This is a genomic window from Pseudomonas sp. B21-051, assembly GCF_024748795.1.
GTDB lineage: Bacteria > Pseudomonadota > Gammaproteobacteria > Pseudomonadales > Pseudomonadaceae > Aquipseudomonas > Aquipseudomonas putida_A.
On sequence record NZ_CP087166.1, the window covers coordinates 5,642,475 to 6,046,332 of the forward strand.

361 protein-coding genes, 1 other RNA gene and 3 pseudogenes are annotated in these 403,858 nt (G+C 60.6%); 151 read left to right on the forward strand and 214 right to left on the reverse strand.

Annotation, left to right across the window (positions count from 1 at the left end):
* Window positions 1-17: 17 nt before the first annotated feature.
* Window positions 18-830 (reverse strand): bifunctional DNA-formamidopyrimidine glycosylase/DNA-(apurinic or apyrimidinic site) lyase, encoded by an 813-nt coding sequence (gene mutM / locus LOY52_RS25475; RefSeq protein ID WP_003229159.1) that lies wholly within the window; start codon window positions 828-830, stop codon window positions 18-20.
* A gap of 12 nt (window positions 831-842) precedes the next feature.
* Window positions 843-1,655, reverse strand: coding sequence for an HDOD domain-containing protein (locus tag LOY52_RS25480; RefSeq protein WP_258680050.1), 813 nt, complete (start codon window positions 1,653-1,655; stop codon window positions 843-845).
* Window positions 1,656-1,883: 228 nt separating this feature from the next.
* Here LOY52_RS25480 and LOY52_RS25485 point away from each other — a divergent pair, with 228 nt between their 5' ends.
* From LOY52_RS25485 to ilvD, 6 genes are all read left to right on the forward strand, one after another.
* Window positions 1,884-2,423 (forward strand): type 1 glutamine amidotransferase domain-containing protein, encoded by a 540-nt coding sequence (locus LOY52_RS25485; RefSeq protein WP_027610555.1) that lies wholly within the window; start codon window positions 1,884-1,886, stop codon window positions 2,421-2,423.
* A gap of 207 nt (window positions 2,424-2,630) precedes the next feature.
* On the forward strand, window positions 2,631-3,827 hold the full coding sequence (locus LOY52_RS25490; protein WP_258676997.1) for a class I SAM-dependent rRNA methyltransferase: 1,197 nt from the start codon (window positions 2,631-2,633) through the stop codon (window positions 3,825-3,827).
* 439 nt (window positions 3,828-4,266) lie between these two features.
* Window positions 4,267-5,340 (forward strand): SagB family peptide dehydrogenase, encoded by a 1,074-nt coding sequence (locus tag LOY52_RS25495; RefSeq protein ID WP_258676999.1) that lies wholly within the window; start codon window positions 4,267-4,269, stop codon window positions 5,338-5,340.
* Window positions 5,337-6,314, forward strand: coding sequence for a diiron oxygenase (locus LOY52_RS25500; RefSeq protein WP_258677001.1), 978 nt, complete (start codon window positions 5,337-5,339; stop codon window positions 6,312-6,314). The genes LOY52_RS25495 and LOY52_RS25500 overlap by 4 nt, the downstream gene beginning before the upstream one ends.
* Window positions 6,307-7,539, forward strand: coding sequence for a multidrug effflux MFS transporter (locus LOY52_RS25505; protein ID WP_258677002.1), 1,233 nt, complete (start codon window positions 6,307-6,309; stop codon window positions 7,537-7,539). The genes LOY52_RS25500 and LOY52_RS25505 overlap by 8 nt, the downstream gene beginning before the upstream one ends.
* Before the next feature lie 257 nt (window positions 7,540-7,796).
* Window positions 7,797-9,638 (forward strand): dihydroxy-acid dehydratase, encoded by a 1,842-nt coding sequence (ilvD, locus tag LOY52_RS25510; RefSeq protein WP_007964170.1) that lies wholly within the window; start codon window positions 7,797-7,799, stop codon window positions 9,636-9,638.
* 196 nt (window positions 9,639-9,834) lie between these two features.
* Here ilvD and LOY52_RS25515 read toward each other — a convergent pair whose 3' ends face one another.
* Window positions 9,835-10,890, reverse strand: coding sequence for a phosphorylcholine phosphatase (locus tag LOY52_RS25515; RefSeq protein ID WP_097088939.1), 1,056 nt, complete (start codon window positions 10,888-10,890; stop codon window positions 9,835-9,837).
* 241 nt (window positions 10,891-11,131) lie between these two features.
* On the opposite strand from LOY52_RS25515, the gene LOY52_RS25520 reads away from it, so the two are divergent.
* A complete protein-coding gene (locus LOY52_RS25520) occupies window positions 11,132-12,523 on the forward strand; it encodes an L-cystine transporter (protein WP_258677006.1) in 1,392 nt (463 codons plus the stop codon).
* A gap of 114 nt (window positions 12,524-12,637) precedes the next feature.
* Here LOY52_RS25520 and LOY52_RS25525 read toward each other — a convergent pair whose 3' ends face one another.
* Window positions 12,638-13,150 (reverse strand): dihydrofolate reductase, encoded by a 513-nt coding sequence (locus tag LOY52_RS25525; protein WP_258677008.1) that lies wholly within the window; start codon window positions 13,148-13,150, stop codon window positions 12,638-12,640.
* 85 nt (window positions 13,151-13,235) lie between these two features.
* Between LOY52_RS25525 and LOY52_RS25530 the strand changes: the two genes are divergently transcribed.
* Both LOY52_RS25530 and LOY52_RS25535 read left to right on the forward strand, forming a co-directional pair.
* Window positions 13,236-14,609 carry a DUF2868 domain-containing protein gene (locus LOY52_RS25530; RefSeq protein ID WP_258677010.1) on the forward strand — a complete coding sequence of 458 codons (1,374 nt, stop codon included), beginning with the start codon at window positions 13,236-13,238 and terminating at the stop codon, window positions 14,607-14,609.
* Entirely contained in the window at window positions 14,602-15,978 is a 1,377-nt protein-coding gene (locus LOY52_RS25535; protein ID WP_258677012.1) for a GTPase/DUF3482 domain-containing protein, read from the forward strand. Before LOY52_RS25530 ends, LOY52_RS25535 begins: the two co-directional genes overlap by 8 nt.
* Window positions 15,979-16,091: 113 nt before the next feature.
* On the opposite strand, the gene LOY52_RS25540 is transcribed toward LOY52_RS25535, so the two are convergent.
* The 7 genes from LOY52_RS25540 to LOY52_RS25570 all read right to left on the reverse strand — a co-directional run bounded on the left by LOY52_RS25540 (window position 16,092) and on the right by LOY52_RS25570 (window position 25,232).
* Complete coding sequence (locus LOY52_RS25540; protein WP_408980413.1) at window positions 16,092-16,646, reverse strand: phosphonate degradation HD-domain oxygenase; 555 nt, start codon at window positions 16,644-16,646, stop codon at window positions 16,092-16,094.
* Window positions 16,646-17,779, reverse strand: coding sequence for a TIGR03364 family FAD-dependent oxidoreductase (locus tag LOY52_RS25545; RefSeq protein WP_258677014.1), 1,134 nt, complete (start codon window positions 17,777-17,779; stop codon window positions 16,646-16,648). The genes LOY52_RS25540 and LOY52_RS25545 overlap by 1 nt, the downstream gene beginning before the upstream one ends.
* Window positions 17,780-17,944: 165 nt before the next feature.
* The gene (locus tag LOY52_RS25550; RefSeq protein WP_103484310.1) at window positions 17,945-18,970 is read right to left on the reverse strand and encodes a putative 2-aminoethylphosphonate ABC transporter substrate-binding protein; all 1,026 of its coding nucleotides are present in this window, start codon (window positions 18,968-18,970) and stop codon (window positions 17,945-17,947) included.
* A gap of 47 nt (window positions 18,971-19,017) precedes the next feature.
* Complete coding sequence (locus LOY52_RS25555; RefSeq protein WP_258677016.1) at window positions 19,018-20,742, reverse strand: putative 2-aminoethylphosphonate ABC transporter permease subunit; 1,725 nt, start codon at window positions 20,740-20,742, stop codon at window positions 19,018-19,020.
* Window positions 20,742-21,818 (reverse strand): putative 2-aminoethylphosphonate ABC transporter ATP-binding protein, encoded by a 1,077-nt coding sequence (locus LOY52_RS25560; RefSeq protein ID WP_258677018.1) that lies wholly within the window; start codon window positions 21,816-21,818, stop codon window positions 20,742-20,744. The genes LOY52_RS25555 and LOY52_RS25560 overlap by 1 nt, the downstream gene beginning before the upstream one ends.
* A 221-nt stretch (window positions 21,819-22,039) precedes the next feature.
* Window positions 22,040-22,903 (reverse strand): LysR family transcriptional regulator, encoded by an 864-nt coding sequence (locus LOY52_RS25565; RefSeq protein WP_027610541.1) that lies wholly within the window; start codon window positions 22,901-22,903, stop codon window positions 22,040-22,042.
* 16 nt (window positions 22,904-22,919) lie between these two features.
* Window positions 22,920-25,232, reverse strand: coding sequence for a heavy metal translocating P-type ATPase (locus tag LOY52_RS25570; protein WP_258677020.1), 2,313 nt, complete (start codon window positions 25,230-25,232; stop codon window positions 22,920-22,922).
* A gap of 85 nt (window positions 25,233-25,317) precedes the next feature.
* Between LOY52_RS25570 and cadR the strand changes: the two genes are divergently transcribed.
* Window positions 25,318-25,767 carry a Cd(II)/Pb(II)-responsive transcriptional regulator gene (gene cadR, locus LOY52_RS25575; RefSeq protein WP_008088440.1) on the forward strand — a complete coding sequence of 150 codons (450 nt, stop codon included), beginning with the start codon at window positions 25,318-25,320 and terminating at the stop codon, window positions 25,765-25,767.
* A 121-nt stretch (window positions 25,768-25,888) separates the two neighbouring features.
* Here the strand turns inward: cadR and LOY52_RS25580 are convergent, their stop codons facing one another.
* The 3 genes from LOY52_RS25580 to LOY52_RS25590 form a co-directional block, all read right to left on the reverse strand.
* Window positions 25,889-26,860 (reverse strand): thymidylate synthase, encoded by a 972-nt coding sequence (locus tag LOY52_RS25580; protein WP_258677022.1) that lies wholly within the window; start codon window positions 26,858-26,860, stop codon window positions 25,889-25,891.
* A gap of 50 nt (window positions 26,861-26,910) precedes the next feature.
* Entirely contained in the window at window positions 26,911-27,726 is an 816-nt protein-coding gene (gene lgt, locus LOY52_RS25585) for a prolipoprotein diacylglyceryl transferase (RefSeq protein WP_007965581.1), read from the reverse strand.
* A 93-nt stretch (window positions 27,727-27,819) separates the two neighbouring features.
* A complete protein-coding gene (locus tag LOY52_RS25590; protein WP_123585768.1) occupies window positions 27,820-28,602 on the reverse strand; it encodes a sulfite exporter TauE/SafE family protein in 783 nt (260 codons plus the stop codon).
* Between the two features lie 130 nt (window positions 28,603-28,732).
* On the opposite strand from LOY52_RS25590, the gene LOY52_RS25595 reads away from it, so the two are divergent.
* Window positions 28,733-29,479 carry an NRDE family protein gene (locus tag LOY52_RS25595; protein ID WP_258677025.1) on the forward strand — a complete coding sequence of 249 codons (747 nt, stop codon included), beginning with the start codon at window positions 28,733-28,735 and terminating at the stop codon, window positions 29,477-29,479.
* A 70-nt stretch (window positions 29,480-29,549) separates the two neighbouring features.
* Here the strand turns inward: LOY52_RS25595 and ptsP are convergent, their stop codons facing one another.
* Window positions 29,550-31,829, reverse strand: a complete 2,280-nt coding sequence (gene ptsP, locus LOY52_RS25600; protein WP_047596633.1) for a phosphoenolpyruvate--protein phosphotransferase — start codon at window positions 31,827-31,829, stop codon at window positions 29,550-29,552.
* Window positions 31,830-31,851: 22 nt separating this feature from the next.
* The gene (locus LOY52_RS25605) at window positions 31,852-32,331 is read right to left on the reverse strand and encodes an RNA pyrophosphohydrolase (RefSeq protein WP_003229203.1); all 480 of its coding nucleotides are present in this window, start codon (window positions 32,329-32,331) and stop codon (window positions 31,852-31,854) included.
* A 143-nt stretch (window positions 32,332-32,474) separates the two neighbouring features.
* Here LOY52_RS25605 and LOY52_RS25610 point away from each other — a divergent pair, with 143 nt between their 5' ends.
* Entirely contained in the window at window positions 32,475-33,131 is a 657-nt protein-coding gene (locus LOY52_RS25610) for an HAD family phosphatase (protein WP_098966125.1), read from the forward strand.
* An 82-nt stretch (window positions 33,132-33,213) separates the two neighbouring features.
* Here LOY52_RS25610 and LOY52_RS25615 read toward each other — a convergent pair whose 3' ends face one another.
* Window positions 33,214-33,639, reverse strand: coding sequence for a DUF2269 domain-containing protein (locus LOY52_RS25615; protein ID WP_258677028.1), 426 nt, complete (start codon window positions 33,637-33,639; stop codon window positions 33,214-33,216).
* 39 nt (window positions 33,640-33,678) lie between these two features.
* On the reverse strand, window positions 33,679-35,193 hold the full coding sequence (gene ilvA / locus LOY52_RS25620) for a threonine ammonia-lyase, biosynthetic (RefSeq protein ID WP_258677030.1): 1,515 nt from the start codon (window positions 35,191-35,193) through the stop codon (window positions 33,679-33,681).
* Window positions 35,194-35,493: 300 nt separating this feature from the next.
* On the opposite strand from ilvA, the gene rpiA reads away from it, so the two are divergent.
* Window positions 35,494-36,168 (forward strand): ribose-5-phosphate isomerase RpiA, encoded by a 675-nt coding sequence (gene rpiA, locus LOY52_RS25625; RefSeq protein ID WP_258677032.1) that lies wholly within the window; start codon window positions 35,494-35,496, stop codon window positions 36,166-36,168.
* 146 nt (window positions 36,169-36,314) lie between these two features.
* Here rpiA and LOY52_RS25630 read toward each other — a convergent pair whose 3' ends face one another.
* The 4 genes from LOY52_RS25630 to LOY52_RS25645 form a co-directional block, all read right to left on the reverse strand.
* Window positions 36,315-37,232, reverse strand: a complete 918-nt coding sequence (locus LOY52_RS25630) for an SdiA-regulated domain-containing protein (protein ID WP_258677034.1) — start codon at window positions 37,230-37,232, stop codon at window positions 36,315-36,317.
* 210 nt (window positions 37,233-37,442) lie between these two features.
* On the reverse strand, window positions 37,443-38,366 hold the full coding sequence (locus LOY52_RS25635) for an SdiA-regulated domain-containing protein (protein WP_258677036.1): 924 nt from the start codon (window positions 38,364-38,366) through the stop codon (window positions 37,443-37,445).
* A 213-nt stretch (window positions 38,367-38,579) separates the two neighbouring features.
* On the reverse strand, window positions 38,580-39,245 hold the full coding sequence (locus LOY52_RS25640; protein WP_202369107.1) for a fumarylacetoacetate hydrolase family protein: 666 nt from the start codon (window positions 39,243-39,245) through the stop codon (window positions 38,580-38,582).
* Window positions 39,246-39,286: 41 nt separating this feature from the next.
* Window positions 39,287-40,681, reverse strand: a complete 1,395-nt coding sequence (locus LOY52_RS25645; protein WP_258677040.1) for an FAD-binding oxidoreductase — start codon at window positions 40,679-40,681, stop codon at window positions 39,287-39,289.
* 206 nt (window positions 40,682-40,887) lie between these two features.
* On the opposite strand from LOY52_RS25645, the gene serA reads away from it, so the two are divergent.
* Window positions 40,888-42,117, forward strand: coding sequence for a phosphoglycerate dehydrogenase (gene serA / locus LOY52_RS25650; protein WP_025112046.1), 1,230 nt, complete (start codon window positions 40,888-40,890; stop codon window positions 42,115-42,117).
* Window positions 42,118-42,179: 62 nt separating this feature from the next.
* Here the strand turns inward: serA and LOY52_RS25655 are convergent, their stop codons facing one another.
* Window positions 42,180-42,605 carry a DUF4399 domain-containing protein gene (locus LOY52_RS25655; RefSeq protein ID WP_096797591.1) on the reverse strand — a complete coding sequence of 142 codons (426 nt, stop codon included), beginning with the start codon at window positions 42,603-42,605 and terminating at the stop codon, window positions 42,180-42,182.
* A gap of 135 nt (window positions 42,606-42,740) precedes the next feature.
* On the opposite strand from LOY52_RS25655, the gene LOY52_RS25660 reads away from it, so the two are divergent.
* Window positions 42,741-43,304, forward strand: coding sequence for a transporter substrate-binding domain-containing protein (locus tag LOY52_RS25660; RefSeq protein WP_258677043.1), 564 nt, complete (start codon window positions 42,741-42,743; stop codon window positions 43,302-43,304).
* 104 nt (window positions 43,305-43,408) lie between these two features.
* Here the strand turns inward: LOY52_RS25660 and LOY52_RS25665 are convergent, their stop codons facing one another.
* Window positions 43,409-43,894 (reverse strand): DUF523 domain-containing protein, encoded by a 486-nt coding sequence (locus LOY52_RS25665; protein ID WP_258677045.1) that lies wholly within the window; start codon window positions 43,892-43,894, stop codon window positions 43,409-43,411.
* Window position 43,895: 1 nt separating this feature from the next.
* On the reverse strand, window positions 43,896-44,528 hold the full coding sequence (locus LOY52_RS25670) for a 2OG-Fe(II) oxygenase (protein WP_027610525.1): 633 nt from the start codon (window positions 44,526-44,528) through the stop codon (window positions 43,896-43,898).
* A 108-nt stretch (window positions 44,529-44,636) separates the two neighbouring features.
* Here LOY52_RS25670 and LOY52_RS25675 point away from each other — a divergent pair, with 108 nt between their 5' ends.
* Window positions 44,637-45,389 carry a DUF2059 domain-containing protein gene (locus LOY52_RS25675; RefSeq protein WP_123585780.1) on the forward strand — a complete coding sequence of 251 codons (753 nt, stop codon included), beginning with the start codon at window positions 44,637-44,639 and terminating at the stop codon, window positions 45,387-45,389.
* Window positions 45,390-45,518: 129 nt separating this feature from the next.
* On the opposite strand, the gene LOY52_RS25680 is transcribed toward LOY52_RS25675, so the two are convergent.
* Entirely contained in the window at window positions 45,519-46,466 is a 948-nt protein-coding gene (locus LOY52_RS25680; RefSeq protein WP_258677050.1) for an alpha/beta hydrolase, read from the reverse strand.
* Window positions 46,467-46,565: 99 nt separating this feature from the next.
* Here LOY52_RS25680 and LOY52_RS25685 point away from each other — a divergent pair, with 99 nt between their 5' ends.
* Together LOY52_RS25685 and LOY52_RS25690 are read left to right on the forward strand one after the other, a co-directional pair.
* Window positions 46,566-47,144 (forward strand): DUF6436 domain-containing protein, encoded by a 579-nt coding sequence (locus LOY52_RS25685; protein WP_258677052.1) that lies wholly within the window; start codon window positions 46,566-46,568, stop codon window positions 47,142-47,144.
* Window positions 47,145-47,246: 102 nt separating this feature from the next.
* A complete protein-coding gene (locus LOY52_RS25690) occupies window positions 47,247-49,658 on the forward strand; it encodes a penicillin acylase family protein (protein ID WP_258677054.1) in 2,412 nt (803 codons plus the stop codon).
* Window positions 49,659-49,773: 115 nt separating this feature from the next.
* Here the strand turns inward: LOY52_RS25690 and LOY52_RS25695 are convergent, their stop codons facing one another.
* Window positions 49,774-50,739, reverse strand: a complete 966-nt coding sequence (locus LOY52_RS25695) for a GlxA family transcriptional regulator (protein WP_258677057.1) — start codon at window positions 50,737-50,739, stop codon at window positions 49,774-49,776.
* 226 nt (window positions 50,740-50,965) lie between these two features.
* Here LOY52_RS25695 and LOY52_RS25700 point away from each other — a divergent pair, with 226 nt between their 5' ends.
* A complete protein-coding gene (locus LOY52_RS25700; protein WP_258677059.1) occupies window positions 50,966-51,607 on the forward strand; it encodes an HD domain-containing protein in 642 nt (213 codons plus the stop codon).
* A gap of 142 nt (window positions 51,608-51,749) precedes the next feature.
* On the opposite strand, the gene LOY52_RS25705 is transcribed toward LOY52_RS25700, so the two are convergent.
* From LOY52_RS25705 to LOY52_RS27570, 8 genes are all read right to left on the reverse strand, one after another.
* On the reverse strand, window positions 51,750-52,640 hold the full coding sequence (locus tag LOY52_RS25705; protein ID WP_258677061.1) for an ABC transporter permease subunit: 891 nt from the start codon (window positions 52,638-52,640) through the stop codon (window positions 51,750-51,752).
* A complete protein-coding gene (locus LOY52_RS25710) occupies window positions 52,637-53,518 on the reverse strand; it encodes an ABC transporter permease subunit (RefSeq protein ID WP_171061891.1) in 882 nt (293 codons plus the stop codon). The genes LOY52_RS25705 and LOY52_RS25710 overlap by 4 nt, the downstream gene beginning before the upstream one ends.
* A 35-nt stretch (window positions 53,519-53,553) precedes the next feature.
* Window positions 53,554-54,696 (reverse strand): ABC transporter ATP-binding protein, encoded by a 1,143-nt coding sequence (locus LOY52_RS25715; RefSeq protein ID WP_003229245.1) that lies wholly within the window; start codon window positions 54,694-54,696, stop codon window positions 53,554-53,556.
* Window positions 54,697-54,763: 67 nt separating this feature from the next.
* Window positions 54,764-55,861 carry a polyamine ABC transporter substrate-binding protein gene (locus LOY52_RS25720; protein WP_309474935.1) on the reverse strand — a complete coding sequence of 366 codons (1,098 nt, stop codon included), beginning with the start codon at window positions 55,859-55,861 and terminating at the stop codon, window positions 54,764-54,766.
* A 187-nt stretch (window positions 55,862-56,048) separates the two neighbouring features.
* Entirely contained in the window at window positions 56,049-57,158 is a 1,110-nt protein-coding gene (locus tag LOY52_RS25725) for a polyamine ABC transporter substrate-binding protein (RefSeq protein ID WP_027610515.1), read from the reverse strand.
* A 171-nt stretch (window positions 57,159-57,329) separates the two neighbouring features.
* Window positions 57,330-58,694, reverse strand: a complete 1,365-nt coding sequence (locus LOY52_RS25730; RefSeq protein WP_258677066.1) for an aspartate aminotransferase family protein — start codon at window positions 58,692-58,694, stop codon at window positions 57,330-57,332.
* A 56-nt stretch (window positions 58,695-58,750) separates the two neighbouring features.
* Window positions 58,751-60,109 carry a glutamine synthetase family protein gene (locus LOY52_RS25735; protein WP_003229252.1) on the reverse strand — a complete coding sequence of 453 codons (1,359 nt, stop codon included), beginning with the start codon at window positions 60,107-60,109 and terminating at the stop codon, window positions 58,751-58,753.
* 95 nt (window positions 60,110-60,204) lie between these two features.
* Window positions 60,205-60,561, reverse strand: a complete 357-nt coding sequence (locus LOY52_RS27570) for a gamma-glutamyl-gamma-aminobutyrate hydrolase family protein (protein WP_337248649.1) — start codon at window positions 60,559-60,561, stop codon at window positions 60,205-60,207.
* A gap of 278 nt (window positions 60,562-60,839) precedes the next feature.
* On the opposite strand from LOY52_RS27570, the gene LOY52_RS25740 reads away from it, so the two are divergent.
* Both LOY52_RS25740 and LOY52_RS25745 read left to right on the forward strand, forming a co-directional pair.
* Window positions 60,840-62,216 (forward strand): glutamine synthetase family protein, encoded by a 1,377-nt coding sequence (locus tag LOY52_RS25740; protein ID WP_003229254.1) that lies wholly within the window; start codon window positions 60,840-60,842, stop codon window positions 62,214-62,216.
* A 274-nt stretch (window positions 62,217-62,490) separates the two neighbouring features.
* Window positions 62,491-63,117, forward strand: a complete 627-nt coding sequence (locus tag LOY52_RS25745) for a TetR/AcrR family transcriptional regulator (protein WP_258677068.1) — start codon at window positions 62,491-62,493, stop codon at window positions 63,115-63,117.
* A gap of 135 nt (window positions 63,118-63,252) precedes the next feature.
* Here the strand turns inward: LOY52_RS25745 and LOY52_RS25750 are convergent, their stop codons facing one another.
* From LOY52_RS25750 to LOY52_RS25785, 8 genes are all read right to left on the reverse strand, one after another.
* Window positions 63,253-63,468 carry a molybdopterin-binding protein gene (locus LOY52_RS25750; RefSeq protein ID WP_007967989.1) on the reverse strand — a complete coding sequence of 72 codons (216 nt, stop codon included), beginning with the start codon at window positions 63,466-63,468 and terminating at the stop codon, window positions 63,253-63,255.
* Window positions 63,469-63,500: 32 nt separating this feature from the next.
* The gene (gene ssuB / locus LOY52_RS25755; RefSeq protein WP_258677069.1) at window positions 63,501-64,307 is read right to left on the reverse strand and encodes an aliphatic sulfonates ABC transporter ATP-binding protein; all 807 of its coding nucleotides are present in this window, start codon (window positions 64,305-64,307) and stop codon (window positions 63,501-63,503) included.
* Window positions 64,304-65,086 carry an aliphatic sulfonate ABC transporter permease SsuC gene (gene ssuC, locus LOY52_RS25760; protein WP_258677072.1) on the reverse strand — a complete coding sequence of 261 codons (783 nt, stop codon included), beginning with the start codon at window positions 65,084-65,086 and terminating at the stop codon, window positions 64,304-64,306. Before ssuC ends, ssuB begins: the two co-directional genes overlap by 4 nt.
* 8 nt (window positions 65,087-65,094) lie before the next feature.
* Window positions 65,095-66,243 (reverse strand): FMNH2-dependent alkanesulfonate monooxygenase, encoded by a 1,149-nt coding sequence (gene ssuD / locus LOY52_RS25765; protein WP_003229262.1) that lies wholly within the window; start codon window positions 66,241-66,243, stop codon window positions 65,095-65,097.
* A 25-nt stretch (window positions 66,244-66,268) separates the two neighbouring features.
* Window positions 66,269-67,249 carry a sulfonate ABC transporter substrate-binding protein gene (locus LOY52_RS25770; protein ID WP_258677075.1) on the reverse strand — a complete coding sequence of 327 codons (981 nt, stop codon included), beginning with the start codon at window positions 67,247-67,249 and terminating at the stop codon, window positions 66,269-66,271.
* An 89-nt stretch (window positions 67,250-67,338) separates the two neighbouring features.
* Entirely contained in the window at window positions 67,339-67,932 is a 594-nt protein-coding gene (ssuE, locus tag LOY52_RS25775; RefSeq protein WP_258677076.1) for an NADPH-dependent FMN reductase, read from the reverse strand.
* A 282-nt stretch (window positions 67,933-68,214) separates the two neighbouring features.
* Window positions 68,215-68,853 (reverse strand): peroxiredoxin, encoded by a 639-nt coding sequence (locus LOY52_RS25780; protein WP_202369124.1) that lies wholly within the window; start codon window positions 68,851-68,853, stop codon window positions 68,215-68,217.
* Window positions 68,854-69,148: 295 nt separating this feature from the next.
* Entirely contained in the window at window positions 69,149-70,474 is a 1,326-nt protein-coding gene (locus LOY52_RS25785; RefSeq protein WP_007967978.1) for an OprD family porin, read from the reverse strand.
* A gap of 366 nt (window positions 70,475-70,840) precedes the next feature.
* Here LOY52_RS25785 and tauA point away from each other — a divergent pair, with 366 nt between their 5' ends.
* On the forward strand, window positions 70,841-71,827 hold the full coding sequence (tauA, locus tag LOY52_RS25790) for a taurine ABC transporter substrate-binding protein (RefSeq protein ID WP_258677080.1): 987 nt from the start codon (window positions 70,841-70,843) through the stop codon (window positions 71,825-71,827).
* Window positions 71,828-71,933: 106 nt separating this feature from the next.
* On the opposite strand, the gene argA is transcribed toward tauA, so the two are convergent.
* Window positions 71,934-73,232 carry an amino-acid N-acetyltransferase gene (gene argA, locus LOY52_RS25795; protein ID WP_007967974.1) on the reverse strand — a complete coding sequence of 433 codons (1,299 nt, stop codon included), beginning with the start codon at window positions 73,230-73,232 and terminating at the stop codon, window positions 71,934-71,936.
* Window positions 73,233-73,500: 268 nt separating this feature from the next.
* On the reverse strand, window positions 73,501-74,655 hold the full coding sequence (gene argE, locus LOY52_RS25800) for an acetylornithine deacetylase (protein WP_258677084.1): 1,155 nt from the start codon (window positions 74,653-74,655) through the stop codon (window positions 73,501-73,503).
* A 157-nt stretch (window positions 74,656-74,812) separates the two neighbouring features.
* On the opposite strand from argE, the gene LOY52_RS25805 reads away from it, so the two are divergent.
* The gene (locus LOY52_RS25805) at window positions 74,813-76,183 is read left to right on the forward strand and encodes an inorganic triphosphatase (protein ID WP_258677088.1); all 1,371 of its coding nucleotides are present in this window, start codon (window positions 74,813-74,815) and stop codon (window positions 76,181-76,183) included.
* 103 nt (window positions 76,184-76,286) lie between these two features.
* On the opposite strand, the gene LOY52_RS25810 is transcribed toward LOY52_RS25805, so the two are convergent.
* The gene (locus LOY52_RS25810; protein WP_108590097.1) at window positions 76,287-76,757 is read right to left on the reverse strand and encodes an Lrp/AsnC family transcriptional regulator; all 471 of its coding nucleotides are present in this window, start codon (window positions 76,755-76,757) and stop codon (window positions 76,287-76,289) included.
* 126 nt (window positions 76,758-76,883) lie between these two features.
* On the opposite strand from LOY52_RS25810, the gene LOY52_RS25815 reads away from it, so the two are divergent.
* From LOY52_RS25815 to LOY52_RS25825, 3 genes are all read left to right on the forward strand, one after another.
* A complete protein-coding gene (locus tag LOY52_RS25815; RefSeq protein ID WP_202369129.1) occupies window positions 76,884-77,222 on the forward strand; it encodes a hypothetical protein in 339 nt (112 codons plus the stop codon).
* 90 nt (window positions 77,223-77,312) lie between these two features.
* On the forward strand, window positions 77,313-79,097 hold the full coding sequence (locus tag LOY52_RS25820) for a GspE/PulE family protein (RefSeq protein WP_258677091.1): 1,785 nt from the start codon (window positions 77,313-77,315) through the stop codon (window positions 79,095-79,097).
* A 65-nt stretch (window positions 79,098-79,162) separates the two neighbouring features.
* Entirely contained in the window at window positions 79,163-79,483 is a 321-nt protein-coding gene (locus LOY52_RS25825; RefSeq protein ID WP_169843014.1) for a DUF2388 domain-containing protein, read from the forward strand.
* Between the two features lie 80 nt (window positions 79,484-79,563).
* Here the strand turns inward: LOY52_RS25825 and gcvP are convergent, their stop codons facing one another.
* Window positions 79,564-82,437, reverse strand: a complete 2,874-nt coding sequence (gene gcvP, locus LOY52_RS25830) for an aminomethyl-transferring glycine dehydrogenase (RefSeq protein WP_258677093.1) — start codon at window positions 82,435-82,437, stop codon at window positions 79,564-79,566.
* A gap of 156 nt (window positions 82,438-82,593) precedes the next feature.
* Here gcvP and LOY52_RS25835 point away from each other — a divergent pair, with 156 nt between their 5' ends.
* On the forward strand, window positions 82,594-83,733 hold the full coding sequence (locus LOY52_RS25835) for a DegT/DnrJ/EryC1/StrS aminotransferase family protein (protein ID WP_258677095.1): 1,140 nt from the start codon (window positions 82,594-82,596) through the stop codon (window positions 83,731-83,733).
* 105 nt (window positions 83,734-83,838) lie between these two features.
* Here LOY52_RS25835 and gcvH read toward each other — a convergent pair whose 3' ends face one another.
* The 8 genes from gcvH to LOY52_RS25875 all read right to left on the reverse strand — a co-directional run bounded on the left by gcvH (window position 83,839) and on the right by LOY52_RS25875 (window position 92,981).
* On the reverse strand, window positions 83,839-84,222 hold the full coding sequence (gcvH, locus tag LOY52_RS25840; RefSeq protein WP_258677097.1) for a glycine cleavage system protein GcvH: 384 nt from the start codon (window positions 84,220-84,222) through the stop codon (window positions 83,839-83,841).
* 48 nt (window positions 84,223-84,270) lie between these two features.
* Window positions 84,271-85,353, reverse strand: coding sequence for a glycine cleavage system aminomethyltransferase GcvT (gene gcvT, locus LOY52_RS25845; RefSeq protein ID WP_258677099.1), 1,083 nt, complete (start codon window positions 85,351-85,353; stop codon window positions 84,271-84,273).
* Between the two features lie 156 nt (window positions 85,354-85,509).
* Window positions 85,510-87,126 (reverse strand): iron ABC transporter permease, encoded by a 1,617-nt coding sequence (locus LOY52_RS25850; protein WP_258677101.1) that lies wholly within the window; start codon window positions 87,124-87,126, stop codon window positions 85,510-85,512.
* Between the two features lie 201 nt (window positions 87,127-87,327).
* A complete protein-coding gene (locus LOY52_RS25855; RefSeq protein WP_258677103.1) occupies window positions 87,328-88,332 on the reverse strand; it encodes an extracellular solute-binding protein in 1,005 nt (334 codons plus the stop codon).
* A 215-nt stretch (window positions 88,333-88,547) separates the two neighbouring features.
* A complete protein-coding gene (locus LOY52_RS25860; protein WP_258680065.1) occupies window positions 88,548-89,765 on the reverse strand; it encodes a 2-octaprenyl-3-methyl-6-methoxy-1,4-benzoquinol hydroxylase in 1,218 nt (405 codons plus the stop codon).
* A gap of 109 nt (window positions 89,766-89,874) precedes the next feature.
* Window positions 89,875-91,062 (reverse strand): 2-octaprenyl-6-methoxyphenyl hydroxylase, encoded by a 1,188-nt coding sequence (ubiH, locus tag LOY52_RS25865; RefSeq protein WP_258677105.1) that lies wholly within the window; start codon window positions 91,060-91,062, stop codon window positions 89,875-89,877.
* The gene (gene pepP / locus LOY52_RS25870) at window positions 91,059-92,393 is read right to left on the reverse strand and encodes a Xaa-Pro aminopeptidase (protein ID WP_103368193.1); all 1,335 of its coding nucleotides are present in this window, start codon (window positions 92,391-92,393) and stop codon (window positions 91,059-91,061) included. The genes ubiH and pepP overlap by 4 nt, the downstream gene beginning before the upstream one ends.
* Window positions 92,394-92,420: 27 nt before the next feature.
* Window positions 92,421-92,981 carry a YecA family protein gene (locus LOY52_RS25875; protein WP_258677111.1) on the reverse strand — a complete coding sequence of 187 codons (561 nt, stop codon included), beginning with the start codon at window positions 92,979-92,981 and terminating at the stop codon, window positions 92,421-92,423.
* Window positions 92,982-93,115: 134 nt separating this feature from the next.
* On the opposite strand from LOY52_RS25875, the gene LOY52_RS25880 reads away from it, so the two are divergent.
* From LOY52_RS25880 to LOY52_RS25895, 4 genes are all read left to right on the forward strand, one after another.
* A complete protein-coding gene (locus LOY52_RS25880; RefSeq protein WP_047597101.1) occupies window positions 93,116-93,325 on the forward strand; it encodes a TIGR02449 family protein in 210 nt (69 codons plus the stop codon).
* Window positions 93,322-93,639 carry a cell division protein ZapA gene (locus tag LOY52_RS25885; RefSeq protein WP_007967943.1) on the forward strand — a complete coding sequence of 106 codons (318 nt, stop codon included), beginning with the start codon at window positions 93,322-93,324 and terminating at the stop codon, window positions 93,637-93,639. Before LOY52_RS25880 ends, LOY52_RS25885 begins: the two co-directional genes overlap by 4 nt.
* 30 nt (window positions 93,640-93,669) lie before the next feature.
* Window positions 93,670-93,848: non-coding RNA, 6S RNA (ssrS, locus tag LOY52_RS25890), on the forward strand.
* Between the two features lie 80 nt (window positions 93,849-93,928).
* Window positions 93,929-94,534 carry a 5-formyltetrahydrofolate cyclo-ligase gene (locus tag LOY52_RS25895; RefSeq protein ID WP_258677119.1) on the forward strand — a complete coding sequence of 202 codons (606 nt, stop codon included), beginning with the start codon at window positions 93,929-93,931 and terminating at the stop codon, window positions 94,532-94,534.
* Window positions 94,535-94,569: 35 nt separating this feature from the next.
* Here LOY52_RS25895 and LOY52_RS25900 read toward each other — a convergent pair whose 3' ends face one another.
* Window positions 94,570-94,725, reverse strand: a complete 156-nt coding sequence (locus LOY52_RS25900; protein ID WP_003229308.1) for a hypothetical protein — start codon at window positions 94,723-94,725, stop codon at window positions 94,570-94,572.
* A 197-nt stretch (window positions 94,726-94,922) separates the two neighbouring features.
* Here LOY52_RS25900 and LOY52_RS25905 point away from each other — a divergent pair, with 197 nt between their 5' ends.
* Complete coding sequence (locus LOY52_RS25905) at window positions 94,923-95,372, forward strand: EVE domain-containing protein (RefSeq protein ID WP_258677121.1); 450 nt, start codon at window positions 94,923-94,925, stop codon at window positions 95,370-95,372.
* Window positions 95,373-95,464: 92 nt separating this feature from the next.
* On the opposite strand, the gene LOY52_RS25910 is transcribed toward LOY52_RS25905, so the two are convergent.
* Window positions 95,465-95,872 (reverse strand): flagellar basal body-associated protein FliL, encoded by a 408-nt coding sequence (locus tag LOY52_RS25910; protein ID WP_027610485.1) that lies wholly within the window; start codon window positions 95,870-95,872, stop codon window positions 95,465-95,467.
* Between the two features lie 150 nt (window positions 95,873-96,022).
* Here LOY52_RS25910 and LOY52_RS25915 point away from each other — a divergent pair, with 150 nt between their 5' ends.
* Entirely contained in the window at window positions 96,023-97,000 is a 978-nt protein-coding gene (locus LOY52_RS25915) for an NADPH:quinone oxidoreductase family protein (protein ID WP_258677123.1), read from the forward strand.
* Here the strand turns inward: LOY52_RS25915 and LOY52_RS25920 are convergent.
* Window positions 96,945-97,643 (reverse strand): flagellar basal body-associated protein FliL, encoded by a 699-nt coding sequence (locus tag LOY52_RS25920; protein ID WP_258677124.1) that lies wholly within the window; start codon window positions 97,641-97,643, stop codon window positions 96,945-96,947. The genes LOY52_RS25915 and LOY52_RS25920 overlap by 56 nt on opposite strands.
* 226 nt (window positions 97,644-97,869) lie before the next feature.
* On the opposite strand from LOY52_RS25920, the gene glpT reads away from it, so the two are divergent.
* A complete protein-coding gene (gene glpT / locus LOY52_RS25925; protein WP_258677126.1) occupies window positions 97,870-99,219 on the forward strand; it encodes a glycerol-3-phosphate transporter in 1,350 nt (449 codons plus the stop codon).
* On the opposite strand, the gene LOY52_RS25930 is transcribed toward glpT, so the two are convergent.
* Complete coding sequence (locus LOY52_RS25930) at window positions 99,195-99,863, reverse strand: gamma-glutamylcyclotransferase (RefSeq protein WP_258677128.1); 669 nt, start codon at window positions 99,861-99,863, stop codon at window positions 99,195-99,197. The two genes, glpT and LOY52_RS25930, sit on opposite strands and share 25 nt — an antisense overlap.
* 354 nt (window positions 99,864-100,217) lie before the next feature.
* Between LOY52_RS25930 and LOY52_RS25935 the strand changes: the two genes are divergently transcribed.
* Window positions 100,218-100,691, forward strand: coding sequence for a sn-glycerol-3-phosphate transporter (locus tag LOY52_RS25935; RefSeq protein WP_309474936.1), 474 nt, complete (start codon window positions 100,218-100,220; stop codon window positions 100,689-100,691).
* A 22-nt stretch (window positions 100,692-100,713) separates the two neighbouring features.
* Here the strand turns inward: LOY52_RS25935 and LOY52_RS25940 are convergent, their stop codons facing one another.
* The 6 genes from LOY52_RS25940 to LOY52_RS25965 form a co-directional block, all read right to left on the reverse strand.
* The gene (locus tag LOY52_RS25940; RefSeq protein ID WP_258677130.1) at window positions 100,714-101,682 is read right to left on the reverse strand and encodes a CDP-6-deoxy-delta-3,4-glucoseen reductase; all 969 of its coding nucleotides are present in this window, start codon (window positions 101,680-101,682) and stop codon (window positions 100,714-100,716) included.
* On the reverse strand, window positions 101,682-103,148 hold the full coding sequence (gene ubiD, locus LOY52_RS25945; RefSeq protein WP_003229330.1) for a 4-hydroxy-3-polyprenylbenzoate decarboxylase: 1,467 nt from the start codon (window positions 103,146-103,148) through the stop codon (window positions 101,682-101,684). Before ubiD ends, LOY52_RS25940 begins: the two co-directional genes overlap by 1 nt.
* 69 nt (window positions 103,149-103,217) lie before the next feature.
* On the reverse strand, window positions 103,218-105,218 hold the full coding sequence (locus tag LOY52_RS25950; protein WP_258677132.1) for an acyltransferase family protein: 2,001 nt from the start codon (window positions 105,216-105,218) through the stop codon (window positions 103,218-103,220).
* 194 nt (window positions 105,219-105,412) lie between these two features.
* On the reverse strand, window positions 105,413-106,672 hold the full coding sequence (gene rho / locus LOY52_RS25955; protein WP_003229334.1) for a transcription termination factor Rho: 1,260 nt from the start codon (window positions 106,670-106,672) through the stop codon (window positions 105,413-105,415).
* Between the two features lie 247 nt (window positions 106,673-106,919).
* Window positions 106,920-107,249: a thioredoxin TrxA gene (gene trxA / locus LOY52_RS25960; RefSeq protein ID WP_003206727.1), complete on the reverse strand. Its 330-nt coding sequence runs from the start codon at window positions 107,247-107,249 to the stop codon at window positions 106,920-106,922.
* A 120-nt stretch (window positions 107,250-107,369) separates the two neighbouring features.
* On the reverse strand, window positions 107,370-108,077 hold the full coding sequence (locus LOY52_RS25965; protein ID WP_258677134.1) for a FadR/GntR family transcriptional regulator: 708 nt from the start codon (window positions 108,075-108,077) through the stop codon (window positions 107,370-107,372).
* Between the two features lie 256 nt (window positions 108,078-108,333).
* On the opposite strand from LOY52_RS25965, the gene LOY52_RS25970 reads away from it, so the two are divergent.
* The 5 genes from LOY52_RS25970 to ppx all read left to right on the forward strand — a co-directional run bounded on the left by LOY52_RS25970 (window position 108,334) and on the right by ppx (window position 112,918).
* Window positions 108,334-109,119, forward strand: coding sequence for a transporter substrate-binding domain-containing protein (locus tag LOY52_RS25970; RefSeq protein ID WP_258677136.1), 786 nt, complete (start codon window positions 108,334-108,336; stop codon window positions 109,117-109,119).
* Window positions 109,120-109,141: 22 nt separating this feature from the next.
* Complete coding sequence (locus LOY52_RS25975) at window positions 109,142-109,810, forward strand: amino acid ABC transporter permease (RefSeq protein ID WP_202369147.1); 669 nt, start codon at window positions 109,142-109,144, stop codon at window positions 109,808-109,810.
* Window positions 109,807-110,457, forward strand: coding sequence for an amino acid ABC transporter permease (locus LOY52_RS25980; RefSeq protein WP_095137639.1), 651 nt, complete (start codon window positions 109,807-109,809; stop codon window positions 110,455-110,457). Before LOY52_RS25975 ends, LOY52_RS25980 begins: the two co-directional genes overlap by 4 nt.
* Entirely contained in the window at window positions 110,444-111,181 is a 738-nt protein-coding gene (locus tag LOY52_RS25985) for an amino acid ABC transporter ATP-binding protein (RefSeq protein WP_258677140.1), read from the forward strand. The genes LOY52_RS25980 and LOY52_RS25985 overlap by 14 nt, the downstream gene beginning before the upstream one ends.
* A 234-nt stretch (window positions 111,182-111,415) precedes the next feature.
* Window positions 111,416-112,918 carry an exopolyphosphatase gene (gene ppx / locus LOY52_RS25990; protein ID WP_258677142.1) on the forward strand — a complete coding sequence of 501 codons (1,503 nt, stop codon included), beginning with the start codon at window positions 111,416-111,418 and terminating at the stop codon, window positions 112,916-112,918.
* Window positions 112,919-113,081: 163 nt separating this feature from the next.
* On the opposite strand, the gene ppk1 is transcribed toward ppx, so the two are convergent.
* Window positions 113,082-115,307, reverse strand: coding sequence for a polyphosphate kinase 1 (ppk1, locus tag LOY52_RS25995; RefSeq protein ID WP_041072035.1), 2,226 nt, complete (start codon window positions 115,305-115,307; stop codon window positions 113,082-113,084).
* Window positions 115,308-115,325: 18 nt separating this feature from the next.
* Complete coding sequence (gene hemB, locus LOY52_RS26000) at window positions 115,326-116,339, reverse strand: porphobilinogen synthase (protein ID WP_007968446.1); 1,014 nt, start codon at window positions 116,337-116,339, stop codon at window positions 115,326-115,328.
* A 207-nt stretch (window positions 116,340-116,546) separates the two neighbouring features.
* Between hemB and LOY52_RS26005 the strand changes: the two genes are divergently transcribed.
* Window positions 116,547-117,197, forward strand: coding sequence for a DedA family protein (locus tag LOY52_RS26005; protein ID WP_258677146.1), 651 nt, complete (start codon window positions 116,547-116,549; stop codon window positions 117,195-117,197).
* Window positions 117,198-117,476: 279 nt separating this feature from the next.
* The gene (elbB, locus tag LOY52_RS26010) at window positions 117,477-118,145 is read left to right on the forward strand and encodes an isoprenoid biosynthesis glyoxalase ElbB (RefSeq protein ID WP_258677148.1); all 669 of its coding nucleotides are present in this window, start codon (window positions 117,477-117,479) and stop codon (window positions 118,143-118,145) included.
* A gap of 89 nt (window positions 118,146-118,234) precedes the next feature.
* On the opposite strand, the gene LOY52_RS26015 is transcribed toward elbB, so the two are convergent.
* The 3 genes from LOY52_RS26015 to LOY52_RS26025 form a co-directional block, all read right to left on the reverse strand.
* Entirely contained in the window at window positions 118,235-118,690 is a 456-nt protein-coding gene (locus LOY52_RS26015; protein ID WP_258677150.1) for a YaiI/YqxD family protein, read from the reverse strand.
* A 111-nt stretch (window positions 118,691-118,801) separates the two neighbouring features.
* Complete coding sequence (locus LOY52_RS26020; RefSeq protein ID WP_258677152.1) at window positions 118,802-120,700, reverse strand: FTR1 family protein; 1,899 nt, start codon at window positions 120,698-120,700, stop codon at window positions 118,802-118,804.
* Between the two features lie 86 nt (window positions 120,701-120,786).
* Window positions 120,787-121,686 carry a LysR family transcriptional regulator gene (locus LOY52_RS26025; protein ID WP_258677154.1) on the reverse strand — a complete coding sequence of 300 codons (900 nt, stop codon included), beginning with the start codon at window positions 121,684-121,686 and terminating at the stop codon, window positions 120,787-120,789.
* A 193-nt stretch (window positions 121,687-121,879) separates the two neighbouring features.
* On the opposite strand from LOY52_RS26025, the gene LOY52_RS26030 reads away from it, so the two are divergent.
* The 5 genes from LOY52_RS26030 to LOY52_RS26050 all read left to right on the forward strand — a co-directional run bounded on the left by LOY52_RS26030 (window position 121,880) and on the right by LOY52_RS26050 (window position 126,644).
* On the forward strand, window positions 121,880-123,274 hold the full coding sequence (locus tag LOY52_RS26030; RefSeq protein ID WP_258677157.1) for a COG3014 family protein: 1,395 nt from the start codon (window positions 121,880-121,882) through the stop codon (window positions 123,272-123,274).
* Between the two features lie 214 nt (window positions 123,275-123,488).
* A complete protein-coding gene (locus LOY52_RS26035; protein ID WP_258677160.1) occupies window positions 123,489-124,883 on the forward strand; it encodes a COG3014 family protein in 1,395 nt (464 codons plus the stop codon).
* Window positions 124,884-124,898: 15 nt separating this feature from the next.
* Window positions 124,899-125,273 carry a YcfL family protein gene (locus LOY52_RS26040; RefSeq protein WP_198758798.1) on the forward strand — a complete coding sequence of 125 codons (375 nt, stop codon included), beginning with the start codon at window positions 124,899-124,901 and terminating at the stop codon, window positions 125,271-125,273.
* A gap of 36 nt (window positions 125,274-125,309) precedes the next feature.
* Complete coding sequence (lpoB, locus tag LOY52_RS26045; protein ID WP_258677164.1) at window positions 125,310-125,897, forward strand: penicillin-binding protein activator LpoB; 588 nt, start codon at window positions 125,310-125,312, stop codon at window positions 125,895-125,897.
* A 3-nt stretch (window positions 125,898-125,900) separates the two neighbouring features.
* Window positions 125,901-126,644 carry a penicillin-binding protein activator LpoB gene (locus LOY52_RS26050; protein ID WP_258677166.1) on the forward strand — a complete coding sequence of 248 codons (744 nt, stop codon included), beginning with the start codon at window positions 125,901-125,903 and terminating at the stop codon, window positions 126,642-126,644.
* Window positions 126,645-126,833: 189 nt separating this feature from the next.
* On the opposite strand, the gene LOY52_RS26055 is transcribed toward LOY52_RS26050, so the two are convergent.
* The 3 genes from LOY52_RS26055 to LOY52_RS26065 all read right to left on the reverse strand — a co-directional run bounded on the left by LOY52_RS26055 (window position 126,834) and on the right by LOY52_RS26065 (window position 130,139).
* A complete protein-coding gene (locus LOY52_RS26055; RefSeq protein ID WP_258677168.1) occupies window positions 126,834-127,466 on the reverse strand; it encodes a LysE family transporter in 633 nt (210 codons plus the stop codon).
* A 181-nt stretch (window positions 127,467-127,647) separates the two neighbouring features.
* The gene (locus LOY52_RS26060; protein ID WP_258677179.1) at window positions 127,648-128,229 is read right to left on the reverse strand and encodes a mechanosensitive ion channel family protein; all 582 of its coding nucleotides are present in this window, start codon (window positions 128,227-128,229) and stop codon (window positions 127,648-127,650) included.
* Window positions 128,229-130,139 (reverse strand): ATP-binding cassette domain-containing protein, encoded by a 1,911-nt coding sequence (locus LOY52_RS26065; protein ID WP_258677182.1) that lies wholly within the window; start codon window positions 130,137-130,139, stop codon window positions 128,229-128,231. Before LOY52_RS26065 ends, LOY52_RS26060 begins: the two co-directional genes overlap by 1 nt.
* 50 nt (window positions 130,140-130,189) lie before the next feature.
* Between LOY52_RS26065 and LOY52_RS26070 the strand changes: the two genes are divergently transcribed.
* Complete coding sequence (locus LOY52_RS26070; protein ID WP_258677184.1) at window positions 130,190-130,654, forward strand: TIGR02444 family protein; 465 nt, start codon at window positions 130,190-130,192, stop codon at window positions 130,652-130,654.
* On the opposite strand, the gene LOY52_RS26075 is transcribed toward LOY52_RS26070, so the two are convergent.
* Window positions 130,651-131,784 carry an AlgP family protein gene (locus tag LOY52_RS26075; protein WP_258677185.1) on the reverse strand — a complete coding sequence of 378 codons (1,134 nt, stop codon included), beginning with the start codon at window positions 131,782-131,784 and terminating at the stop codon, window positions 130,651-130,653. The two genes, LOY52_RS26070 and LOY52_RS26075, sit on opposite strands and share 4 nt — an antisense overlap.
* 192 nt (window positions 131,785-131,976) lie before the next feature.
* On the opposite strand from LOY52_RS26075, the gene LOY52_RS26080 reads away from it, so the two are divergent.
* A complete protein-coding gene (locus LOY52_RS26080) occupies window positions 131,977-132,642 on the forward strand; it encodes an FKBP-type peptidyl-prolyl cis-trans isomerase (protein WP_258677187.1) in 666 nt (221 codons plus the stop codon).
* 77 nt (window positions 132,643-132,719) lie between these two features.
* Here LOY52_RS26080 and rsd read toward each other — a convergent pair whose 3' ends face one another.
* The 8 genes and pseudogenes from rsd to LOY52_RS27575 form a co-directional block, all read right to left on the reverse strand.
* A complete protein-coding gene (rsd, locus tag LOY52_RS26085) occupies window positions 132,720-133,178 on the reverse strand; it encodes a sigma D regulator (RefSeq protein WP_131670681.1) in 459 nt (152 codons plus the stop codon).
* 186 nt (window positions 133,179-133,364) lie between these two features.
* A complete protein-coding gene (locus tag LOY52_RS26090) occupies window positions 133,365-133,916 on the reverse strand; it encodes a disulfide bond formation protein B (RefSeq protein WP_258677189.1) in 552 nt (183 codons plus the stop codon).
* 218 nt (window positions 133,917-134,134) lie between these two features.
* Window positions 134,135-135,373, reverse strand: coding sequence for a heme biosynthesis protein HemY (locus tag LOY52_RS26095; protein ID WP_258677192.1), 1,239 nt, complete (start codon window positions 135,371-135,373; stop codon window positions 134,135-134,137).
* Window positions 135,370-136,512, reverse strand: coding sequence for a uroporphyrinogen-III C-methyltransferase (locus LOY52_RS26100; protein ID WP_258677194.1), 1,143 nt, complete (start codon window positions 136,510-136,512; stop codon window positions 135,370-135,372). The genes LOY52_RS26095 and LOY52_RS26100 overlap by 4 nt, the downstream gene beginning before the upstream one ends.
* A gap of 16 nt (window positions 136,513-136,528) precedes the next feature.
* Window positions 136,529-137,296, reverse strand: a complete 768-nt coding sequence (locus tag LOY52_RS26105; RefSeq protein ID WP_258677197.1) for a uroporphyrinogen-III synthase — start codon at window positions 137,294-137,296, stop codon at window positions 136,529-136,531.
* The gene (gene hemC / locus LOY52_RS26110) at window positions 137,293-138,234 is read right to left on the reverse strand and encodes a hydroxymethylbilane synthase (RefSeq protein ID WP_098966228.1); all 942 of its coding nucleotides are present in this window, start codon (window positions 138,232-138,234) and stop codon (window positions 137,293-137,295) included. The genes LOY52_RS26105 and hemC overlap by 4 nt, the downstream gene beginning before the upstream one ends.
* A gap of 137 nt (window positions 138,235-138,371) precedes the next feature.
* Window positions 138,372-139,118 carry a LytTR family DNA-binding domain-containing protein gene (locus LOY52_RS26115; RefSeq protein WP_003229385.1) on the reverse strand — a complete coding sequence of 249 codons (747 nt, stop codon included), beginning with the start codon at window positions 139,116-139,118 and terminating at the stop codon, window positions 138,372-138,374.
* Window positions 139,115-139,255, reverse strand: a pseudogene (locus LOY52_RS27575) (sensor histidine kinase); the annotation flags it as partial. The gene LOY52_RS26115 and the pseudogene LOY52_RS27575, both read right to left, overlap by 4 nt.
* A 335-nt stretch (window positions 139,256-139,590) precedes the next feature.
* On the opposite strand from LOY52_RS27575, the gene argH reads away from it, so the two are divergent.
* Complete coding sequence (argH, locus tag LOY52_RS26125; protein ID WP_027610449.1) at window positions 139,591-140,985, forward strand: argininosuccinate lyase; 1,395 nt, start codon at window positions 139,591-139,593, stop codon at window positions 140,983-140,985.
* Between the two features lie 129 nt (window positions 140,986-141,114).
* Here argH and LOY52_RS26130 read toward each other — a convergent pair whose 3' ends face one another.
* Window positions 141,115-141,774 (reverse strand): glutathione S-transferase family protein, encoded by a 660-nt coding sequence (locus LOY52_RS26130; protein WP_258677206.1) that lies wholly within the window; start codon window positions 141,772-141,774, stop codon window positions 141,115-141,117.
* Window positions 141,775-141,897: 123 nt separating this feature from the next.
* Here LOY52_RS26130 and LOY52_RS26135 point away from each other — a divergent pair, with 123 nt between their 5' ends.
* The 3 genes from LOY52_RS26135 (at window position 141,898) to LOY52_RS26145 (ending at window position 145,715) form a co-directional block, all read left to right on the forward strand.
* Entirely contained in the window at window positions 141,898-142,182 is a 285-nt protein-coding gene (locus LOY52_RS26135; protein WP_258677207.1) for a hypothetical protein, read from the forward strand.
* 260 nt (window positions 142,183-142,442) lie between these two features.
* Window positions 142,443-142,688 carry a TIGR02647 family protein gene (locus LOY52_RS26140; RefSeq protein ID WP_003229392.1) on the forward strand — a complete coding sequence of 82 codons (246 nt, stop codon included), beginning with the start codon at window positions 142,443-142,445 and terminating at the stop codon, window positions 142,686-142,688.
* 183 nt (window positions 142,689-142,871) lie between these two features.
* Window positions 142,872-145,715, forward strand: coding sequence for a class I adenylate cyclase (locus LOY52_RS26145; protein WP_258677209.1), 2,844 nt, complete (start codon window positions 142,872-142,874; stop codon window positions 145,713-145,715).
* Between the two features lie 7 nt (window positions 145,716-145,722).
* Here the strand turns inward: LOY52_RS26145 and rnk are convergent, their stop codons facing one another.
* The 3 genes from rnk to cyaY all read right to left on the reverse strand — a co-directional run bounded on the left by rnk (window position 145,723) and on the right by cyaY (window position 146,909).
* Window positions 145,723-146,133 (reverse strand): nucleoside diphosphate kinase regulator, encoded by a 411-nt coding sequence (rnk, locus tag LOY52_RS26150; RefSeq protein WP_047596730.1) that lies wholly within the window; start codon window positions 146,131-146,133, stop codon window positions 145,723-145,725.
* A 228-nt stretch (window positions 146,134-146,361) separates the two neighbouring features.
* Window positions 146,362-146,580 (reverse strand): DUF1289 domain-containing protein, encoded by a 219-nt coding sequence (locus LOY52_RS26155; protein ID WP_258677213.1) that lies wholly within the window; start codon window positions 146,578-146,580, stop codon window positions 146,362-146,364.
* Between the two features lie 2 nt (window positions 146,581-146,582).
* The gene (cyaY, locus tag LOY52_RS26160; protein ID WP_007964535.1) at window positions 146,583-146,909 is read right to left on the reverse strand and encodes an iron donor protein CyaY; all 327 of its coding nucleotides are present in this window, start codon (window positions 146,907-146,909) and stop codon (window positions 146,583-146,585) included.
* A 317-nt stretch (window positions 146,910-147,226) separates the two neighbouring features.
* Between cyaY and lptM the strand changes: the two genes are divergently transcribed.
* From lptM to LOY52_RS26190, 6 genes are read left to right on the forward strand one after another with little or no spacing between them, the layout of a single operon-like run.
* Window positions 147,227-147,400: an LPS translocon maturation chaperone LptM gene (lptM, locus tag LOY52_RS26165; protein ID WP_007911098.1), complete on the forward strand. Its 174-nt coding sequence runs from the start codon at window positions 147,227-147,229 to the stop codon at window positions 147,398-147,400.
* Window positions 147,401-147,409: 9 nt separating this feature from the next.
* A complete protein-coding gene (gene lysA, locus LOY52_RS26170; RefSeq protein ID WP_258677218.1) occupies window positions 147,410-148,657 on the forward strand; it encodes a diaminopimelate decarboxylase in 1,248 nt (415 codons plus the stop codon).
* Window positions 148,658-148,660: 3 nt separating this feature from the next.
* Entirely contained in the window at window positions 148,661-149,491 is an 831-nt protein-coding gene (gene dapF, locus LOY52_RS26175; protein ID WP_139055128.1) for a diaminopimelate epimerase, read from the forward strand.
* 13 nt (window positions 149,492-149,504) lie between these two features.
* Window positions 149,505-150,230, forward strand: coding sequence for a DUF484 family protein (locus LOY52_RS26180; protein ID WP_097089519.1), 726 nt, complete (start codon window positions 149,505-149,507; stop codon window positions 150,228-150,230).
* 2 nt (window positions 150,231-150,232) lie between these two features.
* Window positions 150,233-151,132 (forward strand): tyrosine recombinase XerC, encoded by a 900-nt coding sequence (gene xerC / locus LOY52_RS26185; protein ID WP_258677223.1) that lies wholly within the window; start codon window positions 150,233-150,235, stop codon window positions 151,130-151,132.
* The gene (locus LOY52_RS26190) at window positions 151,129-151,836 is read left to right on the forward strand and encodes an HAD family hydrolase (RefSeq protein ID WP_258677224.1); all 708 of its coding nucleotides are present in this window, start codon (window positions 151,129-151,131) and stop codon (window positions 151,834-151,836) included. The genes xerC and LOY52_RS26190 overlap by 4 nt, the downstream gene beginning before the upstream one ends.
* A gap of 235 nt (window positions 151,837-152,071) precedes the next feature.
* Here LOY52_RS26190 and sutA read toward each other — a convergent pair whose 3' ends face one another.
* From sutA to glnK, 4 genes are all read right to left on the reverse strand, one after another.
* Window positions 152,072-152,398, reverse strand: a complete 327-nt coding sequence (gene sutA / locus LOY52_RS26195; RefSeq protein WP_007964546.1) for a transcriptional regulator SutA — start codon at window positions 152,396-152,398, stop codon at window positions 152,072-152,074.
* A 102-nt stretch (window positions 152,399-152,500) separates the two neighbouring features.
* Complete coding sequence (locus tag LOY52_RS26200; RefSeq protein ID WP_003229414.1) at window positions 152,501-152,926, reverse strand: secondary thiamine-phosphate synthase enzyme YjbQ; 426 nt, start codon at window positions 152,924-152,926, stop codon at window positions 152,501-152,503.
* A 216-nt stretch (window positions 152,927-153,142) separates the two neighbouring features.
* Window positions 153,143-154,480: an ammonium transporter gene (locus LOY52_RS26205; RefSeq protein WP_258677227.1), complete on the reverse strand. Its 1,338-nt coding sequence runs from the start codon at window positions 154,478-154,480 to the stop codon at window positions 153,143-153,145.
* A 37-nt stretch (window positions 154,481-154,517) separates the two neighbouring features.
* Window positions 154,518-154,856, reverse strand: a complete 339-nt coding sequence (glnK, locus tag LOY52_RS26210; RefSeq protein WP_002555808.1) for a P-II family nitrogen regulator — start codon at window positions 154,854-154,856, stop codon at window positions 154,518-154,520.
* Window positions 154,857-155,269: 413 nt separating this feature from the next.
* On the opposite strand from glnK, the gene LOY52_RS26215 reads away from it, so the two are divergent.
* Both LOY52_RS26215 and LOY52_RS26220 read left to right on the forward strand, forming a co-directional pair.
* Complete coding sequence (locus LOY52_RS26215; protein WP_039765256.1) at window positions 155,270-155,530, forward strand: accessory factor UbiK family protein; 261 nt, start codon at window positions 155,270-155,272, stop codon at window positions 155,528-155,530.
* 358 nt (window positions 155,531-155,888) lie between these two features.
* Window positions 155,889-156,382, forward strand: a pseudogene (locus tag LOY52_RS26220) (Bro-N domain-containing protein).
* Window positions 156,383-156,397: 15 nt separating this feature from the next.
* On the opposite strand, the gene LOY52_RS26225 reads toward LOY52_RS26220, so the two are convergent.
* Complete coding sequence (locus LOY52_RS26225) at window positions 156,398-156,667, reverse strand: HigA family addiction module antitoxin (RefSeq protein WP_258677232.1); 270 nt, start codon at window positions 156,665-156,667, stop codon at window positions 156,398-156,400.
* 252 nt (window positions 156,668-156,919) lie between these two features.
* Here LOY52_RS26225 and LOY52_RS26230 point away from each other — a divergent pair, with 252 nt between their 5' ends.
* Window positions 156,920-157,384, forward strand: coding sequence for a hypothetical protein (locus tag LOY52_RS26230; protein ID WP_258677234.1), 465 nt, complete (start codon window positions 156,920-156,922; stop codon window positions 157,382-157,384).
* Between the two features lie 383 nt (window positions 157,385-157,767).
* The gene (locus LOY52_RS26235; protein ID WP_258677236.1) at window positions 157,768-159,261 is read left to right on the forward strand and encodes a YifB family Mg chelatase-like AAA ATPase; all 1,494 of its coding nucleotides are present in this window, start codon (window positions 157,768-157,770) and stop codon (window positions 159,259-159,261) included.
* Here LOY52_RS26235 and LOY52_RS26240 read toward each other — a convergent pair.
* From LOY52_RS26240 to LOY52_RS26250, 3 genes are all read right to left on the reverse strand, one after another.
* A complete protein-coding gene (locus tag LOY52_RS26240; protein WP_258677238.1) occupies window positions 159,258-160,472 on the reverse strand; it encodes an aldose 1-epimerase family protein in 1,215 nt (404 codons plus the stop codon). The genes LOY52_RS26235 and LOY52_RS26240 overlap by 4 nt on opposite strands.
* Window positions 160,473-160,691: 219 nt before the next feature.
* Window positions 160,692-162,668, reverse strand: a complete 1,977-nt coding sequence (locus LOY52_RS26245; RefSeq protein WP_258677240.1) for a methyl-accepting chemotaxis protein — start codon at window positions 162,666-162,668, stop codon at window positions 160,692-160,694.
* 181 nt (window positions 162,669-162,849) lie between these two features.
* A complete protein-coding gene (locus LOY52_RS26250) occupies window positions 162,850-163,770 on the reverse strand; it encodes a LysR substrate-binding domain-containing protein (RefSeq protein WP_027610433.1) in 921 nt (306 codons plus the stop codon).
* Between the two features lie 159 nt (window positions 163,771-163,929).
* On the opposite strand from LOY52_RS26250, the gene LOY52_RS26255 reads away from it, so the two are divergent.
* Window positions 163,930-165,324, forward strand: coding sequence for a NorM family multidrug efflux MATE transporter (locus tag LOY52_RS26255; protein ID WP_258677242.1), 1,395 nt, complete (start codon window positions 163,930-163,932; stop codon window positions 165,322-165,324).
* Window positions 165,325-165,394: 70 nt separating this feature from the next.
* Here LOY52_RS26255 and LOY52_RS26260 read toward each other — a convergent pair whose 3' ends face one another.
* Window positions 165,395-167,065, reverse strand: coding sequence for a bifunctional diguanylate cyclase/phosphodiesterase (locus tag LOY52_RS26260; protein WP_258677243.1), 1,671 nt, complete (start codon window positions 167,063-167,065; stop codon window positions 165,395-165,397).
* Between the two features lie 254 nt (window positions 167,066-167,319).
* Here LOY52_RS26260 and rep point away from each other — a divergent pair, with 254 nt between their 5' ends.
* Together rep and LOY52_RS26270 are read left to right on the forward strand one after the other, a co-directional pair.
* The gene (gene rep, locus LOY52_RS26265; RefSeq protein WP_258677245.1) at window positions 167,320-169,329 is read left to right on the forward strand and encodes a DNA helicase Rep; all 2,010 of its coding nucleotides are present in this window, start codon (window positions 167,320-167,322) and stop codon (window positions 169,327-169,329) included.
* Window positions 169,330-169,384: 55 nt separating this feature from the next.
* Window positions 169,385-169,957 (forward strand): xanthine phosphoribosyltransferase, encoded by a 573-nt coding sequence (locus LOY52_RS26270; RefSeq protein ID WP_007962388.1) that lies wholly within the window; start codon window positions 169,385-169,387, stop codon window positions 169,955-169,957.
* A 127-nt stretch (window positions 169,958-170,084) separates the two neighbouring features.
* On the opposite strand, the gene LOY52_RS26275 is transcribed toward LOY52_RS26270, so the two are convergent.
* From LOY52_RS26275 to dadA, 6 genes are all read right to left on the reverse strand, one after another.
* The gene (locus LOY52_RS26275; protein ID WP_258677247.1) at window positions 170,085-172,007 is read right to left on the reverse strand and encodes an acetyl-CoA hydrolase/transferase C-terminal domain-containing protein; all 1,923 of its coding nucleotides are present in this window, start codon (window positions 172,005-172,007) and stop codon (window positions 170,085-170,087) included.
* A gap of 135 nt (window positions 172,008-172,142) precedes the next feature.
* Window positions 172,143-172,559, reverse strand: a complete 417-nt coding sequence (locus LOY52_RS26280; protein ID WP_025112727.1) for a cytochrome c5 family protein — start codon at window positions 172,557-172,559, stop codon at window positions 172,143-172,145.
* Between the two features lie 181 nt (window positions 172,560-172,740).
* Complete coding sequence (locus tag LOY52_RS26285; protein WP_007920393.1) at window positions 172,741-173,289, reverse strand: cupin domain-containing protein; 549 nt, start codon at window positions 173,287-173,289, stop codon at window positions 172,741-172,743.
* Between the two features lie 88 nt (window positions 173,290-173,377).
* Window positions 173,378-174,451 carry an alanine racemase gene (gene alr / locus LOY52_RS26290; protein ID WP_258677250.1) on the reverse strand — a complete coding sequence of 358 codons (1,074 nt, stop codon included), beginning with the start codon at window positions 174,449-174,451 and terminating at the stop codon, window positions 173,378-173,380.
* Between the two features lie 95 nt (window positions 174,452-174,546).
* Window positions 174,547-174,900, reverse strand: a complete 354-nt coding sequence (locus tag LOY52_RS26295; RefSeq protein ID WP_027610426.1) for a RidA family protein — start codon at window positions 174,898-174,900, stop codon at window positions 174,547-174,549.
* Window positions 174,872-176,176 carry a D-amino acid dehydrogenase gene (dadA, locus tag LOY52_RS26300; protein WP_258677253.1) on the reverse strand — a complete coding sequence of 435 codons (1,305 nt, stop codon included), beginning with the start codon at window positions 176,174-176,176 and terminating at the stop codon, window positions 174,872-174,874. The genes LOY52_RS26295 and dadA overlap by 29 nt, the downstream gene beginning before the upstream one ends.
* Before the next feature lie 155 nt (window positions 176,177-176,331).
* Between dadA and LOY52_RS26305 the strand changes: the two genes are divergently transcribed.
* Window positions 176,332-176,820 (forward strand): Lrp/AsnC ligand binding domain-containing protein, encoded by a 489-nt coding sequence (locus tag LOY52_RS26305; protein ID WP_003177284.1) that lies wholly within the window; start codon window positions 176,332-176,334, stop codon window positions 176,818-176,820.
* A gap of 109 nt (window positions 176,821-176,929) precedes the next feature.
* Here LOY52_RS26305 and LOY52_RS26310 read toward each other — a convergent pair whose 3' ends face one another.
* Window positions 176,930-177,283 carry a YkgJ family cysteine cluster protein gene (locus LOY52_RS26310; protein ID WP_258677254.1) on the reverse strand — a complete coding sequence of 118 codons (354 nt, stop codon included), beginning with the start codon at window positions 177,281-177,283 and terminating at the stop codon, window positions 176,930-176,932.
* 147 nt (window positions 177,284-177,430) lie between these two features.
* On the opposite strand from LOY52_RS26310, the gene LOY52_RS26315 reads away from it, so the two are divergent.
* Complete coding sequence (locus LOY52_RS26315; protein ID WP_258677256.1) at window positions 177,431-178,741, forward strand: FAD-binding oxidoreductase; 1,311 nt, start codon at window positions 177,431-177,433, stop codon at window positions 178,739-178,741.
* A gap of 116 nt (window positions 178,742-178,857) precedes the next feature.
* Here the strand turns inward: LOY52_RS26315 and LOY52_RS26320 are convergent, their stop codons facing one another.
* Window positions 178,858-179,103: a DUF1127 domain-containing protein gene (locus LOY52_RS26320; RefSeq protein WP_096796094.1), complete on the reverse strand. Its 246-nt coding sequence runs from the start codon at window positions 179,101-179,103 to the stop codon at window positions 178,858-178,860.
* A 179-nt stretch (window positions 179,104-179,282) separates the two neighbouring features.
* On the opposite strand from LOY52_RS26320, the gene LOY52_RS26325 reads away from it, so the two are divergent.
* Complete coding sequence (locus LOY52_RS26325) at window positions 179,283-180,701, forward strand: PLP-dependent aminotransferase family protein (RefSeq protein ID WP_258677258.1); 1,419 nt, start codon at window positions 179,283-179,285, stop codon at window positions 180,699-180,701.
* Here LOY52_RS26325 and LOY52_RS26330 read toward each other — a convergent pair whose 3' ends face one another.
* From LOY52_RS26330 to LOY52_RS26345, 4 genes are all read right to left on the reverse strand, one after another.
* On the reverse strand, window positions 180,702-181,241 hold the full coding sequence (locus LOY52_RS26330; RefSeq protein WP_258677260.1) for a hypothetical protein: 540 nt from the start codon (window positions 181,239-181,241) through the stop codon (window positions 180,702-180,704). It abuts the gene before it with no gap.
* Window positions 181,238-183,667: a fimbria/pilus outer membrane usher protein gene (locus LOY52_RS26335; RefSeq protein WP_258677262.1), complete on the reverse strand. Its 2,430-nt coding sequence runs from the start codon at window positions 183,665-183,667 to the stop codon at window positions 181,238-181,240. Before LOY52_RS26335 ends, LOY52_RS26330 begins: the two co-directional genes overlap by 4 nt.
* Window positions 183,667-184,380, reverse strand: a complete 714-nt coding sequence (locus LOY52_RS26340) for a fimbria/pilus chaperone family protein (protein WP_258677264.1) — start codon at window positions 184,378-184,380, stop codon at window positions 183,667-183,669. The genes LOY52_RS26335 and LOY52_RS26340 overlap by 1 nt, the downstream gene beginning before the upstream one ends.
* A gap of 89 nt (window positions 184,381-184,469) precedes the next feature.
* Window positions 184,470-185,120, reverse strand: coding sequence for a DUF1120 domain-containing protein (locus LOY52_RS26345; RefSeq protein ID WP_258677266.1), 651 nt, complete (start codon window positions 185,118-185,120; stop codon window positions 184,470-184,472).
* Window positions 185,121-185,430: 310 nt separating this feature from the next.
* Between LOY52_RS26345 and LOY52_RS26350 the strand changes: the two genes are divergently transcribed.
* The 3 genes from LOY52_RS26350 (at window position 185,431) to LOY52_RS26360 (ending at window position 188,229) form a co-directional block, all read left to right on the forward strand.
* On the forward strand, window positions 185,431-186,978 hold the full coding sequence (locus LOY52_RS26350) for a phospholipase D family protein (protein ID WP_408980414.1): 1,548 nt from the start codon (window positions 185,431-185,433) through the stop codon (window positions 186,976-186,978).
* 124 nt (window positions 186,979-187,102) lie between these two features.
* Complete coding sequence (locus tag LOY52_RS26355; protein WP_258675765.1) at window positions 187,103-187,399, forward strand: transposase; 297 nt, start codon at window positions 187,103-187,105, stop codon at window positions 187,397-187,399.
* A 20-nt stretch (window positions 187,400-187,419) separates the two neighbouring features.
* Window positions 187,420-188,229: an IS3 family transposase gene (locus tag LOY52_RS26360; RefSeq protein ID WP_258677271.1), complete on the forward strand. Its 810-nt coding sequence runs from the start codon at window positions 187,420-187,422 to the stop codon at window positions 188,227-188,229.
* Window positions 188,230-188,291: 62 nt separating this feature from the next.
* On the opposite strand, the gene LOY52_RS26365 is transcribed toward LOY52_RS26360, so the two are convergent.
* Both LOY52_RS26365 and LOY52_RS26370 read right to left on the reverse strand, forming a co-directional pair.
* Window positions 188,292-189,434, reverse strand: a complete 1,143-nt coding sequence (locus LOY52_RS26365) for an MFS transporter (protein WP_258677273.1) — start codon at window positions 189,432-189,434, stop codon at window positions 188,292-188,294.
* Window positions 189,435-189,625: 191 nt separating this feature from the next.
* Entirely contained in the window at window positions 189,626-191,119 is a 1,494-nt protein-coding gene (locus tag LOY52_RS26370; RefSeq protein ID WP_007962373.1) for an aldehyde dehydrogenase, read from the reverse strand.
* A gap of 234 nt (window positions 191,120-191,353) precedes the next feature.
* On the opposite strand from LOY52_RS26370, the gene LOY52_RS26375 reads away from it, so the two are divergent.
* Window positions 191,354-191,716 (forward strand): cupin domain-containing protein, encoded by a 363-nt coding sequence (locus tag LOY52_RS26375; protein ID WP_258677275.1) that lies wholly within the window; start codon window positions 191,354-191,356, stop codon window positions 191,714-191,716.
* Between the two features lie 179 nt (window positions 191,717-191,895).
* Here the strand turns inward: LOY52_RS26375 and rpmG are convergent, their stop codons facing one another.
* The gene (rpmG, locus tag LOY52_RS26380) at window positions 191,896-192,051 is read right to left on the reverse strand and encodes a 50S ribosomal protein L33 (protein ID WP_003177274.1); all 156 of its coding nucleotides are present in this window, start codon (window positions 192,049-192,051) and stop codon (window positions 191,896-191,898) included.
* 11 nt (window positions 192,052-192,062) lie between these two features.
* Window positions 192,063-192,296 carry a 50S ribosomal protein L28 gene (gene rpmB, locus LOY52_RS26385; protein ID WP_003229474.1) on the reverse strand — a complete coding sequence of 78 codons (234 nt, stop codon included), beginning with the start codon at window positions 192,294-192,296 and terminating at the stop codon, window positions 192,063-192,065.
* 446 nt (window positions 192,297-192,742) lie between these two features.
* On the opposite strand from rpmB, the gene LOY52_RS26390 reads away from it, so the two are divergent.
* A complete protein-coding gene (locus LOY52_RS26390; RefSeq protein ID WP_096796086.1) occupies window positions 192,743-194,329 on the forward strand; it encodes an ABC transporter substrate-binding protein in 1,587 nt (528 codons plus the stop codon).
* A 112-nt stretch (window positions 194,330-194,441) separates the two neighbouring features.
* On the opposite strand, the gene radC is transcribed toward LOY52_RS26390, so the two are convergent.
* Window positions 194,442-195,116, reverse strand: coding sequence for a RadC family protein (radC, locus tag LOY52_RS26395; protein ID WP_098966267.1), 675 nt, complete (start codon window positions 195,114-195,116; stop codon window positions 194,442-194,444).
* Window positions 195,117-195,252: 136 nt separating this feature from the next.
* Here radC and coaBC point away from each other — a divergent pair, with 136 nt between their 5' ends.
* From coaBC to LOY52_RS26430, 7 genes and pseudogenes are all read left to right on the forward strand, one after another.
* Window positions 195,253-196,461, forward strand: a complete 1,209-nt coding sequence (gene coaBC, locus LOY52_RS26400; RefSeq protein WP_258677277.1) for a bifunctional phosphopantothenoylcysteine decarboxylase/phosphopantothenate--cysteine ligase CoaBC — start codon at window positions 195,253-195,255, stop codon at window positions 196,459-196,461.
* Between the two features lie 5 nt (window positions 196,462-196,466).
* Window positions 196,467-196,922 (forward strand): dUTP diphosphatase, encoded by a 456-nt coding sequence (gene dut, locus LOY52_RS26405; RefSeq protein WP_047596787.1) that lies wholly within the window; start codon window positions 196,467-196,469, stop codon window positions 196,920-196,922.
* 325 nt (window positions 196,923-197,247) lie between these two features.
* Window positions 197,248-198,624, forward strand: a pseudogene (locus LOY52_RS26410) (phosphomannomutase/phosphoglucomutase); the annotation flags it as partial.
* Between the two features lie 17 nt (window positions 198,625-198,641).
* Window positions 198,642-199,547 (forward strand): acetylglutamate kinase, encoded by a 906-nt coding sequence (gene argB / locus LOY52_RS26415; protein ID WP_007962366.1) that lies wholly within the window; start codon window positions 198,642-198,644, stop codon window positions 199,545-199,547.
* A 203-nt stretch (window positions 199,548-199,750) separates the two neighbouring features.
* Window positions 199,751-199,963 (forward strand): hypothetical protein, encoded by a 213-nt coding sequence (locus tag LOY52_RS27340; protein ID WP_309474954.1) that lies wholly within the window; start codon window positions 199,751-199,753, stop codon window positions 199,961-199,963.
* Between the two features lie 16 nt (window positions 199,964-199,979).
* Window positions 199,980-200,552: a hypothetical protein gene (locus LOY52_RS26425; protein ID WP_095137700.1), complete on the forward strand. Its 573-nt coding sequence runs from the start codon at window positions 199,980-199,982 to the stop codon at window positions 200,550-200,552.
* Window positions 200,539-200,922, forward strand: coding sequence for a hypothetical protein (locus tag LOY52_RS26430; RefSeq protein ID WP_258677281.1), 384 nt, complete (start codon window positions 200,539-200,541; stop codon window positions 200,920-200,922). The genes LOY52_RS26425 and LOY52_RS26430 overlap by 14 nt, the downstream gene beginning before the upstream one ends.
* 159 nt (window positions 200,923-201,081) lie before the next feature.
* On the opposite strand, the gene pyrE is transcribed toward LOY52_RS26430, so the two are convergent.
* Window positions 201,082-201,726, reverse strand: a complete 645-nt coding sequence (pyrE, locus tag LOY52_RS26435) for an orotate phosphoribosyltransferase (RefSeq protein ID WP_042608114.1) — start codon at window positions 201,724-201,726, stop codon at window positions 201,082-201,084.
* An 82-nt stretch (window positions 201,727-201,808) separates the two neighbouring features.
* Between pyrE and LOY52_RS26440 the strand changes: the two genes are divergently transcribed.
* Window positions 201,809-202,588: an exodeoxyribonuclease III gene (locus tag LOY52_RS26440; RefSeq protein ID WP_003229491.1), complete on the forward strand. Its 780-nt coding sequence runs from the start codon at window positions 201,809-201,811 to the stop codon at window positions 202,586-202,588.
* 78 nt (window positions 202,589-202,666) lie between these two features.
* Here the strand turns inward: LOY52_RS26440 and gltS are convergent, their stop codons facing one another.
* The 3 genes from gltS to rph all read right to left on the reverse strand — a co-directional run bounded on the left by gltS (window position 202,667) and on the right by rph (window position 205,385).
* Window positions 202,667-203,875, reverse strand: a complete 1,209-nt coding sequence (gltS, locus tag LOY52_RS26445; RefSeq protein WP_258677284.1) for a sodium/glutamate symporter — start codon at window positions 203,873-203,875, stop codon at window positions 202,667-202,669.
* A 389-nt stretch (window positions 203,876-204,264) separates the two neighbouring features.
* On the reverse strand, window positions 204,265-204,633 hold the full coding sequence (locus LOY52_RS26450) for a DUF4870 domain-containing protein (RefSeq protein ID WP_003229492.1): 369 nt from the start codon (window positions 204,631-204,633) through the stop codon (window positions 204,265-204,267).
* Between the two features lie 29 nt (window positions 204,634-204,662).
* A complete protein-coding gene (gene rph, locus LOY52_RS26455) occupies window positions 204,663-205,385 on the reverse strand; it encodes a ribonuclease PH (protein ID WP_027610407.1) in 723 nt (240 codons plus the stop codon).
* A gap of 270 nt (window positions 205,386-205,655) precedes the next feature.
* On the opposite strand from rph, the gene LOY52_RS26460 reads away from it, so the two are divergent.
* The 6 genes from LOY52_RS26460 (at window position 205,656) to LOY52_RS26485 (ending at window position 210,963) form a co-directional block, all read left to right on the forward strand.
* On the forward strand, window positions 205,656-206,519 hold the full coding sequence (locus LOY52_RS26460) for a YicC/YloC family endoribonuclease (protein ID WP_102356281.1): 864 nt from the start codon (window positions 205,656-205,658) through the stop codon (window positions 206,517-206,519).
* Between the two features lie 10 nt (window positions 206,520-206,529).
* Window positions 206,530-207,150 (forward strand): guanylate kinase, encoded by a 621-nt coding sequence (gene gmk / locus LOY52_RS26465; RefSeq protein WP_003229498.1) that lies wholly within the window; start codon window positions 206,530-206,532, stop codon window positions 207,148-207,150.
* 167 nt (window positions 207,151-207,317) lie between these two features.
* Window positions 207,318-207,581, forward strand: a complete 264-nt coding sequence (rpoZ, locus tag LOY52_RS26470) for a DNA-directed RNA polymerase subunit omega (protein WP_003229503.1) — start codon at window positions 207,318-207,320, stop codon at window positions 207,579-207,581.
* Window positions 207,582-207,638: 57 nt separating this feature from the next.
* Entirely contained in the window at window positions 207,639-209,744 is a 2,106-nt protein-coding gene (gene spoT, locus LOY52_RS26475; protein ID WP_025112705.1) for a bifunctional GTP diphosphokinase/guanosine-3',5'-bis pyrophosphate 3'-pyrophosphohydrolase, read from the forward strand.
* 24 nt (window positions 209,745-209,768) lie between these two features.
* Window positions 209,769-210,149: a RidA family protein gene (locus LOY52_RS26480; RefSeq protein ID WP_003229509.1), complete on the forward strand. Its 381-nt coding sequence runs from the start codon at window positions 209,769-209,771 to the stop codon at window positions 210,147-210,149.
* Between the two features lie 73 nt (window positions 210,150-210,222).
* Window positions 210,223-210,963, forward strand: a complete 741-nt coding sequence (locus tag LOY52_RS26485) for a hypothetical protein (RefSeq protein ID WP_007962358.1) — start codon at window positions 210,223-210,225, stop codon at window positions 210,961-210,963.
* Between the two features lie 137 nt (window positions 210,964-211,100).
* Here LOY52_RS26485 and LOY52_RS26490 read toward each other — a convergent pair whose 3' ends face one another.
* Window positions 211,101-211,958: an SDR family oxidoreductase gene (locus LOY52_RS26490; protein WP_258677286.1), complete on the reverse strand. Its 858-nt coding sequence runs from the start codon at window positions 211,956-211,958 to the stop codon at window positions 211,101-211,103.
* Between the two features lie 188 nt (window positions 211,959-212,146).
* On the opposite strand from LOY52_RS26490, the gene exbB reads away from it, so the two are divergent.
* The 6 genes from exbB to LOY52_RS26520 all read left to right on the forward strand — a co-directional run bounded on the left by exbB (window position 212,147) and on the right by LOY52_RS26520 (window position 218,990).
* On the forward strand, window positions 212,147-213,103 hold the full coding sequence (gene exbB / locus LOY52_RS26495; RefSeq protein ID WP_258677289.1) for a tonB-system energizer ExbB: 957 nt from the start codon (window positions 212,147-212,149) through the stop codon (window positions 213,101-213,103).
* Window positions 213,104-213,109: 6 nt separating this feature from the next.
* On the forward strand, window positions 213,110-213,538 hold the full coding sequence (gene exbD / locus LOY52_RS26500) for a TonB system transport protein ExbD (protein WP_007962355.1): 429 nt from the start codon (window positions 213,110-213,112) through the stop codon (window positions 213,536-213,538).
* Window positions 213,535-214,284 (forward strand): energy transducer TonB, encoded by a 750-nt coding sequence (locus tag LOY52_RS26505; protein ID WP_258677293.1) that lies wholly within the window; start codon window positions 213,535-213,537, stop codon window positions 214,282-214,284. The genes exbD and LOY52_RS26505 overlap by 4 nt, the downstream gene beginning before the upstream one ends.
* Before the next feature lie 211 nt (window positions 214,285-214,495).
* Complete coding sequence (locus LOY52_RS26510) at window positions 214,496-215,425, forward strand: hydrogen peroxide-inducible genes activator (protein ID WP_258677297.1); 930 nt, start codon at window positions 214,496-214,498, stop codon at window positions 215,423-215,425.
* Between the two features lie 9 nt (window positions 215,426-215,434).
* Window positions 215,435-217,510, forward strand: coding sequence for an ATP-dependent DNA helicase RecG (recG, locus tag LOY52_RS26515; protein ID WP_258677300.1), 2,076 nt, complete (start codon window positions 215,435-215,437; stop codon window positions 217,508-217,510).
* Between the two features lie 79 nt (window positions 217,511-217,589).
* Window positions 217,590-218,990 (forward strand): aminoacyl-tRNA deacylase and HDOD domain-containing protein, encoded by a 1,401-nt coding sequence (locus LOY52_RS26520; RefSeq protein ID WP_095137709.1) that lies wholly within the window; start codon window positions 217,590-217,592, stop codon window positions 218,988-218,990.
* A 272-nt stretch (window positions 218,991-219,262) separates the two neighbouring features.
* On the opposite strand, the gene LOY52_RS26525 is transcribed toward LOY52_RS26520, so the two are convergent.
* Window positions 219,263-219,646, reverse strand: coding sequence for a helicase (locus LOY52_RS26525; RefSeq protein ID WP_003229522.1), 384 nt, complete (start codon window positions 219,644-219,646; stop codon window positions 219,263-219,265).
* 515 nt (window positions 219,647-220,161) lie between these two features.
* Here LOY52_RS26525 and LOY52_RS26530 point away from each other — a divergent pair.
* Window positions 220,162-220,533 carry a DUF6124 family protein gene (locus LOY52_RS26530; RefSeq protein WP_027610398.1) on the forward strand — a complete coding sequence of 124 codons (372 nt, stop codon included), beginning with the start codon at window positions 220,162-220,164 and terminating at the stop codon, window positions 220,531-220,533.
* Between the two features lie 92 nt (window positions 220,534-220,625).
* Here LOY52_RS26530 and LOY52_RS26535 read toward each other — a convergent pair whose 3' ends face one another.
* From LOY52_RS26535 to tssA, 28 genes are all read right to left on the reverse strand, one after another.
* Window positions 220,626-221,213 carry a lysozyme inhibitor LprI family protein gene (locus LOY52_RS26535; protein WP_027610397.1) on the reverse strand — a complete coding sequence of 196 codons (588 nt, stop codon included), beginning with the start codon at window positions 221,211-221,213 and terminating at the stop codon, window positions 220,626-220,628.
* A 38-nt stretch (window positions 221,214-221,251) separates the two neighbouring features.
* A complete protein-coding gene (locus LOY52_RS26540; protein WP_027610396.1) occupies window positions 221,252-221,710 on the reverse strand; it encodes a hypothetical protein in 459 nt (152 codons plus the stop codon).
* A 141-nt stretch (window positions 221,711-221,851) separates the two neighbouring features.
* The gene (locus LOY52_RS26545) at window positions 221,852-223,207 is read right to left on the reverse strand and encodes a lysozyme inhibitor LprI family protein (protein WP_027610395.1); all 1,356 of its coding nucleotides are present in this window, start codon (window positions 223,205-223,207) and stop codon (window positions 221,852-221,854) included.
* Between the two features lie 114 nt (window positions 223,208-223,321).
* Window positions 223,322-223,858 (reverse strand): hypothetical protein, encoded by a 537-nt coding sequence (locus tag LOY52_RS26550; RefSeq protein ID WP_027610394.1) that lies wholly within the window; start codon window positions 223,856-223,858, stop codon window positions 223,322-223,324.
* Window positions 223,859-224,349: 491 nt separating this feature from the next.
* Entirely contained in the window at window positions 224,350-225,183 is an 834-nt protein-coding gene (locus LOY52_RS26555) for a type IV pilus biogenesis/stability protein PilW (RefSeq protein WP_143503114.1), read from the reverse strand.
* Window positions 225,184-225,185: 2 nt separating this feature from the next.
* Window positions 225,186-228,440 carry an EF-hand domain-containing protein gene (locus tag LOY52_RS26560; protein ID WP_027610393.1) on the reverse strand — a complete coding sequence of 1,085 codons (3,255 nt, stop codon included), beginning with the start codon at window positions 228,438-228,440 and terminating at the stop codon, window positions 225,186-225,188.
* A 16-nt stretch (window positions 228,441-228,456) separates the two neighbouring features.
* A complete protein-coding gene (locus LOY52_RS26565; protein ID WP_097089480.1) occupies window positions 228,457-229,479 on the reverse strand; it encodes a tetratricopeptide repeat protein in 1,023 nt (340 codons plus the stop codon).
* A gap of 5 nt (window positions 229,480-229,484) precedes the next feature.
* On the reverse strand, window positions 229,485-231,521 hold the full coding sequence (locus LOY52_RS26570; RefSeq protein WP_258677306.1) for a type VI secretion system tip protein VgrG: 2,037 nt from the start codon (window positions 231,519-231,521) through the stop codon (window positions 229,485-229,487).
* Window positions 231,522-231,549: 28 nt separating this feature from the next.
* Window positions 231,550-232,551 carry a serine/threonine-protein kinase gene (locus LOY52_RS26575; RefSeq protein WP_258677308.1) on the reverse strand — a complete coding sequence of 334 codons (1,002 nt, stop codon included), beginning with the start codon at window positions 232,549-232,551 and terminating at the stop codon, window positions 231,550-231,552.
* A complete protein-coding gene (locus LOY52_RS26580; protein WP_258677310.1) occupies window positions 232,548-233,276 on the reverse strand; it encodes a PP2C family serine/threonine-protein phosphatase in 729 nt (242 codons plus the stop codon). Before LOY52_RS26580 ends, LOY52_RS26575 begins: the two co-directional genes overlap by 4 nt.
* On the reverse strand, window positions 233,276-236,815 hold the full coding sequence (tssM, locus tag LOY52_RS26585; RefSeq protein WP_258677312.1) for a type VI secretion system membrane subunit TssM: 3,540 nt from the start codon (window positions 236,813-236,815) through the stop codon (window positions 233,276-233,278). Before tssM ends, LOY52_RS26580 begins: the two co-directional genes overlap by 1 nt.
* Before the next feature lie 13 nt (window positions 236,816-236,828).
* The gene (gene icmH / locus LOY52_RS26590) at window positions 236,829-237,704 is read right to left on the reverse strand and encodes a type IVB secretion system protein IcmH/DotU (RefSeq protein ID WP_003229559.1); all 876 of its coding nucleotides are present in this window, start codon (window positions 237,702-237,704) and stop codon (window positions 236,829-236,831) included.
* A 5-nt stretch (window positions 237,705-237,709) separates the two neighbouring features.
* Entirely contained in the window at window positions 237,710-239,041 is a 1,332-nt protein-coding gene (tssK, locus tag LOY52_RS26595) for a type VI secretion system baseplate subunit TssK (protein ID WP_007962327.1), read from the reverse strand.
* A 2-nt stretch (window positions 239,042-239,043) separates the two neighbouring features.
* Window positions 239,044-239,544 (reverse strand): type VI secretion system lipoprotein TssJ, encoded by a 501-nt coding sequence (gene tssJ / locus LOY52_RS26600; RefSeq protein WP_007962325.1) that lies wholly within the window; start codon window positions 239,542-239,544, stop codon window positions 239,044-239,046.
* A 5-nt stretch (window positions 239,545-239,549) separates the two neighbouring features.
* A complete protein-coding gene (gene tagH, locus LOY52_RS26605; RefSeq protein ID WP_258677314.1) occupies window positions 239,550-240,743 on the reverse strand; it encodes a type VI secretion system-associated FHA domain protein TagH in 1,194 nt (397 codons plus the stop codon).
* 18 nt (window positions 240,744-240,761) lie between these two features.
* Entirely contained in the window at window positions 240,762-240,902 is a 141-nt protein-coding gene (locus LOY52_RS26610; RefSeq protein WP_003229566.1) for a hypothetical protein, read from the reverse strand.
* A 330-nt stretch (window positions 240,903-241,232) separates the two neighbouring features.
* Window positions 241,233-242,753 (reverse strand): sigma-54-dependent Fis family transcriptional regulator, encoded by a 1,521-nt coding sequence (locus tag LOY52_RS26615; RefSeq protein WP_258677316.1) that lies wholly within the window; start codon window positions 242,751-242,753, stop codon window positions 241,233-241,235.
* A gap of 10 nt (window positions 242,754-242,763) precedes the next feature.
* A complete protein-coding gene (tssH, locus tag LOY52_RS26620) occupies window positions 242,764-245,421 on the reverse strand; it encodes a type VI secretion system ATPase TssH (protein WP_258677318.1) in 2,658 nt (885 codons plus the stop codon).
* Between the two features lie 11 nt (window positions 245,422-245,432).
* On the reverse strand, window positions 245,433-246,440 hold the full coding sequence (gene tssG, locus LOY52_RS26625) for a type VI secretion system baseplate subunit TssG (protein ID WP_041071592.1): 1,008 nt from the start codon (window positions 246,438-246,440) through the stop codon (window positions 245,433-245,435).
* On the reverse strand, window positions 246,404-248,191 hold the full coding sequence (tssF, locus tag LOY52_RS26630; protein WP_115988606.1) for a type VI secretion system baseplate subunit TssF: 1,788 nt from the start codon (window positions 248,189-248,191) through the stop codon (window positions 246,404-246,406). Before tssF ends, tssG begins: the two co-directional genes overlap by 37 nt.
* A gap of 69 nt (window positions 248,192-248,260) precedes the next feature.
* Complete coding sequence (locus LOY52_RS26635; RefSeq protein WP_258677321.1) at window positions 248,261-248,683, reverse strand: hypothetical protein; 423 nt, start codon at window positions 248,681-248,683, stop codon at window positions 248,261-248,263.
* 7 nt (window positions 248,684-248,690) lie between these two features.
* A complete protein-coding gene (locus LOY52_RS26640) occupies window positions 248,691-249,077 on the reverse strand; it encodes a hypothetical protein (RefSeq protein ID WP_258677323.1) in 387 nt (128 codons plus the stop codon).
* Between the two features lie 79 nt (window positions 249,078-249,156).
* Window positions 249,157-250,086, reverse strand: a complete 930-nt coding sequence (locus LOY52_RS26645) for a DUF6402 family protein (RefSeq protein WP_258677325.1) — start codon at window positions 250,084-250,086, stop codon at window positions 249,157-249,159.
* 12 nt (window positions 250,087-250,098) lie between these two features.
* The gene (locus LOY52_RS26650; protein ID WP_258677326.1) at window positions 250,099-250,623 is read right to left on the reverse strand and encodes a PAAR domain-containing protein; all 525 of its coding nucleotides are present in this window, start codon (window positions 250,621-250,623) and stop codon (window positions 250,099-250,101) included.
* 11 nt (window positions 250,624-250,634) lie between these two features.
* Entirely contained in the window at window positions 250,635-251,042 is a 408-nt protein-coding gene (gene tssE, locus LOY52_RS26655; protein ID WP_007920274.1) for a type VI secretion system baseplate subunit TssE, read from the reverse strand.
* A 9-nt stretch (window positions 251,043-251,051) separates the two neighbouring features.
* Entirely contained in the window at window positions 251,052-252,527 is a 1,476-nt protein-coding gene (gene tssC, locus LOY52_RS26660) for a type VI secretion system contractile sheath large subunit (protein WP_003229584.1), read from the reverse strand.
* Between the two features lie 25 nt (window positions 252,528-252,552).
* On the reverse strand, window positions 252,553-253,056 hold the full coding sequence (gene tssB, locus LOY52_RS26665; RefSeq protein ID WP_003229587.1) for a type VI secretion system contractile sheath small subunit: 504 nt from the start codon (window positions 253,054-253,056) through the stop codon (window positions 252,553-252,555).
* 32 nt (window positions 253,057-253,088) lie between these two features.
* On the reverse strand, window positions 253,089-254,651 hold the full coding sequence (gene tssA / locus LOY52_RS26670) for a type VI secretion system protein TssA (RefSeq protein WP_258677333.1): 1,563 nt from the start codon (window positions 254,649-254,651) through the stop codon (window positions 253,089-253,091).
* A gap of 714 nt (window positions 254,652-255,365) precedes the next feature.
* Here tssA and tssI point away from each other — a divergent pair.
* From tssI to LOY52_RS26695, 5 genes are read left to right on the forward strand one after another with little or no spacing between them, the layout of a single operon-like run.
* Window positions 255,366-258,683 carry a type VI secretion system tip protein TssI/VgrG gene (gene tssI / locus LOY52_RS26675; protein WP_258677335.1) on the forward strand — a complete coding sequence of 1,106 codons (3,318 nt, stop codon included), beginning with the start codon at window positions 255,366-255,368 and terminating at the stop codon, window positions 258,681-258,683.
* Window positions 258,676-259,365 (forward strand): DUF2931 family protein, encoded by a 690-nt coding sequence (locus tag LOY52_RS26680; RefSeq protein WP_258677338.1) that lies wholly within the window; start codon window positions 258,676-258,678, stop codon window positions 259,363-259,365. The genes tssI and LOY52_RS26680 overlap by 8 nt, the downstream gene beginning before the upstream one ends.
* On the forward strand, window positions 259,352-260,056 hold the full coding sequence (locus tag LOY52_RS26685; RefSeq protein ID WP_258677340.1) for a DUF2931 family protein: 705 nt from the start codon (window positions 259,352-259,354) through the stop codon (window positions 260,054-260,056). The genes LOY52_RS26680 and LOY52_RS26685 overlap by 14 nt, the downstream gene beginning before the upstream one ends.
* Window positions 260,043-260,744 (forward strand): DUF2931 family protein, encoded by a 702-nt coding sequence (locus LOY52_RS26690; RefSeq protein WP_258677342.1) that lies wholly within the window; start codon window positions 260,043-260,045, stop codon window positions 260,742-260,744. The genes LOY52_RS26685 and LOY52_RS26690 overlap by 14 nt, the downstream gene beginning before the upstream one ends.
* A 13-nt stretch (window positions 260,745-260,757) precedes the next feature.
* Entirely contained in the window at window positions 260,758-261,114 is a 357-nt protein-coding gene (locus LOY52_RS26695; protein ID WP_258677344.1) for a hypothetical protein, read from the forward strand.
* 95 nt (window positions 261,115-261,209) lie between these two features.
* Here the strand turns inward: LOY52_RS26695 and LOY52_RS26700 are convergent, their stop codons facing one another.
* The 3 genes from LOY52_RS26700 to LOY52_RS26710 form a co-directional block, all read right to left on the reverse strand.
* Window positions 261,210-261,485 carry an HU family DNA-binding protein gene (locus LOY52_RS26700; protein WP_003213368.1) on the reverse strand — a complete coding sequence of 92 codons (276 nt, stop codon included), beginning with the start codon at window positions 261,483-261,485 and terminating at the stop codon, window positions 261,210-261,212.
* Between the two features lie 190 nt (window positions 261,486-261,675).
* A complete protein-coding gene (locus LOY52_RS26705) occupies window positions 261,676-262,824 on the reverse strand; it encodes an NAD(P)/FAD-dependent oxidoreductase (protein ID WP_258677346.1) in 1,149 nt (382 codons plus the stop codon).
* Between the two features lie 20 nt (window positions 262,825-262,844).
* Entirely contained in the window at window positions 262,845-263,012 is a 168-nt protein-coding gene (locus LOY52_RS26710) for a rubredoxin (RefSeq protein ID WP_003437744.1), read from the reverse strand.
* A gap of 200 nt (window positions 263,013-263,212) precedes the next feature.
* Here LOY52_RS26710 and LOY52_RS26715 point away from each other — a divergent pair, with 200 nt between their 5' ends.
* Together LOY52_RS26715 and ubiA are read left to right on the forward strand one after the other, a co-directional pair.
* Window positions 263,213-263,773 carry a chorismate lyase gene (locus tag LOY52_RS26715; RefSeq protein ID WP_258677348.1) on the forward strand — a complete coding sequence of 187 codons (561 nt, stop codon included), beginning with the start codon at window positions 263,213-263,215 and terminating at the stop codon, window positions 263,771-263,773.
* Window positions 263,773-264,663, forward strand: a complete 891-nt coding sequence (gene ubiA, locus LOY52_RS26720) for a 4-hydroxybenzoate octaprenyltransferase (protein WP_095137730.1) — start codon at window positions 263,773-263,775, stop codon at window positions 264,661-264,663. Before LOY52_RS26715 ends, ubiA begins: the two co-directional genes overlap by 1 nt.
* A gap of 83 nt (window positions 264,664-264,746) precedes the next feature.
* Here the strand turns inward: ubiA and LOY52_RS26725 are convergent, their stop codons facing one another.
* Window positions 264,747-265,130 (reverse strand): hypothetical protein, encoded by a 384-nt coding sequence (locus LOY52_RS26725; protein WP_183783279.1) that lies wholly within the window; start codon window positions 265,128-265,130, stop codon window positions 264,747-264,749.
* A gap of 151 nt (window positions 265,131-265,281) precedes the next feature.
* On the opposite strand from LOY52_RS26725, the gene phoB reads away from it, so the two are divergent.
* The 3 genes from phoB to LOY52_RS26740 all read left to right on the forward strand — a co-directional run bounded on the left by phoB (window position 265,282) and on the right by LOY52_RS26740 (window position 268,796).
* The gene (phoB, locus tag LOY52_RS26730; RefSeq protein WP_003229608.1) at window positions 265,282-265,971 is read left to right on the forward strand and encodes a phosphate regulon transcriptional regulator PhoB; all 690 of its coding nucleotides are present in this window, start codon (window positions 265,282-265,284) and stop codon (window positions 265,969-265,971) included.
* 74 nt (window positions 265,972-266,045) lie between these two features.
* The gene (gene phoR, locus LOY52_RS26735) at window positions 266,046-267,332 is read left to right on the forward strand and encodes a phosphate regulon sensor histidine kinase PhoR (RefSeq protein WP_258680076.1); all 1,287 of its coding nucleotides are present in this window, start codon (window positions 266,046-266,048) and stop codon (window positions 267,330-267,332) included.
* Window positions 267,333-267,455: 123 nt separating this feature from the next.
* Window positions 267,456-268,796: a hemolysin family protein gene (locus tag LOY52_RS26740; protein WP_007962298.1), complete on the forward strand. Its 1,341-nt coding sequence runs from the start codon at window positions 267,456-267,458 to the stop codon at window positions 268,794-268,796.
* A gap of 110 nt (window positions 268,797-268,906) precedes the next feature.
* Here LOY52_RS26740 and LOY52_RS26745 read toward each other — a convergent pair whose 3' ends face one another.
* The 8 genes from LOY52_RS26745 to LOY52_RS26780 all read right to left on the reverse strand — a co-directional run bounded on the left by LOY52_RS26745 (window position 268,907) and on the right by LOY52_RS26780 (window position 279,740).
* Window positions 268,907-269,803, reverse strand: a complete 897-nt coding sequence (locus LOY52_RS26745) for a M23 family metallopeptidase (RefSeq protein WP_258677353.1) — start codon at window positions 269,801-269,803, stop codon at window positions 268,907-268,909.
* 208 nt (window positions 269,804-270,011) lie between these two features.
* Entirely contained in the window at window positions 270,012-270,971 is a 960-nt protein-coding gene (locus tag LOY52_RS26750; RefSeq protein ID WP_258677355.1) for a response regulator, read from the reverse strand.
* Window positions 270,972-271,150: 179 nt separating this feature from the next.
* Window positions 271,151-271,912, reverse strand: a complete 762-nt coding sequence (gene phoU / locus LOY52_RS26755) for a phosphate signaling complex protein PhoU (protein WP_007962290.1) — start codon at window positions 271,910-271,912, stop codon at window positions 271,151-271,153.
* 70 nt (window positions 271,913-271,982) lie between these two features.
* A complete protein-coding gene (gene pstB / locus LOY52_RS26760; protein ID WP_007962289.1) occupies window positions 271,983-272,816 on the reverse strand; it encodes a phosphate ABC transporter ATP-binding protein PstB in 834 nt (277 codons plus the stop codon).
* Window positions 272,817-272,960: 144 nt separating this feature from the next.
* Window positions 272,961-274,631, reverse strand: coding sequence for a phosphate ABC transporter permease PstA (gene pstA / locus LOY52_RS26765; RefSeq protein WP_258677358.1), 1,671 nt, complete (start codon window positions 274,629-274,631; stop codon window positions 272,961-272,963).
* Between the two features lie 15 nt (window positions 274,632-274,646).
* Window positions 274,647-276,680, reverse strand: coding sequence for an ABC transporter permease subunit (locus tag LOY52_RS26770; RefSeq protein WP_258680079.1), 2,034 nt, complete (start codon window positions 276,678-276,680; stop codon window positions 274,647-274,649).
* A 525-nt stretch (window positions 276,681-277,205) separates the two neighbouring features.
* Window positions 277,206-278,210 carry a phosphate ABC transporter substrate-binding protein PstS gene (locus LOY52_RS26775; RefSeq protein WP_086792482.1) on the reverse strand — a complete coding sequence of 335 codons (1,005 nt, stop codon included), beginning with the start codon at window positions 278,208-278,210 and terminating at the stop codon, window positions 277,206-277,208.
* A gap of 231 nt (window positions 278,211-278,441) precedes the next feature.
* Window positions 278,442-279,740 carry an MFS transporter gene (locus LOY52_RS26780; RefSeq protein ID WP_258677361.1) on the reverse strand — a complete coding sequence of 433 codons (1,299 nt, stop codon included), beginning with the start codon at window positions 279,738-279,740 and terminating at the stop codon, window positions 278,442-278,444.
* A 377-nt stretch (window positions 279,741-280,117) separates the two neighbouring features.
* Between LOY52_RS26780 and LOY52_RS26785 the strand changes: the two genes are divergently transcribed.
* The gene (locus LOY52_RS26785) at window positions 280,118-280,522 is read left to right on the forward strand and encodes an acyl-CoA thioesterase (RefSeq protein ID WP_003229628.1); all 405 of its coding nucleotides are present in this window, start codon (window positions 280,118-280,120) and stop codon (window positions 280,520-280,522) included.
* A 58-nt stretch (window positions 280,523-280,580) separates the two neighbouring features.
* Window positions 280,581-281,480, forward strand: coding sequence for a D-hexose-6-phosphate mutarotase (locus tag LOY52_RS26790; protein ID WP_258677363.1), 900 nt, complete (start codon window positions 280,581-280,583; stop codon window positions 281,478-281,480).
* Window positions 281,481-281,563: 83 nt separating this feature from the next.
* On the opposite strand, the gene LOY52_RS26795 is transcribed toward LOY52_RS26790, so the two are convergent.
* The 5 genes from LOY52_RS26795 to LOY52_RS26815 all read right to left on the reverse strand — a co-directional run bounded on the left by LOY52_RS26795 (window position 281,564) and on the right by LOY52_RS26815 (window position 285,367).
* Window positions 281,564-282,100 carry a DUF3299 domain-containing protein gene (locus LOY52_RS26795; protein WP_027610367.1) on the reverse strand — a complete coding sequence of 179 codons (537 nt, stop codon included), beginning with the start codon at window positions 282,098-282,100 and terminating at the stop codon, window positions 281,564-281,566.
* Between the two features lie 102 nt (window positions 282,101-282,202).
* Window positions 282,203-282,448: a GlsB/YeaQ/YmgE family stress response membrane protein gene (locus LOY52_RS26800; RefSeq protein WP_003229635.1), complete on the reverse strand. Its 246-nt coding sequence runs from the start codon at window positions 282,446-282,448 to the stop codon at window positions 282,203-282,205.
* A 116-nt stretch (window positions 282,449-282,564) separates the two neighbouring features.
* The gene (locus tag LOY52_RS26805) at window positions 282,565-283,647 is read right to left on the reverse strand and encodes a 5-(carboxyamino)imidazole ribonucleotide synthase (RefSeq protein ID WP_047596872.1); all 1,083 of its coding nucleotides are present in this window, start codon (window positions 283,645-283,647) and stop codon (window positions 282,565-282,567) included.
* A gap of 10 nt (window positions 283,648-283,657) precedes the next feature.
* The gene (gene purE, locus LOY52_RS26810) at window positions 283,658-284,149 is read right to left on the reverse strand and encodes a 5-(carboxyamino)imidazole ribonucleotide mutase (protein WP_003229641.1); all 492 of its coding nucleotides are present in this window, start codon (window positions 284,147-284,149) and stop codon (window positions 283,658-283,660) included.
* 309 nt (window positions 284,150-284,458) lie between these two features.
* On the reverse strand, window positions 284,459-285,367 hold the full coding sequence (locus LOY52_RS26815; protein ID WP_258677365.1) for a LysR substrate-binding domain-containing protein: 909 nt from the start codon (window positions 285,365-285,367) through the stop codon (window positions 284,459-284,461).
* A 180-nt stretch (window positions 285,368-285,547) separates the two neighbouring features.
* On the opposite strand from LOY52_RS26815, the gene aspA reads away from it, so the two are divergent.
* The 9 genes from aspA (at window position 285,548) to LOY52_RS26860 (ending at window position 307,712) form a co-directional block, all read left to right on the forward strand.
* A complete protein-coding gene (gene aspA / locus LOY52_RS26820; protein WP_027610364.1) occupies window positions 285,548-286,972 on the forward strand; it encodes an aspartate ammonia-lyase in 1,425 nt (474 codons plus the stop codon).
* Between the two features lie 486 nt (window positions 286,973-287,458).
* Complete coding sequence (locus tag LOY52_RS26825; protein WP_258677368.1) at window positions 287,459-288,904, forward strand: sodium:alanine symporter family protein; 1,446 nt, start codon at window positions 287,459-287,461, stop codon at window positions 288,902-288,904.
* 169 nt (window positions 288,905-289,073) lie between these two features.
* The gene (locus LOY52_RS26830) at window positions 289,074-290,078 is read left to right on the forward strand and encodes an asparaginase (RefSeq protein ID WP_258677370.1); all 1,005 of its coding nucleotides are present in this window, start codon (window positions 289,074-289,076) and stop codon (window positions 290,076-290,078) included.
* Between the two features lie 134 nt (window positions 290,079-290,212).
* Window positions 290,213-294,835: a hypothetical protein gene (locus LOY52_RS26835; protein ID WP_258677372.1), complete on the forward strand. Its 4,623-nt coding sequence runs from the start codon at window positions 290,213-290,215 to the stop codon at window positions 294,833-294,835.
* A 103-nt stretch (window positions 294,836-294,938) separates the two neighbouring features.
* The gene (locus LOY52_RS26840) at window positions 294,939-295,931 is read left to right on the forward strand and encodes an AraC family transcriptional regulator (protein WP_258677374.1); all 993 of its coding nucleotides are present in this window, start codon (window positions 294,939-294,941) and stop codon (window positions 295,929-295,931) included.
* A gap of 211 nt (window positions 295,932-296,142) precedes the next feature.
* Entirely contained in the window at window positions 296,143-297,168 is a 1,026-nt protein-coding gene (locus LOY52_RS26845; RefSeq protein ID WP_258677377.1) for a histone deacetylase family protein, read from the forward strand.
* Window positions 297,165-298,265, forward strand: coding sequence for a polyamine ABC transporter substrate-binding protein (locus LOY52_RS26850; protein WP_258677379.1), 1,101 nt, complete (start codon window positions 297,165-297,167; stop codon window positions 298,263-298,265). Before LOY52_RS26845 ends, LOY52_RS26850 begins: the two co-directional genes overlap by 4 nt.
* A gap of 147 nt (window positions 298,266-298,412) precedes the next feature.
* A complete protein-coding gene (locus LOY52_RS26855) occupies window positions 298,413-302,978 on the forward strand; it encodes a dermonecrotic toxin domain-containing protein (RefSeq protein ID WP_258677381.1) in 4,566 nt (1,521 codons plus the stop codon).
* A gap of 144 nt (window positions 302,979-303,122) precedes the next feature.
* A complete protein-coding gene (locus LOY52_RS26860; protein WP_258677383.1) occupies window positions 303,123-307,712 on the forward strand; it encodes a hypothetical protein in 4,590 nt (1,529 codons plus the stop codon).
* Between the two features lie 3 nt (window positions 307,713-307,715).
* On the opposite strand, the gene LOY52_RS26865 is transcribed toward LOY52_RS26860, so the two are convergent.
* The gene (locus tag LOY52_RS26865) at window positions 307,716-309,269 is read right to left on the reverse strand and encodes a PLP-dependent aminotransferase family protein (protein ID WP_258677385.1); all 1,554 of its coding nucleotides are present in this window, start codon (window positions 309,267-309,269) and stop codon (window positions 307,716-307,718) included.
* A 92-nt stretch (window positions 309,270-309,361) separates the two neighbouring features.
* Here LOY52_RS26865 and LOY52_RS26870 point away from each other — a divergent pair, with 92 nt between their 5' ends.
* Genes LOY52_RS26870 through LOY52_RS26880 form a run of 3 tightly spaced genes read left to right on the forward strand, consistent with a single transcriptional unit; the run spans window position 309,362 to window position 311,126 of the window.
* Window positions 309,362-309,985, forward strand: a complete 624-nt coding sequence (locus LOY52_RS26870; RefSeq protein WP_258677387.1) for an FMN-binding negative transcriptional regulator — start codon at window positions 309,362-309,364, stop codon at window positions 309,983-309,985.
* Between the two features lie 10 nt (window positions 309,986-309,995).
* Window positions 309,996-310,442: a GNAT family N-acetyltransferase gene (locus LOY52_RS26875; RefSeq protein ID WP_258677389.1), complete on the forward strand. Its 447-nt coding sequence runs from the start codon at window positions 309,996-309,998 to the stop codon at window positions 310,440-310,442.
* A 12-nt stretch (window positions 310,443-310,454) separates the two neighbouring features.
* On the forward strand, window positions 310,455-311,126 hold the full coding sequence (locus tag LOY52_RS26880; RefSeq protein WP_258677390.1) for a GNAT family N-acetyltransferase: 672 nt from the start codon (window positions 310,455-310,457) through the stop codon (window positions 311,124-311,126).
* Between the two features lie 99 nt (window positions 311,127-311,225).
* Here the strand turns inward: LOY52_RS26880 and LOY52_RS26885 are convergent, their stop codons facing one another.
* Complete coding sequence (locus LOY52_RS26885) at window positions 311,226-312,125, reverse strand: homocysteine S-methyltransferase family protein (RefSeq protein ID WP_258677391.1); 900 nt, start codon at window positions 312,123-312,125, stop codon at window positions 311,226-311,228.
* Between the two features lie 111 nt (window positions 312,126-312,236).
* Between LOY52_RS26885 and LOY52_RS26890 the strand changes: the two genes are divergently transcribed.
* The 3 genes from LOY52_RS26890 (at window position 312,237) to LOY52_RS26900 (ending at window position 316,325) form a co-directional block, all read left to right on the forward strand.
* Window positions 312,237-313,058, forward strand: a complete 822-nt coding sequence (locus LOY52_RS26890; protein WP_258677393.1) for an ABC transporter substrate-binding protein — start codon at window positions 312,237-312,239, stop codon at window positions 313,056-313,058.
* Window positions 313,055-313,897 (forward strand): amino acid ABC transporter permease, encoded by an 843-nt coding sequence (locus tag LOY52_RS26895; RefSeq protein WP_258677394.1) that lies wholly within the window; start codon window positions 313,055-313,057, stop codon window positions 313,895-313,897. Before LOY52_RS26890 ends, LOY52_RS26895 begins: the two co-directional genes overlap by 4 nt.
* 259 nt (window positions 313,898-314,156) lie before the next feature.
* Window positions 314,157-316,325 carry an autotransporter domain-containing protein gene (locus LOY52_RS26900; RefSeq protein WP_258680081.1) on the forward strand — a complete coding sequence of 723 codons (2,169 nt, stop codon included), beginning with the start codon at window positions 314,157-314,159 and terminating at the stop codon, window positions 316,323-316,325.
* Window positions 316,326-316,494: 169 nt separating this feature from the next.
* Here the strand turns inward: LOY52_RS26900 and oadA are convergent, their stop codons facing one another.
* On the reverse strand, window positions 316,495-318,303 hold the full coding sequence (gene oadA, locus LOY52_RS26905; protein WP_098966358.1) for a sodium-extruding oxaloacetate decarboxylase subunit alpha: 1,809 nt from the start codon (window positions 318,301-318,303) through the stop codon (window positions 316,495-316,497).
* An 11-nt stretch (window positions 318,304-318,314) separates the two neighbouring features.
* On the reverse strand, window positions 318,315-319,730 hold the full coding sequence (locus tag LOY52_RS26910; RefSeq protein WP_258677397.1) for an acetyl-CoA carboxylase biotin carboxylase subunit: 1,416 nt from the start codon (window positions 319,728-319,730) through the stop codon (window positions 318,315-318,317).
* 190 nt (window positions 319,731-319,920) lie between these two features.
* On the opposite strand from LOY52_RS26910, the gene LOY52_RS26915 reads away from it, so the two are divergent.
* Window positions 319,921-320,883, forward strand: coding sequence for a LysR family transcriptional regulator (locus tag LOY52_RS26915; RefSeq protein WP_097089426.1), 963 nt, complete (start codon window positions 319,921-319,923; stop codon window positions 320,881-320,883).
* On the opposite strand, the gene LOY52_RS26920 is transcribed toward LOY52_RS26915, so the two are convergent.
* The 3 genes from LOY52_RS26920 to LOY52_RS26930 all read right to left on the reverse strand — a co-directional run bounded on the left by LOY52_RS26920 (window position 320,825) and on the right by LOY52_RS26930 (window position 325,115).
* The gene (locus LOY52_RS26920) at window positions 320,825-321,037 is read right to left on the reverse strand and encodes a PA3496 family putative envelope integrity protein (RefSeq protein WP_095137820.1); all 213 of its coding nucleotides are present in this window, start codon (window positions 321,035-321,037) and stop codon (window positions 320,825-320,827) included. The two genes, LOY52_RS26915 and LOY52_RS26920, sit on opposite strands and share 59 nt — an antisense overlap.
* A gap of 153 nt (window positions 321,038-321,190) precedes the next feature.
* A complete protein-coding gene (hexR, locus tag LOY52_RS26925) occupies window positions 321,191-322,057 on the reverse strand; it encodes a transcriptional regulator HexR (protein ID WP_007962240.1) in 867 nt (288 codons plus the stop codon).
* A 127-nt stretch (window positions 322,058-322,184) separates the two neighbouring features.
* Window positions 322,185-325,115, reverse strand: coding sequence for a GGDEF domain-containing phosphodiesterase (locus LOY52_RS26930; protein ID WP_258677401.1), 2,931 nt, complete (start codon window positions 325,113-325,115; stop codon window positions 322,185-322,187).
* 201 nt (window positions 325,116-325,316) lie between these two features.
* Between LOY52_RS26930 and uvrD the strand changes: the two genes are divergently transcribed.
* The 4 genes from uvrD (at window position 325,317) to LOY52_RS26950 (ending at window position 329,648) form a co-directional block, all read left to right on the forward strand.
* Entirely contained in the window at window positions 325,317-327,500 is a 2,184-nt protein-coding gene (uvrD, locus tag LOY52_RS26935; RefSeq protein WP_258677403.1) for a DNA helicase II, read from the forward strand.
* A 110-nt stretch (window positions 327,501-327,610) separates the two neighbouring features.
* On the forward strand, window positions 327,611-328,051 hold the full coding sequence (locus LOY52_RS26940) for an EamA family transporter (protein ID WP_027610340.1): 441 nt from the start codon (window positions 327,611-327,613) through the stop codon (window positions 328,049-328,051).
* Window positions 328,052-328,227: 176 nt separating this feature from the next.
* The gene (locus LOY52_RS26945) at window positions 328,228-329,103 is read left to right on the forward strand and encodes a Tim44 domain-containing protein (RefSeq protein WP_007962237.1); all 876 of its coding nucleotides are present in this window, start codon (window positions 328,228-328,230) and stop codon (window positions 329,101-329,103) included.
* 137 nt (window positions 329,104-329,240) lie between these two features.
* A complete protein-coding gene (locus LOY52_RS26950; RefSeq protein ID WP_024164487.1) occupies window positions 329,241-329,648 on the forward strand; it encodes an SMI1/KNR4 family protein in 408 nt (135 codons plus the stop codon).
* 21 nt (window positions 329,649-329,669) lie between these two features.
* Here LOY52_RS26950 and LOY52_RS26955 read toward each other — a convergent pair whose 3' ends face one another.
* A complete protein-coding gene (locus tag LOY52_RS26955) occupies window positions 329,670-331,433 on the reverse strand; it encodes a cation:proton antiporter (RefSeq protein WP_258677407.1) in 1,764 nt (587 codons plus the stop codon).
* A 282-nt stretch (window positions 331,434-331,715) separates the two neighbouring features.
* On the opposite strand from LOY52_RS26955, the gene LOY52_RS26960 reads away from it, so the two are divergent.
* The gene (locus LOY52_RS26960; protein WP_003229693.1) at window positions 331,716-332,198 is read left to right on the forward strand and encodes an acyl-CoA thioesterase; all 483 of its coding nucleotides are present in this window, start codon (window positions 331,716-331,718) and stop codon (window positions 332,196-332,198) included.
* A 101-nt stretch (window positions 332,199-332,299) separates the two neighbouring features.
* Here LOY52_RS26960 and pdxY read toward each other — a convergent pair whose 3' ends face one another.
* Window positions 332,300-333,172, reverse strand: coding sequence for a pyridoxal kinase PdxY (gene pdxY / locus LOY52_RS26965; protein ID WP_027610337.1), 873 nt, complete (start codon window positions 333,170-333,172; stop codon window positions 332,300-332,302).
* A gap of 117 nt (window positions 333,173-333,289) precedes the next feature.
* Between pdxY and LOY52_RS26970 the strand changes: the two genes are divergently transcribed.
* Window positions 333,290-333,703 carry a DUF3301 domain-containing protein gene (locus LOY52_RS26970; RefSeq protein WP_025112628.1) on the forward strand — a complete coding sequence of 138 codons (414 nt, stop codon included), beginning with the start codon at window positions 333,290-333,292 and terminating at the stop codon, window positions 333,701-333,703.
* 1 nt (window position 333,704) lies between these two features.
* Here the strand turns inward: LOY52_RS26970 and LOY52_RS26975 are convergent, their stop codons facing one another.
* Window positions 333,705-334,676 carry a GTP-binding protein gene (locus tag LOY52_RS26975; protein ID WP_258677409.1) on the reverse strand — a complete coding sequence of 324 codons (972 nt, stop codon included), beginning with the start codon at window positions 334,674-334,676 and terminating at the stop codon, window positions 333,705-333,707.
* A gap of 28 nt (window positions 334,677-334,704) precedes the next feature.
* On the opposite strand from LOY52_RS26975, the gene LOY52_RS26980 reads away from it, so the two are divergent.
* Window positions 334,705-335,061, forward strand: a complete 357-nt coding sequence (locus LOY52_RS26980; RefSeq protein WP_134785034.1) for an NADH:ubiquinone oxidoreductase — start codon at window positions 334,705-334,707, stop codon at window positions 335,059-335,061.
* A gap of 4 nt (window positions 335,062-335,065) precedes the next feature.
* Here LOY52_RS26980 and LOY52_RS26985 read toward each other — a convergent pair whose 3' ends face one another.
* Together LOY52_RS26985 and zigA are read right to left on the reverse strand one after the other, a co-directional pair.
* Window positions 335,066-335,716, reverse strand: a complete 651-nt coding sequence (locus LOY52_RS26985; protein WP_258677413.1) for a DUF1826 domain-containing protein — start codon at window positions 335,714-335,716, stop codon at window positions 335,066-335,068.
* Window positions 335,716-336,921, reverse strand: coding sequence for a zinc metallochaperone GTPase ZigA (gene zigA, locus LOY52_RS26990; RefSeq protein WP_258677414.1), 1,206 nt, complete (start codon window positions 336,919-336,921; stop codon window positions 335,716-335,718). The genes LOY52_RS26985 and zigA overlap by 1 nt, the downstream gene beginning before the upstream one ends.
* A 234-nt stretch (window positions 336,922-337,155) precedes the next feature.
* Between zigA and LOY52_RS26995 the strand changes: the two genes are divergently transcribed.
* The gene (locus LOY52_RS26995; RefSeq protein WP_258677416.1) at window positions 337,156-337,533 is read left to right on the forward strand and encodes a glutamine synthetase; all 378 of its coding nucleotides are present in this window, start codon (window positions 337,156-337,158) and stop codon (window positions 337,531-337,533) included.
* On the opposite strand, the gene LOY52_RS27000 is transcribed toward LOY52_RS26995, so the two are convergent.
* Window positions 337,530-338,732 carry an N-acetylmuramoyl-L-alanine amidase gene (locus LOY52_RS27000; protein WP_258677418.1) on the reverse strand — a complete coding sequence of 401 codons (1,203 nt, stop codon included), beginning with the start codon at window positions 338,730-338,732 and terminating at the stop codon, window positions 337,530-337,532. The two genes, LOY52_RS26995 and LOY52_RS27000, sit on opposite strands and share 4 nt — an antisense overlap.
* A gap of 84 nt (window positions 338,733-338,816) precedes the next feature.
* Here LOY52_RS27000 and folE2 point away from each other — a divergent pair, with 84 nt between their 5' ends.
* Genes folE2 through LOY52_RS27030 form a run of 6 tightly spaced genes read left to right on the forward strand, consistent with a single transcriptional unit; the run spans window position 338,817 to window position 344,023 of the window.
* A complete protein-coding gene (gene folE2, locus LOY52_RS27005) occupies window positions 338,817-339,713 on the forward strand; it encodes a GTP cyclohydrolase FolE2 (RefSeq protein WP_258677420.1) in 897 nt (298 codons plus the stop codon).
* On the forward strand, window positions 339,710-340,378 hold the full coding sequence (locus LOY52_RS27010; RefSeq protein ID WP_258677422.1) for a metal ABC transporter ATP-binding protein: 669 nt from the start codon (window positions 339,710-339,712) through the stop codon (window positions 340,376-340,378). The genes folE2 and LOY52_RS27010 overlap by 4 nt, the downstream gene beginning before the upstream one ends.
* The gene (locus LOY52_RS27015; RefSeq protein WP_258677424.1) at window positions 340,378-341,244 is read left to right on the forward strand and encodes a metal ABC transporter permease; all 867 of its coding nucleotides are present in this window, start codon (window positions 340,378-340,380) and stop codon (window positions 341,242-341,244) included. The genes LOY52_RS27010 and LOY52_RS27015 overlap by 1 nt, the downstream gene beginning before the upstream one ends.
* 11 nt (window positions 341,245-341,255) lie before the next feature.
* Window positions 341,256-342,131, forward strand: a complete 876-nt coding sequence (locus tag LOY52_RS27020; protein WP_258677425.1) for a metal ABC transporter substrate-binding protein — start codon at window positions 341,256-341,258, stop codon at window positions 342,129-342,131.
* Window positions 342,128-342,688 (forward strand): DapH/DapD/GlmU-related protein, encoded by a 561-nt coding sequence (locus tag LOY52_RS27025; RefSeq protein WP_258677427.1) that lies wholly within the window; start codon window positions 342,128-342,130, stop codon window positions 342,686-342,688. Before LOY52_RS27020 ends, LOY52_RS27025 begins: the two co-directional genes overlap by 4 nt.
* Before the next feature lie 3 nt (window positions 342,689-342,691).
* Window positions 342,692-344,023, forward strand: coding sequence for a dihydroorotase (locus tag LOY52_RS27030; protein ID WP_258677429.1), 1,332 nt, complete (start codon window positions 342,692-342,694; stop codon window positions 344,021-344,023).
* Between the two features lie 94 nt (window positions 344,024-344,117).
* Here LOY52_RS27030 and LOY52_RS27035 read toward each other — a convergent pair whose 3' ends face one another.
* Window positions 344,118-344,636, reverse strand: a complete 519-nt coding sequence (locus LOY52_RS27035; protein ID WP_198759167.1) for a DUF3617 domain-containing protein — start codon at window positions 344,634-344,636, stop codon at window positions 344,118-344,120.
* A 131-nt stretch (window positions 344,637-344,767) separates the two neighbouring features.
* Here LOY52_RS27035 and cls point away from each other — a divergent pair, with 131 nt between their 5' ends.
* The gene (gene cls / locus LOY52_RS27040; RefSeq protein WP_258677433.1) at window positions 344,768-346,207 is read left to right on the forward strand and encodes a cardiolipin synthase; all 1,440 of its coding nucleotides are present in this window, start codon (window positions 344,768-344,770) and stop codon (window positions 346,205-346,207) included.
* 38 nt (window positions 346,208-346,245) lie between these two features.
* On the opposite strand, the gene cfaB is transcribed toward cls, so the two are convergent.
* The 5 genes from cfaB to hflK (LOY52_RS27065) all read right to left on the reverse strand — a co-directional run bounded on the left by cfaB (window position 346,246) and on the right by hflK (LOY52_RS27065) (window position 353,615).
* Entirely contained in the window at window positions 346,246-347,433 is a 1,188-nt protein-coding gene (gene cfaB / locus LOY52_RS27045; protein WP_258677435.1) for a C17 cyclopropane fatty acid synthase CfaB, read from the reverse strand.
* Between the two features lie 212 nt (window positions 347,434-347,645).
* Window positions 347,646-349,553 (reverse strand): heavy metal translocating P-type ATPase, encoded by a 1,908-nt coding sequence (locus tag LOY52_RS27050; protein WP_258677437.1) that lies wholly within the window; start codon window positions 349,551-349,553, stop codon window positions 347,646-347,648.
* The gene (hflK, locus tag LOY52_RS27055; protein ID WP_258677439.1) at window positions 349,550-350,611 is read right to left on the reverse strand and encodes a protease modulator HflK; all 1,062 of its coding nucleotides are present in this window, start codon (window positions 350,609-350,611) and stop codon (window positions 349,550-349,552) included. The genes LOY52_RS27050 and hflK (LOY52_RS27055) overlap by 4 nt, the downstream gene beginning before the upstream one ends.
* Complete coding sequence (gene hflC, locus LOY52_RS27060) at window positions 350,608-351,654, reverse strand: protease modulator HflC (RefSeq protein ID WP_258677442.1); 1,047 nt, start codon at window positions 351,652-351,654, stop codon at window positions 350,608-350,610. Before hflC ends, hflK (LOY52_RS27055) begins: the two co-directional genes overlap by 4 nt.
* On the reverse strand, window positions 351,651-353,615 hold the full coding sequence (hflK, locus tag LOY52_RS27065) for a protease modulator HflK (RefSeq protein WP_258680083.1): 1,965 nt from the start codon (window positions 353,613-353,615) through the stop codon (window positions 351,651-351,653). Before hflK (LOY52_RS27065) ends, hflC begins: the two co-directional genes overlap by 4 nt.
* 210 nt (window positions 353,616-353,825) lie before the next feature.
* On the opposite strand from hflK (LOY52_RS27065), the gene lpdA reads away from it, so the two are divergent.
* Window positions 353,826-355,226, forward strand: a complete 1,401-nt coding sequence (lpdA, locus tag LOY52_RS27070; RefSeq protein ID WP_258677444.1) for a dihydrolipoyl dehydrogenase — start codon at window positions 353,826-353,828, stop codon at window positions 355,224-355,226.
* A gap of 35 nt (window positions 355,227-355,261) precedes the next feature.
* Here the strand turns inward: lpdA and LOY52_RS27075 are convergent, their stop codons facing one another.
* The gene (locus LOY52_RS27075; protein ID WP_007960832.1) at window positions 355,262-355,735 is read right to left on the reverse strand and encodes an Lrp/AsnC family transcriptional regulator; all 474 of its coding nucleotides are present in this window, start codon (window positions 355,733-355,735) and stop codon (window positions 355,262-355,264) included.
* A 144-nt stretch (window positions 355,736-355,879) separates the two neighbouring features.
* Between LOY52_RS27075 and LOY52_RS27080 the strand changes: the two genes are divergently transcribed.
* Entirely contained in the window at window positions 355,880-356,509 is a 630-nt protein-coding gene (locus tag LOY52_RS27080) for a LysE family translocator (protein ID WP_258677447.1), read from the forward strand.
* On the opposite strand, the gene LOY52_RS27085 is transcribed toward LOY52_RS27080, so the two are convergent.
* Genes LOY52_RS27085 through LOY52_RS27115 form a run of 7 tightly spaced genes read right to left on the reverse strand, consistent with a single transcriptional unit; the run spans window position 356,506 to window position 365,622 of the window.
* Window positions 356,506-358,638, reverse strand: coding sequence for a hypothetical protein (locus LOY52_RS27085; protein ID WP_258677449.1), 2,133 nt, complete (start codon window positions 358,636-358,638; stop codon window positions 356,506-356,508). The two genes, LOY52_RS27080 and LOY52_RS27085, sit on opposite strands and share 4 nt — an antisense overlap.
* The gene (locus LOY52_RS27090) at window positions 358,625-359,818 is read right to left on the reverse strand and encodes a DUF3142 domain-containing protein (protein WP_258677450.1); all 1,194 of its coding nucleotides are present in this window, start codon (window positions 359,816-359,818) and stop codon (window positions 358,625-358,627) included. The genes LOY52_RS27085 and LOY52_RS27090 overlap by 14 nt, the downstream gene beginning before the upstream one ends.
* A gap of 48 nt (window positions 359,819-359,866) precedes the next feature.
* The gene (locus LOY52_RS27095; protein ID WP_202369261.1) at window positions 359,867-360,694 is read right to left on the reverse strand and encodes a class I SAM-dependent methyltransferase; all 828 of its coding nucleotides are present in this window, start codon (window positions 360,692-360,694) and stop codon (window positions 359,867-359,869) included.
* A complete protein-coding gene (locus LOY52_RS27100; RefSeq protein ID WP_258677455.1) occupies window positions 360,688-361,842 on the reverse strand; it encodes an acyltransferase in 1,155 nt (384 codons plus the stop codon). Before LOY52_RS27100 ends, LOY52_RS27095 begins: the two co-directional genes overlap by 7 nt.
* The gene (locus LOY52_RS27105; RefSeq protein WP_258677456.1) at window positions 361,839-362,717 is read right to left on the reverse strand and encodes a bifunctional 2-polyprenyl-6-hydroxyphenol methylase/3-demethylubiquinol 3-O-methyltransferase UbiG; all 879 of its coding nucleotides are present in this window, start codon (window positions 362,715-362,717) and stop codon (window positions 361,839-361,841) included. The genes LOY52_RS27100 and LOY52_RS27105 overlap by 4 nt, the downstream gene beginning before the upstream one ends.
* Window positions 362,714-364,018: a glycosyltransferase gene (locus tag LOY52_RS27110; protein WP_258677458.1), complete on the reverse strand. Its 1,305-nt coding sequence runs from the start codon at window positions 364,016-364,018 to the stop codon at window positions 362,714-362,716. The genes LOY52_RS27105 and LOY52_RS27110 overlap by 4 nt, the downstream gene beginning before the upstream one ends.
* The gene (locus LOY52_RS27115; RefSeq protein WP_258677460.1) at window positions 364,012-365,622 is read right to left on the reverse strand and encodes a glycosyltransferase; all 1,611 of its coding nucleotides are present in this window, start codon (window positions 365,620-365,622) and stop codon (window positions 364,012-364,014) included. The genes LOY52_RS27110 and LOY52_RS27115 overlap by 7 nt, the downstream gene beginning before the upstream one ends.
* A gap of 427 nt (window positions 365,623-366,049) precedes the next feature.
* Between LOY52_RS27115 and LOY52_RS27120 the strand changes: the two genes are divergently transcribed.
* From LOY52_RS27120 to LOY52_RS27155, 8 genes are read left to right on the forward strand one after another with little or no spacing between them, the layout of a single operon-like run.
* Window positions 366,050-366,964, forward strand: a complete 915-nt coding sequence (locus tag LOY52_RS27120) for a GDP-mannose 4,6-dehydratase (RefSeq protein ID WP_258677461.1) — start codon at window positions 366,050-366,052, stop codon at window positions 366,962-366,964.
* On the forward strand, window positions 366,961-367,929 hold the full coding sequence (gene gmd, locus LOY52_RS27125; protein ID WP_007960806.1) for a GDP-mannose 4,6-dehydratase: 969 nt from the start codon (window positions 366,961-366,963) through the stop codon (window positions 367,927-367,929). Before LOY52_RS27120 ends, gmd begins: the two co-directional genes overlap by 4 nt.
* Before the next feature lie 3 nt (window positions 367,930-367,932).
* Window positions 367,933-369,375, forward strand: coding sequence for a mannose-1-phosphate guanylyltransferase/mannose-6-phosphate isomerase (locus LOY52_RS27130; protein ID WP_258677464.1), 1,443 nt, complete (start codon window positions 367,933-367,935; stop codon window positions 369,373-369,375).
* Window positions 369,375-370,172 (forward strand): ABC transporter permease, encoded by a 798-nt coding sequence (locus tag LOY52_RS27135; protein ID WP_258677465.1) that lies wholly within the window; start codon window positions 369,375-369,377, stop codon window positions 370,170-370,172. Before LOY52_RS27130 ends, LOY52_RS27135 begins: the two co-directional genes overlap by 1 nt.
* The gene (locus tag LOY52_RS27140) at window positions 370,172-371,437 is read left to right on the forward strand and encodes an ABC transporter ATP-binding protein (RefSeq protein WP_258677468.1); all 1,266 of its coding nucleotides are present in this window, start codon (window positions 370,172-370,174) and stop codon (window positions 371,435-371,437) included. Before LOY52_RS27135 ends, LOY52_RS27140 begins: the two co-directional genes overlap by 1 nt.
* Window positions 371,434-372,810, forward strand: a complete 1,377-nt coding sequence (locus LOY52_RS27145; RefSeq protein ID WP_258677469.1) for a glycosyltransferase family 1 protein — start codon at window positions 371,434-371,436, stop codon at window positions 372,808-372,810. The genes LOY52_RS27140 and LOY52_RS27145 overlap by 4 nt, the downstream gene beginning before the upstream one ends.
* A complete protein-coding gene (locus LOY52_RS27150; RefSeq protein WP_258677471.1) occupies window positions 372,794-373,924 on the forward strand; it encodes a glycosyltransferase family 1 protein in 1,131 nt (376 codons plus the stop codon). The genes LOY52_RS27145 and LOY52_RS27150 overlap by 17 nt, the downstream gene beginning before the upstream one ends.
* Window positions 373,925-375,055, forward strand: a complete 1,131-nt coding sequence (locus tag LOY52_RS27155) for a glycosyltransferase family 4 protein (protein WP_258677473.1) — start codon at window positions 373,925-373,927, stop codon at window positions 375,053-375,055.
* Window positions 375,056-375,166: 111 nt separating this feature from the next.
* Here LOY52_RS27155 and LOY52_RS27160 read toward each other — a convergent pair whose 3' ends face one another.
* The 19 genes from LOY52_RS27160 to mnmG all read right to left on the reverse strand — a co-directional run bounded on the left by LOY52_RS27160 (window position 375,167) and on the right by mnmG (window position 394,745).
* A complete protein-coding gene (locus LOY52_RS27160; protein WP_258677475.1) occupies window positions 375,167-377,197 on the reverse strand; it encodes a pyridoxamine 5'-phosphate oxidase family protein in 2,031 nt (676 codons plus the stop codon).
* A 60-nt stretch (window positions 377,198-377,257) separates the two neighbouring features.
* Window positions 377,258-377,884 carry a glutathione S-transferase family protein gene (locus tag LOY52_RS27165; RefSeq protein ID WP_258677476.1) on the reverse strand — a complete coding sequence of 209 codons (627 nt, stop codon included), beginning with the start codon at window positions 377,882-377,884 and terminating at the stop codon, window positions 377,258-377,260.
* 102 nt (window positions 377,885-377,986) lie between these two features.
* Window positions 377,987-378,913, reverse strand: a complete 927-nt coding sequence (locus tag LOY52_RS27170; RefSeq protein ID WP_258677477.1) for a LysR family transcriptional regulator — start codon at window positions 378,911-378,913, stop codon at window positions 377,987-377,989.
* Between the two features lie 74 nt (window positions 378,914-378,987).
* Window positions 378,988-380,820 carry a glutamine--fructose-6-phosphate transaminase (isomerizing) gene (gene glmS, locus LOY52_RS27175; RefSeq protein ID WP_258677478.1) on the reverse strand — a complete coding sequence of 611 codons (1,833 nt, stop codon included), beginning with the start codon at window positions 380,818-380,820 and terminating at the stop codon, window positions 378,988-378,990.
* Window positions 380,821-380,822: 2 nt separating this feature from the next.
* Window positions 380,823-381,602 (reverse strand): DeoR/GlpR family DNA-binding transcription regulator, encoded by a 780-nt coding sequence (locus tag LOY52_RS27180; protein ID WP_258680085.1) that lies wholly within the window; start codon window positions 381,600-381,602, stop codon window positions 380,823-380,825.
* A gap of 153 nt (window positions 381,603-381,755) precedes the next feature.
* A complete protein-coding gene (gene glmU, locus LOY52_RS27185) occupies window positions 381,756-383,123 on the reverse strand; it encodes a bifunctional UDP-N-acetylglucosamine diphosphorylase/glucosamine-1-phosphate N-acetyltransferase GlmU (RefSeq protein ID WP_258677481.1) in 1,368 nt (455 codons plus the stop codon).
* 117 nt (window positions 383,124-383,240) lie between these two features.
* Window positions 383,241-383,666, reverse strand: a complete 426-nt coding sequence (locus tag LOY52_RS27190) for a F0F1 ATP synthase subunit epsilon (RefSeq protein WP_007954164.1) — start codon at window positions 383,664-383,666, stop codon at window positions 383,241-383,243.
* A 45-nt stretch (window positions 383,667-383,711) separates the two neighbouring features.
* A complete protein-coding gene (gene atpD / locus LOY52_RS27195; protein WP_007911961.1) occupies window positions 383,712-385,091 on the reverse strand; it encodes a F0F1 ATP synthase subunit beta in 1,380 nt (459 codons plus the stop codon).
* Window positions 385,092-385,118: 27 nt separating this feature from the next.
* Entirely contained in the window at window positions 385,119-385,979 is an 861-nt protein-coding gene (gene atpG, locus LOY52_RS27200) for a F0F1 ATP synthase subunit gamma (RefSeq protein ID WP_010565870.1), read from the reverse strand.
* Between the two features lie 50 nt (window positions 385,980-386,029).
* Window positions 386,030-387,574 carry a F0F1 ATP synthase subunit alpha gene (atpA, locus tag LOY52_RS27205; protein WP_047596971.1) on the reverse strand — a complete coding sequence of 515 codons (1,545 nt, stop codon included), beginning with the start codon at window positions 387,572-387,574 and terminating at the stop codon, window positions 386,030-386,032.
* 21 nt (window positions 387,575-387,595) lie between these two features.
* Entirely contained in the window at window positions 387,596-388,132 is a 537-nt protein-coding gene (locus LOY52_RS27210; protein WP_007911956.1) for a F0F1 ATP synthase subunit delta, read from the reverse strand.
* Between the two features lie 12 nt (window positions 388,133-388,144).
* Window positions 388,145-388,615, reverse strand: a complete 471-nt coding sequence (locus tag LOY52_RS27215; RefSeq protein WP_011336718.1) for a F0F1 ATP synthase subunit B — start codon at window positions 388,613-388,615, stop codon at window positions 388,145-388,147.
* Window positions 388,616-388,674: 59 nt separating this feature from the next.
* Window positions 388,675-388,932, reverse strand: a complete 258-nt coding sequence (atpE, locus tag LOY52_RS27220; protein WP_003097235.1) for a F0F1 ATP synthase subunit C — start codon at window positions 388,930-388,932, stop codon at window positions 388,675-388,677.
* Between the two features lie 133 nt (window positions 388,933-389,065).
* Window positions 389,066-389,935 carry a F0F1 ATP synthase subunit A gene (gene atpB / locus LOY52_RS27225; protein WP_007960779.1) on the reverse strand — a complete coding sequence of 290 codons (870 nt, stop codon included), beginning with the start codon at window positions 389,933-389,935 and terminating at the stop codon, window positions 389,066-389,068.
* Between the two features lie 16 nt (window positions 389,936-389,951).
* Window positions 389,952-390,359 (reverse strand): F0F1 ATP synthase subunit I, encoded by a 408-nt coding sequence (locus tag LOY52_RS27230; RefSeq protein ID WP_003229783.1) that lies wholly within the window; start codon window positions 390,357-390,359, stop codon window positions 389,952-389,954.
* A 148-nt stretch (window positions 390,360-390,507) separates the two neighbouring features.
* Window positions 390,508-391,380: a ParB/RepB/Spo0J family partition protein gene (locus tag LOY52_RS27235; RefSeq protein WP_007960777.1), complete on the reverse strand. Its 873-nt coding sequence runs from the start codon at window positions 391,378-391,380 to the stop codon at window positions 390,508-390,510.
* Between the two features lie 9 nt (window positions 391,381-391,389).
* A complete protein-coding gene (locus LOY52_RS27240) occupies window positions 391,390-392,187 on the reverse strand; it encodes a ParA family protein (RefSeq protein ID WP_003229787.1) in 798 nt (265 codons plus the stop codon).
* Between the two features lie 18 nt (window positions 392,188-392,205).
* Window positions 392,206-392,850: a 16S rRNA (guanine(527)-N(7))-methyltransferase RsmG gene (rsmG, locus tag LOY52_RS27245; protein WP_258677484.1), complete on the reverse strand. Its 645-nt coding sequence runs from the start codon at window positions 392,848-392,850 to the stop codon at window positions 392,206-392,208.
* Window positions 392,847-394,745: a tRNA uridine-5-carboxymethylaminomethyl(34) synthesis enzyme MnmG gene (gene mnmG / locus LOY52_RS27250; protein WP_258677486.1), complete on the reverse strand. Its 1,899-nt coding sequence runs from the start codon at window positions 394,743-394,745 to the stop codon at window positions 392,847-392,849. The genes rsmG and mnmG overlap by 4 nt, the downstream gene beginning before the upstream one ends.
* A gap of 569 nt (window positions 394,746-395,314) precedes the next feature.
* On the opposite strand from mnmG, the gene LOY52_RS27255 reads away from it, so the two are divergent.
* From LOY52_RS27255 to LOY52_RS27265, 3 genes are all read left to right on the forward strand, one after another.
* Entirely contained in the window at window positions 395,315-395,821 is a 507-nt protein-coding gene (locus LOY52_RS27255) for a sigma-70 family RNA polymerase sigma factor (protein WP_258677488.1), read from the forward strand.
* Entirely contained in the window at window positions 395,821-396,768 is a 948-nt protein-coding gene (locus LOY52_RS27260; RefSeq protein WP_258677490.1) for a FecR domain-containing protein, read from the forward strand. Before LOY52_RS27255 ends, LOY52_RS27260 begins: the two co-directional genes overlap by 1 nt.
* 117 nt (window positions 396,769-396,885) lie before the next feature.
* On the forward strand, window positions 396,886-399,321 hold the full coding sequence (locus LOY52_RS27265) for a TonB-dependent siderophore receptor (RefSeq protein WP_258677492.1): 2,436 nt from the start codon (window positions 396,886-396,888) through the stop codon (window positions 399,319-399,321).
* A 43-nt stretch (window positions 399,322-399,364) separates the two neighbouring features.
* Here the strand turns inward: LOY52_RS27265 and mnmE are convergent, their stop codons facing one another.
* The 5 genes from mnmE to rpmH all read right to left on the reverse strand — a co-directional run bounded on the left by mnmE (window position 399,365) and on the right by rpmH (window position 403,292).
* Window positions 399,365-400,735 carry a tRNA uridine-5-carboxymethylaminomethyl(34) synthesis GTPase MnmE gene (gene mnmE / locus LOY52_RS27270; protein WP_258677495.1) on the reverse strand — a complete coding sequence of 457 codons (1,371 nt, stop codon included), beginning with the start codon at window positions 400,733-400,735 and terminating at the stop codon, window positions 399,365-399,367.
* 81 nt (window positions 400,736-400,816) lie between these two features.
* The gene (yidC, locus tag LOY52_RS27275; protein WP_258677496.1) at window positions 400,817-402,499 is read right to left on the reverse strand and encodes a membrane protein insertase YidC; all 1,683 of its coding nucleotides are present in this window, start codon (window positions 402,497-402,499) and stop codon (window positions 400,817-400,819) included.
* Window positions 402,500-402,501: 2 nt separating this feature from the next.
* Complete coding sequence (gene yidD / locus LOY52_RS27280) at window positions 402,502-402,747, reverse strand: membrane protein insertion efficiency factor YidD (RefSeq protein ID WP_010465488.1); 246 nt, start codon at window positions 402,745-402,747, stop codon at window positions 402,502-402,504.
* Entirely contained in the window at window positions 402,740-403,141 is a 402-nt protein-coding gene (gene rnpA, locus LOY52_RS27285; RefSeq protein WP_011336726.1) for a ribonuclease P protein component, read from the reverse strand. The genes yidD and rnpA overlap by 8 nt, the downstream gene beginning before the upstream one ends.
* Window positions 403,142-403,157: 16 nt before the next feature.
* Entirely contained in the window at window positions 403,158-403,292 is a 135-nt protein-coding gene (gene rpmH / locus LOY52_RS27290) for a 50S ribosomal protein L34 (protein ID WP_003213577.1), read from the reverse strand.
* Window positions 403,293-403,858: the final 566 nt, after the last annotated feature.

The following is a 403,858-nucleotide window of genomic DNA, read 5'->3' on the forward strand; positions in this document are numbered from 1 at the left end:
TTTTTCAGCTTTTTGTCTCACGTCTGGCAGCGCGGACAGAACACACTGGCCCGTTGCCCCAGCTTCACTTCCCGCAGGCCAGTGCCGCAGACCTTGCAGTGCTCGCCGCCACGGCCATAAACGAACAGCTCCTGCTGGAAGTACCCCGGCTGCCCGTCACCGCCGATGAAATCCCGCAACGTAGTGCCGCCGCGCTCAATGGCTGCGGCGAGGATGCGTTTGATCTCGATCGCCAGCTTCAGATACCGCGCCCGGGAGATGCTCTTGGCCTCACGGCGTGGATCGATGCCCGCGGCGAACAACGCTTCGGTCGCGTAAATGTTGCCGACACCCACCACCACCGCGTTGTCCATGATGAACGGCTTGACCGCCATCGAACGTCCGCGCGACAGCTGGAACAGGCGTTCGCCGTCGAACAGATCGGTCAACGGCTCCGGCCCGAGGCGAATCAGCAGTTCGTGATTGAGCGGATCGGTACTCCACAGCATCGCACCGAAGCGGCGCGGATCGGTGTAGCGCAGCGCCAGACCGGATTCCAGCTCGATATCGACGTGCTCGTGCTTGAGCGCCGGCAACCCGACTTCCACCAACCGCAAGTTGCCCGACATGCCCAGGTGGCTGATCAAAGTGCCGACTTCGGCATTGATCAAGAGATACTTGGCGCGCCGCTCGACCAGCACGATGCGCTGCCCGGACAGGCGCACATCGAGGTCTTCGGGGATCGGCCAGCGCAGCCGGCGATCCCGCACGATCACCCGGCTGACGCGCTGACCTTCCAGATGCGGAGCAATGCCCCGGCGGGTGGTTTCGACTTCCGGCAATTCAGGCATGACGTTCTCGAATCAATGCGCGCCGAGGTCGCGGATTGTCTGTTTGAGGGTTTCGAAATCGTAGTCCGACAGACCGACGTAATCGAGAATAAGCGGGCCGATGCTGTTCCACTCGTGGTCTTCGGTCTGATTGCCCAGTACCCGGTAAGACGCACAGATGTGCTCGGCCATCTTCAGGATCGCCAGCAGATTCTTCATCTGGCTGTTGCGCGAGGACTCGTCGCTGAAGATCGCCAGCGCATTGTGGTGATTGGCGATCGCCGTACTCACGTGTTCCGGCAGGCGCCACGACTTGGCGGTGTAGTAGCCGACCACGGCGTGGTTGGTGTTGAACTCGGCGTTTTCGGTGTCCACCACCCGGCACTCGGCGCTGGCGTTGGCGTAAGCCGTTTCCAGTACCGACATGTAGTTGGGGAAGCGTTGCAGCATCAACGGCACGCCGCAGTCGTGGAACAGTCCCAAGGCATAGGCTTCATCGCCGGCCTGAGTGCCGATGCGCTTGGCCAGGGTCAGGCATGTCATCGCCACGTCCTGGGCGGTGTCCCAGAAACGATTGAGGGTGACGATGGTGTCGTCGTTCATCTCGCCCTTGATCGACTGCGCGTTGATCAGGTTGATGATCGAGCGGCTGCCCAACAGGTTCACCGCGCGCTGGATCGAAGTGATCTTGTTGCTCAGGCCGTAATACGGCGAGTTGACGATTTTCAGCAGAGAACCGGACAGGCCGGGATCCTGGGCGATCAGCTTGGCGATCACCTCCAGGTCCGGGTCGGGCATGTACTGCTCCATCTGCAGATCCACCATGATCTGCGGCTGCGCGGGCACGCTGATGCCTTGCAGGGATTGTTGAATCTGTTCGGTGGTCAGCTCTTGGGACATAAGTACACACTCTGGGACAGGCGGCGATTCTAACCTCTAAAAACCGCACTACGACACACCAGTGGGCAATTGTCAGGAACTTTCATTCACGCTCAGGCTTCGGACTTTGTAAGGCCGACCGGACAATCAAGCACCGGCTCGGCGGTAATTTCCCGCAGACTCAGGAGCTTATCGATGGCTACTTCCCTCACTGGCAAACGCGTCGCCATTTTAGTAACAGACGGTTTCGAACAGGTTGAACTGACCGGGCCAAAACAAGCACTGGAGCAGGCCGGCGCCCAGGTCGACATCCTTTCGGCCGAGGCCGGCAAGGTCAAAGGCTGGAACCACGACAAGCCGGCGGATGACTTCAAGGTCGATCAGACCTTTCAAGGCGCCAGCAGCGAGCAGTACGACGCGATCGTCCTGCCGGGCGGGGTGCAGAACTCCGACACCATCCGCATCGACCAGGATGCCCAGCATCTGGTCAAGACCGGCGCCTCCGCCGGCAAACCGATTGCAGTGATCTGCCATGGCGGCTGGCTGCTGATTTCCGCCGGGCTGGTCAATGGCAAGACCATGACCAGTTTCAAGACACTCAAGGATGACCTGGTGAATGCCGGGGCCAACTGGGTCGACAAGGAAGTGGTCAAGGACGGTCATCTGATCAGCAGCCGTCAGCCGGACGATATTCCGGCGTTCAACAAAGAACTGATCGACGCGCTGTCGGCCTGACGCGCCTCTGTGGCGAGGGAGCTTGCTCCCGCTCGGCTGCGCAGCAGTCGCAAGCCCTGCCAACCGGTTCTTCCTGATGAATCGAGTGGCATGAATTGGGGCCGCTTCGCAGCCCGGCGGGAGCAAGCTCCCTCGCCACATGTCCAGCGCTGAACCTGCACACGCATCAACACGGTATACTCCCGCTCTTTTTTCCGGAGCGACGTCATGTCCCTGCCTAGCCTGCGCCTCAAAGCCAACGCCGACCGTCGCCTGCGCAACGGCCACTTGTGGGTCTACAGCAACGAAATCGATGTGGCCGCCACGCCACTGCACGGCTTCAAGGCCGGCGATCAGGCGATCCTCGAAGCCGCTGGCGGCAAGCCGCTGGGCGTCGTCGCGATGAGCCCGAACAACCTGATCTGCGCGCGTCTGCTGTCGCGTGACATCAAACTGGCACTGGACAAGTCGCTGCTGGTACACCGCCTGAACGTGGCCCTGTCACTGCGCGAGCGTCTGTTCGACAAGCCGTTCTATCGCCTGGTCTACGGCGACTCCGACCTGCTGCCGGGCCTGGTGGTCGACCGCTTCGGCGACATCCTCGTGGTGCAGATCGCTTCGGCGACCATGGAAGCACATAAAGATGACGTGATTGCAGCGCTGACCCAAGTGCTCAAGCCAAGCGGCATCCTGTTCAAGAACGACTCCGCCGCCCGTGACGCCGAAGGCCTCAACCGCTACGTCGAAACCGTGTTCGGCCTGGTGCCGGAATGGGTCGCACTGGAAGAGAACGGCGTGAAGTTCGAAGCCCCGGTCATTGGCGGCCAGAAAACCGGCTGGTTCTACGACCACCGCATGAACCGCGCCCGCCTCGCGCCTTACGCCAAAGGCAAACGCGTCCTCGACCTCTATAGCTACATCGGGGGCTGGGGCGTGCAGGCTGCCGCGTTCGGCGCCAGCGAAGTGTTTTGCGTCGACGCATCGGGCTTCGCCCTCGACGGTGTCGAGCGTAACGCCGCGCTGAACGGCTTCGCCGACAAGATGACCTGCATCGAAGGCGACGTGTTCGAAGCCTTGAAAGAGCTCAAGGCCAGCGAAGAGCGCTTCGACGTGATCGTTGCCGACCCGCCTGCGTTCATCAAGCGCAAGAAAGACATGAAGAACGGCGAAGGTGCCTACCGTCGTCTGAACGAGCAAGCCATGCGCCTGCTGACCAAGGACGGCATTCTGGTCAGCGCTTCGTGCTCCATGCACCTGCCGGAGGACGATCTGCAAAACATCCTGCTGACCAGCGCCCGTCACCTGGACCGCAACATCCAGATGCTAGAGCGCGGCGGTCAGGGTCCGGATCACCCGGTACACCCGGCCATCGCCGAAACTCGCTACATCAAGAGCATCACCTGCCGCCTGCTGCCAAACAGCTGATCGGCCCATGAAACGGGGAGCCTGCGGGCTCCCCGTTGGCTTTACGGCGATGCAATGTCGTCGAATTTTCTTCCTCTTTCCTACAACTAACTTCCTACATGCATGCAGGACATTTCCCTGCGCATTAAATTTCAAGAGCTAAAACTTACAAGCTCGCCCTTGCAGCACGCCCACTCCGACAAAATTAATAGAAATTTCCTACCCAAGTATCGCTTGCCAATAATTCATTACAACCTATTATTAAGTTGTCACCACGACGGTGACATTCACTCTCAATGAACAAGGAGTTCATACTTATGAAAGCAATTACTCTGGAAACCAACAAAATCGCAAACCTGGCCTTCCTGGTTGCGCCTAAAGCCCGCTAAGTGAGCCAGAACGCTGGGGAGTGCCGGCACCCCAGCGTTCTTTCGACCCTTTCCAGAGCGATCCATACAACATGCACATCAATCCTTATTTATTCATATTGCCGCGCACACCCGGACAAATAGTCTGGAATTATAAAGACCATACTCAGCATGAGCTGGACCTGACTTATTCTTGTCGACTTGCACAACTTATCAATAATCCGGAGCAATTCGACAGACGCAACATAATAGACTCACAACTTCTGAATGCGGGCATATTAACCGTTGCAAAAATAGACAGCCCGCAATGGGGCTGGGATGAGTTGTCGAAGATTTATCATATCGGCACCCAGAACATTCCCTGCGAACAGATACCCCAGAATATTCATGAGTGGTCCAGGCAATACCTGAACCATTGCAGCGCCGTGCTGACCACACCGGCACCCGCGCAGGATCGCCCGATCCCTCAAGACAAACCTCTGATCACCCTGCCCGCCTCTGCGGCCCTGACCGTCGCCAGCCTGGGTAATGTCCTGCGCCTGAGAAAAACCTGCCGCTCCTTTACTGGCGAAGCGATCACGCTCAATGACGTCGGTACACTGCTGTACCTCTCGCTGGGCTTTCTTCGCCATCGCGACAATGACCGCGACGAGAGCATCGCCGAAGGCCTCGGCGCCCGTCGCAGCAGTCCTTCAGGTGGCGGGTTGAATGCCTGTGAAGGATTTCTTCTGGCACGCAATATCGAGGGCCTGGAGCCGGGCATTTACGCCTATCACCCTGCAGAACATGCACTCAGCTGGGTCAATCCATTGCCCGCCCCCGCGCTGGGTCATTTGCTGGCGGGTCAGCACTTCATCAACAACCTGCCGCTGGGTCTGTTCATCACCGCTCGTTTCGACAAGCTCTGGTGGAAGTATGAACACTCGCGCGCCTATCGCATGGCGTTCATCGAGGCCGGTCATCTGTCGCAGACCTTTCAATTGGTAGCCACGGCACTGGGCCTGGGAACGTGGCTGACCGGGGCGTTTGCCGATCGTCAGGTCGAAGCCCTGCTCAAACTCGAAGGCAGCGCTGAACAACCGTTGTTCTTTGTCGGCTGCGGCGCCAGTGACGGTCAGGCGATGTGTCAGGAAATGCGTGACCTGTTGCAGGAGAAGCGAACATGAACGCGCCAACCGCGGATCAGCCTGAAGCGCCAGAGTCCTCGGCGCTTCGCTTCACCCTCGGCGATTGGGACAACCACGCTTCAGTACGCACCAGCCGGCACGACTACCAGTTACCCGCAGACCTGCCGTTGCAACTGCAAACCCGCTTCTGGTTTCCGCCGGCCTTCCTGCCGTACCTGTCCCACCCGGCCATCGAAGCCGCGGGCAGCAAGGTCATGCATCGGCTTGCGGCCAATCACCTGGTGCACTTCCTCGACTACACCACGCTGCTTGAACACCGCATCGTCAACCGTGCCGTGGAAACCATCGTCCACGGCGAGTTGCCCGCATACATTCCTTCACGGATGAAAACCGCCGCGCTGCAGCTCTATACCGACGAGGGTTATCACGCGCTGTTCTCTCATCGTCTGGCCGAACAGATCGCCGAACTGCATGGTTTCACCGGGCGTCCGCAGATACCGCTGCGCATTACCCGCCTGACCGGTCAGATTGCCCGAACACCGGAGAGCAAAAGACCGCTGGCATGGTTTCTGCTCGGTTTCGTCTCGGAAACCATCATTGCCCGGGAGCTGCTGGATGTATGTCGGGAAGCGTTGGTCAGCAGCGTGAATGACATGCTGCGCGACCACCTCGCTGATGAAGCGCGCCACAGTCGGTTTTTTTCCGAGGTTTTCCACTACCTCTGGCTGACCCTGAACAGCCGCCAGCGCGCCTTCGCGGCCAGAACCTTGCTGGAGACCCTCGCGACCTTCTTCGAAGTCGACGAGCAGTGGCTGCACCAAAGCCTGCGCCGTGCCGGCATAGGCGAAGGCGCAATCAAGGAAATCCTCGACAGCCTGACCAACGAACAGGCCAGCCGCCAGCGTGCCCGATCCGGAGCCACGGCTACGCTTGCTGCACTCGAAAAAGCCGGATTCTTCGCGCTTCCCAACAACCGCAAACTTTTCGCCAAGGCAGGACTGATCGATGCTTGAAGGAAGAACGGTGGTAACGACTCGACAACGACGCGGGGCGGTCAGTCTGCTTTTGGCCATGGTGCTGCTGGGGGTGTTTCCGCTGGATGTCCTGCTGCCATCGTTCCCTGCGCTGGCCGAACACTTCGCCAGCACTCCGACCGACATCGCCCTGTCGATCAGTCTGTTCGCCGTGGGCATTGCCTTTGCCCAACTGCTGATCGGGCCGTTGTCCGACGTTATCGGGCGCAAGGGCTTGTTGCTCGCCGGCATGGCTGTCTCGATCCTCGGCGCCATCGGCTGCGTAATGACCAGTGACTACACATTGTTCATGACTTTTCGCATCGTGCAGGCCATCGGTTGTGGCTGTTTCGTCCTGTCACAGGCGCTGGTGCAGGATCTGTTCGAGGGCGCCGAGCGTGATCGTCTGCGGATCCTGATGGTGACCGCCACCGGGATTTTCATCTCGGTCTCACCGCTGGCCGGCACTTTTCTGCAAGCGACCCTGGGCTGGCGCGGCAGCTTCTGGCTGTTCATCGTTTTGGCGGCAGTGGTGTTGCTCAAAGCCTGGCTGTTTCTGGAGGGTGGGCGGCCAGCCGTCAAGGCTACACCGCTCAACTTTCTCAGCGCCTATCGACGGGTGCTGGGGGATTTCGAGTTCGTCGGCTACTGGCTGATTTCGGCTTTCGCGTTCGCCTGCCACTTCTCGTTCATCGTCATTTCGCCGTTGATCTTCATGGATCAGTTGCAGCTGTCAGCCTACGACTTCTCGCTGATCCTGCTGATCTACGGTGCGGCCTATGTCGCTGGCGGGATCGTCGCCACACTGCTGAGCCGGCGAATCTCGCCCGGACAGCAAATGGTGGTCGGGCTGAGCCTGATCCTGCTGGCGGGGCTGGTGATGCTGTTCATGGCCAGGCACCTTGCGCTCTCGGCGGCCACGGTGCTGATTCCGATGTTGATCTGCACCGCCGGCACCACTATCACGCGCCCTGCAGCCACGTCGCTGGCCATGAGCCTGTTTCCCGAGAATGCCGGCACCTCGGCTTCGGCAGGCAGTACGATCATTTTCATTTGTGGTGGCTTGATCAGCGCCTTGATCAGCCTGAGCCCAAGTAACCTGCAAGCCACCCTCGGCTACTGTTTTGTCCTGCTCAGTTGCATCGCGCTGGCGTTGAACAAGCGGATCAGCCATCGCGCCAGCGTCATCGAAAACGACGCCGTCACGCCCTCTGGCAGCGATTGAGCCTGCCAGTCGTCATGCCATACGCACCGTCGGCACTGGAACAACGCTTTGCGCCATTCCCTCCAGACGCCAGCGGTGTAGAATCGGCTGATTCATCGCCATTCATCCCCCGGCGGGTTTATGAGCTCAGGCTGAGGCAAGCGGCGATCCCGCAAAGTCATCGGCAACATCCAGGACACACGGCCATTTCTGAGTGTTCCAGACGTCAATAGAAGCTCACTCCCTTTTGATACCTGATTAGCCGCCCGGAGTGCTCCATGCCAGATTACCGCTCGAAAACATCCACCCACGGCCGCAACATGGCCGGCGCCCGCGCACTGTGGCGCGCCACCGGGATGAAAGATGACGACTTCAAGAAGCCGATCATCGCCATTGCCAACTCCTTCACCCAGTTCGTGCCGGGCCACGTGCACCTCAAAGACCTCGGTCAACTGGTTGCCCGGGAAATCGAACGCGCCGGTGGCGTAGCGAAAGAATTCAACACCATCGCCGTGGATGACGGCATCGCCATGGGTCACGACGGCATGCTCTATTCGCTGCCGAGCCGCGAGATCATCGCCGACTCCGTCGAGTATATGGTCAACGCCCACTGCGCCGACGCCATCGTCTGCATCTCCAACTGCGACAAGATCACCCCGGGCATGTTGATGGCCGCTCTGCGCCTGAACATTCCGGTGATCTTCGTTTCCGGCGGCCCGATGGAAGCCGGCAAGACCAAACTCGCTTCCCACGGCCTCGACCTCGTCGACGCCATGGTGATCGCCGCCGACTCCAGCGCTTCTGACGAGAAGGTTGCCGAGTACGAGCGCAGCGCCTGCCCGACCTGCGGTTCATGCTCCGGCATGTTCACCGCCAACTCGATGAACTGCCTGACCGAGGCGCTGGGCCTGGCATTGCCGGGCAACGGTTCGACCCTGGCGACCCACAGCGACCGCGAGCAGCTGTTCCTGCAGGCCGGCCGCACCATCGTCGAGCTGTGCAAGCGCTACTACGGCGAAAACGACGAATCCGTGCTGCCGCGCAACATCGCCAACTTCAAGGCGTTCGAGAACGCGATGATGCTCGACATCGCCATGGGCGGTTCGACCAACACCATCCTGCACCTGCTGGCTGCCGCCCAGGAAGCCGAGATCGATTTCGACCTGCGCGACATCGACCGTCTCTCGCGCAGCGTGCCGCAACTGTGCAAGGTCGCGCCGAACATCCAGAAGTACCACATGGAAGACGTGCACCGCGCTGGCGGCATCTTCAGCATCCTCGGTTCGCTGGCCCGTGGCGGCCTGCTGCACACCGACCTGCCGACCGTACACAGTCGCAGCATGGAAGAAGCCATCGCCAAGTGGGACATCACCCAGACCACCGACGAAGCCGTGCATCACTTCTTCAAGGCCGGCCCGGCGGGCATCCCGACCCAGACCGCGTTCAGTCAATCGACCCGTTGGGAAACCCTCGACGACGACCGTGAAAACGGCTGTATCCGCAGCTTCGAACACGCCTATTCGAAAGAAGGTGGCCTGGCCGTGCTGTACGGCAACATCGCTCTCGACGGTTGCGTGGTGAAAACCGCCGGCGTCGACGAGTCGATCCATGTCTTCGAAGGCAACGCGAAGATCTTCGAAAGCCAGGACAGCGCCGTTCGCGGCATCCTCGCCGACGAAGTGAAGGAAGGCGACATCGTCATCATTCGCTACGAAGGCCCGAAAGGTGGCCCGGGCATGCAGGAAATGCTCTACCCGACGTCGTACCTGAAGTCCAAAGGTCTGGGCAAAGCCTGTGCGTTGCTCACCGACGGTCGTTTCTCCGGCGGTACTTCCGGTCTGTCGATCGGCCACGCTTCGCCAGAGGCTGCGGCCGGTGGCGCGATCGGTCTGGTGCAGGACGGCGACAAAGTGCTGATCGACATCCCGAACCGCTCGATCAACCTGTTGGTCAGCGATGAAGAACTGGCTGCGCGCCGGGTCGAGCAGGACAAGAAAGGCTGGAAACCAGTCGAACAGCGTCCACGCAAAGTGACCACCGCCCTGAAGGCCTACGCCCTGCTGGCGACCAGCGCCGACAAGGGTGCGGTGCGCAACAAGGCGATGCTCGACGGGCTGTAAGCTTTAGCGTCGAACACAAAAATGCCCCGCCAAGTGCGGGGCATTTTTTTGCCTGATGCTTGCAAACCCGATTCCCTGTAGGAGCTGCCGCAGGCTCGGGCCGCGATCGGACGATCTTTTGATCTTGTTTTTAAGAGCAAGATCAGAAGATCGCAGCCTGCGGCAGCTCCTACAGGGATTTCAGGGATTTCAGGGCTTACTGAATTTCCTCGGGTTTAACGATCACCCAGTTTTTGTCCGCCGTCACCGGCAATCCTTCCTTGGCCTGCGCCGCTGCGTGTTTGGCCATCATGCCGTTGAGCTGGGTCATGTATTTGTCCTTGCGGTTGACCCACAAGTGAATGCCGCCCTTGGCCACATCCACATCGTGGAACAGCATGTAACCGTCGCTGCTCGGGGTATCGCCGCCCACCAGCACCGGTTTTTTCCACTCGTCGATGTAGGTCAGAATCGCCGCGTGCTTGCCGGCCATCCAGGTCGCCGGGGTCCACAGGTACGGGGTCAGTTCGAGGCCGAGGTTGGCCTTCTCGTCATACTTGCCGGCGGTGATCTGCTTGCGCGCGGTCGTCAGCTCGCCGGTTTCACGGTTCTTCAGCAACGTGGTCACGCCGATCACGTTCTGCGGTTTGACGTTGTAGCCGTACTTCGGATCAGCCGCGACCATACGCACCAGTTCCTCCGAGGCGGCGGTCATCACATAGACCTCAATGCCGTTCTCCATCAGCTTGTTGTACAGCTCGGCTTGGCCGGTGAAGACTTTCGGCGGCTGCACGTCGATGTTTTTCACTACATCGCCTTCGTAGTAGGTCGCCGGCACCGGTTTGCCAGACGCCATCAGCTCATCGACGTAGCCCTTGAGTTCCTTGAGAGTGAAGCCGGAGAACACCTGCGCCACCCACGGGTAGCAGACCATGTCGTCGACTTCGCACAGGCGATAGTAGTAACTGAACAGGCTTTCCTTGTGGTCGGCGGTGTCCTTGAACGGCATCAGTTTCAGCGAGGGATCGAGTTTGTCGCGGGTGATCAGGCCCTTGTTTTCCATGAACGGCAACAACGACTCTTCGAGGTCGTAGCGGTAACTGGTGTTGTCCATGTCGAACACCGCGTAGTTACCTTTGTTGGCATTGGCGGCGATCATCGCGTCGAGTGCCTTGGCCTGATCCGCCGGCCAGTGCTTCAGGTCGGTGGCGAATGCGTGAGCGGCCAAGCCCAATCCAAGAACCACAGCGAGCATTTTCGGTGCGAACTTCATCGGCGTTTTCTCCCTGACTGAAAGACATCGACGCTAACAAATAAGTGTGACAGTCCTCGTCTGTCAGCGACCGCTTACGTCTCCTCAACGCCAGTTGCATTGCCGAGAGCGACAAGCGCTTATTCCAAAAACGACGGACAACCTGCGATTTCGGTATTAATTCATTGGAAATCAAACTGTTAGGCTTGCCGGTTCGCAGTTGCCCAAGAATGCGACTGGCACAAGTCTTATCGGAGTCTTCATGAATCTGCCGCTGATCCTCAATCTGCTGGTGTTCCTCGCCCTGCTCTTCGGTCTGGCGCAAACCCGCCACACGACGTGGAGCCTGGCGAAAAAAGTCCTGCTCGCGCTGGTGCTCGGCGTAGCCTTCGGCGTCGCCCTGCACACCGTTTACGGTGCCGGCAACCCGGTGCTGAAAGCCTCGATCGGCTGGTTCGATCTGGTCGGCAACGGCTACGTGCAGCTGCTGCAAATGATCGTGATCCCGTTGGTGTTCGCCTCGATCCTCAGTGCGGTCGCGCGTCTGCACAACGCCTCGTCGCTGGGCAAGATCAGCTTCCTGACCATCGGCACCCTGCTGTTCACCACCGCGATTGCGGCGCTGATCGGTATCGGCCTGACCAACCTGTTCGGTCTCACCGCCGAAGGCCTGGTCGCCGGCACGCAGGAAATGGCCCGTCTGCAAACCATCCAGACCGACTATGCCGGCAAGGTTGCCGACCTGAATGTGCCGCAGTTGCTGCTGTCGTTCATTCCGCAGAACCCGTTCGCCGACCTGGCGCGGGCCAAGCCGACCTCGATCATCAGTGTGGTGATCTTCGCTGCATTCCTCGGGGTCGCGGCGCTGCAACTGCTCAAGGATGATGTCGAGAAAGGTCAGAAAGTGATCAACGCCATCGACACCCTGCAAGCCTGGGTGATGCGTCTGGTGCGTCTGGTGATGAAGCTGACCCCGTACGGCGTGCTGGCGCTGATGACCAAAGTGGTCGCCGGTTCCAACCTGCAGGACATCATCAAGCTCGGCAGTTTCGTCGTGGTCTCGTACCTCGGCCTGGGCCTGATGTTTGTGGTACATGGCCTGCTGGTGTCGGCGGCCGGGATCAACCCGCTGCGTTTCTTCCGCAAGATCTGGCCGGTGCTGACGTTCGCGTTCACCAGCCGCTCCAGCGCGGCGAGCATTCCGCTGAGCATCGAAGCGCAGACCCGTCGTCTGGGCATTCCGCAATCAATCGCCAGTTTTTCCGCTTCGTTCGGTGCGACCATCGGCCAGAACGGTTGCGCCGGTCTGTACCCGGCGATGTTGGCGGTGATGGTTGCGCCAACGGTCGGCATCAACCCGCTGGATCCGCTGTGGATTGCGACGCTGGTGGCGATTGTGACTTTGAGTTCGGCCGGTGTGGCCGGGGTCGGTGGCGGCGCGACTTTCGCGGCACTGATCGTGCTGCCGGCGATGGGCTTGCCGGTGTCACTGGTGGCGCTGCTGATTTCGGTTGAGCCGCTGATCGACATGGGTCGTACGGCGTTGAACGTGAGTGGTTCGATCACCGCTGGTGCGATTACCAGCCAAGTGATGCAGCAGACGGATAAAGAACTGCTGGATGCGGATGAGCATGCGGAACTTGCTCAGGCCTGACAGCAACACAGTCTTGTGGCGAGGGAGCTTGCTCCCGCTGGGTTGCGAAGCGACCCCAACATCTTGGGCCTGCTGCGCAGGCCAGCGGGAGCAAGCTCCCTCGCCACAGGTTAATTAAGCCTTTTCCCAGACCTCGAAGTGGTACGCAGGCTTGTCGCCCTCAGCCGGATTCGGCACGTTCGACACCAGCGTCCACTGGTTCAGATCGAACTCCGGAAACCACGCATCGCCTTCCGGGCTCAGCGCCACTCGGGTCAGATACAAACGATCCGCCTGCGCCAGCCCCTGTGCATACAACTGCGCGCCGCCAATCAGCATCAACTCATCGACGCCCTGCGCTTTCGCCCATTCCTCGGCGCGAATCACGGCGGCTTCCAGCGACGGATACACTTCCGCCCCTTCCAGCAGCAGATCCGGCTGACGGCTGACCACGATGTTCAAGCGGCCCGGCAGCGGACGACCGAGGGAGTCCCAGGTCTTGCGGCCCATGATGATCGGCTTGCCGAGGGTCGTGGCCTTGAAGTATTTGAAGTCCCCCGGCAGGTGCCAGGGCATGCTGTTGTCGACGCCGATCACACGGTTTTCACCGAGGGCTGCGATCAGGCTGAGGGGGAGTGATTTAGTCATGCCGGCGAGGATACCAGAGCCTCGCTTGACCCGATAAGCGCCACAGCGGTTATGCTCACTGCTCAATCGAGCAACGGAATGGCGCGTGACTGAACTGACTCCACTGCAAAACCTCTGGTTGACGGAAACCATCCGCCTGCGCGAAGAACACGCAGGTCCCCTGGAAGATCTGGAAGCCAATCGTCTGGCCCGCGCGGCCGGCGGCGATCTGCCGAGCCGTATTCAGCGCCGGGCGGCGTGGCTGGCCGAGCGCGACGGGCTGAGTACGGCACTCAAGCACTGGCTGCAAGGCGCACGTCTGGCGCTGGTGCTGCTGGTGATTTTCGCGCTGCTGAGCGGCGCCGGTCTGGCCTTCGCCGCGCTGAGCCAGACACCGGTCAATGTATTCTGGGCCTTGGGCAGCCTGCTCGGATTGAACCTGATTCTGCTGCTGAGCTGGGCGCTGGGGCTGATCTTTGCCGGTGAACACGGCGCCACCCTCGGGCGCTTGTGGCTATGGCTCAGTGAAAAACTCGCCCGCGATGCCAAAGCCGCGCAACTCGCGCCGGCCCTGCTGCTGATGCTGCAACGCAAAAAACTCAATCGCTGGGCGCTCGGCACATTGGTCAACGGTCTGTGGTTGCTGGCGATGCTCAGCGCCCTGCTGTTGCTGCTGACACTGATGGCGACTCGGCGCTACGGCTTCGTCTGGGAAACCACCATTCTCGGCGCCGACACCTTCATCAACCTGACTCAAGCCCTCGGCGCGCTGCCGGCGCTGCTCGGCTTCAACGTTCCCACCGTGGAGATGATCCGCGCCAGCGGCGGCGCAGCGCTGGATATCGAAAGCGCACGCCAGGCCTGGGCCACCTGGCTGGTCGGCGTGCTGGTGGTCTACGGCGTGCTGCCGCGTCTGCTGCTGGCCGTGTTGTGCTTCTGGCGCTGGAGTCGTGGCAACGCCGCGCTGACCCTGGACTTGAACCTGCCCGGTTACGCCCAGTTGCGCGAACGGCTGATGCCGACCAGCGAACGCCTCGGCATCAACGACGCCGCGCCGGAGCAATTGCATCGGGTCGAAAGCAGCGTCAGCGAACACGCCAGCGAGGGTGCTTTGCTGGTCGCCATCGAACTCGACGATCAGCGCCCGTGGCCACCGGCCCTGCCGAAAACCGTGAGCAACGCCGGAATCCTCGACAGCCGCGAATCACGGCACAAACTGCTCGAACAACTCAGTCGTTTCCCCCCGGCGCGTCTGCTGATCGCCTGCGATCCACGGCGCTCGCCGGATCGCGGCAGCCTCGCGCTGATCGCCGAACTGGCGCGTAACACCAGCGCCACCCGCGTCTGGCTGCTGCAAGCGCCGCCCGGCGAAGCGCTGGACAGCGCCCGCCTCGGCGACTGGCACGTCGCGTTGCAACAACTGGAGCTGCCGTTCGCCGATTGCGCGCCGATGAACTGGCTGGAGAACGGTCATGACTGATGCCCGCAAAGCCCCGCTGAAACTCGCGGTGGTCGGTCACACCAACGTCGGCAAGACCTCGCTGCTGCGTACCCTGACCCGCGACGTCGGTTTCGGCGAGGTCTCGCACCGGCCGAGCACTACTCGACATGTCGAGGGTGCGCGGTTGTCGGTGGACGGCGAGCCGTTGCTCGATCTCTACGACACGCCGGGGCTGGAAGACGCCATCGCCCTGCTGGATTTCCTCGAGCGTCTGGAGCGCCCCGGCGAACGTCTCGACGGCCCGGCGCGACTGGCGCGGTTTCTCGACGGCAGCGAGGCGCGCCAGCGTTTCGAACAGGAGGCGAAAGTGCTGCGACAGCTACTCGCCTCTGACGCCGGTCTGTATGTGATCGACGCCCGCGAACCGGTGCTGGCCAAGTATCGTGACGAACTCGAAGTGCTGGCCAGTTGCGGCAAACCGCTGCTGCCGGTGCTGAATTTCGTCAGCAGCGCCAACCACCGCGAGCCGGACTGGCGCGAAGCGTTGGCGCGGCTCGGCCTGCATGCGTTGGTGCGGTTCGACAGCGTTGCGCCGCCGGAAGATGGCGAGCGGCGCCTGTACGAAAGCCTCGCGCTGCTCTTGGAAAACGCCCGGCCGCAACTGGAACGCTTGATCGCCGATCAACAGGCCCAGCGCCTCGCCCGCCAGCAAAGTGCGGCGCGTTTGATCGCCGAACTGCTGATCGATTGTGCGGCGTGCCGGCGCAGCGTGGTCAGCGACGCCGAGCAGGAACAGCAAGCCATCAGCGAACTGCGCAAAGCCGTGCGTCAGCGCGAGCAGAAGTGCGTCGAGGCGCTGCTCAAGCTCTACGCGTTTCGCCCGCAGGACGCGGCGGCCAGTGATTTGCCGTTGCTCGATGGACGTTGGGGCGATGACTTGTTCAACCCGGAAACCCTCAAGCAACTCGGCGTGCGGGTGGGCGGCGGGATTGCTGCCGGTGCCGCGGCGGGGGCTGGGGTTGATCTGCTGGTCGGCGGGATCACCCTTGGCGCTGCGGCATTGGCCGGTGCGATCGCCGGTGGCGCGCTGCAAACCGCGCGCAGTTATGGCAGCCGCTTGCTCGGCAAGATCAGGGGCCAGCGGGAGTTGACCGTGGATGACGGGGTGTTGCGGCTGCTGGCGTTGCGTCAGCGCCAACTGTTGCTGGCCCTCGATCAGCGCGGGCATGCGGCGATGGACGCGGTCCAGGTCGCCACCCCGCAGGACAAGACCTGGCGCGAGGGCAAGTTGCCGGATGCGCTGAGCAAGGCGCGGGCGCATCCACAGTGGTCGTCGCTCAATCCGCATGCGAAGTTGAATCAGGCGGAGCGGCAGGAGCAGATCGAGTTTCTGGCTGCAGATTTATAGCGCCTGATCTGGCCTCTTCGCGAGCAGGCTCGCTCCCACATTGGATCGTGGTCAGAACACAAAACCCTGTGGGAGCGAGCCTGCTCGCGAATGGCGCGACTCGGTGCCACGGCTTAAACCGCCAGCAGCCGCAGCGCTTTCTCCTTCAGCAAGCCCAGATCCATCACCGGCACCCCCATCTCCTTGGCCAGCTCATCCCACTGCCGCATGCGCAGACTGACCGCACACAACGGATCCCGCTCAAACACATCCGCCTCTGCCTCGGTCATCACCCCACCCTGATATTCCAGAGTCCTGCGACTCGCTTCACTCAAGCGCTCGAAATACCCCGGCTCACGCAGGGTCAGATACCGCTTGGCCTGCACGTGATACTCCACCAGCCGCGCCAGACGTTCGCTGAACCCCGCCTCACGCAAATAACCCGCCCCCAGCCGCTCGTGGCTGACCACGCCATAACCGCCCATGTTCTCGGCGCCTTCGGCACACAAATGGCCGATATCGTGAAAGAACGCCGCCAGCACCACTTCATCATCAAAACCTTCAGCCATCGCCAACTGCGCGGCCTGAGACATGTGCTCGATCTGCGACACCGGCTCGCCGATGTAATCGCTGGTGCCGAAGCGCTCATACAACCCGAATACCCGAGCGACGACTTGTTGGTGATCCATCAGATTTCCTCCAGCCACTGCGCGACATTGCGCTCGGCCAGTGCCGGGCCGACGCTCATGCCGACGCCGGTGTGCATCAACGCCACACTCAGCCCCGGGGCCGGGCGCAGCAACGAAAACGGCCCCGGCCCACGGGAACCATAGACGCCCTGCCAGCGCTCGAGCACCTGCACCTTGCAGCCCAGCGTGTGCTCGGCCAGTTCGAGCATCCAGTTGTCCACTTGCTCGGCATTGAACGGCGACGGATCGCTGCCGTAATGGTGCGAGTCGCCGATGATCAGCTCGCCATACGGCGTCGGACTGATCAGCAGGTGAATGCCGTTGTCGTGCAGATGTGGTTGTTCGCGCAGGATCTGCGCCTGCACCGCCGCCGCTTGCGGCAAATCGGCGAAGGCGCCGTAGTGCACGCAGCTCAGACCGGTGAGCAAGGCGTGTTGCAGATTCAGCTCGATCTGCGGTTTGGCGCGGAGCATTTGCAGGCGGCAGATCTGCGGGTCGAGCGCAGCAATCGGCTCGGCCAGCAGGGTCTGATAATCGTGGCCGGAGCAGACGATGATCTGCTTCGCCGTGTAGCTGCCGGCGGTGCTGTGCAGGCGCCCCGGTCCGACGTCGCGCACCAGCGTACTGAAGTGAAACTCGACACCGAGGTCGCGGCGCAGATAGTCGATCAACGCCGGAATCGCTTCGCGCGAGTACAGCTGTTGATCGTCCATGCCGTGCAGCGCCGCGCGGTGGTGGCTGAACTGACCGTGATACAGATCACGCAGGGCAGCGCCACGCAGCAAGGCCACGTTGTAACCGTGTTCCACGGCGCGGCCGTTGCAGAAAGCTTCGAGCAAGTGTTCTTCGGCTTCGCTGCGGGCGAACAGGTACGAGCCGTTGCGTTTGAGCTGCAGACCGGCGAGTTGCGCCCAGTCACCCCAGATCTCGCGGCTGGTCTTGGCCAGTTCAAGCATCGGCCCCGGTGGCTGACCGGTGACCAGCGCCTGACCGAAGTTGCGCACCGAGGCGCCGAGGGGCGTGGCGGTGCGTTCGAAAACGCTGACCTTGAGGCCGCGTTTGGCGGCAGCGTAAGCGTGGGACAGGCCGAGGATGCCGGCGCCGACGATCAGCAGGTCTTTGTGTTGAGTCATAAAAACAATCCCGCTGGTGTGGCGAGGGAGCTTGCTCCCGCTCGGCTGCGCAGCAGTCGTAAATTCAGCAGATGCGGAGTGCCTGACACTACTCGTTCGCAGAATTTGGGACCGCTTCGCACTCCAGCGGGAGCAAGCTCCCTCGCCACAGGAAATGTGAGTCGGTTATTTCGCGACGACTTTCTCGGACTTGCCGTCATAGCGCTTGCGCCACTCTGTGAGGATCTCGTCGCGATTCTTCGAGGCCCAGGCGAAGTCGTTCTTGATCAGGCGCTGCTCGTAGTCGGCCGGCAGTTCGGTCTGTGGCTTGGCGATACCCGGCTGGGCGAGGACGGCGAAGTTTTCCTTGTACAGGTCCATAGCCTCGGCACTGGCGGAGAAGTCCGCGAGTTTCTTCGCCGCTTCTTCATGCGGGGTGCCTTTGATCACGGCCGTCGCTTCGATCTCCCAGCCCAGGCCTTCCTTCGGCAGAATAATGTCCAGCGGCGCGCCCTGGCGCTTCAGCTGTACGGCTGGATACTCAAAGGAAATACCGATCGGGAATTCACCCGCCGCCGCCAATTTGCAGGGTTTGGAACCGGAATGAACGTACTGGCCGATGTTCTGGTGCAGACCATCCATGTAGGCCCAACCCTGCTTCTCGCCAAAGGTTTGCAGCCACGCGCTGACGTCGAGGAAACCGGTTCCGGATGACGCCGGGTTCGGCATGACGATCTTGCCCTTGTACTCAGGCTTGGTCAGGTCCTGCCAGCTCACCGGTTTGCTCAGGCCTTGCTTCTCGGCTTCGACGGTGTTGAAGCAGATGGTCGCGGCCCACACGTCCATGCCGACCCAGGCTGGCGGGTTGGCGGCGTCACGGTAGTTCGCGCCGATCTTGCCCAGATCCTTCGGTGCATAGCTTTGCAGCATGCCCTGCTGATCGAGGATCGCCAGGCTCGAAGCGGCCAGGCCCCACACCGCGTCAGCCTGCGGACGGGCCTTTTCGGCCAGCAGTTTGGCGGTGATGATCCCGGTGGAATCGCGCACCCACTTGATCTCGACGTCCGGGTTGGCCTTCTCGAACGCGGCTTTGTAAGCGGTCAGTTGCTCGGCTTCGAGGGCGGTGTACACCGTCAACTCGGTTTTTGCCGCGAAGGCATTCAGGCTGAAAGTAGCGAGCACAGCAGCGGCCAGGGCCATAGGCTTGAACATGATCGTTTTCCTGTCGGTGAGTTGAGGCTGTAGGGATAAATCGTCAATCAGTGACCGGGCGCGGTTTGCCGCCAGGCCTGGGAACGGCGCAGCAAGCCGCGCGAAGCCCACGCCAGCAGCAAGGACACGCCTGCCGAGGTGAACAGAATCAGGGTCGACATCGCCGCCGCGCCGCCGACGTTGCCGGCGTCATCCATGTTTAGCACCGCCACCGCCGCCAGGATGGTGTCGGGGCTGTAGAGGAAGATCGCCGCCGACACTGTGGTCATCGCCGAGACGAACAGGTAGCGCACGATGTCCAGCAGCGCCGGCAGGCAGATCGGCACGGTGACGCGCAGGTAGTGGCGGTACAGCGGCGCCTTGAGCGACAGCGCGGCGGCTTCGAACTCGGCGTCGAGCTGGCGCAGTGCGGTGGTCGCGGTCATTTGTGCGGTGGTCAGATAGTGAGCGATGGTGCAGACGATCAACAGGGTCATCGTGCCGTACAGCACGTGCAGCGGGTTGCCGCTGAGGTTGAAGAAGAAGACGTAACCCAGACCGAGCACCAGCCCCGGCACCGCCATCGGGATGAAACTGAGCATGCGCAACGTCAGGTTGAGGCCGCGTTGGCTGCGGGTTTTCTCCATCAGGTAAGCGCCAGTGAAAATCAGCACGCTGCCAATCAGTGCCGTGCCCAGCGCCATCTTCAAACTGTTGCCGTAGGCCAGCCAGCCACCGCCGGCAGTCTCGTTGAACTGGTAGTGATTGAGCGACAGCGACAGGTTGTACGGCCAGAACTTCACTAGCGAGGAGAACACCGCCATGCCGAAAACCAGCAGCAGCGCCGCACTGATCAACAAAACAATCGCCATGTAGCAGCCATCACGTAATTTCGACGGCGCCGGTTTGAACACTTGTGCACGGCCACTCATGGAATCACCGTGACGCCGACGCAACCAGGCATCGACGCCGAAGCTGAACAGCGCCGGCAGCAACAGCACCATGCCGATCAACGCCCCGCGTCCGAATTGCTGTTGGCCGACCACGGCTTTGTAGGCTTCCAGCGCCAGCACTTGATAGTCGCCACCGACCACCACCGGCACGCCGAAATCGGTGATTGTCAGGGTGAACACCAGACAGAACGCGGCGAACACTGCCTGCCGGGTCGCCGGCCAGGTGATGCTGCGGAAAGCCTTGGCCGGACTGGCGCCCATGCTCGACGCGGCATCAAACAGCCGCGCGTCGGCCAGCGACAACGCCGACAGCAGAATCATCAGCGCATGGGGAAAGGTGTAAATCACCTCACCGAGCACAATGCCCCAGAACCCGTAGATGTTGTCCGAGAGCAGCCCGCGCAGCATGCCTTGGTTGCCGAACAGATAAACCAGTGCAATACCCGGCAGCATCGACGGCGCCATCAACGGCAGCAGGGAAATCCCGCGCCAGATGCCCTTGGCCGGAATCAGGGTGCGTTGCAGGGCGTAGGCAAACAGGTAGGCCAGCGGTACGACGATGGCCGCGACGCTGAGGGAAACTTTCAGGCTGTTGCCGAGCAGCCAGTGGAAATTCTCGCTGGTCACCAGTTCTTTCGCCGCGAACCAGCCACCGCCCTGTCCGGCCTCGCTGCTGAAGCCACGCCAGAAGATCGCCAGCAACGGCAGCAACACCGCGACACCAAGCAGCAACAGCAGCAGGAGTTTGCCGCCGAGGACGAAGATCCGGTCACCGACCTCGGCACCGGACACTCGCCGCGCCTGCTTGTGCGGTAGCGGCAGTGCGATATTCGCGCTCATCAGGCGAACACCTGCAGGCTGCGCGGCGGCAAGGCGACCATGATCTGCTGGGCGCCAAGGCGTGGCATGGCTTCCGGCGCCAGTTCGGCGAGCAGCGCGTGGCCCGGCAGTTGATCGAGTTCGAAACTCATGCGGCAGCGGTTGCCGAGGAAAGTGATCTCGCGCACCTTGGCCGGGAACAGGTTTTCTTCGTGCACCGGCGGATTGACGTTGATCGCTTCCGGACGGCAGAACAGTCGGCCCGAAGCGCCGCTCACGCTGCCATCCGCCAGACGCACATCCATCCCGCCAACCCGGGCGTGACTGGCGCTGCTGCGCTGGAACGGCAGCCAGTTGCCCTGCCCGACGAACTCGGCCACGAACGGCGTGGCCGGGCGATTGTAGATTTCCTGCGGGGTGGCGTACTGCTCGACGCGGCCGTTGTTCATCACGGCGATGCGGTCGGCCATCAGCATGGCCTCGTCCTGATTGTGCGTGACCATCAGGGTGGTGATGCCGAGGTTGCGCTGCAGTTGGCGCAGTTCGGTGCACAGATGCTCACGTACCCGGGCGTCCAGCGCCGACATCGGTTCATCAAGCAACAGCAGCGACGGTGCCGGGGCCAGGGCGCGAGCCAGGGCCACACGCTGCTGCTGACCGCCGGACAACTGGCCCGGGTACTTTTTCTCACTGCCGGTGAGGCCGACCAGTTCCAGCATCTGCCCGACGCGACGGCGTACTTCGTCGCGACCACTGCCGGCGAGGCCGTAGGCAATGTTCGCTTCGACGGTCAGATTGGGGAACAGCGCGTAGGACTGGAACAGGATGCCGTAGTCCCGGGCTTGCGGTGCGAGGTGGGAAACGTCGCGATCACCGAGGTACAACTCGCCGCTGTCCTGTTTTTCCAGACCGGCGATGCAGCGCAGCAGCGTGGTCTTGCCGCAGCCCGACGGGCCGAGCAGACACACCAGCTCACCGGCCGCGACGTCGAGGGAGACGTTATCCAGTGCAGTGAAGGCGCCGAAGCGCTTCTGCACGCCGCGCACTTTCATCGGCGCACCGGGGTTGGTCAGGGCAGTTGCGATGGCAGGATTCATGGACAGACCTCATCAAGCAGATGGGGCCAATCCTAGAGTTGTAATGCGTCCGTCATGTGGCAGTAGGGCAAAAACGGCCGATAGTGGTATTCGGGGATTTTGGTTCAGATTCTGTATTGCCTGGTCTGACGCTTTCGCGAGCAGGCTCGCTCCCACAGGGAACGCATTCCAATGTGGGAGCGAGCCTGCTCGCGAAGAGGCCAGCAAGATAGATGGAGATCTCAGGCCGGGGACATTTCCTGCGCCAGTCCGAGGAACGCCGCCGGCAACCGCGCACCCTTGCGCTCCTTGAGGCAATACAGATACTCAGGAATCTGCGGCGCATTTTCGATGGTCAGCACCCGCAACTGCGGGTCATGCGGCACTTCCTGGCGGGCAATGATGCTGATGCCGATATTGCGCAGCACCGCCTCACGGATCGACTCGCGGCTGCCGATTTCCAGCAACGGGCCGAAACTGACCCCGGCGCTTTGCAGCAACTCCTCGGTCAAACGGCGGGTGGTCGAACCCGACTCGCGCATCAACAACGTATGCCCGGCCAGCGCACTCAACGCCACATGCTCCTGCGCCGCCAGCGGATGGTTGCGATGCACCGCCAGCACCAGCGGATCGCTGCCCAATACCCGGCGAATCAACCGCGCATCCTCAAGCAACTGCGACGACGCGGCGACATCGACCCGGTAATCCTCCAGCGCTTCGAGCACCTGCTGCGAGTTGCCGATCTCCACCGATACTTCCACCTGCGGCAGACGCTCGCGGAAGGTCTTCACCAGATCGAGGATGTAATACGGCGCAGTGGCAGCGATGCGCAACGTGCCCTGCACCTGACCGCTGTTGCGCAGGAAGAACTCGATGTCGGCCTCCTGCTGCAACAGTGCCTTGACCATCGGCAGCAACCGCGCGCCTTCGTCGCTGACACTCAAGCGTCGGCCGCCACGGTAGAACAGCTCCACCGAATACTGACTTTCCAGGTTACGGATCTGCGTGGTCACGGTGGGTTGGCTGAGGCCGAGCTTTTTCGCCGCCAGCGTAATGCTGCCCAGGCGGGCGACCATATAAAACGCTTTCAGCTCGGCACTCAGCACAACCATCCCTCATCGTTTATTTGCGCAGCAGGCGCAAACCATTGAATACCACCAGCAGGCTCACGCCCATGTCGGCGAACACCGCCATCCACATGGTGGCGAGTCCGGCGAAGGTTACCCCAAGAAAGATAGCCTTGATCACCAGGGCCAAGGCGATGTTCTGTTTCAGGATGCTCGCGGTGTCGCGCGACAGACTGATGAACGCGGGGATCTTGCGCAGATCGTCGTCCATCAGGGCGACATCGGCGGTTTCGATCGCGGTGTCAGTGCCGGCGGCCGCCATGGCGAAACCGATCTCGGCGCGGGCCAGTGCCGGGGCGTCGTTGATGCCGTCGCCAACCATGCCCACCCGATGACCCTGTGCATAAAGCGCTTCGATGGCTTGCAGCTTGTCGGTTGGCAGCAAGTCGCCCTTGGCCTGATCGATGCCGACCTGCGCGGCAATCGCCTGCGCGGTGTGCACGTTGTCGCCGGTGAGCATCAAGGTTTTCACGCCCAGCGCGTGCAACTGGCGGATCGCTTCGCGGCTGGACTCCTTGACCGTGTCGGCCACGGCGAACAGCGCCAGCGGACCAGAACTGTCGAGCAGCAACACCACGGATTTGCCCTGTTTCTCCAGCGCAAACAGCTTCTCTTCCAGTTGCGGCGAGCACAGGCCCAGCTCCTCGACCAGACGATGGTTGCCCAAGTGATAGGTCTGGCCGTTGACCTGGCCCTTCACGCCACGACCGGCCAGCGCTTCGAAGTTATCCACAGTCAGCACGGCGAGGTTTTTATCCACCGCGGCGTTGGCGATCGCCAGCGACACCGGGTGATCGGAACGCCCGGCCAGCGCGGCGGCGATTGCCGGAGCAGTGTCGTCAGCGGTCGGGTCGAGCGACAGGTAATCGGTCTGCACCGGTTTGCCGTGGGTGATGGTGCCAGTCTTGTCCAGCGCCAGATAATCGAGCTTGAAACCACCCTCCAGGTACACGCCACCCTTGACCAGAATGCCTTTGCGCGCCGCTGCCGCGAGGCCGCTTACGATAGTCACCGGCGTCGAAATCACCAGTGCGCATGGGCACGCCACTACCAGCAACACCAGCGCACGGTAGATCCAGTCGAACCACACTGCGCCCATGAACAGCGGCGGAATGATCGCCACCGCCAGCGCCAGGACGAACACCACCGGGGTGTAGATTTTCGAGAACTGATCGACGAAGCGCTGTGTCGGCGCCCGAGCCCCCTGAGCCTGCTCGACAGCGTGGATGATCCGCGCCAGGGTCGAGTTGTTCGCCGCCGCAGTCACCGAGTATTCCAGCGAACCGGCCTGGTTGATGGTGCCGGCGAAGACTTTGTCGCCCACGGTTTTCTCCACCGGCAGGCTTTCACCGGTAATCGGCGCCTGATCGATGGTCGAGCTGCCGCTGACGACTTCGCCGTCCAGCGCAATGCGCTCGCCGGGTTTTACCCGCACCCGGGCGCCGAGTTCGACGCTTTTGACCTCTTGTTCGATCCAGTTGCCATCAGCCTGCTGCACCGTGGCCTGTTCCGGGGTCATCTGCATCAGACCGCTGATGGCGTTGCGCGCACGATCCAGCGAGCGCGCCTCGATCAACTCGGCCACGGTGAACAGGAACATCACCATCGCCGCTTCCGGCCACTGCCCGATCAACACCGCACCGGTCACCGCGATGCTCATCAGCGCGTTGATGTTGAGGTTGCGGTTCTTCAGGGCGATCCAGCCCTTTTTATAGGTGGTCAGGCCGCCGCTGAGGATCGACACCAGCGCAATGATCGCCACCGCCCAGGTCGGCGCAGCGCTGGTGAAGTGGATCACTTCCGCCGCCAGCGCGCCGACACCGGACAGCGCCAGTGGCCACCAGTGTTTCTTCACCTGCGCCGGGGCCGGCGCTTCGACGCCCGCCTCCAGCGGTTCGGCGTGCATGCCCAGCGAGGTGATCGCCTCAGTGATCGGCGCGGTATCCGGCAGATTGTGGGTCACGCCGAGCACGCGGTTGATCAGGTTGAATTCCAGCTGCTGCACACCGGCGAGTTTGCCGAGTTTGTTCTGGATCAGCGTCTGCTCGGTCGGGCAGTCCATCGCTTCGATGCGGAAACTGCTCAGTCGGGCGTCAGCGCTGGTTTTCTCGCTCAGTTGCACCAACGCAGGCGCGGCAGCTGTCGAGCAGCAAGAATCTTCGTGCGAATGAACCGGTGCCGGTGCAACGGCTTTCGACCCGCAGCAGGAATCGCTGCCATGTTCGTGCTTATGCACAGGCTGCAGTTTATGGCTGTGGCTATGATCGTGCCCGTCGCCGGGCTTGTGGGTGTGCTGAGAGTCGCTCATCGGGTCGCGTCCATGAAGGTGCCTGTTGCCAAGTAAAGACCCTGTAGCCACTATAGGGTCAAGCACCCTTTTGGAGATTGCCGTCATGAAGATCGGAGAACTGGCCAAACTCACCGATTGCGCCGTGGAAACCATCCGCTATTACGAGCGCGAAAACCTGCTGCCGGAGCCGGCGCGCAGCGACGGTAACTATCGCGTCTACACCCAGGCGCATGCCGAACGCCTGACCTTCATCCGCAACTGCCGCACCCTCGACATGACCCTCGAAGAAATCCGCAGCCTGCTGGCCATGCGCGACAGCCCGCAGGATCAGTGTGAAAGCGTCAATACGCTGATCGACGAGCACATCCAGCATGTGAAAGCGCGGATTGACGGGTTGCTGGCGTTGCAGACACAACTGCTCGACCTGCGCCAACGCTGTGGCGAAGGGCCGGGGGCGGATCAGTGCGGGATCTTGCAGCGGCTGGAGGTGAGTGGCGGGGTTGTGGCGACGGAAGTCGAACACTCCCACGTAGGCCGCAGCCACGGCCACTAAGCGTTACACAAATCGAAATGTAGGAGCTGCCGAAGGCTGCGATCTTTTGATCTTGCTGTTTATAAGATCAAAAGATCGCAGCCTTCGGCAGCTCCTACATAGGGGTACTGCGTATTGCTTGTCAGACCGCCATTGGCGCGGTCATCGGCGCATGGTGCTCATAGCCTTCCAGCGAGAAATCGCTCGGTTCTACCAGCTCCAGCCACTCAGGCTGATACACACCGGTCTTGGCAAACTCCGGCACGCGATCGGAGATTTTCAGTTTCGGCATGGCAAACGGCTCACGCTTGAGCTGTTCGTTGAGCATGTCCAGGTGGTTCTCGTAGACGTGCGCATCACCGATGAAATAGGTGAACCAGCGCGGCGTGTAGCCGGTCAGGCGACCGATCAGGCTCAGCAGCGCGGCGCCTTCGGTGAGGTTGAACGGCGTGCCCAGACCCAGGTCGTTGGAGCGGATGTACAGGGTCAGGGAGATCTCTTTGGTCTCGACGTTCGGGTGGAACTGGTACAGCAGATGGCACGGCGGCAGGGCCATTTCATCGAGCTGGGCGCAGTTCCAGCCGTGGAACAGGATACGGCGGCTGCCTGGATCGTTGATGATCGTGTCGACGCACTGGCGCACCTGATCGATGGCTTTGTACAGCACCACGTAGGCCTGACCGTCTTCTTCGCCCTGGGCGATCTGCTTATAGCCATTGCTCAGGGTCTGTTCGATGGCGGCGGTGTTGCTCAGCGGGATCTGCTTGTACGCCGGCCATTTGCGCCATTGCACGCCGTAGATTTCGCCGAGATCGTCTTCGCCCTGACGGAACGGGTTGGCCAGCCACTGCGCATTTTCGTTGGCGTTCTGGTCCCAGACCTTGCAGCCCAGTGCACGGAATTCAGCGGCATTGTTCACGCCACGCAAAAAACCGCACATCTCGCCGATGGCCGACTTGAAGGCCATCTTGCGGGTGGTGATCGCCGGAAAGCCTTCCTGCAGATCGAAACGCAGCATCGCACCCGGGAAGCTGATGGTGTTGATGCCGGTGCGGTTGGCCTGTTTGGTGCCGTTCTGAATGACGTGCGAGACCAGTTCGAGATATTGCTTCATGAGTTACCTGTGTCCTTTGAGCCCCGGCGTCGCGCGCCGGGGTTCGTAGTTTAAGCGGTCGGCGCGAGCGGCGCTGCCGGCGCACGACGATAGGCCAGCCAGATCAGGAACAGCCCGCCGACGATCATCGGTACGCACAGCACTTGACCCATGGTCAGCCAGTTCCAGGCCAGGTAGCCCAGTTGCGCGTCCGGAACGCGGACGAACTCGACAATAAAACGGAAAATGCCGTAAAAAAGCGCGAACATGCCGGATACGGCCATGGTCGGACGCGGCTTGCGCGAGAACAGCCACAGGATCAGGAACAGCGCCACGCCTTCGAGCGCAAACTGATACAGCTGCGACGGGTGACGCGGCAACTGCGCCGGATCGCTGAACGGCGGGAAGATCATCGCCCACGGCACATCGGTCGGCTTGCCCCACAGCTCGGCGTTGATGAAGTTGCCGATACGCCCGGCGCCCAGACCGATCGGCACCATCGGCGCAACGAAGTCCATCAGTTGGAAGAAGGTCTTGCCGTTACGTTTGCCGAACCACAGCGCGGCGAGCATCACCCCGATGAATCCGCCGTGGAACGACATGCCGCCCTTCCACACTTCGAAAATCAGCGTCGGGTTGGCGATGTAGGCGCTCAGATCATAGAACAGCACGTAACCCAGACGGCCACCGACAATCACCCCCATCGACAGCCAGAACACCAGATCGGAGAGCTTCTCCTTGGTCCAGGTCGGGTCGAAACGGTTGAGCCGGCTCGACGCCAGCAGCCATGCGCCGCCGATGCCGACGAGGTACATCAGGCCGTACCAGTGGATTTTCAGCGGACCGATGGCCAGGGCCACCGGGTCGATCTGCGGGTAAGGCAGCATTGCGACTCCTCGTTAGAGTTGAAACCAAAATTCCCGGGCGACGCTGCCACCTCAGGATTAAGCCAGGATTGCGGCCTGCTCTGACCCAACGGGTCAGAGCAGGAAATTCAGGCCCACGCAGAACAGCAAAGCGGCGAACAGCCGTTTCAGCAAGCGCGGCGACAATCTGTGTGCCAGGCGCGCGCCGAGACGGGCGAACACCATGCTGGTCAGGGCAATGCCCAGCAGCGCCGGCAAATAGACAAAACCGAGACTATGCGGTGGCAACAACGGATCGTGCCACCCCAGAATCATGAAACTTGATGCACTCGCCACAGCAATCGGCAAGCCACAGGCCGACGACGTTGCCACCGCCTGCTGCATCGGCACGCTGCGCCAGGTCAGGAACGGCACGGTCAGCGAACCGCCGCCGATTCCGAAAATCGCCGAGGCCCAGCCGATCACACTGCCGGCCACGGTCAGACCGAGTTTGCCCGGCACCGTTCGACTGGCCTTGGGTTTGACCTCCAGCGCCAGTTGCACGGCAATCACCAAGGCGAACACGCCGATGATCTTCTGCAGGTTCGGCCCGGAAATCGCCTCGGCCGTCAGCGCCCCAAAACCGGCGCCGAGCAGAATACCCACGGTCATCCACATGAAGATCGGCCAGCGCACCGCACCACGTCGATGGTGTTCACGCACGGCGTTGACCGAAGTGAAGATGATGGTCGCCAGCGATGTCCCTACCGCCAGATGCGTGAGGATCGACTGATCGAATCCCTGCAAGGTAAAACTGAACACCAGCACCGGGACAATAATGATCCCGCCGCCCACCCCGAACAGCCCGGCCAGCACGCCCGCACAGGCGCCCAACGCCAGATAGAGCAGAAATTCCATGACCGTCTCCCAGACGCATCCCCAAAACCGGAGCGGCATGGTAACGGATGCATGCCCTTTGGCTCCACTGACGATGGATGCACGGACGCCGACTGCGTAGAGTGAGCAGAAAACACACAAGGACCACCTTATGTGCCTGATCGTTTTCGCCTGGCGCCCGGGCCATGCCCAGCCGCTGATCGTCGCGGCCAACCGTGACGAGTTCTACGCCCGCCCGAGCCTGCCGCTGGCGCCATGGGCCGACGCGCCGCACGTGCATGCCGGGCGCGATCTTGAGGCTGGCGGCACCTGGCTGGGGATTGGTGCCAACGGGCGCTTCGCCGCACTGACCAATATCCGCGATCCGCACCAGCCGCCGGCGCGCAAGTCGCGGGGAGAGCTGGTGGCGCGGTTTCTCACGGATGATGCTTCGATTGATGATTATCTGCGCGATGTGGTCGGTCGCTCGCCGGAGTACGCCGGGTTCAATCTGCTGCTGGGCAATGCCCATGAGCTGTGGCACTTCAATGCGCGGACGTCCGAGCCGGTGATGCTCGAACCCGGCGTTTACGGGCTATCGAATGCCGGGCTGGATACGCCGTGGCCGAAGTTGCTCAAGGCCAAGGCGGCATTGAGAGCGGTGCTGGATGATCCGCAGCCTGCGCGACTGCTCGAGTTACTGAGCGATGCCCAGACCGCGCCGTTTAACGAATTGCCGGACACCGGGGTCGGGCTGGCCACGGAATCACTGCTGTCGAGTGTGTTTATTGCCAGTCAAAGTTACGGGACGCGGGCGAGTACGGCGTTGATCGTGCAGGCGGATGGCACGCGGCGGATGGTCGAGCGCAGTTTCGGGCCGTATGGCGGGCATCTGGGTGAGGTGGAGATCAGAATCTAAAGATCGCAGCCTCCGGCAGCTCCTACAGGGGTACTCATTCCATGTAGGAGCTGCCGAAGGCTGCGATCTTTCAGAGGGCCTTGTTGACCGCCGGCGGATTCATCTTCGACAGCCCGAGATTCTTCAGCGCCAGTTGCAGCGAGCTGTGGATCACTTGCGGGTTATCGATCTTCATCAGCTCCGCCAGCAGATCCTTGGCCTTGCTCAGGTTGATCTGGCGCAGCATCCATTTCACTTTCGGCAGGTTGGTGGCGTTCATCGACAGGCTGTCGAAGCCCATCGCCATCAACAGCACCGCCGCTGCCGGATCACCGGCCATTTCGCCGCAGATGCTCACCGGCTTGCCTTCGGCATGTGCGTCGCGCACCACGGTTTGCAGGGCTTGCAGCACCGCCGGGTGCAAGTAGTCGTAGAGATCGGCCACTCGCGGGTTGTTGCGGTCGACCGCCAGCAGGTACTGGGTCAGGTCGTTGGAGCCGACCGACAGGAAGTCCACCTGGCGCGCCAGTTCCTTGGTCTGGTACACCGCGGCCGGAATTTCGATCATCACCCCGATCGGCGGCATCGGCACGTCGGTGCCTTCGTCACGCACTTCGCCCCAGGCCCGGTGGATCAGGTGCAGGGCTTCTTCGAGTTCGTGGGTGCCGGAGATCATCGGCAGCAGGATCCGCAGGTTGTTCAGGCCTTCGCTGGCCTTGAGCATCGCGCGGGTCTGCACCAGGAAGATTTCCGGGTGGTCGAGGGTCACGCGAATCCCGCGCCAGCCGAGGAACGGGTTGTCTTCCTTGATCGGGAAGTACGACAGCGACTTGTCACCGCCGATGTCGAGGCTGCGCATGGTCACCGGCTGCGGATGGAACGCGGCAAGCTGCTCGCGGTAGATCGCCAGTTGTTCCTTTTCACTCGGGAAGCGCTGATTGATCATGAACGGCACTTCGGTGCGATACAGGCCGACACCTTCGGCGCCGCGCTTCTGCGCCCGCGCCACATCGGCCAGCAGACCGGTGTTGACCCACAACGGCATGCGATGGCCATCGAGGGTCACGCACGGCAGATCACGCAGGGTGTCGAGGCCCAGCGCCAGTTGTTTCTCTTCTTCGACCACCTCGGCGAACTGCTTGCGCAGCACATCGCTGGGGTTGGTGTAGACCTCGCCTCGGGTGCCATCGACGATCACTTCAATGCCGTCGACCTTGGCGTACGGCAGGTCGACCAGGCCCATCACCGTCGGAATGCCCATGGCCCGGGCCAGGATCGCGACGTGGGAGTTACCCGAACCCAGTACCGACACCAGACCGACCAGCGTGCCTTCCGGCACTTCGCCGAGCATCGCCGGCGTCAGCTCTTCGCTGACCAGAATGGTTTTTTCCGGGTAGACCAGGTTCTGTTGACGCTCTTCCTGCAGGTAGGCCAGCAGGCGGCGGCCGAGATCCTTGACATCCGACGCACGCTCGCGCAGGTAGGCGTCGTCCATCAGTTCGAAACGGTTGACGTGCTCAGTGACCACCTGACGCAGCGCGCCCTGGGCCCACTGGCCGGTCTTGATCACGGTAGTGATTTCGCTGCCCAGCGAGGCATCGTCGAGCATCATCAAGTAGACGTCGAACAGCGCACGTTCTTCCGGGCGCAGCTGGGTCGCGAGCTTGGCGGACAACGCGCGCATGTCGGCGCGCACGCCTTCGATGGCGGTCTTGAACAGCGCCAGCTCGGCGTCGATGTCGGTGATGGTTTTATCTGGCACAACGTCCAGGTCCGCCGGCGGCAGCATGACCACCGCAGTACCGACTGCCGCACCCGGCGAGCCCGGTACGCCGACGAACTTGGCTTCCTGGATGCCCTTGCCCTGTCTGCCCAGACCACGGATCGAGCCGGTGGCCTCGGCGTGGGCGATAACGCCGGCGAGCTGCGCGCTCATGGTCACGAGGAAGGCTTCTTCACCTTCATCGAACTGGCGGCGTTCTTTCTGCTGGATGACCAACACGCCGACGACGCGGCGGTGGTGAATGATCGGCGCCCCGAGGAAAGAGGCGTAGCGCTCCTCGCCGGTTTCGGCGAAGTAGCGGTAGCGCGGGTGATCCGCGGCGTTTTCGAGGTTCAGGGGTTCTTCACGCGTGCCGACCAGACCCACCAGACCTTCGTTGGGTGCCATGCTGACCTTGCCGATCGAGCGCTTGTTCAAGCCCTCGGTGGCCATCAGGACGAAGCGGTTGGTCTCGGGATCAAGCAGGTAGACCGAGCAGACCTGGCTGCCCATGGCCTCTTTGACGCGCAACACAATAATCCCCAACGCCGCCTTGAGATCCTTGGCGGAGTTAACTTCCTGGACGATCTTGCGCAGCGTATTGAGCATGGCTCGGGGTCGAACTCCGTCGTCAGTCGCGCGCTAAAAGGCGCGGGGCAAGCTCTTTGAGGGCGCGTCGATACACCTCGCGCTTGAATGTCACCACCTGGCCCAACGGATACCAATAACTGACCCAGCGCCAGCCATCGAACTCCGGTTTACCGGTCAAATCCATCCGCACCCGCTGCTCGTTGGAGATCAGGCGCAGGAGAAACCATTTCTGTTTCTGGCCGATGCACAGCGGTTGGCTGTGGGTACGCACCAGACGTTGCGGCAAACGATAGCGCAACCAGCCCCGGGTACAGGCCAGTATTTCAACATCTTCACGTTCCAGGCCAACTTCTTCGTTCAGCTCGCGGTACAAGGCGTCTTCCGGCGTCTCCTCGGGGTTGATCCCCCCTTGTGGAAACTGCCAGGCATCTTGATTGATACGGCGAGCCCATAGCACCTGGCCGGCGTCATTCGTCAGAATGATCCCGACATTGGGGCGGAAACCATCGGGGTCGATCACGGCAACAACCTCGCAAACGCATGTCGCCGCATTGTTCCACAAAGCTTGATAAGGCGGCAACGAAGGTTCCTACCTTATGTGCACTCTTGTGAAAAGACCGTATTCTTGTCGCCTTTTTACTGACTTTTCAGCGGGTAACTGCAATGCGCCTGGCTCTATTCGATTTGGACAACACCCTTCTGGGCGGCGACAGCGATCACGCCTGGGGCGACTATCTGTGCGAACGCGGCTTCCTCGACCCGGTTGCATACAAGCAGCGTAACGACGAGTTCTATCAGGATTACCTGGCCGGCCAGCTGGATAACGCCGCGTACCTGAACTTCTGCCTGGAAATCCTCGGCCGCACCGAAATGGCCGTGCTCGAACAGTGGCACAACGATTACATGCGCGACTGCATCGAGCCGATCGTGCTGCCCAAGGCGCTGGAGCTGCTGAAACAGCACCGCGACGCCGGCGACAAACTGGTAATCATCACCGCCACCAACCGCTTCGTCACCGCGCCGATTGCGGTGCGCCTGGGCGTTGAAACCCTGATCGCCACCGAGTGCGAGATGGTCGATGGCCGCTACACCGGACGCAGCACCGACATTCCGTGCTTCCGCGAAGGCAAGGTGACGCGCCTGAATCGCTGGCTGGAGGAAACCGGGTATTCGCTGGATGACAGCTATTTCTACAGCGATTCGATGAATGACCTGCCGCTGCTGGAGCAGGTGGCGAACCCGGTGGCGGTGGATCCAGATCCGAATCTGCGGGCCGAGGCCGAGAAGCGCGGATGGCCGGTGATTTCGTTGCGCGACTGAAGATCAAAAGATCGCAGCCTTCGGCAGCTCCTACAGGTACACATCCCGTGTAGGAGCTGCCGAAGGCTGCGATCTTTTCGCTTCACACGGGTTTGGCCCCCATCAACCCGGCAATGGCGATAAAGCAGACGAAACTGAACAACGCCAAGGCAAACGTGAACTTGCCAACCCCACTCGGCGCCTTGCGCAACCGATTCAACCGCACCAGCAACCAGAACCACGCCAGCGCGGCCACGGTATACAGCACACTGGAAGCCAGCAGCCAGGTTTGCCCCAGCGGCCAGCCGACCAGATGCACCATGCCCCAGCCGGTAAACGGCATGCTCAACAGCGCCAGGCCCATCAACAGCCAGATAAACACCCGTGGCCGTTGCAGGGTGCGACTACCCGCCGATGCATCACCTTTGCGGCGCGCCAGAAAAACCCAGACTCCCAGACCCAGCGCACTGGCCAGCAACACCACGGTGGCGACCATGTGCGCGGTTTTCAGGGCAGTTAACGTTTCCATTGTTCGATTTCCTTATGGCCTGCCCATCAGCGTAGCCGCTCAACCAAGAAACAGCTGATAGGCCGGGTTCTCGCTTTCATCCCAGTACGGGTAGCCGATTTCCTCAAGCGCCGCCGGCACCAGATGACGTTCGTCATGCGGTACTTGCAGGCCCGCGACCACCCGGCCATCCGCCGCGCCATGGTTGCGGTAATGGAACATCGAAATGTTCCAGCGCCCGCCGAGTTTGTTGAGGAAGTTGAACAGCGCGCCCGGGCGTTCCGGGAATTCGAAGCGGAACACCACTTCGTCGATCACGTGCGCTGCGTGGCCGCCGACCATGTGGCGGATGTGCAGCTTCGCCAGCTCGTTGTCGGTCAGGTCGATGACCGGAAAGCCCTGCTCGGCCAGACTCGCCAGCAGTGCGCTGCGCGGGTCGTTTTCCGGGTGAGTCTGCACGCCGACGAAGATGTGCGCTTCGCTGCCGGTGTTGTAGCGGTAGTTGAATTCGGTGATCTGGCGCTTGCCGATCGCTTCGCAGAAGGCCTTGAAGCTGCCGGCCTGCTCGGGAATGGTCACAGCGATGATCGCTTCGCGGCCTTCGCCCAATTCAGCGCGCTCAGCAACGTGACGCAAACGGTCGAAGTTGACGTTGGCTCCGGAGTCGATCGCGACGAAGGTCTGGCCACTGACGCCGCGCAACTCGACGTACTTCTTGATCCCGGCCACGCCCAAGGCGCCGGCAGGCTCGGTGATCGAGCGGGTATCGTCGTAGATATCCTTGATGGCCGCGCAGATCTCGTCGGTGCTGACGGTGATCACTTCATCGACGTAATCCTTGCAGATATCGAACGTGTGCTGGCCGATCTGCGCCACCGCCACGCCATCGGCGAAGATGCCCACGGTCGGCAGCACCACGCACTCACCGGCGGCCATGGCCGCTTGCAGGCAGTTGGAGTCGTCCGGCTCGACGCCAATGACCTTGATGTCCGGACGCAGGTATTTCACGTACGCCGCGATACCGGCAATCAGACCGCCGCCGCCAACCGGCACGAAGATCGCGTCCAGCGGTTGCGGGTGCTGGCGCAGAATTTCCATCGCCACGGTGCCCTGCCCGGCAATGGTGTGTGGATCGTCGTACGGGTGGATGTAGACGTAGCCCTTTTCATCCACCAGCTTCAGCGAGTAGGCCAAGGCTTCCGGGAACGAATCGCCGTGCAGCACCACTTTGCCACCGCGCGAACGCACGCCTTCGACCTTGATCTCCGGGGTGGTCTTGGGCATCACGATGGTGGCTTTCACGCCCAGCACTTTAGCCGCCAGCGCCAGACCCTGCGCATGGTTGCCCGCCGACGCGGTGACCACGCCACGGGCGCGCTCTTCGTCGGTCAATTGAGTCAACTTGTTGTACGCGCCGCGAATCTTGAACGAAAACACCGGCTGCAAGTCTTCACGCTTGAGCCAAATGTCATTGCCCAGCCGCTCGGAGAGCTGGCGAGCGTTCTGCAGCGGGGTTTCTACGGCAACGTCATAAACGCGCGAGGTGAGGATCTTTTTGACGTACTGTTCGAGCATCGGAAAGCATCACTGGCGATTGGGCGGGACCGACGAGTCTAACCCGGCTTTTGGGCGCACGACCACACTGAACAGGGGGTTTTAGGGTGTGGAGACCTATTGTGGCGAGGGAGCTTGCTCCCGCTCGGCTGCGCAGCAGTCGTAAATCAGAACATACGATTTGTCTGAAAGAATGCAAAGGACCGCTTCGCGCTCCAGCGGGAGCAAGCTCCCTCGCCACAGGGGTGTTTCCCCCTTCACCACCGCGGGGCCTATAATGCCGGCCTTTCCGTACTCACCTTGCCCGCTTCCGGAGCCCGCATGACCCAGGATCAACTCAAACAGGCAGTGGCTCAGGCCGCCGTCGACTTCATCCTTCCGAAACTCGACGACAAGAGCATCGTCGGCGTCGGCACCGGCTCCACCGCCAACTGCTTCATCGATGCGCTGGCCCAGCACAAGGGCGCGTTCGATGGCGCGGTCGCCAGCTCCGAAGCCACTGCGGCGCGCCTCAAGGGCCACGGCATTCCGGTGTATGAGCTGAACACCGTCAGCGACCTGGAGTTCTACGTCGACGGCGCCGACGAGAGCGACGCGCACCTGAACCTGATCAAGGGCGGCGGCGCCGCCCTGACCCGCGAGAAGATCGTCGCGGCCGTGGCCAAGACCTTCATCTGCATCGCCGACGCCAGCAAACTGGTGCCGGTGCTGGGCGAATTCCCGCTGCCAGTCGAAGTGATCCCGATGGCCCGCAGCCACGTCGCCCGCCAGTTGGTGAAACTGGGGGGCGACCCGGTGTACCGCGAAGGCGTGCTGACCGACAACGGCAACATCATCCTCGACGTGTACAACCTGCAGATCACCAACCCGGTGGAGCTGGAAGCGCAGATCAATGCGATCGTCGGCGTGGTCACCAACGGCCTGTTCGCGTCGCGGCCGGCGGATCTGCTGTTGCTGGGCACCAGCGAAGGTGTGAAAACCCTGAAGGCTGAGTAAGCCCGGACTGCCCGAAATTAATGGGCAGACGAATAAACCTGTGGGAGCGAGCCTGCTCGCGAAAGCGCCAGTTCAGCCAACATTTTCATTGGCTGACACGACGCCTTCGCGAGCAGGCTCGCTCCCACAGTGTTTTGTGGTGTTAGTCAAGGTTGCACAGGTTTCTTGAAGACGTAAAACAAGTTCGGCTCGCTCACCAGATACAACGTCCCGTCGTCATCCATCGCAATGCCTTCGGCCTGCGGCACGCTCTTCTGCAAACCCTGCCGCCCCTTGTTCAGTGACAGTGTGCTCAACGGCCGCCCATCCACATCCAGCTCCAGAATCAGCCCCGACTCGTCGGACAGCGCCAGCAAATGGCCGCTGCGCTCGTCGTATTGCAGGCTCGACAGATCGCGCACGAACATCCCGGCATCGCGCTTGGGGTTGTTGATCACGTGCACCGCGTAGGACTTTTCCGGATTGAAGTGCGGAAAACCGTGCACCTCATAAATCAGCATGGGGTCACGCTCCTTGGCGACGAACAGGCGCTTGCCCACCGAGTCATAGGCCAGGCCTTCGAAGCCCTTGTTGCCGCTCATGTGCACGCCGAGGGTCATTTGTTCGGCATCCGCCGCATCGAGGAACGTGGTGTCCCGCTGCAGATGCACCTTGATAAGGCGTTGCTCTCGCTCGTCGGTGATCACGTAAGTGTCGGCGCTGATGAACTCCACCGCTTCCGCATCGCCGAAACCAATCAACGCGATGCGCCGCAGAATTTTGCCTTCAAGCGACAACTCGACCAGTTCGGCATTCTTGTTGGTCACGGTGAACAGGCTCTTGCGCACCGGATCGTAGGTCAGCGCCGAAACATCGTCGTTCAGCCCTTCGATGACCCGAGCTTCGACCTCGACCCGGTATTGATCCAGACCAATGGCCTCGCTGCTCAACGGCTGCCACAAGGTCTGCAGATTGAACCAGGCGCGCTCGAACAGGCGCAGGTATTGGCCGATCGCGATCAACGCGATCAGGGCAACCACCGACAGGATGACAAACAAAGGCTTGGGGCGGGCAAGTCGACGCATTCGGGCAGGCTCGGGATCAAAACAGGCGGATGAAATATCACGCCTGTCTGAACTGAAGCTTAATGGCCACTAGCCCTTGCCCACAACAGAACCGTGTAGGAGCTGCCGAAGGCTGCGATCTTTTGATCTTGATCTTGATTCTTGATCTTGAAAAACAAAATCAAAAGATCGCAGCCTGCGGCAGCTCCTACAGGGGAAAAATTCAGGCTGCTACTTTTGCTTTTCGAAGCGATAGAACAGGTTCGGCTCGCTGACCATGTACAGCGTACCCGCGTCGTCCATGGTCACGCCTTCGGCGCGGGGGATGGTGTCCTTCAAACCGTTGAAGCCGCCGAGCAGGGTCATGAAGCTGACTTGCTCGCCCTTCTCGTCCAGCTCCAGCAACAGGTGCGAATCGGCGGACAGCACCAGGGTGTGGCCGGTACGCGGGTCGATGGCCAGCGCCGAAAGGTTGCGGATATCCAGCTCATCACTGGCCAGCTTCTGCTTGTCGCCCTTGAGGATCTGACTGCCATCACTTTTCCAGGTGAACAGCGCCGGCGGCCGCTCTTCGCCCAGCAGCAACTGCTGGTTGCGCGGATCCCAAGTGATTGCCTCAAATGCCTTGTTCTGGTTTTTCGACGGGCCGAGGTCGTATTTCGGGAAGTCGGCGATATTCAGCTCGCGGGTGTTGGCATCGACCTTGACGATAGTCAGCAGGTGCTCGCGCTCATCGACGATCGCCATCAGGCCGTTTTCCAACACGGTCACGCCTTCCGGATTGCTCCAGCCCACCAGCGGCATCTTGCGCAGCACATCACCCTGCAGGGTCAGTTCGACCAGAAACGGATTCTTGCCCATCACCGAAAACAGGGTTTTGGTCTGCGGGTTGTAGGACAGGTCCGAGGCCTCGTCCTTTTCCATGCCCGGCAGCCGCTTGCCGTCGATCACCGCCCGATAATCCGGCAGCCAGATGCTTGCCTTCTGCTCGGCCTGAGTCTCGAGTCGCTCGCGCAGCCACAGCAGACCACGGTCGTCCCAATGCATGACAAACGCCAGACCATAGGCGACAGCGAGCACCAGCAACAGCCAGACATACCAGCGCAGGGCAAAACGTGAACGACGGGAAGTTTTGAGCTGAGTTTGAGCGGACATCAGGGACGCGTTCCGAATATTCAGGCTATGGGTAATAGCACAAAGAGGCCGGCTCAGACGCCAGAATGAGAGGAATTATCCGGACAGAATGTGAAAAAAACGGCAAATGGCGGGATTGTCCCTGCCTTATAAAGCCGGATCAAAAGATCGCAGCCTGCGGCAGCTCCTACAGAGACAGGTGTAGGAGCTGCCGCAGGCTGCGATCTTTTGCCCTTAGCGCACGCTGCTGGTGAAGCTGCTCGCGCCAACCAGCTCCAGCACGATGTCGTCGCCGACATTCAGCGGGCCGACGCCCACTGGCGTGCCGGTGAGGATCACGTCGCCGGCCTGCAGCGAGAAGCAGCCGGCCATGTGCTGAATCATCGGCACGATCGGGTTGAGCATCGCGCTGCTGTTACCGTCCTGGCGCACTTCACCGTTGATGGTCAGGCGGATGCCGATGTCGGTCAGATCAGGGAAAGTGCTGCCGACCACGAACGGCGCGATCACCGCCGCGCCGTCGAACGACTTGGCGATTTCCCATGGCAAACCCTTGGACTTGAGCTCGGCCTGTTTGTCGCGCAGGGTCAGGTCCAGCGCTGGAGCGAAACCGGAGATCGCGTCAAGCACCTCTTCACGGCTTGGCTTGGTCGACAACGGCTTGCCGATCAACACGGCGATTTCCGCTTCGTAGTGCACCGAGCCGCGCTCGGTCGGAATGCTGAAACCGCCTTCCAGCGGCACCACGCAACTGCCTGGCTTGATGAACAGCAACGGCTCGGTAGGCACCGGGTTGTCCAGTTCCTTGGCGTGTTCGGCGTAATTACGGCCAATGCACACCACTTTCCCGATCGGGAAGTGAATGCGCGTGCCGTCGACGTACTGGTGCTGATAGCTCATTTACCGACTCCTGCCTTCATTGATTCATCAGGGATTGCCAATCAAACCGCGAAGATCTTGCCCGGGTTCATGATGCCGTTGGGGTCGAACACCGCTTTGACCGCTTTCATGTACTCGATTTCGACCGGCGAACGGCTGTACGTCAAGTAGTCGCGCTTGGTCATGCCCACGCCGTGCTCGGCGGAAATCGAACCGTTGTACTTCTCGACGGTTTCGAACACCCACTTGTTGACGGTCGCGCACTTGGCGAAGAACTCGTCCTTGCTCAGGTTATCCGGCTTGAGGATGTTCAGGTGCAGGTTGCCGTCGCCAATGTGGCCGAACCAGACGATTTCGAAGTCCGGGTAGTATTCGCCGACGATCGCGTCTATTTCCTGCAAGAACGCTGGCACTTTTGACACGGTAACCGAGATATCGTTCTTGTACGGCGTCCAGTGCGAGATGGTCTCGGAGATGTACTCGCGCAGCTTCCACAGGTTCTGCAGCTGGGTTTCGCTCTGGCTCATCACACCGTCCAGCACCCAGCCCTGCTCGACGCAGTGTTCGAAAGTTTCCAGCGCCGTGTTGGCCACTTCTTCGCTGGTCGCCTCGAATTCCAGCAGCGCGTAGAACGGACACTCGGTCTCGAACGGCGCCGGCACATCACCACGGCCCAGCACTTTGACCAGGGCCTTGTCAGAGAAGAATTCGAACGCGGTCAGGTCGAGTTTGTCCTGGAAGGCGTGCAGCACTGGCATGATCGAGTCGAAGTCGGCGGTACCGAGGACCATCGCGGTGAGGTTTTTCGGCGCGCGATCCAGGCGCATGGTCGCTTCAACCACAAACCCGAGCGTGCCTTCGGCGCCGATGAACAGCTGACGCAGGTCGTAACCGGTGGCGTTCTTGATCAGGTCTTTGTTCAGCTCCAGCACATCGCCCTTGCCGGTGACCACCTTCATCCCGGCGACCCAGTTGCGGGTCATGCCATAGCGAATCACCTTGATCCCGCCGGCATTGGTGCCGATATTGCCGCCAATCTGGCTGGAACCGGCGGAAGCGAAGTCCACCGGGTAGTACAGGCCGTTCTCTTCGGCGACGTTCTGCAGGTGCTCGGTGACCACGCCCGGCTGACATACGGCGGTGCGGTCGGTGAGATTCACATCGAGAATCTGGTTCATGTAGTCGAACGACACCACCACTTCGCCATTCGCGGCCACGGCGGCGGCGGACAGCCCGGTGCGCCCGCCGGATGGCACCAGCGCCACCTTATGGGTGTTGGCCCAGCGGACGATCGCCTGCACCTGTTCAATGGTCTTGGGAAACACGATGGCGCAGGGCGCGGGCGCGAAGTGCTTGGTCCAATCCTTGCCGTACGCGTTCAGGGAGTCGGCGTCGGTCAGGACCTTGCCAGGCTCGACCAGGGTCTTCAGTTCATCAATCAGGGCAGGATTGGTCATCGACAGAACTCTCGAACAATTCATGGTCATCCTGAGAACGCTTCACGTCGCAGGAATGAGTGATTAGCGGGGCGGCTATGCTAGCATACCGACCCCGCAGACCAGTGCCCAAGGCCGGTTCTGCGGTAACGGCTTTCCTGCCGTTTGGGTCAGCTCCAGGCTGCTCCCCTCCCTGCCATTTTTCTCCGGGATACAGGTTTACGCAGATGAGCAAGACTTCTCTCGATAAGAGCAAGATCAAGTTCCTTCTTCTCGAAGGCGTCCACCAATCGGCTGTCGACGTCCTCAAGGCGGCGGGCTACACCAGCATCGAATACCTGACAGGCTCCCTGCCGGAAGCCCAGCTCAAGGAAAAGATCGCTGACGCTCACTTCATCGGCATTCGTTCGCGCACCCAACTGACCGAAGAGATCTTCGATCACGCGAAGAAGCTGGTCGCGGTCGGCTGTTTCTGCATCGGCACCAACCAGGTTGACCTGAGTGCTGCCCGCGAGCGCGGCATCGCCGTGTTCAACGCGCCGTACTCCAACACCCGTTCCGTCGCGGAACTGGTGCTGGCCGAAGCGATCCTGCTGCTGCGCGGCATCCCTGAGAAAAACGCTTCCTGCCACCGTGGCGGCTGGATCAAGTCCGCAGCCAACTCCTTCGAGATCCGTGGCAAGAAACTGGGCATCGTCGGCTACGGCTCGATCGGTACGCAGCTGTCGGTTCTGGCGGAAGGTCTGGGCATGCAGGTGTTCTTCTACGACACCGTGACCAAGCTGCCGCTGGGCAACGCCACGCAGGTCGGCAACCTGCACGAGCTGCTGGGCATGTCCGACATCGTCACCCTGCACGTACCGGAAACCGCTGCGACCCAGTGGATGATCGGCGAGAAGGAAATCCGCGCCATCAAGAAGGGCGGCATCCTGATCAACGCCGCGCGCGGCACCGTGGTCGAGCTGGACGCCCTGGCGGACGCGATCAAGGACAAGCACCTGATCGGCGCGGCCATCGACGTCTTCCCGGTGGAGCCACGCTCCAACGACGAAGAGTTCGAAAGCCCGCTGCGTGGCCTGGACAACGTGATCCTGACCCCGCACATCGGTGGTTCGACTGCCGAAGCGCAAGCCAACATCGGTCTGGAAGTGGCGGAAAAACTGGTCAAGTACAGCGACAACGGTACTTCGGTGTCGTCGGTGAACTTCCCGGAAGTGGCCCTGCCGGCTCACCCTGGCAAGCACCGCCTGCTGCACATCCACGAGAACATCCCGGGTGTGATGAGCGAGATCAACAAGGTCTTCGCCGAAAACGGTATCAACATCTCCGGTCAGTTCCTGCAGACCAACGAGAAAGTCGGTTACGTGGTGATCGACGTCGACGCCGAGTACTCGGAGCTGGCACAAGAGAAGCTGCAACACGTCAACGGTACTATCCGTAGCCGCGTGCTGTTCTGATCCGACGCTGAGCGACAAAAAAAGGGAGCCTTCGGGCTCCCTTTTTCATGCGTGCGAAAACGTCATTCGACGTTGACGGTGATCTTCTTCGAGACGATCGGCGGATCGAACGCCATGTGGCCGCTGTCACCCAGTTCCAGTTGCAAGGTGTGCTTGCCCGGGGCCAGTTTGATCGTGGCCTCGGTCTGCGCCTTGCCGAAGTGCATGTGGTTGGCGTCGGTCGGCACGACGGAACCGGCCGGAACGATTTCCTTGGCATCGATCAGCAGGTGATGGTGACCGGTGTTCTTGGTGACATCACCGGCCGGCGCCAGCGCGATGTCCTTGACCCCGAACTTGACTTTGAACTCCTGAGAAACCGTGGCCCCGTCTTCGGGAGAAACGATGAACACTTCGGCGCCCTTGGGTGCCGGGGTCGCTGCACTGGCCAGCACTGAAACACCCATCAACAGGCCAGCCAAGGCTGCTCGTGACATAAACGTTTTCATTCTCTTCTCCAGTTTTTCCGTAAAATCCGCGCGGTCATGACAACTTCATGACCATTCGTTGTCGAAGGCACTCGACAACCATAGCAAAGCGAGCCTGACTCAGAGCATCGCAATAATGATTTCAAAGGAGTGACCATGCGCTTTCTGCCTGGCCTGATCTGCCTGCTACCCCTTCTGAGCCCTCTGGCTCACGCCGAACTGATTGATGACGTCAACGACCGTGGCGAGTTGCGCATAGCCCTTGAGGCTAATACACCGCCCTTCAATTTCAAGGATGGCGACACACTCACGGGGTTCGAGGTCGAGCTTGGGCAACTGCTGGCCAACGAGCTGGATGTGCGCGCCGACTTTATCGTCACCGACGAAGCCGACCTGCTCCAGGGCGTTGAAAGCGGCAAGTACGACGTCGCGCTCAACCACATAGCACTGACACCTGAACTCAAGGATCGTTTCGACGTCAGCGAGTCTTACGGCAAGGTCGATTCGCAGCTATGGGCGAAGAAAGATGAGCAACCACGCCCGATGGTGCTGGTACAGGCGCTGACCGAGGAGAAGCCGAAGGCGAAGCCAGTGGAACTGGCGATTCCGTTTCAGAAGGGCAACCCGGCGTTTCAGGCGAGCCTTTCGGGTGCACTGCAGCGGATCAAGGCGGATGGGCGCTTGGCGGCGTTGTCCGCGAAGTGGCTCACCGAACCGTAGGAGCTGCCGCAGGCTGCGATCTTTTGATCTTGATTTTAAGGATCAAAAGATCGCAGCCTCGTTTCACTCGACAGCTCCTACAGAAGAACCCGGGGGTGGGCTTTTTAGTCGGGTTGGGTCAGGGCCATTGCGGCCTGCGGTAGTTCGAGTTCACTGAACACTTGAACCCCATGGCGTTTGAGCAGCGCCGCCGTCACGCCTTCTCCCGAGACCTTCACCCCACTGAACGTCCCGTCATACGTCAGCAAATTCCCGCAGGAAGGACTGTTGGCCTTGAGCACCGCCACGCAGATGCCATGTTTGTGCACCAGCGCCAGCGCTTGCCGCGCGCCATCGAGAAACTGCGCACTGACGTCCTCGCCCTCGGTGGTGATCACCGCCGCCGTGCCATCGAGCACTTCGGCGCCCTGCCCGCCCGGGATCTCCGCCGCAGCACGTGGAGTCGGCAAGCCGCCAGCCACTTCCGGACACAGCGGCACCACCCGCCCTTCGGCGATCCACTGTTCGAGCAGAGCGAACGGACCGCTGGCCCCGCCGTCGTAACGCACGCGGTGGCCCAACAGGCAACGGCTGACCAGAATCTTCTGCATATCAGAACGGCTCGTTGCCACGGCGGCGGAACCAGCCGGTCAGCGACAGGCGTTCACGGTGCGCCGGCAGCACTTCATGGGGTACCTCGCCGGAGAGGAACACCACCAGACAGCCGCCGGTGGGTTGCACGTCATGTACTCGGTCTTCGTCCAGATACATGCGCAACTGACCGCCGTCTTCCGGCAGCCACGCGTCATTGAGGTAAACCACCGCCGAAACCATGCGCCGGTCATCGTCGCGAAAACGGTCGACGTGCTTGCGGTAGAACGCGCCCGGCGGATACAGGGCGAAGTGGCACTCGAAATCCTCGAGGCCGAGGAACAGCCCACGATTGAGCGCCTCGCGCAGGCTGTCCATCAGGTTCAGATAACGGTCGCTGGCCTCGGCCTGGCCCGGGTCGATCCACTGAATGTGGTCGCCACGAATGCCCTCGCGAATCTCCGAAAACGGCCCACGGCCTACCGCTGCCGGCGCCAGCTCGCCCTCGGCCTCACGTTTGCGGCACTCGGCCGCCAGCTCGCGGGTCAAACCTGCGGGCAGGAAAATGTTCTGCTGCGACCAGCCATGCTCGGCCAGGTCGTCGACGATGCGTAACAGCAGCGGGTGTTCGGAGGATATTTGCATGGCGCGCATAGTATGCCGGCGGCAAGAAATCCGACAGAGCCACGCGGCGGCTTGATACGAATTCTCGACAAGTACCGGCACCGCACGGAGAATAGTCCGCTGCTGACAGGAGTCCCTATGCGCCGTTTGCTTTTTTCACTGTTGATGTTCTGCGTTTTGCCCGCCTGGGCGGACGGCCACGATCAGTTGTACAAGATCGCCGGCTGGCCAGATCAACGTGCGCATTTCAATGATGCCCTGAGTGCCGCGCAGCAGCGCTACCAGAACAACCTGCCACCGGCGGTGTTTCAAGCCCTGGTCAACAACAGCAACCAGCGCTTCGCCCCCCAGGCGATGGACCAGCGTGCCGAAGCGCAACTGCGTCAGCACCTTGCCGATCCACAACCGGCGCTGACTTTCTTCCAGTCACCGCTGGGCAAGAAAATCGTCGCCGCTGAATTGCTTGCCACCCGTCGCGATCAACTGGCGAAAAACGCCAAAGGCCTGCCGAAGATGCAGGCCAGCGACAGCCGTCTGCTGATCATCGGCCATCTGGCGCAAGCGCTGCCCGCCCGCGAGGCCGGCGCCGAAGTCAGCCTGGCGATTGCCGGGGTGGCGGCAGACAGCTTGAGCTCGATGATCCCCGGCCTGCTCGGTGGCGGTCAGGCGCAAGGCATGCTGAACGGTCAGCGCCAGCGCCTGATGGAGCAGATCGGCACCGACTTGAACAACACGCTGCTCTACGTTTATCGCGATCTGTCGGATGACGAACTGGAGCAGTTCGCGACCTTTGCCGAGTCCAGCGAGGGCAAGGCGTACTACCAGGCGGCGCTGGCGGCGATTAGGGCGGGGTTGGCGGTGGGGCAAAGCTCCTCGAACCTTGGCCAGTAAGCTTTATCGCCTTTCAGACCGCCATCGCTGGCAAGCCAGCTCCCACAAGGATTTTCATCAAATACAGAGTTTGTGAACGCCGGAAAACCTGTGGGAGCTGGCTTGCCAGCGATGAGGCCAGCAAATCCCCTAAAGATTGCGCCCTCTGATCCGCTTGTTCAGAAACTCGAAATACTCCTCGCGCATCTCCAGGGTCTCGTTCGCCAGATGATGCCGCGCCTCCGGCAGCAGCAGAATCTGCGGCCGGTCGAACTTCCACTTCAGCACCTGCAAGTTGTGCTGCCAGTCCACGGTCATGTCTGCCTGCCCCTGAATGATCAGCGGCCGTCGCGGACTTTTTTTCGCGTGTTCGACGCGGATGATCCAGCGCGACAGCGCACCGACCCACGCGGTCGGCAAGCGTTTGGGCTGTAACGGATCGGTCTGCAGGAACGGCAGGAAATCCGGGTCGTTGGAGTTCTCGCTGAAGCGCCGGGTGACGCCCCGCACGAAAGGCCTCAGCAAATAATAACTGAGCTGCGACCAACCCCAGGCACGCGGACGCACCAGCGGCGCCAGCAGAATCAGCTGGCCCTGCGCCGGACTGTTCTCGCCATGATTAAGCACATGATCGACGACAATCGCGCCGCCGGTGCTTTGTCCGCACAGGTGCCAGGGCTGCGGCAGGGCGATCGAACTGGCTTCAGCGAACAACGCCTGCAAGGTGTCCTGATATTCGGAGAAGTCGCGAATGCTCGCCCGCGCTCCGCTCGACAGGCCATGGCCCGGCAAGTCGCAGGCGATGACGGCAAAATCCTGATCCAGCGCCCACTCGATCACATGCCGATACAGCCCGGTGTGATCGTAAAAACCGTGCAGCAGAAACAGCGTGCCCTTGACCTTTTCCGGCCACCAGCAATGGCTGACCAGTTCATAACCATCGACTTCGAACCGGCCCATGCCGCGCCAGACATCGCGCTCGGGGAAGTCGGTCTGATAGAACCGCTGATACGCCTTCGCCTCGTCCGACAACGGCTGCCATTGGGCCAAAGGCTTGAGGCTGGCGCGTAAATGATCGGCATCGAAAGTGTCAGGCATGCGGGTATTCCAAAGCGGTAAACAGACTTTATCGGCCTGCGATATTCATCTGTTGCGGCAAGCATGGCAAGCTAGCCCCCCTTCGAGGATCGAAAAACCATGCGCTCGCCCTACCGCACCGCACTGTTTGCCAGCCTGCTCGCGCTTGTGTGTGCCGGGGTGCTGTGGGCGGCGTACGACTGGTTTCAGGGGCGCTATCTGCGCGCGTTCAGTCAGCACACCGCGGTGTTTTCCGGTGATCCGTTGCGCCTGCCGGATGAACTGGCCGGCCCCGGCAAAATCCGTCTCGTGCATTTCTGGGACCCGGCCTGCCCATGCAACGTCGGCAATCAACAGCACCTGACGGAAATGGTCGAGCAGTTCGGCGCGCGCGGTGTGGAATTCTTCGCCGTGCAGCGCGCCGGCTCCCACGGCCAGTTGCCCGCCACCCTGAGCAATCTGAAAACCATTGCGGTATTGCCCGGTTCCGAGCAGGTACCGGCCAGCCCCGCCGTGGCGATCTGGGACCGCAGCGGCAAACTGGCGTACTTCGGGCCGTACAGCGAAGGGCTGACCTGCAACTCCAGCAACAGTTTTATCGAACCGATCCTCAATGCCCTGACCGAAGATCGCCCGGTCAACGCCACGCACACCCTGGCGGTGGGGTGTTATTGCCCGTGGCCGGTGCTGGCGCAGTAAGGCATTCCGGACTTTTCGAGGACAGCGATGCACGGCACGGAAGGTCTGTGCTAATTGTTTGCAGCCCGACGGGCGGCAATCCCGCATGCACAAGGAGTCACCATGAAACGCGTGTTCACCGTTCTTGCCTTGCTCATCGTTGTCCTGCTCGCCGGCGTCGGCGGGTACATCTACAGCAAGCAACCAACGCGTCAGGGCCAGGTGGAGCTGCGCAATCTGCAGGGTTCGGTGACCGTGCGTTACGACGAACGCGGGGTGCCGCATATTCGTGCCGAGAACGAAACCGATCTGTATCGCGCCCTTGGCTACGTGCATGCCCAGGACCGACTGTTCCAGATGGAAGCCATGCGCCGCCTCGCCCGTGGCGAGTTGGCCGAAGTGCTCGGGCCGAAGCTGCTCGACACCGACAAACTGTTCCGCAGCCTGCGCATCCGCGAACGCGCTGCCAGTTATGTCGCCAGCCTCGATAAGCAGTCACCGGCGTGGAAGGCCCTGCAAGCCTATCTGGACGGCATCAATCAGTATCAGGACAGCCACGCCGCGCCGGTGGAGTTCGACGTGCTGGGCATCCCCAAGCGGCCGTTCACCGCCGAAGACAGCATCAGCGTCGCCGGTTACATGGCCTACAGCTTTGCCGCCGCGTTTCGCACCGAGCCGTTGCTGACCTACGTGCGCGATCAACTCGGCGCCGATTACCTCAACGTCTTCGACCTCGACTGGCAGCCCAAGGGCGTGCTTGCCAAAGGTCACGCCAAAAAGACGCCGGCCCTCGCCGCCAGCGACTGGAAAGACCTCAACGCCCTCGCCCGCCTCAGCGAGCAGGCGCTGATTGAAAACGGCCTGCCGCAATTCGAAGGCAGCAACGCCTGGGTGATCGCCGGCAGCCGCAGCCAGAGCGGCAAACCGCTGCTGGCCGGTGATCCGCACATTCGTTTCTCGGTGCCGTCGGTGTGGTACGAGGCGCAACTGTCGGCGCCGGGGTTTGAGTTGTACGGCCATCATCAGGCGCTGGTGCCGTTCGCGTTCCTGGGGCACAACCTGGATTTCGGCTGGAGCCTGACCATGTTCCAGAACGACGATCTGGATCTGATCGCCGAGAAGGTCAACCCGGACAATCCGAATCAGGTCTGGTACCACGGCCAGTGGACCGATCTGGTCAGCACCGAGCAGCAGATCGCGGTGAAGGGCCAGGCGCCGGTGAAGCTGACCTTGCGTCAGTCGCCCCACGGCCCGATCGTCAACGACGCCCTCGGCACTGCTGCCGGTAAAACACCGATCGCCATGTGGTGGGCGTTCCTCGAAACACCGAACCCGATTCTCGAAGGCTTCTATCAGCTCAACCGCGCCGACACCCTGGCCAAGGCCCGTGCGGCGGCGGCCAAAGTCCAGGCGCCGGGGCTGAACATCGTCTACGCCAATGCCAAGGGCGACATCGCCTGGTGGGCCTCGGCGCTGTTGCCGAAACGCCCGGCTGGGGTGAAGCCCGAGTTCATCCTCGACGGCAGCGGCAATCAGGCGGACAAGGACGGTTACTACCCGTTCAGCGCCAACCCGCAGGAAGAAAACCCGGCGCGCGGCTACATCGTCTCGGCCAACTTTCAGCCGCTGTCGCCGACCGGGATGGAGATTCCCGGTTACTACAACCTCGCCGATCGCGGCCAGCAGCTCGACCGTCAGCTCAGCGACAAGAGCGTGAAATGGAGCAACGAGACCAACCAGAAGCTGCAACTGGGCACCACCACCGCCTACGGCCCGCGCACCCTGGCGCCGCTGCTGCCGGTGCTGCGTGAGGTGGTGAGCGATCCGGCGCAGCTGAAACTGGTCGAGCAACTGGCGCAGTGGCAAGGCGACTATCCGCTGGATTCGGTCAGCGCCACAGTGTTCAACCAGTTCCTCTACGACCTCGCCGATGCGGCGATGCGTGATGAGCTGGGCAACGATTTCTTCGAGACTTTGCTGTCGACCCGGGTGATCGATGCAGCCCTGCCGCGCCTGGCGGCGAACGCGGATTCGCCCTGGTGGGACAACCGCAACACGCCGAACAAGGAAACTCGTGCCGACATCGTCAAAGCGGCGTGGCAGGCGAGCATGACGCACCTGAAACAGACCCTCGGCGACAATCCGTCCGACTGGCAATGGGGTACGGCGCACACCCTGACCCATGGCCATCCACTGGGACAACAGAAGCCACTGGACCGCATCGTCAACGTCGGGCCGTTCGCCGCGCCGGGCAGTCATGAAGTGCCGAACAACCTCTCAGCCAAGCTCGGCCCGGCGCCGTGGCCGGTGACTTACGGGCCTTCGACGCGGCGGCTGATGGACTTCGCCGACCCGGCGCACAGCCTGACCATCAACCCGGTCGGCCAGAGTGGCGTGCCGTTCGACAGCCACTATGACGATCAGGCCGAAGAGTACGTCGAGGGGATGTACGTGCAGGCGCACTTCAGCGAGGAAGAGGTGACGGCCAATACGCGCAGCACGTTGAAGCTGTTGCCGGCGCGGGCTGCGCAGTAGTCTTGTGCTGACAGCACCGGCCCCTTCGCGAGCAGGCTCGCTCCCACATTTGAAAAGCATTCCCCTGTGGGAGCGAGCCTGCTCGCGAAGGGGCCCTCAAGAACAACACTGGAACTCAGAGCAGCACAGCAAAATTCAGCCGGAACTGCTGCGGCGTCACCCCCAACCGGCGATTGAACACACTGCGCATGTGCTGCGCATCGCGAAACCCGCACTGATACGCCACAGTCTTCAGCGGCGCCGTGGTGCTTTCCAGCAGCACCCGCGCCGCATCCACCCGCGCACTTTCGACGAACTCCGCCGGGGTGACCCGGGCCTCGCGGGCGAACACCCGCGAGAAGTTGCGCGCACTCATGTTCGCCGCACTCGCCAGATCGGCAATAGTCAAATCCCCGGTGAGATTGGCCAACACATACAACTGCACCATCTCCACCGCCGACGTCGGCTCCGCATGCGGCGTGAGGAACGGACTGAACTGCGACTGCCCGCCCGAGCGCTGGGTGAACACCACCAGCCGCTTGGCCACACTCAGCGCCACCTCGGCGCCGTGATCGCGGGCCAACAGGTACAACGACAGATCAATCCCGGCGGTGACCCCGGCCGAAGTGTAGAGCGCACCGTCCTCGACATACAGGCGGTCGGCCTCGACTTGAGTCGATGGACACAACTGGGCCAAGGCTTCGGCATCGTTCCAGTGGGTGGTCACGGTGCGCCCTTCGAGCAACCCCGCCCGCGCCAGCATGAACGCGCCGTTGCAGATCGAACCAAAGCGCCGCGCACGGGCGCAGGCTTCACGCAGCCAGGTGTCGAAAGGCTTGCCGAAATCCATGAACGGTAACTGCGGGCCGCCGGCCACCAGCAACAGGTCCCAGGCATCGAGTGCTTCGCTGAAATGTCGATGGGCGCTGAGGTTCAGGCCATTGGAACAAGCCATCGACCCGCGTTCGAGGCCGATCACCTCCAGTTGATAGTGATCATCAGGCGGCAAAAAACGATTGGCCTCGGCGAACACATCCATCGGCCCGCTGACATCCAGCGCCTGCACGCCGGGAAATACCACGATGGCGATGGTTTTGTTCATGACTGTGGATTCCCTTTCAAGAGCAAAAGATCGCAGCCTGCGGCAGCTCCTACAAAGGAATGTGGACAACTGTAGGAGCTGCCGAAGGCTGCGATCTTTTTAGCTTGGCACGATTTGCAGGTTGATTGGCAAGGATCGCAGCCATGCGTTGATTGTCCGTTTAGTGCCTCGGGGAACAGACTTTGTCCATCAGCGCCACGACGGCGTTTTCGATGAGGATACCTTCATGAGCACGACCATTGCCGGCATCAAGATCCCCGACAGCGCCCTCGCCCGGGCCACCACCGAGTACATTCGCGACATCGAATCCGACTTGCTCTATCACCACTCGCGTCGGGTGTTTCTGTTCGGTGCGTTGAGCGGTGAGCGCCAGCAACTGGCCTACAACCCGGAGCTGCTGTACGTCGGCGCGATGTTCCACGACCTCGGTCTGGTCAAAGGTTATCGCAGTGACGACGAGCGTTTCGAAGTGGATGGCGCCAATGCGGCAGCGGCGTTTCTCAAACCGTACGGGCTGAGCGATGACGACATCGAGCAAGTCTGGCTGTCGATTGCCCTGCACACCACGCCGGGCGTGCCGAAGCATTTGCGACCGACCGTGGCGCTGGTCACCGCCGGGGTCGAGATGGACGTACTGGGCATGGATTACGCGGCGTTCAGCAGCACCCAGCGCGAGGCGGTGGTGCATGCGCATCCACGCGGGGAAGGTTTCAAGGAGTGCATCATCTGTGCGTTTGCCGACGGCTTGCGCCATCGTCCGCAGACCACGTTCGGCAACGTGAAGACCGATGTGCTGGTGGATCAGGAGCCGGGGTTCAAGCCGATGAACTTCGTCGAGGTCATCCGCCAATCTCCTTGGACTTCCTGAAACCAACTGTGGGAGCGAGCCTGCTCGCGAAGGGGGCGTATCAATCAACATTGATGTTGAATGACGCACCGCTTTCGCGAGCAGGCTCGCTCCCACACAGGAAGTGGGCTGCCCCCGGTAAGGAGGCAACCCGATATCGCGCTCAGGCCGCTTCCGGTGCAGGCGCGCGGCGCACGTCCGGTTGCTTCCACGAATCGGCGGCGCCTTCTTCGATGGCTTGCTGGATGGCTTTCTTGCGCGCTTCTTCGGCGCGGCGGCTGAAGAACCACACCATGAACGTCACGATCGACACCGCCAGCAGAATCAGGCTGGCCACGGCGTTGATCTCAGGCTTCACGCCCAGACGCACCGCGGAAAACACTTCCATCGGCAGCGTGGTCGAACCCGGGCCGGAAACGAAGCTCGCCAGTACCAGATCGTCCAGCGACAGAGCGAACGACATCATGCCGCCCGCTGCCAGCGACGGCGCGATCATCGGGATGGTGATCAGGAAGAACACCTTCCACGGCCGTGCACCGAGGTCCATCGCCGCCTCTTCGATCGACAGGTCCAGCTCACGCAGACGCGCCGACACCACCACCGCCACATACGCCGCACAGAACGTGGTGTGGGCGATCCAGATGGTGACGATGCCGCGTTCCTGCGGCCAGCCGATCATCTGCGCCATGGCCACGAACAGCAGCAACAGCGACAGACCGGTGATCACTTCCGGCATCACCAACGGCGCGGTGACCAGGCCACCGAACAGCGTGCGGCCCTTGAAGTGGGTGATGCGGGTCAGCACGAAGGCGGCCAGCGTACCCAGCGCCACCGCCGCAACGGCGGTATAGCAGGCGATTTCCAGCGAGCGCACCACCGAGCCCATCAGTTGGGTGTTGTCGAGCAGGCCGACGTACCACTTCATCGACCAGCCGCCCCACACCGTCACCAGTTTCGAGGCGTTGAACGAGTAGATCACCAGGATCAGCATCGGCAGGTAGATGAACAACAGACCCAGTACCAGCATCAGGCTTGAGAAACGGATGCGTTTCATTCTTTGCCCTCCATTTCCTTGGCCTGACTGCGGTTGAACAGGATGATCGGCACAATCAGGATCGCCAGCATCACCACCGCCAGGGCGGACGCCACCGGCCAGTCACGGTTGTTGAAGAACTCTTGCCAGAGCACTTTACCGATCATCAGCGTTTCCGGGCCGCCAAGCAGTTCCGGGATCACGAACTCGCCGACCACCGGGATGAATACCAGCATGCAGCCGGCGATGATCCCATTCTTGGACAGTGGAATGGTGATTTTCCAGAAGCTGTTGAAGGTGCTCGAACCGAGGTCGGAAGCGGCTTCCAGCAGGCTCTGATCGTGCTTCACCAGGTTGGCGTACAGCGGCAGGATCATGAACGGCAGGTACGAATAAACCACGCCGATGTAAACCGCGAGGTTGGTGTTGAGGATCTGCAGCGGCTCGTCGATAAAGCCCATGCTCATCAGGAAACCGTTGAGCAGGCCGTTGTTGCTGAGGATGCCCATCCACGCATAGACGCGGATCAGGATCGCAGTCCAGGTCGGCATCATGATCAGCAGCACCAGCACTGTCTGCAGTTCTTTGCGCGCACTGGCGATGGCGTAGGCCATCGGGTAACCGATCAGCAGGCACAGCAGCGTGCTGAAGAACGCCATCTTCAGCGAGCCCAGGTAAGCAGCGATGTACAGCTCGTCGTCGCCCAGCATCGCGTAGTTACCGAGGTTCAGCAGCAGTTGCAGCTTCTGTTCGGCGAAGGTGTAGATCTCGGTGTACGGCGGGATGGCCACATCGGCTTCAGCGAAGCTGATCTTCAGGACGATGAAGAACGGCAGCATGAAGAACAGGAACAGCCAGATGAACGGAACCCCGATGACCAGTTGCCGGCCATTGGGAATTATTCGGTTGAGCCGTCGTTTGAACTTGCGCATGTTCATGAGCGAAGTACCACGCCGCTGTCGTCTTCCCACCACACGTAAACCTGATCGCCCCAGGTCGGACGCTGGCCGCGACGTTCGGCGTTGGCAACGAACGACTGCACCAGCTTGCCGCTCGGCAATTCGACGTAGAACACCGAGTGCCCGCCGAGGTAGGCGATGTCATGCACCTTGCCGCTCGACCAGTTGTATTCACAGGTCGGCATCTCGGCGGTGACCAGCAGCTTCTCCGGACGAATCGCGTAGGTCACGGATTTGTCCTGCACCGAGGTGCTGATGCCGTGGCCGACGTAGATCTGCCGGTCGAGGTCCTTGCAGGTGATGGTCGCGTGGCCTTCGGCGTCGTCGATCACTTCGCCTTCGAAGATGTTCACGTTGCCGATGAATTCGCAGACCAGACGGCTGGTCGGGGTTTCGTAGATGTCGATCGGGCTGCCGATCTGGGCGATCCAGCCCAAGTGCATGATCGCGATGCGCTCGGCCATGGTCATGGCCTCTTCCTGGTCGTGGGTCACCATCACGCAGGTCACACCCACGCGCTCGATGATCTCCACCAGCTCCAGCTGCATCTGCGAACGCAGTTTCTTGTCCAGTGCGCCCATCGGCTCGTCGAGCAGCAGCAGCTTCGGCCGCTTGGCCAGCGAGCGCGCCAGTGCCACACGCTGCCGTTGACCGCCGGATAGTTGATGCGGCTTGCGCTTGGCGTACTGGCTCATCTGCACCAGCTTGAGCATCTCGGCCACGCGCGCGTCGATCTCGGCGTTGGGGATCTTGTCCTGCTTGAGGCCGAAGGCGATGTTCTGCGCCACGGTCATGTGCGGAAACAAGGCGTACGACTGGAACATCATGTTGATCGGTCGCTCGTACGGCGGCATGTCGGTGATGTCGACGCCGTCGAGGAAAATGCGCCCCTCCGTGGGCCGTTCGAACCCTGCCAGCATCCGCAGCAGCGTGGATTTGCCCGATCCCGAGCCGCCGAGCAGGGCGAAGATCTCGCCCTTCTTGATTTCCAGGGACACATCGTCCACGGCAATCGTCTCGTCGAACTTCTTCGTGACCCGGTCGATTTTGACCAACACCTGCTTAGGTGTCTGGTCGCCCTCGAGGGCTTTCTTATAGGCGCCGGAGGCAACTGCCATTTACGAAACTCCCAGAAAAAAACAGTGCAGTTCGCCCCATGCGGACGAACCCAGGATAGTTTGTGCCTTACTTGCCCGACTTGACCTTGGTCCAGCTACGGGTCATCAAACGCTGAATATTGGGTGGCAACTCGACCGACACGTAGGTCTTGTCGAGGACTGCTTGCGGTGGATAAACCGCTTCATCGGTGCGGATGGACTGTTCCATCAGCTTGTCCGACCCCGGGTTGGGGTTGGCGTAACCGACGTAATCACTGACCTGGGCGATCACCTCAGGTTTCAGCAAATAGTTGATGAAGGCGTGGGCCTCTTTGACGTTGGACGAATCCTTTGGAATCGCCAGCATATCGAACCACAGCGCGCCGCCCTCTTTCGGGATCGAGTAGGCGATGTTCACGCCCTTCTTGGCTTCTTCGGCACGGTGTTTGGCCTGGAAGATATCGCCGGAGAAACCGATGGCCACGCAGATGTCGCCGTTGGCCAGATCACCGATGTATTTCGACGAGTGGAAGTAGGTCACGTAGGGACGCACGGCCAGCAGTTTGTCGGTGGCCTTGGCGTAGTCCTTCGGATTGGTGCTGTTGGCGTTCAGGCCCATGTAGTTGAGCACGGTCGGCATCATTTCATCGGCCGAGTCGAGGAACGCTACACCACAGCTGTGCAGCTTCTTGATGTTCTCCGGCTCGAACAGCACGCTCCAGGAGTCGATCTTGTCGATGCCGAGCACCGCTTTGACTTTCTCGACGTTGTAGCCGATGCCGTTGGTGCCCCACAGGTACGGCACGGCGTACTGGTTGCCCGGGTCGTTCTGCTCCAGGCGCTTGAGCAGCACCGGATCGAGATTCGCATAGTTCGGCAGCTGCGACCTGTCGAGCTTCTGGAACGCGCCAGCCTTGATCTGCTTGCCGAGGAAGTGGTTCGACGGCACGACCACGTCGTAACCGGTACGGCCGGCCAGCAGCTTGCCTTCCAGGGTCTCGTTGGAATCGAACACGTCGTACACCGGTTTGATTCCGGTTTCTTTCTGGAAGTCGGCCAGGGTGGTCTCGCCGATGTAATCCGACCAGTTATAAATATGCACCGTACCGGCGGCCTGGGCTCCGACAGCGATCGTCAGGCCGGCAGTGGCCAGCAGGGCTTTGCGCAAAGAAGAAAAAATAGGCAAGTGGAGGTCCTCTAAATTAGTTGGGCCCAAGTTGCCCCGCGTTACATGACAGCCATGGCTGCCCGGCAACCAAACCGGCGCGCAACTTACCCTCGAAAAACCGTTCCTGCAAAACTTCCTGTCATTTAATTGATCCGCTGGCCGCCGTCGCGGCGCCGACGGCCAGCGGTTGCTGCTTCAAACCGGCTTATTTACCGGATTTGATCTTGGTCCAGCTGCGGGTCAGTTCACGCTGGGTAGCAGCCGGCAAATCGGCGATCGCATACAGCTTGGCCTGCACGTCGGCTGGCGGGTAGATGCCTGGATCGGCGGTGATGTCCTTGTTCACGTACTGGGTCGCTTCGGCGTTACCGTTAGGGAAGCGCACAGCGTTGGTGATCTCGGCCATCACTTTCGGTTGCAGCAGGTAGTTCATGAACTTGTAGGCGCCGTCGATGTTTTCCGCATCTTTCGGAATCGCGACCATGTCATAGAAGCTGCCGGCACCTTCCTTCGGAATGGCGTAGCTGACTTTGACCTTGTCACCGGCCTCGGCGGCACGGGACTTGGCCTGCTGCACGTCACCCGAGTAGCCGACCGCTACGCAGATGTTGCCGTTGGCCAGGTCCGAGATGTACTTGGAGGAGTGGAAGTAGGTGATCGAAGGACGAATCTTGAGGAACAGTTCCTCGGCTTTCTTGATGTCTTCTTTCTTCTGGCTGTCGGTTGGCAGGCCCAGGTAGTGCAGCGCGACCGGGAGCATTTCGGTCGGCGAGTCGAGGAAGCTCACACCGCAGCTCTTGAGCTTGGCGATGTTCTCCGGCTTGAGCAGAGTGTCCCAGGAATCGATGGTGTCGACGCCCAGTGCAGCCTTGACCTTCTCCGGGTTGTAGCCGATGCCGATCGAGCCCCACATGTACGGGAATGCGTGCTTGTTGTCCGGGTCACTGACCGAAACCGCCTTGAGCAGCGATTTGTTCAGGTTGCCGTAATTGGACAGCTTGGACTTGTCCAGCTCCTGATAAACGCCAGCCTTGATCTGCTTGGCCAGGAAGTTGTTCGACGGCACGACCACGTCGTAACCGGACTTGCCCGCCAGCAGCTTGGCTTCCAGGGTTTCGTTGCTGTCGAACACGTCGTAGACGACCTTGATCCCCGACTCTTTTTCGAAGTTGGCGATGGTGTCCGGAGCGATGTAGTCAGACCAGTTGTAGACGTGCAGTACCTTGTCGTCCGCGTGCACCGCGCCCGCCATCATGCCCGCGACGGACAGCGCGAGAAGAGTCTTGCCAGCAAGCTTTTTACCTAATGCCTTCATGCGTCATGCTCCAAATTTTTCTTTTTTGAACCACTTTGTTCAGCGGCCGAACCCGGACAACTGGAACCGCGGCTAGTCTGGCAAGATCGGAGGCGGTCTTTCAAGAAAAGGCCAACCTTTCTGACACCTTCGAGCGAGAGCGCCGCAGCTCCCCCGCTCGAAGCCTAGCACTTAGGCCTGCAACGCACTGAGGGTCAGGTCCAGGCATTTACGTGCCTTGGTCACCAGCTCATCGATCTCTGCCTTGCTGATCACCAGCGGCGGCGCAATGATCATGGTGTCGCCCACGGCGCGCATGATCAGGCCGTTATCGAAGCAGAACTGCCGGCAAATCATGCCCACGCCCCGCCCTTCGTAACGCTTGCGAGTGGCCTTGTCCTGCACCAGTTCGATCGCCCCCAGCAAACCGACCCCGCGCACTTCACCCACCAACGGGTGATCGTTGAGTTCGCGCAGACGTTTCTGCAAATACGGTGCCGTTTCGTTATGCGCGTTCTCGATAATTTTCTCGTCGCGCAGGATGCGGATGTTTTCCAGACCCACCGCCGCCGCCACCGGGTGCCCGGAGTAGGTAAAGCCGTGGTTGAAATCGCCGCCCTCGTTGAGCACCTTCACCACTTCGTCACGGACGATCAGGCCACCCATCGGGATGTAGCCTGAGGTCAGGCCTTTGGCGATGGTCATCATGTCCGGCTTCAGGTCGTAGAAATCCGAACCGAACCACTCGCCGGTACGGCCGAAACCGCAGATCACCTCGTCAGCGACGAACAGGATGTCGTACCTGGCGAGAATTTCCTTGATGCGCGGCCAGTAGGTGTCCGGCGGAATGATCACGCCGCCGGCGCCCTGAATCGGCTCGGCAATAAAGGCGCCGACGTTGTCCACGCCGACTTCGAGAATCTTCTCTTCCAGCTGATTGGCCGCCCAGATGCCGAACTCTTCCGGCGACATGTCGCCGCCCTCGGCGAACCAGTACGGCTGCGCGATGTGGACGATGCCCGGAATCGGCAAGTCGCCTTGCTCGTGCATGTAAGTCATGCCGCCCAGGCTCGCACCGGCCACGGTGGAACCGTGATAACCGTTCTTGCGGCTGATGATGACTTTCTTGTTCGGCTGGCCCTTGATCGCCCAGTAGTGGCGAACCATGCGCAGCATGGTGTCGTTGCCTTCGGAGCCGGAGCCGGTGAAGAACACGTGGTTCATGCCTTCAGGCGCCACGTCGGCGATGGCCTTGGCCAGTTCCAGTGCCGGCGGGTGCGCGGTCTGAAAGAACAGGTTGTAGTAAGGCAGTTCGCGCATTTGTTTAGCGGCCGCGTCAGCCAGCTCATCGCGGCCATAACCGATCGCCACGCACCACAGACCCGCCATGCCATCGAGGATCTTGTTGCCCTCGCTGTCCCACAGGTAAACGCCCTTGGCGTTGGTGATGATCCGTGGACCCTTCTCCTTCAACTGCTTGAAGTCGCTGAACGGGGCCAGGTGGTGATCGCTGCTCAGGGCTTGCCACGCACGGGTTTGCGGGTTGTTGCTGGTCATGCCAATTCTCCTTGTTATCGGTGAAGGCGCGGCTGTTGCCAGCCGCGCCCGGCGTATCAGACGGCGAAGAGCAGGTACTCACGCTCCCAGGAACTGATCACGCGCTTGAAGTTTTCATGCTCGGCCCGCTTGACCGCGACGTAGCCGGTGATGAAGGTCTTGCCCAGGTATTTCTCGATGGTCGCGCTGTTTTCCATACGCTCCAGCGCGTCTTCGATGGTCAGCGGCAGACGCAGGTTGCGGCGCTCATAGCCACGACCCACCACTGGCGCGCTCGGATTGAGGCCCTCGACCATGCCGATGTAACCGCAGAGCAGGCTCGCGGCAATCGCCAGGTACGGGTTGGCGTCGGCACCCGGCAGACGGTTTTCCACGCGGCGGTTCTGCGGACCGGCATCCGGCACGCGCAGGCCCACGGTGCGGTTCTCTTCGCCCCACTCCACGTTCACCGGCGCCGAAGTGTCCGGCAGGAAGCGGCGGAACGAGTTGACGTTGGGGGCGAACAGCGGGAGCAGTTCCGGGATCAGTTTCTGCAGGCCACCGATGTGGTGCAGGAACAGCTGGCTCATGGTCCCGTCTTCATTGGAGAACACGTTTTTGCCGGTCTCGATGTCGATGATGCTCTGGTGCAGGTGCATCGCGCTGCCCGGCTCGCCGGTCATCGGCTTGGCCATGAAGGTTGCGGCCACGTCGTGCTTGAGTGCGGCTTCACGCATGGTGCGCTTGAACACCAGAATCTGGTCGGCCAGCGACAGTGCGTCACCGTGACGGAAGTTGATTTCCATCTGCGCCGTGCCGTCTTCGTGGATCAGCGTGTCGAGGTCGAGCTCCTGCAGTTCGCACCAGTCATAGACGTCTTCGAACAGCGGGTCGAATTCGTTCGCCGCTTCGATGGAGAACGACTGACGCCCGATTTCCGGACGGCCCGAACGACCAATCGGCGGCTGCAACGGATAGTCGGGGTCGTCACTGCGCTTGGTCAGGTAGAACTCCATCTCCGGCGCCACGATCGGCTGCCAGCCCTTGTCGGAATAGAGCTTGAGGACTTTCTTGAGGACGTTGCGCGGCGACAGCTCGATCGGATTGCCTTGCTTGTCGTAGGTGTCGTGGATCACCTGGGCGGTAGGCTCGATGGCCCATGGCACCAGGTACACGGCGTTCTGGTCGGGGCGGCAGATCATGTCGATGTCGGCCGGGTCGAGCAGTTCGTAATAGATGTCGTCTTCGACGTAGTCGCCGGTCACGGTCTGCAACAGAACGCTTTCTGGCAGGCGCATGCCCTTTTCGGCGATGAACTTGTTGGTCGGCGAGATCTTGCCCCGGGTAATACCGGTCAAGTCGCCGATCATGCATTCGACTTCTGTGATCTTGTGGTCTTTCAACCAATCGGTGAGCTGGTCGAGGTTGTTACTCATAAATGCCTCTGGGCTGAGTCTCCTGACATCGTGTCAGGCAAAGTTTGACGCCGTGGCGTCGCGTTAAAGGGGGCTTGCTTGCGCGCAGTACCGGCTTACGCCTGGCACCGCGCATAGACAATGAAAGAGGAGCTTACCTGCCCTTTACGCTGGCGTTGCATTTCCTGTGCACATTCAAGGCGTGCAGAATCATGAGCACGGCTTTGCGAGCGGCACAGGCTTTGGGACTCAAAGGGATCTATATTGGAAGGAGACGCCATAAACAGGATGCTGTCCCGTGCGTCCAGAATATCGGACGTTGCCGTTTGGCCTGATGCGCACGAGAACCTCGTCGACCAGCCACGAGCCATGCTGGCTGCATTACGGACGGATTTGTCGCCACTGATGTGATGAGCATGCAGACCGGACTGTTGCGAGCAGTCGGTGATGCCGATTAACGGCAGGCGAGACATGAAGCACCCCGGTATTATTGCTGTTATGGGTTTGGTCGGAGCTTAGCCTTGTTCATTTTTTTACACAACACCCCCGTAAAAAATACAACACGGCCTGCTCAAGCCCGCGGGTGCCAAGCGTCCCAAGGACAAAAAACTGCCCCAAAGTGCCCCATAAATGCCCTTGCAGCGCTTTTTTAGGGCAAAAAAGGCCTCGCTTGACTTCGGCAGGCCGTTCGGGTTGACTGAAACCAGAAAAGATCAATGATTGATATTTTTAACAACAAAGGTGTTGCATCATGTCGGTACCCCCGCGTGCCGTTCAGCTTAACGAAGCGAACGCGTTCCTTAAGGAACATCCTGAGGTTCTGTACGTTGACCTTCTGATTGCGGATATGAATGGTGTGGTGCGCGGCAAGCGCATCGAACGCACCAGCCTCCACAAGGTTTACGAGAAAGGCATCAACCTGCCGGCCTCTCTATTTGCTCTGGATATCAATGGTTCTACGGTGGAAAGCACCGGCCTGGGTCTGGACATCGGCGACGCCGACCGGATCTGCTATCCAATCCCCGATACCCTGTGCAACGAGCCATGGCAGAAGCGCCCTACCGCGCAACTGTTGATGACCATGCACGAACTCGAAGGCGACCCGTTCTTCGCCGATCCGCGCGAAGTGCTCCGTCAAGTTGTTGCAAAGTTTGACGAGCTCGGCCTGACCATCTGCGCAGCCTTCGAGCTGGAGTTCTACCTGATCGACCAGGAAAACGTGAACGGCCGCCCTCAGCCGCCACGCTCGCCGATCTCCGGCAAACGCCCACACTCGACTCAGGTCTACCTGATCGACGACCTCGACGAATACGTCGACTGTCTCCAGGACATTCTGGAAGGTGCCAAAGAACAAGGCATCCCGGCCGACGCCATCGTCAAGGAAAGTGCCCCGGCGCAGTTCGAAGTGAACCTGCACCACGTCGCCGACCCGATCAAGGCGTGCGACTACGCGGTCCTGCTCAAGCGTCTGATCAAGAACATCGCCTACGACCATGAAATGGACACCACCTTCATGGCCAAGCCGTATCCGGGCCAGGCGGGTAATGGTCTGCATGTCCACATCTCGGTGCTCGACAAAGATGGCAAGAACATCTTTGCAAGCGAGGATCCCGAGCAGAACGCCGCGCTGCGTCACGCGATCGGCGGTGTGCTCGAGACCCTGCCGGCGCAGATGGCTTTCCTCTGCCCGAACGTCAACTCGTACCGCCGCTTCGGCGCGCAGTTCTATGTGCCGAACTCGCCGTGCTGGGGCCTGGACAACCGCACCGTGGCGATCCGCGTACCAACCGGTTCTGCCGATGCCGTGCGTATCGAACATCGCGTGGCCGGCGCCGACGCCAACCCGTATCTGCTGATGGCTTCGGTCCTGGCCGGTGTGCATCACGGTCTGGTGAACAAGATCGAACCGGGCGCTCCGGTCGAAGGCAACAGCTACGAGCAGAACGAACAAAGCCTGCCGAACAACTTGCGCGATGCCCTGCGCGAGCTGGACGACAGCGAGGTGATGGCCAAGTACATCGATCCGAAGTACATCGATATCTTCGTCGCCTGCAAGGAAAGCGAGCTGGAGGAGTTCGAACACTCCATCTCCGACCTTGAGTACAACTGGTATCTGCATACCGTTTAAGCGGAGTGCAGGAATAAAAAGCGCTGCCGGCCATTTCAGCCCGCAGCGTTTTTTTATGGCCGAATACACTCCCCCTGTGGCGAGGGAGCTTGCTCCCGCCGGGTTGCGCAGCAACCCCCAAGACCATTCGACTTGGTATGTCAGGAAAAACTGGTCGTCTGGTTTTACGACTGCTGCGCAGCCGAGCGGGAGCAAGCTCCCTCGCCACAAGGACTGTGTTGCACTGGGGATGGGCGCTCCGCGTACAATGCCCGCTGCCCCGCAGGAGACTTCCATGACGCGTCCCTCCCCCGTCCGCAAACCCCGTGCCCGCAGCCAGGCGCGCATCGATTCGATACTCGACGCCGCGCGCACGCTGCTGGCCGCCGAAGGGGTGGCCAGTCTGTCGATCTACAGCGTCGCCGAACGCGCGCAGATTCCGCCGTCCTCCGTGTATCACTTCTTCGCCAGTGTCCCTGCGCTGCTCGAAGCATTGACTGCCGATGTGCACGCGGCGTTTCGCGCCTGCCTGCAAGCGCCGATCGACCACGAAGCATTGCGCGACTGGCGTGACCTGTCACGACTGATCGAGCAACGCATGCTGGAGATCTACGACGAAGACGCCGCAGCCCGCCAGTTGATCCTCGCCCAGCACGGCCTGACCGAAGTGACCCAGGCCGACCGCCAGCACGACATCGAACTCGGCGACCTGATGCACAAGCTGTTCGACCATCACTTCGAATTGCCGCGCCTGCCCAGCGATGTCGATGTGTTTGCATTGGCGATGGAACTGGGCGACCGCGTGTATGCGCGCTCGGTGCAGCAACACGGACAGATCACGCCGCGCATGGCCGAGGAAGGGATGCGGGTGTTTGATGCCTATCTCGGGTTGTATCTGCCGCCGTATCTGCCTAAACGCTAAAAGATCGCAGCCTTCGGCAGCTCCTACAGGCGCGCACTCCCTTGTAGGAGCTGCCGAAGGCTGCGATCTTTTGATCTTCAAAAAGAAAAACCCCGAAGGGCTCGCGCCTTTCGGGGTTGTTTTTTACTCACTGGCTTACAACTTGGCGATCGACACCTCGGTGGATTTCACGAAGGCGATCACTTCGCTGCCCACCGCCAGTTCCAGCTCCTTGACCGAGCGGGTGGTGATCACCGAAGTGACGATGCCGGAGGCAGTCTGCACGTCGATTTCCGACAGCACGTCGCCGAGAACGATCTCCTTGATCGAGCCTTTGAACTGGTTGCGCACGTTGATGGCTTTGATAGTCATGGCTTTGATTCCTGTCGTTGATAAAGCTTGAGTTATTGCGCCCAACGCAATTGCGTAGGCAGTGGTGAAACAGGTTCCGGCTCCGGCGGCTCGCCGGGCAGGGACAGAACACGGTTGAGCACTTCGGTTTCCAGCGCCGCCAGTCGATGCGATCCGCGCACTCGCGGACGTGGCAACTCCACTTGCAGGTCGAGGCCGACTTCGCCGTCCTCGATCAGAATCACCCGGTCGGCAATCGCCACCGCTTCGCTGACGTCGTGGGTCACCAGCAGCACGGTGAACCCATGCTTTTGCCAGAGTCGTTCGATCAGTTGCTGCATCTCGATCCGGGTCAGCGCATCCAGCGCACCCAGCGGCTCGTCGAGCAGCAGCAGGCGAGGTTGGTGAATCAGCGCCCGGGCCAGCGCCACACGCTGCTTCTGCCCACCGGACAAGGCCGCCGGCCACTCGTTGGCGCGATCCGCCAGACCCACCGCTTCCAGCGCCTCCAGAGCTTTCGGGCGCCAGTTGCCTTTAAGGCCGAGGCCGACGTTGTCGATGATCTTTTTCCACGGCAGCAGCCGGGCTTCCTGGAACATCAGCCGGGTGTCTTCGCGCGCATCGCTCAGCGGTGCGGCACCGGCCAGCAGCTCGCCGCCAGTCGGTTGATCGAGGCCGGCGAGCAAGCGCAGCAAGGTGCTCTTGCCGCACCCGCTGCGCCCGACCACGGCGACGAATTGCCCCGCCGGAATGTGCAGGTCGATGTCGCGCAGCACCTGCCGCGCACCGAAGGTTTTCTGCAGATTGCGCACCACCAGCGGAATCCCGCGCAGCAGGCGTGGAGGTTGTTGAGCGGTCATGCCGCACCTCCCTTGGCCACCTGATAGGCCGGATGCCAGCGCAACCACACACGCTCAAGTCCACGGGCGGCGAGGTCGGCGAGTTTGCCGAGCACCGCGTAAAGCAGGATCGCCAGCACCACCACATCGGTCTGCAAAAACTCCCGGGCATTCATCGCCAGATAGCCGATGCCGGAGCTGGCGGAAATGGTTTCGGCGACGATCAGCGTCAGCCACATGAAGCCCAGAGCAAAACGCACGCCGACCAGAATCGAAGGCAACGCACCCGGCAGAATCACCTGCCAGAACAGACTGAAACCGCTCAAGCCATAACTGCGCGCCATCTCCACCAGCGCCGGATCGACGTTGCGGATGCCGTGATAGGTGTTGAGGTAGATCGGGAACAACGTGCCCAACGCGACCAGGAAAATCTTCGCCGACTCGTCGATGCCGAACCACAGGATCACCAATGGAATCAGCGCCAGGTGCGGCACGTTGCGGATCATCTGCACCGAGCTGTCGAGCAGGCGTTCACCCCACTTCGACAGGCCGGTGATGAAGCCCAGCACCAGGCCGATGCTGCCGCCGATGGTGAAGCCCAGCGCCGCGCGCCAGCCGCTGATCGCCAGGTGCGTCCAGATCTCGCCGCTGCACACCAGGCTGACACCGGCCTCGATCACTGCCACCGGCGCCGGCAGGATCCGCGTCGACAACCAGCCGGCCGACACCGACAACTGCCACACCGCCAGCAAGAGCACCGGCAACGCCCAGGGCGCAAGGCTGTGGATAAATTTTTTCATGGCGCGCCTCAGCTCTGCGACGCGGCTTTGGGAAGAATGTCGTTGGCCACCATCTCGCCGAACGGGCTGACGTAACCGGCGCTTTTCGGCAGCTCCGGACGCTCGATGTCGAGGTGCGGGAACAGCAGTTCAGCGACGCGGTACGACTCTTCGAGGTGTGGATAACCGGAGAAGATGAAAGTATCGATGCCCAGATCCGCGTACTCCTTCACGCGGGCAGCTACAGTCGGACCATCGCCGACCAGCGCGGTACCGGCACCACCCCGCACCAGGCCGACACCCGCCCACAGGTTGGGGCTGACCTCGAGGTTGTCGCGACTGCCGCCGTGCAGCGCGGCCATGCGTTGTTGGCCGACCGAATCGAAGCGCGCCAGCGAGGCCTGCGCACGTTTGATGGTGTCGTCGTCCAGATGCGAGATCAGTCGGTCTGCCGCTTGCCAGGCTTCGGCGTTGGTTTCGCGCACGATCACATGCAGACGAATGCCGAAGCGCACGGTGCGTCCGAGCTTTGCCGCTTTGGCGCGCACTTGTTCGATCTTCTCGGCCACTGCGGCTGGCGGCTCGCCCCAGGTCAGTACCATCTCGACCTGTTCGGCGGCCAGATCCTGCGCCGCTTCCGACGAGCCGCCGAAGTACAGCGGCGGACGCGGTTGCTGGATCGGCGGATAGAGCAGTTTGGCGCCCTTCACGCTGATGTGTTCGCCGTCGTAATCGACGGTTTCGCCTTCCAGCACCCGACGCCAGATGCGGGTGAATTCCACCGAGGCTTGATAACGCTCTTCATGGTTGAGAAACAGACCATCACCGGCCAACTCTTCCGGGTCACCGCCGGTCACCAGGTTGAACAGCGCACGACCGCCAGACAGACGATCCAGCGTCGCAGCCTGCCGCGCCGCCACCGTCGGGGAAATGATCCCGGGGCGCAGGGCAACAAGGAACTTCAGACGCTGGGTCACCGGGATCAGCGACGCAGCCACCAGCCACGAGTCCTCGCAGGAACGGCCGGTGGGAATCAGCACGCCGCCAAAGCCCAGACGATCCGCCGCTTGCGCAACCTGTTGCAGATAACCGTGGTCGACGGCGCGTGCGCCTTCGGCGGTGCCAAGGTAATGGCCGTCGCCGTGGGTAGGCAGGAACCAGAAGATGTTGAGGCTCATGGAGTGGTCTCCTTGGGGATTCGATTTACTGGGCTTGGGTAACCGAGCTTTGGGCCACAGCGGCCGGTGGTGTCCAGATCACATCCTTGATGCTCAACGGCTTGGGAATCAGCTTGAGCTGGTAGAAGGTGTCGGCGATTTTCTGCTGCGCAGCGACTACTTCCGGAGTCAGGAACAGCGCACCGTAGCCCTGGCGTTTCACCGAGGTCAGGGTGATGTCCGCCGGCAGCCCGAGCAGTGGTGCGACCTGTTGGGTCACGTCTTCAGGGTTGGCTTTGGACCACTCGCCGACAGCGCGCACTTCTTCGACGAGGGTCTTGATCACCTCGGGATTTTTCTGAGCGTAAGGTTTGGTCGCGAGGTAGAACTGATGGTTGTCGACGATGCCTTTGCCGTCACGCAGGGTGTGCGCCTGCAGCTGTTGCTCGGCAGCAGCCTGGTACGGATCCCAGATCACCCAGGCATCGACGCTGCCACGCTCGAACGCGGCGCGGGCATCGGCCGGCGGCAGGAATACGGTCTGGATATCGGAGTATTTGAGGCCGGCATCTTCCAGTGCGCGCACCAGCAGGTAGTGCACGTTGGAGCCTTTATTCAGGGCGACTTTCTTGCCCTTCAGATCCGCCACCGATTTGATCGGCGAGTCCTTCGGTACGAGGATCGCTTCGCTGTTCGGCGCTGGCGGTTCGTAGGCAACGTAGAGCAGATCAGCGCCCGCCGCTTGGGCAAACACTGGCGGAGTCTCACCGGTCACGCCGAAGTCGATCGAGCCGACGTTCAGGCCTTCCAGCAGTTGCGGGCCGCCAGGGAATTCAGTCCATTGCACGTCCACGCCTTGGGCGGCCAGACGTTTTTCGAGAGTGCCTTTGGCTTTGAGCAGCACCAGGGTGCCGTATTTCTGATAACCGATCCGCAATGTGTCGGCTTGAGCTTGAGTGATGGCGCCGAAGGTGACAGCCGCAGCAAACAGAGCGACCAGACCACGACGCAAAAATACAGTGCGCATAGCGCTCTCCTTTTTGCTGTTGGGTTTTGGCTGCACCTGCTTGGCCGTTGGCGGCTGAGTAAGGTGAGTGGAGCAAATTCGGGTGAAGCTCAAATGCTCCAGCGAGCACTCAATAAACGTTCATTCAACAGGCCCGGCTCCAGAGGTTTCGGCCGGCGGGCCATGGCGCTGACAAACTGCTCCAGCGCTTCATGCAGCCGCTGCTCCAGAGCCGGCGCCAACTGCGCCTGGGCACTGCCCTCGCCGTAGGCGATCTGGCTGTCCTCGGCAAAAATCCCTTGCAGCATTTCCTGGGCCTTCAATGCCGACAGCACAGGCTTGAGCGCGTAATCGACCACCAGCATGTGGGCGATGCTGCCGCCGGTGGCCATCGGCAACACAATCTTGTGGTTCAGGGCGCGTTCCGGCAGCAGATCCAGTACGGTTTTCAGCGCACCGGAAAACGACGCCTTGTACACCGGCGTGGCGATCAGCAGGCCATCGGCGTTTTCAATCTGCGCCAGCAGGTCGAGTACTTTCGGGCTATCGAAGCGGGCATGCAGCAAGTCTTCGGCCGGGAAGTCCCGCACCTGATAACTCACCACTTCCACCCCTTGCGCCTGCAACCAGCGTTGCGAGCGCTCGAGCAACACTCCTGAGCGTGAGCGCTGGCTGGGACTGCCACCGAGTGAGACGACCAGCATTGAGACAATTCCTTAAGCGTTACAGGCGATTCGCGGGTTGCGATCTCGCTTCGATGGGAGTGACCTTACCAGCTGATTCATATATCCATAAATCATATTTATTCATTTGGTTATGCGTTTTTGAGATATGTGTTTCAACAAACTGCGGGCGAAAAAAAAGGCCGGTGAAACGGCCTGAAATCCCCTGCTATTGGGATGCATCAAAAAGATCGCAGCCTTCGGCAGCTCCTACATTGAACGGCTTACTCTTGTAGGAGCTGCCGCAGGCTGCGATCTTTGCTCTTAACGATTCGGCTGCGGCGTCAGGCGCAGGTATGGCTTCACCGCGCGATAGCCTTTGGGGAAGCGCCGCTTGATCTCTTCTTCGTCCTTGAGCGACGGCACGATCACCACCTCCTCACCGTCCTGCCAGTTGGCCGGAGTGGCCACCTTGTAGTTGTCGGTGAGCTGCAGCGAATCGATCACCCGCAGGATCTCGTGGAAGTTGCGCCCGGTGCTCGCCGGGTAGGTGATGGTCAGGCGAATCTTCTTGTTCGGATCGATCACGAACAGCGAGCGCACGGTCAGGGTGTCGTTGGCGTTCGGATGGATCAGGTCATAGAGGTCGGAAACCTTGCGATCGGCATCGGCCAGGATCGGGAAGTTAACGATCGTGTTCTGGGTTTCGTTGATGTCTTCGATCCACTTGTGGTGCGAGTCGACCGGGTCGACCGACAGCGCGATGGCTTTGACGCCGCGCTTGGCGAATTCATCCTTGAGCTTGGCAGTGAAGCCCAGCTCGGTGGTGCACACCGGGGTGAAGTCGGCCGGGTGGGAGAACAGCACGCCCCAGCTATCGCCCAGCCACTCGTGGAAACGAATCTTGCCGGCGCTGGAATCCTGTTCGAAGTCGGGGGCGATGTCGCCGAGTCTGAGGCTCATGGTGCTGCTCCTGATGAGTTGTTGGAGAACTCAACTGTAGCTCGGGATTCAACATCATGAAAAAGAATAAATAAGTAGATATCTAGAATCCAAAAGAATATTAAACATCGTTCACTGGACGCTTGGCGGCATCGCGACGAACATCCCTCTCAAGGTTCGAGAAGGCCTTGAGTAGCTGCAAAAGAGGGGAATTTCGGGACAGGCTTACGGGGGTGAGCCTGACCCGAAAATGCAAAAGCCCCGTCCGGCGCGATGCCGGACGGGGCTTTTTTACATCAGCCGCTTGAGCGCGCTATTACAGCAGCGGGATCGAGTAGCTGACGATCAGGCGGTTTTCGTCCTGGGAACGGGTGTTCGCCAGGTCGGTACGCCACATCGCGTTTTTCCAGGCTACGCCGAGGTTTTTCAGCGGGCCTTCCGGAATCACGTAACCGATGGTCAGGTCACGTTCCCACTCGGTTTTTTCGCCCAGCGGGGTATCGATGTTGTTACCACGCAGGTAGATCAGGTTGGCGGTCAGGCCAGGAACGCCGATCTTGGCGAAATCGTAGCCGTAGCGAGCCTGCCAGGTACGCTCGCCAGCACGGGCGAACTTCTGGATCTGCATGTCGGTGATGGTGCTGTTGGACGAGCCGTCACCCTGGTTCAGCCAAGGGAAGTCGCTGTCGCCTTTGGTGTACTGGTAGCCGGCACCGAAGGTGTGACCTTCAACCGAGTACAGCGCCAGGTAGCTGTACAGATCGTTGTCGACTTTGCCCTTGGTGGTAGTGCCACCGTAGTAACCGCTGGTGTAGTACGCAGCGGTATCGCCGTTGGCACCGTTGTCACGGCTGCGGTAGTAACGCAGGTCGCTTTTCAGCACGCCCGGGCCGATTGCCCAGTTGTGCACCAGACCGAGGAAGTTCTGCGAGTAGAAGTCTTTCAGCTCGCCGTAGTAGTACGAAGCGGTCAGGTCTTTGGTGACCTTGTAGTCAGCACCACCGTAGTAGAACTTGTTGCTGAACACGCCTCTGTCGTAGTTCGAGCTGGCGTTTGCGCCGGCGATCGACATGTTCTCGTTGTTGCTCGAGTTACGACCTTTCACGGCCTCAACCTGACCGGCAGTCAGGGTCAGATCCTTGAACTCGTTCGAGGTGATTGCTTCACCCTGGAAGGTTTGCGGCAGCAGACGACCGTCGTTGTACTTGATGACCGGGTTGTTCGGCATCAGGGTACCGACCTTCAGCTCGGTCTGGGAGATCTTGACCTTGCCGGTCACGCCCAGGCTGGCGAAGTCATGCACTGCACGGTTGCCATCGCTTGGGAATACGGTGCCGCCGGAAGCGGTACCTGCGGAGTTGCCGCTGGTAGCCGGGCTGGAATCCAGACGCACGCCGTACAGGCCGATCGCGTCAACACCGAACTGCACGGTGCCTTGGGTGTAGCCGGAGATGAAACGCAGATCGAAGCCTTGGCCCCACTCTTCGTTCTTGTTCGCGCCAGCGCCATCGCGGTTGTCAGTGTTGATGTAGAAGTTGCGCAGGCCCAGAGTGGCCTTGCTGTCTTCGATGAAACCGGCGGCGCCTGCCTGCTGCGCCATAACCCCTACGGCCACAGCCAGGGCCAAGGTGGACTTGTTCATGTAAAGCTCCTCTCGTTTCTAATTCTTGTGTTCCTGGTCCTGGTCGAATGCCCGGATCCGTAGGTTCGCGATTAGCGCCAGAGCGTGACTGACAAGTCAATCGTAACCTTGTGTGTCTACGACCAAGGTCTAATCGCAGTATTTGGGTCCCTGCACAGTACTGACTTTCCTGATAACCCCAAAAAGAATTATTTCATTCTTTTTTATACCATCTGGGTATATGGCCCAGTAATGGCCACCTGCAGCGCAACACAGGATATCGGCTACTAAGCTAATTACTAAATGGTATTTGTTCGCCTATTTTTAGATCGATTAGCGTTGACGTATTCGAATCACGTCAAACCCTATCCAAAAGGCGACGCCATCATGGCCAAACGGGCACTATCTAGTCAATTTGTTACAGTTTGTGTGTCAGCGATAATTTCTTTCTCCGCTCAAGCCGCCAACCTCACGGTGGGTTATCAAACCGGTATCGATCCGAGCAAAGTGCCTCAGGCCGACGGTACTTACGAAACGACCATCGGCCAGAAGATCGACTGGCGACGCTTCAATAGTGGCCCGGAAGTTGTGACAGCCATTGCATCGGGCGACGTACAGATCGGCAACCTCGGCTCCAGCCCTTTGGCAGCGGCTGCTTCACGCAATCTGCCGATCGTCGCCTTCATTGTTTCAGCGCAGATCAATGCCGCCGAAGCCTTGGTGGTGCGCAATGGCAGCGGGATCAATTCCCCGCAGGATCTGCTCGGCAAGACCATCGCCACGCCCTTCGTTTCCACCTCCCACTACAGCTTGCTCGGTGCACTCAAGCACTGGGGCCTGGACACTTCGAAAGTCAAAGTGGTGAACCTGCAGCCCGCGGAAATCGCCGCAGCCTGGAAGCGTGGGGATATCGATGGCGCGTTTGTCTGGTCGCCAGCACTGGGTGAAATCCGCAAGACCGGCAAGACCCTGACCGATGCCGCGCAAGTCGGCCAGTGGGGCGCACCGACCTTCGAAGTCTGGGTCGCGCGCAAGGACTACGCCGAGAAGCATCCTGAGGTGGTGGCCAGGTTTGCCAAGGTCACTCTAGACGCGTTTGCCGATTACGCCAGCCATAAGGACAGCTGGACAGCGGACTCGGCACCGGTGCAGAAAATCGCAAAACTGACGGGTGCCAATGCGGCCGACGTGCCGGAGTTGCTCGCCGGTTCCGCGTTCCCTGATGCCAAGGCGCAGCAATCCACCGCACTGCTGGACGGCGGCACGGCGAAAGCGATTGGTGAGACGGCGAAGTTTTTGAAGGAACAGGGCAAGGTCGAGACGGTGCTGCCGGACTATTCGCCGTACGTCAGTGCGAAGTTCATCGCTGAGTAAACACAAAACCCTGTAGGAGCTGCCGCAGGCTGCGATCTTTTGATCTTGTTTTCAGGAAACCAAAGTCAAAAGATCGCAGCCTGCGGCAGCTCCTACAGGGATTGGGTTACAGGGTCTTTTCGAAGATCTTCGAGTTGCGCTGATAGTTGTACAGCGACGCCCGCGCCGCCGGCAGGCGCTCGACGCTGCTAGGCTCGAAGCCACGCTCGCGGAACCAGTGCGCGGTACGGGTGGTGAGGACGAACAGGGTTTTCAACCCTTGCGCCCGGGCACGGGTCTCGATGCGCTCCAGCAGCTCATCGCCGCGACCGCCATGGCGATACTCCGGATTCACCGCCAGGCATGCCAGCTCACCGGCGTCCGAATCGGCAATCTGGTACAGCGCCGCACAAGCGATGATCATCCCTTCACGCTCGACCACGCTGAACTGCTCGATCTCGCGCTCCAGCACTTCGCGCGAACGACGCACCAGAATCCCCTGCTCTTCCAGCGGACTGATCAGATCAAGCAAACCACCGACGTCTTCAATCGCCGCCTCGCGCACCAGCTCGAATTGCTCTTGCGCGACCAGCGTGCCGCCACCGTCGCGGGTGAACAGTTCGGTCAGCAGCGCACCGTCTTCGGCATAACTGACGATATGGCTGCGCGCCACGCCGCCACGGCAGGCCTCGGCGGCGGCATCCAACAGTTCCGCCTGATAGTTATTGCCCAGACGCGCCAGATGCGCAGGCACCTGTTGCGGACGCAGTTCACGCACCAGTTTACCGTTCTCGTCGATCAGACCGAGGTCGGCGCCGAACAGCAGCAGCTTGTCAGCACCGAGGTCAATGGCGGCGCGGGTGGCGACGTCTTCGCAGGCGAGGTTGAAGATTTCCCCGGTCGGCGAGTAGCCCAGCGGCGACAGCAGCACAATCGAGCGCTCGTCGAGCAGACGATTGATGCCTTTGCGGTCGACCCGACGCACTTCGCCGGTGTGGTGATAGTCGACACCTTCAAGCACACCGATCGGCCGGGCGGTAACGAGGTTGCCGCTGGCCACCCGCAGACGCGAGCCCTGCATCGGCGACGAGGCCATGTCCATCGACAGTCGCGCTTCGATGGCGATGCGCAACTGGCCCACCGCGTCGATCACGCACTCCAGCGTCGCCGCATCGGTGATGCGCATGCCGTGGTGGTAGTGCGGGGTCAGGCCGCGAGCGGCGAGGCGGGTTTCAATCTGCGGGCGCGAACCGTGGACCAGCACCAGACGCACGCCGAGGCTGTGCAGCAGCACCAGGTCGTGGACGATGTTGCCGAAGTTCGGATGCTCCACGCCGTCGCCGGGCAGCATGACGACGAAGGTGCAGTCGCGGTGGGCATTGATGTAAGGGGACGCGTGACGAAGCCAATTGACGTATTCGGGCATGAACCTGGGCCTGTAATAAATAGCAGCCGGAAAAAAGGGCGAAACGGAAAACGCACAGCGGGCTGATGGTTATCGTCGGAACAGGCTTGGCGACACGCGCGCTCTCCTCATGAATACGGGTTGGGGTGCTGGCAATTTACAGCGTTTGGTCAGACAAAACACCGTCCCCCCTGTGGGAGCGAGCCTGCTCGCGAAAGCGGTGGATCTGTCGACATTGAGGTGTCTGGAATGGCGCTTTCGCGAGCAGGCTCGCTCCCACAGGGGTTGATCATCGTTCGTCAGCTGTCAGGCAGTAATGTTCAATCAACTGCCGCAATAGATGCACGGTAGGCTGCAAACGTGACATTTCAAGGTATTCGCCGGGCTGGTGTGCACAGGCGATGTCGCCGGGGCCGAGCACGATGGTTTCGCAGCCAAGGCGCTGAAGATAAGGCGCTTCGGTGCCGAACGCTACTGCTTCGGCACTATGACCGGTGAGTTTTTCAGCGATGCGCACCAATTCGCCGTCTTCGGCCTGTTCGAATGGCGGCACTTCCGGAAACAACGGCTGGTAGTCGATCTTCACCTGATGCCGCTCGGCCACCGGGTTGAGCTTGCGCAGGATTTCCGCACGCAGGACTTTCGGGTCCATGCCCGGCAGTGGGCGCAGGTCGAACTCCAGCGAACACTGGCCGCAGATGCGATTCGGGTTGTCGCCGCCATGGATGCAACCAAAGTTCATCGTCGGTTGCGGCACGCTGAACTGCGAGTTGTTGAATTCACGTTGCCACAGCAGGCGCAAACCGCGCAGTTCGCCGATGGCATCGTGCATCGCTTCGAGGGCGCTGTGACCCAGGCGCGGATCCGACGAATGGCCGCTCTGCCCGAGTATATCGATGCGTTCCATCATGATGCCCTTGTGCATGCGAATCGGTTTGAGCCCGGTCGGCTCGCCGATCACCGCCGCACGGCCCAGCGGCTTGCCGGCCTCGGCCAGCGCGCGAGCACCGGACATCGAACTTTCTTCATCACAGGTGGCGAGGATCAGCAGCGGTTGCTTGAACGGCTGGTCGAGCAGCGGCTGCACGGCCTCGATGATCAGCGCGAAAAAACCCTTCATGTCGCAACTGCCCAGTCCGACCCAGCGGCCATCGACTTCGGTGAGTTTCAGCGGATCGGTCTGCCACAGCGCGTCGTCGTACGGCACGGTATCGCTGTGCCCGGCCAGGACCAGGCCGCCGGGGCCACTGCCGAAACTGGCGAGAAGATTGAATTTGCCGGGACTGACCTGCTGGATATCGCAGTTGAAGCCCAGATCCCCCAGCCAGTCGGCGAGCAAATCGATCACCGCCCGGTTGGACTGATCCAGGCTCGGTTGGGTGCAACTGACCGACGGTGCGGCGATCAGTGCCGCGAACTGGTCTTGCATGGATGGCAAAGGCATCGCTGACTCCAACTCCCGATTTGAAGTCCATCATAGAGCCATCCGGCGCTCGGAATAAACCGCCGCAGGGCGTAGGAAGTTTGAGTCCTGTACACTGCACGGCCTTGGCAGCCACACATTCCCCCCGGCTGCGCTCCCGATCCTGGATTTTCCGGCCATGCAGAAAGAAACCGAAATCAAACTCCGCGTCAGCCGCGAAACCCTCGCTGCCCTGCGCGAACACCCGCTACTGAAAAAACGCAACAAAAATGGCTGGGAACGCCGTGAGTTGATGAACCAGTACTTCGACACCCCCGAGCGCGATCTGGCTCAGGCCAAAGTCGCCCTGCGTCTGCGCAAGGACGGTGACGAAGTGATTCAGACCCTCAAGACCCGCGGCCAGAGCATTGCCGGTCTGTCCGAGCGTAACGAGTACGACTGGACGTTGCCCAAAGCCAAGCTCGACGTGAAGAAACTCGACGGCGAATGCTGGCCCGAGTCGCTGGCCGAGCTGGACAAGAAAACCCTGAAACCGATCTTCACCACCGATTTCGTCCGCGAGCGTGCGGAAATCGCCTGGGGCCGCGGCAAGGCCAAAGTGGTTATCGAAGCCGCACTCGACCTCGGTCACGTGGTGGTCGGCAAGCAGAAAGAAGAAATCTGCGAGCTGGAACTGGAACTGCGTGAAGGCGAGCCTGCCGCGCTGCTGGAACTGGCCGCGGAACTGGCCGAAACCCTGGCCCTGATGCCGTGCGACATCAGCAAAGCCGAGCGCGGCTACCGTCTTTACGACGCCAACAGCTACTCGCTGAGCCTGCCGGCGCCGCAACTGACCCCGGAAACCCAACTTGACGACGCCTTCGCCGCGCTGGCCTGGCACTTGCTCGGCAGCAGCCAGCGTCTGGCCGAACAGTACCGCTTCAACGGCCACTGGCGCCTGCTGCAGGACTGGGTCGAGAACCTCGCGGAAATGCGTGCCCTGCTCAGCAGCCTCGGCCAGGCCGCACCGCGCCCGGCCACCCACGACCTGCGCGTGGCGCTGGATGCACTGCTGGAAGACTGGCGCCCGCTGGTTCAGGTCGGTATTGAAGACGAAGACGTACGTAAGGCGGCGCCGGAGCAATTCCTTGAAGAACTGGAAGACCCGCGCTGGGGCCTGTTCTCGCTGACTGCCTCGCGCTGGCTGCTGGCCCGTACCTGGGCCGCCGAGCGCAACACCCGCGGCAATCGTCAGGGCGCCGCGCAACTGCACAGTTGGTTGCCGCGCATGCTCGGCGAGGAAGCCACGTCCCTGCAACTGCAGCGCTATCAGCAGCAGCCGGAAGATCTGGCCGAGCAACTGCCGCGCATCGAACGCATCCAGGTCTGGCTGCACCACGCGCGCAACGTGCTGGAGATCGCGGAAATGGACCGCCTCTATGGCGAGCTGAACAAACTGGCGCAACTGGCCAACGAACCGACGATCACTGACGAACTGCTCGATGCACGCAAGCAGCAGGCGATTGCGGTTTATCAGAATCGTGCGTGGAAAATGCTGCTGCGTATGTAATACCGCTAAAAGATCGCAGCCTTCGGCAGCTCCTACAGGGTGTACGCCTTTCCCATGTAGGAGCTGCCGAAGGCTCGGGCCGCGTTCGGACGATCTTTTGCTTTTACCCCATGACCGGCAGGCTGGTGGTGGACTTGATCTCCGACAGCGCCACAATCGAATTCACTTCCTGAATCCCCGGCACCAGCGACAGCTTCTCGAAGAAAAACCGCTCATACGCCTCGATGTCCGCCGCGACAATCCGCAACAGAAAATCCACCGCGCCCATCAGCACATAGCACTCCAGCACTTCCGGGAAGCCGCGAATCGCCTCGGTGAATTCGGTGAAGTTCGAACGCCCGTGGGCGTTGAGTTTGATCTCGGCAAAGATCTGCGTGTTCAGGCCGATCTTCTTGCGATCAAGCAAGGTTACCTGCCCGCGAATGATCCCCTCCTCCTTCATCCGCTGAATCCGCCGCCAGCACGGCGATTGCGACAGGCCCACCTGCTCGGCGATCTGCGCGCTGGACAGCGAAGCGTCCTCTTGCAGCAGGGCGAGAATCCGCCGGTCGTAGCTGTCCAGCTCGCTGTGCATAACCAATCCTCAAAATGATCATTTTCCGAATTACTCATGCCTAGCAATCCGCGAATTCGCTCATCTTAGACAAGAAATGCCCGGCATCGAATGTAAAAATTTCTCCACTGACTCTGGAGACCGCACATGCCTCACCTCGAAGCCGTGAATACCCCCGCGCCCCGCGCCGATGTGTGGAACGTCAACAACGCGCACTGCTGCGTACGTTATCAACTGCTCGCCGAAGCCGAGCCGGATCTGCTGGTGCGGGTGCTGAACCTGTTCGCGCTGCAGTTCCTCACGCCGCAACAGGTCCACGTCGAGCGGCTCGACGATCTGCTGTCGATCGATATCGTCATTGACGGTCTGAGCTGGCATCGCGCCCAGGTGATTGCGGAAAAACTTCGTAACCTGATCAGCGTCTGCTCGGTGAACCTGCAAGACGCCGACACGGCGTGGTCTGCGCCGGCCCAGGCGTCCGGCTGACAAATCCGGCAACGGCTTTGTCGGGTAGTGGCCCAACGGTCGGCGGGGCCACGACTATCCTTTGCGCACAGTCGTTCAAAAGGAGCCCGCATGTCCGTTCAACTCGCCACTCAGGACCGCTGGCTGGATCTCAACGATGTGTTGCGTGAGCTGGTCGCCCAAGGCTTTATCAGCCAGGATTCGGCGGAGCAGGCGCTCAATGCCCGGCGCCGCCACGCGACCCACGGCCAGCAACATCCGCTGGAGTTCATCGCCAGCCAGCAACTGGATGACCTCAGCCGTCCAGGCAAACATCTGGATCTGGAAAGCCTGACCCTGTGGCTGGCGCAGCAGGCCGGTCAGCCGTACATGCGCATCGACCCGTTGAAGATCAACGTTGCGGCCATCACCCCACTGATGTCCTACGCCTTTGCACAGCGCCACAAGATTCTTGCGGTGGCGGTCGACCGCGATGCGGTGGTCGTCGCCAGCGCCCAGCCCTACGTCACCGGCTGGGAGGCTGACCTGACCCACGTGCTGAAGCTGCCGATCAAACGGGTCGTCGCCAACCCGGTGGACATCCAGCGTTTCAGCGTCGAGTTCTTTCGCCTGGCCAAATCGGTCAGCGGCGCCAGCACTGCCGACGCGCAGAGCGGTAACCTCGGCAACTTCGAACAACTGCTCAACCTCGGCGCCAGCGATCAGGAACCGGACGCCAACGACGCGCACATCGTCAACATCGTCGACTGGCTGTTCCAGTACGCCTTCCAGCAGCGCGCCAGCGATATCCACATCGAACCGCGCCGCGAACAGGGCACCGTGCGCTTTCGCATCGACGGCGTGCTGCACAACGTCTATCAATTCCCGCCGCAGGTGACCATGGCGATCGTCAGCCGCCTGAAAAGCCTCGGGCGGATGAACGTCGCCGAGAAGCGCAAACCCCAGGACGGCCGGGTCAAGACCAAAACCCCTGACGGTGGCGAGGTGGAGCTGCGGCTCTCAACGCTGCCCACCGCGTTTGGCGAAAAAATGGTCATGCGGATTTTTGACCCGGAAGTGCTGCTCAAGGACTTCGACCAGCTTGGTTTTTCCGCCGACGACCTGCGCCGCTGGCAGGAGATGACCCGCCAGCCTAACGGCATCATTCTGGTCACCGGACCAACCGGCTCGGGCAAGACCACCACGCTGTACACCACGCTGAAGAAACTGGCGACGCCGGAGATCAACCTCTGCACCATCGAAGACCCGATCGAAATGGTCGAGCCGGCGTTCAACCAGATGCAGGTGCAGCACAACATCGACCTGAGCTTCGCCGCCGGCGTGCGTGCGCTGATGCGGCAAGACCCGGACATCATCATGATCGGCGAGATCCGCGACCTGGAAACCGCGGAAATGGCGATTCAGGCTGCGCTCACCGGCCATCTGGTACTGTCGACCCTGCACACCAACGACGCCCCCAGCGCGATCAGCCGTCTGCTCGAACTCGGCGTGCCGCACTATCTGATCAAAGCCACGGTACTCGGGGTCATGGCCCAGCGTCTGGTGCGCACCCTGTGCCCACACTGCAAGGCGCCGCTGACGCTGGAAGAGGAAGACTGGCAAACCCTGACCCGCCCGTGGCAAGCACCACTGCCGGGCAATGCGCAACGGGCGATCGGTTGTCTGGAGTGCCGCGACACCGGTTATCGCGGACGCGCCGGGGTCTACGAAATCATGCAGTTGAGCGATAGCCTCAAAGCCCTCATCACCCCGGACACCGACCTCACTGCCATCCGCCGGCAAGCCTTCAAGGAAGGCATGCGCAGCCTGCGCCTGTCGGGTGCGCAGAAGGTCGCGGCGGGACTGACCACCCTTGAAGAAGTGTTGCGGGTTACGCCGCAGAGCGAGCAGAAATAGGCCACTACGGAACCGGATTGGCGAATCGTTATCCAACGCCGTAGTTAACCCCCAGGAGTCACTCAATCATGCGTCTCAAACTTGCTGTCGCCACCCTTGCCTTGCTGTCCCTTCCCGTTGGTTCAGCGATGGCCGACAGCTTTTGGCGTAACGTCATTTCGTCCGGCGCTACCACCGGTTCGACCTACCTGACCTTCAAGGATCACAAGCTGATCGTTGCCGCACAGGACGATGCCGGCAGCTTCGTCGCCAGCGATGGCGGCATCCGTGGGCCGTACCTGGAAGCAGCGATGCAGAAAGTCCGCGCCGACAATCCGGGCCTGCAGGCCACGGACATGGAACTGGCGAATGCGATTCTGGCGAAGAACGCAGTGGCTTCCGAGTAAAAAAATCAAAAGATCGCAGCCTTCGGCAGCTCCTACACTGGTCCCTGTAGGAGCTGCCGAAGGCTGCGATCTTTTGCTCTTCAGCGGTACTCGTCCACCGGGACGCAGGCACAAAACAGATTGCGATCCCCATAGACGTTATCCACACGATTCACCGCCGGCCAATACTTGTGCGCCTTGGTGTGTGCATCCGGGGTGATGCCCTGTTCGATGCTGTAAGGCCGCTCCCAGACTCCGGTGACATCCGCCAAGGTATGCGGTGCACGCTTGAGCGGGTTGTCTTCCGCCGGCCAGTTGCCGTTCTGCACTTCGGTGATTTCTGCACGGATGCTCAGCATGGCGCCGATAAAGCGATCCAGCTCGGCCTTCGATTCGCTCTCGGTCGGCTCGACCATCAACGTCCCTGGCACCGGGAAGGACATGGTCGGCGCATGGAAACCATAGTCCATCAGGCGCTTGGCGACGTCCTCTTCACTGATCCCGGTCTGCGCCTTCAACGGCCGCAGATCGAGAATGCATTCATGGGCCACCCGCCCGTTGCGCCCGGTGTAGAGCACCGGGAATGCGCCGGATAAATGCTGCGCCAGATAGTTCGCCGCGAGGATCGCCACTTCGCTGGCATCCGCCAGTTGCGGCCCCATCATCGCGATGTACATCCAGCTGATCGGCAAAATGCTCGCACTGCCCCACGGCGCCGCGCTGACCGCGCCGTTCTGTGGCAGCGGGCCGTCAATCGGCACCACCGGGTGATTGGCAACGAACGGCGCCAGATGCGCGCGAATACCGATCGGCCCCATGCCCGGCCCGCCACCGCCGTGGGGAATGCAGAAAGTCTTGTGCAGGTTCATGTGCGACACGTCGGCGCCGATGTCCGCCGGCCGCGCCAGCCCGACCTGCGCATTGAGATTGGCGCCGTCCATGTAAACCTGACCACCATGCTTGTGGATAACTTCGCAGATCTCGCTGATACCCTCCTCATACACGCCGTGAGTCGATGGATAGGTCGCCATCAGGCACGACAACTTGTCCCCCGCCGCGGCAGCCTTGGTTTTCAGGTCGTCCAGATCGACGTTGCCGGCCTCGTCGCACTCGACGATCACCACGCGCATCCCGGCCATTTGCGCCGAAGCCGGGTTGGTGCCATGGGCCGAGGACGGAATCAGGCAGATATCCCGTGCGCCCTGCTGCCGGCTCTCGTGATATTTGCGAATCGCCAGCAGCCCGGCGTACTCGCCCTGGGCTCCGGAATTCGGTTGCATGCAAATCGCATCGAACCCGGTGATCGCGCACAACCAGCGCTGCAGTTCTTCGATCATCAAGGTGTAACCGACCGCCTGCTCCCGAGGCGCGAACGGGTGCAGGTTGGCGAACTGCGGCCAGGTGATCGGGATCATCTCGCTGGTGGCGTTGAGTTTCATGGTGCAGGAGCCCAGCGGGATCATCGACTGGTTGAGCGCCAGATCCTTGTTCTCCAGTTGCTTGAGGTAGCGCAGCATCTCGGTTTCGCTGTGATGCGCGTTGAACACCGGGTGGCGCAGGTACGGCGTGTTGCGCTGCAGCTGGTCGGGAATGCCGGAAACCAGTGCTTCTGCGTCAATGTCGTCGACATTCAACCCATGATCGGCGCCCAGCAGCACGTCGAACAGTTTGGCCACCGTGCTTTCATCGCAAGTCTCGTCGAGACTCAAGCCGACTCGGCCACGCCCGAGAATCCGCAAGTTGATCTGCGCAGCCTTGGCGCTGTCGATGATCGCGCTCTGCGCGCCGCCAACCTCCAGCGTGAGGGTGTCGAAAAACTGCCCGTTGACCCGCTGCAGGCCATGGCGCTCAAGGCCCGCCGCCAGGATGCAGGTCAAGCGGTGCACGCGCTGGGCGATGCGTTTCAAGCCTTGCGGCCCGTGATACACCGCGTAGCAACTGGCGATGTTGGCCAGCAGCACCTGCGCGGTGCAGATGTTCGAGTTGGCCTTCTCGCGGCGAATATGTTGCTCACGGGTTTGCAGGGCCATGCGCAACGCGACGTTGCCACGAGCGTCTTTCGACACGCCGATGATCCGCCCCGGAATCGCCCGTTTGTACTCCTCGCGGCTGGCAAAAAACGCCGCATGCGGGCCACCGTAGCCCATCGGTACGCCAAAGCGCTGGGACGAACCGAACACCACGTCCGCGCCCAGTTCACCCGGCGGCGTCAACATCAACAGGCTCAGCAGATCGGTGGCGACGCAGGCCAGCGCCTGCTGCGCGTGCAGTTGATCGATGACCGGACGCAGATCACGAATCTCGCCGTGGGTGTCGGGATACTGCAGCAACGCGCCGAACACCTGATGCTGGTTGAGGTTATCCACAGCGTCGATGATCAGCTCGAAGCCGAAACCTTCGGCGCGGGTCTGCACCACGGAGATGGTTTGCGGATGACAGTTCTCATCGACGAAAAACAGATTGCTCTTCGACTTCGCCACACGTTTGGCCAGGGCCATGGCTTCCGCAGCGGCGGTGGCTTCGTCGAGCAACGAGGCGTTGGCCAGTTCAAGTCCGGTGAGGTCGATGGTCAGTTGCTGAAAATTCAGCAACGCTTCGAGACGGCCTTGGGCGATCTCCGGTTGATACGGGGTGTAGGCGGTGTACCAGCCAGGATTTTCCAGCACATTGCGCAGGATGACCGTCGGCGTCAGCGTGCCGTGGTAGCCCATGCCGATCAGGCTGGTCCACACCTGGTTCTGCTCGGCGTAACCGCGCAGCTTGGCCAGCGCCGCCTGCTCGTCGAGGGCCGGCGGCAAGTCCAGCGCCCGATTCAGGCAAATGCCCGGCGGCACCGTCTGCTCGATCAGTTCGACCCGGCTGCCTAGACCGAGGCTGTCGAGCATCGCCTGTTGTTCGGTGGCGTCGGGGCCCAAATGGCGGCGCAGGAAGGCTTCGGGGTCGCGTAACTGGCTCAAGGATGGCAACTGGGACATGACGGGCTCTCTCTTGGCTGGCGCTCGGCGTCAATGCAACACGGTCAAACCAGCATAGCAGCCGATACCGACGCGCACGGCTTGGCGGCGGCAGGGCTTCCGGGGCATGCTGTAGCGCCTGCATCAGGCGTCCAACTTTCGGATGATCGAACCCTCATGAGCCAACTGCCGTTCCTGCCGTTTTCCAAACCTGTCATTGATGAAGCCACGATTGCCGCCGTCGGCGATGTGCTGCGCTCCGGCTGGATCACCAGCGGGCCGAAGGTCCAGGCCTTTGAAGCACAACTGTCGGAATACTTCGGCGGGCGCCCGGTGCGCACCTTCAACTCCGGCACCTGCACCATGGAAATCGCCTTGCGCATCGCCGGCATCGGCCCGGGTGATGAAGTGATCACCACGCCGATTTCCTGGGTCGCCACCGCCAACGTGATCCTCGAAGTCGGCGCCACCCCGGTGTTCGCCGACATTGACCCGGTGACCCGCAACATCGATCTGGACCGGCTCGAAGCGGCCATCACCCCACGCACCAAAGCAGTGATTCCGGTGTACCTCGCCGGCCTGCCGGTGGACATGGAGCGCTTGTACGCCATCGCGCGCAAACACAATCTGCGCATTGTCGAAGACGCCGCTCAGGCCCTGGGTTCGAGCTGGAACGGCCAGCGCATAGGCGCCACCGGCGATTTCGTGTCGTTCAGCTTTCAGGCGAACAAGAACGTTACCTGCTCCGAGGGTGGCTGCCTGGTGCTGAACACTCCGGAAGAAGCGCGGCTGGCGGAGAAGTACCGCTTGCAGGGCGTGACCCGCAACGGCTTTGATGGTCTGGACGTTGATGTGCTCGGCGGCAAGTTCAACATGACCGATGTCGCTGCCACCATCGGCCTCGGCCAGTTCGCCCATATCGAGGCGCTGACCGCCCATCGTCAGGAACTGGCCCGGCACTACTTCAAATGTTTTGGCGATGACTTTGAAGCGACTTATGGCGCCCAACTGCCACCGGCGGACTTCACCCAGAGCAACTGGCACCTGTTCCAGCTGGTCCTGCCGGAGCGCAAGGACGGCTTGCCGGCCCGCGCCACGTTCATGGAACAGATGCAGGACAAAGGCATCGGCATCGGCTATCACTACCCGCCGATTCACTTGCTGAGCCTGTACCGCGAGCGCGGTTTCAAGGAAGGGATGTTGCCGGTGGCCGAACGAGTCGGGCGACTGATTGTGTCGTTGCCGATGTTCACCACGATGAGCAAGGAAGATGTCGAGCGTTCGGTGGCGGCGGTGAAAGCCGTACTGAAGCCCTAGACCACACTACCTGTAGGAGCTGCCGCAGGCTGCGATCTTTTGATCTTGCTTCAAAAACAAAATCAAAAGATCGCAGCCTGCGGCAGCTCCTACAGGGGGCGAAGATTATTCGCCGATTGCAGCCTTGTAGCCGGCGGCGTCCAGCAGCTTGTCCAGATCAGCAGCGTTGGCTGGCTTGAGCTTGAAGATCCACGCCCCGTACGGATCGGAGTTCAGCAGTTCCGGCGAGCCGCTCAGCTCTTCGTTGACGGCGATGACTTCGCCGGCAATCGGCGCGTAGATATCGGAGGCCGCTTTCACCGACTCAACCACGCCAGCTTGATCCTCAGCAGCAAACACCTTGCCCACTTCAGTCAACTCAACGAACACCACATCGCCCAGCGCTTCCTGCGCGTGATCGCTGATGCCCACGGTAACGGTGCCGTCGGCCTCCAGACGTGCCCACTCATGACTTTCGGCAAAACGCAGTTCAGCGGGGATATTGCTCATGCTCGGTGTCCTCAAGAAATTGTCAGCGGTCAGGCCCGCCGGAAAAGGTCAGATCAAGGTTTTGCCATGGCGCACGAAGGTCGGTTTGACCACTCGTACCGGATACCACTTGCCACGGATTTCCACTTCGGCGCGGTCGGCGGTGGCCATCGGTACACGCGCCAGGGCAATCGATTTGCTCAGCGTAGGAGAGAAACTACCACTGGTGATCTCTCCTTCGCCAACATCGGCGATACGAACCACCTGATGGGCGCGCAAAACGCCGCGTTCCTCAAGCACCAGCCCGACCAGTTTGTGCGCCACGCCGGCGGCTTTTTCCGCTTCCAGCGCCGCACGACCGATGAACTGCCGCGAAGCCGGTTCCCAGGCGATGCTCCAGGCCATATTGGACGCCAGCGGCGAGACATCCTGATGAATGTCCTGGCCGTAGAGGTTCATCCCGGCCTCGACCCGTAGCGTATCGCGGGCGCCGAGGCCGATCGGCGAAATGCCGGCACCGACCAGATCGTTGAAAAATCCCGGCGCCTGCTCGGCCGGCAAAGCGATTTCCAGGCCATCCTCACCGGTATAACCGGTGCGTGCAATGAACCAGTCGCCATCGACTTCGGCTTCGAACGGTTTGAGGTGATGGATCAGTGTGGCGCGGGACTGAGTCACCAGTTCGGCGATTTTCTGCCGGGCCTGCGGGCCTTGAATGGCGAGCATCGCCAGATCCTGACGCTCATGCAATTGCACGTCGTAACCGGCGACCTGCGACTGCATCCACGCCAGATCCTGGTCGCGGGTGGAGGCGTTGAATACCAGACGATAACGGTCTTCGAGGCGATAGACGATCATGTCGTCGACGATGCCGCCACGCTCGTTGAGCATCGTGCTGTAGAGCGCGCGGCCGGGGCGGTGCAGGCGCTCGACGTCATTGGCCAGCAAATGCTGCAGCCAGGCTTTGGCCTGTGGGCCATCGACGTCGATAACGGTCATATGGGAAACATCGAACACCCCGCAATCCCGGCGCACCTCGTGGTGTTCCTCGACCTGCGAGCCGTAATGCAGTGGCATGTCCCAACCGCCAAAATCGACCATCTTCGCGCCGAGGGCGAGATGCAGGTCATACAGAGGCGTACGCTGTCCCATGGGTTTCTCCTTCCGGGCGTGGCGAAGGTGCGGACAGCCGCTGTACGGGATGAAAGCCACGAAATAGAAGGCTTTCAGCCGATTTCAGCGAACGGGTCTGTCAGACGAACCGCACCGAATGCCGCGCATTGTAGCCGCATGATTCAGGACTGACGACTAAGTGTTTCGGTGCGCCGAGCGGCGGATCAGGCCGATGACCGGTAACAGGCCGACCAACACCAGGGTCAGCGCCGGCAGTGACGCCCGCGCCCATTCCCCTTCACTGGTCATTTCGAAGATCCGCACCGCCAGCGTGTCCCAGCCAAACGGGCGCATCAGCAGGGTCGCGGGCATTTCCTTGAGCACATCGACGAACACCAGCAACGCCGCGCTCAACGTGCCGGGCAGCAACAGCGGCAGATACACTTTGAAAAACAGTCGCGGCCCACTGACACCCAGACTACGTGCCGCTTCAGGCAATGAAGGCCGTATACGCGCCAGACTGTTTTCCAGTGGCCCGTAGGCCACCGCGATAAAGCGCACCAGATAGGCCATCAGCAACGCCGCCAGACTGCCCAGCAGCAGCGGCTTGCCGGCGCCGCCGAGCCACCCGGATAGCGGAATCACCAGTTCGCGGTCGAGATAACTGAACGCCAGCATGATCGATACCGCGAGCACCGAACCCGGCAGTGCATAACCAAGATTGGCCAGACTGACCCCGGAACGGATCGCCCGGGTCGGCGCCAGACGTCGAGCAAACGCCAGCAGCAGCGCGACGCTGACGGTGATCAAGGCTGCCATGGCACCCAAGTACAGGGTGTGCAGGATCAGCCCGGCGTAACGCTCATCGAGATCGAAGCGCCCGCGCTGCCAGAACCAGACGATCAACTGCAGCAGCGGAATCACGAACGCGCAGGCAAACACTAACGCGCACCAACCGGTCGCCGCGAATGCCTTGAGCCCGCGCAGCTGATACAGCGCCTTGACCCGAGGGCGCTCGTTGCTCGCCCGGTTGGCGCCACGTGCGCGCCGCTCGCCGTACAGCACCAGCATCACCACCAGCAGCAACAGGCTCGCCAGTTGCGCCGCGCTCGGCAGGCTGAAGAAGCCGTACCAGGTCTTGTAGATGGCGGTGGTGAAGGTGTCGAAATTGAACACCGACACCGCGCCGAAATCCGCCAGCGTCTCCATCAGCGCCAGCGCCACACCGGCGCCAATCGCCGGCCGCGCCATCGGCAACGCCACCCGCCAGAACGCCTGCCATGGCGATTGCCCGAGTACCCGCGCCGCCTCCATCAAGCCTTTGCCCTGCGCGAGAAACGCAGTGCGCGCCAGCAGGTAGACGTAGGGATAAAACACCAGCACCAGCACCGCAATCACCCCGCCGGTGGAGCGCACGCGCGGCAGGCGCAGGCCGCTGCCGAACCACTCACGCAGCAGGGTCTGCACCGGGCCGGCGAAGTCCAGCAGGCCGACGAAGACGAACGCCAGCACGTAGGCCGGGATGGCGAACGGCAGCATCAGCGCCCAGTCGAGCCAGCGCCGTCCGGGGAATTCGCAGAGGCTGGTGAGCCACGCCAGACTGACACCGAGCAGCGTCACACCGACGCCAACGCCGAGCACCAGCGTCAGGGTGTTGCCGAGCAGGCGCGGCATCTGGGTTTCCCACAGGTGCGACCAGATCTGCTGATCGATGGTCTGCCACGACAGCAGCAGGACACTCAGGGGCAACAGCACCAGCGCGGCAATGGCGAGGACGATGGGGTACCAGCGGCGTTGGGCGGGGTGGGCCAAGGGGGTTCTCTGCAAGAGGGCCAACGCCCATTCGACGTCGACCACATGTAGTGGCGAGGGAGCTTGCTCCCGCTCGGCTGCGAAGCAGCCGCAGGAGGTTAACAGTTCAATTCACGCCAGACGCAAGGGCGCCATGGGGCCGCTTCGCGACCCAGCGGGAGCAAGCTCCCTCGCCACAGAGGGCTCGCTGTGGTGAACGGCTCAGTTCCAGCCCGCCCGATCCATCATGCGGATCGCTTCCGCCTGACGCTTGCCCGCCACTTCCACCGGCAAGGTGTCAGCGACAAACTTGCCCCACGCCGCCACTTCTTCCGAAGGTGCCACCGCCGGGTTGGCCGGGAATTCCTGGTTGACGTCGGCGAAGATCTTCTGCGCTTCAGGCGTAGTCATCCACTCCACCAGCGCCTTGGCTGCTTCCGGGTGCGGTGCGTGTTTGGTCAGGCCGATGCCCGACAGGTTCACGTGTACGCCGCGATCAGCCTGATTCGGCCAGAACAGTTTCACCGGCAGGTCCGGTTTCTGCTTGTGCAGGCGACCGTAGTAGTAGGTGTTGACGATGCCGACGTCGCACTGCCCGGCGTTGATCGCCTCCAGCACCGCGACGTCGTCGGAGAACACATCGGTGGACAGGTTGTTGACCCAGCCCTTGAGGATCTTCTCGGTCTTCTCGGCGCCGTGCACTTCAATCATGGTCGCGGTCAGCGACTGGTTGTAGACCTTCTTCGCCGTGCGCAGGCACAGGCGCCCTTCCCAATTCTTGTCGGCCAGCGCTTCGTAGGTGGTCAACTCACCCGGTTTCACCCGCTCGGTGGAATAGGCGATGGTCCGCGCGCGCAGGCTCAGACCGGTCCAGGCGTGACTGGAGGAGCGGTATTGCGCAGGAATGTTGCTGTCGATGGTTTTCGAGGTGAACGGCTGGAGGATGCCCATCTGCTCGGCCTGCCAGAGGTTGCCGGCATCGACGGTCAGCAGCAGGTCAGCGGTGGCGTTTTCGCCCTCGGCCTTGATGCGCTGCATCAGCGGCGCTTCCTTGTCGGTGATGAACTTGATCTTCACCCCGGTTTTCGCGGTATAGGCGTCGAACACCGGTTTGATCAGCTCATCGATACGCGAGGAGTAGACCACCACCTCGTCGGCGGCCTGGACGGCAGTGCTGCCGATCAGGGTCAGGGCCAGTGCGGTCAGGAGACGCTTGGGTGCCAACATGGGAGTGATCTCTCGGTCGGAAAATGTGGGCCAAATGATAAGGACTCACATTTACCACCTCAATCGAACTCTTTTCCAAGGAGTTACCAGATGTTGCACGGAACAGCCCACACCCTGTAGGAGCTGCCGAAGGCTGCGATCTTTTGACTTTGCTGTTCAAAAACAAAATCAAAAGATCGCAGCGTGCCGCAGCTCCTACAGGGAGCGTTATCGACTCAGGGTTTGGCGAGCGCCGGAAGGTCGCCTGTGAGGCCTAGTGCTTCGCGAACAAAGAGAGCCTTGGCCTCTGGCATCTGCTCCACCAGCTTCAACCCGGCGTTGCGCAACCAGCGCACCGGCAATGGGTCGGCCTGGAACAAGCGCTCGAAGCCCTCCATCGCCGCCATCAATGCCAGGTTGTGCGGCATGCGCCGGCGCTCGTAGCGGCTCAGCACTTTCACGTCCGCCAGCCGTTCGCCGCGTTCCGCCGCCTGCAACAACACTTCAGCCAGCACCGCCGCATCGAGGAAACCCAGGTTCACACCCTGCCCGGCCAACGGGTGAATGGTGTGCGCCGCATCGCCGATCAGTGCCAGGCCTTCGGCTACATAGCGTCTGGCGTGGCGTTGACGCAAGGGCACGCACAGCCGTGGATCAGCATTGACGACTTCGCCCAGGCAACCTTCAAAGGCTCGCTCCAGCTCCCGGCAGAATGCCGCTTCATCCAGCGCCATCAGGCTTTCGGCTTCACTCGGCGTGGTCGACCAGACGATCGAGCACCAGTCCTGCTGCCCGTCACGCTCCAGCGGCAGAAACGCCAGCGGCCCGTGATCGGTGAAACGCTGCCAGGCGGTCATCCGGTGCGGCTTGCTGCTGCGCACGCTGGTGACGATGGCGTGGTGCAGATAATCCCACTCGCGGGTAGCAACGCCGGTCAGCCGGCGCACCGCCGAATTGGCACCATCCGCCGCGATCACCAGCGGCGCACGCAACTGGCGACCATCGGCCAAGGTCAGCAGCCAGTCGTCGCCAGAGCGACGCATCTGTTCCAGCCGTGCGTTGGCCAGCATGCCCAGATCGCAGTCGTGCAAACGATCGAGCAAGGCATCCTGCACCACGCGGTTTTCGACGATATGGCCGAGCACTTCGGCATGCACACTGCTCGCCGAGAAGTGAATCTGCCCGGTGCCGCTGCCGTCCCACACGTGCATGTCGGTGTACGGGCTGCTGCGGCGCTTGGCGATGCCGTCCCAGATGCCAAGGCGTTCGAGTATCCGCTGGCTGGCCGCCGACAAGGCGCTCACTCGCGGCTCGAACGGCGCGGCGGCGTCGAACGGTTTGACGCTCAGCGGGCTGCCGTCGAGCAGCAACACTTCCAGGCCGCTGTTCTGCAACGCCAACGCGAGGGCGCTGCCGACCATTCCGGCTCCGACAATCAGCAGATCTGCGCGCATTTCCATGCTTTAAGCCTGTCTCGCTGGCGGCATGCGCCGCCCGTAAAGGGTTTTAGCGAGCGCGCCAGTTAGTGGCGCGCTGCTGAAAGTGAAAGTGCCGACCCGACGCTCAAGCATCCGGCCGCGTCCCCAGCCCCATGGCCTGACGAGCAAACCAGCGCTTGGCCGGTGGCAACAGATCGAGCCCGAGCAGGCCGATGTTGCGGCCCAGCGAGACCAGCGGCTGGGTGCTGCCGAACAGGCGGGTGACCTGATCGGAGAAGCCCACGGTGAGCTCCTGATCCAGACGCTGCCGCTCGCGATAGGCCTGCAAGGTGGCGAAGTCGCCCAGCGCTTTGTCGCTGGCGAGCAGTGCGGCAGCCAGCGCATCAGCATCCCGCAGGGACAGGTTGAAACCCTGTCCGGCAATCGGGTGCAGACTGTGCGCGGCATTGCCGAGTACGGCCAGATGCGAGCGTACTTGCTCCTCGGCCTCGACCAGCGACAGCGGATACAAATGCCGCGCACCGACCTGTTTCAAGGTGCCGAGGCGGTAGCCGAACACGCCTTGCAGTTCGCTGAGGAAATCGCGCTCGCTGAGGTCTGCCAGGCGTTGCGCGTCCATGCCCAGGCGGGTCCAGACCAGTGCGCAACGGTTGTCCGGCAGCGGCAGCAAGGCCATCGGCCCTTCGTCGGTGAAACGCTCAAAGGCCACGCCGTTGTGCGCTTCGCTCGGGGTGATGTTGGCGATCAGCGCGCTCTGGTTATACGGACGCTTGCGCACGTTGATGCCCAGTTGCTCGCGCAAACCGGAACGGCCGCCATCGGCCAGCACCGCCAGATCGCACTCGACGGTGGTTTCATCGTTGAGGGTCAGGCGATAGCCGTCGGGCAGCGGCTCCATGCGCGTGACTTCCGCCGGGCAGCGCCAGCTGATCACGTCTTTGTCGAGGTGCTGCCACAGGCACTGGCCGAGCCAGGCGTTTTCCACCACGTAGCCGAGCGCTGGCACGCCTTCTTCCATCGCCGACAGACGGGCGGTGGAGAAGCGACCACGGTCGGACACGTGAATCTGTTTGATCGGCCCGGCGCGGCGGGAAATCTCCTGCCAAACGCCAAGCCGTTGATAGATCTGCCGCGAACCGAAGGACAGCGCCGACGAACGCGCGTCGTAGCTCGGCTGCCAGCTGTCGCCGGGGGCGAACGGTTCAATCAGGACGATTTTCCAGCCACGCGCCTTGGCCCCGGCCTGCAAGGCCAACGCCAGACTGGCGCCGACCAGGCCGCCACCGATGATTGCCAGATTGACTCGACTCATGCCGCGTGTGTCCGTGCTTGCGCCATCAGCGCTTCGATCTCGGCGACGGTTTTCGGTACGCCGCTGGTCAATATTTCACAACCGGTCTTGGTCACTACCACGTCATCCTCGATGCGCACGCCAATGCCGCGCCATTTCTTTGCTACGTTCTGGTTGTCCGGGGCGATATAAATGCCCGGTTCCACGGTCAGCGCCATGCCGACCTCCAGCACCCGCCATTCGCCGCCGACCTTGTACTCGCCGACGTCGTGTACATCCATGCCCAGCCAGTGGCCGGCACGGTGCATGTAAAACGCTTTATAGGCTTCGGTGGCGATCAACTCATCGACCTCGCCTTGCAGGATTCCGAGCTTGACCAGGCCTGCGGTAATAACCCGTACCGTCGCTTCGTGCGCCTGGTTCCAGTTTTTGTTCGGGGCGATTTCAGCGAACGCGGCTTCCTGCGAAGCCAGCACCAGTTCGTAGATCGCTTTCTGCTCGGCGGAAAACTTGCCGTTGACCGGCCAGGTGCGGGTGATGTCGCTGGCGTAGCAGTCGATCTCGCAACCAGCGTCGATCAACACCAGATCGCCGTCCTTGAGCAGCGCGTCATTCTGCTGGTAATGCAGGATGCAGCTGTTGCGCCCGGCAGCGACGATCGAACCGTAGGCCGGCATCTTCGCCCCGCCCTTGCGGAATTCGTAATCGAGTTCGGCTTCGAGGCTGTATTCATACAGTCCCGGCCGGCTGGCCTGCATCGCCCGGATATGCGCCTGAGCGGAAATCCGTGCGGCTTCGCGCATCACCTTCACTTCTGCCGCCGATTTATACAGGCGCATGTCGTGCAACAGATGATCCAGGGCAACGAATTCGTTCGGTGGCTGCGCGCCGAGGTGTGCCTTGGAACGGATCACGTTGATCCAGTCCATCAGGTGCCGATCGAATTCCGGGTTGCTGCCCATCGCCGAATACACCCGGTCGCGCCCCTCGATCAGGCCCGGCAGGATGTCGTCGATGTCGGTAATCGGGAACGCGTCGTCAGCGCCGTAATCACGGATTGCACCTTCCTGCCCGGCGCGCAGGCCGTCCCATAACTCGCGTTCGGCATTGCGTTCACGGCAGAACAGCACGTACTCGCCGTGCTCGCGGCCGGGCATCAGCACGATGACGGCCTGTGGCTCGGGGAATCCGCTGAGGTACTGGAAGTCGCTGTCCTGGCGGTAGACGTGCTCGACGTCGCGGTTGCGGATCGCGACTGCGGCGGCGGGCAGGATCGCGATGCTGTTGGGTTCCATCTGCGCCATCAGGGCCTTGCGGCGACGGCTGTATTCCGCTTTGGGGATATGGGTCATGGGCAGATGGCTTTCCCTGGCACGCGATTAATGCAGCGACGGCTTGGCGGCTGGCGGCACGTCGGCTTTCTTGGTTTCCGAGAACAGCAGCAGCGGCGCGACGCGCAGATATTCCATGACTTCCATGTAGTCGCTTTCGCCGTCTTCGGATTCTTCCAGAGCGTCTTGCACCTGGGAGATCGCAGCCAGATCCTGCAGCACTTCGGTGGCTTCGGTGCTGAGCATGCTGCTGTCGCGGCAGTTCAGGCCGAAACCGCTGAGGAAGCCCTGGCACCATTCGCCCAGCGCGGCAGCACGCTCGGCCAGTGGTGCGTCATCGGTTGGCAGCAGCAGAACGACGGTGACGTCGCTGCCGGTCAACTCACCCTTGACCATTTCTTGCAGGCCGATCAGGGCGTTGCGGACGTTGTCCTGGATGTCGCCTTCGAGCAGTTCGGCGGCGTCGATCAGCCACTCGTCGGCGTTGAAGCCGGCGCCGGCGCAGCTGCGGCCGAGCAGCAGGCCATGCAGTTCGGCAGGCGAGACGTTGTGGCCGCTGGCAGTCAGCAGGGTGGCAAAGGCTTGGTACGGGGAATTCGCAATGGTCATGGGCAGCTAGGCGCCAGACGGCGCTATGTCTAGAATGAAGGCCTTGTATCCTACATCGACAGACTCGCCAAGACTATTAAAGGCTGTCCGCCAGCCAGGCGCCTGCCGCCCATCAGATGAATTCAGTGGACACAATGGAAGACACCGACCTGCAAGCGCTGATGGCCAGACTCGAAAAGCTGATTAGCCGAGTCGAGCAACTAAAGAGTCAAAACGCACTCTTACTAGCTCAGGAAAAGACCTGGCGCGAGGAACGCGCTCACCTCATTGAAAAAAACGAAATCGCCCGGCGTAAGGTCGAATCGATGATTTCGCGCCTCAAGGCCCTGGAGCAAGACTCATGAGTTCAAGCAATAGCGTTACCGTGCAGATCCTCGACAAAGAATATTCGATCATCTGCCCCCAGGAAGAACGCAGCAATCTGGTCAGCGCCGCCCGCTACCTGGACGGCAAGATGCGCGAGATCCGCAGCAGCGGCAAAGTCATCGGCGCCGACCGTATTGCGGTGATGGCCGCGCTGAACATCACCCACGACCTCTTGCACAAAGAAGAGCGCCCGGACATCCAGGCCAGCGGCTCGACCCGTGAACAGGTGCGCGACTTGCTCGATCGTGTCGATCTGGTGCTGGCCGACGATCCGGACATCAGCAAGGGCTGATTCGCCAGGCCGCTTGAGGTATACTCGCGGCACTCCCTGGGGTGCTTGCCAGTTGACGATGTCCCTGAGCCGATTTGCACTACCCTGGAGGTTGCACGTTGGGCTGGTGTGCATGTCCGCCAGACGGAAAGCCTTAAAGTCTACTGCATCCTCCACCTTGAACTTTCGGGTTCAAGGGCTAAGTTGACAGCGGTTCATCCGGGGAGCCTGATTCGAATCCGATGCCGGTTTTTGCCGGCATCGGATTTTTTATGCGTGCGTTTTCGCCCTCACCTGCCGAAGCCGAACCATGACCGAACCTGCGCTGCTGCCCCGCCCGCAACTCCGCCGCCTGCTGCGCAAGGCGCGCCGCTCACTGACTCCCGGTGAACAACGGCAGGCTGCCAAAGGCCTGTTCCGCCAACTGGCGCAAGACCCGCACTTTCGTCGGGCGAAACACATCTCTCTGTATCTGCCTACCGACGGTGAAATCGACCCGCGCCTGCTGCTGCGTGAAGCCCAGCGTCGCGGCAAAGCCACGTATCTGCCGGTGCTCAGCGCCTGGCCGCGAACCAAAATGGTATTCCAGCGGATTCGCCCCGGCGACAAGCTCAAGCCCAACCGCTTCCGCATTCTTGAGCCTCGGGCCAATCTGGCTCATCAGCGCAAGATCTGGACCCTGGATCTAGTTTTGTTGCCACTGGTGGGGTTTGACGACATTGGCGGACGCCTGGGAATGGGCGGCGGTTTCTATGATCGCAGCCTGGCGTACCTGGCCCGGCGCAAAAACTGGCGCAAGCCGACGTTGCTGGGCCTGGCCCATGAATGTCAGAAGGTCGAACGCCTGGCACAGGCCAGCTGGGATGTACCGTTGCAGGGCACGGTCACCGATAAGGCTTGGTATTTCGCAGGATAGACGCCGCGCAGATCAGCGGCGTCGGGAAGGCAGTTTCAGCGTTTGAAGGCGGTCGACTGTTGGACCTGTTGCGCGACTTCAACCGGAGCATCGGTCTTGCTCGTCCACAGACTTTGCGCGTAACCGGTGGTCACGACGCCAAGGCCGAACAAAATAACCAAAGTCCATAGCAAATCCGGTTTGCGTTTCATCGATTGCCCCCCTCAAGGCACATCATCACGATGACAGCAGCGGTTTCCGTTCGTAGGCCGTGCAGCAGCGTCAAGCTTTAAAGGCCGGCATTTTGCGACAACGTGAACCCGGGCGCAAACGCTGACGTCAACCGACCGTCGGTTTGTCATAAAATTGCCCGACAACCTGCCCAATCACCGCTTGAGGAGCAAAAGACATGGCCTATTGGCTGATGAAATCCGAGCCTGACGAACTCTCGATCAAAGGCCTGGAGAAACTCGGCAAAGCGCGCTGGGACGGGGTTCGCAACTATCAGGCGCGCAATTTCCTGCGGGCGATGGCAGTGGGCGATGAGTTCTTTTTCTACCATTCCAGCTGCCCCGAGCCAGGGATTGCCGGCATCGGCAAGATTATTCAGGCAGCGTACCCGGATCCCACCGCACTGGAACCCGAGAGCCATTACTACGACCCGAAGGCCACGCCGGAGAAAAACGCCTGGAGTGCGATCGATGTTGCGCACGTCGAGACGTTTGAGCGGGTGTTGAAACTGGATTATCTGAAGCAGCAGACCGCACTTGCCGAGATGCCATTGGTGCAGAAGGGCTCGCGACTGTCGGTGATGCCAGTGACGGCGGAGCAATGGGCTGCAGTGCTCGCGTTGCGCTGACGCGCAAAAAGATCGCAGCCTGCGGCAGCTCCTACACTGGAATGCGATCCCTGCAGGAGCTGCCGAAGGCTGCGATCTTTTGATTTGAATGCTTACTGAATAATCAGGTTGTTGAACAACAGATCTTCAACCACCGGCTTGCCGGTCTCGTCATTCATCACTTGCTGGGTTTGCTTCAGGGCTTCCTGACGCAGCTTTTCCTTGCCTTCGATGCTGCCCATCGCCTCGGTCGTCTGCTGAGTGAACAGCGCCACCAGTTGATTGCGAATCAGCGGCTCGTTGGCCTTGACCAGTTTGGTCGCCTCTTCGCCGGTCACACGCAGCGCCACGTCGGCCTTGTAGACCTTCAGCTTCGGCGTGCCGTCCAGCCCGTAGTTACCCACGAACGGCGGGCTCAGGGTGATGTAGTTGACCTTCGGCGCCTCGCCTTCTTTGGCTTCTTCGGCCAGCGCTGCCACAGGCAGAGACAGGGCCAGCAACAACATGATCCACGCTTTCACAATTCGCTCCTTATCCGGTTTGCGGCCTAGCATAACGACCCGCCGCGCAAGCACAAGCTTATGGCTGACTATCAGGGCCAGGCATGCTCGTTGACCCGTTGACTGACACACCTACACTTATCGGCCATCACTCCCAAAGGAATAGCCCTGATGAAAGCCGTGCTGTGCAAAGCCTTCGGCTCTGCCGAATCGCTGGTGCTGGAAGACGTCGCCAGTCCTGTCGCGAAGAAGAACGAAATCCTGCTGGAGGTGCACGCCGCCGGGGTCAACTTTCCGGACACGCTGATCATCGAGGGCAAGTACCAGTTCAAGCCGCCCTTCCCGTTTTCGCCGGGCGGCGAAGCGTCCGGCGTGGTCAGTGCCGTCGGTGAAAAGGTCAGCCATCTGAAAGTCGGCGACCGGGTCATGGCCCTGACCGGCTGGGGCAGCTTCGCCGAACAGGTCGCGGTGCCGGGTTACAACGTGCTGCCGATCCCGCCGTCGATGGATTTCAACACCGCCGCCGCGTTCAGCATGACCTACGGCACTTCGATGCACGCCCTCAAGCAACGGGCCAACCTGCAACCGGGCGAGACCCTGCTGGTGCTCGGCGCCTCCGGTGGCGTCGGCCTGGCGGCAGTGGAAATCGGCAAAGCCATGGGTGCCCGGGTCATCGCCGCCGCCAGCAGCACGGAAAAACTCGCCGTGGCCAAGGCTGCCGGTGCTGATGAACTGATCAACTACAGCGAAACCAGCCTCAAGGACGAAATCAAACGCCTCACCGACGGCCAGGGCGCCGACGTGATCTACGACCCGGTCGGTGGCGACCTGTTTGACCAGGCCATCCGCGCCATCGCGTGGAACGGACGGCTGCTGGTGGTCGGCTTCGCCAGCGGACGCATTCCCGAACTGTCGGTCAACCTCGCGCTGCTCAAGGGCGCAGCGGTACTCGGCGTGTTCTGGGGTTCTTTCGCCCAGCGCCAGCCGCAGGACAACGCGGCGAACTTCCAGCAACTGTTCGCCTGGTTCGCCGAGGGCAAGTTGAAACCGCTGGTGTCGCAGGTGTATCCGCTGAGCAATGCGGCGCAGGCGATCAACGATCTGGGGCAGCGCAAGGCGGTGGGCAAGGTGGTGGTGCAGGTGCGCTGAAACCGTAGCGTGTCTCAGCCGCCGGGCATGGTGCCGAGTCGCCCGGCAACAGGTGCTCCTGCACCCTCAGGCTGCGCGACGGAATCAACCGTCCCTTGTCATCGAAGCGCAGGACGATCAGCCAGTCGAAGACCTCATCCGGCCATTTTTCCTGCCCCATCAGCGCCGTGGGGTCGCCCCCAAAGGCCTTGAGCAGTTTATTGATGTGGCCGTGGTGCCAGGCGATCAGCACCGTCTGCGCCTGATTGTTCTTGCGCAACAGTTTGACCAGTTGATGCAGGTCGCCATTGACGTAGGGCTGCTCGATCGCAAGGTTCAGGCGCTGGGCCAGCGGGGTCAGGGTCAGGCGTGAGCGCGAGCTCTCCGGGGTGTCGCCAGCAGCGATCAAACGCTGAGGGGTGAGTGCCTGGCCGTCGAGTTTCAGCGGATTGAAATAGTCGACGTAGGCGGCGGCGCGCTGTTCGCCTCGGGCATTGAGCACCGAGCCCGTATCCGGTTTTTCCGCATGCCGAATGATCAGCACCGTGGCGTTGCGCAGACCGGAATGGGCGGGATGATCGGTGACGATCAATGTCAACAACACGACGGCAAGTCCCGCTGCCACCAAAAATCTCGGCACCAACATGCGAACTTTCAGTGACATTGCTTATCTCGGCTGATCAATCGGCTGAACGGGCCGCGAGTCTAAGTCACCCCATGTTGATAAGTGGTGAAAACGCCCTGTTCTTACAGCTGAGCGACAGGTTCGTAAAAGAACATGCGACTTCCAACATTTTCCGCTGTTTTGCTGATGCGAACCGGTGCTATTTTCGGTAACGAAACTGTAACATTCGCATCCGCAGTCAAAACAAGAATTCTGGAGCTCTTGAATGTTTGCTTTCTTTCGACCTGCCGCACATCAGGCTCCATTGCCTGAAGAAAAAATAGACAGTACTTACCGACGCCTGCGCTGGCAGATATTCGCCGGTATCTTTTTCGGGTACGCCGGTTACTACCTGCTGCGCAAAAACTTCTCGCTGGCCATGCCGTACCTGATCGACGAGGGCTACACCCGGGGTCAGTTAGGCGTGGCAATGTCAGCCATCGCGATTGCTTACGGCTTGTCGAAGTTCTTGATGGGCCTGGTGTCCGATCGCTCCAATCCGCGTTACTTCCTGCCGTTCGGCTTGCTGATCTCGGCAGGCGTGATGTTCATCTTCGGTTTCGCACCGTGGGCCACGTCCAGCGTGACCATGATGTTCATTCTGTTGTTCATCAACGGCTGGGCTCAGGGCATGGGTTGGCCGCCGAGCGGTCGCACCATGGTGCACTGGTGGTCGCAGAAAGAGCGCGGCGGCGTGGTGTCGGTGTGGAACGTGGCGCACAACGTGGGTGGTGGCCTGATCGGTCCGTTGTTCCTGCTCGGCATGGGCCTGTTCAATGACTGGCATGCGGCATTCTACGTGCCGGCTGCAGTGGCCCTGGGTGTGGCGGCGTTCGCATTCATGACCATGCGCGACACTCCGCAATCGGTTGGCCTGCCGCCAATCGAGCAGTACAAGAACGATTACCCCGAAGGCTACGATGCCAGCCACGAAGACGAATTCAGCACTAAGGAAATCTTCGTCAAGTACGTGCTGCGCAACAAAATGCTCTGGTACGTGGCCATGGCCAACGTCTTCGTCTACCTGCTGCGCTATGGCGTACTGGACTGGGCCCCGACGTATCTGAAGGAGGCCAAGCACTTCACCGTGGACACCACGTCGTGGGCGTACTTCTTCTACGAGTGGGCCGGCATTCCAGGCACGCTGCTGTGTGGCTGGATGTCAGACAAGATCTTCCGTGGCAATCGTGGCCTGACCGGCATGGTATTCATGGCGCTGGTCACCGTGGCGACGCTGGTCTACTGGCTCAACCCGCCGGGCAACCCGACCATCGACATGATCGCGCTGTTCTCTATAGGCTTCCTGATCTACGGCCCGGTGATGTTGACCGGTTTGCAGGCGCTGGAACTGGCACCGAAGAAAGCCGCCGGTACGGCAGCAGGCTTCACCGGCCTGTTTGGTTATCTGGGTGGGTCGGTCGCGGCCAGTGCAGCGATGGGCTATACCGTGGACCATTTCGGCTGGGACGGCGGCTTCGTACTGCTGGTAGGCGGCTGCATCATGGCGATGGTTTGCCTGGCTCCGACCTTGTGGCACAAAAACGTCGCCAGTCAGAGCCGTGAGGCGCTCGCCTGATCGACCTGTGATTTGCAGCGTTTGAGCCGCGCCTCCAGATTTCGATCCGGCATGGCGTGGCTGCGCAGGGCGTGGACGGTCTGCTCGACATAATCGCGAGTGGTGCCGTAGCGCCCGCAAGCGCTTTCGAACACCTGGCTCAGCACATGATCCGGCAAGTTGCCGGCATAGCTGGGCAGGTGTCGCTCCAAAACAAACCCTAACGCCTGAACCTGACTGCCATCTTCGAGCCGGCAGTTGAGCCAGTGTGGGCGATAGGACGGGAACGGCATTTCGCGTTTCCATAGCGCGTACAGCGCCGCGTCGAGATTTTCTTCCGGCAGCCGATAAGCGAAGCCGCTGCATGAACCGCCGCGATCCAGACCAAACACCAGTCCGGGCATTTCCGGCGTACCGCGGTGCTCGTGCGACCACAAATACAGGCCGCGATGGTAGCCATGGACACGTCCGCGCACCCGCTCCACCGCCGTACATTCCGGGCGCCAGATCAGCGACCCGTAGGCGAACAGCCACACCGGGCCGCCCTTGTGGCGCGCCATGGTCGATTGCATCGAGACGAGAAGTTGTTCGTGGGTCAGCTGCGGCCCCAGATCGAGCCGCGGAGGGTAAGCCAGATTCACAAAAGCAGATTCAATGGCTGTCATGACGGAAGTGTTCGGCCCCGCAAGTATTACAAGATGTAAGCACAATTCGCTTGATAGAACATATAGCAGTAACTGTAAAACGAAAAGTGCTAAAGGATGTATGACCCGCCCGATCGCACTAACTGGCGATTATCAGCCCCGGCAATCAGGTTTTATATAGCCTAATACCATTGCAGGAATATCTTAAATACCCGAATGAAATATGCATAAGCCTTCGCTTGTTCAGGATTGGTTCAAGAACACGCAGGAAACTTCTTACTAAAATGTCGGCCTTTCTTTCTTCTCCGTCGCTGAACGCCTACGTATAACGGCCTTCCTCTGGCGCAAGCCATCCCGTTTAACCGAGGCTGCTCAATGAAAATCCCGAGACTATTGACCGCATTACTGATGATTCAGGCCGGCCATGCATTGGCCGAGGACGATGCGCAAGGCAAAGGTTTCTGGTATGCCCAGACCAGTGTCTACACCCGACATTACTCGCCCGACCCCGAGCACAATAATCATCAGGACTTGATCGGCATCGAACGCAATCAGGCTTCCGGCCGGGTATTTGGCGGGGCAACTTTCCGCAACTCGTTCCGCCAGCGCTCGAATTACGCCTACGTCGGCAAGCGCTATGACAGCAGCGAGTATCCGCTGTATCTGAAAGTCACGGGTGGGCTGTTGCAAGGTTATCGCGGTGATTACAAGGACAAGATTCCTTTGAACCGCTACGGCGTTGCGCCGGTGATCATTCCGTCCGTCGGGACTCACTATGGCCCATTGGCCGCCGAGCTGGTGTTTCTCGGCGCCAATGCGGCGATGGTGACTAGCGGCGTGCGTTTCTAGGGGCGGGGCTCAAACGCGCGGGTCAAGACCGAGGCGCATACGCAAATACATCGGCGCGCATCTGGTGCGCATCCATCCCGGCTTCCACCAGCGCATCCAGAGTCCCGTAGACCATCGCCGGCGAACCGCTGGCGTAGACGTGCAGGGACTTCAGATCGGCGAAATCTTCGCACACGGCCTGGTGCAGCATCCCGCAGCGCCCTTCCCAACCGCACTGGTCGCTGACGACTTTGTGCAGGAACAGATTGGGCAGCTTCAGCCATTCGTCCCAATGCTCGATATCGTAGAAATCTTCCGGACGGCGAACGCCCCAATACAGATGCACCGGGTGTTTGAAACCGTTGGCGCGGCAGTGTTCGATCAGGCTGTGGATCTGGCCCATGCCGGTGCCAGCGGCGATCAACACCAGCGGCCCGTCAGGCAATTCGGCGAGGTGGGTGTCGCCGAACGGCAGTTCGACGCGCACCAGCGGGTTGCGCTGCAGTTGCTCGATCAGGCTCAACGCACTGGCTTCGCGGGCCAACACGTGGATTTCCAGATCGCGCCCGCCGTGCGGCGCCGAGGCCATGGAGAACGCCGACTTCTCGCCGTTCTCGCGCTCGATCATCAGGTACTGTCCGGCGTGATAACGCGGTGGCTTGCCGGCCGGCGCACGCAGGCGCACGCGCCAGGTGTCGCCGCCGACATCCCGGCATTCGATGACCTGACACGACAGGCTGCGCACCGGCAGTTCTCCCAGCGCGAGCACGCCATCCCACAGCAGGACGCAGTCTTCCAGCGGCTCGGCTATGCAAGTGTAGAACTCGCCGTGGTCATGCACTTTGCCGGCCTGCTCGACCCGGCCTTCCACCAGCAGCGCCGCACATACGTGGCAATTGCCGTTGCGGCAGCTTTGCGGGCAGTCGTAGCCCAGGCGCCGCGCACCATCGAGAATCCGCTCGCCGGGCCGTATCTCAAGCACCGCTCCGGAGGGCTGCAGGGTTACACGCATCAATCTATTCCTAACTGATTCCAGATGGCATCGATCCGCTGGGTGACGGCGTCGTCCTTGACGATTACACGGCCCCACTCGCGAGTGGTTTCGCCCGGCCACTTGTGGGTGGCATCCAGGCCCATTTTCGAGCCCAGGCCGGAGACCGGCGAGGCGAAGTCGAGGTAGTCGATCGGCGTGTTGTCGATCATCACCGTGTCGCGCTTGGGGTCCATGCGCGTGGTGATGGCCCAGATCACGTCGTTCCAGTCCCGGGCGTTTATATCGTCGTCAGTGACGATAACGAACTTGGTGTACATGAACTGTCGCAAAAACGACCAGACACCGAGCATCACGCGCTTTGCATGCCCGGGATACGACTTCTTCATCGTCACCACAGCCATGCGGTACGAGCAGCCTTCCGGCGGCAGATAGAAATCGGTGATCTCCGGGAACTGCTTCTGCAGGATCGGCACGAACACTTCGTTCAGCGCCACGCCGAGAATCGCCGGCTCATCCGGCGGACGGCCGGTGTAGGTGCTGTGATAGATCGGTTTGATCCGGTGGGTGATGCGTTCGACGGTGAACACCGGGAAGCTGTCGACTTCGTTGTAGTAACCGGTGTGGTCGCCATACGGGCCTTCGTCGGCCATTTCGCCCGGATGGATCACGCCTTCGAGGATGATCTCGGCAGTGGCCGGCACTTGCAGGTCGTTGCCACGGCACTTGACCAGCTCGGTGCGATTGCCGCGCAACAGGCCGGCGAAAGCGTATTCGGAAAGGCTGTCCGGCACCGGCGTCACGGCGCCGAGAATGGTCGCAGGGTCGGCGCCCAGCGCCACGGAGACCGGGAACGGCTGGCCCGGATGCTTCTCGCACCACTCGCGGAAGTCCAGCGCACCGCCACGGTGGCTGAGCCAGCGCATGATCACCTTGTTGCGGCCGATCACTTGCTGACGGTAGATACCGAGGTTCTGGCGGTCCTTGTTCGGGCCTTTGGTGACAGTCAGGCCCCAGGTGATCAGCGGGCCGACGTCGCCGGGCCAGCAGGTCTGCACCGGCAGCATCGCCAGGTCGACGTCGTCGCCTTCGATGACCACTTCCTGGCACACCGCGTCTTTGACGACTTTCGGCGCCATCGAGATGATCTTGCGGAAGATCGGCAGTTTCGACCACGCGTCCTTCAAGCCCTTCGGCGGCTCCGGCTCCTTGAGGAAAGCCAGCAGCTTGCCGATCTCGCGCAGCTCGCTGACCGACTCGGCGCCCATGCCCATGGCCACCCGCTCCGGGGTCCCGAACAGGTTGCCGAGCACCGGAATGTCATAGCCGGTCGGCTTCTCGAACAGCAGCGCCGGGCCCTTGGCCCGCAGCGTACGGTCGCACACCTCGGTCATTTCCAGCACCGGCGAGACGGGAATCTGGATGCGTTTCAACTCTCCGCGCTGCTCAAGCTGCTGCACGAAATCCCGAAGATCCTTGAATTTCATTGACGATGGCACCCTCAAAATAGGCGTACATCCTACCTGCTATGCAGGCCTGTGGCAGCCTGTCGCTGCTTACTTGGCTGCATTCGTCTGTGCTTTTCCACGGTTTTCCCGGGCTTGCAGGCCGATAAACAGCGGCTCAAGGATCGGCGCCACAAACCGCGCACCGACTTCGGACAGATGATTGTCATCGGTGTACAGCGAGTAGCCGCCGAGTTCGGCGTGGCACAGGCCGTTTTCATCACACAGTCGCGGCGCCGGATCGACCACGCGCACCGCCGGATCATTCTGCGCCAACTGCGCGAACAACTGACTGATGAACACCTGACGTTTGTGGTGCGCCTCGATGTCCAGCCCGACGTCATCCACCGGACGATCAAGCATCGCCAGCCGCGTCAGCCGATACGGCGGGCTGAACGCCTGCAACGGCGCCTCTTTCACCAGCCATACGCGATGCCCGGCTGCCCGCAATTGTGCGACGCGAGTGCGCAGGCCTTCGGCAAAACGCTGCTCGGCCTCGGCGCGATCGTAACGACCGTCTGGCGTTCTCAAGACATGCCCGAGATCACCCTTGGCATCGCCGTACAGGTACAGGCTCCAGCGGGCGACCAGCACCACATCGCTGATCGCCTGGGTTTTCAGCCCCTGCTCGACCCGCTTGTTGAAGCGTGCACAAACCCCGTCATGCTCCAGCCCATCGACCGGAATGCAACCCGGAGAACTGGCCAGAATCACGCTGACACCGTGGGCTTTGGCACCGTCATCGAACACTGGGATCAGCGCCGTGGCATGGCTGTCGCCCCAGACCAGCGCGCGGGTCGGCAGATCCGCCACGCCGTAATGGCAGAACAGCTTGTCGTCCGGGGTCTTGTCATCCGCCAGACAAGCCATCAGCTCAGGCCGCCATTCGCGGCCTTTGGCGTATTGCAGCGCCTGCTCGGACAAGCGCCATGGCAGGCCATCGGTCCAGCGCAGTGATTGCCCGGCCAGACCGAGCAGCAGGATCCCGCAGAAACCGGCCAGCAGAATCTGCCGACGACCGGCGAGCAAGCGCCGTTCACGGAACGGCGTTTCGACGAACTTCCACGACAGATAACCCAGCACCAGGGTCAGCAGAATCAACCCGGCCGTGTCGAGCGCGCCCGGCTCATCGACACTGGCGTAGCTGGAAAACACGAATACCGGCCAGTGCCACAAATACCAGGAATAGGAGATCAGCCCGAGGCCGACCATCACCCGACTGCTCAACAATTGACCAACCAGCGTTTCGCGATGACCGTTGGCCAGAATCAGCAGCACCACGCCCAGTACCGGCAGCAACGCCGTGACACCCGGGAACGGCGTCGACTTGTCATAGGCAAACACCGCCAGCAGGATCAACCCCATGCCGAGCAGGCTCAAGGCCTGGGCGGCCAGCGGCTTCAAGCGCCAGGCGTGTTTCGGCGCAACCGCCAGCATCGCCCCGGCGAGCAACTCCCAGGCGCGCATCGGCAGCAGGAAGAAGGCTTTCTCCGGATGATGCTGGATCGCCCACACACTCAGCCCGAACGACACCAGCAGCACGCCGAACAGCGCCAGCCGCCAGTGTTTCAGGCGGCTCGAGAGCAACGTCAGCAGCAGCGGGAAGAAGATGTAGAACTGCTCCTCCACCGCCAGCGACCAAGTGTGCAACAACGGTTTCAGGTCAGAGGCAACGTCGAAGTAGCCGTCCTGACGCATGAACAGGATGTTCGAGACAAACGTCACCTGATAGCGCACCGAGCGCCCCAGTTCTTCGTAATCCTTGGGCGCCAGCAGGAACCAGCCCACCGCCAGCACCGCAATGATCATCGCGAACAGCGCCGGCAGGATGCGGCGCGCACGCCGCGCCCAGAACTCGACGAAACTGAAACGGCCAGCCTGACGCTGGTTCCAGATGATCGAGGTGATGAGGTAGCCGGAAATCACGAAGAACACGTCCACGCCGACAAAACCGCCGGTAAACCCCGGGACGCCAAAATGGAACAGCACCACGGCGATCACCGCGACTGCCCGCAAGCCGTCGATATCCCTTCGATAAGCGAGTGTGCTCATAAAATCTTTAATGCCAATCAGATGGTTGTTTTTGTACAGCTCGAGCCTTATTCACAGAGGCTCCGAGCGCTGTTTGTGGGTTGCCCGATCACAGACCTTACCAGATCAGGAACCTCCCATTGCCGGGGTAAATTTCATGCAAAAAAAAGGCGCCCCCCAAAGGGGCGCCCTTTCTATCGGTTCAACCGGCGATGTTACTTGCGCTTCATCGACAGGAAGAACTCGTCGTTGGTCTTGGTCGTTTTCAGCTTGTCGACCAGGAACTCGATGGCAGCCACTTCGTCCATCGGGTGCAGCAGCTTGCGCAGGATCCACATGCGCTGCAGTTCGTCATCGGCGGTCAGCAACTCTTCGCGGCGGGTGCCGGAACGGTTGATGTTGATCGCAGGGAACACACGCTTCTCGGCGATCTTGCGATCCAGAGGCAGTTCCATGTTGCCGGTACCCTTGAACTCTTCGTAGATCACTTCGTCCATCTTCGAGCCGGTTTCAACCAGCGCGGTGGCGATAATGGTCAGCGAGCCGCCCTCTTCGATGTTGCGCGCAGCACCGAAGAAACGCTTCGGTTTCTCCAGCGCGTGAGCATCGACACCACCGGTCAGCACCTTGCCGGAGCTCGGGATCACGGTGTTGTAGGCACGGGCCAGACGGGTGATGGAGTCGAGCAGGATCACCACGTCCTTCTTGTGTTCGACCAGGCGCTTGGCCTTCTCGATCACCATTTCGGCAACCTGCACGTGGCGGGTCGGCGGCTCGTCGAAAGTCGAGGCGACCACTTCGCCGCGCACGGTGCGCTGCATTTCGGTCACTTCTTCCGGACGTTCGTCGATCAACAGCACGATCAGGTGAACTTCAGGATTGTTACGGGCGATGTTCGCGGCGATGTTCTGCAGCATGATCGTCTTACCGGCTTTCGGCGGTGCAACGATCAGACCACGCTGGCCTTTGCCGATCGGGGCGCACAGGTCGATCACACGACCGGTCAAGTCTTCGGTGGAACCGTTACCGGCTTCCATCTTCATGCGCACGGTCGGGAACAGCGGGGTCAGGTTCTCGAAGAGAATCTTGTTCTTCGCGTTCTCCGGACGATCGAAGTTGATCGTGTCGACCTTGAGCAGAGCGAAGTAACGCTCGCCTTCCTTCGGAGGGCGGATCTTGCCAACGATGGTGTCACCGGTGCGCAAGTTGAAACGACGGATCTGGCTCGGCGAGACGTAGATATCGTCCGGGCCGGCGAGGTAGGAAGCGTCAGCGGAGCGCAGGAAGCCGAAGCCGTCCTGGAGAATCTCCAGCACGCCATCACCGGAGATTTCCTCGCCGCTTTTCGCGTGCTTTTTCAGCAGGGAGAAAATCACGTCCTGCTTGCGCGAACGGGCCATATTTTCTATGCCCATCTGTTCGGCCAATTCGAGCAGTTCGGTAATCGGCTTTTGCTTGAGTTCAGTCAGATTCATATAGGAATGACGTAATCATTTATGGAGGGGGGAAATTAAGCTTTTGGCTTAATGAGGCCGCGCCGCGGAGAAGGCGACAGGATCGCGAACTTGTTCGAAAAGGAGTGCGTCGGCGACGGCTAGCAGGGGGCAGTGGAGAAACCAGTGCGGGGCCGAATGTACCACCTGAGTTTCGGAGCGTCTAGCCCTGAATACGCAAAAAGCCCCGCAAATTGCGAGGCTTTTTTTCGGCGATTTACTGCGACGCTTAGATGTTGGCGTCGAGGAAAGCAGCCAGTTGCGACTTCGACAGGGCGCCGACTTTGGTCGCTTCAACGTTGCCGTTCTTGAACAGCATCAGCGTCGGGATACCACGTACGCCGTGCTTGGCCGGGGTTTCCTGGTTTTCGTCGATGTTCAGTTTGGCGACAGTCAGCTTGCCTTTGTAAGTCTCGGCAATCTCGTCCAGAACCGGAGCGATCATTTTGCAAGGGCCGCACCATTCAGCCCAGTAGTCGACCAGTACAGCGCCTTCGGCCTTGAGTACGTCGGCTTCGAAGCTGGCGTCGCTAACGTGTTTGATCAGATCGCTGCTCATGGAATTCTCCAGGTTGTAAGCAAAAAAACGTGGCCCATCATAGCCGCCCTTCCCTTGTTCAGGAAGCCGCAGTTGATTGAGTCTTGCTATGGCACTCGATGAGTTTGGGTATAGCCCAAGTCACGCCGTGGCGGGGGCAATGAAGGAAATTCCGGTGCGCAGGGCGGCGTTGCGCACGTGTTCCTGCATGGCCTTCTGGGCCGCAGCGGATGCCCGGCGTGCCAGCGCACGAAGAATCTTGCGATGCTCCTGCCAGGTTTCCATCGCCCGCTCGGCGCGGATGAACGGTAGCTTCTGGCTTTCCAGAAAGATCTCGGCGCGCGCAGTGAGAATGCTCAACATCGCCTGATTGCCGCTGGCCAGCAGAATGCGCCGGTGGAATTCGAAGTCGAGTTTCGCCGCGGCCTCGAAGTTCCCAGCCTTCAACTGCTCGCGCATCGCCGCAACGTTGTCCTCCAGCGCATCCAGGTCAAACGTGCTCAAGGTCACCGCCGCCAACCCGGCGGCAAACCCCTCCAGCGCATAGCGCAACTGAAAGATGTCGAGCGGCGAGGCCTGCGCCGCAAACGGCCAGCCCGGGGCATTGTCGCCCTGCGCAATCTCCACCGGTGCCTGCACGAACACGCCTTTGCCCGGCTGGATGCTGACCACGCCCAGCGCACTGAGCGACGACAGCGCCTCGCGCAACGACGCCCGACTGACCCCCAGTTGCACCGCCAGATCCCGTTGCGACGGCAACGCATCGCCCGCACCAAAACCCTGCTCGGTGATCAGTTTGCGTATGGCTTGCAGCGCCACTTCGGGTACGGCGCGGGAGATTGAGTTCATGGTTTTTCAGACGAGCCAGGCCAAGGTGCGGCTAGTTGTAAAGCTATTCGCCGGATCCGGCAAGTCGTGCCCCAGCGGGGTTCGGCGCCCACTGCCGGTGCGCTATCGGGGTGCGAAAAACAACCTGACTGTTCAGACCAGTAAGACCGAACAAACCCGGCAAACCTGCGGCCTGCCGGGGATAAATCCGAGTATTGGCACGGTGCGTGCTCTGTCCGATCGCAGAAATCACTTCCCGTCGATCCGGAGATTTGCCATGACCCTGCGTTACCGAGCCCTCCTCGCCGCTCTGTTTTCCAGCTTGATGCTGAGCCAGATCCCCGCCCACGCCGATGGCCTGGAAGACGTGGTCAAACGCGGCACACTGAAAGTCGCCGTGCCCCAGGACTTCCCGCCGTTCGGCTCGGTCGGCCCGGACATGAAACCCCGTGGCCTGGACATCGACACGGCAAAACTGCTGGCCGAGCAGCTCAAGGTCAAACTCGAACTGACCCCGGTCAACAGCACCAACCGCATCCCGTTCCTCACCACCGGCAAGGTCGATCTGGTGATCTCCAGCCTCGGCAAGAACCCGGAGCGCGAGAAAGTCATCGACTTCTCCCACGCCTACGCGCCGTTCTACCTCGCGGTGTTCGGCCCGCCTGACGCAGCGATCAGCAGCCTTGACGATCTTAAAGGCAAGACCATCAGTGTCACCCGTGGCGCGATCGAAGACATCGAGCTGACCAAGGTCGCCCCCGAAGGCGTGACCATCAAGCGCTTCGAGGACAATAACTCGACCATTGCTGCCTACCTCGCCGGCCAGGTCGACCTGATCGCCAGCGGCAACGTGGTGATGGTGGCAATCAGCGAGAAGAACCCGAAACGCGTGCCGGCGCTGAAAGTGAAGCTCAAGGATTCGCCGGTCTACGTCGGCGTGAACAAGAACGAGCCGGCGCTGCTGGGCAAGGTCAACGAGATCCTCGCCACCGCCAAGGCCGACGGCGCGCTGGAGAAAAACTCGCAGACCTGGCTCAAAGAGCCGCTGCCGGCCGACCTCTGATCGGTCGCGCGGGAGACAATCGATGGCTTATCAGTTCGATTTCATGCCGGTGGTACAAAACACCGACCTGTTGCTGCGTGGCGCCCTTTTCACCCTGGAGCTGACGGCGATTGGCGCGCTGTTCGGGGTCGGCGTGGGCATCGTCGGCGCGCTGGTGCGGGCGTGGAACATCCGCCCGTTCTCGGCACTCTTCGGCGTCTACGTCGAGTTGATCCGCAACACGCCATTTCTGGTGCAACTGTTCTTCATCTTCTTCGGCCTGCCGTCGCTCGGGGTGCAGATTTCCGAGTGGCAGGCGGCGGTGCTGGCGATGGTGATCAACCTCGGTGCGTATTCGACCGAGATCATCCGCGCCGGCATCCAGGCGATTCCGCGCGGACAACTGGAGGCCGCTGCCGCATTGGCGATGAGCCGTTTCGAAGCGTTCCGCCACGTGGTCCTGCTGCCGGCTCTGGGCAAGGTCTGGCCGGCCCTGAGCAGCCAGATCATCATCGTCATGCTCGGTTCGGCGGTGTGTTCGCAGATCGCCACCGAGGAGCTGAGCTTCGCCGCCAACTTCATTCAGTCGCGCAACTTCCGCGCCTTTGAAACCTATGCGCTGACCACGCTGATCTACCTGTGCATGGCACTGCTGATCCGCCAGTTGTTGAACTGGATCGGCCGCCGCTATATCGCGAGGAGCAGCCGATGAGCGACTTCACCTTCTGGGACATCCTGCGCAACCTGCTCACCGGCCTGCAATGGACACTGGCGCTGTCGCTGGTGGCGTTCATTGGCGGCGGGATCGTCGGGCTGCTGATTCTGATCATGCGCATCTCGAAAAATCCGTTACCGAGCAATATTGCCCGCACCTGGATCGAGCTGTTCCAGGGCACACCGCTGCTGATGCAGCTGTTTCTGGTGTTCTTCGGCGTGGCGCTGGCCGGGATCGAGATCTCGCCGTGGATGGCGGCAGCCATTGCCCTGACATTGTTCACCAGCGCCTATCTGGCGGAGATCTGGCGCGGTTGCGTCGAAGCGATCCCCAATGGCCAGTGGGAAGCCTCGTCGAGCCTGGCGCTGAATCCACTGGAGCAGTTGCGCTACGTGATCCTGCCGCAGGCGCTGCGCATCGCCGTGGCACCGACCGTGGGCTTCTCGGTGCAAGTGGTCAAAGGCACTGCGGTGACCTCGATCATCGGCTTCACCGAGCTGACCAAGACCGGCGGCATGCTCGCCAACGCCACTTTCGAACCGTTCATGGTCTACGGCCTCGTCGCCCTCGGCTACTTCCTGCTCTGCTACCCCTTGTCGCTCAGTGCGCGCTACCTGGAAAGGAGACTGCATGCCTCTGCTTAGAATTTCCGCCCTGCATAAATACTACGGCGATCACCACGTGCTCAAAGGCATCGACCTGAGCGTCGAGGAAGGCCAGGTGGTGGCGATCATCGGCCGCAGCGGCTCGGGCAAATCGACCCTGCTGCGCACGCTCAATGGCCTGGAATCGATCAACGACGGCGTGATAGAAGTCGACGGCGAATACCTCGACGCCGCCCGCGCCGATTTGCGCAGCCTGCGGCAGAAAGTCGGCATGGTGTTCCAGCAGTTCAACCTGTTCCCGCACCTGACCGTCGGCGAAAACGTCATGCTCGCCCCGCAAGTGGTGCAGAAAGTACCGAAGGCCAAGGCGGCCGAACTGGCGCGCAAGATGCTCGAACGCGTCGGGCTGGGGGAAAAGTTCGACGCCTTCCCGGATCGGTTGTCCGGCGGACAGCAACAGCGCGTGGCGATTGCCCGGGCGCTGGCGATGTCGCCGAAAGTGTTGCTGTGCGACGAGATCACCTCGGCGCTGGACCCGGAGCTGGTCAATGAAGTGCTCGCCGTGGTGCGCCAACTGGCCAGGGAAGGCATGACGCTGATCATGGTCACCCACGAAATGCGCTTTGCCCGGGAAGTCGGCGACAAGCTGGTGTTCATGCACCATGGCAAGGTGCATGAGGTGGGGGATCCGAAGGTGTTGTTCGCCCATCCGCAGACGGCGGAGCTGGCGAATTTCATTGGCACGGTGGAAGCGACAGCCTGAAATAGCCGCAGTGATGGGGCGGACGCCTTCGCGAGCAGGCTCGCTCCCACAGAGATCTCTGTTGGACCACTATGGTGAGTTCGCTGCAAAACCTGTGGGAGCGAGCCTGCTCGCGAATGGCCGCGCCGCGGTCTCAAGCTTTTATGCGCAGGATCAACGGTTTGAACCATGCGCGTTGGCGTCAGCGTTTGATCGTGGCACGATGGCGGGGTTATCGACCGAGACCCCCTGACCATGCCGCAATCCAAAGCCAAGAATCTGTCCCTGATCGCCGCAATCGACCTGGGCTCCAACAGCTTCCACATGGTCGTGGCCAAGGCCCAGAACGGTGAGATCCGCATCCTGGAGCGCCTCGGAGAGAAAGTGCAGCTCGCCGCCGGTATCGACGATGAGCGCCATCTCAACGAAGAATCGATGCAGCGTGGCCTCGACTGCCTCAAGCGCTTTGCCCAACTGATCAACGGCATGCCACTGGGCGCCGTGCGGATCGTCGGCACCAACGCCCTGCGTGAAGCGCGCAACCGCCTGGAATTCATTCACCGTGCCGAAGAAATCCTCGGTCATCCGGTGGAAGTCATCTCCGGCCGTGAAGAAGCGCGGCTGATTTATCTGGGTGTTTCGCACACCCTCGCCGACACCCCGGGCAAGCGTCTGGTGGCCGACATCGGCGGCGGCAGTACCGAATTCATCATCGGGCAGCGTTTTGAACCGCTGCTGCGCGAAAGCCTGCAAATGGGCTGCGTCAGCTTCACCCAGCGTTATTTCAAGGACGGCAAGATCACCCCGGCCCGTTACGCCCAGGCGTACACGGCGGCACGGCTGGAGATCATGAGCATCGAGCACGCCCTGCATCGCCTGACCTGGGATGAAGCCATCGGCTCCTCGGGCACCATCCGCGCCATCGGCCTGGCGCTGAAGGCCGGCGGGCATGGCACCGGCGAAGTCAACGCCGAAGGCCTGGCGTGGCTCAAACGTCGCCTGTTCAAACTGGGGGATGTCGACAAGATCGATTTCGAAGGCATCAAGCCTGACCGTCGGGCGATCTTCCCGGCGGGCCTGGCGATTCTCGAAGCGATCTTCGACGCCCTCGAACTGCAGCGCATGGATCATTGCGAAGGCGCGCTGCGTGAAGGCGTGCTTTACGACCTGCTCGGCCGCCATCATCACGAAGACGTGCGCGAACGCACCCTGACGTCGCTGATGGAGCGTTATCACGTTGACCTGGAACAAGCGGCCCGGGTTGAACGCAAAGCCCTGCACGCCTTCGATCAAGTGGCCGTGGATTGGGAGCTGGATGACGGTATCTGGCGCGAACTGCTCGGTTGGGCGGCGAAGGTTCACGAAGTCGGCCTCGACATCGCGCACTACCACTACCACAAGCACGGCGCCTACCTGATCGAACACTCGGACCTCGCCGGTTTCTCCCGCGAAGACCAGCAAATGCTCGCCCTGCTGGTCCGCGGCCATCGCCGCAACATCCCCAAGGACAAATTTGCCGAGTTCGGTGACGACGGCGACAAGCTGATCCGCCTGTGCGTGCTGCTGCGCTTCGCGATCCTGTTCCACCACATACGCGGCACCCAGGCGATGCCGCAAGTGACGCTGCATGCCAAAGGCAACAACCTCGACGTGGAATTCCCGGAGAACTGGCTGGACGAAAACCAGCTGACTCAGGCCGACTTTGGCCTCGAAGCCGACTGGCTGACGCGGGTGGGGATTGTCCTAACCGTGCACTGACAGTCCCCTGTAGGAGCTGCCGAAGGCTGCGATCTTTTGATCTTGTTTTTAAGATCAACATCAAAAGATCGCAGCCTTCGGCCGCTCCTACACAGGTCGGTGTTTGGCGTACAAAAAAGGCGATCCCGAAGGATCGCCTTTTTATTTCGCCTGAAACTGAGGCTTAGCTGCTCACCGGCAGAATCGGGCTACCCAGTCGTTCCAGCAACGTCGCCTGCGCGCTGCGCGGGTTCTGGTTGCCGGTTGGCGTGTTGCGGATGTAACGGCCATCCGACTGCAGGCTCCAGCTATGGGTGTTGTCGGTCAGGTACAGCTCCAGCTCTTTCTTGACGCGGGTCAGCAGCTTCTTGCCTTCCACCGGGAAGCAAGTCTCGACGCGCTTGTCGAGGTTGCGCTCCATCCAGTCGGCGCTGGAGAGGAACATCTGCTCCTCGCCGCCGTTGAGGAAGTAGAACACTCGGGTGTGTTCAAGGAAGCGACCGATGATCGAGCGCACGTGGATGTTGTGCGAAACCCCGGCAATGCCCGGACGCAGGCAGCACATGCCACGCACCACCAGATCGATGCGCACGCCGGACTGGCTGGCCTTGTACAGCGCGCGGATGATCTTCGGATCGGTCAGCGAGTTGAACTTGGCGATGATGTGCGCCGGTTTGCCTTCGACGGCGAACTGGGTTTCCCGGGCAATCATGTCGAGCATGCCCTTCTTCAGGGTGAACGGCGCATGCAACAGCTTCTTCATACGCAGGGTTTTACCCATGCCGATCAACTGGCTGAACAGTTTGCCGACGTCTTCGCACAAGGCGTCGTCGGAGGTCAGCAGGCTGTAGTCGGTGTACAGACGCGCATTGCCGGCGTGGTAGTTACCGGTGCCGAGGTGCGCGTAGCGCACGATTTCACCGGCCTCGCGACGCAGGATCAGCATCATCTTGGCGTGGGTCTTGAAGCCGACCACACCGTAAATCACCACCGCACCGGCCGCTTGCAGACGGCTGGCCAGTTGCAGGTTGGACTCTTCGTCGAAGCGTGCGCGCAGTTCGATGACTGCGGTCACTTCCTTGCCGTTACGCGCGGCGTCCACCAGCGCATCGACGATTTCCGAGTTGGCGCCGGAGCGGTACAGGGTCTGGCGCACCGCCAGAACATGCGGGTCCTTGGCGGCCTGACGCAGCAGGTCGACCACCGGGGTGAACGACTCGAACGGGTGCAGCAGCAGGATGTCCTGCTTGCTCACCACGCTGAAAATGTTCTCGCTGTTCTGCAGCAGTTTCGGGATCTGCGGGGTGAACGGCGTGTATTGCAGCTCCGGGTGGCTGTCCAGACCGGTGATGCTGAACAGACGGGTCAGGTTGACCGGGCCGTTGACCTGATACAGCTCGGTCTCGCTCAGGTTGAACTGCTTGAGCAGATAGTCCGAGAGGTGTTTCGGGCAGGTGTCGGCGACTTCCAGGCGCACCGCATCACCGTAGCGCCGCGAGAACAGCTCGCCACGCAGGGCGCGCGCAAGGTCTTCGACATCTTCGGAGTCGAGCGCCAGGTCGGCGTTTCGGGTCAGGCGGAACTGGTAGCAGCCTTTTACCTTCATGCCCTGGAACAGGTCATCGGCGTGGGCGTGGATCATCGACGACAGGAACACATAGTTGTCGCCCGGGCCGCCGACTTCTTCCGGAACCTTGATGATCCGTGGCAGCAGGCGCGGTGCCGGGATAATCGCCAGACCGGAATCGCGACCGAAGGCGTCGATGCCTTCCAGCTCGACGATGAAGTTCAGGCTCTTGTTCACCAGCAACGGGAACGGGTGTGTCGGGTCGAGGCCGATCGGGGTGATGATCGGTGCGATCTCGTCGCGGAAGTAGCGGCGCACCCAGGTCTTGATCTTGGTCGTCCAGTGACGGCGACGGATAAAGCGCACCTGATGCTTTTCCAGCTCCGGCAGCAGGATGTCGTTGAGGATCGCGTACTGGCGGTCAACGTGACCGTGCACCAGCTCGCTGATCCGCGCCAGCGCCTGATGCGGTTGCAACCCGTCGGCACCGGCCTGTTCACGAGCGAAGGTGATCTGCTTTTTCAGACCAGCGACGCGGATTTCAAAGAATTCGTCGAGGTTGCTGGAGAAGATCAACAGGAACTTCAGCCGCTCCAGCAACGGATAGGACTCGTCCAGCGCCTGTTCCAGCACGCGGATGTTGAACTGCAGTTGCGAGAGCTCGCGATGGATATACAGGCTGCTGTCATCCAGGCCGGGGATCGCAATCACTGGCGCCGCCGCGACGGCTTCGGTGACCGGCGCGGGTGGCGCAGGCTCGAGTTCCGGCGGGGTTTCGGTGATTTGCTCCACCACCGGTTGAGCTTCTTTTACTGCAACTTCAGTGAGTCCTTCGGTATTCATCGAATGTTCCTGGGAGGGCTATTTCTGCTCTCGTAACAATTGAGCGGCACGGACAGCAAAGTAAGTCAGGATGCCATCAGCGCCGGCACGTTTAAAGGCGGTCAGTGATTCAAGAATTACCGCCTCGCTCAACCAGCCATTCTGGATCGCCGCCATGTGCATGGCGTATTCGCCGCTAACCTGATAGACGAAGGTCGGCACTTTGAAGGCATCTTTTACCCGGAAAAGAATGTCCAGGTACGGCATGCCGGGTTTGACCATGACCATGTCCGCGCCTTCAGACAAGTCCGCGCCGACTTCGTGCAGCGCTTCGTCGCTGTTAGCCGGGTCCATCTGATAGGAGGCCTTGTTGGCCTTGCCCAGATTCGCTGCCGAACCCACGGCATCACGGAACGGCCCGTAATAGGCGCTGGCGTACTTGGCCGAGTAGGCCATGATCCGCACGTTGACGTGACCGGCCAGCTCCAGCGCCTCGCGGATCGCCTGAATCCGACCGTCCATCATGTCCGATGGGGCCACGACCTGAGCGCCGGCTTCAGCGTGAGACAGTGCCTGCTTGACCAGTGCGTCGACGGTGATGTCGTTCTGCACATAGCCTTCTTCGTCGAGAATGCCGTCCTGACCGTGGGTGGTGAACGGATCAAGCGCGACGTCAGTGATCACGCCCAATTCCGGGAAACGCTCACGCAACGCGCGAGTGGCGCGCTGGGCAATGCCCTCGGGATTCCAGGCTTCGGCCGCATCAAGGGATTTCAATTCGACAGGCGTGACCGGGAACAACGCCAGCGCCGGGATCCCCAGTTCGACCCATTGCGCCGCTTCTTCAAGCAGCAGGTCGATGGTCAGGCGCTCGACACCGGGCATCGAGGCCACGGCTTCGCGACGGTTTTCACCCTCAAGCACGAACACCGGCAGGATCAGGTCATCGACCGTCAGCACGTTTTCCCGCACCAGCCGACGCGAAAAATCATCACGACGATTGCGACGCAGGCGAGTGGCGGGAAACAGACGATTGGCAGGGGTAAAGCTCACGGCGGACTCCTGAGCCCGCGCAAACGGGCGAGCGTGACAGTTATAGACGGCCATTATGACCAACAGATTACAGTTGTGCGTACCCCGTGACATGTAGCCGCATTCCATTGTTAGCGTAGGAATTGTTCACGTCGAGACACATTTCGACACTTTCATGAATGTGTCCGAAGGGTTAGGCTGCGCGTTCATTTCGCCAGCACCCAGACAATGCTCCAACAATTTCTGCATGACTTTGGCTACTTTGCCTTGTTCCTCGGCACGTTCTTCGAAGGCGAAACCATCCTGGTGCTCGCAGGCTTCCTCGCGTTCCGTGGATACATGGACATCAACCTGGTGGTGGTCGTGGCGTTCTTCGGCAGCTATGCCGGCGATCAGCTGTGGTACTTCCTGGGGCGCAAGCACGGGCGCAAATTGCTCGCGCGCAAACCGCGCTGGCAGATGATGGGCGACCGCGCGCTGGAACACATTCGCAAGCATCCGGACATCTGGGTTCTGAGCTTCCGCTTCGTTTACGGCCTGCGCACGGTGATGCCGGTGGCGATCGGCCTGTCGGGTTATCCGCCGGGACGTTATCTGTTGCTCAACGGTATCGGCGCAGCGATCTGGGCCACCGCCCTGGCAGCCGCCGCCTACCACTTCGGCGCGGTGCTCGAGGGCATGCTCGGCAGCATCAAGAAGTACGAGCTGTGGGTGCTCGGCGCGCTGCTGATTCTTGGCGTTGGTCTGTGGCTGCGCCGCCGCTTCAAGAATGCGCGTCTGGCCAAGCATGTTTACGCCGATGAGCAAGCCGCAAAAGCGGCACTGCTGAATCAAGCCGAAGTGGCCAAACCTGCCGAACCGAAGACGCCAGCCGAATAACTCGCTGGCGCCTGGCGCACAGCCCTGCGCAAAGCCCGGGCTGGCCGGCTCTTTTAGTCATTTATCCCCTCTGCGCCAGCGGACTCCCGTTCGCCAGCGGCGCTCTCACGCGAAAAATCTCCTGTTCGTCACGAAGCAGGCAACCGCAAATAATGAACACCCCGCCGTTGTTGCGATCCATTTAGAAAGCGCTCCATGCAGGTGCAGCCGCCACTTGGGCCTATGGCAACGCACGACAAATTAGTGGACATTTAGCGCCATGAATCTGGAGAGAAACCCATGAGCAAAAAAGTTGCAGTGATCCTGTCCGGCAGCGGTGTGTACGACGGCGCCGAGATCCACGAGAGTGTCATCACCCTGCTGCGCCTCGATCAACGTGGTGCGCAGGTGCAATGCTTCGCGCCGAACATTGCGCAATTGCATGTGATCAATCACCTCACCGGTGAAGAAATGCCCGAGACCCGCAACGTCCTGGTGGAATCGGCGCGCATTGCCCGCGGCAACATCAAGGACATTCGCGAGGCCGACGTCGATGACTTCGACGCGCTGATCGTACCTGGCGGCTTTGGCGCCGCGAAAAACCTGTCGAACTTCGCCGTTGAAGGTGCCGGCTGCGCAGTACAGCCTGAGGTGCTGGCATTGGCGGAAGCATTTGCCGAAGCGGGCAAACCGGTGGGCCTGATGTGCATCTCGCCGGCGCTGGCGGCGAAGATCTACGGCCCGGGCGTGACCTGCACCATTGGCAACGATGCCAACACCGCTACCGCGATGAACAAGATGGGCGCCAGCCACGAAGACTGCGCGGTGACTGACATCATCGAAGACAAGGCTCGCAAACTGGTAACGACCCCGGCTTACATGCTGGCGCAGAACATCAGTGAAGCGGCTTCGGGTATCAACAAGCTGGTGGATCGGGTGCTCGAACTGACCCACGAAAACGACGCTTGAAATCAAAAGATCGCAGCCTGCGGCAGCTCCTACAGAGGATTGAGGTGATCACCAGAACTCTGTAGGAGCTGCCGCAGGCTGCGATCTTTTCAAGATTGACGGGTCAGGCGCGTGAGGATCCTGTCCAGCGCATTGGCAAACGCCTGCTTCTCACGCTCGCCGAACGGCGCCGGGCCGCCGCTGATCTGGCCCTGTTCACGCAGGTCGGTGAACAGGTTGCGCACTGCCAGACGCTCGCCCATGTTCTGTGCGTCGAACTCCTTGCCGCGCGGATCCAGCGCCGCCACGCCCTTCTTCACCAGACGATCGGCCAGCGGAATATCGCTGCAGATCACCAGCTCACCGGGCACCGCGTGCTCGACCAGATAATCGTCCGCCGCATCCGGACCGCTGGGCACCACGATCAGTTTGACGATGGCCAGCCCCGGCTTGGTCTGCGGCTGCCCGGCCACCAGCACCACTTCAAACTTGCGCTTGAGGGCGAACTTCACCACCAGCTCCTTGGCGGCCCGGGGGCAGGCGTCGGCATCGATCCATACACGCATCTTGATAACCTCTTGAAAGCAAAAGATCGCAGCCTGCGGCAGCTCCTACAGGGATACACCGCCCCCCTGTAGGAGCTGCCGCAGGCTGCGATCTTTCAAACGATAACCCGATCAGGCAGCAGAAACCCGCTTCTTCTCGGCCATCCGGCTGCGCCCATACAAAACGACAATCGCCAGAATCGCCACCGCCTGCGCCGTCAGCGAATAGGCATCGGCGTGAATCCCCAGCCAGTCGAATTCAAAGAACGCCACCGGTCGTGTGCCGAAAATCCCGGCTTCCTGCAGCGCTTTCACGCCATGCCCGGCGAACACCACCGACAAGGCACAGAGCAGACCGGCGTTGATGCTGAAGAACAGCGCCAGCGGCAGTTTTGCCGAGCCGCGCAGGATCACCCAGGCCAGACCGATCAGCAGCACCAGTGCGGTCGCACCACCGGCCAGCACTGCGTCATGCCCGGCGGGGCCGGCCTGCAGCCACAGGGTTTCGTAGAACAGGATCACTTCGAACAGCTCGCGGTACACCGAGAAAAACGCGAGGATCGCAAAGCCGAAACGCCCGCCGCCGCCCACCAGACTCTGCTTGATGTAATCCTGCCAGGCCGCGGCGTGGCGCCGGTCGTGCATCCACACGCCGAGCCACAGCACCATGACGCTGGCGAACAGCGCCGTGGCGCCCTCGAGCAGTTCACGCTGCGAGCCGCTGACGTCGATCACATACGCCGCCAGCGCCCAGGTTCCAAGACCGGCGAGCAGCGCCAGTCCCCATCCGATGTTGACGCTGCGCACCGCCGACTGCTGGCCGGTGTTGCGCAGAAACGCGAGGATCGCCGCCAGCACCAGAATCGCTTCGAGGCCTTCGCGCAGCAGAATCAGCAGGCCGGAGATAAAGCTCAGCGACCAGCTCAGGCCATCGCTGCCGAGCAGTTCGGCGGACTCTTTCAACTTGCCCTTGGCCGCGTCCAGACGCTGTTCGGCCTTCGCCACCGGCAAGCCGTCCTGCAACGATTGACGGTAGGCCATCAGCGATTTTTCGGTGTCCTTGCGCACGTTGGCGTCGACGTTGTCCAGCGAGCTTTCGACCAGTTCGAAACCTTCCAGATACGCCGCCACCGACAGGTCATAGGCCTGATCGTGATCACCGGCGCGATACGCGGCCAAGCTCTTGTCCAGCGTGGCGGCGGTGTAGTCGAGCAATTGCGCCGGGCCACGCTTGACCTGCGGCGGCTGCGCGCGTTGGGCACGGAAGCTTGCGGCGCCCTGCGGGCCTTCGGCGGCTTGCACTTCGGCCGGCGTCTGGCGCGCCAGATCAGCGATGTTGAAGATCTTGTCGGACTTGGCCGCAGCCGGGTCGGCACTGAAACCAGCGATGTAGGTCGCCAGATCCCAACGCTGACGGTCGTCCAGTTGATCGGCGAACGCCGGCATGTCGGTGCCTTCGACGCCTTGACCGAGGGTGCTGTAGATCGCGTACAGGCTCAGATGATCGATGCGTGCGGCATCGCGCAGGTTGGCCGGTGGCGGCGTCATGCCGAGCCCCGCCGGGCCGTCACCGGCGCCGGTTTCACCGTGGCATACCGAGCAGTTCTGGGTGTACAGCGGCGCGCCCCGGGTCGGATCGGGAGTGATGATCGGCGCCTGGCTCACTTCATACGCCACCGCCAGTTTCGCCCCCAGTTGCCGGGCCTGACGCGCGACGTCGGCGCCGTCCTGTTTCGCGGTGATGGCCGCGTGCAGAGCCTCGACACCCTCCTCCAGCTCAGCCTTCTCCGGTTTGGCCGGCAGACCGCCGATAAGTCCTTGCAGCACTTGGGTGAATTCCAGTTGCTCGCGATATTCGCCATCGTCGACGACCTTGCCCGCCTCGACCGTCGGCGGGTAGTCGGCGCTGATGTAATCGAGCAGGTGCAGCGCCTGCGGGGCGCCTTCCACGGTGTCGGCCAGCAGGTTGAAACTGCCCATGGCAAACAACGGGAACACCAGCCAGGCCAGGAATCGGGACGCGGCAGTCATGAATGAGTCTCAAATGGAAATGCGAAGTTACATATTGTTCACTTCGAACGCCTTTCACTCAAGCTTTGTCGACGTCTCGTAGCGTTTTAACGCAACGCTGCGGCGGTGTTGCGGTAGTGCTCATGCATGAACTCGACGAACACCTGCACCTTCAGCGCGACATGCCGGGCATGCGGATAGAGCGCGTAATAGTGACGCTGGCCAAGGTTGTAGTTGGGCAGGATCTGCACCAGCCGGCCACTGAGCAGATCCTCCTGCACCGTGGCCCGGGTGAACGCGGCGATACCAACCCCGGCCAACGCGGCGGCGTGCAGTGAACTGATCGAATCGGCCTTGAACCGGCCCTGCACGCGCACACCAGTGGTGAGTCCACGCGTATCGGTCAGCGCCCAGTCACTGCCACCGGCAAACGCCAGCAACTGATGTTCGGCGAGTTCGCGCACCTGACGCACCAGACCATTGCGCGCCACATACACAGGCGAAGCCACCAGCAACATGTCCGAGACAGTCAGCAACCGCGCCACCATGGATGAATCGGCCAACGGCCCGCAGATGCGCAGGGCCACATCGAAACCCTCGGCGATCAGATCGACGAAACGGTCATCGCAGGACAGGTCCACTTCAATCTCGGGATAGCGCTGCTGAAACGCCGGCAACCAGCTCGCCAGTTCCAGCGTACCGATCACCATTGGCGCGCTGATGCGCAGCACACCGCTGGGGCTTTCATGTGCCTGCCCCACCGCCAGTGCGGCTTGATCGAGGCGATCGAGAATGTCCACGCACGCCGCGTAATACTGCTGCCCTGCCGTGGTCAGGTTGAAACCCCGGGTGTTGCGGTTGATCAGCCGCGTGCCCAGCTCGCTTTCCAGCTGCTGCAACTGCCGGGAGATCGTTGAGTGAGTGGTGTCGAGGCGCTCGGCAGCGGCGCTGAACCCGCGACACTCGACGATGCAACGAAACGCGCGCATGGCCTGCAGTTGATTCATTGAAGTCCTGGCAATGGTTAAGCGTCAGGCCAGCAAGGCTAGCCCAAACCCCGCATCCATCCCACCGGTAAATCCGCCGCGTGATCCCAATGATCTGTGCAATCAGCAAACAAAAACCACGCATCACTTGGCCACTATTGCCGCCTATAATGCGCCACCTCGTCGCATTTCCCGCTCAAGGATGAACCCCTTCATGCGCCATCGTTTGCTGCTGCCCCTGTTGATAGCCGCTGTAGTGCAACTGAGCGGCTGCTCCGCGTACCGCAACTATGACCTGGAACTGCAACAGACCACCGACCAGTTCAAGGCCGGCAATATTGACGGCGCCCTCTCCGTGATCGAAGCGCACAACCCGGATCCGGAAAAAGACCTGCTCTACTACTTTGAAAAGGGCGCCGTACTCAGTGCCGGCGGCGAGTTCACGCAAAGCCAGACAACCTGGCGCAGCGCCGAGCAGATGATCATCCAGCGCCAGGACACGATCGAAACCACCGGCGACAAGTTGCTCACGGCGATGGGCGATCACTGGGGCGGCATCATCAATGACAAGCTGCGGCGCTACGATGGCTACGACTATGAAAAGGTCATGCTGACCACGCAAATGGCCCTCAACCAATTGGCGGTGAATGACTTCGACGGCGCCCGTGCCAACATCAAGAAAACCCACGAACGCGAAGCGCTGATCGCCCGGCAACGGGAGCTGGAATACGAAAAGGTCGAGGAAGCCGCCAAGGCCCAGGGCGCACGCGTGCACTACAAGGACCTTCAGGGTTATCCGGTGGTGATGCTCGAATCCCCGGCAGTGATTGCCCTGAAAAACGGTTATCAGAGCGCGTTCAGTCACTACCTCGCCGGTTTCACCTATGAGGCACTCGGCGAAAAAGACCTGGCGGCGCCCGGTTATCGTCAGGCCATCGAACTGCGCCCGGACATGCCGTTTTTCCAACAGGCATTGCGCGACCTCGACAGCCCCGGACTCAAGGCCGACGAAAGCGATGTGCTGATCATCGTGCAAAGTGGGCTGGCGCCGGCCCGCAGTTCGGTGCGGGTACCGTATCCGGTGCAACTCAAGGACGGCCAGGTGATCGTCGCCAATATTTCTTTCCCGGTGATGGTTCCGGATAACTCCACCGCGCCGTTCAATCAGGTCCGCATCGACGGTCGCGAGAAAAAGCTGATCGCGGTCAACAGCATCACCGACATGTCTTTGCGCACATTGCGTGACGACATGCCCGGGATTATCCAGCGCACCACCTACCGTGCCTTCCTCGCGGCGGACGTTCAGGGCACCGACAATCGCCGCAATCCGTCCAAGGCCTCCTACGTCACCCAGTGGGATGGTTTCGAGCAGGCCGACACCCGCACCTGGCGCACCCTGCCCAACCTGACACAGGTCGTGCGCCTGCGTCTGAAAAAGGGCGAACACCAGATCAGCCTGCCGAACACGTCAGGCGCTCCACTGAACATCCGCATCGACCAGAAGCGCCAGATGATCGGCCTGCGCGTGCTGGGCGAGCGGATTTACGCGAACGGCAGCGCTTTTCAATCTGCCACATCGGTGGTAAATCGCGTATCCGCCCTGAAATAAGTAATGGCACCAAACTAACAAGTGCGATTAAAAAGCTATTACATGGCCATCATCGCCTGCTTATAATGCCGCGCCCGCGCTATCGCGATGCGGCATAAAAGCTCCTCTGGTTATGAGGAATTGGCAGGAGGCCAGCGCCACTGTCGATGGGTCACACCAGCCCGACCAGCACCGGCGGCTGATGCAGTTACTAGCTCAGGGAAGAAGTACCCCCATGGCATTGCGCACTCCCACCTTGATCGCGCTCAGCGCTGTCACTTTGCTGTCCGGCTGTTCGGCGTTTCGCAACTACGATGCGGAACTGGCCCAGACCAACCAGCAACTGGCCACCGGCAACGTCGACGCCGCGCTGACCCTGCTGGAAAAGAACAACACCGGCCCCGACAAAGACCTGCTCTATTACTTCGAGAAAGGTGAGTTGCTGCGCGCCAAGGGTGACCTGTCCGGCAGCCAGAACGCCTGGACCAGCGCCGACCAGGTGGTTGGCCAGTGGGAAGATTCGGTCAAGCTCGATACCGGTAAATACCTGGCTCAGTTCGGCAGCTTCCTGGTCAACGACAAGGTGCGTCGCTATGAAGGCTACGACTACGAAAAAGTCATGCTGACCACGCAGATGGCCCTCAATCTGCTGGCCGTCAATGACTTCGACGGTGCCCGCACCGCGATCAAGAAAACTCACGAACGTGAAGCGGTGATCGCCGACCTGCGCGACAAGGAATACCTCAAGAGCGAGGAAGAGGCCGAGAAAGAAGGCATCAAGACCCAGTACAAGGATCTACAGGGCTACCCGGTCGCCAGCCTTGACGCGCCGGAAGTGGTCAGCCTGAAAAACAGCTACCAGAGTGCGTTCAGCCATTACCTGGCCGGTTTCGTCTACGAAGCCCTGGGCGAGAAAGACCTGGCTGCGCCGGGCTATCGCAAGGCGGCCGAACTGCGCCCGAACACCCCGCTGCTGGAGCAGGCGCTGGTCAACCTCGACAAGCCGAGCAAGTCCGACGACAGCGACATCCTGATCGTGGTGCAAAGCGGTCTGGCACCCTCGCGTGATTCGATCCGCGTGCCGCTGCCATTGCCGATCTCCAACAACGTGGTGATCACTCCACTGTCGTTCCCGATCATCAAACCTGACACCTCCACTGCACCGTTCGCGCAGATTGGCGTCGATGGTCAACAAGTCAACCTGACTGCCCTCAACAGCACCACCGCCATGTCGCGCCGCGCCCTGCGCGATGACATGCCGGGGATCATCGTGCGCACCACCGTGCGCGCAATCACCAAAGGTGTGGCGCAGAAGAAGATCAACGAAACCAATCCGCTGGCCGGTCTGGCCGTGGGTATTTCTTCAGCTGTGCTGGAAGGTGCCGATACCCGTACGTGGCGCACCCTGCCGGACAACACCCAGGTGGTGCGTCTGCGCTTGAAGAAAGGCGAGCACCAAGTCAGCCTGCCGAGCGCCGTCGGCGGTTCGCTGGTCAAGGTCACCGTCGATCAGCGCTACCAAGTGATCAGCCTGCGCGCCGTGGGCAATCAGGTATTTGCCGGTGGCGTCGCTGCCCACGTCATCCCGAGCGCCAGCGCGACTAACGTCGCCAGCCTCAAACAACCTTAAGAACGGAGTCTTTGCATGCGCTTGAAACTCTTCGCCGTTGCCGCTCTCGCCGTCCTGGCCAGCGGCTGCGCCACCCCGCCACCACCGGAGCCGGGCAGCGCCGCGAGCAAGGTCGTGGCCATGGGCCCGCAGAAACACATTGCGGTCGGCGCCATGCGCGTCGCCCGCGAGAACGGCTTCATGACCGTCAATGTGCAGTTGACCAACACCCTCAACAGCAACAAGACGTTCTACTACCGCTTCGCCTGGCTCGGTGCGGAAGGTTTCCCGATCGCCGAGGAAGAGGTCTGGAAGAGCCAGATGATGTACGGCGCCCAGACCAGCTTTATCCAGGGCATCGCCCCGACCCCGAAAGCCGTGGATTTCCGTCTCGAACTGAAGACACCTTAAGTCCGCCACCCTATTCCTGTTTTAGAGAGCATTCCCATGTTTGCACGCTTTTCCCTGATCGTTGTCCTCGCCCTGCTGGCTTCCGGTTGCGCCAACACCTCGCCGACTCTGGGTAGCAAGAACATCAGCTACGGCGACACCAAAGCGGTTGAAACCGTGACCAACGAATTCGGCTCGACCGACCTGCAAATGATCGCCGAATCGATGACCCGCTCGCTGGCCCAGTCCGGCATTCTGCAGGGCCGCCCGGTGGTGCAGGTCTACGACGTGAAGAACAAGACCAGCGAGTACATCGATACCCGCGAAATCACCACCAGCATCAAGACTCAGCTGATGAAGTCCGGCACCGCCCGTTTCGCCAGCGACAACACCGCGATGCAGAGCCAGGTCGATCAGCTCAAGCTGCAAAACCAGAGCGGCCTGTACAAGAAGAGCACCGTGGCCAAGACTGGCAACATGATCGCCGCCAAGTACCGCCTGGAAGGCTCGATCAGCTCGATCGTCAAGCGCAGCAGCGACTACAAGGACGTCTTCTACAAATTCAGCCTGCAACTGATCGACGTTGAAAGCGGTCTGGCCGAATGGATGGACGAAAAAGAGATCCGCAAAACCACGGAGCGTTAATTGATGCGCGCATGGATTGGCATGATGGCCCTGGCTTGCGCGTTCAGCGTGCAAGCGGCCCCGAAAGTCGCGGTGACGGACCTGGCGTATCAGGAGCGTGTGGAGCAGTACATCCACATCGTTTCGGCGCAGAACAATTACCGCGAGGGTTACTACAGCTCCAGTGGTTCGTCGAACTACAACGAGCTGGAAGCGACCACCAGCTACATCGAACAAGGTGAACTGCGTAAATTCACCGGCGACATCAAGGGCGAGATCCTGCGCACCGGGATGTTCCAACTGGTGCAGGGCACGCCGTACACCGCATCGTCCAAGGGTGACGTCTACGACGTGATCAAGCGGATCAAGGCCGGCAGCTTCAAGGGTGCCGATTACGTGCTGTTCGGCACCGTGTCCGACATCGACTTCACCCAGGACATAAACGAGCTGGCGCACACCGACAGCTATTCGGCGGTGCTGGGCCTGACGCTGGTGGCGGATTTCAGCCTGATCAACACCAAGACCTACGAGATCACCTCGGCCTTCACGGCGATGGGCGAAGCGCAGGACACCAAACTGGTGAATGGCCGCGACATCAAGATCTCACTCAACCGCCCACGGGTGGTGCGTGATGTCTCGAAAGCGCTGGGCGAAGACGTGGCCGGGCAACTGAGCATGCAGCTCGGTGGCGGCGGTTACGAGCAGCCGCGTGAGGCGCAGCAGCGCAACAATCTGCCGCGTGATACCGCGCCGGTGATTTTGCACTGACTCTTGGCTGAACGCGTTCTGTGGCGAGGGAGCTTGCTCCCGCTGGGCTGCGAAGCAGACCCAAAAGCTTGTGAGCGCTGCGCACTCAAGCGGGAGCAAGCTCCCTCGCCACAATTGAGCGTCACTCCAAAGTCTTGGCGGATAAAAAAAGGCGACCTCAAGAGGTCGCCTTTTTTGTGGCCGAAGCTTTTACACCACCGCTTTACGCAACGTCGCCATGAACGCCGCCGCGCCAATGAACAGCCCGGCAAACGTGCGGTTCATGCGTTTCTGCTGGGTCGGTGTACGCAACAGGCGCAACACCTTCGACGCCAGACCGGTGTAGCCGGCCATGACGATCAGGTCGACCGCGATCATGGTCACGCCGATCACCACGTACTGGATCAGCAGCGGCGCATGCGGATTAATGAACTGCGGCAGCACCGCGAGCATGAACACCAGGGCCTTGGGGTTGCTGATGTTCACCAGAAAACCACGGAACACCAGCGCCATAGGCCGGCCGATGGGGCGTACGGCGGCGTCATCGCTCATGTCCATTGGCAGTGCGCGCCATTGCTTGATCGCCAGATAGACCAGATAGGCCACACCGAACCATTTGATCGCGTGGAATGCGGTGGCCGATGCGGTGAGGATCGCGCCGACACCGGCGCCGACAATCGCGATCTGCACCGCCAGGCCGATCTGCAGGCCGAGGGCGTTCCAGTAACCGCGCCAGAAACCGTATTGCAGACCGCTGGACATCGACGCAATGGCGCCAGCACCCGGGGACAGACTGATCACCCAGCAGGCGGCAAAGAATGCCAGCCATGTTTGAAGCTCCATCGCACACCTCGACTCTGAATCGTGACAGACGTCAAAGCTAATGCGCTTTGGGCCTAAAAGCAAAAGATCGTCCGATCGCGGCCCGAGCCTGCGGCAGCTCCTACACGGGAATGCGATCCCTGTAGGAGCTGCCGCAGGCTCGGGCCGCGATCGGACGATCTTTTGATCTTGCTTTAAAAAACTACTTCTCGAAACCGCTCGATGGAAACACATCCGTCCCCCGCCAACGCCGCACCGAACGCTGGAAGAACAGGCTGTTCGGCACTTGCACCATGGCGCTGCCCGTCCCCAGTTCCTCGGCTTCGATCAATGTGGTGTAGAGCAGATTGATCGCCACCACCCGGCCTTTGACGCCGGGCTTGTCGGTAGTGTCTACCAGCTCGACCACATCGCCGAGGCGGAAAGGGCCGACGGTGAAGATCAGAATCGCGCAGAGCAGGTTCGACAGCACGCTCCACATGGCGAAGAACGCCACCGCCGCCACCGCGACGAAACCCGACAGCGCCGTCCACAGTACCGTGGCCGACACCCCGAGCCGCTCCAGCACAATAATTACCGCGCTGCCCATGATCAGCCAGCGCAATACACCACGCAGCGGCATCAACAGCTGCGGCGGAAACGGATAGCGCTCGCCCAGGCCAGTGAGGAAGCGAGCGACGACACGCTGAGCGAAATAACCGGCCAGCAGAATCAGCAGAATCTGCACGCCGAGCCAGATCGGCTCGACCCACACCGCCGGCAATGGCCACTTGAACGCGTCCATCAGGACAACGCCTCCAGCTCCGCCTGCATGCTTTCCAGCGTCTCCAGCGCTTCCATCCACGCCTCTTCAAGCTCGCCTTCGCGCACTTTCAATTTGGCTTGCTCGGCCAGCAGATCGCGCAACTCGTTCTTGCGCGCCGGCTCGTAGATGTCGCTGTCGCCGAGGCTGGCATCGACCTTGGCCAGTTTCTCGTGGAGCTTGCCCAGTTCAGCTTCAAGCTTGTCGGCTTCACGCTTGTGCGGTGCCAGTTGCTGACGCAATGCAGCAGCAGCCTGACGCTGAGCCTTCTTGTCGGTCTTGTCCGGGTTCACCGGGGTGTTGCTGACCGGCGCATTGCGTTGACGGTATTCCACCAGCCAGCGCGCGTAGTCTTCGAGGTCGCCATCGAACTCTTCGACCTTGCCGTCAGCGACCAGGTAGAAGTTGTCGGTGGTGCTCTTGAGCAAGTGCCGATCGTGAGACACCACCAACACCGCGCCGCTGAATTCCTGCAGCGCCATGGTCAGCGCCAGGCGCATTTCCAGGTCGAGGTGGTTGGTCGGTTCGTCGAGCAGCAACAGATTCGGCCGCTCCCAGGCGATCAATGCCAGCGCCAGACGGGCCTTCTCGCCACCGGAGAAATTCAGCACCGGCTCGTCGATGCGCGCGCCGCGGAAATCGAAACCGCCGAGGAAGTCGCGCAGGGTCTGCTCGCGTTCGGTCGGCGCCAGACGCTGCAAGTGCAGCAACGGGCTGGCCTTGGCATCCAGCGAGTCGAGCTGATGCTGGGCGAAGTAGCCGACCACGGTGTTCTCGCCACGGGTCAGACGCCCGGCCAGAGGTTCAAGCTCGCCGGCGAGGTTCTTGATCAGGGTCGATTTACCGGCACCGTTCGGTCCGAGCAGACCGATCCGCGCCCCCGGGGTCAGTTGCAGCTTGACCTTCTCCAGGATGGTTTTTTCGCCGTAACCCAGTCGCGCATCGGACAGGTCGATCAGCGGGCTGGAGATCCTGGTCGACTCGCGGAACACGAAATCGAACGGCGAATCGACGTGGGCCGCCGATAGCTCTTCCATGCGCTCCAGGGCCTTGATCCGGCTCTGCGCCTGACGGGCTTTGGTGGCCTGGGCCTTGAAGCGGGCGATGTAGCTTTCCATGTGCGCACGTTGCGCCTGCTGCTTCTCGTAGGCCTGTTGCTGCTGGGCCAGACGTTCGGCACGGGCGCGTTCGAACGCGGTGTAGCCGCCCCGGTACAAAGTCAGTTTGCGCTGATCGACATGAGCCACGTGATCGACCACTTCATCGAGGAAGTCGCGGTCGTGGGAAATCAGCAGCAAGGTGCCCGGGTAGCTTTTCAGCCACTCTTCGAGCCAGATGATCGCGTCGAGATCCAGGTGGTTGGTTGGTTCATCGAGCAACAACAGGTCCGAAGGACACATCAAGGCCTGCGCCAGGTTCAGACGCATCCGCCAGCCGCCGGAGAAATCGCCTACCTGACGATCCATCTGCTCGTTGGTGAAGCCGAGGCCGGCGAGCAACTTGCGTGCCCGCGCATCGGCGGTATAGCCGTCGGCGCTGTCGAGCTCGGCGTGCAGGCGGGCCAGAGCCGTACCATCGTGGGCCGCTTCGGCGGCGGCGAGGTCACGTTGCACTTCGCGTAGACGCAGGTCGCCATCGAGCACATAGTCGACCGCCAGGCGTTCGAGCGTGTCGACCTCCTGGCGCATGTGCGCGATCCGCCAGTCGGCCGGCAGCAGGCAATCGCCCGAGTCCGGGTGCAACTCGCCGCGCAGCAAGGCAAACAGGCTGGATTTGCCGGCGCCGTTGGCACCGATGAGGCCGGCTTTATGGCCGGCGTGCAGGGTCAGCTCGGCGTCTTCTAGCAGACGTTGCGGGCCACGCTGTAAAGTCAGGTTCTGAAGTCGGATCATAATGGCGGCGGAGTCTACCAGCTTCGCTCACAACTGGCGCGAGTAGCACGATGTCCCCTGACCTGTGGAGCTTTTCCCTTGCCACCTACGCCCGACCGGACGTAGAACCTGCCTGCCTGCAACTGCAAACGGCGGGGGCCAATGTCTGCCTGCTGCTGTGCGGTCTGTGGTTGGAACAACGTGGCGTGGCCTGCGACGAACAACGCCTGGAGCAGTTGAAAATGCTGGTGGGGCCTTGGGATGCGGAGGTGGTGCAGCCACTGCGTGCGTTGCGTACTCAATGGAAAACCCTGGCCGAGGAAGATCCGGTACTCAAGGGTCTGCGAGAACAAATGAAAGCATTGGAGCTGGAAGCCGAACGGCATCTGCTGTGGCAACTGGAACAGGCTGCGCAGGACTGGCCGCGTGATGAAGTATCAGCGTCCGGGCAATGGCTGGAGAGTCTGGCGGGATCGACCGCCAGCCCGAACCGCGACGCGCTGCACGTGCTGCGCGTCGCGGCAACCGGCACTTAGGAAGCGCTGGTCGGGTTGCTGCTGACGCTCGACGCAGCGGCTGGCGTTGGCGCAGTCGTGGTGGTCGAGGTAGAAGCGGCTGGAGCAGGTGCGGCGGCCGGTGCCGGAGCGGCTGGCTTGGCAGCCGGTGCAGTCGCCGGTTTGGCGGCAGCGGGTTTGGCAACGGCCGGTTTTTTCGCGGCAGGTTTTGCTGCTGGCTTGGCGGCTGGCTTAGCGGCTACTGGTTTGGCAGCAGGCTTGGCCGCAGCGGTCGCAGGTTTTGCTGCTGCAGGTTTGGCAGCGGTTTTAGCGGCAGGCTTGGCCGCTGGTTTGGCAGCAACCTTGGCAGCAGGTTTTGCCGCGACCGGTTTGGCCGCAGTCTTGACTGCCGGTTTTGCCGTAGCGGTTTTCGCGGCAGGTTTGGCAGCCGGTTTTACCGCTACTTTGGCAGCCGGTTTGGCAGCAGTGGTTTTTGCCGGTGCAGCTTTGCGCGCAGCAGGTTTTGCCGCTGGCTTGGCAGCCGGTTTTGCCGCAGCAGGTTTGGCAGCGGCAGTACGTGCGGCCGGTTTCGCAGCGCTCGCCGCAGCCGGTTTTTTCACTGCGGTTTTGGCAGCAGGTTTGGCGGCTGTTTTAGCCGGTGCCTTGGCGGCTGGTTTGGCTGCCGGTTTTGCCGCAGCGGTTTTCGCCGGGGCTTTCGCAGCAGCAGGTTTGGCTGCCGCTTTTTTCGCAGGCGCTGCTGCTGGTTTGGCGGCGCGGGAGGACAGCGCTTTGCCGGCGGCCTCTTGCACCCGGCCGACACCCTGGGCCAGTTTCAGGCTTTCCTGGGCATCGCGCTTGAGTTGCAGAATGTAGCCGCGAGTGTCGGACTGACGATCCTTCAACGCATCGAGCAGGTCTTCAAGTTCTTTGACGGCAGCCTTGGCCTTGTTCTGTGCCTTGGCTTTACCGGCAGCAGCGGCGTCCTGCAATTTGGTGCGGGACTTGTGCAGTTTTTCTTGCGCCTTGCCGCGTTGCTTTTCCAGTTTGGCGAGCAGTTTTTCAGCATCAGCCAAGGCTTGGGAGCAAGCGTTTTCCAAATGCTCGAGCAGGCTGCCCGAGAGTTGTTGGAGTAAGTGCAACGGAGTGTTTACAGGCTTCTTGGTGGCCGACATGGTTTACCTCCTGGCTGACGTGAGTGCGGCTCATACTAGACCTCTGCAGTTACCGCCGCTAGGTCATCTTGACAGTAACGAAACCGTTGCGTTGCAACGAAGCGAAAATGTTCTGCACAAAGACAAAAGCAGTTCACCGTTGCAGACCTTCGCGCTGGCATAATCGCCCGCATCTCAGGACGGAGAGTGCCCATGTCGCGCTACCTTTTTTTATCCCTCTGGATGATTTTTTCCGTGGCCCAGGCCGACGAAAAAACCACCGCGAACGACGCTCACGATCTGGCCTACAGCCTCGGTGCCAGCCTCGGCGAGCGGCTGCGCCAGGAGGTGCCGCAACTGCAGATTCAGGCACTGGTCGACGGTTTGCAGCAGGCCTATCAAGGCAAGCCACTGGCACTGAGCGAAGCGCGAATCGAGCAGATCCTCGCCGATCATGAATCGCAGAACGCCGAACACGCTTCGCGGCCTTCGAGCGATGCCGCGATGGAAAACGAGCAACGTTTTCTCACCGCCGAAAAAGCCAAGCCGGGGGTGAAGGAACTGGCCGATGGCATCCTGCTGACCGAGCTGACACCGGGCACCGGTGCCAAGGCCGGCCCCGATGGAAAAGTCCAGGTACTGTATGTCGGTCGCCTGCCGGATGGCACGGTGTTCGATCAGAACACTCAGCCGCAATGGTTCAGTCTCGACAGCGTGATTGCCGGGTGGCGTACCGCACTGCAGAACATGCCGGTTGGTGCGAAGTGGCGACTGGTGATTCCATCGGATCAGGCCTATGGCGCCGACGGTGCGGGCGATCTGATCGCGCCGTTTACACCGCTGGTATTTGAAGTCGAATTGCGCGGCGCAACGAGCTGATCGACGCCGATTCGCAGGCACAAAAAACGCGGTGCGCTTTCGACGCACCGCGTTTTTTTATGCCTGCGAGAAACCTGTCAGGCCTGGACCGGATCTTCCTGCTTGTGTGCCGTGTGCAGCACTTCAATCAGGCAGTCTTCCAGTTCGAAGCGTTCGTGCAGCAGGCCACCCAGTTCCTTGAACTTCTCGGCGACGCACTTGCCTGCATCGCAAAGGTCGTTGAACGCGAGGAGTTTTTCGGTGATGACGTCGATACGCGGATAGAGGGTTTCGGCGAGTTCCAGACCGCGCTTGTCGTTGAAGGCCTTGGCTTCACCGGTCAGCTGTTCGTAGATCTCGAAGTGCCCGGCCGAGACGTAGTCGACCAGCACGCCGCAGAACTCCAGCAAGGGTTTACGGTTCTCGGACAGAGCCTGTGGTTTGTCGCCCAACTTGTCGTAGGCACCGATCAGTTCTTCACGCTCTTGCAACCAGCGGTCGATCAGCAGATGAACTCCACCCCAGCGTTCCTGAGCATTCTGACAACTTTCGAGCATGGCGATCTCTCTTCCCTTGTGGGTCATGCTGCTCTACACCCGCGCCCCTCTTCTGGCTTTTATCGCTTGGAGGCCGACCGGGCAGAGCGTCATCGAGCAACATAAATCCAATGACACGTGCGGGCCAGATTATGCCCGCACGCCTATGGCTTCAAGGTACGCAGGAGATAAAGTTCATACAAGTGTTTAATCCCCGACCAGCGTCCGGTGCGACGCTTCGCCGCTGAGCGGTCGCCGCAGAGCGCTCCAGACCAGACGCAGCAATTGGTACACCGCAAGAATCGACATCGCCACAAAGAACAGCAGACTCCATTCCGGGATGCTCAAATCGAACAACGTCCAGGAAATTTCCGCGCAATCGACACCACCCTTGAACATCCGCACCGTTGCACACAACCACGGCAGGTTGCTGAACAGCGCTTCGGAATCGGGCGCGCAACGGGTCATTTGCACCAGCGGATCACTCTGTAACAGCACCTGCCGCCAGGCCGCCGTGGTTCCACTCAGGCTCAGGCCAAGCGCGGCAGCCCAATAGAGCGACAGGCCGACACGCCGTGGGCCATGGATCGCCGCCAGCCCGCAACAGGCCGTCAGCAACGCCATGAAAAAGCGTTGCGCCAGGCACAGGCTGCAGGGCGTCAGCCCCACCGCATATTCAAGATAATAGGAAGCTCCCAGGGCCAGTGCGCCTGCAGTGAAAGCCGTGAAAAACAAGGAGCGTGAACAGGCCAACGACATGGCTTTTCCGTAACAGTGGAGACAGGCAGTTACGGTAGAGGAAAGCTTGTCAGCCTTTCAAGGCAGGTGCCTGGCGACAGTTCACCAGAAGCGTAGGGAAAACCCGACAGGCGCGAGAGGAAAAGGTGTATCCCGCTGTAGGACTTTGCCCAAGAAGCCTGCCGGAGGTCATTATTCGCTCACTGAACGTTCACGAGGGAGCGTCCTCCCTCGTGATTTCAGGCGTGAACCGGCACCGGCAACGGCGCGGCCAGCAGGCGCTCATCCAGCAGTCCGAGGCCTTCCTGGAACAGCTGGTTACTGCGCTCGGTGTCACCCAGTTGCGCAAGCAGACGCGCCAGCTCTGCGCAGGCTTCCGGGTTACGCTGCACCCGCAGACTGCTTTCCAGATAATCCCGTGCCTTGCCCCACAAGCTGGTTTGCAGACACAGTCGACCGAGGGTCAGCAACAGGCTCGGATCCGCCGGATGCTCCTTGAGCCAGCCTTCAGCGGCCTGCAACTGACGCGCCGGATCACTGCCGCGCACCAGGCCATACTGACGCGCGAGATGGCTGTCGTACTTGCGCTTGAGGGCGCTGCGCAGGACTTCCTCCGCTTCCACCTGAGCACCCAGCTGACGCAGTTGCTCGGCGTATGCCAGCACCAGCGCCGGCTCCTGACGCTGCGCAGAAGTCAGCTGTTCCCAGGCACGAGTGAGTGACTGCAGACCGACCTTGCCATCCTCGTCCCGATGCGCCGCCAGGGACAGGTTGTTACCCCAGGCACGACGTTCCAGTTCAGCCAGTTCGGCCGGCGGCAGCACCTTGTCCTTGCGCAGTTCCGGCAACAGGCGAATCACTGCCGACCAGTCGCCGCGCTGCTGATGCAGACGCTGCAACTGTCGCAAGGTCTGCACGTTATGCGGATGCCGCTCGTGCATCGCTTGCAGGGTCACCAGGGCGCCGTCGGTGTCACCACGATCGGTCTGCAACTGTGCATGACTCAAGGCAATCGCCAACTCGGCCTGCGGCTGGCGCTCCAGCGCACGCTCAAGCAACTGATCACACTCCTCGTACTTGCCTTGTTCGTTGGCCGCGCGTGCCGCGCCGAGGTAATACAACAGCGGCTGGCGCTCGGCCTCAGCGGCGCGAGACAGGTGACGTTGCGCGCTGGCCCAACGACCCTCGGCGAGATCAAGCTGCCCGTGTTCGATGGCCACCTGCACCCGCCGGCTGCGGTTGCGGCGCGACCACGGGTTGACCACGCCACTGGAGGCCATGACCAGCTCGACCAGGGCCTTGATCCCCCAGATCAATAGCCACAACACCGCGATCAGTGCCAGCGCCGCCCACAGGCTCGATTCATAGCGAAAGCTCTTGTAGGCAATCAGCACGTAACCGGAGTGCTCGGCAATCGCCAGGCCCAGTGCCGCTGTCGCCGCGATCACCAGAAACACGATCACATACAGGCGTTTCATGGCGTGGTCTCCTGCGCGGTATTGGCGGCAGGTTTGGCGAACGGCTTGACCGATTCTTCAGCGTTGACGTTACGGCGCTCCAGATAAGCCTGCACCGCACTCAGCGTGCCGGTCAGGTCCGGCGTCTTGACGGTGACCGGTTGCTGGCTCAGCTCGGCAACCTGTTCGAGCATGATTTTGCTCTGCGGATTGTCCGGATTGAAATTGCCCTTCAGCACGTCCCGCGCCTCTGTCAGTGCCTGGGTGTAGACCGGCGCCTGGCCATTGAGCGCCGCCCATTGCGCCTGCTCCAGCGCGAGACTCAGGGCCAGGCGCACCTGGCTCAGACTTTGCCCGGCCAGCAATGGCTTGACGTTCTTGTCGGCATTGAAATCGATGCGGATGTAGCGCGACACCTGATCCCACCACTGCGCCCAGCGACTGGCGCCATCGCCGTCAGCGGTCAGGCCCAGCAGCGATTCGCCGCGATCCTTGTACTCAGGCGCCAGCTCGGTCAGTTCAATGACCTGATCGCGCAAGGCCCCGATGCGCAGGAACAGCCCGGTGCGATCCGGCTGCTCGGTGCTGCGCAGGGCGACGAGGGTCTTGGCCACTTGCTCGCGGGCGGCGAACGAGCCGGGATCGTTCTGTTCACGGAGGATTTCGTCGGCGCCCTGCACCAGCGCCTGGGCGCTGCTGATGTCCTGCAAGGCCGAAAGTCGCAGGCTGGCCAGACGCAGCAGATGCTCGGCCTCGGCCAGACGCCAGTCCTTGCGGCTGGCGCCGAGAACGGTTTCCAGACGCTGGTTGAGGCGCTGCTGATCACCCTGCAGTTGCGTCACCAGACGCTGGCGCTCGGCAAGTTCGTCGGCACCGGGCAGTTGCGCGAGGCGCTCGGTCAGGCGCTGTTCATTAAGCTTGAGGCTTTGCGCCTGATCGTTCAGTGCCTGCACCTGGCCTGACTGTTGTGCGGTGTTGCTCTGCAGGTGACGCACCTGCCAGACACCCCAGCCACCGATCGCCACGCCGGCAGCGCCGAGCAACAGGGCGACAATGGCCAGTCCGCTGCCTCGGCGCGGCTCTTTGGCCGGCGGTGGAGTTTCAACCTGGGCATCGATCACAGGCTGGACATCATCTTTAGGCAAGGCTGTTTCGCTCACGTATCCATCCTTTGCATTAGAGAACGGGCACGGGATGCTCCCGTAACGCCGTCAGCAAAGCCGCGGCATTCGCGCCGCGGCAATCCACAACTGTTCGGGCCCCGGCGGCATGTGCCAGCTCGGCAACCCTTGGGCTTGGCACAAACAACGGCAACTGCGCAATTGAAGGCCAGGCATCGCCGGCCATCTGGCGCAAGTGCTCGAAACCCTGTCCACTGCTGACCACCAGCCCGTTCAAGCGTTCCGCTGCAATGCGCCGCGGCAGCTCTTGCGGCGGGTAGGCCGGCAGGTCACGCCGATACAACTCCAGATACTCGACACTAGCACCAAGCGCGCGCAGGCGCTCGGCGAGCAGCTCGCGGCCACCCTCGCCACGCAGGATCAGCACCTGCGCGCCGGGCTCGGTGACCGCCTCGCGCAGACGCGACAATTGCAGCAGGGCTTCACTGTCATCGCCGTCGGCGGGAAAGTGTACGTCGAGACCGTGATCGCGAAGAATCTGCGCGGTCGCCGCACCGACGCTGAACCACGGCATCGACAACGACTGAAGCCCATGAGCGTTCAGCAGATCAAGCGCAATCCGCGCCGCCGGTTTGCTGACCACGATGACCGCGCTGCAACCGGAAAGCCGCTTCAGCGCCTGACGTATTTTCTCGGAAACCGGCAGCGGCACGATGTCCAGAAGCGGCAGGCAACTGCTGGAAATCCCCTGCCCGGCCAACACCTCGGCCAGCGCCGCGCAGTCATCCGCAGGGCGCGTCAGCAGCAGGCGCCAGCCAGTCACTCGTGACCTGCCTCGCCATACACCGCTTTGAGAATGTCGTCGGCACCCTGACTGAGCAACGCTTCAGCGACCTGCACGCCCAACGCTTCGGCATTGGCACGCGGCGCACGCGCTTCGGCGCTGAGCAGCTTGCCACCGCTCGGTTCGCCCACCAGACCACGCAACCACAACTGCTCACCTTCAAGCACGGCGTAGCAGGCGATCGGCACCTGGCAGCCGCCATTCAGGTGTTTGTTGAGGGCACGTTCAGCGGTCACGCGCGAAGCGGTGTCGGCGTGATGCAACGGTGCGAGCAAGGCGTGGATTTGCGTGTCGGCGCTGCGGCACTCGATGCCGACGGCGCCCTGACCACCGGCCGGCAGGCTGTCATCGACGCTGATGGCCGAGGTGATGCGCTCTTCAAAACCGAGACGGATCAGACCGGCCGCCGCGAGGATGATCGCGTCGTACTCGCCGGCATCGAGCTTGGCCAGACGAGTGTTGACGTTACCGCGCAGGAAGCGGATTTCCAGATCAGGACGACGGGTCAGCAACTGCGCCTGTCGCCGCAGGCTGGAGGTGCCGACGATGGCGCCGGCAGGCAGCGCATCGAGGCTGGCGTAGGTATTGGAAACGAAAGCATCGCGCGGGTCTTCGCGTTCGCAGATACAGAACAGGCCAAGGCCTTCGGGGAAGTCCATCGGCACGTCTTTCATCGAATGCACGGCGATGTCGGCTTCGTTTTCCAGCAGCGCGGTTTCCAGCTCCTTGACGAACAGGCCCTTGCCGCCGATTTTCGATAGCGGCGAGTCGAGCAGCTTGTCGCCGCGACTGACCATGGGCACCAGCGTCACCAGCAGACCCGGATGGGCCGCTTCCAGACGGGCTTTGACGTATTCGGCCTGCCAGAGGGCCAGCGCACTTTTACGGGTGGCGATGCGGATTTCGCGAGAGGACATGGATCAATCCGTACTGAATAGATACGGCGGATAATAACAGCTCAGCCAAATCCACTTTGACTTGAATCAGAAACGGCGTGGCCTCCCTGGCCTGCAATGCCCGGCAGAAGAAAGTGCAACCGCGCAAGAAGGCCGGGTCAGAGGCCCTGCATCATCTTGCGCACACCCGCCACATGCCGGCGGCTGACGATCAGCGCATCACCATTGAGGCCCTTGAGGAACAACTGGAAATGCCCCAGCGGTGTGCGTTGCAGACGCTCGATGCGGTCGCGGGCGACCAGCGCGTTGCGGTGGATGCGCACGAAACGCTCGCCGAATTCGTCTTCGAGGGCTTTGAGCGGCTCATCCAGCAGCACTTCGCCGCTTTCATGGCGCAGAGTCACGTATTTGTGATCGGCTATGAAATAGACCACCTGATCCAGCGGGATCAGCTCGATGCCTTTGCGGGTGCGGGCGCTGATGTGACTGCGCGGGCCGTTACCGCTTTCGGCGGCGGGACGGGTCAGGGCGGAGAGTTGCGCCCGGTTGGGACGTTCAGCCCGTTTCAGGGCGTCATGCAGATGTTCGGTTCGCACGGGTTTCACCACATAGCCCACGGCGCTGGCCTGCAGGGCTTCCACGGCAAATTCATCGGGGCCGGTGCAAAACACCACAGCCGGCGGCGTTTCGCGTTCGCACAGACGGGCAGCGACCTGCAGGCCATCGAGGCCCGGCATGCGGATATCGAGCAGCACGATATCCGGCTTGTGGCTGTCGATCAGCGCCAACGCCTCTTCGCCATTCGTGGCGCTGGGCTCCAGGACTGTATAACCCTCGAGCTCGCTTACCATTCGGCTTAGGCGCTCGCGAGCCAGTGGTTCGTCATCAACGATCAGGACATTCATATTGCGCTGGATTCCTGCGTGAGTCTCGCACAAGGATAGCGTAGACAGGTGAAGTGACGTCCGTCACCGCGATCCACGCTAAGACTAGCCCGAGCGCCAAAAAGTGCCGTACGTCGGCCAGCAATATTTGCCAGTGTCCGGGTCGTACTGCTCAAAGCCCGCTGTTGCCTGCGTTTTTCACGGGGTATGCCAAAGGACAAAACCACCCACCCCCTCTTCTTATAGTCGGCGTCCAGACCTTTGCGCGATCCGCAGTCGCGCCGACCCTTATGTCCAACTGTAGACGCTTGCCGGGCCGATATTGCTCAATCGAAAAATATCCTTGCGCAAATCCCCCGCAGACGGCGCCGACTATGAATGAGCAGATGAGAAAAAAACGTATCGACCGGTGTCAGCGACAGGATTGGCAACCCTGTTATTATCCGCGCCAGCGTTTCACGCCTTCTTTCTTCAAGCCGATACGAGCGAATTCATGAGCACTGACAAGACCAATCAGTCCTGGGGCGGCCGCTTCAGTGAACCCGTCGACGCCTTCGTCGCCCGCTTCACCGCCTCCGTCACCTTCGACCAGCGCCTGTATCGCCACGACATCATGGGCTCGATCGCCCACGCCACCATGCTGGCCAAGGTCGGCGTGCTGACTGATGCCGAGCGCGACAGCATCATCGACGGCCTGAAGACCATTCAGGGCGAAATCGAGGCCGGCCAGTTCGACTGGCGCGTCGACCTTGAAGACGTGCACATGAACATCGAAGCACGCCTGACCGATCGCATCGGCATCACCGGCAAGAAACTGCACACCGGGCGTAGCCGCAACGACCAGGTCGCCACCGACATCCGTCTGTGGCTGCGTGACGAGATCGACCTGATCCTGGCCGAGATCACCCGCCTGCAAAAAGGCCTGCTGGAGCAGGCCGAGCGTGAAGCGGCGAGCATCATGCCCGGCTTCACTCACCTGCAAACTGCTCAGCCTGTGACCTTCGGCCACCACATGCTGGCGTGGTTCGAAATGCTCAGCCGCGACTACGAGCGTCTGGTCGACTGCCGCAAGCGCACCAACCGCATGCCGCTGGGCAGCGCTGCGCTGGCCGGCACCACCTATCCGATCGATCGCGAATACACCGCGCAACTGCTGGGCTTCGACGCTGTCGGCGGCAACTCGCTGGACAACGTTTCCGATCGCGACTTCGCCATCGAATTCTGCTCGGCCGCCAGCATCGCGATGATGCACCTGTCGCGTTTCTCCGAAGAGCTGGTGCTGTGGACCAGCGCGCAGTTCCAGTTCATCGATCTGCCGGACCGCTTCTGCACCGGCAGCTCGATCATGCCGCAAAAGAAAAACCCGGACGTGCCGGAACTGGTACGCGGCAAGACTGGCCGTGTGTTCGGTGCACTCATGGGCCTGCTGACCCTGATGAAAGGCCAGCCACTGGCCTACAACAAGGACAACCAGGAAGACAAGGAACCGCTGTTCGACGCCGCCGACACCCTGCGCGATTCGCTGCGTGCGTTCGCTGACATGATCCCGGCGATCAAGCCGAAACACGCAATCATGCGTGAAGCGGCCCTGCGTGGTTTCTCCACCGCGACCGACCTGGCGGACTACCTGGTGCGCCGTGGTCTGCCGTTCCGTGACTGCCACGAAATCGTCGGTCACGCGGTGAAGTACGGCGTGGACACTGGCAAGGATCTGGCCGAGATGAGCCTGGAAGAACTGCGTCAGTTCAGCGACCAGATCGAGCAGGACGTGTTCGCCGTGCTGACCCTGGAAGGTTCGGTGAATGCCCGTGACCATATCGGCGGGACGGCGCCGGCGCAGGTCAAGGCAGCGGTGGTTCGCGGTCAGGCCCTGATCGCCAGCCGCTAAAGGTCAAAAGCTTCGCGAGCAGGCTCGCTCCCACATTTGGATTTTTGTTAAACACAAAATTTGTGGCCGACAAAATCCCCTGTGGGAGCGAGCCTGCTCGCGAAGGCTTTCTTCAGAGCGCTATAAAATTCACTTCTTCGCCGCGATCATCGCCAAAAACGCTGGCATCGCTAGTTCTTTGTCCGCTGCAATCTTCTGCACATGCGGATTCTGCTCAAGCCGCTCCAGCAGCGCCTTGGCTTTCGGCATCTCTGCCAGCAAGTCGATCCCGAACAGCTTCTGCCCGACCGCACAGGCCAGCGGCACGCTGTAGAGGAAGTACAAATCCGCGATGCTCAAGCTGTCGCCCGCCACGTACGGGGCGAATTTGCCGTGTCGACTCAACGCTGCGAAACCCAGCAGCAGCTCGGCTTTGGTTTTCTCCTTGATCGCCTCCGGTACCGGCGAGCCGAAGAACGCTTCGCCATAACAGGCGCGACCCGGCAGCTCGATATACAGCTCGATTTCCTTGGCAATCGCCAATACCTGCGCACGCTCGAATGGATCGCTCGGCAGCAGCGGCGTGCCTTTCTGGGTCTGCTCGAGGTATTCGAGGATGATCGCGGTTTCGTTGATGAAACCCGCCTCGACGCCCAGCACCGGTACTTTGCCGCGCGGGCTGATCGCCAGCGATTGCGGGGTCTGCGTCGGGTAGAACGTCACCTCTTCGAACGCCAGGCCTTTTTCCAGCAGTGCCAGTTTGACCATGTTGTAGTAGTTGCTGACAGCGAATCCGTAGAGCTTGAACATCACATAGCCTCCAGGCCGTGCGGGGTGGGCAGTCACTGTTTATAGATCGCCCGCCATGATCCTGCCAGCAGCATCACGCCGCTGAATGCGGGTAAACTGGCGCCTTTCCTTGAGGAGCCTGCCATGAGCGAGCCGACAGACATCGACAACGACGAAGAAGAGTTCACCGAGGCGACGTTGATCGAAGCCATCGAGAACCAGATCGAAAGCGACAACCCGCCAGCGGCCAAGGCGACCTTCAACAAGCTGACGCTGGTGGGTGTCGAGCGTGAAGAGATCCTCAACCTCATGGCGCACGTGCTGGCCTACGAGATTGACGCGATGCTCGACGAGGACCGCGCGTTCGATACGAAGTGGTATGAAACCGCACTGCGTGCGTTGCCTGAGCTGCCACCCGAAAAGCAGTAGGCCAAACACATCCCCCTGTGGGAGCGAGCCTGCTCGCGAATGCCGTGCATCAGCAAAAACAACGCTATATGACACACCGCTTTCGCGAGCAGGCTCGCTCCCACACAATTTGTCACCCATCCATCCAGCCATCTCTCCGGCCCCGACTACACTGGAATCCGCCTCAAGACAAAATCCCTGATCTGAGCACTGGACATGCCGCAAAAGCGGGTTCACCTTAGGGGCGCTGTCGTCCAATTCCTAGAAAGTCTGGAGTCCTTATGTCGCTTACCCCTGAGTTGGTTGCCGAACTGGAAGTCCTCGCACTCTTCAACCTGGACAGTTCCCAGGAAGGTTTGAAAATTCATCAGACCGCTGCCCCGAAACATATCGCCGCCGCCAAACGCCTCTTCGAGAAAGAACTCACCGACCAGCCTGATGGCGGGTATCTGACCAGCCTGGGTCGTGATGCCGCGCAAAATGTGCAAACCGTGCTGACCATTCTGAGAGAGCAGGAAACCGCCTGATTTTTCCCGTCTTTGCCCACGGGAACTCCTGCCACGGGATTTCCGCGGGCCCGCTTGATCGCTCCCCGCTAAAAATCTGACGTCAAAAACAAATTCAGCTTAAAAGTCCCGCTGCGCAAAGGCTAAACTGCCTCCCATTCCGAGACCCTCTTCGTCCGAGCCTGCGAGCCGGTTTGAGCTGACATGACGCGCACCCATGAAATCCGCCCCGATCTGGACGAGGGAATCGACCGCAAGGTACTCAGCCAACTGCGTGCGCGCTTTCTCAAACTCAATGAAGGTCGCCTTGGCCGGGCGTTAGAAGGTTTGTCGACCCGCCAGCAAAGCGTGCTGACCCTGCTGCCGCTGTTCTTCCACGTCAATCACCCACTGTTGCCGGGTTATGTCTCCGGCAGTACGCCAGCCGGGCTGTCCAACTATGAACCAGACGCCACCACCCTCGCCGAAGCACAGCGCCTGACTCGCTCGTTCTCCTACAAGCCACGCCACGGCAGCAACCCGCCACGGCCAATTCACGGTCTGTTCCTGATGGGCAGCCTCGGCACCCTGGCTCAGGCCGATCAGAGCGACATGGACGTGTGGGTCTGCCATGCGCCGGACCTGAGCGACAACGAACTCGCCGAGCTGCGCAAAAAATGCCAGCTCCTCGAAGCCTGGGCCGCGACCCAAGGCGCCGAGGCGCACTTCTTTCTGATCGACCCGGTGCGCTTCGTCAAAGGCGAACGCGACACCCAACTCAGTTCCGAGAACTGCGGCAGCACTCAGCACTATCTGCTGCTGGACGAGTTTTATCGCACCGCGATCTGGCTGGCCGGGCGCACGCCGATCTGGTGGCTGGTACCGGTCTACGAAGAAAGCGCTTACGACCTGTACACCCACACTCTGCTGTCCAAGCGCTTCATTCGCGCCGACGAGACGCTTGATCTCGGGCATCTGGCAACGATTCCGCCGGGCGAGTTCATCGGCGCCGGCCTGTGGCAGTTGTTCAAGGGCATCGAGTCGCCCTACAAGTCGGTGCTCAAGCTGTTGCTGACCGAGGTCTACGCCAGCGAACACCCGAACGTGCAGTGCCTGAGCCTGCGCTACAAGCAAGCCGTGTTCGCCAATCAGCTGGACCTGGATGAGCTCGATCCGTACATGGTGGTGTACCGACGCATCGAGGAATACCTCAGCGCCCGCAACGAACCGGAGCGTCTGGAGTTGGTGCGCCGCGCGCTGTACCTCAAGGTCAACCGCAAGCTCACCGGCAACAGCCGCACCCAGAGCTGGCAGCGCTCGTTGCTGGAACGCCTGGCGCACGAATGGCATTGGGATCAGCGCCAGCTGGCCTTGCTCGACAGCCGCAGCCAGTGGAAAGTCCGCCAGGTCAGCGCCGAACGCCGCGCCCTGGTCAATGAGCTGAACTACAGCTATCGCTTCCTGACCCAGTTCGCCCGCAGCGAACAGACCGTCAGCCTGATCAACAAGCGCGACCTGAACGTGCTCGGTCGTCGCTTGTACGCCGCGTTCGAGCGCAAGGCCGACAAGGTCGAATTCATCAATCCCGGCATCGCCCCGGATCTGGCCGAAGACACCCTGACGCTGGTGCAATCGCCGAATAAAAAAGAGCCTGGGCAAACCCAGTGGGGCTTGTACAACGGCAGCCTGAATGCCTTGGAATGGGAGCACTTCGCGCCGATCAAGCGCAGCCGCGAACTGCTCGAACTGCTGACCTGGTGCCATCGCAACGGTGTGATCGACAGCAGCACCCGACTGGCGCTGCACCCCGGCAGCAGCGACATGAGCGAGTTCGAGTTGTTCAACCTGCTCGGCAGCCTGCAGCAGTGCATCGCCCTGCCCTTGCCGACCGTCGCCGAAGAACCGCTGCTGCGTGCCGCGGTGCCGAGCGAAGTGCTGATGCTGGTCAACGTCGGTGTCGATCCGCTCAAGCATCACCGCGACCTGAACATCCTGATGACCACCGAGCGTACTGACTCGCTGAGTTACGCCGGGGTGCGCGAAAACCTCGTGCTGACCCTCGACCAGGTCACGCTCAACAGCTGGAATGAAGTGCTGGTCAACCGTTTCGATGGCCCCCACGCATTGCTCGATTGCCTGCGCGACTACCTCAACAACCTGCCGCGCGGCCCGCAGCAGCCGTCATTGAAAGTGCGTTGCTTCTGCCACAACCGCGCGCAGTTCATTGCCCGGCGCGTCGAAGAAGTCATCGACACCGCGCAAACCCTGCTGCTCAGCGAGCTCAATCACCGCTATCTGATTCAGGTGCAACAGCACTATCACGTGCTGGAACTGGTGCCGGGCCAGGTCAACCATGTCGCGCTCGCGACATTGCCGGCGCTGCTCGATTATCTGGGCGAAGAACAGCCGCGCTACAGCCCGCTGCACCTGGATCCGATGGCGCTGGAGGATCACGACCTCGCGTTGATCCTGCCAATGGGCCAGCCGGAATCGATTCAGGTGTTCTACCGGATCAGCGAACAACAGGCCGAGCTGTACGTGCTGGATGAGTTCAACGCGCTGTGGCAACAGCATCTGCCGTATCACGACGAACAGAGTCTGCTGGTGCCGTTGCAGCGCTTCCTGCAATCGATCCAGTACCGACGTGAAGCGCTGTTGCCGATGGACGGCAGCCCGGCGGTCAGCCTCGACACCTTGTATTACCAGCTGTTGCCTTCGGGCCCAGGGCGCGCGCGCCGGGTCGAAGCTCGGCCGGCGCCGCAGACACCGGTCAACAAACCGTTCTACGACGTGCAGGCGATCGTCGGCAAAGCCGCGCCCGGAGAGGTGCAAGTCACCTTGTATTGCAATCAACGGGAATTCAGCGAGCTGGAACATGGTGACCAGTTGTTCCACGTGGTCGCCCGGGAAATCGTCGAGCAACGCCGCGAGACCGAGCGCTACCGCTGCTACATCACCGACCTGGACCTCTCGGGCCTGCTCGGTGATGGTCAGAGTTCAAGCAATCTTTATCTGCGCTACAAGGCCGACCTGGAGCGCGCCCTGAACGAGGCGCTCGAACAGGTCTGAGGCTGGGTCACTCGCGGAATTCACCGCCGTTGGCCGGCTGCGATTCAACTTCCAGCAAGGTCAGTTTCAGGGTCTTGCCGCCGGGCGCCGGCCAATCGATGTGCTGACCGACTTTCAGGCCCAGCAACGCGCTGCCGACCGGTGCGAGGATCGAGATCTTGCCCTCGTCGGCGTTGGCATCCTTGGGATAGACCAGCGTCAGGTGATAGTCCTTGCCACTGCCTTCTTCGCGGCAGTGCACGCGGGAATTCATTGTCACGACATCAGCGGGCACTTCATCGTGACCGACCAGTGTATCGGCGCGGTCCAGTTCGGTTTGCAGCGCGATCACGCCCGGCAGCGTGTCATCCAGGCTGTCGATCAGGCGCTCCAGACGTTGTACGTCCAGACGGGTAAGGGTGATGGAAGGTGCGGTCATGATCCGGGCAGACTCCTTTCTTCTGCACACAAAAAAAGCAAAACCCCGCCAAAAAAGACGGGGTTTTCACCAGGCCTCGATGGGTTGAGGCGTGTTCGGACACTATCACAGCTCAAAAAATATACAAGTCACCCACCCGGCAACCCGCTAACCCTGTAGGAGCTGCCGCAGGCTGCGATCTTTGCTTTTAAAGGAGCAAGATCAAAAGATCGCAGCCTTCGGCAGCTCCTACAGGGAAGTCGCTTTGCGCTTGGCGGCCTGCGCTACGATCACCCGCCGGCGCTCATCATCGGCCGAGCGCCACTCGCGAATGTCTTCGACATGCCGTGCACAGCCGAGGCAAACCTTCTGCTCATCCAGCCGGCACACGCCGGTGCACGGCGACGGCACGGCCGGGCTGACGTTGCTATAGAGCGGCTTCGGGGGACGCGGGGCAGCCTCGGTCACGATCAGATCTCTTCGAAATCCAGCTCGAGGCCGGCCTGGTCCTGGACACAACGAGCCAGTACTTCACCGAGCAACTCTTCGGACTTCTCGCAACTCCATTTGCCCGACTCTTCGTCGTAGTCGAAATGGAATCCACCGGAACGCGCCGCCAGCCACAGCTGACGCAGCGGCTCCTGACGACTGATGATCAGCTGGCTGCCGTTATCGAACTTGATGGTCATCATGCCGGCCGTGATCTCGATATCGTCGGCATGATCCTCCAGCAACTCTTCCAACGCCTGCTGGGTGGCATCGACCAGATCGTGGAAACGCGCTTCGGACAAACTCATTGTGGCAACCTCAAAAAATGTCTGCTCAGGCTCAAGCGCCGCAAGATACGGACGCTGCCGGCCGATTGCAAAGATTAACGACCAAGCACCTGCCGGCCCATCAACACCGAACCCTGTGGGAGCGAGCTTGCTCGCGAATAGCGGTGTGTCTGGCAGTAAACATATCGGATGTGCCGGCGTCTTCGCGAGCAGGCTCGCTCCCACAAGGCTCCAGGCGTATTCAGGGAGCCCCGCCGGACGGGAACCCCCTCGCATAGGCAAGCTGCCGGGTGGCCGGTATACTCCGGCGCAATTAACGCATTTTCAAGGATTTCGCCATGAAGCGCCTGATCTCTTCCCTTGCTGCGCTCGTCGCGGTTGCCTGCCTCGTTTCGGCCTGTGGTCAAAAAGGCCCGCTGTACCTGCCGGATGACGATCAGGACCCGGCCGAGCAAGCCCAGTCTTCGCAGAAGCAGCCGTCCAAAGCACACAAGCACGACGTTTACCAATAAGGGATCGCCATGGACGCTTTTAACTACCGTGGCGGGGAGCTGTTCGCGGAAAGTGTGGCGCTGTCCGCCATCGCCGACCGCTTCGGCACGCCCACCTATGTCTACTCGCGTGCGCACATCGAAGCCCAGTATCTGGCCTACGCCGATGCCCTGGCCGGCATGCCGCACCTGGTCTGCTACGCCGTCAAGGCCAACTCCAACCTCGGCGTGCTGAATGTCCTGGCCCGTCTCGGCGCCGGTTTCGACATCGTTTCCCGTGGCGAGCTGGAACGCGTACTGGCCGCTGGCGGCAGTGCCGACAAGATCGTGTTCTCCGGCGTCGGCAAGACCCGTGACGACATGCGTCGCGCGCTGGAAGTCGGCGTGCACTGCTTCAACGTCGAATCCACCGACGAACTCGAGCGCCTGCAAGTCGTGGCTGCCGAACTGGGCGTTCGCGCGCCGATCTCGTTGCGCGTCAACCCGGACGTCGATGCCGGTACCCACCCGTACATTTCCACCGGTCTCAAAGAGAACAAGTTCGGCATCGCCATTGCCGACGCCGAAGACGTGTACGTGCGTGCCGCGCACCTGCCGAACCTGGAAGTGATCGGCGTCGATTGCCACATCGGTTCGCAATTGACCACGCTGCCACCGTTCCTCGATGCTCTAGACCGCCTGCTCGATCTGGTCGACCGCCTCGGTGATTGCGGCATCCACCTGCGCCACATCGATCTCGGTGGTGGCCTGGGCGTGCGGTATCGCGATGAAGAGCCGCCACTGGCCGGCGACTACATCAAGGCTGTGCGCGAGCGTCTGAACGGCCGTGACTTGGCGCTGGTGTTCGAACCGGGTCGTTTCATCGTCGCCAACGCCGGCGTGCTGCTGACCCAGGTCGAGTACCTCAAGCACACCGAACACAAGGATTTCGCCATCGTCGACGCAGCGATGAACGACCTGATCCGCCCGGCGCTGTATCAGGCCTGGATGGACGTCACTGCGATCAAACCGCGTGACTCCGCTGCGCGCAAATACGACATCGTCGGCCCGATCTGCGAAACCGGCGATTTCCTCGCCAAGGATCGTGAGCTGGCGCTGGAAGAAGGCGACCTGCTGGCCGTGCATTCGGCCGGTGCCTACGGCTTCGTGATGAGTTCCAACTACAACACCCGTGGCCGTGCCGCTGAAGTGTTGGTAGACGGTGATCAGGTTTTTGAAGTGCGCCGCCGCGAAACCGTGGCTGAGCTGTTTGCCGGCGAAAGCCTGCTGCCGGAGTAACCCATGCTGCTGCGTTTTACCAAAATGCACGGCCTGGGCAATGACTTCATGGTTCTCGACCTGGTCAGCCAGCACGCGCATATTCAGCCCAAGCACGCCAAGCAATGGGGCGACCGGCACACCGGTATCGGTTTCGACCAATTGCTGATCGTCGAAGCGCCGAGCAATCCGGACGTGGATTTCCGTTACCGGATCTTCAACTCCGATGGCTCGGAAGTGGAACAGTGCGGCAACGGTGCACGCTGCTTCGCCCGCTTCGTTCTGGACAAGCGCCTGACCGCCAAGCGGCAGATTCGCGTCGAGACCAAGGGCGGCATCATCGAGCTGGACGTGCGTAACGACGGCCAGATCGGGGTGAACATGGGTGCGCCGCGTCTGGTGCCGGCGGATATTCCGTTCGACGCACCGGCGCAGGCCAGCAGCTATCAGCTGGAAGTCGACGGCACCACCGTCGAACTGGCCGCTGTGTCAATGGGCAACCCCCATGCGGTGCTGCGCGTACAGGACATCAACAATGCACCGGTGCATGAACTGGGGCCGAAAATCGAACACCATCCGCGCTTTCCGGCACGGGTCAACGTCGGTTTCCTCCAGGTCATCGACCGCAACCGCGCGCAGTTGCGCGTCTGGGAACGCGGCGCCGGGGAAACCCAGGCCTGCGGCACCGGCGCTTGCGCTGCGGCTGTCGCAGCAATCAGCCAGGGGTGGATGGATTCGCCACTGTTGATCGACCTGCCCGGCGGGCGTCTGTCCATTGAATGGGCAGGCCCTGGCCATCCGGTGCTGATGACCGGCCCGGCAGTGCGTGTATACGAAGGACAAGTGCGTCTTTGAGTGAGCAGAAACCATGACCGACAAGCCTCAGGTACCCGCCCGACAGTCCGACGAATCAGCGTCCGAGAGCCTGGAGGCGGCAGCGGTTGCCGCATACCTGGAGGCTCATCCGGACTTCTTCGTCGAGCACGAAGAACTGCTGCCCGCCATGCGCATTCCCCACCAGCGCGGTGACACCGTTTCGCTGGTCGAGCGGCAGATGAGCATCCTGCGCGACCGCAACATCGAGATGCGTCATCGCCTCTCGCAGTTGATGGACGTCGCCCGCGACAACGACCGGCTGTTCGACAAGACCCGCCGCCTGATCCTGTCGCTGATGGACGCCGCCAGCCTGGAAGACGTGGTGATCAGCGTCGAAGACAGCCTGCGCCAGGACTTTCAGGTGCCCTTTGTCAGCCTGATCCTGCTCGGCGACAACCCGGCACCGGTTGGCCGCTGGGTGACCCACGCCGACGCGCAAACCGCCATCGGTGGCCTGCTCACCGAAGGCAAAAGTGTCAGCGGTACCCTGCGCGAACATGAGCTGGACTTCCTGTTCGGCGAAGAACAGCGCAAGCAGATCGGCTCGACGGCGGTGGTTGCGGTCAGCCATCAAGGCATCCACGGCATTCTGGCGATCGCCAGCCGTGATCCGCAGCACTACAAGAGTTCGGTCGGCACGCTGTTTCTCAGCTACATCGCCGAAGTCATGGGCCGCGTGCTGCCACGGGTCAACAGCTCCCTGCGCTCGGTACGCTGAGCATGGAACGACAACTGGACGCTTACTGCGAACACCTGCGCAGTGAGCGACAGGTGTCGCCGCACACCCTGTCGGCTTACCGCCGCGACCTCGATAAAGTCCTCGGCTGGTGCCTCAAGCAGAACATCGGCAGTTGGGCGGCGCTGGATATTCAGCGTCTGCGCAGCCTGATCGCCCGCCTGCATGCTCAGGGCCAGTCGTCACGCAGTCTTGCCCGATTGCTCTCGGCAGTGCGCGGGCTCTATCACTATCTGAATCGCGAAGGCCTGTGCGATCACGACCCGGCGACCGGTCTGGCGCCGCCAAAAGGCGAACGGCGCTTGCCGAAAACCCTCGACACTGACCGCGCATTGCAACTGCTTGAAGGTGCGGTCGAGGACGACTTTCTCGCCCGTCGCGATCAGGCGATTCTCGAATTGTTCTATTCCTCGGGCCTGCGCCTGTCCGAGCTGACCGGGCTCAATCTCGATCAGCTGGATCTGGCCGACGGCATGGTTCAGGTGCTCGGCAAGGGCAGCAAGACCCGCCTGCTGCCGGTCGGCAAAAAGGCGCGCGAAGCACTGGAACAATGGCTGCCGATGCGGGCCATGACCAACCCGGCCGACGACGCCGTATTCGTCAGCCAGCAAGGTCGGCGCCTCGGCCCACGGGCGATTCAGGTGCGGGTGAAACTGGCCGGCGAGCGCGAGTTGGGGCAGAACCTGCACCCGCACATGCTGCGGCATTCCTTCGCCAGCCACTTGCTGGAATCCTCGCAGGACCTGCGCGCGGTGCAGGAATTGCTCGGCCACTCGGACATCAAGACCACGCAGATCTACACCCACCTGGACTTCCAGCACCTGGCGGCGGTCTACGACAGCGCCCACCCACGGGCCAAACGCAGCAAAGGCGACGATTCATGAACATCCAGTTGATCACCTTCGACCTCGACGACACCTTGTGGGACACCGCCCCGGTGATCGTCAGCGCCGAAGCGGTATTGCGCGAATGGCTGAGCGAACACGCACCGAATCTGGGCGCGGTGCCGGTCGAGCATCTGTGGGCGATCCGCGAGCGGGTTCTGGCCAGCGAACCGGGCCTCAAGCATCGCATCAGTGCGTTGCGCCGGCGGGTGCTGTTCCACGCACTGGAAGACGCTGGCTACGCCCATGGCGAAGCTTCCGAGCTGGCGGACAAGAGCTTCGAAGTGTTCCTGCATGCACGGCATCAGATCACGGTATTTCCCGAAGTCGAACCAACCCTGGAAATCCTCGCCAACCATTACGCCCTCGGCGTGGTCACCAACGGCAACGCCGACGTGCGTCGGCTGGGCCTGGCGGATTACTTCAAGTTTGCGTTGTGCGCCGAAGACATCGGTATCGCCAAACCGGATGCGCGCTTGTTTAACGAGGCGTTGCAGCGCGGCGGTGTGAGTGCTGAAGCGGCCGTGCACATTGGCGATCATCCCGGCGATGACATTGCCGGGGCGCAGCAGGCGGGCATGCGCGCGGTCTGGTTCAACCCGACGGGCAAGGTCTGGGAAGCCGAGCGGCTGCCGGATGCGGAGATCCGCAGCCTGACCGACTTGCCAGCCGTGCTCGCCCGTTGGAATGCCCTCGCCACCTGACACTCAACCGCTTTTTTTGTGGCGAGGGAGCTTGCTCCCGCTCGGCTGCGCAGCAGTCGTAAAACCAGCCAACACAATATTCCTGAAAAACTGCGCCTGCAGATTTTGGGGTCGCTTCGCGACCCAGCGGGAGCAAGCTCCCTCGCCACAATGTCGCAGTGAACCAGCGCTTTTGTTTCAGGCATGAAAAAGCCCGCAGCGACGGCGGGCTTTTTCAGCAAGCAGGTAGCACGCTTCAGATAGGGCGGCTGCCGTACTTGTTGTCCGGCTTCTTGGGCGGATCGGCGACCACGTTGGCCTCCACTTCCTGCACCTTGCCACCGCGCGCAAGGAATTCTTCCATGGCCTTGGCCAGGGCGTCGCGCTCCTTGTTCTTGGCTTCGATGCTCGGCAACTCGTCGACCGACACCGCAGCCTTGGCTTTGCCTTTGGCAGCCGGGGCCGGCGTATCGTCACCGCCATCGTCGTCAGCAACGTCTTCCGCTGCTGCTTCCAGGCCTTCCTCGGCCTCGTCTTCGTCGCCTACTTCGAGGTCGTCGTTTTCCAGATCATCGTCGCTCATGTTCTACCTCATGACTTGCGAAAAGCAGATTAGTTATAGACCAGCTTTGGCGACTGTCGAAAGTCGCCGTAAAAAAATCGGTAACCGCTGGTGACCAACGGTTTACGCCCCTTCACCGTGCAAGGTGGCGAGGACTTTACGGGCACCGCCATGATCACGGTGCTCGCCCAGATAAACGCCTTGCCAGGTTCCCAGTGCCAGGCGACCTGCCGAAACCGGCAGACTGATCTGGCAGCCAAGTACGCTGGCCTTGAAGTGCGCCGGGAGGTCGTCCAGGCCTTCGTCGTTATGCTCATAGCCGTCTGTTCCTTGTGGGATCAGACGATTGAAAAATCGTTCGAAGTCGCGACGGACCGCCGGATCGGCGTTCTCGTTGATGGTCAACGACGCCGAGGTATGCTGCAGCCACAAATGCAACAGACCGACCCGGCACGCCTTGAGTTCAGGCAGGCCGGCGAGTAACTCGTCCGTTACCAGATGAAAGCCCCGGGGCCGTGCCCGCAGGGTTATCAGAGTCTGTTGCCACATACAGTTCTCCGCACGTTCGGGGCGCATTCTAGCGCGCTCTGGGAAAAAACAAAGGCCCTAATATTCCTGCAATGATGTAAGCCATTGGCCGCAGAAAAACGCTTGTCGTAAACACGACCAAAGCCGTACGAAAAATCCTTTCAGCCACTACCTGAATGACAAATTCCAGACAAAAAAATGCCCGGCAAGCCGGGCAAGTTTTTTCGATGCGCGTACTTACAGGTTGTAGCCGCGTTCGTTGTGTTGTGCCAGGTCCAGACCCACTGCTTCTTCTTCCTCGGTCACACGCAGACCCATCACGGCGTCCAGGACCTTGAGGATGATGAAGGTGACGATTGCGGTGTAGATCACCGTGAAGCCGACGCCTTTGCACTGAATCCATACCTGAGCGGCGATGTCGGTGACGGTGCCGAAGCCACCCAGCGACGGTGCAGCGAACACACCGGTGAGGATCGCACCGAGGATACCGCCGATACCGTGCACGCCGAAGGCATCCAGGGAGTCGTCGTAACCGAGCTTACGCTTGAGGGTGGTGGCGCAGAAGAAGCACACCACGCCTGCCGCCAGACCGATGACCAGTGCGCCCATCGGGCCCACGGTACCGGCAGCCGGAGTGATCGCCACCAGACCGGCAACCACACCCGAAGCAATGCCCAGTGCGCTTGGTTTGCCGTGGGTGATCCACTCCGCGAACATCCAGCCCAGAGCCGCTGCAGCGGTTGCAATCTGAGTGACCAGCATCGCCATGCCGGCGGTGCCGTTGGCCGCAGCAGCGGAACCGGCGTTGAAGCCGAACCAGCCAACCCACAGCATCGCTGCACCCATCAAGGTGTAACCGAGGTTGTGCGGTGCCATCGGGGTGGTCGGGAAGCCTTTACGCTTGCCCAGTACCAGGCACGCAACCAGACCGGCGATACCGGCGTTGATATGCACCACGGTGCCGCCCGCGAAGTCCAGTACGCCCCAGTCCCACAGCAGGCCGCCGTTACCGGACCAGACCATGTGCGCGATCGGCGCATAGACGAGGGTGAACCACACGCCCATGAAGATCAGCATCGCGGAAAACTTCATCCGTTCGGCGAACGCACCGACAATCAGCGCCGGGGTGATGATCGCGAAGGTCATCTGGAAGGTGATGAACACCGCCTCGGGGAACAGCGCCGCAGGGCCGGTCAGGCTTGAAGGCGTGACACCGGCGAGGAACGCCTTGCCCATGCCACCGAAGAACGAGTTGAAGTTGACGACGCCCTGCTCCATGCCGGTGGTGTCGAACGCGATGCTGTAGCCATAAATGACCCACAGAACGCTGATCAGACCGGTAATGGCGAAGCACTGCATCATCACGGAAAGGATGTTTTTCGACCGCACCATGCCGCCGTAGAACAGCGCCAGGCCTGGAATGGTCATGAACAGCACGAGGGCTGTGGAGGTCAGCATCCAGGCGGTGTCGCCGGAATTGAGGACTGGAGGCGCCACCGGATCTGCCGCCATAGCCAGGCCGGGCATTACGATGGACAACAGGGCGCCTAGCCCTGCGAATTTACGCAGAGTCATATTGTTTTCTCCTGGGGCGTTGGGTTTGTGGCGGCGTTTAGATCGCGTCGGTATCGGTTTCGCCGGTACGGATGCGGATCGCCTGTTCCAGATTGACCACGAAGATCTTGCCGTCACCGATCTTGCCGGTGTTGGCAGCCTTGGTTATCGCCTCGATAACCCGATCCAGATCCTTGTCGTCGATAGCAACGTCGATTTTCACCTTGGGCAGAAAATCGACCACATACTCCGCGCCGCGATACAGCTCGGTGTGACCCTTCTGCCGGCCGAAGCCTTTGACTTCAGTAACGGTAATGCCCTGCACGCCGATTTCGGACAGCGACTCGCGCACGTCGTCCAACTTGAACGGCTTGATGATGGCAGTGACTAGCTTCATGAAACTCTCTCCCGAATTGGTGGACTTGCCCCAGGAAAACAAACCCGACTCAAGTCTAAGCGCAGTGCCTGGCTTTGTAACGCATCGTCGGCCCTACCTGCCCGACTGACGCCAGCTAACCGCTGCCGACGAAACTCCCCGTCCCGCCTGCCGCACTGCATTCGTCACAGCGACTGCATCAGTGCATGGGTCACTACCGACTAAGCAGAAAGCTTGCCATCTCGCCAAATTCCTCTGATTTCAAGCCCTTGGTCGCTGCCACAGGCGCCCGCGCAAAAAAGCCCCGACGGTTACGCACAACAACGGTGCGTTGCCGTCCGTCCGCCTGCGCGAAAAGCGTGCATCCGTGCCTGCGTCAATGAATATAGACACTGCGTGATACACTGCCCGCCACTGTTTACAGGACACATTCCATGCTCGCGCCCAAAGACTTCCTCGACGCCCTGAGCGGCACCGCCTCCCGCCTGTTCAGCGGCGACACCCCGCTGCCTAAAGCGGAAATCGAAAGCCAGTTCAAGATGCTGCTGCAGAGTGCGTTCAGCAAACTCGACCTGGTCAGCCGCGAAGAATTTGACAGTCAGATGGTTGTGTTGGCCCGCACCCGCGCCCGCCTCGAAAGCCTTGAAGCCAAAGTCGCCGAGCTGGAAGCCAAGCTGACGCCATCCGCTGAATAATCCGCGCCCCTGTAGGAGCTGCCGAAGGCTGCGATCTTTTGATCTCCAGCCCTTCAACCATCCCGGCAACGTCCTACAACCTGCACCACCGCCGTCCGATTGCGCCGAAAAGCCTAGGTTTCTAAGCTCACCCGATGCTGAATGTTCAGCACCGGGTTTGGCGACCTGGACAGCTTAAGGCGCACGACAACCATGATGGCGGCTACATTTACCGCTACATCGTTTCATGGCGGCAGTGCGTGGGAGACCTTCGGGGCTGCCGGGTTCCTTTTGCTCCGGTTCGCCAACCCGCGTACAACTGCCACCCAATCGTTTGGCGACGATTGAGTGCAGCCCCTTAAGCAAGAGGAACCGCTCAATGAATCAAGAAGAGACTTATCTGACCCCGCACACCTTCACCCGCCACAAACTCCCCCTCCCGCCCTGCTCATCCAGAACCAATCCTGGTTCTGCGCCCGAGACCTGAGCCGCCTGCTGCGCATCTACCTCAACGAACGCATGCTGCGAAAACTCGACCCCGACCAATACCAGACCCGTAAAACCCTGATCCACAACCAGATCGAAAACACCCTGCTGATCAGCGCATCCGGCATCTACGCCCTCCTCGTCTACCACTACTGCCCCGAATACCGAGCGCTGCGCGAATGGCTCACCCACCAGGTCATCCCCACCCTGCGCGACGCCCAACACCCCACCACAAGCGAACGTCCACACCTGAGCCTGCTCAGTTGGCCGGATATGACGTTGAGTTTGTTGCATTGGAATAATCAGCCGTGGATTCGATTGCAGGATGTGCCGTTGATGGTGGTGGATCGGGAACAGACCAAGCGTCCATGGTGGAAAAGGGCTTAGCGGATGCTGCAATCGCTATAAACCCGCATGCCGGAGCTGGGCCCGACGCAAATCGTAAGTCGATTGGAGATTCATCCAGAACTCAGGAGTAGTGTTTAGATGAGTGGCAAGGCTGATTGCCAGATCGGCGCAGATCCTGAGCTGGCATTTCACAAGCTTTTCGATCTCGGTTTCGGGCCAGTTCGTGGGCATGGCCAGATCCATGACAGTCATGCCCAACGGCTGCATGAATTCCTTATTCAGAACCTCGCCCGGATGAATCGGGCGCATATCATTGCGGTCCATTTTTCGCCTCCAGAGGCTGCGGTGAGTGGCCAAACTGGAGCATCCGATTAAGGAAAACAAGACCATCAAAACCGTTTCACCGGCGTCCTACAACTATTAGGGCATAACCCTACGAGAATCAGCGCCTGCGCCTGATTTCGTGAGTTCTTCGCTGTGATTAGGCTGGTGGCTTTCTCCTGCGCTGGTCGATCCTATTCGTCGAGTTCCAGGCGATACACATCGATCGCCAGACACTCTGGTTCTGGATCCCTCTTGTCTGATTTGCTCAAGCTCAAAGAAAACACGCTGGTTCAGCATCCAGATGGTGGTTACATCTTTGGCACGATCCCCGATATGCCAAAATTCGGCTTGCCAGGCGGGAAAATTTATCTGCGGGTAGGTATCCACCGTCGAGCGAATAGTGGTTTTGGCGTAGTGCACATTTGGGAAGCCCATAGTGCCGATTTGCTCAAGCATGGTTGCCAGACTGCCGATGGGGTAGCAGCGATTGTTGCGAAAATGACCGTCCCGGGAGCACAAATCTATTGTGAGTTCAAAGAACAGCGATGTGGGAACAGGGTCGCGGTACTGAGGACATCTACGGGAACACTGATTCTTGAACCGCGCCACGAGCGCGCCATAGGATTTGGTTATTTCGTGGTGACTTGGTACCCGCAAAAACGCGCACATGGCACGTTAGTGGGGCAGATACCACGAGCACCGCCAAATCAGAAATAAAAAAAGGCGTCCCATGGACGCCTTTTAAGTATTTTTTGAGGAGTAGTCGCAGCGATTCTTTAGCTCCGGGCTTTACGGCCTTGGGTTCAGAATCCGACAGGCTAGCCCGTCGTCACTACTTCAGAGAAACCAGCTTCCTCTGCTGCCAAAAATGCGGGGGAGCTTTTGCTGGTGCCCAGTCCCGACGAATGCGCAGTTGCAGTCCTCGAACGGGATGATCCTTCAATGCCGGACGAGAGTCAACGCTCCAATTCAGGCAAGCAGTGACAGCCCATCGGGTCTTGATACGTCTTGTAAACCTCTATTTCAGCACTGAAACCCGGCTCAACTACCCTTCAAAAACCCGCAGGAAGCGGCTCCCCGATTCAGCTCAAGGAACGACCATGTCCCTCTCCATCGTCCACAGTCGCGCCCAGATTGGCGTGGATGCGCCCGCCGTTACCGTCGAAGTCCATCTGGCCAACGGTCTGCCCTCGCTGACCATGGTCGGGCTGCCTGAAGCGGCGGTGAAGGAGAGCAAGGATCGGGTGCGCAGCGCGATCATCAATTCCGGGCTGCAGTTTCCGGCGCGGCGGATCACCTTGAATCTGGCGCCGGCGGATCTGCCCAAGGATGGCGGGCGCTTTGATCTGGCGATTGCCTTGGGGATTCTGTCGGCGAGTGTGCAGGTACCGTGTCTGACGCTGGATGAGGTGGAATGCCTGGGTGAATTGGCGTTGTCCGGCGCTGTGCGTCCGGTACGCGGGGTGTTGCCGGCGGCATTGGCGGCGCGCAAGGCCGGGCGGGCACTGGTGGTGCCGCGGGCGAATGCCGAAGAAGCGTGCCTGGCCTCGGGATTGAAGGTGTTTGCGGTGGATCATCTGCTGGAAGCAGTGGCGCATTTCAACGGGCACACGCCGGTCGAGCCTTATGTCTCGGACGGGCTTATCCATGCGGCGAAACCTTATCCCGACCTCAATGAAGTGCAAGGACAGATGGCCGCGAAACGGGCGCTGCTGATTGCGGCGGCGGGCGCGCACAACCTGTTGTTCAGTGGGCCACCGGGAACCGGCAAGACCTTGTTGGCAAGTCGCTTGCCGGGGCTGCTGCCGCCGCTCTCCGAATGCGAGGCGCTGGAAGTGGCGGCGATTCAATCGGTGGCCAGCGGCGTGCCACTGACCCATTGGCCGCAACGGCCCTTTCGCCAGCCACACCACTCGGCCTCCGGGCCGGCGCTGGTCGGTGGCAGCTCGAAACCGCAACCCGGCGAAATCACCCTCGCCCACCACGGCGTGCTGTTTCTCGACGAGCTGCCGGAGTTTGATCGCAAGGTGCTTGAAGTGCTGCGCGAGCCGCTGGAGTCCGGGCACATCGTGATCGCCCGAGCCAGGGATCGCGTGCGTTTTCCGGCACGTTTCCAGTTGGTCGCAGCAATGAATCCTTGTCCCTGTGGATATCTTGGCGAACCGAGCGGCAAGTGCTCGTGTACACCGGACATGGTGCAGCGCTACCGCAACAAGCTCTCGGGGCCGTTGCTGGATCGGATCGATCTGCACCTGACGGTGGCGCGGGAAGCGACGGCGTTGAATCCGACGGTGAAGCCGGGCGAAGACAGCGCCACTGCCGCGGAACGTGTTGCCGAGGCGCGAGAACGGCAACTGACACGCCAGGCCTGTGCCAATGCCTTTCTCGATCTGCCGGGACTGAAACGCCACTGCAAGCTATCCACGGCCGATGAGAAATGGCTGGAATCGGCCTGCGAACGGCTGACCTTGTCACTGCGCTCAGCCCATCGCCTGCTCAAGGTCGCCAGAACCCTGGCAGACCTTGAGCAAGTCGATGCAATCAGTCGTGAGCATCTGGCCGAGGCGCTGCAGTATCGGCCGGCGACGCCTTAATGCTCGGTCAGATCAACCAGCGGCGTCTGCCGCACTTCGGTGTCGCGCCCGGCCTGAATCTCGCTCACACGCTTCAAGGCGTTATCTACAGCGCCTTTATCTGCCAGCAGGCTGTAGCTGATCTGAAACTGTTGACTGGCCTTCGGCGCAATGGTCGGCACCAGATTCAGCGGCCGCTGATAGCGGCGGTTGTAGGAAAAACTGGTGCCCGGCTCAAGGCCCGTGACATAGCCCTGCCCTTGGGTGTCGGTGTTTTTCCACAGAGAAAATACCGGCAGCTGCTGTGTATTGAAGCCAACAGAAACACCGAGGCTGCCGGCCTTGTTATGCAGCACGGCCAGGGTTTCGCCTTTGGCGTCCGCATAAGGCACGACGTTGTAGACGGTTTCGTCGTAATCCTTGGTTGGACCGCGATAAATCTGCCAGTCCGCCAACTCGGCTTTGGCCTTGTCGTTGAACGGCGAGACCTGTTTCACCGGCGCCGCGAACCGCGCGCCCTGCTCGAGGAATGGCGTGCTGAAGTTGCTGTGATACAGCGCTTGGTATTCCTTCGGATAATCACCGTTGTTGGTCAGCGTATCGTTGAGGGCGAAACGCACGCTGCCGGGCTCGGTGACCAGTTCGGTGACGACCGAGAAGTCGACTTTCTTGAACGCCTGTTCTTTCAGTTCGCCGCGCAGACTGATGGCGTAGGGCGGTTTTTCATCGATGTGCAGCGTGACGGTGCTGGCCGGGATGTTGGCGGCGCGGCCGTGCAGGGTCAGCAACTCGCCATTGTCCATACCGGGATGGCCGACCCATTCGTAACCGCAGCGGGTCACCAGCTCATTGAAGCCTTCCAGCCAGCCCAGACCACCGCGTCCATTGAGTTCGATGAAGGCCGGGTTGACCACTTCCTTGACCGGCGAATCCCAACCCATGCGCACGTTGCCGACAGACGCCTGCAAGACATTCATGCCGCGGGTCGGCACCACCGAGAGTTTCATCGTGCCGTTATCGATATCGACGATGCTGACACCTTCTTGTCGCCCGCCGTGCAAGGTGCGTAGGCTGACGGAGAAAGGTTTGGCGGTTTTCACCCCGAGTTGCTCACTGGTGATCGTCCAGTTTTGCGCGGGCTTGTTGGTATCGAGGAGTACGTAATCCCAGGCCATGGCGTGGGAAGCAGCAGAGAGTGCGCCGAATGCAACGGCGAGTTTAAGCGGGGTCATGGCAGCAGCCTTTATTGGAGTTGTGCCATTTTTATAGCGCTGCGGAAACGTTTCAGCAAGTAAAGATGAGAGACATATAGGGTGATTTGCCATGGATCGGCGGCGTTGCATTCGCGAGCAGGCTCGCTCCCACAGAGTATTCGGGTGCTCAAACGATTTATGAGCTACCTCGGAAACTGTGGGAGCGAGCCTGCTCGCGAAAGCTATATCAAGGCTGTATCAACGGAAGCGATCAACCTCGGAACGCAGATCCGCCGCCAGTTTCTCAAGCTCCTTGGCGGTGACCGCGAGGTTCGACACCACCTCACGCTGCTCACTGTTGGCCAGCGCAATACTCTGCAGGTTACTGCTGAGCAACGTCGCGGTGCTGCTCTGCTCCTGCGTCGCGGTGGTAATCGCCGCGAACTGCTGCCCTGCCGAACGGCTCTGCTCATCGATTCGCGCCAGCGCCGAGGCCACGTTGGCGTTGCGCGACAGGCCTTCCTGCATCAGCAGATTACCCTGCTCCATGGTGCTGATGGCGTTGCCGGTTTCCTGCTGGATGCTGTGAATCATCCCGGAGATTTCATCAGTGGCCTGACGGGTGCGCGACGCCAGGTTGCGCACCTCATCGGCCACCACGGCGAAGCCACGACCCTGTTCACCGGCACGCGCAGCTTCGATGGCCGCGTTGAGCGCCAGCAGGTTGGTCTGTTCGGCAATCGAGGTGATCACACTGACAATGCCGCCGATTTCCTGGGAGCGCTGACCAAGGGTGTTGATCACGGTAGCCGTGGTGTTCAACGCGCCAGCGATTTGCTCCAGCGAGGAAGACGCTTCCTCCATCGAGCTGCGACCGATCTGCGTCTGCTGAGCGTTTTCCTGCGCCAGACGCTGGGTGGCCCCCATGTTGTCGGCGATGTTCAGCGAGGTCGCGCTGAACTCTTCTACCGCACCGGCCATGCTGGTGATTTCGCCGGACTGCTGTTCCATGCCTTCGTACGCGCCGCCGGACAAACCGGACAATGCCTGGGCGCGGCTGTTGACCTCTTCCGAGGAGCGGCGGATGTGTTCGACCATGGTCGACAGTGCCTGGCTCATCTGGTTGAACGCGCGGGACAGCTGACCGATCTCGTCGTTGCTCGACACGTTCAGGCGCACGCTCAGATCACCCGCGCCCAGCGCTTCGGCCTGACGTACCAGATCACTCAGCGGCGCCAGTTTGCTGCGCAGCAACCACACCACCGAACCCACCGCCAACAGCATCGCCAGCAGACTGCCGATGGCCAGTTGCGTGCCGACGCTCCAGGTCACCGCGCGGATCTCGGCTTTCGGCATACTTGCCACCACCGCCCACGGCCCACCGTCAAATGGCACCGAAACGCTGTAGAAATCTTCGTTCTTGTCGCTCCAGAACTGCCCCTTGCCAGGGGTCTTGGCCAGAGCGCCGATCACCGTGACCGCCTGATCCAGCGCCTGGACACCCGCCGGCGCGACCAGCCATTTGTTCTGCTCATCCAGCAGCGCCAGCGAACCGGTCTGGCCGATGCGGAAGCGCTTGAGGTTGTCGAACTGGGCGTTCTGCGCATCGGTGTAATCAAAACCAACGAACAACACCGCAATCACTTTGCCGCTGCCATCGCGTACCGGGGTGTATTGGGTCATGTAGGAACGATCGAACAGCAGCGCGCGGCCGACATAACCCTGCCCCGCCATCAACTTCGCGTAGGCCGGATGTGTGTGATCGAGCAGAGTGCCGATAGCGCGCGTGCCGTCCTGTTTGGTCAGCGAGGTGCTGACCCGCACGAAGTCTTCGCCGCTGCGCACGAACAGGGTGGCAACGCCGGCGGTCATTTGCTTGAACTCGTCGACTTCCTTGAAGTTGTTGTTCAACACTTCGCTGCCCAGGTGCAGGCCCGGGGTCTGGGTGCCGGCGACGTTCACCGGTTCATCCGGGTGAATGCTCAGGCCCGCGCTGAAGCGCTTCTCGAACAGCCCGCTCAGGCGCTGGGTGCTTTCACGCAGCGTGCCGTGGAAAGTGCTCAACTGGTCGGCCAGCAGCCGCGCCTCACTGGCGAGGTGCTCTTCACGGGTGGCGAGGTTGGCGGAATCCAGCGAACGCAGGGCGAACACCGTACTGCCGCTGATGACGATCGCCAGTATCACAGCGAGCGCGAGGCCCAGCTGCGAGGCGATCCGAGCGCGAGGTTGAGACATGGACAGCTCCTGGCCGAACTTGCCGATCCTCCTTGATCGCAGCTCGGATAATTTTCTAATGGGGGTGAATCGTGGATACCTGCACGACGGTTCCACATGCACGTATTCGGCGGTAAAGCCGAATACTTGAGCGAGCAGCAGGGTTATGGCACAAGGCCGGCATTGTGCGGGCTCGAACGTTTCAGCTCAAGCGCTTGACCACCGGCAGCGCCATGGCGCGCACTTCGCCTTGCAGGAAGTCGCTGAGACGGCGCAAACGTTCACCTCCCGGACGGGTTTTTGGCCACACCAGGTAATAATTCAGTCCGCTGGCGACCGCGGTCGGCCATGGCAGGCTCAGTCTTCCTTGCGCCACATCTTCGGCGACCATCAGCAAGTCACCCATCGACACACCGTAACCGCGCGCTGCGGCGATCATCCCCAGTTCGAGGGTATCGAACACCTGCCCACCCTTGAGCGACACCTGATCGGACAGGCCCATGTGCTCCAGCCAACTGCGCCAGTCGCGCCGATCCGGGGTCGGGTGCAGCAGTTCGGTGGAGGCCAGACGCTCGACATCCCACGGCTGATCATTCAGCAGGTTCGGTGCGCCCACCGGTATCAGCTCTTCGGGAAACAGCAGGCTGGCTTCCCAGTCCGGCGGAAAATGCCCGTCACTGAGCAGCACGGCGCAGTCGAAGGGTTCGTTGTTGAAGTCCACCGAATCCACGTCCATCCACGCACTGGTCAGCTGTACCTCATTGCCCGGTTGTAGATGGCGAAAGCGGCTGAGTCGCGCCAGCAGCCAGCGCATGGTCAGGGTCGAGGGCGCTTTCATGCGCAGGATGTCGTCTTCGGCGCGCAAGGTGTTGCAGGCGCGCTCCAGGGCCGCGAAACCATCGCGAATGCCGGGCAGCAGCATCCGCGCCGATTCCGTCAGTTGCAGGTTGCGCCCGCTGCGATGAAACAGCTTGCAGGCGAAATGTTCTTCCAGCGTCTTGATGTGCCGGCTGACTGCACTCTGGGTGATCGACAATTCCTCGGCCGCCCGGGTGAACGAACTGTGCCGCGCCGCCGCTTCGAATGCGCGCAGGGCATACAAGGGTGGAAGACGACGGGACATACACAAAGCTCCTTTGGCGGCATCCGGCCACCCCGGCGGGTTTTTCTCATAATGAGTTTTAATCATGCCACCTATCCTTTTTATCCTTTTGTGCAAACCTTTCCAAGCGCCGAGAATCGACGGTCTCTTGTTCCCTCTGATTGATGGGTGGTGATGACCATGCAGCATCCTGTGCGTACCGAACTCTGGGCCATCCTGCGGCTGGCGGGGCCGTTGATTGCTTCGCAGTTGGCGCACATGTTGATGGTGCTGACCGACACCCTGATGATGGCGCGCCTCAGCCCCGAAGCCCTGGCCGGCGGCGGACTGGGCGCGGCGAGTTATTCGTTCGTGTCGATTTTCTGCATCGGCGTGATTGCAGCGGTCGGCACGCTGGTGGCGATCCGTCAGGGCGCCGGCGACATCATCGGCGCGGCACGCCTGACCCAGGCTGGGCTGTGGCTGGCGTGGCTGATGGCGCTCGGCGCCGGGTTGCTGTTGTGGAATCTGAAACCGGTGTTGCTGCTGTTCGGCCAGACCGAAACCAACGTCAACGCCGCTGGACAATTTTTGATCGCTCTGCCCTTCGCCCTGCCCGGCTATCTGAGCTTCATGGCCCTGCGCGGCTTTACCAGCGCGATCGGCCGGGCGACCCCGGTGATGGTCATCAGCCTCGGCGGCACCGTGGCCAACTTCCTGCTCAATTACGCATTGATTACCGGGATGTTCGGCCTGCCGAAACTGGGGCTGACCGGCATCGGTCTGGTCACGGCAATCGTTGCCAACTGCATGGCGCTGGCGCTGGCCTGGCACATCCGCCGGCATCCGGCCTACGACGCTTACCCGCTGCGCGCCGGCCTGTCGCGGCCAAATCATCAGTACCTGAAAGAACTGTGGCGGCTCGGCCTGCCAATTGGCGGCACCTACGCGGTGGAAGTCGGACTGTTTGCCTTCGCGGCGCTGTGCATGGGCACCATGGGCAGCACGCAACTCGGCGCACACCAGATCGCTCTGCAGATCGTTTCGGTGGCGTTCATGGTGCCGGCGGGGATGTCCTACGCGATCACCATGCGCGTCGGCCAGCATTATGGCGCCGGGCAACTGAGCGGTGCGCGAATGTCCGGCCGGGTCGGCATCGTTTTCGGTGCGGTGGTGATGCTGGGTTTTGCGATGGTGTTCTGGCTGTTGCCGAACCAGTTGGTCGGGTTGTTCCTCGACCACAACGATCCGGCCTTTGCCGAAGTGATTCGGCTGGCGGTGAGCCTGCTGGCAGTGGCGGCGTGGTTCGAGCTGTTCGACGGCACGCAGACCATCGCCATGGGCTGTATCCGTGGGCTCAAAGACGCGAAAACCACCTTTCTGGTCGGCCTCGCTTGTTATTGGTTGATTGGCGCACCGGCGGCGTGGTGGATGGCGTTCCACCTGAACTGGGGGCCGACGGGCGTCTGGTGGGGGCTGGCGTCGGGGCTGGCGTGCGCAGCGGTGAGCCTGACGCTGGCGTTTGAATGGAAGATGAAGCGGATGATTCGGCTGGAACCGGTTTCACAGAGGTTTGAGGCCGTTCGCGCAGATTAAGATCGAAAGATCGCAGCCTTCGGCAGCTCCTACAGGGATCTGTGCAGGAGCTGCCGCAGGCTGCGATCTTTTAAATGGCCTCAACCAGACTTTGCTGGCTGGCGCCGAAGGTCAGGTACTCGACCAACTCCGCCAAAGGCAATGGCCGGCTGATCAGATAACCCTGCACCTGATCACAGCCAAACCCGCGCAGCAGATCCAGTTGCTCCGGGGTCTCCACGCCCTCGGCCACCACTTCCAGGTGCAGGTTGTGCGCAAGGTTGATCATCGCGTGCACCAGTTTGCGATTCTCTTCGCGCTGCTCCATGCCGCCGACAAAGCTTTTGTCGATCTTCAGCAAGGTGATCGGCAGGCTATTGAGGTGCACGAACGAGGAGAAACCGGTGCCAAAATCATCCAGCGAGAAACGCACGCCGAGACGGCCGAGGGCGTCCATGGTCTGTTTGACCAGATCGCTGCGGCGCATGACGGCGGTTTCGGTGAGTTCAAACTCCAGCCACTGCGCCTCGACCCCACGCTCGGCAATCAGCCGACTGAGCGTCGGCAGCAACTGGCTGTCCTGAAACTGACGGAACGACAGGTTGATCGCCATGTGCAGCGCCGGCAGCCCGCGCTCACGCAGCGCCTGCATGTCACGCAGGGCGCGGGAAATCACCCAGTAGCCCAGCGGCACGATCAGACCGCTCTGCTCGGCCAGCGGCACGAATTCGCTCGGCGGTAGCAGACCGCGTTCGCCATGGCGCCAGCGCACCAGGGCTTCGAGGCCGACGATCTGCCCGTCTGCAAGATTCAGCCGTGGCTGATAGTGCAGTTCCAGCTCATCACGGCGCAATGCCCGACGCAGCTCGCTTTCGAGGTCGGCCATGCTCCGGGCGTTGCGGTTGATGCGTTCGTTGAAGATATGGAAGGTGCAGCCCTGCGTGCTCTTGGCCTGCTGCATGGCAATGTGCGCGTGCCACATCAGCGGGTCGGCACCACCCTGTGCACGGGCATGGGCGATGCCGAGGCTGGAGCCGATCAACAGGCTTTCGCCATCGACCCAATACGGTTCGGCGAGGGCTTCGGTAATGCGTTCGGCCATCCACTCGGCGCGTTGCGGCGCGCGGCGGGTGTCGATCAGCAGGGCAAATTCGTCGCTGCCCAGCCGCGCCAGTTGATCCCCAGCCTCCAGCTGACTTTTCAGCCGTGCAACGACTTGCAGGATCAAGCGGTCGCCAGCCTGATGGCCGAGGGCATCGTTGGCGTGACGGAAGTTGTCGAGATCGAGATGCCCGAGGGCCAGGCCGCGCCCGTCGTTTTCCGCCAGACGTGCCGCGAGCAGGGTCTGGAAGCCCTGGCGGTTGGCGATGCCGGTCAGCGGATCCTGCTCGGCGAGGCGTTGCAAAGTATTTTCGAGGACGCCGCGTTCACGCACATGGCGCAGGCAGCGACGCAGCATGTCGGCGTCGAGGGCGTCGAACACCAGCCAGTCGCTGACACCAACCGGCGCGGTGGCCGGCTCGTGATCCAGCAGCAACACCGTCGGCAGGCTGCAACGACCCGGGGCCGGCTGCAACGCGGGGACGGTCAACAACACCGCGTGGCGATTGTCTTCGAACAGACTGCTGACCGACTCCCAGCTCGGCGCGCTGATCAGCACCGCCGCGCTCCCCATCGGAGCCAGACACTCGCGCAATAACGCTGTCCACGCTGGCTCTTCGGCCAGTAGCAGCAAACGCAAGGGTTCGACAGGCGTAGACAAGCTAGCTCCCTAGACTCTGCAATGATGTGGGCGGGGCATTATGCCGTTGCGATGTTCAATGACAACGATTATCAGAACGTTATTTTGTGTCACGAATGAGAACATTAGCCGCAAAATCACCGTGTATCCTCCGCGAAAGTAACAAAACCGGCAAATTTGAATCGCGTGGTACGTCACAAGTCGGACAGAGCAGCACAAATCGCTGAGCCTGTTAAAATGCCGGCCCATTTCGTCAACGACTCCCGAATTTTCGTATGTCCCGACTCAATCCCCGGCAGCAAGAAGCCGTGAACTACGTCGGCGGCCCTCTATTGGTGCTCGCCGGCGCTGGCTCCGGCAAGACCAGCGTGATTACCCGCAAGATCGCGCACCTGATCCAGAACTGCGGCATCCGCGCGCAGTACATCGTCGCCATGACCTTTACCAACAAGGCTGCGCGCGAGATGAAGGAGCGGGTCGGCACCCTGCTGCGTGCTGGCGAAGGTCGCGGCCTGACGGTCTGCACCTTCCACAACCTGGGCTTGAACATCATCCGCAAGGAGCATGCCCGGCTGGGCTACAAACCCGGTTTCTCGATCTTCGACGAGACCGACGTCAAAGCCCTGATGACCGACATCATGCAGAAGGAATACGCAGGCGACGACGGCGTCGACGAGATCAAGAACATGATCGGCGCCTGGAAAAACGACCTGATCCTGCCCGCCCAGGCGCTGGAAAACGCGCGTAATCCGAAAGAACAGACCGCCGCCATCGTCTACACCCACTACCAGCGCACGCTCAAGGCATTCAACGCGGTGGACTTCGACGACCTGATCCTGCTGCCGGTAAAGCTCTTCGAAGAGCATGCCGACATTCTCGAAAAGTGGCAGAACAAGGTGCGTTACCTGCTAGTTGACGAATACCAGGACACCAACGCCAGCCAGTACCTGCTGGTGAAAATGCTGATCGGCAAGCGCAACCAGTTCACCGTGGTGGGCGACGACGACCAGTCGATCTACGCCTGGCGTGGCGCGCGGCCGGAAAACCTGATGCTGCTCAAGGAAGATTACCCTTCGCTGAAAGTGGTAATGCTCGAGCAGAACTACCGCTCCACCAGCCGCATCCTGCGCTGCGCCAACGTGCTGATCTCGAACAACCCGCACGAATTCGAAAAGCAGCTGTGGAGTGAGATGGGCCACGGTGACGAGATCCGCGTGATCCGCTGCCGCAACGAGGACGCCGAAGCCGAGCGCGTGGCCATGGAAATCCTCAGCCTGCACTTGCGTACCGACCGCCCGTACAGCGATTTCGCGATCCTCTATCGCGGCAACTACCAGGCCAAGCTGATCGAACTGAAGTTGCAGCACCACCAGGTGCCGTACCGCCTGAGCGGCGGCAACAGCTTCTTCGGCCGCCAGGAAGTGAAGGACCTGATGGCCTACTTCCGCCTGATCGTCAATCCGGACGACGACAACGCCTTCCTGCGAGTGATCAACGTGCCGCGCCGCGAAATCGGCTCGACCACCCTGGAAAAACTCGGCAACTACGCCACCGAACGCAAGATCTCGATGTACGCCGCCACCGACGAAATCGGCCTGGGCGAACATCTCGACAGCCGCTTCACCGATCGTCTGTCGCGCTTCAAGCGCTTCATGGACAAGGTGCGCGAGCAGTGCGCTGGCGAAGACCCGATCTCGGCCCTGCGCAGCATGGTCATGGACATCGACTACGAGAACTGGCTGCGCACCAACAGTTCCAGCGACAAGGCTGCGGACTACCGGATGAGCAACGTCTGGTTCCTCATCGAGGCCTTGAAGAACACCCTGGAAAAAGACGAAGACGGCGAGATGACCGTCGAGGACGCCATCGGCAAACTGGTTCTGCGCGACATGCTCGAGCGTCAGCAGGAAGAAGAGGACGGCGCCGAAGGCGTGCAGATGATGACCCTGCATGCGTCCAAGGGCCTGGAATTCCCTTACGTGTTCATCATGGGCATGGAAGAGGAAATCCTCCCGCACCGCTCCAGCATCGAAGCCGACACCATCGAGGAGGAACGCCGCCTGGCCTACGTGGGCATCACCCGCGCCCGTCAGACCCTGGCGTTCACCTTCGCCGCCAAGCGCAAACAGTACGGCGAGATCATCGACTGCGCGCCAAGCCGCTTCCTCGATGAGCTGCCGCCGGACGACCTGGCGTGGGAAGGCAATGACGACACACCGACCGAAGTCAAAGCCGTGCGCGGCAATAGCGCATTGGCTGATATACGCGCGATGTTAAAGCGCTAGAATTGACCACTTTTTTAAAGCTTAGGGCGCACAAGCGCTGAACGAGGACAGCTTCATGGAAGCATTGCAGCAGAAAATCCGCGAACAAGGCATCGTGCTTTCCGACCAGGTCCTGAAAGTCGACGCCTTCCTGAACCATCAGATCGACCCGGCCCTGATGAAGCTTATCGGCGACGAATTCGCCACGCTATTCAAGGATTCGGGCATCACCAAGATCGTCACCATCGAAGCCTCGGGCATTGCCCCGGCGATCATGACCGGTCTGAACCTCGGCGTGCCGGTAATCTTCGCCCGCAAGCAACAGTCCCTGACCCTGACCGAAAACCTGCTGTCGGCGACCGTTTACTCGTTCACCAAGAAGACCGAAAGCACCGTGGCCATCTCGCCGCGTCACCTGACCAGCAGCGACCGCGTGCTGATCATCGACGACTTCCTGGCCAACGGTAAGGCATCGCAGGCGCTGATCTCGATCATCAAGCAGGCCGGTGCCACCGTGGCCGGTCTGGGCATCGTGATCGAGAAGTCGTTTCAGGGCGGCCGCGCCGAGCTGGATTCGCAGGGCTATCGCGTTGAATCGCTGGCTCGCGTGAAATCGCTGAAGGATGGCGTCGTTACCTTCATCGAATAAAGCCACACCGCAGCTCCCCTGTAGGAGCTGTCGAGTGCAACGAGGCTGCGATCTTTTGATCTGTTTCAAAGATCAAGATCAACAGATCGCAGCGTGCCGCAGCTCCTACAGGTTTTGCGGTGGGCAGTTATTGGGTGGTGGCTTTGAGGCCGGTGAGCAGCAAGCGTTGGAACAGCTCTTCTTTCAGGCCTTCCGGGTTGGTCAGTTGCATACGTTCAAGGTGTTCGGGGAACGTCGAAGCCTCCGGCGCATCCAGCGCAGCCTTGCCCAGCTCCAGTATCTCGCTCAGCTTGAACTTGCTCTTCAGCCAGTTCAGCGCCCGCAGCAGATCCCGTTCGATCGCGGTGAAATCACAACCCAGCGGATACTCCGGAAACAGGTTCGGATGCTTCGCGGCGATCGCCTGCAAGCGTTGCGGGTTGTTGTCGGCGAATCGCGGATCGAGGCGGAAATCCTTCGGCAGTTTGCCGACCTTTTGCGCCTGTTCGATCAGCCCCGGCTGAAAGCGTGAATCGCTGATGTTCAGCAACGACTCGATCACCGCCGCGTCGGTTTTGCCGCGCAGATCGGCGATGCCGTACTCGGTGACCACAATGTCGCGCAAGTGCCGTGGAATCGTGCAATGGCCGTATTCCCAGACGATGTTCGAGCTGACCTCGCCGCCGGACTCGCGCCAGCTGCGCAGGATCAGAATCGAGCGCGCATCGTGTAGCGCGTGGCCCTGGGCGACAAAGTTGTATTGCCCGCCGACGCCGCTGAGCACCCGCCCGTCTTCCAGTTGATCGGCCACACCCGCGCCCATCAGCGTCATGGTGAACACGGTGTTGATGAACCGCGCATCGAGGCGCTGCAAGCGCTTGAGCTCTTCCTGCCCGTACAGCTCGTTGATGTAGCTGATGCGGGTCATGTTGAATTCGAGGCGTTTGCTCTGCGGCAACTCACGCAGGCGCTCGTAGAAACTGCGCGGGCCGAGGAAGAAGCCGCCGTGCACCGAGATGCCATCGGTCTGCGCCGACTCATCGAGGGTGCCGGCATTGGCCTGCTCCTGAGTATGCACGTCGGGGTAGACCTTGCGCCGGATGATCCCGGCATCGGCCAGCACCAACAGACCGTTGACGAACATCTCGCTGCAGCCATACAGGCCCTTGGCGAACGGCGCGGTACCGCCCTCACGCTCGATCAGTTGCGCCCACTGGCTGAGATTGATGTCATTGAGCAAAGCTTGGTAACCGGCGTTGTCTGCCTGCCGCGCAAGCAGTGCGGCGGTCAGTGCATCGCCCATCGAGCCGATGCCGATCTGCAACGTACCGCCGTCGCGCACCAGGGTGCTGGCGTGCAAACCGATGAAATGATCCTGAAAGCCCACCGGCATGTTCGGCGTGGAAAACAGCGTGCTGCTGTCCTTCGCGTCGATCAGCAGGTCGAAGGTGTCGATATCGACTTCGGCATCGCCGGGCATGTACGGCAGATCGGTGTGCACCTGGCCGACCAGCAGAATGGTCTCCCCGGCGTCGCGGCGCTTGGCGATCATCGGCAACAGGTCAAGGGTGATATCCGGGTTACAGCTCAGGCTCAGGCGATCAGGATGTTCGCTACTGCTGGCGAGCAATTGTGCCACCAGATTGAGGCCGGCGGCATTGATGTCGCGGGCGGCGTGGCTGTAGTTGCTGCTGACGTAATCCTGCTGGGCCGGCGCGCTGTTGAGCAGGCTGCCGGGCTGCATGAAGAACTGTTCGATACGGATGTTGGCGGGCAGGCTGTCACGCTGCAGATCGGCGAGGAAATCGAATTCGGGGTAGTCGCCGAACACGCGCTCGACGAAGGGTTCGATGAAGCGCTTCTGCAGCCCGTCGCCCAGCGTCGGCCGTCCCAGGCACAGCGCGGTGTACATCGTCAGCTGTCGCTCGGGCAAGTCCTTGATCCGCCGGTACAGCGCGTTGACGAAGTGATTGGGCTTGCCCAGGCCCAACGGCATGCCCATGTGGATATGCGCCGGCAGGCGTGCGAGCACGTCGTCCACTGCTTGTTCGATCGAACACAGCTGCACCATCTGAAGCCTCCTGCCCGTTCCGTGAATAGAGGTAGACCGAGCTTGCCTCGACTTTGCTGCAAAGGACAGCGAAAGCCGTGAATCGCAGGCACAAAAAAACCGTCCGAAGACGGTTTTTTTCGTCAGAAGCGCGGCTTATTTCAGGCCGGACATCTTCTGGATCGCGCCTTTCAACTCGTCATCCGAGCAGTCGGCGCAAGTGCCTTTGGGTGGCATCGAGTTCAGGCCGGTGATGGCTTTGGCCAGCAGACCGTCGAGGCCGCCCTGGTGATCCGCGCGGTCTTTCCAGGCCGCTGCGTCACCGATTTTCGGTGCGCCCAGCAGGCCCGTGCCGTGGCAAGCGTTGCAATGTTTTGCAATCACTTCATCCGGCGTCTTCGCACCACCGCCGCCGCCAGCGGAGGCAGCGACTTCCATCCCTTTGCATTCCTGCCCCTGAACGCACACCTGGCCGACCGGCTCGAGGCGTTTGGCAATGTCGTCATTCGTCGCAGCTTGAGCGCTGACAGCCCAGAGGGCCAATACGGTTGCTGGTGCGGCCAGCATTTTCATAATTAGGTTCACGCGTTCACCCTCAATGGTGGCTATTCACGCCTGCGGCCACGGTTCGCAGGCGGGCGCAAGTATAGCGGGTAGCCCGCCACACTGAAACAACCCCATAGTCGAAGGGGTTATACCGCGCTGTGGAAAACTCTGCGGACGCCTTAGCCGTCATGGTCTGGCGCCTCTGTGTTTAAAAATTCGCCGGCGTGGCTGCGCTGATTAGTCGCGCAGGCGCGTCGAACGGATTACGGAAACGATGCGGCTTGGTACTTTCAAAGTAGTAGCTGTCGCCGGCTTCGAGAATAAAAGTTTCCAGGCCCACCACCAGTTCCAGACGACCTTCCACCAGAATCCCGGTTTCCTCGCCTTCATGGGTGAGCATTTCTTCGCCGGTATCGGCGCCCGGCGGGTAGATTTCGTTGAGGAACGCGATGGCCCGGCTCGGGTGTGCGCGGCCGACCAGTTTCATGGTCACCGCGCCGTCGGAGATGTCGATCAGCTCGTTGGCCTTGTAGACGATCTGGGTCGGAACTTCCTGCAGGATTTCTTCGGAAAAGAACTCGACCATGGACATGGGAATCCCGCCCAGAACCTTCCTCAGCGAACTGATCGAAGGGCTGACGCTGTTCTTTTCGATCATCGAAATGGTGCTGTTGGTGACGCCCGCGCGTTTGGCGAGTTCACGCTGGGAAAGCCCTTTGAGCTTGCGGATCGATTGCAGTCGTTCACCGACGTCCAAGGCGGGAGCCTCCTGATGTTGTAAGAATATTGAGCGTTATCATGGCGACAGCGTTCAGTATTTACAACACTTGGCCCCCGCAGCAGCCTCAACCCTCGGAATAGAGCCTTGGCACGCGACGCAGGTTGCAGAAGATCTGGTACGGAATGGTATCCGCCCACTTCGCCACTTCGCTGGCGAGGATGTTCTTGCCCCATAGCTCGACGGTCGAACCGAGGTCCGCCTCCGGCACATCGGTGAGGTCGATGCAGAGCATGTCCATCGAAACGCGGCCTAGCAGGCGACTGCGTTTGCCGGCCACCAGCACCGGCGTGCCGGTCGGCGCATGACGCGGGTAGCCATCGGCATAGCCCATGGCGACCACGCCGATGCGCATCGGCTTGTCGGTGATGAATTTGGCGCCGTAGCCGATTGGCTCGCCGGCGGGCAATTCACGCACGCAGATGACTTTCGATTCGAGAGTCATCACCGGTTGCAGGCGCTCGGCCACGGCGTTGGCTTCTTCGAACGGCGTGGCGCCGTAGAGCATGATGCCCGGGCGGACCCAGTCGCTGTGAATCTGCGGCCAACCGAGCACCGCCGGCGAGTTGCGCAGGCTGACTTCAGCCGCCAGGCCCTGACGCGCCGCCTCGAACACCGCGACCTGATCGGCACTGCTCTGCTCATGCAGTTCATCAGCACGAGCGAAGTGGCTCATCAGCACGATCTTCGCCACTTTGCCGCTGGCCAGCAGGCGCTGGTAGGCCGCCGCGTAGTCCTTCGGATGCAGGCCGACGCGGTGCATGCCGGAATCGAGCTTGAGCCACACGGTGATCGGTTTGTTCAGTGCCGCCTGCTCGATGGCTTCGAGCTGCCACAGCGAATGCACCACGGTCCAGAAATCATGCTCGCCGATCAGCGCCAGTTCATCGGCTTCGAAGATTCCTTCGAGCAGCAGCACCGGGGCCTTGATGCCGGCCGCGCGCAGCTCCAGCGCTTCTTCGATGCAGGCGACGGCAAACCCGTCGGCTTCAGCTTCCAGCGCCTGGGCGCAACGCACCGCACCATGACCATAGGCATCAGCCTTGATCACCGCCAGCGCCTTGGCGCCGGTGACTTCGCGGGCAATTCGGTAGTTGTGACGCAGGGCTTCTAGGTCGATCAGGGCACGGGCAGGACGCATGGCGGCAGACTTCTAGGCGGTCATGGAAATAAAAAACCGGCGCCGACTGACGACGTGAACCGCCAACAGCGCCGGGAGAGGGATCTTTGAATCGGTTACGGCAACGCGGCGACGATGGAGATCTCGACCAGGATGCTCGGCTTGGCCATCTTCGCTTCGACGGTGGCCCGAGCCGGCGCGGCGCCCTTGGGCAGCCACTGATCCCACACCGAATTCATCCCGGCAAAGTGCGCCTCGATGTCGTTCAGGTAGATCGTCGCCGACAGCAAGTGCTGCTTGTCAGTCCCGGCCAGATCCAGCAAACGCTCGATATTGGCGAGCACCTCGCGGGTCTGCTGTTCGACTCCGGCGTCGAAGTCGTCGCCGACCTGCCCGGCCAGATACACGGTGCCGTTGTGGGTGACGATCTGACTCATGCGCTCATTGGTGAGCTGGCGCTGGATTGCCATGTTTTGCGGACTCCTGAGGCTTGTTGCCGTAACGGGAAATATCGAGGCCTTCGGCGCTTATCTGCGGCTTTTTCTTCGCCATCAGATCGGCCAGCAAACGACCGGAACCGCACGCCATGGTCCAACCCAGGGTGCCGTGACCGGTGTTGAGGAACAGGTTCTTGAACGGCGTGGCGCCCACGATCGGCGTGCCGTCCGGGGTGGTCGGACGCAGACCGGTCCAGAAGCTCGCCTCGGCCAGATTGCCGCCCTGAGGATAAAGGTCGTTGACGATCATCTCCAGGGTTTCGCGCCGACGCGGGTTCAGCGACAGGTCAAAACCGGCGATTTCCGCCATGCCGCCGACGCGGATGCGGTTGTCGAAACGGGTGATCGCGACCTTGTAGGTCTCGTCGAGAATGGTCGAGGTTGGGGCCATGTCCGGGTTGGTGATCGGCACGGTCAGCGAGTAACCCTTGAGCGGATACACCGGGGCCTTGATGCCCAGCGGCTTGAGCAGTTGCGGCGAGTAGCTGCCGAGAGCCAGCACGTAGCGGTCGGCGGTTTCCAGCTTGCCGTCGATCCATACACCGTTGATGCGGTCACCGGCGTAGTCGAGGCGCTGGATGTCCTGGCCGAAGCGGAACTCCACACCGAGTTTCACGGCCATTTCCGCCAGACGCGTGGTGAACATCTGGCAGTCGCCGGTCTGATCGTTCGGCAGACGCAGAGCACCGGCGAGGATGTCGGTGACATTGGCCAGTGCCGGCTCGACGCGGGCAATGCCGGCGCGGTCGAGGACTTCAAACGGCACGCCGGATTCTTTCAGCACGGCGATGTCCTTGGCGGCGCCATCGAGCTGTGCCTGAGTGCGGAACAGCTGGGTGGTGCCAAGGCTGCGGCCTTCGTAGGCGATGCCGGTTTCGGCGCGCAGTTCGTCGAGGCAGTCGCGGCTGTACTCGGACAGACGCACCATGCGCTCCTTGTTCACCGCGTAACGGCTGGCGGTGCAGTTGCGCAGCATTTGTGCCATCCACAGGTACTGGTCGATGTCGGCAGTGGCTTTGATCGCCAACGGCGCGTGGCGCTGCAGCAGCCACTTGAAGGCCTTGAGCGGCACACCCGGCGCGGCCCACGGTGAGGCATAACCCGGCGACACCTGGCCGGCGTTGGCGAAACTGGTCTCCATGGCCACGGCTGGCTGCCGGTCGACTACCACCACTTCGAATCCGGCACGGGCCAGATAGTAAGCACTGGCGGTACCGATGACGCCGCTACCCAAGACCATTACGCGCATTTTGTATCCCTCATCGCGGCGGGGCCGCGTACGTCTGTTGTTAGAGCAATGATGCGCGCAGTGTAAAAAAGATTGGCCAGTGCATTTCACTATATAAGCGCCTATATTTGGCGACAATTCTCGGCAAAAACCCTTTTCACGGAGGCGCATCCCCTATGCGTACCAACACTCAGACCAAACGTGAGCTGGACAAGATCGACCGCAACATCTTGCGGATCCTGCAGGCGGACGGGCGCATATCGTTTACCGAACTCGGTGAAAAGGTTGGTCTGTCCACCACACCGTGTACGGAGCGAGTGCGGCGACTGGAGCGCGAAGGGATCATCATGGGCTACAACGCCCGCCTGAATCCGCAGCACTTGAAGGGTAGCCTGCTGGTGTTCGTCGAGATCAGCCTCGACTACAAATCCGGCGACACGTTCGAGGAGTTCCGCCGCGCGGTGCTGAAACTGCCGCACGTGCTGGAATGCCACCTGGTGTCAGGGGATTTCGACTATCTGGTGAAGGCGCGGATCTCCGAGATGGCCTCGTACCGCAAGCTGCTGGGCGACATTCTGTTGAAGCTGCCGCATGTGCGTGAGTCGAAGAGCTATATCGTGATGGAAGAGGTGAAAGAGAGCCTGAGCCTGCCGATACCGGACTGAAGATTGGCATCGCTCCATTCGCGAGCAGGCTCGCTCCCACAGGGAATGCATTTCAAATGTGGGAGCGAGCCTGCTCGCGAAGGCGTCAGCTCAGTTCCGAGTGAACCCGTTAAACCAGCACCTGCCGATTCGAGGCCATGTACTCGAAGATCTGCTTTTCAACGCGCGGATGAATCAACTCCACCGGCCCCCGCCCGTTCGGGCACGGCAGGGTTTTGGTGGTACCGAACAAGCGGCAAATCAGCGGCCGCTCGCCGTACACCGTGCAACCATTGGGCCCCAGGTGCACACAGTTCAGCGCCTCCATCGCCGCATCCTGCTCGGCGCGGGTCTTGCGCGGCAGGCGCGACATTTCTTCCGGCGAGGTAGTCACCGGCCCACAGCAGTCATGGCAGCCCGGCACGCACTCGAACGTGGGGATCTGCTGACGCAGGTCGCGGATTATCTGGCGGTTGCAGCTCATCTAAACAGTAACCCACATGAAATAGGCGGCAATTGTGCCGCAAAAGCCGTGATCCACACAGCAACGGCCGACCAGTGTTGCCCGTCTTCGGCCGTGCGGCTTATGCTCCGTCAAATTTTCTCGACACCCAGCCGTTGGATGATGCCCATGAACGCCCGCGCCCGAACCTTCGCGAGCCAACCCCACGTTGCCTCTTATTACGCCGCCAGCAGTCTGCCGCAGCCTGACCATCCGGCGCTGCAAGGCGAGCTGAGCGCAGACGTGTGCGTGGTCGGCGGCGGGTTTTCCGGGCTCAACACCGCGCTGGAACTGGCCGAGCGCGGCCTCAGTGTGGTGTTGCTGGAAGCGCACCGCATCGGTTGGGGCGCCAGTGGCCGTAACGGCGGGCAGTTGATTCGCGGGGTCGGCCACGGCCTCGACCAGTTCAGCAACGTCATCGGCACTGATGGCGTGAGGCAGATGAAACTGATGGGCCTGGAAGCGGTGGAAATCGTCCGCCAGCGCGTCGAGCGTTTCCAGATCCAGTGCGATCTGACCTGGGGCTACTGCGACCTCGCCAACAAACAGGCCGATCTCGAAGGCTTTGCCGAAGATGCCGAAGAGCTGCGCAGCCTCGGCTATCGCTACGAAACCCGCCTGCTGCAAGCGGATGAAATGCACACCGTGGTCGGCTCCAAACGCTATGTCGGTGGCTTGATCGACATGGGTTCCGGGCATTTGCACCCGCTGAACCTGGTGCTGGGCGAAGCCGCTGCCGCACAGCAATTGGGCGTGCAACTGTTCGAGCAATCGGCGGTGACGCGTATCGATTACGGCCCCGCAGTTCGCGTCCACACCGCTCAAGGTTCAGTGCGGGCGAAAACGCTGGTGCTGGGCTGCAACGCTTACCTCAACGACCTCAATCCGCAACTCAGCGGCAAAGTACTGCCCGCCGGCAGTTACATCATTGCGACCGAACCGCTTGGCGCAGAACTGGCGCACAGCCTGCTACCGCAAAACATGGCGGTCTGCGACCAGCGCGTGGCGCTGGACTACTACCGGCTCTCAGCGGATCGGCGTCTGCTGTTCGGCGGTGCCTGCCACTATTCCGGGCGCGATCCGAAAGACATCGGCGCCTACATGCAGCCGAAGATGCTCGAAGTGTTTCCGCAACTGGCGGGCGTGAAGATCGACTATCAATGGGGCGGGATGATCGGCATCGGTGCCAACCGTCTGCCGCAGATCGGCAGGCTCAATGATCAGCCGAACGTGTATTACGCCCAGGCCTATTCCGGGCACGGGGTGAATGCCACGCACCTGGCGGGCAAGCTGCTGGCCGAGGCGATCAGCGGCCAGCACAGCGGTGGCTTTGATCTGTTTGCCAAGGTGCCGCACATCACCTTCCCCGGCGGCAAGCATTTGCGCTCGCCGCTGCTGGCGTTGGGGATGTTGTGGCATCGACTCAAGGAGCTGGTCTGACGGATACGTGGCGCCTTTGCCGACGCCTTCGCGAGCAGGCTCGCTCCCACACTTGGAATGCATTTCCTTGTAGGAGCGAGCCTGCTCGCGAATGGTCCTCACGATCACTGAAAAATTCAGATCCGCCAGAACGGCTTCAACCCTTCTTCATTTGCCTGCTCCCGGGTCAACCCAACGTCCTTGAGCTGCTCCGGCGTCAGGTTCAACAGCGCCTTGCGCGTGTGCAGACGATGCCAGAACAGGCCCCAGCGACTCAGGCCGGATGGCGCGTTGCGCATGGCGCAATTCCATGCACTGTCCTCCTGCCCTGCCGCCAGTTCCTGACTGTGTAACGTCAGCCGCACATCGCTCAAGCCGTTCATTTTTGTCGCTCCTGTTTACTTGGGTAGCCAGAGATTCCATGATGCGCGGGGCGGAAAAAGCATTACAGATTCAACACATCTGTATTAACTCCATACAGATTTGCCATTCCTGAGACTGAATTACCGATTTTTGCTGCATCTGTACTGGTTTAACGAATCACCTGCATCGAGGCAGTGCCATGACCCTGTATGTGAACCTCGCCGAACTGCTCGGCACCCGCATCGAACAAGGCTTCTACCGTCCTGGCGATCGCCTGCCTTCGGTGCGCGCCTTGAGCGTAGAACACGGGGTCAGCCTGAGCACGGTGCAACAGGCCTATCGCATGCTCGAAGACAGCGGCCTGGCGACACCGAAGCCCAAGTCCGGCTACTTCGTGCCGGTGGGCCGCGAGTTGCCGGAGCTGCCTGTGGTCGGGCGTCCGGCGCAGCGGCCGGTGGAGATTTCGCAGTGGGATCAGGTGCTGGAGCTGATTCGCGCGGTGCCGCGCAAGGACGTGGTGCAACTGGGTCGCGGGATGCCCGACGTGACCACGCCAACGATGAAACCGCTGCTGCGCGGACTGGCGCGGATCAGCCGTCGGCAGGACATGCCCGGTCTGTATTACGACAACATCCACGGCACCCTCGAACTGCGCGAACAGATCGCCCGGCTGATGCTCGATTCCGGCTGCCAGTTGAGCGCCAGCGACCTGGTGATCACCACCGGTTGCCACGAAGCGCTGTCGACCAGCATCCACGCGATCTGCGAGCCGGGCGACATCGTCGCGGTGGATTCGCCAAGCTTTCACGGCGCCATGCAGACGCTCAAAGGGCTGGGCATGAAAGCTCTGGAAATCCCCACCGATCCGCTGACCGGCATCAGCCTCGAAGCGCTGGAACTGGCATTGGAGCAGTGGCCGATCAAGGTCATCCAGATCACCCCCAACTGCAACAACCCGCTCGGCTACATCATGCCGGAGTCGCGTAAACGCGCCCTGCTCAACCTCGCGCAGCGCTACGATGTGGCGATCATCGAGGACGATGTGTATGGCGAACTGGCCTACACCTACCCGCGTCCGCGCACGATCAAATCCTTCGACGAAGATGGCCGCGTATTGCTGTGCAGTTCGTTTTCCAAGACCCTGGCGCCGGGGCTGCGCATCGGTTGGGTCGCGCCGGGACGGTATCTGGAGCGGGTGCTGCACATGAAATACATCAGCACCGGTTCCACCGCACCGCAGCCGCAAATTGCCATTGCCGAATTTCTCAAGGGTGGGTACTTCGAACCGCATTTGCGGCGGATGCGCACTCAATATCAGCGCAATCGCGACGTCATGATCGATTGGGTTACCCGTTATTTCCCGGCCGGCACCCGCGCCAGCCGCCCACAGGGCAGCTTCATGCTGTGGATCGAATTGCCGGAGGGTTTCGATACGCTGAAACTCAATCGCGCGTTACACGATCAGGGCGTACAGATTGCCGTCGGCAGCATCTTTTCCGCCTCGGGCAAGTACCGCAATTGTCTGCGGATGAATTACGCGGCCAAACCGACACCGCAGATCGAAGAAGCGGTGCGCAAGGTCGGCGCAGCAGCGATCAAACTGCTGGCTGAAGCCTGATCATTCGAGCTGAAAGGTGCCCTGCCCCTCAAACCGCTGAAGGTCGGCGACACGGCTTGAGGCATCACTGACGCGAGCCTCGATTTCCAGCTCCACTGCCAGATGACGACCGGCGGCGATACTGCCTGCGCGCCATGCGGTGATGCGATCGCCAGGCTGCAAGAGACCTGCCGCGCCCGCGTCGCTCTCATCGCGCCGCCATTGCACCGGCGCGCCATCCAGACGCGCCGCCACAATGCGTATCTGCAACCGTCCCGGTGCCCAGCGGTAATGCAGCGCATCGCTGCTCGGGGCAGCAAAGGACCACCTGATCGCGCGCGCAGCCGGACATTGAATCCGTAGATGAACCGTGCGCACACCAAAACTGCCGTCATTGCCCGATGGCCGGGCGAGCAGCTCCGCCCGCGTCGTAACGCCATAGTCCACAGCGCTCGGTGAGAGGGTCATCTGACAGGCCTCGCTGGCCATGACCGAGGTTGATGCCAACGATGCCAGTGTCATCAGGATAATCCATTGATGCATGCGCAATAACTCGGTCATGTAAGGTTCAAAGGCTGACAGAGCGCGTCGACGGGCTCGATCAATGCTTGCTCGTCCGGCGATTCAGCCAGATTGAATTGCAGGTCGCAGTGCGCGTTATCCGACAGTTGCACCCGCAGCGACTGCCCGGGTTTGATGTCCGGTAGAAAGATCGTCCCGGCCTCAAGCACCGTGGTCACGTATGCGCCGTGCTCATCCTGTACTGCGAGGCCACTGGACAGCCATTGCCGATCAAGCGTCCTGGCCTTCAACAGCACACGCCGCACGCGGGTAATGGAGAAATCCAGATGCTGAACCGAGCCGCGCCCGGCCTCCACTTCCTGATAACCGTCGAGCACCTCCACATTGCGTGGCAGGCTCAACGGGTCGACCTCCAGCCTGGCTGTCGCATAGGGCGGCAGACTCGCCGCAATTGCCCGGCCTGAATCGTCCGTCCACACCGGACCTTGCGGCGTGTACAGCTTCAGACCCGCTCTATCGCCGGCCTTGAGCACGGCAAACGTCTCGCGCAGCGGGTACGGCGACAGCGTGACACCGTCGCGATGCAGCGCCATGCCGCCGCGCAGCCCCAGGTCGAATTCGCTTGCCCCGGCTCGCTGGCTCAGCCCCAGATCCACATGGGTGTAAGGCGCCAGTGCGTTGACCCGCAAACCCAGGGATGGCGCCGCGGCTTCACGGTGTTCGGCGCTGGCGCTATAGGCCAGGGTTTCACTGAGCACTTCACTCATCGACACGCCACTGCGCACCCCGGATCGCGGATCGCTGCGCAGATAGCTACGGGCCCTGCGCTGCTCATCCAATGGCATCCCGACCGTCAGATAAGCAGAGGTGCCCCGGCGATACACATCGGCATCGCCGATGCCCCGCTCAAGACTCAACGACAGGCTGATCCGCGCGGGTAGCGTCTGCGACCACGACAATCCCAGGCGCATGTTGGGCGGCTCGTCCACGCTGGTGTAGCGCGACCAGGTCATGCCGAATGCCCCCCAGCGCTCGACAGAGCCGTTGAGGGCAAACGTCCAGTGCTCGCGCCCGGAGGCTTCGACGCGTCCCCGCTGCTGGTTCCAGCCCGTGTCCGACAGGGTACGAAAGCCCTGACCACGGCGCACGGCAACCACGCTGGCGGACAGGTTCGGCGACAACACGGCACTGACCGTCATTTGCAACTGATGCCCTGCAATGCCTGCATCTCGGTCGCTGGACAACACCTGGCGTACACCGCTGGTTATATCGCCCGGCCATTGACGCTGTAGCCCCCAACCTGCCGACAGATAGTCCGCACCACCGAGGATCCCGCCGCTCACGCGCAACGCTCGCGACAGACTCCATTCCCGGCCAAGGGTGGCGAACGACGGCGCCTGACGATCATCCGAACCTTGGCGTCGCACAGTGCCCAGCGCCAGATTGAAGCCGTCCGCCCGGTCGAATGGAGAGTCCTGAAGACTGGCTGCGGGAACGCGAAAACGCCGCACCTGCCCTTCCTGCTCGTGCACGCTGACCTCAAGGTCGAGCCGGTTGCTCAACAACGGCAGCGCGCGCAAGGTAAACGGCCCACCGGGAACCAGCGTGGTGTAGATCAGCACGCCGTTCTGCCGGACTTCGATTCGTGATGGCGACCAGGCAATGCCCTCGACCTCGCCACGTGCGCCCTCCTGTGCCGCGCGCATTTGCGCGAACGCATCTTCCGGCAGAATCTGCACACCGTTGAACGATTCGCCGGCGAACAATGGCGACTGCAAGTTCAACTGGCCAATCTGTACGTTGGCTTCGTAAGCTTCCAGAGTGCGCGTGCCATAGGCATACAGATGCTCGAGGCGTGTGCTGTCAGGCAGTTGCGTATAGGACTGGCGACTGCGCAAAACCCAGTTGCCGACATTCAAGCCAATCTCCGAACCCACACTGCGAAAGTCGCTACGCTGCCCTTCATACTGGCTGCCCATGACCAACGCATCGTAGTTGAACACGCCGCCCACACCGCCATTGGCGAAGCTGCGCGATTGTAATTCCGGTAACGCCAGCAGATCGGTCGGCACCAGCAAGTCGATCTGTTCCTTGCCGGGATGCAGTGCAACGGTTGCCGCCGGCAGGCCCTCGCGCAGCGTCAGGCACTGCTGCCGCTGCGCAGACACCGCAGCCGCTTGCGAGCGCACTCCGGCGGCCTTGAGCAAGGCCGGTTGCAGGCACGGCTCGCCCTCTGCATCAAATGTCACAAACACCCGCCCCTTGGGCTGCCCATTGACCTCAAGCGCGACCAGCCATGTGCCTTGGGAAAAACGTGGCGCCTGGCGGAAATACGCAGCCAGTGCGGGGTCGAGTCCGCGTTCGCGCAGCATTTGCGCATCGAACTCCACCACTTCGCCGGCCATCGCCATACCAACCGCATTCGCCATCAACAGTGCCAGTCCCTGACGGGCACACCTGTGCATCAGTGCGTTACCGGGGCATCGAAGTGATCGACCGCGAAGCCATAGGTGGTGGCCGGAAAAATCCGTACCGCCATGGTCCGCACCGTCGAGCTCAACGGCAACCCGACAGACAGGCGCTCCCCAGGCAGGATCCAGGTACGCGGCAGATCCACCATTTGCACGCCAGGCTGCGGAACAATGGCTTTGGCCAGGCGCACTACGTAGGGACTGGAGTTACTGACCACCAAGCCTTCAACCGTGGCCGACCAGCTCAGGTGCTTCCATGGCTCGCGCTCGACCGGCAGGCCGGCGGGCCGCAGAATCACTGGCAGATTTTGCCGCACCCCCAGATTGACCCGAGCGCCGTCCGCGCCTGACGCCGGATTTATCCCCTCAAAGATCACCCGCTTCAGACGCTCGGTCTGCAACGGTTCGGCGTTCTGCAAAATGAACCGCACCTGCTGCACTGCCCCGGCCTCGACACGGGCAATCGGCGGGGTGAACACCAACAGCGATTGATCATGCGGCTCGATATTTTCGACTGTGGTGTACAACAGGGCCGGACGCGTTTCGGTATTTCGTACGTTCATGGTTGCTTCACCCACTCCCTCATCCACCACCAGCACCGGGGTTTGCGGCACCATGCCCGCAGCGTGGGCGACAGGCATCAAAATCAGGGCGAGCAGGCACAGTGGCAGCGCCCTGAAGACAGGGCGACAGATCGAAATCGGCATCGGTATTGTTCCGCTGGGAGTTGCAACGCCCCTTCAAAGGGCGCGCCGAATGAGCGAGAAGGAACCCGGCAACGGCCGGGTTCTGACGATCAGAGGTAGTACATGTCGAAGGTCACCGAGCCATCGAGCGGAATCTCGCTGGTGATCGGCAGCGCGTTGCTCGGGCCGATGATCGGCAACAGGCGCATCGGAAACCCGTGGTGACGCGCCGCGACCGGGCCAGCTGCCACGCCGGAACCCCATGAGTAGAGCGCCGGCGCATTGCTCACCAGCGGCGCAGCAGGCAGTTGCCACGCCGGTGCTGCCAGAGTGCGTGTCATCAGAGTCTGCGGGGCACCGTCGGCTTCCGGAAGACCGTGACGCAGCGCAAATCCGCCGATACGGATGCCGTTGATTTCACCAAGGCCGTAGAACAAAGCCGGATCGCTGTTACCGGCGCCATCGTTGATGCCCGGCAATTTGGTGGCTGCGCGATTGTCTCTGACCGATACCTCAACGGGTGCCGGCGCATCGCAATTGATGTGCAGCGAAATATCGTGAGTCGGTAGCAGCGTCTGCGTGGTCTTGTTGAGTCTGGCTGCCGATATCTTGCGCAAATCTACTGTGCCGCCACCGGCAAATGCGGGGATGCACGAAGTCGGAATAATGGTTCCGATCACGCTCAGGTCCACGCTTTCGGCGACGGCCAGCGTGGGTATCACTGCAGCCGCAACGGCCGCCATCCATGTTGATTTTTTCATCTGTCCCTACCTGTTTGGCTGTTTATAAATGGCAGTTGTTCAGTGCATCGTTTTCACAAGCCGTGAACACCGGGGCGATGATTTCGTTTTTTGTAGGCTCCGTATGTAGGAATCGGCACCAATCAACAGCAGAAAAAACGACAAAGCAAATAGTCCAAAACAACATGCGAACTCATTCCTACTTTCGAACGACTAATTGTTTACCCAGTGTGGCGAGGGTCCGCATGTAAGCGGCCCTGGAAATCCTCTGCATGCCATACTCCGCCCCCCAGCCTCCAGCCGAGAAAGCAACGTGCGACCCGGAAAAAAATTGCTCGCTGTCTGTGTGTTGTGTTCGTTGGCCAGTGGTTGCGCAAACCTCGATGTGCCACGCGAGCCCAGCCAGGCGTTGCCGGCCGTCGGCGCATTCGGCCGCTCGATCCAGGCTCAGGCCGCGCCCTATCAGGGGCGTTCCGGATTCCGCTTGCTGTCCAACAGCACCGAGGCGTTCACCGCTCGCGCCGAGCTGATTCGCAATGCACAAACCAGCCTCGACTTGCAGTACTACATCGTCCATGACGGCGTCAGCACGCGGATGCTGGTGGAGGAACTGCTCAAGGCCGCCGACCGTGGCGTGCGCGTACGCATCCTGCTCGACGACACCACCAGCGACGGCCTCGACACGATCATCGCCACGCTGGCGGCGCATCCAAAGATCCAGATCCGCCTGTTCAATCCGCTGCACCTGGGTCGCAGCACCGGCGTGACCCGCGCCGCCGGACGCCTGTTCAACCTGTCGCTGCAACACCGGCGCATGCACAACAAACTGTTCCTGGCGGACAACAGCGTGGCCATCGTTGGCGGACGCAATCTGGGCGACGAATATTTCGATGCCGAGCCGAACCTGAATTTCACCGACATCGACATGCTCAGCGTCGGCCCGGTGGCCGAGCAGCTCGGGCACAGTTTCGACCAGTACTGGAACAGCGCGCTGAGCAAGCCGATCGACGAATTCCTCTCCAGTCAACCAAGCGCCAAAGACCTGCAGAACACCCGCACGCGCCTGGAAGAGTCGCTGGATGAAACCCGTAAACAGAATCACGCGCTGTATCAACAGTTGATGACGTTCAAGACCGCGCCACGCATGGACATCTGGCGCAAGGAACTGATCTGGGCCTGGAACCAGGCGCTGTGGGATGCGCCGAGCAAAGTGCTGGCCAAGGACGAACCGAACCCGCAATTGCTGCTGACCACGCAACTGGCGCCGGAACTGCGCGGCGTCAGCAAAGAGCTGATCATGATCTCGGCATACTTCGTGCCCGGCCAGCCGGGGCTGGTGTACCTGACCGGGCGCGCCGACGCCGGGGTCTCGGTGAGCCTGCTGACCAATTCGCTGGAAGCCACCGATGTGCCAGCGGTGCACGGCGGTTATGCGCCGTATCGCAAAGCGCTGCTGGAGCACGGGGTGAAACTGTATGAACTGCGCCGTCAGCCTGGGGATAACTACGGCAGCGGCCCACACCTGTTCTACAGCAAGTCTTTCCGTGGTTCGGATTCCAGCCTGCACAGCAAGGCGATGATTTTTGATCGGCAGAAAGCATTCATCGGCTCGTTCAACTTCGATCCGCGCTCGGTGCTGTGGAACACCGAAGTCGGGGTTCTGGTGGACAGCCCGGAACTGGCCGAACACGTGCGCGAACTGGCGCTGCAAGGCATGGCGCCGGCCCTGAGCTATCAGGCGAAACTGCAGGATGGCAAGATTGTCTGGGTGACCGAGGACAATGGTCAGATGCACACGCTGAGCAAGGAACCGGGGAGTTGGTGGCGGCGCTTCAATGCATGGTTCAGCACCACTGTCGGTCTTGAGCGGATGCTTTAAAAAAGCAAAAGATCGCAGCCTGCGGCAGCTCCTACAGGGAAACCGCATTCCAGTGTAGGAGCTGCCGTGTTGTGGTCGAATTTTTTTAGACCATGATGTAGGAGCGTCGATTTAAGGAAGCATCATGGGATATCGGGTTGTCACGTCAGAGGAAAAAGCAGAAGCCATTCGCTTGGTCGTGGAGATGAATTACTCCATCCCTAAAGCCTGTGAAGCTACTAATGTGGGCCCTACGGCCCTGCGTCGCTGGGTTTCGCGCTGGCGTCGAGAGCAGGAAGGCATGTCGCAGCCACCGCGATTGCAGGATCAGGAACTGATCGAATCGCTCCAGGCAAAGCTGGCACTGCTTGAAGCCGAGAACCAAGTGCTAAAAAAGCAATTGCCCTCTCATCTAAAGGTTCTGTTCGGTCGAACCAAGTGATTGATGGCGTTCGAGGTGCAATGTCGATTCGGCGCATGTGCTCAGTGCTTGGTGTTGCCCGAAGCAGCTATTACACCAAGCGTAAACCCAAGCGCCTGAAGCCTGAACTGCGCTTGCTGAGGCGTAAACTTCGTGCGATGCATAAAGAACATCGTGAGGCGTTAGGTACTCGTGGGTTTTCCAGAGAGCTAAGAAAAGAGGGGATTTTTATTGGGCGCTGTCGAATGCGCACGCTGATCAACACCTTTGGCCTACACCGACGCAGACCGTGTTATGCCCACTATCGACGCGCTACGAAACCAGCGATTGTTGCACCGAACATACTTGATCGGCGTTTTAATCCGACCCAGCCAGACACACTTTGGGCCGGTGACATTACCTACATCCGAGTCGGAAATAGCTGGCTTTATCTGGCGGTGGTGATGGATCTGTTTTCACGCAGAATTGTGGGGTGGGCCTGTTCCCGAACTGCCGATGCTGAGCTGTCTGCAAGGGCGCTAAAGTTAGCAGTGTCACTACGCCGTCCGATGCCTGCGTTGCTATTTCACTCAGACCAAGGCTGCCAGTACACCGCTGATCGATTTGTTGGCTGCTTGGCAGAAAACCGGATCGTTCAGAGCATGAGTCGTCGAGGGAACTGCTGGGATAACGCAGTTGTTGAGCGCTATTTCAGGACGTTGAAACACGATTGGATGCCGGAAAACGGCTACCAAAACCATTTCGAAGCGGAGAAGGATGTGATGGATTTTGTTCATCACTACAACCATCGTCGTTGCCACTCTGCCTCGAACCAATTGCCGCCTGCGCTATTTGAGCAGCAGGCGGCCTAATACTCCTACGGAGTGGTTTAATAAAACTGAACCACTACACCGCAGGCTGCGATCTTTTGACCTTAAGCCGTCTGCACCGTCCCGAATGCCCCCTGACGCATCAGCAGAATCACCAATCCAAACGCCCCCGCCGCCATCAACAACGGCAACGCATGCCCGCTGATCCACTGACTGCCCGCCCCCGCCAGCAACGGCCCGATCAGACAGCCGACACCCCACAGCTGCGCAATGTGCGCATTGGCCCGCACCAGCGCATCGTCGCGATAACGCTCGCCGATCAGAATCAGTGACAAGGTGAACAGGCCACCGGCACTGGCGCCGAACAACACCCACAACGGCCAGATCAGCAGCGTGTCGATCAACAGCGGAATCGCCAGACTCGACAGCATCAGGATCACTGCGCAACCGGCGAACAACGTGCGCCGCGACAGGTAATCCGCCAGCGCGCCGATCGGCAGTTGCAACAGTGCGTCGCCGACCACCACCGTGCTGACCATCGCCAGCGCAATCTCGGCGGTGAAGCCCTGTTGCAGGCAATACACCGGCAACAGCGTGAGGATCATCGCTTCGAACGCGGCGAACAGTGACACCGCCCAGGCAATCGCCGGCAGCTCCCGGGCAAAACCCCAAAGATCACTGAACGTCACACTGCTGGCTTCACTGCTCGGCGCACCGCTGCGGCCCATCAACAGCAATGGCGAGACTGTCAGCAGCCCGACACCGACCCAGAAACCATAATCATGCTCAGTGCCTAGCGCACCCAGCAGCAGCGGACCAGACAGTTGGCTCAGCGCATAGCTGCTGCCATACAGAGCGACCAGACGACCGCGCCAGTGTTCGACGACCAGTTGATTGATCCAGCTTTCGCCAAGGATGAACACGATGGTCAGGATCACCCCGATCATCAGGCGCAGCACCAGCCACACCGGATAACTCGGCAACAGCGCGAGCAAGCCGATCGACAACGCCCCGGCCCACAGGCACAGGCGCATGAGGTTGGCGGTGCCGAAACGTGCCGCCAGATGACTGGAAATCTTCGCGCCCAGCAACACGCCAATGGCCGGCATCGCCGCCATCACGCCGATGGCAAAAGAACCGTAACCCCAGCCCTCCAGACGCAACGACACCAGCGGCATGCTGACCCCCAGGGCCAGACCGACACTCAAGACAGACGCCAACACGGCGAAATACGTCGCCCAACGCATGTTCCACGCTCCTGTGGATAATTATTTTTAAAGGCCACATCAAACAAATGTGGGAGCGAGCCTGCTCGCGAATGCGGCTGCACATTCAGCACATGGGCTGACTGATACACCGCTTTCGCGAGCAGGCTCGCTCCCACAGGGATCTGCCTCGTCTGGAGGGTCTGCTCTTGCGAACAGACCCTCCTAACGGCTTACAGCTTGATCCACGTCGCCTTCAGCTCGGTGTACTTGTCGAACGCGTGCAGCGACTTGTCGCGACCGTTGCCCGACTGCTTGAAGCCGCCGAACGGTGCGGTCATGTCGCCGCCGTCGTACTGGTTGACCCACACGCTGCCGGCGCGCAGTGCTTTGGCAGTCAGGTGCGCCTTGGAAATATCCTGAGTCCATACCGCCGCGGCCAGGCCATACGGCGTGTCGTTGGCGATCTGGATCGCTTCTTCGGCGGTATCGAAGGCGATGACCGACAGCACCGGGCCGAAAATCTCTTCCTGAGCGATCTTCATCGCGTTGCTCACGCCGTCGAAAATCGTCGGCTCGACGTAAGTGCCACCGGTTTCCTGAAGGATGCGCTTGCCGCCCGCCACCAGTTTGGCGCCGTCGCTGTGACCGGATTCGATGTACGACAGCACGGTGTTCATCTGCTGGGTATCGACCAGCGCACCGACGTTGGTCGCCGGGTCCAGCGGGTTGCCCGGCTTCCAGGTTTTCAGCGCCTCGATCACCATCGGCAGGAATTTGTCCTTGATCGAACGCTCGACCAATAGGCGCGAACCGGCGGTGCAGACTTCGCCCTGGTTGAAGGCGATGGCGCTGGCGGCGGATTCGGCAGCGGCTTGCAGATCCGGCGCATCGGCGAAGACGATGTTCGGACTCTTGCCGCCGGCTTCCAGCCACACGCGCTTCATGTTCGATTCGCCGGAGTAGATCATCAGCTGCTTGGCGATCTTGGTCGAACCGGTGAACACCAGCGTGTCGACGTCATTGTGCAGCGCCAGCGCCTTGCCGACGGTGTGGCCGTAGCCCGGCAGCACGTTGAGCACGCCTTTCGGAATGCCGGCCTCAACGGCCAGCGCAGCGATGCGGATGGCGGTCAGCGGGGATTTTTCCGACGGTTTGAGGATCACCGAGTTACCGGTCGACAGCGCCGGGCCGAGTTTCCAGCAGGCCATCATCAGCGGAAAGTTCCACGGCACGATGGCGCCGACAACGCCCACCGGCTCGCGGGTCACCAGACCCAGTTGATCGTGCGGCGTGGCGGCGACTTCGTCGTAGATCTTGTCGATCGCCTCACCGCTCCAGCTCAGCGCTTGCGCCGCGCCCGGGACATCGATGTACAGCGAGTCGCTGATCGGTTTGCCCATGTCGAGGGTTTCGAGCAGCGCCAGTTCTTCAGCGTGCTGCTTGAGCAGGCTGGCGAAACGAATCATGGTGGCTTTGCGTTTGGTCGGCGCCAGGCGCGACCAGACGCCGGAATTGAAGGTGGCGCGGGCGTTTTCCACGGCGCGCTGGGCGTCGGCGGCATCACAGCTGGCGATCTTGCCCAGCAGACGGCCATCGACCGGGCTGATGCACTCGAAGGTCTCGCCGGAGACGGCGTCGGTGTATTCGCCGTTGAGGTAGGCGCGGCCTTCGATCTTCAGGTCGCGAGCACGTTGTTCCCAATCGGCACGAGTCAGGGTGGTCATTCGAGTGTCCTCCTCTTGTTGAATAGAGCGCCGCGTTCTTCGCGGACGTCTTCAGGAATGCTGCCCGGCCAGCCTGCTTTTCGGCCCAAGGCACCCGCCACCCTAAACCAGCGGCCGGGGTTGTTTCAATATATTTGACATAAGCGCGCCATACGCCCTTGCGGTGTTCATTTTAATAAACATAGACTTTGGCCCTTTCAAGTCACCGCGCCGTCATCACGGGAGAAAACAACAATGAACATCCAGAACGTCGTCGATATCAGCCTGACCAGCAGCGAAGCCGAACGCTATCGCCCGGACCCGGCCAAAGTGCTCAAGGGCGATCCCGAGCAAGCGGTGTTCAACCAGTACGACAGCCCTTGTGGGCAAATGGGTGTTGGCGTGTGGGAAGGCGCGGTCGGGCAATGGACAGTGAACTACACCGAGCACGAATACTGCGAAATCCTGCAGGGGGTTTCGGTGCTGCGCGACAGCGATGGCAATGCCAAGACCTTGCGTGTTGGCGACCGCTTTGTGATTCCGGCCGGTTTCCGTGGCACATGGGAGGTGCTGGAGGCTTGCCGCAAGATCTATGTGATCTTTGAACAGAAGGTTTGAGTCTTTCGCCGATATTACCGGCCCCTTCGCGAGCAGGCTCGCTCCCACATTCGACCGCATTCCATTGTGGGAGCGAGCCTGCTCGCGAAAGCGTCGCAACAGTCAGCACAAAACTCAAGGCAACAAAAAAGGCCCGCATCTCACGATACGGGCCTTTTTTGTAAGTCGGGAAAAATCAATTACTTGATTTTGCCTTCCTTGTAGATCACGTGCTTGCGAACAACCGGATCATATTTCTTGATCTCGATTTTGTCCGGAGTAGTACGCTTGTTCTTGTCGGTAGTGTAGAAGTGACCAGTACCGGCGCTCGAGATCAAACGAATCAATTCACGCATGATTAGCTCCCTTAAATCTTGCCATCGCGGCGAAGTTCGGCGAGCACGACACTGATGCCACGCTTGTCGATGATGCGCATGCCTTTGGCAGATACGCGCAGACGCACAAAACGTTTCTCTTCTTCAACCCAGAAGCGGTGATGCTGCAGGTTCGGCAGGAAACGACGACGGGTTTTGTTGTTTGCGTGGGAAATGTTATTCCCGGTTACCGGACCCTTACCGGTAACTTGACATACTCTCGACATGCCTCAGCCCTCTAAAACCACATGCCCAACCCGGCATGGGTTGGCCGCTTAATCTCTCAGTCATTTGGCGCCAGGCGCCGCGTTTCTTTAGAGGTCTTACCGGCTACACCTACAGTGAAGGAACCGGGCCCCTAGAAAAGAGCGCTGCTTTATACCAGAAAGACCGGGGTGCAACAACAATGGATGTGCAATCAACCGCTAAAAAGGCGCTTTTTCCGCCTGCAGACGCTTTGGATAAAGGCTGAGGCGAGTTTCGACCACTCGTCGCAGAAAACCGCTCCAACAGACGTTTCCGACTTTTCCTCGTGCACCGCGGTCTGAAAAACGTCACTGCCCCGGCCCGAAAAATGCAAAAAGGGGATAGTCATTTGCAATCCAGCCCTCTAGGGTAACCCTTTTCCAGACTGCACCTGCAGATGGCCTTCGATCTGTAAAGGAAGCCGACCATGCGCCTCGCTGCCCTACCCCTGTTGCTCGCCCCGCTTCTGCTGAGCCCCCTGGCCCAGGCTGCCGCCTTGAGTGTGTGCACCGAGGCCAGCCCTGAAGGGTTCGACGTGGTGCAATATAACTCGCTGACCACCACTAATGCCTCGGCCGACGTGCTGATGAATCGCCTGGTGGACTTCGACACCGCCAGCGGCAAAGTCGTGCCGAGCCTGGCCGACAGCTGGGAAGTCAGCACCGACGGCCTGACTTATGTGTTCAAGCTGCACCCGCAGGTGAAGTTTCACAGCACTGACTATTTCAAACCGACCCGCACCCTGAGCGCTGAAGACGTCAAATTCAGCTTCGACCGCATGCTCGATCCGGCCAACCCATGGCACAAAGTGGCGCAAAGCGGCTTCCCGCACGCCCAGTCCATGCAGTTGCCGGCGCTGATCAAGAAAATCGACGCACTCGACCCGCTGACCGTGCGCTTTACCCTCGATCACCCGGACTCGACGTTCCTCGCGACTCTGAGCATGGGCTTCGCCTCCATCTATTCCGCCGAATATGCGGACAAGCTGCTCAAGGCCGACGCCACCGACAAGCTCAACAGCCAGCCGATCGGCACCGGTCCGTTCGTGTTCACGCGCTTCCAGAAAGACGCCTCGGTGCGCTACAAGGCCAACCCGGACTACTTCGGTGGCAAGCCGGCGGTCGATCCGCTGATCTTCGCCATCACCCCGGATGCCAACGTGCGCCTGCAAAAGCTGCGGCGCAACGAGTGCCAGATCGCTCTGTCGCCAAAACCGCTGGACGTGAAGGCTGCGCAGGAAGAGCCAACGCTGAAAGTGGAAAAGACTGACGCGTTCATGACCGCTTTCGTCGGCATCAACAGCCAGCACCCACCGCTGGACAAGCCGGAAGTGCGCCAGGCGATCAACCTCGCCTTCGACAAGGCCAACTACGTCAAAGCCGTGTTCGAAGACACCGCCGAACCGGCCAACGGCCCTTACCCGCCGAACACCTGGAGCTACGCGAAGAACCTGCCGGGCTACCCGCACGACGTGGCCAAAGCCAAGGCGTTGCTGGCCAAGGCTGGACTCAAGGACGGCTTCCAGACCACCATCTGGACGCGCCCGTCCGGCAGCCTGCTCAACCCGAACCCGAGTCTGGGCGCGCAGTTGCTGCAGTCGGACCTGGCGGAAATCGGTATTCAGGCGGAAATCCGCGTGATCGAGTGGGGCGAACTGATCCGCCGCGCCAAGGCTGGCGAGCATGACCTGCTGTTCATGGGCTGGGCCGGCGACAACGGCGATCCGGACAACTTCCTCACGCCGCAGTTTTCCTGCGCGGCGGTCAAGTCCGGCACCAACTTCGCCCGCTACTGCAATGCCGACCTGGACAAGCTGATCAGCGCCGGCAAGACCACCAGCGAGCAAGGCGTACGCACCAAACTGTACGAACAGGCGCAGGCGCAGATTCAGCAGCAGGCGCTGTGGTTGCCGCTGGCACACCCGACCGCCTATGCGCTGACGCGCAAGGATGTGCAGGGTTATTCGGTTAGCCCGTTCGGGCGGCAGGACTACTCGAAGGTCAACCTCAAATAACCCGCCGCAACACACTCCCCCTGTAGGAGCTGCCGAAGGCTGCGATCTTTTGATTTTGTTTTTCAGATCAAAAGATCGCAGCCTTCGGCAGCTCCTACAGGGGATAGGCCGGCTACATCCAGCCGCACTCCGCCATCGACAGCGGCTCGCCGTCGCCAATGATGAAGTGATCCAGCACCCGCACATCAATCAGGTCCAGAGCCTTCTGCAAACGCTTGGTCAGTTGTCGATCCGCCTGGCTCGGATCGCTGTTCCCCGACGGGTGGTTGTGGCAAAGAATCACCGCCGCCGCGTTGTTGGCCAATGAGCGCTTCACCACTTCCCGGGGATGCACGCTGGTATTGTCGATCGAGCCGCGAAACAGCGCCTCGAACGTCAGCACCTGATGCTTGGAATCGAGAAACAGACAGCCAAACACCTCGTGTGGCTCATGGCGCAGCATGGATTTCAGATAGTCCCGAACTGCCTGCGGATTCTCCAGCGCCGGTTTTTTACGCATGCGCTCGGCCAGATGTCGCCGCCCCATTTCCAGCACCGCCTGCAACTGCGCGAATTTCGCAGGCCCCAACCCCAACTGTCCGCTGAACGCCGCAAGATCGGCCTCCAGCAACGCGCGCAGGCTGCCGAATTGCGTCAACAGGTGTCGCGCCAGATCGACCGCGCTTTTTCCCGTGACCCCGGTTCGAAGAAAAATCGCCAGCAATTCAGCATCGGAAAGGCTTCCCGATCCCTGTTCAAGCAGCTTCTCCCGCGGCCGCTCCGCCGCAGGCCAATCGCGAATACTCATACACCTTCCTTGTCTGTGGGCGCCGCTGTTCCGTAGCGGTCGCTGTGATATCGTAGCCCATCTTTTTTGCGGGCGAATTCACCCTGGGGAGGGGGTTTCGCCACGTATGTCACCCACGAAATGTAAAGGCAGACCTATGCAGCGGCTGTATCGGAAACGCATCGTTCTGGGCGTCGGCGGCGGCATTGCGGCCTACAAGAGCGCCGATCTGGTTCGTCGCCTGATCGACCAGGGCGCCGAAGTGCGCGTGGTCATGACCCATGGCGGCGCCGAATTCATCACCCCGCTGACCATGCAAGCGCTGTCCGGACACCCGGTTCACCTCGACTTGCTCGACCCGGCCGCCGAAGCTGCCATGGGCCACATCGAGCTGGCCAAATGGGCCGATCTGGTTCTGATCGCCCCAGCCACTGCCGACCTGATTGCGCGTCTGGCCCAAGGCATCGCCAACGATTTGCTGACCACTCTGGTGCTGGCCACCGACGCTGTTGTGGCGGTCGCGCCGGCGATGAACCAGGCCATGTGGCGCGACCCGGCGACCCAGGCCAACCTGCAACTCCTTGAAAGCCGTGGCCTGAAGACCTTCGGCCCGGCCTCTGGCAGCCAGGCCTGCGGCGACGTCGGCATGGGCCGGATGATGGAAGCCACCGATCTGGCGCAGTGCGCGGCGGACTGCTTCCAGCGTCAGGCACTGACCGGCAGGCACGTGGTGATCACCGCCGGCCCGACTCAGGAAAACATCGATCCGGTGCGCTACATCACCAACCACAGCTCCGGAAAAATGGGCTTCGCTCTGGCTGAAGCCGCGGTGGAAGCCGGCGCCCGCGTGACCCTGATCAGCGGCCCGGTGCACCTGCCGACGCCGGATCGCGTCACGCGCATCGACGTGGTCAGTGCCCGCGACATGCTAGCGGCCTGCGAATCGGCCATCCCGTGTGATGTGTTCATCGCCTCGGCAGCGGTGGCGGACTACCGTCCGGAAGTCGTTGCCCCGCAAAAACTCAAGAAAGACCCTACAAGCGGCGACGGCTTCGTCCTGCAAATGGTGCGCAACCCGGACATCCTGGCCACCATCGCGACCCGCCCCGACCGTCCGTTCAGTGTCGGCTTCGCCGCCGAAACCGAACACCTGCTCGACTACGCTGCACGCAAGCTGAAAGACAAGAATCTCGACCTGATCGTCGCCAACGACGTCGCCAACCCGAGCATCGGTTTCAACAGCGAAGAAAACGCCTGCAGCGTGATCGACCGCGAGCTTCACGCCACTGTTTTCGCCCAGACCAGTAAGAGCAAGATCGCTCGCCAACTGGTCACTTTTATCGCCGAACGTCTGAACCAGGTTTAATTTACATGCACGCTTTGCAAGCCAAGATCCTCGACCCACGCATCGGTACAGAATTCCCGCTGCCGCAATACGCCACCCCGGGCTCAGCCGGCCTCGACCTGCGCGCCATGCTGGAACAGGACATCGTGATCAAGCCGGGGGAAACCGTGCTGATCCCTACCGGTCTGTCGGTCTACATCGGCGACCCGAACCTCGCCGCCCTGATCCTGCCGCGCTCGGGCATGGGCCATAAGCATGGCATCGTGCTGGGCAACCTCGTCGGCCTGATCGACTCGGATTACCAAGGCCCGCTAATGGTGTCCTGCTGGAACCGTGGCCAGAACGACTTCACCATGACCGTCGGCGAGCGTCTGGCGCAACTGGTGCTGGTTCCGGTGGTGCAGGCGCATTTCGAAATGGTTGAAGAGTTCGTCGAAACCGAGCGCGGCGCGGGCGGATTTGGCCATACCGGCACTAAATAACCGGATAACGCCCCCTGTAGGAGCTGCCGCAGGCTGCGATCTTTTGACTTTGTTTTTTAAGAGCAAGATCAAAAGATCGCAGCCTGCGGCAGCTCCTACAGAGGAAATTTGTGCAGATTCAAGCGGAAGGTTTACCGCCAGAAATCAAGGTTTTGCCGGCCGCAAGCCACGCCAGACAAGGCGTCATGGCCCTTTCACACCACGAACTCTCTGTGGAAAACGCCGTCATACCCTTCAGTTTGAGCCTGCCGCCGAGTGAATCGTCGGTGTGTCCCGCCACTTTCGAGATGGAGCATTTGTGCAGATGAGCACCCCCGCCAAGATCGCCCCGCAGCTACCCGACAGCATCTTCCGCGCCTATGACATTCGCGGCACCGTGCCGGAATTCCTCAATGCCGAAACCGCCTACTGGATCGGCCGCGCTATCGGCTCGCAGAGCCTGGCCCAGGGCGAACCGAACGTTTCCGTCGGTCGCGACGGCCGCCTGTCCGGCCCGGAGTTGGTTGCAGAACTGATCCGCGGTATCGCCGAAAGCGGCTGCCACGTCAGCGACGTCGGCCTGGTACCGACGCCTGCGCTGTATTACGCGGCGAACGTATTGGCCGGCAAATCCGGGGTAATGCTCACCGGCAGCCATAACCCGTCGAACTACAACGGTTTCAAGATCGTGATCGCCGGCGACACCCTCGCCAACGAACAGATTCAGGTGCTGCACGAGCGCATCAAGACCAACGATCTGAGCAGCGGCCAAGGCAGCGTGACCCAGGTCGAAATCCTTGACCGCTACACCACCGAAATCGTCCAGGACGTCAAACTGGCCCGACGCCTGAAAGTCGTGGTCGACTGCGGCAACGGCGCGGCCGGCGTGATTGCCCCGCAACTGATCGAAGCGCTGAACTGCGAAGTCATTCCGCTGTTCTGCGAAGTCGACGGCAACTTCCCCAACCATCACCCGGATCCGGGCAAGCCCGAGAACCTCGTCGACCTGATCGCCAAGGTCAAGGAAACCAACGCCGACATCGGCCTGGCCTTCGACGGCGATGGCGACCGCGTCGGCGTGGTGACCAACACCGGCAGCATCGTCTACCCCGACCGTCTGCTGATGCTGTTCGCCCGCGACGTGGTGGCGCGCAACCCGGACGCGGAAATCATCTTCGACGTCAAATGCACCCGGCGCCTGGTGCCACTGATCAAGGAGTACGGTGGTCGCCCGCTAATGTGGAAGACTGGCCATTCGTTGATCAAAAAGAAAATGAAACAATCCGGTGCTCTATTGGCCGGTGAGATGAGCGGGCACATCTTCTTCAAGGAACGCTGGTTCGGTTTCGACGATGGCATCTACAGCGCCGCACGGCTGCTGGAGATCCTCAGCAAGGAAAAATCCACCGCCGAAGAGCTGTTTGCGACCTTCCCGAACGATATTTCTACGCCGGAAATCAATATCCATGTGACCGAAGAGAGCAAATTCAGCATCATTGATGCACTGCACGACGCACAGTGGGGCCCAGGCGCTGACCTGACCACCATCGACGGCGTGCGAGTCGATTACGCCAAAGGCTGGGGCCTGGTGCGCGCCTCCAACACCACACCGGTGCTGGTGCTGCGTTTCGAGGCCGATGACGAGGCAGAACTTGCGCGTATCAAGGCTGTGTTCCACGCCCAACTGATACGCGTTGCACCTGATCTCCAACTACCGTTCTGATTCACCCGGAGCCCTGAATGACCCTCGAACGCGAAGCCGCCGCCCACACCGCCCAGGTCCTGTCCGAAGCGTTGCCTTACATCCGACGTTATGTCGGCAAGACCCTGGTGATCAAATACGGCGGCAACGCGATGGAAAGCGAGGAGCTGAAAACCGGCTTCGCCCGCGACATCGTTTTGATGAAAGCCGTGGGCATCAACCCGGTGGTGGTTCACGGTGGCGGCCCGCAGATCGGTGATCTGCTCAAGCGCCTGTCGATCGAAAGCCACTTCGTCGACGGCATGCGCGTCACCGACGCCGCGACCATGGACGTGGTGGAAATGGTCCTCGGCGGTCAGGTCAACAAAAGCATCGTCAACCTGATCAACCGTCATGGCGGCAGCGCGATTGGCCTGACCGGTAAAGACGCCGGGCTGATTCGGGCGAAGAAACTGACCGTCACCCGCCAGACCCCGGAGATGACCCAGCCGGAAATCATCGACATCGGTCAGGTGGGCGAAGTGGTCGGGATCAACACCGAGCTGCTGAACCTGCTGGTCAAAGGCAACTTCATCCCGGTGATCGCGCCAATCGGCGTGGGTGAGAACGGCGAGTCGTACAACATCAACGCCGACCTGGTGGCCGGTAAAGTCGCCGAAGCGCTGAAAGCCGAGAAGCTGATGCTGCTGACCAACATCGCCGGCCTGATGGACAAGTCCGGCACCGTGTTGACCGGCCTGAGCACCCAGCAGGTCGACGATCTGATCGCCGACGGCACCATCTACGGCGGCATGCTGCCGAAGATCCGCTGCGCACTGGAAGCGGTTCAGGGCGGTGTTGGCAGCTCGCTGATCATCGACGGCCGCGTACCGAACGCGATTCTGCTGGAAATCTTCACCGACACCGGTGTGGGCACGCTGATCAGCAATCGCAAGCGTCACTGATCGCTGAAACACAAAAGATCGCAGCCTGCGGCAGCTCCTGCAAAAGCAAATTTCGTATGTATGAAATTTCTGTAGGAACTGACGAAGTCTGCGATCTTTTTTATGCCTGCAAGAAGCGTCTGACTCCACTCAGCGAAACGTCCGACATCTCCTCAGAACAAATCGCCCTAGGATCTTCCCTGAACCCACAGGAGATCTTCCCCATGCAAAAAAACCGCGTACCGTACGGCAGCGATGTTTCCGCAGGCACCTATGAATGTGCAGACTGCGGACGCGAGTATTCCAATCAGTCGAAAACTTCACTGCCGCCCTGCCCTGACTACCAACCCAGCACCCACGTGCTCAATGGCTGGAACATCCTGACGGGCCAGGGCGACGCTGCTGCCGATCCGTATCCGGGCCAATCTTCCAAATAAACAAGGGAGACGAGCCATGCAGATATCTTTCAATATCGACGCGGACGCTTTCGAGCAGGAACAAAAGGAACCGGTCAAGAAGACCTTGCGTATTGGCGACGCGGAAATTGCCAACGCCCTTCAGCGCATCGCCAAGGCCAGCCTGACCGAATACCTGAAAATGCTGGTCGAGGGTGGCATGCCCAGCCGGGCCGATGAGGCCAAGCAGGATCGCCTGCTGTACCTGATTCAAAGCTACTTCGGGCAGACCTTGCCGACTGAATCGCAAATCTCGACGATCTTCCAGCTGACTCAAAGCCAAAGCAAAACCCTGCTGAAAAACACCGTGTCGCGCTTTCGCAATCAACTCGATGACATCCTGCAGCACAGCATGCGGGCGGTCGTGGCGTCGGCTGAATATGCGCAAACCGTATATCTGGTGGTCATCAGCTCGGACGTGATTCGTGATGAGCTGAACATGCTGATCACCCAGAATGAGCCGACCTTCAAGCCCATCACCAAACGCAAAGGCAGCGCCGGGCAGTTTGAGATCAGCGAAGACTCTCACGATTTGCTGTGCGCAACACTGGGCCTCAATGCCGTTCAGTGACATCGTCGCGGTCAGCGGCTTGCTGCTGACCCTGACCACTTTTCTGTTCAACCTGGCCTGGCCGAAGCTGACAGAGGCCATGGCGCAGGATGAATATCAGTCAGGTCTTCAGGCCAGAAAGCGCAGCAGGGAAAAGGTCATAGGGACGTTGCTGGGCTGTGCATTGCCGCTGACGTGCGCCTTTGCCGCGCTGTTTTACATCAACCTGCCCGCCGCCGTGCGCATTATTCAAAGCAGCAGACTGGCGCTGTGGGACTTCGATGTTGATCGCACGTTATATGTAATGGTGGTGGCGGCGTTGCTGGCCTTTACGCTGATTAACACAAGACTGACGTTGAAATTGCTTGGAAAATGGCGAAACCTGCACTAACTGCAAACAAAAAGACCCCGTCCAGCCTGACTGGACGAGGTCTTTTTTTGCCTGCGATCTCTGTAGGAGCTGCCGTAGGCTGCGATCTTTTGACGTTTGCTTTCAAAAACAAGATCAAAAGATCGCAGCCTTCGGCAGCTCCTACAGCGGGGGATGCGCTTACACGCCGAACTGGGCGCGATACGCTTCCACGGCGGGCAGATGCTGCTTGAGCTGCGGATCGTCGGCGAGGAATTCCAGCACCTGGTTCAGCGAAACGATGCTGATCACCGGAATACCGAAGTCACGCTCAACTTCCTGGATTGCCGACAACTCACCGTTGCCACGCTCCTGACGGTTCAGGGCGATCAGCACGCCGGCGGCCTTGGCGCCGTCCTGGGAAGCGATGATCTGCATCACTTCGCGGATCGCGGTGCCGGCAGTGATCACGTCGTCGATGATCAGCACTTCGCCGGTCAACGGCGCGCCGACCAGGCTGCCGCCTTCGCCGTGGGCCTTGGCTTCCTTGCGGTTGAAGCACCATGGCAGGTCGCGGTCGTGATGCTCGGCCAGCGCGACAGCGGTGGTCGCTGCCAGCGGGATGCCTTTGTAGGCCGGGCCAAACAGCACGTCGAACGGAATGCCGCTTTCGGCAATGGCTGCCGCGTAGAAACGCCCCAGCTGCGCCAGGGCGGAACCGGAGTTGAACAGGCCGGCATTGAAGAAGTAAGGACTGGTGCGCCCGGACTTCAGGGTGAACTCACCGAAGCGCAAAACGCCGCGATCGATGGCAAAACGAATGAAATCGCGCTGATACGCTTGCATGAAAAAAACCCCAAATACCACGGATTTAGCTAATTAGCTTGACGCCGTGTATCATACACGCACGCGATTTTTGGGGCCATTTATGCGGATCATCAGTGTGAACGTCAATGGTATTCAGGCTGCAGTCGAGCGTGGTTTGCTCAGTTGGCTGCAAGCACAGAATGCCGACGTCATCTGCCTGCAGGACACCCGTGCCTCCGCCTTTGAACTGGATGACCCAGCCTTCCAACTGGATGGCTACTTCCTTTATGCCTGCGATGCTGAAGTCCCTGCCCAAGGTGGCGTGGCTTTGTATTCGCGGTTGCAACCGAAGGCTGTCATCAGCGGTCTCGGTTTCGAGACGGCCGACCGCTACGGGCGCTACCTGCAAGCAGATTTCGACAAAGTCAGTATTGCCACCTTGCTGCTTCCTTCGGGGATGAACGGCGATGAGGACTTGAACCAGAAGTTCAAGCTCATGGACGACTTCGGCAAGTACCTGGACAAGCAGCGGCGTAAACGTCGCGAGTACATTTATTGTGGCTCGCTGTACGTTGCGCAGCAGAAGCTCGACATCAAGAACTGGCGCGACAGCCAGCAATCCCCGGGCTTCCTTGCGCCTGAACGCGCCTGGATGGACGAGATTGTCGGCAACATGGGCTATGTCGATGCCCTGCGCGAAGTCAGCCGCGAAGGCGACCAGTACAGCTGGTGGCCGGACAACGAACAGGCCGAGATGCTGAATCTGGGCTGGCGCTTCGACTACCAGCTGCTGACCCCGGGCCTGCGCCGTTTCGTACGCAGCGCGCGCCTGCCGCGACAGCCACGTTTCTCGCAGCACGCGCCGCTGATCGTCGACTACGACTGGACGCTGACCATCTAAGCGTCGATCCGTCGTTAAAAAATGCCCGTATCGCGAGATACGGGCATTTTTTATACCGCGCCTGAAGCAGTCCAGACCTCAGACGGCGACAAAAAACGGCAAGGCCAGGTAAAGCTTGATGACGATCACGTTGATGATGTCGATGAAGAATGCACCGACCATCGGCACAACCAGAAATGCAATCTGCGAAGGCCCGAAACGCTGCGTCACCGCCTGCATGTTGGCAATGGCCGTTGGCGTTGCGCCCAGGCCAAAACCGCAATGCCCCGCCGCCAGAACCGCCGCGTCGTAGTTACTGCCCATCACTCTGAATGTCACAAAAATCGCAAACAGCGCCATGACCAACGTTTGCGCAGCCAGGATGATGAATATCGGCAGCGCCAACGCTGCCAGATCCCAGAGTTTGAGAGACATCAAGGCAATTGCCAGAAACAGCGACAGGCTGACATTGCCCAGCACCGACACTTCACGCTCGAATACCTGATACAGGCCCAGCGCCGATAGCCCGTTACGTAGCACCACTCCCACGAACAAAACGCAGACGAATGTCGGCAACTCGAATGCGGTTCCGTGCAAAAAGCCATTCAGAAGATTGCCCGCCAATAAACTGACCGCAATCAATGCCAGTGTCTCGATAAACGAAAAGGGCGTAATCGAACGCTCCTTGTTCGGCTGCTCGAAACCCTTTGGCATCCGTGGCGTTTGTTGAGGCTGGCAACCGGGCAGCGCAACGCGCTTTATGAGCAGGCGAGCCACCGGCCCACCAATCAAACCACCCAAAACCAGGCCGAAGGTCGCCGACGCAATTGCAAGCTCGGAGGCCGAAGCGAGACCGTACTTTTCACTGAATACCGTGCCCCACGCCGCCCCCGTACCGTGACCGCCCGCAAGTGTGATTGAACCCGTCAGGAGCCCCATCAACGGATCAAGACCCAACGTTTTGGCAAGGCCAATGCCCAAGGCGTTCTGAACCACCAGGAGCCCGGTAACCGCCAGTAGAAATATGCCGACTACGCGACCACCCTTTTTCAGGCTGGCAAAGTCTGCGCTCAAACCGATTGTGGCAAAGAACGCCAACATCAACGGCGTCTGCAGTGAAGTATCAAATCTGATTTCTATATCAAAAGTTCGCAACATCAATAAACCCAGCGCAACCACCAGTCCACCGGCGACGGGTTCAGGGATATTGTAATTACGCAGAAAACTGACTCGTGCAATAAGTCCGCGCCCCAGTAATAGCACCAGAGAGGCGGCCACGAGCGTTCCATAAAAATCGAGCTGGATCATTGGGGATATTCTTGGCTATTTATTCATCAGGCGCACTTTTTACCCGCGCACACCCATTGAATCGGCTGATTGTCTCAACACTGATTGATTTGAAATTCAAGGGCCTTCGATGGCTTGAATATATCGAGATATTTCTGAAGCAACGTTGCGCGGAGCAACCTTAACAATCGACAAGTCCTGTTGCCAAGGACTGAGATCGCGTTAAAGCGTTGCAGTTGTGACTAAAAGTGTAGGCGTTAAATATATAAAAAATACCCACTACCGCTTGTCGCAGATAGAACTGTTCCTACACGAAAGAGTAATTATTCGAGTTGCAAAAACACAAACGCCCTGACAGGTCAGGGCATTTGCATTAAAACTTTGCGAGCCAAGAGGTTTTGCATTGATCGTTATTTGATCAGTCGCCATGTGAATGGATAACGGTAGGGAAAGCCTTCGTTTGCCTTCACCCCGGCAATGATCGTCAGCACCAATGCGCCGATGGCCAGCAGACCCAGCAAGAAGAAGCCGATGATCAACACCATCAGCAGCAGACAGATCGCGGCAGCAATCGCCACGGTGATCTGAAAGTTCAGCGCTTCCTTGCCCTGAGCGTCGATGAATGGATCGGTCTCGCGCTTCATCTGCCACAGGATCAGCGGCCCGATCAGGTTGCCGAACGGAATCCAGATCCCCAGCAAGGCGGACAAGTGACAAAACATCGCCCACTGGCGAACCTCCTGGCTCGGCTTGGGCAGTAACTCTTGCTCATCACTCATCGTGTCCTCCTTGCGGGTTACGAACCTGCTCAGTCGGCCAGTGCAGCCTTTTGCAGTTCGAAGATTTCGTTCATGCCTTTCTTGGCCAGTTCCAGCATGGCGTTCAGATCTTCAGGCTGGAACGGCGCGCCTTCGGCGGTGCCCTGGACTTCGATGAAGCCACCGGTGCTGGTCATCACCACGTTGAGATCGGTCTCGGCGGCGGAATCTTCAAGATAGTCCAGATCCAGCACCGGCTCACCCTGATACATGCCGACCGACACGGCGCCGATCATTTGCTTGAGCGGGTCGCCGCCCTTCAGGCCGCCGCGCTTCTTGATCACTTTCAACGCATCGACCAGCGCCACCATAGCGCCGGTGATGGAGGCGGTGCGGGTGCCGCCGTCAGCCTGGATCACGTCGCAGTCGACGTACAGGGTGACGTCGCCCAGCTTGGACATGTCCAGCGCAGCGCGCAGGGAACGACCGATCAGACGCTGGATTTCCAGGGTCCGGCCGCCCTGCTTGCCACGGCTCGCTTCACGCTGGTTACGCTCGCCAGTGGCGCGCGGCAGCATGCCGTATTCGGCAGTCAACCAGCCCTGGCCCTGGCCTTTGAGGAAGCGCGGCACGCCGTTTTCGACGCTGACGGTGCAGATGACCTTGGTATCACCGAATTCGACCAGTACGGATCCCTCGGCGTGTTTGGTGTAGTTGCGGGTAATGCGGATCGAGCGAAGCTGATCGGCAGCGCGACCACTTGGACGTTTCATAGGGAATACCTGTACTGGGGACGGAAAACTGCCGAGCATTATAGAGCGCTGCACCGCGCCTGGGCACGGGTTAAAAATTCCAACCGTCGACCCAGGGCCCTGAAACTCGCATAACCGACGGCCTGCAGCCCTTTGTCACACCGTGTGTTTGGGCGCATCCGCCGCACTGCGCTACAATCCTGCGCCTTTGCTGCCAGTCGGCTTAAATTCATTGATATCGAGCCTGCGGAACATCCCTTCTGCGCCGATCTGCATTGCGAGGTCACCGCCATGGTGCACAGCATGACCGCCTTCGCCCGCGTCGAGAAAGCCGGCGTCCAGGGCACCCTGAGCTGGGAGCTGCGCTCGGTCAACAGCCGCTATCTGGAACCGCACCTGCGCCTGCCGGAGTCGTTCCGCGACCTCGAAGGTGCCGTGCGTGAAGCCCTGCGTCAGGGGCTTTCGCGGGGCAAACTGGAATGCACCCTGCGCTTTACCGAAGAAAGCACCGGCAAGCCGTTGCAAGTCGACCGCGAGCGCGCCGCGCAACTGGTCGCCGCCGCCGAAACCGTTGCCGGCCTGATCAAGAACCCGGCAGCACTCAACCCGCTGGAAGTGCTGGCCTGGCCCGGCGTGCTGGTGGCCGACGCAACTGATCCACAGGCGCTGAACGCGGAGGCGCTGGCGCTGTTCAATCAAGGTCTCAAGGAGCTCAAGGCCGGCCGTGAGCGCGAAGGCGCGGAGCTGGCACGCCTGATCAACGAGCGCCTGACTTCCATTGAAGAGGACGTCGTGACCTTGCGTGAACTGGTGCCGCAGATGCTCGCGACCCAGCGTCAGAAAGTCCTCGACCGCTTCACCGACATGAAGGCCGAACTGGATCCACAGCGCCTGGAACAGGAAATGGTCATGCTCGCGCAAAAGAGCGATGTGGCCGAAGAACTGGATCGCTTGAGCACCCACATCATCGAAGTTCGCCGGGTGCTCAAGTCCGGCGGTGCCGCCGGTCGGCGCCTGGATTTCCTGATGCAGGAACTCAACCGCGAAGCCAACACCCTGGGCTCCAAGGCCTTCGACCCGCGCAGCACCCAGGCCGCCGTCAACCTCAAGGTGTTGATCGAGCAGATGCGCGAACAAGTGCAGAATATTGAGTAAGGCAACAGACATGACCCACAGCACCGGCACCCTGTACATCATTTCCGCGCCATCGGGCGCAGGCAAGAGCAGCCTGGTCAAGGCTTTGACCGATGCCAATCCGGAGATCCGCGTCTCGATTTCCCACACCACCCGCGCCATGCGTCCGGGTGAAGTGGACGGCGTGAACTATCACTTCGTGACTCGCGAAGAGTTCGTGAAGATGGGCGAGCACGGCGATTTCCTCGAACGCGCCGAAGTCTTCGGCAACTTTTATGGCACCTCGCAAAGCCGCCTGCAGCAGACGCTGGACGAAGGTCACGACCTGATTCTGGAAATCGACTGGCAAGGCGCAGAGCAAGTGCGCAAGCTGATGCCGCAGGCTCGCTCGATCTTCATCCTGCCACCGTCGTTGCAGGCCTTGCACCAGCGCCTGACCAACCGCGGCCAGGACAGTGACGAGATCATTGATGGCCGGATGCGTGAAGCCGTCAGCGAGATGAGCCACTATGTCGAGTACGACTATCTGATCATCAACGACGATTTCGCCCATGCACTGGACGATCTGAAGGCGATTTTCCGCGCCAATCAGCTGCAACAGAAACGCCAGCAGGTACGTTTCGGCAAATTACTGGCCGAACTGCTCGGTTAATCAGCACTTCCCAAAACCGCTGCAAGCGCTTTACATTGGTGCTTGCAGCGCGTTGAAGGGTCTGGTCAAAAAATCAGCGCTTCCCTAATCGCTGGTGATTTTTTAAACTGCTCAGTCCGCTCGCCCAACCGGGCAGCGCGCATATTGCATTCGCTCCGAGGAATACCATGGCCCGCGTAACCGTTGAAGACTGCCTAGAACACGTGGAAAACCGCTTTGAGCTGGTCATGCTCTCTACCAAGCGTGCCCGTCAACTGGCCACCGGCGGCAAAGAGCCACTGGTCCAGTGGGAAAACGACAAGCCGACCGTTGTCGCCCTGCGTGAAATCGCAGAAGGCCTGATGAGCTACGAGTTCATCGCCGAGCAGGAAATCGTCCACGAAGACCCGGTCTTCGCTGCGTTCGAGGACGAGTCCAACGAGGCCGTCTAAGCCTATGCCTGGTCGACGTAGCACGGCGCGGGAACACAGCCTACGGCAGGAGTCATCATGCCGAGCATAGACGCCCTCGCCGATCGCTTATCGACCTACCTCGGCAACGACCAGGTCAACCTGGTCCGCCGAGCGTATTTCTACGCCGAACAAGCCCATGACGGTCAGCGCCGTCGCAGCGGCGAGGCGTACGTCACGCATCCTCTTGCGGTGGCGAATATTCTTGCCGACATGCACATGGACCATCAGAGCCTGATGGCCGCGATGCTGCATGACGTGATCGAAGACACCGGAATCGCCAAAGAAGCGCTGCAAGCGCAGTTCGGTGAAACCGTGGCCGAACTGGTCGACGGGGTCAGCAAACTGACCCAGATGAACTTCGAGACCAAGGCCGAGGCCCAGGCTGAAAACTTCCAGAAGATGGCCATGGCCATGGCGCGCGACATTCGCGTGATCCTGGTCAAACTCGCCGACCGCCTGCACAACATGCGCACGCTGGAAGTGCTGTCCGGGGAAAAACGCCGCCGGATCGCCAAGGAAACCCTCGAAATCTACGCGCCCATCGCCAACCGGCTGGGCATGCACGCCATTCGTATCGAATTCGAAGACCTCGGCTTCAAGGCGATGCACCCGATGCGTTCCGCGCGGATCTACCAGGCGGTCAAGCGCGCCCGGGGCAACCGCAAGGAAATCGTCAACAAGATCGAAGAGTCCCTCGGCCATTGCCTCGCGATCGACGGTATCCAGGGCGAAGTCAGCGGCCGCCAGAAGCACCTCTACGGCATCTACAAGAAAATGCGCGGCAAGCGTCGGGCCTTCAACGAGATCATGGACGTCTACGCGTTCCGGATCATCGTCGACAAGGTCGATACCTGCTACCGCGTGCTGGGTGCTGTGCATAATTTGTACAAACCGTTGCCGGGGCGCTTCAAGGATTACATCGCGATCCCCAAGGCCAACGGCTATCAGTCGCTGCACACCACGCTGTTTGGCATGCACGGCGTACCGATCGAAATCCAGATCCGTACCCGCGAAATGGAAGAGATGGCCAACAACGGCATCGCCGCCCACTGGCTGTACAAATCCAGCGGTGACGAGCAGCCGAAAGGCACTCACGCCCGAGCCCGCCAGTGGGTCAAAGGCGTGCTGGAAATGCAGCAACGCGCCGGCAACTCGCTGGAGTTCATCGAGAGCGTGAAGATCGACCTGTTCCCGGACGAGGTCTACGTGTTCACGCCCAAAGGCCGGATCATGGAGCTGCCCAAAGGCTCCACGGCGGTCGACTTTGCCTACGCGGTGCACACCGATGTCGGCAACAGCTGCATCGCCTGCCGGATCAACCGCCGCCTCGCACCGCTGTCCGAGCCGCTGCAAAGCGGCTCCACGGTCGAGATCGTCAGCGCGCCCGGCGCGCGGCCGAACCCGGCGTGGCTCAACTTCGTGGTCACCGGCAAGGCACGTACGCACATCCGCCATGCGCTGAAACTGCAACGTCGTTCCGAGTCCATCAGCCTCGGCGAACGCCTGCTGAACAAGGTGCTCAACGGTTTCGACAGCTCACTGGAGAAGATCCCGGCCGAGCGCGTCAAGGCGATGCTCAGCGAGTACCGCCTCGAACTGATTGAAGATTTGCTCGAAGACATTGGTCTGGGCAACCGCATGGCCTATGTCGTGGCGCGCCGCCTGCTTGGCGAAGGCGAACAGCTGCCGAGCCCGGAAGGCCCGCTGGCGATTCGCGGTACAGAGGGTCTGGTCCTGAGCTATGCCAAGTGCTGCACACCGATCCCCGGCGACCCGATTGTCGGGCACCTGTCGGCGGGCAAAGGCATGGTCGTGCACCTGGACAACTGCCGCAACATCAGCGAAATCCGGCACAACCCGGAAAAATGCATCCAGCTTTCGTGGGCCAAGGATGTCACCGGCGAATTCAACGTCGAGCTGCGCGTCGAGCTGGAGCACCAGCGCGGCCTGATCGCCCTGCTGGCCAGCAGCGTCAACGCGGCCGACGGTAATATCGAGAAAATCAGCATGGACGAGCGCGATGGCCGCATCAGCGTCGTCCAGCTGGTGGTCAGCGTCCACGACCGTGTGCACCTGGCCCGCGTGATCAAGAAACTGCGCGCCTTGACCGGGGTCATCCGCATCACCCGCATGCGTGCCTAATTCACACCTAACAAGGAGTCATACATGACCAAGACCGTTATCACCAGCGACAAGGCCCCAGCCGCCATCGGTACCTACTCCCAGGCGATCAAGGCCGGCAACACTGTCTACATGTCGGGCCAGATTCCTCTGGACCCAAAGACCATGGAACTGGTTGAAGGCTTCGAAGCCCAGACCGTCCAGGTGTTCGAGAACCTCAAAGCCGTGGCTGAAGCCGCTGGCGGTTCGTTCAAGGACATCGTCAAGCTGAACATCTTCCTCACCGACCTGAGCCACTTCGCCAAGGTCAACGAGATCATGGGCAAGTACTTCGATCAGCCGTACCCAGCGCGCGCCGCCATCGGCGTTGCTGCCCTGCCGAAGGGTTCGCAAGTCGAAATGGATGCCATCCTGGTCATCGAGTAATGCACACGGCGCAGCCTTCAAACGCTGCGCCGACTGCTCTGCGGTAAAGAAAAGGTTTTGAAAGGATTCCACCATGCGCAAAGCGCTTGCTCTCTCGCTGCTCGCCATTTTCCTCGGCGGCTGTGCCAGCGACCCCGCCGACCGTGACATCAGCGGCACCTGGATCAACCAGGTGGCGATCGATGCTGCTGCCAAGGGCGGCCCCCTGCGCGAAGCGCTTCAGGCCTATGGCCCGAACCTGGAGTGGGACGTCAACACCAAGGCCGGTCAGGCCCGCTACACCAATGGTTTCGAGAACGTCGAAGGACGGCTGCAGGGCGAACAGTCCGGCGCCTGGAAAGTCGACTTCTATGGCAGCTCCGGCAGTGAGCTGAAACGCGACGGCGGCCGGATGAAGCAAGCCGCCACCGAGAACGAACCGGATCAGTTGTTCGACCGCGCACAAATCCCCGTGCCGGAAGGCGCACCAATCGGCGCCAGCTTCGAACGCGCGCTGTATTCGGCCTATCTGGGCGGCAGCTGGAAGATTGCCAGCGGCGACGGCGAAGGCAACACTGTGCAATTCCAGGCCGACGGCCAGGTTTCCGGTCTGCCCGGCGCCGACCGCTATGCCCTGTGCCTGGCAGGCGACTGCGCCTCGATGAACAGCGACCACGACAGCATGTGGCTGCAGCTCAACGGCCAGGGCAACAACTGGATCTTTGCCCGCAAAGGCAAGGCACTGGAGATTTTCCAGGCAGTGAACAGCGCACTGGCGGATGAAATGCCGCAGTTCACCCCGGGTGAGCGCAAGTGGTTGCTTGAGAAACAGTAACCGCGCCTGAGAACAATATATAACCCTGTGGGAGCGGGCTTGCCAGCGATGAGGCCATCAGACTCAACACTTTAGTTGACTGCCAAGCCGCCATCGCGGGCAAGCCCGCTCCCACAGTGGTTTGTGGCGTTAGAAGGTCAGCATTTACCTTCAAGAATCGCCGCATAGCCTTCGCGGTAACTCGGATACGTCGGCGTCCAGCCCAGCGCTTTCGCCCGGGCATTGCTGCAGCGCTTGCTGCCGGTGCGGCGTACGCTGGCGTCTTCCGCCCAATCGGTGACACCCAGATACTCGCGCAACCAGGCGACCACTTCGGCCAGCGGTGCCGGCGCATCGTCCACACCGATATAAATATCCTGCAACGGCTTGCCCTGATGGGCCGCCTGCAGCAGAAACGCCATCAGCCCTGCTGCGTCATCAGCGTGAATGCGATTGCCGTACAGCGGCGGCTCGACCGCCACCCGATAACCGCGACGCACCTGGGTCAACAGCCATTCACGACCCGGACCGTAAATGCCGGTCAGGCGCACGATGCTCGCCGGAATACCGCTGTTCAGCGCCACTTGCTCAGCCTCAAGCATCAGTCGTCCGGAATAGCCGCTGGCGACGGTCGCTGAATGCTCGTCGACCCACTCCCCTTCCTGCTGCCCGTACACACTGCTGCTGGAAACGAAGATCAGCCGATCAGGCGTCTGCCCATAGTCGTCCAGCCAACTCAGTACATTCTGCAAACCCTGCACGTAAGCCGCGCGATAACCGGCTTCATCGTGATCGGTGGCCGCCGCGCAATACACCAGGTAATCCACCGCTCCGAACGGCCAGTTTTCCGGGCAATCTTCCTTGAACAAATCACCAGCGACGCCGATGACGCCATCCGGCAAACGCGACACATCACGGCGCAGACCATGCACCTCCCAGCCGGCGGCCAACAATTGCGTAGCCAGACGACTGCCGACGTCACCACAACCGGCAATCAAAACAGAAGGCGCGGACATCAAAAAACTCCTGAACGAAAGGAACAGACTAGCCCTCACAAAGGACGAACGGCTAGCAATGAAGGAAAAAAAGAAACTCTATTACTTTTGTTAACAAGAATTACTTGCAATAATGCACCCCACTTTTGTTCTCGGCCTCACGAGGCCTGGAAGAGCATTACCGTTTTTCTACCTCAGGTCCGGCCAGCATGACACGTAATCAAATCCCCGCTTCGCCAACCAAACGACCTCGCGCCTTCAGCGCGGTGGCGGCCCTGCTGCTCAGCCTGATGCTGGCACCGACTGCCGCCTTCGCTGATGCCCAGGCGCCAGCCGCCCCGGCTGCCACCGAACAACACGCACCTGCCGCCGCCGCGCCAGCCACCACCGACCCGGTGCAGGCGGTAGACGCCAGCCCGGCCGACGCGCCTGAAGTGCTCGAACCCGACAACACGTTGGGCATGGCCCATGACCTGTCGCCATGGGGCATGTACCAGAACGCCGACACCATCGTGAAAATCGTGATGATCGGTCTGGCCATCGCGTCCATCATCACCTGGACTATCTGGATCGCCAAAGGCTTCGAGCTGATGGGCGCCAAGCGTCGTCTGCGTGGTGAAATCGCCGCGCTGAAAAAAGCCGCGACCCTCAAGGAAGCCAGCGCCACTGCGGCGAAGGAAGGCACCCTGGCCAATCTGCTGGTGCACGACGCGCTCGAAGAGATGCGCCTGTCGGTCAACAGCCGCGAGAAAGAAGGCATCAAGGAGCGCGTCAGCTTCCGTCTTGAGCGCCTCGTCGCAGCCTGTGGCCGCAACATGAGCAGCGGCACCGGCGTCCTCGCCACCATCGGCTCCACCGCGCCGTTCGTCGGCCTGTTCGGCACCGTGTGGGGCATCATGAACAGCTTCATCGGCATCGCCAAAACCCAGACCACCAACCTTGCCGTCGTGGCGCCGGGCATCGCCGAAGCGTTGCTGGCTACCGCGCTGGGTCTGGTTGCTGCGATTCCTGCGGTGGTGATCTACAACGTGTTCGCCCGCTCCATCGCCGGCTACAAGGCGCAGGTGTCCGACGCTTCGGCGCAGGTCCTGTTGCTGGTCAGCCGTGACCTCGATCACCAGCCTGAGCGCAACAGCTCGCAACCACACATGGTGAAAGTGGGGTAATCGGCCATGGGCCTGCATTTGAAAGAAGGCGCAGACGACGATCTGGCCGAGAACCACGAAATCAACGTCACGCCGTTCATCGACGTGATGCTGGTGCTGTTGATCATCTTCATGGTGGCCGCGCCGCTGGCTACGGTGGACATTAAAGTCGACCTGCCGGCCTCGACCGCCAAACCGGCGCCGCGCCCGGAGAAACCGGTGTTCCTCAGCGTTAAAGCTGATCAGCGCCTGTACATCGGCGACGACGAAGTCAACGCCGATACCCTTGGCGCCGTGCTCGACGCCAAGACCCAGGGCAAGAAAGACACCACCATCTTCTTCCAGGCCGACAAGGGTGTGGACTACGGCGACCTGATGAGCGTGATGGATAAATTGCGTTCGGCCGGTTACCTGAAGGTCGGTCTGGTGGGCCTTGAGAGCGCAGCCAAGAAATGATCACGACGCGCCATAAGCTGACGCGTTACAGCGGTAGCCTGGCCGTGGTGCTGGGCGTTCACGCGCTGGCCATCGCGCTGGCGCTGAACTGGACCGCCCGCCCGCCTATCGAACTGCCGCCGCAGGCAATGATGGTCGAGCTGGCACCGGTTCCGGCCCCGCCACCGCCTGCTCCGCCGAAAGTCGTCACACCGCCGCAGCCACCAGCTCCGGTCGAAGAGTTGCCGATTCCGAAACTGGCTGAAGCACCCAAGGCCGAGATTGCCGTACCGAAGCCCAAACCCAAGCCAAAGCCGAAACCGCAGCCGCCCAAACCGGTCGAGAAAAAACCGGAACCGCCGAAGGAAAAACCTTCCGAGGAGAAACCGGCCGACACGCAACCGACCCAGGTGCCGACGGAGAAGTCCGCCCAGCCGGCACCGGGTCCGTCGCCTGCGCAGATGGCTGCCAAGGCCAGTTGGCAAGGCACCCTGCTAGCGCACTTGGCCAAGTACAAAAAGTACCCGGCCAGCGCTCAGGCGCGAGGCAAGGAAGGCTTGAACCGTCTGCGTTTCGTCGTCGACGCTGAAGGCAATGTGTTGTCGTTCGAACTGGTGGGCCGCTCCGGTAATGCCGATCTGGACCGGGCCACCCTGGAAATGATCCGCCGCGCGCAACCGCTGCCCAAGCCACCGGCCGATATGCTGAACAACGGCTCGATCGAAATTGTGGCGCCGTTTGTGTACTCGCTCGAACGTCGTCGCTAAGTAGCAAGATCAAAAGATCGCAGCCTTCGGCAGCTCCTACAGGTATCCGTACCCCCGGTGAAGCTGCCGAAGGCTGCGATCTTTTGCTTTTCAGCTCATCCATAAACAGCAAACTCACATTGCCCGGTGTCGCATTCCTCACTCAGTCTGATAACGTGCGTCTATCGATTGCAGCCGTTATGCTTGGCCCGCAACTTCATGGACGCTTGCTATGACCCTCACAGAATTACGCTACATCGTTACCCTCGCCCAAGAGCAGCACTTCGGCCACGCCGCCGAGCGTTGCCACGTCAGCCAGCCGACCCTGTCGGTAGGCGTGAAAAAACTTGAAGACGAACTCGGTGTGCTGATTTTCGAGCGCAGCAAAAGCGCCGTGCGCCTGACCCCTGTCGGCGAAGGCATCGTCGCCCAGGCGCAGAAAGTCCTTGAGCAGGCCCAAGGCATCCGCGAACTGGCCCAGGCCGGCAAGAACCAGCTGACCGCGCCGCTGAAAGTCGGCGCGATCTACACCGTCGGCCCGTATCTGTTCCCGCACCTGATTCCACAACTGCACCGGGTCGCCCCGCAGATGCCGTTGTACATCGAAGAAAACTTCACCCACGTGCTGCGCGACAAACTGCGCAACGGCGAGCTCGACGCGATCATCATCGCCCTGCCGTTCAACGAAGCCGACGTGCTGACCCTGCCGCTGTACGACGAGCCGTTCTACGTTTTGATGCCGGCCCAGCACCCGTGGACGCAAAAAGAAACCATCGACGCCGGCCTGCTCAATGACAAGAGCCTGCTGCTGCTCGGCGAAGGCCACTGCTTCCGCGATCAGGTGCTTGAGGCCTGCCCGACCCTGACCAAGGGCAACGACGGCGCCAAGCACACCACAGTGGAATCCAGCTCGCTGGAGACCATCCGCCACATGGTCGCGTCCGGTCTGGGCATCTCGATCCTGCCGCTGTCGGCGGTGGACAGCCATCATTACGCCCCGGGCGTGATCGAAGTGCGCCCGCTGTCGGCGCCGGTCCCGTTCCGCACCGTGGCGATTGCCTGGCGCGCGAGTTTCCCGCGGCCGAAAGCCATCGAGATCCTCGCCGACTCCGTTCGCCTGTGCTCGGTGGCCAAGCCCGCCGCACCGGTCACAGCCGGTTAAGCCAGGGTCATGACCGAGCTGTCGCAAGTGTCGGTGACGGCACTCAAGGGTGTCGGCGAAGCCATGGCCGAGAAGCTGGCCAAGGTCGGCCTGGAAAACCTCCAGGACGTGCTGTTTCACCTGCCGCTGCGTTATCAGGATCGCACCCGTGTGGTGCCGATCGGCCACTTGCGCCCGGGCCAGGACGCGGTGGTCGAAGGCACCGTCAGCGGTGCCGACGTGGTCATGGGCCGGCGTCGCAGTCTCGTCGTGCGCATGCAGGACGGCACCGGCGGGCTGAGTCTGCGCTTCTACCATTTCAGCAATGCGCAGAAAGAAGGCCTCAAACGCGGCACGCGGATTCGCTGCTACGGTGAAGTACGCCCCGGCGCTTCGGGGCTGGAAATCTACCACCCGGAATACCGCGCCATCACCGGTGACGAACCGCCGCCGGTGGACGAAACCCTGACCCCGGTTTACCCGCTCACCGAAGGCCTGACCCAACAACGTCTGCGCCAGCTCTGCATGCAGACCCTGACCCTGCTCAAGCCGAACACTCTGCCCGACTGGCTGCCGACCGAACTGGCCCGCGACTACCAATTGGCGCCGCTGGCCGATGCGATCCGCTACCTGCACAACCCGCCCGCCGACGCCGATGTCGATGAGCTGGCCCTCGGTCATCACTGGGCCCAGCATCGGCTGGCCTTCGAAGAGCTGCTGACCCATCAACTGTCGCAGCAGCGCCTGCGCGAGAGCATGCGTTCACTGCGCGCGCCGGCGATGCCGAAGGCGAAAAAACTGCCACCGAAATACCTGGCCAACCTCGGCTTCAACCCGACCGGCGCGCAACAACGCGTGGGCAACGAAATCGCCTACGACCTCAGCCAGCACGAACCGATGCTGCGCCTGATTCAGGGCGACGTTGGCGCGGGCAAAACCGTGGTCGCCGCCCTCGCAGCACTGCAAGCGCTGGAGGCCGGTTATCAGGTTGCGCTGATGGCGCCGACCGAGATCCTCGCCGAGCAACACTTCATCACCTTCAAGCGCTGGCTCGAACCGCTGGGCATCGACGTCGCATGGCTGGCCGGCAAGCTCAAGGGCAAGAATCGCGTCGCCGCGCTGGAACAGATCGCCAGCGGCACACCGATGGTGGTCGGCACCCACGCGCTGTTTCAGGACGAAGTGCAGTTCAAGAATCTGGCACTGGTGATCATCGACGAACAACACCGCTTCGGCGTGCAGCAGCGTCTGGCGCTGCGGCAGAAAGGCGTCGGCGGGCGCATGTGTCCGCACCAACTGATCATGACCGCCACGCCGATCCCGCGCACGCTGGCGATGAGCGCCTACGCCGACCTCGACACCTCGATTCTCGACGAACTGCCGCCCGGTCGCACCCCGGTCAACACCGTGCTAGTCACCGATTCCCGTCGCGTTGAAGTCATCGAACGGGTGCGCAGCGCCTGCGCCGAAGGGCGTCAGGCCTACTGGGTCTGCACCCTGATCGAAGAGTCGGAAGAGCTGACCTGTCAGGCCGCCGAGACTACCTTCGAAGACCTCACCGCCGCCCTCGGCGAGCTGAAAGTCGGACTGATTCACGGGCGCATGAAGCCTGCCGAAAAAGCCGCGGTCATGGCCGAGTTCAAGGCCGGCAACCTGCAACTGCTGGTCGCCACCACGGTGATTGAAGTCGGCGTGGACGTACCCAACGCCAGCCTGATGATCATCGAAAACCCCGAGCGCCTCGGCCTCGCACAGTTGCACCAGTTGCGCGGTCGCGTTGGCCGGGGCAGCGCGGTCAGCCATTGCGTGCTGCTTTACCATCCGCCGCTGTCGCAAATCGGCCGTCAGCGCCTGGGCATCATGCGCGAGACCAACGACGGTTTCGTCATCGCTGAAAAAGACCTCGAACTGCGCGGCCCCGGCGAAATGCTCGGCACCCGTCAGACCGGTCTGCTGCAATTCAAAGTCGCCGACCTGATGCGCGACGCCGATCTGCTGCCCGCCGTGCGCGATGCCGCGCAAGCGCTGCTGGAACGCTGGCCAACCCACGTCAGCCCATTGCTCGACCGCTGGCTGCGCCATGGGCAGCAATACGGCCAAGTGTGAGCACCGTCGCAGTTTGTGCAGGATCGTTCCGACAGAGCTGGTTATACTCCTGCCATTGTTTCAAAAACGGATACAGACCATGACTGACGCAGCTCTCGCCCCCGAACTTCCGCACGCGCCGTCTGTAATTCGGCTGCTGCTCGGCAAGCTGGGTATCGCCTACGAAGAAGTGCTCGACCACCACGGCCTCAACGCTTCGCGCAAGGTACAAGCCGTGTTGCTGGACGATGCCGTCGGCGCGCTGATGGTGCTGTTTCCGCAGAGTCAGTTGCTCGACCTCAATCGCCTCGCCGAACTCACTGGCCGGCGCCTGACCGCTGTGTCCACCGAGCGCCTGGAAAAGATGCTCGGCAAACACAGCCTGAGCCTGCTGCCGGGCCTGCCGGCACTGACCAGCTCGCCGTGCCTCTACGAAGAAAGCCTGCTGCGCGAGCCGAAACTGCTGATCAACTCCGGCGAGCCGGGCCTGCTGCTGGAAATCACCAGCGAAGCCTTCAAAAGCATGCTGACCAAGGCCAGCGCCGCCAACTTCGGCGAAGCCCTGAGCAGCATCCGCCCGAACCTCGACCGCCCGGACGATGACCGCGAGGAAATCACCCAGGCCGTGCAGGCGTTCACTGCACGCCGGATCCAGCAGCGTCTGGAAGCGACCATCGAGATTCCGCCGCTGGCCGAAACCGCGCAAAAAATCATCAAGCTGCGCGTCGACCCCAACGCTACCATCGACGACATCACCGGCGTGGTCGAAACCGACCCGGCGCTGGCTGCACAAGTGGTGAGCTGGGCGGCGTCACCGTACTACGCTTCGCCGGGCAAGATCCGTTCAGTGGAAGACGCGATCGTTCGCGTGCTCGGTTTCGATCTGGTGATCAACCTCGCGTTGGGCTTGGCCCTCGGCAAGACCCTGAGCCTGCCGAAAGACCACCCGCAACACACCACGCCGTACTGGCAGCAATCGATCTACACCGCCGCCGTCATCGAAGGCCTGACCCGCGCCATGCCGCGCGCCCAGCGCCCGGAAGCCGGCCTGACCTACCTCGCCGGTCTGCTGCACAACTTCGGTTACCTGCTGCTGGCTCACGTGTTCCCGCCGCACTTCTCGCTGATCTGCCGCCACCTGGAGGTCAACCCGCACCTGTGCCACAGCTACATCGAGCAGCACCTGCTGGGCATCAGCCGCGAACAGATCGGCTCGTGGCTGATGCGCTACTGGGACATGCCCGATGAACTGGCCACCGCCCTGCGCTTCCAGCACGACCCAAGCTACGACGGCGCCTACGCCGAATACCCGAACCTCGTCTGCCTGGCCGTACGCCTGCTGCGCAGCCGCGGCATCGGCTCCGGCCCCGACGAAGACATCCCCGACGCCCTGCTCGAACGCGTCGGCCTGACCCGCGACAAAGCCAACGACGTGGTCAGCAAAGTCCTCGAAGCCGAAGTCCTGCTGCGCGAACTGGCCTCGCAGTTCAGCCAGGCCTGAACCAAAACAGGCCCGCTCCCCCAGGATTTACCAAAATCCCTGTGGGAGCGAGCCTGCTCGCGAAGAATCCACCTCGGTTTCCTGGATGTACTGAACCCCTGTGGCGAGGGAGCTTGTCGAATCGTCGCACCGTCCCGCTCGACTGCGCAGCAGTCGCAAACCAGCCAGCAGGGTGTGTCAGGCAAAACTCGGCTTTCAGGTTTTGGGGCCGCTCCGCAGCCCAGCGGGAGCAAGCTCCCTCGCCACAAAAGCTCTTCTCATCAAGACTCGGCTCAAGCCTTAGGCTTGGCCTTCCTCGGCTTCAAATACTTCATCAACCCCTGAAACCACATCACCAGCGCCGGATTACCCTTGAGCTGGATCGACTTGTCCTGAATCCCCTGCATAAACGCCAACTGCTTGTTCTTCGCCTGCATCGTGGCAAAGGCATAACCCGCATCCTTGAACGCAATCGCAAACGCCGGCTCCGCCACCACCCCAGACTTGCTGGTAACCCGCTGGTTCTTCACCACGAAATGCCGCGCCACTTTCCCGTCCAGCGTCTGCAGCTGAAACACCAGATCCTTGTCCCCCAACTGCTGCTGGAACGCAGGATTTGTCCGGCTGGCCTTACCCATCAACAAACCCATCATCCACAGAAGAAAACGAAATTTCATGCGCACAGCCTCAAAAGGAAAATGAACGGCCGGGGGAGTGTAAGGGATTCATACGATAACGCCACTATCCGCCGCTATTGGAAGATGATGCAGACCATCTCCCGCACGATGACCGCCAAGTCACGCCTCAGCACCCACCGTCCTACACCTGTTGAAACACATCCCTGTAGGAGCTGCCGAAGGCTGCGATCTTTTGATCTTCCGGCCTGCAAACCTATGGGAAATTTCCTGCAAGGCGTGGTGTTGTGCGAGAACTAGGCAGGTTGGAGCATCGTCGATAGCCTGTGTGTGTCTCCGCAAAATCGGTGACTCGGACGTGCAAGTCCAGACTCGTCATGCATTCAGTTATGGCTATTCGCCGGGTGTTTTCCTATGCTCGCGAACTGTTATGGCGGCTGTGTATGGGAGGCCTTCGGGTCTGCCGGTTTCCGAGTCCGGTCTTGCACACCTATGCACAGCTGCCACCCTCTCGAAGCAAGCGAAACGGTGTTGGCTCCATAACTCGGAAAATACTTATGATCAAACCAACACCCAATCCCCCCGAAACCCCAGACATATCGCCCTACGAATCGCTGGAATCCAAGAAATTCCACGAGGCCGCCGAACGCGCCCTCGACCACCATTTCAAACCGCGCACCGAATCCCAACCCAAACGCGAAACCGGCCTCTTCAGCCTCACCCCCGGCACCGACGCCGAAGCCCTGATGGCCAACGCCTCCGAAGACCTCCTGTCCATCAGCGCCATCGCCTGCGACCTCGCCGACGACCTCCACGGCTCCCGTCGCTCGGTAGCACTGGCCCTGAGCAGAATGGCGGACGGGGTGCGATTGATGGTGGAAGGGACGCTCGACCATATTGAAGTGCGAAACCTGGCAGCCAAGTCGTAGCGGGATTTGCGGATGAAAAAAGGGGACGTTAAGTCCCCTTTCTCAATGAACCCCGGCTCACCACTGACAGCCTGTTTCTGGCGAAGCGTTCTTTAGCGGTTCATGGGTAATTGAAAACGCATCCTCACCGCGCAGTAGGCGACGTCTTCACGCCACAGACGGCCAGCCATCTCACAATGCCCTTCTGCGTACGTCTTCCAAAGGGGATCATTGAACTCATCCCCTCCCAGTCGCTCAATGGCGGCCGCTAAATTTCTCTCACGATCCTTCCCCGCAATCGCAGATGCGGCTTTGTAAAAGCCATCTAGCGATAAGCCCGTCTGCAGGGCAATCAACTCTCCCAACCGGGCATTGGTCGTTTGTACCAGACACCCCAGTCTCTCGATTGGCGCCTCAGCGCCCGGCAAAGTGGATTGATAAAGCTCCTCGCAAAACGACTCTTTGAAACGCACCCAGTTCTTTTGCACATCTCTCAGATGGCTCTGCTCCGCAGGAGCCAAACTCGTCAGCGCTTTTTTGTATTGCTCGTTCAACACAGCGTCGACCTTCTCGAAGGTTTGCTGGCCGCAAATGATCAAGTCTGGGTTGGAAAAACTGTCTGGGTTACACGTCTCTACCGCAAGCGCCGTCGAGGAGGCTACCAATACCAAGCAGCCGAGCAGAATCGAAAATCCTTTCACGCTATAGCTCCTTCATTACCAATATGCCCAATGCCCAGTTATTGAGTGATTTTTTGGCGATCGTGGACATACAGCCAGCTCAACGGCGGCAATAGCACGAGCAATGCAAAAGCATCGAGCCACAGGTGCGACCAGACCTGCAGTTGCGCCGAGAGCCACATGTCTTGTGGCGCCCATAACAGGATCCCGGCAATCAGCCAGCCCCAGGCTGCCGAGGTTTTGAGACGGTTGCCAAGGTGCACCAGCGCGAGCATGTACAAGGAATAACTTTGCAGCGTCGCGCCGAACAGCGCGAGCCACCAGATCTGCTGTTCGTGGCCGGCGGCAGGGACTGCACCTGCGCCCCAGAATGCGAGTTCGAGATTGTGCAAGTAGCTGTCGAGTAAGCCGGAATGCCCGGCCCAGGTCAGGGTGAGGCCGGCGAGAATGTGCACGATCGCAGCGGCGTATAGCCAGAGCACGAGTGCTGGGCGGAGCGAGGTAGAGGGGGCTGGCATTCCGTGTCCTGAGCGCATTCCTTGGGGGGGTGGGGAGCTTAAAGGAAAATCGCTGTCGTCAGATGCTCAAGTATTAAACTTTTAAGCGTGACGGACTCAGACTTAACATTTGCGGAAGCGCATCAAACATCACCCCGAACTTCAAATGCAGTGACTGGCCTTGATCGGCTGCGACCCCAATCGCTTCAAACTGTTGATGCTCGACTCATCACCTTTGTCAGCCGCCATCTGATAACAGGCTAACGCCCGAGACATATCCTTCGCTCCCAACTCACCACCCTCAAAGGTAGAAGCCAGATAACTCATCGCATCTGTGGAACCCATGGTGATCGCCCGAATGACCTGCTCTTCTGCCTGCTTGGGATGGAGGCAAGGGCCGTTATAGTCGGTGGAGTTTCCTGAACAAAGAAACGTGGCATAGCCCAGCGCGCCACTTGGTATTTTCGAGGCCGCTTTGAACAGCGCCTCAACCTTGCTGATTTCCAGCTGAGAGGCCATCTGCGAAAGACTCAGGCGTGCCGCCGACAGGCTCGCCTTCGCGTCACCCGACTCCGCAGCACATACATAATTTTCCAGCGACGCCTCAATCAACTCCGCAGTCAGCGGATATTGCTCAAGAAATCCCAGCCCTCCTAAAGCTTCAGCACGTTGTTCACAGAAATTCTCTGCGCGGCTCATTCCCAGATTACGTGTTGCGACAAGATCCTTCTCACTGATCGACCAGTCCTCAATCCCCTCCAGCACCCAGCACGCCTGACGAGAGAAGTTGAAGATCTTGATATTACTGTTGCCCGCCCGTTTATCCACCACCTTGACGTGACTGTCATCAACCTCTTCGATCTCGACCCCTGGTGTCTTGCCGGGTGTGATTGCAGCCATCAGCGGATAGGTGAAAGTAGCTCCACTGACACCCGAGGTCGAAGGCTCAAAAGTACTTCGCTCCTTTCCCGCTACCGGTTTCAACACCAGCGACTTGACCGTCATCGCAGTGAGCCGGCGTTGTGATTCGCTGTTGGCGGAAAACGCAGTCAGGAAAGGGGCGAACTCCTCCGAGGGGCAAGCGTCGCTGGTGGGAGCCGTCGAAGCGCTCTTATCGGATGCAAGCGCAGGGACGATCTTGTCCAGATACGCCGAGCGCTCGCGGCTCATTCTGGCGATGCACGAGTTAACGGCGAACACATGCGCCGGCATCCCCGCCTCGATCTCGAATGCCTCCAACGGACAATTCGCATCACGCAATTTCAACCATGCACGCTGCGACTCCTTGACCTTCGCCGCGTACTCCACACCCAACGCCGGATCTGTCCGATAGTCAGACTCAAGCCGCGTCATCAACTGCTTGTAGCTGACGTTCAACTGCGCATCGGCAGCCTTCTTCGCCGCCTCCGAGCAGGGCACCATTTCCAGACTTGAGGTGACATGGCTGCAGTCGTCCTGCGCATAGACCGCTGAAACAGGCAGCAGAACGGACAGAAGGGTAAAAACGAAACGGTTCACTGTGTTCATCCTAGAGTCATTCAGATTTTGCGCTTGGCGAACCGGGGCCAAACCATGTTCGCGCATAATAAAGCGTGGCCTGCCCTATTAAACGCAAAGCATTGGCAGCCATCGCTATTTAGCACCATTTATTTTCTTTATATAAGATTTTATCAACCCTGCATTAACATAAGGAAAATGTTGCTCCTCACCTTCCTGATACCCTTCCATCCCACTCAAGTTCTTATCAAACCTGACAAGCTTATTCACAACCAGTTTATTGTCCGCACTTTTTCCATACCCATAAACTTGATAAAGGGTTCCGTACGTCCCGATTCCTCTGCTCGTAATTTCCCAAGAAACCAAAACAAGCACATTTTTTTTACCCTTTACCGGATAAAAGAAAATCGACTCAATTTTTGGATCTGACCCAGCTACATCGTATTTATCGACAAGACTTCTATTTTTTTTATTATCAGCACCAACAACATCCAAAACCAAGGAAACCGGAAACTCTGCGCTCCCTGTCTGCAAAAAGTACAGTTCCCCACCATTTACAACATTAGTTTTAAACGGGCCCTGAATCACTCGACCCTGAAGATAATCCACATCTTGCGCACTGCTGGAATTTGCTATAAGAAAAACGAAAGCAAACATGAAAAAACGAAGCATAGCGAATGACCCTTAGTTAATATTCATTAGTGCAGCGAGGGCTTGGTATCTGTTGTTCCTGTCCGTATACCCGTTTTGACCTCCATTCACCATTTGCGTTACATCGACCACGCTACCCGTCTTGGCAACTTCGCACAATTTTGTGCCTCCCTGACCAGTTTTGGTAAACCAGAAGACGGAGGCGGACTCAACACCGTATTCGGTTGAGGAAATCAAGAGATCTGGATTGGCCACGAAATCCTGAATATCTGAAGGATTTCGCTGATTATGCACATAAGAAAAATGGGGACAGACCACGGTTTTCGAGCAATTACTAAAACGTGGCCTGTCCCCATTACACTGCGGGTCAACTTACGGCATCACTGCCGAAGGCTTAAGCAATTCCCGCAAAAATGTCGAGCCTGGATTAACCACACGCCCATCCACGCGATCACCGCACATACGCCTCGGTGGTGCGCATGCCGCCCAGGATCGAAACCTCCCTCGCGTCGCTATTTCGCCCGTTCAGCAACGCGTGCAGGCACTTTTCCGGCTTTACCTTCCGCGATCATGGCGTCAGAGTATTTTTTGTAATATTTCGCAGCCTCGGAAGTTTCTTTCAAATTCCACAAGGAGTCCGCGATATTGAGCATCAGCACAGTCCGCTTACCAACTTTTTCTATTTCCCGATAAATCCTCAGTGCGGACGAATCATCACCTGCTTGTGCTAGATAGAAACCGACATTGTTCAAGGCTTGGACGTTCTTACTGGCCGGGTAGCAACTCATATAAGATTCGACACCCATGAATAGTTGGTCTTTTACAGCAAGTCCCTTCGCAGACGCATTATTAATCGATTCCACTGACTTTATTAGGTTGTTAGGAGAAATCGTCTCCAAGTTCGGCACAATCACCTCTCCCCTATCAGTCAACCAATTTCCCCCTTTCCAACTTCCTGAACACGCTTCAGCGGAGCGAGACAAAAGTACGCAACCAGTATCCATTGAAACCATATCGCAATAATTATTCTCGGTGGCAACCACCTCTTGCCCATTGCTCAACTCTCCAAATACAGTTCGCTGAACCAACGCATATTTTTTGCTGGGTGAAAGAGAATCAGAGTTAATACCTACGCCAACTGAAGTTTTGTTCCCATTATCGTATAAATCATAGCTGTCGTTCATCTTGGAGAAGGTAGCGCGCTTCCATACAGCGGCACCTTGATCCCAAGAAGAAAACTTGAGCATCGCACCATCGGCACTCGTCAAACTCGAATCTGCGGCATTACAAAAAGATCCAATTGAAAAAATTAGACATGTACCTATAAAAAATTTTGCCTTTAACATTTTCAAAGCCCTGCCTTTAAGTGATTATAACGGAGAGATGGATTCGTCATTCTTCTGTTATTACCATACAAATCGAGAACCTTCCGCTCATTCGCGCCGTGCGCCGCCCCCCAGGTATCAATATTCCTACTTACCGCCGGATTCTGGGAGAAAAACGTGTCGAGCGCTGCACCTAAATCATCCTTGACAAAGGCGGGCCTATTTATATCATGATCAAGTACTACAGCCTTTCCTAAAGGAGACTTAAATAACTTTTCGGCACTAAAGCTGTACCCCGCGGGCACTTTACTCAATGCAGCATGCAGCCTATCAATAAAATCCATTATTTGTATTTCCACGTATAGCGGGCTAGCAATTGCACACGCCATCGCAGAAACTGGTTGGCAATCAATTACCTTGCCAAAGGTCGCTTCATTACATCCAAGTTGCAGGTTTTCTTTTAGCGCCTGTTTTTCCAATTTAGCGCCGTTAGCTCGAGCCTCCCCCTGATAATATAATTGCGGAGATACACCAGCTTCATCTAATTTCCAACCTTTAGATTCAAAAAATTCTACATATGCATCTGGATATTGATCCTTGAATTTTTTAATTTGATCTGGCAGCTCACCGCCACCGGTGACTTTCATTGTTTTCTGCATCGCTCCCGCAGTGATCACTTCACTGTCATAACACTGTACCCCATTGATTTTTGCTTCATTCCCCGACATGACAACAATAATTTTCTTTTCATCCGCTGTAATCCTCCCCGCAGATACTAGCTCATCCCATTGAGGAGCACTGCCTAACTCTTTATCACCGGTATGTAGCGGGCCATAATGGGTCATAGTGCTAGAATTCCAACGAGTCACTTTAACAATAGCATTGCACTCGCAGATTTTTTTAGCGGTCATATTTTTTATGAATTCAACCGGATGAAAATGCCAAACTACATCTGAACTAACAGCGGCCTTACCAGACAGCTCACTCCAAAAAACATATTTGCTTATCCGTTCTTTTTCGTGCTTCAACTTTTTTGGAGATGCTTCTAGTATTTTATCCAACTTACTCCACTTAACCGACTCCGCCTTGTCCTTCCACTCAGTTGGATGGTGAGCAATGAGCTTCGCCCAGTGATCTCTCATATCAACATTTTTCAATGCCTCAGAGAGTTCATTGCTATCAACATCCCCGTCGTGGTTTTTATCAATTTTGACGAAAAGATCTTTGAAGAACTGAGGCATGTCTTGAGGGTCGAGGAATCCATCGGCAACGGTGTTTGTTTCTTCCACGATCTGAAAACCCAATTTCTCCCAGTCGTGCTGAGTGATGAGCGTTGCGCCAGATTTTTTAACAAGTCCCTTTAACGGTTGATCGTCTTCCACCACACTGACGTCATACCAGCTTTCATCGCCTTCCTTGATCACGGGAGCCTTGCTTAAATCAACAACATGCTCCTTTTTGACCGGAATACTACCGGTAGCAGGCGCCTTTTTCTTGAGCTCAGCTCCTGCCAAAAGATGTAGATATTGTTTACCTATCTTCAAATCAGCAGCGTTTTGAAGAAAATTTTCTACGTCGACATCAGCAGTGAATATCTCGACATGAACCTGATACTTATTGGTTACGCCGCCATCTTCGCCTGTGAGGTTTTCTGTCAGCCCTAAGTATCCGATCGGATCACCTGCCTTGATACCGGTACTTGCAGGCTCTACAGAATTGAAGCTACTCGGGATTACATCCCAGGCAACATATTCGTTTTCCACAATCACCCAGAAGCTGGGAGGAAGGTTTCCCGTCCCAGCCAAGCTACCGCTGCTGGTACATTTCGCCATTCTACGAATTGTCCCTGCAACATTGAGGTTCAGTACCTCTTTGCTTTCAAATTCCACAGAACTTTGAGGGTTAAGTTGCAGCGAGCCAATCTTATCACCGGCATTCTGCCCATTTTGGGCAGAGATAGGACCCTGATAAAGATCCAATCTTGTCAACGCGGTTCCTTTCACCTTACCTTGCCAATATTTTGGCTTTAAACGCTCCGGGATCGGGTCTGCCAGCCATATACGTGCGGGTTTGGAGTTTTTGTAGGGTTCTCCGTCTTTCAAGTATGCGAACCAAACCTCTTTGCCAGTCTCGCGAACTTTGTGACCGCTTTTTTTCACACTACCTGACAGGATTTTCCCTTTTGCGTAGGTAACTGTGCCTAGGGCCTTTTGATCCAGTATTTCAAGTTTGGTCCCCGCAACGAGCTTGCCGACGTTCTGAACGCTACTGGATTCAGGGAAATCGTCGTAAGCGTTGAAGTCACTTACTTTCATGGTCACTTGAGGCTTCGGAGTTTCTTCCTCAGTCAGCGGATAACGCTTGAAGGGCAGAAGGTGCATGTACAAGCTGTAGAAATTCAGCTTGTTTTGCTTGCCTTTATTCGGTCCGTCTTCTGGGTTCGGCGCAGATTTGTACTCATGTCGCACCAAACAAAACGAGTTGGAATACTTCAGTTTTTTCTCATTTTCACCGAACGTAGACTCCAAATAATCTTCGTTAAGTCGGTAGGCCACGACTTCACCGTCGGCCATACACCGAATTGGTTCGTTCAAGATGCACTGAGGAGCGCTGGCATTGCTGATGTGAATGCCGCCATGCCAGAACTTGTTGCTGCCTAGCAAGTAGTGGCCAGCAGTTTCAGCCTCGAGGGCTTTGTAAACCTCCTCAGCATCAGCGAACTGTTTACCGTCAGCTTTTCTGAACGGATATTGAAAGTTCATCAGAGGGGCGGGGCCTGCCGGTGCAGGTGCTGCCGACGGCGCGGGAGCTGGCGTGGCACCTGTCCGATATTCCTCCTTAGCTCTCAGAAATTTTGTTGGAACAGGCCAGTAGTAAGCAGGCGGGTTAGTTCCAAAGAATGCTTCTGAAGGTCCGTTAGTGGTCTGAGCACCAAAAATTTTTCCTTGACGCGTCGCCGCGTTGTACTCCATGACAATGCCAGTATGAAACAGACGACGACTACCTCCCGTTAGAGGAAGTATGTCAATCCAAAGAGCAATGTCCCCTTTCTTGACCTCTGTCGGCGGCACTACGGTGTAAAAGCGAGAGGAGGCGTTCATAGCTCTCGTCTCCTCATACTCAATCTGGTAGCCCGCGCCAGTGAGCAGAAGGTTCACCATATGTGAACAATCGATCAGTTTTTTTCCCGCCGCGTTGGTTTGAGTGCCATTACCTCCCATCAAGTAGACGTAATCACCGCCGGTGTACTGGTTTCTTAAATCGAGTGGTTCGGTCATTTCTGCATCCTGCAAATTAATAGCAATAGCTGGTCTTGGTAGAAGCAGCAGCGTCTTGCGCGTTTAAACGTTTCAGATTTCCGGCAGCGGTGTCGTTACCCTTGTCAGCGGCGAGGCGATAGCAGGCAAGCGCTCTGGACATGTCTTTGGTAACGAGCCTTCCTTCTTCAAACGAGTAACCCAAGTAATTCATCGCATCGACCGAACCCATTGATGCAGCGCGAATAAGCTCTTTTTCGGCTTGCTCTGGATGTCGGCAAGGCCCTTCGGGTACAGGGTTGTTCCCGTAGCAATAGAAAGTCGAAAGAGAGGCTGCACCGTCGGCAAGCGTTGTCGCGGCAGCCTTGAAAAGCGCCTCGACTTTTTCCGTTTCCAACTGTGGTGCCATTCCAGAAAGACTCAGACCCGCAGCACTCAAACTTGCTTGTGGGTCTCCAGAAGCAGCAGCGCACTCATAGTTTTCCAGCGCAGCCACAAACAGTTCACCGGTTAGCCGATACTGCTCTAACCCACCTAACCCAGCGAAGGCTTGCGCGCGCTGATAACAAAAATTCTCGGAGGTGTTCATGGTCGGCGTACTCGCCACTACGAGATTTTTCTCACTAATCGACCAATCCTCAACACCCTCCAAAACCCAACACGCCTGGCGAGAAAAGTTAAAGATCTTGATGTTGCTGTTACCTGCACGCTTATCAACAACGTTGAAGTGACTGTCGTCAACCGCTTCGACTTCGACACCTTCTGTCTTACCTGTGGCTACGGGCGCCATCAGTGGAAAGGCCAATGTCGAGCTTTTGACTCCCGTCGTTTGCGGCTCAAAATTTCCGCTCTCCCCAGCAGGTTTCAAAACCAGCGATTTCACCGTCATCGCAGTCAACCGCTGCTGAATTTCAGCACTCGCAGAGAACGCCGGCAGGAACTGGGAAAAGTCCTCGGACGGACACTCATCCGCATAAGCGCTTCCATGAACCAGGCTCAACAGCGAGGCGGTGAAAGCCGCTACGGCGAAGCCATTGCTCTTCTTCAACAAACCATTCATGTCGATCACTCAGAAAATACAAAAAAAGCCTTCGGCTTAACCTTCTCAGGCACCGCATTCCCCAACGCCTGATCCATCAAACTCCCCGCCTTATCCTTATCCGCCGCCCCCGGCAGCACCGGCGGTTTAATCCCGATCCCAGTCCCACTCCCCGGCGACCCACCGGCATTAATCTTCACCACCGGCCCAACCACCGTCACACCACCACCATCGAGCTTGATAAAGCTCCCACCACCAAGAATGGTCAGCTCCGTCCCCGCCTCAATGACAATCTTGTCCCCAGCCTTGAGGTGTATCTCTTTCCCCACGCTGGTGAGTTGCGCCGTGCCCAACTTCACATGCTGGTTCTGCCCAACCGTCAGGTGATCATCCAGCTTCGCCTCAATCTTGCGGTCAGAGATCGTGGTGCGGTGTTCTTCAGCCTTCAGCTCGGTGTAAGTGTTCTTCACCACCGTGTCATGGCGTTCGTTGCCGACGCGGATTTTCTGGTCGTGCTCGACGTTTTCATCCCAGTCGCGCTGGGCGTGGATGAAGATTTGCTCGGCGCCCTTTTTGTCTTCGATGCGCAGTTCGTTGTAACCGCCACCACCCGGGGAGCTGAGGGTTTTGAACACGCTGCGGGTTTTGTTCGCCGGGAGGGCGTACGGCACCGGGTTTTCCTTGTGGTACAGGCAGCCGGTGACGAGGGGTTGGTCGGGGTCGCCTTCGAGGAAGGTGACGAGGACTTCCATGCCGATGCGCGGAATGCTGATGGCGCCGTAGCGGTCGCCGGCCCAGGAGCTGGAGACGCGTAGCCAGCAGCTGGTTTTGTCGTCGGCCAGGCCTTCGCGGTCCCAGTGGAACTGGACTTTGATGCGGCCGTATTGGTCGCAGTGGATTTCTTCACCTTTGGGGCCGGTGACCATGGCGGTCTGGCTGCCGAGCACGCGCGGTTTCGGGTGTTCGAGGGCCGGGCGGTAGAACACGTCCCACGGGGTGGCGAGGAAGGTGTTGCGGTAGCCCTGGTGGAAGTCGTCCTTGTTGTCGGTGGTGTCGCTGGTCACGCCTTCTTCGAGGACTTGCGGCTGTTTGCCTTCGTGGAAGATTTCGGTGAGCAGCCACAGGTCGTTCCACTCGCTGCGCGGGTGGTCGGACAGGGCCATGAAGTGGCCGCTGACCAGTTTGGTCTGGTCGCCACGACCTTCGGCCTGACGGTAGTCGGCGCGGTGGCGTTCGAGAGCGCGCTGGCTGAGGAACTTGCCGCGTGCGCGGTCGATGAAGCGGCCCGGGTAGTCGTAGTCTTCGAGATCCGGTTCAGTGCTCTCGCCATCCGGCTTGTAAGCCGCTTCCATCTGCAGGCGCGGTTTTTCGAAGTCGTAGTCGCGGCGCGTGGTGCGGCTGGTGCGGGTTTCCAGGCGCAGTTTGAAGCCTTTGATCACCGGTTCTTCGGCGACCATGCCGCTGCCCTGTATGTAGGCGGTCGGCTGGCCGAGGTCGGGAAACACGGTTTGGTCGTCGCCGAACACCAGCAGGTGGCCCTTGTCGCTGTGCTGGAAGTGGTAGTGAATACCCTCCTCCTCGCACAGGCGCTGGACGAAGTGCAGATCGGTTTCGTCGTACTGCACGCAGTAGTCGCGATCCGGGCACGGCTGACTAAGCTGGAAGCTGTAGGCGTTGCCCTTGATCCCGTGTTCATCGAGGATCAGCGCGATGATTTTCGGCGCCGACATCTGCTGGTAGATACGCTGGTTGGTGCGGTGATGCAGGTATTGCAGTTGCGGCACCAGCGACACCTTGTAGCGGGTCAGGCGCTTGCCGGCATCGCCCTGGGCCACGCGGTAGATCTGCCCGTGAATGCCTGACCCTTGTGGATCGAACGCCAGAAACGCCTGCTTGTGCAGGAGTTTTTCCAGGTCCAGATCGGGGTTTTCGCTGACCAGTTCGAGGTCGAAGCGAAACGGCTGGCTGATGCCTTCGGTGCCGGTGAACGACAGCACTTGCAGGTCGCCCACGTAGTCTTCGACCTTGAGGCTGAAGTGGGTTTCGTTAGCTGGGTTGAACATAAAGCGCTCCCTGTTCGAATGTCGTCCGTTACGCCCGAAGTCGCAACCGTTGCAGCCAGGACGAAGTGGCGCCCAAGGCGTCACGCAATTGATCGGCAGTGATGGTGCGTTCTGCCGCATTGAAGCTCAGCGCGGTTCGCAGCGCTGGCCAGCCGTGTTTCGGCAGGTTCGCCGGGGCTTGCAGCTCGCGCTCCAGGTGCTCGTCGCGGGCCTGGGTCGAGGGCAAGCGGCGGAACGGGTGTTTGCCGCTCGCCAGTTCATAGATCACGCAGGCCACGCCGTACACGTCCGCGCTGGCCGACAACGGTTGGCCCTCAAGCAGTTCGGGGGCGGCGTAGCCCGGGGTCCAGGCGTTGAAACGCTCGCGGCTCAGGTGTGGCAGGCCGGGCAACACGCCCTCGTCTGCCTGGCCGAGACCGAAGTCGAACAGGCGCAGCCCGTCTTCGCTGAGCATGACGTTGCTCGGTTTCATGTCACCGTGCAGCACGCCGCGACGGTGGGCGTAGGCCAGCGTATCGAGCAGCGGCAGCGCGATGTCGCGCGTTTCTTTCCATGGCAGGCCGAGGGGCCGCTCGCAGAGCAGTTTGTCCAGGGTCAGGCCACGCATGTATTCCATGGTGATGAAGGCCCGCTGGCAGTCGGTGTCGACTTCAAAAGTATGTGCACGCACGACGTTGTCGTGGCGCAGGCGTCGGGTCAGGGCGAACTCGCTGTAGAGCAAGGCACTGGCGTCCGGCGATTCGGCAAATTCTTCGCTGAGGATTTTCAGCGCAATGTAAGGGTCGGGATCGCCGAACTGCTCGTGCAGCAGATCCCGTGCCCGATAGACCGCACCCATGCCGCCCGCCCCGAGCAGACGCTCGATGTGGTAGCGGCCGGCGAGTACGTCCGGCAATGCACCGATGCTGGCCTTGGTCGGCGCCAGCAACGGCTCGGCGTTGTTTGCCTTGGCGAAGGCGAAGTAGGTCAGGTTGTTGGCCTGCTCTTCGCTCATCAACAAGTCATCGACTGAGGATTCGATTTCAGTCATTGGCGGATCACCACGGCAGTCAGGTTGTCCCGGGCGGCGCCACGCAGGGCGCCGTCGAACAGGCGTTCCAGCGCCACATGCGGCGCGCTGAGGCTGAGGGCGTTGCCGAGGGCATCGCTGCTCAGGCCCTGATACAAACCATCGCTGCACAGCAAAAACGCATCGCCCGGATAGACCTCGAGTTCGAGGACATCCAGGGTCAGCTGTTCAGCGGCGCCGACGGCTCGGGTCAACGCCTGAGCCGCCGGGTGCGCTGCCGCCTGTTCGACGCTCATCTGTTGCTCGTCGATCAGTTGCTGTTGCAGCGAATGATCTTTGGACAGCTGATACAGCCGCTGCCCGCGCCACATATAGCAACGGCTGTCGCCGGCCCAGATGCAGGCCGCACGATTGCCTTCCACCAGCAGCGCCACGACGGTGCTGCCCATGATGCTGTCGTGACGCCCGGCGGTGACCGTCAATTCCTGCCCCAAACGCCGGTTCAGCCAGTGCAGGCACTGGCGGATGGCTTTGAGGCGTTCGTCGAAATCCTCGTGTGGCGGCAGTTCAGCCAGGCTGGCGACGATCAACTGGCTGGCGATGTCGCCACCCTGATGACCGCCCATGCCGTCCGCGACCACCCACAGCCCCTGCTGTGGCGAGTCGAGGAAGGCATCTTCGTTGCGCGCCCGCACCTTGCCCGGGTCGGTACGCGCCGCGCTGCGCCAGGGACTGGCCACCAGCATCAGAGCTGCACCGGCATACGGAAGGTACGCAGCACGCCCATGTCGAACGGGTTCGGCGTGCGCTGGCTGGTCAGCAGGTAGTTGGCACGCAGGCCACCCACGTCGGCTTTCAGCACCAGCACGTCGCGACCGGTCAGGTATTCGGTCTGCATCAGGTCGAACAGACGGAACAGTGACCATGGGCCGGAGTTCTTCTCGATACCGATCGGACGCCCGGCCATCTTGTCCATCACCAGGCTGGTGCGACCGTCTTCAGCATCGGTCGGCCACTTGAACGTCATCGGCAGGATCGGACCGTGGCGGTATTCCATGGTCTTGTCGCCGAACTTGAACTCGGAACGGCTGACGGCCGGATCGAGGGTGTACGGCTCCAGCTTGAACTGAACGGTCGGCTCGGCCGGATTGATCGAGAAGAAGCTCTGACGAATGGTCAGGGCTGCTGCCATCTGGTCGAGGTACATCTTCGATACCGGCAGGCTGTGACCGTCGACGCTGCGCATCCGGTAGTTGCCCGGATCACCGCTGACGAACGGACGCATGTAGCTGTCGAAGAAGCGGTCGACGGTGCCTTGAGCGCGGAAGAACTCACGGAAGTCGCTGATCGCCACGTCGCTGGTGCTGCTGGCGCTGAACGGATAACGCTTGCTGATGGTTTTGCCATACACGCTGTACAGCTCGTTCTGATAACGGCCGTTCAGGTATTGGTAAGCATCGTTGAGCACCAGGCGCCACGAGTCCTCGGCCAGCACGTTGAACCACACGCTCAGCGGACGCGGCAGGCGACCCGAGGCCGCACGCAGGTTGGTCAGCGCATCACGCTGGCCGCTCATGCGGGTTTTCGCCATTTCGAACGCGGCTTGTTCCGGCGTGCTGGAACGGGCCAGACCGGACAGTTGCAGTTGCAGGTCGTTGAGCGCGCTGATGGCCGGGGTCAGGTCTGCGGCCGGGCCGTTGTTGTCGTCGAGCAAACGGTGCAGCGGCTCGAAGCGACGTTGCAGGGATTTCTTCGCGGTGTCCGGCAGGCTCTTCGCCACGTTCAGCGCCGAAGCCTTGTCGGCGACCGCCGAGGCCAGTTTGCCGACCTTGCCCAGTTTGCCTTTCTGCCCTGCCAGTGCATCGGCAGCATCACCGGCTTCATCCACCGGATCGGCAGCCGCCGGGAAGCGCGTGTTCTCGCGCACTTCAGTGAGCAATGCCAGCACCGGCGAGTTGGCCGACGTCAGGCCCGCCAGTTGCTCGGCGCCTTCACCGGCGTCGCTGATCGGCGGCAAGGCCACCTGGCCAACGGCCTCGCTCCAGTAGTTGGCGTAGTCGCGGAAATACAGCTGCTCCAGCTCGACCATCAGGCGACGCAAGTCCATGTCGCTGATGCCCGCACCTTCGCCCAGCACCCAGTTGTCACGCAGGATGTCGGTGACCAGCGCCGAACCCTGCACCGAGAAGTACTGCTGATAACCCTGCTGGGTGTAGAAGCCCGGGATCACGTATTCGGTGCCGATGAACAGCGAGCCCTGCGGGCCGAGGTGTTGGCTGAAACGGTACTCCGGCAGGTTGCGCGCTTGCTCGCGGAGCATGCGATAAACCACGGTGGCCAGCGATTCGGCACGCAGCACCTGACGTGCCTGAGTCACCAGCTGATCGTTCAGCGGGTAGATGAACGGCTGCTTCAGCAGGCGCTCGAGGTGGGTGTTCAAGCCGTTCTGCACCGCGGTGTTGCCGGTGTAGCGCTGCGACCAGTCAGTGGCGACCCAGTCCTTGAGCCACACCGCGTCACGACGGTCTTTCATGTTCAGCATCAGGTACGCACGCAGGCTGTTGAGCAGCTTGTCGCGGTCCTTCATATTGGCGCGGATCTGCCCTTCGAGCATTGTCGCGACCCGTGGCAGCAATTGCGCTTCGAGCTCGTGCTCGTAGGCTTGCCTGACCACCGGATTGACGTCTTCGCCCTGATACAGACCGCCACGCTCGTGGTACGAGACGTCGCCCTTCTTCGGGAACACCTGAGTCGCGGCATAGCTGGTGTCGAGGGTTTTCAGCACGCCCATTGCATCATCACGCGGGGTCAGCGCCGAACGCTGCTGAGTCCAGTTCTGCGCCAGTGTGCGCAGGTTTTCCAGACGCTCATAGTTGGCCGAGAAACCACCGGCCCAGAGCATGCCGAACAGCGCCAGTGCCGCCAGTGCGCCGACGTACAACGCACGCTGGCCCCAATGGATGCGGCTGCGCTCGCGCTTGTCGAGGCCGGCCAGATCCGACTCGGGGAAAATCACTCGGCTGAACAGATGATGGATGAAGCGCGAACGGCCACTGCGCAGGGTCGGCAGCACGCCGGCACTCATGCCGAGGCTGGCGCCGATGCCGGCGGTAGTTGCGTCCATTTCCTGCGTCAGGTGCGGCGCACTGGTCAGGTAGAAACCACGCAACAGCGACGCGCGCTGATAGCGGTTGCCGGTGAACGCCATGTCGACGAACAGGCACAGGCGCTCGCCGATCTGCCCCAGTTGATGCGGGAAGTCGAGGATGCGGCCACGGCGCTGGGTATCGCGCTCGGAGTGCATGCGCATGATCACCTGATTGTTCAGGCGCCGCAGCAGCTCTTCGAACTCGCCGCGCAGTACCGCGACGTCGGTGCCGACCTGATCCTTGCGGAAACTGGTACCCAGCACCTGATCACTTTCTTCGCGGGTCAGTTGATCGAAGAACTCGTCGAACCCGAGCAGCTTGTCCGCCTTGCTCAGCACCAGATACACCGGCACATCGACGTGCAGTTTCTGATAGACGTCTTGCAGACGACCGCGCACCTGGCGCGCCAGGGTGTCGATGTCCTGCTCGCTGCCACCGATCAGGGATTCCACCGGAATGGTCACCAGCACACCGTTCAACGGACGCCCGCGACGACGCTTGCGCAGCAACTCGAGCAAGGTGGTCCAGGCACTGCCGTCGACTTCCGCGTCGGGCTGTGTGGTGTAGCGCCCGGCGGTATCGATCAGCACACCGTGGTCGGCGAAGTACCAGTCGCAATGACGGGTGCCGAGGGTGTCGCGGGTCAGCTTGCGGTCGATCTTGTTGATCGGGAATTCCAGCCCGGAGAAGTCCAGCAGACTGGTCTTGCCGGAAGCCTGCGGACCGATCAGCAGGTACCACGGCAAGTCATTGCGCCAGCGTTCGCTGCGGCCGCGATACAGGCTCGAAGTCTTCAGGGTTTTCAGCGCGTCCTTGAAGCGCGCCTTCAACTCTTTCTGCTCTTCTTCGATCAGTTCGTCACGACGGATACGATCCTGGCCATCTTCGGTTTCTTCGACGGCTTTCTTGCGGATGCCCGCGCGCCAGCTGACGAAGACCATGGTCAGGCCCCAGATCAGGAACAGCACGCTGATGGTCAGCAGACGCGAGGTCGCGCTCTCCCAGAACTTGTAGTCATCCACCGCCAACAATGGGCCGACGAACCACACCAGCAGCGCCACGAACAGCACCAGCAGCAGAGTCCAGACCCAGGTCTGGCGCAGGAAGGCGCCGACTTTCTTGAAAAACTTTTTCATCACACGTCCCTGTTTACGGCTGCGACTGCGGTTGGACCGCGGCCGGATCAAGCGGCTGATAAGGTTGCAGAACGGTGTCGCGCTGCTCGCCCAGGACCCAGGCGAAGCCCGAATACATGACCACCAGGCAGACCAACGTGAACAGCACCACCATCCACGCCGGCACGATGCGCACCAGGTTGCGGCGCTGGTCGTTGAGGCCTTCCCAGTGCGGCGACAACTCGCGCGGCACGTCGCCACGCAACTGACGGATCTGCCGGTACAGGGCGTCGCGGATGCCTTCAAGCTCGAGCATGCCACGCGCCTGCACGCGGTACTTGCCTTCGAAACCGAGGGACAGGCACAGGTACATCAGCTCAAGCATCGGCAGGTGCTTGACCGGGTTCTTCGACAGGCGATCAAGCAGCTGGAAGAACTTCTCGCCACCGAACGTCTCGTTGTGGAAGCTGCTGAGCAGGCTCATCTGCGACCACTCGCTTTCGTTGCCCCACGGCGTGGTCACCACAGCTTCGTCGACCACGGTGCAAAGCACGTAACGCGCGGCCATCACCTGGCTGCTTTCGGCGCCGTTGTGCAACGCGCGCACTTCAAACAGCTTGAGCCCGGCGGTCAGGCGCTCGTTGAGCGCGTAGAGGTCCTCGCGGGTTTCGCTGTGCTTGAGGCGCACCACTTCCGAGAGCAGTTCGGACGACGCCGCCACCAGCGAATTCAGGCTGATGTTGAAGGCTTCCGCCGGGCGCAGGCGCGCGGCGTAGATCATCCGTTCTTCCAGTTGCTCGAAGCGCGGCGGCGCGGCGAAGTCGGTCAGCGGACTGGCTGCCGGTCCGTGGCCCTGACGATCGAGCAGGACGGTTTTGTCGTCCTGGTTGTAATCCGTTTCCTTGATCATGGCGGTCAGTTCCTGATGGCCCAGAATTTCAGTTCAAGCTCGGCGAATTCGCCGGACACGTGGAACGCGAAGCCGCCGGAGCGCTCGAGTTGCGCCAGGTCTTCGGAACTGAGTTCGAGGATGAAGTAGGTTTTGTTCGAGTGGAACGCGATCTGCCGCGGGGCCACCGGCAACGGTTTGACCTTGATCCCCGGCAGGTGCAGGTTGACCAGTTGGCGGATGCGCTCCACCGGGCCGACCTTGAGGTGCGCCGGCAAGCGGTGGCGCAGTTCTTCGGAGTCGCAGTTGGCACTTGCCGCCAGCACGAACGAAGCCGAGCCGAGCAGTTTGTGGTCGTGCAGCGGCGACACGATGATGCCGTATTGACGCGCTTGCAGGATCAGTTCGATGGCGTGCTGTTCGAGCACCATCGACAGCACCTGACGAATCGCTTCCATCAGTTTGCGGAAGCTCGCGCCCTGATCGGCGTGGGAATAGCGGCTGTCCAGACGCGGGCGCTTGCTGTCGCTGGAGAAGGTCGCCAGATCGCCAAGCATGGTCAGCAGCGTGCGATACAGCTCTTCCGGATGCACCTGCTCCAGACCGAGGTAGTGGCGCAGCAGCAGTTCGGTACGGTTGATCAGTTGCAGCATCATGAAGTCGCCGACTTCCGCGCCACCGACCTTGCCGTTGGAGCGGATCCGCTCGGCGATCGTGTCGCCCCGGTGGTTGAGCATGCTGATGACTTCTTTCAGGCACGACAGCAGATAGCTGGACGCGTGGGCCTGAATGTAGGTCGGCACAAAGTCCGGATCGAGGCTGATCACGCCGTCGGGTGTGGTGTCGAGCACGTCGCAGATCTTCAGCTTCACGTAGGCCTGATCGCTCTGCTGCTCACCGAGCAGCAGTTTGAAATCCGGGCGACCACAGCTGACCTGACTGGCGGAATCGTCGCCGGCGTTGGAGTCGGCCACTTCGGCGTCGTACGCGGTGTAACGCGCGAGCACGTCGGACTGCTCCGGGCGGCGCGCTTCGATGTGGTTCCCGGTAACCAACGGCAGCGCCAGGTAAATCGGCGTGTTACCGGTGTTCGGCGGCACGTCCAGCGCCAGCGGCTCGGTGTTGCCGCCGAGTTCGAACAGGCTGCCGTCCGGCAGGATCCCCGAGGCGGCACTGATCACCAGTTTGCCCATGTTGAGGAACTGCAGGTCGATCTCCAGATTGAGGAAACCCCAGGTGTAGCCACCCAGCAACTGGGTGCGGGTTTTCATCTGGTGATCGTAATAGCGATCGTTGTGCTGGAAGTGCTGCGGCCGCAGCAACATGCCTTCCTGCCAAATGACTTTATGGGTATTCATGTTCAGTCATCCGCCTTGGCGAGCGCTTCATGGGTGTTGCGGATACCGGCCTGATCCAGGGTCAGATCGGCCTCGGTCAGCTCCAGCGGGGTGACCTGAACGGTGTAGCGCCACTTGGTTTCCGGCAGATCGCGATACGCAGCGAGGACGCCAACGTAGCGGCTGCCCTCCTCCACGCTGAGTTTCATTTCCACGGTTTCACCCGGGCGCAGCTCGAGCTCTTCGCTGGCCACCAGATCCGGGTTGAGGGATTCCTTGGCGCGCTCGTAGAGGCTGAAGAAATCAGCGTTCTCGAAGGTCACCGGGTGCTTGAGTTCGAACAGGCGCACGACGATCGGCGACGGTCGACCGTTGAGGTCCGGGTTGAGTTGATCACTGCCGGTCAGTTTCAGATTGATCTTGGTCACTTTCGAGTACGGCGACAGCGACGAGCAACCGGCGAGCAGCACCAGTACGGTGAGCGCAGTCAGCGTCTTGAAAAAAGCGGTCGAGCGGCGAGACATGCGCATCATCCTTGGTGGTCGGTGTGGAGGGTGGAGATCAGGCGGATCTGTTCTTCGTAGGCCTGGGCGAAATCGCGGGCCAGCAGACGCTCGCTCCAGTCATCGTCCTGACGCAGGGCCTGGTGGTAGCGGCCGAACGCTCTCCAGCGTCCGCCCGAGGTGGCGATCAACGGCTTGTTGTCGCGCTCGAAACGCAGGGTCAGTTGTTCCGGCGAAAAGTGCTCCAGGGTGCCGCGCACGGCGGCGCGGCTGGCGGTCAGCAAGGCCACCTGGTGCGCCTGCAGATCGCGGAACGCCCGAGAGATCGCTTGCTCGGCCGGTAGGTGCCCGGGCTTGTGCGGCTGCAACAGAATCTGCAGCGCTTCGCTCGGATCGACGGCGAATTTCAACGGGTTCTTGTTGGTGCCTTGCACGGTGGTCTGGGCCAGCCGCAGTTCGTTTTTCAGCTCCGAACGGGTACGCAGGCTCTGCTGCAAACCGCCGATGCTCTGCCGCAGCAGACGTGCGGCGTTGAGTGCCAAAGCTTCGCGCGCGTCGTGATCCAGACCTTTGACATCCACGCCCAGCGCCGCACCGAAATGCTCCCAGAACCCTTCGCTCTGACGCTCGACGGCTTTCGGGACCGGAGCAGGCTCGGGCTCAACCGGGGCGACCAGTTCGGGCACCATCAGGCTTTCCATGTCGATGCGCGCATAGTCGGCGCGCTGACGGGAGTCCTCGGGCTTGGCGGTCGGGGCCAGCAGTTCGTCGATTTCCGAGTAGACGCGCTCCTGCTGTTCGATCGCGTTCAACGGATCAAGGTCGAGGAAGGCGTCGTCCGGAATGATGCTGCCGGCGGCACGCGGCCGGCCGACTTCGCCATCGAAGGTCGCCGGATCGCGCACCAGCCGTGCACGAATCTCGAAGTCGCCGAGCACGTAGGTGCTGCCGTGCTCAATGCGCACCGGTTCGCCCTTGTGCAGGCGTGCGCCGCTGCCGCCGTCCTGGACGCCGTTGCTGCTGGTGTCGGTCAGGAAAAACATGCCTTCGCGGTAGCTGACAATCGCGTGGTGATTGGACAGGTGACGCTTGCGGTCAGGAATGATCCAGTCGCAGTCTTCGCCTCGCCCGATCACGCCGCCTGCCTGTTTGAAGGTCTTCTGGCACAACTCGGTGGGCACGAACTGCTTGGTGTTCAGCATTTCGAAAACCAGTTCCATGTTTGATGCTCCTTGCGGTCACTTGCCGCGATTGACCGCTTGCGGATCACCCAACGGGCGATAGTCGTTGTCGTTGAATTTGTAATTGCCGCTACAGCCGCCAAGGCCGCATAGAACGACGAGGGTCAGCAGGACAGCGTGCCAGTGACGAACAGACATCAGAGGGTCTCCAGGGGTAGACAAAGCACAAAGCGCCGACCCTTGCGGGCGGCGCTGAAATTAATTCTTTGGGTGGTCTCGAAGGCTCTACATCGCGGCCTTGAGCCAGACCACCGAGGCGTACGCACCTCCTGTGGCAAGTGCGCAATCTGTGGCGAGGGAGCTTGCTCCCGCCGGGGTGCGCAGCAGCCCCAAAACCAGACACTGCGGCGCAACAGAGAAATGGGGTTCGCCGGGTTGCGACTGCTGCGCAGCCGAGCGGGACGGTGCGACGATTCGACAAGCTCCCTCGCCACAGGGGAATGTTCCGATTCAGGACACTTCTGCAGGTCAACCATCGAAGTCACCCAAGTTGATATTCAGGCGCCCGAGGCGGTACAGCAGCGTGCGGCGCGGCAGGCCCAGTTCGCGGGCGGCGAGGGTCTGGTTGCCGTCGTTCTTGCGCAGGCAGTCGAGCAACAATGTGCGTTCGACTTTTTCCAGGCGCTCGCGCAGATTCAGGCCGCTGTGGTCTTCGGGCATCGGCTCCATGCGCAGGGAGAAATGCTCGGCCAGCAACTCGCCGCCCTCGCACAACAACACTGCGCGTTCGACCAGTGCCTTGAGTTCGCGCACGTTGCCGGGGAAGGTGTAACCGGACAGGTGTTCCAGCGCCGCGCTCGACCAGCGCACCGGATCACGCTGCAGATACGCGCAGGTCTTCTCGGCGAAGTGCTGAGCCAGCTCGAGGATGTCGCCTTCGCGCTGACGCAGGGCCGGCAGCTCGATCGGGAACTGCGCCAGTCGGTAATACAGGTCCTCGCGGAATTTGCCTTCGCTGACCAGCGTCGACAGATCGCGGTGCGTCGCGGCGATGATGCGCACATCGATCTTGTGCGTATCGTTGGAGCCCAGCGGACGGATCTCGCCCTCCTGCAACACCCGCAGAATCTTCGCTTGCAGCGACAGCGGCATGTCGCCGATCTCGTCGAGCAACAGCGTGCCACCATTGGCCGCATCGAACAGCCCCGCGCGGTCGCGATCGGCCCCGGTGAACGCGCCTTTGCGATACCCGAACAGCTCGCTTTCCAGCAGGTTTTCCGGGACTGCCGCGCAGTTCTGCACGATGAACGCCTGAGAGCGACGCGGGCCGCAATCGTGAATTGCCCGGGCCACGACTTCCTTACCGGTGCCGGTTTCGCCGCGCAACAGCACGGTGTAAGGGCTGTGCAGGACTTTGCTGATCAACGAGTGGGTCTGACGCATCGCCGCGCTTTTGCCGATCAGGCCATAGCCGTTGATGCTCGGCACACTGCGCGCCACCGTGGCCGACTCTGCCGGCGGCTGGCGCAGACGCTGCAGCAAGTGCAGCTGACCGAGGACGAACGAGCCGAGCTGGCCAAGGGAATCGGCAAAACCCTGCAGGTCGACGTGACGACGACTGGCGCACAGCAGCAGGCCTTCAACCGCCTTCTGCTGATTGACCAGCGGCACGCACAGCAGCGATTGCCAGGCACCAGCGGTGGCTGGCAGAAAGCTGGTTTCGTGCAGGCTGGCACCGAGATCGTCGAGGCACACCACGCGGTTCTGGCACAGGGCAAACTGCAGCAACTGCTCACCGTTGTAGTCCGCCGGCAGGCTGGTGGCGGCGCGCGGTTGCAGCGTGCCGTCGAGGCATTCGGCGTTCATCCCCAGGCAGGTATGGGTGGCGTCGAGCAGATACAGCTGGGTCAATTCGCAACCGCTCAGCTCGGCCAACCCGCGCACGAAGTCACCCAGCAGCGCAGCACCGTCCGCCGCGCGCGACAGGCTGGCGAACTGCGCCAGCAAGGCTTCGGCATAGACCAGTGGCTGCGGCACTTGAGTGAACATCACACCCACCTCAGGCAAACTCGCACGTCACGCTGGCGTTGCCGTCGAGCGTGGCGTGCACACGCTTGAGGCTTTCACCGGTGGCCATCGCATCGAGCAAGCGGTCGGCTACCAGCGGCAGCACATGCTGATCGAGCAAATGGTCGATCAGACGCGCACCGCTTTCGCTTTGCGTGCAGCGCTCGGACAGGTGATCGACGAGTTTCTGGCACCAGCTGAAATCCAGCTGACGACGGTTCAGGCGCTCGCCAAGACGACCGAGTTTGATCTCGATCAGCTCGCGCAACACCGGACCGCCGACCGGGTAGTACGGCACCACTTTCATCCGCGCCAGCAGCGCCGGTTTGAAGTGTTTGCTCAGCACTGGGCGAATGGTCTCTTCGAGCAGCTCGGCGGTCGGGCGGGCGCCGTCTTCGCAGAGGTCGCTGATCTTGTCGCTACCGAGGTTCGAGGTCATCAGGATCAAGGTGTTGCGGAAGTCGATCTCGCGACCTTCGCCGTCGTTGGCCACGCCCTTGTCGAAGATTTGGTAGAACAGGTTGAGCACGTCCGGATCGGCCTTCTCGACTTCATCGAGCAGCACCACCGAGTACGGCTTCTGGCGCACCGCTTCGGTGAGCATGCCGCCCTCGCCGTAACCGACGTAGCCCGGTGGCGCACCGATCAGACGCGATACGGTGTGCTTTTCCTGGAATTCGGACATGTTGATGGTGGTGATAAAACGGTCGCCGCCGTACAGCAGGTCAGCCAGAGCCAGCGCAGTTTCGGTCTTGCCGACGCCGCTCGGGCCGACCAGCAGGAACACGCCGACCGGCGCATCCGGTTTGTTCAGACCTGCTGCTGTGGCGCGCATCGAGCGGTCCAGTGCGTGCACGGCTTGCTCCTGACCACGGATGCGCGTGCGCAGGTCGGTGGCGAAACTGGCGACCTTGGCGTTGTGCTCGCGGGCCAGTTGCGCCAACGGCACGCCGGTCCAGGCGCTGATCACTTCGGCCACCAGGCGCGGGCAGACTTCGAAGCTGACCAGACGTTCCTTGACTTGAGCAGCGGTCAGCGCGCTGTGGGTCTGGTGCAGTTCGGCTTCCAGCGCTTCGACGCTCTGGCCTTCCTCGACCTCGGCGGCGATGGTTTCGATCACCGTGCCTTCGGCGTCTTCTTCAACGCTGACGGTCGGCTCGACAGCCGCGGCTTCACGGGCCTTGGCCAGTTGCTGACGCAGCTCCAGCAGGCGCTCTGCCAACTGCTTCTGTTCGGTCCACAGGCTTTCCAGCGCGACCATTTCGCTTTCGGCTTCGTCCAGTCGCGCTTCCAGCGCATCCAGCGCTTCGTGGTCGATCAGCAGACCGGCCTCGGCATCGCGACGCAAGGCCTGACGCTGACGACCGCCTTCGGCCAGTTCGCCACGCAGGCGTTCGAGGCTTTCCGGGGCAGCGGCGAGGCTGATGCGCACGCGGGCACATGCAGTGTCGAGCACATCGACAGCTTTGTCCGGCAGCTGGCGACCGGCCAGATAGCGGGCGGACAACTCGGCAGCGGAGACCACCGCGTCATCCCGCAGGTAGATGCCGTGGCTCTTCTCGTAGACCTGCGCCAGACCACGGAGGATGGTCACCGCTTCGCTGACGGTCGGTTCGTGCAACTGCACCGGTTGAAAACGCCGGGCCAGTGCCGGGTCTTTCTCGAAGTATTTCTTGTACTCGGCCCAGGTCGTGGCGGCGATGGTGCGCAGCTCACCACGGGCCAGCGCCGGTTTCAGCAGGTTGGCCGCGTCGGAACCGCCGGCGTTGCCGCCCGCGCCGATCAGGGTGTGGGCTTCGTCGATGAACAGGATGATCGGTTTCGGCGAGGCTTTGACCTCGTCGATCACGCCTTTAAGACGACGCTCGAATTCACCTTTGACGCTGGCGCCGGCCTGCAGCAGGCCCATGTCCAGCGACAGCAGCTCGACGCCCTTGAGCACCTGCGGCACTTCACCGGCAGCGATGCGCGAGGCCAGGCCTTCGACGATGGCGGTTTTACCGACGCCGGCCTCACCGACCACGATCGGGTTGTTTTTGCGGCGACGGGCAAGGATGTCGACCATCTGCCGGATCGCGCCATCGCGGCACAGCACCGGGTCGAGTTTGCCGTCGCGGGCCTGTTGGGTCAGGTTGTGAGTGAAGCGCTGCAACAGCGATTCGCCCTGCGCTGCCGGCTTGCCATTGGCGGCCGGTTGCTCCTGTTGCGACAGGGCAAATTCCTTCAGGCGATCGATGTTCAGTTTGGCGAGCAGCGGCTGGTAACGGCTGCCGGCGTAACGCATCGGGTTGCGTAGCAGCGCAAGGATCAGCGCAGCGTCTTCGACCTGGGTCTGGCCCAGTTCGAGGTTGGCCACCAGCAGCGCGTCTTGCAGCCACTGCACCAGTTCCGGGGCGAACACCGGGTTGCGCGAGGCGCTGTGTTCAACGCGAGATTGCAGCGCGGCGCTCAGTTCACCGGCATCGACATCCGCATCCTGCAAGGCGCGCGACAGCAAGCCGTTCGGACGCTCCAGCAGCCCCAGCAGCAGGTCTTCGACGAGGATCTTGCTGCCGCCACGGGCCACGCAACGTTCGGCCGAACGCTCCAGATCGCGACGGGTTTCGGCGTCCAGCGCCTGGATGAGTTGTTGCAGGTCTACGTTGATCATGGCTCACGTCCTTAATGAATTTTGCTGCCCAGGGTGACCACGCCGTCTGCTTTTTCGCAGCCCAGCCAACTGGTCCATCCCAGGCGACAGTCGTTCTTCTCACCAATGCGCAGTTCGCGGATTTCTTCCGGGCGCAGCACCAGGCGAATGTCGTAATCGAGCGGGTCACGCAGGGTGAACCGCACTAGCGCGCACAGCGGCTGGTAACCGAAACCGATCGGCAGGAATTCGTGGAATCGCTCCCAGTCGAGTTCAGTGATGTGAATGCGGAATTTGCCGCTGCGGTCGCGCACTCGCTCGCCCAGCACCAGGTCCTCACCGAGCAGGCTGTTGGCGCGACCGAGGCGGTTGCGCTGCTCGTCGAGGATCTCCACGCGGCGCTCGATGCACTGCTCGATGACCAGGTCTTCGTGCTTGAAGTAGTAACGCAGTACGGCTTCGATCAGCGCTGCGGAGTGCGCGCGCAAGCTGAGCAAACCGAGGTATGGCAGCAGGCGCTTCCAGTTCAGTTCCTTGGCCTTGCGGATCTCGTCGCCACCCAGACCGATCAGCGCAAACAGCTGCGACGAGAACGGGTCGATCGCGCCGCTCTGGAAGCTGGCGCGATAGCGGTACTTGCGCCAGATCGGCAGCATCAGCCGTTGCAGGCGATGGTGGAACAGGTCGAGGAAATTGCGCGTCGGATTGCCGTCCTCGCTGTCGCCCAGCGCTTGTTCGCCGTAGAACGCCGGCAGCGGCGAACCCGAGCCGACCAGCCCGATCAGGTTGAAACGCATGCGCGCGCGCATCTGCCCGTGCTCTTCGAAAAACTCCACGCGATCGACGTCGCTGCGCGGAAAGCCCAGGCTCGGGTTGGCCTGGAACTCCACCTGATCGTACAGATCGTCTTCGCTCAGGTACGGGTGCGCCTCGCGCAGCCGGTCGATCACCAGCAGCACGGCCTGAAACAGCGAGTACTCGCGTATTACCTTGGTCAGCCCGCTTAAAGCAGGGGCTGCAGGCCCATACGTGGTGTCCATTGGTACACCTCTCCCTGTGTGCTTTTTACCCGCAGCTCGTGGTACGAATTGAGACTGGCGTAAAGCGCGAAAAACTCGTTAAGAACCGAAGCGAAAACGAACAGGTCGCCTTCGCCGATATACCCTTCCGGGTCGATGGTCAGTTCGGTGCGCAGACCGCGTACCGGCAAACCACGGTGCAGCCGGTCGACGTGGTGGTGCTTGATGTGCTTGAGGCCGCCGAGCAGGCGCTTGCTGACCTTTTCCGCGTGCTGGTCGTAGTAGCGCGGCAGGTCGTAGGTTTCGAGAATCACCTTCAACGCGTTGACGTCGGCCAGCGACAGATAGTTGAGCGACATGTTGCTGATCAGCTTCCACAGGAAGTCACGGTTCAGCGGCGGCGCAAAGCTCGACGTGGCCGGGGTAATGTTGCGGAAACTCAGGAACTCCGGGGTCTCTTCGCAGGCCATGCAGATGTCGCCGAGCTTGAGCTTGCGCGGCAGGTTCTGGTTGGTGCAGATCAGCTCGATCGACAGGGTTTCGTGGGCTTCGGTGTGGCGAATGCCGAAGCTCAGGTAGGTGTCGAGGCCGTCGTGCAGCAGCGACGAACGCTGGCGGATGCTGTAATGCGGACGGCTGTTGGGCACGTCGAAACTCGGGTCATGCTCGAAGGATTCGAACGGCACGTACTCCTGATAACCGAGGCCGCCGGGCTTCCAGCCAGTCACGGTTTCCACCGAGAACACGCCGCAGTTTTCCAGATCGTATTCCGCCGGCAGCAGCAGGTATTCATCCTGTTTGCCGTCGAGGCGGATCGGCAGCGCGTCGTGGGCGAACAGGTTGGCAATCGGCGTGCAGAACAGCTTCACGTTATCCAGGGTCGGCCGCATGCGCATGATGCCGCTCTTGCGGATATCGAAACGCAACTCCAGACCGCGCATCTGCTTGAGCGTGTCTTCCGGTAGCGCCTTGAGGATGTCCAGACCGTTGACGTCGACGAACAGGAACTTGTCCTGGAAGGCGAAGTATTCCTGCAGGTAGCGATAGCCACGGAAGGTGTTCAGCGGATACGGGATCAACGCTTCTTCTTCGGCAAAACCCACCGGCTTGACCCGGTCACCGGGAATCTTGAACGCCATCGGCTTGCCGGACACGCCATCGATCGGCTTGCCGGCGCCGTCGAGCGGGATCAGCTCAATGCCTTCCAGGTTGCGCAGCAGGCTCAGATACAGCATCTGGCTGATGTAGCGCTCGCCGGCAAAGTGCAGGCGCAGTTTGCTCAGTTCCAGCTCACCGAGGTGACCGTCGGCGCTCATTTCCAGACGCAGGCTGAGCAGCGAACCGTCGCCCTTCACCGAGTAGTTCAGCGCCGCCAGATCCAGCGGCAGCACCTCGGTCGGGTAGCAGGTGCGGAAACGGCAACGCACGTCTTCGATCGGCTTGCTTTCAATCGGCGTATCGCGCTCGACCACCAGTGCCGGGCCGGAACGCTTCAGCGGATCAAACTGCAGAATGCTGAACGCCGGCAGCGGGCGCATGTAGTTCGGCCACAGCAGCTGCATCAGCGAATGGCTGAGCTCCGGCAGCTCGTCGTCGAGCTTCTGCCGCAGACGCCCGGTGAGGAACGCAAAGCCTTCCAGCAACCGCTCCACATCCGGATCCCGCCCGGCCTGACCCAGGAACGGCGCCAACGCCGGACTACGCTCGGCGAAACGGCGACCGAGTTGGCGCAGTGCGGTGAGTTCGCTTTGGTAGTAGTGGTTAAAGGACACGGGTTACCTGCCTGGTAGTGGAACTCATGGAATAACTGTCCCGCGGATTACGCTCGATGTCCGATCTGGTCATTGGATTGCACCTGCAGGCTGACTTGGCTGAATGCGACCTGCGATGTTTCGCAAAGCCCAACGCAACTCGATGACTTGAGTGGTGAGGATCGCCAGCAACGTGACGCAGCCTTGAGCTACGCCGTAAAACAGGGCTCTTAACGGGTTGTCGGGTAGCATCCAGAGCAGGATGAAGCCCACCATCAGAAAAAGGATGGCCAGCTTGGCGACCAGACCTGGAATCAGCGCAACGATCAGGTTGACGCCCAGAAAAATGTAAAACAGTGCGTAAGTCGCAATGCCGATGGCGACACCATGGGAGGTAAATCCGCCGTTCAAAAGCCTGTAAGCATGTACAACCGCGTCATTCAAAAATGCATAAGCCACGCATCCGAGGGCGTGGATTAATAGGCATAGGGCGAGACGAACGTAGCTGTTCATACTGCTATCAATTTTCCAGAATCTCGTAGGGTGTATTACTGATGAAAATATTCAGCCAGTTTTCTTCCCATTGCGGCATGGAAATTATAAAAGCCTTATCTTTCTTTTCGAAGGCGATCCAAGTAATTCCAACCTCAGCATCATCTTCGAATGTGCGCATATCCAACGACTGCGTATCATACAACGGGGTTCGATATACCTTCCCTGGCTCTTTTGAGTCGATAACTCTTAAATACGCCATACCGCCAAGCATAAAGATCCTGCCGACACGCACATTCTCAATTGTGTAGCGGCCCGAGGGGCTAGCTGTAGTTGTACTTGCAGGATACCCTAGCATTGCATTTACGCAATAAACGAGCAATGCAATCAATACCAAGAGCAAACTGATAGGCACTAGCCATTTCTTTCTAAGCGTAGTCATTTTTTTGCCACACCCACTTCGACAGAGATTGTACATGAGCAAAAAATGCGCATCATTTATTCCAAACATTAATAACTGTCATGGGAACATTCTGATATTTTATATCAGACAAAACCTGGAAATCACCGCCTTTTTTTAATTCCGTTCGATATTTTACAAAATGAGAATTCGTAATATAGAAATAACGCGAGCTTTCTATTTCCCGAAACATCGCCTGAGAGTCTTCTGCACTGATATAGGGGTTTGAAGCGATGTCTGACTTCATCTGCGCCGCACCGGCATTTGCAGTGGCCGCATAAGCCGGGTTGGCTATACCATCGAAGTTCCAGAACCCCAATGGCTGACTGAAATTGTCATCCGGTGCGTCATTGAAGTCATAGGCGTCCTCAGCGTAAAACCCAATTCGTTCCACAAACAGTTGAATGCTGTCTACGGAAATAACCAGCTTCCCTTCTGGAAATACGCGGACATTAAAGTTTGCCAGCGCAGCTCGCAGTTCATCCGTCTTCTCTATTAAACCGAACTTAACTGCTCGATTATTACTATATCCAAACTCTTCAACCTTCCTGGCGCTAGCAAACTTAAAAGGATAGACACCCGGCGCCGAGCCAAGATACTTATCTTTAATCTTCTTGCTTATATTATTGCGGCCTGCAGGATTATCCCAAGCAGATTTAAGCTCTTCAATGACAGTTTTCGCAGGCTCAAACTTTTCCAACCAAGCCATTTTTACGATGGTGTCATTTACGTAGGCGATGTCAGCAAGAGCAATATGGTCTTTAACCTCTTTACTCATGGCACCATCGGCAGTTGGCCATGGTTTGCCATCAAACCAATGGCGCATCAGCTTCGCAGCAACTGGCCACTTCATCTTATCCATCGCATCAGGTATATCTGTGATTTTGAATTGACGGACAGCTGCGGACTTACCAGTTTGGTTACTGGCCGGCGTCAGACTTGATGCTATTTTCATATCCGCCATAACAAAATCCTTTTATCCAATCACGACTTCAGATTGCTGTTCAATAATCAACTCATAGGGCTCCGCTACAGAGGACGAGATTTTTTGCGTCTTCCCGTCGGCTCCCGTGACACCACTGATAACTTTTCCCGAGGCTGTTTTGAAACTGTATGCCACTCCCGCCAATGGCTTCCCGGAGTCCTGACAATTGATGACGTAGTGCTCGTTAAACGGCCACTTGATCTCCACCGGCAAAGGCGGCACAAACGGCGCCGGCGAGTGCGAATTACCGATAATCACCGTCCCGGAACCTGCCGTGACTTTATTGCCGTGAGAACCAACCGAACCTACGGTCGCAGCCGGTTTGCCATTGATCAAAACCGTGGTCGCCAGATCGCCGACCAACGCACCACCACACGCCGAGGCATCGCCTTGGCGGGCGGCCGCGAGGCCGTCGAAGAACACGTCGCCGGAACCGGCGGCGATCGGGTTGGTGCCGTGGCCTGGGAGTGGGCAAGCGGTGGGGTCGGATACGCGTGCTGCGGGTTTGCCAGACATCGGGGATCTCCTTAGGTGACCTTCACTTGACCGCTGCCATCCAGGCGCGCGGAAAAACTGACCTGACGCTTGAAACCCTCGACTTCCAGCAGGCCTTCGATGCTGAAGGCCAGCCGTAGCTGGTCGTGGTCACGCGGCAGGGAAATGACACGCACGTTGCTCAGGCGCGGCTCGTAGGCTTCGATGAAGTTTTCGATGGCCAGACGGGCCTGACTCAGGGAGTCGTGCAGGCTCAGACGCATGTCATTGAGATCGGGCAACCCGTAGTCGGCCAGCGTTTGCACGCTGCCGGCCCGGGTGCTGAGCATTTTGGCCAGATGGGCAGCCACCGACGCCATGGCACAAGCCTCGAGGCTGTTGCCCTTGCGTAGTTGCGCGTCGCCGTTGAGGCGCTCGAACAGGCTGCCGTATCCGTCCATGAGTCGCTCTTACTCTTTGTCCAGCTTGCCAACCAGCGACAGGGTGAAATCGGCACCCATGTACTTGAAGTGCGGACGCACGTTCAAGCTCACGCGGTACCAGCCCGGCTCGCCTTCAACGTCGCTGACGATCACTTGCGCAGCACGCAGCGGACGACGGCCACGGACTTCGGCGCTCGGGTTTTCCTGGTCGGCGACGTACTGGCGGATCCACTTGTTCAGTTCCAGCTCGAGGTCGGTACGCTCTTTCCACGAACCGAGTTGCTCGCGCTGCAGCACTTTCAAGTAGTGAGCCAGGCGGTTGACGATCATCATGTACGGCAGTTGGGTGCCGAGCTTGTAGTTCAGCTCTGCCGCCTTGCCTTCTGCGCTGATGCCGAAGAACTTCGGCTTCTGCACCGAGCTGGCGGAGAAGAACGCCGCGTTGTCGGAGCCTTTGCGCATGGTCAGGGAGATGAAGCCTTCCTCGGCCAGTTCGTATTCACGACGGTCGGAAACCAGAACCTCGGTCGGGATCTTGGTTTCGATTTCGCCCATGCTTTCGAAGTGGTGCAGCGGCAGATCTTCAACCGCGCCACCGCTCTGTGGGCCGATGATGTTCGGGCACCAGCGGAATTTGGCGAAGCTGTCGGTCAGCTTGGTGCCGAACGCGAACGCGGTGTTGCCCCACAGGTAGTGCTCGTGGCTGTTGGCAACGGTTTCCTTGTACACGAACGATTTCACCGGGTTTTCTTCCGGGTCGTACGGGTTACGCAGCAGGAAGCGCGGCACGGTCAGGCCGACGTAGCGGGAGTCTTCCGAAGTACGGAAGCTCTGCCATTTGGCGAATTGCGGGCCTTCGAAGTGGTCCTTCAGATCTTTCAGATCCGGCAGGCCGGTGAAGCTTTCCAGACCGAAGAATTTCGGGCCGGCCGCAGCGATGAACGGCGCGTGGGACATGCAGGATACGCTGGCCACGTATTGCATCAGTTTCACGTCCGGCGAGCTTGGGGACATGAAGTAGTTGGCGATGATCGCGCCAACCGGCTGACCACCGAACTGGCCGTATTCAGCGGTGTAGATGTGCTTGTACAGGCCCGACTGCATGACTTCTGGCGAATCTTCGAAATCGTCCAACAGGTCTTCTTTGGAGACGTTGAGGATTTCGATCTTGATGTTTTCGCGGAAGTTGGTGCGGTCGACCAGCAACTGCAGGCCACGCCACGACGATTCCAGCGCCTGGAAGTCCGGGTGGTGCAGGATCTCGTCCATCTGACGGCTGAGCTTGGCATCGATCTCGGCGATCATGCGGTCAACCATGGCTTTCTTGACCGGTTCACCGTTGTTCTGCGGCTTGAGCAGTTCTTCGATGAACGCCGACACGCCACGCTTGGCGATGTCGTAGGCTTCGTCGTCCGGAGTCAGACGGGTTTCGGCGATGATGCTGTCGAGAATGCTGTATTCGCCGCTTTCGGCGCTCTTCTCTTGTGCTGCGCTAGTGCTCATTGTGTTGGCTTCCTTGGCTGGAGTCTCAGGCGTCCGGGGCTGCGGCGTTCAGGCCCAGCTCACCGAGTACGCGACCGCGGGATTCGTCGTCGGCGAGCACGCCTTCGATCGCTTTACGGAACGCAGGTGCGTTACCCAGCGGGCCTTTGAGGGCCACCAGCGCATCGCGCAGTTCCATCAGTTTTTTCAGCTCAGGCACTTGCTCGACCAGGCTGGCCGGGTTGAAGTCCTTCATCGAATTGACGCGCAGTTGCACAGCCAGCTCGTCGGCCTCGCCATCTTCCTGCAGACGGTTCGGCACGCTCAGCGTCAGACCCAGCTCTTGCTTGGCCAACACTTCGTCGAAGGTCATCTTGTCGATGCTGATCGGCTTGCGATCTTCGATTTTGCGATCGTCCTTGCGGTGGGTGTAGTCACCGATTGCCAGCAGCTTGAGCGGCAGTTCAATCTCTTCCTGAGCACCGCCGGTGGCGGGTTTGAAGGTGACGTTGATGCGTTCCTTGGGGGCTACCGAGCCTTCTTTGGCCATGGCTTTTCTCCTTGCGGTTGTGGCCCTGGGGCCTATTCGAGTACCACTTCGAGGTCGAGGTGGCACAGCCTGCGATAAATCTCTTCCTTGCGTTCACGTACGGCATGGTTCTGCGGCAACAACTCGCAGCAGCTATGCAGTAAATGCAGCACTTCCAATGCAAGATCGGGCTCCCAGGCGTGCAGGCCTGAGTCCTGTAATGTCTGATCGAGGGTTTCGAGCTGGTTCTTGGCCAGTTCGTACTTCTTGGCCATGAAGCACAGCCGGGCAAGGGCGAACTGCCAGAAGAACCGCTCGCGCCCGCCGTGAGCCGATTGCAGTCCTTGCTTGAGCGTCTGCACGGCAGGCTTGAGGCCTTCCTTGCGCAGCAACGGCAGCACTTCCTGCAGGGCCTTTTCCCAGGCGGGCTGGGTTTCGATGTCATCGGTTTCGACCTTGCGCGGCGCGCTGGCGCTTTGCAGGTGCGGCATGACATTGCCGGCGATCCACGCCCGGGTGGACGGATCGGCAAACGGCGCGCCGTCATGGAAACGACATTCGATGATGCCGGGCAGGCGCTGAACCAAAAGCGCGAAGTGGATTTCCACTTCGCGCATTGCCATCTCGGCGTTGAGGTTCTGGAGACATTCCCAGACCATCCTCTGGCCATCGAACCAGAACGGCGCCTTCGCCAGGCTCGCCTCCAGTTCCACCAGCAGGTCGGCGTATTTGCCCTGATCGAAGCGATCCTGGTACTGCTTGAGTTTGTCCACCGGCAGTCCGCGCAGCACGGTGATCTGCTCGGCGTTGCGTTCGGGCACCGCGTCGATCGGCAGCCAGAGCAAAGTGCGGTTCAGGCGCAGGGCGCGCAGGTCGGTGGCTTTCTGTTTGAGCCACCAGGCACACAATGGACGCGCACTTTCCTGCTGGGCGCGCAGAGCCTTGTAGGCGTCTTTTTCGTTATCGATCGGCGCGCCGGGGGCCATTAGCTGGCTAGCGGCCTGCTTGACCTGCGCCACCGCTGCGCCCACCACACCGGGGGCCGGCTGATTGTCGGCCGCACGCTGGATCATGGTTTTCAGGCGACGCGAGAGCGGCAGCAGCAGCGGTGCGTCATCGCCCAGGTGCTCGGTGCATGCGGCATCGAGGCCGGCCAGATGCTCGGACAGTTGCCGGAACATCGGCAGCTGTTCCTTGATCGCGATGTTTTCAGTGAGCACCTGCTCCAGGCGCGGCACCAGCCAGCCGATGGCAGCGGCACGGGTGCGCGGTTTGAGCGGGTGAACGTCGGCCCAGTGGTTTTCCGACAGATGGTGCAGCAGACCGAGGCCGGCCAGCAGCCCGGGGAAGGATTCACGCTGGTACAACGACCAGGTCAGCCAGGCGCCAACACGTAAATCCTTGGATTGGGTACGCAGCAGATTTTCGCTGTTTTCACGGATTTTCAGCCAGTCGATCTGCCCGCTTTCGTGCATCGACGAGGCTTTGGCCAGCTCGCTTTCCAGCGCCTCGAATTCGCTCGAAAAACGAACGTCTTCGCCCGCGAAATTCTCTTTGGAAACAGAGACTTTTGCGAGTTCGAGGTAATGGGCGGAAAGTTTGCTTGAGTAGGACATCCATGGCCTTTAATTAGGATTACAGTCATGCGCCTATTGGAGTTGCCGCGGCGCGGGACAGTATCGAAGAGCAGTGAAGCGACTCATCCAATTGAGATGTGCTCTTTCAAGTGGGCGCATCGTAATCACTATGATGGCCACTAGCAAGCATCTGGTTAAACAACAAGACGAAGTGTTCATTGGGCTGTGTAGGAGATCACCCTATATGTGGCAGGGGAATCCCTGATGGCGAATTATATTGCCCGCATTTGCTCTGCCCCCACAGAACCCTTGATCCAGAGCGGCCCGGTCCCGCCTGAGCGCACGGACCCGAACCTTCGTCCCATTCCACGGCGGCAAGCATGACAACTCTCGAAAAAAATAGAAGTAGGACACTTCCGAAAATCCATTGAATTTTACAAACGATTTACCGGCGACAACACTCAACAACAAAAGTGCCATCAATTTGATGGCATTTCATTTTTCTGAAACTTTATCCAGCTCGTGAATGCTGCACTTCAGTGCTAACTCAATAATTATCGAAGTGACTTCCTACAGTCATTTCCTTCAATCCGCACAACACTTTCACGCCCGGAATACTCTGACAAATGTCAGGGATACTTCTTACATCAATTTATTTCCCGCATCGCTAGCTTGCTTGGGCAAATTCTTTTCGCGTGGCGATCAGGGACGATCGAACACCGCGCATCGACTCACCTGCTTAAGGACAAGCGTATGTTCAGTACGGGCAACTGCGCGCCTTTTACCCTGCAAATTCCCGGCGTTCGCCACGACTTCAAGGTGCTTGCATTTGAGGGTGCAGAAGCCATCAGCTGCCTGTACGCGATCCGGGTCGAGCTGGTCAGCGAGCGAGCAGATATCAATCTGGAAGGGCTGCTCAGTCAGCCGGCATTTCTGCAATTCGGGTTCAACCACGAAGGTATTCACGGGCGCATTGAAGATGTGCGGGTGGGTGAAAGCGGAAAACGCCTGACCCACTATGAGCTGACGCTGGTGCCTGCGTTGCATTATCTGCAGTTCAGTCATGATCAGCGGGTTTTCCAGCAGCGTACGGTGCCGCAGATCATCGCGCATGTGCTCAAAAGGCATGGCATTCAAGGTGATGCGTTTACCTTCCATGTCACCCCGAATCCGCCACGCGACTATTGCACTCAGTACGCGGAAAGCGACTTTGAATTCATACAGCGCCTGTGCGCCGAGGACGGGATCGCCTGGCATCACCAGCATTCGGCGGACGGCCATTTGCTGGTATTTACCGATGACCAGGTGTTTCTCCCAAAGCTGGCTGTGACGCCGTATTTGCAAGAATCCGGTATGGTGGCCGAGCATCAGGTGGTCAGCCGATTCTGTGTGCGCAACAGCACGCGCACCAGTACCGTCACTCGTCGTGACTACGACCTGAAACGCCCGAGTCTGTTGCTTGAAGGCCGCTTCACCGCCGGATTCACTCCAACATTGGAGGACTACCGTTATCCACTGCTGATCGAAAACGAAAGGCGCGGCAAGCAAATTACCCGGCAGGCATTGGAGCGCCACCGCAGCGATTATGAACTGGGCGACGGAGCAAGCGATCAGACGAATCTGCGTAGCGGTCACTTGTTTGAGCTGACCGGACACCCGCGAAAAAAGTGCAACGACCTGTGGCTTCTGCTCAGCGTCGCCCATGAAGGCCGACAGCCACAAGTGCTTGAGGAGTCCGCCTCCAGCGATGTCAAATCCGCCGATGGTTTCACCCAGGGTTACCGAAATCGCTTCAGCGTGATTCCCGCCGAGGTGGTTTTCCGGCCTCCGCTACCGGCGCCACGTCGTCCGCTGGTGACTCAGACCGCACGGGTTACCGGCCCCGAAGGCGAAGAGATTTATTGCGATGAGTTCGGTCGCGTGAAGATCGAATTTCCCTGGGATCGCAAAGAACTCAACAGTGAGCGCAGCAGTTGTTGGGTACGCGTAGCGAGCAGTTGGGCCGGCGATCATTTTGGCGCAGTGACCATTCCGCGGGTTGGCATGGAAGTCGTGGTGTCCTTTTTGGAGGGCGACCCGGACAAACCACTGATCACCGGTTGTGTGTCCAACAGAGTTACCGCGCCGCCCTACTCGTTACCCGACCACAAGACCCGAACTGTATTGCGCAGCGAAAGCTCGCCGCGCAATGGCGGTTACAACGAACTGTCGATCGAGGATCGTGCCGGGCAAGAGCTCATCTATGTGCGCGCACAGCGCGACATGGCGCAAAAAATCGGCAACAGCCTTCAACTGGAAGTGGGCAACGAGCGCCGCGAAACCATCAATGGCAACAGTTACACACATGCTGGCCGGTCTCTCAACATTGAGGCCGGCCAGCAAGTGCTGCTCAAGGCCGGCGCCAGTGTGGTGCTGGATGCCGGCGCCAGCATCACGCTGAAGGCTGGCGGCCATCACCTCGTGATCGATAGCGGTGGCATTTTCAGCAGCACTGAAATCGAAACGGGCCGCAAGCCGCAAGACAGTGAAGCGCCCCATCTGCTGCTGCATGGACTGGATGGCGCATTACCCAGTGCGCCAGCGGTACACGAACGCGCAGAGGAAGAACTCGAGGAAGAGGAGGAAGAAGTCGACCTGGAGGATGAGACGCCGGGGGGGATAACTTTGCGTATCGGTGTGTTTTTCGATGGCACGGGGAATAATCGAATGAACAGCCAAATGACCGCTGGCTGTTACGCGCGCGAGGTGGGTCTTGCGGAGCAGGCGGAAGAAATCCAAAAGTTCTGCATGAGCCAAGGTTATGACGAATTGGGCGGAGCACCCGATTCCAGTTACGGCAATGACCTGAGCAATGTGGCGAGGCTATATGACTTGTATCGCGATGACAGTGAACGAAGATTTGAAAGTGATGAACCTACTGGATTCATCCCGGTATATGTGGAAGGCATCGGCACCAGCAGTGGAGCGGAGGACTCGCTGTACTCGCAAGCAACTGGAGACGGTGCACAGGGCGTCTTGGCAAGAGTCGCGCAAACTCCCTCACTCATCCTAGAGCGGCTGCGTTTTTTTCATCAGCACAACGAAGATAGGAAAGTCGCTCGAATCGAGTTTGATATTTTCGGATTCAGCCGAGGTGCTGCGGCTGCAAGGCACTTTGCCAATGAAGCGCTGAGGAGCGAGAAAAACATCTTGGCGGAGGTGCTCGCGAACACACCTATGACCATCGAGGGTTTCAGCCGGGATAACATCGCCATCAACTTCATTGGCATTTTCGACACTGCTGCAGCCGTCGCAAAAATGTCCTTCGGCGATTTTAGCGTTCACGACGCCGCAAACCCCGGCGTAAACCTTTACCTCGCGCCAGACATTGCCAAAAAGGTCGTGCATCTCGTGGCACGGGATGAGCGCCGCCACAATTTTTCGCTGAACACCGCCGATGCCGCCGATATCGTATTGCCAGGCGTGCACTCCGATCTGGGTGGCGGCTACGTGCCCCGTATCACCGAACGTGTTTTACTCAACAAACCCCGCCAAAGCCCGGAGGATGTGCGCCTTCCCCATCATGAATCCGATGCTTACAGGGTCACACAGTATGAACTCAGGCGACTGCAAGACCAGCTCAATCTGCATGGTTTGCCACTGCAAATACGTACTTGGGAGAAGATATTCACCCGAAATACCAAGGGCGACAGAGCCCGTTGGAAACAAGTGCATGCAGTCATCAGTTGCGAGCGTGAAGTACGCAATGATCTGTCATTGATCTATTTGCGAGTCATGCGGGAATTGGGCGTCAAACATGGCGTCCAGTTCAAAGTCATTAAAGAAGACGATAGCCGGTATGCGCTGCCAAAGGAACTACACACCATCGCAGGGAAATTAATGGCTTACGCGCTCGGTGAAAGCCGCCGTATCGGATTGACACTGGCCGAAGAAGCTCTGCTTGTAGCTCGCTACATTCATCTATCCGCAAATTGGAACGCTGCAAGAGGATTGGATGGGAGCGAACTCAGCATCGTGTTCATCAACCGGCCCGCCGAAAACTTTATACGTGCGGTGCATCCTAATGTTTGAGAAATATGTCTCCTGCAGCATTTTTTGCAGTTTGTCGCTTGCACTGCTTTTGAGCGGATGTACCTCACCTTCTGATCGCTCTCTGCCCTACGACGCATGGACAGTGCAGTTTTTCTCTCCTGACTACATGGATGTAGTGATTGAGTCTACAGCGGCAGTAGATATAGATAACCGGCTATTCAGTAACGTCGGCAGCAGCGTTGCAGCACAACGCTATCCGAACCCGTACAGAAAAGGCACACCGAGCGAATTCAAAGGCAATCCTGCCGGGTGGCCCGAAGATCCTTGGGGGAAAGGTCGACCGACTTCAGGCGCGAACCTGCCCGAACGTATCTATGTCCGCTGGCAGTCTCTCGCTGAACCCCAAACCTACGAGGTTGTTATCAGGATTCCAGAGGCCACTCGAAAGCTGATGCTTGAACGCAAGGAAATCTTTTGTGCGTTTGATGGAAAGGTCATAACGCAATTCCGAAAATGGCTGGTAGTGGGACTAGCCCCGGGTGGTATTGCCAAGGTATGGGTTCGCGGACCATGCCTTCCGGGAGTCGAAGTCACACGTGTAGAAGGCATAATCCACTCAAAGGGATCGAATAGCGGGCTCAGAGACGGGAAATACTCTGCTCTACAGGAAGAATCCAAAGCCTATATCGAAAAATTCGGCATTCCCTATGGCTCGTGGTAATCACAACCCGGTTATCTCACCGGGGAATCCAAGCCATAACATAAGCAAATACTTGAGCCTGCTTTTTGGATTTCTGCTCGCAGCTTGCACTCAAATCCATGCTCAAGCGAAAGACAAACTGCCCTGGTTCCTTGGCTTTGGAGCACCAGACTATATGGAGGTCTGGATAGAAACAGCCGACGTGGTGGATATCCGGGAGCGAGTGTTTCAGCGTGCCGGATCGGGTATTGCATCAGTACAGAATCCCGTGGAACACAAAGGCAACCCCGCAGGTTGGCCAGAAAACCCTGGAAGCGGAAAAGGTAAGTATGTAACAGGTGCCGACCTGCCCCGCTTGGTCTACGTACGCTGGCCATCTCTGGCCGAACCTCAGACTTATGAAGCCTATATCGTCATCCCCGAATCAGCCCGGGAGATCATGCGCAAACCCGAAAGAGCGTTCTGCAACTTTGGCTCGGAGTGGGTTACTGAATCGCGTAAAAACCTGGTGATTGGGCTGGCACCCGGCGGCATTGCCAAAGTATGGCTCACTGGAACATGCCTCAAGGCAATCGAGATTGCCCGGATCGCAGGCACCGTGAATAAAAAGGGCCCATACCAAGGAAAAAATGAAGGCCGCTATGCTCTGCCTCTTGAGCCGGAGTCCAAGGCCTACGTGGAAAAATTTGGAATTCCTTATGGCTCTTGGTAAGGACAGCCCGGTGATCACGCCGAGAAGGTCGACCCTTCGCATCAAGACACTCACAAGCCTGTTTACAGGGTTTCTATTGGCGGTTTGCACTCAAATTCATGCTCAAGCGAATGACAAACTGCCTTGGTTCCTTGGCTTTGGAGCACCAGACTATATGGAGGTTTGGATTGAAACTGCCGATGTGGTGGATATCCGGGAGCGAGTGTTCCGACGCGCCGGAGCCGGAATTGCTTCGGTAAGAGTCCCGGCCGATTACAAAGGCACACCGGCAGGTTGGCCCAAAAACCCCGGAAGTGGCGCAGGACGTGATGTCACTGGCGCTGACCTGCCCCGCTTGATCTACGTGCGCTGGCAGTCACTGGCCGAACCTCAGACCTATGAAGCCTATATCGTCATCCCCGAATCAGCCCGGGAGATCATGCGCAAGCCGGAGAAAGCTTTTTGCAGGGCTGATGGCAAATGGATCACCGACTATCGCAATGACATCGGCATTGGGTTGGCACCCGGCGGCATAGCCAAGGTCTGGCTGGGCGGCCCCTGCTTCAAGTCAGTCGAAATTGTCCGCGTGCAAGGAACCATCAACCCCAAAGGCCCCTACGAAGGTAAATCCGGCGGTAAACATCGACCTCTTTCTGATGCCTCAAAAACCTACATCGAAAAATTCGGCATCCCCTTCGGGAGCTGGTAAGGAGCTTTACCTCATGGAATTGAAACCCCTGCTTTTCGCAGCACTGATGTGGCTACCCGTCACTCAAGCCTCTGCAGATACCCCTTCACTGGACGGTCATTACTATCTGACCGGCGCAATGGAAATGGGCGCCGAATTGCTGCTGCGCAAGGACGGCACGTTTGACGCAGGTGTGGCATATGGCAGCACTGACGGGTTTGCCAAGGGCACCTGGCAGGTGGAAAACAACACCGTGACGCTGAAAAGCAATACCAAACCGGCGTCGAACAGCGATTTATCCGGCCTGTTCCAGGATCTGCAACTGGCGATCGAACCGAACTGCCTGGCCGTGGATTTCGGCAACGGCAAGGCCTGCTTCCGACGTCAGTAAGCCGACTTGCAGCCACAAAAAATGGGCACCCGACCGCAATCGGTGTGCCCATTTTTTATTGCGCTGCTCCCCGTTATTCAGGGAGTGCGGCGCAATTATGGATTGACGCTGTCTTTCAACGACTTGCCTGGCTTGAATGCAACGGTGTTGCTGGCCTTGATTTTCACCGGTTCACCGGTTTGCGGGTTCTTGCCGGTGCGGGCGCCGCGGTGGCGTTGCAGGAAGGTGCCGAAGCCCACCAGCGTGACGCTGTCCTTGCGGTGCAGAGCGCCGGTGATTTCTTCGAGGACGGCGTTGAGAACGCGGTTAGCCTGTTCTTTGGTCAGATCCGCTTTTTCAGCGATTGCAGCGGCGAGTTCTGGTTTACGCATTAGTGAAGCCCCTTTGACGGTTTTTTGTTGTTATGTCCGTGCTGTTCTCATTGGAACAGCGCCCAAGGCGCCGCAGGCTCTACTCTGCGGCAGACGGGAGTGAGAATGGCACGCGGATACCGGCGGCGCCAGTCTCCCCGCGACCTTTGTGGGGGCAAAAGCGGGGTGATTCCGACAGAACGACCGGTATTTACGCCAGCAGGGCCGGTAGCTGTTTGTTCAGGGCGAGTTTTTCCATCACCGCCGTGCCGGTCAGCGCGTAACCGAGCAGTTGGCCATCGGCGCTGTGGCACAGGGCCTTGATGTCGGCGCCCTGCCCTTCGACGGTCCAGACGCCTTCACTGCCCCGTGGCGGTGGCGAAACGACCAACGGGCACACCGGAGTTTTCACCGTGATCGGCATCGCCCCGTAGCTCACGGCCGTCGGATTGCCGGCCAGGGTTTGTGCCAGCGCACGCGCACAGCTCATGAGGGGCATCACGTACAACAGATTCAGCCCATCGACCTCGGCGCAGTCGCCCAAGGCGTAGATATTGGCGTGGGAAGTCTTCAGGTAGCGGTCGACTACGACACCGCGATTGACCTGCACCCCGGCAGCCGCCGCCAGATCAATGCGCGGGCGCAGGCCAATGGCCGACACCACCACATCGCAGGCAATCACCTGACCGTCGGACAGATGCGCTTCCAGACCGTCAGCGACCTTCTGCAGGCGGGTCAGCACCGGACCGAGGTGGAAACGCGCGCCCAGGCTTTCCAGCCCGGTCTGCACAGCTGCCGCAGCGGCCGGGTGCAGCAGCATCGGCATCACCTGCTCGCACGGCGCCACCAGTTGCACCTCGTAGCCGCCGAGGATCAGGTCGTTGGCGAATTCGCAGCCGATCAGCCCGGCACCGAGCAGCAATACGCGGCGCTTGCCCGCAGCGGCTGCACGAAAGCGCGCGTAATCTTCGAGATCGTTGATCGGGAACACCAGATCAGCACCGTCACCTTCGATCGGCACTCGCACGGTTTCCGCACCCCAGGCGAGGATCAGGTCGCGGTAGTACACCGCTTCTTCGCCGATCCACAGGCGCTTGTGGCCAGCGTCGATGCCGCTGATGCGGGTGTGGGTACGCACTTCGGCCTTCAATTGCTCGGCCATGGCGCCGGGTTCGGCCATGCTCAGGCCATCGGCGTCCTTGTTCTTGCCGAAACCGGTGGAGAGCATCGGTTTGGAGTAAGAGCGCCCGTCATCGGCGGTAATCAGCAGCAGCGGGGTTTCGCCATCGAGTTTGCGAAACTCGCGGGCCAGGTTGTAGCCCGCAAGCCCGGTGCCGACGATTACGACAGGTGCGTTCATGCCTTACTCCTTGTTTGTGCTTAGTTGATTTCGATCATTTCGAAGTCCATCTTGCCGACGCCGCAGTCCGGGCACAGCCAGTCTTCCGGCACGTCCTGCCACAGGGTGCCCGGCGCGATGCCGTCATCCGGCCAACCGTCAGCTTCGTTGTAGATCAGGCCGCAGACGATGCATTGCCACTTTTTCATTCAGGTACTTCCTCAGGTTTCAGGCTTTTGTCGGCGCGGACGGTCGATGGTGGGAGCGCTGCCATCCGGCTCAGGGCGTTTTGTACTGAGGGTGCCGGGCAGATGCAAGCCTGTTCGGCGCAACGGCGCCCCGGATCCATCAAATTCGCAACACGCCATGTTAAGCTCGCCGCCTCATTTGCGGCCAATAATGACTCATTGTGCAACATTCAAAAGCCTCCCCGGCCCCGCTCTGGCTGACTCAAAGCCGACTGACGCCCCTTCCCGATTCGTTGAGCCTGAACTGGTTGTTCGACGAAGGCTCGCTGACCCGCCGCCTGACGCGGCTGTCGAATGACGGCTTCAGCGTCACGCCGCTGTTCGAAGGCTGGGACACTCTGCGCAGCGACGAATGCGCGGCGCTGGATCTGGCCGAAGGCAGCGAAGGCTGGGTGCGCGAGGTGTATCTGCGCGGTCACGGCGAGGCCTGGGTGTTCGCCCGCAGCGTGGCCTCCCGCGCCGCTCTGCAAGGCGACGGCTTGCACATGGACGAACTGGGCAGCCGCTCGCTGGGCGAACTGCTGTTTTGCGACCACGCCTTCCAGCGCCGCGCCATTGAGGTCTGCCACTACCCACAAGAATGGCTGCCGCCAGCCTGTCGCGCCCCCAAACTGTGGGGCCGCCGCTCGCGCTTCGACCGTGGCGCCTTGAGCGTGCTGGTGGCGGAGATTTTCCTGCCGACCTTGTGGAACGCCGCCCGCGCCCATCCGGAGAACTGCTGATGTACCAGAGCCTGCTCAAGTCCCTGAACCGCTTGAATCCACGCGCCTGGGATTTCATTCAGCTGACGCGCATGGACAAGCCGATCGGCATTTACTTGCTGCTGTGGCCGACGCTGTGGGCGTTGTGGATTGCCGGTAAAGGCTCGCCCTCGCTGGCCAATATCGTGATTTTTGTCCTCGGCGTGGTACTGACCCGTGCCGGTGGCTGTGTGATCAACGATTGGGCCGATCGCAAGGTCGACGGCCACGTCAAACGCACCGCGCAACGACCGCTGGCCAGCGGCAAGATCAGTTCGAAAGAGGCGCTGGTGTTCTTTGCGCTGCTGATGGGCGTGAGTTTCCTGCTGGTGCTGTGCACCAATGCGCCGACCATCTGGTTGTCTCTGGGCGGTCTGGCACTGGCCTTCACTTATCCGTTCATGAAGCGCTACACCTATTACCCGCAAGTGGTGCTGGGCGCGGCGTTCTCGTGGGGCATGCCGATGGCGTTCACCGCTGAAACCGGTGAACTGCCCGCTGCCGCGTGGCTGCTGTGGATCGCCAACCTGTTGTGGACGGTGGGTTACGACACCTATTACGCGATGACTGACCGTGACGACGACCTGAAGATCGGCGTGAAATCCACAGCGATTCTGTTTGGCGAGGCGGATCGGGTGATCATCCTGACCTTGCAGGCGCTGTCATTGGGCTGCCTGTTGCTGGCCGGGTCGAAGTTCGAGCTGGGCGTGTGGTTCCATCTTGGCTTGCTGGTGGCTGCCGGCTGTTATGCGTGGGAATTCTGGTACACCCGTGACCGCGACCGGATGCGTTGCTTCAAGGCGTTTCTGCACAACCACTGGGCGGGGTTGGCGATTTTCGTGGGGATCGTGCTGGATTACGCATTGCGCTGATTGAAAAGATCGCAGCCTGCGGCAGCTCCTACAGGGTGTACACATTCCAGTGCAGGAGCTGCCGAAGGCTGCGATCTTTTGCGTTACTTGGCCTTGGCGACGTGCCAGGCGCCGTCCATTTTGCCCTCACCGGTCATGTCACCGGCCTTCTTGTCCATGACGAAGGTGTACAGCGGTTTGCCCTCGTAGGCCCATTGCATCTTGCCATCGTCACGCTTGATCACAGTCCAGTCGCCCATGGACTTGTCGCCGGCTGTAGCCATCAGCGGCGGCCAGTTCGCCGCGCATTTATCGTTGCACATGGACTTGCCCGCCGAGTCTTTGGCGAAGGTATACAGGGTCATGCCCTTGTGATCGGTAAACATGCCGTCCTTTTCCATCGCAGGGTCAGCGGCGAACGCCATCGATGGCAACGCCACGGCGGCGGCAAGCAGCAGAGCTTTGAAAGAAGCAGTCATTTGAGTCATGGAAACCTTCTTTTGTGGTTGTCAGGATTCGGACTTAGAGCTTAGTCCAGGATCACGCCAAACGCCGGGCGACTAAAATACTGTCACACGACTGCAATAATTCCGTTATCTAATGCGGCGCAAGACAGTTAAATGACAAGAGGATTAAGGCATGGTTGGCAGGAGCATTCTGATCGTCGACGACGAAGCGCCCATTCGCGAAATGATCGCCGTTGCGTTGGAAATGGCCGGCTATGACTGTCTCGAGGCGGAGAACTCGCAGCAGGCACACGCCATCATCGTTGACCGCAAACCGGACCTGATCCTGCTCGACTGGATGCTGCCCGGCACCTCCGGTATCGAACTGGCCCGCCGTCTCAAGCGCGACGAGCTGACCGGGGACATCCCGATCATCATGCTCACCGCCAAGGGCGAAGAGGACAACAAGATCCAGGGTCTTGAAGTCGGCGCCGACGACTACATCACCAAGCCGTTTTCCCCACGCGAACTGGTCGCACGCCTCAAGGCTGTGCTGCGCCGCGCCGGCCCGACCGATGGTGAAGCGCCGATCGAAGTCGGCGGCCTGCTGCTCGACCCGATCAGCCACCGCGTGACCATCGACGGCCGTCCGGCCGAGATGGGCCCGACCGAATACCGTCTGCTGCAATTCTTCATGACCCACCAGGAACGCGCCTACACGCGCGGCCAGTTGCTGGATCAGGTCTGGGGCGGCAACGTCTATGTTGAAGAGCGCACCGTCGACGTGCACATCCGGCGCTTGCGCAAGGCCCTCGGCGACGCTTACGAAAATCTGGTACAAACCGTGCGCGGCACCGGCTACCGGTTTTCCACCAAGGCCTGATCCGACCGCCAGACTCGCTGACAAGGACCGTATTTTCCGTGAATCAAAACTGGCATGGCACCCTGATTCGCCACATGCTGTTGCTGGTCACAGCGTGTCTGGTGATCGGCCTGATCACCGGTTACTACGGCTGGAGCCTCGCTGCCGGCCTGGGTATTTACCTGGCCTGGACGCTCAAGCAACTGTTGCGTCTGCACGAATGGCTGCGCCTGCACCAACCCGATGAAGCACCGCCCGACGGCTATGGCCTGTGGGGCGAGGTGTTCGACAGCATCTACCACCTGCAGCGCCGCGACCAACGGGTACGCGGGCGCCTGCAAGCGGTGATCGACCGGGTGCAGGAGTCCACCGCCGCGCTGAAAGATGCGGTGATCATGCTCGACAGCGACGGCAACCTGGAATGGTGGAACCGCGCTGCCGAAACCCTGCTCGGCCTCAAGACCCCGCAGGACAGCGGCCAACCGGTGACCAACCTGGTACGCCATCCGCGCTTCAAGGAATACTTCGAGCAGGACAGCTACGCCGAACCGCTGGAAATCCCTTCGCCGACCAATGATCGGGTGCGCATTCAGCTGTACCTCACGCGTTACGGCAACAACGAACACTTGATGCTGGTGCGCGATGTCACGCGTATCCATCAGCTGGAACAGATGCGCAAAGATTTCATCGCCAACGTCTCCCACGAACTGCGCACGCCGCTGACGGTGATCTGCGGCTATCTGGAAACCCTGCTCGACAATGTCGAGGAAGTGAACCCGCGCTGGAGCCGCGCCCTGCAGCAGATGCAGCAACAGGGCGGGCGCATGCAGACGCTGCTCAATGACCTGCTGCTGCTGGCGAAGCTGGAAGCCACCGATTACCCGTCGGACAACCAGCCGGTGCAGATCGATACCCTGCTGCAATCGATCAAGAGCGACGCCCAGCAGTTGTCCGGATCGAAAAACCAGCACATCACCCTCGAAGCCGACGGCAAGATCCTGCTCAAGGGCAGCGAGGCGGAACTGCGCAGCGCCTTCTCCAACCTGGTGTTCAACGCCGTGAAGTACACCCCGGCCGAAGGTAATATCCGCATTCGCTGGTGGGGCGACGAGCAAGGTGCGCACCTGAGCGTGCAGGATTCCGGGATCGGCATCGACAGCAAACACCTGCCGCGCCTGACCGAACGCTTCTACCGCGTCGACTCCAGCCGCAACTCCAACACTGGCGGCACCGGGCTGGGCCTGGCGATCGTCAAACACGTGTTGCTGCGCCACCGCGCGCGGATGGAGATCAGCAGCGTGCCCGGCCACGGCAGCACGTTCACCTGCCATTTCGCCCCGGCCCAGGTGGCCCAGGCTCGGGCCATCAGCGCCGCCGAGTGATACCGGCCAGCACGCGCCACTAGGCAATCGCCATGTCAGCCGCTACATTGGCTGACTTGCGTCTGCCTTTCAGGCGCGATTTCTTCTCTCTTACGAATCACACGGAACCTGCAAAACTCCATCATGGACCCTTCCCCTGGCTTGTCCCTCGCTACGATATTCGCCGATTTCGGCATGATTCTTTTCGCTCTGATCCTGGTTTTGCTCAACGGCTTCTTCGTTGCGGCGGAATTCGCCATGGTCAAACTGCGCTCGACCCGGGTCGAGGCCATCGCCGACAAGAACGGCTGGCGCGGGCACATCCTGCGCACCGTACACAGTCAGCTCGATGCGTACCTCTCGGCGTGCCAGCTCGGTATTACCCTCGCCTCCCTCGGTCTTGGCTGGGTCGGTGAGCCGGCCTTCGCTCACCTGCTCGAGCCGCTGCTGAGCGCGGTCGGCGTGCAGTCGCCGGAAGTGGTCAAAGGCATTTCGTTCTTTACCGCGTTCTTCATCATTTCCTACCTGCACATCGTGGTCGGTGAACTGGCACCCAAGTCGTGGGCGATCCGCAAACCCGAGCTGCTGTCGTTGTGGACGGCGGTGCCGCTGTACCTGTTCTACTGGGCGATGTACCCGGCGATCTACCTGCTCAACGCCAGCGCCAACGCGATTCTGCGGATCGCCGGCCAGGGCGAACCCGGCCCGCACCACGAACACCATTACAGCCGCGAAGAACTGAAACTGATCCTGCACTCCAGCCGTGGTCAGGACCCGAGCGACCAAGGCATGCGCGTGCTGGCCTCGGCAGTGGAGATGGGCGAACTGGAAGTGGTCGACTGGGCCAACTCCCGCGAAGACCTGATCACCCTCGAATTCAACGCGCCGCTGAAAGAAATCCTCGCGATGTTCCGTCGCCACAAGTTCAGCCGTTACCCGGTGTATGACAGCGAACGTCAGGAGTTCGTCGGCCTGCTGCACATCAAGGACCTGCTGCTGGAGCTGGCGGCGCTGGACCACATTCCCGAGTCGTTCAACCTGGCCGAACTGACCCGCCCGCTGGAGCGTGTGTCGCGGCACATGCCGCTGTCGCAGCTGCTGGAGCAGTTCCGCAAGGGCGGCTCGCACTTCGCCGTGGTCGAAGAGGCCGACGGCAACATCATCGGCTACCTGACCATGGAAGACGTGCTGGAAGTGCTGGTCGGCGACATCCAGGACGAACACCGCAAGGCCGAGCGCGGGATCCTCGCGTATCAGCCGGGCAAGCTGCTGGTGCGTGGTGACACGCCGCTGTTCAAGGTCGAACGCCTGCTCGGTATCGACCTGGATCACATCGAAGCCGAAACCCTCGCCGGGCTGGTTTACGAGACCCTGAAACGGGTACCGGAAGAGGAAGAAGTGCTGGAAGTCGAAGGCCTGCGGATCATCATCAAGAAGATGAAAGGGCCGAAGATTGTGCTGGCGAAGGTGTTGATGCTGGATTGATCGCAATGCGGGAAACCGCATTGCCTGCTAAAAGATCGCAGCCTTCGGCAGCTCCTACAGGGATACACATTCCAAAGTAGCAGCTGCCGAAGGCTGCGATCTTTTGCTTTCTACTGCTTGCCCAACGCAAAGTTGGGCAACGCCCCCAGTGGCTGGTTGAACTGATACGGAATCGAGACCAGCCCCTGCCCCGTATTGCGCTGCACCACAAAGTGCAGGTGCGGGCCGCTGCTGTTGCCGGTATTGCCCGACAGCGCCAGCGGACTGCCCACCGCTACTCGCTGCCCCTCGCGCACGCTCACCGATCCTTGCTTGAGGTGCAGGTACACGCCCATCGTGCCGTCATCATGCAGCACCCGAACGAAATTGCCGGAGGCATCATTGCCGCGCCCGCTCTGCGAGTTTTCGGTTTTCACCACCACCCCGGCCCGAGCGGCAATGATCGGCGTGCCGACCGGCATGGCGATATCCATCGCATACCGGTTCTTCGGCCCGTAGTGGCTGTACTGACCGTTGGCGCCCTGACTCAGACGGAACGGCCCGCCCCGCCACGGCAACGGGTAGCGATAGCTCTGCGCGGCTCCTGTAGGGTCACCCAGCGAATACTGGAATTGAGGTGAATACACCAACGGTTGACCTCGGGTAATCGCCGTCAGCAACGCCAACCGGGTATTGCTGCGTGCCGGCAGCACCCGGCGAATCGTCTGCGCCGGAACACCACGCACATTGCTCAGGCCGGTAAACGCCAGCGCAATCTCGACCGGCGCATACAGATCGTTGCGCACGAACACCACGTCAGTGCCCTTCTGCTTCTTGATATCGAGATACACCTGACGTTCGAGGTGTTCGACCATGCGGTCCTGAAACACGAACACCTGCGAGCCTTTGCTCGGCCGGTCGCTGTACGAGACCACGCCGTTGGCATCGGTGGATTTGTAGATGGTCATGGCCACAGTCGAGGTGGAGGCCAGGAAAAGACCACAGAAAAACAGCAGGCGCGCGAGCATGGGCAAAGGTTCTGTCGAGTAAGGCCTGGAAATGAGCCTAGCAGCTGAGACAGACCAGGCTAGTCGACAGATGTTTCAAATTGGCAGGTGCGGGAGATGGGTGGTGCTTTTGATGACCCCTTCGCGAGCAGGCTCGCTCCCACATTTGAAATGCATTTCAAGGTGGGAGCGAGCCTGCTCGCGAAGACGGACTGTCAGGCGATAGAGATCAAGCGCCCGGAACGAAGTGCTTCTGCGCCGTGCCGCGGGCGATCAGGCGGGAGATGTAGTCGAGCTTTTGCGCATCCTGGTCGACGAAACGGAAAGTCAGTTGCAGCCAGTCGCTGTCGGCCTTCTGCTCGTGGGCAACGATGGCGTGCAGGTAGCCGTTGAGGCGGGCGATTTCGGCGTTGTCGCCCTGCTCCAGGTCGAGCACGGCGCTGTCGAGGATCTGCGGCAGGGTGTCGGTGCGTTTCACCACCAGCAGCGCTTCCTTGATGCTCAGCGCCTTGATCACGCATTGCTGGGTGCCGCTTGGCAGGCGCAACTGGCCCTGACCACGACCACCGGCCGGCGCTTTCGAGGCAGCCGGTGCCTGCACCGGTGGGCTGTTGAGCAAACCGCGCGACGGCGCAGCAGCTGGCGTTGGCGCGACAACAGCCGGTTTGGCAAACGGATTGACCGCAGCAGCGGCCGCCGGCGCAGTACCGACCATGGCTGGCTTGCCGCCAGTCAATGCGCTCAGGGAATCGTTGCCGAACGCCGAGTTCATCTTGGTCGGCGCGCTGTTCATCAGGGTGTCGAGCTTGCCAACCTTGTTCAGCGCCTGCTTGACCTTGGTCAGCAGTTGTTCGTTGGTGAACGGCTTGCTGACGTAGCCGGAAACACCGGCCTGGATCGCCTGCACCACGTTCTCTTTATCGCCACGGCTGGTGACCATGACGAACGGCATGGTCTTGAGATTATCCTGCTCGCGGCACCAGGTCAGCAGCTCGAGGCCGGACATTTCCGGCATTTCCCAGTCGCACAGCACCAGGTCGAACGCTTCCCTGGCCAGCATGGCCTGAGCCTTTTTGCCGTTGACGGCGTCCTCGGTGCGGATCCCCGGGAAGTAATTACGCAGGCACTTTTTCACCAGGTCACGAATGAACGAAGCATCGTCCACGACCAATACACTGATCTTGCTCATCCAACACCCCTATAAAAATCCCGGCAAGCATACCGCTTTTGCTGATGGCACATTGCCAACAATCTTCAGTCACGCCGGGACTTTTCGTTCGCGGGTGCTGCTTTTTAATTCGATTTCCTGATTCAGGCGCCCAAACAAAAACGCCCGGCCAAAGGGCCGGGCGCTTTTCTCAGGCAATCTTACTTATCGTCAGCATCGCCCGGAACATTAGCGGTTTCGCCGCTTGTGCCTTGAACTTCTTCTTTCATGCGTTTGAGGCCCAGGTGGCGCACATCGGTGCCGCGCACCAGGTAGATCACCAGTTCCGAGATGTTGCGCGCATGGTCGCCGATGCGCTCCAGTGAACGCAGCACCCAAATGATGCTCAGAACCCGCGAGATAGAGCGCGGGTCTTCCATCATGTAGGTCGCCAGCTCGCGCAGAGCGGTCTTGTATTCCCGGTCGATGACCTTGTCGTATTGCGCCACCGACAGGGCCAGATCGGCGTCGAAGCGGGCAAACGCGTCCAGCGCATCGCGAACCATGTTGCGCACCTGGTCGCCGATGTGACGAACCTCGACGTAACCACGCGGCGCCTCGCCTTCTTCGCACAGCTGAATGGCACGGCGGGCGATCTTGGTCGCTTCGTCGCCGATGCGCTCCAGATCGATCACTGACTTGGAGATGCTGATGATCAAACGCAAGTCGGATGCCGCCGGCTGACGACGAGCGAGAATGCGCAGGCATTCTTCGTCGATGTTGCGTTCCATCTGATTGATCTGGTCGTCGATCTCGCGCACCTGCTGGGCCAGACCCGAGTCGGCCTCGATCAGCGCGGTGACCGCGTCGTTGACCTGCTTCTCGACCAGCCCGCCCATGGCCAGGAGGTGGCTGCGCACTTCCTCAAGCTCGGCGTTGAACTGCGCGGAGATGTGGTGGGTAAGGCCTTCTTTACTAATCATGGTGGCGTCCTTGGAGCGTCCGGTAAGGTGCGGTGGGCCGCAGCGTCAATTCTGTGAATAACCGCAACTGTCAGCCATAACGACCGGTGATGTAGTCTTCGGTCTGTTTCTTCGCCGGATTGGTGAACAGAGTGTCGGTGTCGCCGAATTCCACCAGTTTGCCCATGTACATGAACGCCGTGTAGTCGGAAACCCGCGCGGCTTGCTGCATGTTGTGGGTCACGATGACAATGGTGAACTTGGACTTCAGCTCGTAGATCAGCTCTTCGACTTTCAGGGTCGAGATCGGGTCGAGGGCCGAGCACGGTTCGTCGAGCAGCAACACTTCCGGTTCAACGGCGATGGTGCGGGCAATCACCAGACGCTGCTGCTGACCACCGGACAGACCGAGTGCCGAGTCATGCAGACGGTCTTTGACTTCATCCCACAGTGCCGCGCCTTTCAACGCCCACTCGACGGCTTCGTCGAGAATGCGCTTCTTGTTGATACCCTGGATGCGCAGGCCGTAGACCACGTTTTCGTAGATGGTCTTGGGGAACGGGTTGGGCTTCTGGAACACCATGCCGACGCGGCGACGCAGTTCGGCGACGTCTTCACCCTTGCGGTAGATGTTGTTGCCGTACAGGTTGATCGCACCTTCGACACGGCAGCCGTCAACCAGGTCGTTCATGCGGTTGAAGGTGCGCAGCAGCGTGGACTTGCCGCAGCCGGACGGGCCGATGAACGCGGTCACGCGCTGTTTCGGGATGTTCATGCTGACGTCGAACAGCGCCTGCTTCTCGCCGTAGAACAGGCTCAGGCCCGGGACTTCGATGGCCACGGTTTCCTGCTCGAGGCTCAGGCTCTGCTTGTCGCGACCCAGAGCCGACATGTTGATGCCGTGGGTATGTGTTTCGTGCTGCATGGGAGGCTCCCTGTGCTAACAAATTCGGTTCGGTTTTTGTGGGAGCCAGCCTGCTGGCGATTCAGGCGCTGCGGTTTGTCTATGAAACCGCGGTGATGCCTTCGCGAGCAGGCTCGCTCCCACATAGAAATCAGTGCTGCAAAATCAGCTATCCAGTGCTTTGTATTTTTCGCGCAGGTGGTTACGAATCCACACCGCCGACAGGTTCAACGTGGCGATCACCAGCACCAGCAGCAGCGCCGTGGCGTACACCAGCGGCCGTGCAGCTTCGACGTTCGGGCTCTGGAAGCCGACGTCATAGATGTGGAAGCCCAGGTGCATGATCTTCTGGTCCAAGTGCAGGTACGGGTAGTTGCCGTCCACAGGCAGCGACGGCGCCAGTTTCACCACACCCACCAGCATCAGCGGCGCCACTTCACCGGCGGCGCGGGCCACGGCGAGGATCATGCCGGTCATCATGGCCGGGCTGGCCATTGGCAGGACGATCTTCCACAGCGTCTCGGCCTTGGTCGCGCCCAGTGCCAGCGAGCCTTCACGCACGGTGCGCGGGATACGCGCCAGGCCTTCCTCGGTCGCCACGATCACCACCGGCACCGCCAGCAGCGCCAGAGTCAACGAGGCCCAGAGCAGACCCGGAGTACCGAAGGTCGGCGCCGGCAGTGCTTCGGGGAAGAACAGTCGGTCAACCGAACCACCCAGCACATACACAAAAAAGCCCAGACCGAATACGCCGTAGACGATCGCCGGAACGCCAGCGAGGTTGTTCACCGCGATGCGGATGATCCGGGTCAGGGCGTTCTGCTTGGCGTACTCACGCAGGTAAACCGCCGCCAGCACGCCGAACGGAGTGACGATCATCGCCATGATCAGAGTCATCATCACCGTGCCGAAGATCGCCGGGAAGATCCCGCCCTCGGTGTTCGCTTCACGCGGGTCGTCGGACAGGAATTCCCAGACCTTGCTGAAGTAGAAACCGATCTTGGTCATCGTGCCCATGGCGTTCGGCTGGTAAGCGTGAACCACTTTGCCCAGGCTGATTTCAATCTCTTTGCCGTTGGCATCGCGGGCGGTCAGAGCGTCGCGATTGAACTGTGCATGCAGATCGCTCAGACGGGCTTCGATGTCCTGATAACGCGCGTTCAGCTCGGCACGCTCGGCGTCCATGTCCGCTTGCGCGGTGGCGTCGAGCTTGCCGTCGAGTTCCAGTTTGCGCCCGTGCAGACGGATGCGCTCGAGCCCTGCGTTGATCGCACCGATGTCGGTCTTTTCCAGCGACTTGAGTTGTGCAGCAAGGCCGTTCACCCGGTTGATCCGCGCTTGCAGTTCAGGCCAGGCCGCTTCGCCCTCGGCGATCACCTTGCCGTCCTGTTTGACGTTGACCAGGTAGCCGTAGAAGTTGCCCCACTCGCGACGCTCGATCGCCATCAGTTCCGGCGGCGTGGTCTGCTTGGTCAGCCACTCGCCGACCACCCAGGTGAAGTCGTTGCCGTTCAGGTCACGGTTGCCGACCTTGATCAGCTCGCGGGTCATGAATTCCGGGCCCTGATCAGGCACCGGCAGGCCGGCGCTCTTCAGGCGTGCGCGCGGCACTTCTTCTTTCTGTACCACTTCGCCGATGACCAGATGATTGGTCTGGCCCGGTACGTCGTAGCTGGCGTGGATCAGGTCCGCCGGCCAGAAGTGACCCAGACCGCGCACGGCAATCACCGCCAGCAGGCCAATGGTCATGATGACCGCGATGGACACCGCGCCACCGCTGATCCAGACGCCCGGGGCGCCGCTCTTGAACCATCCATTCAGGGAGTTCTGTTTCACAGACTTCTACCTTTCTTAAAGCGACGAGTATTTCTTGCGCAGACGCTGACGAATCAGTTCTGCCAGGGTGTTCATGACGAAGGTGAACAACAGCAGCACCAGCGCCGAGAGGAACAGCACGCGGTAGTGGCTGCCGCCGACTTCCGACTCGGGCATTTCCACCGCGACGTTGGCGGCCAGGGTGCGCAGGCCTTCGAACAGGTTCATTTCCATGACCGGGGTGTTACCGGTGGCCATCAGCACGATCATGGTTTCGCCGACCGCACGGCCCATGCCGATCATCAGGGCGGAGAAGATGCCCGGGCTGGCGGTGAGGATCACCACACGGGTCATGGTCTGCCACGGCGTGGCACCGAGCGCCAGGGAACCGAGGGTCAGGCCACGCGGCACACTGAACACGGCGTCTTCAGCAATCGAGTAGATGTTCGGGATCACTGCAAAACCCATCGCCAGACCGACCACCAGAGCGTTGCGCTGATCGTAGGTGATGCCCAGGTCGTGGGAGATCCACATGCGCATGTCACCGCCGAAGAACCAGTTCTCCATGTAAGGGCTCATGTACAGCGACAGCCAACCGACAAACAGGATCACCGGAATCAGCAGCGCACTTTCCCAGCCGTCCGGGACTTTCAGGCGGATCGACTCAGGCAGACGACTGAAGGTGAAGCCGGCCACCAGAATGCCGATCGGCAACAGCATCAGCAGACTGAAGATGCCCGGCAGATGCCCTTCCACATACGGGGCGAGGAACAGACCGGCGAAGAAACCGAGGATCACTGTCGGCATCGCTTCCATCAGCTCGATCACCGGTTTGACCTTGCGGCGCATGCCCGGGGCCATGAAGTACGCGGTGTAGATCGCTGCGGCAACCGCCAGTGGTGCGGCCAGCAACATCGCGTAGAACGCGGCTTTCAGGGTGCCGAAAGTCAGTGGCGACAAGCTCAGTTTCGGTTCGAAATCGGTGTTGGCAGCGGTCGATTGCCAGACGTATTTAGGCTCGTCGTAGTTCTCGTACCAGACCTTGCTCCACAACGCGCTCCACGACACTTCCGGGTGCGGGTTGTCGAGCAGCAGCGGTTGCAGCTTGCCGCCGGCCTCGACGATGACACGGTTGGCGCGCGGCGACAGACCGAACAGGCCCTGGCCTTCGGCAACCGGCTCGACCAGCAGGGTGCGGTGCGCGGTGCTGTGGAACACGCCGAGCTTGCCGCTGGCATCGAGGGCAACGAAGCCCTTGCGACGCTCTTCGGCGGTGATTTCAACGATTGGCGCGGAGCCCATCTGGAAAGTACGGATCTGCTTCAGGCGCAGCTCGCCGTCGGTATCACGAGCCATGAACCACTGGGCCAGGCCACCCTTGGAGTCACCGATGATCAGCGAGATGCCGCCCACCAGTTGGGTGCTCGCGGTGACTTCGGCGTCAGCGTTTTCCAGCAGTTTGTAGCGGCCGTTGAGGCTCTTGTCGCGCAGGCTGAACACGTCGGCCTGGGCGCGTCCGTTGACCACATACAGCCATTGCTGGCGCGGGTCGACGAAGATGTTTTTCACCGGCTCGGTCATCTGCGGCAGCTCGATACGCTTCTGCTCGTTGGTGACTTCGCCGGTCATCATGTTTTCTTCGCTGGTCAGCGCCAGCACATTGAGTTGCGAACCGGTAGAGCCGACCAGCATCAGCGTCGAATCGGTAGCGTTGAGGCTGACGTGCTCCAGCGCCCCGCCGCTCTCGTTCACTGCGATCGGTGTGTTGCCGTAAGGAAACTCGATGGCTGGAGTGATGGTTTTCTTGCCATCGGGGTAGCTGACTTTATAGGTGTGACGGAACACCAGCGCCTGGCCGTTGGACAAGCCCACGGCGACCAGTGGATGACCTGGCTGGTCTTCACCGATGGAAGTGACCGTTGCGCCAGCAGGCACCGGCAGATCGACGCGCTTCAATTCAGCGCCACTGTCGATGTCGAAGAACAGCGCCTGGCCCTTGTCGGAAACGCGCATCGCCACCTGATTCTGCTCTTCGAGCGAAATCATCAGCGGCTTGCCGGCGTCCTGCATCCAGGCTGGGGCAATGGCGTCTTTCGCAGTCAGGCTGGCACCGTGGAACAACGGTGCAACGACGTAGGCGAGAAAGAAGAAGATCAGGGTGATGGCTGCCAGCACCGCCAGACCGCCAACGAGGACGTACCAGCGGGTGAAGCGATCCTTGAGCGCGCGAATGCGGCGCTTGCGTTGCAGCTCAGGCGTATTGAAATCAATGCGCTTGGGAGGGGAAGTCGTAGTCATTGGGGAATTGGCCAGATCATTCATGCGCTCACCCTAGCGATCCTGTATGACAGAAAGATGACAATGCAGTGACGCACCAAATCCACCGCCAGCGGGACTGGCAGAGGATTGAAAATTCGATAGGTCGTTGGACCTTTTGGGAACTGCCTGAAACCTGTGTAGGAGCTGTCGAGGGAACCGAGGCTGCGATCTTTTGATCTTGCGATCAGTGGCCAGATCAAAAGATCGCAGCCTCGTTTCACTCGACAGCTCCTACAGGGTTCCTGCAGGTTCGGGGCTCAGCCCGAACCTAGGGTGTTACTTTTTTGCGACTTCAGCGCCGCCTTCCTGCAGACCCAGGTCAGCCAGTGCTTTTGCAGCAACCTTGGCCGGCAGTGGGATGTAGCCGTCCTTCACCACCACTTCCTGACCCTGTTTGGACAGAACCAGTTTCACGAACTCGGCTTCCAGCGGGGCCAGAGGCTTGTTCGGGGCTTTGTTCACGTAAACGTAGAGGAAGCGCGACAGCGGGTACTTGCCGTTCAGGGCGTTTTCTTCGGTGTCTTCGATGAAGTCAGTGCTGCCTTTCTTCGACAGGGCAACGGTCTTCACGCTGGCAGTCTTGTAGCCGATGCCCGAGTAACCGATGCCGTTCAGCGAGGAGCTGATCGACTGCACAACCGACGCCGAGCCCGGTTGTTCGTTGACGTTAGGCTTGTAGTCGCCTTTGCACAGGGCTTCTTCCTTGAAGTAGCCGTAGGTGCCGGATACCGAGTTACGACCGAACAGTTGCACTGGCTTGTTGGCCAGGTCGCCGGTCACGCCCAGGTCGCCCCAGGTTTTCACGTCGGCTTTGGCGCCGCACAGACGGGTGGACGAGAAGATCGCGTCAACCTGTTCCATGGTCAGGTGCTGGATCGGGTTGTCCTTGTGCACGAACACCGCCAGGGCGTCCACGGCCACCGGGATAGCGGTTGGCTTGTAACCGTATTTCTGCTCGAAGGCCGCCAGTTCGGTGTCCTTCATCTTGCGGCTCATCGGGCCCAGGTTGGAGGTGCCTTCAGTCAGCGCAGGTGGCGCGGTGGCGGAACCAGCGGCCTGAATCTGGATGTTTACGTTCGGGTATTCTTTCTTGTAATTCTCAGCCCACAGGGTCATGAGGTTGGCCAGAGTGTCGGAACCAACGCTGGACAAGTTGCCCGATACACCGGTGACTTTGGTGTAAGCCGGAATTGCCGGGTCAACGCCAGCGGCTACCGCGTGGGCAGTCGCAACGCCAGCAGCGACAAAAGTCATTGCCGCCATCAAACGCTTCAGTTTCATGCCTTACTCCTAGCAGATAGGGTGTGTTAAGTCGGGGCCAAGTATCAGCAGGCCGTGTGAACACTCTATGGCTGAAATATGACAATTGGATGAAAGGCCAGCATCGGAGTTTTTACTGGATGATTCGAGTCGCCCCATTCGTGAGCAGGCTCGCTTCCACAGTTGAAATGCATTCCAATGTGGGGCGAGCCTGCTCGCGAAGAAGCCGGTACTGCTGGAGGGAATTCCGGATCAGCGCCCCTTCTTCCACAGCCACGCCCCCACCAGAATCCCCATCGTGCAAAGGACGGCCACATAGTAAGCCGGGCCCATCGCACTCTCTTTAAGCAGCAGGCTGACCACCATCGGCGTCAGGCCACCGAAGATCGCGTACGCCACGTTGTACGAGAACGACAATCCGCTGAAGCGCACCACCGGCGGGAACGCCTTGACCATCACGTATGGCACCGCACCGATGGTGCCGACCAGCAAGCCGGTCAATGCGTACAGCGGGAACAGCCAGTTCGGGTGATCGGCGAGGCTGTGATAGAAGGTCCAGGAGCTGATCAGCAAGCCCAGGGAACCGAAGACAAACACCCGGCCGGCGCCGAAACGGTCGGCCAGGGCACCGGAGATGATGCAACCGACGCTGAGGAACACGATCGCCAGACTGTTCGATTGCAGCGCCACCGTTGGCGAGAAGTGATAGACCGTCTGCAGCACGGTCGGGGTCATCAGAATCACCACGACGATCCCGGCGGACAGCAGCCAGGTCAGCAGCATCGAGATCGCAATCGCCCCGCGATGGTCACGCAGCACCGCACGCAGCGGTACTTCTTCGGCCAGCGCCTTGCGCAGTTGCAGCTCGGCGAACACCGGGGTTTCGTGCAGCCAGCGGCGCAGGTACACCGAGAACAGACCGAACACGCCACCGAGCAGGAACGGGATCCGCCAGGCGTAATCCGCGACTTCCCCCGGTGTATAAATGCTATTGATTGCCGTGGCGACCAGCGAGCCGAGCAGGATGCCCGCCGTCAGTCCGCTGGTCAGGGTGCCGCAGGCATAGCCGATGTGCTTTTGCGGCACGTGTTCGGAAACGAAGACCCACGCCCCCGGCACTTCCCCGCCAATCGCCGCGCCCTGAATCACTCGCATCAGCAACAGCAGGATCGGCGCCCACATACCGATCTGCGCGTAGGTCGGCAGCAGGCCCATGATCAGGGTCGGCACGGCCATCATGAAAATGCTCAGGGTGAACATCTTCTTGCGCCCCAGCAGGTCGCCGAAGTGCGCCATGACGATGCCGCCCAGCGGCCGCGCAAGGTAACCGGCGGCGAAAATGCCGAAGGTCTGCATCAGGCGCAGCCACTCGGGCATGTCGGCCGGGAAGAACAGCTTGCCGACCACAGTGGCGAAGAACACGAAGATGATGAAATCGTAAAACTCCAGCGCACCGCCCAGGGCCGATAGCGACAGAGTCTTGTAGTCATTGCGGGTCAGGGGGCGTGCAGGTTGCTCGGGCTGCGCGAGGCTCGAAGGCGCTGTGGTCATGGCAAGGGCTTCTCTTATAGGCGGATCTACCGCCACAACAACGCTGGCTGTGGCTTGGGCAGGTTCGGCACCATAGCAAATTGTTCGAAAAAGCACATAGAGGCGCGTATTTGACGGTCAAAATCAGAACCCGATGGTCGTCGCGGAGTCTACCGACCGATATACTCGCAACCTTGCTCCGGTTTGTAGGGGGTTGCTGTGCGAAAACGTCGTTGGCCCGGCCTTTGAACGGGATCAGCCGGTTTCGCAGAGTTTCCCCTTTAGGCGCCTATGGAAAACGTGACGAACGCAGTATGTTCGGTGCTGAATCGTTTTTCCTGAAGACGGCTACCACCAGCAATACCAACGAAGAGTCACGGGTCAGAGGCACCCCCGGCATGATAGAGCTCGAACAAGAAGATCCGATCCCGCAAGGCGACCTGGCCCTGCAAATTACCGCACTCCCCCGCGAAACCAACGGCTTTGGCGATATCTTCGGCGGCTGGCTGGTGGCGCAGATGGATCTGGCGGGTACCGCAATGGCCAGCCGCGTGGCCGGTGGTCGCGTAGCCACGGTCGCCATCGACCGCATGGCCTTTCTGGTGCCGGTCGCGGTGGGCGCGCAATTGTCCTTTTATACCCAGACCCTGGAAATCGGCCGCAGCTCGATCCAGATGATGGTCGAAGTGTGGAGCGACGATCCGCTGTCCAGCGAGTGGCGTAAAGTGACCGAGGCGGTGTTCGTCTTCGTCGCCATCGACGGCAGCGGTCGCACCCGCTCGGTGCCACCGCGCGCGCGTTAAACATCGCCGCGGTTTTGCGGTCGATAGTCGTCCCAAGTGTCTGATCGAGAGCTGTCCCATGAACACGCCCAACGTTGAAGCGGTGAAACTGGATGAACTGAACTGCTGGCGCATCCGCCACGGTCAGGCCGAAGTGCTGGTGGCCCAGCAAGGCGCGCATATCCTCAGTTACCAGATCGACGGCCAGCCGCCGATCATCTGGCTCAACGACAAGGCTGTGTTCAAGACCGGCAAAAGTATCCGCGCCGGTGTGCCAGTGTGCTGGCCATGGTTCGGCATCTTCGAGCGCAACCCGCAAAGCGTGAAAGCGATGCGCGTCAGCGATGAGCCGGCACAAGCCCACGGCTTTGTCCGGGCGATGGACTGGGAACTGGGCGGTATCGAAGCCGAAGACCATGGCGTCAAGGTGGAATTCCGGCTGCCGTATCCCGAAGGCGGATTCCCGGGCTGGCCGCATCAGGTCGACCTGACCTTGACCCTGCATCTGAATGATCAGCTGAACATCAGCCTGACCAGCCATAACCGGGGTGCCGAAACCGTCAGCCTCAGTCAGGCGCTGCACACCTATTACGCCGTCAGCGATGTGCGCAACGTACACGTCGAAGGTGTTGAGGGGCTGGATTACATCGAAACCCTGGACAACTGGAACACTCACCGCCAGCAAGGCGAACTGCGCTTTGCCGGGGAAACCGACCGCATCTACCTCGACGCTCCGCCGCAACTGAGCATCGTCGACCCGACCTGGGAACGGCGCATCGTACTGAGCGCCAGCGGCTCACGCACCGCGGTGATCTGGAACCCGTGGATCGACCGCGCGGCAGCGCTGACCGACATGGATAACGATGGCTGGCAGCGCATGCTGTGCATCGAGACGGCGAATGTGATGGATGATGTGGTCACGCTGGGCTCGGGTGCGAGCCATACCATGGGCGTCAGCATCGGCAGCAAACCGCTTTAAGATCAAAAGATCGCAGCCTTCGGCAGCTCCTGCATTGGAATGCATTTCCCTGTAGGAGCTGCCGAGGGCTGCGATCTTTTGCTTCAGAGATCGGACTCTTGCACCACCCGCACCTTGTCCGCTTCCAGCGCATACGCCGCATCGGCCAGGTCATTGCTGACTTTCTCGATCTTCAGCGTGCCGGTTACCCATAGCGGCGTGTAGATATCATCCAGCTTCAAACCCTTTGGATAACGCACCAGCACCAGTTGATTCGGCGGCGGTGGCGGTACGTGGATGCACGCGCCAGGGTATGGCACGAGGAAGAACAGCGTGCTGCGGCCCTTGGCGTCGGATTCCAGCGGCACCGGGTAGCCGCCGATGCGGATGTGCTTGTCGTTCATCGACGCCACGGTCTTGGTCGAATACATCACCGCCGGCAGGCCCTTGGCCTGTTTCATCCCGCCCTTCTCGGTGAAGGTGCCAGTAGCTTCCGGGGAGTTGTGGTCGATTTCGGGCATGGCCTCGAGGGCTTTCTGGTCCGACTTGGGCATCAGTTCCAGCCAGTCGGTTTCCGGCAGTTCGCCGGCGTGGGCCAGACCGCTGCCCAGCAAAAGAAGAGTCAACAGAAGACGGCGCATGGAGGTGCTCGGTAAAAGATGCTCGGATAAAGGAAGGACGTTGAATCGCCGAGCATTCTAGCCCTCCCTGCCACGTTGGCAGAGAGGACTTGGTCGCTTGGATCAGTTCTTTTTGATCAGACCGTAGATCACCAGCAGCACGATCGCGCCGACCAGTGCACCGATGAAGCCTGCGCCCTGACCGGCCTGATAGATACCCAGGGCCTGGCCGCCGTAAGTGGCCGCCAGCGAACCGCCGATACCGAGCAGGATGGTCATGATCCAGCCCATGCTGTCATCGCCCGGTTTGAGGAAGCGTGCCAGCAGGCCGACGATCAAGCCGATAAAAATGGTTCCGATAATTCCCATGGCATTTCCCTCTGACTCTGAATGGTAGATAGGCCAAAGCCTAGTCAGACTTTGGCATCCTGCCATGAGAGAACGGCGGCTCCCGAAGGTTCCGCCGCTGCCAGATGAAACTGTGGTTACTCGGCGATCAGCGCTTCGACCTTGACGATCTGCGCCTGCAGCGTGGCCATGTCGGCGCAGCGCAGGTTGGCGTGACCGACCTTGCGCCCGGCCTTGAAGGCTTTGCCGTAGTGGTGCAGATGGCAATCTTCGATGGCGATGACTTTCTCTACCGGCGGAACCACACCAATGAAGTTGAGCATGGCGCTCTCGCCGACCTTGGCGGTCGAACCCAGCGGCAGGCCGGCAACGGCGCGCAGGTGGTTTTCGAACTGGCTGCACTCGGCGCCTTCGGTGGTCCAGTGTCCGGAGTTGTGCACACGCGGGGCGATTTCGTTGGCCTTGAGGCCACCGTCGACTTCAAAGAACTCGAACGCCATCACGCCCACATAGTCGAGCTGCTTGAGCACGCGGCTGGAGTAGTCTTCGGCCAGAGCCTGCAACGGGTGATCGGTGCTGGCGACCGACAGTTTGAGAATGCCGCTGTCGTGGGTGTTGTGCACCAGTGGATAGAACTTGGTTTCACCATCACGGGCACGCACGGCGATCAGCGAGACTTCGCCGGTGAATGGCACGAAGCCTTCCAGCAGGCAGGCAACGCTGCCCAGCTCGGCGAATGTACCGACCACGTCTTCCGGCTTGCGCAGGACTTTCTGGCCCTTGCCGTCGTAACCCAGGGTGCGGGTTTTCAGCACGGCCGGCAGACCGATAGAAGCCACGGCGGCATCCAGGTCGGCTTGCGATTGAATGTCGGCGAAGGCCGGGGTCGGGATGCCCAGGTCCTTGAACATGCTCTTCTCGAACCAGCGGTCGCGAGCGATGCGCAGGGCTTCGGCGCTCGGATAGACCGGCACGAATTGCGAGAGAAACGCCACGGTTTCGGCCGGGACGCTTTCGAACTCAAACGTCACCAGATCGACTTCATCGGCCAGTTGACGCAGGTGATCCTGATCGCCGTAATCGGCCCGCAGGTGTTCGCCCAGTGCAGCCGCGCAAGCGTCCGGCGCAGGGTCGAGGAAAGCGAAGTTCATGCCCAGCGGAGTGCCCGCCAGCGCCAACATGCGGCCCAACTGGCCGCCACCGATTACACCGATCTTCATCTCAACAACCTCAGGCAATACGTGGATCTGGATTGTCCAGGACGCTGTCTGTCTGCTCGGCACGGAAGGTTTTCAGTACCGCGTGGAACTGTGGATGCTTGGCACCAAGGATGCTCGCCGAGAGCAGCGCGGCGTTGATCGCGCCGGCCTTGCCGATGGCCAGGGTGGCAACCGGGATGCCCGCCGGCATCTGCACGATCGACAGCAGCGAATCGACGCCCGAGAGCATCGACGACTGCACCGGAACGCCCAGTACAGGCAGGTGGGTCTTGGCCGCACACATGCCTGGCAGGTGGGCTGCGCCACCGGCACCGGCGATGATCACCTCAATGCCGCGGCCCTCAGCCTCTTCGGCGTACTGGAACAGCAGATCCGGGGTGCGGTGGGCGGAAACCACCTTGACCTCGTACGGGATGCCGAGCTTTTCCAGCATATCGGCGGTGTGGCTAAGGGTGGACCAATCGGACTTGGAGCCCATGATCACGCCAACCAGTGCACTCATCGTCGCGCCTCTTCTCTCTGGGCGCCCGCAGGCGCGTCAAAAACAACAAGCCACGCAGGATTGCGTGGCTTGATTGTACGAAAAATGGCCGGACGTACCGGCCGAAGGCCGCGCAGTATACCGCAAAGAAAGCAATAAACAGCCCCCGAAACGACCATCTGTCAAATCAGCCAAAGGCCCGGTTTTATTGACTTGAAGGTCAGCAGAAAAGATCAAAAGATCGCAGCCTTCGGCAGCTCCTACAGTGCAACGCATTCCAACCTGTAGGAGCTGCCGAAGGCTGCGATCTTTTCCCACAGCCCCCACCACTCAAGAAGCTTGTGCAGCGCCGCCTTCAAGCTTGCGCCAGAGCAACCGCACGTTGGCCTTGCGCACCAGTGCGCAGCGGTACAGGCGAATCTCCAGCGGCACATGCCATTGCTGGCCGCCACAGACCACCAGTTCGCCACGGCCAAGTTCGGCGCGCACGCTCAACTGCGGCACCCAGGCGATGCCGAGTCCTTCCAGCGCCATGCTCTTGAGGCTGTCGGCCATGGCGGTTTCGTAGATCGTGGTGAAGCGCAGCTGACGCTGACGCAGCAAACCATTCACCGAACGCCCGAGAAACGCCCCGGCGCTGTACGCCAGCAGCGGCACGCTGGCCTCACCTTCCAGGTCGAACAGCGGCTTGCCATCGGCATCCGCCGCGCACACCGGAAGCATTTCGGTCTGGCCCAGGTGCAGCGACGGGAAGATTTCCGGGTCCATTTGCATCGCCGCGTCCGGGTCGTAGAACGCCAGCATCAGGTCGCAGCCACCCTCGCGCAGCGCGTGCACCGCGTCGCCGACGTTGGTCGCCACTAATCGCGTCGCGATGTTCAGCCCTTCGTTGCGCAGTTGCGCAATCCAGCGCGGAAAGAAGCCCAACGCCAGCGAGTGCGCCGCCGCGACCTGGATCACCTCGCCCTGCCCGCCTTCCAGGTGATGCAGATGCCGCAGCACTTCGCCGAGCTGTTCGACCACGGTGCGCGCGGTCACCAGAAACAATTGTCCCGCCGCCGTCAGCTCGATCGGCGTGCGCGAGCGGTTGACCAGCGTCAGGCCCAATGCGGCTTCGAGGCTGCGGATCCGCCGACTGAATGCCGGTTGGGTCACAAAGCGCCGTTCGGCCGCCTGCGAGAAGCTGCGAGTGGCGGCCAGGGCACTGAAGTCCTCGAGCCATTTGCTTTCCAGATTCATCACGTCCTCCCGGACACGCACCAAAACAGGTCACACGTCTGCCGCGCACGCGGCGTCACACGGGCATTATGCCGAATGTGCATAGGCCAGTGTTTAACAGCATTGGCCCAAAAAATCCCACAAGCCTAGCATTCGCAGCGTTCCGGCACAGACCGGGTCCATATCGAGATGATTTCTATCATGTCCTCCGCTGCATCTTTCCGCACAGAAAACGACCTGCTTGGCGCCCTCGAAGTACCGGCTCAAGCGTATTACGGCATCCAGACCCTGCGAGCGGTGAACAACTTCCGTCTCTCCGGCGTTCCGATTTCGCATTACCCGAAACTGGTTGTCGGTCTGGCGATGGTCAAACAGGCCGCCGCTGACGCCAACCGTGAGTTGGGTCATCTGAGCGAAGCCAAGCACGCTGCCATCAGCGAAGCCTGTGCCCGATTGATCCGCGGTGATTTCCACGAAGAGTTCGTGGTCGACATGATTCAAGGTGGCGCCGGTACTTCCACCAACATGAACGCCAACGAAGTGATCGCCAACATTGCGCTCGAAGCAATGGGTCACCAGAAAGGCGAGTACCAGTACCTGCACCCGAACGACGACGTCAACATGGCGCAGTCGACCAACGACGCCTACCCGACCGCAATCCGCCTGGGTCTGCTGCTGGGTCACGACGCGCTGCTGGCCAGCCTCGACAGCCTGATTCAGGCCTTCGCGGCCAAGGGCAAAGAGTTCGATCACGTCCTGAAAATGGGCCGTACCCAGCTGCAAGACGCCGTGCCGATGACTTTGGGTCAAGAGTTTCGTGCCTTCGCCACCACCATGGGCGAAGACCTGGCCCGTCTGAAGACGCTGGCCCCGGAACTGCTGACTGAAGTAAACCTGGGCGGCACCGCGATCGGCACCGGCATCAACGCCGACCCGCGCTATCAAGCGCTGGCTGTTCAGCGTCTGGCGCTGATCAGCGGTCAACCGCTGGTACCCGCCGCCGACCTGATCGAAGCCACCTCCGACATGGGCGCCTTCGTGCTGTTCTCCGGCATGCTCAAGCGCACCGCGGTCAAGCTGTCGAAGATCTGCAACGACCTGCGCCTGCTGTCCAGCGGCCCACGCACCGGCATCAACGAGATCAACCTGCCAGCGCGTCAGCCAGGCAGCTCGATCATGCCTGGCAAGGTCAACCCGGTGATTCCGGAAGCCGTCAACCAGGTGGCCTTCCAGGTCATCGGTAATGACCTGGCGCTGACCATGGCAGCCGAAGGCGGCCAACTGCAGCTGAACGTGATGGAGCCGCTGATCGCGTTCAAGATCCTCGACTCGATCCGTCTGCTGCAACGCGCCATGGACATGCTGCGCGAGCACTGCATCGTCGGCATCACCGCCAACGAAGCCCGCTGCCGCGAACTGGTCGAGCACTCGATCGGTCTGGTCACCGCGCTGAACCCGTACATCGGCTACAAAAACGCCACCCGCATCGCCCGTATCGCCCTTGAAAGCGGCCGCGGCGTGCTGGAACTGGTGCGCGAAGAAGGCCTGCTCGACGAGGCCATGCTCGCCGACATCCTGCGCCCGGAAAACATGATTGCCCCGCGTCTGGTTCCGCTCAAAGCCTGAGCCGACGCGTTATTTGTAGCACCGCTCACCAGGTCGAGGGACTAGACACCTCTCACCTTTTGAGGGCTTGGGGATCAGTCCCCAAGCCCTTTTTTTTAACTTCTTTGCGGGCAGGACGTTAAATGTTTTATGTATTTGGTACCGCCAAGATCGCAGCCTTCGGCAGCTCCTACAGGATGGATGTACCCCTGTAGAAGCTGCCGAAGGCTGCGATCTTTTGATTTTGCAGCAACTCTCGTTTCGTCGCTTGCACCACGAGCGTGCAGACGGGCGCCGCACTGATCGGTATAGTGCCGCCCCTCTTCGCGTGAGCGGTCGTCGGTAACGAGGCCATAACCCATGCGAAACCCGAACTAATAACAAACCCGCGAAATGGATCCGGGACGAAACCTTCGCCTCACCTGTCGTGCCGCGCGCAAACCGGTGTAACGCGATGTTTCGGAACATCCAGCATTTGCTTAAACAAAAAACAGCGAGGAAAAATCCATGCTCGAAGTCATCAACGACTTCCTCTCAGGGAAAGTACTGATCGTGCTCATTGTCGGGCTCGGTAGCTACTTCACGATTCGCTCGCGTTTCGTTCAATTGCGCCACTTCTTCCACATGTTCGCGGTATTCCGCGACAGCCTGAAAAGCAGCGGCGGGCAACTCAGCTCGTTCCAGGCCCTGATGCTCAGCCTTGCCGGCCGCGTCGGTGCAGGCAACATCGCCGGTGTCGGCATCGCCGTGACCCTCGGTGGTCCGGGTGCGGTGTTCTGGATGTGGGTGACCGCACTGGTCGGCATGTCCAGCAGCTTCTTCGAATGCACCCTGGCGCAGGTCTACAAGCGCGCCGATGGCGACGGTCTGTACCGTGGCGGCCCGGCCTACTACATCCAGCACGGCCTGAAGTTGAAAGGCATGGCAGTGGTGTTCTCGGTCCTGCTGCTGGTCACCTACGGCTTCGCCTTTATCGGCCTGCAGTCCTACACCGTGACCCACTCGCTGCAAAACGCCTTTGCCTTCGACCCAAGCCACACCGGGATTGTCCTGGCGGTGCTGCTGGCCATCACCTTCATCGGCGGCATCAAGCGCATCGCCGCGGTGTCCGACCTGCTGGTACCGGTCAAGACCCTGGCCTATATCGGCGTGACCCTGTACGTGATCGGCACCCAGATCGAACACGTGCCAGCCATGCTGGAAACCATCTTCAAAAGCGCCTTCGGTCTTGACCCGGCCTTCGGCGGCCTGCTCGGCAGCGCCATCGTCATGGGCGTGAAGCGTGGCGTGTTCGCCAACGAAGCGGGCCTGGGCAGTGCGCCGAACGTCGCCGCCGTGGCCTCGGTGAAACACCCGGGCGCCCAGGGCGTGGTTCAGGCCTTCAGCGTGTTCCTCGACACCTTCGTGATCTGCACCTGCACCGCGCTGCTGATCCTGTTGTCGGGCTTCTACACCCCGGGCTTCGAAGGTGACGGCATCGTCCTGACCCAGAACTCGCTGGCTGCCGTGGTCGGTGACTGGGGCCGCATCTTCGTCAGCGTTGCGCTGTCGTTGTTCGTCTTCACCTGCATCCTCTACAACTACTACCTGGGCGAGAACAGCCTGCAGTTCCTCAGCCGCAACCGCGCCTTGCTGATGGTGTTCCGCGGCCTGGTCCTGGCGCTGGTGGTATGGGGTTCGATGCAGGATCTGTCGACCGTGTTCGCCTTCGCCGACATCACCATGACCTGCCTGGCCTTCGTCAACCTGATGGCCCTGGCCATGCTGTTCAAGGTCGGCATGCGCGTGATGCGCGACTACGACGAGCAGCGCCGTGCGGGCATCAAGCAGCCAGTGTTCGACTCCAGCAAATTTGCCGATCTGGATCTGGACTTGAAGGCCTGGCCGGCCGAGGCGCCAGCCTCCGGCAAGACCGCAGCCGAGCCGCAAGGCGTGCCTGCAGCGCAACGCTGACAGGTGAATGACGGGCGCATCCCCTGCGCCCGTCAGTTACAGTTCGTAAAACTGTGGGAGCGGGCTTGCTCGCGAAAGCGGTGGATCAGGTGACATTCATGTTGCATCTGACGGCCCTTTCGCGAGCAAGCTCGCTCCCACAGGAACTCATCGTTTTCGGAGAATCCCCATGAATTCGTCGACTTTTCCCGCCGCCCAACACGTCATGGTGCTCTACACCGGTGGCACCATCGGCATGCAGGCCAGTGCCAACGGTCTGGCCCCGGCGTCCGGTTTCGAAGCCCGCATGCGCGACTATCTGCACAGCCAGCCTGAACTCGTCGTGCCGCAGTGGCGCTTCCGGGAAATGTCGCCGCTGATCGACAGCGCCAACATGACCCCGGCCTACTGGCAGCAACTGCGCGAAGCGGTGGTCGATGCGGTGGACGTGCAAGGCTGCGACAGTGTGCTGATCCTGCACGGCACCGACACCCTGGCCTACAGCGCTGCGGCGATGAGCTTCCAGTTGCTCGGCCTGCATGCCCGCGTGTGCTTCACCGGCTCGATGCTACCGGCCGGCGTCACCGACAGCGATGCCTGGGAAAACCTCGGTGGCGCGCTGGTTGCTTTGGGCCAGGGTCTGGCACCGGGCGTGCACCTGTACTTCCACGGCGAGCTGCTGGCGCCGACGCGCTGCGCGAAAGTGCGCAGCTTCGGTCGGCATCCGTTCAAGCGCCTGGAGCGCCAGGGCGGCGGTGTAAAAGCGCCGTCGATTCCGGGCGCGCTGAACTACAACCAGCCGAAACAACTGGCCAAGGTTGCCGTGCTGCCGCTGTTCCCCGGCATCGGCGCCGAGGTGGTTGATGGCCTGCTCGCCAGCGGCATCCGGGGTCTGGTGCTGGAATGCTACGGCAGCGGCACCGGGCCGAGCGACAATCCCGAGTTCCTCGCCAGCCTTGGCCGCGCGCGGGACAACGGTGTGGTGGTGGTCGCGGTCACGCAGTGCCATGAAGGCGGTGTCGAGCTGGATGTGTATGAAGCCGGCAGCCGTCTGCGCGGCGTCGGCGTGCTGTCCGGTGGCGGCATGACACGCGAGGCGGCGTTCGGCAAACTGCACGGATTGCTCGGTGCCGGCCTGGACAACACCGAAGTGCGACGTCTGATCGAACTCGACCTGTGTGGTGAATTGCGCTGAGCCTGGTCCGGCACCGGCGATAATCCGACGCCCTACATATCTACCACCCACGCTGGATAGTGCCTCCCTAGCATGGAGCGACCCCGAGACTTGTCCTCGGGATCGCCTCCATCACCAGAACGCAGGGACGCACGATGAGTTCAGCAACCACAAGCTCCACCCGGCAGACGGCTGCCGGCACCAATCCCACCGAAGCCCTGATCACTCAATTGAGTGTCGGCCCCGACTTGCGCGACGTGGCCGCCGTGCTGTTGCGCGAACATTTGCGCAAGCTGTACCCCACACTTGATCTGGAGCCGAGCATTACCATGATCGGCACGCCGCAATGGTCCATCGTCGACGAACAGATCGTTGCCGGAAATCCGACCTACCAGGCCTTGACCGAAATCCTCGCCAACCAGGTCGTGCAGGGCACGCCGACGCTGTATATCGAAGGTGAACACTTTCTGACGCAACAACCGATCAGCGAGCCGGCCGTCCACCTCCCGGTACGGATCGACGAAATTGCCAGCCTGCTTAACCTGCTGGCACCGGTCATGCTCACTGCGTTTCAGGAGCAACAGCTGGCGTACTGGAACAGCGCCGACGACAGCGCCGGCCCGCGTTGGCATGCGCTGTCGGACACCCTGCGCGAGGTCTGGAACGTCGATCAGGTGCAGGGCTGGAGCGAGAGTGACTGCGCAATGGCCCGCGCGCTGTATCGCACTGCGGATCTGGCCAGCAGAACAATCGATGATCCCTACCAGAGCAGCGCCTGCCTGATCGCCATTGACCTGGTCGATGACGGGACCGTGAAGCACTTGAACGAAGTATCGATGGCGGTGCTGATCGGCACACAGCAGGGGAAAACGGTGATCCTCGCCCACTCGCTGCTCAAGGGCTATCAGAAGTTCGACTCTCTTGATGAACTGGGCAAATCCTTGCCCGAGCATGTCAGCAACCTCCAGCCATACCAGCAACTGAAATGGCGCTTACTGGAGCCCTCGGGCAGCATCTTCGATTATCAGGCCTGCGCACTGGTCTCGATTCAGATCGATGTGATCGGCGCACTGGATTTTTCTCCTGCCACACCTGCGCCACTCGACAAGCCATTGTCCACGGCCACCCCGCAAGTCGACGCAAAGGTGAAAAAGCCCGGCCCGCCATTGAGCTGGTTCCAGGATGCCCTGCCTGACTGGCTCAGCGCTGCATCACTGCCGGATCTGAACAACTATTCCCGGCACTTGAAGGATCTGGCTGCGCTGCACAGCCAGAACACCGGCAAGTCCTATCTGGATGGCATCCTGCCAATCAGCAAATACGCGCTGAGCGAAATGAACATCCTGCATGCCGAGACCCTTCGCGAGCACGCCGCAACACAGCGTACCGACCTGGAAACAGCCCTGGAGTCGATCCAGTTGCGGGTCAAAAGTCCGGTGATCTGGGGCACCTTTACTGTTCCGGGAAAAATCGAGACTTACAATTTCAGCGTCACCGATCTGGCCTTGCAGAATCTGATTGCAGTGCCGGTAGGCAACAAGACCCTGCACTCCACCCGTGGCAAGCCATTGCCGACATGGCTGACCGTAAGCTATCTGGAAGGCCTGGTAATCCGCGCGGATATCGGTACAACCTACCCGGCGCTGATCAAGCGTCAGTTGGTCGACACCACGCCAGCATCCGCCGAGCGACAGGCACTGTTCACTCAGCACTTGCGCATCCAGTTGCCGCTGCTGGCCCTGCAATCGAAAATTCGCGGCAAGGCCGGTATCGACGCGCGCGGTTACCGCTATGTCGTCGCAGTGCTGGACCCCGACCGCACCCAGCGCATGGTTGAGGACCAGACCATCGTCATGCGGCCTCTGGCTTTCGTTCCTCAACGCAGAACAGACGGCAGCCATGACGAAGTCGCCAACATGTTCGTGATCGGTCCTGAAGACCCGAGCGCCGGGCCGTGCCTGCTGTATCGACCGATGCTCGACCAGCCGTTGACCCAATACCCTTCCCCCAGCAACTTGCTGTACGCCATCCAGCAATCCGCCAGCCTGCGTGACTCGGTGCTCGCCTGGCTGCCGGACCGCGTGCGCAGCGACTACGCCAACTATGTGTTTCCAGGCACGTTGCCCTCGCCATGGGCCGTCACCGAGTTTCTGGTGGATGCGGAAAAAATGAGGGTCATGAGCGGGCCGATCAGCCTCGGTAGAAAGACCGTGGAGGGCGATCTGCCAGGCGCTCTGTTCAAAGCCAATGCGTCGGCGCTGGTCGAGCTGGCCGACCGCCAGTCAGTGTCAAATGCGGAAAGTCGCTGGGCCAGTTTCAAACGGGCCGGATGGACCCTGTTCAATGCCGTCTTGCCGTTCCTCGGGCGCACGGTGGGTGTCGCGACGTGGATCTGGCAGGTGATGGAGCAACTGCAAGCCCTGAAGGAAGCCCGGGAGCAAGAGGACTCTTCCGCGCAATGGTCAGCGTTCACCGAGGTGCTGCTCAATCTGGGGATGGCAATCACGTTGCACATCGCAGGCCGCTCCCGACCACGACTGGCCCATGAGACAGCGACACGCGAAACACCGAAAAGCCCTGACCCCACGCCCCCCGAAATCACCGTGCAACAACTCGAAAAAAGTGCTTCCCATGAAACCGCTGACCTGCAGCAAACCCTGAATATCAGTGGCGCCGCGAACCGCACGCCCGCAAGTCTGGGCACCGTGCTGTCCCACTTCAAAACCCTTCGCCCGCAACGACTGGGTAGCGCCAACACCAAACCAGGGCTCTATCGCAATCTCTACAGCTACAACAGCAAATGGTACGCCCCGGTGGGCCGCGACTGGTTCGAGGTCGCGGTGGACGAAAACGGCACGGTCATGATCATCGATCCGCAGGATCCAGCCCATACCGGCCCAGCCCTGATCGGCAATCTGCGTGGCGAATGGTTCGTTGATACCCGACTGCGCCTGCGCGGTGGCGGCTCGACCGGACTGACGCAGCTGGCTGAAGCACAACGCCGCGTCGAAGCGGAAAAACTGCGCACCCGCCTGAGCGCCTTCGAAAGCCGTAAAGTGGCAGCACAAGGCGAGCTGGAACAGGTCCGCCAGGCAATGAATGCTGCCACCGCTCAGACCGCTGCGGCCCACCGCCAGCTCTTTCTCCAGTCTCTGGACAGGCAACGCGTCGCTTATGCCCAGGCGCTGAGCGATCTCAAGGCGTTGCATGTATTCTCGCCAACGGCTGACTACCAACAGAGATCCCTGGGCTATCTCAAGGCACAGCTCGAACTGATCCATGCGGGGATTCGCGAAGCGCTGACCCTGTTCACACCGACATTGCGCAGCGTGCTCAATCATCTCGAAGACCAGGCTGAACAGCCCCAGAACCGGCATATTGCCGAAACGCGGCAGATGCTTGAGCTCAATCTGGACATGATCACGCGTCTGGAGCAGATCCAGGCACAACTGGTGCAACTCAAAGAGTTCGAGAGAGACGGCTTGCGCTTGATTCAACTGACCCGCAAGGCACTTCCGGCGTACTCGATCGACGATCTCAAGGCACTGCAGGTGACACTGGCGCGCAATGTCTGCCTGCCCGAACATTCGGTGGCGACCGCCGCGGACGCCTGGCTCAGTCTCGACCAGATTGTCGATACCGCCGATATCGCCGTTCAAGCGCTGCGCGACACCCTTGAAGAGCGCAGCGTTTCCCGGCTCGACGAACGCATCGACTGCCTCAACGATCTGATCGAACAATTCAACGTACTCGACGAGCGCCTGGCAGACTTCAAGTCTGCGTTCGCTGAAAGTGTGCAAGAGGCGCAGTTGACAAACCTTCGCCAACAGCTCGAGCAATTCAACCGCAGCGCCCGCCACAACCTGGTGCTGTTGCTCGAAGAACGCGACACCCTGCGCAGCCGCCCGGCGCCTCTCGTGCAACCGCCAAGGCCGAAAAAGAAGTTCATCCGCACCCGCTACAACGGCGTGCTGATCGGCGAGCCGCGCCTGACGGCACAGGGCCTGGAAACCGACCTGGTCGACATCAAGTCACCGCTCACGGACAAGGTCATCTCGACCTTTCATCAAAAAACCCCCGGGGTGTGGGTCGAGCGTGTCGGCAATGCCTTGCCGACGCCGACGCCAGCGCTCGAAATCAGCCTGAACAAGGGGCAGAACCTGCTCGACGGCCTGCCGGTGTTCACCCTGCGCATGAACGAACTCATGAAGCAGGCCGGGCGCTCGCCGGTCGGTATCGAGTACCTGTTTCACCAGCACGCCCTGCAACTGGAACACGTCAGCGCGGCCATCGAACAGGCTCTGACCGACAGTAACGCCACCGAGAGCGGTCAACGTTCGGCTGCGGTGCTGAACAAGGCACTGAGCGATGCAGTCGACAGCCTTTATCAGCAGGCCAAAACCGCCATGTCGGGGATGACCAGGGCACAGTCACCCACGCCATCGGGTGTCGCCTGGCTCCAGGCCAACGACGCCATCCGTATTGCAAAAACTGTCAGTCGACGCCGCCTGACGGGCGGCAAGGCACTCTACCTGGACGAATACAGCATCACTGACCAGACCACGCGCAAGGTGCTGTGGTACGCGCACTTTCTGTACTCCACCTCATGGGTGCCGGACAAGGCCTTTCTCTCTGCACGTCTGAAAACCCCCGCGGAGCGGCAACTGGGATCCGATGCCGACAGCACTCGCGGGTTGAGCCGGGCCGAGCGGCTGGCGTACTACCGCAGCATGATCGGCGTGGAGCAGGCCCGACAGCTGTTTTTCAGCGCGAGCTAAGGCATACACCGATGACCGTGCACGACGTCACTCCTGCCCGCGGGCGTCGTGCACGGCACGCTACTTGCTGCCTCTTTTGCCAAAATCCAGCGGATGCCGCCTCATGCTCCACTCCCACCTCACGACGCTCAATGCCGTCTCACTGGTGCTCAACACCTTCAAGACCGAAGGCCTGTCGAGCGATGCGCTGCTAGCCGGCAGCGGCATCAGTGCGGCGGATCTGGCCCGTGCCGACACGCGCATCACCACCAATCAGGAAATGCAGGTCTGCGCCAATGCGGTCGCGCTCAAGCATGACATTGGCCTGGAACTGGGCCGGCGGATGCACGTTTCCTGCTACGGCATCCTCGGTTACGCCCTGCTCACCAGTGCCACCTTAGGTGACGCTTTGCGCCTGGCGATACGCTATCCGGCGCTGCTGGGAACACTTTTCGAACTGAGTCTGGAAGACGATGACGAGCGAGTCTGGTTTGTCGCTGCCGATTACCGCGAGAGCCCGGAGATGGCGGTGTTCAACGCGGAATTCTGCCTGGTGTCATTGAAGGTCATCTGCGACGACCTGCTCGGGCATCCGCTGCCATTGCTGGCGACACGCTTTGAACATGCCGCGCCGGATTATCGCGACAGCTACGCTGAGCACTTCGCCAGCCCGCTGCACTTCGCCGCCAAGGACAACGCCTTCGCCTTCGACCGGCGCTGGCTCGATCAGCCGTTGCCATTGGCCGACAGCATCACCCACCAGGCCATGGCCGAACGCTGCCGCAAACAGAACATCGAGTTCACCGGACGCCAGGCGTGGCTTGGGCGAATTCGCCAATTGCTCAGTGCCCAGCTCAATGCGGCACCGGGGCTGGAGGGACTGGCCCAGCAGATGAAGTGCTCGCCGCGCACCTTGCGCCGGCACCTGAAGGACATGGGCAGCAGCTATCAGGAACTGCTCGACGAACTGCGCTTCGAGCGGGCCAAGCAGATGCTGTGTGAGGATCAGTTGCCGATCTACCGCATCGCCGAGACCCTGGGCTTCAGCGAGACCGCGAGTTTCCGCCATGCGTTCGTGCGCTGGAGCGGCGTGGCGCCGAGTCAGTTCAGACCCTGAAGATCAAAAGATCGCAGCCTTCGGCAGCTCCTACGCCGATCTGTGTAGGAGCTGCCGAAGGCTGCGATGTTTTGATCTGCTGGAAAGGGGCGAATTGCGGTCAGAGTTTTTGGCCATATCGATCCCCTTTTGGCCTTTCCTGCCGTTCTCCGATTCGCCGCGCGCCGCAACACTGGGGGCAACCGAATCAGCCCCCTGCGGAGAACAACAAATGCTGACGATCTACTCGGACGATCACCACCTGCACCACGGCCGCTGCGAACTCATCGACGGCCAGCTCAAGCCGTGTTTCGAAATGCCGTCGCGCGCCGACCACGTGCTGCAACGGGTACAGCACCAGAACCTCGGCCCGGTGGAAGCACCGAAGGATTTTGGCCTCGAACCGATCGCGCGCATCCACAGCCGCGATTACCTCGACTTCTTCAAAGGTGCGTGGGCACGCTGGACCGAATTCAACACCGACGGCGACTTGCTGCCCTACACCTGGCCGGCGCGCACCTTGCGTCAGGTCAAACCGACCAGCCTGCACGGCCAGCTCGGCTATTACAGCTTCGACGGCGGCGCGCCGATCACCGCCGGCACCTGGCAAGCGGCGTACAGCGCGGCGCAAGTGGCGCTGACTGCGCAGGCCGAAATCCAGCGCGGTGCGCGCGGTGCCTTCGCCCTGTGCCGTCCACCGGGACACCACGCCGCCGGCGATTTGATGGGCGGTTATTGCTACCTCAACAACGCCGCCATCGCTGCGCAGGCGTTCCTCGATCAGGGCCACAAGAAGGTCGCGATCCTCGACGTCGATTACCACCACGGTAACGGCACCCAGTCGATTTTCTACGAGCGCAGGGACGTGCTGTTCACCTCGATCCACGGCCACCCGGAAGCCGAGTTTCCGTTCTTCCTCGGCTATGACGATGAACGCGGTGAAGGTGCCGGTGAAGGCTTCAACTTCAACTATCCGCTGCCGGCCGGTTCCGGCTGGGAGGTGTGGAGCGCGGCGCTGGAACAGGCCTGCAACGAGATCGACAGCTACGGTGCCGACATCATCGTCGTGTCGTTGGGCGTCGACACCTTCAAGGACGATCCGATCTCGCAGTTCAAGCTCGACAGCCCGGACTACCTGGCCATGGGCAAACGCATCGCCGCCCTCGGCAAACCGACCTTGTTCGTCATGGAGGGTGGCTACGCGGTGGAAGAAATCGGCATCAACGCGGTGAACGTGCTCGAAGGTTTCGAACAATGAACCGACTCAAGCACTGCATGGCGCCAGCCCTGTGCGCGGCGCTGCTCAGCGTCGGCGCCCACGCCGAAGAACGCACCCTGCGCGTCTACAACTGGTTCGACTACATCACGCCCAAGGCGCTGGAAGACTTCAAGGCACAGAACACCCAGACCAGACTGGTCTACGACATCTTCGACACCAACGAAGCGCTGGAAGCCAAGCTGCTGACCGGCAACTCCGGCTATGACGTGGTGGTGCCGTCCAACGTGTTCCTCGCCAAGCAGATCGAGGCCGGGGTGTTCCAGCCGCTGGATCGCAGCAAGCTGCCGAACTGGAATCACCTCGATCCGAAACTGATGAAGCTGATCGAAGCCAACGACCCGGGCAACAAATTCGCCGTGCCGTACATGTATGGCACGATCCTGATCGGTTTCAACCCGGCCAAGGTCAAGGCCGCACTGGGCGATAACGCGCCGGTGGACAGCTGGGACCTGATCTTCAAGGAGGACAACCTCAGCAAGCTCAAGCAGTGCGGCGTCGCCCTCCTAGACTCGCCGTCGGAGATCCTGCCGCTGGCGCTGCAGCACCTGGGTCTGGACCCCAACAGCAAAAGCCCGGCGGACTATGCGAAAGCTGAAGCGCTGCTGATGAAGATCCGGCCGTACATCACCTACTTCCACTCCTCCAAATACATGGCCGATATCGCCAACGGTGACATCTGCGTCGCGGTCGGTTATTCCGGCAGCTTCTCGCAAGCGGCCAACCGCGCCAAAGAGGCGAAGAACGGTGTGGTGGTCGACATGCGTCTGCCCAAGGAAGGCGCACCGATCTGGTTCGACATGCTCGCCATTCCCAAGGGCGCGAAGAACACCGAGGACGCCTACACCTTCATCAACTACCTGCTGCAACCGGCGGTGATCGCGCCGGTCAGTGACTTCGTCGGGTATCCGAACCCGAACAAGGACGCCACGCAACGGGTCGATCCGGCGATCCGCAACAACCCCAACCTGTACCCGACCGATGCGGCGATGGGCACGCTTTACACCCTGCAACCGTTGCCGCGGGATGCCGAGCGGGCACGCACCCGGGCCTGGACCAAGATCAAGTCTGGTACCTGAGCCGACGCTGACGACAAGACCCGCCGCCGTACGGGTCTTTTTTTGCCTGCGATATCTATCTACCACCCGAGGCCAGCGACCCAGTCCTACCTTGGCTGCATCCGGCCCTGCGCCCGCAGGCCGCCCACGTCAGACAAGGATATGGTCATGCCCGAAAGTACCGCGCCCAGCGCTGTCGACATACTCACCCAACTGGTGAGTGGCCCCTCCCTCACCGAAGTCGCTTCCAATGCCTTGAAGCCCGCTCTTACGCGGCTGTACCCACAGCAAGCGATCGACCCGGCACGGGTCGTGATCGGTACGCCGACCTGGGTGATCAAAAAACAACGGATCGAGGTCGGCCCTTGCCAGTTCGAATCGCTGACCGATGTCCTGGTCAGGCTGGCCCTGTCCGGTACAACGGTCGCGTTCATCGATGGCGAACACTTCCTCACCGAACAACCCGGCGTCGAGACTGCAATCCAGCTGCCGGTAAAAATGGAAACCGTGGGCGCGCTGCTCAACGAGCTTGCCCCCTTGCTGTTCAAATCTCTGCAGGAACAACAGATCGATTACTGGAACGAAACCGTCAGCCCCGCCGTACCCCGCTGGCACCAGCTGTCGCACACCTTGCAGCAGGTGTGGAATGTCAGCGCTGACAACGGCTGGGATGCGGATCAACGGGCAATGGCCCGCGCCGTGTTCAACCAGCCGGACAAAACCCTGCGCTTGCCTTCCGACACCTACCAGACCCGCGCCTGCCTGATTGATCTTGATCTGGATACAGGCAACCAGCGCAGCCACCTGAGCATCCTCGACACCGCCGTGCTGGTCGGCACCGTCGGTGAACGCACGCTGATCCTCAGCCACTCGATCACTCAGGGTTTCCAGCGCTTCAACAGCTTCGAGGAACTGCAAAAGTCGCTGCACTGGCCGGTCGAGAAAGGTGTCGACGAAATCGACATCCAGTGGCGATTGTTCGAACCGCCGGGCAACTTTTTCGATCAGCAAGCCTGCGCGATGATTGCGCTGGAAGCCCAGGCGATTGGCGATATCGATTTTTTCCGGCGACCTGCCGACGCCTTGTTTCTCCCGCGCCATGGCGCGCCCGGCGATCCCGTCACTGGCGCGCAGCAAGCCCCTGCGCGGTTCACCGTTACCCAGCATTCATTACCGCAATGGCTCGATAACGCAGCACCCGCCGACCAGACCCGTTACAGCCGTCACTTGCTGGACCTGGTCGCCATACAACAGCAGAACGAGGGGAACACCTTTCAAAAAGAGCTACCCGGCATCCAGGCCTTCACGCTGGGCAAACTGGACAGCGCCATCCGCCAGACCCCGGCGCAGCAGTTCAGGTTGCAGGACGTGGAAATCACCGTCACCAGCGTGGTGGTCTGGGGCACGTTCGTTCCGCCCGAACAAGAGCAGACCGTGACCCTGTCACTGGTCGAGCTGGCCTTGCAGAATCTGGCCGGTTTGCCGTTGGGCAACATTGCGGTGCGCTACCGCGAGGGTGCGAGCGCAGTACCGGCATGGATGACCTCGACCTATCTGGAAGGTCTGGTGACCACGGTCAATATCGGCAAGACCTACCCGGATGAGCTTAAAAGCAGGCTGCTCGATGACCCGTCCCGCGCTTCCCGCCTGCGACAACTCTACAGCCGCCAATTGCCCGTCGAGCTGCCGCTGCTGGCGCTGCAGTACAAAATCCGCGGTCAGGCCGGGTTCGATGAGCTGGGCTATCGGTATGTCCTTGCAGCCTTGGCCAGCGCGCCGGTGGACAGGCGCGTCGACGGTCAGGACATCGTGATTCGCCCGCTGGGGTTCGTCACTGGCGGGCAGACCGACGAAGTGCTCAACATGTTCGTGATCGGCCCGCGCGACATGAGCAAGGGTCCCTGTCTGCTCTACCGGCCACTGCTCGACGCACCACTGCTGCAATTCCCGTCAACCGCGAACTTGCTGTATGCGATCCGCCATTCGCGCACGCTGCGCCAGTCGGTACTCGCCTGGCTACCGGACCGGGTGCGTTTCAATTACTCGCAATATGTCTTTCCCGGTGCGCTGCCTTCGGTATGGACGATACCGCAGCTACTGGTCGACCCGACGTCGGCACCGGACACGAGCGCTACCCTGACGCTGGGCAGCCGGGTCATCGAGCAGGAGGTGCTGGCGACCCTGTACAAGGCCAATGCCGACGCACTGATTGCGCAGGCTGATCGCAGCTCTGTGTCCAATGCTGAAGCGCGCTGGGCCACGCTCAAACGTGGCGGATGGGCATTGTTCAATGCCGCACTGCCGTTTCTCGGACGCGGTGTCGGCACTGCGGCGTGGATCTGGCAGATCATGGATGACCTGCAAGAGGTCAGCGACGTTCAAGAACAACAGCAGGCACTGGACTGGACTGCACTGACCGACCTCCTGCTGTCGCTGGGCATGGTGCTCGCCCACCGTGCGGCCACGCGCATAAAACCGCAACGCAATGCCTCCACGGTCGCCCAGCCAACCCGAGAAGTCGGCAAGCCGCTCAAGCCAGGCGCCATTCGTGTCGCGCGGTTACCCGATATCGTCGGGCATGAACTGCCGGACCATCACACGCCGGCGCTGCACACCCAGGGCGCATTGTCGGCCGGCTCTCCTTCAAGCCTGGGCCTGCTGCTCGACAGCCTCAAGGTCAGCCAACCCGAGGGCCTGGGCCCGGCAGCTGCCGACGGCGCGTACCGTCATCTGCGCACGGCGGGGGAAAAATGGTATGCCGAGGTCGGCGCGCGCTGGTTCGAAGTCGTGCTCAACGACAATGACGACGTGCAGATCATCGATACCCGTCAGCAACCGCCACGCCGCGGGCCGTTGCTGATCGCCAACGCGCGGGGACAGTGGTTTGTCGATCTGCGCTTGCGCCTGCGCGGCGGTGGGCTGAAAAGCCGGCGCAAACAGTTGCAGCAACAGAACGCCGAACTGCTACGCCAGAAAAAGCAGGAAATTGCGGCATTCGACGCCGGGCTGGCAGACAAACGCAGCCCGTTGGTCACGGTACGCCGCGCCATGCTGGAAGCCCCCCCTGAAACTGCTGCAAGCGCCCGGCAGCAGTTTCTCGATACGCTCGACTCACAGATCAAGGCGTACACCGTCCAGATCGATAGCCTGAAGGCCCTGAACATCCTCGAAGCGGTGCCCAACTACCGCGCCGCGATGCTCGACCGGATCTCCCTGCAACTGTTCCTCATGCAGTCCTGGATCGACGAAACCTACTCGGCATTTCGCCAAAGCCTGGAAGTGACCCTGGTTCTGCTCGATGCGCCGGGCAATGAAACGGATACCGCGCGTTCGGAACCCTTCGAGAAAATGTCCGACCTGACCCGGGGGATCATCGACAAGATCGAATTCGCCCACACCCGCTTTGCCGAACTGAGCCTGCTGGGCAAAGAAGCCGTCGAGGTGACTCGCCAGTACAAGGCCCGGCTGCCATCGTTCTCGCTGGAGGACCTGAAGCTACTGCAAATCACCCTTGGCCAGGAGCTGTGCCTCAATGAACAAGCGGGGGAATTTCGCGAAGGCGCCCACGGCGCGCTGGAAACCCTGATTGAAGACGCATCACTGAACATTCAGAGCGCTCTGGATCTGAGCGCCGAACAGGGTCTGGAGCAACTCGGCGAGCGCGTCGAGGCGATGAATAATCTGGTGGAACAATTCGACGTCATCGACCAGCGATTCGTCGACCTCGTCGCCGAGTATCCGCAGCACCTGAATACCGAGCGTCTTGAAAGCGTGAAGCGCCACGTTGCCGAATTCCATCAGGACGCGGTGCAACATTTGTCGACCCTGCTACGCGAGCAGCGCCTGGTGGAACCGGTCGCCGGGCCGTCCAGGTCACCGGTCACACCGGCGCGCAAAATCATCAAGACCCGTTACAAGGGCACACTGGTCGGGCAACCCCGTCGCAGTACCGGCGGACAGGACGGTGACCTGGTGGATGTGGTCGCCCCGTTGACCGGAAAAGTGATTGCCACCTTTCACGAGAAATCCCCGGGCAACTGGGTGGAACGGGTGCCGGCCAGACCTTCAGTATCACCACGCCCGGGCCCCGACCTGCCGAAAAGCACTCAGGCCGCGCAGGTGTTGCTCGATGGTCTGGCAGACTTCAGAAAACGCACTCAGGCGCACATTGCCCGGGCGCAACGCAATCCGACAGAGATCGAGGAAACCTATTACATACATGCCACGCGCCTGCGCGAAGCCATGGAAAAAATCGATCAGGCATTGACCGCCGGCAATCAAACCGACGGCAAAACGTCCACGGCTACCAGCCTGCGTCAGCAACTCGAAAACGAAGCCACTGCCCTTTATGCCGAAGGTCGCGCCGCCAGAATCGACATCACCAAACAGCAGCCGCCCACCGCTGCACGGGTCCAATGGCTGTTCACCAAAGGCGAAGTGACGATCAGTAAAACCACCGAGCGCCGCCGACTCAAAGGCCCGCGCAAGGATTACCTGCTGGAGTACCCGATACTCGATCGCAAGACCGGAAAAGCCCTGTGGTACGCACATTTTCACTACACCAACCCGGCGGATCCGTTGCCATCCTTCACTGCCGCGCATCTGAAAACCCTTGAACAACGGCGCCTGGGCGGCGCCTTCGTCGAGCGCGAGAATCGCAGTAACCAGGAGTTGATCGCGATCCATCGCAGCAGCATCAGCCGCTCACAGGCTGAAGCGCTGTTCTTCTCCTGATCGCAAGTTTTTCAACGCAAGCCCGCCACGCGCGGGCTTGTTTCAACCTATACATATCTACCACCCGAGGGGCTGGACGGCTCGCTACTGTCGGTTGCACACGGCAATTGCCGCACTCTCCACCTGCCCAACGGTTGCGATCCCATGAGTGAAACAATCCGCACGAACATTGCTCCCCAACTCTTGAACAAAAGCCGCCTGGTCGAACAGACCAGCGGCGGACCGGTCTTGCACGACGCCGCGGCACAACTGTTGCGCAAGGCCTTGAATACACAGTTTCCCGACCTGCAGATCGATCCCGACAAAGCCTTGCTGGCGACCCCGGTCTGGCAGGTACAGGGCGAAAGTCTGGTCAGCCATAGCTGTCGTTTCGAATCGCTGACTCACTGGCTGGCGCGCCTGGCGTTCACCCAAACCAAAGCCAACTGCATTGAAGGCGAGCACTTCCTGACCTTGTCACCGCAGACCGAAGAGCCGGTGCATTTGCCGGTCGGCATGGATGTGCTGACGACGTTGCTCAACGAAAATGCCCCGGTACTGTTCGCCGGCTTCGCGCAGAGCCAACTCGATTACTGGAATCAAATCATCGAGCAGAAACCGCGCTGGCAACAGTTGGCCGACACCCTGCAACAAGCGCTCAACGTGCAATCGGTGAATGGCTGGGATACGCACGAGTGCCGCCTCGCCCGTCTCGTCGCACAACACCCGGACAATGCGTCTCGCGCCTCGACCAGCGCCGAACTGTCGAACGTGCGCGCCCGTCTGATTGATCTCGACCTGGTGTTTGATCAGGCCGAGAGCAGCCAGACGCAGCACTTGATGCTGGCCGGCGCGCTGGTGCTCAGCGCAACACTGGGCGGTCGCGAGTTGCTTGCGCTGTTCACCATCGAAGAAGGCTATGAATCGTTCGGTTCCATGGCGCAATTGGGTGCCACCCTGCCCGAGCGCATCGACATCGACTTGCGCGGTCAAGGTCTGAAATGGCGGTTCTATGAGCCCGACGGAAATATTTTCGATGCCATGGTCCAGGCGCTGGTGAGCTGTCAGATCGACTCGATCGATGCCCTCGATCCAGGCAGTCGCTCGCCCCTGGCCAAATTCTTTTCACACCCGCGCGAAGGCGATACCGACTCCAGGACAGATGACGACGCGCGCATCGAGCAACTGGACAGGGCGATTCCGCAATGGCTGCTAGCCGGATCGCTGGATGATATCCAGACCTACAGCGGCTATCTGACCGACCTGGGCAGCCTGCGTGGTGAGTCCGACAGCCAGTGCTTCGAATACCGCGAGGTCCCGTTGATTCTGGACTATGCCCAGCAACAGATGCGCGCCGCCATCGTTGCCGAGCGATCCGCTGCCGATACCCTGCAACTGCCCCTCGATGATGTACGAATCACCCTGACCCAGAGCTTCGAAGCCGGCGGTCTGACCCTGCCCGATCCGACCAGCGTCAGTGTCCAGACCCTTGGCGAATTCGCCTTGCATAACACTCGCCCTTACCTCGCCACGGTCGCTTACGCCGACGGCAGCGCCACACCGGACTGGTTGACGGTAAAGCTGCTGTCGCGCATCGCCAGCGCAGTCAATATTGGCGAACGTTATCCGAAACTGATCAAGCGCACCTTGATCGACGACCCGGTGCAGGCCGGGCGCCACAGGCTCCGCTACAGCAGACAGTTGCCGCAGCTGCTGCCGATGCTGGCGCTGGAGTGCAAGCTCAAGCGTCAGGGTGATGTCGATGAACAGGGTTATCGTATGGTCCGCCAATTGATCGACTGCATCGCCGGCAAATCCCCCACCTCCGAATGGCCGGTGCAGATCCGGCCCCTGGCCTTCGTCCCGCGCTTTCGCCTGGGCAGTACCCCGGACACGGTGGCGAACATGTACATCATCGGGCCGCGCGCCGGCGCCAGCGGCCCATGCCTGCTCTACCGGCCCTTGCTCGAGCAATCGCTGCGTCAGTTCCCCTCGGAACAGAACATGCTGTACGCGTTCTACCAGCCGGGTGAGTTGCGCGATTCGGTGCTGGCCTGGCTGCCCACTCCGGCATTGAGTTTCGAGTACGCGCAGTATGTGTTTTCCGCCGGACTGCCCTCGCCATGGACGATTACCGAACTGGCGTTCGAACCCTTTTTGCACCTCGACCTGACCGCCGCCGTTGACCTGGCGAATACGCCCCTGAGCGGCGATGTGTTCTCGCAGCTGTTCGCCAGCAACAGTCAGGCCATGGCCGATCTCGCCGATCGCCAATCGACGTCCAATTCCGAGCGGCGCTGGACGCTGTTGGCTGATAGCGGCTGGGCCATCTTCGGTGTGGCCAGCAACTTTCTCGGCGGCCCGGCGGGCACGGCTGTCTGGGTCTGGCAGACCATCAGCCAGGTCCAGCAGGCACTGGATGCCCATGAGCGTGGCAACACTGCGGTCGAGTGGTCTTCGATCGGCGACGTGCTGCTGGCACTGGGCATCCTGCTCGCGCAGAAAGCATCAGTACGGCGCATTCGACTCTCGGGGCCGCTCAACGAAATTCCACGGTCGAGTCGCACACACTTTGCAGAAACCGCCAAAGCGCCAATGCTCCCCGGCAACACGCCGACTATCACGCAGGACACCGCGGCGTGGGGCTCCAGCCTGCCCGAGGCGCATCGGTCCTTGCTCGCACACTCCGCGCCAGTACGGTTTGATGCACACGCAAGTTTTGTGCAACGCCTTGACCGTTTGAAAGTCCCCCGACCGGCGCTGCCCGAAAATGCACGCGCCAATGCCGCCCACCTGTACTCAGCCTCGGGAAAACTCTATGCCCAGGTGGGAACACGCTGGTTTCAAGTCAGCGTCGAGGGCGACGAACCGGTGCTGATCGTCGATCCGCACAAAGCGGGGCTTTCCGGTCTGAGCATTCGTTTCGATCGCGAGACCGCTCTGTGGAACTGGGATCTCAGACTGCGCTTGCGCGGTGGCGGCCCGACCGGAAGGATCGAGGCACTGCGCCGCGAGCGCGCCACCCGCAAGGATGAGACGTGGGCGGCGTTGCACCGGTTCATCGAACAGGAAGCCCGGCGCAAGGCCAGCCTCGACGAAGCCTTGCAGCCATTGGAGAACGGCGACCCGGCGGCGCCCATGTCCGAAGCTGCCGTGGTCGCGTACATCGCCAAGGCCGACGAACTGGCCAGTGCCTACGGTCAGGCCCTGCAGGATCTGGAAAAGTGGCGAGAGGCCGGTGGCGCCGGGGTGTTCTACCAGTCGCAACTGATGCGCTTCTCGGTCGAACAGCATCGCTATCTCAGCGGCTGGATGCGCATGAAGTTGCGCGAGTACGCGCGCATCGTCGCGCCACAACTGAGCACCTCGGAACCACCGGAGACCCGCTCGCGCGCGACGCAGATGCAGGCCGCACGCCAGGCCATCGCCGTCAGTGACGAGATGGTCGAGCGCCTTGCGCAGTTGCACGCCTCGCTGGACAGGCTCGACCAACATACCGGCGCGACCCGCAAAGTGGCGATTGAACTGCGCAGACTGATGCCCTCGTTCAGCCGACGCGATTTGCACGCCAATGAAATCGGCATGTCCACCGAGCTGTCGCTGCGCGACGCACCGGACAGCGTCCTCGATCCACTGCGGCAACTGATCGTTCCGGTGATCGAGGGGGCTGCCGAGGCCGGCCATCTGCTCGTGGAGCGGCGCAACAGCCGGGCACTGGATGTCGAGCAACTGAGCGCCGTGGTCGACCGTCTGGCCGATGCTCAGCGCCGTCTGCAGGAGGTGTTGGCCAGCGCCTCCGCGCACCTTGAAGTGAACCGCTTCCAGCGGGTTCAGCAATTGGTCGAAGACTTTCACCAGTTGGCCCGCAAGCGTCTGCTGATCGCCCTGCCGGAACCGGAAGAGGTTCCCACCGCAGCCATGGCCAGACTCGATCCGGCACCTTCGACCTCGCGCGGGATCGGCAAAGTGAGCAAGTCACGGCCGCGAATCATCGATACACCATTGGCAGCGTCCTCTGACAAACCCCAGGCGCCGGAAGACATGCCGGTGATCCGCTCAACCATCAAGCGCCCCGCCGTGGCCCCGACACTGGACGATGCGCAGATGATCGACAATGCGATGACCCTGGTCGCGGAAGTGGAAGCCTTCATCAAACGCCTGCGCGCCGATGCGCAGCGGCCTTCGCGCATCCCGGCCGACATGCAGGATCTGTTCGATCAACAGGCAACCCGTTTCGATCAGGCAGCGGTAAACGTTCAGGCAATACTTGCGCGCAAAAGCGCTGAATTTCCTGTAGGCAGTCTGCCTACCGACTTGCGTGAAGCCGCTGCCCGTCTGCGTCGCGAAGGCATCAACGTCTACGGCAGCATGCTCACTGCACGCAAGCCCCGGGAGAGCTATCTGAAATGGCTGTACGAACACCATTTGGTGCAAATCGTCAAAGACCCGCGCGGACGCATCCGCACCCGGCAGCGCAAGGATTTCTTTCAGGAGTTCCGAGTGCTCGACAAGACGCGCAACGACCAGCCGTTGTGGGTTGCGCACTTTCATTACGACACGCTGACCGATCCGAGCGATCGCTTCACGGCTGCTCACCTGAAGTTTGCCGACGGCTTTTTGCAGGAGTTGCCAGCGAAAGCGCGCCAGGAACTGGACAGCTTCGATGCTGTGGATAACGTGCTGCGCCGGATCACCCGTCCGGCGGTGCGGGATCTGTTCCTTCACCCACGCCATGCGGGAACCGACGAAAGCTGACGGTCAGCCGCACCAGACGCTGCGAAGCCGTGCCAGAGCGGCCTGGATATCGACCTCCGGCACGGCGGCAAACCCCAGCACCAGGCCGGCGCGCTGATCCGCCGGGGTTTGGGAGTCGGGTAACCAATAGCTGCTCAGGCCATTGACCTCGACCCCGACACTTTCCGCCTGGGCGATCAGCTCGCGCTCACGGGCAACGCTGTCCACCGCGACCGTCAGGTGCAGCCCGGCAGCCACGGCGGGCAGGCCTGCGACGCCTTCGACGTTGGCCGGCCAATGCGCCAGCAGACAGTTGCGCCGACTCAGGGCGGCGCGCCGCATGCGCCGGATATGCCGTTGGAAATGTCCGGCCGCCATGAATTCGGCCATCACTGCCTGGGTGCTGACTTCCGAATGCCGCACGTCCACCGCACGGCGCCGCGCGAAGGCCTGTACCAGCCCCGTCGGCAACACCAGATAGCCCAGACGCAACGCCGGAAAGGCGACCTTGCCGAACGTTCCGACGTAGAGCACCCGGCCCTGACGATCCAGTGCCGCCAACGGTGCCAGCGGTGCCCCGCTATAACGGTACTCGCCGTCGTAATCGTCCTCGATGATCCAGCCCTGGCTGCGTTCGGCCCAGGCCAGCAGCTCAAGCCGACGGGCGAGGCTCATGACCACGCCGCTCGGGTACTGGTGGGAAGGTGTGACATAGGCCAGGCGGCAATCGGCGATTTGCCCCAGCGCCGTGCAATCAATGCCGTCCTGATCCACAGGCACCCCGTGCAACCGGCCGCCGGCCACCGCAAAGGCATGGCCAGCCGCGCGGTAGCCCGGATTCTCGATGCCCACCGCATCGCCCGGCTCGACCAGCAGCTGTGCACAAAGGCTGATGCCCTGTTGCGCGCCACTGGTGATCACTATTTGCTCAGCCGTGCACTGCATGCCGCGCGAGCTGCGCAAATACGCGGCGATCAATCCACGCAGGCGCTGATCCCCGGCCGGATCGCCGTAACACAGCTGCTGCAGATCGGGTTTGCGCCAGAAAGCCGCGTTGAGCTTGGCCCAGACCTCGAACGGGAACAGATCGAAGGCCGGAACGCCGACCCGAAAGGCCTTCGGCGGGCCACTCGGCGGTAACGATAAATGGTTGTTTTCCAGACGCTGCGCAGCGCCGCTGTGGATAACTTTACTGGATGGAACCACAGGCAAATCCAGCCAATTTGTGGATAAGGCTGTGGGTAAGCCTGTTGAAAACCCTGTGGATACTTTTGTGGATAGCTTTTTTGTGGGCAATGCGCTTTGCGGTAATTGAGCGACATATGTGCCGTCCCCGACGCGGCCTTCGATGAAGCCTTCGGCGTACAACTGATCGTAGGCGCGCACCACGCTGTTGCGGGAAATCGCCAATGCCGCCGCCAGATCACGACTCGCCGGCAACCGCGTGCCACTGGCCAGCCGCCCGTCTAGCACGCGCAGGCGCAGCGCCTGATAGAGCTGGCGGCTCAAACCCTGACGGCGGTCGAGCTCGATACCGGCCGGATTAAACGGCATGGACAGCGTGGGCGATTCGGGCATGACAATGGACCTATGAAATTGGTCTTCAATGGCTCTTACAACAGACCAATAGCCTGCCTAGGATGCAGGCATTCGCCAAGGAAAATCTCTCCATGTACACGCCCCGCGCCTTTGCCATCGACGAACTGTCGCAACTGCACGAACTGATCCTCGCCAGCCGTCTCGCGATTCTGGTGAGTCATGGTGAAAACGGCCTGCAAGCCAGCCATGTGCCGGTGCTGCTGCACCGCGAACAGGGCTCGAACGGTACGCTGTACGGGCACCTGGCCAAAGCCAATCCGCAATGGAAAGACCTGCGCGACGGCGCTGAAGCGATGCTGATATTTGCCGGCCCCGACGCCTACGTCAGCCCGGGGTTTTACCCGAGCAAGGCCGAGCACGGCAAAGTCGTGCCGACCTGGAACTACGTTGCCGTGCACGCCTATGGCCACGCCGAAACCTTCAGCGACGGCGGGCGCCTGCTCGACATCGTCAGCACCCTGACCGATCGCCATGAAGCCGGTCGCGCGCAACCGTGGAAGGTCGACGATGCGCCGGCCGACTATATCGACGGCATGCTCAAGGCCATCGTCGGTTTCGCCATTCCCATCGATCGCCTCGAAGGCAAACGCAAGCTCAGCCAGAACCGCAGCGCCGAAGACATTGCCGGCGTGCGCGATGGCCTGGCTGCCAGCCCCGACATCGCCGACCGAACCCTCGCCCACTTGATGCGTTAAGGAAATCAGCATGAGTCAGATCCAGATCCGCCCGGTGACTGCCGGTGATCACGCCGCCTGGTTACCGTTGTGGCAGGCCTACCTGCGCTTCTACAACAGCGAGTTGCCGGACGCCGTCACGCACAGCACCTGGCAACGTTTCCTCGACCCGAGTGAGCCGACCCACGCAGCCCTCGCCTGGGCCGACGGTAAAGCAGTGGGCATGGTGCATTTCATCTATCACCGCTCCAATTGGAGCATCGAAAACTCCTGCTACCTGCAAGACCTGCTGGTGACGCCGGGAACCCGTGGCACCGGCGTCGGTCGCTTGCTGATCGAACACGTCTACGCCACCGCCAAGGCCGACGGTTGCTGCAAGGTGCATTGGCTGACTCACGAAACCAATGCCACCGCGATCCAGCTCTACGAGCGCATCGCCGAGCGCCCGGGGTTCATCCAGTTTCGCAAAGCCATTTAAGGAGCCGCGTACATGACCACTGCACTTGCCGACTGGAAAGGCGTTCCCGCCCCCACCGCCACCTTGCTCGAAGGCCGTTTCATCCGCCTGGAACGCCTCGACCCGGCGCGTCACGGCGACGATCTGTTCAACGCCCTCGAAGGCCCCGGCGCCGACCCGAAGCTGTGGGATTACTTGCCGTATGGGCCGTTTCCCGAGCGCAGCGTTTTCAATGACTGGTTGAACAATCACGCTGCCAGCAGCGATCCATATTTCTTCAGCGTGATCGACCGCGTCACGGGCCAGGTGCAAGGCATCCTCAGCCTGATGTCGATCGTCCCGGCGCAGGGGCGCATCGAGATCGGCCACGTCACCTTCGGTGCGCCGATGCAACGTTCACCGAAGAGTACCGAAGCGGTTTACCTGTTGGCCAAATACGCCTTCGAACAGGGCTATCGTCGCCTGGAGTGGAAGTGCAACAACGGCAACGCCCGCTCCAAATACGCCGCCGAACGTCTGGGTTTCAGCTTCGAAGGCGTGTTCCGTCAGCACATGGTGGTCAAGGGACAGAACCGCGATACCGCGTGGTATTCGATTCTGGATTCGGAGTGGCCGGCGATTGCGGCAGGGTTCGAGCAGTGGTTGAGCGATGCCAACCAGATACCGACCGGGCAGCTCAAAGGTTTGGTCGAGTGCCGTAGTTAAATCGTCAAAGCAAAAGATCGCAGCCTGCGGCAGCTCCTACAGGGTGAACATCAATCCCATGTAGGAGCTGCCGCAGGCTGCGATCTTTTGATCTGTTGTTTACCCCAGCTTTTGCGCCAGCACCGCGATGTGTTCCGGCCCGATCCCGCAGCAACCGCCCAAATGGCTGGCGCCCCGCTGCTGCCAGTCAATCGCCCAGTGCAAATACCCCGGCGGATCCAGATCATCGCGCAGCGGATCGAGGCCGTCGTTGGCCGTTGCCTCTTTCGGTTGCGGTGGAAACGCATTGGCATACGCGCCGATGTGAATCTGCACACCCAAACGCTCGAAGGTATCGCGCGCCGCATCAATCGCTGCGCCGATCACTTCCGGCTGGCTGCAATTGAACAGCAGCGTCTCCACGCCCAACTCCGCCGCCACTGCCGCTGCTTCGGCCACCGGCTCACCGGAACGCAGACGCGGCACCTCGTCGGTGTCTTCATCCTTCAAAGTAAACGACAGCCAGAACGGTTTGCCGTCCTGCGGCAGACCGGCGCGAATGGAACGCGCCTCGATGATCGAGCTCTGGGTTTCCGCCAGCCACAGGTCGACATGTGGCGCCAGGCCGGTCACCAGTGGCGTCAGCAATTCGTTCACCCGCGCCGCTTCGAACAGATCCGGGCGATAGGAGCCGAACAGCGGCGGCAACGAACCGGCCACTCGCACCGCTTTGCCCGAGGCCTGTACCGCACGCTGTGCCAGCTCTCCGGCCAACGCCGCCAGTGCCTGACCTTCAGCGGCAAACCGCGTCTCGCCAATATGAAACGGCACGACCGCATAACTGTTGCTGGTGATCACATTGACGCCGCTGGCGATGTAGGCGGCGTGCACCGCTTCGACCGCTTGCGGTGCTTCGATCAGGGCCAGCGCCGACCACTCCGGCTGCCGAAACGGCGCCCCGGCGCGTTGCAACTCACGGCCCATGCCGCCATCGAGAATTACCGTGCTTGCTGTGCCCATATGCTTTTCGCTCATATGCTTATGAAAATTACTCACTACCAGAGTAGTTCTTATAACTATTTAATACGCACCATTCGGTTAATAACAACCCCTTTTTTTCAGGTGTCGACTGTGAAACTTCAACCGCTACTGGCGCTGGGCCTGACGATTCTGGCCGCGTCCACTCAAGCCTTCGGCGGCGCCACACTCGATCGCGTCGAACAGAAAAAACAACTGGTCGGCGTGCTGATGGAAAGCTACCCACCCTTCTCGTTTCTCAATGAGCAGAATCAGCTCGACGGCTTCGACGTGGACGTCGCCAAAGCCGTTGCGGACAAGCTGGGGGTCAAGCTGCGCCTCGAAACACCATCCTGGGACGTGATCGCTGCCGGCCGCTGGAGCGGGCGCTATGACATCTGCATCTGCTCCATGACCCCGAGCAAGGCGCGCGCCGAAGTGTTCGATTTCCCGGTCGAGTACTACGCCTCGCCTGCCGTGATCGTGGTCAACGCCAAGGACGATCGCATCCACGGCGCCAAGGACCTGAGCGGCAAGAAAGTCGGCCTGACCAGCGCCAGCAGCTACGAAAGCTATCTGAACAAGAATCTGGTCATCGAAGGCGCCGAAGACACGCGTCTGGAGTACCCGTTCGAGGATGTGCAGATCGCTCCGTACGATACCGACAACGTTGCCTTTCAGGATCTGGGTCTGGGCGCCGGTGTGCGCCTGGACGCCATCCTCACCAATCTGGTGACCGCGCAGCCGCGCCTGAATCAGGATCAGCGTTTCAAACTGGCGGGCGCGCCGCTGTACTCGGAACCTAACTCGGTGGCCATCGAAAAGGGTGACGCCCAGTGGGACGCCAAAGTGCGCGAGGTGTTTGCGCAACTCAAGCAGGACGGCACGCTGAGCAAGCTGTCGCAGAAATGGATCGGCGCCGATATCAGCCAATGACTGCCTTCCCGACACCTCCACAGCCACCGCAACCGCAACCGGTGACTGAATCGCGCCTGCAACGGCTGCTCGGTTTCCGCACGCGCCTGTACCTGACCTGGGCGGCGATGTTCAGCCTGTTTGCCGGGTTTTTCCTCAGCTTCGATCTGAAGCTCTCGATCATCCTCGACAAGCTGCCGAATCTGCTCGGCGTGCACTTGGCGCCCAACGGCTTTCTGCAGGGCGCGGCACTGACCCTGTTTCTCTGCGCCTGCGCGATCGTCGCCTCGTCCTTGCTGGGCTTCGTCACCGCTCTGGCGCGCCTGTCGAAAAGCGCCGTGGCATTCGGGATCGCCAGTTTCTACACCTCGTTCTTTCGCGGCACGCCGCTGCTGATCCAGATCCTGCTGATCTACCTCGGCCTGCCGCAACTGGGCGTGGTGCCCGGCGCAGTGGTAGCCGGGATCATCGCCCTGTCACTTAACTACGGCGCCTACCTCAGCGAGATTTTCCGCGCCGGCATCCTCGGCGTGCCCTACGGCCAACGCGAAGCTTCGCTGGCGCTGGGCATGCGCGAGAGCGTGATCTTCTGGCGCATCACCCTGCCCCAGGCGATGCGCACGATCATCCCGCCGACCACCAACCAGTTCATCTCGATGCTCAAGGATTCGTCACTGATCTCGGTGATGGGCGTCTGGGAAGTGATGTTTCTGGCGCAGTCCTACGGACGCTCGAGCTACCGCTATATCGAGATGCTGACCACGGCGGCGATCATTTACTGGCTGATGTCGATCGGTCTGGAGCTGATCCAGGCGCGGATGGAGCGGCATTACGGCAAGGCTTATGTGCGGCGTAGCTGAGCGGATCCGCCGACAGACTTCCACCACGGGCGGATCGAGCAGTGGCAGATGAATTTCTGATCATTACAAGCGGCTGATGGCACCGTAACTTGTAGGAAACGACAACGCGGCGCCACGACGCATTCCGCCAATCCGTGTCGAGCCGCTCTTTTCCGAAGATCAAACAGACGCAGCCCGCAGCACCGAGCGATCCGGCTGACATCGGTGCCTGCCGGCTCCAACTTAGAGTTTGGCCTCCTTCCACGAGAGGCTGAACTCGATGCCCGTTCAATTCCACTTTCGACCAAAACACCTGACATTAGCCATTGCTTTGGCCATGGGATGTGCCGATCTGTCCATGGCTCAGGATGCACCGCCAGAAACTCAAGGCATCTCTCCCGCTTCCCCTGAAGCATTCAAATCAGCGACCAACGCTTTCGCCAATCATCCGGAAACCGTCCAACTGAAGGTCAGCAAAGCCTATCCGGCGCAGGAGGGTGTGGCGCTGACGCTCGATGGGCGCAATGACCTTGTCACGGTGCAATCTCGGGGCAGTTTCGCCGGCCTGGTCGACGGTGGCGGGGGCGATAACCTGCTGCAACTCGACGCGAACAGGAAAGGGGTGCTGGGTGAAACCCGTAACTTCAGTGGGCTGGAGGTCAGGCGCGGGAGCTGGACCCGCAGCGGACCGGGTGATTTCAGTCTCGGTGTACTGGTTCATCCGAAGGCATTGCTGGTCAACGATGGGCAAATTCTGGGCACGGCGGTGACCGAAGGTATCTTGATCAACAAAGGAGCGATCAATGGCGGCGTCACTGTCGCGTCTGGCGGTGACCTGACCAACCAGGGCCTCATTGACGGCATGGTGGATGTTCAGGAAAACGCCCATATAGCCGGGAATGGTGCGGTTAATCATTTGAACGTGTACGGACGCATGACCGTCGACGATGTCTACGGCGCACCCAAGATCGCGGGAGATCTGCGCCTGACCCGTTCTGCCGTGCTGGCCTATGCCGTGGATGCATCCGGCAACAGTCAGACAGTGGTCGTAAAGGGAACCGCTCATTTGGGTGACGCCACCCTGAAACTCGTCACCGCCGGCGACTATCCGCAAAGCAGTCAGCACACCGTTCTGGAAGCGGGAAAGATTGAGGGGCAGTTTCGCACCGTTGAAAACGATCTGGCATACATGACCCCGACGCTGCACTACGAGGCACAACGAGTGGGATTGCTCTATGCCCGTAACGATGTGCCGCTTGAAAGCCTTGCGACCACGCAGAATAGTCAGGCGCTCGCGCAAAGCATTGACGAGATACCCTCCACCCCTCAGCAACCTCAGCAACCTCAGCAACCTCAAGAACCTGCGGTACCTCGCCAACCAAGCACAGCCATGGGTGCGGCCACACCTCAAAATACTGCCGTCACGGCCCTGCTCGGCGCCAGCAAGCCAACGGCCAGCGTGGCTCTCGAACAACTCGCCGCCGGCAGCAACGCCAACCTCGCCAAAGCCACACTGAGCAGCGTCAATCCGCTCAGCGCCAGCATGCTTTCGGCCATGCATCAACTGGACAGCGCCAATGGAGCGCGGAGCTCAGGGAATGCACCACGTCTGGCTGCTTCCGACGAAGGCAATGGACGGGTCTGGCTGCAAGCGCTGGGGCATGGCGGCAAGGTCGACCGGGACGCCGACAGTGTCCTGAAGCATTCCACTCAAGGTCTGATCATGGGGGCCGACTGGCGAATCGACGAGCAATGGCATGTCGGCCTGATGGGCGCAAAAGCGCAAACCCGCTTCGATGCCCGACAGTTAGACGGCGATCTCGACAGTTGGTACCTCGGCGCCTACGCGCTGCGTCAGGACGGCCCGTTTGCCCTGCGCCTGGGGGCCTCGTACGGCATTCATGACGGCAGCGGCAAACGTCGCGTTGCCTTCCAGGGTTTCAGTGATCGCCTCAAGAGCAGCTATGACGCCAGCACCCAGCAGGTGTTTGCCGAAGTCGGCTACAACCTGGGGCGTGGCAACGTCAGCTTCGAACCGTTCGCCAGCGTCGGCTATCAACGCTACCAGCGTGATGGTTACACCGAGAAAGGTGGCGATGCGGCGCTCAAGGTTCAGGGGCAAACCCGGGCGAACCCGAGCAGCACCGTCGGCCTGCGCCTGGCGAAAACCAGTCACCTGGCCAACGGCATGCAGTTGACGCCGCGTCTCAGCGCCAGCGTGAAACACACCTATGGCGAGCTCGATAACGAAACGCGCCAGCGACTGGTCAAGGGTGGCAAAAGCTTTGAGGTGATCGGGGCCGAGATGGATCGCAACGTTTTTACCCTGGATGCAGGTCTGGACCTGACGCTGTCCACTCGCAACACCCTGGGCCTCGGCATCAGCGGCGAAGCCGGCTCTGATAGCCGCAGCTACGGCGTGACGGGTCAGTGGCGCATGGCGTTCTGACACAACGCTAGTGTAGGAGCTGCCGCAGGCTGCGATCTTTTGACTTTGCTCTTGAAGATCAAAAGATCGCAGCCTTCGGCAGCTCCTACAGAGAACAGCATATTGCAGGCGAAAAAAAGGGGAGCACATGCCCCCCCGAGGTTTAAAACGTTGAATCGCGGCAGTTATCTCAGCCTTCGATCTCGATCAGGATTTCGCCAGGATTCACCCGGTCGCCCTTGGCCACATGAATGGCGGTGACCTTGCCGGCAATCGCTGCCTGGACTTCGGTCTCCATCTTCATCGCTTCGGTGATCAGCACGGCCTGGCCAGCCTTGACGGTGTCGCCTTCCTTGACCAGCACATCGACGATGTTGCCCGGCATGGTGGTGCTGACATGGCCCGGTGCCGACGCTTGTTTGCGTTTGCTGCTGCCACCACCGACGAATTCATTGAGCGGCTCGAACACCACTTCTTCCGGCATGCCGTCGATGGACAGGTAGAAGTGACGCTTGCCTTCGGCCTTCACACCGACACCCGTGATGTCGACGCGGTAAGTTTCGCCGTGGACATCGATGACGAACTCGGTCGGCACGCCCTCGCCGCCGGCCTTGGCCACACCACCGGCCTCAGGGATCGGCAACAGCACTTCCGGAACGAGGGTGCCGGCGGCACGCTCTTCGAGGAACTTGCGGCCGATGTCAGGGAACATGGCAAAGGTCAGCACGTCTTCTTCGGACTTGGCCAGTGCGCCGATGTCGGCACGCAGCTTGGTCATTTCCGGCTTGAGCAGATCGGCCGGGCGTACGTCGATCACCTCTTCGCTGCCGATGGCCTGACGGCGCAGTTTCTCGTTGACCACGCCCGGCGCCTTGCCATAGCCGCCTTGCAGATACAGCTTCACTTCGTTGGTGATGGTCTTGTAGCGCTCGCCGGCCAGCACGTTGAAGAACGCCTGGGTACCAACGATCTGCGAGGTCGGCGTTACCAGCGGCGGGAAGCCGAGGTCTTCACGCACCCGCGGAATTTCCGCCAGCACTTCGCCCATGCGGTTCAACGCGCCCTGCTCTTTCAACTGGTTGGCGAGGTTGGAGATCATCCCGCCTGGCACCTGGTTGACTTGCACGCGGGTGTCGACGGCAGTGAATTCGCTTTCGAACTGGTGGTACTTCTTGCGTACGGCGTAGAAGTACAGACCGATTTCCTGCAGCAGTTCCAGATTCAGACCGGTGTCGTACTCGGTGCCCTTGAGCGCAGCGACCATCGACTCGGTGCCCGGATGGCTGGTGCCCGAGGCGAAGCTGGAGATCGCGGTGTCGATGTGGTCGGCGCCGTTTTCAATGGCCTTCAATTGGCACATCGCCGCCAGACCCGCCGTGTCGTGCGAGTGGATGAATACTGGCAGCGATTGCTCGGCTTTCAACGCTCGCACCAGTTCACCGGTGGCATACGGCGTGAGCAGACCGGCCATGTCCTTGATCGCCACCGAGTCGCAACCCATGGCTTCCATCTGCTTGGCCTGCGCCACAAACGCGTCGATGGTGTGCACCGGGCTGGTGGTATAGGCGATGGTGCCCTGAGCGTGTTTGCCGGCAGCCTTCACCGCTTCGATCGCTACGCGTAGGTTACGCACGTCGTTCATCGCGTCGAAGATGCGGAAAACGTCGATGCCGTTGACCGCTGCCTTGGCAACGAAAGCTTTGACCACGTCGTCGCTGTAGTGGCGATAGCCGAGCAGGTTCTGCCCGCGCAGAAGCATTTGCAGACGGGTGTTGGGCAGCGCGGCGCGCAGTTGGCGCAGACGCTCCCACGGGTCTTCTTTCAGAAAGCGTACGCAAGCGTCGAACGTCGCGCCGCCCCAGCACTCCAGCGACCAGTAACCGACTTTGTCGAGCTTGTCGCAGATCGGCAGCATGTCTTCGGTGCGCATGCGGGTAGCGAGCAACGATTGGTGAGCGTCGCGCAGGATGGTATCGGTGACAAAGATCTTCTTGGACATTGTTGTATTCCTCACAGGCCTGCGTGGGCGGCGATGGCGGCGGCGATGGCCAGGGCCAGCTCTTCGGGTTTGCGCTTGATCGAGTAGTTGGTCAGTTCCGGGTGGCTTTCCACGAAGCTGGTATTGAACTGGCCGCTACGGAATTCCGGGTTGCGCAGGATTTCCTGGTAGTACGCGGCGGTGGTTTTCACGCCTTGCAGGCGCATGTCGTCCAGCGCCCGCAGGCCACGGTCCATCGCCTCTTCCCAGGTCAACGCCCAGACCACCAGTTTCAGGCACATCGAGTCGTAGAACGGCGGAATGGTGTAGCCGGTGTAGATCGCTGTATCGGTGCGCACGCCCGGGCCACCGGGGGCGTAGTAACGGGTGATCTTGCCGAAGCTCGGCAGGAAGTTGTTTTTCGGGTCTTCGGCGTTGATGCGGAACTGCAACGCGAAACCACGGTGCTGAATGTCTTCCTGCTTCACCGACAGCGGCAGGCCGGAGGCGATGCGGATCTGTTCGCGGACGATGTCGATCCCGGTGATTTCTTCGGTGATGGTGTGCTCCACCTGCACCCGGGTGTTCATCTCCATGAAGTACACCTCGCCCTCGGCGAGCAGGAATTCCACGGTGCCGGCATTCTCGTAGCCCACAGCCTTGGCCGCACGCACCGACAGGTCGCCGATGTAGGCGCGCTGTTCCGGGGTCAGTTGCGGGCTCGGGGCGATTTCGATCAGCTTCTGGTTGCGGCGCTGGATCGAGCAGTCGCGCTCGAACAGGTGCACCACATTGCCAAAGCTGTCGCCGAGGATCTGCGCTTCGATGTGCTTGGGATTGACGATGCATTTTTCCAGGAACACTTCCGCCGAACCGAAAGCCTTGGTCGCTTCGGAAATCACTCGGGGGAAATTCTGTTCGAGTTCTTCGCGGCTGTTGCAGCGACGGATACCGCGACCGCCGCCACCGGAGGTGGCCTTGAGCATCACCGGATAACCGATACGGTCGCCCTCGCTCAGCGCTTCCTCGATACCCGACACGTTGCCTTCGGTGCCCGGGGTGACCGGCACGCCGGCCTTGATCATGCTGCGCCGGGCTTCGGTCTTGTCGCCCATGCGGCGAATGACTTCTGCCGACGGGCCGATGAATTTGATCCCGCGTTCGGCGCAGATTTCTGCCAGCTCAGCGTTTTCCGAGAGGAAGCCGTAACCGGGGTGCAGTGCATCGCAACCGGTTTCCACCGCCAGGTTTACCAGCTTGCGCGGGTTGAGATAACCGGCCAGTGGCTCGGCACCGATGCTGTGGGCTTCGTCCGCACGCTTCACATGCAAGGCATGCCGGTCGGCGTCGGAAAAAATCGCAACCGAGCGAATGCCCATCTCGGCGCAGGCCCGCACGATTCGTACGGCAATCTCACCACGGTTGGCGATCAGGATCTTTTTTATCACTTGGAAATTCCCTTGAGCCGGTGGCACCACGACCTGCTAGACCCAGGTCGACGCGTGACCAAATGTTTCAATTTGGTCGCAGCCCCACACTAGCCCTCACAAGGGATTAACAAAAATGAATAAAAATTGGGTCAGGCATAAGCAAAGACTTATAGTTAAACCATCAGCCTGCCGTCAGAGCCTATAAAAAATGCGTAAGTCCTTGATGCGTATGACATTACGCCAGTTGCAGATTTTCAACGAAGTGTGTGATTTGCGTTCCTACAGCCGCGCAGCCGATGAAATGTCTCTGACACAACCGGCCGTCAGCCTACAGATTCGTCAGCTTGAAGAGCTGATCGGCCAGCCATTATTCGATTATGTCGGCAAAAAACTCTACATGACCGAGGCCGCCGAAGCCCTGCAACGCGCCAGCCGGGACATCTTCGGCCGTCTGGAAAACCTCGACATGCAGCTGTCGGACATGCAGGGCTCGCTGCAGGGGCAACTGAAACTGGCGGTGGAATCCAGCGCCAAATATTTCGTACCGCACCTGTTCGCCGCGTTCAAGCGCCAGCATCCGGAAGTGAATCTGCAACTGACGGTGGTTAACCGTGGCCAAGTGATCCGCCGCCTCTCCGACAACCGCGATGATCTGGTGATCATGTCGATGGTGCCGCAGGACATGGGCCTGGAATTTCTGCCGTTTCTGAACAATCCGATTGTTGCCGTGGCGCGCCCGGACCATCCGTTGGCACACATGGGGCCGCTGCGTTTGCAGGATCTCGAGCCTTACACGCTGCTGATCCGCGAACCGGGTTCGGGCACGCGACTGGCCTGCGAAGAGTATTTCAAAGAGAAACGCGTGCACTTCACCCAGACCCAGGAAGTGGCGTCGGCCGAAGCCCAGCGTGAATGCGTGGTGGCGGGCCTGGGCCTGGCGCTGTTGACGCGCCACGCCCTGAACCTGGAGCTGGCGACCGGCGGCCTGGTCGAACTGCCGGTCGAAGAGTTGCCGCTGTTTCGCAGTTGGTGCCTGGTGCAAGCCAAGGCCAAACGGCTGTCACCGGTGGCGCACGCCTTCCTGGCGTTTATCCGCAGCGAACGGGTGCAGATCAGCGCGCTGGTTGAACGCTTCGACGGGAAGCTGCGGGCGCTGCCTGCCAGTGATTAAGTTCGAGTTCCTCGGGAAAACCACCGATTTCAGCCTGAAGCTGACGGAGTTCGAAGCGATCTTCGATTGCGCGACGGAATTCCATTCGACGCTGGTCTTCCTGCTGACGACGGGTTTTCGCGGCGCTGTTGCGTTCTTCGTAGGGCTGAGCCATTTCGAGTCTCCCAAGGCGAGTACGGGAGTTTCACGATAGGCAGGCGGGATGACGGTTTGATGAAGGCCACCGCCGAAAAGCAAAAGATCGCAGCCTTCGGCAGCTCCTACAGGGATCGGTGTAGGAGCTGCCGAAGGCTGCGATCTTTTGATCTTAATCGTCTAAGGCTTTCACAGCCTTGGGCGACAGGCGCAAGCTGCGCAGGCTGCGCTTCACGCTCTTGAGGTGATTGACCAGGCTAGGCCCACGCGCCATGGCCACGCCCATCGCCAGCACGTCGATTACCACCAGATGCGCGATTCGCGAGGTCAGCGGTGTATAGATCTCGGTGTCTTCGTGCACATCGATCGCCAGGTTGACGGTCGACAGCTCGGCCAACGGTGTCTGGCTCGGGCACAAGGTGATAAGCGACGCGCCGCTCTCGCGAACCAGGTTGGCGGTGATCAGCAGATCCTTGGAGCGCCCGGACTGGGAAATGCAGATCGCCACGTCGGTCGGCTTCAACGTCACTGCAGACATCGCCTGCATGTGCGGGTCGGAATACGCCGCCGCCGTCAGCAGCAGACGGAAGAACTTGTGCTGCGCATCCGCCGCCACCGCGCCTGACGCACCAAAGCCATAGAACTCGACACGCTGCGCTTGGGACATCAGCGTCACCGCGCGCTGCAATTCCACCGGATCGAGTTTCTCGCGAACCTCCATCAGGGTGTGCAACGTGGTGTCGAAAATTTTCAGGCTGTAGTCGGCGACCGAGTCGTCTTCGTGGATCGCGAACTGGCCGAAGCTGGCACCGGCGGCCAGGCTTTGCGCCAGTTTGAGCTTGAGGTCCTGAAAGCCGGAACAGCCGATGGCCCGGCAGAAACGCACGATGGTCGGCTCGCTGATACCGACGCTGTGGGCCAGGTCGGCCATGGAACTGTGCATCACCGCCGCAGGGTCAAGCAGCACGTGGTCGGCGACCTTGAGCTCCGACTTGCGTAACAGGTGACGTGACTGGGCGATGTGTTGCAGCAGATTCAAGGGGCTGGACTCTTCTTATGGGCAAGGATGTAGCACGCTTGTAGTTATACTACATGAATTGGCTTTTTGCCTGCTCAATGCGTAACTCCATGTCCCCATATCAGGCGCGATGGAGTGCATGTAGCCCTTAAAGCGGATTTCCCTGTTCGCGTAAAAGCCCAGCCAGACGCTCAGCCTCCACCGGGCGACTGATCAGATACCCCTGAACTTCGTCGCAGCGCTCAGCACGTAAAAATTCCAGCTGCTCTTGCCGCTCGACGCCTTCGGCCACCACTTTCAACGACAGCCCGTGAGCCATGGCAATGATCGCCCGAGTGATCGCCGCATCCTCGCTGCCCTGCCCCAGTCCGCGAATGAACGCCTGATCGATCTTCACGTAATCCACCGGAATTCGTTTCAGGTAACTCAGCGACGAATAGCCGGTGCCGAAGTCATCGATCGCCAGCTTCACCCCCAAGTCGCGCAACTGCTGGAAGGTCGCGATGATGTGTTCGACGCTGTCGAGCAACTGGCTCTCGGTGAGTTCCAGTTCGAGGTAGTGCGGCGCCAGCCCGGTTTCTTCCAGCACCTGGCGCACCAGACTGACCAGTTTGCCCTGACGCAGTTGATGCACCGACAGGTTCACCGATACCCGAATCGGCTCCAGCCCTTGCCGCTGCCACTCGCACGCCTGCCAGCAGGCCTGGCGCAGTACAAATTCGCCGATCGGGCCGATCAGTCCGGTTTCCTCGGCCAGACCAATGAAGTCCCCCGGCGGGACCCGGCCCATACTTGGATGATCCCAACGCACCAGCGCTTCCGCCGCATTCAGGCGCCCGGTTTGCAGGCACAGCTTCGGCTGGTAGAACACCTTGAGCTGCTTGTCTTCGATGGCTTTGCGCAGCTGGTTTTCCAGTTGCAGGCGCTCAAGGGTACGGGCCTGCAGGCTGTCGGTGTAGAACTGGAAATTGTTGCCGCCCAGATGCTTGGCGTGTTGCATGGCCATGTTCGACTGACTGACCAGCGCAGAGATTTCCCGGGCGTTGTCCGGCAGCATGCTGATGCCCATCGAGGCACTGACCACCAGTTCATGCCCTTCGACCGTCAGCGGCAGGCGCAGCTTGCTCGACAGCCGCGTGGCGACCCGCGCCAGGCTCGACAGGTTGCCGTAGGCATCGAACAGCACGGCAAATTCATCACCGGACAGTCGGGCGATGGTGTCGGCCTCCGGCAAGGCGTTGACCAGACGTCGGGCCATTTTCTGCAACAGCTGATCCGCCACCTCGTGGCCGAGGCTGTCGTTGAGCAACTTGAAGCGATCGAGATTGATGTGCAGCAGCGCCAGACTGCGGCGCCCGCCCTGACGCACGCGCTGATGGGCTTCGTGCAGGCGTTCGCGGAACAGCGAGCGGTTCGCCAGCCCGGTCAGCTCATCGTAATGCGTCAGGAAGCGCATGCGCTCTTCGGATTCGCGCCGCGCAGAAAGATCGGCGAAGAAGCCGACGATATGACTGACGTTTCCCCGACTGTCGCGCACCGCGTTGAGTTGCAGCCACTGCGGATACAGCTCGCCGTTCTTGCGGGTTTCCACCAGTTCGCCCTGCCAACTGCCGTGCTGCTCCAAAGCGTGGCGGATCGAGACGTAGTGCCGCCGCGCATCACGACTGCATGGCAGTTCGACGACGTTGCGCCCGAGCATGTCTTCGATGTCATAACCGGTGACGCGGCTGAACGCCTGATTGATCGCGATCAGCGCGTAGTTCGGGTCGAGAATAACGATGCCTTCGCTGGCCGCTTCGAACACCGTGGCCGCCAGTCGCTGCTGTTCTTCGAGGCTTTTGCTCGCGCTGATGTCGCGCCGGGTGCCGACCATGCGGATCACCCGCCCACTGTCACTGCGCTCCACGGCGCGACCGCGGTCTTCGATCCACACCCAATGACCGTCGCCGTGACGTACGCGGTATTCGATCTGATAGTCCTCGGTGCGGCCCTTCAGGTGCTCGATCAGCGCCTGCTTGAGCGACGGCACGTCCTCGGGATGCAGGCGTGGCTTGAGGTCGCGCAGGATTGCCGTGACGTACTCCGGCGCGAGGCCGAACAGCTCCTGAATCTGCGTGTGATGGACTTCGTCGGTCTGCAGGTTCCAGTCCCACAGCCCCAGCTCACTGGCCTTCAACGCCAGGGCCAGCCGGGCTTCGCTTTTGCTCAGCGCCTGATTGGCCACGTCCAGTTCGCGGCTGCGCTGGGCCACGCGATCTTCCAGCTCAATCTGCGCCTCACGCAATTGGCCCTCGGCACAGCGCCGCTGTTCGATCTCCTTGGCCAGCGCCTGATTGAGCTGCTCGCTGCGGTTCTGCGCTTGCTGCAGGTGTTCGATCAGGTGCTGATTCTGAAACCGTCGCAGCAAGCCACGATCGATCAGCCGATTGACCTGCCAGGCGACCACGCTCAGCGAACCGAGCAGAATCAGCCCGAGCCAGCCCCAACCGCGCGCCTGCTCATCACCGCCCCAGAACAGGTAGCCGATCGCCGGCAGCAGGCACGGCAAGGTAAAGGACAGAAACGCCGGCAGGCTGACGGCATAGGCGACACTCGCCGACAAGGTCGCGGCACCGATCAGGCCGAACACCCAGGCTTGCTGCATGAAGTTGTCGGCGGGCACCAGGGCGATGCCGGCACCGGCCAGGGTCAGACCGGTCATGGTCGAGCCGAGCAGGAACATGCGAAACCAGATCGGCTGAGCCTGACGGTCCGGGATCGCCGAATCGAACGCCGCGACCTGAATCACCCGCAGTGCCACCAGCGACAACAACCAGACCAGCCAGATGCTGACCACGAAATAGCGCTGCGGGCTCCAGAGCAAAGCGGCGCAGACCAGACCATTGAGTAACATGAACATCGTCGGCAGCAGCGAGCCCTGATACAGCAGGCGCGTGCGTTCGACCGCCATTTCGGTGGCGTAATGCTTGCGGATGACCCGGGGTTCCACAGAGGGGCCCGACAGGTCTGAGCTGAGGGTCTTGTGCAATGTTGTTGTTCTTATAAGAATGAGCATGGGCCCGAAACGTGGACGGAGCATACACAAGCCAACCCCGTTGCCAAACTGCTCCAGATCATAATTTGCCGGAAACTTTCCGCCGTCCGATCACTGGCAAAACCCGCAGAGTGAGGCGGGCCGAAGCCTGTAGCCAGTGACCGACCGGTCGTCATTGGCGGCACTTTCATCGGCTAATGCAAAGCTCGGTTTGCCCGGGCCTGCGGCGCACCCTAGAATGCCCCGATGCGCGATGATCTCTCCCTTCTGCTGAACTCCCTCAACGATGCCCAACGCCAGGCTGTAGCAGCCCCCGTTGGCCGTCAGTTGGTCCTGGCCGGTGCCGGTTCCGGTAAAACCCGAGTGCTGGTGCACCGTATCGCCTGGTTGATCCAGGTCGAAAACGCCTCGCCCCACTCCATTCTGTCGGTGACCTTCACCAACAAGGCCGCTGCCGAGATGCGTCATCGCATCGAGCAGTTGCTGGGTATCAACCCGGCCGGGATGTGGGTCGGCACCTTCCACGGCCTGGCGCACCGCTTGCTGCGGGCGCACTGGCAGGAAGCCGGTTTGAGCCAGACTTTCCAGATTCTTGACAGCGACGACCAGCAGCGGCTGGTCAAGCGGGTGATCCGCGAGCTGGGACTGGACGAACAACGCTGGCCAGCCCGTCAGGCCCAGTGGTTCATCAACGGGCAGAAAGACGAAGGTCTGCGTCCGCAACACATTCAGGCCAGCGGCGACTTGTATCTGGCGACCATGCGCGGCATTTACGAAGCTTACGAGGCGGCCTGCCAGCGCGCCGGCGTCATCGACTTCTCCGAACTGCTGCTGCGCGCCCTCGACCTGTGGCGCGATCACCCGGGTCTGCTGGCGCACTATCAGAAGCGCTTCCGTCATATCCTCGTCGACGAGTTCCAGGACACCAACGCCGTGCAGTACGCCTGGTTGCGCCTACTGGGCAAGGGCGGCGACAGCCTGATGGTGGTCGGCGACGACGACCAGTCGATCTACGGCTGGCGCGGGGCGAAAATCGAGAACATTCATCAGTACTCCTCCGACTTCCCGGACTCGGTGACCATTCGCCTGGAGCAGAACTACCGCTCCACCGCTGGCATCCTCAAGGCGGCCAACGCCCTGATCGCCAACAACACCGGCCGCCTCGGCAAAGAGCTGTGGACCGACGGTGGCGACGGTGAAGCGATTAACCTGTACGCCGCGTTCAACGAACACGACGAAGCACGCTACGTTGTCGAAACCATCGAGAGCGCGCTGAAAACCGGCCTGGCCCGTAGCGATATCGCGATTCTCTACCGCTCCAACGCCCAATCGCGCGTTCTCGAAGAAGCCTTGCTGCGCGAGCGCATTCCGTACCGCATCTATGGCGGCCAGCGCTTCTTTGAACGCGCGGAAATCAAGAACGCCATGGCCTACCTGCGTTTACTTGAAGGCCGTGGCAACGACGCCGCACTGGAGCGGGTGATCAACGTCCCGGCCCGCGGCATTGGCGAAAAAACCGTCGAAGCGATCCGCGACCATGCACGTCACAGCGATGTGTCGATGTGGGAAGCGATGCGCCAACTGGTCGCCAATAAAGGCCTGACCGGTCGTGCTGCCGGCGCTTTGGGAGCGTTTATCGAGCTGATCGAAAACCTTGCCGCCAAGTGCATGGAGATGCCGCTGCACTTGATGACTCAGACCGTCATCGAGCAATCGGGGCTGATCGCCTATCACGAAGCGGAAAAAGGCGAGAAAGGCCAAGCCCGGGTAGAAAACCTTGAGGAGCTGGTCAGCGCCGCGCGCAACTTCGAAAACAGCGAAGATGACGAAGAGCTGACTCCACTGGCGGCATTCCTCGGCCACGCGTCGCTGGAAGCCGGCGACACTCAAGCCGACGAGCACGAAGACAGCATTCAGCTGATGACCCTGCACAGCGCCAAAGGCCTGGAATTCCCTTACGTGTTCCTGGTGGGCATGGAAGAAGGCCTGTTCCCGCACAAGATGAGCCTGGAAGAACCGGGTCGTCTGGAAGAAGAGCGCCGCCTGGCCTATGTGGGCATCACCCGTGCCATGCAGAATCTGGTGATGACCTATGCTGAAACCCGACGCCTGTACGGCAGCGAAACCTACAACAAAGTCTCGCGTTTCGTACGGGAAGTGCCGAAGGGGCTGATTCAGGAAGTGCGCCTGTCGAACAGCGTCAGCCGACCGTTCGGCGGCAACCAGTCGATGAGCGGCAGCAACCTGTTCAGCGGCAGCGAGATCCCGGAAACCGGCTTCAGCCTCGGTCAGGCGGTACGACATTCGATCTTCGGCGACGGCGTGATCCTCAACTTCGAAGGCGCCGGCGCGCAGGCGCGGGTGCAGGTGAACTTCAGCGAAGGCAGCAAGTGGCTGATGCTGGGATACGCCAAGCTGGAAGCTATCTAAAGCGAAAAGATCGCAGCCTGCGGCAGCTCCTGCATAAGCACGCTCCCCTGTAGGAGCTGCCGCAGGCTGCGATCTTTTGATTTACACCCCATTCGGGAAAGGACAGTGCAATGGGCTCAGGCTTCTTCTCTTCCTGGACATTCTGGGCCCTGCTCTCGGCGACTTTCGCCGCGCTGACGGCGATCTTCGCCAAGATCGGCATCGAAAACGTCAATTCCGACTTCGCTACACTGCTGCGCACCATTGTGGTACTGGTCAGCCTGGCCTTGATTTTGTACGCAACGGGCCAATATCAGTCACTGGGTTCAATTTCCGCCAAGAGCTATCTGTTCCTGCTGTTGTCCGGTCTGGGTACCGGCGCGTCGTGGCTGTGCTACTTCCGCGCGCTGAAAGTCGGCCCGGCTTCGCTGGTCGCGCCAGTCGACAAGCTCAGCGTGGTACTGGTGGCGGTGCTCGGCGTGATCCTACTGGGCGAGAAACTCGACCTGCGCCAATGGGGCGGCATCGGCTTGATCACCGCTGGTGTGGTGATGTTGGCATTGCGTCGATAAGCAGGTTTCCCGCTGAACCTATCCCATTTTCCTACAAACAAAAGTACATGGCCTTATTGCTTCGATGGAGCTGAACCTAACCTGTCAGGCAAAAGCCCGAAACACTCTCTCGCTAGCCAGTAACACTTCAGCTGTGCAACATGGCGCGCGTGTCTCCACAAACGGGAATTCCCTTTATGAAACGTTTTCTTAGCATCGCCATGGCGTTGTGCATCGGCCTGACGATGAGCCTCGACGCCAACGCCAAGCGCTTTGGTGGTGGCAAAAGCGCCGGCGCTGCGCCGACGCACCAGACCAGCCAGATGGCTCCTTCTTCCCCAGGCATGGGCGGCGCAGCAGCGACCGCTGGTGCAGCCGGCGCTGCCGGTGCCGCGGCCAAGGCCGGTGGCGCTTCGAAATGGCTCGGCCCTCTGGCCGGTATCGCCGCCGGTGGCCTGCTCGCGTCCATGTTCATGGGCGGCGGCTTCCAGGGCATGCAGATCTTCGACATCCTGATCATGGCCGTGATCGCGTTCGTGATCTTCCGCTTCATCGCCGCTCGTCGACGCAAGCAGCAGGAGCACCTGGCTCCGGCCGGCGCGCCGATGCAGCGTGAAGTGTTCGAGCAGAAGCCTGCTGCCATGGGTTCGATCTTCGGTGGTTCGGCCGCGCCGGTTGCCGCTCGTCCGGTGATCAACGCACCGGCCTGGTTCAACGAGCAGAACTTCCTTGCCGCTGCGCGCAGCCACTTCCAGTCGCTGCAGCAGCACTGGGATGCCAATGAAATGGACAAGATCGCCGAGTTCGTGACCCCGCAGATGCTCGACTTCCTCAAGCGTGAGCGTGCGGACCTGGGCGACGGCTTCCAGTCGACCTACATCGACAACTTGCAGGTACAGCTGGACGGCGTGGATGATCGTGCCGACAAGACCATCGCCACCCTGACCTTCAGCGGTGTGTCGAAGACCTCGCGTTTCGACCAGGGCGAAGTGTTCAGCGAAAGCTGGAACATGGAACGTCCACAGGGCGAAAACCAGCCTTGGCTGGTGGCCGGTATCCGCCAGAACGGCTGATCCCCATCGCGTTACGCATGTGGTAATAAAAACCCCGGCCTCGGCCGGGGTTTTCTATTTCGCAGTTGCATCTATAGCGAGCTACTGTATAAACCGGCCCATATAAACCGCGCCATTCAAGCAAGAGGATCCCGGACGTGGAAGAAATCATCGAACAACTGCGCGAAGCCAACGAACCCGTACCGGTTCCCCTGGAGTTGCCCGACGAAGACCAATTGGTGGAGATCGAAGAAGAACTCTTCATCAACATCCCGTTCGTCTTCAAAGAGTTTCTGCTGACCGTCAGCGACGTGGTGTACGGCAGCCTCGAGCCGGTGACCGTCACCGACCCGCAATCACACACCTACCTGCCGGATGTCGCGGCCAACGCCTGGGACGCTGGCGTACCGCGCGACCTGATCCCGATCTGCCAGGACGGCGACAACTACTACTGCGTCGAAGAAGACGGCACCGTGGTGCTGTGGTCCGGCGAAGAAGAGCTGATCACCGAAGAGTCCTGGGAATCGGTGTGGCACTGGGCGCGGGACGTCTGGCTGGAAAGCTGATTCGCCAGACGCCCGGGTCGGTCAGTGCCCCGACGACTCCTTGTGGTTGTCGAGGGTTTCCAGCAGGGCCACCTGCATCCGCGTGTGCACACGGATGAACCAGCGCCAGAGCAGCGCCGCCACGGCGGCCGCGACTACAGCCACCAGCACCAGCAACTTGTTGGTCGGCAGAATACTGGCCGACAAGGCTGCCAACAGCAGGAAAATCACCAGCAGCGAGAGGATCGGGATCACTTCGGAGATCACCCGACGCACTCGCTGCGTGTGCCGCCCAGCCATCTCCGGCTTCACGCCCATCTCCGCCAGCAGCATCGACAGCGCCTTGAGCTTGCGATACGCCGCAATCAGGAACGGCAGCGACAGCAGCAGTGCCCCGCCCCAGATCAACGCCTTCTGCCAGCTCGGGTCAGCGATCCAGTCCTGCATCCACACCGACAGCCGTCCGGCAAAGAACGCGCCGCTGAAGAAGATTGCGATCACCAGCGCCAGATTGACCCCGACCTGCAACAGGATGCGCCGGATCATCGCCGCCAGCATCGCGCTCTCACCTTGCGGCTGAATGCTGCGCAGCCATTCGCCATACATGCCGAACACCCGGCCCAGACGCTTGGGCACTGCCGCCGAGAGCTTGATCGACAGCGGATCGGCCGCACGGATCAGATACGGCGTCAGCAGCGTGGTGATCACCGACACCGCCACCGCGACGGGATACAGAAAGTTGCTGGTGACCTGCAGCGTCATCCCGAGCGCGGCGATGATGAAGGAAAATTCGCCAATCTGTGACAGCCCCATCCCCACACGCAGTGAGGTGCGTCCGTCATTGCCGGCGATAAACGCCCCGAGGCCGCAGGACAACATCTTGCCGAGCACCACCGCCACGGTAATGACTGCAATCGGCCACGCGTATTGAAGCAGGATCATCGGATCGAGCATCAGGCCGATGGCGACGAAGAAGATTGCACTGAACAGATCGCGAACCGGTTCGATCAGGCGTTCGATCTTCAGCAACTGCCGCGACTCGGCCATGATCGCGCCGATCAGGAAGGCGCCGAGCACCATGCTGTATTCGAGCTTGACCACCAGCAGGCAGAAGCCGAAACACAGACCGAGCACGGTAATCAGCAGCATCTCGTTGCTTTCGAATTTGGCGACATACGCCAGCAGACGCGGCACCAGCAGAATGCCGACCACCAGCGCGACGATCATGAACAGCGACAGCTTGCCGACCGTGGAGAACACTTCGCCGGAGCTGACCGTACCGCTGACCGCGATGCTCGACAGCAAGGCGATGATGCCGATACCGAGGATGTCCTCGACGATCAGTACGCCGAAGATCAGTTGCGCAAAGCGCTCGTTCTTCATCTTCAGGTCGTTGAGCGCCTTGACGATGATGGTGGTTGAGGAGATGGCGAGGATCGCGCCGAGGAACAGCGAGTCCATGGTGTTCCAGTCGAACCAGCGGCCGATCTCGTAACCGATCCAGATCATCAGGACGATTTCGAGGAACGCCGCGATAAACGCCGTGGCGCCAACCTTGAACAACTTGCGCAGGCTGAATTCCAGCCCGAGGCAGAACATCAGGAAAATCACCCCCAGCTCGGCGAGGGTCTTGATGGTTTCTTCGTCGTGGATCAGGCCAAACGGCGGTGTGTGCGGGCCGATGATGAAACCGGCGACGATGTAGCCGAGCACCACTGGTTGCTTGAAGCGGTGAAACAGCACGGTGACCACACCTGCGACCAACATGATCACTGCCAGGTCCTGAATAAAGCTGATGGCATGCATGGTGTGGGCTCCTTGTATGACGTGACCCGCCGTCAGACATCAGAAAGGTCTGAGCGAGCTGGGTAAAAATCCGCTTTTCGTGTGGGAATTGCCCTTGGGCAGGGCCTTTTGCAGGTTAACACCGCGACTTCCGGCTGGAAGGCGGTGCAATATAAGGAAACAGATCGGTCACGGCGTGACGGCAGCCAGTCGTCTGGCGTCCCGATAACGGTGCTTTTGAAAAAGCCACCAGGCACCCGCAGAGGTGCTTCCAGCCATCCAGCCTTGATCCGTGAGAACGTTATGGAACCCGGAAACGCCCAACTGTCGATGACGGTATTGATGACCCCCGACATGGCCAACTTCTCTGGCAATGTCCACGGCGGTACCCTGCTCAAATACCTCGACGAAGTGGCCTACGCCTGCGCGAGCCGCTATGCCGGCCGCTACGTGGTAACGCTGTCGGTGGATCAGGTGATTTTCCGCGAGCCGATCCATGTCGGCGAACTGGTGACCTTCCTCGCGTCGGTCAACTACACCGGCAACACCTCGATGGAAGTCGGCATCAAAGTGGTGACCGAAAACATCCGCGAGCGCTCGGTGCGCCACACTAACAGCTGCTTCTTCACCATGGTTGCAGTGGATGACCAGCGCAAACCGGCCGCCGTACCGCCGCTGCAACCGCAGAACAGCGAAGACAAGCGCCGCTACATGCAGGCGCAGCAGCGCCGGCAGATTCGGCAGGAGCTGGAAAAGCGTTATCAGGAGATCAAGGGCGACGCCTGAGATCAAAAGCAAAAGATCGCAGCCTGCGGCAGCTCCTACAGAGGATTAACATTTACCTTGTAGGAGCTGCCGCAGGCTGCGATCTTTTCGCTTTTAGCTGGTTACAGACTGATCGCGGTCGCCTCGAACTTCACCCGCGGATGCGCGATCCGGTCCTGCGCTCGCACCAGTTGCAGCTCGTAACTGGCACACGCCTGGGTTTCCAGCAGCACCTCATGCACCGCCGCTGCGGTGAACTCAAACGCCGCCACCAGACTGTCGCCGAGCAGTACCCGCGCGAGGAACAGCCCGGACGTCAGATCGCCGACACCCACTGGCTGACGCGGAAACGCCAGCAGCGGACGGCGCAGGTGCCAGCTTTCATCAGCGGTCACCAACAACATCTCGAAACCATCCGCCGGCTTGCCCGGATAATCCAGATGCTTGACCAGCACCGCTTTCGGCCCACGTGCCAGCAACGCCCGAGCCATCGCCAGGCAGTCGAACAGCGACTGCGGCTTGCGCCCGGAGAAGCTGTCCAGCTCCAGTTGGTTCGGGCACATGATGTCCGCCACGGCTGCTGCTTCTTCCAGCAGGAAATCGCTGACTTCGGCCGGCACACTGCAGCCCTTCTCCGGATGACCCATCACCGGGTCGCACAGGTACAACGCCTTCGGATTGACCGACTTGATGCGCTCGACGCCACTGAGAATCGCCCGGCCCTGCGCCGCGCTGCCCAGATAACCGGAAAGCACGGCGTCGCAGTTGCCCAGCTCGCCAATGGCGGCAATGCCTTCGACCAGTTCGGGGATCTGGTGCGGCGCCAGCACTTCACCGGCCCACTGCCCGTACTGGGTGTGATTGGAAAACTGCACGGTGTTGAGCGGCCAGACATTCACCCCGACCCGCTGCATCGGAAACACGGCAGCGCTGTTGCCGGCGTGGCCGAAGACCACATGGGACTGAATGGCGAGCAGATGAGGCGTACGTTTCATTCGGGTTATTCCGTAAAACGATTGAAATTCAAGCCGCGCAGTATGCGACGAAACACAGCCTATACGACAGACCGGCGACGCAGTTAAGCTGAGCTTATCTTTTGGAGTTTCCTGTTGATGCTGACCCTCGAAAACATCTTCGTGCTGATGCTGTTCGCCGCTGCCGGCGCATGGTTATGGCACAACCACGGCTTGCGCGAGCGGGCGCTGGAGCGGGTCAAGCAGCATTGCATCAACGTCGGCGTCGAACTGCTGGACGGTAACGTCGCGTTGAAAAAAATCGGTTTGATCAAGGATGCCAGCGGGCGGCGGCGCCTGGCCCGGGTCTATAACTTCGAGTTCACTGTGACCGGTGAAACCCGGCACAACGGCACCATCACCCAGTTTGGCGCGCACAGCGCACAGATCGAACTGGCGCCCTACCCGGCACCGTTCGACGACACGCCGCCGGTGGTCGAAGTTACCCGCCCAAGGGCCGAAGTGATCGAACTGAGCCAGTGGCGCCAGGAACACAACAAGTGGAAGCCTTGAGCTAACCCGTCTGCACCCGGCATTGCGTCAGGCCTGACTGCAAAGCATCGATACTTTGCGCATCGGCAAAAATCAGCTCTATACGTGAATCCCGTCGCCACTCGCTGGGTTGCCAATCCAGGCCAGCGTTATCCAGGGCATTGGCCGATACCCAGCCCTCGGCGCTGTGGATAACCAGTTTGGCCCGCCGCCAGTCCAGGCTCTGCAGCCATCGGCTCAGACGTTGCGTATCGAACGTCTGTCCCGGGTGCCAACGCCAGCCGATGCTCCAACCGCCCTCCTGTGCCTGACTCAGGCAGATCGGCACGGCCGGATCGCTCCAGAGCGCCGGAATCGGTCCCGCCCCCTGCGGCACGACGAGGTTATCCACACCCGCCATTGCTTGCGCCGTGACACCCGGCAACTCGCGTAAAGACAGTTGCGCCTGCTGCGTCCAGATCATTTTGACTGCCGGCAAACGCTCGACGATGGTCTGCCGTGCAGCCTCATCCAGACTTTCTGCCTTGTTCAGCAACAGCAGGCCGGCGCTGGCCAAAGCCTCCTGCTGAGCGGGCGGCAAGGCTTTCCCGGCGGCCAGCGCCTGGGCATCCAGCACTAACACGCAGGGCTGCAGCGCCAGCACACCCAACCACGGCGCCTCGCCTAACTGCTTGAGCAATTGCGCCGGATGGCCCAGTCCGGACGGCTCGATGAACAGCCGATCCGGCCTGGCCTTGCGCAGCAAACGGCCGAGGCCGATCTGAAACGGCGCTCCATTCACGCAACACAGACACCCTCCGGCGACTTCGCCCAGTGCGATACCATCGGCGTCGCGGGTCAGCAACGCAGCATCGAGGCCGATCTGACCGAACTCGTTGATCAGCACCGCCCAGCGCTCGCCGTCCGGCCGTTGGGCCATGAGCTGGCGAATCAGGCTGGTCTTGCCGGCGCCCAAAGGGCCGGCGATGACATGGGTAGGAATGTTCTGCAACATGACTGGGCGTTTTCTGAGGGGATTGGACATGCGTTGGATGGGATGGTCGTTGCTGTTGATGCTGCTGTCGAGCGAAGCATGGGCCCAGGCTTGCGTGGTGCACAGCCAGGGCGAGCGACTCGACGTCAAAGTCTGCCAGCAGAACCGCAGTATTCCCGAGAAACTGTTCAGCGACGGCTTCTGCCAACCGACGCTGGCCGGGCAGAAAGTCGAGGTGCAGTACGTCGATCAATGCCCGAGCGGCGCGTTCGGCGTGTGCAGCAACGCGCAAGTCGCCAATATGCCCTATCGCCAGGATATCCACTATTACGGCGTCGCCTCCGACGCGGCGTATTTGCAGCCGTACTGCGAAGGCCAGAGCCAGGGCAAGTGGCTCAAGCCTTGAGCCGTCAGCCGAGCCAATCGAGGGTGAGCAGCAGACGTCGCTCACCCGGCGCCGGTTGCGGGGAGCGATGAATCAGGCCATAGCCTTCATTGCCGTGCCACTTCTCGCCTTTCAATAGCGCCACATCACCACGCTTGAGTTGCTGGATTTGGCTCATGCCGTGTGGCTCAGCGTTGGCCTGGCCCAACTGCTCGCGATCCATCACCCCTTCCTTGAGCCATTGGCTGCCAATTCCGGCATAGGTGGTTATCAAGCGCACCGGCACATGATCGACGTGGAAGCGTGGGCACATGGCTTTGTCCAACACCCGCAGGCGCAAACCGATGCGGCGAGCGCCCAGCAGACAGGCGAAGGCACTCACCAGCCATTGCAGGTCCGCGATGAAGCCCTCGTAGCCTTGCAGATCACGGAACCCGGCGGCCAGTCCTTGCAGGTCTGGGTCGGCATCTTCATTCGGCAATTCGATGCACAGTGATTCCGCCAAAGGCTCGTTGAGCGACAGCAGCAACTCTGCGAAATCGGCGATGTGCAGCGGCATTTGACGCTGCCAGACCGCGAGATTGACGTCGTCTTCGAGGATTCGCGCCAGCGTTTTCGGCGTCGCCCCCTGATGCTGATGGCGCACCCGGTTTTGCTGCAGTTTGAGCGCAAGCATCAGGCGGCCTCTTCGTGCCAAGGGCCGAACGGGTCCGGCAGCCTGCGCCAACCATCTGCGCCAATGGCCATTTCTTCATCAGTCAGCAGGCAGGCATCGAGCTCCGACTTGAGCTGTACGAAGTCGATGTTCTGGCCGATGAATACCAGCTCCTGACGACAATCTCCGACGCTCGGTGTCCAGTTCTCCATGATCGCTGCGGTACTTTCCTGATCCTGCGGCCATTGGTTTTTCGGCACGAAACGCCACCAGCGACCGGCGAAACCATGGCGCATCAAACCGCCGGCCTGCGACCAACTGCCTGCGTCGGAAGGTTTGCTGGCGAGCCAGAAGAAGCCTTTGGAGCGCAGCAGTTTGCCGTTCGGCCATGGACGATCGATGAAGTCGAAAAAGCGCTGCGGATGGAACGGGCGGCGTGCGCGGTAGGCCGTCGAGGCGATGCCGTATTCCGTGGTTTCCGGCACGTGCTCACCGCGCAATTCCTGCAACCAGCCTGGGGCCTGAGCGGCTTTCTCGAAATCGAAACGCCCGGTGTTGAGGATCTGCTCCAGCGGCACCTCGCCCATCACCATCGGGATGATTTCCGCCTGGGCGTTGAGGCGTTTGAGGATGGCCATCAGCTCTTCGCGCTCCTGGCGGCTGATGAGGTCGATCTTACTGATCAGCAGTACATCGGCGAACTCGATTTGTTCGATCAGCAGATCGGTGATCGAGCGTTCATCTTCATCGCCCAGGGTCTCGCCTCGGGACGCGAGGCTCTCGGCAGCCTGATAGTCGAGGAGAAAATTCACGCCGTCGACTACCGTGACCATGGTGTCGAGCCGCGCGACGTCAGCCAGGCTCTCGCCCTGCTCATCGCGGAAGGTAAACGTTTCGGCTACCGGCAGCGGTTCGGAAATGCCGGTGGATTCGATGAGCAAGTAATCGAAACGGCCTTCGCGGGCGAGTTTGCCAACTTCTTCGAGCAGGTCCTCGCGTAACGTACAGCAGATACAACCGTTACTCATCTCCACCAGTTTTTCTTCCGCACGGTTAAGGCTGACATCGCGCTGGACTTCGCTGCCATCAATATTGATTTCGCTCATATCGTTAACGATGACCGCAACACGCAAGCCTTCTCGATTACGTAGTACGTAATTCAAAAGTGTACTTTTTCCGGCGCCGAGAAACCCCGAGAGAACGGTCACGGGAAGCGGAGATGACATTGGATAATCCTCATCAGATGGTGGCCGATGTGCGCTTTCACTTGGTTTGGCGCAGCGCATCGAGTTCTGGTGCTTCAAAACAGCGCTTTGGCAGAAGCAGACGCTTTAACCTGGCAAGCTCAGGCTTAATTCAATTTTATGTTATAGTATAACAATATGAATAAGCCAGCCCCGCTCTTGCCCAAATCGATAAAACGCTAGAGTCTGCACGCAATCTGCCCATCGGAAATCGAGATGAAAACTGCCCTGAAATGCTTGCTGCTGAGTCTCGCGTTGCTATCGTGGGCCAACGCATGGGGACAAATTCCTGCACTCGCCAACTGCACACGCAGCGCCAATCTGCTGGCCTGCATCGACGCGCAGGGCAATGCCTACAGCGTGAACACGGTGGGCAGCACGATTTACTTGCGTGGTTTTGAAAAGGACGGCAATCGCTACTGGGCACAGACCAACAGCCGCTTCGGCCAACTAACGTTCTTCACCGGGATCGCCTCTGACGGCGAAGCCTGGGTCGGCTACACCCGTCGCGTCGGCTGGACGACGATCAATCGCTTTTCCAGCTCTGGTGGCAGTAGCGCCAAGTTCACCTGCAGTCGGATCACCGGCTGCTAAACCTGCGCCTTTCGCTGCTCCTGCTGCCAGGCGATGTAGCTATCCACTGGCGGATTCTTCTGGAAGTAACGCTGCAGCCCTTCGAATAAACCATCCGCCACGGCTTGCTGATGTCGAGGCGTGACCAGGCGCTGGCTGTCACGGGCGTTAGAAATGAAGCCGGTTTCTACCAGAATCGACGGCACGTCCGGCGACTTCAACACGGCAAATCCTGCCTGTTCCACGCGCTTCTGATGCAGCGTGGTAATGCCTGCCAGACTGCCGAGAACGGTGCTGCCGAGTTGCAGACTGGCGGCGATGGTGGCGTTCATCGACATGTCGAGGATCACGCCCGCGAGCATCGGATCTTTGTCTTTGAGATTGAGCAGACTGGTGGCACCGAGCAAGTCCGCTCCGTTCTCCCGCTGCGCCATGAAGCGCGCAGTCGCTGACGTTGCACCACCTTCGGACAGGCAATACACAGACGCTCCCGACGCAGTAAGACGCGGTGCCGCATCGGCGTGGACCGAGATAAACATGTCGGCCTTGTGCTGACGAGCGATGTCCACGCGCTTGCGAAGCGGCACGAAGAAGTCGTCATTGCGCACCAGTTTTACGTCGAAGCCTTTCTCCCTTTTCAGGCGTTTGGCGAGCAACTGAGCGATGGCAAGAACCACATCTTTTTCTCGCTCACCCTTGGCGCCGACCGCACCTGGGTCTTTTCCGCCGTGCCCGGGATCAACGACAACGATGATGTCGCGCTTAGGGTGAGCCTGATTCGAGGGTGTTTCACGTGGAACCATTGCCGGACTTGATGCCTGTTTGGCGTTTACCAAATCAAGCACCAAGCGGTGTCCTTGGCCTTCTTGGGGCGCCAAAAGGAAGCTGTTCAATAGCACCGGATGGTGCAGGTCGAGAACGATCCGTGTATCACCCTGACCAAAGTGCCCTGATCGAATCGAACGAATAGCCGTATCGGCAACCGTCAATTGACTGAAATCGCCACTCAAACTCGCCCCGGAAAGGTCGATGATCAAACGCTCTGGAGAGCTCAGCGAAAAGGTTTTATAGCGCACCGGACCGCTCAGATCGAGCACCAATCTCAGCTTGTCATCCGAACGCCAGAGGCGTGCATTGCGAATTTGCGTAGCCGAAACGGTGAAGGGAAAAGCCAAAGCCGTGCTGGCCAGAAGCAGGTTGAGCAGATGACGTCGGTGCATATGAAAGCCTGTTCATGAAAAAGGCATCGTGATTTGAATTGTTATAATGTAACATCTAACTCAATCAACACGATGGTTCTGAACATGAATTCGCTGACACTTCCGGATATTGCGACTCAAGCCGCTCGCCAGGCGTTACCGCTTGATTGGGTGGGAATGTGCGGCATTGCTCTGCCTGTTTTATTGCAAGGCCAACGTCTGAGCGCAAAAGCAGATGCAGGCGTGAGTCTCGATGATGGCGAAGCGCGCGGCATTCACATGTCGCGGCTATACCTCGCACTGGCGGCACTTGAGCGGCAGGACCTCTCACCCTCCTTATTACGCCAGGTTCTCGAAGATTTTCGGGTCAGCCACGACGGTTTATCCAAAAACGCCTTCCTGAAAATCCACTGCGAAGTGCTGCTGAAAAGGCCTGCCTTAGTCAGCCCTCTGGCCGGTTGGAAGAGCTACCCAGTGAGCATTTTTGCGAGCCTGAAAAACAAAGTGTTCCACGTGGAACTGAAAATTGAGGTGCCCTACTCCTCAACTTGCCCCTGTTCAGCAGCGCTGGCGCGACAGTTGATTCAGCAGCAATTCATCGATGACTTCGCCAACAAGCCACTGCAACATGCCGAGGTTTTGGCTTGGCTAGGATCAAGCCAAGGCATTGTCGCCACCCCGCACAGCCAACGCAGCACCGCGCATCTTCATATGCACCTCGACGAGTTCATCGACGAGCTACCCCTGAGTGTGATCATCAATGATGCCGAAGCGGCGCTCGGCACCGCCGTACAAACCGCCGTGAAACGCGCCGACGAGCAAGCCTTCGCGTTGGCCAATGGACAGAACCTGATGTTCTGCGAAGACGCCGCGCGACGACTCAACCTGGCCCTGCGTCGCTCCCCCGGGGTGAGTGGATTCCACCTGCGAGTGATCCACGCCGAAAGCCTGCACGCCCACGACGCGGTCGCCGAAAGCCACTGGCACCGAGAACTCGCATGATCCGTTGCCACGTCTTGAGTTGGGGCGCACCCGGCCAACCACTGACTTCGCCACTGACCCTCTCGCTGGAACACGGCAGCCTCAGCGCCATCATCGGCGCCAACGGCTGCGGTAAGAGCAGCCTGTTGAAAGTCATCGCCGGATTGCAGAAGCCGTTATCGGGAAAGGTCGCACTGGGTGTTCCACGTCAGGGCGGTTTGGCGTTCCTGCCGCAACAGCAACACCTCGACCGACAGTTCCCCATCAGCCTCGAAGAGCTGGTGGCCGCGGGTTTCTGGGGCCGTCGACTGTCGACGCAACTGCGAGCGCAACGACTCGTCAACGCCCTGGAAAATTGGAACTTGAGCGGATTGGAAAAACGTCCGCTGATGGCCCTTTCCGGTGGCGAGTTGCAGCGCGCCCTGCTCGCCCGCTTGAGTCTGACCGACGCCCAATTGCTGCTGCTCGACGAACCCCACGCCGCACTCGATGAACTGGGCCAGCAGTTACTCTGGCAACACATACATGCCTGGCACTCCGAAGGACGAACACTGCTGATGGTCTGCCATGACCTCGCCGCCGTCCGCCAACAAATCCCGCAGACACTGCTGATCAAAAACCGCGAATGCCTGTTCGGACCCAGTGCCGAACTGATCCAGCAAAAACCCGATATGCAGGTGGCCTGATGCTCACCGTCGCCCACCTCTGGCAACCGTTCAGCGAGTTCGTATTCATGCGCCGAGCGCTGCTCGGCGGACTGGTATTGGCCTGTAGCACAGCGCCACTCGGCATTTTTCTGATCCTGCGGCGCATGAGCCTGATCGGTGACGCCGTCGCCCACGGCATCCTCCCCGGAGCGGCGCTGGGCTTCTGGTTCGCCGGTCTGAGTCTGCCCGCGCTGACCTTCGGTGGTCTGGGCGCCGGCCTGGGCATGGCCGGTCTCGCCGCCTGGATCACCCGTCGCACCGGTCTGCGCGAAGACGCCAGCCTCGCGGCGATCTATCCGATCTCACTCGCCAGCGGCGTGCTGATTCTTGGCATCGCCGGCAAGCGCCTGGACCTGCTGCACTTGCTGTTCGGCTCAGCGCTCGCCGTCGACGGTCCGACCCTCAACGGAATGTTGTGGGTGTCGGGACTGAGTCTGGTCGCCATGGCCTTGATCTACAAACCGCTGCTGCTCGATACCCTCGATCCTCTATTCCTGCAAACCGTCAGCCGCCTCGGCCCCCTCGCCCACGGCGTGTTCCTGACCTTGGTGGTGCTCAATCTGGTGATCGGTTTCCAGGCCATCGGCGCCTTGATGGTGGTCGGCCTGATGATGCTGCCCGCCGCCGCATCACGGTTCTGGAGTCGTCGCCTGCCGAGCCTGATTGCCATCTCGGCGCTTATCGGCTGCCTCTCGGTGTGGTGCGGATTGTTGATCTCGTTCTACTACTCGCTGCCCAGTGGTCCGGCGATCGTGCTGGTGGCCGGTATCGGTTATCTGCTGTCCGTGGTGTTCGGACCGGTGCACGGTTTGCTGCGCCGCCCGCCTTTGCTCACATCCCAATGAGGTGTTTCCCGATGCGCGCTCTACTCGTGTTGTTCGGCCTGCTGCTGTCGATGTCGTTGTCGGCGGCGGAAAAATTGCCGGTGGTCACCAGCTTCAGCATCCTCGCCGATATGGTTCACCAGGTGGGTGGCGAGCATGTCCAGATCACCAACATGGTCGGCCCGGACGCCGACGCGCACACCTATGAACCGACACCGGACGACGCCAAAGCGCTGCTTAAAGCCAAACTGATCATCAAGAACGGCCTCGGTTTCGAGCCTTGGCTCGATCGCCTGGCGACCAGCACCGAGACCAAAGCCCCTGTCATCAGTGCCAGTCATGGCGTGATTCCACGCTCGTTGGAGGAAGCCGGCGAGACCATTCCCGACCCGCACGCCTGGCACAATCTGGCCAACACCGAGCTGTACATCGCCAATATCACCAAGGCGCTGATCGCCGCCGACCCGGCGAACAAGGCCGACTACCAACGCAACAGCCAGACCTACCTGAAACAGATTTACGCCCTGCTCGCCGAAGCCAAGGCCAAGCTCGGCTCGCTGCCACCGGGCAATCGCAAAATCGTCACCAGTCACGATGCCTTCGGTTATCTCGGTCAGGCCTACGGCATCGACTTCATGGCGCCGCAAGGTCTGTCCACCGAGCGTGAACCTTCGGCTGCCGAAGTCGCCGCACTGATTACCCAGATCCGTAAGGCCAAGGTCAAAGCGGTGTTCATGGAAAACATCAAGGACGCGCGCCTGCTCAAGCAGATCGCCGAGGAAAGCGGCGCGTACATCGGCGGCACGTTGTACTCCGATGCCCTCGCTGCCAGTGGTCCGGCCAGCACCTTTACCGGACTGTTCGAATACAACCTCAACACCCTTTACGACGCACTGAGCCAGCCATGATCCGTAAAAATCCTTCCGGCGATCTTCCGCAAATTGCCGAGTCGGCCTACGTCGACAAAACCGCAATCATCTGCGGCAAGGTAGTCATTGGCGAGAACGTCTTCGTCGGCCCCTACGCGGTGATCCGCGCCGATGAAGTAGACGCCACGGGAGCGATGGAGCCGATCACCATCGGCGCCAATTCGAACATCCAGGACGGCGTGGTGATCCACTCCAAATCCGGCGCTGCCGTGACCATCGGCGAATTCACCTCAATCGCTCACCGCTCGATCGTGCACGGCCCGTGCGTAGTCGGCGACCGAGTGTTCATCGGCTTCAATAGCGTCCTGTTCAATTGCGTGGTCGGTGACGGCTGTGTGGTGCGGCACAATTCGGTGGTCGATGGCCGCGATTTGCCGGACGCGTTCTACGTGCCCTCCACCACCCGCATCGGTCCCAATACCGACCTCTCGCAGTTCCCGCCGGTGAGTGTCAGCGCCTCGGAGTTTTCCGAAGACGTGGCACGCACCAATGTCGATCTGGTACGCGGCTACAAAGCCTTGCAGAACGAGTTCTGAATCATGAGCAGTGTGCTGATTCGCAACGCCAGACTGGTCAATGAAGGACGCGAGTTCGACGGTGATCTGCTGGTCAGCCATGGCCGCATCGTCAAGATCGCGCGCAGCATCGACGGTGAAAATGCCCGTGTGGAAATCGACGCCAACGGTCAATGGTTGTTACCGGGGATGATTGATGACCAGGTGCATTTTCGCGAGCCGGGGGCGCCGGCCAAGGGCTGCATCCACACCGAGTCGCGCGCAGCGGTGGCGGGCGGCATCACCAGTTTCATGGACATGCCCAACACCCGACCGGCCACCCTCACCCTCGAAGCACTGGCGGATAAAAAGCGTCGGGCGGCAATCAACTCTGTGTCCAACTACGGCTTTCATTTCGGAGTGAGCCGGGACAACCTCGACACCGTCGCCGCACTCAACCCCTGCGAAGTGGCCGGGGTCAAAGTGTTCATGGGCGCGTCCACCGGCAACATGTTGGTGGACGATCCGAGGACTCTCGAGCGTTTATTCGCCGAAGTGCCGACAATACTGCTGGCGCATTGCGAACACACGCCGAGCATCGAGGCCAATGCAGCACGTCTGTGCGAACGCCTCGGCGAACACCTGCCAGCGAATATCCATGCACTGATTCGCGATGCCGAGGCTTGCTACCGCTCCTCTTCGCTGGCGGTGGAACTGGCCAGACGTCACGGCACCCGCCTGCACGTTTTGCATCTGACCACCGCTCGCGAACTCGAGTTGTTCGAGGACAAGCCGCTCGCCCAGAAACACATCACGGCCGAAGTCTGCCTGCATCATCTGCTGTTCGATGACCGTGACTATCCGGCCCTCGGCAACCTGATCAAATGCAACCCGGCGATCAAGACACAAGCCGACCGAGACGCGCTCCGTCAGACCTTGTTGAGCAATCGACTGGATGTGATCGGCAGCGATCACGCTCCGCATACCTGGGCAGAAAAACAGCGCCCGTATGCCGATGCGCCGTCCGGTTTACCGCTGGTGCAACACGCTTTGCCGGCACTGCTGGAGCTGGTGGCCGATGGCGTGCTGCCGATCACCACGTTGGTGGCGAAGACCAGCCATCGCGTGGCGGATCTGTTTGCGATTCCGGATCGGGGTTATTTGCGCGAGGGGTATTGGGCGGATCTGGTGCTGGTTGAGCCAGCGGCTCTTGAAGTGTCGCGGCAACCGATTCTGTCACAGTGCGGCTGGACGCCGTTCGCTGACAAGACTTTTCGCTATCGGGTGAATACCACGTTGGTGTCGGGGCAGATTGCCTGGCGAGAGCAGCGTATCAACGAAGGATGTCAGGGGCTGGCGCTGTGGTTTATGCGCTGAATGATCAGGTGTCTGACAGGACGTCTTCGCGAGCAGGCTCGCTCCCACAAGGAATCGCACTGGCCCTGTGGGAGCGAGCCTGCTCGCGAAGCTTTTAAGCTCTTGGCTTCACAGTGCCGCAATCCTGACCCAACCACACCGCACGGGTTTCCAGACTGCCCTTCTGGTTGATCCCGATGGCGTTGAACGTGCCGTTGGCCACCGTGGTGAACTCACGATCACTGAGGAACGTGGCAACCCCGGTGCCTTGCGCTTTCGGGCAGCTGAAGCGGAATTTCCACTGGTTGCCGGTGCGCTCGGTGATCTGCTGTTTGCAGCCCGACTGCGGATCGGCCAAGGGAATATCGTTGGTCGCCACTTGCTGCGGCGTCAGGCAGGCACGAATGCCCTTGCCGCCGATATTGATTCCGTTCTTTTCCAGCGCCGCCCGCTGCTGCGGGGTCATCTGGCCTTGCAACTGGCCAAGGATCGATTGCACATCCATGGGCTGGTCATCGACCTTGACGTTGCTTGAGGTCATTTCCCATAGCCCCGGCTGCAGCATTTGCGCCTGCGCAACCACCGGAATTGCCAAACCCAGGCCCAGCGCCAAACCCAGCAGACGAACGTTCATCGAAAAACTCCTGATCAGTAGTGGCCGTTAGACGTCGGCCGATTGCTTCGGTTCATGCACCAATTAAATAGCGACATTCGCCTCGGAACATGGTCTGTTACGCATTGAGTCTTCAGGAGCAAGGCTGCCCCATGGATTATTTTGGACCGCACATTTTCGGTTATCTGATCGCCCTGATACATAGCCTCGGCTTGATCGCCGCCATCCATGCGGTGCTGACCGTACGCACCGCCCAAGGCTCGATCGCCTGGGCATTGTCGCTTATTTTCATTCCCTACCTGACCCTCATCCCTTATCTGGTTTTCGGCCGCAGCACCTTCGACGGCTATATCAAGGCGCGGCGTCAGGCCAACGAACAGATGCGTCAGGCGATCTCCGAGTTGAACTGGCGCCCATGGGTCGAAGAAGCCCTCACCGCCCGCGCCTCGAATGCCTACGCCTCGCTGCGCGCCATGCCCAAACTGGGGCGCATGCCGTGCCTGGCGAACAACCAAGTGCAACTGCTGGTGAATGGCCACGCGACCTTCGAGGCGATTTTCCAGGCTATCGATCAAGCGCGCGAAGCCGTACTGGTGCAGTTTTTCATCATCCATGACGACCGCCTCGGTCAGCGCCTGCGCGACCTGTTACTGAAGAAGGCCGCGGAAGGTGTGGTAATTCATCTGCTCTACGACCGGATCGGCAGCCACGCCCTGCCCCACAATTATGTGCAGGCGCTGCGCGATGGCGGTGTCGAGGTCAAAGCCTTCGCCACACGCAGCGGCTGGCTCAATCGCTTCCAGGTGAATTTCCGCAACCACCGCAAAATCGTTGTGGTCGATGGCGTACTCGGCTTTGTCGGCGGGCACAACGTCGGCGATGAATACATGGGCGAGAAACCGCCGCTGGCGCCCTGGCGCGATACCCACGTGCAAGTGCGCGGGCCAGTGGTGGCCTGCATGCAGGAGTCGTTTGCCGAGGACTGGTTCTGGGCTGCACGGACGTTGCCGCCGCTGATCCTGCCGGATGTTTACCCGGAGGACGGCGTACTCTGTCAGTTGCTGGCGAGCGGCCCGGCGGATGCCTACGAAACCTGTTCACTGTTCTTCGTCGAAGCCATCCACGCAGCAACCGAGCGGGTGTGGATCACCAGTCCTTACTTCATTCCCGATGAAGCCGTGTTCGCCGCGTTGCGCTTGGCGGTGCTGCGCGGCGTCGACGTGCGCCTGCTGCTGCCATCGCGTCCGGATCACCGCATCGTCTACGCCGCGTCCAGCCTGTATGCGTTCGAAGCGGTGCGCGCTGGCGTGCGGGTGTTCCGCTACGAACCCGGGTTCCTGCATCAGAAAGTGGTGTTGATCGACAGCGAAATCAGCGCCATCGGCAGCGCCAATCTGGACAACCGCTCGTTCCGGCTGAATTTCGAAGTGATGCTGTTGACCGTCGATAGCGAATTCGCCGCCCACGTGGAAAGTATGCTCAACGATGATTTCGAGCAGGCTTATGAAGTCGCCAAAGAAGAAAGCCGGGAGATCCACCGCCTGCAACAGCTCGGCATGCGGATCGCCCGGCTTATTTCACCGATTCTTTGACCGGCCGCTCGCTCGAATGAGCGAACGGTCATCAGGCCTCAAGGGTGATAAATGTCGTCACGGGTCCAGGGCAGTTCATGGCTGCCATCCGGATGCGCTTTCACCGCCAGAATCTGGTGTAGATTGATCCAGCCACGGGCGAACGCATAGGCACACCCGGCCAGATACAGCCGCCAGATGCGCAATGCCTGATCCGGCACCAGTTTCCCGGCCGCTTCGAGGTTGTCCTCCAGCCGCTCGCTCCAGTGATCCAGCGTGCGCGCGTAATGCAGACGCAGGCTTTCGACGTCGACAATCTCCAGCCCGGCTTCGCTGATCTCGGCCGAGATCATCGCCAGGTGCGGCAGCTCGCCGTTGGGGAACACGTATTTCTCGATGAAGTCGCCAGCGCCGCGTCCTACCGGACGACCATCGGTGTGTTTGGCGGTGATGCCGTGATTCATCACCAGACCGCCCTCCTTCACTGCACCGAACAGGACTTTGCAGTATTCAGCGAGGTTGGCGTGACCGACGTGTTCGAACATGCCGACGCTGACGACCTTATCGAAACGCCCGTCCTGCGGCAGATCGCGATAATCGAGCAGTTGCAGTTCAACCTGATCTTCCAGACCCTCGGCCTTGACCCGCTCACGGGCCAGTTCCAGCTGTTCCTTGCTCAGGGTGATGCCGAACACTTTGGCGCCGAATTCACGCGCCGCGTATCGCGCCAAGCCGCCCCAGCCACAACCGACATCAAGCAGGTAATCACCGGGCTGCAAACGCAGCTTGCGACACAGATGGCGGAATTTGGCCTGTTGCGCCTGTTCGAGGGTTTCGCTGCCGGTTTCGAAATACGCGCAGGAATACGCCATGTCGCTGTCCAGCCACAGCTGATAAAACGCGTTGGACAGGTCGTAGTGATAGGAAATGGCTTTGGCGTCGGTTTCCTTGTCGTGCACCGCCCGCACTGGCTGAGCGCCTTCATCTTCATCGAGCAAGGCGCTGCTCAATTCGTCGCAGACCCGGATGACCTCGCTGATCGAGCCCTCCAGTTCGAGCTTGCCTTCGACAAACGCCGCCCCTAGCGCGTCGAGGCTTGGATGGGTGAACTGGGTGACCATCGTCGGGTCCTTGACCACGATGGTAACGCTGGGCGTCGGCCCCAGATTGAACTCATGACCATCCCAGAGTCGCAAGCGAAGCGGAAGCTGCAGATTCTGTAAGGCCGGTGGAAGTTGCGCGAGCATGGAAAAATCCCCCCTTGTTTCAGACGTCAGATCTGAGGGTAGACCATCCTTGAAAAATAGCAGGCTATCGATTTAATTAGCCGAGACTATCGTTTCAGACGCTCCAGCAAGCCGGAATGCAACTCGTGTTTTCGACACCGAAACCGGCAATGAAGTGTGCGCCTTCTACATAGATGACTACCGATTCGGCGCACAGTTCGCTGAAACTCGCTTCAGTGATCATCCTTGAGCTTGAGCAATGGCTCCTGAAACCGCAGCAGCCGTCCGGCATTGCCCAACACCAGTAACGTACTGAGGTTGTGCAGCAGTGCGGCGATCATCGCTCCGGCCGCGCCGAGCCAACCGAATGCCGCAAACACCACGATCGCCAGCGTCCAGCCCAGACCGATGATCACGTTGACCTGCAAGGTCTTGCGGCACTGGCGGCTCAGGCGCACACAGGTGCCCAGACGGCGCAGGTCGCTGCCGATCAACACGATATCCGCCGAGGCCAGCGCAATGTCGGCACCGCCGGCACCCATCGCCACACCCACCACGCCGGCCTTGAGCGCCAGCGAATCATTGATGCCGTCACCCACCACCAGCGGCCGGAAACCGTTGTCGATTTCCTTGAGCACGCGGTTGAGTTTGTCCTCGGGCAACGCCTGGGCTTCGACCTCTTGCAGACCCACTTCGCGGGCCAGCGTCTGCGCGACACTCTGGCGGTCGCCAGTCAGCAGCAACTGACGGCCCAGGCCCAGTTCACGCAATTCATTGAGGGCAAAACGCGCCTCCGGTTTGACGCTGTCGGCCAGCAGCAGCCAAGCGACAAACTCGCCGTTTAACGCCAACCCGGCAATCGGCCCGTCATGTTCGGGTACGTGGGTGGTGACGATACCCAGTTGCGTGAACAGTTCGGGACGCCCCAGCGCCGCCTCGCCCTGCGCGGTCATGGCCACGACGCCCAGACCTTGGCGTTCGTGAATGTCCGTCAGCGCCAGGCTCTGTTCCTGACTGACCAATCCTGCCAGCGCACGGCTGACCGGGTGGCTGCTGGCCGCGCCGAGACTGGCCGCCAGTGCCATCACCGCAGACGCTTCCAGACGCAGGCTGTTGATCGATTGCAAACGCAAGGTGCCGTAAGTCAGGGTGCCGGTCTTGTCGACCACCAGCGAGGTGAGATCGGCCAGCTCTTCGAGGAACGCCGAGCTGCGGATCAGAATCCCGTGGCGCGCCGCCACCGCCACTCCGGCAATTGCCGTGGCCGGTGCCGACAGCACCAAGGCGCAGGGACATGCCGCCACCAGCACCGCGAGCATCGCCTGCGCGTCATGGGTGACAAACCACGTCACCGCCGCCAACAGTAAAACCAGCACCATATAGCTGCCGGCATAGCGTTCAAGCAGACGGGTGATCGGCGGCTTCGAACGCTCGGCGTTCTGCATTAACGCGATGACTTTGCCCAGCGTCGATTGATCACCGGTGCGGGTCACCTCGATGCGCAGCAAGCCATCGAGGTTGATCGCGCCGCCAAACACCGTCATGCCCACTGCCGTTTCCACTGGCACCGACTCGCCGGTGATCGAGGCCGTGTCGAGGCTGGCCTGACCGAACAGCACTCGGCCATCCGCCGGCACGCGATCTCCTGCACGCACCTCTACCGTGTCACCGGGTTTGAGCGTGCCGTTATCGACTTCGATGATCGAGCCATCTGCCTGAATCTTGCGTGCGTGGCTGCGGGTCAATTGGCCGAGGGCGTGGATCGCTTCCTGCGAACCGATCACGCTGCGCTCTTCCAGCACGTGGCCGAAGATCATGATGATCGGCAGCAGCGCGGCGGTCAGCAGATCGCCGGTCGCCCAGGCGCCGAGCATCGCCAGGGCAATCAGTTGATCGGTGATGCCGTGCAGGCTCGGATAACGCAAGCTGTACCAAGCAGAGCGCATCACCGGCACCGCTACTAATAAGGAGGCGAAACCCAGCAGCAACTGACTGACACCGGTTTGCTCCGGCACCATCCAGCGCCAGATCAAACCGAGGCCGAGCAAGCCCAAGGCGAGCATTGCCAAAGTCAATTGGCGAGCAGCGCGGCGCTGTTCGGCCGAGGACAACAGGCTCGGTGCAGCGGTGGTCGCAGTCATTTACTGGCTCCCTGAATGATCAGGCGGGAATCGTCTTTCGGATCGACCGTGGTCACCGAACCGGCCTGACCAAGAATTTTCGGCATGCGTTCGCGGTACAGACGCAGGAGCATCTGCGGGTCGGTGCCCTGTTGTTGCGCCTTGGCCAGGCTCATTACCGTGGCAGTGTCGGCAGAGGCTTTTGCCAGCCGTTCGCCGGCCTGAGCATGGGCCACTTGCAGAGTACGGTCGGCTTGTTCGTTGGCGGTCTGGGTGAGTTTTTCCGCCTCAGTGCGTGCATTGGCGACGGCTTTGTCAGCTTGCTGACTGGCGGTCAATACCGCATTAAAAGCGCTGACGGCCGGATCGGGCAGACTCGATTGAACGTCAACCCGCGCCACTTCGATGCCGATGCCCTGCCCACTCGCCTTCAGTTCAGCCAGACGCTTGTTGATGCCTTGCACCAGATCACCACGCAGACGCTCGCGTCGTTCGGCCGCCTGATTATCGGCACCGATCAACTCCGGCCGAGCGACCAGAATCGTATCCAGATCACGAGCAGCGGTCAGGGCCACAGCGCTGCGGGTGACCAACCGATCCAGTGCCGGCAGCACATGCTCCCCCTGCAGGACGAAGTCATAGGGATCACTGACTTTGTAAAACACCCGCACATCCAGTTGCACCACGCCGGCGTCGCCGGTCAGCAAATAGCCGGAACCGGCCAGTGCATCGCTCAGTGGCGTGGCGAAGGTTGCTACACGATCAGCCTTGATCGCCTCACTGCTGCGCAGCAGGTTTTCCACTCGGCGCTCGATGACCCGATCCGCCGCCGGCAGTAAAACCACCTGCTCGAACGGCTGCGGCCAGGCCAGCAACAGCCCGGCATTCTGGATGCGTTGCAGTGCGCCAAAGTGCAAGACCACCGCGCGATTTTGTGGATCAATCTGCCGCACATTGGAAAATGCCCACGCCAACGCAGCCAATACCGTCACCGCATATAAGGCGAAAAACGCCAGACGTCCGGCTTGAATCCACGGACTGCTCAACGAATGTGTTCCACGTGGAACTTCATCACTCATGGCTGCGATCCGGATTTGTTTTCGACATTCGGCGGGCCGTCTACTAGAACGCGGAATGGCGCGGCGTCGGTACGGAGGATCATCTTGGTGTCCGGCGTCACGATAGTGCCGAGGGTATCGAGCGAACGCAGCAGGTTGTACAACTGCGGCGAGCCAGCGTAGGCACGGCCGTAGATTTGCGCGGCTTCGACCCGCGACTGTGCTTCGATTTCTGCGGCCTTCACCGTGGCATCGGCCTGGACAATTCGCGCATCGCGCTCGGCGGCGGAACGAATTTGCGCGGCTTCTCGCTTGCCGATGGCGGTGCGTTCGGTGGCAATTGTTTCACGCTCGGCGCGCATCCGATCGACTGTGGCGGTGAGCGTGACCGAAGGCAAGGTCAGGCGTTCGATGCCCACCTGCACCACGCGCACACCGTAAGTGGCGAGCAACTGTTGGTCGATTTGCTGACGCAGTTGCGCTTCGAAATCGGCAATACGCACTTTGCTGGCATCGGTGTTCACCAGATCCGCCAGGTCGAAACTGCTGGCGGTGGTCTCCAGCGCCGAGCCGACAAAGGTGCGAATCTGCCGCGCCGCTTCGTCCGGCTGGTTCTGCACCGCGCGCATGAAACGCTGCACATTGTCCGGGTCGCCCTGCACCTGCCACGCCACGTAGGCCTGAACGATGATGCGCAAACCGTCGCGGGTGCCGACATCCTGCAACCCACTCGAGGTGGTACGCAGGCGCAGATCCACCGGGATCGCCGCTTCGAACGGCGCCGGCCAGCGCCAGCTCAAACCAGGCTCAAGCAGTACCCGCGACGGATTACCGAAACGAGTAATGACGGTGGCCTCGCCCGAGCGCACCTGGACCAGGCTTGCCGCCGCGATGGCAAACCCCACCAGCAACAACGCCCAGCTCATCCGCCGCCACGGGAATGGCCCCGCCTCTTCCGGCGCACCGTGGTGATGGTGATGATGCCCATGATGATGGTGATGCCCGGCGTGGCCGTGATCGTGGCCGCTGTGGTCATGCGAATCGTGAGTGTGCGACTGGCTCAATGGGCAACTCCTGGTTGAGCGGTGGTGCGCGCAGGCGTCGGATCAGCCGGCAGCGTGAACGTACGCAGATCGATGGTCGGCGCATTGCTGCTGCCGCCTAAACGGTGGTCGAGGACCAACAATTTGGCCTTGCTCAGACCCAGGCTGAGCTGACTCAGATATTGCTCGAGCACGAATGCCTGGCCAGCGCTGGCATAGGCTTTCTGCTCAGCGTTGAACTTCTGGTCTGCCGCCTGCGCCGTCGCATTGATTTCACGGGCGCTGGCACTCGCCTGATCGCGGGCGAGACTGGCCTGCAACTGCGCCTGATTACTGGCTTCTGCCGCAGCACCGCGCTCACGAGAGATCAACGCCTGCGCGCCGATCTGCGCGGCTTGCACGCCGTGATAAGCATTGGCGGCGCCGGCGGGTGGATGAATTGCTTCGACCACGGTGGCGAGAATCTCCACACCGCTGTCGAGTTTCTGTAGATCACCTTGCACTGCGCGGCCGATTTCTTCGCCCAGCCCTACCCGGTCAGCACCGAGCAAACCGTCGAGGGTGCGCGAGGCAAAATCGTGCACCAGAATCCGGCTCGCGGTGCTGCGGATCAGCGTCGGCACATCAGCGTTGTTGTAAGTGGCGGCCAACGCATCCTGATCACCCAGGCCAATGCGATAAACGAAGCGTACGTCCATGTTGACGATCTGAAAGCTCTGCTGATCGCCACGGCTGCTGGCGATCACCTGGGATTTGTCGTTGACGTGGCTGGCATCCCACAAGCGGTTGGCGGCCATCGGCGCCGGGCCTTCGGCAGGATCAGCCTGGGTCGGGGCAGGAGCATCGCCGACGCTGGTCGCCAACTCATGCACCACGCCATTCTCGACGTTCAATACACGGCCCAATGGCCACGGCAGACCGGCGTGCAATCCCGGACCGAACACTTGCACCGGCTTGCCGAAGCGCTCGTAGATACCGCGCCCTTGCAGCGGGATTTCGTGGATACCGGTCAGCAACCAGCCGATCGCGGCGACCAGAGCCAGCACCGGCAGAAAGGCCCGGCGCATGTAGCTGAACGCCCAGATCTGACGCAGATCGATGCCGAAACGGTTGTGCAATTCGTGCTGCAAGGCAAGCAACGGCTGCGGTGGCCAGCGCAGCATATCGGCAACAAAACTGCGCGCCAGCAGGGTCGGTTCTAGCTGCTCCCGTCGAGGGCTGAAAACTGACAGGACTGCGCGCAATAGCAACTCGATCGCAACCAATCCCGGCAAGATCCCGATCAATACCGCAAGGCGCACGGGCCACACCGAAGCCTCGCTGGCGAACAGCAGGCACAACGCGCCCAGTACCAGACTGATGATCGCCACCCGCGCCAGTTGCGCGAGAGACCCGGCTTCCGGCCACTGCGCCGGATTCTCCTGTGCCAGTTGCCGCTCCAGCACCAGCAAGCCGAAACCCAACAGCAACATCAGCGCGGCACCCACCGTCGCCGACACCCCGACCGCAGCGGCAGGCAACGTCAGATTCCACACCTGCCCGATGGCGAGCACAATCAGCACTGACCAGCCGCCCAGCCACAACGTGGCCGCGCCAATCTGACCGAGCAGGTGCAGGCCGCGCTGACTCAATCGCTCCAGCATCCGTTCGTACCAGCCGTCAGGCGCTACTGACTCGAGCTCCTCGGTCAGCGCCACCGATATCGGCGGGTCAATCACCCCTGCACGCCATTGCGTCACCCACCACGCCGACTGCAGGCCGGCGACCAGCACCAGCAACGCCGCACCCAGATTCACCAGCAGCGCCGGCCAGATCGATTGCGCGGCAAACAGCTCGACAAACAACGCCAGCAGCCACCCTGCCCCGGCCAATCCGCCGAGGCCGATGGCCAGACGACGCAAGCGTCGCCCCTGCGCGGCCGCCTGTTGAAAGCGCGGCAACCCGGTCACTTGCGTGCCATCGACATTCAGATCGACTTGCATATCACCCCAAAGCCATTGATTCACCGGTCTTATCGTTACGATATAACGAAAAGCGTGAAATATTCGTACACAAATTCGCTTATCTAAAGATGCGCAACCTGTCGCTTGCCTGAAGCCTTGACCGAAATGTCCGGAAACGCACATATTACGTTCGTAATTTTATCGACCGACTACTTTTAGCGATCCGCATCCCCAACGAGGAGCAACAGCATGAGCAACTACGACGTGGTCATTCTGGGCGGCGGCCCCGGTGGTTATAACGCGGCGATCCGCGCCGGCCAGTTGGGCCTGAAGGCAGCCTGCGTGGAAGGCCGCGCCACCCTCGGCGGCACTTGCCTGAACGTCGGTTGCATGCCGTCGAAGGCCTTGCTGCATGCTTCGGAGCTGTACGACGCGGCCATGGGTGCGGAATTCGCCAACCTCGGCATCGAGGTCAAACCCACGCTCAACCTCGCGCAAATGATGAAACAGAAAGACGAAAGCGTGAGCGGCCTGACCAAAGGCATCGAGTTTCTGTTTCGCAAGAACAAGGTCGACTGGATCAAGGGCTGGGGTCACATCGACGGTCCGGGCAAAGTCACGGTGACCGACGATCAAGGCAACAAAACCGAGCTGAGCGCCAAGGACATCATCATCGCTACCGGCTCCGAACCCACGCCCTTGCCCGGCGTCGAGATCGACAACCAGCGCATCCTCGACTCCACCGGCGCGTTGTCGCTGAGTGAAGTGCCCAAGCATCTGGTGGTGATCGGCGCCGGGGTGATCGGCCTGGAGCTGGGCTCAGTCTGGCGCCGCCTCGGTGCCCAGGTGACCGTGGTCGAATACCTCGACCGCATCTGCCCGGGTGTTGATGGCGAGGCCGGCAAAACCCTGCAGCGTGCGCTGAGCAAGCAAGGCATCAGCTTCAAATTGAGCTCGAAGGTCACCAGCGCCACCCACTCGGCCAACGGCGTGCAACTGAGCGTTGAACCCGCCGCCGGTGGCAACGCTGAATTGCTCGAAGCCGACTACGTGCTGGTCGCGATTGGCCGGCGCCCGTATACCAAAGGCCTGGGCCTGGAGAACGTCGGCCTGAGCACCGACAAGCGCGGCATGCTCGCCAACCGCCAGCACCGCACCGAGGCAACCGGCGTGTGGGTGATCGGCGACGTGACATCCGGCCCGATGCTCGCGCACAAGGCCGAAGACGAAGCGATGGCCTGCGTGGAACAGATCGTCGGCAAGGCCGGCGAGGTCAATTACGACTTGATTCCCAACGTCATCTACACCCGGCCCGAGCTGGCCAGCGTCGGCAAGACCGAGGAGCAGCTCAAGGCTGAAGGGCGCACCTATAAAGTCGGTAAATTCCCGTTCACCGCCAACAGCCGGGCCAAGATCAACCATGAGACCGAAGGCTTCGCCAAAGTCCTCGCCGACGAACGCACGGACGAGATCCTCGGCGTGCACCTGGTCGGCCCGAGCGTCAGTGAAATGATCGGTGAATACTGCGTGGCCATGGAGTTCAGTGCGTCTGCCGAAGATATCGCGCTGACTTGCCATCCGCACCCTACCCGCTCCGAGGCGCTGCGCCAGGCGGCGATGAATGTCGAGGGGATGGCGACGCAGATGTAACCGTCGACCGCCAACCTCTTCGCGAGCAACCCGCTCTACAGCGGAAGATGCCCCAACGGCAACGCCCCCGGCGTCTTCACCGTGTGAATTGCAAAGTTGCTGCGAATGTCGCTCACGCCCGGCAGCTTCAGCAGGCAGCCGCTGAGAAAGCGGTCATACGCGCGCAGATCCGGCACCACCACCTGCAGCAGAAAGTCCGACTCCCCCGACACCAGAAACGCCGAGATCACTTCCGGCAGCGCCGTGACCGCCGCGTAAAAGGCTTCGGCCTGCTCATCGTTGTGGCGCTCGACCTTGACCCCGACAAACACCGTCAGCCCCAGTCCCACTTCATCGCGATCGAGGTTGGCCTGGTAGCCACGAATCACCCCGGCCTCCTCCAGCATCCGCACCCGGCGCAGGCAAGGTGACGCCGACAGGCCGATCTCGTCCGCCAGCTCAACGTTGCTCAGCCGTCCGTTGCGCTGCAGGGCGGCGAGAATCTTGCGATCAAAAGCGTCGAGTTTCATGTTTGGCAGATCCTGCGGGTCAAGGCGCAAAAAGAAAGCAGGTTATGCCAATCCCAAGGGTTTTTGAAGCTGACTTCGCAAGCACCTGCCCCGCCCTTGCGCCATAGACTTTGCTCACCGAATCGATAACGAAAGGGCTGCGACATGACGAGTTTCTGGCTGTTTTTTCTGGCATTGGCGGTGGTCTTCCTGTTGCCCGGCCCGGACATGATTCTGTTGCTGCAAACCGGTGCCCGCCAGGGTCGCGGTGCGGCGCTGGCAACCGCCGTTGGCCTGGCGATAGCCCGAGGCTGTCACGTGGCATTGGCGGCATTGGGTCTGGCGGCGCTGTTCAAGGCGGCGCCGTGGACGTTTGATCTGGTGCGCCTGGCCGGTGCGGCGTACCTGCTGTGGATCGGCATTCAATGCTTGCGCAGCAGCTTGCTGCCGAACCTGCATACGGCTGCCGTGACTGACACCCAGGGACAATGGAGCGAGGCTATTCGCCGTGGCCTGCTGACCAATCTGCTCAACCCCAAGGCCTTGCTGTTCTGCTCGGTTTTGTTGCCACAATTCATCGTCAATGACGGCGCAGCGGTGCTGACCCAATTTGCCACCCTCGGCGGGTTGCTGGTGGGCATCGGGCTGCTGTTCGACAGTGCCTATGCCCTGACCGGCGCGGCGCTGGGCCGTTGGCTGCAACACAGTCCAACCGCCCAACGCGTTCAGCAATGGCTGTTCGGCAGCCTGTTGATCGGCTTCGCCGTACGCCTGACGTTTATCCAGCAGGCTTAGGGTTTGCGGGTCGTGCGCCGACGACTGAACAACACCAGCACGCCAGCACTGATCAACAGCAAGACACCGACCACCGGCCACTTGTACGGACGCAACGAATTGCGCACAGCGTCGGTCACCTGGGTCACGTAACGCTTGTCGGCGTTTTCGAAATCCGGGTAAGGACATTGATTGCCAAAGTCCACCGCCCACGGCACGTACGCGCCTTCATTGACGTAACGCCGATACAGCCCGCTCTGCTCTTCCAGGCTGCTGTTGAAACCCGCAGCGTTACATAGCACCGCTGCAAACGCCTGACTGGTGTGCGGCAAGTTATCAGCGGCCCGGCTGGCCAGCGCGGTGGCGACAAAACGGTAGTGATAACGCTCGTCCGGCTGCGCCTGGCTGGCCTTCTGGCGCTGGACTTCAGCCTCGGTCACCAGCGGCCCGACTTTCAACTCAGCGTTTTCCAGGCTGTAGCTACCGCCAAACGTGGCGTAGTCCGGCGCCATCTCGTAACCGAGAATGTCCATGCCCCATTCACGCGCAGTCCACGCCGCATTGTACAAGGCGCTGGCGCGTTTGCTCGGCCACCACGCAGCGTCAGCCTTCATGCGTTGCTCACCGTAGAGCCGGGCCTTGTGCTGCAGATCGGGATTGTCGAAATAGCCGACCGCTTCCTCGTAATGCCCCTCACGCAGCAAGCGACGGCCCAGCAGATTGCGCAGGCTGGCAGCGACCGGCAGCGGCACGTAGTTGTCGCGCTGCTGCTGGGTCAGCACCGGCGGCGCCGGCACGTTGTCATCGACATAACGCTTGAGCTCATCGACCGTCAGCACGCGCTCGGCCACCGTCGCCGCGTCGAACCAATAGATGCTGTTGCTGCGATACAGCTGCACGAACGCTTGCAGGTATTCGCCGCGTTGCAGCGCGAGAATCGCGCTTTCGCCCTCGACCCGGCATTTCGGCTGAACGGTTTCAAAGTCCCAGTCCGGAGTGCGTCGGTAACCCCAATCTTCGCTCTGCGGGAACGCCTGCGCGGCTTTGGCATAGGCGGCAGCTGCGGCGCTTTTATCGCCGTCACGCACTGCCAGTTTGGCCCGCAGCCACCACGCCAATCCGCCGTCGCCGGCGTTTTCAAGGAAGGCCTTGGCGCTGGCGTAATCACCCTGTTGATAGTTCATCGCCGCCAGTCGATCGGCGTTTTCCAGGCTGCCACGGGTGCTGTTCTGCAGCAGCTTGATCAGTTTCTTCTCATTCGGCGGTTGCTCGTCGAATGACCAGCCCATGCGGCTGATCAACGAAGCGGTGACCAGTTGCTGCACGGCCTTGCGTTCCAGCAGCTTCGCCAGTTGCGGCTCGGGCAGTTCGGCCAGCTCATTCATCAGTTGTTTCAGCGAGGTGTAACCCACGGCCGAACCGTGCAGGTTCTGCGCTTCGTACAGTTCGATGGCGCCGTTCCAGTCACCGGCGTTGCGCAGCACCCGCGCCTCTTCACCGAGGCTGGCCACCCCCAGCTCCAGCGGGTCGCTGAAGCCATCGATGCTCAGTTGTCGAGCCTGACGGAAGGCTGCGCGTGCGTCCTCCAGCACTTCGATGACATCGCCCGCCTCGGCACTCATGGCAAACCAGGCACGCCCGAGGGAATACGCCGCCCAGGTACTGCGCAGCGGACGCTGATCGGCCGGCAGCGCCAGCACTTTGTTGAAATATTCGATCGCCAGCGGATGATCGCCGGTGGCAAACGCCACCGCGCCGGCCACGTACAAACGGATTTCCGCCGGCAGGCTGGCGCCCTGTGCCTCGACCTGACGCGCATCGCTCAGACCGCGCAGTTGCTTGACCAGCGCCTGTTGCTCGGCGCTCAGACCGACCTGCTCGGCTTTTTCGCGAAGCGCAGCAGGCTCGCTTGCGTCGCCGTACATATCGTCGGGATTGTGCGTCGCCGCCGTGACATTCTTCAGCCCGGCAATGGTTTTCCCGAGGCGGCTGATCTCGAAGTTGAAGTTGCCCTCCGGCAGCTCGGCCAGGGATTGCCCGCGATTGTCGAGCAGGCGCATCGGAAAGTCCGGACCGCAGGCCAACGCCGAACCCAGCGGCAGGCTGAGGCTCAGGCAGAGCAGATGGCGGGGCCAGTTACGGGTCAACATGCGAACCTCCTTGATCAATGAATGCACAGCGCGCCCAACCGATGGCGCGTTGTCCGCCCGCCGGCAGACGACCGTCGCGCAGGCGGGTGAAGGTAAGCAGATCCGCGCTCTGTTGCAATGAGTAACCGGCAAGCGCATCGGCGCCTTCGCAAGCGCTGGCCTTGACGGTGATGCGCGTGGGCCAGGCACTGTCGAGGTTACCGATATTGCGCAGGGCGATGTCCTGCAGACCATCGTGATCGCTGAACGTCAGACCGAGTTGGCTGCTCAACGCATCGCCACGGGCCACGGCGCGCAGCGTGCCCAGGCTCCAGGCGCGGCGATCATTGGGTAGCGGCAGGCGAAACCAGATCAACCCGGCCAGATGTTCCGGGCGATCCTCGCGCATGTCATTGGCCAGTCGGCTCAGTTGTTGCGGATCGGCGAGCAATTCGCGCCGCTGGCCGCCGCGCTCGAGTGGCACTTCACTTTCCACCACCGGGGCGCCATCGGCATCCGGCAGCAGCGCCACGCCGTAGGCCGGCAGCGCCAGATAAAACGCTTTGTCGGTCACCTGACCCCAGGCCTTGGCCCAGCGCCGCGCCTGCTCGGGGTCGAACAGACCACGACGCGGATCGCTGACCGCGTGCACCTGCAGCACACTGCTGTCGACGCTGGCCAGCAGCGCCGGCAGTTGCGGACTGTCGAGCCAGGCCGGCAACGCAGTGATGCTCAGCGGCAGGCTGGCCGGCAACGCGCCACGCAGGTTCACAAGGAAATCGGTATAGGCCGGCAGGCGCGCATTACCGGCGTCATGATCGATCTCGACCCCGCTCACGGTCAGCCCCTGCGCTTGCCAGTCAGCCAGCATCCGAAGGATCTGTGCGCTCACCTGCTGCTGATCGAGCGCCTTGAGCTGACCGTCAAGGCGAATCACCGCGATTACCAGTCGGCCATCGTGCTTGAGCAACGGCGCATCGATTTGCGCCCGATGCCAGCCGTCATTGGGGAATGCCTGCAAGGCCAGCACGCGCAAGGTCGAAAAGTCGCTGCGGCTGTCCTTCAGCGCGAGCTCATGGGCGGACGTCCATTGGCGTTGCCAGACGTAGAGTTGCTGATCGAGTGGCGCTGCGTCCTGTCGTTCACAAGCACAGAGCAACAACACCGCCAGCATGGCCGACAACCCGACGATAACGCGCATACCTTGCAGATCCCTGAGACATCAGGCTGCAAGGTTACACAAAAGCACTCAAGGCTTGCGGGCAATGATCACCTGACTCTTCGCCACCACCGCATCCAGCGCCTGCTTGATCTGCGCACCACGGGGCGAATCGAGCACCGCTTGCCAGGTGTTGGCCCAATGCTCGAGCAACGGGTGATCCGGGTTGCTGAAATCGACCTTGGCTTCCCAGAACAGCAGCATCCACATCGACCAGTAAAAACCGTACTGGCTGTGGCTGATGAGCTCCAGCCCGGCGTCGCTGACCATCGTCTTGAACTGCTCTTCACTGATGATGCGAATGTGGTTGGGCTTCTGGAAATACTCCGGCGCCGCAATGTCCTTCTGCAAATCTTCAGAGCTTGGGTGCGGCACGCTCAGCAGATACAACGCACCGGACTGGCCGACCCGCACCAGCTCGGCGAGGAACTGCGCCGGGTCGTCGACGTGCTCGATGACTTCGGTGGACACCACGCGGGTGGCGGTGCCGTCGGCAATCGGCAACGGATTACAGTCGGTGACGTGGCACTCGACGCTGCGCGCCGGGGTATCGCTCAGGCGCTGGCGAGTAGCCTCAACCTTGGCGCCGTCGATGTCGGCAATGATGATCTTTGCCCCGCGCATGCCGCAGAAATGCACGTTGCCGCCGTCACCACAGCCAACATCGAGCAAGGTGTCATCGGCGGTCACCGGGAAGCCCTTGAACAGCTCGCCGGTCTCCTGGTTGAACCAGCCGCTGAGCTTGGCATCGTAGAGGCCGAGCATGTACGGATCGACCTTGTCCGCTGCCGGGGCGACGGGTTGCGCGGGGGCCGGTGCAGGCGTCGCCGCCGTGAGTTTTTTCAAGAGGCTCAGCATGAGGTGGCTCCGGGGGTTGAAACGGCGGTTCGGGACGTATCGAGGCGCCGCACCAGAGCAGCACCGCGATTACGCATCGGCATTTCGATGAAGCGGTAGTTCAGCTCGCTGAGCAGCACGATCAGGCCGAAGGCGATCAGCAAGGTGAGAATCGGGTGCCCGGCCGGGCTCGGCAGACCGGCAGCCTGCAAACGGAAGATCAGCTCCCGCACCAGCAGGTAGGCCGGGATATGAATCAGGTAAATGCCGTAGGAACGACTGCCGATCCACGCCATCAACCGTTGCAGGTGGCCTGCCGGCAGCAGGTAATCGCGGTTGTACGAGGCGATCCACACCAGCAGCGCGCCGAGCACGGCAATCGAGCCGATGCGATAAGGCGCGAAAGTGAAACGGTCGGTGGCCATGAAACTCATCAGCAGCGCCACGCCGATCAACACCGACACGCCGGCCCACGGCCGCCGCAGAAACGTCGGCTGCCAGCGCTGGTAAGAAGGTTGCGCACTCCACAACGCCAGCAGCACGCCGAGCGCCAGCGCATCGGTGCGCACCACCATCAGCAATGGCGTGCGCAGGGTGAACAGTTGCACCGCGACCAGCGCCAGCAGGGCCCAGACCAGATGCTTGCGGCACAGCACAATCAGCAGCGGAAACAGCAGGTAAAACTGCTCCTCCAGCGCCAGGCTCCAGTAGACGAAACTGCTGCCGTATTCGTAATGAAAGAAGCTGTCGGCAAAACGGAAATTGGCGTACTGCAACACCCCCGCCAGCGTCGCCTGCAGGTTGGCGTGCACGCTGCCAAAGGCGCCGGAGCGGTTGAGAAACACGCACGCGAGGAGGATCAGCGCCAGCCACAGCCAGGCCGACGGTAACAGGCGAAACACCCGGCGTAGCCAGAAATTGCGCGTCTGCTGCCAGTACTCCTGACGGGTTGTGCAGCCTTGCAGCGCGGGGATCAGGCTGCGCGCGATGACAAAGCCGGAAATCGCGAAAAACAGATCGACGCCCCACCACGGTTGCGCCCAGGCGTGGATGTTTTCCAGCAGCGGCACCGTGTCGGTGAACAGACTGCCCTGCAAGTGATGGAACAACACCCCAAGCACCGCAATGGCACGCAGCACCTCGATGTCCATGATCCGCCTGGCGCTCATGGCTGACTCCGGGCTTCGCCAGCCAGTGGTTTGCGGGCGATGATCACCTGGCTCTTGGGCATGAAGCGGTCAAGCATCTGCTTGATCGCCAAACCGTCGGGCTGCGCCAGCAGGTCTTGCCAGGTGCGCGCCCAGCTCTCCATCAGCGGCGGGTACGGCGCCTGAATCCGGTCGCGTACCGCGCCACCGAGGTCACGGCCGGCAGCGCGCTCGCTGGCCCAGAAAAAGATCATGCCCATCACCCAGAAGAAACCGCTGGCCTGTCGATGCTCGATCACCAGCCCGGCGTTCTCCACCAGTTCGGCAAAGCGCTGCTCGGTGAAAATCTGCACATGATTGGGCGTCTGGTAATAACTGGCCGGGGCAATGCCCTGTTGCAGGTGCTCGCCTACCGGTGCCGGAACACTCAGCAGGTACTGCGCGCCCGGGCGGCCCATGCGCACCAGTTCGGCCATGAACGGTTCGGGCTGGTCGATGTGCTCCAGCACTTCCATGCACACCACTTTGCTCGCGCAACCGGCGGCCAGCGGCAAAGGCAGGCTATTGCTGACCAGCCCCAGATTCGGCTTGGTGCTCTGCGCCTCAACCTGCCGGGCCAGATCGCGGACCTTGGCATGTTCGCTGTCGGTGAAGATTACCGAGGCGCCCTGTCGCACCGCGAACAGCGTCGCCACGCCCTCGCCACAACCGACGTCGAGCAAGGTGTCGTCAGCCGTGATCGCGAAGCCCTTGAGCAACTCGCCGCTGCCTTGCAAAAACCAGCCGTCGAGAATCGCGTCATGCAACCCCACGTCCCGTGGCGAAACCCGGCCGGGCGGCTCAGGTGCGACAGGCAAGGGTGCCGGGCGCAAGCGTGCAAACAGGCGCCGAATCATGCGCTCGCGGCTTCCACGGACAACGCTTTGAGGGCTTGCGCGCGCTGGTCAAAAAATGTCCGCAGACGCTCTTCGGCACTGGCCTGACTGCAGAATTTCTGCAGGTTGTGCACGGCATGCCCGGACATCCGCGCATAACGTTCGACATCGTTTTTCGCCACCGCGTAGCTGTCGCGATACGCCGCGCACAGCGAGTCCCAATCGGTCATGTAGCGCAGGGTACGGTAGGCGGCGCGTGGGTCGTGGGGCCAGGCCGTCAGCTCCTCGGTGGAAGCGACGATGAATGCGTTGTCGCTGTCGACGTAGTCGGCCATCGCCGTGTTCAACGGGGCGATGGCCGGTTTGCCACAGGACATGAACTCCATCAGCGGCAGGCACTGCCCTTCGCCATAGGAACTGTTGACCACGTAGCTGGTGGCCTGCACCAGCGCCTCATAATCGGCGTCCGCCAGATACCCGTGGATCAGCACGATCCGGCACTGGTAGGACTGGTTCTTGTACAGGTGATGCAGCATGTCGCTCAGGGCGTTGGCGATGTCATGGTGCGTGAGCTTAAGCACCAGGGTCGCATCGGCGACCTCACGGAACGTGGTGCAGAAGGCACTGATCATGTCCTGCCAGTTCTTGCGCCCGTCGTACGGGTTGAACACCGAGGTGTAGACCACGCCGTCCAGTTGCAACTGGCAGTCCTGCGGCGGCCCGGCAAACGACAGCGGCGTGCCTTCGCACAACCCCGGCGGGCCGTACGCGCGTAGATCCACCGTACGGCTGTCGAGCAACAGGCCGCGCAACTTCAACTGCACCGCTTCAACCACCGGCTGCTTGCGCAACTGCGCACCGCGTGCGGCGAAGCGATCCCACACGGGAGCGGGAATCGCGCAGATCGGGTAATCCGCGCCCATCACCTCACACACCGCGTTCACCGTGAAACTCGAATGGGTTATCGCCATGCCGCAGGCTTTCAACACCACGCGCCAGTCGTGACGCGGCTCGCCCTGCCAGCTCTCGGTGGGGATGGTGCTGAACTCCCAGGCAAATACCGGGATGGTCGGGCAGGCGTAATGAATCGGTGTGCGATGCGGCGGTGAGAACGACAGAAACACGCACGCCTCGCCACGGCTCAGGCAATCGAAGTACAGGCGATCGACCAGCTCGTCCGGGTTACTCACTTCAATCACTTGCCCGAGGCGCTCCAGCACCGGGCGAAATTCCTTGAGGACAAAGTAGTAGCTGTATTCGGGCCGGCCGAGGTTCTGCTGGATGTTACTCTTGTTGGTTTCGGAATGAATGATGATCAGCATGATGCAGTCCCCGCCTCGGCGATCAGCTGCGGCGTTGCACTCGGCGTCAATTGAAGAAACTGCGCCAGACGCTGCTGCACCGGAGCAAAACTGCAGTACTCGCGCATGCGCTCATTGGCAGCATGAGCCATGGCCTGATAGGCCTGTGGATCGTTCTTGGCCATGGCGTAGCTGTCCTCGTAGGCCTTTTTCAACGAGCCCCAGTCCGGGCGATGGCGCAGAGTGCGGTAGAGGATCCGCACATCATCCGGCCAGATGGTCGGCTCACGGCTGGACTTGACGATGAAACCGACGCGCTCGTCGATGTAGTCGCGCATCGCCGTATGGTCCGGCGCAATCACCGGACGCGCGCAGGACATGAACTCCATCAGCGGCAGGCAAAGACCTTCGCAGCGCGACGCATTGACGTAGAAACTGGCCGCACCGTAAAGCCTGGCGAACTCTTCGTCCTCCAGATAGCCGTGCATGACCACCACCCGGCAGGCGAACGGTGACAACTGCGACAACAAGGTGATCAGGTGCACGTAATAGGTCGGCAGATCGTTCTGCGTCATCTTCAACACCAGCGTGGCATCTTCGACATCGCGCATGGCCCAGCAGAAAGCCGTGATCAGGTGATGCCAGTTCTTGCGCCCGTCTTCGGGGTTGAACACGCTCACATACACCACGCCGCTGACCTCGGCCTGGATCGTGGCGCTGGTGTCCGGCAGGCAGGCCTGTGGATGCTCGGCCACTGTCGGTGCGTCGACACTGACCGCTGGCGGCAACGGCTCAGGGGCTGGAGTACGCAACCGGAAGAGCTGGCGGCGCAGAGCGACCGGCAGCAAATCGCGAACGGCTTCGCGATACCACAGCAGTACGTTGTGCTTGAGCAGAAACAGCGGCCCGTGCTCGTTCGGCGTCGCGGTGGCCCGGTAACTTTCGCGCAGGTAGTGTTTGGTGATGAACGCACGTCGGCGCAAGGTCAGTGGCGGCAGTGGCGCGGATTCGGACGTCACCACCGCATCGGGCTGCGGCTCCTGCACATCGGCTGCGGGCGCAACCAGCCCATCGGCGGACAAGCCGAGCGTGCGACTATCGATAATGCAGCCCTTGATCTGCAACACCGCGCCCGGGTTCACCGCAGCAGGCGGGAACTGCCGGCGCACCCCGGCGAAGCCTTCCCACAAAGGTGTCGGCAACACCAGGACCGGAAAATCTTCGCCCATGGTCCGGCGAATGGCCTGTGCCGTGTGGCTGGACAAGGTGATCGCCCGACCGTGACGCGCGAGGATCTGGCTCCAGTCATGGTGAGCGTCTTCTTCGCGAGGGGCGACCGGGATCGAGTCGTACTCCCACGCAATCACGCAGACCACCGGGCATTGCAGGTCGGTCGGGGTTTTATGCGGCGGAGCGAACGAAAGGAAGAGACAATCCTGACCGGCCAGTTGCAACTGGCGGTACAACGGGTCGACTTCGGCCGCCGACGACACCACGTGCACTTGCCCAAGGCTTTCCAGCACAGGACGGTAGGCCTTGAGCACGAAGTAATAGCTGTATTCCGGACGCCCCAGGCTCTGGCTGATGGAGCGATCGTTGACGTCCGAGTAAAGAATGAAATTCATGGCATCCCACGGTGAAACCACCATCCCGGCAGTTTCACGCTATGACGGCCAAGCGCTGGAGCGAGTCGGGATCACCGCTGCTCGTCCTTCGTCATGGAGCTCGTCTTCGTTCTTGTTTTAGTGGCTGGTTTCACCCTGTTGCGCAACAACCCCGGCGAACCTGGGGAGATGGCGACGAGGGCCATTCTAAACACATCCGTCGCGAATCCGGGAACCGCCCGACGAGAATAAATCGGGCTACGCTGACGAGAACTGACCGGTCACGGTTTGCGCTGTTGAAATTGCTGCGCATTTGGCACAGATTGGTAACAAACAACTACAACAACGACTTCGCCTGCCGTCATGTCGGTCTTTTCATCCGGCCTGACAGACTTCTCCTCAAAGCCTGTGGGAAAGTGGCGAAAGTTAAAGACCAAGGGGTCGCTGTTTGAAAAAGCGTCTGTTCATCACGGGCCTCAGTGGATTCGTGGGACAACATCTCCAGTCGCGTCTGGCTCAGCCTGACTCGACATGGGAACTGCTGCCTGCCGCTGCACCCTACGATCTCACGGCACCTGCCAGCCTCGTCGACCTGTGGCCACAATTGCCCGACGCGGTGATTCATCTGGCCGGCCAGACCTTCGTTCCCGAAGCCTTCCGCGATCCGGCCCGCACGCTCGAAATCAATCTGCTTGGTACCCTCAATCTGTTACAGGCGCTCAAGGCGCGCGGATTTCAGGGGACTTTCCTGTATGTCAGCTCCGGCGACGTCTATGGTCAGGTTGCCGAAAGCGCCCTGCCCATCACTGAACTGCAACCGCCCTGCCCGCGCAATCCCTACGCCGTGAGCAAACTGTCGGCGGAGTTTCTCTGCCTGCAATGGGGCCTGAGTGAAGGCTGGCCGATGCTGGTGGCGCGGCCGTTCAACCATATCGGCAGCGGGCAGAAAGACAACTTTGTCATCGCCAGTGCTGCACGCCAGATCAACCGCATCAAACAGGGCCTGCAAGCCGCGCAACTGGAAGTCGGTGACATTGACGTCACGCGCGATTTCCTCGATGTCGGCGATGTGATCTCGGCGTATTTCGCTCTGCTGGAAAAGGGTACGCCGGGGCAGGTCTACAACATTTGCTCGGGCCGCGAGCAAAGCATCCGCAGTCTGATCGAACAGCTGGGCGACCTGGCCGAGGTCGACCTGCAACTGGTGCAGGATCCGGCGCGCATGCGCCGTGCGGATCAGCGCCGCGTTTGCGGCAGTCACGCAAGGCTCGCCCAAACCACGGGATGGACGCCGAAAATTACAACACAACAATCCCTGCGGGCGATCCTGTCCGACTGGGAGCAGCGAGTACGACAAGAATGAAAAGTGCACTGATCACAGGGATCACCGGCCAGGACGGCGCTTATCTGGCCAGACTGCTGCTCGACAAGGGCTACAAGGTTCACGGTCTGGTCGCACGGCGCAGCAGCGATTCGCGCTGGCGCTTGCGCGAGATGGGCGTCGAAGGCGACATCGTCTACCTGGACGGTGACATGGCCGATGCCTGCTCGGTGCAGCGCGCGGTGATCAAGTCGGCACCGGACGAAGTCTACAACCTGGCTGCGCAAAGCTTTGTCGCCGCGTCCTGGAATCAACCGGTAACCACCGGCATCGTCGATGGCCTGGGCGTGACCCACCTGCTCGAAGCGATCCGCCAGTTCAGCCCGCACACGCGTTTCTATCAGGCCTCGACCAGCGAAATGTTCGGCCTGATTCAGGCTGAACAGCAGGACGAGAACACCCCGTTCTATCCACGCAGCCCCTATGGCGTGGCCAAACTCTACGGCCACTGGATCACCGTCAACTACCGCGAAAGTTTCGACCTGCACGCCAGCAGCGGCATTCTGTTCAACCATGAATCCCCCCTGCGCGGCATCGAATTCGTCACCCGCAAGGTCACCGACGCCGCCGCCCGCATCAAACAGGGCAAGCAGCAGGAACTGGCCTTGGGCAACATCGACGCCAAACGCGACTGGGGCTTTGCCGGCGACTACGTCGAAGCCATGTGGTTGATGCTGCAACAGGACAAGCCTGACGATTTCGTGGTCGCCACTGGCGTCACAACCACCGTGCGCGAAATGTGCCGCATCGCCTTCGATCACGTAGGTCTGAACTACCGCGATTACGTGAAGATCGACCCGGCGTTCTTCCGCCCGGCCGAAGTCGAAGTGCTGCTCGGCAACCCGGCCAAGGCCCAGCGCGTGCTCGGCTGGAAACCCAAGACCGACCTCGACACCCTGATCCGCATGATGATGGATGCGGACATGAAACGCGTCGCCAAGGAGTAGGTCATGCTGATCCCCGTGATTCTGTCCGGCGGTGCCGGTACTCGTCTGTGGCCGGTGTCCCGCGAGGGCCATCCCAAGCCGTTCATGACCTTGCCCGACGGCCAGTCGCTGCTGGGCAAGACCTATCAGCGTGCCGCCGCATTGCTGGACGGCTGGGGCGACATCGTCACGGTGACCAACCGCGAGTACTACTTCCAGAGCAAGGATCACTATTGCGCCGCCCACGTGTCGCGCCATCGCGGGCACTTCCTGCTGGAGCCGACCGGGCGCAACACCGCCCCGGCGATTGCCGCCGCCGCCCTGTCGCTGCAGGCGCTGCACGGCGACGATGCAATCATGGTGGTGATGCCCGCCGACCATCTGATCGTTAATCAGGAAGCGCTCAAGAGCGCCGTCGAACACGCGGTCAACCTGGCGAAGGACGGTTATCTGGTGACCTTTGGTGTGCTGCCGAACGCCCCGGAAACCGGCTTCGGCTACATCGAAACCGGCGCACCGCTGGACGCCAAAGGCGCAGCGAAAGTGCAGCGTTTCGTGGAAAAGCCCGACCTGCAGACCGCCACCCATTACCTGGAAAGCGGCAACTTCCTGTGGAACTCGGGCATGTTCTGCTTCACCACCGCGACCCTGATCAACGAACTGCAATTGCACGCCCCGGAGCTGCTGGAACAGACCCGCGCCTGCATGGAGGCCAGCGCCGCGGTGGAAACCGCCGGCTGTCTGCAACAGGAACTGTCGCCGACACTGTTCGCTGAGATCACCGACATCTCCATCGATTACGCGCTGATGGAACGCTCCGACAAAGTCGTAGTGGTGCCCGCCGGTTTCGACTGGAGCGACATCGGTTCATGGGGCGCTGTGGCGGCGCTGGTGCCGGCCGATGCCGACAACAATCGCGCCAGCGGCGAAGCGGTGTTCATCGACAGCCACAACAACTTCGTGCAGAGCGAAGGCCGACTGGTGGCCGCCGTCGGTGTGGATAACCTGATCATCGTCGACACCGCCGACGCGGTGCTGGTGGCCCATGCCGATCGCGCCCAGGATGTGCGACGCGTTGCCAAACAGCTCAAGGACAAATCCCACGAAGCCTACCGCCTGCATCGCACGGTCAGCCGTCCGTGGGGCACCTACACCGTGCTCGAGGAAGGCCCGCGCTTCAAGATCAAGCGCATCGTGGTCAAGCCCGGCGGCAAGCTGTCGCTGCAAATGCATCATCACCGCAACGAACACTGGGTGGTGGTCGAAGGCATGGCCAAGGTCACCAACAACGGCAGCGGCACGCATCTGGTGGCCAAGAACGAATCGACGTTCATTGCCGCCGGCCACCGCCATCGCCTGGAAAACCCCGGCGTCATCGAACTGGTGATCATCGAGGTGCAAAGCGGCGAATACCTCGGTGAAGACGACATCGTGCGCTTCGAAGACCAATACGGCAGGACGGTTTGATGCTGCTTTCCCTGTATCGCTCGCTGCGCAGCTACCGCGGATTCATCCTCGGCAGCGTCAAGCGGGAGTTTCAGGCGCGTTATCGCAATTCGCTGTTCGGCGCGCTGTGGACCGTGCTCAACCCGTTGTCGATGATCGTTGTGTACACGGTGATCTTTTCCCAGATCATGCGCGCGCGCCTGCCGGGGGTCGATGACGGTCTGGCCTACAGCGTGTACCTGTGCGCCGGCCTGCTGACCTGGGGACTGTTCGCGGAAATCACCTCGCGCAGCCAGAGCATGTTTCTGGAAAACGCCAACCTGCTGAAGAAAATCAGCTTCCCGCGCATCTGCCTGCCGGTGATTGCGCTGCTCAACGCCGGGATCAACTTCGCGATCATTCTCGCGCTGTTCTTCGGCTTTCTGCTGATCAGCGGGCGCCTGCCCGGCATGGCGCTGCTGGCGCTGATTCCGCTGTTGCTGGTGCAGGTGATCTTCGCCGCCGGGCTGGGGATGATCCTCGGCATTCTCAACGTATTCTTCCGTGATGTCGGGCAGATGTTCGGCATCTGCCTGCAGTTCTGGTTCTGGCTGACACCGATCGTTTACCCGCTGTCGATCCTGCCGTCGGGCATCCAGCAGCTGATCAGCCTCAACCCGATGACGGCGCTGATGACCAGTTACCAGAACATGTTCCTCTACAACCAATGGCCGAACTGGCAGTCGCTGCTGCCGTTGCTGATCCTCGGCCTGCTGTTCTGCGCCATGGCCCTGCGCCTGTTCCGGCAACGTGTCGGCGAAATGGTGGATGAACTCTGATGGGGCATATACGCGTCAGTGGCCTGGGCAAGGCCTACAAACAATACCCCAATCGCTGGAGTCGGTTGTTCGAATGGCTGGTGCCATTTTCCGGCACCCGGCACCACTTGCACTGGGTTCTGCAGGACATCGATTTCGAGATTCAACCCGGTGAAGCGGTCGGCATTGTCGGGGTCAACGGCGCGGGCAAAAGCACGCTGCTGAAGATGATCACCGGCACCACGCAACCGAGTTGCGGGCAGATTCAACTGCAAGGCCGCGTAGCCGCCCTGCTGGAACTGGGCATGGGTTTCCACCCGGACTTCACCGGCCGCCAGAACGCGTTCATGGCCGGCCAGTTGCTGGGCATGCAGGTCGAGGAGATCGAAGCGCTGATGCCGCAAATCGAGAGCTTTGCCGAAATCGGCGAAGCCATCGATCACCCGGTACGCACCTACTCCAGCGGCATGCAGATGCGCCTGGCCTTCAGTGTTGCCACCGCCAGGCGTCCGGACATCCTGATCGTCGATGAAGCACTGTCGGTGGGCGACGCCTACTTCCAGCACAAAAGCTTCGAGCGCATCCGCAACTTCCGCAAGGCCGGTACCACGTTGCTGATCGTGTCCCACGACCGCTCGGCGATTCAGTCGATCTGCGACACCGCGTTCCTCCTGGAGAACGGCCGCCTGGCCATGCGCGGCAAACCCGAAGAAGTCATGGACTACTACAACGCCATGCTTGCCCAGCGCGAAGGCCAGATCGTGCGCCAGGAAATGCTCGCCAACGGCCAGGTGCAGACCATTTCCGGGACTGGTGAGGCGGGGATTGTCAGCGTGCGTCTGCTCGACACTCAAGGACGCAGTCTGGAAGTGGCGGAAGTCGGCCAGCCGGTGGTGCTGGAAGTTCAGACCGCAGTGCGCGAGGACATCGAACGGCTGGTGCTGGGCTTTCTGATCAAGGACCGCCTCGGCCAGGCGATCTACGGCATCAATACCCATCGCCAGGATCAGGCGATCAGCGACCTGAGTGCAGGGGAACAGGTGACGTTCCGCTTCGCCTTCGACATGCGCCTGGGCAAGGGCAGCTATTCGGTGGCGCTGAGCCTGTCGCGGCTGGATTCGCATCTGGATCGCAACTTCGAATGGCGCGATTACGGTCTGGTCTTCCACGTCATCAACAACCGTCAGGAAGACTTTGTCGGTTGCTCGTGGCTACAGGCCCGGACCGAGATCAGCCGCTCCAGCGAACACCCAACGCCGCAGCCAGACAGGGAGATCTCGCGATGACACGACTGTTGATGGAATGCACCTACGTTTTCGAACACCCGTCCGCCAACTCGGGCATTCAACGGGTGGTGCGCAACGTCATTCAACAGTTGCCCGACGCCAACACCGAGCGCGAATGCATCCCGGTGGTGATGCTCGACGGCGCCCTGTATCAAGTGAAAAGCCTGGCGCCGATCAAGACCCCGAAAATCAATCTGACCAGCCTGCGGGTGAAGCTGGAACAGTGGGCCAACGGCTTCTGGCTGCGCCATCGTGCTTTGGAACGACGCCGGCCTTTCAGCCAGTCGCATTTCGCCCGGCGGGTGTTGTACGTGCTCTGCCGGCTGACCGCGTTCGCCTGTTTCAGCCTGCCGATGCGCGTGCTCGGGCGCCTGCTCAAGGGCAAGCCGGTGCCCGAGCGCTGCGTGCCATTGCAACATCAGGCTGGTGATCAACTGGTATTGCTCGACTCGTCCTGGCACGCCAACTTTTTCCCCTTGGCCGAACAACTCAGACGCGACGGCGTCGGTATCGTTTCGGTGATCTACGACCTGATCCCGCTGACCCATCCACAGTTTTGCGACGCGGGTCTGGTCAAGGTGTTCAACGACTGGTTCGACTGGATTGCGCGCACCGCCGATGGCTATGTCGCGATCTCGACCACCATCCGCGATCAGGTGCGCCAGGAGATGCTGCGCCGGATCGGCACGCAACAGGTGCAGCAGCGCTGGTTCGATTATTTCCACCTCGGTTCCGAACTGGACCTGACCGACGCCGCAGCGGAGGTCGATCGCAACCTGCTGAACCTGTTCAAGACCCCGGAGCCGGTATTCCTGATGGTCAGCACCATCGAGCCGCGCAAGAACCACACCTACCTGCTCGATGCCTTCGAGCAGGCCTGGGCTGCCGGCTCCACGGCGCGCTTGTGCATTGCCGGGAAAATCGGCTGGAAGTGCGAGGCGCTGATCGAGCGAATCCGCCAGCATCCACAACTCAACCGTCGCCTGTTCATGTTCAACTCGCTCTCGGACAAAAGCCTGGAGCACGCTTATTCCCACGCCACGGCGCTGGTGTTCCCGTCGCATGTCGAAGGGTTCGGCCTGCCCTTGGTAGAAGCCATGCAACGCGGGCTGCCGGCGATGGCCAGCGACATCCCGGTGTTCCGCGAAATCGGCGGCGATTACATGGCGTATTTCGATCTGCACAACCCGCAGAGCCTTACCGACCTGGTGCTCGGGATGGAGCGCTCCGGGCAGTTTCCGGCGCCCATGAGCCTCGACCAATGGCGCTGGCTGAGCTGGCGCGAAGCGAGCGCGCAACTGGTCCAGGGCATCGAGCGCAACCTGAACCATCCACTGCCCGCATCCGAAGGCCAGCATGCGCATTGCTCTTAACGCGCGGATTCTTCAGGCGCCACGCGCCGGCATCGGTCATTACGTCGCCGAACTGGTCCGCGCCTTGCGCAGCACCACCGACGTCGAAGTAGCGTTGTTCCATGGCTGGGGCTGGAGCTCGGTCTTGCCGGAGGCGGCCATGCCCGGCTATTCGCGCCTGACGCCACTGCTGCGGCAGATCCCCGGGGCCTATCAGGCACGGCGCTGGCTGGAGCAGAAACGTTTCGATCAGGGCCGTGCGCAAGGCATTGATCTGTATCACGAGCCGAGCCTGTGGCCGCTGGCCTTCGACGGTCCGACCGTGATCACTCTGCACGACCTGACCCACCTGCACTTTCCTGACACCCAACCGGCGGCGCGTCTCAAGGAAATCGAACGGCGTCTGGTGGCTGGCGTGCAACAGGCGCAACGGATCATCACCGACTCGCAGGCAATTGCCGACGAGGCGCAGGCTTATTTTGGTCTGCCGGCCGAGCGTTTCGTGGTGGCGCCACTGGGTGTGGCCGAGCGTTTTCATCCACGGGAGTCGCACGCCATCGAGGCAGTGCTCAAGGCCCACGCCGTTGTCGCACGCGAATACTTCGTGTGTGTCGGTACCCTGGAACCGCGCAAGAATCTGAGCCTGGCGCTGCGTGCCCACGCCCTGCTACCAGAGGCCGTGCGCCAGCGTTTTCCGCTGCTGATCGTCGGCATGGCCGGTTGGCAACAGGCCCAGTTCAGCGATGAACTGCGCCTGGCCCTGGCCTCAGGGCACGTTTGCCTGCTCGGCTATCTGCCGGATGAACAGGTCGCACAACTGCTGGCCGGCGCCCGTGCGCTGGTGTTTCCGTCGCTGTATGAAGGCTTCGGGTTACCGGTACTGGAGGCCATGGCCAGTGGCACCCCGGTGATCCTCACCCGTTCTTCAGCCATGCCGGAAGTCGCCGGCCCGGCAGGCAACTACATTGAACCTGACGATGCACACGGCTTGCGCGATGCGCTGAACCGCCTGATCGACGATCAAGCGCATTGGCAGGCCTGCCGAGAAGCCGGATTGCACCGGACGCGGCTTTTTTCCTGGGAACGTTGCGCACAGGCCACCGCCGGTGCCTACCGCCAGGCCATGGGAGGCTGAATGCGAGTTCTTCATTTTTTCAAGACGTACCTGCCAGATTCGGTCGGCGGCATCGAACAAGTGATCTTCCAGCTCTGCGAAAGCGGCGCGCATCACGGCATCGACGGCCAGGTGCTGACCCTCAGCGCCGACCCGACCCCTGCCGTGATGCAACTCGGGCAACACGAAGTGCATCGCGCCAGACTCGACATCCAGTTCGCCTCCACCGGGTTTTCCTGGAGCGTGTTCAAACAGTTTCGCGAGCTGGCGGCTGAGGCCGATGTAGTCAACTACCACTTCCCGTGGCCGTTCATGGACCTTGTGCACTTTGCCAGCGGCATGAATAAACCGAGCGTGGTGACCTATCACTCGGACATCATTCGCCAGAAGCAACTGCTCAAACTCTACCGGCCGCTGATGAACCGCTTCCTCGCCAGCGCCGACCGGATTGTCGCGGCCTCGCCGAACTACTTGCACACCAGCGATGTGTTGCAGCAGTTCCAGGACAAGACCCGGGTGATTCCGTACGGTTTGAACAAGGCCGGTTATCCACAGGCCGACAGCGAACGGATGACTCGCTGGCGCCAGCAGCTTGGGGATAAGTTTTTCCTGTTCGTCGGGGTCATGCGTTATTACAAGGGGCTGCACATCCTGCTCGATGCCTTGAAGGACCTGGACTATCCGGTGGTGATCGTCGGCGCCGGGCCGCTCGAGCTGGAGTTGCACGCCCAGGCTGCTGCGCTGGGCCTGCGTAACATCCACTTCCTCGGGCGCCTGGGCGATGAAGACAAGGTCGCCCTGCTGCAACTGAGCTACGCCATCGTGTTTCCGTCGCATCTGCGGTCCGAAGCGTTCGGCATTTCGCTGCTCGAAGGCGCGATGTACGGCAAACCGATGATCTCCAGCGAAATCGGTACTGGCACCAGCTACATCAATATCCACAACGAAACCGGGCTGGTGGTGCCGCCGAGCAATCCTCTGGCGTTTCGCGAGGCGATGCGCGCCCTGTGGGAAGACCCGGCGCGTGCGGCAGCCATGGGCGTAAAGGCCGAGGCGCGCTACCGGCAGCTGTTCACCGCCGATGAAATGGGCCGCAAGTGGACCGAGTTGTATCAGGAGTTGCTGGAAGAGAAAGACCTGTCTTACGCCTGATCCACCACAACACATCACTCCTCTGTAGGAGCTGCCGCAGGCTGCGATCTTTTGATCCTGGGTTTTCAAAATCAAAAGATCGCAGCCTGCGGCAGCTCCTACAGGGGGGCATTACAGATCCAGCACCAGCAATTGCTCGCTCTGCGCCGGCACCGCGCAGCAAATCAGCACCTGCCCCGCTTCCGGCATGTCTGCCGGGGGCTGTGGATAATTCACCGCACCGCTGACCAACCGCGTCTTGCAGGTGCCGCACGAACCTCCACGGCAACTGAACTCGGGGCGCAGGCCACGGCTTTCTGCGAGCTCCAGCAGACTGCCGCCGTCCGGCTGCCAGCGAGCCTCCTTGGCAGAACGTTCGAACATCACCGGTACGGACGTGATGGCGGCCGGTGGTTGCTCGATGACCGCCGCATCCGGATCCGGCTGGCGCTTGAGCGTCGAGGGGCCGAAGGTTTCGGCGTGTATCCGCGCGTCGCGTATGTCCAGCTCACGCAGACTGTCGTAGACACTTTGGGTAAAAGCGCCGGGACCACAGACCGCAAAATCGATCTGGTCGTAATCCTCGACCTCCAGCAGATCGCGCAGCAATGCCCGATCAATGCGCCCATGGCGGTCGAAATCCTCGCCCTCGTGCGCATCGGCTTCCGGCTGACTGAGCAGGCGAATCACCCGTACCGCATCGCCAGCACTTTCCAGCACGCGATCGATTTCCTCGCGAAACGGCTGATCGGCCAGGCTACGCGAACTCTGCAGCAACCACGTCGGCCGAATCCGCCGGGTGCGCAGGCCTTGATACACCACCTCGCGCAGCATCGACAGCAACGGCGTGATGCCAATCCCCGCCGCCAGCAGCACCAGCGGCCGGTGTTCCAGCGGCGCCACCGTGAAGTGCCCCTGTGGCGCCCTTGCCTCAAGGACATCGCCGACCCGGACCTGCTGGTGCAAGTGGCCTGAAACCAGGCCCTCGCGTTTCACACTGATGCGCAGGAAATCATCCGATGGCGCACTCGACAGGCTGTAAGTACGGATATGCGTTTCACCGTCCAGGGTGAAGCGCAGTGGCAGGTGCTGCCCGGCCTGAAACACCGGCATCCCCGCGCCGTCGTCCGGTTGCAGATAGATCGAGCGGATGTGCTGGCTCTCCCTTTCGATACGGGTCACCCGCAGCGGCCGCCAGCGGTCACCCAGGGCCTTGGCCTGCAAGCGTGCATCGGCCTGGGCCCAGGTGCCGGTCAGCAGGCTGGTGGGCGACATGCCGTCGAAGCGCCAGCGCAAGGCCAGTGCCGCCGGACGCCGCACTAACTTCTCCACCTCGAACGTCCACAGGCGCTCGGCGCCTTGGAACGCTTCGATCTGCGGCCCGTCGAGGATGATTTCGGTCCGCCCGCTCAGTTGCAGCACATCGCCTGTGGAAAAGTCGATGAACAGCAGACCAGCCTTGGGATTGAGCAGCAGATTGCCGAGCGTGTTGAAGTGCAGGTTGCCGGCAAAATCCGGGATGGTCAGGCGATTACCTTCAACCCGGACAAATCCGACCTGCCCACCGCGATGGGAAACATCCACCGCACGTTGTCCGTCCGCATCGACGTAACTGGCGACAAAGAAGGTGTCGGCGCTCTCGATCATGACTCTGGCCGCATCATCAAGACCGTCGCCGTGCTGCGCTGGCCGCGTCTGCGGATCGCTCAGCGGCACGCGCTGGAACTGGCGCAGTTGAATGTATTGCGGACAGTTGCCGAAAGCCTGATCCACGCTCACCTCGAAACCCTGCGCGGTCAGATTGTCGACATGACCGTTGAGGCGATTGCGGCGGCGGGTATGCAACTCAATGCCGAGCAACCCGATCGGCTCGCCATTGCGCAATTGCGCCGGATCATCGGCAGCGGGTTGGCTGGCGAAATGCAGGTGCTCGGGATCAGGCGAATGAGCAAATCCCGGCGCGCCTTCGAGCACGCTGGCCCATGGTCGCCCGTCGGTATCGACCGCGCCGTACAGCATGAACGGTAATTGCTCATAAAATGCACGGTGCTGATCCGGCATCCAGTCGCGAATCACTTTTCGGCCGAAGGCCTCCATACGCTCGGCAACGCCGACATGGGCCTGCAGTTGTTGCTCGCCAGCGTGCCACGGTGAACGTTCCATCACGCATCTCCCCGCGCCGCCGGCGCATTGTGGATAACTCGATCGGATCGGGCCAGACCCTCAGGCAGTCTTCTGCAGACCGGCGACCGTGCGCGGCATGCCGACAAAACCGGGCAAGGCTTCGACACGCGCCAGCCAGGCACGCACATTGGCGTAGTCGTCCAGCGACACGTTGCCTTCCGGCGCATGGGCGATGTAGCTGTAGGCGGACACGTCAGCGATGGTGGGTTCGCTGCCGGCCAGGTACGGGGTCTTGCCCAGTTCCACCTCCATCACTTTGAGCAGGTTGTGCGCGCGGGTGATCGCTTCTTCAGCATTCAACTGTGCGCCAAACACCGTCACCAATCGTGCAGCAGCAGGTCCGAAAGCAATCGGCCCGGCAGCGGCCGACAACCAGCGCTGTACCCGTGCCGCACCGACCGGATCGGTCGGCAGCCAGCGGCCATTGCCGTACTTGAGCGCCAGATACACCAGAATCGCGTTGGAGTCGGCCAGCACCACACCGTCATCGTCGATCGCCGGCACCTGACCGAAACTGTTGATCGACAGATACGGCGCCTGCTTGTGCTCACCCTTGGCCAGATCGACCAGAATCAGTTCAGTCGGCAGTTGCAGCAGGGACAACATCAGCTCCACCCGATGGGCGTGGCCGGAACGCGGGAAGTTGTAGAGTTTGATCGCTTGCATGGTCGACTCCGCTGGAGAGGGCGCCGTTCGGGATGGCAGCGCCGATGGAGGCCATCTTCCACCCATCTTCAAAGCAACAGAATCACCAGCAATCGCAATCGATTATTTCACCGGATGAAATAAAGCCGCGTTTTGCAGCGCCGGATGCTCTCGCAAGGCCTTCACCGCATGGTCGACAAAACTGCGCACCCGCGCTGGCGCCTTGCGTCCGCCCTGATACACTACGTGAATCGGCAGCGGTGGCAGTTCGAAATCGGCGAGGACAATTTCCAGTTCACCGCAGGCCACCTTGCCGGCGACCTGATAGGACAACACCCGGGTCAGCCCCAACCCCAGGCAGGCCGCAGTAATCGCCGCCTGGTTGGCGGTGACCACCAGCCTCGGTTCGGGTCGCACGCTGAGCGCTTCGCCCTGATCCACAAACGGCCAGTTGCGCAACTGACCGATGGCCGAGGTCGCCACCACTGGCGCACCAGCCAGTGCCTGCGGATGCACGGGACGGCCGTGTCGAGCCAGATAGGCCGGCGAACCACAGATCACCCGTCGTACTTCGCCGACCCGGATCGCGTGCTGATTGCTGTCCGGCAACTCACCGATGCGCACCGCGACATCGATGCCCTCCTCGACCATGCTCACCACCCGATCGACCAATAGCGCATTGATCGAAACGTCCGGGTATTGCGTCAGATAAGCCGCCATCAGCGGTGTGACAAACAACTCACCGAACAAAACCGGCGCGGTCACCGTCAATTGCCCACGCGGCTGGGCGTGACTGCCGGCCGCCGAATCCTCGGCTTCCTGCACCTCGGCGAGAATTCTCCGACAGTCTTCCAGATAACGCTGACCGGCCTCGCTGAGGTGCACAGTGCGTGTTGTGCGAATCAGCAACTGCGTACCGATGCGCTGCTCCAGTGCCGCCACCGCGCGGGTGACACTGGCCGCGGACAAGCCAAGACGTCGCGCCGCCGCCGAGAAACCCTGCTCTTGGGCCACGGTGGCGAAGATCTGCATTTCCTGGAAGCGATCCATGGATGTCCTCGAGTCAGATACAAAAATCGCAGCCGTGGCTGCGATTTTTGCGGGTCATACCAGCTGTGGATAACTTATTCCACCGTCACCGACTTCGCCAGGTTGCGCGGCTGGTCGACGTCGGTGCCCTTGAGCACGGCGACGTAGTAAGACAGCAACTGAAGCGGGATGGTGTAGAGGATCGGCGAAAGAATGTCGTGGATGTGCGGCATCTGCACCACGTGGGTGCCTTCGCCGTTGGTCATCCCGGCTTTCTCGTCAGCGAACACGATCAGTTCACCGCCACGGGCGCGGACTTCCTGCAGGTTGGACTTGAGCTTCTCCAGCAGTTCGTTGTTCGGCGCCACGGTAACCACCGGCATGTCGTTATCCACAAGCGCCAGCGGGCCGTGCTTCAGTTCGCCAGCCGGATAGGCTTCGGCGTGGATGTAGGAGATTTCCTTAAGCTTCAAGGCGCCTTCCATCGCCACCGGGAACTGCGCGCCACGGCCAAGGAACAGGGTGTGGTTCTTCTCGGCGAACAGCTCGGCGATTTTTTCCACGGTGCTGTCCATCGCCAGCGCTTCGCCCAGACGGGTCGGCAGGCGACGCAACTCTTCCACCAGCGTGGCTTCAACGTTTTTGCCGAGCGTGCCGCGGACCTGACCCAGAGACAGGGTCAGCAGCAGCAGGCCGACCAGTTGCGTGGTGAACGCCTTGGTCGAAGCCACACCGATTTCGCGACCGGCCTGGGTCAGCAGCGTCAGGTCGGATTCACGCACCAGCGAGCTGATGCCGACGTTGCAGATCGCCAGGCTGGCGAGGAAGCCCAGCTCTTTGGCATTGCGCAGCGCGGCCAGGGTGTCGGCGGTTTCACCGGACTGGGAGATGGTGACGAACAGGGTGTCCGGCTGCACCACCACCTTGCGGTAACGGAATTCGCTGGCGACTTCGACCTGACACGGAATACCGGCCAGTTCTTCGAGCCAGTAACGCGCGACCATACCGGCGTGGTAGCTGGTACCGCAGGCGACGATCTGCACGTTGCGCACTTTGGCGAACAGTTCGGCAGCCTGTGGACCGAAGGCCTGCACCAGCACTTGATTGTTGCTCAGACGACCCTCGAGGGTACGCTGCACCACGACCGGCTGTTCGTGGATTTCCTTGAGCATGTAATGACGGAACTCGCCCTTGTCGGCGGCTTCGGCACCATCGCTGTATTGCACGGTCTGGCGCTCGACGGCGTTGCCGTTAACGTCCCAGATCTGCACGTTATCGCGGCGAATTTCGGCGATATCGCCTTCTTCTAGGTACATGAAACGGTCAGTGACCTGACGCAGGGCCAATTGGTCGGAGGCAAGGAAGTTCTCACCCAGGCCCAGACCGATCACCAACGGGCTGCCACTGCGTGCGGCAACCAGACGATCAGGCTGCTGTGCGTTGATCACGGCCAGACCGTAGGCGCCGTGCAGCTCTTTGACGGTGGCTTTCAGCGCAACGGTCAGGTCAGGCTGATCCTTGAGTTTGTGGCTCAGCAGATGCGCGATGACTTCGGTGTCGGTGTCCGAAGTGAACACGTAACCCAGTGCTTTCAGTTGCTCACGCAGGGCTTCGTGGTTCTCGATGATGCCGTTGTGCACCACAGCGATGTCACCAGAGAAATGCGGGTGCGCGTTACGCTCGCAAGGTGCACCGTGGGTCGCCCAACGGGTGTGGGCGATGCCGAGGCGGCCGACCAGCGGCTGCGCGGCCAGCGCCGCTTCCAGTTCGCTGACCTTGCCCGGACGGCGCATGCGCTCGAGCTTTTCGTCGTTGGTGAAAACTGCCACACCGGCGCTGTCATAGCCGCGGTATTCAAGGCGCTTGAGGCCTTCAAGCAGGATGGCGGTGATATTACGTTCAGCTACTGCGCCGACAATTCCACACATGCTTATTTCTCCTGACTGACAGCCGCGCAAATCACGGTGATACCGCGGGCCTGAATCTGATCGCGCGCATCTTCAGGCAGGCGATCATCGGTAATGAGGGTATGAACGCTGCTCCACGGCAGCTCCAGGTTGGGAATCTTGCGGCCGATCTTGTCGGCCTCGACCATCACGATCACTTCCCGCGCCACGTCGGCCATCACCCGGCTCAGGCCGAGCAACTCGTTGAACGTGGTGGTGCCGCGCACCAGATCGATACCATCGGCGCCGATAAACAACTGGTCGAAGTCGTAAGAGCGTAGTACCTGCTCGGCGACCTGGCCCTGGAAGGACTCCGAATGTGGATCCCAGGTGCCGCCGGTCATCAGCAGCACCGGCTCGTGTTCGAGTTCGCTCAAGGCGTTGGCCACGTGCAGGGAGTTGGTCATCACCACCAGACCCGGCTGCTGGCCAAGCTCGGGAATCATCGCCGCAGTGGTGCTGCCGCTGTCGATGATGATGCGGGCGTGCTCGCGGATGCGTTTGACGGCAGCACGGGCAATCGCCTGTTTGTACTTCGAAACGCTTTGGCCCGGTTCCGCGACCAATTCCTGCGGCATGGTGATCGCCCCGCCGTAGCGGCGCAGCAACAGACCATGGCTTTCCAGTGCGGCCAGATCCTTGCGGATCGTAACTTCCGAGGTTTCGAAGCGCTTGGCCAGTTCATCCACACTGACTTCGCCCTGCTCATTGAGCAAGGCGAGGATATTGTGCCGGCGCTGGGGTGTATTGCGTTTCGACATGATAGTCTAAGTTTCGATTCGAAAGATAACGGAAGCAATCAAAACCTATTGCCCTTCAATCGTCAAGCTCAGGTCATAAAAAAATCGCAGACTTCGGCCCCCTGTAGGAGTTGCCGAAGGCTGCGATCTTTTGATCGTAAAGCTATTGTGGATAACTCAGCTCTTCTTGAGCTTCTCCGGCCGCTTCCAGCCATCGATATTTCTCTGCCGCGCCCGACCCACGGCCAACTGCGCGTTATCCACATTCTGCGTAATGGTCGAGCCAGCCGCAGTGGTTGCCCCGGACGAGATATCCACAGGAGCGACCAACGAATTGTTGGAGCCGATGAACACATCTTCGCCCAACACAGTTTTCCACTTGTTGGCGCCATCGTAGTTGCAGGTAATGGTGCCCGCGCCAATGTTGGTGCGTGCTCCGATTTCCGCGTCGCCCAGATAGGTCAGATGCCCGGCCTTGGCACCCTCGCCCATGCGCGCGTTTTTCAGTTCGACAAAATTACCCACATGCGCGCGCGCTTCGAGCACCGTGCCCGGACGCAGACGAGCGAAAGGACCAGCATCGCTGCCTTCACCAAGAATGGCGCCTTCGATGTGGCTGTTGGCTTTGATCACCACGCCTCTGCGCAGGGTGCTGTCCTTGATCACGCAGTTCGGACCAATCACCACGTCGTCTTCGATGACAACATTGCCTTCGAGAATCACGTTGATGTCGATCAGCACATCGCGACCGACGGTGACTTCGCCGCGCACATCGAAACGCGCCGGGTCACGCAGGGTCACGCCTTGCGCCATCAGCCGGCGACCGGCGCGCAACTGGTAATGCCGCTCCAGCTCGGAGAGTTGCTTACGATCATTGGCGCCCTGCACTTCCATCGGGTCGTGCGGCTGCTCTGTAGCCACCACCAAGCCGTCATTAACCGCCATTTCGATTACATCGGTCAGGTAGTACTCGCCCTGGGCATTGTTGTTCGACAGGCGGCTCATCCAGTCGGCCAGACGATTGGCCGGGACCGCGAGGATGCCGGTGTTGCCTTCGGTGATTGCGCGCTGGGCTTCGCTGGCATCTTTGTGCTCAACGATGGCTGCGACCTTGCCGTCAGCATCCCGCACGATGCGGCCGTAACCGGTCGGATCTTCCAGCTCGACGGTCAACAGGCCCATCTGGCCCGGTACGACGTGCTTGAGCAGGCGCTGCAGGGTTTCGATTTCGATCAGCGGCACGTCACCGTAAAGGATCAACACAGTGTCAGCGGTAATGAACGGCACAGCCTGGGCGGTGGCGTGACCTGTGCCAAGCTGTTTGTCCTGCAGCACGAAATTCAGATCGTCAGCCGCCAGACGCTCACGCACCACATCGGCACCGTGGCCGATCACCACATGAATGCGCTGTGGATCGAGCTGCCGTGCGCTGTGGATAACATGCCCAAGCATGGAATTGCCAGCAACCGGGTGCAGCACTTTCGGCAACGCCGAACGCATACGGGTGCCTTGACCGGCCGCGAGGATAACGATTTCGAGAGACATGACTGGCTACCAATCCTGGGTGGTCAGCAACTGCGACCGGGTTGTAAAAATCGGAAAAGAAAAAAGGGTAGCCGAGGCTACCCTTTTTTATCAATCACACAACAAGCGGCTGACGGATTAACCGCCAAACTTCTTGCGGATCTGCTGGACGGTGCGCAGCTGAGCTGCAGCCTCGGCCAGACGTGCGGACGCAGCTCCGTAGTCGAAATCTGCGCTCTTCTCGTGCAGAGCAGCTTCGGCAGCCTTGAGAGCTGCCTGGGCTTGAGCTTCATCCAGGTCGGCGGCACGTTGCACGGTATCGGCAAGCACCTTGACCATGTTCGGCTGAACCTCGAGGAAACCACCGGAGATGTAGAACACCTCGGCTTCCCCGCCTTGCTTGATCAGGCGGATCGGACCTGGCTTCAGATTAGTGATCAGCGGCGCGTGACCCAGAGCGATACCAAGATCACCCAGTGCACCGTGCGCAATCACCATCTCGACCAGGCCGGAAAAGATTTCCCCTTCCGCGCTGACGATATCGCAATGGACTGTCATAGCCATCTGATTGCCTCAACCTAAATTAGCGCCCGTTGCCGGGCGCCGGGATTACAGTTTCTTGGCTTTCTCGATCGCTTCTTCGATGCCGCCAACCATGTAGAACGCTTGTTCTGGCAGGTGGTCGTAGTCACCGTTGAGGATGCCTTTGAAGCCAGCAATGGTGTCTTTCAGGGAAACGTATTTACCCGAAGCACCGGTGAAGACTTCAGCCACGAAGAACGGCTGCGACAAGAAGCGCTGGATCTTACGAGCACGGTTAACCAACTGTTTGTCGGCTTCCGACAGCTCGTCCATACCCAGGATCGCGATGATGTCTTTCAGCTCTTTGTAACGTTGCAGAACGTACTGAACGCCGCGAGCGGTGTCGTAGTGGTCCTGACCGATTACGTTCGGATCCAGCTGGCGCGAAGTCGAATCCAGTGGATCTACCGCTGGGTAGATACCCAGGGAAGCGATGTCACGGGACAGAACGACGGTGGCGTCCAAGTGGGCGAAGGTGGTCGCTGGCGACGGGTCGGTCAAGTCGTCCGCAGGTACGTATACCGCCTGGATCGAGGTGATCGAACCTTCTTTGGTCGAAGTGATACGTTCTTGCAGAACGCCCATCTCTTCAGCCAGGGTCGGCTGGTAACCTACTGCCGAAGGCATACGGCCCAGCAGTGCGGATACTTCGGTACCGGCCAGGGTGTAACGATAGATGTTGTCGACGAACAGCAGAACGTCGTTACCTTCGTCACGGAACTTCTCGGCCATGGTCAGGCCGGTCAGTGCTACGCGCAGACGGTTTCCCGGCGGCTCGTTCATCTGACCGTAAACCAGTGCCACTTTGTCCAGAACGTTGGAGTCCTTCATCTCGTGGTAGAAGTCGTTACCCTCACGAGTACGCTCACCCACACCGGCGAACACGGAATAACCGCTGTGCTCGATGGCGATGTTACGGATCAGTTCCATCATGTTTACGGTTTTGCCTACACCGGCACCACCGAACAGGCCGACTTTACCGCCCTTGGCAAACGGGCAAACCAGGTCAATAACCTTGATGCCGGTTTCCAGCAGGTCGTTGCCGCCTGCCTGTTCAGCGAACGAAGGTGCTGGACGGTGAATGCCCCAGCGCTCTTCGGTGTCGATCGGACCGGCTTCGTCGATCGGGTTACCCAGAACGTCCATGATCCGGCCCAGGGTCGCTTTACCGACCGGTACGGAGATGGCTGCGCCGGAATCGGTAACTTCCAGACCGCGCTTCAAGCCCTCGGTGGAACCCATCGCAATGGTGCGAACCACGCCGTCGCCCAGCTGCTGCTGAACTTCCAGAGTGGTTTCGGCCGCGCTGACTACTTTCAGCGCGTTGTAGATGCTCGGTACGCTGTCGCGTGGAAATTCCACGTCGATAACGGCGCCGATGATTTGAACGATACGTCCGCTACTCATAGCTGGATCCTCTGAATATTTGAACCGTTAAACCGCGGCAGCGCCGCCGACGATTTCCGAGATCTCTTGGGTGATCGCAGCCTGACGCGCCTTGTTGTAGATCAGCTGCAAATCGCTGATCAAATCACCGGCGTTGTCGGTAGCGTTCTTCATCGCGATCATCCGCGCAGCTTGTTCAGCCGCGTTGTTCTCGACCACCGCCTGGTACACCTGCGACTCCACGTAGCGCACCATCAAGCCGTCAAGCAGCTCTTTGGCGTCTGGTTCGTAGAGGTAGTCCCAGTGGTGCTTGAGTTCTTGATCCGGGGTTGCCACCAGTGGAATCAACTGCTCCACGGTAGGCTGTTGTGTCATGGTGTTGATGAACTTGTTGGATACCACGGACAGGCGATCGATACGGCCCTCCAGGTAGGCATCCAGCATCACCTTGACGCTGCCGATCAAATCATTGATCGACGGCTCTTCACCCAGGTGGCTGATAGCTGCAACGACGTTACCGCCGAAGTTGCGGAAAAAGGCCGCACCCTTGCTACCGACTACACACAGATCAATCTCGACGCCGTTTTCGCGGTTTACCGCCATGTCCTTGACCAGGGCCTTGAACAGGTTGGTGTTCAAGCCGCCGCACAAACCACGGTCACTGCTCACGACGACATAACCAACGCGCTTTACTTCACGGTCGATCATGAACGGGTGGCGGTATTCCGGGTTGGCGTTGGCCAGATGCCCAATTACCTGGCGGATACGCTCCGCATAAGGACGGCTGGCTGCCATGCGCATTTGTGCCTTGCGCATTTTGCTCACCGCCACTTTTTCCATGGCGCTGGTAATTTTTTGCGTGCTTTTGATGCTCGCAATCTTACTGCGAATCTCTTTTGCGCCTGCCATGTAACACCTATCAGGTTAGCAAGCGGGAGCCTTGCGGCTCCCGCTGCGGCTTACCAGGTTTGGGTGGCCTTGAACTTCTCGATACCGGCTTTCATGCCAGCGTCGATTTCGTCATTGAAGTCACCTTTAACGTTGATCTTGGCCATCAAATCGGCGTGATCGCGGTTGAAGAAAGCAATCAGCGCTTGTTCGAAGCTGCCGATCTTGGCGATTTCAATGTCAGTCAGGAACCCACGCTCAGCGGCATACAGCGACAGCGCCATGTCAGCGATCGACATTGGTGCGTATTGCTTCTGCTTCATCAGCTCGGTAACGCGCTGACCATGCTCAAGTTGCTTACGGGTCGCTTCGTCCAGGTCAGAAGCGAACTGGGCGAATGCCGCCAGTTCACGGTACTGAGCCAGAGCGGTACGGATACCACCGGACAGCTTCTTGATGATCTTGGTCTGAGCGGCACCACCCACACGGGATACCGAAACACCGGCGTTCACTGCAGGGCGGATGCCCGAGTTGAACATGGCCGATTCCAGGAAGATCTGACCGTCGGTGATGGAAATCACGTTGGTCGGAACGAACGCGGAAACGTCGCCAGCCTGGGTTTCGATGATCGGCAGTGCGGTCAGGGAACCGGTTTTGCCGGTCACTGCGCCGTTGGTGAACTTCTCTACGTATTCTTCCGAAACGCGGGACGCGCGCTCCAGCAGACGGGAGTGGAGATAGAACACGTCGCCTGGGTAAGCTTCACGGCCTGGTGGACGGCGCAGCAGCAGGGAAATCTGGCGGTAAGCCACTGCTTGCTTGGACAGATCGTCATAAACGATCAGCGCGTCTTCACCGCGGTCGCGGAAGAATTCACCCATTGTGCAACCGGAGTACGGTGCCAGGAATTGCAGCGCAGGAGATTCCGAAGCACTGGCAGCCACGATGATCGTGTTGGCCAGGGCGCCGTTTTCTTCCAGCTTGCGAACCACGTTGGCGATGGTCGATTGCTTCTGACCGATCGCTACGTAGACGCAGAAAATGCCGCTGTCTTTCTGGTTGATGATCGCGTCGATCGCCAGAGCGGTTTTACCGATCTGACGGTCACCGATGATCAGCTCACGCTGGCCACGGCCGACAGGGATCATGGCATCGACAGCTTTGTAGCCAGTCTGTACAGGCTGGTCTACCGACTTACGCCAGATCACGCCCGGTGCAACTTTCTCGACCGCATCGGTCAAGGTGTTGCCCAGTGGACCTTTGCCGTCAACAGGGTTACCCAGTGCGTCGACTACGCGACCCAGCAGTTCCTTACCAACCGGAACTTCGAGGATGCGGCCGGTGCACTTGGCGCTCATGCCTTCAGCCAGACTGGTGTATGCGCCCAGTACAACGGCACCTACGGAGTCTTGCTCCAGGTTGAGGGCCATACCGTAGACGCCGCCCGGAAACTCGATCATCTCGCCGTACATGACGTCGGCCAGACCGTGAATCCGCACGATGCCGTCAGATACGCTGACGACAGTGCCTTCGTTACGGGCTTGGGAGGTCACATCGAGCTTGTCGATGCGGCCCTTGATAATTTCACTTATTTCGGAAGGATTGAGTTGCTGCATTGCTCTGCTGCCCCTTCAAACTCAAGATTTCAATGCTTCGGCAAGTTTCGCGATTTTGCCGCGAATCGAGCCATCGATAACCAGGTCGCCGGCGCGGATAACGACACCCCCTATAAGGGCAGCATCCTCCGCAACTTGCAGGCGCACTTCCCGGTTGAGTCGTGCACTGAGAACCTTGGCGAGTTTGTCTTGCTGTTCTTGGTTCAATGCGAAAGCACTGGTCACTTCAACGTCTACCGACTTCTCTTGTTCGGCCTTGTACAGGTCGAACAGAGCGGCGATCTCCGGCAGAAGCGGGAGACGGTCGTTTTCGGCAACGACATTGATGAAGTTCTGTGCCTTGGCATCAAACTTGTCGCCGCACACGTCAATGAACGTGGCGGCCTTTTCTGCGCTCGTCAGTCGCGGGGCCTTGAGCACGCGCTGCATGGTGTCGTCTTGCGACACCGCTGCAGCCAGGCCGAGCATGGCTGACCAATTGGCCAGTTGCTGGTGGGCCTGAGCGTGCTCGAAGGCCGCCTTAGCGTAAGGTCGGGCCAACGTGGTCAGTTCTGCCATGATCGCCCTCGCTTAGATTTCAGCAGCCAGTTGGTTAACCAGCTCTGCGTGCGCGTTTTGATCGATTGTGGCACCCAGGATCTTCTCGGCGCCGCCGACAGCCAGCAAGCCCACTTGGGCACGCAGCTTGTCTTTGACACTGTTCAGTTCCTGTTCGATCTCGGCTTGAGCCTGAACCTTCACACGGTCAGCGTCGATACGGGCTTTTTCAACAGCCTCTTCAACGATCTGGTTACCGCGTTTCTTGGCTTGCTCGATGATTTCAGCTGCCTGAGCTTTCGCTTCGCGCAGTTGCTGACCCGCTTTCTCTTGGGCCAACTCCAGGTCGCGAGCTGCACGGCTGGCAGCGTCCAGACCATCAGCGATCTTCTTTTGACGTTCGTGCAGAGCAGCGATGACCGGAGGCCATACGAACTTCATGCAGAACAGTACAAAAATCAGGAACGCAACGGACTGGCCAATCAGGGTCGCATTAATGTTCACGCCAACACCTCGCAGTTACGTTGTCCATCACACCAAATTACACGGAAGAATCCGGGTAATTAGCCAGCGATCTGACCAACGAACGGGTTCGCAAAGGTGAAGAACAGAGCGATACCAACACCGATCATGGTTACGGCGTCGAGCAGACCGGCAACGATGAACATTTTAACTTGCAGCATTGGAACCATTTCTGGCTGACGCGCTGCGCCTTCCAGGAACTTGCCGCCCAGCAGGCCGAAACCAATTGCGGTACCCAGTGCGCCCAGGCCGATCAACAGTGCAACAGCGATAGCGGTTAGACCAACTACAGTTTCCATCTTTCCTCCCGACTTTTACGTCGTATGGTTTAGGTTTTTTAGATTAAAGCGGTAAAACAAATCGTTTCAGAGGCCCGGTTAAGAGCCCCCTCCCGTTTGACCGGGAGGGACATCAGATCAGCCGAGGCTGCTCTTAATGGTTTTCTTCGTGCGCCATCGACAGGTAGACGATGGTCAGCATCATGAAGATGAACGCCTGCAGAGTGATGATCAGGATGTGGAACACCGCCCACGCCCACTGCAGAACAACGCCCAGGCCGCTCAGCCAGAGCAGGCCGCTGCCGAACATCACAGCGATCAGAATGAACACCAGCTCGCCGGCATACATGTTGCCGAACAGACGCAGGGCCAGAGAGATCGGCTTGGCGATCAGGGTCACGAATTCCAGCAGGAAGTTCACCGGGATCAGCAGGGCCTGAACGAAGATGTTCTTGCTGCCGAACGGGTGCAGGGTCAGTTCGCCGATGAAGCCGCCGATGCCCTTGACCTTGATGCTATAGAAAATGATCAGTGCGAAAACCGAGAACGCCATGCCCAGGGTCGCGTTCGGGTCGGTCGTCGACACGGCACGGAACGGGATGTGGTGGTCGCCGGTGATCAGGATGGCCAGCTGAGGAATCCAGTCGACCGGTACCAGGTCGACGGCGTTCATCAGGAACACCCAGACGAAGATGGTCAGTGCCAGCGGTGCGATCACCGGGCTACGGCCATGGAAGCTGTCTTTCACGCTGCCATCGACGAATTCGACCAATACTTCAACGAAGTTCTGCAAAGCACCTGGCTGACCCGATGTCGCTTTCTTTGCCGCCATGCGGAAAAGGAAAACGAAGATCAGACCCAGCGCGACCGACCAGCCGAGGGTATCGACGTGGAAAGCCCAGAAGCCCATTTCCTTGGCTTCTGCTGCGGTATGGGCAAAGCCCCAGCCGCCGTTGGGTAGCTGACCGAAGGTCAGGTTCTGCAAGTGGTGCTGGATATAGCCCGAAGCGGTTGTTTCTGCCATGGTTGCCTCAAACGCCCTAAGGTCTCGAAAGTCTTGTTCTCATCAGCAGGGGAGCGAACCAGCTGACCGACTGAGTCAGCACGAAAGCGCCGAATACTGCGATCGGCGCCAATGGCTTCACACCTGCAAACACCAGTGCAAACAGCACTGCCGTCAAAATCAGTTTGCCTGCCTCGCCGGCATAAAATGACCGGACGATGGACTGGGCTGCTCGGGCGCCGGAAAACCGAAATGCCTTGTGAGCGAAATAAACATTGGGCAGCAAGGCTATCAGGCCTCCGCAAAGACCCGAGTATCCGGCAACGACTCCATGCCATTGCCAGAGCGCCAAAGCGGCAATGAGCAAAATGACAAATTGAGCCATCAACACCGGAAAAACCGCCAGGCGATGGAACGGCAGGCGGTTTGGCTTGCGGGTTTCCATCACGTTTGCTCTCCAATGGTCGGCTGCCAGAATTCAATAACTTGGCATAATTTGTGCCGACAAAATGCGCGCAGAGTATAGGGGCGGTTCTGCCCCTATTCAACTGTCAGGTAGTGATTTCCGACTGCGCGCTACATGAGGAAATGTTTCAGCGGATGTGTGCGAGCACACCTTGAAGCTCATCGAGGGAGTTGTAACCGATGACCAACTGACCTTTTCCCTTCTTGCCGTGGCGAATCTGCACCGCAGAGCCTAGGCGCTCGGCCAGACGCTGTTCGAGCCGGGCGATATCCGGGTCGGGTTTGGCCGCTTCCACAGGCTCCGGTTTGCCACTCAACCACTGACGAACCAGTGCCTCGGTTTGGCGCACAGTCAGGCCGCGTGCGACAACATGTCGCGCCCCTTCCACCTGCTGATTGTCCGGCAGACCGAGCAAAGCACGGGCATGACCCATTTCCAGGTCACCGTGGGACAGCATGGTCTTGATGACTTCCGGCAGTGCAATAAGTCGCAACAGGTTAGCCACAGTCACGCGGGACTTACCCACAGCCTCGGCAACCTGTTGTTGAGTGAGCTGGAATTCCTGCTGCAGACGCTGCAAGGCGACGGCTTCCTCAATCGGGTTCAGGTCTTCACGCTGGATGTTCTCGATCAGCGCAATGGCGATCGCGGTTTCATCCGGCACATCACGGACCATCGCCGGGATGGTTTCCTGGCCGGCCTGCTGGCTGGCGCGCCAGCGGCGTTCACCGGCGATGATTTCGAAGCGGCCACCGCCAATCGGGCGCACCACGATCGGCTGCATCACGCCTTGCGCCTTGATCGACTGCGCCAGCTCTTCCAGCGCCTGTGGATCCATGTCGCGGCGTGGCTGGTATTTGCCACGCTGCAGCAGATCCAGCGGCAGGTGTTGCAGTTCACGGGTATCGGCCTGCGCCGCCTGTTCTTCCAGCGCGCTGACGGTCGGACCACTCAGCAGTGCATCCAGTCCACGTCCGAGACCTCGTTTCTTGACGGCCATGGGGATTCCTTAAGTTGGCTGGGCAGCGGCGATGCGTGAATTTTTGCGCTGACGGCGAACCATCTCGCCCGCCAGGGCCAGGTAGGCCAGCGCGCCGCGCGATTGCTTGTCGTAGGCCAATGCCGGCATACCGTAGCTCGGCGCTTCGGCCAGACGAATGTTGCGCGGGATCACCGTGTCGTACAGCTGTTCGCCAAAGTGTTCCTTGAGCTGCGCCGAAACATCGTTCATCAGGCTCAGCCGCGGGTCGTACATGGTGCGCAGCAGACCTTCGACCTTGAGGTTCGGGTTCAGCAGTTCGGCAATGCGCTTGATGTTATCCACAAGGTCGCTCAAGCCTTCGAGCGCAAAGTACTCGCACTGCATGGGGATAATCACCCCGTCAGCGGCAACCAGTGCGTTCAGGGTGAGCATCGACAGCGACGGCGGGCAGTCGATCAGAATGTAATCGTAGTTTTCACGGATCGGCGCCAGCGCGCTGCGCAGACGGCTTTCCTTCATCTGCATTTCCAGCAGGACCACTTCGGCCGCGGTCAGGTCGCGGTTGGCCGGCAGCAGTTGATAACCGCCGTGCTCGGAATAGTGCATGGCCTGGGCCAGATCGCATTCGCCGATCAGCAGGTCGTAGACCGAGTTTTCCAGGCCATGTTTATCCACACCGCTACCCATGGTGGCGTTGCCCTGTGGATCGAGATCGATCAACAGCACCCGGCGCTTGGTCGCGACCAGGGATGCTGCGAGGTTGATGCAGGTGGTGGTCTTGCCCACACCACCCTTCTGGTTCGCTATCGCGAATACCTTAGCCATTCTTGCTTGTGTTCCCAATCATGCCGTGCGGCGCAGTATCAGCAGATGGCGTTGGCCTTGGCAACCGGGTACGGCCAGGGCGTGTTCGCTATCGAGTTTGAAGTCTGCCGGCAATGCTACCAGCTCATCGGCCGGATGAACGCCCTTCATTGCCAGCCAGCGCGTGTCGGCATCGCCGAGGTGGCGAGTCCAGTTGGTGAAGTTTTCCATGCTGCTGAACGCCCGGGAAATGATCCCGTTGAACGGCTCGGCAGGCTGGAAGGCTTCGACGCGACTGTGGATAACTTGCAGGTTATCCAGTTTGAGTTCGAGTTTGACCTGGGTCAGGAAGCGGGTTTTCTTGCCGTTGCTGTCCAGACAGGTGACTTGCGAGTCCGGATACAGGATCGCCAACGGAATGCCGGGCATGCCGCCGCCACTGCCAACATCGAGCCAACGGCCGTTTTCGATGAACGACATTACGCTCAAGCTATCGAGCAGATGCCGCGAAACCATTTCATCAGGATCGCGCACTGCAGTCAGGTTGTAGGCCTGGTTCCATTTGATCAACAGGGCCAGGTAGCCCAGCAACAATTCGTGCTGGGCTGCGCTGAGATTGACACCGAGCGCGCGGGCTCCTGTGGATAACTCTTCGGCGTGTTGCGAAGTGACCTTAGAACTCAAGCGCTTTGCTCCAACTGACGGCCCGCGCCGCGTTTTTTCAAATGAATCATCAACAGCGAAATCGCCGCCGGAGTCACGCCCGGAATCCGCGAAGCCTGGCCGAGCGTCTCCGGACGCGTGGCACCGAGCTTGCTCTGGATCTCCTTGGAGAGACCGGAAATGTTGGTGTAATCGATATCCACAGGCAGTTTCGTGTCTTCACTGGCGCGCAGACGGGCGATTTCGTCCTGTTGACGGTCGATGTAACCGGCGTATTTGGTCTTGATTTCAACCTGTTCGGCGACCTGTGGATCTTCGGCGCCCTGCCCGGTCACTTCGACCAGACCAGCGTAGTCGATTTCCGGACGGCTCAAGAGGTTGAGCAAGTTGTATTCGTGAGTCAGCGGCGTGCCGAATTTTTCCGCGATCGCATCGCCCTGCTGAGTGCCCGGGCGAACCCAGGTGCTTTTCAGGCGCTGCTCTTCAAGCTCGATGCTTTCGCGTTTCTTGCAGAAGGCCGCCCAACGCGTGTCATCGACCAGACCCAGTTCGCGACCTTTTTCGGTCAGGCGCAGGTCGGCGTTGTCCTCACGCAGGATCAGGCGGTACTCGGCACGGGAAGTGAACATGCGGTACGGCTCTTGGGTACCGAGAGTGATCAGATCGTCGACCAGTACGCCGATGTACGCCTCGTCGCGACGCGGGCACCAGGCTTCTTTGCCCTTGGCACGCAGCGCGGCGTTGGCCCCGGCGAGCAAACCTTGCGCACCGGCTTCTTCGTAACCAGTGGTGCCGTTGATCTGGCCAGCAAAGAACAGGCCGCCGATAACTTTTGTTTCCAGGCTGTATTTCAGGTCACGCGGGTCGAAGTAGTCGTACTCGATCGCATAACCCGGACGCACGATGTGTGCGTTTTCCATGCCGCGGATCGATTGCACGATCTGCAATTGCACGTCGAACGGCAAGCTTGTGGATATCCCGTTCGGGTACAGCTCATGGGTGGTCAGGCCTTCCGGCTCGATGAATACCTGATGGCTTTCCTTGTCGGCAAAGCGATGGATCTTGTCTTCGATCGACGGGCAGTAGCGCGGGCCAATGCCCTCGATTTCGCCGGCAGCGGAATACATCGGCGAACGATCGAGGTTCGCCGCGATGATTTCGTGGGTGCGGGCGTTTGTGTGGGTAATCCAGCAACTGACCTGGCGCGGATGCTGTTCCTTGTTGCCCATGAACGACATGACCGGGATCGGCGTATCGCCTGGTTGCTCGGTCATAACCGAGAAATCCACAGATTTGCCATCGATGCGCGGTGGCGTACCGGTTTTCAGGCGACCGACACGCAGCGGCAGTTCACGCAGACGATGTGCCAGGGCAATCGACGGCGGGTCACCGGCACGACCGCCGGAGAAATTCTGCAAACCGATGTGGATAAGTCCGCCGAGGAACGTACCAGTGGTCAACACCACGGAGTCAGCGAAGAACCGCAGACCCATTTGCGTGACAACACCGCGTACCTGGTCCTGCTCAACGATAAGGTCGTCAGCGGCCTGTTGAAATATCCACAGGTTCGGTTGGTTTTCCAGAATTTCGCGGACAGCGGCCTTGTACAGAATACGGTCGGCTTGCGCACGAGTCGCTCGTACGGCCGGACCTTTGCGGCTGTTCAATACGCGAAACTGGATGCCGCCCAGATCGGTAGCCATGGCCATCGCGCCGCCGAGGGCGTCGATTTCCTTGACCAGATGGCTTTTGCCAATGCCACCGATAGCCGGGTTGCAGCTCATGGCACCGAGGGTTTCCACGTTATGCGTCAGCAACAGGGTTTTTGCCCCCATACGTGCTGAGGCCAGTGCTGCCTCGGTACCGGCATGACCGCCGCCGATGACGATCACTTCAAAACGGGAAGGGAAATCCACCACGCACCTCGTGCCTGCTTAAGTAGGTCATTCAGGAATAGTTTGAGATCAGGTTTCTGGACCTGGTCGACAAGTATAGGGACTTCGCCCTTCCTAAAGAACCCTTTGCACAAAATTTAACCAGCTGTGGAGAACTCGAAGTTAAAAGAATAAAAAAGAGAGAAATTTATAAAACCTTTGTTTTAATGCTTATTCTTACTGGCCGACCTTTCTGTGGATAGATTGCTACAGACCTTATTATTCAGTGTGTACAGAGTTTCATAACCCTGTTATCAGGTGGCCGGGAGGCCCTTGGATAACCGGTTTAAGCCTGTGGATGAATGGGATGGTTATCCACAGAGGCAGTTATATCCAGTTTTCAGGCCCTGTTATCAACTGACCTCAGAGGCGGTTATTCACAGGGCTTAATCCACAGAAATTCAACCAAACGGTTTTTTCAGGACGCAATAAAACGCCACCGAGAGATCGATGACGAGCAGGAAGCCGATAGAGGGAGGTGACAGGGCTATTGTGAGAGAACGTAACAGAGGCTAATAATAGCCATTATCATTAACTCGTCAGTTTCTCCCATGTCCCTACCCGCCCATCATGCTTCGATCGAGCAAATCTACGAGCAACACCATTCGTGGCTGTATGGATGGCTCAAGGGCAAACTGCACGACGCCTGCGATGCTGCCGATGTCGCGCATGACACTTTCGTGCGGATCCTCGCGGCACGTAATGCGTCGCAGATTCGCGAGCCGCGGGATTATCTGGCGACCATTGCACGCGGCCTCGTCATTGATCGCTATCGAAGACAGGCCATCGAAGTTGCCTACTTGCAGACCTTGGCTGCTCGACCAGAAGCCACCGCCATCAGCGAAGAAGACAAGGCGCTGATCATCGAAACCCTGATCGCTGTGGATAAAGCCTTGGCCGGTCTGGGCGCGCGAACCCAGAAGATCTTCATGCTTTCGCAGATCGACGGTCTGACCTATCAACAGATCGCTGCGCAGTTGCAGGTTTCCCTGACCACAGTAAAGAAGCACATGATCCGCGCCCTGACGGAATGTGCCCTGATCATGGCGCAGCGTTGATGCCCACTGCACCGAACCGCAAGGTTTTCGAAGCGGCTGCCAGTTGGTACGTGCAGTTTCAGGCCGATCCGCCGACCCCCGCCAATCAAAAAGCCTGGCAGCTGTGGATAGATAGCGATCCAGCGCATCTGGCAGCCTGGAACCAGATGGAACAACTGCAGCGTCAGCTCGGCACTTTGCCGCTGGATTTGAAACGTCGCGCACTGAATACCGGCCAACAGAGGCGCCAGATCCTGAAATTGTTGGTGCTCGCGACAGGGACGGGGATCCTTGGCTGGAACGCCCAACAACATACCTCCCTTGGAAATGCCTGGGTTGATTACAGAACCGGCGTTGGCCAGCGTCGCAACATCTCATTGGCGGATGGCAGCCAGATCCAGCTCAATACCGATACGGCCATCGATGTGTCTTTCGATGCAAGGCAACGGCTGATTGGTTTGCGCTCGGGTGAAATCCTCATTCAGACCGGCAAGCTCGGCGATCAGCGGCCGTTTTTGGTCGAAACCGGGGATGGCCGAATTCAAGCGTTGGGTACCCGTTTTTCTGTGCATAAGTTGTCGGGCTCAACGCGGGTCGGCGTGCTGGAAGATCGGGTCAGCGTGCAACCCGCTGATCAAACAACGAGCGCGATAATCTTGAAAGCAGGCGAAGGTGCGGATTTCGATAGTCGGCATATCGGGGTCCTTTACCCCTTTAAATCCTCGGCAGTGGCCTGGACCAACGGCCAGCTGATTGTGCTGGATGCGCGGCTGGGCGAGGTAATCGAAGAGCTGGGGCGTTATCGCAGCGGTGTTCTGCACTGCGATAGTCGTGCCCGGGATCTACGCGTATCCGGCACCTTTCGGCTCGATTCCACCGATGCCGTGCTGGCCAATCTTCAGGCCTCGTTACCGATCAACGTCCGCTACTTCACCCATTACTGGGTCTCGATCAGCCATAGCGTCTGATTGAAAATCTCCTGGGGAAAAAAATCGAAAGCAGGGTTATCTTTTTTTGTCCTGACCCGGCCCTACAGGTAATCGCGATAAACGCGGCTCTTCGCCACCTTCAGGGCTTATCCACACATGCGTCTTCCCACGTTCCGTCAGCGTTTTTCTCACCACTGCATTGCCTACAGCCTACTGATGACCAGTGCAGCGTCCTGCCTGGTAATGACCCATAACGCCTTCGCGGCAACGGTCGCGCAGCGCTACACCATTGCTGCCGGCCCGCTGGACAATGCTTTGAGCCAATTCGCCTCCGCCGCAAACGTGATTCTGTCGTTCTCGCCGCAGCAGACCAGCCGTTTACGCAGTACCGGACTGAACGGCAACTTCACCGTTGAACAGGGATTCGCCCAACTGCTGCAAGGCTCAGGTTTGCAAGCCTTACCGCAAGCGCCGGGTAGCTACATTCTGCAGGCGCTGCCCAGTGGTGATTCGCTGGAGCTGGCCCCGACCAACATCAACGGGCAATTGGCCAATCCGATGGACCTGGATTACGCCGCCGACGTCGGCTACAAGGCGCAGAACAGTCGGATCGGCACGAAAACCAGCACGCCGTTGTCGGAAACACCACGTTCGGTGTCAGTCGTCACCGCACAGCGCATGAAAGATCAGAAATCTCAGACACTCACCGAGGTACTCGGCTACGTTCCCGGCATCTTCGCCCCACCGTTTGCAGCGGGTGACAGCCTGGCCGGCGATCTGTTTTACATACGAGGATTCAACGCCACCGATTACGGCTACGGCCTGTTGCGCGATGGACTTCGTGTGCAGGGCAACCGTTATGACACCAGCACCGAACCTTACGGTTTGGAACGCGTGGAAATTTTCCGTGGACCATCGTCCTTGCTCTATGGGGAAAACGCACCGGGCGGCTTGGTGAATCTGGTGAGCAAGCGGCCGACCGCAGCTCCACGCGGCGAAGTGCAACTGGGTTATGGCTCGAATAATCGCCGGCAGATTGGCGTCGATGTGTCCGGGCCACTCAACGACAGCGGCAATGTGTTGGGGCGAGTGGTGATGCTCGGACGCAAGTCAGATACCCAGACCGATCACGTACCGGATGACCGCATTTACATCGCCCCGTCGCTGACGCTGAATTTCGACGACTTCAACACCCTGACCCTGCTGGCCAACTACCAGAAAGATCACACCAATATGGAACTGGGTCTGCCGGCGGCCGGCACATTGCTGAGCAATCCCAACGGCAAGCTATCCAAAGGCACCATGCTTGGCGATCCGGATTGGAACACCTTCGAACGGGAAACCTGGAGCACCGGTTATGAGTTCAGCCATTCCTTCAACGATGACTGGCAGTTCCGCCAGAATTCGCGCTACATGCAGTCGCGAATCACCCGCCATGAAACGTGGCCGGGCAACCTCAATAACGCAGGCTTCGGCACGCGCCTGAACATGACCGCGTACGATCGCTTCAACAAATCCATGGTGTATTCGCTGGATAACCAACTGGAAGGCAAATTCCAGGTCGGCGAGCTGGAAAACACCGTGCTGTTCGGCGCCAGCTACGACCGCACTTCGTTCAATCAGGACTGGAATGCCGGCATCGTCGGGCCGATCGATATCTATAACCCGGTTTATCTGCGCGACCCGACCACGCCGATTGCAGTGCAGAACACCTTGCTTGAGCAGCAGATGAAAGGTGTTTATGCACAGCTCCAGAGCAAGTATGACCACTGGCTGTTCCTGCTTGGCGGTCGTCAGGACTGGGTCGACAGTGACTTCCGCGACAAGGTGGCCAAGGGCAGCAACATCAGTTCCGAGGACAAGAAGTTCACCTACCAGGGCGGCGTGATGTACCAGTTCGACAACGGCATGACGCCGTATGTCAGCTATTCCACGTCGTTCGTGCCGGTGCAGCAGATATCCAATGCCGGCGCGCCGCTCGATCCGATCACCAGCAGCCAATACGAAGTGGGCCTCAAGTACGAACCGATCGGCTGGGATACCGCGTTCACCGCGTCGGTATATGACTTGCGCAAAAAGGACGACACCTACTTCGACTCGACCACGTCGACCTACCGCCAGGTCGGCGAAAGCCGTTCCAAAGGCGTGGAGCTGGAACTCAACAGCAATCTGACCCAGAACCTCAATGTGACAGCTGCGTACACCTACACCGACGCGCGGATTACCAAGGACGCGGCGACCTCTTTGGTCCAAGGCCACCAGATGACCGGCGTGCCTCGTAATCAGGCGTCGGTCTGGGCCAAGTACCGTTTCCTCGATGGCGATTTGAAAGGTTTATACGTGGGTGGTGGCGTGCGTTACTTCGACAGTGCCTTTGCCTACACCGCGCCCTCCTTGTACGGAAAGCTTGATGCCGGCGATGTCACCTTGGCGGATGCAGCCGTCGGTTATCAGATCGACACGCACTGGAGCGTCGACCTGAACGCAAAGAACCTGTTCGACAAGGAATATGTGTCGGGATGCAACGATGCCGGCCGTTGCTACTGGGGCGAAGATCGCACCTTGCTCGGTACGGTTTCCTACAACTGGTAAAACGGAAAAGGGGCTGTGGATAAATTGTCCACAGCCCCTTTGTTCATTTGCCGATGCAGAAGCTGGAAAAGATTCTGCCGAGCAGATCATCAGAGCTGAAGGCCCCGGTGATTTCCCCAAGGGAATGCTGAGCCTGGCGCAAATCCTCAGCGAGCAATTCGCCGGCACCGGCCAAGGTCAGTTGCGCACGCCCGTGTTCCAGCGCCGCACTCGCATGACGCAATGCTTCCAGATGCCGGCGACGGGCACTGAAGCTGCTTTCCGAAGTTTGCTCATAACCCATGCAGGCTTTGAGGTGTTCGCGCAGTAATTCGAGACCTTCGCCGGCGGATTTGGCGCTAAGGCTGATGGTCACGTGGCCATCGTCGCTGACTTCCAGGGCAATTGCCTCACCTGTCAGATCAGCCTTGTTGCGGATCAAGGTGACTTTCGCCGGATCCGGACGGGTTTCGAGGAATTCCGGCCACAGAGCAAACGGATCTGCAGCTTCCGGCGCGGTGGCATCGACTACCAGCAGCACCCGATCCGCTTCAGTGATCGCTTTCAACGCACGCTCGACGCCGATCTTTTCCACCTGATCGTCGGTGTCGCGCAGACCTGCAGTGTCCACCACGTGCAATGGCATGCCGTCGATGTGGATATGTTCGCGCAGGATATCCCGGGTGGTGCCGGCAATTTCAGTCACGATCGCGGCTTCGCGGCCAGCCAGGGCATTCAACAGGCTGGACTTGCCGGCATTCGGACGACCGGCAATCACCACCGTCATACCGTCACGCAACAGGGCGCCTTGTCCGGCTTCACGCAGCACGGTGGATAACTCTTCACGTACCTTGTCGAGCATGCTCAACACATGGCCATCGGCAAGAAAGTCGATTTCCTCTTCCGGAAAGTCGATCGCGGCTTCCACATAAATGCGCAGACCGATCAATTGTTCGGTGAGGTTATGCACACGCTGGGAAAACGCGCCTTGCAAGGAACGCAGAGCATTGCGTGCAGCCTGTGCAGAACTGGCTTCGATCAGGTCGGCGATGGCCTCGGCCTGAGCCAGGTCGAGTTTGTCATTGAGGAACGCGCGCTCGCTGAATTCACCCGGGCGAGCCAGACGGCAACCCAGTTCCAGGCAACGCTTGAGCAACATGTCGAGAACGATCGGGCCACCGTGCCCCTGCAGTTCAAGCACGTCCTCGCCGGTAAACGAATTCGGTCCCGGGAAATACAGCGCCAGACCTTCGTCCAGCACCTGCTGATCAGCACTTAAAAATGGACCGTAATGTGCGTAACGCGGTTTCAGTTCACGGCCGCTGATGGCTTTGGCCGCAACGTTGGCCAAAGGCCCGGAAATACGGACGATGCCGACACCGCCGCGACCTTGAGCGGTGGCGACGGCGGCGATGGTTTCACGAGGTGCGCTCATAAACCGGAATCCAGACAAAAGTGGCAGATAGCAAAACGCCCCACTAGGGGGCGTTTTGAGTGGTGTTATCCACAGAGTAAGTTACGCCTCGGCTTTTTTCGTCGCCGCTTCGATCTTACGCGTGATGTACCACTGTTGGGCAATCGACAGGCAGTTGTTCACAACCCAGTACAGCACCAGACCAGCCGGGAACCACAGGAAGAAGAAGGTGAAGATGATTGGCATCATTTTCATGACCTTCGCCTGCATCGGATCCGGCGGAGTCGGGTTCAGACGCTGCTGGATGAACATGGTCGCGCCCATGATGATCGGCAGGATGAAGAACGGATCCTTGATCGACAGGTCGGTGATCCACAGCATGAACGGCGCCTGGCGCATTTCCACGCTTTCCAGCAGAACCCAGTACAGCGAAAGGAAAACCGGCATCTGCACAAGGATCGGCAAGCAGCCGCCCAGCGGATTGATCTTCTCTTTCTTGTACAGCTCCATCATGGCTTGCGACATTTTCTGCCGGTCATCGCCATGTTGCTCTTTCAGTGCAGCCAGTTTCGGTGCTACGGCACGCATACGCGCCATGGATTTGTAGCTGGCAGCCGACAGCGGGAAGAAGATCCCTTTGATCAGCATGGTCAGGAAGATGATCGACCAGCCCCAGTTACCCACGATCGCGTGGATGTGTTGCAGCAACCAGAAGATCGGCTGAGCGATGAACCACAGAATGCCGTAGTCGACTGTCAGTTCCAGACCTGGGGACAACTGTTTCAGTACGGCCTGGCTTTTCGGCCCGGCGTACAGAATGGCGCTGGTTTCAACTTTCGCACCCGGTGCAGCGGTCAGCGAAGGACCGGTGTAACCGATGATGTAGTTGCCTTTGCTGTCTTTACGCGTCTGAACGATGTTGTTTTCGCCCTTCGGCGCAACCCATGCAGTCACGAAGTAGTGTTGCAGCCAGGCTACCCAGCCACCGGTGACGGTTTCCTTGAGCTGACCTTTGTCCATGTCTTTCATGGACACTTTCTTGTACGGCTCGGAACTTGTCCACAGGGCAGCGCCCAGGTAAGTCGCGGTGCCGGTGGCAGTGGTCGACGAAGGGTCGGCACTGGCGTCACGCTTCAGCTGGGCGAACATCGAACCCGACCAAGGCTGAGCGCTCTGGTTATCCACAAGGTAGGTCACGGTCACGTCATACAGGCCACGTTTCAGGGTGAAACGCTTGATGTAGTTGACGCCGTCCTTGCTGAACTTCAGGTCGACGATCAGTTGGTCCTGACCGTCAGCCAGTTGATAACTTTTCTTCTCCGAGGCGTAAACCGGACGACCGGCCGGGCTTGCGTCCGGACCGTTGGTGCCGATCAGGCCGCTTTGTGCCAGATAAGTACGCTCGCCGCCGTTGTCGAACAGCTGAAACGGCACATCAGGACGATCCTGACGACGTGGATACAGTGGCAAAGTCAGTTGAGCAACGTCACCGCCCTGTGGATCGATCGCCAGATCGAGCACGTCGGTTTTGACCTGGATCAGATCCTTGCTGGCAGCGACCGGAGTTTCCACAGGTGCGCTGGTATCGCTTGCGGCACGCGGAATGTCGTCACTGGCGGAGGCGTTATTGCTAGGAACGGTGTCCGGCAAACCGGATGCAGTCGTACTGGAAGCAACATTCTGAGTCGGCAGGGCAGCCTGGCCATAGTCCTGGTTCCATTTAAGAACCATAACGTAGGACACGATTGCCAGGGCGACGATCAGGATCGTGCGTTTGATATCCATGATTACTCGGCCATCGAAGAAGAACGGGAGGTAGGGATAGGTGGAACCGGGTCATAACCACCGGGATTCCACGGATGACAGCGACCTAAACGACGAAAGGTCAGCCAGCCACCGCGCAGAAGACCATGATTTTCGATGGCTTCATACGCGTAGCAAGAACAACTGGGGTAGAAACGACAGTGACTGGCCATCAAAGGACTAATGGCGTAGCGATAAAACTGGATCGGAACGAGTGCCAGTTTACGCATCTGGACTGTCTACCCCTACAGTTTCGGTTTTGACTGCTGGAACTGGCTTGTTACGGGCCAGACGCTTCCAGAGCTTGCCGAAATGCTGAATCAATTCGGGGTTTTCTACGTCGCCCAAACCTTTGCGCGCGACGATAACGATGTCCCAGCCCACCAGAGAATCCTGGTGCAGACGGAACGATTCGCGCATCAGACGTTTGAGGCGATTGCGCTCGACGGAGAGCTTTACGCTCTTTTTCCCGATAACCAGCCCGAGACGGGGGTGATCAAGGTCGTTGTTGCGCGCAAGGAGCAGGAGATTTTTCCCCGGAACCTTGCCGGTAGGGGAGTCAAAGACTGCCTTGAAATGCCGGGGGGTAAGCAGACGCTTTTCCCGACTGAAGTCCTGACTCACCTCCAGTACCGGATTATCAAACTGCCAGACGCGCACGACCTTTGGCGCGACGACGCGACAGGACAGCGCGACCGTTCTTGGTAGCCATGCGAGCACGGAAACCGTGGGTACGAGCGCGTTTGATAGTGCTTGGTTGGAAAGTACGTTTCATGTCGTGTTACCTGGTTCGTCCACAACGGGCCGGAATGGCCCCCGTTTTAAGAGACCGGGGATTCTAGAGAAAGCAAGCCTTCAGGTCAATTTCCAACCAGCGTTTCCTTATAAATAGATCTCTGGAGCTTCCGGAACCGAAAACCTGTTTGTCAGACATAAAAATAAAGAAGGGAATTATTTAAAGCTTTTCTGTAAAGCTTGTAAAAGCTAGGGCCGCCCTCTTCTGTGGATAACCATCTTCAGCCCTTGTACAGCATGATGTACAGAGAATGACAACTGCAGTGGAAAACCGTGATTAGCCTGTGCTGCGCTGTCGGATAACCTGTGTGTGGAATAGCCTGTTATCCACAGGCTGGTTATCCACCGAGTTCCACCCCCAGTTGTCCAGTGCCCTCAGAGGCGGTTATCCACAGAGCTTATGCACACACCGTTGGTCGCCTTTTTACCGGTTAACGCATTGATTAATCATGGTCACCACACAACCTGCATGTGGATAAGTGGACGGCTCGCCGCTACAATGGCCGCTTGTTTTTGCCTCACCGGCTTTCAACTTAGGGGATATCC

Coding starts and splice junctions, on each gene's coding strand:
- mutM (WP_003229159.1), bottom strand. CDS start 830: ATGCCTGAATTGCCGGAAGTCGAAACCACCCGCCGGGGCATTGCTCCG.
- LOY52_RS25485 (WP_027610555.1), top strand. CDS start 1,884: ATGGCTACTTCCCTCACTGGCAAACGCGTCGCCATTTTAGTAACAGAC.
- LOY52_RS25490 (WP_258676997.1), top strand. CDS start 2,631: ATGTCCCTGCCTAGCCTGCGCCTCAAAGCCAACGCCGACCGTCGCCTG.
- LOY52_RS25495 (WP_258676999.1), top strand. CDS start 4,267: ATGCACATCAATCCTTATTTATTCATATTGCCGCGCACACCCGGACAA.
- LOY52_RS25500 (WP_258677001.1), top strand. CDS start 5,337: ATGAACGCGCCAACCGCGGATCAGCCTGAAGCGCCAGAGTCCTCGGCG.
- LOY52_RS25505 (WP_258677002.1), top strand. CDS start 6,307: ATGCTTGAAGGAAGAACGGTGGTAACGACTCGACAACGACGCGGGGCG.
- ilvD (WP_007964170.1), top strand. CDS start 7,797: ATGCCAGATTACCGCTCGAAAACATCCACCCACGGCCGCAACATGGCC.
- LOY52_RS25515 (WP_097088939.1), bottom strand. CDS start 10,890: ATGAAGTTCGCACCGAAAATGCTCGCTGTGGTTCTTGGATTGGGCTTG.
- LOY52_RS25520 (WP_258677006.1), top strand. CDS start 11,132: ATGAATCTGCCGCTGATCCTCAATCTGCTGGTGTTCCTCGCCCTGCTC.
- LOY52_RS25525 (WP_258677008.1), bottom strand. CDS start 13,150: ATGACTAAATCACTCCCCCTCAGCCTGATCGCAGCCCTCGGTGAAAAC.
- LOY52_RS25535 (WP_258677012.1), top strand. CDS start 14,602: ATGACTGATGCCCGCAAAGCCCCGCTGAAACTCGCGGTGGTCGGTCAC.
- LOY52_RS25540 (WP_408980413.1), bottom strand. CDS start 16,646: ATGGATCACCAACAAGTCGTCGCTCGGGTATTCGGGTTGTATGAGCGC.
- LOY52_RS25545 (WP_258677014.1), bottom strand. CDS start 17,779: ATGACTCAACACAAAGACCTGCTGATCGTCGGCGCCGGCATCCTCGGC.
- LOY52_RS25550 (WP_103484310.1), bottom strand. CDS start 18,970: ATGTTCAAGCCTATGGCCCTGGCCGCTGCTGTGCTCGCTACTTTCAGC.
- LOY52_RS25555 (WP_258677016.1), bottom strand. CDS start 20,742: ATGAGCGCGAATATCGCACTGCCGCTACCGCACAAGCAGGCGCGGCGA.
- LOY52_RS25560 (WP_258677018.1), bottom strand. CDS start 21,818: ATGAATCCTGCCATCGCAACTGCCCTGACCAACCCCGGTGCGCCGATG.
- LOY52_RS25570 (WP_258677020.1), bottom strand. CDS start 25,232: ATGAGCGACTCTCAGCACACCCACAAGCCCGGCGACGGGCACGATCAT.
- cadR (WP_008088440.1), top strand. CDS start 25,318: ATGAAGATCGGAGAACTGGCCAAACTCACCGATTGCGCCGTGGAAACC.
- LOY52_RS25580 (WP_258677022.1), bottom strand. CDS start 26,860: ATGAAGCAATATCTCGAACTGGTCTCGCACGTCATTCAGAACGGCACC.
- lgt (WP_007965581.1), bottom strand. CDS start 27,726: ATGCTGCCTTACCCGCAGATCGACCCGGTGGCCCTGGCCATCGGTCCG.
- LOY52_RS25590 (WP_123585768.1), bottom strand. CDS start 28,602: ATGGAATTTCTGCTCTATCTGGCGTTGGGCGCCTGTGCGGGCGTGCTG.
- LOY52_RS25595 (WP_258677025.1), top strand. CDS start 28,733: ATGTGCCTGATCGTTTTCGCCTGGCGCCCGGGCCATGCCCAGCCGCTG.
- ptsP (WP_047596633.1), bottom strand. CDS start 31,829: ATGCTCAATACGCTGCGCAAGATCGTCCAGGAAGTTAACTCCGCCAAG.
- LOY52_RS25610 (WP_098966125.1), top strand. CDS start 32,475: ATGCGCCTGGCTCTATTCGATTTGGACAACACCCTTCTGGGCGGCGAC.
- LOY52_RS25615 (WP_258677028.1), bottom strand. CDS start 33,639: ATGGAAACGTTAACTGCCCTGAAAACCGCGCACATGGTCGCCACCGTG.
- ilvA (WP_258677030.1), bottom strand. CDS start 35,193: ATGCTCGAACAGTACGTCAAAAAGATCCTCACCTCGCGCGTTTATGAC.
- rpiA (WP_258677032.1), top strand. CDS start 35,494: ATGACCCAGGATCAACTCAAACAGGCAGTGGCTCAGGCCGCCGTCGAC.
- LOY52_RS25630 (WP_258677034.1), bottom strand. CDS start 37,232: ATGCGTCGACTTGCCCGCCCCAAGCCTTTGTTTGTCATCCTGTCGGTG.
- LOY52_RS25635 (WP_258677036.1), bottom strand. CDS start 38,366: ATGTCCGCTCAAACTCAGCTCAAAACTTCCCGTCGTTCACGTTTTGCC.
- LOY52_RS25640 (WP_202369107.1), bottom strand. CDS start 39,245: ATGAGCTATCAGCACCAGTACGTCGACGGCACGCGCATTCACTTCCCG.
- LOY52_RS25645 (WP_258677040.1), bottom strand. CDS start 40,681: ATGACCAATCCTGCCCTGATTGATGAACTGAAGACCCTGGTCGAGCCT.
- serA (WP_025112046.1), top strand. CDS start 40,888: ATGAGCAAGACTTCTCTCGATAAGAGCAAGATCAAGTTCCTTCTTCTC.
- LOY52_RS25655 (WP_096797591.1), bottom strand. CDS start 42,605: ATGAAAACGTTTATGTCACGAGCAGCCTTGGCTGGCCTGTTGATGGGT.
- LOY52_RS25660 (WP_258677043.1), top strand. CDS start 42,741: ATGCGCTTTCTGCCTGGCCTGATCTGCCTGCTACCCCTTCTGAGCCCT.
- LOY52_RS25665 (WP_258677045.1), bottom strand. CDS start 43,894: ATGCAGAAGATTCTGGTCAGCCGTTGCCTGTTGGGCCACCGCGTGCGT.
- LOY52_RS25670 (WP_027610525.1), bottom strand. CDS start 44,528: ATGCGCGCCATGCAAATATCCTCCGAACACCCGCTGCTGTTACGCATC.
- LOY52_RS25675 (WP_123585780.1), top strand. CDS start 44,637: ATGCGCCGTTTGCTTTTTTCACTGTTGATGTTCTGCGTTTTGCCCGCC.
- LOY52_RS25680 (WP_258677050.1), bottom strand. CDS start 46,466: ATGCCTGACACTTTCGATGCCGATCATTTACGCGCCAGCCTCAAGCCT.
- LOY52_RS25685 (WP_258677052.1), top strand. CDS start 46,566: ATGCGCTCGCCCTACCGCACCGCACTGTTTGCCAGCCTGCTCGCGCTT.
- LOY52_RS25690 (WP_258677054.1), top strand. CDS start 47,247: ATGAAACGCGTGTTCACCGTTCTTGCCTTGCTCATCGTTGTCCTGCTC.
- LOY52_RS25695 (WP_258677057.1), bottom strand. CDS start 50,739: ATGAACAAAACCATCGCCATCGTGGTATTTCCCGGCGTGCAGGCGCTG.
- LOY52_RS25700 (WP_258677059.1), top strand. CDS start 50,966: ATGAGCACGACCATTGCCGGCATCAAGATCCCCGACAGCGCCCTCGCC.
- LOY52_RS25705 (WP_258677061.1), bottom strand. CDS start 52,640: ATGAAACGCATCCGTTTCTCAAGCCTGATGCTGGTACTGGGTCTGTTG.
- LOY52_RS25715 (WP_003229245.1), bottom strand. CDS start 54,696: ATGGCAGTTGCCTCCGGCGCCTATAAGAAAGCCCTCGAGGGCGACCAG.
- LOY52_RS25725 (WP_027610515.1), bottom strand. CDS start 57,158: ATGAAGGCATTAGGTAAAAAGCTTGCTGGCAAGACTCTTCTCGCGCTG.
- LOY52_RS25730 (WP_258677066.1), bottom strand. CDS start 58,694: ATGACCAGCAACAACCCGCAAACCCGTGCGTGGCAAGCCCTGAGCAGC.
- LOY52_RS25735 (WP_003229252.1), bottom strand. CDS start 60,109: ATGAGTAACAACCTCGACCAGCTCACCGATTGGTTGAAAGACCACAAG.
- LOY52_RS27570 (WP_337248649.1), bottom strand. CDS start 60,561: ATGTCTCGCCTGCCGTTAATCGGCATCACCGACTGCTCGCAACAGTCC.
- LOY52_RS25740 (WP_003229254.1), top strand. CDS start 60,840: ATGTCGGTACCCCCGCGTGCCGTTCAGCTTAACGAAGCGAACGCGTTC.
- LOY52_RS25745 (WP_258677068.1), top strand. CDS start 62,491: ATGACGCGTCCCTCCCCCGTCCGCAAACCCCGTGCCCGCAGCCAGGCG.
- LOY52_RS25750 (WP_007967989.1), bottom strand. CDS start 63,468: ATGACTATCAAAGCCATCAACGTGCGCAACCAGTTCAAAGGCTCGATC.
- ssuB (WP_258677069.1), bottom strand. CDS start 64,307: ATGACCGCTCAACAACCTCCACGCCTGCTGCGCGGGATTCCGCTGGTG.
- ssuC (WP_258677072.1), bottom strand. CDS start 65,086: ATGAAAAAATTTATCCACAGCCTTGCGCCCTGGGCGTTGCCGGTGCTC.
- ssuD (WP_003229262.1), bottom strand. CDS start 66,243: ATGAGCCTCAACATCTTCTGGTTCCTGCCTACCCACGGCGACGGCCAT.
- LOY52_RS25770 (WP_258677075.1), bottom strand. CDS start 67,249: ATGCGCACTGTATTTTTGCGTCGTGGTCTGGTCGCTCTGTTTGCTGCG.
- ssuE (WP_258677076.1), bottom strand. CDS start 67,932: ATGCTGGTCGTCTCACTCGGTGGCAGTCCCAGCCAGCGCTCACGCTCA.
- LOY52_RS25780 (WP_202369124.1), bottom strand. CDS start 68,853: ATGAGCCTCAGACTCGGCGACATCGCCCCCGACTTCGAACAGGATTCC.
- LOY52_RS25785 (WP_007967978.1), bottom strand. CDS start 70,474: ATGAACAAGTCCACCTTGGCCCTGGCTGTGGCCGTAGGGGTTATGGCG.
- tauA (WP_258677080.1), top strand. CDS start 70,841: ATGGCCAAACGGGCACTATCTAGTCAATTTGTTACAGTTTGTGTGTCA.
- argA (WP_007967974.1), bottom strand. CDS start 73,232: ATGCCCGAATACGTCAATTGGCTTCGTCACGCGTCCCCTTACATCAAT.
- argE (WP_258677084.1), bottom strand. CDS start 74,655: ATGCCTTTGCCATCCATGCAAGACCAGTTCGCGGCACTGATCGCCGCA.
- LOY52_RS25805 (WP_258677088.1), top strand. CDS start 74,813: ATGCAGAAAGAAACCGAAATCAAACTCCGCGTCAGCCGCGAAACCCTC.
- LOY52_RS25810 (WP_108590097.1), bottom strand. CDS start 76,757: ATGCACAGCGAGCTGGACAGCTACGACCGGCGGATTCTCGCCCTGCTG.
- LOY52_RS25815 (WP_202369129.1), top strand. CDS start 76,884: ATGCCTCACCTCGAAGCCGTGAATACCCCCGCGCCCCGCGCCGATGTG.
- LOY52_RS25820 (WP_258677091.1), top strand. CDS start 77,313: ATGTCCGTTCAACTCGCCACTCAGGACCGCTGGCTGGATCTCAACGAT.
- gcvP (WP_258677093.1), bottom strand. CDS start 82,437: ATGTCCCAGTTGCCATCCTTGAGCCAGTTACGCGACCCCGAAGCCTTC.
- LOY52_RS25835 (WP_258677095.1), top strand. CDS start 82,594: ATGAGCCAACTGCCGTTCCTGCCGTTTTCCAAACCTGTCATTGATGAA.
- gcvH (WP_258677097.1), bottom strand. CDS start 84,222: ATGAGCAATATCCCCGCTGAACTGCGTTTTGCCGAAAGTCATGAGTGG.
- gcvT (WP_258677099.1), bottom strand. CDS start 85,353: ATGGGACAGCGTACGCCTCTGTATGACCTGCATCTCGCCCTCGGCGCG.
- LOY52_RS25855 (WP_258677103.1), bottom strand. CDS start 88,332: ATGTTGGCACCCAAGCGTCTCCTGACCGCACTGGCCCTGACCCTGATC.
- LOY52_RS25860 (WP_258680065.1), bottom strand. CDS start 89,765: ATGCGCGCAGATCTGCTGATTGTCGGAGCCGGAATGGTCGGCAGCGCC.
- ubiH (WP_258677105.1), bottom strand. CDS start 91,062: ATGAGTCGAGTCAATCTGGCAATCATCGGTGGCGGCCTGGTCGGCGCC.
- pepP (WP_103368193.1), bottom strand. CDS start 92,393: ATGACCCATATCCCCAAAGCGGAATACAGCCGTCGCCGCAAGGCCCTG.
- LOY52_RS25875 (WP_258677111.1), bottom strand. CDS start 92,981: ATGACCATTGCGAATTCCCCGTACCAAGCCTTTGCCACCCTGCTGACT.
- LOY52_RS25880 (WP_047597101.1), top strand. CDS start 93,116: ATGGAAGACACCGACCTGCAAGCGCTGATGGCCAGACTCGAAAAGCTG.
- LOY52_RS25885 (WP_007967943.1), top strand. CDS start 93,322: ATGAGTTCAAGCAATAGCGTTACCGTGCAGATCCTCGACAAAGAATAT.
- LOY52_RS25895 (WP_258677119.1), top strand. CDS start 93,929: ATGACCGAACCTGCGCTGCTGCCCCGCCCGCAACTCCGCCGCCTGCTG.
- LOY52_RS25900 (WP_003229308.1), bottom strand. CDS start 94,725: ATGAAACGCAAACCGGATTTGCTATGGACTTTGGTTATTTTGTTCGGC.
- LOY52_RS25905 (WP_258677121.1), top strand. CDS start 94,923: ATGGCCTATTGGCTGATGAAATCCGAGCCTGACGAACTCTCGATCAAA.
- LOY52_RS25915 (WP_258677123.1), top strand. CDS start 96,023: ATGAAAGCCGTGCTGTGCAAAGCCTTCGGCTCTGCCGAATCGCTGGTG.
- LOY52_RS25920 (WP_258677124.1), bottom strand. CDS start 97,643: ATGTCACTGAAAGTTCGCATGTTGGTGCCGAGATTTTTGGTGGCAGCG.
- glpT (WP_258677126.1), top strand. CDS start 97,870: ATGTTTGCTTTCTTTCGACCTGCCGCACATCAGGCTCCATTGCCTGAA.
- LOY52_RS25930 (WP_258677128.1), bottom strand. CDS start 99,863: ATGACAGCCATTGAATCTGCTTTTGTGAATCTGGCTTACCCTCCGCGG.
- LOY52_RS25935 (WP_309474936.1), top strand. CDS start 100,218: ATGAAAATCCCGAGACTATTGACCGCATTACTGATGATTCAGGCCGGC.
- LOY52_RS25940 (WP_258677130.1), bottom strand. CDS start 101,682: ATGCGTGTAACCCTGCAGCCCTCCGGAGCGGTGCTTGAGATACGGCCC.
- ubiD (WP_003229330.1), bottom strand. CDS start 103,148: ATGAAATTCAAGGATCTTCGGGATTTCGTGCAGCAGCTTGAGCAGCGC.
- LOY52_RS25950 (WP_258677132.1), bottom strand. CDS start 105,218: ATGAGCACACTCGCTTATCGAAGGGATATCGACGGCTTGCGGGCAGTC.
- rho (WP_003229334.1), bottom strand. CDS start 106,672: ATGAATCTGACTGAACTCAAGCAAAAGCCGATTACCGAACTGCTCGAA.
- trxA (WP_003206727.1), bottom strand. CDS start 107,249: ATGAGCAGCGATCTGATCAAACACGTTAGCGACGCCAGCTTCGAAGCC.
- LOY52_RS25965 (WP_258677134.1), bottom strand. CDS start 108,077: ATGAACTCAATCTCCCGCGCCGTACCCGAAGTGGCGCTGCAAGCCATA.
- LOY52_RS25970 (WP_258677136.1), top strand. CDS start 108,334: ATGACCCTGCGTTACCGAGCCCTCCTCGCCGCTCTGTTTTCCAGCTTG.
- LOY52_RS25975 (WP_202369147.1), top strand. CDS start 109,142: ATGGCTTATCAGTTCGATTTCATGCCGGTGGTACAAAACACCGACCTG.
- LOY52_RS25980 (WP_095137639.1), top strand. CDS start 109,807: ATGAGCGACTTCACCTTCTGGGACATCCTGCGCAACCTGCTCACCGGC.
- LOY52_RS25985 (WP_258677140.1), top strand. CDS start 110,444: ATGCCTCTGCTTAGAATTTCCGCCCTGCATAAATACTACGGCGATCAC.
- ppx (WP_258677142.1), top strand. CDS start 111,416: ATGCCGCAATCCAAAGCCAAGAATCTGTCCCTGATCGCCGCAATCGAC.
- ppk1 (WP_041072035.1), bottom strand. CDS start 115,307: ATGAATACCGAAGGACTCACTGAAGTTGCAGTAAAAGAAGCTCAACCG.
- LOY52_RS26005 (WP_258677146.1), top strand. CDS start 116,547: ATGCTCCAACAATTTCTGCATGACTTTGGCTACTTTGCCTTGTTCCTC.
- elbB (WP_258677148.1), top strand. CDS start 117,477: ATGAGCAAAAAAGTTGCAGTGATCCTGTCCGGCAGCGGTGTGTACGAC.
- LOY52_RS26015 (WP_258677150.1), bottom strand. CDS start 118,690: ATGCGTGTATGGATCGATGCCGACGCCTGCCCCCGGGCCGCCAAGGAG.
- LOY52_RS26020 (WP_258677152.1), bottom strand. CDS start 120,700: ATGACTGCCGCGTCCCGATTCCTGGCCTGGCTGGTGTTCCCGTTGTTT.
- LOY52_RS26025 (WP_258677154.1), bottom strand. CDS start 121,686: ATGAATCAACTGCAGGCCATGCGCGCGTTTCGTTGCATCGTCGAGTGT.
- LOY52_RS26030 (WP_258677157.1), top strand. CDS start 121,880: ATGCGCCATCGTTTGCTGCTGCCCCTGTTGATAGCCGCTGTAGTGCAA.
- LOY52_RS26035 (WP_258677160.1), top strand. CDS start 123,489: ATGGCATTGCGCACTCCCACCTTGATCGCGCTCAGCGCTGTCACTTTG.
- LOY52_RS26040 (WP_198758798.1), top strand. CDS start 124,899: ATGCGCTTGAAACTCTTCGCCGTTGCCGCTCTCGCCGTCCTGGCCAGC.
- lpoB (WP_258677164.1), top strand. CDS start 125,310: ATGTTTGCACGCTTTTCCCTGATCGTTGTCCTCGCCCTGCTGGCTTCC.
- LOY52_RS26050 (WP_258677166.1), top strand. CDS start 125,901: ATGCGCGCATGGATTGGCATGATGGCCCTGGCTTGCGCGTTCAGCGTG.
- LOY52_RS26055 (WP_258677168.1), bottom strand. CDS start 127,466: ATGGAGCTTCAAACATGGCTGGCATTCTTTGCCGCCTGCTGGGTGATC.
- LOY52_RS26060 (WP_258677179.1), bottom strand. CDS start 128,229: ATGGACGCGTTCAAGTGGCCATTGCCGGCGGTGTGGGTCGAGCCGATC.
- LOY52_RS26065 (WP_258677182.1), bottom strand. CDS start 130,139: ATGATCCGACTTCAGAACCTGACTTTACAGCGTGGCCCGCAACGTCTG.
- LOY52_RS26070 (WP_258677184.1), top strand. CDS start 130,190: ATGTCCCCTGACCTGTGGAGCTTTTCCCTTGCCACCTACGCCCGACCG.
- LOY52_RS26075 (WP_258677185.1), bottom strand. CDS start 131,784: ATGTCGGCCACCAAGAAGCCTGTAAACACTCCGTTGCACTTACTCCAA.
- LOY52_RS26080 (WP_258677187.1), top strand. CDS start 131,977: ATGTCGCGCTACCTTTTTTTATCCCTCTGGATGATTTTTTCCGTGGCC.
- rsd (WP_131670681.1), bottom strand. CDS start 133,178: ATGCTCGAAAGTTGTCAGAATGCTCAGGAACGCTGGGGTGGAGTTCAT.
- LOY52_RS26090 (WP_258677189.1), bottom strand. CDS start 133,916: ATGTCGTTGGCCTGTTCACGCTCCTTGTTTTTCACGGCTTTCACTGCA.
- LOY52_RS26095 (WP_258677192.1), bottom strand. CDS start 135,373: ATGAAACGCCTGTATGTGATCGTGTTTCTGGTGATCGCGGCGACAGCG.
- hemC (WP_098966228.1), bottom strand. CDS start 138,234: ATGTCCTCTCGCGAAATCCGCATCGCCACCCGTAAAAGTGCGCTGGCC.
- LOY52_RS26115 (WP_003229385.1), bottom strand. CDS start 139,118: ATGAATGTCCTGATCGTTGATGACGAACCACTGGCTCGCGAGCGCCTA.
- argH (WP_027610449.1), top strand. CDS start 139,591: ATGAGCACTGACAAGACCAATCAGTCCTGGGGCGGCCGCTTCAGTGAA.
- LOY52_RS26130 (WP_258677206.1), bottom strand. CDS start 141,774: ATGTTCAAGCTCTACGGATTCGCTGTCAGCAACTACTACAACATGGTC.
- LOY52_RS26135 (WP_258677207.1), top strand. CDS start 141,898: ATGAGCGAGCCGACAGACATCGACAACGACGAAGAAGAGTTCACCGAG.
- LOY52_RS26140 (WP_003229392.1), top strand. CDS start 142,443: ATGTCGCTTACCCCTGAGTTGGTTGCCGAACTGGAAGTCCTCGCACTC.
- LOY52_RS26145 (WP_258677209.1), top strand. CDS start 142,872: ATGACGCGCACCCATGAAATCCGCCCCGATCTGGACGAGGGAATCGAC.
- rnk (WP_047596730.1), bottom strand. CDS start 146,133: ATGACCGCACCTTCCATCACCCTTACCCGTCTGGACGTACAACGTCTG.
- cyaY (WP_007964535.1), bottom strand. CDS start 146,909: ATGAGTTTGTCCGAAGCGCGTTTCCACGATCTGGTCGATGCCACCCAG.
- lptM (WP_007911098.1), top strand. CDS start 147,227: ATGAAGCGCCTGATCTCTTCCCTTGCTGCGCTCGTCGCGGTTGCCTGC.
- lysA (WP_258677218.1), top strand. CDS start 147,410: ATGGACGCTTTTAACTACCGTGGCGGGGAGCTGTTCGCGGAAAGTGTG.
- dapF (WP_139055128.1), top strand. CDS start 148,661: ATGCTGCTGCGTTTTACCAAAATGCACGGCCTGGGCAATGACTTCATG.
- LOY52_RS26180 (WP_097089519.1), top strand. CDS start 149,505: ATGACCGACAAGCCTCAGGTACCCGCCCGACAGTCCGACGAATCAGCG.
- xerC (WP_258677223.1), top strand. CDS start 150,233: ATGGAACGACAACTGGACGCTTACTGCGAACACCTGCGCAGTGAGCGA.
- LOY52_RS26190 (WP_258677224.1), top strand. CDS start 151,129: ATGAACATCCAGTTGATCACCTTCGACCTCGACGACACCTTGTGGGAC.
- sutA (WP_007964546.1), bottom strand. CDS start 152,398: ATGAGCGACGATGATCTGGAAAACGACGACCTCGAAGTAGGCGACGAA.
- LOY52_RS26200 (WP_003229414.1), bottom strand. CDS start 152,926: ATGTGGCAACAGACTCTGATAACCCTGCGGGCACGGCCCCGGGGCTTT.
- LOY52_RS26205 (WP_258677227.1), bottom strand. CDS start 154,480: ATGACTCTGCGTAAATTCGCAGGGCTAGGCGCCCTGTTGTCCATCGTA.
- glnK (WP_002555808.1), bottom strand. CDS start 154,856: ATGAAGCTAGTCACTGCCATCATCAAGCCGTTCAAGTTGGACGACGTG.
- LOY52_RS26215 (WP_039765256.1), top strand. CDS start 155,270: ATGCTCGCGCCCAAAGACTTCCTCGACGCCCTGAGCGGCACCGCCTCC.
- LOY52_RS26225 (WP_258677232.1), bottom strand. CDS start 156,667: ATGGACCGCAATGATATGCGCCCGATTCATCCGGGCGAGGTTCTGAAT.
- LOY52_RS26235 (WP_258677236.1), top strand. CDS start 157,768: ATGTCCCTCTCCATCGTCCACAGTCGCGCCCAGATTGGCGTGGATGCG.
- LOY52_RS26240 (WP_258677238.1), bottom strand. CDS start 160,472: ATGACCCCGCTTAAACTCGCCGTTGCATTCGGCGCACTCTCTGCTGCT.
- LOY52_RS26245 (WP_258677240.1), bottom strand. CDS start 162,668: ATGTCTCAACCTCGCGCTCGGATCGCCTCGCAGCTGGGCCTCGCGCTC.
- LOY52_RS26250 (WP_027610433.1), bottom strand. CDS start 163,770: ATGTCCCGTCGTCTTCCACCCTTGTATGCCCTGCGCGCATTCGAAGCG.
- LOY52_RS26255 (WP_258677242.1), top strand. CDS start 163,930: ATGCAGCATCCTGTGCGTACCGAACTCTGGGCCATCCTGCGGCTGGCG.
- rep (WP_258677245.1), top strand. CDS start 167,320: ATGTCCCGACTCAATCCCCGGCAGCAAGAAGCCGTGAACTACGTCGGC.
- LOY52_RS26270 (WP_007962388.1), top strand. CDS start 169,385: ATGGAAGCATTGCAGCAGAAAATCCGCGAACAAGGCATCGTGCTTTCC.
- LOY52_RS26275 (WP_258677247.1), bottom strand. CDS start 172,007: ATGGTGCAGCTGTGTTCGATCGAACAAGCAGTGGACGACGTGCTCGCA.
- LOY52_RS26280 (WP_025112727.1), bottom strand. CDS start 172,559: ATGAAAATGCTGGCCGCACCAGCAACCGTATTGGCCCTCTGGGCTGTC.
- alr (WP_258677250.1), bottom strand. CDS start 174,451: ATGCGTCCTGCCCGTGCCCTGATCGACCTAGAAGCCCTGCGTCACAAC.
- LOY52_RS26295 (WP_027610426.1), bottom strand. CDS start 174,900: ATGGCAATCCAGCGCCAGCTCACCAATGAGCGCATGAGTCAGATCGTC.
- dadA (WP_258677253.1), bottom strand. CDS start 176,176: ATGCGCGTAATGGTCTTGGGTAGCGGCGTCATCGGTACCGCCAGTGCT.
- LOY52_RS26305 (WP_003177284.1), top strand. CDS start 176,332: ATGCGTACCAACACTCAGACCAAACGTGAGCTGGACAAGATCGACCGC.
- LOY52_RS26310 (WP_258677254.1), bottom strand. CDS start 177,283: ATGAGCTGCAACCGCCAGATAATCCGCGACCTGCGTCAGCAGATCCCC.
- LOY52_RS26315 (WP_258677256.1), top strand. CDS start 177,431: ATGAACGCCCGCGCCCGAACCTTCGCGAGCCAACCCCACGTTGCCTCT.
- LOY52_RS26320 (WP_096796094.1), bottom strand. CDS start 179,103: ATGAACGGCTTGAGCGATGTGCGGCTGACGTTACACAGTCAGGAACTG.
- LOY52_RS26325 (WP_258677258.1), top strand. CDS start 179,283: ATGACCCTGTATGTGAACCTCGCCGAACTGCTCGGCACCCGCATCGAA.
- LOY52_RS26330 (WP_258677260.1), bottom strand. CDS start 181,241: ATGACCGAGTTATTGCGCATGCATCAATGGATTATCCTGATGACACTG.
- LOY52_RS26335 (WP_258677262.1), bottom strand. CDS start 183,667: ATGCACAGGTGTGCCCGTCAGGGACTGGCACTGTTGATGGCGAATGCG.
- LOY52_RS26340 (WP_258677264.1), bottom strand. CDS start 184,380: ATGCCGATTTCGATCTGTCGCCCTGTCTTCAGGGCGCTGCCACTGTGC.
- LOY52_RS26345 (WP_258677266.1), bottom strand. CDS start 185,120: ATGAAAAAATCAACATGGATGGCGGCCGTTGCGGCTGCAGTGATACCC.
- LOY52_RS26355 (WP_258675765.1), top strand. CDS start 187,103: ATGGGATATCGGGTTGTCACGTCAGAGGAAAAAGCAGAAGCCATTCGC.
- LOY52_RS26360 (WP_258677271.1), top strand. CDS start 187,420: ATGTCGATTCGGCGCATGTGCTCAGTGCTTGGTGTTGCCCGAAGCAGC.
- LOY52_RS26365 (WP_258677273.1), bottom strand. CDS start 189,434: ATGCGTTGGGCGACGTATTTCGCCGTGTTGGCGTCTGTCTTGAGTGTC.
- LOY52_RS26370 (WP_007962373.1), bottom strand. CDS start 191,119: ATGACCACCCTGACTCGTGCCGATTGGGAACAACGTGCTCGCGACCTG.
- LOY52_RS26375 (WP_258677275.1), top strand. CDS start 191,354: ATGAACATCCAGAACGTCGTCGATATCAGCCTGACCAGCAGCGAAGCC.
- rpmG (WP_003177274.1), bottom strand. CDS start 192,051: ATGCGTGAATTGATTCGTTTGATCTCGAGCGCCGGTACTGGTCACTTC.
- rpmB (WP_003229474.1), bottom strand. CDS start 192,296: ATGTCGAGAGTATGTCAAGTTACCGGTAAGGGTCCGGTAACCGGGAAT.
- LOY52_RS26390 (WP_096796086.1), top strand. CDS start 192,743: ATGCGCCTCGCTGCCCTACCCCTGTTGCTCGCCCCGCTTCTGCTGAGC.
- radC (WP_098966267.1), bottom strand. CDS start 195,116: ATGAGTATTCGCGATTGGCCTGCGGCGGAGCGGCCGCGGGAGAAGCTG.
- coaBC (WP_258677277.1), top strand. CDS start 195,253: ATGCAGCGGCTGTATCGGAAACGCATCGTTCTGGGCGTCGGCGGCGGC.
- dut (WP_047596787.1), top strand. CDS start 196,467: ATGCACGCTTTGCAAGCCAAGATCCTCGACCCACGCATCGGTACAGAA.
- argB (WP_007962366.1), top strand. CDS start 198,642: ATGACCCTCGAACGCGAAGCCGCCGCCCACACCGCCCAGGTCCTGTCC.
- LOY52_RS27340 (WP_309474954.1), top strand. CDS start 199,751: ATGCAAAAAAACCGCGTACCGTACGGCAGCGATGTTTCCGCAGGCACC.
- LOY52_RS26425 (WP_095137700.1), top strand. CDS start 199,980: ATGCAGATATCTTTCAATATCGACGCGGACGCTTTCGAGCAGGAACAA.
- LOY52_RS26430 (WP_258677281.1), top strand. CDS start 200,539: ATGCCGTTCAGTGACATCGTCGCGGTCAGCGGCTTGCTGCTGACCCTG.
- pyrE (WP_042608114.1), bottom strand. CDS start 201,726: ATGCAAGCGTATCAGCGCGATTTCATTCGTTTTGCCATCGATCGCGGC.
- LOY52_RS26440 (WP_003229491.1), top strand. CDS start 201,809: ATGCGGATCATCAGTGTGAACGTCAATGGTATTCAGGCTGCAGTCGAG.
- gltS (WP_258677284.1), bottom strand. CDS start 203,875: ATGATCCAGCTCGATTTTTATGGAACGCTCGTGGCCGCCTCTCTGGTG.
- LOY52_RS26450 (WP_003229492.1), bottom strand. CDS start 204,633: ATGAGTGATGAGCAAGAGTTACTGCCCAAGCCGAGCCAGGAGGTTCGC.
- rph (WP_027610407.1), bottom strand. CDS start 205,385: ATGAAACGTCCAAGTGGTCGCGCTGCCGATCAGCTTCGCTCGATCCGC.
- LOY52_RS26460 (WP_102356281.1), top strand. CDS start 205,656: ATGGTGCACAGCATGACCGCCTTCGCCCGCGTCGAGAAAGCCGGCGTC.
- gmk (WP_003229498.1), top strand. CDS start 206,530: ATGACCCACAGCACCGGCACCCTGTACATCATTTCCGCGCCATCGGGC.
- rpoZ (WP_003229503.1), top strand. CDS start 207,318: ATGGCCCGCGTAACCGTTGAAGACTGCCTAGAACACGTGGAAAACCGC.
- spoT (WP_025112705.1), top strand. CDS start 207,639: ATGCCGAGCATAGACGCCCTCGCCGATCGCTTATCGACCTACCTCGGC.
- LOY52_RS26480 (WP_003229509.1), top strand. CDS start 209,769: ATGACCAAGACCGTTATCACCAGCGACAAGGCCCCAGCCGCCATCGGT.
- LOY52_RS26485 (WP_007962358.1), top strand. CDS start 210,223: ATGCGCAAAGCGCTTGCTCTCTCGCTGCTCGCCATTTTCCTCGGCGGC.
- LOY52_RS26490 (WP_258677286.1), bottom strand. CDS start 211,958: ATGTCCGCGCCTTCTGTTTTGATTGCCGGTTGTGGTGACGTCGGCAGT.
- exbB (WP_258677289.1), top strand. CDS start 212,147: ATGACACGTAATCAAATCCCCGCTTCGCCAACCAAACGACCTCGCGCC.
- exbD (WP_007962355.1), top strand. CDS start 213,110: ATGGGCCTGCATTTGAAAGAAGGCGCAGACGACGATCTGGCCGAGAAC.
- LOY52_RS26505 (WP_258677293.1), top strand. CDS start 213,535: ATGATCACGACGCGCCATAAGCTGACGCGTTACAGCGGTAGCCTGGCC.
- LOY52_RS26510 (WP_258677297.1), top strand. CDS start 214,496: ATGACCCTCACAGAATTACGCTACATCGTTACCCTCGCCCAAGAGCAG.
- recG (WP_258677300.1), top strand. CDS start 215,435: ATGACCGAGCTGTCGCAAGTGTCGGTGACGGCACTCAAGGGTGTCGGC.
- LOY52_RS26520 (WP_095137709.1), top strand. CDS start 217,590: ATGACTGACGCAGCTCTCGCCCCCGAACTTCCGCACGCGCCGTCTGTA.
- LOY52_RS26525 (WP_003229522.1), bottom strand. CDS start 219,646: ATGAAATTTCGTTTTCTTCTGTGGATGATGGGTTTGTTGATGGGTAAG.
- LOY52_RS26530 (WP_027610398.1), top strand. CDS start 220,162: ATGATCAAACCAACACCCAATCCCCCCGAAACCCCAGACATATCGCCC.
- LOY52_RS26540 (WP_027610396.1), bottom strand. CDS start 221,710: ATGCCAGCCCCCTCTACCTCGCTCCGCCCAGCACTCGTGCTCTGGCTA.
- LOY52_RS26550 (WP_027610394.1), bottom strand. CDS start 223,858: ATGCTTCGTTTTTTCATGTTTGCTTTCGTTTTTCTTATAGCAAATTCC.
- LOY52_RS26555 (WP_143503114.1), bottom strand. CDS start 225,183: ATGTTAAAGGCAAAATTTTTTATAGGTACATGTCTAATTTTTTCAATT.
- LOY52_RS26560 (WP_027610393.1), bottom strand. CDS start 228,440: ATGACCGAACCACTCGATTTAAGAAACCAGTACACCGGCGGTGATTAC.
- LOY52_RS26565 (WP_097089480.1), bottom strand. CDS start 229,479: ATGAATGGTTTGTTGAAGAAGAGCAATGGCTTCGCCGTAGCGGCTTTC.
- LOY52_RS26570 (WP_258677306.1), bottom strand. CDS start 231,521: ATGTTCAACCCAGCTAACGAAACCCACTTCAGCCTCAAGGTCGAAGAC.
- LOY52_RS26575 (WP_258677308.1), bottom strand. CDS start 232,551: ATGACTGAAATCGAATCCTCAGTCGATGACTTGTTGATGAGCGAAGAG.
- LOY52_RS26580 (WP_258677310.1), bottom strand. CDS start 233,276: ATGCTGGTGGCCAGTCCCTGGCGCAGCGCGGCGCGTACCGACCCGGGC.
- tssM (WP_258677312.1), bottom strand. CDS start 236,815: ATGAAAAAGTTTTTCAAGAAAGTCGGCGCCTTCCTGCGCCAGACCTGG.
- icmH (WP_003229559.1), bottom strand. CDS start 237,704: ATGATCAAGGAAACGGATTACAACCAGGACGACAAAACCGTCCTGCTC.
- tssK (WP_007962327.1), bottom strand. CDS start 239,041: ATGAATACCCATAAAGTCATTTGGCAGGAAGGCATGTTGCTGCGGCCG.
- tssJ (WP_007962325.1), bottom strand. CDS start 239,544: ATGTCTCGCCGCTCGACCGCTTTTTTCAAGACGCTGACTGCGCTCACC.
- tagH (WP_258677314.1), bottom strand. CDS start 240,743: ATGGAACTGGTTTTCGAAATGCTGAACACCAAGCAGTTCGTGCCCACC.
- LOY52_RS26610 (WP_003229566.1), bottom strand. CDS start 240,902: ATGTCTGTTCGTCACTGGCACGCTGTCCTGCTGACCCTCGTCGTTCTA.
- LOY52_RS26615 (WP_258677316.1), bottom strand. CDS start 242,753: ATGTTCACTCAAGTGCCGCAGCCACTGGTCTATGCCGAAGCCTTGCTG.
- tssH (WP_258677318.1), bottom strand. CDS start 245,421: ATGATCAACGTAGACCTGCAACAACTCATCCAGGCGCTGGACGCCGAA.
- tssG (WP_041071592.1), bottom strand. CDS start 246,440: ATGGACACCACGTATGGGCCTGCAGCCCCTGCTTTAAGCGGGCTGACC.
- LOY52_RS26635 (WP_258677321.1), bottom strand. CDS start 248,683: ATGAACAGCTACGTTCGTCTCGCCCTATGCCTATTAATCCACGCCCTC.
- LOY52_RS26645 (WP_258677325.1), bottom strand. CDS start 250,086: ATGGCGGATATGAAAATAGCATCAAGTCTGACGCCGGCCAGTAACCAA.
- LOY52_RS26650 (WP_258677326.1), bottom strand. CDS start 250,623: ATGTCTGGCAAACCCGCAGCACGCGTATCCGACCCCACCGCTTGCCCA.
- tssE (WP_007920274.1), bottom strand. CDS start 251,042: ATGGACGGATACGGCAGCCTGTTCGAGCGCCTCAACGGCGACGCGCAA.
- tssC (WP_003229584.1), bottom strand. CDS start 252,527: ATGAGCACTAGCGCAGCACAAGAGAAGAGCGCCGAAAGCGGCGAATAC.
- tssB (WP_003229587.1), bottom strand. CDS start 253,056: ATGGCCAAAGAAGGCTCGGTAGCCCCCAAGGAACGCATCAACGTCACC.
- tssA (WP_258677333.1), bottom strand. CDS start 254,651: ATGTCCTACTCAAGCAAACTTTCCGCCCATTACCTCGAACTCGCAAAA.
- tssI (WP_258677335.1), top strand. CDS start 255,366: ATGTTCAGTACGGGCAACTGCGCGCCTTTTACCCTGCAAATTCCCGGC.
- LOY52_RS26680 (WP_258677338.1), top strand. CDS start 258,676: ATGTTTGAGAAATATGTCTCCTGCAGCATTTTTTGCAGTTTGTCGCTT.
- LOY52_RS26685 (WP_258677340.1), top strand. CDS start 259,352: ATGGCTCGTGGTAATCACAACCCGGTTATCTCACCGGGGAATCCAAGC.
- LOY52_RS26690 (WP_258677342.1), top strand. CDS start 260,043: ATGGCTCTTGGTAAGGACAGCCCGGTGATCACGCCGAGAAGGTCGACC.
- LOY52_RS26695 (WP_258677344.1), top strand. CDS start 260,758: ATGGAATTGAAACCCCTGCTTTTCGCAGCACTGATGTGGCTACCCGTC.
- LOY52_RS26700 (WP_003213368.1), bottom strand. CDS start 261,485: ATGCGTAAACCAGAACTCGCCGCTGCAATCGCTGAAAAAGCGGATCTG.
- LOY52_RS26705 (WP_258677346.1), bottom strand. CDS start 262,824: ATGAACGCACCTGTCGTAATCGTCGGCACCGGGCTTGCGGGCTACAAC.
- LOY52_RS26710 (WP_003437744.1), bottom strand. CDS start 263,012: ATGAAAAAGTGGCAATGCATCGTCTGCGGCCTGATCTACAACGAAGCT.
- ubiA (WP_095137730.1), top strand. CDS start 263,773: ATGTACCAGAGCCTGCTCAAGTCCCTGAACCGCTTGAATCCACGCGCC.
- LOY52_RS26725 (WP_183783279.1), bottom strand. CDS start 265,130: ATGACTCAAATGACTGCTTCTTTCAAAGCTCTGCTGCTTGCCGCCGCC.
- phoB (WP_003229608.1), top strand. CDS start 265,282: ATGGTTGGCAGGAGCATTCTGATCGTCGACGACGAAGCGCCCATTCGC.
- phoR (WP_258680076.1), top strand. CDS start 266,046: ATGCTGTTGCTGGTCACAGCGTGTCTGGTGATCGGCCTGATCACCGGT.
- LOY52_RS26740 (WP_007962298.1), top strand. CDS start 267,456: ATGGACCCTTCCCCTGGCTTGTCCCTCGCTACGATATTCGCCGATTTC.
- LOY52_RS26745 (WP_258677353.1), bottom strand. CDS start 269,803: ATGCTCGCGCGCCTGCTGTTTTTCTGTGGTCTTTTCCTGGCCTCCACC.
- LOY52_RS26750 (WP_258677355.1), bottom strand. CDS start 270,971: ATGAGCAAGATCAGTGTATTGGTCGTGGACGATGCTTCGTTCATTCGT.
- phoU (WP_007962290.1), bottom strand. CDS start 271,912: ATGATTAGTAAAGAAGGCCTTACCCACCACATCTCCGCGCAGTTCAAC.
- pstB (WP_007962289.1), bottom strand. CDS start 272,816: ATGCAGCACGAAACACATACCCACGGCATCAACATGTCGGCTCTGGGT.
- LOY52_RS26770 (WP_258680079.1), bottom strand. CDS start 276,680: ATGCAGGACGCCGGCAAGCCGCTGATGATTTCGCTCGAAGAGCAGAAT.
- LOY52_RS26775 (WP_086792482.1), bottom strand. CDS start 278,210: ATGAAACTGAAGCGTTTGATGGCGGCAATGACTTTTGTCGCTGCTGGC.
- LOY52_RS26780 (WP_258677361.1), bottom strand. CDS start 279,740: ATGACCACAGCGCCTTCGAGCCTCGCGCAGCCCGAGCAACCTGCACGC.
- LOY52_RS26785 (WP_003229628.1), top strand. CDS start 280,118: ATGATAGAGCTCGAACAAGAAGATCCGATCCCGCAAGGCGACCTGGCC.
- LOY52_RS26790 (WP_258677363.1), top strand. CDS start 280,581: ATGAACACGCCCAACGTTGAAGCGGTGAAACTGGATGAACTGAACTGC.
- LOY52_RS26795 (WP_027610367.1), bottom strand. CDS start 282,100: ATGCGCCGTCTTCTGTTGACTCTTCTTTTGCTGGGCAGCGGTCTGGCC.
- LOY52_RS26800 (WP_003229635.1), bottom strand. CDS start 282,448: ATGGGAATTATCGGAACCATTTTTATCGGCTTGATCGTCGGCCTGCTG.
- LOY52_RS26805 (WP_047596872.1), bottom strand. CDS start 283,647: ATGAAGATCGGTGTAATCGGTGGCGGCCAGTTGGGCCGCATGTTGGCG.
- purE (WP_003229641.1), bottom strand. CDS start 284,149: ATGAGTGCACTGGTTGGCGTGATCATGGGCTCCAAGTCCGATTGGTCC.
- LOY52_RS26815 (WP_258677365.1), bottom strand. CDS start 285,367: ATGAATCTGGAAAGCAAATGGCTCGAGGACTTCAGTGCCCTGGCCGCC.
- aspA (WP_027610364.1), top strand. CDS start 285,548: ATGTCCTCCGCTGCATCTTTCCGCACAGAAAACGACCTGCTTGGCGCC.
- LOY52_RS26825 (WP_258677368.1), top strand. CDS start 287,459: ATGCTCGAAGTCATCAACGACTTCCTCTCAGGGAAAGTACTGATCGTG.
- LOY52_RS26830 (WP_258677370.1), top strand. CDS start 289,074: ATGAATTCGTCGACTTTTCCCGCCGCCCAACACGTCATGGTGCTCTAC.
- LOY52_RS26835 (WP_258677372.1), top strand. CDS start 290,213: ATGAGTTCAGCAACCACAAGCTCCACCCGGCAGACGGCTGCCGGCACC.
- LOY52_RS26840 (WP_258677374.1), top strand. CDS start 294,939: ATGCTCCACTCCCACCTCACGACGCTCAATGCCGTCTCACTGGTGCTC.
- LOY52_RS26845 (WP_258677377.1), top strand. CDS start 296,143: ATGCTGACGATCTACTCGGACGATCACCACCTGCACCACGGCCGCTGC.
- LOY52_RS26850 (WP_258677379.1), top strand. CDS start 297,165: ATGAACCGACTCAAGCACTGCATGGCGCCAGCCCTGTGCGCGGCGCTG.
- LOY52_RS26855 (WP_258677381.1), top strand. CDS start 298,413: ATGCCCGAAAGTACCGCGCCCAGCGCTGTCGACATACTCACCCAACTG.
- LOY52_RS26860 (WP_258677383.1), top strand. CDS start 303,123: ATGAGTGAAACAATCCGCACGAACATTGCTCCCCAACTCTTGAACAAA.
- LOY52_RS26865 (WP_258677385.1), bottom strand. CDS start 309,269: ATGCCCGAATCGCCCACGCTGTCCATGCCGTTTAATCCGGCCGGTATC.
- LOY52_RS26870 (WP_258677387.1), top strand. CDS start 309,362: ATGTACACGCCCCGCGCCTTTGCCATCGACGAACTGTCGCAACTGCAC.
- LOY52_RS26875 (WP_258677389.1), top strand. CDS start 309,996: ATGAGTCAGATCCAGATCCGCCCGGTGACTGCCGGTGATCACGCCGCC.
- LOY52_RS26880 (WP_258677390.1), top strand. CDS start 310,455: ATGACCACTGCACTTGCCGACTGGAAAGGCGTTCCCGCCCCCACCGCC.
- LOY52_RS26885 (WP_258677391.1), bottom strand. CDS start 312,125: ATGGGCACAGCAAGCACGGTAATTCTCGATGGCGGCATGGGCCGTGAG.
- LOY52_RS26895 (WP_258677394.1), top strand. CDS start 313,055: ATGACTGCCTTCCCGACACCTCCACAGCCACCGCAACCGCAACCGGTG.
- LOY52_RS26900 (WP_258680081.1), top strand. CDS start 314,157: ATGCCCGTTCAATTCCACTTTCGACCAAAACACCTGACATTAGCCATT.
- oadA (WP_098966358.1), bottom strand. CDS start 318,303: ATGTCCAAGAAGATCTTTGTCACCGATACCATCCTGCGCGACGCTCAC.
- LOY52_RS26915 (WP_097089426.1), top strand. CDS start 319,921: ATGCGTAAGTCCTTGATGCGTATGACATTACGCCAGTTGCAGATTTTC.
- LOY52_RS26920 (WP_095137820.1), bottom strand. CDS start 321,037: ATGGCTCAGCCCTACGAAGAACGCAACAGCGCCGCGAAAACCCGTCGT.
- LOY52_RS26930 (WP_258677401.1), bottom strand. CDS start 325,115: ATGCTCCGTCCACGTTTCGGGCCCATGCTCATTCTTATAAGAACAACA.
- uvrD (WP_258677403.1), top strand. CDS start 325,317: ATGCGCGATGATCTCTCCCTTCTGCTGAACTCCCTCAACGATGCCCAA.
- LOY52_RS26940 (WP_027610340.1), top strand. CDS start 327,611: ATGGGCTCAGGCTTCTTCTCTTCCTGGACATTCTGGGCCCTGCTCTCG.
- LOY52_RS26945 (WP_007962237.1), top strand. CDS start 328,228: ATGAAACGTTTTCTTAGCATCGCCATGGCGTTGTGCATCGGCCTGACG.
- LOY52_RS26955 (WP_258677407.1), bottom strand. CDS start 331,433: ATGCATGCCATCAGCTTTATTCAGGACCTGGCAGTGATCATGTTGGTC.
- LOY52_RS26960 (WP_003229693.1), top strand. CDS start 331,716: ATGGAACCCGGAAACGCCCAACTGTCGATGACGGTATTGATGACCCCC.
- pdxY (WP_027610337.1), bottom strand. CDS start 333,172: ATGAAACGTACGCCTCATCTGCTCGCCATTCAGTCCCATGTGGTCTTC.
- LOY52_RS26970 (WP_025112628.1), top strand. CDS start 333,290: ATGCTGACCCTCGAAAACATCTTCGTGCTGATGCTGTTCGCCGCTGCC.
- LOY52_RS26975 (WP_258677409.1), bottom strand. CDS start 334,676: ATGTTGCAGAACATTCCTACCCATGTCATCGCCGGCCCTTTGGGCGCC.
- LOY52_RS26980 (WP_134785034.1), top strand. CDS start 334,705: ATGCGTTGGATGGGATGGTCGTTGCTGTTGATGCTGCTGTCGAGCGAA.
- LOY52_RS26985 (WP_258677413.1), bottom strand. CDS start 335,716: ATGCTTGCGCTCAAACTGCAGCAAAACCGGGTGCGCCATCAGCATCAG.
- zigA (WP_258677414.1), bottom strand. CDS start 336,921: ATGTCATCTCCGCTTCCCGTGACCGTTCTCTCGGGGTTTCTCGGCGCC.
- LOY52_RS26995 (WP_258677416.1), top strand. CDS start 337,156: ATGAAAACTGCCCTGAAATGCTTGCTGCTGAGTCTCGCGTTGCTATCG.
- LOY52_RS27000 (WP_258677418.1), bottom strand. CDS start 338,732: ATGCACCGACGTCATCTGCTCAACCTGCTTCTGGCCAGCACGGCTTTG.
- folE2 (WP_258677420.1), top strand. CDS start 338,817: ATGAATTCGCTGACACTTCCGGATATTGCGACTCAAGCCGCTCGCCAG.
- LOY52_RS27010 (WP_258677422.1), top strand. CDS start 339,710: ATGATCCGTTGCCACGTCTTGAGTTGGGGCGCACCCGGCCAACCACTG.
- LOY52_RS27015 (WP_258677424.1), top strand. CDS start 340,378: ATGCTCACCGTCGCCCACCTCTGGCAACCGTTCAGCGAGTTCGTATTC.
- LOY52_RS27020 (WP_258677425.1), top strand. CDS start 341,256: ATGCGCGCTCTACTCGTGTTGTTCGGCCTGCTGCTGTCGATGTCGTTG.
- LOY52_RS27025 (WP_258677427.1), top strand. CDS start 342,128: ATGATCCGTAAAAATCCTTCCGGCGATCTTCCGCAAATTGCCGAGTCG.
- LOY52_RS27030 (WP_258677429.1), top strand. CDS start 342,692: ATGAGCAGTGTGCTGATTCGCAACGCCAGACTGGTCAATGAAGGACGC.
- LOY52_RS27035 (WP_198759167.1), bottom strand. CDS start 344,636: ATGAACGTTCGTCTGCTGGGTTTGGCGCTGGGCCTGGGTTTGGCAATT.
- cls (WP_258677433.1), top strand. CDS start 344,768: ATGGATTATTTTGGACCGCACATTTTCGGTTATCTGATCGCCCTGATA.
- cfaB (WP_258677435.1), bottom strand. CDS start 347,433: ATGCTCGCGCAACTTCCACCGGCCTTACAGAATCTGCAGCTTCCGCTT.
- LOY52_RS27050 (WP_258677437.1), bottom strand. CDS start 349,553: ATGACTGCGACCACCGCTGCACCGAGCCTGTTGTCCTCGGCCGAACAG.
- hflK (WP_258677439.1), bottom strand. CDS start 350,611: ATGAGTGATGAAGTTCCACGTGGAACACATTCGTTGAGCAGTCCGTGG.
- hflK (WP_258680083.1), bottom strand. CDS start 353,615: ATGCAAGTCGATCTGAATGTCGATGGCACGCAAGTGACCGGGTTGCCG.
- lpdA (WP_258677444.1), top strand. CDS start 353,826: ATGAGCAACTACGACGTGGTCATTCTGGGCGGCGGCCCCGGTGGTTAT.
- LOY52_RS27075 (WP_007960832.1), bottom strand. CDS start 355,735: ATGAAACTCGACGCTTTTGATCGCAAGATTCTCGCCGCCCTGCAGCGC.
- LOY52_RS27080 (WP_258677447.1), top strand. CDS start 355,880: ATGACGAGTTTCTGGCTGTTTTTTCTGGCATTGGCGGTGGTCTTCCTG.
- LOY52_RS27085 (WP_258677449.1), bottom strand. CDS start 358,638: ATGTTGACCCGTAACTGGCCCCGCCATCTGCTCTGCCTGAGCCTCAGC.
- LOY52_RS27090 (WP_258677450.1), bottom strand. CDS start 359,818: ATGCGCGTTATCGTCGGGTTGTCGGCCATGCTGGCGGTGTTGTTGCTC.
- LOY52_RS27095 (WP_202369261.1), bottom strand. CDS start 360,694: ATGCTGAGCCTCTTGAAAAAACTCACGGCGGCGACGCCTGCACCGGCC.
- LOY52_RS27100 (WP_258677455.1), bottom strand. CDS start 361,842: ATGAGCGCCAGGCGGATCATGGACATCGAGGTGCTGCGTGCCATTGCG.
- LOY52_RS27105 (WP_258677456.1), bottom strand. CDS start 362,717: ATGATTCGGCGCCTGTTTGCACGCTTGCGCCCGGCACCCTTGCCTGTC.
- LOY52_RS27110 (WP_258677458.1), bottom strand. CDS start 364,018: ATGCTGATCATCATTCATTCCGAAACCAACAAGAGTAACATCCAGCAG.
- LOY52_RS27115 (WP_258677460.1), bottom strand. CDS start 365,622: ATGAATTTCATTCTTTACTCGGACGTCAACGATCGCTCCATCAGCCAG.
- gmd (WP_007960806.1), top strand. CDS start 366,961: ATGAAAAGTGCACTGATCACAGGGATCACCGGCCAGGACGGCGCTTAT.
- LOY52_RS27130 (WP_258677464.1), top strand. CDS start 367,933: ATGCTGATCCCCGTGATTCTGTCCGGCGGTGCCGGTACTCGTCTGTGG.
- LOY52_RS27135 (WP_258677465.1), top strand. CDS start 369,375: ATGCTGCTTTCCCTGTATCGCTCGCTGCGCAGCTACCGCGGATTCATC.
- LOY52_RS27140 (WP_258677468.1), top strand. CDS start 370,172: ATGGGGCATATACGCGTCAGTGGCCTGGGCAAGGCCTACAAACAATAC.
- LOY52_RS27145 (WP_258677469.1), top strand. CDS start 371,434: ATGACACGACTGTTGATGGAATGCACCTACGTTTTCGAACACCCGTCC.
- LOY52_RS27150 (WP_258677471.1), top strand. CDS start 372,794: ATGCGCATTGCTCTTAACGCGCGGATTCTTCAGGCGCCACGCGCCGGC.
- LOY52_RS27155 (WP_258677473.1), top strand. CDS start 373,925: ATGCGAGTTCTTCATTTTTTCAAGACGTACCTGCCAGATTCGGTCGGC.
- LOY52_RS27160 (WP_258677475.1), bottom strand. CDS start 377,197: ATGGAACGTTCACCGTGGCACGCTGGCGAGCAACAACTGCAGGCCCAT.
- LOY52_RS27165 (WP_258677476.1), bottom strand. CDS start 377,884: ATGCAAGCGATCAAACTCTACAACTTCCCGCGTTCCGGCCACGCCCAT.
- LOY52_RS27170 (WP_258677477.1), bottom strand. CDS start 378,913: ATGGATCGCTTCCAGGAAATGCAGATCTTCGCCACCGTGGCCCAAGAG.
- glmS (WP_258677478.1), bottom strand. CDS start 380,820: ATGTGTGGAATTGTCGGCGCAGTAGCTGAACGTAATATCACCGCCATC.
- glmU (WP_258677481.1), bottom strand. CDS start 383,123: ATGTCTCTCGAAATCGTTATCCTCGCGGCCGGTCAAGGCACCCGTATG.
- LOY52_RS27190 (WP_007954164.1), bottom strand. CDS start 383,666: ATGGCTATGACAGTCCATTGCGATATCGTCAGCGCGGAAGGGGAAATC.
- atpD (WP_007911961.1), bottom strand. CDS start 385,091: ATGAGTAGCGGACGTATCGTTCAAATCATCGGCGCCGTTATCGACGTG.
- atpG (WP_010565870.1), bottom strand. CDS start 385,979: ATGGCAGGCGCAAAAGAGATTCGCAGTAAGATTGCGAGCATCAAAAGC.
- atpA (WP_047596971.1), bottom strand. CDS start 387,574: ATGCAGCAACTCAATCCTTCCGAAATAAGTGAAATTATCAAGGGCCGC.
- LOY52_RS27210 (WP_007911956.1), bottom strand. CDS start 388,132: ATGGCAGAACTGACCACGTTGGCCCGACCTTACGCTAAGGCGGCCTTC.
- atpE (WP_003097235.1), bottom strand. CDS start 388,932: ATGGAAACTGTAGTTGGTCTAACCGCTATCGCTGTTGCACTGTTGATC.
- atpB (WP_007960779.1), bottom strand. CDS start 389,935: ATGGCAGAAACAACCGCTTCGGGCTATATCCAGCACCACTTGCAGAAC.
- LOY52_RS27230 (WP_003229783.1), bottom strand. CDS start 390,359: ATGGAAACCCGCAAGCCAAACCGCCTGCCGTTCCATCGCCTGGCGGTT.
- LOY52_RS27235 (WP_007960777.1), bottom strand. CDS start 391,380: ATGGCCGTCAAGAAACGAGGTCTCGGACGTGGACTGGATGCACTGCTG.
- LOY52_RS27240 (WP_003229787.1), bottom strand. CDS start 392,187: ATGGCTAAGGTATTCGCGATAGCGAACCAGAAGGGTGGTGTGGGCAAG.
- LOY52_RS27255 (WP_258677488.1), top strand. CDS start 395,315: ATGTCCCTACCCGCCCATCATGCTTCGATCGAGCAAATCTACGAGCAA.
- LOY52_RS27260 (WP_258677490.1), top strand. CDS start 395,821: ATGCCCACTGCACCGAACCGCAAGGTTTTCGAAGCGGCTGCCAGTTGG.
- LOY52_RS27265 (WP_258677492.1), top strand. CDS start 396,886: ATGCGTCTTCCCACGTTCCGTCAGCGTTTTTCTCACCACTGCATTGCC.
- mnmE (WP_258677495.1), bottom strand. CDS start 400,735: ATGAGCGCACCTCGTGAAACCATCGCCGCCGTCGCCACCGCTCAAGGT.
- yidC (WP_258677496.1), bottom strand. CDS start 402,499: ATGGATATCAAACGCACGATCCTGATCGTCGCCCTGGCAATCGTGTCC.
- yidD (WP_010465488.1), bottom strand. CDS start 402,747: ATGCGTAAACTGGCACTCGTTCCGATCCAGTTTTATCGCTACGCCATT.
- rpmH (WP_003213577.1), bottom strand. CDS start 403,292: ATGAAACGTACTTTCCAACCAAGCACTATCAAACGCGCTCGTACCCAC.